The sequence below is a fragment of the Stenotrophomonas nitritireducens genome (assembly GCF_001700965.1).
Taxonomy (GTDB): domain Bacteria; phylum Pseudomonadota; class Gammaproteobacteria; order Xanthomonadales; family Xanthomonadaceae; genus Stenotrophomonas; species Stenotrophomonas nitritireducens_A.
The window spans coordinates 805,614-1,266,986 of the sequence record NZ_CP016756.1; the positions used below are offsets into that span (position 1 = coordinate 805,614).

366 protein-coding genes, 3 tRNA genes, 1 other RNA gene, 3 pseudogenes and 2 riboswitches (2 of these 375 running past the window's edge) are annotated in these 461,373 nt (G+C 64.8%); of the genes and pseudogenes, 153 read left to right on the forward strand and 220 right to left on the reverse strand.

The features are described from left to right. A protein-coding gene (locus tag BCV67_RS03580; RefSeq protein ID WP_062166508.1) for a MerC domain-containing protein crosses the window boundary here: on the reverse strand, positions 1-185 show its 5' end (the start). 232 nt of this gene lie to the left of the window's left edge; 185 of the gene's 417 nt are visible here — the first part of the coding sequence; it begins with the start codon at positions 183-185; its stop codon lies off the left edge, out of view. A gap of 138 nt (positions 186-323) precedes the next feature. Here BCV67_RS03580 and BCV67_RS03585 point away from each other — a divergent pair, with 138 nt between their 5' ends. The 7 genes from BCV67_RS03585 to BCV67_RS03615 all read left to right on the forward strand — a co-directional run bounded on the left by BCV67_RS03585 (position 324) and on the right by BCV67_RS03615 (position 10,251). Beyond that, positions 324-2,522, forward strand: a complete 2,199-nt coding sequence (locus BCV67_RS03585; RefSeq protein ID WP_062166509.1) for a TonB-dependent receptor — start codon at positions 324-326, stop codon at positions 2,520-2,522. Between the two features lie 518 nt (positions 2,523-3,040). After that, positions 3,041-3,469 carry a MarR family winged helix-turn-helix transcriptional regulator gene (locus tag BCV67_RS03590; protein WP_062166510.1) on the forward strand — a complete coding sequence of 143 codons (429 nt, stop codon included), beginning with the start codon at positions 3,041-3,043 and terminating at the stop codon, positions 3,467-3,469. Continuing rightward, positions 3,466-4,677, forward strand: a complete 1,212-nt coding sequence (locus BCV67_RS03595) for an MFS transporter (RefSeq protein WP_062166511.1) — start codon at positions 3,466-3,468, stop codon at positions 4,675-4,677. Before BCV67_RS03590 ends, BCV67_RS03595 begins: the two co-directional genes overlap by 4 nt. A 75-nt stretch (positions 4,678-4,752) precedes the next feature. Continuing rightward, positions 4,753-5,322: a TetR/AcrR family transcriptional regulator gene (locus BCV67_RS03600; RefSeq protein ID WP_062166512.1), complete on the forward strand. Its 570-nt coding sequence runs from the start codon at positions 4,753-4,755 to the stop codon at positions 5,320-5,322. Next, positions 5,319-6,983, forward strand: coding sequence for an MFS transporter (locus BCV67_RS03605; protein WP_062166513.1), 1,665 nt, complete (start codon positions 5,319-5,321; stop codon positions 6,981-6,983). Before BCV67_RS03600 ends, BCV67_RS03605 begins: the two co-directional genes overlap by 4 nt. Next, on the forward strand, positions 6,980-8,095 hold the full coding sequence (locus BCV67_RS03610) for an HlyD family secretion protein (protein ID WP_062166514.1): 1,116 nt from the start codon (positions 6,980-6,982) through the stop codon (positions 8,093-8,095). The genes BCV67_RS03605 and BCV67_RS03610 overlap by 4 nt, the downstream gene beginning before the upstream one ends. A gap of 455 nt (positions 8,096-8,550) precedes the next feature. Further along, positions 8,551-10,251, forward strand: coding sequence for an amidohydrolase (locus BCV67_RS03615; RefSeq protein ID WP_062166515.1), 1,701 nt, complete (start codon positions 8,551-8,553; stop codon positions 10,249-10,251). 372 nt (positions 10,252-10,623) lie between these two features. Here BCV67_RS03615 and BCV67_RS03620 read toward each other — a convergent pair whose 3' ends face one another. The 8 genes from BCV67_RS03620 to creB all read right to left on the reverse strand — a co-directional run bounded on the left by BCV67_RS03620 (position 10,624) and on the right by creB (position 21,250). Then, positions 10,624-11,109 carry a Fur family transcriptional regulator gene (locus tag BCV67_RS03620; protein ID WP_062166516.1) on the reverse strand — a complete coding sequence of 162 codons (486 nt, stop codon included), beginning with the start codon at positions 11,107-11,109 and terminating at the stop codon, positions 10,624-10,626. Positions 11,110-11,125: 16 nt separating this feature from the next. Continuing rightward, complete coding sequence (gene gltX / locus BCV67_RS03625; protein WP_062166517.1) at positions 11,126-12,526, reverse strand: glutamate--tRNA ligase; 1,401 nt, start codon at positions 12,524-12,526, stop codon at positions 11,126-11,128. Between the two features lie 1,041 nt (positions 12,527-13,567). After that, entirely contained in the window at positions 13,568-15,160 is a 1,593-nt protein-coding gene (locus BCV67_RS03630) for a M20/M25/M40 family metallo-hydrolase (protein WP_062166518.1), read from the reverse strand. Positions 15,161-15,264: 104 nt separating this feature from the next. Further along, positions 15,265-16,149: a carbon-nitrogen hydrolase family protein gene (locus BCV67_RS03635; protein WP_062166519.1), complete on the reverse strand. Its 885-nt coding sequence runs from the start codon at positions 16,147-16,149 to the stop codon at positions 15,265-15,267. A 1,055-nt stretch (positions 16,150-17,204) separates the two neighbouring features. After that, positions 17,205-17,615 carry a hypothetical protein gene (locus BCV67_RS03640; protein ID WP_062166520.1) on the reverse strand — a complete coding sequence of 137 codons (411 nt, stop codon included), beginning with the start codon at positions 17,613-17,615 and terminating at the stop codon, positions 17,205-17,207. A gap of 67 nt (positions 17,616-17,682) precedes the next feature. After that, positions 17,683-19,029, reverse strand: a complete 1,347-nt coding sequence (gene creD / locus BCV67_RS03645; protein ID WP_062166521.1) for a cell envelope integrity protein CreD — start codon at positions 19,027-19,029, stop codon at positions 17,683-17,685. 82 nt (positions 19,030-19,111) lie between these two features. Continuing rightward, entirely contained in the window at positions 19,112-20,548 is a 1,437-nt protein-coding gene (gene creC / locus BCV67_RS03650) for a two-component system sensor histidine kinase CreC (protein ID WP_062166522.1), read from the reverse strand. 3 nt (positions 20,549-20,551) lie between these two features. Beyond that, positions 20,552-21,250 (reverse strand): two-component system response regulator CreB, encoded by a 699-nt coding sequence (gene creB, locus BCV67_RS03655; RefSeq protein WP_062166523.1) that lies wholly within the window; start codon positions 21,248-21,250, stop codon positions 20,552-20,554. Between the two features lie 150 nt (positions 21,251-21,400). Between creB and BCV67_RS03660 the strand changes: the two genes are divergently transcribed. The 4 genes from BCV67_RS03660 to BCV67_RS03675 all read left to right on the forward strand — a co-directional run bounded on the left by BCV67_RS03660 (position 21,401) and on the right by BCV67_RS03675 (position 27,326). After that, on the forward strand, positions 21,401-22,258 hold the full coding sequence (locus BCV67_RS03660; protein ID WP_062166524.1) for a 23S rRNA (adenine(2030)-N(6))-methyltransferase RlmJ: 858 nt from the start codon (positions 21,401-21,403) through the stop codon (positions 22,256-22,258). A 94-nt stretch (positions 22,259-22,352) separates the two neighbouring features. Then, positions 22,353-22,898 carry a GNAT family N-acetyltransferase gene (locus BCV67_RS03665; protein ID WP_062166525.1) on the forward strand — a complete coding sequence of 182 codons (546 nt, stop codon included), beginning with the start codon at positions 22,353-22,355 and terminating at the stop codon, positions 22,896-22,898. Positions 22,899-23,032: 134 nt separating this feature from the next. Next, positions 23,033-26,608 (forward strand): transcription-repair coupling factor, encoded by a 3,576-nt coding sequence (mfd, locus tag BCV67_RS03670; RefSeq protein WP_062166526.1) that lies wholly within the window; start codon positions 23,033-23,035, stop codon positions 26,606-26,608. A gap of 97 nt (positions 26,609-26,705) precedes the next feature. Continuing rightward, entirely contained in the window at positions 26,706-27,326 is a 621-nt protein-coding gene (locus tag BCV67_RS03675) for an HD-GYP domain-containing protein (RefSeq protein WP_062166527.1), read from the forward strand. A gap of 14 nt (positions 27,327-27,340) precedes the next feature. On the opposite strand, the gene BCV67_RS03680 is transcribed toward BCV67_RS03675, so the two are convergent. Both BCV67_RS03680 and cls read right to left on the reverse strand, forming a co-directional pair. After that, the gene (locus tag BCV67_RS03680; protein WP_156455749.1) at positions 27,341-27,745 is read right to left on the reverse strand and encodes a hypothetical protein; all 405 of its coding nucleotides are present in this window, start codon (positions 27,743-27,745) and stop codon (positions 27,341-27,343) included. 193 nt (positions 27,746-27,938) lie between these two features. Then, a complete protein-coding gene (cls, locus tag BCV67_RS03685) occupies positions 27,939-29,435 on the reverse strand; it encodes a cardiolipin synthase (protein WP_062166529.1) in 1,497 nt (498 codons plus the stop codon). Between the two features lie 212 nt (positions 29,436-29,647). On the opposite strand from cls, the gene BCV67_RS03690 reads away from it, so the two are divergent. Further along, the gene (locus tag BCV67_RS03690) at positions 29,648-29,956 is read left to right on the forward strand and encodes a hypothetical protein (protein WP_156455750.1); all 309 of its coding nucleotides are present in this window, start codon (positions 29,648-29,650) and stop codon (positions 29,954-29,956) included. On the opposite strand, the gene BCV67_RS03695 is transcribed toward BCV67_RS03690, so the two are convergent. The 4 genes from BCV67_RS03695 to ffh are packed head-to-tail and all read right to left on the reverse strand — an operon-like array spanning position 29,953 to position 33,458. Next, the gene (locus tag BCV67_RS03695) at positions 29,953-30,747 is read right to left on the reverse strand and encodes an aminotransferase class IV (protein WP_062166531.1); all 795 of its coding nucleotides are present in this window, start codon (positions 30,745-30,747) and stop codon (positions 29,953-29,955) included. The genes BCV67_RS03690 and BCV67_RS03695 overlap by 4 nt on opposite strands. Beyond that, positions 30,744-31,811 carry an NAD(P)H-dependent flavin oxidoreductase gene (locus BCV67_RS03700; protein ID WP_062166532.1) on the reverse strand — a complete coding sequence of 356 codons (1,068 nt, stop codon included), beginning with the start codon at positions 31,809-31,811 and terminating at the stop codon, positions 30,744-30,746. The genes BCV67_RS03695 and BCV67_RS03700 overlap by 4 nt, the downstream gene beginning before the upstream one ends. A 33-nt stretch (positions 31,812-31,844) precedes the next feature. Next, positions 31,845-32,054: a hypothetical protein gene (locus tag BCV67_RS03705; protein ID WP_156455751.1), complete on the reverse strand. Its 210-nt coding sequence runs from the start codon at positions 32,052-32,054 to the stop codon at positions 31,845-31,847. 24 nt (positions 32,055-32,078) lie between these two features. Continuing rightward, positions 32,079-33,458 carry a signal recognition particle protein gene (gene ffh, locus BCV67_RS03710; protein WP_062166534.1) on the reverse strand — a complete coding sequence of 460 codons (1,380 nt, stop codon included), beginning with the start codon at positions 33,456-33,458 and terminating at the stop codon, positions 32,079-32,081. 110 nt (positions 33,459-33,568) lie between these two features. On the opposite strand from ffh, the gene BCV67_RS03715 reads away from it, so the two are divergent. Then, complete coding sequence (locus BCV67_RS03715) at positions 33,569-34,360, forward strand: cytochrome C assembly family protein (protein WP_062166535.1); 792 nt, start codon at positions 33,569-33,571, stop codon at positions 34,358-34,360. Positions 34,361-34,586: 226 nt separating this feature from the next. Here BCV67_RS03715 and radA read toward each other — a convergent pair whose 3' ends face one another. Further along, a complete protein-coding gene (gene radA, locus BCV67_RS03720) occupies positions 34,587-35,969 on the reverse strand; it encodes a DNA repair protein RadA (protein ID WP_057629692.1) in 1,383 nt (460 codons plus the stop codon). 132 nt (positions 35,970-36,101) lie between these two features. Between radA and BCV67_RS03725 the strand changes: the two genes are divergently transcribed. Further along, entirely contained in the window at positions 36,102-38,162 is a 2,061-nt protein-coding gene (locus BCV67_RS03725) for a putative bifunctional diguanylate cyclase/phosphodiesterase (protein WP_062166536.1), read from the forward strand. Between the two features lie 547 nt (positions 38,163-38,709). Here the strand turns inward: BCV67_RS03725 and cyoD are convergent. The 9 genes from cyoD to BCV67_RS03770 all read right to left on the reverse strand — a co-directional run bounded on the left by cyoD (position 38,710) and on the right by BCV67_RS03770 (position 48,055). Continuing rightward, positions 38,710-39,048, reverse strand: a complete 339-nt coding sequence (gene cyoD / locus BCV67_RS03730; RefSeq protein WP_062166537.1) for a cytochrome o ubiquinol oxidase subunit IV — start codon at positions 39,046-39,048, stop codon at positions 38,710-38,712. Next, entirely contained in the window at positions 39,048-39,686 is a 639-nt protein-coding gene (cyoC, locus tag BCV67_RS03735; protein ID WP_062166538.1) for a cytochrome o ubiquinol oxidase subunit III, read from the reverse strand. The genes cyoD and cyoC overlap by 1 nt, the downstream gene beginning before the upstream one ends. After that, the gene (gene cyoB / locus BCV67_RS03740) at positions 39,683-41,680 is read right to left on the reverse strand and encodes a cytochrome o ubiquinol oxidase subunit I (RefSeq protein ID WP_057629696.1); all 1,998 of its coding nucleotides are present in this window, start codon (positions 41,678-41,680) and stop codon (positions 39,683-39,685) included. Before cyoB ends, cyoC begins: the two co-directional genes overlap by 4 nt. 2 nt (positions 41,681-41,682) lie before the next feature. Continuing rightward, complete coding sequence (gene cyoA, locus BCV67_RS03745; RefSeq protein WP_062166539.1) at positions 41,683-42,786, reverse strand: ubiquinol oxidase subunit II; 1,104 nt, start codon at positions 42,784-42,786, stop codon at positions 41,683-41,685. A gap of 707 nt (positions 42,787-43,493) precedes the next feature. Next, positions 43,494-43,569 (reverse strand) — tRNA-Thr (locus tag BCV67_RS03750). A gap of 169 nt (positions 43,570-43,738) precedes the next feature. Next, positions 43,739-44,620 carry a catalase gene (locus tag BCV67_RS03755; RefSeq protein WP_062166540.1) on the reverse strand — a complete coding sequence of 294 codons (882 nt, stop codon included), beginning with the start codon at positions 44,618-44,620 and terminating at the stop codon, positions 43,739-43,741. A 75-nt stretch (positions 44,621-44,695) separates the two neighbouring features. Continuing rightward, on the reverse strand, positions 44,696-46,177 hold the full coding sequence (locus BCV67_RS03760; protein WP_082746485.1) for an aldehyde dehydrogenase family protein: 1,482 nt from the start codon (positions 46,175-46,177) through the stop codon (positions 44,696-44,698). Positions 46,178-46,196: 19 nt separating this feature from the next. Then, complete coding sequence (locus BCV67_RS03765) at positions 46,197-46,466, reverse strand: hypothetical protein (RefSeq protein WP_062166542.1); 270 nt, start codon at positions 46,464-46,466, stop codon at positions 46,197-46,199. Further along, on the reverse strand, positions 46,463-48,055 hold the full coding sequence (locus BCV67_RS03770; protein WP_082746486.1) for a GMC family oxidoreductase: 1,593 nt from the start codon (positions 48,053-48,055) through the stop codon (positions 46,463-46,465). The genes BCV67_RS03765 and BCV67_RS03770 overlap by 4 nt, the downstream gene beginning before the upstream one ends. A 141-nt stretch (positions 48,056-48,196) precedes the next feature. On the opposite strand from BCV67_RS03770, the gene BCV67_RS03775 reads away from it, so the two are divergent. Continuing rightward, complete coding sequence (locus BCV67_RS03775; protein WP_062166543.1) at positions 48,197-49,135, forward strand: LysR family transcriptional regulator; 939 nt, start codon at positions 48,197-48,199, stop codon at positions 49,133-49,135. 49 nt (positions 49,136-49,184) lie between these two features. Here the strand turns inward: BCV67_RS03775 and ispH are convergent, their stop codons facing one another. The 5 genes from ispH to murJ all read right to left on the reverse strand — a co-directional run bounded on the left by ispH (position 49,185) and on the right by murJ (position 56,226). Further along, the gene (gene ispH / locus BCV67_RS03780; RefSeq protein ID WP_062166544.1) at positions 49,185-50,135 is read right to left on the reverse strand and encodes a 4-hydroxy-3-methylbut-2-enyl diphosphate reductase; all 951 of its coding nucleotides are present in this window, start codon (positions 50,133-50,135) and stop codon (positions 49,185-49,187) included. A gap of 52 nt (positions 50,136-50,187) precedes the next feature. Next, on the reverse strand, positions 50,188-50,694 hold the full coding sequence (lspA, locus tag BCV67_RS03785) for a signal peptidase II (protein ID WP_062166545.1): 507 nt from the start codon (positions 50,692-50,694) through the stop codon (positions 50,188-50,190). 89 nt (positions 50,695-50,783) lie between these two features. Next, on the reverse strand, positions 50,784-53,615 hold the full coding sequence (ileS, locus tag BCV67_RS03790; protein ID WP_062166546.1) for an isoleucine--tRNA ligase: 2,832 nt from the start codon (positions 53,613-53,615) through the stop codon (positions 50,784-50,786). Beyond that, positions 53,612-54,559: a bifunctional riboflavin kinase/FAD synthetase gene (locus BCV67_RS03795; RefSeq protein ID WP_062166547.1), complete on the reverse strand. Its 948-nt coding sequence runs from the start codon at positions 54,557-54,559 to the stop codon at positions 53,612-53,614. Before BCV67_RS03795 ends, ileS begins: the two co-directional genes overlap by 4 nt. A 65-nt stretch (positions 54,560-54,624) precedes the next feature. Then, complete coding sequence (murJ, locus tag BCV67_RS03800; protein ID WP_062166548.1) at positions 54,625-56,226, reverse strand: murein biosynthesis integral membrane protein MurJ; 1,602 nt, start codon at positions 56,224-56,226, stop codon at positions 54,625-54,627. Between the two features lie 115 nt (positions 56,227-56,341). Between murJ and rpsT the strand changes: the two genes are divergently transcribed. Beyond that, positions 56,342-56,611: a 30S ribosomal protein S20 gene (rpsT, locus tag BCV67_RS03805; protein ID WP_057629708.1), complete on the forward strand. Its 270-nt coding sequence runs from the start codon at positions 56,342-56,344 to the stop codon at positions 56,609-56,611. Positions 56,612-57,383: 772 nt separating this feature from the next. On the opposite strand, the gene obgE is transcribed toward rpsT, so the two are convergent. From obgE to rplU, 3 genes are all read right to left on the reverse strand, one after another. Further along, positions 57,384-58,442 carry a GTPase ObgE gene (gene obgE, locus BCV67_RS03810; RefSeq protein WP_062166549.1) on the reverse strand — a complete coding sequence of 353 codons (1,059 nt, stop codon included), beginning with the start codon at positions 58,440-58,442 and terminating at the stop codon, positions 57,384-57,386. A 169-nt stretch (positions 58,443-58,611) separates the two neighbouring features. Continuing rightward, positions 58,612-58,872 (reverse strand): 50S ribosomal protein L27, encoded by a 261-nt coding sequence (gene rpmA / locus BCV67_RS03815; protein WP_057630167.1) that lies wholly within the window; start codon positions 58,870-58,872, stop codon positions 58,612-58,614. A gap of 19 nt (positions 58,873-58,891) precedes the next feature. Then, positions 58,892-59,200 (reverse strand): 50S ribosomal protein L21, encoded by a 309-nt coding sequence (rplU, locus tag BCV67_RS03820; RefSeq protein ID WP_057630165.1) that lies wholly within the window; start codon positions 59,198-59,200, stop codon positions 58,892-58,894. A 299-nt stretch (positions 59,201-59,499) separates the two neighbouring features. On the opposite strand from rplU, the gene uvrA reads away from it, so the two are divergent. Next, positions 59,500-62,463 carry an excinuclease ABC subunit UvrA gene (uvrA, locus tag BCV67_RS03825; RefSeq protein WP_062166550.1) on the forward strand — a complete coding sequence of 988 codons (2,964 nt, stop codon included), beginning with the start codon at positions 59,500-59,502 and terminating at the stop codon, positions 62,461-62,463. After that, positions 62,460-62,867: an acyl-CoA thioesterase gene (locus BCV67_RS03830; protein ID WP_062166551.1), complete on the forward strand. Its 408-nt coding sequence runs from the start codon at positions 62,460-62,462 to the stop codon at positions 62,865-62,867. Before uvrA ends, BCV67_RS03830 begins: the two co-directional genes overlap by 4 nt. 218 nt (positions 62,868-63,085) lie before the next feature. Here BCV67_RS03830 and BCV67_RS03835 read toward each other — a convergent pair whose 3' ends face one another. Continuing rightward, positions 63,086-63,619 carry a carboxymuconolactone decarboxylase family protein gene (locus BCV67_RS03835; protein ID WP_062171384.1) on the reverse strand — a complete coding sequence of 178 codons (534 nt, stop codon included), beginning with the start codon at positions 63,617-63,619 and terminating at the stop codon, positions 63,086-63,088. 117 nt (positions 63,620-63,736) lie between these two features. Here BCV67_RS03835 and BCV67_RS03840 point away from each other — a divergent pair, with 117 nt between their 5' ends. Continuing rightward, entirely contained in the window at positions 63,737-64,600 is an 864-nt protein-coding gene (locus BCV67_RS03840) for an AraC family transcriptional regulator (protein ID WP_062166552.1), read from the forward strand. Positions 64,601-64,629: 29 nt separating this feature from the next. On the opposite strand, the gene BCV67_RS03845 is transcribed toward BCV67_RS03840, so the two are convergent. Continuing rightward, the gene (locus BCV67_RS03845) at positions 64,630-65,073 is read right to left on the reverse strand and encodes a copper chaperone PCu(A)C (protein ID WP_062166553.1); all 444 of its coding nucleotides are present in this window, start codon (positions 65,071-65,073) and stop codon (positions 64,630-64,632) included. Between the two features lie 36 nt (positions 65,074-65,109). Between BCV67_RS03845 and BCV67_RS03850 the strand changes: the two genes are divergently transcribed. The 4 genes from BCV67_RS03850 (at position 65,110) to BCV67_RS03865 (ending at position 68,726) form a co-directional block, all read left to right on the forward strand. Further along, entirely contained in the window at positions 65,110-65,892 is a 783-nt protein-coding gene (locus BCV67_RS03850) for an enoyl-CoA hydratase/isomerase family protein (protein ID WP_062166554.1), read from the forward strand. A 109-nt stretch (positions 65,893-66,001) separates the two neighbouring features. Next, complete coding sequence (gene tesB / locus BCV67_RS03855; RefSeq protein WP_062166555.1) at positions 66,002-66,913, forward strand: acyl-CoA thioesterase II; 912 nt, start codon at positions 66,002-66,004, stop codon at positions 66,911-66,913. Positions 66,914-66,916: 3 nt separating this feature from the next. Continuing rightward, on the forward strand, positions 66,917-67,450 hold the full coding sequence (locus BCV67_RS03860; RefSeq protein ID WP_062166556.1) for a hypothetical protein: 534 nt from the start codon (positions 66,917-66,919) through the stop codon (positions 67,448-67,450). A gap of 61 nt (positions 67,451-67,511) precedes the next feature. Next, a complete protein-coding gene (locus BCV67_RS03865; protein WP_062166557.1) occupies positions 67,512-68,726 on the forward strand; it encodes an RNA polymerase sigma factor in 1,215 nt (404 codons plus the stop codon). A gap of 64 nt (positions 68,727-68,790) precedes the next feature. Here the strand turns inward: BCV67_RS03865 and BCV67_RS03870 are convergent, their stop codons facing one another. Next, the gene (locus BCV67_RS03870; protein ID WP_062166558.1) at positions 68,791-69,375 is read right to left on the reverse strand and encodes an EF-hand domain-containing protein; all 585 of its coding nucleotides are present in this window, start codon (positions 69,373-69,375) and stop codon (positions 68,791-68,793) included. A 149-nt stretch (positions 69,376-69,524) separates the two neighbouring features. On the opposite strand from BCV67_RS03870, the gene BCV67_RS03875 reads away from it, so the two are divergent. The 3 genes from BCV67_RS03875 to BCV67_RS03885 all read left to right on the forward strand — a co-directional run bounded on the left by BCV67_RS03875 (position 69,525) and on the right by BCV67_RS03885 (position 72,051). Beyond that, positions 69,525-70,286 (forward strand): arginyltransferase, encoded by a 762-nt coding sequence (locus BCV67_RS03875; RefSeq protein ID WP_062166559.1) that lies wholly within the window; start codon positions 69,525-69,527, stop codon positions 70,284-70,286. Positions 70,287-70,405: 119 nt separating this feature from the next. Continuing rightward, a complete protein-coding gene (locus BCV67_RS03880; protein ID WP_065868032.1) occupies positions 70,406-70,768 on the forward strand; it encodes a hypothetical protein in 363 nt (120 codons plus the stop codon). An 89-nt stretch (positions 70,769-70,857) separates the two neighbouring features. Next, positions 70,858-72,051 carry an endonuclease/exonuclease/phosphatase family protein gene (locus tag BCV67_RS03885; RefSeq protein WP_062166561.1) on the forward strand — a complete coding sequence of 398 codons (1,194 nt, stop codon included), beginning with the start codon at positions 70,858-70,860 and terminating at the stop codon, positions 72,049-72,051. A gap of 381 nt (positions 72,052-72,432) precedes the next feature. On the opposite strand, the gene purT is transcribed toward BCV67_RS03885, so the two are convergent. Then, entirely contained in the window at positions 72,433-73,617 is a 1,185-nt protein-coding gene (gene purT, locus BCV67_RS03890; RefSeq protein WP_062166562.1) for a formate-dependent phosphoribosylglycinamide formyltransferase, read from the reverse strand. A 281-nt stretch (positions 73,618-73,898) separates the two neighbouring features. On the opposite strand from purT, the gene BCV67_RS03895 reads away from it, so the two are divergent. Genes BCV67_RS03895 through BCV67_RS03925 form a run of 7 tightly spaced genes read left to right on the forward strand, consistent with a single transcriptional unit; the run spans position 73,899 to position 78,137 of the window. Then, positions 73,899-74,780, forward strand: a complete 882-nt coding sequence (locus tag BCV67_RS03895) for an SPFH domain-containing protein (RefSeq protein ID WP_062166563.1) — start codon at positions 73,899-73,901, stop codon at positions 74,778-74,780. Positions 74,781-74,802: 22 nt separating this feature from the next. Next, positions 74,803-75,087 (forward strand): hypothetical protein, encoded by a 285-nt coding sequence (locus BCV67_RS03900; protein ID WP_062166564.1) that lies wholly within the window; start codon positions 74,803-74,805, stop codon positions 75,085-75,087. Continuing rightward, positions 75,084-75,263, forward strand: a complete 180-nt coding sequence (locus BCV67_RS03905) for a hypothetical protein (protein WP_062166565.1) — start codon at positions 75,084-75,086, stop codon at positions 75,261-75,263. The genes BCV67_RS03900 and BCV67_RS03905 overlap by 4 nt, the downstream gene beginning before the upstream one ends. Then, complete coding sequence (locus tag BCV67_RS03910) at positions 75,260-75,442, forward strand: DUF4177 domain-containing protein (RefSeq protein WP_057630131.1); 183 nt, start codon at positions 75,260-75,262, stop codon at positions 75,440-75,442. The genes BCV67_RS03905 and BCV67_RS03910 overlap by 4 nt, the downstream gene beginning before the upstream one ends. Further along, positions 75,442-76,740 carry an alpha/beta hydrolase gene (locus BCV67_RS03915; protein WP_062166566.1) on the forward strand — a complete coding sequence of 433 codons (1,299 nt, stop codon included), beginning with the start codon at positions 75,442-75,444 and terminating at the stop codon, positions 76,738-76,740. Before BCV67_RS03910 ends, BCV67_RS03915 begins: the two co-directional genes overlap by 1 nt. Beyond that, positions 76,737-77,312, forward strand: a complete 576-nt coding sequence (locus tag BCV67_RS03920) for a PH domain-containing protein (RefSeq protein WP_065868033.1) — start codon at positions 76,737-76,739, stop codon at positions 77,310-77,312. The genes BCV67_RS03915 and BCV67_RS03920 overlap by 4 nt, the downstream gene beginning before the upstream one ends. A gap of 9 nt (positions 77,313-77,321) precedes the next feature. Further along, entirely contained in the window at positions 77,322-78,137 is an 816-nt protein-coding gene (locus BCV67_RS03925; RefSeq protein WP_065868034.1) for a M15 family metallopeptidase, read from the forward strand. A gap of 540 nt (positions 78,138-78,677) precedes the next feature. Here BCV67_RS03925 and BCV67_RS03930 read toward each other — a convergent pair. The 5 genes from BCV67_RS03930 to BCV67_RS03950 form a co-directional block, all read right to left on the reverse strand. Further along, positions 78,678-79,352, reverse strand: a complete 675-nt coding sequence (locus tag BCV67_RS03930) for a DNA-3-methyladenine glycosylase family protein (protein WP_062166568.1) — start codon at positions 79,350-79,352, stop codon at positions 78,678-78,680. A 3-nt stretch (positions 79,353-79,355) separates the two neighbouring features. Beyond that, positions 79,356-79,727 carry a DUF423 domain-containing protein gene (locus BCV67_RS03935; protein WP_062166569.1) on the reverse strand — a complete coding sequence of 124 codons (372 nt, stop codon included), beginning with the start codon at positions 79,725-79,727 and terminating at the stop codon, positions 79,356-79,358. Positions 79,728-79,828: 101 nt separating this feature from the next. Beyond that, complete coding sequence (locus BCV67_RS03940; protein ID WP_062166570.1) at positions 79,829-80,977, reverse strand: SRPBCC family protein; 1,149 nt, start codon at positions 80,975-80,977, stop codon at positions 79,829-79,831. A 318-nt stretch (positions 80,978-81,295) separates the two neighbouring features. Further along, positions 81,296-81,937: a response regulator gene (locus tag BCV67_RS03945; RefSeq protein WP_062166571.1), complete on the reverse strand. Its 642-nt coding sequence runs from the start codon at positions 81,935-81,937 to the stop codon at positions 81,296-81,298. Then, the gene (locus BCV67_RS03950; protein WP_062166572.1) at positions 81,937-83,136 is read right to left on the reverse strand and encodes a sensor histidine kinase; all 1,200 of its coding nucleotides are present in this window, start codon (positions 83,134-83,136) and stop codon (positions 81,937-81,939) included. Before BCV67_RS03950 ends, BCV67_RS03945 begins: the two co-directional genes overlap by 1 nt. Positions 83,137-83,285: 149 nt before the next feature. On the opposite strand from BCV67_RS03950, the gene BCV67_RS03955 reads away from it, so the two are divergent. Genes BCV67_RS03955 through BCV67_RS03975 form a run of 5 tightly spaced genes read left to right on the forward strand, consistent with a single transcriptional unit; the run spans position 83,286 to position 86,303 of the window. Continuing rightward, positions 83,286-83,876, forward strand: coding sequence for a GNAT family N-acetyltransferase (locus tag BCV67_RS03955; protein ID WP_057630113.1), 591 nt, complete (start codon positions 83,286-83,288; stop codon positions 83,874-83,876). 1 nt (position 83,877) lies between these two features. Next, entirely contained in the window at positions 83,878-84,678 is an 801-nt protein-coding gene (gene minC / locus BCV67_RS03960; RefSeq protein ID WP_062166573.1) for a septum site-determining protein MinC, read from the forward strand. A gap of 32 nt (positions 84,679-84,710) precedes the next feature. Then, positions 84,711-85,520: a septum site-determining protein MinD gene (gene minD / locus BCV67_RS03965; protein WP_057630109.1), complete on the forward strand. Its 810-nt coding sequence runs from the start codon at positions 84,711-84,713 to the stop codon at positions 85,518-85,520. Between the two features lie 2 nt (positions 85,521-85,522). After that, positions 85,523-85,774: a cell division topological specificity factor MinE gene (gene minE, locus BCV67_RS03970; RefSeq protein ID WP_057630107.1), complete on the forward strand. Its 252-nt coding sequence runs from the start codon at positions 85,523-85,525 to the stop codon at positions 85,772-85,774. Between the two features lie 40 nt (positions 85,775-85,814). Beyond that, positions 85,815-86,303 carry a hypothetical protein gene (locus tag BCV67_RS03975; RefSeq protein ID WP_062166574.1) on the forward strand — a complete coding sequence of 163 codons (489 nt, stop codon included), beginning with the start codon at positions 85,815-85,817 and terminating at the stop codon, positions 86,301-86,303. Positions 86,304-86,433: 130 nt separating this feature from the next. Here the strand turns inward: BCV67_RS03975 and BCV67_RS03980 are convergent, their stop codons facing one another. Together BCV67_RS03980 and BCV67_RS03985 are read right to left on the reverse strand one after the other, a co-directional pair. After that, entirely contained in the window at positions 86,434-87,714 is a 1,281-nt protein-coding gene (locus tag BCV67_RS03980; RefSeq protein ID WP_062166575.1) for a sensor histidine kinase, read from the reverse strand. Beyond that, positions 87,711-88,403 carry a response regulator transcription factor gene (locus tag BCV67_RS03985; protein WP_062166576.1) on the reverse strand — a complete coding sequence of 231 codons (693 nt, stop codon included), beginning with the start codon at positions 88,401-88,403 and terminating at the stop codon, positions 87,711-87,713. The genes BCV67_RS03980 and BCV67_RS03985 overlap by 4 nt, the downstream gene beginning before the upstream one ends. A 166-nt stretch (positions 88,404-88,569) precedes the next feature. Here BCV67_RS03985 and BCV67_RS03990 point away from each other — a divergent pair, with 166 nt between their 5' ends. The 3 genes from BCV67_RS03990 to BCV67_RS04000 all read left to right on the forward strand — a co-directional run bounded on the left by BCV67_RS03990 (position 88,570) and on the right by BCV67_RS04000 (position 92,883). After that, positions 88,570-90,300, forward strand: a complete 1,731-nt coding sequence (locus BCV67_RS03990; protein ID WP_062171391.1) for an ArnT family glycosyltransferase — start codon at positions 88,570-88,572, stop codon at positions 90,298-90,300. A gap of 157 nt (positions 90,301-90,457) precedes the next feature. Then, positions 90,458-91,231 (forward strand): phosphatase PAP2 family protein, encoded by a 774-nt coding sequence (locus BCV67_RS03995; protein WP_062166577.1) that lies wholly within the window; start codon positions 90,458-90,460, stop codon positions 91,229-91,231. After that, positions 91,228-92,883 carry a phosphoethanolamine transferase gene (locus BCV67_RS04000; RefSeq protein ID WP_062166578.1) on the forward strand — a complete coding sequence of 552 codons (1,656 nt, stop codon included), beginning with the start codon at positions 91,228-91,230 and terminating at the stop codon, positions 92,881-92,883. Before BCV67_RS03995 ends, BCV67_RS04000 begins: the two co-directional genes overlap by 4 nt. Before the next feature lie 109 nt (positions 92,884-92,992). Here the strand turns inward: BCV67_RS04000 and BCV67_RS19940 are convergent, their stop codons facing one another. Further along, positions 92,993-93,298, reverse strand: coding sequence for a hypothetical protein (locus BCV67_RS19940; RefSeq protein ID WP_156455752.1), 306 nt, complete (start codon positions 93,296-93,298; stop codon positions 92,993-92,995). Positions 93,299-93,510: 212 nt separating this feature from the next. Between BCV67_RS19940 and BCV67_RS04005 the strand changes: the two genes are divergently transcribed. The 3 genes from BCV67_RS04005 to BCV67_RS04015 all read left to right on the forward strand — a co-directional run bounded on the left by BCV67_RS04005 (position 93,511) and on the right by BCV67_RS04015 (position 96,862). After that, a complete protein-coding gene (locus BCV67_RS04005; protein WP_062166579.1) occupies positions 93,511-93,945 on the forward strand; it encodes an EamA family transporter in 435 nt (144 codons plus the stop codon). A gap of 69 nt (positions 93,946-94,014) precedes the next feature. After that, positions 94,015-96,042, forward strand: a complete 2,028-nt coding sequence (locus BCV67_RS04010) for a M2 family metallopeptidase (protein ID WP_062166580.1) — start codon at positions 94,015-94,017, stop codon at positions 96,040-96,042. Between the two features lie 217 nt (positions 96,043-96,259). Continuing rightward, positions 96,260-96,862, forward strand: coding sequence for a hypothetical protein (locus BCV67_RS04015; protein WP_062166581.1), 603 nt, complete (start codon positions 96,260-96,262; stop codon positions 96,860-96,862). Between the two features lie 70 nt (positions 96,863-96,932). On the opposite strand, the gene BCV67_RS04020 is transcribed toward BCV67_RS04015, so the two are convergent. The 4 genes from BCV67_RS04020 to BCV67_RS04035 form a co-directional block, all read right to left on the reverse strand. Beyond that, positions 96,933-98,690 (reverse strand): energy transducer TonB family protein, encoded by a 1,758-nt coding sequence (locus tag BCV67_RS04020; RefSeq protein ID WP_172837721.1) that lies wholly within the window; start codon positions 98,688-98,690, stop codon positions 96,933-96,935. A 158-nt stretch (positions 98,691-98,848) separates the two neighbouring features. Next, a complete protein-coding gene (locus BCV67_RS04025; RefSeq protein ID WP_062166583.1) occupies positions 98,849-100,252 on the reverse strand; it encodes a hypothetical protein in 1,404 nt (467 codons plus the stop codon). A gap of 4 nt (positions 100,253-100,256) precedes the next feature. After that, entirely contained in the window at positions 100,257-101,012 is a 756-nt protein-coding gene (locus BCV67_RS04030; protein WP_062166584.1) for a PP2C family serine/threonine-protein phosphatase, read from the reverse strand. A gap of 2 nt (positions 101,013-101,014) precedes the next feature. Beyond that, positions 101,015-101,695 carry a vWA domain-containing protein gene (locus BCV67_RS04035; RefSeq protein WP_057630171.1) on the reverse strand — a complete coding sequence of 227 codons (681 nt, stop codon included), beginning with the start codon at positions 101,693-101,695 and terminating at the stop codon, positions 101,015-101,017. A gap of 252 nt (positions 101,696-101,947) precedes the next feature. Here BCV67_RS04035 and BCV67_RS04040 point away from each other — a divergent pair, with 252 nt between their 5' ends. Next, positions 101,948-102,361, forward strand: coding sequence for a hypothetical protein (locus BCV67_RS04040; RefSeq protein WP_062166585.1), 414 nt, complete (start codon positions 101,948-101,950; stop codon positions 102,359-102,361). Between the two features lie 5 nt (positions 102,362-102,366). Next, the gene (locus BCV67_RS04045) at positions 102,367-102,555 is read left to right on the forward strand and encodes a hypothetical protein (RefSeq protein ID WP_156455753.1); all 189 of its coding nucleotides are present in this window, start codon (positions 102,367-102,369) and stop codon (positions 102,553-102,555) included. 506 nt (positions 102,556-103,061) lie between these two features. Here BCV67_RS04045 and BCV67_RS04050 read toward each other — a convergent pair. Both BCV67_RS04050 and BCV67_RS04055 read right to left on the reverse strand, forming a co-directional pair. Further along, complete coding sequence (locus BCV67_RS04050; protein ID WP_062166587.1) at positions 103,062-103,478, reverse strand: hypothetical protein; 417 nt, start codon at positions 103,476-103,478, stop codon at positions 103,062-103,064. Between the two features lie 74 nt (positions 103,479-103,552). After that, positions 103,553-104,773: a multidrug effflux MFS transporter gene (locus BCV67_RS04055; RefSeq protein WP_062166588.1), complete on the reverse strand. Its 1,221-nt coding sequence runs from the start codon at positions 104,771-104,773 to the stop codon at positions 103,553-103,555. A 325-nt stretch (positions 104,774-105,098) separates the two neighbouring features. Next, positions 105,099-105,207: riboswitch (glycine riboswitch) on the forward strand. Positions 105,208-105,317: 110 nt separating this feature from the next. Here BCV67_RS04055 and gcvP point away from each other — a divergent pair. After that, positions 105,318-108,182: an aminomethyl-transferring glycine dehydrogenase gene (gcvP, locus tag BCV67_RS04060; RefSeq protein ID WP_062166589.1), complete on the forward strand. Its 2,865-nt coding sequence runs from the start codon at positions 105,318-105,320 to the stop codon at positions 108,180-108,182. 409 nt (positions 108,183-108,591) lie between these two features. On the opposite strand, the gene BCV67_RS04070 is transcribed toward gcvP, so the two are convergent. After that, positions 108,592-111,255: a M1 family metallopeptidase gene (locus tag BCV67_RS04070; protein WP_062171393.1), complete on the reverse strand. Its 2,664-nt coding sequence runs from the start codon at positions 111,253-111,255 to the stop codon at positions 108,592-108,594. A gap of 86 nt (positions 111,256-111,341) precedes the next feature. Beyond that, positions 111,342-112,079: an AraC family transcriptional regulator gene (locus BCV67_RS04075; RefSeq protein ID WP_062171395.1), complete on the reverse strand. Its 738-nt coding sequence runs from the start codon at positions 112,077-112,079 to the stop codon at positions 111,342-111,344. A 170-nt stretch (positions 112,080-112,249) separates the two neighbouring features. Between BCV67_RS04075 and BCV67_RS04080 the strand changes: the two genes are divergently transcribed. Continuing rightward, positions 112,250-112,660, forward strand: coding sequence for a hypothetical protein (locus BCV67_RS04080; protein ID WP_062166591.1), 411 nt, complete (start codon positions 112,250-112,252; stop codon positions 112,658-112,660). A 181-nt stretch (positions 112,661-112,841) separates the two neighbouring features. Here the strand turns inward: BCV67_RS04080 and BCV67_RS04085 are convergent, their stop codons facing one another. The 5 genes from BCV67_RS04085 to hflK form a co-directional block, all read right to left on the reverse strand. Then, positions 112,842-115,829: a TonB-dependent receptor gene (locus BCV67_RS04085; RefSeq protein WP_062166592.1), complete on the reverse strand. Its 2,988-nt coding sequence runs from the start codon at positions 115,827-115,829 to the stop codon at positions 112,842-112,844. 396 nt (positions 115,830-116,225) lie between these two features. Continuing rightward, positions 116,226-117,518 (reverse strand): adenylosuccinate synthase, encoded by a 1,293-nt coding sequence (locus BCV67_RS04090; RefSeq protein ID WP_057630794.1) that lies wholly within the window; start codon positions 117,516-117,518, stop codon positions 116,226-116,228. A gap of 242 nt (positions 117,519-117,760) precedes the next feature. Further along, entirely contained in the window at positions 117,761-117,946 is a 186-nt protein-coding gene (locus BCV67_RS04095) for a DUF2065 domain-containing protein (RefSeq protein ID WP_057630792.1), read from the reverse strand. 188 nt (positions 117,947-118,134) lie between these two features. Next, positions 118,135-118,998, reverse strand: coding sequence for a protease modulator HflC (gene hflC, locus BCV67_RS04100; protein ID WP_057629448.1), 864 nt, complete (start codon positions 118,996-118,998; stop codon positions 118,135-118,137). Continuing rightward, the gene (gene hflK / locus BCV67_RS04105) at positions 118,995-120,101 is read right to left on the reverse strand and encodes an FtsH protease activity modulator HflK (RefSeq protein ID WP_057629447.1); all 1,107 of its coding nucleotides are present in this window, start codon (positions 120,099-120,101) and stop codon (positions 118,995-118,997) included. The genes hflC and hflK overlap by 4 nt, the downstream gene beginning before the upstream one ends. Positions 120,102-120,400: 299 nt before the next feature. Here hflK and BCV67_RS04110 point away from each other — a divergent pair, with 299 nt between their 5' ends. Beyond that, positions 120,401-121,396 (forward strand): YhdH/YhfP family quinone oxidoreductase, encoded by a 996-nt coding sequence (locus BCV67_RS04110; RefSeq protein WP_062166593.1) that lies wholly within the window; start codon positions 120,401-120,403, stop codon positions 121,394-121,396. Between the two features lie 91 nt (positions 121,397-121,487). Then, positions 121,488-121,871, forward strand: a complete 384-nt coding sequence (pilH, locus tag BCV67_RS04115; protein WP_062166594.1) for a twitching motility response regulator PilH — start codon at positions 121,488-121,490, stop codon at positions 121,869-121,871. 218 nt (positions 121,872-122,089) lie between these two features. Here the strand turns inward: pilH and BCV67_RS04120 are convergent, their stop codons facing one another. Further along, entirely contained in the window at positions 122,090-122,989 is a 900-nt protein-coding gene (locus BCV67_RS04120) for a DnaJ C-terminal domain-containing protein (protein WP_057629444.1), read from the reverse strand. A 126-nt stretch (positions 122,990-123,115) separates the two neighbouring features. Continuing rightward, positions 123,116-123,553 (reverse strand): Hsp20/alpha crystallin family protein, encoded by a 438-nt coding sequence (locus BCV67_RS04125; RefSeq protein ID WP_057629443.1) that lies wholly within the window; start codon positions 123,551-123,553, stop codon positions 123,116-123,118. Positions 123,554-123,705: 152 nt separating this feature from the next. Here BCV67_RS04125 and BCV67_RS04130 point away from each other — a divergent pair, with 152 nt between their 5' ends. After that, complete coding sequence (locus tag BCV67_RS04130; RefSeq protein WP_057629442.1) at positions 123,706-124,188, forward strand: peroxiredoxin; 483 nt, start codon at positions 123,706-123,708, stop codon at positions 124,186-124,188. Between the two features lie 30 nt (positions 124,189-124,218). Continuing rightward, entirely contained in the window at positions 124,219-124,794 is a 576-nt protein-coding gene (locus BCV67_RS04135; RefSeq protein WP_062166595.1) for a ferritin-like domain-containing protein, read from the forward strand. 264 nt (positions 124,795-125,058) lie between these two features. On the opposite strand, the gene pbpC is transcribed toward BCV67_RS04135, so the two are convergent. The 8 genes from pbpC to prpB form a co-directional block, all read right to left on the reverse strand. Next, positions 125,059-127,422, reverse strand: a complete 2,364-nt coding sequence (gene pbpC / locus BCV67_RS04140; RefSeq protein ID WP_428999509.1) for a penicillin-binding protein 1C — start codon at positions 127,420-127,422, stop codon at positions 125,059-125,061. Between the two features lie 154 nt (positions 127,423-127,576). Continuing rightward, positions 127,577-132,484 carry an alpha-2-macroglobulin family protein gene (locus BCV67_RS04145; protein WP_082746489.1) on the reverse strand — a complete coding sequence of 1,636 codons (4,908 nt, stop codon included), beginning with the start codon at positions 132,482-132,484 and terminating at the stop codon, positions 127,577-127,579. A 209-nt stretch (positions 132,485-132,693) separates the two neighbouring features. Next, on the reverse strand, positions 132,694-133,887 hold the full coding sequence (gene prpF, locus BCV67_RS04150; protein ID WP_062166598.1) for a 2-methylaconitate cis-trans isomerase PrpF: 1,194 nt from the start codon (positions 133,885-133,887) through the stop codon (positions 132,694-132,696). Between the two features lie 118 nt (positions 133,888-134,005). Continuing rightward, positions 134,006-134,386 (reverse strand): endonuclease domain-containing protein, encoded by a 381-nt coding sequence (locus BCV67_RS04155; RefSeq protein ID WP_062166599.1) that lies wholly within the window; start codon positions 134,384-134,386, stop codon positions 134,006-134,008. Positions 134,387-134,543: 157 nt separating this feature from the next. After that, entirely contained in the window at positions 134,544-137,159 is a 2,616-nt protein-coding gene (gene acnD / locus BCV67_RS04160; RefSeq protein WP_062166600.1) for a Fe/S-dependent 2-methylisocitrate dehydratase AcnD, read from the reverse strand. Positions 137,160-137,445: 286 nt separating this feature from the next. Beyond that, positions 137,446-138,603 carry a bifunctional 2-methylcitrate synthase/citrate synthase gene (gene prpC / locus BCV67_RS04165; protein WP_062166601.1) on the reverse strand — a complete coding sequence of 386 codons (1,158 nt, stop codon included), beginning with the start codon at positions 138,601-138,603 and terminating at the stop codon, positions 137,446-137,448. A gap of 33 nt (positions 138,604-138,636) precedes the next feature. Then, positions 138,637-139,227, reverse strand: coding sequence for a DUF1003 domain-containing protein (locus BCV67_RS04170; RefSeq protein WP_062166602.1), 591 nt, complete (start codon positions 139,225-139,227; stop codon positions 138,637-138,639). A 29-nt stretch (positions 139,228-139,256) separates the two neighbouring features. Further along, the gene (gene prpB, locus BCV67_RS04175) at positions 139,257-140,144 is read right to left on the reverse strand and encodes a methylisocitrate lyase (RefSeq protein WP_062166603.1); all 888 of its coding nucleotides are present in this window, start codon (positions 140,142-140,144) and stop codon (positions 139,257-139,259) included. A gap of 113 nt (positions 140,145-140,257) precedes the next feature. On the opposite strand from prpB, the gene BCV67_RS04180 reads away from it, so the two are divergent. Continuing rightward, positions 140,258-141,496, forward strand: coding sequence for a citrate synthase family protein (locus BCV67_RS04180; protein WP_062171397.1), 1,239 nt, complete (start codon positions 140,258-140,260; stop codon positions 141,494-141,496). Positions 141,497-141,852: 356 nt separating this feature from the next. Here BCV67_RS04180 and BCV67_RS04185 read toward each other — a convergent pair whose 3' ends face one another. The 4 genes from BCV67_RS04185 to pdxH are packed head-to-tail and all read right to left on the reverse strand — an operon-like array spanning position 141,853 to position 144,033. Next, the gene (locus BCV67_RS04185) at positions 141,853-142,641 is read right to left on the reverse strand and encodes a cobalamin-binding protein (protein WP_082746691.1); all 789 of its coding nucleotides are present in this window, start codon (positions 142,639-142,641) and stop codon (positions 141,853-141,855) included. After that, the gene (locus BCV67_RS04190; RefSeq protein ID WP_062166605.1) at positions 142,641-142,979 is read right to left on the reverse strand and encodes a hypothetical protein; all 339 of its coding nucleotides are present in this window, start codon (positions 142,977-142,979) and stop codon (positions 142,641-142,643) included. The genes BCV67_RS04185 and BCV67_RS04190 overlap by 1 nt, the downstream gene beginning before the upstream one ends. After that, positions 142,976-143,437: an aminoglycoside 6'-N-acetyltransferase gene (aac(6'), locus tag BCV67_RS04195; RefSeq protein ID WP_065868036.1), complete on the reverse strand. Its 462-nt coding sequence runs from the start codon at positions 143,435-143,437 to the stop codon at positions 142,976-142,978. Before aac(6') ends, BCV67_RS04190 begins: the two co-directional genes overlap by 4 nt. Further along, entirely contained in the window at positions 143,434-144,033 is a 600-nt protein-coding gene (pdxH, locus tag BCV67_RS04200) for a pyridoxamine 5'-phosphate oxidase (RefSeq protein WP_062166606.1), read from the reverse strand. Before pdxH ends, aac(6') begins: the two co-directional genes overlap by 4 nt. A gap of 42 nt (positions 144,034-144,075) precedes the next feature. Here pdxH and BCV67_RS04205 point away from each other — a divergent pair, with 42 nt between their 5' ends. Continuing rightward, positions 144,076-144,909, forward strand: a complete 834-nt coding sequence (locus BCV67_RS04205) for a kinase (RefSeq protein WP_062166607.1) — start codon at positions 144,076-144,078, stop codon at positions 144,907-144,909. A gap of 159 nt (positions 144,910-145,068) precedes the next feature. Here BCV67_RS04205 and BCV67_RS04210 read toward each other — a convergent pair whose 3' ends face one another. Beyond that, positions 145,069-145,272: a dodecin family protein gene (locus BCV67_RS04210; protein WP_062171400.1), complete on the reverse strand. Its 204-nt coding sequence runs from the start codon at positions 145,270-145,272 to the stop codon at positions 145,069-145,071. 99 nt (positions 145,273-145,371) lie between these two features. On the opposite strand from BCV67_RS04210, the pseudogene BCV67_RS20405 reads away from it, so the two are divergent. The 6 genes and pseudogenes from BCV67_RS20405 to mdtD all read left to right on the forward strand — a co-directional run. Continuing rightward, positions 145,372-145,893: pseudogene (locus tag BCV67_RS20405) on the forward strand (shikimate kinase); the annotation flags it as partial. Positions 145,894-145,911: 18 nt separating this feature from the next. Further along, positions 145,912-147,021, forward strand: coding sequence for a 3-dehydroquinate synthase (gene aroB / locus BCV67_RS04215; protein WP_062171401.1), 1,110 nt, complete (start codon positions 145,912-145,914; stop codon positions 147,019-147,021). A 195-nt stretch (positions 147,022-147,216) separates the two neighbouring features. Beyond that, positions 147,217-147,468 carry a WGR domain-containing protein gene (locus BCV67_RS04220; protein ID WP_057629428.1) on the forward strand — a complete coding sequence of 84 codons (252 nt, stop codon included), beginning with the start codon at positions 147,217-147,219 and terminating at the stop codon, positions 147,466-147,468. Positions 147,469-147,531: 63 nt separating this feature from the next. Further along, on the forward strand, positions 147,532-148,605 hold the full coding sequence (gene hemE, locus BCV67_RS04225) for a uroporphyrinogen decarboxylase (protein WP_062171402.1): 1,074 nt from the start codon (positions 147,532-147,534) through the stop codon (positions 148,603-148,605). A 103-nt stretch (positions 148,606-148,708) separates the two neighbouring features. Continuing rightward, complete coding sequence (locus BCV67_RS04230) at positions 148,709-149,314, forward strand: hypothetical protein (RefSeq protein ID WP_156455754.1); 606 nt, start codon at positions 148,709-148,711, stop codon at positions 149,312-149,314. Between the two features lie 64 nt (positions 149,315-149,378). Next, positions 149,379-150,800 carry a multidrug transporter subunit MdtD gene (gene mdtD, locus BCV67_RS04235; protein ID WP_062166609.1) on the forward strand — a complete coding sequence of 474 codons (1,422 nt, stop codon included), beginning with the start codon at positions 149,379-149,381 and terminating at the stop codon, positions 150,798-150,800. Positions 150,801-150,813: 13 nt separating this feature from the next. Here the strand turns inward: mdtD and BCV67_RS04240 are convergent, their stop codons facing one another. Together BCV67_RS04240 and BCV67_RS04245 are read right to left on the reverse strand one after the other, a co-directional pair. Beyond that, the gene (locus BCV67_RS04240) at positions 150,814-154,374 is read right to left on the reverse strand and encodes a hybrid sensor histidine kinase/response regulator (protein WP_062166610.1); all 3,561 of its coding nucleotides are present in this window, start codon (positions 154,372-154,374) and stop codon (positions 150,814-150,816) included. 45 nt (positions 154,375-154,419) lie between these two features. Next, complete coding sequence (locus BCV67_RS04245; protein WP_062166611.1) at positions 154,420-157,956, reverse strand: hybrid sensor histidine kinase/response regulator; 3,537 nt, start codon at positions 157,954-157,956, stop codon at positions 154,420-154,422. A 183-nt stretch (positions 157,957-158,139) separates the two neighbouring features. On the opposite strand from BCV67_RS04245, the gene BCV67_RS04250 reads away from it, so the two are divergent. The 4 genes from BCV67_RS04250 to BCV67_RS04265 all read left to right on the forward strand — a co-directional run bounded on the left by BCV67_RS04250 (position 158,140) and on the right by BCV67_RS04265 (position 160,614). After that, positions 158,140-158,832, forward strand: a complete 693-nt coding sequence (locus BCV67_RS04250) for a YceI family protein (RefSeq protein ID WP_062166612.1) — start codon at positions 158,140-158,142, stop codon at positions 158,830-158,832. Further along, complete coding sequence (locus tag BCV67_RS04255) at positions 158,829-159,407, forward strand: cytochrome b (RefSeq protein ID WP_062166613.1); 579 nt, start codon at positions 158,829-158,831, stop codon at positions 159,405-159,407. Before BCV67_RS04250 ends, BCV67_RS04255 begins: the two co-directional genes overlap by 4 nt. Then, positions 159,404-159,976: a YceI family protein gene (locus BCV67_RS04260; RefSeq protein ID WP_062166614.1), complete on the forward strand. Its 573-nt coding sequence runs from the start codon at positions 159,404-159,406 to the stop codon at positions 159,974-159,976. Before BCV67_RS04255 ends, BCV67_RS04260 begins: the two co-directional genes overlap by 4 nt. 77 nt (positions 159,977-160,053) lie before the next feature. Beyond that, positions 160,054-160,614, forward strand: a complete 561-nt coding sequence (locus tag BCV67_RS04265; RefSeq protein ID WP_065868037.1) for a DUF922 domain-containing Zn-dependent protease — start codon at positions 160,054-160,056, stop codon at positions 160,612-160,614. 12 nt (positions 160,615-160,626) lie between these two features. Here BCV67_RS04265 and BCV67_RS04270 read toward each other — a convergent pair whose 3' ends face one another. Continuing rightward, the gene (locus BCV67_RS04270) at positions 160,627-160,845 is read right to left on the reverse strand and encodes a glutaredoxin family protein (protein WP_062166616.1); all 219 of its coding nucleotides are present in this window, start codon (positions 160,843-160,845) and stop codon (positions 160,627-160,629) included. A 96-nt stretch (positions 160,846-160,941) separates the two neighbouring features. On the opposite strand from BCV67_RS04270, the gene BCV67_RS04275 reads away from it, so the two are divergent. Beyond that, positions 160,942-162,324, forward strand: a complete 1,383-nt coding sequence (locus tag BCV67_RS04275) for an L-serine ammonia-lyase (protein WP_065868038.1) — start codon at positions 160,942-160,944, stop codon at positions 162,322-162,324. A 283-nt stretch (positions 162,325-162,607) separates the two neighbouring features. After that, positions 162,608-163,402: a hypothetical protein gene (locus BCV67_RS04280; protein ID WP_065868039.1), complete on the forward strand. Its 795-nt coding sequence runs from the start codon at positions 162,608-162,610 to the stop codon at positions 163,400-163,402. Positions 163,403-163,502: 100 nt separating this feature from the next. On the opposite strand, the gene BCV67_RS04285 is transcribed toward BCV67_RS04280, so the two are convergent. Genes BCV67_RS04285 through metX form a run of 3 tightly spaced genes read right to left on the reverse strand, consistent with a single transcriptional unit; the run spans position 163,503 to position 166,842 of the window. Continuing rightward, positions 163,503-164,570: a homoserine dehydrogenase gene (locus tag BCV67_RS04285; RefSeq protein WP_062166618.1), complete on the reverse strand. Its 1,068-nt coding sequence runs from the start codon at positions 164,568-164,570 to the stop codon at positions 163,503-163,505. After that, positions 164,567-165,817: an O-succinylhomoserine (thiol)-lyase gene (locus BCV67_RS04290; protein ID WP_062166619.1), complete on the reverse strand. Its 1,251-nt coding sequence runs from the start codon at positions 165,815-165,817 to the stop codon at positions 164,567-164,569. The genes BCV67_RS04285 and BCV67_RS04290 overlap by 4 nt, the downstream gene beginning before the upstream one ends. After that, a complete protein-coding gene (metX, locus tag BCV67_RS04295; RefSeq protein ID WP_062166620.1) occupies positions 165,814-166,842 on the reverse strand; it encodes a homoserine O-succinyltransferase MetX in 1,029 nt (342 codons plus the stop codon). The genes BCV67_RS04290 and metX overlap by 4 nt, the downstream gene beginning before the upstream one ends. Before the next feature lie 71 nt (positions 166,843-166,913). Next, positions 166,914-167,033, reverse strand: a riboswitch (SAM riboswitch). 118 nt (positions 167,034-167,151) lie between these two features. Between metX and BCV67_RS04300 the strand changes: the two genes are divergently transcribed. The 4 genes from BCV67_RS04300 (at position 167,152) to BCV67_RS04315 (ending at position 172,794) form a co-directional block, all read left to right on the forward strand. Continuing rightward, complete coding sequence (locus tag BCV67_RS04300) at positions 167,152-167,958, forward strand: M23 family metallopeptidase (protein ID WP_065868040.1); 807 nt, start codon at positions 167,152-167,154, stop codon at positions 167,956-167,958. A gap of 433 nt (positions 167,959-168,391) precedes the next feature. Beyond that, complete coding sequence (locus BCV67_RS04305; RefSeq protein ID WP_062166621.1) at positions 168,392-169,996, forward strand: peptide chain release factor 3; 1,605 nt, start codon at positions 168,392-168,394, stop codon at positions 169,994-169,996. An 84-nt stretch (positions 169,997-170,080) separates the two neighbouring features. Further along, positions 170,081-170,716, forward strand: a complete 636-nt coding sequence (gene trhA / locus BCV67_RS04310; protein WP_062166622.1) for a PAQR family membrane homeostasis protein TrhA — start codon at positions 170,081-170,083, stop codon at positions 170,714-170,716. A gap of 119 nt (positions 170,717-170,835) precedes the next feature. Beyond that, positions 170,836-172,794, forward strand: a complete 1,959-nt coding sequence (locus BCV67_RS04315; protein WP_062166623.1) for an AsmA family protein — start codon at positions 170,836-170,838, stop codon at positions 172,792-172,794. A gap of 7 nt (positions 172,795-172,801) precedes the next feature. On the opposite strand, the gene BCV67_RS04320 is transcribed toward BCV67_RS04315, so the two are convergent. The 3 genes from BCV67_RS04320 to mtgA are packed head-to-tail and all read right to left on the reverse strand — an operon-like array spanning position 172,802 to position 174,992. Then, a complete protein-coding gene (locus BCV67_RS04320) occupies positions 172,802-173,233 on the reverse strand; it encodes a CBS domain-containing protein (protein ID WP_062166624.1) in 432 nt (143 codons plus the stop codon). Beyond that, positions 173,193-174,215 (reverse strand): glycosyltransferase family 2 protein, encoded by a 1,023-nt coding sequence (locus BCV67_RS04325; RefSeq protein ID WP_062166625.1) that lies wholly within the window; start codon positions 174,213-174,215, stop codon positions 173,193-173,195. The genes BCV67_RS04320 and BCV67_RS04325 overlap by 41 nt, the downstream gene beginning before the upstream one ends. A 27-nt stretch (positions 174,216-174,242) precedes the next feature. After that, the gene (gene mtgA, locus BCV67_RS04330; protein WP_065868041.1) at positions 174,243-174,992 is read right to left on the reverse strand and encodes a monofunctional biosynthetic peptidoglycan transglycosylase; all 750 of its coding nucleotides are present in this window, start codon (positions 174,990-174,992) and stop codon (positions 174,243-174,245) included. 74 nt (positions 174,993-175,066) lie between these two features. Between mtgA and BCV67_RS04335 the strand changes: the two genes are divergently transcribed. The 6 genes from BCV67_RS04335 (at position 175,067) to BCV67_RS04360 (ending at position 184,233) form a co-directional block, all read left to right on the forward strand. Continuing rightward, positions 175,067-175,960 carry an Hsp33 family molecular chaperone HslO gene (locus tag BCV67_RS04335; RefSeq protein ID WP_062166626.1) on the forward strand — a complete coding sequence of 298 codons (894 nt, stop codon included), beginning with the start codon at positions 175,067-175,069 and terminating at the stop codon, positions 175,958-175,960. Between the two features lie 151 nt (positions 175,961-176,111). Next, entirely contained in the window at positions 176,112-176,936 is an 825-nt protein-coding gene (locus BCV67_RS04340; protein ID WP_172837769.1) for a hypothetical protein, read from the forward strand. A gap of 237 nt (positions 176,937-177,173) precedes the next feature. Next, positions 177,174-179,825 carry a TonB-dependent receptor plug domain-containing protein gene (locus BCV67_RS04345; protein WP_062166628.1) on the forward strand — a complete coding sequence of 884 codons (2,652 nt, stop codon included), beginning with the start codon at positions 177,174-177,176 and terminating at the stop codon, positions 179,823-179,825. 188 nt (positions 179,826-180,013) lie between these two features. Then, positions 180,014-181,006: a class I SAM-dependent methyltransferase gene (locus tag BCV67_RS04350; protein ID WP_082746492.1), complete on the forward strand. Its 993-nt coding sequence runs from the start codon at positions 180,014-180,016 to the stop codon at positions 181,004-181,006. Continuing rightward, positions 180,999-182,918, forward strand: coding sequence for a tetratricopeptide repeat protein (locus BCV67_RS04355; RefSeq protein ID WP_062166630.1), 1,920 nt, complete (start codon positions 180,999-181,001; stop codon positions 182,916-182,918). Before BCV67_RS04350 ends, BCV67_RS04355 begins: the two co-directional genes overlap by 8 nt. Positions 182,919-182,946: 28 nt before the next feature. Next, positions 182,947-184,233 (forward strand): putative 2OG-Fe(II) oxygenase, encoded by a 1,287-nt coding sequence (locus tag BCV67_RS04360; RefSeq protein ID WP_062166631.1) that lies wholly within the window; start codon positions 182,947-182,949, stop codon positions 184,231-184,233. Positions 184,234-184,301: 68 nt separating this feature from the next. Here the strand turns inward: BCV67_RS04360 and BCV67_RS04365 are convergent, their stop codons facing one another. Next, positions 184,302-184,904 (reverse strand): TetR/AcrR family transcriptional regulator, encoded by a 603-nt coding sequence (locus BCV67_RS04365; protein ID WP_062166632.1) that lies wholly within the window; start codon positions 184,902-184,904, stop codon positions 184,302-184,304. A 165-nt stretch (positions 184,905-185,069) separates the two neighbouring features. On the opposite strand from BCV67_RS04365, the gene BCV67_RS04370 reads away from it, so the two are divergent. The 3 genes from BCV67_RS04370 to BCV67_RS04380 all read left to right on the forward strand — a co-directional run bounded on the left by BCV67_RS04370 (position 185,070) and on the right by BCV67_RS04380 (position 188,989). Then, positions 185,070-185,975, forward strand: a complete 906-nt coding sequence (locus BCV67_RS04370) for an alpha/beta fold hydrolase (protein ID WP_062166633.1) — start codon at positions 185,070-185,072, stop codon at positions 185,973-185,975. Then, a complete protein-coding gene (locus BCV67_RS04375; protein ID WP_062166634.1) occupies positions 185,972-188,452 on the forward strand; it encodes an acyl-CoA dehydrogenase in 2,481 nt (826 codons plus the stop codon). The genes BCV67_RS04370 and BCV67_RS04375 overlap by 4 nt, the downstream gene beginning before the upstream one ends. 66 nt (positions 188,453-188,518) lie before the next feature. Further along, on the forward strand, positions 188,519-188,989 hold the full coding sequence (locus BCV67_RS04380) for a hotdog fold domain-containing protein (RefSeq protein WP_062166635.1): 471 nt from the start codon (positions 188,519-188,521) through the stop codon (positions 188,987-188,989). Between the two features lie 188 nt (positions 188,990-189,177). Here BCV67_RS04380 and BCV67_RS04385 read toward each other — a convergent pair whose 3' ends face one another. Together BCV67_RS04385 and BCV67_RS04390 are read right to left on the reverse strand one after the other, a co-directional pair. Next, entirely contained in the window at positions 189,178-189,540 is a 363-nt protein-coding gene (locus BCV67_RS04385) for a DUF1304 domain-containing protein (RefSeq protein ID WP_062171405.1), read from the reverse strand. A gap of 49 nt (positions 189,541-189,589) precedes the next feature. Next, positions 189,590-190,915: an NTP/NDP exchange transporter gene (locus tag BCV67_RS04390; protein ID WP_062166636.1), complete on the reverse strand. Its 1,326-nt coding sequence runs from the start codon at positions 190,913-190,915 to the stop codon at positions 189,590-189,592. Positions 190,916-191,080: 165 nt separating this feature from the next. Between BCV67_RS04390 and BCV67_RS04395 the strand changes: the two genes are divergently transcribed. Beyond that, positions 191,081-192,664, forward strand: coding sequence for a GMC family oxidoreductase (locus BCV67_RS04395; RefSeq protein WP_062166637.1), 1,584 nt, complete (start codon positions 191,081-191,083; stop codon positions 192,662-192,664). Between the two features lie 101 nt (positions 192,665-192,765). Here the strand turns inward: BCV67_RS04395 and BCV67_RS04400 are convergent, their stop codons facing one another. Both BCV67_RS04400 and BCV67_RS04405 read right to left on the reverse strand, forming a co-directional pair. Beyond that, complete coding sequence (locus BCV67_RS04400; RefSeq protein ID WP_062166638.1) at positions 192,766-194,685, reverse strand: M48 family metallopeptidase; 1,920 nt, start codon at positions 194,683-194,685, stop codon at positions 192,766-192,768. A 30-nt stretch (positions 194,686-194,715) separates the two neighbouring features. Continuing rightward, positions 194,716-195,321: a LemA family protein gene (locus tag BCV67_RS04405; protein ID WP_062166639.1), complete on the reverse strand. Its 606-nt coding sequence runs from the start codon at positions 195,319-195,321 to the stop codon at positions 194,716-194,718. 79 nt (positions 195,322-195,400) lie between these two features. Between BCV67_RS04405 and BCV67_RS04410 the strand changes: the two genes are divergently transcribed. Beyond that, positions 195,401-196,819 (forward strand): serine hydrolase domain-containing protein, encoded by a 1,419-nt coding sequence (locus BCV67_RS04410; protein WP_062166640.1) that lies wholly within the window; start codon positions 195,401-195,403, stop codon positions 196,817-196,819. 1,118 nt (positions 196,820-197,937) lie between these two features. On the opposite strand, the gene BCV67_RS04420 is transcribed toward BCV67_RS04410, so the two are convergent. The 10 genes from BCV67_RS04420 to nudE form a co-directional block, all read right to left on the reverse strand. Next, a complete protein-coding gene (locus BCV67_RS04420; RefSeq protein ID WP_197430063.1) occupies positions 197,938-198,384 on the reverse strand; it encodes a hypothetical protein in 447 nt (148 codons plus the stop codon). A 902-nt stretch (positions 198,385-199,286) separates the two neighbouring features. Continuing rightward, positions 199,287-199,682, reverse strand: coding sequence for a glycine cleavage system protein GcvH (gene gcvH / locus BCV67_RS04425; protein WP_062166643.1), 396 nt, complete (start codon positions 199,680-199,682; stop codon positions 199,287-199,289). An 86-nt stretch (positions 199,683-199,768) separates the two neighbouring features. Next, positions 199,769-200,890: a glycine cleavage system aminomethyltransferase GcvT gene (gcvT, locus tag BCV67_RS04430; RefSeq protein WP_062166644.1), complete on the reverse strand. Its 1,122-nt coding sequence runs from the start codon at positions 200,888-200,890 to the stop codon at positions 199,769-199,771. A 91-nt stretch (positions 200,891-200,981) separates the two neighbouring features. Next, on the reverse strand, positions 200,982-201,413 hold the full coding sequence (locus BCV67_RS04435; protein ID WP_062166645.1) for an NfeD family protein: 432 nt from the start codon (positions 201,411-201,413) through the stop codon (positions 200,982-200,984). A gap of 3 nt (positions 201,414-201,416) precedes the next feature. Next, positions 201,417-202,385 (reverse strand): SPFH domain-containing protein, encoded by a 969-nt coding sequence (locus tag BCV67_RS04440; RefSeq protein WP_062166646.1) that lies wholly within the window; start codon positions 202,383-202,385, stop codon positions 201,417-201,419. A gap of 66 nt (positions 202,386-202,451) precedes the next feature. Continuing rightward, on the reverse strand, positions 202,452-202,754 hold the full coding sequence (locus tag BCV67_RS04445; RefSeq protein ID WP_062166647.1) for a DUF962 domain-containing protein: 303 nt from the start codon (positions 202,752-202,754) through the stop codon (positions 202,452-202,454). Between the two features lie 39 nt (positions 202,755-202,793). Further along, positions 202,794-203,117, reverse strand: coding sequence for a YnfA family protein (locus BCV67_RS04450; protein ID WP_062166648.1), 324 nt, complete (start codon positions 203,115-203,117; stop codon positions 202,794-202,796). After that, positions 203,114-203,935, reverse strand: coding sequence for a nucleoside triphosphate pyrophosphohydrolase (gene mazG, locus BCV67_RS04455; protein ID WP_062166649.1), 822 nt, complete (start codon positions 203,933-203,935; stop codon positions 203,114-203,116). The genes BCV67_RS04450 and mazG overlap by 4 nt, the downstream gene beginning before the upstream one ends. A 77-nt stretch (positions 203,936-204,012) precedes the next feature. After that, the gene (gene cysQ, locus BCV67_RS04460) at positions 204,013-204,822 is read right to left on the reverse strand and encodes a 3'(2'),5'-bisphosphate nucleotidase CysQ (protein ID WP_428999500.1); all 810 of its coding nucleotides are present in this window, start codon (positions 204,820-204,822) and stop codon (positions 204,013-204,015) included. Further along, on the reverse strand, positions 204,819-205,367 hold the full coding sequence (gene nudE, locus BCV67_RS04465) for an ADP compounds hydrolase NudE (protein WP_062166650.1): 549 nt from the start codon (positions 205,365-205,367) through the stop codon (positions 204,819-204,821). The genes cysQ and nudE overlap by 4 nt, the downstream gene beginning before the upstream one ends. A gap of 124 nt (positions 205,368-205,491) precedes the next feature. Between nudE and BCV67_RS04470 the strand changes: the two genes are divergently transcribed. Continuing rightward, positions 205,492-206,226, forward strand: a complete 735-nt coding sequence (locus BCV67_RS04470; protein ID WP_062166651.1) for a 16S rRNA (uracil(1498)-N(3))-methyltransferase — start codon at positions 205,492-205,494, stop codon at positions 206,224-206,226. A gap of 540 nt (positions 206,227-206,766) precedes the next feature. Here the strand turns inward: BCV67_RS04470 and BCV67_RS04475 are convergent. The 7 genes from BCV67_RS04475 to pilG form a co-directional block, all read right to left on the reverse strand. Then, positions 206,767-207,243: a chemotaxis protein CheW gene (locus tag BCV67_RS04475; protein WP_057628824.1), complete on the reverse strand. Its 477-nt coding sequence runs from the start codon at positions 207,241-207,243 to the stop codon at positions 206,767-206,769. A 25-nt stretch (positions 207,244-207,268) separates the two neighbouring features. Continuing rightward, complete coding sequence (locus tag BCV67_RS04480; RefSeq protein WP_156455756.1) at positions 207,269-208,615, reverse strand: chemotaxis protein CheB; 1,347 nt, start codon at positions 208,613-208,615, stop codon at positions 207,269-207,271. Further along, a complete protein-coding gene (locus BCV67_RS04485) occupies positions 208,602-215,504 on the reverse strand; it encodes an Hpt domain-containing protein (protein ID WP_062166653.1) in 6,903 nt (2,300 codons plus the stop codon). The genes BCV67_RS04480 and BCV67_RS04485 overlap by 14 nt, the downstream gene beginning before the upstream one ends. Positions 215,505-215,612: 108 nt before the next feature. Next, positions 215,613-217,649 carry a methyl-accepting chemotaxis protein gene (locus BCV67_RS04490; protein ID WP_062166654.1) on the reverse strand — a complete coding sequence of 679 codons (2,037 nt, stop codon included), beginning with the start codon at positions 217,647-217,649 and terminating at the stop codon, positions 215,613-215,615. Positions 217,650-217,690: 41 nt separating this feature from the next. After that, on the reverse strand, positions 217,691-218,221 hold the full coding sequence (locus BCV67_RS04495; protein WP_062166655.1) for a chemotaxis protein CheW: 531 nt from the start codon (positions 218,219-218,221) through the stop codon (positions 217,691-217,693). Further along, positions 218,221-218,583: a response regulator gene (locus BCV67_RS04500; RefSeq protein ID WP_057628819.1), complete on the reverse strand. Its 363-nt coding sequence runs from the start codon at positions 218,581-218,583 to the stop codon at positions 218,221-218,223. Before BCV67_RS04500 ends, BCV67_RS04495 begins: the two co-directional genes overlap by 1 nt. Positions 218,584-218,602: 19 nt before the next feature. Further along, on the reverse strand, positions 218,603-219,004 hold the full coding sequence (pilG, locus tag BCV67_RS04505) for a twitching motility response regulator PilG (RefSeq protein WP_057628851.1): 402 nt from the start codon (positions 219,002-219,004) through the stop codon (positions 218,603-218,605). 241 nt (positions 219,005-219,245) lie between these two features. Between pilG and gshB the strand changes: the two genes are divergently transcribed. Together gshB and BCV67_RS04515 are read left to right on the forward strand one after the other, a co-directional pair. After that, on the forward strand, positions 219,246-220,193 hold the full coding sequence (gene gshB, locus BCV67_RS04510; protein ID WP_062166656.1) for a glutathione synthase: 948 nt from the start codon (positions 219,246-219,248) through the stop codon (positions 220,191-220,193). Next, positions 220,193-221,083 carry an energy transducer TonB family protein gene (locus BCV67_RS04515; protein ID WP_062166657.1) on the forward strand — a complete coding sequence of 297 codons (891 nt, stop codon included), beginning with the start codon at positions 220,193-220,195 and terminating at the stop codon, positions 221,081-221,083. The genes gshB and BCV67_RS04515 overlap by 1 nt, the downstream gene beginning before the upstream one ends. A gap of 255 nt (positions 221,084-221,338) precedes the next feature. On the opposite strand, the gene tsaB is transcribed toward BCV67_RS04515, so the two are convergent. From tsaB to mrcB, 4 genes are all read right to left on the reverse strand, one after another. After that, entirely contained in the window at positions 221,339-222,046 is a 708-nt protein-coding gene (gene tsaB, locus BCV67_RS04520; protein WP_062166658.1) for a tRNA (adenosine(37)-N6)-threonylcarbamoyltransferase complex dimerization subunit type 1 TsaB, read from the reverse strand. Between the two features lie 8 nt (positions 222,047-222,054). Continuing rightward, positions 222,055-224,166 (reverse strand): ATP-dependent DNA helicase, encoded by a 2,112-nt coding sequence (locus BCV67_RS04525; RefSeq protein WP_062166659.1) that lies wholly within the window; start codon positions 224,164-224,166, stop codon positions 222,055-222,057. Between the two features lie 148 nt (positions 224,167-224,314). Beyond that, entirely contained in the window at positions 224,315-224,848 is a 534-nt protein-coding gene (locus tag BCV67_RS04530) for a hypothetical protein (RefSeq protein WP_062166660.1), read from the reverse strand. 8 nt (positions 224,849-224,856) lie between these two features. Beyond that, positions 224,857-227,283, reverse strand: coding sequence for a penicillin-binding protein 1B (mrcB, locus tag BCV67_RS04535; RefSeq protein WP_062166661.1), 2,427 nt, complete (start codon positions 227,281-227,283; stop codon positions 224,857-224,859). 96 nt (positions 227,284-227,379) lie between these two features. Between mrcB and BCV67_RS04540 the strand changes: the two genes are divergently transcribed. Further along, complete coding sequence (locus tag BCV67_RS04540; RefSeq protein WP_062166662.1) at positions 227,380-229,482, forward strand: glycosyltransferase; 2,103 nt, start codon at positions 227,380-227,382, stop codon at positions 229,480-229,482. A gap of 69 nt (positions 229,483-229,551) precedes the next feature. Here BCV67_RS04540 and BCV67_RS04545 read toward each other — a convergent pair whose 3' ends face one another. Together BCV67_RS04545 and BCV67_RS04550 are read right to left on the reverse strand one after the other, a co-directional pair. Next, entirely contained in the window at positions 229,552-231,099 is a 1,548-nt protein-coding gene (locus BCV67_RS04545) for a hypothetical protein (protein ID WP_231732452.1), read from the reverse strand. Positions 231,100-231,112: 13 nt separating this feature from the next. After that, entirely contained in the window at positions 231,113-233,269 is a 2,157-nt protein-coding gene (locus BCV67_RS04550; RefSeq protein WP_062166663.1) for a RelA/SpoT family protein, read from the reverse strand. Between the two features lie 61 nt (positions 233,270-233,330). Here BCV67_RS04550 and BCV67_RS04555 point away from each other — a divergent pair, with 61 nt between their 5' ends. Continuing rightward, positions 233,331-233,846 carry a hypothetical protein gene (locus tag BCV67_RS04555; protein WP_062166664.1) on the forward strand — a complete coding sequence of 172 codons (516 nt, stop codon included), beginning with the start codon at positions 233,331-233,333 and terminating at the stop codon, positions 233,844-233,846. 72 nt (positions 233,847-233,918) lie between these two features. Further along, positions 233,919-234,440 (forward strand): DUF4124 domain-containing protein, encoded by a 522-nt coding sequence (locus tag BCV67_RS04560; protein ID WP_062166665.1) that lies wholly within the window; start codon positions 233,919-233,921, stop codon positions 234,438-234,440. A gap of 8 nt (positions 234,441-234,448) precedes the next feature. On the opposite strand, the pseudogene BCV67_RS20650 reads toward BCV67_RS04560, so the two are convergent. Beyond that, positions 234,449-236,539 (reverse strand): annotated as a pseudogene (locus tag BCV67_RS20650) (DUF3418 domain-containing protein); the annotation flags it as partial. Between the two features lie 236 nt (positions 236,540-236,775). Further along, positions 236,776-238,651, reverse strand: a pseudogene (gene hrpA, locus BCV67_RS20655) (ATP-dependent RNA helicase HrpA); the annotation flags it as partial. A 163-nt stretch (positions 238,652-238,814) separates the two neighbouring features. On the opposite strand from hrpA, the gene BCV67_RS04570 reads away from it, so the two are divergent. After that, entirely contained in the window at positions 238,815-239,336 is a 522-nt protein-coding gene (locus tag BCV67_RS04570; protein ID WP_062171410.1) for a Dps family protein, read from the forward strand. Positions 239,337-239,734: 398 nt separating this feature from the next. Further along, on the forward strand, positions 239,735-241,537 hold the full coding sequence (recQ, locus tag BCV67_RS04575) for a DNA helicase RecQ (RefSeq protein WP_062171413.1): 1,803 nt from the start codon (positions 239,735-239,737) through the stop codon (positions 241,535-241,537). Between the two features lie 34 nt (positions 241,538-241,571). Here the strand turns inward: recQ and BCV67_RS04580 are convergent, their stop codons facing one another. From BCV67_RS04580 to BCV67_RS04600, 5 genes are all read right to left on the reverse strand, one after another. Then, positions 241,572-243,188 (reverse strand): ShlB/FhaC/HecB family hemolysin secretion/activation protein, encoded by a 1,617-nt coding sequence (locus BCV67_RS04580; RefSeq protein ID WP_172837722.1) that lies wholly within the window; start codon positions 243,186-243,188, stop codon positions 241,572-241,574. A 14-nt stretch (positions 243,189-243,202) separates the two neighbouring features. Further along, a complete protein-coding gene (locus BCV67_RS04585) occupies positions 243,203-260,254 on the reverse strand; it encodes a leukotoxin LktA family filamentous adhesin (RefSeq protein WP_065868043.1) in 17,052 nt (5,683 codons plus the stop codon). 106 nt (positions 260,255-260,360) lie between these two features. Then, positions 260,361-261,116, reverse strand: a complete 756-nt coding sequence (locus BCV67_RS04590; protein WP_062166670.1) for a SapC family protein — start codon at positions 261,114-261,116, stop codon at positions 260,361-260,363. Positions 261,117-261,654: 538 nt separating this feature from the next. Beyond that, complete coding sequence (locus BCV67_RS04595; RefSeq protein WP_062166671.1) at positions 261,655-264,408, reverse strand: protein kinase domain-containing protein; 2,754 nt, start codon at positions 264,406-264,408, stop codon at positions 261,655-261,657. Between the two features lie 20 nt (positions 264,409-264,428). Further along, a complete protein-coding gene (locus BCV67_RS04600) occupies positions 264,429-264,980 on the reverse strand; it encodes an ECF-type sigma factor (protein ID WP_082746496.1) in 552 nt (183 codons plus the stop codon). Between the two features lie 400 nt (positions 264,981-265,380). On the opposite strand from BCV67_RS04600, the gene BCV67_RS04605 reads away from it, so the two are divergent. Beyond that, positions 265,381-266,457: a DUF5694 domain-containing protein gene (locus BCV67_RS04605; RefSeq protein WP_062166672.1), complete on the forward strand. Its 1,077-nt coding sequence runs from the start codon at positions 265,381-265,383 to the stop codon at positions 266,455-266,457. A gap of 239 nt (positions 266,458-266,696) precedes the next feature. On the opposite strand, the gene BCV67_RS04610 is transcribed toward BCV67_RS04605, so the two are convergent. The 17 genes from BCV67_RS04610 to BCV67_RS04690 all read right to left on the reverse strand — a co-directional run bounded on the left by BCV67_RS04610 (position 266,697) and on the right by BCV67_RS04690 (position 282,634). Continuing rightward, positions 266,697-266,772: transfer RNA gene (locus BCV67_RS04610), tRNA-Lys, on the reverse strand. A gap of 60 nt (positions 266,773-266,832) precedes the next feature. Then, positions 266,833-267,504 carry a 7-cyano-7-deazaguanine synthase QueC gene (gene queC / locus BCV67_RS04615; protein WP_062166673.1) on the reverse strand — a complete coding sequence of 224 codons (672 nt, stop codon included), beginning with the start codon at positions 267,502-267,504 and terminating at the stop codon, positions 266,833-266,835. A gap of 78 nt (positions 267,505-267,582) precedes the next feature. Then, positions 267,583-268,278, reverse strand: coding sequence for a 7-carboxy-7-deazaguanine synthase QueE (gene queE, locus BCV67_RS04620; protein ID WP_428999502.1), 696 nt, complete (start codon positions 268,276-268,278; stop codon positions 267,583-267,585). 27 nt (positions 268,279-268,305) lie between these two features. Continuing rightward, positions 268,306-269,115: a tol-pal system protein YbgF gene (ybgF, locus tag BCV67_RS04625; protein ID WP_062166675.1), complete on the reverse strand. Its 810-nt coding sequence runs from the start codon at positions 269,113-269,115 to the stop codon at positions 268,306-268,308. A 3-nt stretch (positions 269,116-269,118) separates the two neighbouring features. Beyond that, a complete protein-coding gene (pal, locus tag BCV67_RS04630; protein WP_057628800.1) occupies positions 269,119-269,637 on the reverse strand; it encodes a peptidoglycan-associated lipoprotein Pal in 519 nt (172 codons plus the stop codon). Between the two features lie 61 nt (positions 269,638-269,698). Further along, positions 269,699-271,018 carry a Tol-Pal system beta propeller repeat protein TolB gene (tolB, locus tag BCV67_RS04635; protein ID WP_062166676.1) on the reverse strand — a complete coding sequence of 440 codons (1,320 nt, stop codon included), beginning with the start codon at positions 271,016-271,018 and terminating at the stop codon, positions 269,699-269,701. A 160-nt stretch (positions 271,019-271,178) separates the two neighbouring features. Then, positions 271,179-272,249, reverse strand: coding sequence for a cell envelope integrity protein TolA (gene tolA, locus BCV67_RS04640; RefSeq protein ID WP_065868044.1), 1,071 nt, complete (start codon positions 272,247-272,249; stop codon positions 271,179-271,181). Next, the gene (gene tolR, locus BCV67_RS04645) at positions 272,239-272,667 is read right to left on the reverse strand and encodes a protein TolR (RefSeq protein WP_057628798.1); all 429 of its coding nucleotides are present in this window, start codon (positions 272,665-272,667) and stop codon (positions 272,239-272,241) included. Before tolR ends, tolA begins: the two co-directional genes overlap by 11 nt. 38 nt (positions 272,668-272,705) lie before the next feature. Then, entirely contained in the window at positions 272,706-273,488 is a 783-nt protein-coding gene (tolQ, locus tag BCV67_RS04650) for a protein TolQ (protein WP_062166677.1), read from the reverse strand. Between the two features lie 20 nt (positions 273,489-273,508). Further along, on the reverse strand, positions 273,509-273,934 hold the full coding sequence (gene ybgC, locus BCV67_RS04655) for a tol-pal system-associated acyl-CoA thioesterase (RefSeq protein ID WP_062166678.1): 426 nt from the start codon (positions 273,932-273,934) through the stop codon (positions 273,509-273,511). Continuing rightward, complete coding sequence (ruvB, locus tag BCV67_RS04660; RefSeq protein ID WP_062166679.1) at positions 273,924-274,970, reverse strand: Holliday junction branch migration DNA helicase RuvB; 1,047 nt, start codon at positions 274,968-274,970, stop codon at positions 273,924-273,926. Before ruvB ends, ybgC begins: the two co-directional genes overlap by 11 nt. Positions 274,971-275,003: 33 nt before the next feature. After that, positions 275,004-276,929, reverse strand: a complete 1,926-nt coding sequence (locus BCV67_RS04665) for a potassium transporter Kup (protein ID WP_062166680.1) — start codon at positions 276,927-276,929, stop codon at positions 275,004-275,006. Positions 276,930-276,964: 35 nt separating this feature from the next. Beyond that, on the reverse strand, positions 276,965-277,552 hold the full coding sequence (ruvA, locus tag BCV67_RS04670) for a Holliday junction branch migration protein RuvA (protein ID WP_057628793.1): 588 nt from the start codon (positions 277,550-277,552) through the stop codon (positions 276,965-276,967). 10 nt (positions 277,553-277,562) lie between these two features. Further along, positions 277,563-278,084 (reverse strand): crossover junction endodeoxyribonuclease RuvC, encoded by a 522-nt coding sequence (gene ruvC, locus BCV67_RS04675; protein WP_057628792.1) that lies wholly within the window; start codon positions 278,082-278,084, stop codon positions 277,563-277,565. A 73-nt stretch (positions 278,085-278,157) separates the two neighbouring features. Further along, positions 278,158-278,889: a YebC/PmpR family DNA-binding transcriptional regulator gene (locus BCV67_RS04680; protein ID WP_062166681.1), complete on the reverse strand. Its 732-nt coding sequence runs from the start codon at positions 278,887-278,889 to the stop codon at positions 278,158-278,160. 64 nt (positions 278,890-278,953) lie between these two features. Further along, positions 278,954-279,604, reverse strand: coding sequence for an esterase/lipase family protein (locus BCV67_RS04685; RefSeq protein WP_062171417.1), 651 nt, complete (start codon positions 279,602-279,604; stop codon positions 278,954-278,956). A gap of 54 nt (positions 279,605-279,658) precedes the next feature. Beyond that, complete coding sequence (locus tag BCV67_RS04690) at positions 279,659-282,634, reverse strand: TonB-dependent receptor (RefSeq protein WP_172837723.1); 2,976 nt, start codon at positions 282,632-282,634, stop codon at positions 279,659-279,661. Between the two features lie 219 nt (positions 282,635-282,853). Here BCV67_RS04690 and BCV67_RS04695 point away from each other — a divergent pair, with 219 nt between their 5' ends. The 3 genes from BCV67_RS04695 to BCV67_RS04705 are packed head-to-tail and all read left to right on the forward strand — an operon-like array spanning position 282,854 to position 284,403. Next, positions 282,854-283,396, forward strand: coding sequence for an RNA polymerase sigma factor (locus BCV67_RS04695; RefSeq protein ID WP_062166683.1), 543 nt, complete (start codon positions 282,854-282,856; stop codon positions 283,394-283,396). Beyond that, complete coding sequence (locus BCV67_RS04700; RefSeq protein WP_065868045.1) at positions 283,393-283,572, forward strand: FecR/PupR family sigma factor regulator; 180 nt, start codon at positions 283,393-283,395, stop codon at positions 283,570-283,572. Before BCV67_RS04695 ends, BCV67_RS04700 begins: the two co-directional genes overlap by 4 nt. A gap of 3 nt (positions 283,573-283,575) precedes the next feature. Next, positions 283,576-284,403, forward strand: coding sequence for a FecR family protein (locus BCV67_RS04705; protein WP_065868046.1), 828 nt, complete (start codon positions 283,576-283,578; stop codon positions 284,401-284,403). A 46-nt stretch (positions 284,404-284,449) separates the two neighbouring features. Here the strand turns inward: BCV67_RS04705 and BCV67_RS04710 are convergent, their stop codons facing one another. The 3 genes from BCV67_RS04710 to aspS form a co-directional block, all read right to left on the reverse strand. Then, the gene (locus BCV67_RS04710) at positions 284,450-284,713 is read right to left on the reverse strand and encodes a transposase (RefSeq protein WP_065868201.1); all 264 of its coding nucleotides are present in this window, start codon (positions 284,711-284,713) and stop codon (positions 284,450-284,452) included. 310 nt (positions 284,714-285,023) lie between these two features. Beyond that, positions 285,024-285,533 carry a GNAT family N-acetyltransferase gene (locus tag BCV67_RS04715; RefSeq protein ID WP_062166687.1) on the reverse strand — a complete coding sequence of 170 codons (510 nt, stop codon included), beginning with the start codon at positions 285,531-285,533 and terminating at the stop codon, positions 285,024-285,026. Positions 285,534-285,666: 133 nt separating this feature from the next. Continuing rightward, entirely contained in the window at positions 285,667-287,418 is a 1,752-nt protein-coding gene (gene aspS / locus BCV67_RS04720; protein ID WP_062166688.1) for an aspartate--tRNA ligase, read from the reverse strand. Between the two features lie 205 nt (positions 287,419-287,623). Here aspS and BCV67_RS04725 point away from each other — a divergent pair, with 205 nt between their 5' ends. After that, positions 287,624-288,538, forward strand: coding sequence for a DUF3011 domain-containing protein (locus BCV67_RS04725; RefSeq protein WP_428999510.1), 915 nt, complete (start codon positions 287,624-287,626; stop codon positions 288,536-288,538). 51 nt (positions 288,539-288,589) lie between these two features. On the opposite strand, the gene BCV67_RS04730 is transcribed toward BCV67_RS04725, so the two are convergent. The 4 genes from BCV67_RS04730 to bla form a co-directional block, all read right to left on the reverse strand. Further along, a complete protein-coding gene (locus tag BCV67_RS04730; RefSeq protein ID WP_082746498.1) occupies positions 288,590-289,162 on the reverse strand; it encodes a hypothetical protein in 573 nt (190 codons plus the stop codon). A 101-nt stretch (positions 289,163-289,263) separates the two neighbouring features. Continuing rightward, on the reverse strand, positions 289,264-291,912 hold the full coding sequence (locus BCV67_RS04735; RefSeq protein ID WP_172837724.1) for a serine/threonine-protein kinase: 2,649 nt from the start codon (positions 291,910-291,912) through the stop codon (positions 289,264-289,266). Between the two features lie 68 nt (positions 291,913-291,980). Then, entirely contained in the window at positions 291,981-293,225 is a 1,245-nt protein-coding gene (locus tag BCV67_RS04740; protein WP_062166692.1) for a cation:proton antiporter, read from the reverse strand. Positions 293,226-293,297: 72 nt separating this feature from the next. Next, a complete protein-coding gene (bla, locus tag BCV67_RS04745; RefSeq protein ID WP_062166693.1) occupies positions 293,298-294,191 on the reverse strand; it encodes a class A beta-lactamase in 894 nt (297 codons plus the stop codon). Positions 294,192-294,373: 182 nt separating this feature from the next. Between bla and BCV67_RS04750 the strand changes: the two genes are divergently transcribed. Continuing rightward, positions 294,374-295,249: a LysR family transcriptional regulator gene (locus tag BCV67_RS04750; RefSeq protein ID WP_062171419.1), complete on the forward strand. Its 876-nt coding sequence runs from the start codon at positions 294,374-294,376 to the stop codon at positions 295,247-295,249. A 130-nt stretch (positions 295,250-295,379) separates the two neighbouring features. Here BCV67_RS04750 and BCV67_RS04755 read toward each other — a convergent pair whose 3' ends face one another. Next, complete coding sequence (locus BCV67_RS04755) at positions 295,380-297,254, reverse strand: ABC-F family ATP-binding cassette domain-containing protein (protein WP_062166694.1); 1,875 nt, start codon at positions 297,252-297,254, stop codon at positions 295,380-295,382. Between the two features lie 311 nt (positions 297,255-297,565). Between BCV67_RS04755 and BCV67_RS04760 the strand changes: the two genes are divergently transcribed. Together BCV67_RS04760 and ybaL are read left to right on the forward strand one after the other, a co-directional pair. Continuing rightward, on the forward strand, positions 297,566-299,944 hold the full coding sequence (locus BCV67_RS04760) for a TonB-dependent receptor plug domain-containing protein (protein ID WP_062166695.1): 2,379 nt from the start codon (positions 297,566-297,568) through the stop codon (positions 299,942-299,944). Positions 299,945-300,277: 333 nt separating this feature from the next. After that, a complete protein-coding gene (gene ybaL, locus BCV67_RS04765) occupies positions 300,278-301,990 on the forward strand; it encodes a YbaL family putative K(+) efflux transporter (RefSeq protein ID WP_062166696.1) in 1,713 nt (570 codons plus the stop codon). On the opposite strand, the gene BCV67_RS04770 is transcribed toward ybaL, so the two are convergent. Further along, positions 301,966-302,844: an AraC family transcriptional regulator gene (locus tag BCV67_RS04770; RefSeq protein ID WP_062166697.1), complete on the reverse strand. Its 879-nt coding sequence runs from the start codon at positions 302,842-302,844 to the stop codon at positions 301,966-301,968. The two genes, ybaL and BCV67_RS04770, sit on opposite strands and share 25 nt — an antisense overlap. Positions 302,845-302,887: 43 nt before the next feature. Beyond that, positions 302,888-303,814, reverse strand: coding sequence for a LysR family transcriptional regulator (locus BCV67_RS04775; protein ID WP_062166698.1), 927 nt, complete (start codon positions 303,812-303,814; stop codon positions 302,888-302,890). 121 nt (positions 303,815-303,935) lie between these two features. Between BCV67_RS04775 and BCV67_RS04780 the strand changes: the two genes are divergently transcribed. Continuing rightward, positions 303,936-304,586 carry an NAD(P)-dependent oxidoreductase gene (locus BCV67_RS04780; protein WP_062166699.1) on the forward strand — a complete coding sequence of 217 codons (651 nt, stop codon included), beginning with the start codon at positions 303,936-303,938 and terminating at the stop codon, positions 304,584-304,586. A gap of 235 nt (positions 304,587-304,821) precedes the next feature. Here the strand turns inward: BCV67_RS04780 and BCV67_RS04785 are convergent, their stop codons facing one another. The 6 genes from BCV67_RS04785 to BCV67_RS04810 form a co-directional block, all read right to left on the reverse strand. Continuing rightward, positions 304,822-306,108 (reverse strand): O-acetylhomoserine aminocarboxypropyltransferase/cysteine synthase family protein, encoded by a 1,287-nt coding sequence (locus tag BCV67_RS04785; RefSeq protein WP_057628776.1) that lies wholly within the window; start codon positions 306,106-306,108, stop codon positions 304,822-304,824. 295 nt (positions 306,109-306,403) lie between these two features. Next, on the reverse strand, positions 306,404-308,992 hold the full coding sequence (gene clpB, locus BCV67_RS04790; protein WP_062166700.1) for an ATP-dependent chaperone ClpB: 2,589 nt from the start codon (positions 308,990-308,992) through the stop codon (positions 306,404-306,406). Between the two features lie 175 nt (positions 308,993-309,167). After that, positions 309,168-309,980: a DUF3014 domain-containing protein gene (locus BCV67_RS04795; protein ID WP_062166701.1), complete on the reverse strand. Its 813-nt coding sequence runs from the start codon at positions 309,978-309,980 to the stop codon at positions 309,168-309,170. Between the two features lie 93 nt (positions 309,981-310,073). Further along, a complete protein-coding gene (locus BCV67_RS04800) occupies positions 310,074-311,651 on the reverse strand; it encodes a hypothetical protein (protein ID WP_062166702.1) in 1,578 nt (525 codons plus the stop codon). A gap of 64 nt (positions 311,652-311,715) precedes the next feature. After that, complete coding sequence (locus BCV67_RS04805) at positions 311,716-312,597, reverse strand: FG-GAP repeat protein (RefSeq protein WP_062166703.1); 882 nt, start codon at positions 312,595-312,597, stop codon at positions 311,716-311,718. 64 nt (positions 312,598-312,661) lie between these two features. Then, entirely contained in the window at positions 312,662-313,135 is a 474-nt protein-coding gene (locus tag BCV67_RS04810; RefSeq protein WP_062166704.1) for a DUF3574 domain-containing protein, read from the reverse strand. A gap of 182 nt (positions 313,136-313,317) precedes the next feature. Here BCV67_RS04810 and BCV67_RS04815 point away from each other — a divergent pair, with 182 nt between their 5' ends. The 5 genes from BCV67_RS04815 (at position 313,318) to otsA (ending at position 321,675) form a co-directional block, all read left to right on the forward strand. Further along, on the forward strand, positions 313,318-315,750 hold the full coding sequence (locus BCV67_RS04815; RefSeq protein WP_062166705.1) for a TonB-dependent receptor plug domain-containing protein: 2,433 nt from the start codon (positions 313,318-313,320) through the stop codon (positions 315,748-315,750). 338 nt (positions 315,751-316,088) lie between these two features. After that, entirely contained in the window at positions 316,089-317,420 is a 1,332-nt protein-coding gene (locus tag BCV67_RS04820) for an OmpA family protein (protein WP_062166706.1), read from the forward strand. 313 nt (positions 317,421-317,733) lie between these two features. Further along, a complete protein-coding gene (otsB, locus tag BCV67_RS04825) occupies positions 317,734-318,480 on the forward strand; it encodes a trehalose-phosphatase (protein WP_062166707.1) in 747 nt (248 codons plus the stop codon). 52 nt (positions 318,481-318,532) lie between these two features. Next, complete coding sequence (locus BCV67_RS04830; protein ID WP_062166708.1) at positions 318,533-320,311, forward strand: glycoside hydrolase family 15 protein; 1,779 nt, start codon at positions 318,533-318,535, stop codon at positions 320,309-320,311. Further along, entirely contained in the window at positions 320,308-321,675 is a 1,368-nt protein-coding gene (otsA, locus tag BCV67_RS04835) for an alpha,alpha-trehalose-phosphate synthase (UDP-forming) (protein WP_062166709.1), read from the forward strand. The genes BCV67_RS04830 and otsA overlap by 4 nt, the downstream gene beginning before the upstream one ends. Positions 321,676-321,834: 159 nt before the next feature. On the opposite strand, the gene BCV67_RS04840 is transcribed toward otsA, so the two are convergent. The 4 genes from BCV67_RS04840 to rluD are packed head-to-tail and all read right to left on the reverse strand — an operon-like array spanning position 321,835 to position 324,533. Next, positions 321,835-322,236, reverse strand: a complete 402-nt coding sequence (locus BCV67_RS04840) for a thiol-disulfide oxidoreductase DCC family protein (protein ID WP_062166710.1) — start codon at positions 322,234-322,236, stop codon at positions 321,835-321,837. Beyond that, the gene (locus tag BCV67_RS04845) at positions 322,229-322,768 is read right to left on the reverse strand and encodes a DUF4166 domain-containing protein (RefSeq protein WP_231732453.1); all 540 of its coding nucleotides are present in this window, start codon (positions 322,766-322,768) and stop codon (positions 322,229-322,231) included. Before BCV67_RS04845 ends, BCV67_RS04840 begins: the two co-directional genes overlap by 8 nt. After that, complete coding sequence (pgeF, locus tag BCV67_RS04850; RefSeq protein WP_062166712.1) at positions 322,765-323,544, reverse strand: peptidoglycan editing factor PgeF; 780 nt, start codon at positions 323,542-323,544, stop codon at positions 322,765-322,767. Before pgeF ends, BCV67_RS04845 begins: the two co-directional genes overlap by 4 nt. Next, the gene (gene rluD / locus BCV67_RS04855) at positions 323,544-324,533 is read right to left on the reverse strand and encodes a 23S rRNA pseudouridine(1911/1915/1917) synthase RluD (RefSeq protein ID WP_062166713.1); all 990 of its coding nucleotides are present in this window, start codon (positions 324,531-324,533) and stop codon (positions 323,544-323,546) included. The genes pgeF and rluD overlap by 1 nt, the downstream gene beginning before the upstream one ends. 117 nt (positions 324,534-324,650) lie before the next feature. Between rluD and BCV67_RS04860 the strand changes: the two genes are divergently transcribed. Next, positions 324,651-325,535, forward strand: coding sequence for an outer membrane protein assembly factor BamD (locus tag BCV67_RS04860; protein ID WP_062166714.1), 885 nt, complete (start codon positions 324,651-324,653; stop codon positions 325,533-325,535). Positions 325,536-325,954: 419 nt separating this feature from the next. On the opposite strand, the gene BCV67_RS04865 is transcribed toward BCV67_RS04860, so the two are convergent. The 4 genes from BCV67_RS04865 to sucC form a co-directional block, all read right to left on the reverse strand. Further along, a complete protein-coding gene (locus BCV67_RS04865; protein WP_062166715.1) occupies positions 325,955-327,592 on the reverse strand; it encodes an NAD+ synthase in 1,638 nt (545 codons plus the stop codon). Between the two features lies 1 nt (position 327,593). Continuing rightward, the gene (locus BCV67_RS04870) at positions 327,594-327,974 is read right to left on the reverse strand and encodes an endonuclease domain-containing protein (protein ID WP_062166716.1); all 381 of its coding nucleotides are present in this window, start codon (positions 327,972-327,974) and stop codon (positions 327,594-327,596) included. 879 nt (positions 327,975-328,853) lie between these two features. After that, positions 328,854-329,729, reverse strand: coding sequence for a succinate--CoA ligase subunit alpha (gene sucD / locus BCV67_RS04875; protein WP_062166717.1), 876 nt, complete (start codon positions 329,727-329,729; stop codon positions 328,854-328,856). 21 nt (positions 329,730-329,750) lie between these two features. After that, positions 329,751-330,920 (reverse strand): ADP-forming succinate--CoA ligase subunit beta, encoded by a 1,170-nt coding sequence (sucC, locus tag BCV67_RS04880; protein WP_057629765.1) that lies wholly within the window; start codon positions 330,918-330,920, stop codon positions 329,751-329,753. 257 nt (positions 330,921-331,177) lie between these two features. Here sucC and BCV67_RS04885 point away from each other — a divergent pair, with 257 nt between their 5' ends. Next, a complete protein-coding gene (locus BCV67_RS04885) occupies positions 331,178-332,803 on the forward strand; it encodes a sensor histidine kinase (protein WP_062166718.1) in 1,626 nt (541 codons plus the stop codon). Between the two features lie 58 nt (positions 332,804-332,861). Beyond that, a complete protein-coding gene (locus BCV67_RS04890) occupies positions 332,862-334,265 on the forward strand; it encodes a sigma-54-dependent transcriptional regulator (protein ID WP_062166719.1) in 1,404 nt (467 codons plus the stop codon). 239 nt (positions 334,266-334,504) lie between these two features. Here BCV67_RS04890 and pilB read toward each other — a convergent pair whose 3' ends face one another. Together pilB and BCV67_RS04900 are read right to left on the reverse strand one after the other, a co-directional pair. Then, the gene (pilB, locus tag BCV67_RS04895) at positions 334,505-336,235 is read right to left on the reverse strand and encodes a type IV-A pilus assembly ATPase PilB (RefSeq protein ID WP_062166720.1); all 1,731 of its coding nucleotides are present in this window, start codon (positions 336,233-336,235) and stop codon (positions 334,505-334,507) included. Between the two features lie 834 nt (positions 336,236-337,069). Then, positions 337,070-337,483 (reverse strand): pilin, encoded by a 414-nt coding sequence (locus BCV67_RS04900; protein WP_062166721.1) that lies wholly within the window; start codon positions 337,481-337,483, stop codon positions 337,070-337,072. A 536-nt stretch (positions 337,484-338,019) separates the two neighbouring features. Between BCV67_RS04900 and BCV67_RS04905 the strand changes: the two genes are divergently transcribed. Genes BCV67_RS04905 through coaE form a run of 3 tightly spaced genes read left to right on the forward strand, consistent with a single transcriptional unit; the run spans position 338,020 to position 340,819 of the window. After that, positions 338,020-339,276, forward strand: coding sequence for a type II secretion system F family protein (locus BCV67_RS04905; protein ID WP_062166722.1), 1,257 nt, complete (start codon positions 338,020-338,022; stop codon positions 339,274-339,276). A 3-nt stretch (positions 339,277-339,279) separates the two neighbouring features. Next, entirely contained in the window at positions 339,280-340,146 is an 867-nt protein-coding gene (locus BCV67_RS04910) for a prepilin peptidase (protein ID WP_062166723.1), read from the forward strand. A gap of 55 nt (positions 340,147-340,201) precedes the next feature. Further along, positions 340,202-340,819, forward strand: coding sequence for a dephospho-CoA kinase (gene coaE, locus BCV67_RS04915; protein WP_062166724.1), 618 nt, complete (start codon positions 340,202-340,204; stop codon positions 340,817-340,819). 162 nt (positions 340,820-340,981) lie between these two features. Here coaE and BCV67_RS04920 read toward each other — a convergent pair whose 3' ends face one another. The 5 genes from BCV67_RS04920 to BCV67_RS04940 form a co-directional block, all read right to left on the reverse strand. Further along, complete coding sequence (locus BCV67_RS04920) at positions 340,982-342,322, reverse strand: sensor histidine kinase (RefSeq protein WP_062166725.1); 1,341 nt, start codon at positions 342,320-342,322, stop codon at positions 340,982-340,984. Continuing rightward, positions 342,315-342,992, reverse strand: a complete 678-nt coding sequence (locus BCV67_RS04925) for a response regulator transcription factor (protein ID WP_057629745.1) — start codon at positions 342,990-342,992, stop codon at positions 342,315-342,317. The genes BCV67_RS04920 and BCV67_RS04925 overlap by 8 nt, the downstream gene beginning before the upstream one ends. Positions 342,993-343,354: 362 nt before the next feature. Continuing rightward, entirely contained in the window at positions 343,355-344,230 is an 876-nt protein-coding gene (gene rimK, locus BCV67_RS04930; RefSeq protein ID WP_062166726.1) for a 30S ribosomal protein S6--L-glutamate ligase, read from the reverse strand. 144 nt (positions 344,231-344,374) lie between these two features. After that, positions 344,375-344,448, reverse strand: a tRNA-Gly gene (locus BCV67_RS04935). 239 nt (positions 344,449-344,687) lie between these two features. Continuing rightward, a complete protein-coding gene (locus BCV67_RS04940; RefSeq protein ID WP_172837772.1) occupies positions 344,688-346,475 on the reverse strand; it encodes an autotransporter domain-containing protein in 1,788 nt (595 codons plus the stop codon). Between the two features lie 177 nt (positions 346,476-346,652). On the opposite strand from BCV67_RS04940, the gene thiS reads away from it, so the two are divergent. From thiS to BCV67_RS04965, 5 genes are all read left to right on the forward strand, one after another. Next, complete coding sequence (thiS, locus tag BCV67_RS04945) at positions 346,653-346,853, forward strand: sulfur carrier protein ThiS (RefSeq protein ID WP_062166728.1); 201 nt, start codon at positions 346,653-346,655, stop codon at positions 346,851-346,853. 300 nt (positions 346,854-347,153) lie between these two features. Beyond that, complete coding sequence (locus tag BCV67_RS04950) at positions 347,154-347,948, forward strand: thiazole synthase (protein WP_062166729.1); 795 nt, start codon at positions 347,154-347,156, stop codon at positions 347,946-347,948. Next, on the forward strand, positions 347,948-348,700 hold the full coding sequence (gene trmB / locus BCV67_RS04955; RefSeq protein WP_062166730.1) for a tRNA (guanosine(46)-N7)-methyltransferase TrmB: 753 nt from the start codon (positions 347,948-347,950) through the stop codon (positions 348,698-348,700). The genes BCV67_RS04950 and trmB overlap by 1 nt, the downstream gene beginning before the upstream one ends. A gap of 124 nt (positions 348,701-348,824) precedes the next feature. Then, the gene (locus BCV67_RS04960) at positions 348,825-350,672 is read left to right on the forward strand and encodes an SLC13 family permease (RefSeq protein ID WP_062171420.1); all 1,848 of its coding nucleotides are present in this window, start codon (positions 348,825-348,827) and stop codon (positions 350,670-350,672) included. A gap of 42 nt (positions 350,673-350,714) precedes the next feature. After that, on the forward strand, positions 350,715-351,467 hold the full coding sequence (locus BCV67_RS04965; protein WP_156455757.1) for a hypothetical protein: 753 nt from the start codon (positions 350,715-350,717) through the stop codon (positions 351,465-351,467). An 18-nt stretch (positions 351,468-351,485) separates the two neighbouring features. Here BCV67_RS04965 and BCV67_RS04970 read toward each other — a convergent pair whose 3' ends face one another. After that, complete coding sequence (locus tag BCV67_RS04970) at positions 351,486-351,833, reverse strand: Rieske (2Fe-2S) protein (RefSeq protein ID WP_062166732.1); 348 nt, start codon at positions 351,831-351,833, stop codon at positions 351,486-351,488. A gap of 175 nt (positions 351,834-352,008) precedes the next feature. On the opposite strand from BCV67_RS04970, the gene BCV67_RS04975 reads away from it, so the two are divergent. The 3 genes from BCV67_RS04975 (at position 352,009) to mscL (ending at position 353,774) form a co-directional block, all read left to right on the forward strand. Beyond that, on the forward strand, positions 352,009-352,290 hold the full coding sequence (locus BCV67_RS04975) for a hypothetical protein (protein WP_062166733.1): 282 nt from the start codon (positions 352,009-352,011) through the stop codon (positions 352,288-352,290). 307 nt (positions 352,291-352,597) lie between these two features. Then, a complete protein-coding gene (locus tag BCV67_RS04980; protein ID WP_062166734.1) occupies positions 352,598-353,299 on the forward strand; it encodes a fumarylacetoacetate hydrolase family protein in 702 nt (233 codons plus the stop codon). A gap of 58 nt (positions 353,300-353,357) precedes the next feature. Continuing rightward, entirely contained in the window at positions 353,358-353,774 is a 417-nt protein-coding gene (mscL, locus tag BCV67_RS04985) for a large-conductance mechanosensitive channel protein MscL (RefSeq protein WP_062166735.1), read from the forward strand. A 61-nt stretch (positions 353,775-353,835) separates the two neighbouring features. Here mscL and BCV67_RS04990 read toward each other — a convergent pair whose 3' ends face one another. Then, positions 353,836-354,816, reverse strand: a complete 981-nt coding sequence (locus BCV67_RS04990; RefSeq protein ID WP_156455758.1) for a hypothetical protein — start codon at positions 354,814-354,816, stop codon at positions 353,836-353,838. A 251-nt stretch (positions 354,817-355,067) separates the two neighbouring features. On the opposite strand from BCV67_RS04990, the gene BCV67_RS04995 reads away from it, so the two are divergent. Next, the gene (locus BCV67_RS04995) at positions 355,068-356,489 is read left to right on the forward strand and encodes a M28 family peptidase (protein ID WP_062166737.1); all 1,422 of its coding nucleotides are present in this window, start codon (positions 355,068-355,070) and stop codon (positions 356,487-356,489) included. Between the two features lie 272 nt (positions 356,490-356,761). Here BCV67_RS04995 and BCV67_RS05000 read toward each other — a convergent pair whose 3' ends face one another. The 7 genes from BCV67_RS05000 to cysD form a co-directional block, all read right to left on the reverse strand. Further along, complete coding sequence (locus BCV67_RS05000; protein ID WP_062166738.1) at positions 356,762-357,598, reverse strand: TrmH family RNA methyltransferase; 837 nt, start codon at positions 357,596-357,598, stop codon at positions 356,762-356,764. A gap of 15 nt (positions 357,599-357,613) precedes the next feature. Next, positions 357,614-359,059, reverse strand: a complete 1,446-nt coding sequence (locus BCV67_RS05005) for an alanine/glycine:cation symporter family protein (RefSeq protein ID WP_428999511.1) — start codon at positions 359,057-359,059, stop codon at positions 357,614-357,616. A gap of 147 nt (positions 359,060-359,206) precedes the next feature. Continuing rightward, on the reverse strand, positions 359,207-359,743 hold the full coding sequence (locus BCV67_RS05010) for a GNAT family N-acetyltransferase (protein WP_062171422.1): 537 nt from the start codon (positions 359,741-359,743) through the stop codon (positions 359,207-359,209). Next, positions 359,736-362,861 (reverse strand): efflux RND transporter permease subunit, encoded by a 3,126-nt coding sequence (locus BCV67_RS05015; protein ID WP_062166740.1) that lies wholly within the window; start codon positions 362,859-362,861, stop codon positions 359,736-359,738. The genes BCV67_RS05010 and BCV67_RS05015 overlap by 8 nt, the downstream gene beginning before the upstream one ends. Next, positions 362,858-363,958, reverse strand: a complete 1,101-nt coding sequence (locus BCV67_RS05020) for an efflux RND transporter periplasmic adaptor subunit (RefSeq protein ID WP_062166741.1) — start codon at positions 363,956-363,958, stop codon at positions 362,858-362,860. Before BCV67_RS05020 ends, BCV67_RS05015 begins: the two co-directional genes overlap by 4 nt. A gap of 378 nt (positions 363,959-364,336) precedes the next feature. Then, positions 364,337-366,214, reverse strand: a complete 1,878-nt coding sequence (gene cysN, locus BCV67_RS05025; RefSeq protein WP_062166742.1) for a sulfate adenylyltransferase subunit CysN — start codon at positions 366,212-366,214, stop codon at positions 364,337-364,339. After that, the gene (gene cysD / locus BCV67_RS05030) at positions 366,214-367,125 is read right to left on the reverse strand and encodes a sulfate adenylyltransferase subunit CysD (RefSeq protein ID WP_062166743.1); all 912 of its coding nucleotides are present in this window, start codon (positions 367,123-367,125) and stop codon (positions 366,214-366,216) included. Before cysD ends, cysN begins: the two co-directional genes overlap by 1 nt. 200 nt (positions 367,126-367,325) lie before the next feature. On the opposite strand from cysD, the gene BCV67_RS05035 reads away from it, so the two are divergent. The 3 genes from BCV67_RS05035 (at position 367,326) to BCV67_RS05045 (ending at position 371,686) form a co-directional block, all read left to right on the forward strand. After that, complete coding sequence (locus BCV67_RS05035) at positions 367,326-369,161, forward strand: assimilatory sulfite reductase (NADPH) flavoprotein subunit (protein WP_062166744.1); 1,836 nt, start codon at positions 367,326-367,328, stop codon at positions 369,159-369,161. Positions 369,162-369,251: 90 nt separating this feature from the next. Continuing rightward, positions 369,252-370,958: an assimilatory sulfite reductase (NADPH) hemoprotein subunit gene (gene cysI, locus BCV67_RS05040; protein ID WP_062166745.1), complete on the forward strand. Its 1,707-nt coding sequence runs from the start codon at positions 369,252-369,254 to the stop codon at positions 370,956-370,958. Next, on the forward strand, positions 370,955-371,686 hold the full coding sequence (locus BCV67_RS05045; protein ID WP_062166746.1) for a phosphoadenylyl-sulfate reductase: 732 nt from the start codon (positions 370,955-370,957) through the stop codon (positions 371,684-371,686). Before cysI ends, BCV67_RS05045 begins: the two co-directional genes overlap by 4 nt. A 163-nt stretch (positions 371,687-371,849) precedes the next feature. Here the strand turns inward: BCV67_RS05045 and BCV67_RS05050 are convergent, their stop codons facing one another. The 3 genes from BCV67_RS05050 to BCV67_RS05060 form a co-directional block, all read right to left on the reverse strand. Further along, complete coding sequence (locus tag BCV67_RS05050) at positions 371,850-373,910, reverse strand: TonB-dependent copper receptor (RefSeq protein ID WP_062166747.1); 2,061 nt, start codon at positions 373,908-373,910, stop codon at positions 371,850-371,852. A 67-nt stretch (positions 373,911-373,977) separates the two neighbouring features. Further along, positions 373,978-374,430 carry a DUF2946 family protein gene (locus tag BCV67_RS05055; protein WP_065868203.1) on the reverse strand — a complete coding sequence of 151 codons (453 nt, stop codon included), beginning with the start codon at positions 374,428-374,430 and terminating at the stop codon, positions 373,978-373,980. A gap of 797 nt (positions 374,431-375,227) precedes the next feature. Continuing rightward, complete coding sequence (locus tag BCV67_RS05060) at positions 375,228-376,211, reverse strand: LysR family transcriptional regulator (RefSeq protein WP_062166748.1); 984 nt, start codon at positions 376,209-376,211, stop codon at positions 375,228-375,230. A gap of 179 nt (positions 376,212-376,390) precedes the next feature. Here BCV67_RS05060 and cysG point away from each other — a divergent pair, with 179 nt between their 5' ends. From cysG to BCV67_RS05075, 3 genes are all read left to right on the forward strand, one after another. Beyond that, the gene (gene cysG / locus BCV67_RS05065) at positions 376,391-377,842 is read left to right on the forward strand and encodes a siroheme synthase CysG (protein ID WP_428999503.1); all 1,452 of its coding nucleotides are present in this window, start codon (positions 376,391-376,393) and stop codon (positions 377,840-377,842) included. Positions 377,843-377,862: 20 nt separating this feature from the next. After that, the gene (cysK, locus tag BCV67_RS05070; protein ID WP_062166750.1) at positions 377,863-378,822 is read left to right on the forward strand and encodes a cysteine synthase A; all 960 of its coding nucleotides are present in this window, start codon (positions 377,863-377,865) and stop codon (positions 378,820-378,822) included. A gap of 169 nt (positions 378,823-378,991) precedes the next feature. After that, complete coding sequence (locus BCV67_RS05075) at positions 378,992-379,582, forward strand: O-acetyl-ADP-ribose deacetylase (protein WP_062166751.1); 591 nt, start codon at positions 378,992-378,994, stop codon at positions 379,580-379,582. A gap of 199 nt (positions 379,583-379,781) precedes the next feature. On the opposite strand, the gene BCV67_RS05080 is transcribed toward BCV67_RS05075, so the two are convergent. From BCV67_RS05080 to BCV67_RS05100, 5 genes are all read right to left on the reverse strand, one after another. After that, on the reverse strand, positions 379,782-381,101 hold the full coding sequence (locus tag BCV67_RS05080; protein WP_065868047.1) for a M1 family metallopeptidase: 1,320 nt from the start codon (positions 381,099-381,101) through the stop codon (positions 379,782-379,784). Positions 381,102-381,347: 246 nt separating this feature from the next. Continuing rightward, positions 381,348-382,352, reverse strand: coding sequence for a class I fructose-bisphosphate aldolase (locus BCV67_RS05085; RefSeq protein ID WP_062166752.1), 1,005 nt, complete (start codon positions 382,350-382,352; stop codon positions 381,348-381,350). A 164-nt stretch (positions 382,353-382,516) separates the two neighbouring features. Next, positions 382,517-383,983 (reverse strand): pyruvate kinase, encoded by a 1,467-nt coding sequence (gene pyk, locus BCV67_RS05090; protein WP_057629715.1) that lies wholly within the window; start codon positions 383,981-383,983, stop codon positions 382,517-382,519. Positions 383,984-384,433: 450 nt separating this feature from the next. Further along, positions 384,434-385,078: an HAD-IA family hydrolase gene (locus BCV67_RS05095; protein WP_062166753.1), complete on the reverse strand. Its 645-nt coding sequence runs from the start codon at positions 385,076-385,078 to the stop codon at positions 384,434-384,436. Between the two features lie 142 nt (positions 385,079-385,220). Beyond that, a complete protein-coding gene (locus tag BCV67_RS05100) occupies positions 385,221-386,399 on the reverse strand; it encodes a phosphoglycerate kinase (protein ID WP_062166754.1) in 1,179 nt (392 codons plus the stop codon). Between the two features lie 79 nt (positions 386,400-386,478). On the opposite strand from BCV67_RS05100, the gene BCV67_RS05105 reads away from it, so the two are divergent. Beyond that, positions 386,479-387,033 (forward strand): GNAT family N-acetyltransferase, encoded by a 555-nt coding sequence (locus tag BCV67_RS05105; RefSeq protein WP_062166755.1) that lies wholly within the window; start codon positions 386,479-386,481, stop codon positions 387,031-387,033. A 611-nt stretch (positions 387,034-387,644) separates the two neighbouring features. On the opposite strand, the gene BCV67_RS05110 is transcribed toward BCV67_RS05105, so the two are convergent. From BCV67_RS05110 to BCV67_RS05120, 3 genes are all read right to left on the reverse strand, one after another. Further along, positions 387,645-389,030, reverse strand: coding sequence for a DUF3999 family protein (locus tag BCV67_RS05110; protein ID WP_062166756.1), 1,386 nt, complete (start codon positions 389,028-389,030; stop codon positions 387,645-387,647). Continuing rightward, complete coding sequence (locus BCV67_RS05115) at positions 389,027-391,774, reverse strand: DUF2339 domain-containing protein (protein WP_062166757.1); 2,748 nt, start codon at positions 391,772-391,774, stop codon at positions 389,027-389,029. Before BCV67_RS05115 ends, BCV67_RS05110 begins: the two co-directional genes overlap by 4 nt. A gap of 83 nt (positions 391,775-391,857) precedes the next feature. Then, positions 391,858-392,271, reverse strand: a complete 414-nt coding sequence (locus BCV67_RS05120) for a winged helix-turn-helix transcriptional regulator (protein ID WP_062166758.1) — start codon at positions 392,269-392,271, stop codon at positions 391,858-391,860. A 46-nt stretch (positions 392,272-392,317) separates the two neighbouring features. Between BCV67_RS05120 and BCV67_RS05125 the strand changes: the two genes are divergently transcribed. After that, positions 392,318-393,442, forward strand: coding sequence for a pirin family protein (locus BCV67_RS05125; RefSeq protein ID WP_197430065.1), 1,125 nt, complete (start codon positions 392,318-392,320; stop codon positions 393,440-393,442). Positions 393,443-393,667: 225 nt separating this feature from the next. Here BCV67_RS05125 and gap read toward each other — a convergent pair whose 3' ends face one another. Further along, complete coding sequence (gap, locus tag BCV67_RS05130) at positions 393,668-394,669, reverse strand: type I glyceraldehyde-3-phosphate dehydrogenase (RefSeq protein WP_057629111.1); 1,002 nt, start codon at positions 394,667-394,669, stop codon at positions 393,668-393,670. Positions 394,670-394,879: 210 nt separating this feature from the next. Here gap and BCV67_RS05135 point away from each other — a divergent pair, with 210 nt between their 5' ends. Together BCV67_RS05135 and BCV67_RS05140 are read left to right on the forward strand one after the other, a co-directional pair. Then, positions 394,880-395,527, forward strand: a complete 648-nt coding sequence (locus tag BCV67_RS05135) for an OmpW/AlkL family protein (RefSeq protein ID WP_062166759.1) — start codon at positions 394,880-394,882, stop codon at positions 395,525-395,527. Between the two features lie 129 nt (positions 395,528-395,656). Next, the gene (locus BCV67_RS05140; protein WP_062166760.1) at positions 395,657-396,481 is read left to right on the forward strand and encodes a S1/P1 nuclease; all 825 of its coding nucleotides are present in this window, start codon (positions 395,657-395,659) and stop codon (positions 396,479-396,481) included. Positions 396,482-396,521: 40 nt separating this feature from the next. Here the strand turns inward: BCV67_RS05140 and BCV67_RS05145 are convergent, their stop codons facing one another. Genes BCV67_RS05145 through BCV67_RS05155 form a run of 3 tightly spaced genes read right to left on the reverse strand, consistent with a single transcriptional unit; the run spans position 396,522 to position 399,073 of the window. After that, positions 396,522-397,088: a hypothetical protein gene (locus BCV67_RS05145; RefSeq protein ID WP_062166761.1), complete on the reverse strand. Its 567-nt coding sequence runs from the start codon at positions 397,086-397,088 to the stop codon at positions 396,522-396,524. A 1-nt stretch (position 397,089) separates the two neighbouring features. Further along, positions 397,090-398,715 carry a TonB family protein gene (locus BCV67_RS20475; protein ID WP_082746499.1) on the reverse strand — a complete coding sequence of 542 codons (1,626 nt, stop codon included), beginning with the start codon at positions 398,713-398,715 and terminating at the stop codon, positions 397,090-397,092. Next, a complete protein-coding gene (locus BCV67_RS05155; protein WP_062166763.1) occupies positions 398,699-399,073 on the reverse strand; it encodes a BlaI/MecI/CopY family transcriptional regulator in 375 nt (124 codons plus the stop codon). The genes BCV67_RS20475 and BCV67_RS05155 overlap by 17 nt, the downstream gene beginning before the upstream one ends. 118 nt (positions 399,074-399,191) lie before the next feature. Between BCV67_RS05155 and BCV67_RS05160 the strand changes: the two genes are divergently transcribed. The 3 genes from BCV67_RS05160 (at position 399,192) to BCV67_RS05170 (ending at position 402,497) form a co-directional block, all read left to right on the forward strand. Continuing rightward, a complete protein-coding gene (locus tag BCV67_RS05160; protein ID WP_062171430.1) occupies positions 399,192-401,150 on the forward strand; it encodes an acetyl-CoA hydrolase/transferase C-terminal domain-containing protein in 1,959 nt (652 codons plus the stop codon). A 178-nt stretch (positions 401,151-401,328) separates the two neighbouring features. Beyond that, on the forward strand, positions 401,329-401,868 hold the full coding sequence (locus BCV67_RS20410) for a hypothetical protein (protein ID WP_062166764.1): 540 nt from the start codon (positions 401,329-401,331) through the stop codon (positions 401,866-401,868). Then, positions 401,865-402,497, forward strand: a complete 633-nt coding sequence (locus BCV67_RS05170; RefSeq protein WP_062166765.1) for an OmpA family protein — start codon at positions 401,865-401,867, stop codon at positions 402,495-402,497. Before BCV67_RS20410 ends, BCV67_RS05170 begins: the two co-directional genes overlap by 4 nt. Before the next feature lie 219 nt (positions 402,498-402,716). Here the strand turns inward: BCV67_RS05170 and tkt are convergent, their stop codons facing one another. The 13 genes from tkt to BCV67_RS05235 all read right to left on the reverse strand — a co-directional run bounded on the left by tkt (position 402,717) and on the right by BCV67_RS05235 (position 418,501). Further along, positions 402,717-404,723, reverse strand: coding sequence for a transketolase (tkt, locus tag BCV67_RS05175; RefSeq protein WP_062166766.1), 2,007 nt, complete (start codon positions 404,721-404,723; stop codon positions 402,717-402,719). A 409-nt stretch (positions 404,724-405,132) separates the two neighbouring features. Continuing rightward, on the reverse strand, positions 405,133-406,440 hold the full coding sequence (locus BCV67_RS05180; RefSeq protein ID WP_062166767.1) for a dicarboxylate/amino acid:cation symporter: 1,308 nt from the start codon (positions 406,438-406,440) through the stop codon (positions 405,133-405,135). Between the two features lie 57 nt (positions 406,441-406,497). Continuing rightward, positions 406,498-408,174, reverse strand: a complete 1,677-nt coding sequence (locus tag BCV67_RS05185) for a BatD family protein (RefSeq protein ID WP_062166768.1) — start codon at positions 408,172-408,174, stop codon at positions 406,498-406,500. After that, positions 408,171-409,997, reverse strand: a complete 1,827-nt coding sequence (locus BCV67_RS05190) for a vWA domain-containing protein (RefSeq protein WP_428999504.1) — start codon at positions 409,995-409,997, stop codon at positions 408,171-408,173. The genes BCV67_RS05185 and BCV67_RS05190 overlap by 4 nt, the downstream gene beginning before the upstream one ends. Beyond that, the gene (locus BCV67_RS05195; protein WP_062166770.1) at positions 409,976-410,974 is read right to left on the reverse strand and encodes a vWA domain-containing protein; all 999 of its coding nucleotides are present in this window, start codon (positions 410,972-410,974) and stop codon (positions 409,976-409,978) included. Before BCV67_RS05195 ends, BCV67_RS05190 begins: the two co-directional genes overlap by 22 nt. After that, positions 410,974-411,426 carry a DUF4381 domain-containing protein gene (locus BCV67_RS05200; RefSeq protein WP_062166771.1) on the reverse strand — a complete coding sequence of 151 codons (453 nt, stop codon included), beginning with the start codon at positions 411,424-411,426 and terminating at the stop codon, positions 410,974-410,976. Before BCV67_RS05200 ends, BCV67_RS05195 begins: the two co-directional genes overlap by 1 nt. Further along, positions 411,426-412,358: a DUF58 domain-containing protein gene (locus tag BCV67_RS05205; RefSeq protein WP_062166772.1), complete on the reverse strand. Its 933-nt coding sequence runs from the start codon at positions 412,356-412,358 to the stop codon at positions 411,426-411,428. The genes BCV67_RS05200 and BCV67_RS05205 overlap by 1 nt, the downstream gene beginning before the upstream one ends. A 67-nt stretch (positions 412,359-412,425) precedes the next feature. Next, positions 412,426-413,445: an AAA family ATPase gene (locus tag BCV67_RS05210; protein WP_062166773.1), complete on the reverse strand. Its 1,020-nt coding sequence runs from the start codon at positions 413,443-413,445 to the stop codon at positions 412,426-412,428. Positions 413,446-413,547: 102 nt separating this feature from the next. Beyond that, entirely contained in the window at positions 413,548-415,446 is a 1,899-nt protein-coding gene (locus BCV67_RS05215; RefSeq protein ID WP_062166774.1) for a type IV pilus secretin PilQ, read from the reverse strand. A gap of 19 nt (positions 415,447-415,465) precedes the next feature. Next, positions 415,466-415,996, reverse strand: coding sequence for a pilus assembly protein PilP (locus BCV67_RS05220; protein WP_062166775.1), 531 nt, complete (start codon positions 415,994-415,996; stop codon positions 415,466-415,468). 2 nt (positions 415,997-415,998) lie between these two features. After that, positions 415,999-416,664 (reverse strand): type 4a pilus biogenesis protein PilO, encoded by a 666-nt coding sequence (locus BCV67_RS05225; RefSeq protein ID WP_062166776.1) that lies wholly within the window; start codon positions 416,662-416,664, stop codon positions 415,999-416,001. Further along, a complete protein-coding gene (locus BCV67_RS05230; RefSeq protein WP_062166777.1) occupies positions 416,661-417,443 on the reverse strand; it encodes a PilN domain-containing protein in 783 nt (260 codons plus the stop codon). The genes BCV67_RS05225 and BCV67_RS05230 overlap by 4 nt, the downstream gene beginning before the upstream one ends. After that, on the reverse strand, positions 417,443-418,501 hold the full coding sequence (locus BCV67_RS05235) for a pilus assembly protein PilM (RefSeq protein WP_057629032.1): 1,059 nt from the start codon (positions 418,499-418,501) through the stop codon (positions 417,443-417,445). The genes BCV67_RS05230 and BCV67_RS05235 overlap by 1 nt, the downstream gene beginning before the upstream one ends. 215 nt (positions 418,502-418,716) lie before the next feature. Here BCV67_RS05235 and BCV67_RS05240 point away from each other — a divergent pair, with 215 nt between their 5' ends. Together BCV67_RS05240 and BCV67_RS05245 are read left to right on the forward strand one after the other, a co-directional pair. Then, positions 418,717-421,149 carry a penicillin-binding protein 1A gene (locus BCV67_RS05240; RefSeq protein ID WP_062166778.1) on the forward strand — a complete coding sequence of 811 codons (2,433 nt, stop codon included), beginning with the start codon at positions 418,717-418,719 and terminating at the stop codon, positions 421,147-421,149. 73 nt (positions 421,150-421,222) lie between these two features. Beyond that, positions 421,223-421,849 carry a hypothetical protein gene (locus BCV67_RS05245; protein ID WP_062166779.1) on the forward strand — a complete coding sequence of 209 codons (627 nt, stop codon included), beginning with the start codon at positions 421,223-421,225 and terminating at the stop codon, positions 421,847-421,849. A gap of 493 nt (positions 421,850-422,342) precedes the next feature. Here BCV67_RS05245 and BCV67_RS05250 read toward each other — a convergent pair whose 3' ends face one another. From BCV67_RS05250 to BCV67_RS05280, 7 genes are all read right to left on the reverse strand, one after another. Beyond that, entirely contained in the window at positions 422,343-423,617 is a 1,275-nt protein-coding gene (locus BCV67_RS05250) for a citrate synthase (protein WP_062166780.1), read from the reverse strand. Between the two features lie 280 nt (positions 423,618-423,897). Beyond that, complete coding sequence (locus BCV67_RS05255) at positions 423,898-424,140, reverse strand: type B 50S ribosomal protein L31 (RefSeq protein ID WP_054657059.1); 243 nt, start codon at positions 424,138-424,140, stop codon at positions 423,898-423,900. 99 nt (positions 424,141-424,239) lie between these two features. Then, on the reverse strand, positions 424,240-425,175 hold the full coding sequence (locus tag BCV67_RS05260; RefSeq protein WP_062171432.1) for a nucleoside hydrolase: 936 nt from the start codon (positions 425,173-425,175) through the stop codon (positions 424,240-424,242). Positions 425,176-425,240: 65 nt separating this feature from the next. Beyond that, positions 425,241-427,370 carry an ATP-dependent DNA helicase RecG gene (gene recG, locus BCV67_RS05265; RefSeq protein WP_062166781.1) on the reverse strand — a complete coding sequence of 710 codons (2,130 nt, stop codon included), beginning with the start codon at positions 427,368-427,370 and terminating at the stop codon, positions 425,241-425,243. A 194-nt stretch (positions 427,371-427,564) separates the two neighbouring features. Continuing rightward, positions 427,565-430,009 (reverse strand): TonB-dependent receptor, encoded by a 2,445-nt coding sequence (locus BCV67_RS05270; protein WP_172837725.1) that lies wholly within the window; start codon positions 430,007-430,009, stop codon positions 427,565-427,567. A 40-nt stretch (positions 430,010-430,049) separates the two neighbouring features. Next, positions 430,050-431,237, reverse strand: a complete 1,188-nt coding sequence (locus tag BCV67_RS05275; RefSeq protein ID WP_062166783.1) for an SO2930 family diheme c-type cytochrome — start codon at positions 431,235-431,237, stop codon at positions 430,050-430,052. Between the two features lie 9 nt (positions 431,238-431,246). Continuing rightward, complete coding sequence (locus BCV67_RS05280) at positions 431,247-432,485, reverse strand: parallel beta-helix domain-containing protein (protein WP_062166784.1); 1,239 nt, start codon at positions 432,483-432,485, stop codon at positions 431,247-431,249. A gap of 120 nt (positions 432,486-432,605) precedes the next feature. Here BCV67_RS05280 and BCV67_RS05285 point away from each other — a divergent pair, with 120 nt between their 5' ends. Then, positions 432,606-433,643 carry an AraC family transcriptional regulator gene (locus BCV67_RS05285; RefSeq protein ID WP_062166785.1) on the forward strand — a complete coding sequence of 346 codons (1,038 nt, stop codon included), beginning with the start codon at positions 432,606-432,608 and terminating at the stop codon, positions 433,641-433,643. A gap of 56 nt (positions 433,644-433,699) precedes the next feature. Here BCV67_RS05285 and BCV67_RS05290 read toward each other — a convergent pair whose 3' ends face one another. The 6 genes from BCV67_RS05290 to BCV67_RS05315 all read right to left on the reverse strand — a co-directional run bounded on the left by BCV67_RS05290 (position 433,700) and on the right by BCV67_RS05315 (position 440,681). Continuing rightward, complete coding sequence (locus tag BCV67_RS05290) at positions 433,700-434,083, reverse strand: RidA family protein (protein WP_062166786.1); 384 nt, start codon at positions 434,081-434,083, stop codon at positions 433,700-433,702. 689 nt (positions 434,084-434,772) lie between these two features. After that, positions 434,773-435,414: an FABP family protein gene (locus BCV67_RS05295; protein WP_062166787.1), complete on the reverse strand. Its 642-nt coding sequence runs from the start codon at positions 435,412-435,414 to the stop codon at positions 434,773-434,775. 724 nt (positions 435,415-436,138) lie between these two features. Further along, on the reverse strand, positions 436,139-438,298 hold the full coding sequence (locus tag BCV67_RS05300) for a RelA/SpoT family protein (protein WP_062166788.1): 2,160 nt from the start codon (positions 438,296-438,298) through the stop codon (positions 436,139-436,141). 106 nt (positions 438,299-438,404) lie between these two features. Further along, positions 438,405-438,704: a DNA-directed RNA polymerase subunit omega gene (gene rpoZ / locus BCV67_RS05305; RefSeq protein WP_057629054.1), complete on the reverse strand. Its 300-nt coding sequence runs from the start codon at positions 438,702-438,704 to the stop codon at positions 438,405-438,407. 112 nt (positions 438,705-438,816) lie between these two features. Next, complete coding sequence (gene gmk, locus BCV67_RS05310; protein WP_062166789.1) at positions 438,817-439,449, reverse strand: guanylate kinase; 633 nt, start codon at positions 439,447-439,449, stop codon at positions 438,817-438,819. Between the two features lie 371 nt (positions 439,450-439,820). Continuing rightward, entirely contained in the window at positions 439,821-440,681 is an 861-nt protein-coding gene (locus tag BCV67_RS05315; protein WP_062166790.1) for a YicC/YloC family endoribonuclease, read from the reverse strand. 109 nt (positions 440,682-440,790) lie between these two features. Here BCV67_RS05315 and rph point away from each other — a divergent pair, with 109 nt between their 5' ends. From rph to pepQ, 8 genes are all read left to right on the forward strand, one after another. Continuing rightward, a complete protein-coding gene (rph, locus tag BCV67_RS05320; protein ID WP_062166791.1) occupies positions 440,791-441,519 on the forward strand; it encodes a ribonuclease PH in 729 nt (242 codons plus the stop codon). After that, positions 441,516-441,905, forward strand: a complete 390-nt coding sequence (locus BCV67_RS05325; RefSeq protein ID WP_062166792.1) for a VOC family protein — start codon at positions 441,516-441,518, stop codon at positions 441,903-441,905. Before rph ends, BCV67_RS05325 begins: the two co-directional genes overlap by 4 nt. After that, on the forward strand, positions 441,902-442,501 hold the full coding sequence (gene rdgB / locus BCV67_RS05330; RefSeq protein WP_062166793.1) for an RdgB/HAM1 family non-canonical purine NTP pyrophosphatase: 600 nt from the start codon (positions 441,902-441,904) through the stop codon (positions 442,499-442,501). Before BCV67_RS05325 ends, rdgB begins: the two co-directional genes overlap by 4 nt. A gap of 16 nt (positions 442,502-442,517) precedes the next feature. Next, complete coding sequence (locus BCV67_RS05335; RefSeq protein WP_156455760.1) at positions 442,518-443,018, forward strand: hypothetical protein; 501 nt, start codon at positions 442,518-442,520, stop codon at positions 443,016-443,018. A gap of 35 nt (positions 443,019-443,053) precedes the next feature. Continuing rightward, a complete protein-coding gene (gene hemW, locus BCV67_RS05340; protein WP_065868049.1) occupies positions 443,054-444,283 on the forward strand; it encodes a radical SAM family heme chaperone HemW in 1,230 nt (409 codons plus the stop codon). Between the two features lie 69 nt (positions 444,284-444,352). Then, positions 444,353-446,833 carry a DUF1631 domain-containing protein gene (locus tag BCV67_RS05345; protein WP_082746502.1) on the forward strand — a complete coding sequence of 827 codons (2,481 nt, stop codon included), beginning with the start codon at positions 444,353-444,355 and terminating at the stop codon, positions 446,831-446,833. Then, the gene (locus BCV67_RS05350) at positions 446,830-447,177 is read left to right on the forward strand and encodes a PilZ domain-containing protein (RefSeq protein ID WP_062166796.1); all 348 of its coding nucleotides are present in this window, start codon (positions 446,830-446,832) and stop codon (positions 447,175-447,177) included. Before BCV67_RS05345 ends, BCV67_RS05350 begins: the two co-directional genes overlap by 4 nt. Positions 447,178-447,259: 82 nt before the next feature. Continuing rightward, positions 447,260-448,588 (forward strand): Xaa-Pro dipeptidase, encoded by a 1,329-nt coding sequence (gene pepQ, locus BCV67_RS05355; RefSeq protein ID WP_062166797.1) that lies wholly within the window; start codon positions 447,260-447,262, stop codon positions 448,586-448,588. Positions 448,589-449,770: 1,182 nt separating this feature from the next. Here pepQ and pepP read toward each other — a convergent pair. Both pepP and BCV67_RS05365 read right to left on the reverse strand, forming a co-directional pair. Further along, entirely contained in the window at positions 449,771-451,096 is a 1,326-nt protein-coding gene (gene pepP, locus BCV67_RS05360; RefSeq protein ID WP_062171436.1) for a Xaa-Pro aminopeptidase, read from the reverse strand. Positions 451,097-451,104: 8 nt separating this feature from the next. Next, entirely contained in the window at positions 451,105-451,650 is a 546-nt protein-coding gene (locus tag BCV67_RS05365; protein ID WP_062166798.1) for a YecA family protein, read from the reverse strand. 124 nt (positions 451,651-451,774) lie between these two features. Between BCV67_RS05365 and BCV67_RS05370 the strand changes: the two genes are divergently transcribed. The 8 genes from BCV67_RS05370 to BCV67_RS05405 all read left to right on the forward strand — a co-directional run bounded on the left by BCV67_RS05370 (position 451,775) and on the right by BCV67_RS05405 (position 456,240). After that, positions 451,775-451,996 (forward strand): TIGR02449 family protein, encoded by a 222-nt coding sequence (locus BCV67_RS05370; RefSeq protein WP_057629073.1) that lies wholly within the window; start codon positions 451,775-451,777, stop codon positions 451,994-451,996. Next, complete coding sequence (locus BCV67_RS05375; RefSeq protein WP_062166799.1) at positions 451,993-452,292, forward strand: cell division protein ZapA; 300 nt, start codon at positions 451,993-451,995, stop codon at positions 452,290-452,292. Before BCV67_RS05370 ends, BCV67_RS05375 begins: the two co-directional genes overlap by 4 nt. A gap of 84 nt (positions 452,293-452,376) precedes the next feature. Continuing rightward, positions 452,377-452,561: non-coding RNA, 6S RNA (gene ssrS / locus BCV67_RS05380), on the forward strand. 199 nt (positions 452,562-452,760) lie between these two features. After that, a complete protein-coding gene (locus BCV67_RS05385; RefSeq protein ID WP_062166800.1) occupies positions 452,761-453,351 on the forward strand; it encodes a 5-formyltetrahydrofolate cyclo-ligase in 591 nt (196 codons plus the stop codon). After that, positions 453,348-453,830 (forward strand): EVE domain-containing protein, encoded by a 483-nt coding sequence (locus BCV67_RS05390; RefSeq protein WP_057629079.1) that lies wholly within the window; start codon positions 453,348-453,350, stop codon positions 453,828-453,830. Before BCV67_RS05385 ends, BCV67_RS05390 begins: the two co-directional genes overlap by 4 nt. A 118-nt stretch (positions 453,831-453,948) precedes the next feature. Then, positions 453,949-454,596, forward strand: coding sequence for a ribose-5-phosphate isomerase RpiA (gene rpiA / locus BCV67_RS05395; protein WP_057629081.1), 648 nt, complete (start codon positions 453,949-453,951; stop codon positions 454,594-454,596). A 271-nt stretch (positions 454,597-454,867) separates the two neighbouring features. Next, positions 454,868-455,326: a DUF192 domain-containing protein gene (locus BCV67_RS05400; protein ID WP_062166801.1), complete on the forward strand. Its 459-nt coding sequence runs from the start codon at positions 454,868-454,870 to the stop codon at positions 455,324-455,326. A 65-nt stretch (positions 455,327-455,391) separates the two neighbouring features. After that, positions 455,392-456,240 carry a SirB1 family protein gene (locus BCV67_RS05405; RefSeq protein WP_062166802.1) on the forward strand — a complete coding sequence of 283 codons (849 nt, stop codon included), beginning with the start codon at positions 455,392-455,394 and terminating at the stop codon, positions 456,238-456,240. Between the two features lie 230 nt (positions 456,241-456,470). On the opposite strand, the gene BCV67_RS05410 is transcribed toward BCV67_RS05405, so the two are convergent. Beyond that, entirely contained in the window at positions 456,471-456,662 is a 192-nt protein-coding gene (locus BCV67_RS05410) for a rubredoxin (protein WP_062166803.1), read from the reverse strand. 69 nt (positions 456,663-456,731) lie between these two features. Between BCV67_RS05410 and thiE the strand changes: the two genes are divergently transcribed. Both thiE and hemL read left to right on the forward strand, forming a co-directional pair. After that, a complete protein-coding gene (gene thiE / locus BCV67_RS05415) occupies positions 456,732-457,358 on the forward strand; it encodes a thiamine phosphate synthase (protein ID WP_062166804.1) in 627 nt (208 codons plus the stop codon). A 174-nt stretch (positions 457,359-457,532) separates the two neighbouring features. Further along, complete coding sequence (hemL, locus tag BCV67_RS05420) at positions 457,533-458,825, forward strand: glutamate-1-semialdehyde 2,1-aminomutase (RefSeq protein ID WP_062166805.1); 1,293 nt, start codon at positions 457,533-457,535, stop codon at positions 458,823-458,825. A gap of 275 nt (positions 458,826-459,100) precedes the next feature. Here hemL and azu read toward each other — a convergent pair whose 3' ends face one another. Then, entirely contained in the window at positions 459,101-459,493 is a 393-nt protein-coding gene (azu, locus tag BCV67_RS05425; protein ID WP_156455950.1) for an azurin, read from the reverse strand. A gap of 196 nt (positions 459,494-459,689) precedes the next feature. On the opposite strand from azu, the gene BCV67_RS05430 reads away from it, so the two are divergent. Then, positions 459,690-460,283, forward strand: a complete 594-nt coding sequence (locus BCV67_RS05430) for an HAD-IA family hydrolase (RefSeq protein WP_062166806.1) — start codon at positions 459,690-459,692, stop codon at positions 460,281-460,283. 76 nt (positions 460,284-460,359) lie between these two features. Here BCV67_RS05430 and BCV67_RS05435 read toward each other — a convergent pair whose 3' ends face one another. Further along, positions 460,360-461,373, reverse strand: the 3' end of a protein-coding gene (locus tag BCV67_RS05435; RefSeq protein WP_216635687.1) for a fibronectin type III domain-containing protein. It continues 3,765 nt past the right edge of the window; 1,014 of the gene's 4,779 nt are visible here — the last part of the coding sequence; its start codon lies beyond the right edge, outside the window — the gene reads right to left on this strand; it ends in the stop codon at positions 460,360-460,362.

The window sequence follows — 461,373 nt, forward strand, 5'->3', positions numbered from 1 at the left end:
CCCAGCACAGTGACAAAAATGACGATGCTGGCTTCCACCCCATCGCTCAGCCAGAACGACAGGCCCAGCGCCGGGGCGATGGCCAGCAGCGCCGGCAGCAGCGCGCAATGCACCGCGCAGATCAAGGATCCAGTCGCGCCAAAGCGATCGATGAATTTGCGTAATCCGGTGGGTGGCGTTGGCATGACTTCCAGCAGGGGCGACGGAACGTTATGGAATAATATAACATAATCATCCTCCCCGCCCGAACCGCTTGCGTCAGCCCTTTGCCGCTCGCGGTTCAGCCTGCAACCCAAGTGATACACAGTAACAGAGAGACCACCATGCCCCGTCCCGTCCGCACCCAGCACCACCTGCTGTTCCTCGCCCTTGTCGCCGCCCTGCCTGCCGTCGCCAGCGCCGCCGATGACGATGCCGGGCAGAGCCATCACCTGACCGAACTGACCGCCGTAAAGGTCACGGCCTCGCCGCTGCAGGGCTCGGCCGACTCGCTGGCGCGCCCGGTTGAAGTGCTGTCCGGCACGGATCTGGACGAACACAAATCCGGCACCCTGGGTGACACCGTGGCCAAGCTGCCCGGCGTGCAGAGCACCTTCTTCGGCCCCGGCGTGGGCCGGCCCATCATCCGCGGCCAGGAAGGCCCGCGTGTGGCGGTGGTCGCCAACGGCGTCGGCAACATGGATGCCTCCACCGTCAGTGCCGACCATGCCTCCAGCATCGAGCCGTTCCTGGCCGACCAGATCGAAGTGCTGAAGGGCCCGGCCACGCTGTTGTTCGGCAGCGGCGCGATTGGCGGCGCGGTCAACGTGGTCGATGGCCGCATTGCCAGCGAAGTACCGGACCGCCCGCTCAGTGGCCGTGCCGAACTGCGCGGCAATTCGGTGAACGAAGAACGCAGCGGCATGTTCCGGCTGGACGGAGTCAGCGGTGACAACCTGGTCCTGCACGTCGATGGCCTGATCCGCAACGGTGACGACTACCGCATCCCCGGCTATGCGATCGATCCGCACGCACTGGACGCCGATGGCCATGGCGACCATGACGCGGACAGTGACGAGCTCGGTCCCCGCGGCCGCCTGGACAACAGCTCGGTGCGCACCCGCGCCGGCGGCGTCGGCGCGACCTGGTTCGGCGAAAGCGGCTACCTCGGTGCCTCGCTGGGCACCTACCGCAGCAACTACGGCATCCCCAACGGCGCCCATGTGCACGCCGACGATGACCACGACCATGGCGATGATGACCATGACCACGCCGCCGAAGAAGAAGGTGGCGAACATGACGTGCGCATCGACATGGTGCAGAACCGCTTCGACCTGAAGGGCGGCCTGTACAACCCGACCTCCTTCCTGAAGAGCCTGACCCTGCGCGGCGGCTACACCGACTACGAGCACACCGAGCTGGAGGCCGGCACGCCCTCCACCCGCTTCACCAACAAGGGCTTTGAAGGCCGGCTGGAAGCCGTGCAGCAGCCGCTGGCCGGCTGGGACGGCGCGTTCGGCCTGCAGTTCGGCAGCAGCGACTTTGGTGCCATCGGCGAAGAGGCTTTCGTCCCCAGCACCACCACCGACACACTTGGTGCGTTCGTGCTGCAGGAAAAGCAGTTCGGCCCGTTCAAGCTGGAACTGGGCGCCCGCCATGACCGGGTCAAGCTGGACCCGGACGATGCACAGCGCAGCCGCAGCTTCGGCGCGACCAACCTGTCCGCGTCCGGCATCTGGGCCTTGAACGACACCTTCGATCTGCGCTTCGGCGTGGACGCCTCCGAGCGAGCACCGACCAACGAGGAGCTGTACGCCGCCGGCGCACATATCGCCACGCGCTCGCTGGAAATCGGCAACCCCAACATGGATACCGAGCGCGGTCAGCGCGTCGAGCTGGGCTTGCATGCGCACAACGAGCGCATCGATGTGCAGGCGGCGATCTACCAGACCAAGTTCAAGGACTTCATCTACCTGGCCGATACCGGCGTGGCCGAAGGCGGCCTGCCGGTACGCGCCTGGACCCAGAGCGACGCCACCTTCAAGGGCGCTGAAGCCGAGGCAACCTGGCACATGATCGAAGGCCTGTCCGGCGACTGGGACCTGCGCGTGTTCGGCGACTACGTGAAGGCCGAACTGGATGGCAGCGGCAGCCGCAACGTCGATATCGCCGTACCGCACGGTGATCACGCGCACAACTACAACGTCGAGCTGGCCAATGGCGGCTACCTGCCACGCATCGCACCTGCCCGCGTAGGCGCCGACCTGCACTGGTCGCTGGGCGGCTGGCGCGCCTCGCTGGGTGCAGTACGTTATGGCAGCCAGAAGGATGTCGCGCTCAATGAAGAACCCAGCGGCAGCTACACCCTGGTCGATGCCCACGTGGCGTATCGCTGGGATCGCAGCGGTGACAACAGCTACGAAGTGTTCCTGGACGGCAGCAACCTGACCAACCGCGAGGCACGCCCGCATACCTCGTTGTTGCGGGATTACTCGCCGCTGCCGGGCCGTGGTGTGGCATTCGGCATCCGCGCCTGGTTCTAAGCGCGATTAGCGCTATTGCCTTGACACTTCCGCTCCCAAATACGGGAGCGGAAGTGCGCTGACGGAACACGGCTTGTTGTTGCTGTTGCTCCTGCAGTTGCTGTTGCTGTTGCTTCTGCAGTTGCAGTTGCAGTTGCTGTTGCTGTTGCTTCTGCCTTTGCTTCTGCTTTTGCAGTTGCCCCGGCTGTTGCCCCGGCTTTCCCCTCTCCCGCCTGCGGGAGAGGGGTAGGAGTGAGGGCAAGCTGTTGCTGCTGCTCAAGCCGTTGCCGTTGCCGCCATTGCGACCATTCCAGAGCTGAGCACCACGAAAGCCACCGCAAGGTGGCTTTTGTTTTGTGCAAGCTCCAGCCTCTCAGCGCACCAAGCGCACTGGCCAGAGCCAAATCAAAGGCTCTCCCCCATCCGCCCTTCTGGCACCTTCCCCCGCAGGCGGGAGAAGGCAAAGCATCAACCGCCGTTCTTGCGCAATTACGTGCATATACACCTATACTCCGTTCATCGCCCCGCCGACACCGCCGATGGACGCCCACAGCCCCTGTACCTGCTTCCAACTGCGCCGCGCCGCGCGCCGCGTCTCCCAGGTCTACGACCGCCACCTGGCCGCCGCCGAGCTGAGCCTCAACGCCTATTCCATCCTGCGCCGCTCCAGCCAGCCGCGGCCGCTGGGTGAGCTGGCCGATGCGCTGGGCATGGACCGCACCACCCTGACCCGCAACCTCAAGCCATTGCTGGAAACAGGCCTGCTCAGCTCCGAACCGGGCGAAGATGCGCGCCGGCGTGAGCTGCACATCACCGCCAGCGGCAAGCGGCGCCTGCAGAAAGCATTCCCGCTCTGGCAACAAGCGCAGGAGGAAGTCGAGACGCTGTTCGGCAGCACCCGAATCACCGCGCTCAACCAGCAATTGGAAGCACTGAACCATGTGCTGGAACAGGGGCAGTACGCATGAACAACACATCCCCCACCCGCACGCCTTGGCTGCTCTTGCTGGCCGCGTCCAGCATCCTGATGGTGACCATGGGCGTGCGCCAGACCAGCGGCCTGCTGATCGATCCCATCCATGTTTCCACCGGGCTGGGCGTTGCCCAGATCAGTTTCTCGCTGGCGATCGGCCAGTTCGTCTGGGGCGCGGTGCAGCCCTTGTTCGGCGCGATAGCCGACAAGCGCGGTCCTTTGCCGGTGCTGGTCGGCGGCGGCCTGCTGCTCGCGCTTGGCCTGCTGGTGGCCCCGCTGCTGCCCGGCGCCTGGGGCTTGAATCTCAGCTTCGGACTGCTGTTGGCCGCCGGCGCCGGTGCGGGCAGTTTCTCGGTGCTGATCGGTGCTACCGCCTGGCGCATTCCGGCGCAGAAGCGCTCGATGGCGGCCGGCATCATCAACGCCGGCGGCTCGCTGGGGCAGTTTCTGTTCGCGCCGTTGGTGCAGCTGCTGCTCAGCGCTTTTGGCTGGATCAAGGCCGTATACGCGCTGGCCTTCATCGTGGTGCTGTCGTTGCCCTTGGCTTGGCCGCTGCGCAAGCGTGCGCCACGCAGCGACGGTGCGGCCGACGGCGAAGCCCTGCGCCCACAACTGCAGCGCGCGCTGCGCGACCGCAGCTATTGGTGCCTGCATCTGGGCTTCTTCACCTGCGGCGTGCATATCGCCTTCCTGGTCACCCACCTGCCCGGAGAAATCGCGCTGTGCGGCCTGTCGCCCAATGTGGCCTCGGTCTCGATCGCGCTGATCGGCCTGTTCAATGTCGCCGGCAGCCTGATCGTGGGCGCATTGGGTGAGCGCTTCCGCATGAAGTGGTTGCTGTTCTGGATGTACCTCAGCCGCGCGGTGCTGATTGCGGTCTATCTGGTCTCGCCGCCCACACCGATGACGTTCTATGTGTTCTCCGCCGCACTGGGCTTTACCTGGTTGGCTACGGTGCCGCCCACGGCTGGCCTGGTCGGCAAGTTGTTCGGGCCACGGCACATGGGCACGCTGTTCGGCCTGACCCTGCTCTCACACCAGATCGGTGCGTTCTTCGGCGCCTGGCTGGGCGGCGTGGCGCTGGAATACGGCGGCGATTTCAGCTGGATGTGGTACGCGGACATGGTCTTGGCGGTGGCCGCAGCCCTGGTCAACCTGCCAATCCGCGAGGCGCAGCTGCGCCCGCAGCCGGCCGCGAGCTGAACAAAAAGGGCGCCGCAACGCCGCATTAACGCTCTGTCTATTGAAACCGGACACTTTTGTCCGGATCATGGCGACATGACTTCCATCCGTTCCGACGCCGCCGCGCGTCGTGCATTGCTATTGGACGCGGCCGACGCCGTGTTCGGCGAGCACGGCATCACCGCCCCGCTTGACCTGGTGGTGGAACGTGCCGGCGTTGGCCGCGCCACCCTGTACCGCAACTTCCCCGACCGGACCGCACTGGTGGAGGCTCTGCTGCAGCGGACCGTGGAAACCATCGAGGCGCACCTACAGCAACTGGGCGAGCGCGATGACGCGCTGTTCGAGCTGATCGAGGGCATGGCGCGGCGTATCGTGCATTCGCCCGCGCTGGCCGATTACTGGCGCGCAGTAGACCGCGACGCCCCCGCCATCAAGGCCGCCCGTGAGCACATCCTCAACCTGTCGGCACCGGCTCTGCAGCGCGCGAAGGCCGCCGGCCTGTGCCGGCCGGACCTGGAATTGGCCGATATCTCGCTGATCTCCAGCATGTTGGGTGCTGCCCTGCGCGGGCGTACCGCAGAAGATCGCGCCGCCCTCGCACGGCGTGCGCTTGAATTGCTGCGCCCCGGCCTGTCCGCGCCGCTCGCAACGGACCGCAAATGAAGCCGCTCAAGCCCATCCCGGATTGGGAGGAGCACGAAAAGCCCGCCCTGCCCGGCTCGGCCTCGATGCCCTGGCACCCGCCGTACCGGCGCGCAGCCTATGCCGCGGTGGCGGTGCTGGTGGCCATCACCGGCGGCTTGGGCAACGCCCTGATCAGCGCCAACCTGCCCTTGATCACCGGACAGATGGGGCTGCAGGCCAGCGAGGCGAACTGGCTGGTTGCCGCCTATCTGATGGTCAATGTCAGTGCCAACCTGCTGGTGTTCAAGTTCCGCCAGGAGTACGGCATCCGTCTGTTCGCCGAGATCGGCCTGGGCACCTATGCGGCGCTGGCGGTGCTGCACCTGTTTGTCGGCACCACCACCACCACGTTGTTGGTGCGCGCGGGCAGCGGCTTTGCCGGTGCCGCCTGCACCACGCTGGGCACGCTGTACATGCTGCAGGCGTTGCCGCGCAAATATGTCGGCAACCTGCTGGTGATCGGCGTGGGTCTGTCGCAGTTGGCGGTGCCGCTGGCCTGGCTGTTGTCGCCCGGCCTGCTGGACCACGGCGAGTGGCAGAACCTGTACCTGTTCGAGGCAGGGCTTGCACTGTGTTCGTTCGCGGCGGTGGTGGTGCTCAAGCTGCCGCCCGGCATCCAGATCAAGGTATTCGAACGCAAGGACTTCCTCACCTTTGCCCTGCTCGCTCCCGGCCTGGCGCTGCTGGTGGTGGTGCTTAGCCAGGGCTACCTGCACTGGTGGTTCGATTCGCCATGGCTGGGCTGGGCACTGGCTGCGGCGGTGGTATTGATCACCGCCGGCCTGTGCATCGAACACCAGCGCCGCAACCCGCTGCTGCAGGTGCGCTGGCTGATGGGGCCGGTGATGCTGCGCTTCATCGTCGGTGCCTTCCTGATCCGCTTTCTCACCAACGAGCAGTCCTACGGGATGATCACGATGATGCGCACGCTGGGCATGGGGCCGGACCAGATGGCGCCCTTGTTCGGTGTGATCCTGGTCGGCGTGCTGGTCGGCATCGCCGCCAGCGCCTTGACCTTCGGGCCGAATGCGCTGATCCCGCAGTTGCTGGCCTCGATCATCCTGCTGGGCACGGCGGCCTTTCTCGACCAGCACCGCACCAGCATGGACCGGCCGATGGACTTCGCCCTCAGCCAGTTCTTCGCGGCGGTGGGCAGCGGCATGTTCATGGGGCCGCTGATGCTGATGGGCATCCGCCAGGCGATGGCACGTGGGCTGGACCACATCGTGTCCTTCATCGTGATTCTGTCGCTGACCCAGAGTTTCGGCAGCCTGGCCGGCTCGGCCCTGTTGAGCAGTTACCAGCTGCACCGCGAGCACATCTATTCGACGGCGCTGGTCAGCCAGCTCAACCCCGCCGATCCGCAGGTGGCGCGGCGCCTGCAGCTGCAACAACAAGCCTACGCCCGCGTCATCACCGACCCGGTACAACTCAAGGCGCAGGCCAGCGCCGCACTGGCGGCCAGCGCCAAACGCGAGGCCAATGTGCGCGCCTTCAACGATGTATTCGCCCTCAGCGGCTGGGTGGCGATCTGCTTCCTGACATGGCTGTTGCTGGAAGTGACGCTGCGCAACCCGCGTGTGAAACAGGTGTTCCGGCGTGACCGCGCCGGTACCCGGAACCAACGAGCAGAAACATGAGCAACAAGACCGAAAAGAGCGCTTCAACGCCGGCACCCGCAGCGGTGTCCAAGTACAACCGACCCAGCCGCACCAGCGTGGTGGTGATGATCATCGTCGCGCTGCTGGGGCTGACCGTGATCCTGCGCGCGTGGCAACTGTGGCCGTTCAACAGCAGCCACATGCACACCGACGATGCCTATGTGCGGGGCCAGGTGACGGTGCTGGCACCACAGGTCAATGGCTATGTCACCGAAGTGCTGGTCAGCGACTTCGACCATGTGAAACAGGGCCAGCCGCTGCTGCGCATCGACCAGCGCATCTACCAGCAGAAAGTGGACCAGGCCCAGGCTTCGCTGGACGACGCGCGCGCGCAGCTGGCCAACTCTGACCAGAGCCAGGCGCAGAACCGCGCGCAGATCAGTTCGGCGCGGGCCAACTATTCGGCCGAGCAGGCCGAGCAGCAGCGCAGCCGCACCGAGCTGCAGCGCTACGAACAATTGGCAGCGCAGCAGCTGGTGTCCAACAGCGACCGCGACAAACTGCGCTCCTCGGCGCAGGTAGCCACCGCCGGCGTCGCCCAGTCGCAGGCTGCCATCCATATCGCCGAGCAGACCCTCACCTCCACCCAGGTGGCGCGCAAGGGACTGGAAGCCAAGGTGGCCATGGCCGAAGCGGCGCTGGAGCTGGCCCGCATCGATCTGGACAACACCGTGATCAAGGCGCCGCGCGATGGCCAGGTATCCGAAGCGACCGTACGCCTGGGCCAGTACGTCACCGCCGGCAGCCAATTGCTGTTCCTGGTGCCGGACACGCTGTGGGTGGTGGCCAACTTCAAGGAAGGCCAGACCTGGAACATGGCCATCGGCCAGCCGGCGACCTTCAGCGTGGATGCCTTCCAGGGCAAGAAGCTGACCGGCCGCATCGAGCAGATCGCCCCGGCTACCGGTTCGGAGTTCTCGGTGCTCAAGCCCGACAACGCCAGCGGCAATTTCACCAAGGTGGTACAGCGCCTGCCGATCCGCATCGCCATCGACCCGGATCAGCCGCTGGCCGCCCGCCTGCGCCCAGGCATGTCGGTGGTGGTGGAAGTGGATACGGCAGCAACCCCCGCGCCAGCGCAGCGGCGATAGGCGGTAGGCGGTAGTGCCGAGCCATGCTCGGCAAAGGCTTTCCCGGCGAACGCGCACAAGCAGCACAACCCAAAGCACCCCTCCCCAACCCTCCCCTTCGCTACGCGAAAGGGAGGGAGCGTAGTGCCGAGCCATGCTCGGCAGAGGCTTTCCCGGCGAACGCGCACAAGCAGCACAAACCAAAGCACCCCTCCCCAACCCTCCCCTTTGCTACGCGAAAGGGAGGGGGTGAAAACCGTAGTGCCGAGCCATGCTCGGCAGGGGCTTTCCCAATGAACCCTGCCAACCACCCGCGCACCCATCGCCGTAAAAGCCCGCCACGCGACGCAAGAACGGGCCAGAAACAACTGTATCCAAGCGAACCCCGCTTCAAAACGGACCGCGCCGTCCTTCAACACAACGGTAAGCACTAAAGCGCTAGGCTGTACCCCTGTCTCCAGCCGGGCGAACCCTCGATGAAAATGATTCTGGCCGCGTCCATCCTGGCCGCGCTCACGGCCCCCGCCGCCAACGCAGCCGACACGCTGTACTCCGGCGGCCCGATCATCACCGTCGATGACAAGCAGCCCAGCGCTGAAGCCATCGTGGTCCGTGATGGCCGCATCGCCTTTGTCGGCACCCGCACGGCGGCGCGCCGCTTCAGCCCGCAGGCGCAGCAGGTTGATCTGCAGGGCCACACGCTGACGCCGGGTTTCATCGACGCGCACGGCCATGTTTCCGGGGTTGGCCTGCAGGCGTTGTCCGCCAACCTTCTGCCCGCGCCCGATGGCGAAGGCAATTCGATCCCCGCGCTGCAGAAGATCATGCGCGAGTTCCGCGCACACCCGACCACGCCCGAGGGCTACAAGGTGTTGATCGGTTTCGGCTACGACGATTCGCAGTTGGCCGAACAGCGGCACCCGACCCGCCAGGATCTGGATGCCATCGCCACCGATATCCCGGTCATCCTGATGCACCAGTCCGGCCATCTCGGCGCCTACAACAGCAAGGCGCTGGAGTTGGCCGGCATCACCGCCGACACGCCCAATCCGCCGGGCGGGGTGATCCGCCGCGAAGCCGACGGCAAGACCCCCGATGGCGTGCTGGAAGAAAGCGCGCACAGCATGGCCCTGGCCAAGCTGATGCCGGCCATGACCGCCGAGCAGTCGCTGGCCATGCTCGAAGCCGGGCAGGCCTTGTACATGAAATACGGCTACACCACCGCCCAGGACGGCAGGAGCGACGCGGGCACTTTGCAACTGCTGCCACTGGCGGCCCAAGGCGGCCGTTTGAAGATCGATGTTGTGGCCTACCCCGATATTGAAGTGGCGCTGCACAACCCGGCCATGCAGGGGCCGTTCTACGGCCTGAACTACACCGAGCACTACCGCATCGGCGGGGTGAAGATCAGCCTGGACGGTTCGCCACAGGGCAAGACCGCATGGCTCACCAAGCCGTATTACAAAGTGCCCGAGGGCGAGAAGCCTGACTATGCCGGCTACCCCGCCTTTCCGGACGCCAAGGTCGACGACCTGGTCACGCAAGCCTGGGGCCATGGCTGGCAGCTGCTGGCGCACGCCAACGGCGACGCCGCCATCGACCAGCTGATCCACGCCGTTGCCACCGCCGAAGCGAAATACCCGGACAAGCATCTGGTGCCGGTGCTGATCCACGGCCAGACCCTGCGCAAGGACCAGGTCGGCGAACTGCGCCAGCTGGGCATCTTCCCGTCGTTGTTCCCGATGCACACCTATTACTGGGGCGATTGGCACCGCGACTCGGTGCTGGGGCCGGAACGCGCCGAAAACATCTCGCCCACGCAATGGGTACTGGACGCCGGCATGGTGTTCACCTCGCACCACGATGCGCCGGTGGTATTCCCCGATTCGATGCGGGTGCTGGACGCAACGGTCAACCGCGTGACCCGCAGCGGCCGTGTGCTCGGTCCGGACCAGCGCGTGTCACCGGAAATCGCACTGAAATCCATTACCTTGTGGGCGGCGCGGCAGTATGGCGAGGAGAGCAGCAAGGGCTCGATCGAAGTCGGCAAGCGCGCAGATCTGGCGGTGTTGTCGGACAACCCGCTAAGCATCGAACGCAGCCAACTGCACACCATCAAGGTGCTGCAGACGATCAAGGATGGCGAAGTGGTTTACGAGGCAAAGCCGAAGCCGTAAAGACGCTATGTGATTGGCGTGAACACTGCCGCGCCAATTTCCCACCTTGTGGGAGCGGCACAAGCCACGACGACAACCGAAGCCGATAGCGCATTGAACCCGCCGAGGTAAATCGCGGTGGTTCAGGCCTATCGGCTTCGCGGCTCACGCCGCTCCTACAAAGAGCGCAGCGCCGCAAAGATCCTGCATTTGTAGGAGCGGCGTAAGCCGCGAAGCCATCACGACAATCGAAACCGATAGCGCATTGAGCTAGCCGAGGTAGTGCCGGTGGTTCAGGCCTACAGGTTCACACACCTGCCCTACCCTCACCCCAACCCCTCTCCCGGCGGGAGAGGGGCTTCAAGCTTCAAGCTTCAGCCTAGGCTTTGAGCTTCAGCCTGCGCAGTTCGCGCACAGGCCATGCACTTCCAGCGTCTGCGCCTGCGGCTTGAAGCCCAGCTCCTTGGCGCGAGCCTCCAGCTGACGGACGATGTCGCGGTCCTCCAGCTCCACCGCGCTATGGCAGCGGTCGCAGATCAGGAAGGGCACCGAGTGCTGGTTGCTGCTGGGGTGATGGCAGGCGACAAACGAGTTGACCGAAGCCAACTTGTGCACGAAGCCATTGGCCATCAGGAAATCCAGCGCGCGGTAGACGGTGGGCGGGGCATCGGCGCCCACGCCCTTGCCTTCGCGCACCCACTCCAGCAATTCGTAAGCCTTGACCGGCTTGCCCGCCTCGGCGATGAGGCGCAGCACGTTGGCGCGGATCGGCGTCAGCCGCAGACCGCGCTCACGGCACACCCGCTCGACCACCGCAACAAAATCCGCCGCGTCTTCAACGTGGTGGTGCGGGGCGGTACAGGAGTGTGCATCGGTCATGGCTACCTCGTCGGAATCAGGCCGTTGGGATCTTGATGAGTGCGGCGTCGATGCGTTTCAAGGCCTCGTCGCGGCCGGCCAGGTACACGGTATGGGAAATGTCAGGGCTCACCTGGGTGCCGGTGATGGCCACGCGCAGCGGCTGGGCGATCTTGCCCATGCCGATTTCCAACTGCGCGGCCACGTCGTGCAGCGCCGCCGACACGCCTTCGGCAGTCCATTCAGCCGCGGCCAGCAGCTCACGGGCCTTGCCCAGCGGAACCTCGGCGCCGGCCTTGAAATGCTTGGCCACCGCGGCTTCGTCGTACTCGTTCAGCGGGGTGTACCAGACCACTGCCTTCTCGGCCATTTCCTTCAGGGTCTGCACGCGCTCGCGCAGGGCGATGACCACGTCCACCGGTGCCGGGCCCTTGGCCAGGTCCAGGCCCAGCTTTTCCAGCTGGTAGACCAGGTGTGGCGCAATGGATTCGGGCGTCTCGGTCTTCAGGAAGTGCTGGTTGACCCAGCCCAGCTTGGCCATGTCCAGGCGCGCGGCCTTGGAGTTGCAGTTGGTGACGTCGAACAGGTCGATCAGTTCCTGCCGTGTGAAGATCTCCTGGTCGCCGTGCGACCAGCCCAGCCGGGCCAGGTAGCTCAGCAGCGCCTCGGGCAGGTAACCGGCGTCCTTGTATTGCATGACATCGGCCGCGCCGGTGCGCTTGGACAGCTTGGCGCCCTGCTCGTCCAGGATCATCGGCATATGGCCGAACTTCGGCACCGGTGCACCGATGGCCTGGTACAGGTTGATCTGGCGCGGGGTGTTGTTGATGTGGTCATCACCGCGGATGACCTCATTGATGTTCATGTCCCAATCGTCGACCACCACCGCGAAATTGTAGGTGGGGTAGCCATCCGGACGGAAGATGACCATGTCATCCAGCTCGCTGTTGGCGATTTCGATGTTGCCCTTGATCAGGTCATCGAACAGCACGGTGCCGTCGAGCGGGTTCTTGAAGCGGATGACGCGGTTCGGGTCGTCCTTGTACGGCAGCTTGAGCTCGCGGGCGGCGCCGTTGTAACGCGGCTTCTCCTGCTTGGCCATGGCGGCCTCGCGCATGGCGTCCAGCTCTTCCTTGGTCTCGTAGGCGTAGTAGGCCTTGCCGTCGGCGATCAGCTGCTCGGCCACTTCCTTGTAACGGGCGACGCGGTCGGTCTGGTAGATCGGACCTTCGTCATAGCCCAGCCCCAGCCAATCCATCGCCTCGAGGATGGCATCGATGGCAGCCTGGGTTGAGCGCTCGCGGTCGGTATCTTCAATGCGCAGCACGAACTCACCGCCACGGTGGCGCGCCTCCAACCAGCAGTACAGCGCGGTGCGGGCGCCACCAATATGCAGGTAGCCGGTGGGACTGGGGGCAAAGCGGGTACGGACGGTCATGACGGGCGCAGAAGTGGGAATCGGGGCATTTTACCTCTTCCCCCGCATTGACGTAGCTGAGGGGCTTTTAACGCGGCCCCGCAAGCGGTTATTGGCTTTTTTGTTGAAGACGATCATGGGCTGAACGGCGGAGCGGAAGATCAAAAGCTCCCCTCATCCGCCCCTTCGGGGCACCTTCTCCCGCTTGCGGGAGAAGGGAACAAAAGCCCGCGATCTGCAGCTACCAGCCCTTGTCCCACCTGCGGGAGAAGGGAGCAACAGCCCGCGACCTGCAGCTACCAGCCCTTGTCCCGCCTGCGGGAGAAGGGAGCAACATCCCGCGACCTGCAGCTGTAAGTCTTTCTCCCGCCTGCGGGAGAAGGGAGCAAAACCCCGCGACCTGCAGCTGTAAGCCTCTCTCCCGCCTGCGGGGCGAGAAGAGGCGCTTGCGAACCACTGGTTCGCGACTCTTAGAGCGCCCTCGCGGCGACGCGAGGGCCGGGGCGCGGAGCGGGGTTGGGGTGAGGGCAGCTCTGCCTCTGCCTCTGGCTTTGGCTTTGGCTTTGGCTTTAGCTTTAGCTTTGGCCGTTGCAGTCGCCCTCGCTCCGGCTTTTGATTCACCGGGCCCCCTTCCGCAGCGACGGAGCTGGCAGACAAAACCCCGCATGGGGCGACGCACAGGGATGTGCGTCGTTTTTCGACGAGACAGGGATGTCTCGTCGAAAAATCCTGCCAGCGCAGTGGACCCGCGCTGCGTAGCGGCGTGGGCGCGGAGGCAGGGTGTGCTTTCTTTTGGTTACTTCTTCTTTGCACAAGCAAAGAAAAGTGACTCGCTCCCCGCAGGGGAGTGAAAGCTCTTTCTCTTGCTCTTGCTCTTGCTCTTGCAACTGCTGTACATAAGAGACTAGAGCGCCAGCAACAGCTAGAGCCAAAGCTCCCCTCATCCGCCCTTCGGGCACCTTCTCCCGCAGGCGGGAGAAGGGCTACATCCGCCTTAGCTTGTTGTGCCCCAAAAGCAGAAGGGCCGCAATGCGGCCCTTCCTTCAAGCAAACCCAGCTAACTCACTTCTCCAACAACGGTTTACGCGGGAAACGCTCCTCGCGCATCGCAGCGTTGTAGACAAACGACGCCACAATCGCCGCCGCCTGCTTCAGATCCTCCGCCTCGGCGTGGTCCCAGGTGTCCAGATGGCTGTGATGCACATTGCTGAAGTAGTCCAGACGATCCTGCACGAACTGGAAGCCCGGCAGACCTACCCGGTCATAACTGATGTGGTCCGTGCTGCCGGTGTTACGCGAGACCACCGTTGTCGCACCCACATCATTGAACGGCTTCAACCATGCCTCGAAGATCGGCATCGCCGCCATGTTTTCCTGCGCATAGATGCCACGGAACCGGCCCGAACCATTGTCCATGTTGAAATAGACCTGGAACTTGTCGTAATCACGCATTTTCTGCAGCGGACCGGTCGGCTCGCGCAGCGACGCCGGCAACGCCTTCTGCGCCGGATCGGTCGGCTCCGGGTAACGCGCAAAATGCTGCGCCACATAGGCCTGTGAACCGATCAGCCCCTGCTCCTCACCGCTCCACAGACCCACGCGGATGGTGCGCTTGGGCTTGGCACCCACCGCCTTGAGGATGCGCATCGCCTCCATCATCACCGCCACGCCCGCGGCGTTGTCGGCCGCACCGGTGCCGGTGTGCCAGGAATCCATATGCGCGCCAAGCATCACGATCTCGTCGGCCTTGCTGCTGCCACGGATCTCGGCCAGCGTGTTGTGGCCTGGCTGGTTGGTGTCATCGGTAAAGCGCGCATCCACGTTGACCCGCAACGTCACCGTCTGCTTGTCCTTGAGCGCACGCACCAGTGGATTGAAGTGCTCGGCAATCATCGCCAATTCGGGAATGCCCACCGACTCACCGGCCTTGCGCGAACCACCACCGGCCACACGGATGATGCCGTTATCCCAACCGCTGATGCTGATCGCCGCCAACGCACCTTCATCGATGAAGAACGCATTGACCGCCTTGGTCAGCTCCTGGCGCTCGTTGAAATCCTTCAAGCGCTTTGCTCGGTCTTCCTCGGCCGTCTTGGGGATGGTGAAGGTCTGCAGGCCTTCCAGCGAAGTGGCGTCGTGACGGTGCGAGTCAGACTCGGTGCCACGCTTGTATTCGCGCGCATCACCCAGCAGCAGGATCTTGCCGCGCAGCTTGCCCTTGTATTTTTCAAGGTCGGCCAGCTTCTTGATGTCGACCTGGATCAGTTCACCTTCGACCGGACCGTTGGTGCCCGGCGTCCACGCCTTGGGAAGTGCGTGCAGCGGCTGAACGCGCTGGCCGAGCATCTCGACGCTGGCCGAGGTGAACTCCCAACCGCGACCGAAGTCCTCGAAGGCCTCGTCGTGCACATTGACCAGGCCCCACTCGTTGAACTTGCCGCGGGTCCAGGTATTGGCCTGGGCCATGGCCGGCGAATTGGTCAGGCGCGGACCGATGGTCTCGGTCAGATGACTGAAGGTATCCATCACCTGCGAACGATGGAAAGCTTCCTGGCGGATCTTGCCCACCATGTCCAGATCCACCTGCTCGGCCGACTGCGCCGTGGCGCTCACCGCCACGCCCATGCACAACGCCAACAAACCCCGCTTGATCATGCTTCCCCCGGCCTCAGGCCCAATGACGACAAAGCACCGAGTCTAGCCAGCAGACCGCCCCTGCCGAGCCGGCCAATGGTCATGGTTGACCGCAAATGACCTGTTCAATCCGCGACGGTCACCACTGCATGCGCAAGCGCGGGCCGCAGCTGGCTTTGCCAATCACGGTCATTGGCCACCTGTGCGTACCTGCGACTGGCCTCGAAGGCCGCAAAATCCAGCGTCGCATAGGCCCACAACTGGCCGTTACCGGTTTGCGTGAGCACGCCATGGGCAGGGAAAACCACATCCATCGGCGCATAGACAGCGGCCTCGCCGGCGTTTCCGTCCAGCGCAGGGTCCCACTGTGCCAGCCCCACAGTCACCGCCTGCGCCACGAACATGCGGTTCTCCAGCGCGCGTGCCAGACAACCGACGCGCACACGCATGGCGCCGGCAGCGGTATCGGTGCAGCTGGGCACGATCAACAGCCGCGCCCCGGCTTCGTACTGCCGCCGCACCGGCAACGGAAACTCGCTGTCGTAGCAGATCGCCACAGCAACGCGGATGCCATCTATCTCGAAGACCTTAAGCGTATCGCCGGGCACGATGAGGCCGGTACTTTTTTCGAAACCGGTCAGCTGCAGTTTGTCCTGCCATAGCTGCTCGCCCTGCGGCGTCAGCCAATCGCAGCGATTGCGGTATCGGCCATTGTCGCCAGCGAGCAGGAAACTTCCGGCCACGATATGCATGTCCAGTTCCCGCGCCAGCCGTGAGAACAGTTCCAGCCAGCGCTGCCGGTACGGCTGGATGGCCGCCAGCGATGCGGCCAGATCCCGGAACACCGACCGGCCACCGCTGGCCGCCAGTTCCAGCGAGAGGTATTCCGGCAGCACCGCGATGCGCGCGCCCGCCGCGGCCGCCTCAGCCAGCACCTGCGCTTGGCGGACAGCAAAATCTTCAAAACTCGCAGGCGAACCCACGGGATATCGGGCAACGGCGATTTTCATGCAACAGCCTCCACACCAGGGGTCCAGAATGTAAACGGATGCACGGCAGGTCACCACCCACTCATTGCAGTTCAACTGGGTGCTTAAGGCTGATTGTCGCAGCAAGTGAGTGCGTCGGAAGGCCGCACCTGCGTTGGATGGCATGGCTGCAGCCATGCTTGATACCGCGCTGGTTGAGAGAGGCATGTTTTTAACACTGGCATGTACAGGTGCGCGATGTCTTCGAGACTTGGCGGCAATTACTGATCAGACAGCGCGATCATGGTGAGTGCTGAGTGCTTGTGCGGATTCCAGAGCTTATGGGGAGTGACTTACGTGCTCGGCTTCTCCGGCGCCGCCCCTCTCCCCAACCCCTCTCCCGCAAGGGGAGAGGGGCTAAAGCTGCAATTGCGCTCATCCCGCCGGTGGATGCTGCGGCCAGCGCACTGAAAACTGATCCCGCAGGATATGTGCCGGGGTTGCGGCACCGGCGATGCTTGTTGTTGCGATTGCTGCTGCTTTTGCTACTCCTGCTCTTGCTTCTCCTTCTCCTTCTTCTTCTGTTGCTGTTGCTGTTGCTTTCAGCTTTTGCCTCACCGGGCCCCTTCCGCAGCGACGGAGCTGGCAGACAAGACCCCGCATGGGGCGACGCACAGGGATGTGCGTCGTTTTTCGACGAGACAGGGATGTCTCGTCGAAAAATCCTGCCAGCGGAGTGGACCTGCGTCGCGTAGCGGCGTGGGCGCGGAGGCAGGGTGTGTTTTCTTTTGGTTATCTTTTCTTTGCACAAGCAAAGAAAAGTGACTCGCTCCCCGCAGGGGAGTAAAAGCTGTTGCTGTTGCTACCCTGCCAAAAAACAAAAAGCCGGAACCAAAGCTAAAAGCTCCCCTCATCCGCCCTCCGGGCACCTTCTCCCGCAAGCGGGAGAAGGGAGGCTTCATGCAGTTTGATGTGCGTCTGCTGCCCGCCTTCGCGGGGCAAGCACCACGAACACCCCAATCTGCACGGCGAGAGAAAAGCGCTCCTCGCAAAGAGGACAGAGGCCGCGTGCAATCAGGCAAGCAACAGTCACCCAGTCACTCCCACCACCCATAAACCACCATGCGCTCCACCGGCAACACCACAAACCACGACCGCCCATCCTGAGCCACGGCCGAATACCCAGCGCCATGCCCCGCCGGCAACGCATCAACCGCTACCGCCCCGCCCGCTTCACCTCCAAAACCTGACGAATCAGTACCCGCAAACGCCGAATACACCCAATCACCCGCCTCGAAATACCGCAGCCCCTTGCGCCGGATCGCCAAGGCTGTCGACAACGACAAGCGCAACGCCACAACTCCCTGCACCCGCTCATCGGCAAACACGCTCCCCAACAACGCCCGCTCCACCTGCCCCGGCGCCATGCCGAAGTGCAGCAGGCCGCAGGTCTCGATACCCGCCGGCAACAAGCGCTGCGCGCGGCGATGGATCAATGCACGATTCATGTCCTTCCTCCTTACGAAAGAGGCGGGATGGCCTTCACCACCCCGCCCCGTCATCGCAACCGACCAATCAACCCTGCTTGTTCACCGCACGACTGCTCAGCTCGTACCAGTCCACCTTGCGGGTGATCCACATGATCGCCGCCAGGATGCCGAACAACAGCAGCGAGCCCATCAGCAGCGCGTTGTTCTCCGAAATCAGCAAGACGTACAGCACGCCGTACAACATCGTCAGCATCGTGGCGAAGCCGACACCGCGCTTCCAGCTATGCAAAACCCCGCTCAGATAGAAACCCTGCAGGCCGATACAGGCCGCCGCCGCGATCAGATACGCCTGCCAGAACGCAATCTGCTCGGACAAGCTCAGCAGCAGCAGGAAGAAGATCGCCAACGCCAGGCCAACCAGCAGGTATTGCAGCGGATGGATCTTCAACTGCTTGATCAACTCGAACAACGCGAAACCAACGAAGGTCAGCAGCACGAACAAGATGCCGTATTTGCTGGCCCGGACCACCTGCGTGTAGGTGTCCACCGGATCCACCAAGGCCACGTTGAGCACCTCGACATTGCTACCGTCACTGCGGATGGCCTGAGCCAGCTGCGACTGCGCCGCCGAGGCCAGCGAAGACACCGCCCACTCCGCCTTGAAACCGCTGGCGTCGATGTTGCGCTCGTTGGGCAGGAAGCTGCCGCCAAACAAGGGGTGCTGCCAGGTTGAAGACAGGGAAACCCGGGTATCGTCACCCACCGGCGCAATCGCCAGCGAACGCGTGCCCCCCAGCACGAACTCCAGCTCAACCTTGCTGCCCTCGCGCAGCACGCCCTGCATCGCATCCGGCAATGGCGACAGCGATGCATGCAGGCCCTTGGACGTTCCCTCCAGTACGCCGGCGCCCGGCTTCAACTGGACCGCCCGGCCGTCGACGCGCAGGTTCGGCGTACCAACAAGGCCGCGCACGTCGGAGATGCCCATGGCCAGATACGGGTTGCCATAGGTCCGCCCCGGCACCGCGGCATAGCTGGTCTCGGCAAACTCGGCCTGCAGCTTGGCCTGCCAGTTGTAGACCGGCACCTTGAACAGGCCCACGGTGCGCTCATCGGTGCGCATATTGCCCTGCACGTTCAAACGCGTCGGCATCTGCAGGTCATAGCCACCTTCAACGCGCAGTTCGGTCCGGCGCGGCTTGTCGCCTTCGGCCGGAATTTCCACCTCACGCTGCTGCGTCCATGGCAGCACCCGTACCGGGCCGATCAGCGACTGCTCGCCGGCCCAGCTCTGCGACACCCGCTCGACCGCCTCGTCGCGGTAACGCTCACGCTCATTGATGGTGCTGCGGATCAGCAGCAGGGGAATCAGCAGCAACAACACCAGCCCGCCGACAATGGCGAAGCGCAACAGCAGTTTCAGGGAAGTCATGTCCCGTCCTCGTGTGGAAACAGGGACAGGTTGAACGCCGCCGGTGAGCGGGGTTTGTGCCGAGTTTGAAGCGAATGTGAAGTCAGCCCGCCGGCAGCAGCAAGCTCGCCTCGGCCCCGCCTTCGGGATGGTTGCCCAGCTGCGCGACACCACCGTGCAGACGCGCCACCTCGGCCACGAACGGCAGGCCCAGGCCGGAACTGCGCTGCCCGCTGCCGGGCCGCGCCAGCGAGTAGAACCGTTCGAACACGCGGTCCTGCGCGTATTCCGGCACACCTGGCCCGTTGTCGCGCACCGCGATGCGCCAATCCGGCCCCTGCCGCTGCACGCTCACCACGATGCGGCCGTTGAGCGGGCAGAACGCGATTGCATTGTCCAGCAGGTTGGACAGCGCCTGCCGCAACAGGAAGGCATCACCCTGCACGCTGGCGTGCGAAGGCAGCGCCAGATCCAGTTCGATCTGGCCTGCCTGCAGTCGTGGACCGGCGTCCTCGGCCAGCGCGCGACAGACCGCCACCAGATCCACCGCGCTGCGCCGCTGCAGCCAACCGTGTTGCTCCACCTCGGCAAGCCGCAGCAGCTGGTCGATGGTTTCGGTCAGGCGCCGCTCCTGCTGCACGATATTGGCGGCGAAGCGCTGGCGGTCGGCCTCCGGCAGGGGCTCCTGCAGCAGCTCGGCGGCACCGCGTATGGCGGCCAGCGGGCTCTTCATCTCATGTGTCAGCGATTGCACGTACTGTTCGACGTAGGCCTTGCCCTCGAGCTTGCGGCGCATGGTTTCCAATGCCTGCCCCAGGTCGCCGATCTCGTCGCGACGGCGCTTGGGCGGCGGCACCGGCTCACCAGCGCTCACCGCCTTGGCGTAGCGGCTGAGCCCGCCGATGCCGCGCGACAGCCACCAGGTCATCAACAGGCCGATCAGCGCCGACAGCCCGATCAGCCATGCGCCGCGCGCCATGATGGCGCGCTGGCTGGCAACGATGAACGGATCGATGGTGTCGTTGGGTTGGGACAGGGTAAGCACGCCAATCAAGGTGCGCCCGTCGGCCGGGTCATACATTGGCGCGGCAACGTGCATCACGGTATTGGTCTCGTCACCGGGAATTTCGGGGCTGGACCGTGCCCCGTATTCGCCGCGCAGCGTCTTGTAGACGTCATTCCAGCGTGAGTTGTCGCGGCCCACGTCCTGGCCGCGCGAGTCGTAGACCACGATGCCCTGCGCATTGGTCACCGTCACCCGGTAATCAATGCTGCGCTTGGGGAAGCGCCACACCATCGCCTTGGGATCGCGCCGCTGCGCGGTGGCCAGCCGCGCGGCGAACTCGCCGTCGCCGATATGCCCGTCTTTCAGATCCGGCGCGGCCATCACCGCCAATACGTTGGCCGCATCCACCAGAGTGGATTCCATGGCCTGGCGTACGCCCGGTTTGACCTCGTTGACGAACACCCGCATCACGAAGAACGCGGCGATGCCGACAATCAAGAAGAATCCCAGGAATATCTTCAGCCCCAGCCGCATCGGTCACACATCCAGGGCGTAGCCGACGCCACGGTGGGTACGGATAGGCTCGCCCTGCGCACCGGCTGCACGCAGCTTGGCCCGCAGGGTTTTGACATGGGTATCGACGGTGCGGTCGGTGCTGTCGCTGGTGTGGTCCCAGCCGCGCTCCATCAGCTGCGCACGGCTCAGAATCGCCCCGGGCCGCTGCAGCAGTGCCGCCAGCAGGGCGTACTCGTAGCGGGTCAGGTCCAGCAGCACCTCGTCATAGCGAATGCGCCTGCCTTCCTGGTCAATCGCGAAGCGGCCCAGCGGCTTCCAGCCACCGGCCTGCGACGCTGGCGCGGCAGGCGCGGCCCGGCGCAGGCGCGCGCGCACCCGGGCGACCATCTCGCGCGGCGAGAACGGCTTGGTCACATAGTCGTCGGCACCCAGCTCCAGCCCCAGTACGCGGTCGAACTCATCGTTGCGGGCGGTCAGGAAGATCACCGGCACCTGGCTGAAGGTGCGCAGTTCACGGCAGACCTCGAAACCGCCCAGGTCGGGAAGGCCGACATCCAGCACCACCACATCGGCCCCGTCCTGGCGCAGCAGTGCCAGGGCCTCACGGCCCAGCGCACAATGGCTGGCGCTGTAGCCCTCGCTGCGCAGCGCATAAAGCAGGGTATCGGCGATGGCGGCCTCGTCTTCGACGACGAGTACCCGGGCAGGTTGGCTGGACATTGCATCAGCATAGCCGCCCTTGCCGCAGACACCAGCCCTGCCAGGGTGGCGGCGCCCGACAGGGGCCTGGAACCAGCGCCAGCGGGCAGCCGGTCACGCCACACTGCAATCAAAACGCGCACGCAACGCTGCAGCCCGTAAACTTCGCCGATGAATTATCGCCACGCCTTCCACGCCGGCAACCACGCCGACGTTCTCAAGCACATCGTCATGTTGGCGATGATCGACGCGCTCAAGCGCAAGGAATCACCGTTCTTCGTGCTGGACACGCATGCCGGCCGCGGCCGCTACCTGCTGTCTGCCGAAGAAAGCCGCAAAACCGCCGAGATCGACGATGGCGTACTGCGGCTGATGACCACCCCGGCGCTGCCGGAAGTGGTGGAGCACTATCTGCGCGCAGTGCAGGCCGACAACCCGGTGGGCGCGATGATCTCCTACCCCGGCTCGCCGCTGCTGGCCGCCCGCGCCCTGCGCGAGCAGGACCGCATGGCCGCCTGCGAGCTGCAGAAGGACGAGGTCAACGCGCTCAGGGAGCTGTTTGCCCACGACCGGCGAGTGCAGGTGCATGCCGGCAACGGCTACGAAGCCATCCGCGCCTTCCTGCCGCCCAAGAGCGGCGAAACCAAGATCGGCCGGGCGCTGGTGCTGATCGACCCACCCTACGAAGTGCAGGATGCCGAGTACCCACAGATCATCTCAACCCTGCGTGAGATTCTGACGCGTATGCCGCAGGCACAGTGCGCGGTCTGGTACCCGATCAAGCAACGCCGCACCCTGCAGCCGTTTTTCCGCAAGGCGGCCTCGCTGCCGGCCAAGTCGGCGCTGATCGCCGAACTGATGGTGAGGTCCGACGACTCCCCCCTGCGTCTGAATGGTAGCGGGATGCTGCTGCTGAACCCGCCATGGCAGTTCGAGCAGGTTCTGGCCCCGGCACTGCCCGTGCTGAAGCAGCATATGGGCGAGGCCGGTGCCTCGACCCGGCTGGAGTGGCTCAAGACACCCGGGTGACGGGCCCACTGGCAGCTGCACCTGCGTTTGACCTCGTTCACAGTACTTAGCACCGGCGGTGACAGAATCAAGCGACTTTGGAGGAAACGTAGTCATGGCCACACGCAACCGCATGCCCCCGTGGCATGAAAATTTCAAGGCACCCAGCGGCCGCGAGCTGCTGATCCGGCCCATCCGCCCTGAAGACGGCGCACCGCTGCAGGGCGCATTTGCCCTGTTCGGTCCGGAAGAAGTCCGTGACAAGTTCCTGCAATCGGTCGAATCATTGTCTGATGAAACGGCCCAGCGCCTGACCCACCCCAACCCCAAGACCGAAATCGCACTGGTGGCCGCCGAACCGTTGCCGCCGGGTGAAGCGGTGGTGGGTGCGGTGGCCCGCGCCTCCATTATTCCCGGCACCCGCGATGCCGAATACGCCATCCTGGTCAGCCGTTTCCTGGCCGGCCAGGGCCTTGGCCGGCAACTGATGCGCAAGCTGGTCAAATGGGCACGCGGCAAATACCTGGACCGCCTGTACGGCGATATCGCCCAGGAAAACGAGCCGATGCTGCAACTGGCCGCCTCGCTGGGCTTCAAGCAGGTGCCCCACCCCGCTGCCGCCCCCGGGCTCGTGCGGATGGTGCTGGAACTGGCCAACTAGGCCGCCATTTGGCGGTTGCCCCTGCACAGGCGCCGGCAAAGGCGCCTGTCGCGATGCCGTCCGGCTACTGCGCCCGCAAGCCATATCCGGGCGCGATGAGGCTGTCGCGACGCATCTGGTAAAATTCGCAGTTCATGTCGTCTATCACCTACCCCATTCCGCCGCTGCCCCGTTCGGGCCAGCTCCGCGCCTGGTGGCGCGCTCCGGCATCCAGCAGCGCGCTGGCCTGGCATGTTGCCTGCGCCGCGCAGGCGCATGCCAAACCGTTGCTGCTGGTAACCCGCGATAACCACAGCGCGCATCAGCTGGTGGCGGACCTGCAGACCTTGCTGGGGCCGGACTGCGCCCTGCCGGTGGTGCCGTTCCCGGATTGGGAAACCCTGCCCTACGACCAGTTCAGCCCGCACCCGGACATCATTTCGCAGCGTCTTGCCGCCCTGCACCGCCTGCCGACGCTGAAACAAGGCATCGTGGTGGTCCCGGTGCAGACCCTGCTGCAGCGGCTGGCGCCACTGAGCTACATCGTCGGCGGCAGCTTCGACCTGAAGGTCGGCCAGCGCCTGGACATGGACGCTGAAAAGCGCCGTCTGGAAAGCGCCGGCTACCGCAATGTCGCGCAGGTGATGGATCCGGGTGATTTCGCCGTGCGCGGCGGCCTGCTCGACGTCTACCCGATGGGTGCCGATGCGCCCTTGCGCATCGAGCTGCTGGACGAGGATATCGACTCCATCCGCGAGTTCGACCCCGAATCGCAGCGCTCGCTGGAAAAAGTGACCGCGGTGAAGATGCTGCCCGGTCGCGAAGTACCGATGGACGAGGCCAGCCTCAACAAGGTGCTGGCCACGCTGCGCGAACGCTTCGATGTGGATACCCGGCGCAGCCCGCTTTACCAGGATCTGAAGGCCGGCCTGCTGCCTTCGGGCATCGAATACATGCTGCCGCTGTTCTTCAACCAGACCGCGACCTTGTTCGACTACCTGCCCGACGGTTTCATGACCGTGCTGGGCAGCGGCGTTGGTGAAGCTTCCGATGCGTTCTGGCTGCAGACCAACAGCCGCTACGAACAACGCCGCCACGATATCGAGCGGCCGCTGCTGGCGCCGGAAGAGATCTACCAGTCGCCGGACAGCCTGCGCGAGCAGTTCAACCGGCTGCCGCGTGTCGAGGTGTGGGCGGCCGCTCATCCGCGCATCGCCGAAGCACAGGCCTTGGGTGACCAGGCGTTGCCGCCGCTGCCGGTGGCCGCCAAGGATGCACCGGCCGGACAGGCGTTGAAATCCTTCATCGAACACTACCCGGGCCGGGTGCTGATCGCAGCCGATTCACCAGGACGGCGCGAGGCGTTGTTGGAGGTGTTGCAGGCTGCCGAGTTGCGACCTGATGTGGTGGCCAGCTTCAACGACTTCCTTCCTTCCCCCCTCGGCGGAAAGTGGCCCGAAGGGTCGGATGGGGGTAAGGCTGCTGGCAAAAGCTCGAGCAAGAGCGCCCTCACCCCAACCCCTCTCCCGAAGGAAGAGGGGCTCAGCCGGTTTGCCATTACCGTCGCGCCGCTGGATGACGGCTTTGCGCTCAGCGAGCCGGCGCTTGCCGTGCTTACCGAGCGCCAGCTGTTTCCTGAGCGTGCCGGTCAGCCGCGGCGCACGCGACGCGCGGGGCGTGAGCCCGAGGCGATCATCCGTGACCTTGGCGAGCTGACCGAAGGTGCGCCCATCGTCCATGAAGATCATGGTGTCGGTCGCTACCGTGGTTTGATTGCGATGGACGTGGGCGGCATGCCCGGCGAATTCCTCGAGATCGAGTACGCCAAGGGCGACCGCCTGTATGTGCCGGTCGCACAGCTGCACCTGATCAGCCGCTACTCCGGCGCTTCGCCGGAAACCGCGCCGCTGCATTCGCTTGGCGGCGAGCAATGGGCCAAGGCCAAGCGCAAGGCCGCTGAAAAAGTCCGCGACGTGGCCGCCGAACTGCTGGAAATCCAGGCGCGTCGGCGCGCCCGCGCCGGCCTGGCGCTGGACATCGACCGCTCCATGTATGAGCCATTCGCGGCCGGCTTCCCGTTCGAGGAAACGCCCGACCAGCAGGCCGCGATCGAGGCCACCCTACGCGACCTGCAGTCCAGCCAACCGATGGACCGCGTGGTCTGCGGCGACGTGGGCTTCGGCAAGACCGAGGTTGCACTGCGCGCCGCGTTCGCTGCGGCCAGCGGCGGCAAGCAGGTGGCAGTACTGGTGCCGACCACCTTGTTGGCCGAACAGCACTACCGCAACTTCCGCGACCGCTTCGCCGATTACCCGCTGCGGGTGGAAGTGCTGTCGCGCTTCAAGAGCACAAAGGAAATCAAGGCCGAGCTGGACAAGGTCGCCGAAGGCACCATCGATGTGATCATCGGTACGCATCGCCTGCTGCAGCCGGACGTGAAGTTCAAGGACCTTGGCCTGGTCATCGTCGATGAGGAACAACGCTTCGGTGTGCGCCAGAAGGAAGCGCTCAAGGCGATGCGCGCCAACGTGCATCTGCTGACGCTGACCGCAACACCGATTCCACGCACCTTGAACATGGCCATGGCCGGGCTGCGCGATCTGTCCATCATCGCCACCCCGCCGCCGAACCGTCTTGCGGTCAAGACCTTCATCACCGCCTGGGACAACGCGCAGCTGCGCGAAGCCTTCCAGCGTGAGTTGTCGCGTGGTGGCCAGCTGTACTTCCTGCACAACGATGTGGAAAGCATGGGCCGGATGCAGCGCGAGCTGTCAGAGCTGGTACCCGAGGCGCGCATCGGCATGGCACACGGGCAGATGCCCGAGCGCGAGCTGGAACGGGTGATGCTGGATTTCCAGAAGCAGCGTTTCAACGTGCTGCTGGCTAGTACCATCATCGAGTCGGGTATCGACATCCCCAACGCCAACACCATCATCATCAACCGCGCCGACCGCTTCGGTCTTGCCCAGCTGCACCAGCTGCGTGGCCGTGTCGGCCGCTCGCATCACCGCGCCTACGCCTATCTGCTGGTGCCGGACAAACGCTCGATCACCGCCGATGCACGCAAACGCCTGGAAGCCATCGCCTCGATGGACGAACTGGGTGCCGGCTTCACCCTGGCCACCCACGATCTGGAAATCCGCGGTGCCGGCGAACTGCTCGGCGAAGACCAGAGCGGGCAGATGGCCGAGATCGGCTTCAGCCTGTACACCGAACTGCTGGAACGCGCGGTGCGCTCCATCAAGTCCGGCAAGCTGCCCGACCTGGATGCCGGTGAAGAAGCCCGCGGTGCCGAAGTCGAACTGCATGTGCCGGCGTTGATTCCGGAAGACTACCTGCCCGACGTGCACACCCGCCTGACCCTGTACAAACGCATCAGCTCGGCACGCGACAGCGAGCGCCTGCGCGAGCTGCAGGTGGAAATGATCGATCGCTTCGGCCTGTTGCCGGATCCGGTCAAGCACCTGTTCGCCATCGCCGAGCTCAAGCTGCAGGCCAACGAGCTGGGCATCCGCAAGCTGGAGCTGGGCGAGAACGGCGGCCGCATCGTGTTTGACAGCAAGCCCAACATCGATCCGATGGTGGTGATCCAGTTGATCCAGAAGCAGCCCAAGCTTTACCAGATGGATGGCCCGGACAAACTGCGCATCAAGCATCCCTTGCCGGAAAGTGCCGACCGTTTCAACGCCGCGCGTGCCTTGCTGACCACGCTGCGTCCCGGAAACGCCTGAATAAATCAATTGGTAAAGATTGCGTGAAAATGACGGGGCGTTGAAAATAACGCCCCCCTTATTACGCTCGCAGCCGTCCCCTCCCGGCTCCGTTCCCATGTCTCCCATCACAACACCCGTGGGCCTGTCGCTTCCACCCGAGGACAGCTCCTGTGCCATCGACGTATTGGCAGCTGCGCTCGATCAGCGCGACAGCTACACCGACCACCATTGCGATCGCGTCTCCCAGCTTGCCCAGGCCATGGGCCAGCGCTGCGAACTGTCCGAGGAACGCATCGGCCACCTCGTGCTCGCCGCGCGCTTCCACGATGTCGGCAAGATCGGCGTCCGTGACGAAGTACTGCTCTATCCGGGCAAGCTGGACGAGGACAAGATGGACGTGATGCGATCGCATCCGGAACGTGGCGCGCGCCTGTTCGCCACGACCGGCCGCAGCGATGCCAAGGCCGTCGCCACCCTGATCCGTCACCATCACGAAGCCTGGGACGGCAGCGGCTATCCACACGGCCTGCAGGGCGAAGACATCCCGCTGGAATCACGCATCCTGACCATCGTCGACAGTTTCGATGCGATGACGTCGCACCGACCCTATCGCGATGCGATGGCCACCCAGCGTGCCGTCGAGATCCTCGCCAATGATCGCGGCCGGTTGATCGACCGTCGCTTGTTCAGCGAATTCATGGGCCTGCTGCGCGGCGATCCTGCACCGGTGGCCTGAGCCGCCAGCGGTGCCTACTGCCCGGTGCGCCGCACCGGCACGCCGGCCGCAAGACAGAACGCACTACCTGCGGCCAGGCCAAACAGAACGCCCACCGGCACACAGAACACCGCGAGGCCAATGCCTCGGCCCAGCAGAAACATATCCAGCGTACCGACATCAGAACGCAGCGCCATCTGCCCAATTCGTACCGTCTGCACCAACAGCAAGATTGCGCCCAGCACAGCTGCACCGAAACACACCGGCCGCCATCGGAGCCGCCCGCGCCACCGCAGCAACAGTACCCAAGGAATCGTCAATGCCGACGTAAGCAAAGCAGCGTTGCGGAGTTCGATGATGATGCCTTCAAACCTCCAAACAGCGTAGAGATTAGGTCTGAATTCAAAAATATAGCCCACGATCAGCAACAGCGAAGCCATCAACGGTGCCACCAAGCATGCCAGCATGCCCAACCACAGCGGGCGCCAATGCCCACGCGCTGGCAGTACCCGATCCGGAATCGGACTGGAACTGGCGCTGTAAGGATTGATAGTCACATGCTTCCCTGCACGACAGCGGATGATTCCGCAGAGCTGGCATGCTACCTGCCCTTGCCGCCGCTGCGAAGCGGCCTCACAACACCGGCGACATCATCGCTATCGCGTTCTGTAGTAATCGCGTTGGCAGCGGCCAGGCCAGCACCTGCTCCAGCAGTACCGGCTCGGATACAGACAGATAGGCTTGCTGACGCCGCATGATGTGTGCGGTCACCGCGGCGTCGGCGATCAACAGATTGTTCTCGAAATTGAGCTCAAGGCTACGCCGGTCCATGTTGGCCGAGCCTATCAAGGCGATTTCGCCATCCACGGTCAGCGATTTGGCGTGCAGCAGGCCCAACGGGTATTCGTGGATCTCCACGCCGGATTGCAGCAGATCGGCGTAGCTGCTGCGGCTGCTCTGCGCCACCAGCCAGGAATCGTTGCGCTTGGGCAGGATCAGCCGCGTGCGCACGCCACGCCGCGGTGCCGCACAGAGTGCACGTAGCAATGCTTCGTCAGGCACGAAGTACGGCGTGCTTATCACCAGCTCGCTTCGCGCGGCATAGATGCAGGCCACGAACATGTCGGCCATCGCATTGGTGCGGGTAACCGGGCCGGTTTCAAATGCCATCGCCACGCAGCCATCGTCGAAATGCCGCGCAGGCGCGGCGTCGGCATATCCCTGCAACGCCCGCTCGCCGGTTTCGGGAATCCAGCCACTGAGGAACAGCCGCTGGATCTGCGCCACCACCGGGCCTTCGCAGCGCAGCAGCAGATCAATCCACGGCGCGTAGCGCGGCTTCACCCGGAACTCGGGATCGGCGCAGTTCTGGCTGCCGCAATACGCAGTGCGATTGTCGATGACCACGATCTTGCGGTGATCACGCAGATCCATGCGGCTGAAGGCCATGTGCTGCAGCCGGGTCAGATCATCCAGGGTGCGCAATAGTGTGACCCCGGCCTGCTGCAGCTGTGCCCAGCGCGGGCTGCTACTGAATGCCCGCGAGCCCAACGCATCCACCATCACCCTGCAGGCCACACCGCGCCGCGCTGCAGCGGCAACCGCATCGGCAACGCGGCCACCGACGCCATCATCCAGCCAGATGTAGAACGCGATATGCACGCTTTCCTGCGCCTGCTCGATGTCCTGCAACAGATGCTCCATGGCCGCGCGGCAATCCTCGGTTGGAGCCAGTGCCTGCGGCTGTGCGGCGCCCAGCAGCACGATCCGGTTGCCCGATAGTGGGCTGAATCCATTGATCGATTGGGCCAGCGCGAACAAGGACACAGCCTGGCCAGCAACCTGCGTACCGCCACTGACCTGCGCATCACCCAGCGCGGACAGGCTGCGTACGGTCTGCCGCAGACGTCGTGCACGTGCCCGCCCAATGCTGGTTTCACCCAGCAGCAGGTACGCGAGCATGCCCAGCAAGGGCGCCAGCATGATCACCGCCACCCAGGCCGCACGTGATGCGGGGGTGCGATTGGACCGGGTCAGCGCACGCGCAGCCACCAGCAGGTGCGCAATGAACACCAACACGCTCATTGCCCATTGCAGGGGTGCCTGCGGCCAGCCCATTTCAAACAACATGCGCTCTCTCCAGTTACCCAAGTGACGATGTCTGCCGTTTCAATAGCACGCTGGCCGTCCAGCCGGGATCAGCGCGCGCGCCGCGCACCAACGACGGATGAACCGTGCGCTGCGGCAAACTGGATCCGCCGCTTTTTTTCACACCTGACAAAGACGCCGCAGCGCCTGCTATGGCGGCAACGGTCGGATGCCCCGGCTGCGAGGAGTACATGATGCACACAACGCTTACAGCACGAATCCTGACCGCCGCACTACTGGCAGGCGGTGCGTGCCTGGCGCAGGCTGCCCCGCCTGCCGACACCGCTTTGCCCAGCTATGCCCAGCTGGACAAGGACAAGGACGGCATCGTGACCATGGCCGAGATGGACGTCTATCCGCCTGGCGTCGCCGCGCGCCTGCATCACTGCGACACCGACAAGAATCATCAACTAAGTCAGCAGGAATATGCACAGTGCGCGGCCAGCGCTCATGCGCCCATGCCGGCCCACAGCATGCCGGGGCCAACACATCCGGTGCATTAAAGCCGTACCCAGGGTGTCTGCGCCAAGGCGGTCCTGAGCAGATCAAGCAAGGCCTGCGACTGCTGCAGCCGCTGTTCACCGATGGCCGCCAACGGCCAGATACCCGAGGCATTGAACGCCACCGCACCGCTGAACCGCGACAGATCAGACAACCGTACTTCAAGCGCCAACTGCGGCTGCCCCAGCACATCCAAACCCTCCATCAGCAGGCGCTCGGCACTGCCACGCAGCGCCGGGGCCTGCGGCCAATACACCTGCACTCCGTCCCAGAACGCGAGGTTCCAGGTTGTGCCTTCGCTGATGCGTCCCTGCGCGTCGACAAACAACGCATCGTCGAAACCCTGCTGCAAGGCCTGCCGGCGCAACTGGAACAATGGAAATGTGCCAACGTGCTTGATATGCGCCAAGTCACGCTGATACGGCACTGGCAACACGGTGCGCGCCTGCGGCGGAATCCGGGCCGGCGCGCCAATGCCGATCAACACGTCCGCCGGTACCGCGCGTAAAGGATTGCGGAAATCGAACTGCCGCGAGAACACCGTGATGCGTACCGAGGCATCGGCTGCATCCAGCTGCAGCAATGCCTGCCGCAACCACGTCAGTACCTGGGGCGCGTCGAGTTCAACGGCAAACAGCTCCTGCGTGCCCTGTTGCAGACGGGCCTGATGCAAAGCCCAGCCCTGCACCGCATGATCGCGGACCTGCAATGAGGTGAAGTGCCCGTAGTTGACCAGCGCGGAGCTCAATGCGCCGGCATCGGCGAGTTGACCGTTGCAGAACAGCACCGTCATGGCAGCGTCTGTGCCTGTGCCCACATCGCACGCAGTATCTGCGCAGCTGGCGCGCGCTTGGCCATCCATGCCGATTGCCCTGCCCAGGCCTGCATTGCGTCCAACGTGTTGCTGGTAACGGCCTGGCGGCGCATGCCGGCGGTGAGCCCGCGTTGCACCGGATACGGCTGCGGCGCAGTTGCAGCTTCCGCTGCGCGTACATAGGCGGTTTCCAGCGCCCGCCCGAGCCGACCGCTGAAGGCGCGGGTGGCGCGGGTAGCCTCCGGTTCGGCCAATGCCAGGGCCTGTTTCCAGACTGTGGGAATATCGGATTCATCGGCAGCCAGGAACGCCGTGCCCACCTGCACCGCGCTGGCACCGAGCATCAACGCGGCAGCCACGCCACGGCCATCGGCTATGCCACCGGCGGCAATCACCGGGATCTGCAGGTGATCGACCACACGCGGCAGCAACGCGAACAGACCCACCATCTGGCGTTCGGCCTGCGCCGCATCGAATGCACCGCGGTGACCGCCGGCCTCCATACCCTGCGCAACCACCGCATCGGCACCTGCGGCCTGCGCCTGCAGCGCTTCATCCAGGGTGGTGACGCAGGCAAACCAGGCAATGCCAGCCGCATGCAGGCTGTCCACCTGTGCGGGCGAGAACAGGCCCATGATGGTCGAGGCCACCGCCGGGCGTGCGGCAATCAGCGCGTCGAGCTGGGCCTGGAAATCCGCCGGGCCGGCATCGCCGGCGGCCAACGGCACCGGCGGCCCCCACTGTGCAAGAAAATCGCGGGTCGCCGCTTCGGCAGCAGGATCACGCCGTGGCGCCGGATCCGGCACCCATAGATTCACCTGCGCCGGGCCCTGCGACTGCTGGGCGAAGGCATCCATCCATTGGCTGATCTGTTCGGGCGTGGACAGCACCGCGCCCATCGCGCCCATGCTGCCGGCATTGGCCACAGCGACCGACAATGGCAGCGGACAGGCGCCGGCCATCGGCGCCAACAGTATGGGCAGTTCAAGACCAAAGCGCTGACAGAACGCCTCGGTGCGGGCGGAGATGATCGCGTTATGCATGGCGGTGACTGTGCCGCCGGGGCCGGCCCCAACTCAAGCAAGCGAGAGGGCGTAGCGACGCACCAGCTGGCAGTCCAACTCTTGGTTGAAAGTGGAGTTCACATACTGGCCGTCATCGGCGGTGAAATCCACCTGCAAAAACGAGCCGCCGATGCCGGCGCCCGCTTCTTCCAGCGCAGGCGCCATTGCGGCGTCCGCGCGGGTGAGCTTGCCGCAGGCCGCATGAGCGGCGTTCTGCGGCAAGCAGCGCGCTTCACCCAAGCGCGATCAACGGAACGGCAGGCCGCCCTTGCCACCCATGGCGCCGAGCATGCCCTTCATGTTGCGCATCATGCCCTTCATGCCGCCACCGGCCAGCTTGCCCATCATCTTTTCCATCTGCATGTACTGCTTCATCAGCTTGTTGACGTCGGCCGGCTGGGTGCCCGAGCCACGCGCGATGCGGGCACGACGCGAACCGTTGAGCAGGCCCGGGTTGCGCCGTTCCTTCTTGGTCATCGAGCCGATGATGGCGATCATGCGCGGCACTTCCTTGCTCTGGCTGACCTGCGCCTTGAGGTGCTCGGGGATCTGCCCCAAGCCCGGCAGCTTGTCCATCAGGCCACCTATGCCACCCATGTTCTGCATCTGTTCCAGCTGATCGCGCATGTCGTTCAGATCGAACTTCTTGCCCTTGGCGACCTTCTCGGCCAGCTTCTGCGCCTTGTCCTTGTCGACCTGCTGCTCGACCTGCTCCACCAGCGACAGTACGTCGCCCATGTCCAGGATGCGGCTGGCCACGCGCTCGGGATGGAACACATCCAGGCCGTCGACCTTTTCACCGGTACCGGTGAACTTGATCGGCTTGCCGGTGATGTAGCGCACGCTCAGCGCGGCACCGCCACGGGCGTCACCGTCGGTCTTGGTCAGCACCACGCCGGTCAGCGGCAGTGCCTCGCCAAAGGCCTTGGCGGTGTTGGCCGCGTCCTGGCCGGTCATGGCGTCGACCACGAACAGGGTTTCGGCCGGGTTGACCGCAGCGTGCAGGGCCTTGATCTCGGCCATCATCGCTTCGTCGATGGCCAGGCGGCCGGCGGTATCGACCAACAGCACGTCGGCGAACGACTTGCGTGCGTCATCGATGGCGGCGCGCACGATGTCGACCGGCTTCTGGTCCGGGCTGGACGGGAAGAACAGCACGCCGACCTGCTCGGCCAGCGTCTTCAACTGCTCGATGGCGGCCGGACGGTAAACGTCGGCGGAAACCACCATCACCTTCTTCTTGCGCTTTTCCTTCAGGTGCTTGGCCAGCTTGCCCACCGTGGTGGTCTTGCCGGCACCCTGCAGGCCTGCCATCAGGATGATGGCCGGTGCGGGCACATTGAGGTTCAGGTCGGTGGCCTGCGACCCCATCACCGCGGTCAGCTCATCGCGCACGACCTTGATCAGGGCCTGGCCCGGGGTCAGCGATTTGAGGACTTCCTGGCCGACCGCACGGACCTTGATCTTCTCGATCAGCGCCTGCACCACCGGCAGGGCCACATCAGCCTCGAGCAGGGCGATGCGCACCTCGCGGGTGGCCTCGCGGATGTTTTCCTCAGTCAGACGGCCGCGCCCACGCAGGCGCTCGATGGTGCCGGAAAGGCGCTGGGTCAGTGACTCGAACATGCGGCGGAACCTGCAGAAATCGTGGAAACAGAGGTGGCAAGTATAACGGCCAGCCGCCATCGCCGCCGGTTCACGTCGCCAGCAGCGGGCCTGTATGCGAAACTGCATCGATGACAATCGTTCTCATCGCCGCCGCACTCTATCTGGTGTCCACCGCCCTGCTGGTCCGTGGGCTGGCTGGGGACGGCAGCCCACCGCCGCGCAACTGGCTGCCAACGGCCATCGGCGCGGTGCTGCTGCACGCCGGCTACCACCTGCTGGTGGCGCTGAAAACCGCTGGCGGCCCGGACATGCACTTCTTCGCGGCGCTGTCGCTGGTGGGGTTGGGCATGGCGGCATTGACCGCCGTGGTCGGCGCACGTGGGCGGATGTCAGCGCTGGGCGTTGTGGTGTTCCCGATGGCGGCGATTCTGCTGCTGGCCTACCACGGCTACGGCCATGCGCCGAGCAAGCTGCTCGGCTGGCGGCTGGCAACCCACGCCTGGCTGGCCCTGCTGGCCTACGCAACGCTGAGCGTGGCGGCCTTGCTGGCAATCATGCTGTGGCTGCAGGAGCGGGCCTTGCGCCGGCGCGATTTCCGCCCCTGGTTGCGCGCCCTGCCGCCGCTGTCCGACCTGGAAACCCTGCTGTTCCGTACCATCACGGTCGGCTTCTGCCTGCTGACCCTGACCCTGCTGACCGGCGTGCTGTTCGTCGACAACCTGCTGGCGCAGAAGCTGGTGCACAAAACCGTGCTCAGCGTGCTGTCGTGGATCGTGTTCGGCACCTTGCTGATCGGCCGCCGCCGTTACGGCTGGCGCGGCAGCAAGGCCGTGCACTGGACCCTGACCGCGATGGCATTGCTGCTGCTGGCCTTCTTCGGCAGCCAGTTCGTGATCGAGCTGGTGCTGGGCCGCGGTTGAGCCTGTAGTGCCGAGCCATGCTCGGCAGGCGCATTACCAACAAAACCACTTGTAGGAGCGGCATAAGCCGCGAAGCCGGTAATCGCTCCGATCCGAAGATGGGTGCAGTTTCATCGCTGCGAGCTTCGCGGCTTATGCCGCTCCTACAAATGCCAGCGCAGAATGCTGGCCGGTTAAGGCATTGCTGGGGAAGCCTCTGCCGAGCATGGCTCGGCACTACAGGGCTTCACTCCATCGCGGCTTCCAGGGCCTGCGACAGCCGCTCCACTGCGATCACTTCCATGCCTTTCACCGCGCCGGCCTTGGGTGCATTGGCCTTGGGCACGATCGCGCGCTTGAAACCATGCGTTGCGGCTTCGCGCAGGCGGTCCTCGCCATTCGGCACCGGCCGGATCTCGCCGGACAAGCCCACTTCGCCAAAGGCAATGGTCTTTTCCGCCAAGGGCCGGTCCTGCAGCGAGGACAGCACCGCCAGCAGCACTGGCAGATCCACCGCGGTTTCCTGCACGCGGATGCCACCAACCACGTTGACGAACACGTCCTGGTCGCCGACCAGCACACCACCATGGCGGTGCAGCACCGCCAGCAGCATCGCCAAGCGGTTCTGTTCCAGGCCCACCGCCACCCGCCGTGGATTGGACAGCGGCGAGGAATCGACCAGCGCCTGCACTTCCACCAACAACGGGCGGGTGCCTTCGCGGGTCACCATCACGCAGCTGCCGGGCTGGCGGGTGCTGCCACCGGACAGGAAGATTGCCGATGGATTGGGGACTTCCTTCAGCCCCTTCTCGCCCATCGCGAACACGCCCAGCTCATTGACCGCACCAAAGCGGTTCTTGAACGCGCGCAGGATGCGGAAGCGGCTGCCGCTTTCACCTTCGAAATACAGCACCGCATCGACCATGTGCTCCAGCACACGCGGGCCGGCGATGCCGCCTTCTTTGGTGACGTGGCCGACCAGGAACACGGCGGTACCGGTTTCCTTGGCAAAGCGCACCAGCCGCGCCGCACTCTCACGCACCTGGCTGACCGAGCCCGGCGCGGCGGTCAGCGCCTCGGTCCACAGGGTCTGCACCGAGTCGGCGACGATCAACTTGGGCTTCGACTTCATCGCATGCTGCAGGATGTTTTCGACGCCGGTTTCGGCCAGCGCGTTGATGCCTTCCAGTGGCAGATCCAAGCGCACCGCGCGGCCGGCCACCTGCGAAAGCGACTCCTCACCGGTGACGTACAGCACCGGCAGCGTGCCGGCCATCTTGGCCACGGCCTGCAGCAGCAAGGTGGATTTGCCGATACCCGGATCACCGCCGACCAGCACCACCGCACCTTCCACCAGGCCGCCACCCAGCACCCGGTCAAACTCGCCGATGCCGGTGGATACGCGCAGATGTTCGGTCTGCTGCACGTCCTTCAGTGCGGTGATCTGGGGCGCTTCCACCTTGCCGGCCCAACCGCTGCGGCGCGACGCCGGCGCCTTTGCGGCAGCCGCGGTTTCCAGCACGATCTCACTGAGCACGTTCCAAACGCCGCACTCGGTACACTGCCCCTGCCACTTGCTGTACTCGGCGCCGCATTCACTGCAGACGTAGGCGCTGCGGGTCTTGGCCATGGAAATTCCTATCTGCGTTAGCGACGCAGGATAGCCCACCGATGTCGCAAAGGCTGCGACAGCTAAAGTCCCTGCCGCCGCTGCCGCTATGCAAGCGGGGCTTTGCCCCGTCTCGACGTTCCAGGAAATCGCATGATCGGCAGTTACAACCAGAGCCTCGTTGTCGTCTCGTTGCTGGTGGCGATACTTGCCGCCTACACCGCTCTGGACATGTCCGCGCGCGTGGCCAACAGCCAGAGCCGGCGCGCAGCGCGTATCTGGCTGGTGGGCGGCGCAGCAGCCATGGGGCTGGGTATCTGGTCGATGCACTTCATCGGCATGCTTGCCTTCAAGCTGCCGATCCCGGTCGGCTACGACCTGCTGCTTACCGGCTGTTCGCTGGCGGCCTCCGTCGCGGCGTCCATGTATGCGCTGTGGCTGGTGTCGCGGCAGCGGCTGTCGGCCGGACGCCTGCTGGCTGGCGCGGTGCTGATGGGCCTGGGCATCGCCGCCATGCACTACATCGGCATGGCGGCAATGCGGATGCAGCCGGGGATCGACTACGACCCAGCGTGGTTCAGCGCCTCGCTGCTGGTCGCCATCGGCGCTTCGGCTGCCGCATTGTGGATAGCGCAGCGCCTGCGCCATGAGCAGAAACGGCTGGTGCCGATGCGCCTGTTGGCGTCGCTGGTGATGGGCGTGGCCATTGTCGGCATGCATTACACCGGCATGGCCGCCGCGCGTTTCCCCGCCGGTGCCATGTGCGGTGCCATCAGCGATGGCGGGCTGGATACCCACCTGCTTGCCGGCCTGGTCATCGTCACCACCATCGCCACCCTGACGGTCGCGCTGCTGGCCTCGGTTTTCGACGGACAGATGCGCCTGCGCACCGGTCTGCTGGCCCATTCACTGGCCAATGCCAACGAAAAATTGGTGCAGGCCGCCCTGCACGATCCGCTGACCCAGCTGCCCAACCGTGTCCTGCTGCAGGACCGTATCGAGCGTGCCATCGAAAAGGCCGCACGCCGTGAATTCGGGCTGGCGCTGATGTTCTGTGACCTGGACGGCTTCAAGAACGTCAACGATGCCTACGGCCACCAGCTCGGCGATCGCCTGCTGGTGCAGTTCAGCAGGCGGGTCGGCGCGCTGCTGCGCAGCCAGGACACCTTTGCCCGGCTCGGCGGCGACGAATTCGTGATCGTGATGGCCATCGATTCACCCGATGACGCTGCATTGATGGCCGAGCAGATCAGCACCGCCATCAACGAACCGTTCCTGATCGACAACGCCGAGCTGATGGTCAGCACCAGCATCGGCATCGCCCTGTACCCGGAGGACGCCAGCAGCGAACGCGAGCTGATGGCGCATGCCGATGCGGCGATGTACCACGTCAAGCAGAGCGGGCGGAACAGCCATGCGTTCTTCACCTCGACCATGCAGGCCGGCACCCGCCAACGCCTGCGCCTGCTGCAAGACCTGCGCCGCGCCATCGCCCGCGACGAACTGCTGCTGCACTACCAGCCCAAGTTCCCGGCCGGCGGCAACCGTGCCAACGGTGCTGAAGCGCTGCTGCGCTGGAACCACCCGGAACTGGGCATGCTGTCACCGGATGTGTTCATTCCCATCGCCGAGCGCAGCGGCCTGATCATCCCCATCGGCGAATGGGTGCTGGATGCGGCCTGCGCGCAGCTGCGCGCCTGGCACGATGCCGGCAACGCGGATTGGTCGATGGCGGTCAATCTGTCGCCGCTGCAGTTCGCCTCGCCGACCCTGGTGGAGAGCGTGCGCGGTGCCCTGCAGCGGCACGCCCTGGACCCACGCCAGCTGACCCTGGAAGTAACCGAAAGCACCGCGATGAAGAACGTGGACGCCAGCCTGCAGATGCTCGAAGCCCTGACCGCGATGGGCGTGCGCATTGCCATCGACGACTTCGGCACTGGCTATTCCAGCCTGCTCTATCTCAAGCGCATGCCAGCCACCGAGCTGAAGATTGACCGCGCTTTTGTACGCGACCTTGAACACAACGCCGAAGATGCGGCAATTGTGTCTTCGATCATCGCGCTGGGGCGTTCACTGCAATTGCAGGTGGTTGCCGAAGGCGTGGAAACCGAGGCCCAACGCGAGTTCCTAGGTGCGCTGGGTTGCGACGTACTGCAGGGCTACCACCTGGGCCGGCCAATGGCAGCAGCGGAGTTCATCAGCTGCAACAGCTGAAGCGCACCTTTTTTTGTGGGAGCGGCATAAGCCGCGAAACGTAGTGCCGAGCCATGCTCGGCAGGGGCTTTCCCAAAATTCCGTCAGCGGTTGTAGGAGCGGCGTAAGCCGCGAAGCTGGTGGATCACCATATCCCAGGGCAAATAATCACGGAAACGACGTCAGCTTCGCGGCTGACGCCGCTCCTACAAATGCCGTCGGCCGACGTATTGCCGGGAAGGCTTCTGCCGAGCATGGCTCGGCACTACACATACGTCTTAGGCACAAGCGACGAAACGGTAGTGCCGAGCCATGCTCGGCAAGGGGCTTTCCCACAATTTTGTCAGCGGTTGTAGGAGCGGCGTAAGCCGCGAAGCTGGTGGATCAACGGATCCCGGGGCAATGATCTCGGAATGGTTATCGGCTTCGCGGCTTACGCCGCTCCTACAAATGTCGTCGGCCGACGCATTGCCGGGAAAGCTTCTGCCGAGCATGGCTCGGCACTACACAAAAAAAAACAAAGGCCGCCTTGCGGCGGCCTTTGTTGTGCATCAAGCGATCAAGCCGCTCAGTGCATCATGTGGTGGTTCATGTTGTACATGACCCACAACGTGCCCAGCACGATGATGCCGATCACCACCAGGGTGAACATGCCGGCATTGACGTTCCAGCGCGCGGACGAGGAACGGTCCAGGTGCAGGAAGAACACCAGGTGCACCAGCAGCTGCAGGATGCCTGCAACCACCACCACCGCACCGGTGGCGAAGGTCGACATGCCACCGCTCATCACCACCCAGAACGGGATGATGGTGAGCACCGCGGCCAGCACGAAGCCGATCAGGTAAGACTTGACGCTGCCGTGGCTTTCGCCAGCGGCACCGTGTGCATGATTGTCATGTGCGGACATTACATCGCTCCCGACAGATAAACGACAGAGAACACGCCAATCCAGACCAGATCCAGGAAGTGCCAGAACAGGCTCAGGCACGCCATGCGGGTCTTGTTGCGCTGGGTCAGGCCATCCTGCTTGAGCTGGATGAACATCACCGCCAACCACAGCAAGCCGGCGGTCACGTGCAGGCCGTGGGTACCGACCAGGGCGAAGAACGCCGACAGGAAGGCACTCTTGTCCGGACCGTTGCCGTTGTGGATCAGGTGGTTGAACTCCCAGATTTCCATGCCCATGAAGCCGGCACCCAGCAGCCAGGTGATGGCCAGCCAGAAGAACATCAGGCCCTTCCTGGACTGGTGCATGGCGATCATGCCCAGGCCGAAGGTCAGCGAGGACACCAGCAGCAACGCGGTTTCCCATGCCACGAACGGCAGTTCGAACAGGTCCTTCGGACCCGGGCCGCCATTGGTACCACCAGACAACACAACGTAGGTCACGAACAGGGTGGCGAAGATGAGCAGATCGCTCATCAGGTACACCCAGAAACCGAAGACGGTGTTCTCGCTGGTGTCGTGATGCTCGTGATGATCATCGCCATGGCCCGCCGCGTGAGCGGCGGTACCGTGGGTCATCGTGTGGGCGTTCGTGCTCATGCCTTCACCTCGGTCTTCACCAAGCCCTGAGCTTCCAGGTGCTTACGGTGCTCGTTCTCGATACGTTCCACTTCGGCAGCCGGCACCCAGTAATCCACGTCCTTGTCGAAGGTACGGTAGATGAAGGTGGCGATCATGCCGACCAGGCCGATGATGGCCAGCAACCAGATGTGCCAGACCATCGCAAAACCCAGCACCAGGCTGAACGCGCCGATGACAACGCCGGTGCCAGTGTTCTTCGGCATGTGGATGTCGCTGTACTTGGCCGGCTTCTGCCAGGCTTCGCCGCGCTGCTTGCGGTGCCAGAATTCGTCCAGCTCCTCACCCTTGGGCAGGGTGGCGAAGTTGTAGAACTGCACCGGGGAAGCGGTCTCCCACTCCAGGGTACGGGCATCCCACGGATCGCCGGTGAGGTCGACATTCTTCTTGCGGTCGCGGATGGACACGGCGATCTGGATCACCTGGCACAGGATGCCCACGGCGATGATCGCAGCACCAATGGCGGCAACGATGAAGAACGGCTGGTAGTCCATGTTCGGGTAGCTCTGCATGCGACGCGTAGCACCCATGAAGCCCAGTGCGTACAGCGGCATGAAGGCCACGTAGAAGCCGATGAACCAGCCCCAGAACGCACGCTTGCCCCAGGTTTCATTCAAGGTGAAGCCGAACATCTTCGGCCACCAGTAAGTGATACCGGCAAACATGCCGAACACCACGCCGCCGATGATGACGTTGTGGAAGTGGGCAATCAGGAACAGCGAGTTGTGCAGCACGAAGTCGATGGCCGGGATCGCCAACATCACGCCGGTCATGCCGCCGATGGTGAAGGTGACCATGAAGCCGATGGTCCACAACACCGGCGAGGTGAAGTGCACGCGGCCGCGGTACATCGTGAACAGCCAGTTGAAGATCTTCACGCCGGTCGGGATCGAGATGATCATCGTCGTGATGCCGAAGAAGGCATTGACGTTGGCACCCGAGCCCATGGTGAAGAAGTGGTGCAACCACACCAGGAACGACAGCACACCGATCGCACAGGTGGCGTAGACCATGCCCTTGTAACCGAACAGGGTCTTGCGCGAGAACGTGGCGATCACTTCAGAGAACACACCAAATGCCGGCAGCACCAGGATGTAGACCTCCGGGTGACCCCAGATCCAGATCAGGTTGATGTACAGCATGGCGTTGCCGCCACCATCGTTGGTGAAGAAGTGCGTACCCAGGTAACGATCCAGGGTCAGCAGCACCAGGGTGATGGTCAGCACCGGGAACGCAGCGATGATCAGCAGGTTGGTGACCAGGGCGGTCCAGCTGAACACCGGCATGTGCATCAGCTTCATGCCCGGGCTACGCATCTTGAGGATGGTGATGAAGAAGTTGATACCGCTCAGTGTGGTACCCAGGCCGGAGACCTGCAGCGCCCAGATGTAGTAATCCATACCTACGCTTGGACTGTATTCCAACCCCGACAAGGGCGGGAACGCCAGCCAACCGGTCGCGGCGAACTCACCGATCCACAGCGAGATCATCATCAGGCCGCAGCCTGCGACGAACAGCCAGAAGCTCAGCGAGTTCAGGAACGGGAAGGCAACGTCGCGCGCACCAATCTGCAGCGGCACCACCAGGTTCATCAAACCGGTGATCAGCGGCATGGCCACGAAGAAGATCATGATCACGCCGTGGGCGGTGAAGATCTGGTCGTAGTGGTGGGGCGGCAGATAGCCTTCGGCGCCGCCGGCGGCAACCGCCTGCTGGGCACGCATCATGATCGCGTCGGAGAAGCCGCGCAGCAGCATCACGAACGCCACGATCAGGTACATCGCGCCGATCTTCTTGTGGTCCACCGAGGTGAACCACTCCTTCCACAGGTAGCCCCACAGCTTGAACTTGGTGACCGCGGCTACAACAGCCAGGCCGCCCAGCATCGCGCCGATGAGGGTGGAGAGCACGATGGGATCGTGCGGCAGTGAATCAAGAGAGAGTTTTCCAAGCATCGTCATTCTCCCGAGGTGCCGTGGCCGGCATGTGCGGCTTCGGCGGGCTCGTTGGCATTGTGACCGGCGTGGCCGTCAGCCTCGGCGGCAGCAGGAGCAGCGGCGGCAGGAGCAGCGTGGCTCATCGCCGCGTGGTCCATTGCGTCATGGCCCATGGCAGCATGGTCCAAGGCTTCAGCCTGCATCGCCTCGTGGCCTGCGCCCTCGTGCGACATCTTCTTGCCATCGTGCTTCATGCCGAAGTGGTGGTTCTCACCGGCGTGCTTGGCAATGATGGTGTCGAACAGGCCCTTTTCAGTGCTGCCGTAATAGGTCACCGGGTACCAGTCGTGGTTCTTCTCGGCGCCCAGTTCGGCGAAGGACTTCTGGTCCAGCACCTTGGCGTCGCCACGGACCTTGGCCAACCAGGCCTGGTATTCCTCGTTGCTCACCGCATGCGCGGTGAAATGCATCTTGCTGAAGCCGGCGCCGCTGTAATGCGAGGACAGGCCTTCATAGCTGCCCGCTTCGTTGGCAACCAGATGCAGCTTGGTCTCCATGCCGGCCATCGAGTAGATCATGCTGCCCAGATGCGGAATGAAGAACGCGTTCATCACCGTATCGGCGGTGATCTTGAAGTTCAGCGGAGCGTCGACCGGGAAGGTCAGCTCGTTGACCACGGCGATGTTCTCTTCCGGGTAGACGAACAGCCACTTCCAGTCCAGCGAGATCGCTTCGATCACCACCGGCTTGGTATCGGACTCCAGCGGCTTGTACGGATCCAGCGCGTGCGAAGAACGCCAGGTCAGCACGGCCAGGACCAGGATGATCATGCACGGGATCGACCAGACCACCACTTCGATGGCGGTGGAGTGAGACCAGTTGGGCTCGTAACGGGCCTTGGTGTTGGATGCGCGGTATTTCCACGCGAACACCAGCGTCAGCACGATCACCGGAATGACCACCAGCAGCATCAGCACCGTACAGGTGATCAGCAGCGTGAGTTCGTCCCGGGCGATCTGGCCCTTGGGGTCAAACAAGGCCCAGTCGCAGCCCGTCATCATGACGGCCATAGCGACAATGAGGCCCGGACGCAAAAAGCGTCCAAGAGTTTTCAACGGAATCATCGGTCGATCCAATTGCGAGGGAGAGCCGTACCTGGCAAGCCGCTACATGCGAACGCAAACAAGCGCCCGGGGATTGCCCGCCGGGGAGACATGTGGGGGGTTGTCAGATTTCAGCGCAGTAATTTTAGGCCTTCACGCACTACTTAAGAAAGGTATTGACAATGATTTCGCGCAGTAAAAGCCGTCATCGGCATGCGACACGTTGTCGCACCTGCGCGCGCCTGCAGCGCGCGGCGACATCTTCGATGCGACTTTGCTGAATACCACTCTTTGACAACGACAACGCATTCAGCCCCGGTAACCCGGGTAAGCGCAGCGCACCCGGGAAGCGCGTCAGCCTTCGACCAAGAACCCGCGCTGTTGCTGCCATTCTCCGCTGGCAAGCCAGCTACAACACCCGACAGCGCTGCTTGCCCGGGCCACGAACCATGGGATATCCGGGTTTTCACGCCCTCGACGCCGGTAAACCGCGTCGCCCCTTCACGCTTCATCCATTGACTGAAACGTTCAGCAGCCTGGATCGGCCACGCCGGCAACGCGACGACATCGGCTGGCGGCAACCAAGGGTGCGCCCGTCTCTCCAACCCAGGACGTTCATCGCGTTCATTGCCGAGCCGGCATACGCGGAAGAGCCACCTTTATAGGAGTAGATCCGTAGCAGCCGGAGGCCACGCAAAGAAAAGGCCCGCGCAAGGCGGGCCTGATCTTGGTGCCGGAAATAGGAATCGAACCTACGACCTACGCATTACGAATGCGCCGCTCTACCAACTGAGCTATTCCGGCGAAGGCGCGAATTGTAGGCAAAGCGGCCCCCTCCGGTCAATCGCCCGTTCACATGAGACGCGCGCGGGCCCCAGACGGCGTTCACGCCCCCCTGCGGAGCGGAGCTGGGCCAGCAACCCGCGCGGTAGTGGCGAGCGAGCGTGGTGTGGCGCAAACCGCCCCGCCCCACCTACAACCCCAACCGGCGCGCCGCCGCAAGCCGATACGCCCGCAACCGCGCATGCAGCATCGGGTCACCCGCAAAGCCTATCCCCGCCGGCAGCAAGGCCGGGTCGAAGGCCAGTTTGCGCTGGCTGGACTGGTGCGGCAGCAGGCGCTCCAGCCAGATATGGCCGAGCGCGAAGGATGGCGAGGCCGGGTCCCAGGCGCGGGTGATGTCGGTCGAGTCCTCGCCTTCCGGCACCGGGGTGAACAGCAATACGAACACCACGTGGCCCTTGGCGAGTTCGCCGCGCATGCGCCTGTCCAGGTAGTCCGCGCCCTCCGGCGCCGCGCGGGCCACGTAAGGCCGTGTCGGGTGCACACTGAGCCGGCCTATGCGCGCATGCCCGTCCGGCGCGATCAGCCGGTAGGCGTGCAGCATGTGGTAGTCCAAGGCACTGAAACTGCTGCTGACCGCGGCCGCGCGCAAGGCCTCGAAGCGGGCTGCGGCCGGGTTGCCGGCCAGGTGCGCGGCCCACAGCGTGGGTGAGCGTTCGCGTTGATTGGCTGCATTCAAGAATGCGAGAAACGCTTCCGGCTCGCTCGCCGGAAAGCCTTGCAGCGAATGCCCCACTAGCACCATCGCCGCCTTGTTGCCGATCCGCAGGGCCAGCCCGCGCGGTTCCGCTGCGGGGCTGCGCTGGTCGATGTGCGGGTTGCCGCTGGAATTTGAAAAGCGCGCCAGTACGCGCACGTCCTCGCCACCAAATACCGCCGCCATGCAGAACTGCGGCGCGGTGGAAGTGGCACGGAAGTGCCCTTCCACCAGCAGCCCGCGCGCATGGTTGACCCTGCCGCCGCCAGCAATCTTCGCACCGGTCTGCAAAGCGCCGACCAGGGCCTGGGACATGTCTGTCGCCATCGCCGTGTCCTCCCGCCATAACGCCGTGGCAGCAAACAGCAGCTCGCGGACGTACAGTATTGATCAACGCTCGCCCACGCCGGGGTGCAGCGCGATGTGTTTGTATTCGAGAAAATCTTCCAGGGCCGCCAATCCATTGAGCCGCCCCAATCCGGACTGTTTGAAGCCGCCCTCCTCCGTGCCGTCGAACACCCGCGCCCAGTCGTTGATCCAGACCGAGCCGGCATCAAGCGCTTCGGCCACGCGCAATGCGCGGTCGACATCGCGCGTCCACACGCTGGCAGCCAGGCCGTATTCGTTGTCGTTGGCCAGCCGCACCGCCTGCGCTTCATCACTGAAGCGTTGCAGGGTGAGCACCGGGCCGAAGGTTTCCTGCTGGATGATGTCCAAGGCGTTGTCGAACACCTCCAGCAGGGCCGGCCGGAAGAACGCGCCCTTGCGTAGCGGCCCGCTGGTGATGGGGCCACCGCGTTCCACCACCGCCGCGCCGGCGCCGATGGCGTTTTCCACCACCGCATCCACCCGCTCGACGTTGGCGCGATCAATCAACGGCCCCATGTCGCTGCCGGGGTCGGCCGCAGGACCCACTCTGACCGCGCGCAGCCGTGCTGCCATGCCATCACGCACCGCGTCGTAGATGGCGTCGTGCACCAGCAGGCGCGAGCCGGTCATGCAGAACTGTCCACTGAACACCGTCAGCGCCTTTTCGAGCATGGGCAGCGCCTGCTGCAGGTCCGCGTCTTCGAACAGGATCATCGGCGTCTTGCCCCCCAGCTCCATGCCAAAGCGTTTGAGATGCCTGGCACCGGTGCTGCTGATTGCACGCCCGGTGCGCGTGGAGCCGGTAAAGCTCACCACCGGCACATCCGGCGTATCCACCAGATAGCTGGAACCCTCGGGCCCGCTTTCAAAGAATAGATTGATTACCCCGCGCGGCAAGGACGTCGCCTCGCCCATGATCCTGGCCATCAGGCTGGCGGTCTGGGCCACCTGCGCCGGCAGTTTGATCACCGTGGTGCAGCCAGCCGCCAACGCCGGCGCAAGCGAACGGATGGTGAGCACTACCGGTGAATTCCACGGCGCAATCACCGCTGCCACACCCATGGGCTGGCGCAATATCATCGACACCCGGCCAGGCTTGGGCCGCAATGCGCGGCCCGTTTCCAGCAGCGCCGTCGCCGCCGAATAGCGCAGCTTGCTTGGCACCATGTCCAGTTCGAACGCCGCTTCTGCCGCTACCTTGCCGTTCTCCAACGACAGAATCTCCATCAACCGACCGCGGTTGCGTTCAAATGCCTGCGCCATTTCTTCCAGCACGCGTGCGCGCAGTTCGTGATCATGCGCCCACAGGCTGTGCTGGAAGGCCTGTGAGGCGGCGGTCACCGCCGCCATCGCTGCCGCACGGCCGTTGTCCGGATAGCTGCCGATCACCTGGTAGGTGGCCGGGTCTATCGATTCCCTGAGCACGCCGTCAAAGCGCGGAATGCCGTTGATCCAATTGGCTGCGCGGCGCAATTGGCCAGGTGGGTGAGTTGCCCCGCTCATGGAACCTCCAGGGGTGTGGTCATTGAGGGCGTGCGCGCGAGCGTCGGTAATGCAACCAGTGGCGCATTATCTTGGCCACCACCGCCTCAAGCAGCGGTGCGCTGATGTTGACCACGATCGGCACCACGATCATGGTTGATCCCAATGCCCGTAGCGGCAGTGGCCAATGGCTGAAACCGGGGCCGTAGGTGCTCAACAGCTTCAGCACCAGCAGCACGGTTGGGTACACCGACAGCCACACCATCGCGGTTTTCCTGATGCGTGCGTACAGCAGCTCATGCTTCCTCACCGGTCCACATCCCGCATCCACTGGCTGATGCGCTCGGCAACCATGATCACGGTCGGATTGGTGGCCACGCAGGGCACGTCCGGGAACAGCGATGCATCGGCCACACGCAGTCGATCAATGCCACGCACCCGTCCCTGGTAATCGGTGACCGCATGCACATCGTTGGCGCCACCCATCGGTGCCGTCGAGCTTGGGTGGTGGTAGATATCCAGCGCCATCGGCAACGCTGCTTCCAGTGCATCGCTAGTGGTGATGAACGCGCCCGGCACCATTTCTTCGGCAATCAGGGCGGCCAACGGGCCGGTCCGCGCAATACGGCGGATCAGCTCGATGCCCTCCACCATCAATTGCCTGTCCTGCGCTTCGCTCAGCAGGTTGAGCGCGATCACCGGCGCTGCCGCAGGGTCGCGCGAGCGCAGCGTCACCGTTCCCAGCGAGCGCGGCCGTGTCAGCGCCAGGGCAAGCATGAAGATGGCGCCGGTAGGGGAGGTTTGCTGGTCACCGTAATGCACTGCCGAGACGTGCAGGTCGCCCACATCCGCCGCTGCCTTGGACGATTGCGTCCACAGGATGGCACCCACCGGCGGCACCGGCAGGCCGAGCCGGTCCGGGCGCGCGGCCCAGGTGGTGTAGAAGAACGGATGCTCCTGCAAGCGCCTGCCTACCGGGAGATCGGCCACCACCTCCACTCCCAGCGCCTGCAACTCCGCCGCCGGGCCAATGCCCGAGCGCAACAGGATGGCGGCGGTGCCATAGGTGCCGGCGCACAACACGATGTTGCTGCCGGTGATGCGTTGACCATCGGCCAGCACCACCGACACCGCTGCGCCGTTCTCACACGCCACGCGGTCCACCAGTGTCTGGCTGCGTATGCATAGATTCGGCCGCTGGCGCACGTCCAGCGACAGATAAGTCATGCCGGTATTGAGGCGCTGCCCCATCCGGTTGTTCATCGGATAAGGGCCTACCCCGAACGGCTGGGCGCTGTTGAAATCGGTGACATTTGCGAAGCCGGCCTGCATCGCCGAAGCGACGAACGCACGCTGCATGTCGGACACTTCGTCGTCCTGCAGGTAGTGGATCGGCCAGGGTCCGCTACGGCCATGCACTGCGTCGTCACCGTGCACGGTGCGCTCGCTGCGCTGGAAGGACGGCAGCACGTCCTGTGCCGTCCAGTGCTCCAGTCCCGCAGCGCTCCAGCGCTCGAAATCACCGGCTGGCGCACGCATCGCCACCCCGGCATTGACCGCCGAACACCCGCCCAGCACCTTGCCACGCGGCACTGGAATCTGCGTCCCGTAGCGCGTGGGCTCGGAGACATAGCCCCAGTCGTGCGCCGCGTCGCCGCCAATGATGTGCTGCAGGCGTACCGCATCCGGATAGGCGGCCGGTGCGTAAGTCGGCCCGGCCTCGATCAGCAGCACCCGCCGGAACGGCTCCTCGCTGAGCCGGCTCGCCATCACCGCACCGGCCGAACCACCGCCCACGATCACCACGTCGTAGGCCGATGCCTCGTCACCCAGCAAGGACGGCTCACTGTCACTGTGCACTTGTGTGCCTGTACCCGCGTATTTTTGCTGGGTAGCCATCTCGAGCCGCTCCTGTATCAGAACTTCCAAACACGTTGCCGCCGTCAGCGATCACATCAGCCCAAGGGAGCCATGACAGTCATCGTCGGCTTCTGCCGGCGGCGATGGAATCCACGCAAGCTTCATGACAGTCAGGAAAAAATGTCGTCAGTTCTCTCATCACTCGAATCATTGAACGGCCTGGTCGCGTTCGCCGCCGCCGTACAGGCCGGCAGCTTCTCTGCCGCAGGCAGGCACCTGGGCCTGTCCGCATCGGCCGTCGGCAAGGCGGTCGAACGCCTGGAGCTCCGCCTGAGTACGCGGCTGCTCAATCGCACCACGCGCTCCCTGGCCCTTACCAGCGAAGGCGAAGTGCTTTACCACTACACCAACAAGGTGCTGAAGGATCTGCAGGAAGCAGAGCGCGAACTGAGCATGCGCCAGCACAGCCCGCGTGGGCGGCTGAGGATCAGTGCTGCGCCGGTTCTCGGCCGCAGGTTCCTGCTGCCGCTGATGCACGATTTCCACGTGCGCTACCCCGAGGTGATCGTCAACGTCAGCCTGGACGCCGCGCGCCTTGATCTGGTTGAAGAAGCGTTCGATCTGGGGCTGTGGGCAGGCGAGCTGGAGGACTCCAGCCTGCAGGCGAGGCGACTTGGCTCGTATACCTTGGTCACCTGCGGCGCACCAGCGTATTTCAGTGAGCACGGCACACCGGCCTCACCTGACGAACTGGCCGACCATCACTGCCTGTATTACCGGCATCCGGGCAACGAACGATTGGAGCCGTGGCGCTACCAGGACAAGCTGATTCCCAAGCCCGCCTGCCCCAACAAAGCCTTGAATGATGTCGAAGCGCTCGCCAGCGCGGCATTGGCAGGCCTGGGGATCGTGCAGGTGCCGGAGTATCTGGTACGCGATGAGCTCGCCGATGGCCGCCTGCTGGAGATATTGAAAGCGTATGCACCCGCCACCCGCAGCGCCTTCCTGGTGTGGCCGCCACTGTCCGCACAGATACCCCGTGTGCGCGTGTTCATCGATTTCATCGTTGCCAACCTGGGCCCGCAACTCGGCCCGGTGGACTCCGCCATGAACCAATGAAGCCGGCCTTGTGGGCCGGCTTCAGGGAGTTGCAACCGCGCGGCGGCGATCAGTCGACAAGCCGCAGGCGCAGCTCCTTGGGCAGCGCGAACACCATCGACTCCGGCTCGCCGCCGGTTTCGCGCACGTCGCCGGCACCGAGTTCCCGCAGGCGTGCGATTACCCCATCCACCAGCACCTGCGGTGCCGAGGCACCTGCGGTCAGGCCGATGTGCTTCTTGCCGACCACCCATTGCGGGTCGATCTCCTGCGCACCATCGATCAGGTATGACTCCACGCCTTCACGGCGTGCAAGCTCGCTGAGCCGGTTGGAATTGGAGCTGTTCGGCGAGCCCACCACCAGCACAAGATCGCACTGCGTGGCCAGGTCGCGTACCGCATCCTGGCGGTTCTGCGTGGCATAGCAGATGTCGTCGTTCTTCGGCCCCTGGATCTTGGGGAAGTGCAGGCGCAGCGCTTCGATCACCGCGCGCGTGTCGTCCACCGACAAGGTGGTCTGGGTGGTGTAGGCGAAGTTTTCCGGCTGCGAAACCTGCAGCGCCGCCACGTCTTCCACGCTTTCCACCAGATAGATATGGCCCTTGCCCTTCTCCCGGTTCCACTGGCCCATGGTGCCTTCCACTTCCGGGTGTCCCTCGTGGCCGATCAGCACCACATCGCGGCCGGCACGGCAGTGGCGCGCCACTTCCAGATGCACCTTGGTCACCAACGGGCAGGTGGCGTCGAACACTTTCAGGCCACGGCGGTCGGCTTCCAGGCGCACCGCCTGCGAAACGCCATGTGCGCTGAAGATGACGGTATTGCCGTCCGGCACTTCGTCGAGTTCTTCGACGAAGATGGCGCCGCGGGCCTTCAGGTCATCAACCACGAAGCGGTTGTGCACCACTTCATGGCGCACATAGATCGGCGCGCCCAGGGTTTCGATGGCGCGTTTGACGATCTCGATGGCACGGTCGACGCCGGCACAGAAACCACGGGGATTGGCGAGCAGTACATCCATCTTCAACGACTCCGACCACTGACGGTCGCAAATGCGGGAACAGGTGCCGGCATCATCCGGCTTTCTTCTCGGCCTTGCCATCAAGCAGGCCCATCAGGGCGATACCGATGGCGCCGAGCACGATCGCCGAATCGGCGATATTGAACGAAGGCCAGTAGTGATCACCGACATACCACTGGATGAAGTCGACGACATGACCGTGGATCTGGCGATCGATGACGTTGCCGATGGCACCGCCGATCACCAGCGCGTACGGCAGCGCACTGCGCCAGTTCGCACGCGGCGTGCGCGACAGCCAGAACGCCATCAGGCCACTGATCGCCACCGCCAGCAAGGTGAAGAACCACAGCTGCCAGCCGCCGGCATCGCTGAGGAAGCTGAATGCAGCGCCGGTGTTGTAGGTGCGGTACCAGTTCCAGAAACCGTCGATCACCGGCACCGGGGTGAATTCAGGCAGGCTGGACAGCACCCAGGCCTTGCTCCACTGGTCCAGGCCGATCACAGCCACGGATACCAGCAGGTAGATCAACGCATTGGGTTTAACTGTTTTGGACTGCATGCAAACACCCTTGAAAGTTCATCAATGAAGAAACGGGAACGATGGTTACCCCAACTCGTTCCTCGTTCCTCCTCACTGGTTTCTGGCCCTTAGAACCAGCGACGGTCTTCACCGGCGCCATCGATATTGCTGGCACAGCGCCCGCACAGCTCCGGATGCGCCGCCACCGAGCCGACATCGGCGCGGTAATGCCAGCAACGCACGCACTTGGCCTTGTCGGTTGGCTGCGCGCTGACAAACACCTCGTCGGTGGTTGCCGGGCGCACGCTGACGTCGCCACTGATGAACAGGAAGCGCAGTTCCTCGGCCAGCGGCTGCCAACGCGCGGCCTGTTCTTCATTGGCGGCAACGGTGATCTCCGCTTCCAGCGCGGCACCGATGGCGCCATTGGCACGCATCGGCTCCAGCACCTTGGAGACCTGCTCGCGCAGTGCCAACAGCTGGTCGAAATCAGCGGCGTTGAGCTGTGCGTCGGCCGGCAACGGCGCTAGGCCGTCGTACCAGGTGGTGAACAGCACGTTCTCGGCACGCTTGCCCGGCAGGTAGCCCCACAGCTCTTCGGCGGTGAAGGTCAGGATCGGTGCCACCCAGCGCACGAACGCCTCGGCGATATGGAACATCGCCGTCTGCGCCGAACGACGGCCGCGCGAATCTTCCTGCATCGTGTACAGGCGGTCCTTGGTCACGTCCAGGTACAACGAGCCCAGGTCGACGCTGCAGAAGTTCAGCAGCAGCTGCACGATCTCGGCCATGTTGTAGTTGGCGTAGGCCGCCTTGATCTTCTCCTGCAGCTCGAACGCGCGATGCACGATCCAGCGGTCCAGGGCGACCATGTCCGCCAGCGGCACTACATGCTGGACCGGGTCGAAACCGTCCAGGTTGCCGAGCAGGAAGCGCGCGGTATTACGCAGACGACGATAGGCGTCGGCGTTGCGCTTGAGGATTTCCTGCGACAGCGACATCTCGTTGCTGTAGTCGGCCGAGGCAATCCACAGGCGCAGGATGTCCGCGCCCAGGGTGCGCATGATTTCCTGCGGCTCGATGCCGTTGCCCAGCGACTTGGACATCTTGCGGCCGTGCTCGTCCACGGTGAAGCCGTGGGTCAGGCACTGCTTGTACGGCGCATGCTTGTCGATGGCCACACCGGTCAGCAGCGAGGACTGGAACCAGCCGCGGTGCTGGTCCGAACCTTCCAGGTACAGATCGGCCGGCTTGCCGAAGCCACGTGCGAGCAGCACGCCTTCGTGGGTGACGCCGGAGTCGAACCAGACATCGAGGATGTCGGTGACCTTCTCGTACTGCGCGGCTTCATCGCCGAGCAGCTCGGTGGCGTCCAGCGAATACCAGACGTCGATTCCACCCTGCTCCACGCGGTCGGCCACCTGCCGCATCAGCTCGACGCTGCGCGGGTGCGGCTCACCGGTTTCGCGATGGGTGAACAATGCGATCGGCACGCCCCAGGTGCGCTGGCGGCTGATGCACCAGTCCGGGCGGCCGTCGACCATGCTGTTGATGCGCGCCTTGCCCCAGCTCGGGAACCAGCCCACGTTGTCGATGGCTGCCATCGCGTCGTTGCGCAGATTGGCCTTGTCCATCGAGATGAACCACTGCGGGGTGGCGCGGAACACCACCGGCGTCTTGTGCCGCCAGCAATGCGGGTAGCTGTGCTGGATTTCGAAGAAGGCCAGCAGCGCGCCGCTTTCACGCAGCACCTCGACGATCAGCGGCTGTGCTTTCCACAGGTGCTGACCGGCCAGCTCGACCGTACCGGCCGGCGGCGTCGACGACAGGTACACGCCACGGCCATCGATCGGATTGATCTGGCCGGCGTTGTACTTGTCCATCAGCCCGTACTGCTGGCTGACCGCGAAGTCTTCCTGGCCGTGGCCCGGCGCGGTGTGCACCGCACCGGTACCGTCGGTATCGGAGACGTGCTCGCCATTGAGCAGCGGGATGTCGCGGTTGGCATAGAACGGGTGGGCGAGCAGCTGGTTCTCCAGCGCCGAACCCTTGGCATGGCCGTGCACGACCACTTCGGCCACGCCATAGCGGCCCAGCGCGCGCTCGGCCAGCGCCGAGGCCAGTACCAGCCAACGCGGCTGGCCGTTGTGGGCCGGCCCTTCCACCAGTGCGTAATCGATTTCCGCACCCAGCGACACCGCCAGCGAAGCCGGCAGCGTCCACGGCGTGGTGGTCCAGATCGGCACGGCCACTTCCACACCGGCCGGCAGCTCGACACCGAAGCTGGCCGCCAGCGCCTTGGAGTCACGCGCGGCATAGGCCACGTCGATGGCCGGCGAGGTCTTGTCCTGGTATTCGATCTCGGCCTCGGCCAGCGCCGAGCCGCAGTCGAAGCACCAATGCACCGGCTTGGCGCCACGCACCAGGTGGCCGTTGGCGACGATCTTGGCCAGCGCACGGATTTCATTGGCCTCGAAGTCGAAGCTCAGCGTCTTGTACGGGTTCTCCCAATCGCCGATCACACCCAGGCGCTTGAAATCAGCGCGCTGCAAGTTGATCTGCTCTTCGGCGTACTCGCGGCACTTCTGCCGGAACTGCTCGGCATCGAGCTTGACGCCAACCTTGCCCCACTTCTTCTCGACCGCGATTTCGATCGGCAGGCCATGGCAGTCCCAGCCCGGCACGTAGGGCGCATCGAAGCCGTCGATATAACGCGACTTGACGATGATGTCCTTGAGGATCTTGTTGACCGCGTGACCCAGGTGGATCTGGCCGTTGGCATACGGCGGGCCATCGTGCAGTACGAACAGCGGGCGGCCTTTCGCGTTTTCACGAAGCTGCGCGTAAATGCCCTGCTCTTCCCAACGTGCCAGGATGCCCGGCTCACGCTTGGGCAGGTCGCCGCGCATCGGGAATTCCGTTGCGGGCAGATGGAGGGTGGCTTTGTAATCCTGGCTCACGCGGTAGCTCGCAATCTGTGTTCGGAAAGGATGCGACGCGCTTGCTCTGCGTCGCGGTGCATCTGCTCGGTCAGCGCCGGCAGATCGTTGAACTTTTCTTCATCCCGCAGCTTGGCGACGAATTCCACTTCGATATGGCGGCCGTACAGATCGCCACTGAAGTCGAACAGGTGCGCCTCCAGCAGCGGCTCCACGCCCTCAACCGTTGGGCGGGTGCCGAAGCTCGACACCGACGGCCACGGCTGCTCGAACACACCGTGTACCCAGGTAGCGTAGATACCAGAAAGTGCGGGTGTTTTCGGGAAACGCAAGTTGGCGGTGGGGAAGCCCAGGGTGCGGCCGAGCTGGCGCCCGCGCACGACGCGGCCACCAATCGAATACGGGCGGCCCAGCAACTCGCCGGCATGGGCGAACTCGCCAGCGACAATCAGCTCGCGGATACGGGTGCTGGAAATGCGCTCGCCGTTCAGGTGAACCGGCTCGATCTCACCGGCAACAAAGCCCAGCTCGGCGCCCATGGCCTGCAGCAAGGCGATATCGCCGCCGCGGCGGTTGCCGAAATGGAACTTGGGGCCGATCCAGACTTCACGCGCACCGAGCCGGCGTACCAGCATGTCGCGCACGAAATCCTCAGCGGTGATCGCCACCATCTTGGCGTCAAAGCGCAACAGGCCAACGCTGTCGACGCCGAGCTCGCGCAGCGTGGCAACCTTGTCACGGGCCAGCATCAGTCGCGGCGGCGGGTTGTCCTTGGCGAAGAACTCGCGCGGCAAGGGCTCAAAGCCCAGCGCCACAGCCGGCACACCCAGGGCGCGGGCACGGGCGACCGCGTGGCGCACCAGCGCCCGATGGCCCAGGTGCAGGCCATCGAAGGCACCAATGCAGACCACGCTTCCCTGCGGGAACAACACCCCGCCTTCGACGTCTCTAAAAAGCCTGCTCATTCCATCCGGATCCGGCCCATACGGGCCGGTTCTGTCGTGTGTAGCCCTGAAGTATAACGGGCGCCTCAATGCCCGCGCAGGTCACGTGGACGGAAGCCCATCGCAATCATCGCCAGCAGATAGGCCGCGCCGCCACTGCCGACCAGCACGGCCAGGGCGCTGGCGCGCTGCCATTTGTCCATCGGGGTGAACGCGGGCAACCAATGCAGCAGGCCCAGCAGCACCGCCACCATCACCGAGCAGGCCACCAGCAGCCGCAGCAGATAGCCGCCCCAGCCCGGCCGGCGCTGGTAGACGCCGGTCTTGCCCAACCAGTGCCAGAGCAGGATCAGGTTCAGGTAGCTGGACAGCGCACTGGCAATCCCCAGCGCCAGATGCAGGCCCGGCTGCTTGCCCAGCGCCGCCATCACGCCCTGCGCCTTCAGCTCCGGCGGCACCATGAAGTGGAACACCACGGCCAGCAGGATGAAGTTGAAGACCATGTTGGCGACCAGCGCGACCAGGCCCGCGCGAACCGGGGTTTTGGTGTCCTGGCGCGAATAGAACGCGGGCAGCACCACCTTGAGCAAGGCGAAGGCCGGCAGGCCGAAACTCAGTCCGTAAACCGCCAGCGCGGTCATCTGGGTGTCGAATTCAGTGAATTTCTTGTACTGGAACAGCGTGGCGATCAGCGGCTCGGCCAGCAACAGCAGGGCCAGCATCGCCGGCACCGCGATCAGCAGGGTCATGCGCAGACCCCAGTCCAAGGCATTGGAGAAGCCCTCGCCGTCGGTCTTGACATGATGCCGGGCCAGCGCCGGCAGGATCACCGTGCCCAAGGCGACACCAAACACCCCCAGTGGCAGCTCCAGGAAGCGGTCAGCCAATGACAACCAGGACTGCGAACCATCGGTGAGATGCGCGGCAATCACCGTATCCAGCAGCAGGTTGATCTGTGCCACCGAAGAACCGAACAGCGTCGGCACCATCAGGGTCAGCACCTTGCGCACATCGGGGTGATTCCAGCCCCAGCGCGGCAAGGTCAGCAGATTGATGCCCTTCAGCCCAGGCAGCTGGAACAATAGCTGCAGCGCACCGGCTGCCAGCACCGCCCAACCCAGCGCCAGGATCTGCTTTTCCGGCGTGCCGCCAAGCCGTGGCGCCAGCCACAGCGCGCCGGCGATCATGCACAGATTCAGGATTACCGGCGTCAGCGCAGGCATCGCGAATTTCTGGAAACTGTTCAGCGCCCCGCCGGCCAGGGCGGTCAACGAGACGAACAGCAGAAACGGGAAGGTGAGCCGGAACAGGTCGATCAGCAGGCCCTGCTTGGCCGGATCCGTCGCACCGCTGCTGAACAGGAAGGCCAGCTGCGGGGTAAAGATCAACGCCAACGCGGTGACCACCAGCAGCGCGCCGCCCAGAGTGCCCGAAACCCGCGACATCAGCTCGCGCAGATCGGTATGCGGGCGGGTTTCCTTGACCTCGGTGAAGACCGGCACGAAGGCCGTGGCGAACGAGCCCTCGGCAAACAGCCTGCGCAGGAAATTGGGCACGCGGAACGCTACCCAGAAGGCATCGGTGACGGCGTTGCTACCGAAGGTGGTAGTGATAACCTGATCACGAACCAGGCCCAGAACCCGGGAAATCATCGTCATGCTGCTGAACGACAGCAGCCCCCGCAACATGCGCGGTGAACTCACCCACGGCCCCCTTGACAACTTGACTTGACGTTCATTCGGACAGCCATCATACTTGCATGCTTGCTGTTCCCACCACATCGATTTTCAGGAAACCACCACTGTGGCCAATATCAAGTCCGCCAAGAAGCGCGCCAAGCAGACCGTTGTGCGCAACGCGCGCAACACGGCTCAGCGTTCGATGCTGCGCACCGCCGTCAAGAAGGTGATCAAGGCTCTGGATGCCAACGACGCCGCTGGCGCCGAGGCAGCCTTTGCCGTCGCCCAGCCGATCCTCGACCGTTTCAGCGCCCGTGGCCTGATTCACAAGAACAAGGCTGCGCGTCACAAGAGCCGTTTGACTGCACGCATCAAAGCCATCAAGGCTGCCTGATCCGCGCAACAACCTGGAGTCGCAAGACTCCCGGCATGAAAAACCCGGCCTTGCGTCGGGTTTTTTGTTGGGCGGAAATCGGGGTATATGAGCCCCTCCTCCGCCTGCAGGCTGATAGCTCGCAGCAGAACCACTGGCTCCGAATGTCGCAACCTGGTTGCGCACACGACGAGGCCTGGACAGCAATACCTCGCAACAGGGCCACTCCCATTTCGACCTGGTTGCGCGCGCGACGAGGCCCTGGGCGGCGCCCGATGCGCACCCAATCCATGGGCAGCAAAAGCCCAGCCTTGGACTTTGACTACGCGGCTTTGGCTTTGCGACTTTAAGCCTCAGCCTTGGACATCAACTTGTGCTCCGGCTTTCGACTTACGGCTTCCGACTTACGACTTCCGGTCTTGAGCTTTGAGCCCTGGCTTTGGCTTTGGCTTCGGCTTCGGCTTCGGCCTTGGCTTCGGCTTCGGCTTCGGCTCTGCTCTGGCCTTTGGGCCGATGCCGAGGAAGCAAAACACCTCCCTTCTCCCGCCTGCGGGAGAAGGTGCCCGAAGGGCGGATGAGGGGGCTGTGGCTTTCAAAGCAAAAGCTTGCCCTCACCCCAACCCCTCTCCCGCAGGCGGGAGAGGGGCTTCAAGCCCAAACCAAAGCCAAAGCCAAAGCGAAAGCCACAGCTACAACTACAGCCAAACCCAAACCCAAACCCAAACCCCAAAAGCAGAAAACCCGGCCTTGGCCGGGTTTTCCTCTTGCAACAGCTGGTCAGCTGTAAAACACCTTACTCGCCGCGCGTCACGCGCTCTTCGGCTTCCAGGATCTTCTGCTGATCGAAGAACGCCATGATGTCCTTCATGATCGGCCAGGTGCCTTCACGACCCAACGCCGACACCAGATACCACGGGCCGGTCCAGCCCAGCTCCTTGATGATCTGCTCCGCCGCCAGCTTGGCTTCGTCCTCGAACATCAGGTCGGCCTTGTTCAGTACCAGCCAACGCGGCTTCTTCAGCAGCTCCGGATCGTGCTTGCCCAGCTCGCGCTCGATTGCACGCACCTGCTCAACCGGGGAAATACCTTCGACACCACCTTCCATCGGCGAGATGTCGACGAGGTGCAACAACAGGCGGGTGCGCTGCAGATGACGCAGGAACTGCGCACCCAGGCCAGCACCGTCGGCGGCACCCTCGATCAGGCCCGGAATGTCGGCGATCACGAAGCTGCGGTAATTCTCGACCTTCACCACACCCAGGTTCGGGTACAAGGTGGTGAACGGGTAATCAGCGACCTTCGGCGTGGCTGCCGACACCGCACGGATCAAGGTGCTCTTGCCCGCGTTGGGGAAGCCCAGCAGGCCAACGTCGGCCAGCAGCTTCAGCTCCAGCTTGAGCAGACGCTCTTCGCCCTCTTCACCCGGCAGCGCCTGACGCGGCGCGCGGTTGGTGGAGCTCTTGAAGTGCATGTTGCCCAGGCCGCCCTTGCCGCCCTTGGCCACCAGCAGGCGGTCGCCATGCGTGGTCATGTCACCAATGACTTCATCGGTATCGACGTTCATCACCACGGTGCCAACCGGCACGGTGATGATCAGGTCTTCGCCGCCCTTGCCGTAGGCCTGGCGACCCATGCCGTTCTCGCCACGCTGCGCCTTGAAGATGCGGTCATGGCGGAAGTCGACCAGGGTGTTCAGGTTTTCGTCGGCGCGGATCCAGACACTGCCGCCGTTGCCGCCGTCACCACCATCCGGACCACCGAGCGGAATGAACTTCTCGCGGCGAAAGCCGATACAGCCATTGCCGCCGTTGCCAGCGATGACTTCGATCTCCGCTTCGTCTACAAGTTTCATGAATTTAACGCCGGGATTAGGAAATGGGGATTGGGGGAATAGCAAAAGCAGGTACTGCCCATTATCGGCCCTGCACCCCGGAATGTCGGGGTTCCAACGAAAAACCCCGCCGAAGCGGGGCTCTCGTCAGCAGCCCACACCGGAGTATGGGCGGCTTGCGCGTACGGAATTAAGCTTCCGTGACAACGCTGACGGTACGACGCTTGTTGGCGCCCTTCACCGTGAACTCAACCTTGCCATTGACCAGCGCGAACAGCGTGTGGTCACGGCCCAGGCCGACGCCGGTACCCGGGTGGAACTGGGTGCCGCGCTGACGCACGATGATGTTGCCTGCTTCGATGGCCTGGCCACCGAAGATCTTGACGCCGAGGTATTTCGGGTTGGAATCGCGACCGTTGCGCGAGGAACCTACGCCCTTTTTATGTGCCATGACGGATGCTCCTTAGCAATTAGCCGGCAATGCCGGTGATTTCGATTTCGGTGTAGTACTGACGGTGACCCTGACGCTTCATGTGGTGCTTGCGGCGACGGAACTTGATGATCCGGACCTTGTCGGCGCGGCCATGAGCCACAACCTTTGCGGTCACCGAAGCGCCCTTCAGCGCGTCACCCAGCTTGATGCCGTCGGCATCGCCGAGCATCAGGACGGTGTCAAACTTGATCTCGCTGCCGGCTTCGACTTCGAGTTTTTCCACGCGCAGGGTTTCACCCTGAACGACGCGGTACTGCTTACCGCCTGTTACCAGAACTGCATACATGACCAGACTTCCTCTGTAGTTATTGTGGTCGCCTTGCCCGCCGTCGAGGGCGGACAGAAGCGGGATTTTACCGGCCAGACCAAGCTCGGGTCAACCCACCCCCTGCCCTGATACGCCGGGGCTGAACGCCAGTTCAGGCCCGCGCCCGGGATCGGCCACATGGGCGGGAAACAGCACTGGCAAAACTGGCAATTGCCCCCAAATGACAAGGTCGCTAGGCTGATTGACTGCCGTCAGCGACGCCCCCACACCCCCTGCTACCGGCCCCCAAGCCGGCAGTGGTCCAAATCGGATTTCCCATGGCGATGGATTTCATCCGCATCCGCGGTGCGCGGACGCACAACCTCAAGAACATCGACCTCGACCTGCCCCGCGACAAATTGATCGTGATCACCGGCCTGTCCGGCTCGGGCAAGTCCTCGTTGGCGTTCGACACCATCTATGCCGAAGGCCAGCGCCGCTATGTCGAGTCGCTGTCGGCGTATGCGCGGCAGTTCCTGAGCGTGATGGAAAAGCCCGACCTGGATCACATCGAAGGCCTGTCGCCGGCGATCTCCATCGAGCAGAAGTCCACCTCGCACAATCCGCGTTCGACCGTGGGCACCATCACCGAGATCTACGACTACCTGCGCCTGCTCTACGCCCGCGTCGGCAGCCCGCGCTGCCCGGACCACGGCTATCCGCTGGAAGCGCAGACCGTCAGCCAGATGGTCGACCAGGTGCTCACATTGGATCCGGAGCAGCGCTACATGCTGCTGGCCCCGGTCATCCGTGAGCGCAAGGGCGAGCACGCCCAGGTCTTCGACCAGCTGCGCGCGCAGGGTTTCGTGCGTGTCCGCGTGGATGGCGAGCTGTACGAAATCGATGAAGTGCCGGCGCTGACCCTGCGCCAGAAGCACACCATCGAGGCGGTGATCGACCGTTTCCGCCCGCGCGAGGACATCAAGCAGCGCCTGGCCGAAAGCTTTGAAACCGCGCTCAAGCTGGGCGACGGCATGGCCACGGTGATGGCGCTGGAAGCGGCCGATACCACACCGCAGCTGTTCTCTTCCAAGTACAGCTGCCCGGTCTGCGACTACGCGCTGCCGGAACTGGAACCGCGCCTGTTCTCGTTCAACTCGCCGGTCGGCGCCTGCCCGGGCTGCGACGGCCTGGGTGTGGCCGAATTCTTCGACCCGAACCGCGTAGTCGTGCACCCGGAGCTGTCGCTGGCCGCTGGCGCGGTGCGCGGTTGGGACCGCCGCAACGCCTATTATTTCCAGCTGATCGCCTCGCTGGCCAAGCACTTCAAGTTCGACGTGGATGCCAGCTGGCAATCGCTGCCGGACAACGTCAAGCAGGCCGTGCTGTACGGCAGCGGCGAAGACCAGATCACCTTCACCTATTTCACCGAAGCCGGTGGCCGCAACCAGCGCAAGCACCGCTTCGAAGGCATCATTCCCAATCTTGAGCGCCGCTACCGCGAGACCGAATCGCCGGCCGTGCGTGAGGAGTTGGCCAAGTACATCAGCTCGCGGCCGTGCCCGGAGTGCAAGGGCGCACGCTTGAACAAGGCAGCGCGCAATGTATTCGTCGCCGACCGCCCGCTGCCGGAAATCGCGGTGCTGCCGATCGACGAGGCCAAGCGCTTCTTCAGCGAGTTGAGCCTGCCCGGCTGGCGCGGCGAGATCGCCACCAAGATCGTCAAGGAAATCGGCGAGCGGCTCGGCTTCCTGGTCGACGTCGGCCTGGATTACCTCACCCTGGAACGCAAGGCCGACACCTTGTCCGGCGGCGAAGCACAGCGCATCCGTCTGGCCTCGCAGATCGGCGCCGGCCTGGTCGGCGTGATGTACGTGCTCGACGAGCCGTCCATCGGCCTGCACCAGCGCGACAACGAGCGCCTGCTCGGCACCCTCACCCGCCTGCGCGACCTCGGCAATACGGTGATCGTGGTCGAACATGATGAAGACGCAATCCGGTTGGCCGACTACGTGGTCGATATCGGCCCGGGCGCTGGCGTGCATGGCGGCGAAATCGTCGGCCAGGGCCAGCTGCAGGACCTGCTGGATGCACCACGTTCGCTGACCGGCCAGTACCTGTCGGGCAAGCGCCGCATCGAGATTCCGGCACGTCGGCACAAGCCCAATCCGAAGATGACGCTGCGCCTGCGCGGCGCCAGCGGCAACAACCTGAAGAATGTGGACCTGGACATTCCGTCGGGCCTGCTGACCTGCGTGACCGGCGTGTCGGGCTCGGGCAAATCGACGCTGATCAACGACACTTTGTTCTCGCTGGCCGCCAACGAGATCAACGGCTCCTCTCACCCCATCGCCAAGTACAAGAGCGTGGAGGGGCTGGACCTGTTCGACAAGGTGGTGGACATCGACCAGTCGCCGATTGGCCGCACCCCGCGTTCCAACCCGGCAACCTATACCGGCCTGTTCACGCCGCTGCGCGAGCTGTACGCACAGGTGCCCGAAGCGCGTGCACGCGGTTATTCGCCGGGCCGTTTCAGCTTCAATGTACGCGGCGGCCGCTGCGAAGCCTGCCAGGGCGATGGCCTGATCAAGGTGGAGATGCACTTCCTGCCGGACGTGTATGTGCCTTGCGATGTCTGCCACGGCAAGCGCTACAACCGCGAGACGCTGGAGATCCTGTACAAGGGCTACAACATCAACGACGTGCTGCAGATGACGGTGGAAGATGCGCTGCGCCTGTTCGAGCCGGTGCCGTCGATCGCACGCAAGCTGGAAACGCTGATGGACGTGGGCTTGAGTTACATCAAGCTGGGCCAGAGCGCGACCACGTTGTCCGGCGGTGAGGCGCAGCGCGTCAAACTGTCCAAGGAATTGTCGCGCCGTGATACCGGCCGCACCTTGTACATCCTCGACGAGCCGACCACCGGCCTGCACTTCCACGACATCGAAGCCCTGCTCGGCGTGCTGCACAAGCTGCGCGACGAGGGCAACACGGTGGTGGTGATCGAGCACAACCTGGACGTGATCAAGACCGCCGACTGGATCGTCGATCTGGGTCCGGAAGGCGGCCATCGCGGCGGCACCGTGCTGGTCACCGGCACGCCGGAAGACGTGGCGGCACACCCGGACTCTTACACCGGCCAGTTCCTGGCCAAGATGCTGCCTTCCACCAGCGCGCGCCCAGAACAACCGGCCGCGGTTGCCAACAAGCCCGATGCGCGCCCGCCGCGCAAGGAAAAGCCGGTCAAGAAGACCGCCGCCAAGAAGGCTGCCGCCCCCGCAAAGAAAAAGGCTTCGAAATGAGCAGTGAGCATAAGCAACTGGCCCGCGTACCGATCAGCGTGCGCTGGCGCGACATGGACTCGATGGGCCACGTCAACAACGCCAAGTACGTGTCCTACCTGGAGGAAGCGCGCGTGCGCTGGATGCTGGGCGTGGAAGGCGTGTCGATGAACGACCGCATCGCCCCGGTGGTGGCCAATACCAACATCAACTACCGGCTGCCGATCGTGTGGCCGAACGACATCGTGGTGGAGTTGTTCGTCGAGCGCCTGGGCAACAGCAGCGTGACCATCGGTCACCGCATCGTTGACCAGAATGACGACAGCAAGCTGTATTCGGACGGCAATGTGGTGGTGGTGTGGATGGACACGCAGACCGGCAAGAGCGCGCCGTTGCCGGAGGCTGTGCGCGGGGCTTCGAGCTGAGACGCGACGAACTGCACAAAAAGCCTGAAGACTCCTTTCTCCCGCGTGCGGGACTGCAGCCCCCTTCTTGGGGGAAGGTGCCCGAAGGGCGGATGAGGGGAGCTTTTGAAGCTTTAGAGCTTTAAAGCGCCCTCACCCCAACCCCTCTCCCGCAAGCGGGAGAGGGGCTTGAGCTGCAGTTGCGGGCATGGCGTCTACCTGCTTGCACCCACGCAGTCTTACTTCAACGCTACCTTCGGAAAATCCACCGGCACATCCAACGCCACGTTGATGTAGTTGGTGAACAGGTTCAACGCGACATGCGCGAGAATCTCGACGATCTGCTCGTCGCCGAACCCTACGCTGCGCAGCGCCGCTACATCGGCATCATCCAACTGCGCACGCTGCTCCACCACCTTCAACGCGAAACGCAACGCGGCCGCAGTACGCGCGTCATCGGACTGGCCTGCCTGTGCCGATGCCATTTCGGTCGCGGTAGCGCCGGCCTGCTGGCCCAGCACGGTGTGCGCGGCCAGGCAGTATTCGCAGCGGTTGCGGTTGGCAATGGCGACGGCGATCTGCTCGCCCAGCTTGCTGCCAAGCGCGCCCTTGCCCAGGGCGCCAAATGCTGCCCACATGCTCTGCAATGCCGCCGGTGAATTGGCTACTGCCTTGAACATGTTTGGCGTTGCGCCAAAGGCCTGGTGGATCTGCGCCAACAGTGGCTGGCTGGCGGTCGGGACGGTCTGGGTCTGCAGGTTGATACGTGACATGGCGATCTCCTGATCGATTGGAATGAGCTGCCGGGCACTGCGCCCGTGAGCAAAGTATTGCCAACCAATCAGAACCATTTGATACGATTAGTCCATCAAACAAACCAATTGATACAGATGAGCACACTTCCGCCCGTGGATCGCCTGGCCGGCGTGCTGGAGAACTTCCGCTTCCAGGCGCAGCTGTTCCACTCCGGCCCGCTGTGCGGGTTGACCAGCTTCGATGCGAGTGAAGGCCATGCCTATCTGCATGTACTTCGGCGTGGGCAGCTTGAAGTCAGCCATCCGGGCAGCCGTGATGTTCCGGCCTCGATGCACTTCAACGAGCCTACCCTGCTGTTCTATGCACGCCCGCTCAGCCATCGCTTCCACAACCCGCCACGCGACGGCGCCGACTTCACCTGCGCCCGCCTCGACTTTGATGGCGGCACCGCTCATCCCCTCGTGCGCGGACTGCCGTCGCTGATCGCGCTGCCACTGGCCCGCATCCCCGGGCTGGCGATGACACTGGAACTGCTGTTCAACGAAACCGACCATGTCCGTTGCGGCCAGCGCCTGCTCACCGACCGCTTGTTCGAGGTGCTGGTCATCCAGCTGCTGCGCTGGTTGCTGGATCACCCACAAGAAGCAGGCATTCCGGCCGGCTTCATCACCGGCTTGTCGGATCCGCGCCTGGCACGCGCGCTGGCGGCCATGCACGACCGTCCGGGTGAAATCTGGTCACTCAGCAGCCTCGCCGAACAGGCTGGGATGTCACGCACGGCGTTCGCCAACAGCTTTCGCGATGTGGTCGGGCAGACTCCGCTCGACTACCTGACCGATTGGCGTATCGCCCTGGCCCAGCGCCGGCTGCGTCAGGGCCGGCCGATCAAGGCGCTGGCCGACGAGCTGGGCTACGCCAATGCGTCGGCGCTGTCGCGCGTGTTCGCCGCAAAAACCGGCATGGCGCCGCGCGAATGGTTGAAACAACGCAGTGACTGACAACCCGACGGCAAACTGCAGGCAACGCGCTAGCGCGCAGGCGCCTCGCGCCGCAGCTGCAGCAGTCCGTCGATCCGGGTGCCATCTTCCAGGCTGAGCCGCAGCGGCAGCTGCGCGCCTTCGGCAAGCGGCACCTCCGGCTGCATCAGCATCAAGTGCATGCCACCGGGCTTGAGCTCGACCGATGTGCCCGCCGCGATCGGCAGACGTTCGATTTCGCGCATCCGGCTCACCCCCTGCACCATCGTGGTTTCGTGCAAGGACACCTCGCCGAACGCTTTGCTGCCGGCGCCGATCACCACCACATCTCCGGCACAATCGTTGCGGATCCGCGCATAGCCCGCCGCCATCCGCATCGGCCCCGGTGTCAGCCGCACCCAGCCCTGTTCCAGCTTCACGCAGGCCGGCGCCGCAGCCGATGCCTCGAATGCACACAGGACCAACAGTACGCACACGAATGGTTTGGTTATCATCGGGCCACGACTCCTTGCCGTACGAGAAACCGCAGCATGACCACGCTCATCGAAGTGATCAACCATGGCCCCATCCGCGAACTGCGCCTCGCCCGGCCGCCGGTCAACGCGCTGGACACCGAGCTGTGCCGCGCCCTGATTGCGGCCGTAACCCTGGCCATGAGCGACGACGTGCACGGCATCGTGCTGTCCGGCAGCGAGCGCATCTTCACCGGCGGCATGGACGTACCGCACCTGCTGTCGCATGGCGATGACAAGCGCAAGCTGATGGACAGCTGGCAGGCCTTCTTCGGCGCCGCGCGCGTGCTGGCCGAAAGCCGCGTGCCGGTCGTGGCTGCATTGACCGGCCATTCGCCGGCCGGCGGCTGCGTACTGGCACTGTGCTGCGACTACCGGGTGATGGCGCGCAGCACCGACCCCGCCAAGCCCTATGTGATCGGCCTGAACGAGGTACAGGTAGGCCTGGTGGCACCGGAAGGCATCCAGCGGCTGATGCGTCGTGTGGTCGGCCCGCACCGCGCCGGCGTGCTGCTGAGCGGCGGCCAGCTGGTCACGGCCGAACGCGCGCTTGAGATCGGCCTGGTCGATGAATTGGCAGACGGCGCCCCGCTGGTGGTCGAACGCGCCATCGGCTGGCTGCAGGCCCAGCTCACCCTGCCGCCGCAGCCGATGCTGCAGACCCGCGCCATCGCCCGCGCCGACCTGCATGAGGCCATGCAGGCCGAGCACATCCAGCTGGAACGCTTTGTCGAGGCCTGGTTCTCGGCCGATGCGCAGACGGCGTTGCAGGCCTTGGCAGCGCGGCTAGGCAAGAAATAGGAACGAGAGGCCAGGAACCGGGAACGAGTAGAAGCCCTGCTCCTGCTTTCACTGGATTCTGGTTCCTGATCCCTGGTTCCTTGCCCCTATATAATCCCGGTCTGTCGAAATGAAGGCCGCCGCCTTGTCCAACACGCCCGAACCCGTGGTCTCCGAACTGATTGACCTGCTGTCGCTGGAGCGGCTGGAGGACAACCTGTTCCGTGGCCAGAGCCGTGATATCGGCACCAAATACGTGTTCGGTGGGCAGGTGCTGGGGCAGGCGCTGGCAGCAGCGCAGGCCACGGTCGAAAACGGCCGTCACGTGCACTCACTGCATGCCTACTTCCTGCGCGCCGGCAATATCGACCACCCCATCGTCTATGACGTTGACCGCACCCGCGATGGCGGCAGCTTCTCGGTGCGCCGGGTCACCGCCATCCAGCACGGCAAGGTGATCTTCTTCTGCGCGGCCTCGTTCCAGCAGGCCGAAAGCGGCGCCGAACACCAGCACAAGATGCCGGAAGTGCCGCAGCCCGAAGACATCGAGCCGCAACGCCCGCTGCCGGCCGATGTGTTGGAGCGGTTGCCGGTCAAGGTGCAACGCTGGCTTTCGCGCGGCGGCCCGTTCGAGTTCCGCCATGTCTACCCGCGTGATGAACTGAACCCGCCCAAGCGCCCGCCCTATCATCAGGTGTGGCTGCGCTTGAACGAGAAGATCGGCGACGCGCCGGAACTGCACCAGGCGCTGTTGGCCTATGCCTCCGATTTCCACCTGCTAGGCACGGCAACCTTCCCGCACGGCATCAGCTACTACCAGCCGCATGTGCAGATGGCCTCGCTGGACCACGCCATCTGGTTCCACCGCCCGTTCCGTGTTGATGATTGGCTGCTGTACTCGCTGGACAGCCCCAGCGCGCAGGATTCGCGCGGGCTGGCACGTGGCCAGTTCTACACCCGCAATGGCGTGCTGGTCGCCAGCACCGCGCAGGAAGGCCTGATCCGTGTGACCCCCGACGACAACCAAGCGAGCAAGGGCTGAACCATGCGCAAGATTTTCAGCAGCCAGCGCGTCGAGAACGCCGAAGGCGTTGCGCAGATCCTGCGTGATGCCGGCATCGAGGTGCGAGTGACCAATGGCCGCTCGTACCACAGCAAGCGGCGCGGCCAGTTCAGCTATACCGACAAGGTCAACAACGACAACCAACCCGCGGTCTGGGTGGTGCACGCCAACGACCAGCCGCGTGCGCGCGAAATCCTGCGCGACAAACGCCTGCTCGACACCACCCGCCGTGACCACCCCACCGCCGAATACGCCTTCCGCGATGCTCCCGCCGAAACCGGCACCGGCCGCAACTGGGCCTGGCGCATCCGCATCGCGCTGCTGGTGGTGATTGCCGGCGTGGCGCTGGTGATCATGCTGCGCCATCGCAACGCGCCCACGGCTGCCCAGGCCCCCGCCGCCGCACCGCAGGCGCAGCCGGCCGAGGCAGCGCCCGCCGCCGATGAATTCCGCGTGCGCATTGCGCCGCAGCCCACCACCCCGCCCCCCGCACCGACGCCTGCCTCGGGCAAGTAGACGGTCACATCCGGCGCCGGCCTCCGTCCTGCTTGGCAGTACCGTCCCGAAGGCCCGTCCGATGAGCTCCGAAACGCTGGAAATACTGCTGCAGAACGAGCTGCCTGCCGCCCGTAAGGGCTGCATGCAGTCCTACGGGCGCATCGTGGTGGCCTGCCAGAACACGGTGACCGCCATCGCCCTGGCCATCACCCGCGACGTGCACGCCAGCGAGGACATCGCCCAGGAAGCCTTCATCAAAGCCTGGCAGCAACTCACCCAGCTCAACAATGCCGCCAGCTTCCTGCCGTGGCTGCGGCAGATCACCCGCAACCTGGCCCGCGACTGGCTGCGCGCCAACCGCAACCGACCGCTCTCCGGCGAGGCTGCGGAAATCGCCATCAGCATGGCCGCCGATCCCTCGCCCAATGGCGTGGATGTGATGGCGCGGGTGGAAGAAGAACTGGTCGCCGAGGAAATCATCTCGGCCCTGCCCGAGGACAGCCGCGAAACACTGCTGCTGTACTACCGCGAAGGACAAAGTTCGCAGCAGGTGGCGATGCTGCTCGGCCTGAGCGATGCGGCCGTGCGCAAGCGGCTGTCGCGCGCACGCGCCAGCGTGAAGGAGGAAATGCTCAAGCGCTTTGGTGAATTTGCACGCAGCAGCGCACCCGGTGCGGCATTTGCCGCGTTCGTCAGCTCGGCGCTGATGCTGGCCGCACCCGGCACCGCCAGCGCGGTGATCCTGGGCACCAGCGCAGGGGTCGCAAGCACGGGTGTCGGCAAGCTGGGCATTGGCGGCCTTGGCGCCAGCACCGCCAGCAGCGGTGCGGCAGCGGGCACGCTGGGGGCGGTAATCAACAACTTGTTTCCCAATTCCTTTGCTGTCTGGGTGGTGCTGGGCTCGGTTGCGCTCGGTACCGGGGCCACCTACCTCTCCAATCTCTACCTGTTGAGCTATGCCGAGACGGCGGAGGAGAAGCGCGGCGTTCGGCGCTTCATGCGCTTGATCACCCTCAGCGCATTTGCGTTCTGCATCTGCACCATGGCCGGCGTCGCTCTGCGCATGGGCGTGATCGGCGGACTGGTGACGATGGCCGTGGGCATGATCGTTCTGAACTACCAGTATCTTGTGATCCTGCCCCCACTGATGGCGCCCATGCTCGCCCGCGACGCAGCACGCCATGGCCGCAACGGCCCCACCTGGGTTTACCAAAGCATGTTCGGGCGCAGTGCCATTGCCGTCACCTCGCTGATCGTGGTGGCAGTGGTGCTTTTCGTCCTGCTGCGGCACTGAAGCAGGCAAACAAAAACCCCCGCTGTTGCCAGCGGGGATGGTGTCGATCGGCGCCTCTCCGGAATTACTTCGCAGCCGGAGTCTGCGGCGTCATCGGGCCACGCGGACCGCGGTGATCACGATGACCGTCGTTGCGTGCGGCCTCCAGTTCGGCCGGGCTCAACTTGCCGTCCTTGTTGGTGTCGGCCTTGGCAAACCATTCGGCGCGACGCTGTTCGGCGCGGGCCTGGCGATCAGCCTGGTCGATGTAGCCGTCCTTGTTGACGTCCAGGCGGGCGAAGTTGGCCTGGTACTCGGCGGCACTGATGCGGCCATCGTGGTCGGTGTCCATGCCACGCATGAAGCCGCCATCGCGCTGCCCATGCATGCCGGCGTGACGACCGCCGCCATGACGTCCGCCGTGGCGCGGCTGCGGCATTTCCTCGCGCTGCAGCTTGCCGTCCTTGTTCTTGTCCAGTTCGTCAAAACGCTGCGCCAGTCGCGGATGCGCCGCTGCTTCCTGGCGGTCAACCACGCCGTCATTGTTGGCGTCCATGCGCGGCGCGGCCGGCTTCGGATCGGCCGGTGCAGCTGCAAAAGCCAGGCCGGTCGCCGAGGTGGCCAGCAGCATCGCCAGCAGGAGGAGAGGTTTGCGGTGGGTCTGGGTCATGGTGTGGCTCCGTGGTGAGACTGCGGACGCGGCATTGCGTCCTCGCTACGGTCAACGCGCCAGCCACCGAGCGGTTGACCTGTACACCGGCGATATTCATCGCGCAGACAGGCGCAGGTTTTGCGACGCACCGCCGCTATGCTGTGCGCATGGCAGCCCACGGTGACAACAACGACGAACTGCGCCTGTTCCAGACCGGCGAGCATCCCTGTGGCTATTGGCCGGAACGGCAGGCACGCGACCTGGTGCTGGATCCGCAGGACCGGCGCCTGGGCGCGCTGTATCCAATGGCCTTGACCTGGGGCTTCCGCCGCTCTGGCGATCTGGTCTACCGCCCGCACTGCGAAGGCTGCCGCGCCTGCGTGCCGGTGCGCATACCGGTGGCGCGTTTCAACCCGGACCGCAGCCAGCGCCGCTGCCTGGCCCACAACGCCGATCTGGACTACCGGATCCTGCCCGCCGAACGCACCGAGGAACAGTTCGCGCTGTACCAGCGCTACCTGCAGCACCGTCACCGCAACGGCGGCATGGATGACCACGGCCCGCACGAGTTCGATCAATTCCTGATCGGCAGCTGGTCGCATGGGCGTTTCATGGAGATCCGCACACCGGGCGCGGCCGGCAAGCGCGGGCAATTGCTGGCCGTTGCAGTCACCGATGTGACCGAGCAGGGCCTGTCGGCGGTGTATACCTTCTTCGACCCGGATCAGGCAAAGCGCGGCCTGGGCACCTACGCCATCCTGCAGCAGATCGCCTGGGCGCAGCGCAATGGCCTGCCGCATCTCTACCTGGGTTATTGGATCAACGGCCATCGCAAGATGGACTACAAACGGCGCTTCCATCCCTTGGAATATTTCGACGGCAAACGCTGGATGCCGGGCGGCCTGGACAACGATGATGGTTTCCCTTGAATGAGAACCCGCTCAATTGTGCCGCGCCTTGATGCATATTTAACCGCGATTTATGCAGAATGGCACGTCATCGCGCATCGTGGTGGCGCAAGGAAGTATCCATTCAACAGGAGCAATGCGTGAAGACCCAACTACTGATTCTGGCTGCAATTGGCACCCTCGCCCTGGCCGGCTGCAAGAAGGCCGAGACCCCGGCTGCCGATGCACCGGCAACCGCCGCCGCCGAGGTTACCCCGGCGCCGTCCACCGACACCGTCAAGGCCGGCACCGGCGTCCCCGAATGCGACCAGTACCTGGAAAAGGTCTACGCCTGCATCAGCGACAAGGTCCCCGAGGCCCAGCGCGACATGATGAAGCAGGGCATCGAGCAGTCGCGCAGCGCCTGGGCGGGCGTGACCGACAAGACCGAACTGGCCAACCAGTGCAAGACCGCGCTGGAGCAGGCCAAGACCACCTTCGGCGCGATGGGCTGCAAGTTCTAAGCAACCGCATCGCGTTGTGCATGGGCGCCCCGCTTGCGGGGCGTCCGTGTTTTCGCCTCTCCGTCATGGGGACGTGAGAAAATGGTCGCATGCGCATATCAACCCTACTCGCCCCGATGACCCTGCTGCTGGCAGCCTGTTCCACTTCCCCCAGCGGCAGCGCCGCCGCCCCGGAGCAACTCCGGCTGGCCACCTACAACACCTCGCTGTACTCCGATGAGGAAGGCGGCCTGATCCGCGAACTGCAAGGCGACAGCGCGCATGCGCGCAAGATCGCCGCAGTGCTGCAGCAGACACGCCCGGACCTGGTCCTGCTCAACGAATTCGATTTCGACGACGCCCACAGCGCCGCCGACCTGTTCCAGCAACGCTATCTGGAAGTGGCCCAGCCCGGTGGCGGCGAACCCCTGAAATATCCTTACCGCTACCTGGCCCCGGTCAATACCGGCGTGCCCAGCGGCCTGGATCTGGACAACAACGGCAGCGTCGGCGGCAAGGGCCGCGAGCGCGGCAACGATGCCTGGGGCTACGGCCTGCACCCGGGCCAGTACGGCATGCTGGTGCTGTCCCGGTACCCCATCGATGAAGCCGCCGTACGCACCTTCCAGTTGTTGAAGTGGAGCAGCCTGCCCGGCGCGCTGCGCCCGGTCGACCCGACCACCGGCAAGTCGTTCTGGCCGGACGCGGTATGGTCGCAGCTGCGCTTGTCCTCCAAATCGCATTGGGACGTGCCGGTGCGCACGCCGCTGGGCACCGTGCATGTACTGGCCTCGCACCCCACCCCGCCCGTGTTCGATGGCAAGGAAAAGCGCAACGTCGCGCGCAACCACGACGAACTGCGGCTGTGGAAGGAATACCTGGACGGCGGCGACAAGCCATGGCTGTGCGACGACAAGGGTACCTGCGGCGGCCTGGCTGACGACGCGCGCTTCGTCATCGTCGGCGATCTGAACAATGACCCCGCCGATGGCGACGGCCGCCACGACGCCATCCTCGAACTGCTGGAGCACCCGCGTGTGCTGCGCTACCCAACCCCGACCAGCATTGGCGCCGAGCAGACCAGCCTGGCCTATGCCGAAAAGGGCATCGTTCGCCGCGGCGCTCCGCAGCACGCCACCGGCGACTTCGGCCCGCGCTCGGGCACGATGCGGTTGGACTATGTGCTGCCCTCCAGCGGCCTGGGCTACATCGGCAGTGGCGTGTTCTGGCCTGCCAATGAAAGCCCGGAGGCGAAGATCGCCGATGGCAGCGACCACCATCTTGTCTGGGTGGATGTGCGCTGAAAAAAACGCCGGCTAAGCCGGCGTTTTTTTTTGCTTCTGGATTTTGTGGGAGCGGTGTAAACCGCGAAGCTGATGGATCATCAGATCACAGAAACCACTGCACTCCAGCGATGCGAGCTTCGCGACCAACTTTGCTACCACAAAGCAATGGCGACCCGCGCATGTAGGGGCGGCGTCAGTCGCGAAGCAGAAGCATCATCAGATGGCGATGCGCCTGTCTGCGCCAGCAATGCCAGCTTCGCGGCTCACGCCGCTCCTACAAGCTGACAACGCGCTCACGTGTAGGAGCGGCGTCAGCCATGAAGCTGCACCAGCAAGAGCGGTGAAGCTCCCCCTCCCCAACCCTCCCCTGGCCTTCGGCAAAGCGAGGGAGCAGAGCGCTCAGCGCAGTTCAATTCCAATGGCCGCTGCGGCATCACGCGCAATCGCACGCGCCTGATCCACATCAGCTGCGCGGGCCAGGGTTACGCCGACGCGGCGCTGGCCCTGCACCATCGGCTTGCCGAACAGGCGCAGTGCCGAATCCGGATGGATCAGTGCCTCAGCCACATTGCTGAAGAACGGCACGCCATTGCCCTGTGCCAGCATCGCGCACGACGCCGACGCACCGTTGTGGCGGATGGTCGGGATCGGCAGCCCGAGGATGGCGCGCGCATGCAATGCGAACTCGCTCAGTTCCTGCGACACCAGCGTGACCAGCCCGGTATCGTGCGGGCGCGGTGAGACTTCACTGAACCACACCGCATCGCCCTTCACGAACAGCTCCACGCCGAACAGGCCCCAACCGCCGAGGTCATCGGTGATGGCGCGGGCAATCTGCTGCGCGCCTTCCAGTGCCTTGGCCGACATCGCCTGCGGCTGCCAGCTTTCACGGTAATCGCCGTCCTTCTGCAGATGGCCGACCGGATCGCAGAACGCGGTGCCGCCGGCATGGCGCACGGTCAGCAGGGTGATCTCGTAATCGAAATCGATGAAGCCCTCGACGATGCAGCGACCGGCACCGGCACGGCCGCCGGTCTGCGCGTATTCCCAGGCCGGACCGATGTCGGCCTCATTGCGCAGCGTGCTCTGGCCTTTGCCCGAAGACGACATTACCGGCTTGACCACGCACGGCAGGCCGATCGCGGCAACAGCGTCTCGGTACTCGGCTTCGGTATCGACGAAGCGATACGGCGAGGTCGGCAGGCCCAGGGTTTCCGCTGCGAGACGGCGGATGCCTTCTCGGTCCATGGTCAGGCGCGCAGCGCGCGCGGTCGGGATGACCCGCAGGCCCTGCTCGGCCTCCAGCTGCACCAGGGTTTCGGTGTGGATGGCCTCGATCTCGGGCACCACCAGATGCGGCTGCTCCTGCGCGATCAACGCCTTCAGCGCGGCCGGGTCCAGCATGTCCAGCACATGGCTGCGATGGGCGACCTGCATGGCCGGGGCATTGGCATAGCGGTCGGCGGCAATCACCTCCACCCCGAAACGCTGCAGCTCGATGGCCACCTCCTTGCCCAGTTCGCCCGAACCAAGCAGCAGCACACGGGTAGCGGACGGGGACAACGGGGTACCGAGGGTGATCATCAGGCGGGTCCGGAAGGGCGATGAAGAGGGTGCCTATTCTAGGCAAGCCGGCCCGGCAAGGGGTGGCCGACGGCCCCGTCACCACGTGGGGTCGTAGCCCGGGTAAGCAAAGCGCACCCGCGGATTCACCGCGATGACATCTGGCGCTGACGCCGGGGGATGCCCCGTGTGCGCTGCGCTTACCCGGGCTACTGGGCCTGGCCGGAAGCCGATTGTCAGAACCGCTTGCATGTTGATATCAATTTGATATCTTCCATCTCAACCACCACGGAAGATGTGCCATGAAAGAGAAGTCCATCGGTTCCATGTCCGGCATCCCCACCCTGCTCGGTACGCTCGTGATGATGCTGGTCGGTGCGGTCGCCATCGTCGCGGCAATCGTCGTCACCAAGAACGGCACTGGCGGCGGCGGGCTGCTGGTCCTGGCCGGCATCGTGCTGGTCACCGTGGGCATCTTCCTCAGCGCCGGCCTGTACATGGTGCAGCCCAACCAGGCGGCGGTAATCAGCCTGTTCGGCAAGTATGTGGGTACGGTCAAGGACAACGGCCTGCGCTGGAACAACCCCTTCTACAGCAAGCGCACCGTCAGCCAGCGCGTACGCAACTTCGAAAGCGGCAAGCTCAAGGTCAATGAACTGGATGGTTCGCCCATCGAAATTGCCGCGGTCATCGTCTGGCAGGTGGTTGATGCTTCTGAAGCCGTCTACAACGTCGACGACTACGAAAGCTTCGTGCACATCCAGTCCGAATCGGCGCTGCGTGCGATGGCCACCAGCTATCCCTACGACCAGCACACCGAAGGCCAGCTTGCCCTGCGCAGCCATGCCGCCGAGATCTCCCAGCACCTGAAGGACGAACTGGCCGAGCGCCTGGCCGATGCCGGTGTGCAGGTGCTCGACGCACGCATCAGCCACCTCGCCTATGCGCCGGAAATCGCCCAGGCCATGCTGCAGCGCCAGCAGGCCAGCGCGGTGATCGCCGCACGTACGCAGATCGTCGCCGGCGCTGTCGGCATGGTCGAAATGGCGCTGCTGGAACTGCAGAAGAACGCCGTCGTCACCCTGGACGAGGAGCGCAAGGCGCACATGGTCAGCAACCTGTTGACCGTCCTGTGCTCGGACCGTGGCACCCAGCCGATCGTCAATGCCGGTTCGCTGTACTGAACAACGTAGTGAGGTAATCGTAGTGAATGTCTTCGCCCCCCTGATCATTGCCGCCACCGGCATCCCCGCACTGTGTTTCGCCGTATGGAGCGGACGCCCCGGCACCGCGCACGCGCGCGGCATGGGACTGCGCTGGGCCTTGATCGCGCTGTGCATGTTCGTGGCGGCCACCGGCGTCTACCTGGCCGGTGACAACCGCAACGTCGCCTACGGCGTTGTCATCGCGCTGGTGGTCGCGGTCAATGCGCTGGGCATCTCGCTGCTGCTGCATCTGCGTCGCGGCAACAACGGAGCACCCCGCCGGTGAGCGAGAAGAAGGCCTATCCGCTGCGCATCAACGCTGATGTTCTGGCCGCGACCCAGCGCTGGGCCGATGACGAACTGCGCAGCCTCAACGCGCAGATCGAGTATGTGATCCGCGACGCCCTGCGCAAGGCCGGGCGCCTGCCCACCCCCAAAGCTGATGACAAGGAAGAACAATGAGCAAGCGCTGGCAGTACCTCACCGTCGAACTTTCTCCGTCCATGCTCAAGGGCGGCCCGGCCAGCGACAAGCTGCAGGCCGAGCTGACCAAGCAGGGCAACCTTGGCTGGGAACTGGTCAACATGGTGCACTACGGGCAATTCGCACCGGCAATGCTGATCTTCAAGAAGGAGCAGTGATGAAAGCGCCGCGTGCATGGATCACAGCACTTGCACTGCTGGCGGCGGCAACCGCCAACGCCGCCGAGGCACCGGCCACACTGGCAGGCCGCCTGCTTGATCAACTCGATGCCGGGCAATACGCGGCCGCCGAAGCCAGCTTCTCGCCACAGATGAAAGCTGCAGTGCCGGCCGACAAACTCAAGGCGGTGTGGCAGTCATTGCCCGCACAGATGGGCGCGGCAGGCCCGCGCGGCACCGCGGTAACCAGCGAAGCGGACGGCTTCCGCATCGTCGTCATTCCGCTGCAGTACGCCAATGGCAGCCTGCAGGCCCGCATCGCACTGGACAAGGATGACAAGGTTGCCGGCTTCCTGGTACAGCCTGCCGCCGCGCCGCCGGCACCCGTACCGGCCGCCGATGCCCGCTATATCGAGAAGGATTTCAGCGTACCTGCCAGCGGCAGCGCGAGCGCCGCCCTGCCCGGCACGCTGACCTTGCCCAAGGGCAAGGGCCCCTTCCCCGCCATCGTGCTGGTACACGGCTCCGGGCCGCAGGACCGCGATGAAAGCATCGGCCCGAATCGTCCCTTCCTCGACATCGCGCGCGGCCTGGCCGCGCAGGGCATCGCCGTGCTGCGTTACGAAAAACGCAGCCATGCGCGCCCGCAGGATTTCAAGACGACTTTCAGCATCGATGATGAAACAACGGACGATGCCGTGGCCGCAGTGCGTGCGCTGGCCGCTACAGCGGATATCGATCCCAAGCATCTCTACCTGCTCGGCCATAGCCAGGGCGGACTGCTGGCCGGCCGCATTGCCAAGGCCGCCAACGGCACGCTGGCGGGGTTGGTGCTGCTTGCTGCACCGGCACGCCCCATCCTCGATCTGCTGGCCGAACAGAACCGCTACATGGCCAATCTCGATGGCAGCGTCAGCACCGACGAACAGGCGCAGCTGGCAGCGCTGGATGCCGCCATTGCTGCCGTGCGTGCCGATCCAGACGCACGGCTGATGGAGGTCCCCGGCCGCTTCTGGCAGCAGTTGGAACAGGTCGACCCGATTGCCGATGCGCGCGACAGCCAACTGCCCATCTTGCTGCTGCAGGGCGGCCGTGACTTCCAGGTGGTTGACACCGATTGGCAGCGATGGAACCAGGGCCTGAAAGGCAAGCATTACCGCTTCCGGCACTACCCCGCACTCAATCACCTCGGAATCGCCGGTGAAGGCAAGGGTTCGCTGCAGGAATATGCACGCCCCGGCCATGTCGATGCCGCGCTGATCAACGACATCGCTCAGTGGATCAAGGCACAGCCGTGAGCAGCCGCAGCAACGCCAGCGCATCCTCATCGGCAGCGTTCAAGGTCGCTGCGCCAACCAGCTCGCTGCTGTTCTGGCTATGGGCGCCGATGCTGCTGGTACTCAGCATCGACCCCTTGATCAGGCTGTTCGCAGGCAAGCTGCCGTTCGAGGCGGCATTCAATTCCTGGGGTGGCTGGCTGGTGCTGCCGCTGGTCGGCATCGCCTTGACCCTGGCGTATCGCCGCCGCGAACTACGCGTGGAACCGCAGCAACTGACCATCGCCGCCACCTTGTACACGCGGCGCGTGCCGCTGAGTTCGATGTGGCTGGATCGTGCGCGCATCGTCAACTTCGCCGAGAACCCCGACTTCAAGCCCGGCATGAAATCCAACGGCCTCCAGTTCCCGGGGTTTCGCGCCGGCCACTTCCATATGAAGGGTGGCGGCAAGTGTTTCTGCCTGATCACCGATGACAGCCGCGTGCTGGTCATTCCGCTGCGCGACGGCAACAGCGTGCTGGTCAGCCCCGAGCAGCCGCGCGCACTGCTGGATGAACTCAGGCGACTGGCCGGCAACGGCGCGCGGGCCTAAGCTGCGCCTATGCGCAACGCCCCCCATATCCTGCTCAACACCCCCGACATCGAAATCTGGCCGGGCGGCCTGCTGCGTGCACGCAGCAGCGACGATGCCCGCATTCTCGCTCGCGCAAGCCATGTGCTGCGACGCAAGCGCGACGGCCGCTATCTGGCCGCGCAGCTGCGCGGCGGGCTGATGCCGCTGGTGAACCGGTTGGCAGACGAACCCGGCATCGACTTCGCATTGACCGCACTCGACACCCTGCGTACCCAACCCGCACGCATTCCGCCGCCAGCGGGTACGCTGCCGCTGCTGCAATTGCACCTGCATCTGCAGCAGCTGGACCTGGATGCCGATGCCTATGCCGAACAGACCGGCCTGCCGCTGGTCGCCGAACCTGCGCATCTGCACCTCGCCGGCTTTGATCGCTACCGCCGTCCACTCTGGCTGACGGCCGCTGCAGCGCGCGGCTGGCAGCGCATACAGCAGGCCGCTGCCATCGACGGCGTGGCACTGGATGCGATCTCCGGCTACCGCAGCCACGCCTATCAACTCGGCATTTTTGAACGCAAGCTGGCACGTGGCCTGCGCGTGGACGAGATCCTCACCGTCAACGCCGCCCCCGGCTACAGCGAGCACCACGGCGGCGATGCGCTGGACATCAGCACGCCCGGCGAACCGCCGGCCGAAGAATCCTTCGAGCACACCGCCGGGTTTGCCTGGCTACAGCAGCATGCAGCGCGGTTCGGTTTCCACATGAGCTACCCGCGCGACAACCCGCACGGCATCGTCTACGAGCCCTGGCATTGGTGTTACCGCCGCGCGGAAGCGTTGTTGTAGGAGCGGCGTAAGCCGCGAAGCTGACGATAATCGAACCGCCACTTGAGTCCCGCTGATTCCGCGCCGGACAACACACAAGTGCAGGTTTGTGCGCAAAGGCATCACCTCCTGCTCTGAAACTCCATCAGCTTCGCGGCTTACGCCGCTCCTACAAACAACAGCGCACGCCGGCGCTTGTGGGAGCGGCATAAGCCGCGAAGCTGACGATAATCGAACCACCACTTGAGCCCCGCTGATTCCGCGCCGGAAAACACACAAGTGCAGGTTTGTGCACGCAGGCATCACCTCCTGCGCTGAAGCTCCATCAGCCTCGCGGCTTACGCCGCTCCTACAAACAACAGCGCACGCCGGCGCTTGTGGGAGCGGCGTAAGCCGTGAAGCTGACGATAATCGAACCACCACTTGAGCCCCGCTGATTCCGCGCCGGAAAACACACAAGTGCAGGTTTGTGCGCGCAGGCATCACCTCATGCGCTGGAGCTGCATCGACTTCGCGGCTTACGCCGCTCCTGCAAAACAGCGGTGCGCGGCGGTCATGGGCTCAGTCCTGCGAGCGGTTGGTCTTTTGTTTGGGCTCGGTGCTGAAATCGGCGATGCGCCACAGATAGAGGCTGGCCCAGGTCCGGTATGGGCCCCAACGCTCACCGCGCTCGGCCAGGGCCTTGGGGGTCAGCATGGTCTCACCGCCATCAACACGTTGGGCACCCTTGCGGATGCCGAGGTCGTCCACCGGCAGGATGTCCGGCCGCCCAAGCCGGAACATCAGCATCATCTCCACGGTCCAGCGACCAATCCCGCGCACCGGCAGCCAGGCATCAACGATGGCGTGGTGATCCATCAGCGCCATCTGCCGCAGGTTAGGCAATTCGCCCGCGGCCTCGCGCCGCGTCAGGTCGCGCAATGCCAGCGCCTTGTTGCCGGAGACGCCGCAGGTGCGCAGCGCGGCATCGTCAATCAGATCCAGGCTGGCCGCATGCAGGCGCTTGCTGCCAATCGCCGTTTCCACCCGCCCGACGATGGTCGAGGCAGCCTTGCCACTGAGCTGTTGGAACAGGATAGCCCGTGCCAATGCATCCACCGGATCGAAGCGACGGGCCCAGCCTTCCGGGGCAGGCAATGGCCCTACGCGGCGCATCCAGCTGGCCAGGCGCTTATCTACCCGCTGCAGATGCGTCTGCGCCGCATCGATATCGAAACCGCGGCCGTAACGGGGCATGGCTCAGCGACGCAGCGCGCTGAGTGCCAGCAGCACCCAGCCGCCCATCAAGGTCATGCCACCGGCGGGCGCCAAGGTGGTCGGCCACTGCATCAGCACATTGCCTGCCAGGCTGCCGGAGAACAGCAACGTCCCCACCAGCAACACATACAGCGCGCCGCGCCCGAGCTGGTTCAACGAGGCCGCGCCAAGACACACCAGCACGACGCCATGGCCGAAGGCATACAGCGCCGCCGTGTTCAGATGCGACTGCGCCAGCGCATCGCTCACACCATGCGACGCATAGGCCGAAAGCCCGACCGCCGCCGCTGCCAGCAGGCCGCCACAGAACGCAAGAAACGAGGGCTTACGCATCCGCCGTTCCACTCCCAACATGTCGTTCTCCCATCAATCCAACCCGCACCACCAGCCCAAAAAAAAACGCGCCGCTGGAAGCGGCGCGTTTCTTCGATCAGATCATCGTCAACAACCGATGATTACTTGACCGCCCAGTAGAGGTCGTAGGAACCATCCGTGGTGAAGGCCTTGGCCACACCACCCTTCCACGACTCATACGGACGATCAACAACTTCGTTGCCGGTGGTGGTTGCCCATGCACGCAGGCCGTTGCGGGCCAGGTCCAGGCCAGCCATGTGACCGGTGTAGGAAGCAAACGCCGAGCGGTGCGCCGGAGCATGCACGTAGGTCACCGGGTTGCCCGCGGGGATCTTGACGGTCAGTTCGGCAGCGTCGCCAGCAGCAACCGGTGCAGCGGCAACAGCCGGAGCGGCAGCTTCGCCGTCCTTCTTGTCAGCAGCCTTGTCGGCAGCCGGAGCAGCAGTGCCCTTGCGAACCGGCAGCGCCACGTCGAAGGCGTACTTCTCAGCACCGAAATCGGTGGTGACGATACGCACAGGACCGGCAGCGACCAGACCATTGGCATCCATCGTGCGCTTGATCCATTCCATGTTGTCGTCGATCGACTTCTGGATGGCATCGTTGTTGCGGTCGATGTTGCCGGCGTTGACCACCAGCAGGTTTTCAGCCGGCACCTGGATGACCTTCAGGTCGACCAGCGGCGCTTCCGGAGCGGCGTAGTCAACGTTCGGCACCGAGGCCAGCATGTTGGCCATGCGCGACAGACCCAGCTTCAGGTCGTCACCGATGTGACGGCTGACGTACAAGCCGGCGTAACGACCAAACAGGTCGAAACCGTACTTGACGCTGTAGTCCTGGGTGATCTTGACGTTGCGGTCGTTCTTGCCGGTCGGCTCGAGCGTGAACGAGGTGACCTTGTCGGTACCGCGCGTTGCATCATCAATGGCGATCACGACGCGCTTGTTCTTCTCGCTATCGGTGATCTCCCAGCTGCCCTGGCCCATGTCCTTGGAGACGTAGTCCATGCGTGCGCCCTTGCCGGCATCCGGACCGCTGAACTTCAGCTCGATGGCCTTGTCGCGCAGCACGAGCGGATTCCAATCCTTGAAGCGGCGCAGGCTGTTCACCGTGTCATACACGATGGTCATCTTGCGATTGGTTTCGATGCTTTCAGTGATATGGCGCTCGCCCGGCAGACACACGCCAATGAGGACAAACAGGCCAGCCACGATCCCCAAAGCGATCAGGAACTCGATAATACGGGTCATTCAGGAGTCTCCGGGGCCGATCCCACGGCCGGGTTGATTGAAGGGAAGCCCCCATCCTATCAGGGTTTCCGCAGGTTGTTCAGCACATTTGGCGCACCGGTTTCCATTACCAGAACGCGCTATCTCCGCGCCAGCTCGCAGGGTAGCGTATCAACCACCAACCCTACGCGACTTCAGCCGATAGCTTGGGCCGCATCCGGCCCACAAGCCGTCTATTTTCCACCTTGTCTGGTGCCCAACACCAGACCTGCCGGCATCTTTTTCGCATTCGGGCAGCGTATTCATCCAGGCCTGGGCACGCCGGATGCGGCGACCCGCTCAGACCAGCTGCAGCTCGAAGGCCTTGAGCACGGCACGGGTACGGTCGCGCACACCCAGTTTGGAAAGAATGTTGGAGACGTGGTTCTTGATGGTGCCCTCGGCCACGCCCAGCGAATTGGCGATCTCCTTGTTGGAGAAGCCGCTCGCCATCAGCCGCAGGATCTCGGTCTCGCGGTCGGTCAACGGGTCCGGCCGGTCCAGGCTGACGAACTCGTTGCGCATGTGCTCCAGCCCCGACAACAGCCGCTGGGTCACCGCCGGCTGCACCAGCGAGCCGCCGTTGGCCACGGTACGGATGGCACCGACCAGCTGTTCAAGGGTCACATCCTTGAGCAGGTAGCCCTTGGCACCGGCCTTGAGCCCGGCCAGCACCAGCTGATCGTCATCAAAGGTGGTCAGGATGATCGACGGCGGCAGCGTGCCGGCCCGGCTCAGCGTCTGCAGGGCCTCCAGCCCGGACATCACCGGCATGCGCATATCCATCAGCACCACGTCCGGCTGCACCTGCGGGATCAATTCCACCGCCTGCCGTCCATCGATGGCTTCGGCTACCACTTCGATGCTGTCATCCAGCGCAAGCAGTGAACGGATGCCCTGCCGTACCAGGGTTTGGTCGTCGACCAGACAGACACGGATCATCAATTCACTCCTTGCGGCCCCGAGGCCAACATCATATTGGTTACCAGTGGCAGGCTGGCGCGAAGACGGAAACCCTCACCGCGTCGCGCCGAAACATCCAGCACACCCCCATACTGCGCCAGCCGTTCACGCATGCCGCGCAAACCATTGCCCGGCATTATTTCCTCGAAATCGCCACCGATGCCGTCATCATGCGCGCAGATGACCACTTCCGCATCGTCACGCTCGACCTTGATCCACAGGTTGCGGGCACCGGCGTGGCGCACCGCATTGGTGATGATTTCCTGCGTACAGCGCAACAGCACGTGCGCGCGCTCGGGATCTTCGACGCTGAACGGATCGTCCACCTGCAGATGGATATCCAGCGACGGCACCCGCTCGGTCAAGGGCCGCAAGGCCGCCGCCAGGTCGATCGCACCGCTCTCGCGTAGCTGGCTGACCGCCTCGCGCACGTCGGTGAGCAGCAATTTGGCCAGCGTATGCGCCTGCCGCACGTGTTCCTGCGCCTGGCCTTCGGTGATATGCCCGGCTACTTCGAGATTCAGGCTCAGCGCGGTCAGGTGATGGCCGAGCAGGTCGTGCAGCTCGCGCGAGATGCGGGTGCGCTCGTTCACCCGCGCGCTTTCCGCCAGCAGCAGGCGGGTGGCGCGCAGCTCGGCATTCAAGCGCCGCTGCTCCTCGCGCGCCTGGGTCTGCTGCCGGGCCACCAGGCTGGTGACGAAGATGAACATCGAGAAGCCGCCGTACAGCAGCGACTGCAGCAGCGCCTCGAACAGCGGCAGGCCCAGGATCAGGTTGTAGACCGGCAGCACCGCCAGCTGGCTCAGCACCAGCCAGATGATCCCCACCCAGCGGCTGAGCAGCCACGGGATCACCCCGGCCGCCACCATCATCAGGATGCTGCCCAGGCCGGTGGCCGACAGGTAGCTCACCGCCAGCGCCGAGACCGTCAGCACCAACAGCGCCAGGCGGTCGTACCAGCTGGTGTGACCGGCGGCGTTGAGCCCGCGGGTCAACCAGAAGTAGCAGCCACCGAAGGCCAGATAGGCTACGAACAGCCAGACCGCCTCGCCGGCAGCCGGCTGCAGCACGCCTTCTTCCGGCGCGTATTGGGTATAGACCAGGGGCAGGCTGACCAGGGCCCAGGTAAACAGGCCGGCCAGGCGGAGCACACGGGTATGGCTGAGGTATCCCAACATCCGGCCATGGTAAGGATCTGGCGGCCCGGGCGCCCTCCCTCGTAAGTCATGGGTACCGATGATGGCTGCCCGCTCGCCCGGCTCGGGCGAGCCATGCGATAATCGCGCCACAGCCCACTGGGCCGACCGCGATACCCCACGGAGTCACAATGTCGATTGTTATCCGCGACGTGCGCGAGCACGAGCTCGATTCCGTCCTGGCACTGAACAACAACGCTGGTCTTGCGATTCTTCCGCTGGATGCAGCCAAGCTCCGCCGTTTCTACGAAACCGCCGAATACTTCCGGGTTGCCGAACGCGACGGCAACATGGCCGGTTTCCTGGTCGGCTACGGCAGCAACAGTGCACATGACAGCTGCAACTTCGCCTGGTTCCAGCAGCGCTACCCCAGCTTCTTCTATATCGACCGCATCGTGGTCGCCAGCCGCCGCCGCGGCGGTGGTGTCGGCCGCGCGTTCTATGCCGATGCCCAGAGCTACGCTGAACTGCGCTACCCGCAGATGGCCTGCGAGGTGTTCCTCGACCACGGCGCCGACGCCGCGCTGCTGTTCCATGGCAGCTTCGGCTTCCGCGAGGTCGGCCAGAACACCATGCCCTCGGTGGATGTGCGGGCCAGCATGCTGCTCAAGGATCTGTGCAGCTACGAGTGGGTAAAAGAGACCTATGGCGACAACCTGCCCGACGTTCCCTGGGTAGGCAACACACGCCGGCTGCTGCAACAGCGGCCGACCGGAACCTGAGATGGCAGTGAATTTGGATTACGAACAGGCTGGTGAACTGAAAATCGGGCAGGTGGGCATTGCCAACCTGCGTATCCGCACCCTCGATGTAGCGCGGCTTAGCCAGGAAATGCGCGAACGCGTGGCGCGCGCGCCCAAGTTGTTTGGCCGGGCGGCGGTGATCCTGGATTTCGGCGGCTTGAGCCAGTTGCCCGACCGCGCCACCGCCCAGGAGCTGGTCAATGGCCTGCGCGACGCCGGCGTACTGCCGGTCGCCCTGGCCTACGGCACCAGCGAGACTGAGACCTTGGCCCAGCAACTGGGCTTGCCCCTGCTGGCCAAGTTCCGCGCCCAGTACGAGCGCGCCGACGTCGAACCGGCTGCAGCCCCGGCGCCCGCAGCAGCGCCAGCCGCCACTTCGACAGCAAGCAAACGCGCCTCGGCAGCCGTGCCTGCCCCCGCCGCGCAGGCCGCCGCCGAGGCCGCCGCACCACAGCCAGGGCGCATGCAACTGGCCACGGTGCGCTCCGGCCAGCAGCTCTACGCCGAGAACTGCGACCTGACCGTACTCTCAACAGTGGGTGCCGGCGCCGAGGTCATCGCCGACGGCAGCATCCATATCTACGGTACGCTGCGTGGCCGCGCATTGGCCGGTGCCCAGGGCAACACCAGCGCACGCATTTTCTGTCGCTACTTCCATGCTGAATTAGTCGCGATTGCAGGACGGTATAAGGTACTGGACGATATTCCGGACAATCTGCGCGGCAAGGCCGTGCAGGTATGGCTGGAACAGGACCAGATCATGATTGCTGCGCTGGATTGACGCAGCTCCCAAACATATTCAGGAGAGATCCTTTGGCTGAAATCATCGTAGTCACTTCCGGCAAGGGCGGCGTGGGCAAGACCACCTCCAGCGCCAGCCTGGCATGTGGCATCGCCCGGCGCGGCAAGAAAGTTGCCGTCATCGACTTCGACGTCGGCCTGCGCAACCTCGACCTGATCATGGGCTGCGAGCGCCGGGTGGTATACGACTTCGTCAACGTCGTGCATGGCGAGGCCACGCTCAAGCAGGCGTTGATCAAGGACAAGCGCTTCGACAACCTGTACGTGCTGGCTGCCTCGCAGACCCGCGACAAGGACGCGCTGAACAAGGAAGGCGTGGAGAAGGTCCTCAAGGACCTGGCCGCCGACGGCTTCGACTACATCATCTGCGACTCCCCGGCCGGCATCGAGAAGGGCGCGTTCCTGGCGATGTACTTCGCCGATCGCGCCGTCGTGGTGGTCAACCCGGAAGTGTCCTCGGTACGCGACTCGGACCGCATCATCGGCCTGCTCGATTCTAAGACCGCCAATGCCGAGGCCGGCAAGCCGGTGCCAGCCTACCTGCTGCTGACCCGCTACAGCCCCTCGCGGGTTGAAACCGGCGAGATGCTGAGCATCACCGACGTGGAAGAAGTGCTGGGGCTCAAGGCCATCGGCGTCATTCCCGAATCGGGCGACGTGCTCAACGCCTCCAACAAGGGCGAGCCGGTCATCCTGGACAATGAATCGCCGGCCGGACAGGCCTACGATGACGCAGTGAGCCGCATCCTGGGCGAAGATCGCCCGATGCGCTTCATCTCGGTGGAGAAGAAGGGCTTCTTCAGCAAGTTGTTTGGAGGATAAGCATGGGACTGCTCGACTTCCTGAGACAGAAGAAGACGACCGCCGAAACGGCGAAGAACCGCCTGCAGATCATCATCGCGCAGGAGCGCAGCACCCGTGGCGGCCCAGATTACCTGCCGCTGCTGCAGCGTGAACTGCTGGAAGTGATCAAGAAGTACGTCAACATCGACGCCGATGCGGTCCGCGTGGACCTGGTCAAGGATGGCGCCAACGACGTGCTCGATATTTCCGTGGCCCTGCCCGACGACAAGTAACCGCCACCCGGCGGCTGCGGCCGCCGGGGCTACCGTGCCCGTGAACGAAAGCCCTGCCAGCGCCCCGACCCACCCCGTACTCTGTGTGGGCGATATCGTGTGGGATGACGCGCAGGCCCTGCTTGCGCGCCACGGCCTGCGCCTGAACCACGTTGCCGCGGGCGAGAAGATCCCCGGCAGCTACTGGGGCGAGCCCGAGGCCGGCATCATCGCCTGCGATGTCTATGTACGCGACGACACGCCGGTGCATTCGATGCTGCACGAGTCCTGCCACCTGATCGTACTGCCGCCCGAGCGCCGCGCGCAGGTACATACCGACGCCACCGACTCGGTGCCCGAGGAAGACGCCACCTGCTACCTGCAGATCGTGCTGGCCGGGCAATTGCCCGGCGTTGGCAGCGCGCGGCTGATGGCCGACATGGACAGCTGGGGCTATACCTACCGGCTGGGTTCGACCCAAGCCTGGTTCGAGCAGGATGCCGACGATGCCCGCCGCTGGCTGGTGGAGCGCAACCTGCTGCCGGCCTGACGAGGCAGGCTTGCAGGAGCGGCGTAAGCCGCGAAGCAGATGGACCAACAGGTCCAGCTGCTGCCAGCCATCACGCATTGCCAGCTTCGCGGCTTACGCCGCTCTTACAACCGCCCTCGCCCGTTCACCGCTATTGCGGCCTGGAACTGCTCATATCCAGGGTGACGCGGGTCCCGCGCTCCGGCTGCGAATGGATATCCAGCCGCCAGCCCAGGTGATCGCATAGCCGCGCGATCAGGTCCAGGCCGATGCCGGCGCCCGGATTGCGTTCGCCACGAGTCATGCGCGCATAGACCTGCGCGACTTCTTCCGGGCTCATGCCATGGCCGGGGTCTTCGATGCTCAGCACCGCATCGGCGGAAATACCCATGCGCACCACACCACGGTCACTGTTCTCGATGGCGTTGCGCAGCAGGTTGCCGATTGCCGCCTGCACCACCGCCAGCGGCGCAAGGATCCGGCACGGCGCCACTTCCACCAGCTCCAGTTCCAGCTCCTTGCCCTTGGCGAGATAACGGTGGTCTTCGGCGATTTCCGGCAGCAGTTCTTCCAACGCCACCAGTTCGCTCATCGCGGCCAGCTTGGCCGGGTCGCGTGCCAGCACCAGTAGCAGCTGGATCAACTGCTCCATACCGGTGGAAGTGCTGCGCACGCGCAGCAGCTGCTGGCGCGCCCTTTCCGGCAGGCCCGGCTGTTCCAGCGCCAGCTCGGCGGCGCCGCTGATCACCGCGATCGGCGTGCGCAGCTCGTGGCTCGCGGTACTGATGAACGCCCGCTCGCGCTCGACGAAATGCTCATTGCGCTGCAGGTAGTCATTCACGGCACCGGCAATCACTTCCAATTCGGTGCTGCCACGCCGGTCCACGTAAACGCGCTGCCCGCGACGCTCAGGGCTCAGCCTGGCGATGTCCTGCGCCAGCACCGACAAGGGCCGTACCAGCCGGGTCATGCCCACCCAGGCCATCAACAAGGTGACCAGCAACAAGGCCACGCCGGCCAGCAACGCCCAGCGGGTGATGAAGTGCTCAAGCTCACCGAAATCGGAAATATCCAGTGCCAGCACCACCCGACCGAAATCGGAGGTATCGCGCACCATCACCGCCATGTCCTTGCCTTCCAGCAAGGCGCCGTCGTGCAGCCCCGGATGCAGCTTGGCCAGCCCTTCGGGAATGCCAGCCGGAACATGCGCCGAATAGAAACGCAGCGTGTCCGAATCCTGCCAGTGGTAGTTCGGGTCGCTGCGCATCTGGCCGATGATGCTGTCCAGCTCGGTATTCAACAGCGAGCGCCACACCGCATGCTCGGCATGCTCATGCACATAGTTGGCCGCACTGAACACCGCCAGCGTCACCAGCCCCACATAGATCGCCAGCCAGCCCAGCAGCTTGCGGCGCAGCGTGCGCCGTGTCACTGCGAGCTGCCTGCTGCCGGTGCGGACAACCGGTAGCCAACGCGCGGCAGGGTCTGCAGCAGCTTCTCTTCGAACGGACCATCGACGGCGCGGCGCAGTTCGTAGATATGCGAGCGCAGCATGTCGCCATCGGGCGGCTCATCGCCCCACAGCGCGTATTCGAGCTGGTCCCGGGTGACCGCCGCCGGGCTGGCGCGCATCAGCACTTCCAGCAATTTGCGGCAGGCCGGGTACAGGTGCAGCACCTGGCCGCCGCGCTTGGCTTCGAAGCTGGACATATCCAGCTGCAGGTCGTGGACCTCCAGCACCTTGCGCGGGTTGCGCCCGTGGGTACGCGCCAGCACCGCCTCCAGCCGCACCTCCAGTTCCGGCAGGGCGAAGGGTTTGGTCAGGTAATCGTCGGCACCGGCGCGGAAGCCGGCGATCTTGTCGGGCAGCTCGTCGCGGGCGGTCAGCATGATCACCGGCACTTCGGAACGGAACTCCTCGCGCAGCTTGCGCAGCACCTCCGGTCCTTCCATGCGCGGCAACATCCAGTCCAGCAGAATGGCGTCGTAACTCTGGGTGCCGGCCAGGTGCAGGCCGGTGATGCCGTCCGGCGCGACGTCGAGCACGTGCCCGCGCGCCTCGAAATAGTCGAACAGGTTGGCGATCAGATTGCGATTGTCTTCAATGACCAGCAGCCGCATGCGGGCGTAACCTTGCTGCCCCGGGCCGGGGCTTTACCGACGTATCCTAGCGCCGCCACCGTCGGATTGTCGTGGGAACACCGGCGAAGCCGGCAACTGCCGGTTTCGACGTGTTTCCAACGTGGTCTGCGGCATCATCCTGCCAGCCTTCGACACCGAGCCGCCTGTGCACCCAAGCCTGCCCCGCCCTTCCCGTTCAAATCCCTGGTTTGCGGTCCTGATCGCGCTGGTGGTGATCAGCCTGCTGGCCGGGCTTGGCATGCGCTCGCCGAACCCGCCGGACGAGCCCCGCTTCGTGCTGTCCGCACGCCATATGGTGGAAACCGGGCAATGGCTGCTGCCCCATCGCGGCAGCGAGTTGTATGCGGAAAAGCCCGCCACATTCATGTGGATACAGGCGGCCAGCTACAAGCTGATCGGCGACTGGAACCTGTCGTTCCTGGTGCCGTCGCTGCTGGCGGCGCTGCTGACCCTGTGGCTGACCTGGGACATGAGCCGACGGCTGTGGAACCGGCAGATCGCGCGCTATGCGGTGGTCGGGCTGTTCGTCTGCATCCAGTTCGGGCTGATGGCCAAACGCGCGCAGATCGACATGGTGCTGGTCGCCATGACCACACTGGCGTTGTGGGGGCTGGTCCGCCACCTGCTGCTCGGGCCGAACTGGTGGGCACTGGCGCTGGCCGCCTTTGCCGCCGGTGCCGGCACCGTCACCAAGGGCGTGGGCTTCCTGCCACTACTGATGCTGCTGCCGTGGATGGTCTGGCGCTGGCGCCACCCGCAGGCCGCAGGCCCTGGACGCAGCTGGGGCTGGTGGCTGCTGCTGCCGGCGTTCCTGGCCGGTACCGCAATCTGGCTGGGTCCCCTGGCCATCGCCCTGCTGCAGAACCCCGACCCGCACCTGCAGGCCTACGCCAAGGAACTGCTGTTCAAGCAGACCGGCACCCGCTATGCCAACGCCTGGCACCATCATCAGCCGTTCTGGTACTACCTGCAGGTCATGGCGACGCTGTGGCTGCCGGGCAGCCTGCTGGCACCGTGGCTGATTCCCGCTTGGTGGCGCCGCTGCCGCCGCGCCGATCCGCGCTACATCCTGCTGCTGGGCTGGGCGCTGCTGGTGCTGCTGTTTTTCAGCGCCAGCCCGGGCAAGCGCGAGGTCTACATATTGCCGATGCTGCCGGCCCTGGCGGTGGCCGCGGCGCCGCTGCTGCCGGGCCTGTTGCGGCGCACCGGCGTGCGCTGGCTGCTGCTGGGCTATGTGTTGCTGCTGGCCGTCGCCACGCTGGTGGTCGGCTACGGCGCCGTGCACGGTGACGGCTGGGCACAGCGCAATGCGATCAAGCGCGCAATCGATCCCTGGGTGCTGCCGCAGATTGGCTGGTGGCTGATCGGCTTCAGTGCTGCCTCGCTGCTGTTGGTCGCAGTGCTGCGGCTGCGCCGCGCCGGCTTGGCGGTGGTGCTGACCACGGTGCTGCTGTGGAGCATGTATGGCCTGGGCGCGATGCCGGCACTGGATCCCTACAGCTCGGCCTCGCTGCTGATGGACAAGGTACGCGAGCGGATAGGCCCGGACGCGCAGTTGGGCATGGTCGGCTGGCGTGAACAGAACCTGCTGCAGACCCATCCGCAGGCCACCGATTTCGGTTTCAAACGGCCTGTCGCCGAACAATGGGAAGACGCTGCCCGCTGGGTGACCGAAGACCCGCAGCGGCGCTGGCTGTTCGTGCTGGACAAGGCGATGACGCCCTGTGCTGACCGCGAGCAGATCGTCGATATCGGCAGCGCCAACCGCAACAACTGGCAGTTGCTGCCCGGCACCGCCCTGCATGCGGACTGTGTTGCCAGGACCCATGGCGTGGTGGCCGGCGGTGACGCGGCGGTGGACGACGCCGGCGACTGAGCCGTGCGGCGGGAACCCGGCGCCGGGTTGCCGCCTTCACATCGCCGGCCGCGGCAGGCGATGCTGATGTTTCGACATAATTCCCACATCGCTCCGACCGAGTTCCGACAGCACCGGGCACAGCATGCAGCCATCCTCCTGATGGTCCGCATGCTCCATGCCCCAGTCACCGCTACCAATCCCCACTGCGCAGCAGCCGCCCAGCCGAGCCGCCTTCGCCCGGCAGGCATTGTGGCTGCCGCTGCTGCTGGCGTTGGCAGCGAGCGCTGCGCTGATGGCCGGCGGTGGTGACCAATGGCTGGCCGACCAGTTGTTCCAGCTGCAAGGGCAGCAATGGGCAGCCAAGAACGCCTGGTGGAGCGCACACCTGGTCCACAAGGGTGGCCGCAACCTGAGCTTCCTGATGGCGGCACTGGTGCTGCTGGCGCTGATCCGCAGCAGCCTGCACCCGCGTTGGAAGCCGCTGCGGCGGCCACTGGGTTATCTGCTGCTGTCGGTAGCCCTGTCCACCGGCATCATCGCCCTGCTCAAGTCCTGGACCCATATGGACTGCCCGTGGGACCTGCAGCGCTACGGCGGCCTGCGGCCGTTCATTGGTTTGTTCGAACAGCGCCCGGTTCTGCTCGGACACGCTTCCTGCTTTCCGGGCGGCCACTCCGGCTCGGCCTATGCGTGGATAGCGGCGTACTTCTTCATGTTGCAGGTGCGCCCGCAGTGGCGCCGCCCTGCGCTGCTCATTCCCTTGGGTATTGGCGTGGTGTTCGGTTTCACCCAACAGCTGCGCGGCGCCCATTTCCTGTCGCATGACCTGTGGTCGCTGGCGATCAGCTGGTCGGTTGCAGTGCTGCTGTACACGTGGATGTTCGCGCCTTCCCTGGCTACCGCACGGGTGCCCCGCCCTGCCACCTCTACCGTTGGAGAAACCGCATGAGCACCACGCTTTCGCGCCCTGACAGCCCGCGCCTTAGCTGGGACCGCCTGCGCGCCTGGCGCCCGGAAATCAGCAGCGAAATGCTGATACTCGCGGCCAGCCTGTTCTTCGCGCTGGCCTGCAACAGCTTGTTCTGGCGCAGCGCCATGGCCGCCAACCCGGGCAGCGTGATGTTTGCGCTGTCCTTGTTCGCGCTGCTGGTAGGCGTGCATGCGCTGCTGCTGAGCGTGTTGCTGTGGCGGTGGAATGCCAAGGTGCTGCTGACGTTGCTGTTCATCACCACCGCCTTCGCGGTGCATTACATGAGCAGCTTCAACGTCTACCTGGATGCGGACATGCTGCGCAATGTGCTGGCCACCGACCGCAAGGAAAGCAGCGAGCTGATGACGCCGGCACTGATCCTGCCGCTGCTCGGCTACGGCCTGTTGCCCACCCTGCTGCTGTGGCGCCTGCGCCTGCGCAAGCGCAGCTGGGGCAAGGCGTTGCTGTGGCGCGTCGCGTTCATGCTGGGCGTGGTGCTGGTGACCGGTGCCGGTGCGATGGCTTCGTTCCAGGATATCTCGGCATTGATGCGCAACCACCGTGAAGTGCGTTATCTGGCCACACCGGTGAACTACCTGATCGCCCTGAAGCAGAACCTTGCCAGCTCCAGCCCGATCAAGAAGCAACCCAAGCTGCCGATCGGCACCGACGCCAAGGTCCTGCCGCGTGCAACGGGCAGCAAGCCGCGCCTGCTGGTGCTGGTGGTGGGCGAAACCGTGCGCGCGCAGAACTGGGGCCTGAATGGCTATGCGCGGCAGACCACGCCGGAGCTGGCACAGACCGGTGCGGTCAACTTCCCCGACATGCACGCCTGCGGGTCCAGCACCGAGGTGTCGCTGCCGTGCATGTTCTCGCCGTACGGGCGACACGACTACGATGAGAAGAAAATCCGCGACCATCAATCGCTGCTGCACGTACTGGAACATGCCGGCATCAGCACCCTGTGGCGCGACAACCAGTCCGGTTGCAAGGGCGTATGCGAGAACTTGCCGATAGAGCGCCTGGACGACGCAAAGACCCCGGGCCTGTGCGCCGATGGCCGTTGCATGGATGAAATCCTGATCGAAAACCTGGCCAGCCAGGTACGCGCCAAGCCGGGCGACCGGGTGGTGGTGCTGCATCAGCTGGGCAACCATGGCCCGAGTTATTTCCAGCGTTACCCCGCCCAGTTCCGCCAGTTCGTACCCACCTGCGACACCCCTGACCTGGGCAAGTGCGATCGCCAGCAGATCGTCAACAGCTACGACAACGCAATCCGTTACACCGACCATTTCCTGAGCCGCACCATTGCCACACTGCGCGGACTGGACGACTACGACACGGCGATGATCTACCTGTCCGACCACGGTGAATCGCTGGGTGAGAAGGGCTTGTACCTGCACGGCATGCCATATGCGATCGCGCCGGAAGAGCAGACCCGCGTGCCGATGGTGATGTGGTTCTCGCCGGGGTTCGTCGCCGATCGCGGGCTGGACATCCAGTGCCTGCGCCACCGCGCCGGCCAGCGCACCGAGCAGGACAACCTGTTCCCCTCGGTATTGGGCCTGATGCAGGTGCAGACCTCGGTGTATGACCGGTCAAGGGATGTGTTTGCCGGGTGTGCGGGATGAGTGTTGGGTGTAGAGCGTAGCGGCAATGCTCGAGCCGGCTTGATATTTGATGCCGCGTGCTGAAGCAGAAGCCGATGCGAAGTGAGATGACAGGCGCTGACGCAGATAGCTAGTTTTGCTGTTGCTTTAGGGCCTGGCTGTTGCTTTGGCGATTGCTTTTGGCTTTGGCTTTTGGCTTTTGGCTTTTGGCTTTGGCTTTGGCTGTTGCTTTGGCCGTTGCTTTGGCCGTTGCTTTGGGCGTTGCTTTGGCTGCTGCTTTGGCTGCTGCTTTGGCTGCTGCTTTGGCTGCTGCTTTGGCTGTTGCTTTGGCCGTTGGCTTCACCTTCCCTTCTCCCGCCTGCGGGGGAAGGTGCCCGAAGGGCGGATGGGGGGAAGCTTCTGCAGTTGCCTGCTTTAAATTCAACTGATGCCCCATCAGCTTGGCGGCTTACGCCGCTCCTACAACAAACTGTTGGTCTATCAGCTTCGCGGCTCACGCCGCTCCCACAAACTGCTGTTCCATCAGCTTCGCGGCTCACGCCGCTCCCACAAACTGGTGGTCTATCGGTTTCGCCGCTTACACTGCTCCCGCAAACCCGCGCTGTTCCGCTCCCCTAAACAGCCGGCCGCCGGCGACCAGGAGCTGTCATGACCACCTTCCCGCAATGGCTTCCTTGGGCGCTGCTGTCGGCGGTGTTCGCCGCGCTGACCGCCATCTTCGCCAAGCTCGGCCTGCAGAACATCGATTCGGACATGGCGATGCTGCTGCGAACGGTCATCATCACCGTGGTACTGGCGATGTTCGTCGCCGCCACCGGCAAATGGAGCAACCCGCTGCAACTGCCCGGCCCGACGGTCGGCTGGCTGGTACTGTCCGCGCTGGCCACCGGTGCCTCCTGGGTGTGTTATTTCCGCGCACTGCAGCGCGGTCCGGCCGCGCAGGTGGCGCCGGTGGACAAGCTCAGCGTGGTGCTGGTCGCCATCTTCGCAGTGGCCTTCCTGCACGAGCGCCTGGCCTGGCGGGAATGGCTGGGGGTGGCGATGATCGGCAGCGGCGTGCTGCTGATGGCGCTCAAGCGCTGACCTTTGTCCACTTGCGGCCCGGCCGCTGCCCCACTAGCCTTCGCCGGTACTTATAAACCGGGGTTTGCTGTGAAGAATCGTCATTTGGTCCTGGCCGCCGCCGTCGGCGTGGCCGTGCTCTCGTTGGCTGCCTGTAAAAAGGACGCCGCCACCGACGCCGCCAAGCCGGCCACCACCCAGACCGCACCGGCCGAAAGCGCCGACCAGTTCATTGCCCGGGTCAATGCCGAATACAAGGCCATGTACCCGGAGATGACCTCGGCGCAGTGGCTGTCGTCCACCTATATCAACGACGATTCGGCACGCGTCGCGGCCAAGGCCAACGAGCGCTGGCTGACCGTGCTGAACGGCTGGATCGAGCAGGCCAACAAGTACGAAGGCCAGCCGATGAGTGCCGATACCAAGCGCGCCATCAGCCTGCTCAAGCTGATGACCTCGATGCCCGCCCCGCGTGACCCGCAGAAGCTGGCCGAGCTGGCCGGCATCGCCACCAAGCTGGAAGGCGACTACGGCGCCGGCACCTATTGCGTGGGTGAAGGCGACAAGCAGAACTGCCGCCAGCTTGGCGACCTGGAGAAGGTATTGGCCACGTCGCGCGACTACGACAAGCAACTCGACGCCTGGCAGGGCTGGCAGTCCACCGCCGTGCCGTCGCGTGCCAACTACCAGCGCTTCGTCGAACTGGTCAACGAAGGCGCACGCGAACTGGGTTACACCGATGCCGGCCAGATGTGGCGCAGCGGCTACGACATGCCGGCCGACCAGGTTGGCCCGGAAACCGACCGCCTGTGGGGCCAGCTCAAGCCGCTCTACGAACAACTGCACTGCTACACCCGCGCCAAGCTGGACAAGGAATACGGCAAGGACAAGGCCGAAGTGGGCGGCGGCATGATCGCCGCGCACCTGACCGGCAACATGTGGCAGCAGGACTGGAGCAACCTGTGGGACATGACCGCGCCGTACCCGAACGCGGGCAGCCTGGACATCACCGCCGCGCTGGAAAAACAGTACCAGACCAATCTGAGCGGTGCCCTGGCCAAGGCCGGCGGCAGCGACCCGGCCAGCCGCTTCAAGGCGCAGCGTGAAGCCGAGCTGGCCACCGCCAAGCAGATGACCGAGCGCGCGCAGGACTTCTACGTGTCGCTGGGCATGCCCAAGCTGCCGGACAGCTACTGGCAGAACACCCAGTTCATCAAGCCGCTGGACCGCAACGTGGTCTGCCACGCCAGCGCCTGGGACATGAACATGGGCGGTGACGGCAAGGATGTTGGCCCGGACGTGCGCACCAAGATGTGCATCACCCCGAACGAAGAAAACTTCACCACCATCTACCACGAGCTCGGCCACATCTATTACGACCTGGCCTACAACCCGCTGCCGCCGTTGTTCCAGGGCGGTGCCAACGACGGCTTCCACGAAGCCATCGGCGACACCATCGTGCTGGCGATGACGCCCAAGTACCTCAACTCGATCGGTCTGGTCGATGCGCAGCAGGAAAGCCGCGAAGCCACCATCAATGCGCAGATGCGCATGGCGATGTCGGGCGTGTCATTCCTGCCGTTCGGGCTGATGATCGACCGCTGGCGCTGGGGCGTGTTCGATGGCTCGATCAAGCCGGACCAGTACAACCAGAAATGGTGGGAACTGAAGGCCCAGTACCAGGGCGTGGCCCCGGCCAGCGCCCGCGGCGAGGAGTTCTTCGACGCCGGTGCCAAGTACCACGTACCGGGTAACACGCCGTACCTGCGCTACTTCCTGGCGCGCGTGTTGCAGTACCAGTTCTACAAGGGCCTGTGCGACGCATCCGGCTATACCGGCCCGCTCAACGAGTGCAGCTTCTATGGCAACAAGGAAGCCGGCCAGAAGTTCTGGGCCATGCTGAGCAAGGGCGCCAGCCAGCCGTGGCAGGCCACGCTGAAGGAACTGACCGGCACCGAGAAGCTCGACGCCGCGCCGATGCTGGAATACTTCTCCCCGCTGCAGGAATGGCTGAAGCAGCAGAACGAAGGCCAGATGTGTGGTTGGCAGGCTGCAGCTCCTGCTGCGGCACCGACCGCTGCTCCAGCAGCTGCACCGGCGCAGCCATCGGCACCGTAATCGCAACAGCTGATGAAACAAACAAAGGGCGCCGCAATGGCGCCCTTTGTGTATCCGCTGGCGCTGCATTTGTCTCAAGGCGAATTGCCTCCAGCCGGCAAACAATGATGCAACCGGCAGTGCTGGCAACCGCGCAACACTCCACGATCCGCCATTCACCCGCCTTGACACATCAGCATGCCGTGGCATCGTTACCCGGCAACTTCGGGAGATACGAATGAAATTAGTAGCAGTTCTTGCTGCATTCGCTGTCCTTGCGATTCCGCTAAACCTGGCGTTTGCCGCCGAGAGCACCGGCACCGGGCCGATACATGTCGGCATCACCGATGCGGGCAGCACGCTTGGCCTTGCATTCACACCTCCCGGCGAAGAAGGCTGGACAAGGAATGGTTCCGGAGCGAGCACGACGCTGAGCTGGAACGCGGAGTCCGCTTCGGACAACCGCAAGATCGAAGCCTATCTAACCCGTCTCGACGCGCCGATAGCGCCAATTTCGGGCTACATCAAGACCGTCAAACGCAATCTGGAACAAGGCTACGCCAGCAGCCCACGCTTCAAGATCAGCTCGCTTCAAGTGAGCCAATACCCTTCGGACCCGCGCTGCGCAAGAATCCACCTGCTGCTTGAGGCACGGCAACCCGCGGCAGACGGGCAGCGGCAATGGAGCGAACAGTACGCACTGTCGTGCGGCTCATTGAAAACCAGAGGTGTCGGTTACGAGCTGCGCTATTACCACCGCTATACCGACGCCCACCGCGATGACGGGCTGGAAGCAAAAGCCAATGCAGTGCTGGAAAGCCTGGTCATTGAAGGCGGTTGATCTTCACTGCGCTCCGCCGTTCCATCCCCGTAGAGCGCAAGGCAGGCAGGGTGCGCGGAACCAGGCGCGCCTACTCCGCCCTGAACATCACCGGCATATTCAGCGTCACCTCGTCCACACCGGCCGCCGTTTCCCCGGGCGACACACTCCAGCCCAAGGCCGCTTCGCGGGCGGCCTTATCCAGCAAGGCGTTACCACTGCTCCTGGCGACGCTGACCCCACGGACCTCGCCTGATCCGGCCAGCCTGATTGCCAACATCACCGTACCGCCCGCCTTTTCGTTCCAGGCAGCGGTGGGATAGCGTGGCGGGTTGAAACGCGCCTGGCGCGCTACCAGCTCCTGCAGATGCTGCACGGTGCGCGGCGAAACCGGGCGTGGCGCCGGCGCCTTGGCCCCTGCTGCCACAGGCTCCCTGCCCGGCACCATGGGCGGGGGCGGCCAGTCGGGAATTTCCTCCACTGGCTGCGGCGCTTCGAATCGCACCTGCACGCGCCGCCGCTCGCCATCCCCGGCAATTGGCCTCAGCGCTTTCCAATTGCGTGCGGACCCCCGCACGGCATCATCCAGCGCGGGGTCGCCGCTGCTGCGCTCGATCAGGACCGAGCTGATGCTGCCATCGGCCAGCACGTCCACCGCCACCAGTACGCTGCCACCACTGCTGAGGCCAGATGGCGGAAGCCGCACAGGACGCTGTTGCTGTTCGAACCCCGCAGACGGCAGATCAACCCGGACCAATTCATCGGCAGGCTGCACCGTCACTACCGAGGGCGGTGTCGGCCGCGGCAACGGCAACAAGCCCTTGCCGGTGCTCACGAACTGCGGCGCGGGCAGGACCTGCTCCGGCGACGTCTTTCCCTCTTCGGCCGCAGCGCTGCTCTCGCCCGAAGCGGACGCGGTGTTGCCGATGATCGTTGCAGCACGCGCCTTCAGCAAATCCAAACGCAGGCGCGAGCCATCGGGCAGCAAGCGGGTGCTGATCCGCATATCCGATTGAAACAACATCTCATCGCTGATCGACATCGTCATCGCGGAACTACCGGATGCCGAGCGCCGCAACTGGTCGGCAAGCAGCAAAGCCCCCAGCGCCACTTCTTCGTCGGCGTCCACGATGGTGGCGGCATAGCTGGACCAGAATTCGGCGGACTTGGGTGCATAGCCGAGGATGGCCTCCTGCAGCCGAATCAGGTCAATGAGTTTTTCCTCCAGCAAGCCATCGTCGTCCGACGCCGCATCCTCAGCGGAACCGCGCTCGGCCTTAAGCCGCAACGCAAACGCAAGCACAGCCATGTCCTGCAGCAGCAGCCGCCGCCCGGCGATATCCACATCAGGGACGGCCTGCCACATTGATTTCAGCGCGGCATGCCGCTGCCGGCTCAGCATTTGTTTTGTTTCCCTGCCCGCCGGCATGTCGAAGGTGGCATTGAACCTGTCGCGCGCAGCATTGAACGCCTCGCGGTCACCACCAACACGCACGCCCCTGCGCGCCCATAGTTGCAATTCATCCAGCCCGGCATCCACCCGTTGCTGATCCTGACGCGCCGCAGCCCGGGCAAGCGCATGCACTTTTCCGGCAGCGTCTCGCTCGTAGCTGCTGCGTGAATACCATTCGGGAATCTCGGTGCGCTTGACCGCAGGCGAACTGCCAGCAACGTCGGCACGCAGCGTTCCCTCTTCCGGTATTACGACATACGGAGACAAACGGGTGGCAAACAGCAGAAAGGCAAACCCAATCCCCACAACCAGCGCCGCGCCCGCGTACTTGTGGGAGTGGTCCTTGACTGCCACACGCAGCAGCGCACCTACCGAAACCAGGCTGCCCACCAGCACGCCAGCGCGGAACGCTGCCCTGCCATCCGGCAATACACCGGTGGCGAACCGATGCCCGATCCATTCGACTCCGCCATAGATGTAAACACCCAACCAGCCGGCAAACACCACCACGAACAGCAGCATCAGCAGCGCGACGAAGATACCGATGGCGATCTTCATGGCCGCTTGCTCAAAATCAACACCGGCACGCAGACGAGGAACAACAACACCGCGGCCAGCAGCAGGCCGCTCTGGAAGCCCAGCCCCAGGGTCAACCACCAGCCCGGATCCTTGTCCGCCAGGTAGTCACGATAGGCCGTCATTCCCCAGGTGGTGGCCCAGCCCAACAGCACCGGCCCGATCACCGCAAAGAACACCCGCATGCCCAGCCCAACCGGCTGTGTCGCCGGTGCCGCAGGCGCTGCTGCGGTCAAAGCGGCAGCGACATTGGGCGTGGCTGCACGGGTCCGACGTGTCGTGCGCGTCGTTTTTCTGCCGGCCGACGTGGTCTGCCTTGCCCGGGTCTGCGCGGCACGCGCACTGCTCGCCAGCAACTCGGCGCGCGCACAGCCCGCGCACGGCATGCCATCGAAATGCTGATGCGAGCCGTCCCTTACGCACTTCACCAACAAGCCGTTGCTGCGCCGCGCATAGCGCAGCAGCAGCGACGACCATTCGGCCGCGGCCGGTCGCCGCCGGGCCTGGCTGGCGAACGCGCGGTCGAACATGTCACGCAGCTCGGCTGGAAATGCCGCATGGCCACTGACCGGCGATGGCAGGATCCGCGTATCGCCCCTGCCCTGCGCATAAGGATAGAGATGGGCGGCAATCCGCCCCGGCAGATCACTGGGTAGCGTCGCGCCATTGGGCCTGCCGCTATAGGGATGCAGGCCCGAGTTGAGCAGCTGGAACACCATCACCGCCAATGCAAACCTGTCCTGCGCCTCTTCCTCGCCGGCGGCGACGCCGCGCTGCTGGAATTCGGCAGCCAGGTAGTCGGTGGTGACTTGCTCGGACAGAAAACGTTCGCCCTTGCCCTGGATGCTGAAGCCATCGCAATCCAGCATCGCGATGAACAGGGACTTGCGATAGAAGCGCACATTGAGCGGCTTCAGATCCACCACGTAATGCTGGCGCTCATGCAACGCTGCCAGCATCACCGCCAGATTGGCGGCCAGCGTCATCTTCGGGCCCAACGCGGTCGGCAAGCCCTCCTCACGCGCCTGCCGCTCCTGCAGTACGTGTTCCAGATCACTGGTTGCGGCGACATCCAACACCGGCATGGTGAAACCCAGAAACCCCCGCGCCTTGTCGCGCAGCAGGCCGGTGGGCCAGGCAATCTGCACCTGACGCACGCCCTTGTCCTCAACATCGGGCAGGTCCGGGCGCAGCTCCAGCATCGCCCGTACCTTGCGCTCGTAGACCTGGCCACCCTTGTCGGAGTGATAGAGCTTGGCGACTTCGAGCGGGCGTTCCTTGATCAGGAACACGCTGCCCGCACCACCGCTCTTGAGCAGCCGGCCCAGCGTCAGCGGCGTACGCTGCTCGTCGTAGATGGTGTCGCCGGCTTGTGCGGCCATGCGCCTAGACCGGCAGCGCCACCAGCAACGTCTTGTCGTCGCCGGTGATGTGATCGGTGCGCGGATCGGACAGCGTCGCCTGCAAGGCCTGGCTGCCATGGGCAGCATCCACACCGCCCAGATAGCGCAGTACCGGTGCGATGAAGGGCTGGAACAGGCCACTGCCATCGCGTGTCATCGCAAACGGCTGCACGCCATCGGACATCAGCACCACGGCCTGCACGCGCCCCTCAAAGCGGGTCAGCCGCAGCTGCTCACGCCAATTGCCACCGGTGACGAACCAAGTCTCGTTGGCGTATTCGCCATTGGCCGGCAGCGATACCGCCGGCGCCTGCGGCGGCGCAAACTCGCATGCCGCAACACCGTCGCCCACATGGAAGAACCAGCCGCCGCCGGCGTCGGCCACAACCCCGACCAGGGTGCAGGCGTGATCGGCCAGTGTCAGCTGTTTGCCCGCAGCCATACTGGCCAGTTGCTCGCGGGCATCGATGATCGCCGCCTCGATGATTGTGCGCAGCGCATCCACCGACAGCGCAGCAGGATTGCCGCCCAGCTGGCGATGCGCGGCAATCGCCGCCACCACTGCCGTGGACACCGTCTTCGCGCCCGTATCACTATGCGTGGCCGAGCCTGCGCCATCACAGACCGCCGCAACCAGCACGCGCCCTGCGCAAGCCGATGCGAACGCGTCCTGGCATGGCTGCCCGCGATCAAGATGGGAGCGCCCCGTGGCCGATGCGGCCATCACCCGCCAGCCCATGTTCAAACCGTCACGTGCGACCAGCTATCGGTCGACGGCAGCTGTACCTGGCCACCGGGCGTGGAGTTGGACACCACCCGCATGCTGGCACTGAGCCACATGAACAGTTCCTTGAACTGCAAGCCCTGCAGGCGCTTCACGCCGCGCTCGCCATTGCGGCTGAACTGGCCAAGCACAGCCATATCGGCGTTGCCCACACCAATCGGGAACACCGCCACCTTGTTCTGCTGCTCGGCATCGCGGCAGCGCTCGGCCACGGCCTCCCAGGCATCGGTGGGGTTGCCATCGGACATCAGGAACAGCCAAGGCCGCGTATAGGCCACCCCGGCCTGGCGGAAGCGCGCCTTCTCGTCTTCGATTTCCTGCAGGGCCAGCTCCACCGCCGCGCCGGTCGGCGTGGTGCCGTTGGCAGAAAGCTCGGGCGCGCTGAAATCCATCGCGTCACACCAGTCACCGGTGATCGCCGCATTGTCCATGTCGCCGTATTCGATCAGCAGCACGCGCACGCGCTTGGCAGCAATCACGTCGCCTTTCAGCTCCTGCTCCAGCAGCTTCAGCCCGGCATTCAGTTGCGCAATGGGTTCCCCGCTCATGCTGCCGGAACAATCCAGCACCAGAATCAAGGGCGTGCGCTGCTCGCTGTTATCAACCAGCGATACATCGGGAATAGCTGCAACAGACATCAGGTGTGCCTCCATGCTCAGGGGACGTCGTGGCCGGATTATAGCCATAACTGTGTCTGCAGCTTTTGACGCCCCCAGGTCCCGCCCCTACCCGCCACGTCCACGCAGCCGCTCGCAACTGCCGAAACCGGCCTATCGCCCCTGCGTCAGGTCGCCATGGCTGCGCTACCATCCGCCGCAACGGGGCGCTGCGGACCATGGCCCCCTCACCCGCGACCGGCCTGGTCCGGCAGCACAACAGGAGTATCTGGCATGACCGGGATCATCGCTGTTGCCCGTTGGCTGTTTGCACTTTTCTACATCTATGTCGGCGCCAGTTGGTTCTCCTACAAATTGTTCGGCACCGCGTGGCCGGACCATAAGGAAACCCCTGCCGCCAAGGCACTCACCACCGCGCTGACCGACAGCGGCATCGTTGATCCGCTGATCGCATCGGCCTGCCTTGGCGGCGGCCTGCTGTTGCTGTTCCGTCGCACCGCGCCGCTGGGCATCGTCGTGCTCGCACCGCTGGTGGTTGGCATCTTCATCTTCCACCTGTTCCTCAACCACGATTGGCCGTGGGGAACATTTCACCTGTGCTACCTGGGCGTGCTGGTGTGGCTGTATCGCGCAGGCCTGCGGCCCTTGTGGAATTTCCAGACGCCTCCCATCAACAAAGCGCATTGATGTCGATGAAATTACTCACCCGCATGTCTGTCGTGCTGTCGATATTGCTGATGCTGGTGGCATGCAGCTCCGCGCCTGCCCGGGGTCCATCCGAAGCAGAGGACGCGGCCATTAAGGAAAACTGCGCGCTTGCCCGGGAAAGACAAAACGAAATCGCCATCGCGCATTGGTGCGACAAATCAGCGGTGCGTTGAAATCCAGCAGGAACTCCGGCTCCCGGGTGCGCGTCGCTTACCCGGGCTACGCCTGCCGCACGCCAACCTGTAGTGCCGAGCCATGCTCGGCAGAGGCCTCACCGGTAGACCAGAAGCAGCACAACCAAACGTGCACGTGCTTCGCGGCTTACGCCGCTCCTACAACAGGCCATGCAGTTCCACACTTGCCCGGGAAAGACAGAACGAAATCGCCATCTCGCATTGGTGCGACAAATCAGGGAAGCGTTGAAATCCAGCGGGAGTTCCGGCTCCCGGGTGCGCTGCGCTTACCCGGGCTACACCCGTCGCACGCCAACGTGTAGTGCCGAGCCATGCTCAGCAGAGGCCTCACCGGTAGACCAGAAGCAGCACAACCAAACGTGTTCGTGCTTCGCGGCTTACGCCGCTCCTACAAGAGGCGGCGTAGCCCATCGGGCCATCACCAGCGGTTACAGACGACAAGGGCGCCAATGGCGCCCTTGTCGGTTTCAAACCTGTGCGCAAGCTCAGTGCGTACCGGCAGCAGCCTTGCCTTTCGCGCCCAGCTCGCCGGCAAGGTTGCGGCGGTAGGTATCGAAATCGATCCCCTGCTCGGCGGCTTCGGCATGCGCAGCGTCCTTGAGCGCGTCCGAATACATCAGGCGTACCGGGGTTTCGTTGTTCTCGTGCCACTCGGCGGCCTGCATGATCAAGGCCAGCACGCGTGCAGCACTGGTGGTCTCACCGGCGATCTTGCCATCCATGCCCAGCACCCATTCGCCATCACGGCGGACGATACCGGCCAGCAAGGCGCGATGCTGGTCGCGCAATTCGGCATGCGGCTCCACCTTGGCCTTTGCCGGCGGATTGGCTTCGGCCTGGTTGCGCTCGCGCTCGGCCAGCTTCTTCTTCGCCTCGCGGCGGCCTTTGGATTGGATCGACATCAGTTGTTCACTCTTTGAACGGCCGCCGGTGATGGCGGCACGGCTATTGTCCCCGATACGGGGAGAAATTCATGTCAGGACGCGTTCTCGACGCGTTGGGCACGCAGGCTGATGCGCTCCCACTTCCACATTGCCCAGCTGCCAAAGGCAAACAGGGCCGCGCCAATCGCCAGGGTCAGGCCACTGCGGCTGAGCAGCGGCGAAAGCACGCCGGCGATGATGGCATTGGTGACCAGGGTGCTGAAGGCCTGCATCGACGAGGCCGTGCCGCGCTGGCGCGGGTACATATCGAGGATGGCCAGGGTCAAGATCGGGAAGATCAAGGCCACGCCGAACGAGGTCAGGGTCAGCGGCAACACCGCCCACGGTACCGTCATTTCAGTGGCGAAGGCGTTGTAGCTGATGTTGTAGACCGCCGCCACCGCCATGAAGCCGTAGCCGATACGCACCGCGCGGGCGCCATCCATCCGCCCAGCCGCACGGCCGGAGGCGTAGGCACCCAAGGCCATGCCGCCAATGGTGGGGATGAACAACCAGGCGAACTGGCGTTCGTTCATGTGCAGAAGATCGAGCACGAAGGCCGGCGCCGAGGCGATGTACAGGAACAGCCCGCCGAAGCCCAGCGAGCCGGCCAGGGCCAGCCGCAGGAAGCGCGGATTCACGCCGATGCTCACGTAGTCCTGCAGCAGGCGCTTGGGGTGCAGGCTCAGCCGTGCGTGCGGCGGGTGGGTTTCCGGCAGCCAGATGCAGGTGATCAGCAATAACAGTGCCGAGAACCCGACCAGGAACCAGAAGATGCCCTGCCACTGCGTCCAGCCCAGCAGCCAGCCGCCAATGATCGGGGCGATGGCCGGGGCGATGGAGAAGATCATCGACACCTGGCTCATCAGCCGCTGCGCGTCGTCGCCGTCGTACAGGTCACGGATCACCGCGCGGCCGATGATGTAGCCCACGCCAGCGGACAGGCCCTGCAGGAAGCGGAACAGCAGCAGCGTGCCCATGTCAGTGGAAAGTGCGCAGCCGACCGAGGCGGCAATGAACACCACCAGCCCGCCGATGATCACCACCTTGCGGCCCAGCGCATCGGACAGCGCGCCATGCACCAGGCTCATCAGTGCATAGGCCAGCAGGTAGACGCTGATCACCTGCTGCATGGCCAGTTTGTCGGCGCCCAGGTCGGCGCCCATGTGCGGGAACGCGGGGAACACCGCATCGATCGCGAACGGGCCGAACATCGACAACCCGGCCACCAACAGGGCGATACGGCGCAATGAAACCTGCTTGCTTGCTTCCATGGTGTTCAGTAACCAGCAACGGCACCAGCGCGGCGCCGGTGCGGGGTGAGAGACCAGATGAACAGGGCCGGACGCCGGCGGCGCCACTGAGCCATGATGCGGTAATTTGTCCGGACATTCACCCGCCTCAGGTAGCGGTTCCGGGCTCCCGGCCGTACGCGTGCAACGCGCGGGTTTGAAACCGGGACGTAGATGGTAATCCAAGCCGCTGCGCCGGTCTGCCCCGGGCTATAATCGGCCAGCTGTACGAACAAGGTGGGAGAAGCGGTTCACCCCGCTGCCGAAGGCGCAAACGCCCGTAATCGCTCAGGCCCGATACCACCCGCATCAAAACTCTGGAGAGACCGGTTCAATCCGGCGCCGAAGGTGCACGAAGCGCACGATCCTCGTCGCGTCGCTTCCAAACTCTCAGGCAAAAGGACAGAGGGGCGCGAGGTAAGCCACCAGCTTGCCGGCTGAGGTGTCGCGTGTGCGGCACCCGGGCGGCTGCGCGGCAGACCTGGCCCACCGCCCCTGCCCTGCATGCCTTCTCCGGACGTCAGCCATGACCCAGAACACCTCTTCGCTGCGCGAGCTCGAACACAACTCCGCGTTTGTCGACCGCCACATCGGCCCCAACGACGCTGAAATCGCGCAGATGCTGCGCACCGTTGGCCATGATTCGCTGGAAGCGCTTACCGATGCCATCGTGCCGGGCTCGATCAAGTCGCCGGCACCGCTGGCGCTGCCCGAGTCGCTGACCGAAGTCGACGCGCTGGCCAAGATCCGCGCCATCGCCAACAAGAACAAGGTGCTGCGCAGCTTCATCGGCCAGGGCTATTACGGCACCCACACGCCGAACGTGATCCTGCGCAACATCCTCGAGAACCCGGCCTGGTACACGGCCTACACGCCGTACCAGGCGGAAATCTCGCAGGGCCGCATGGAAGCGCTGATCAACTTCCAGACCATGGTCACCGACCTGACCGGCATGGAAATCGCCAACGCCTCGCTGCTGGACGAAGCCACCGCCGCCGCCGAAGCAATGACCCTGGCCAAGCGTTCGGCCAAGTCCAAGTCCAAAGTGTTCTTCGTGCAGGACAGCGTGCACCCGCAGACGCTGGAACTGCTGCGCACCCGCGCCGAGCCGATGGGCATCGAGCTGCAGATCGGCAAGCCGGCCGAGGCACTGACCGCCGACACCTTCGGCGTGCTGCTGCAGTACCCGGACAGCCTGGGCCAGATTGGCGACTACAAGGCGCTGGTCGAGGCCGTACACGCCCGCCAAGGCCTGGTAGCTGTGGCCACCGACCTGCTGGCACTGACCCTGATCGCCGCCCCCGGCGAATGGGGCGCGGACATCGTGGTCGGCAACAGCCAGCGTTTCGGCGTGCCGTTCGGTTTCGGCGGCCCGCACGCTGCCTTCATGGCCTGCCGTGACGCCTACAAGCGCTCGATGCCGGGCCGCCTGATCGGCGTCTCCGTCGATGCCGAAGGCAAGCCCGCCTACCGCCTGACCCTGCAGACCCGCGAGCAGCACATCCGCCGCGAGAAGGCCACCTCCAACATCTGTACCGCACAGGTGCTGCTGGCGGTAATGGCCTCGATGTACGCCGTCTACCACGGCCCGCAGGGCCTGCAGCGCATCGCCCGCCGCACCCACCGCCTGGCCGCCATCCTCGCTGCCGCGTTGCGTGGCAAGGGCGTTGCGGTCGGCAACGACTTCTTCGACACACTGCACATCACCGGTGTTGATTCGGCCGCACTGAAGACCAAGGCGGAAGCCGCCGGCATCAACCTGCGCATCATCGACGCTGGCTCGGTCGGCATCAGCCTGGACGAAACCGCCACCCGCGCCGACGTGGTCGCGCTGGGTCAGTTGTTCGGCGCCAGCGTCGATGTTGACGCACTGGATGCCAGCACCGCCGACGCACTGCCGCAGGGTCTGGTCCGTACCAGCGAGTTCCTGTCGCACCCGGTGTTCAACACGCACCACAGCGAGCACGAGATGCTGCGCTACCTGCGTTCGCTGGCCGACAAGGACCTGGCGATGGATCGCACCATGATCCCGCTGGGCAGCTGCACCATGAAGCTCAACGCCACCGCCGAGATGATCCCGGTGACCTGGCCGGAATTCGCCAACATCCATCCGCTGGCACCGGCGGATCAGGCGCAGGGCTACAAGGAGCTGATCGACGGCCTGGAAGCGATGCTGGTCGAATGCACCGGCTATGACGCGGTAAGCCTGCAGCCGAACTCCGGCGCGCAGGGTGAATATGCCGGCCTGTTGGCGATCCGCGCCTATCACCGCTCGCGCAACGAAGGCCATCGCGACATCTGCTTGATCCCGGACTCGGCGCATGGCACCAATCCGGCTTCGGCACAGATGTGCGGCATGACGGTGGTCGTGACCAAGACCGACGGCAACGGCAACGTCGATGTCGAGGACATCCGCCGCAACGCCGAGAAGTACAGCGACCGCCTGGCCGCGATCATGATGACCTACCCGTCCACGCACGGCGTGTTCGAGGAAGAAGTGGTCGAGATCTGCGAGATCATCCACAAGCACGGCGGCCAGGTGTACACCGACGGCGCCAACATGAACGCCCTGGTCGGCGTGGCCAAGCCCGGCAAGTGGGGCTCGGACGTGTCGCACCTGAACCTGCACAAGACCTTCTGCATTCCGCACGGCGGCGGCGGCCCGGGCGTTGGCCCGTGTGCGGTCAAGTCGCACCTGGCCCCGTTCCTGCCGGGCAAGCTCGGCGACAACGGCCCGGTCGGCATGGTCAGCGCCGCCAGCTTCGGCAGCGCCTCGATTCTGCCGATCAGCTGGATGTACATCGCGATGATGGGCACGGCCGGCCTGCGCAAGGCGACCCAGGTTGCCCTGCTCAACGCCAACTACATCGCCAAGCGCCTGGCCCCGCATTACGCCACCCTTTACACCGGCCGTAATGGTCTGGTGGCGCATGAGTGCATCCTCGACGTGCGTCCGCTGGAGAAAACCTCCGGCATCGGCGCCGAGGACGTGGCCAAGCGCCTGATCGACTTCGGCTTCCACGCCCCGACCCTGAGCTTCCCGGTTGCCGGCACGCTGATGGTGGAGCCGACCGAGAGCGAATCGCAGCACGAGCTGGACCGTTTCATCGACGCGATGATCCAGATCCGCGAGGAAATCCAGGCCATCGAAGACGGCAAGCTGGACCGCGAGGACAACCCGCTCAAGCACGCCCCGCACACCGCCGGTGCGGTGTCGGCCAGCGAGTGGACGCATGCCTATCCGCGTGAACTGGCCGCCTTCCCGCTGCCCTCGCTGAAGCTGCAGAAGTACTGGCCGCCGGTTGCGCGCGTGGACAACGTGTACGGCGACAAGAACATCATGTGCGCCTGTATTCCGGTGGATGCGTACAAGGAAGATGTCGAGGCGTGATCGGGGCTTGATTGCCTGATGGCGTGAATGAAAACAGCCGGCGAAAGCCGGCTGTTTTTTATGTCGATTGGAGAGCTGGAGCGCGGGTCTTTCTGGAGCGGTGGAAACCACAGATGACAAGGTTTTGAGCTTCTGCTTCTGCTTCTGCTACTGCTTTGGCTTTGGCTTTGGCTTCTGCTTTGGCCTCTGCTTTGGCTTCTGCTTTGGCCTCTGCTTTGGCTTTGGCTTTGGCTTTGGCTTTGGCTTCTACTCTCCCTTCTCCCGTTTACGGGAGAAGGTGCCCGAAGGGCGGATGAGGGGGATTTTGACTTTGCTTAGCTAGAAGCTTCCCCTCACCCCAACACCTCTCCCGTAAACGGGAAAGGGGCTTTACAGCTGCAGTTGCATTCATGGCCTCAGCCACAGCTCCTCAATACCCCTTCTGCTTCAACCACGCATCCACCTGCGGCTTGCGCTCCGCGCGCAGTCGCAGTCGGGTCTGGATTCCGGCAATCGCCGTCTCCGCATCACGCCGCGAAGTGGGCGCGATATGCGCATCGGCGAAGGCCTTGATCTTGTCCACCATCTGCAGATTGTCGGCACTGCGGCCCAGGCCCGGGTAATAGCGCGCACGCGAGGTGCTGTCGACCAACCCGTCCACCTGCTCGCGATGGGTGACGGCGAAGTCGAACGCCAGATCCGCGTGCTCACGCGCTACACCGCCAATCATGCTGGCGCTGTTGGTCGCACCGGGCTCGTCGGTCAGTGCCATGTCCAGCGCACGCTGGGCCAGCACCTTGTCTTTCGGCGCGGCCAACAGACCGTAATAGCGATCACGCACCATCGCTGAGGTTTCCTTCTTTGCCAGTGCGTGCAGCGTGTCCCAGGTCGCCACGTCAGCATTGTGTGCAACCACACCCAGCACGGTGGAACGCAGATCCGCCGACAGCGAGTCCGGCTTGAGCAGGAAGGCATCGAAACGACGCTGCGCCTCGGCGATGACCTGCGCATCGTCCAGCGCCGCCAAGGTGCTGATCAGACTGCTGCGCAGCTCCTTGGTCTGTGCAGAATCACTTTCCTTCCCATCCCAACCCAGCGACTGCAGCACCGGCACCAGGCGCGAGCGTGCATAGCTGCGGAACGCCGCCTGCCGGCTTTCATCGCCATCGAACATGCTGTCGATGCCATTCAAGGTGCCCGACACCAGGTCCCACAGATCCGTAGGCGCATCGGTAGCGACCTTGGCCGTCAGATCCAGCAGGTCCGCATCCGGCTGCAGGCCGGCCGCAGCCAGTGCACTGGTATCCATCATCACGCCAAGCTGGTCCACCACCGGCAATTTGTCGAAGCCCGTGCTGAGCGCGGTGAACTGCGCCGGCGCGTACAAGGTGCGGTAGTAGCCCTTCTGTCCAGCGTTGACCAGCAACGGCCCGTCACAGGCGGGCAGCTGCACGGTGGTGTCGCCATCCACCAACGTATGCATGACCTCGCCGGTGCCCGCGCGCAGGCTCACCGGTACGCGCCAGTGCAGCGGCTGCTTGTCCTTGCGATCAATCGTGTACTCGCCCTGGCTCAGCTTCACCTGGGTATTGCCGGCCACGCAGCTGCTGCTGGCGCGGATCAGCGGCACGCCCGGTTGCAGGGTGAAGTCATGCGCCACTTCCATGAAACGCTTGCCCGGTGCCGCCTTGTCGATCTCGACCCACAGGTCATCGGTGACCGCGTTGCCATAGGCATGGGCGGCGACATAGCGGCGTACGCCATCACGCCACGCGTCGGCACCCACATAGTCCTCGAACATCGAGATCACCGCCGAACCCTTGCCGTAGGTGATGCCATCAAACGCCTGGCTGGCCTGCTCCACCGTTGCCACGTGCTGCACGATCGGGTGGGTGGTGGCATAGGCATCACGTCCCATCGCGGCGCGGCTGGTCTGCGCGGCATCGACGTTGTTGATGTCCCATTCCGGATGCAGCTTGCGGGTGGTGCGCGCCTCCATCCATGAAGCGAAGCCTTCGTTGAGCCACAGGTCGTCCCACCAGGCCATCGTCACCAGGTTGCCGAACCACTGGTGCGCGATTTCATGCGCGGCAATCGAGAACACACCCTTCTTGTCCGAGATGCTGGAAACCGCCGGATCAAGCAGCAAGGCATATTCGAAGGTGAAGATCGCGCCCCAGTTCTCCATTGCACTGAAGAACTGGCTGCCGCCCGGCGCGGCCACGTTGTCGAGCTTGGGCAGCGGATACTTCACGCCGAAATAGTCGTTGTATTCGCGCAATACCTCGGCGCTGCCTTCCAGCGCGAAACGCGCCTGTTCGACTTTGCCGGTCTGGGCGATGACACCAATCTCGGTGCCCCCTTCGTTGACGGTGGCGCGCTCGAACTCGCCACTGGAGAAGAACAGCAGGTAGGTCGACATCTTCGGCGTGGTCTGGAACACCACCTCCTTCAGCCCCTTGCCCAGCGGCTTGCTGCTGGCCACCGGCATGTTGCTCACCGCCATCTCCGCTTCGGGCACGGTCACGGCCAGGTCGAAGCTTGCCTTGAAGCCGGGTTCGTCCCAGGACGGAATGAAGCGGCGCGCGTCGGAGTTCTCGAACTGGGTGAACAGCGCGCGCTTCTTGCTGCCATCGGCCACCGGGTAGTCCAGTGCGAACAGACCGTTGGCCTGGGTGTTGATGGTGCCGCTGTAGTCGATGCTCAGCACGTAACGGCCCGGCACCAGCGGCGCGGCAACGGTGAAACTGGCGGTCTGGTTGGGCTCATCGACGCTGACCGTGGCCGGCACCGGCTTGCCGCCACCGGCGGGCTGCAGCTGGCTCTTGCCGAAGCGCATGCCTGCGGCCTGCAGCACGATGCTGTTGGTGGGCTGCAGCACTTCCAGATCGATGCTGACCTTGCCATCGAAGCGCATCTGCGCGGCGTGCGGGGTGATCTGTACGCGGTAATGGTCGGGCCGCGCAGTACGCGGCAGCTGCGTGGTGATCTGTCCTGTGGAAGCCGCGGAGGGAGCCGCTTGCGCCGCGGATATTGCCGGCATGGCACCACAGGAAAGGGCAAGACTGATTGCAACAACGAGAGAAGGGCGCATCAAAGCTCCTGGCGGCTCAGCCTGGGCGAGATGCCCGGCAAACCCGCATCATCTGCCCGTCTGCCGTGCCCCAACACTCCCGGAAGTCACGCCCCCGCAGCTGCGCGGGCGGCGTCATGCTGCGCGCGCTCGGCGATCATGGCCCGGTACTGGCGCGGCGCCATGCCCACTTCTGCCTTGAATTTGCGCGTGAATGCGCTCTGGTCGCTGAAGCCGCACGCTTGGCCGATGCTGGCCACGCTGTCCTCGCCATGCAGCAGGTGCAGCGCGATCTGGATGCGCAGACGCGTCAGCACCTGCTGCGGCGTCATCTGGAACACCTTGCGGAACGAACGCTCCAGCTTGGACAGCGAGAACCCGGTGATGTCCAGCAAGGTCTGCATGCGCACGTTTTCGGCGTAATGCGTGTTGAGGTAATCCAGCGCCAGCCGCAGCGGCTCGTACTGCGATTCCAGCCCACCGCGCTGGCCCAAATCGCGCGAAATACCGATCAGGCCGATCACCTTGCCGTTCTCGACGATGGGCCGCTTGCAGGTCAGGCACCAACCCGGTTGCTGGTTGGGGAACAACTGCAGTTCCATCACGTTCTCGATCACCTCGCCGCCCAGCACCCGTGCATCCTGCGCCACGTAGGCCTCGCTCATGCCCACCGGGTAGAGCTCGTCGGCGCGCCGGCCTATCACGTCATTGCGCGACTTCATGCCCAGCCGCTGCATCATCGTCATGTTGACGTGGGTGTAGCGGCCATCGATGTCCTTGGCAAAAAACAGCACGTTGGGGATGGCGTCGAACAGCGCTTCAATTTCGGCAGGGTCAATACGCATCGGGTCGGTCAGGCTGGCAGCGGGAACGTGCCCGGCCATTCTAGCCAGCGCCGGGCCGGTCCCGCGCTGGCCATAAGTACCTACCCAGGCAAGCACCCGCCAGATCCGGTCAAGTCGGCTGCCGGCATTGGCGGCATGATCGGCCCAACCTGCCTGCGAACACCCGCCCCATGAACCCCACCAGCCCCTCCCCTCCCTACGCTGTCGGCCAACTGTGGGCCTGCCAAGGCCGCCATGACGACGAGCAGCCCACGCTGTTGATCAACCGTATCGACCAGCATCCGCTCGGCGGCGGCAACATCTATCACGTCACCCTGGGGGCGTTGAAGATCCGCCATCCCGGTTTGCCCGGTGGCGTGATGAACCAGCTTGCCCATGCCCCGGTGACCGACCAGACCCTGCAGCGCAGCCAGCTGCGTCTGCTGGGCCAGCAGGCACCTGACCCGGCCTACCTGCAGGGTTATGGACAATGGCGCGAGGCATTTGATGCCGGCAATGCCGGTTCGTTCGGGGTCAGCGTGCCGACCATTCTGGAAATCGTCGAACGTCGGCTCAACGGCACCCCGCTCGATCAGCCCTGAGCGGCAACGGCCACACGCTGCAGTGCGCATCCGCGCAACCGGGTTTCACTGGCCAGCTGCCCGTCCTGACCATGTCACAGAGCAGATGCCGGTGGCCACGAGGCCTCAACCAACGTGGCTTTCACAGCAAGAAACAGGGCACGGGACGCATCCCGTGCCCTGCCTATGGCACCTGCGGCCGTCAGAAGCCGTAACGCAGGTAGAGGTTGGTGCTGCGCGGCGTCTGCAGACCATTGACGGAACGGAAGGTCGGCGAAGGAACCACATTCCCCGATGCATCCAGGCCACTGCTCGACGTCATGTTGCGCGAGGTGATGGCGTCATTGTTGGTCAGGTTGGTAACCGACACATCAACGCTGAGCTGCTGGCCCTTGTCGCGGCCAAAAGCGAAGTCGTAACCAACGCTCATGTCCAGCCGCCAGGTGCTGTCGGTCTTGCCGCCATGCCCCTGCGGCGACAACTTGCCGTTGCAGTAATGGGTGACAGCGCCCTGTTGCACCAGCAGATCGAATTCCGGGCTGCCATCCGGATACACGCCCAGGCAGCTCTGCGGAATGCCCGAGGCAATATTCAACACCGAGCCCACGCGGAAGCCATTGGCGAAGTAATACACGCCATTGGCCACCAGGGCGTGGCGACGATCGCCACTGAGGTTACCGTTGCTGCCAAAGGTGTTCTGCAGGAAGTCGTAGTTGCCCGACGTACCCGGCTTGGGATCGGTCGACCGGGTCAGGTTGGTGTAACCATCGTGGTTGCCGTAGCGGTGCGACCAGGTGTAGCTCAGGTTGAGGTAGTAAGGCGCCTCGTCGCTGCGCTGATGCGACAACTGCGCGCCAAGCTTGATATAGCGGCGCTTGGCCTTGGGCATCTGCAGGTAGCTGTTGGGTATGGTGATGTCCTTCAAGCTGCCATCGGCATCCAGGTAATCACGCAGCTCGATGCTGCTGCCCGGATTGAACTCGATGCAGCCACCGCCACCGGTCAGGCACTCGTAGTCGGCGTGGCCATTGGCACGGACGTAGTCGCTGAGGCGGCCGTCGGTGTCGCAGGTCTGGTCGACGATGCGCTTGAGGTCGTGGAAGGCGGCCTGGCCAAGGAATGACCAGGTCGGGGTCAGCTGCTGCTGCAGATACACCTGGTATTCGTTCTGGTAAGTATTCTTCATGTTGCGGCTGACCACCGCCGACATCTCCGGCAGGGTCCCGTCCGAGTACACATACGATGCCACCGGCGTCAGCCCGGTCGGGGTGCCGTCCGTGTTGCGCCCGCTGTAGGTGTAGTAATTGAGCTTGTAGGTCTCGGCAGAGGCGATCAGATAGCTCAGCGTCGAAGGCATCGGCAGGGTGTAACGGCCAACATTGGCGCCGATCTTCAACGAGCTGTCACCGTGCACGTCCCAGGAAACGCCCGCACGCGGCGAGAACAGATCCATGTCCAGGAACTTGGTGCCGGTCGAGGTCATGTTCTGCGTCTGGTCCCAGCGACCGCCCAGCATCAGCATCACGTTCGGCGACACCTGCCAGTTGTCGTACAGGTACACGCCCTTCTGCTTGCTTTCGAACTCGCCACCAATGGAATACTCGTACTTGTACACGACGTCGCCCGGCGGCACGAAGCTGCCCACTGCATAGGGGTAGTTGGTGTAGTAGTAGTAATAGCCTGCCGGGTTGGTCTCCGGCTCGTAGTAGTAGTTGTTGCGGTAGAACTCGCCGCCGAACACTACTTCATGGTCGCCGATGTTCCAGGTCACATCGCCCTTGAAACCCTTCTTCTCGAAGTAGTACTCGAAGGGCTTCCATTCGTCGCCGGGGCTGATGGTCGTGTCGATATCGGTGGCGTAATCATATTCGCCGATGAACGGGACATCACTGTTCTCCGTCGCCTGGGCATAGTCATAGCGCATGGTGCCTGCCATCAGCCGCACGCGCAGATTGTCGTTGATGCGCCACTTGTAGTTGCCGATGATCAGTTTCTGCTTGGTCTCCAGCCCACTCCAGGCCGGGTCGCCATAGGTCGACTTGGAAGGCTCGTAGCGGACACTGCCGCTTTCGGCCAGCGACTTGTAATAGTTGGTGCTGTATTCGTTGCGGTAGGCGGCAACGTTCAAGGACTGGTCATCGGTGATGTTCCAGGTGAGGTTGATCAGGCCTTCCTTGTTGTCGCGCTGCGTATCGGTGCGCGTGTTGGACGTATAGCTGCGGGAGTCGTAGCCGGGATTGCGCCCGTACAGCACATAGGCAAACAGGCGATCACGCACCAGCGGACCCGATCCCCAGACATAGTGCTGCGCAATGTGGCCGGTACTGTTGTCTGATTGATACAGGCTCGGCGAGCCTGACGGATTGAAACGGTCCTGGCCTCGCGGGTTCAAAGTGCTGGACGTCGCCGGCGTGTAGTAGAGGCTGTAACCGCCGTGGACCTCGTTGGTGCCCTGCCGCAGCGTTGCCGAGGAAATGCCGCCGGTGGTGCTCGTCCAGCCAAGGCCACCGCTGCCGGTGATCAACTGGGTACTGGCAACGGCCACCTGCGGGAACACGATGGCGCCTGCGCCGGTGACGTCATAGGACGTATCGAATTCGTTGAAGTAGTAGCGGTTCTCGGTTTCGCTGGCGCCGCCGATCTGCGCAAAGCTGTTGCCCATCACCGTGGCCGAATCCAGTCTTGCCAGCGCATAGATGCTGGTCTGGCTGACCGGCAGATCGGAAAGAAGATCAGCGGTGTAGATGGAGGACAGTTCCGGCGTGCTGACGTCGATCGGGTTGATGACGGTGTTCCAGTTCTGCGCGGTCACCGTCACCGTCCCCAGGTCGGTAGCCGATTCGCTCGCCGCAGCGGGGACCGCCGCGGCACTGCTGGCCACCACCGTTACCTGCTGGGTGCTGACGGCCTGCCCGCCGCGCATCACCTTGACCTGATAGACGCCTGGCGAGAGCTGATCCAGGCTGTACTGGCCGTTTCGATTCGCAATGACGGTCTTGGCGAAACCGGTAGCCTCACGCGTTACCTCGACGGTTGCGCCGGCCTCCCCTGCCGAACCGTACAGCCCGCCGGTAATCGACTGGGCGTTGGCCTGCATGGCCAGACCAAGCGCGAGCGCCAGCCCCGCCACGCGCAGCGCGCGCCGCCGACAACCGTCCCCACCCGCTTGTTGTTTGATTGCGTCGTACATGTACCCCCCCGGAAATGAAATGACTTCGTTGAATGCAGGCGGGTACCCAACCCCACGCCTGCAGGCACCAATTGCGGCTTCGTTCTGCGCTTCAACTGACGTATCGATATTCCGGGTACAGGGGGCGGCGCGTCTTGAATAATTCAAACTTCGTTAAAGCCGAATTCAGCACACAAATTAAGCAGAACCCGCAAAAATGAGTTGCAAATGCAATCAATAGCCTTGAGGTGAACCGTATTAATGCCGAAATCGGCACAAATTAGAAGCGGCGCGTTTGGCGAATCCCAACTACATCCGGCGCTGATCGCGACCACCGGCCCGGCGCAGGCAGCTTGGCCACAAACAAAAAAGGCCCCGCATTGCGGGGCCTTTTCAACGTGTGTTACCGCTGGCGTATCAGCCCCACGGATCCTGCAGGATCATGGTGTGGTCGCGGTCCGGGCCGGTCGAGACGATCGACACCGGGCAGCCTGCCAGCTCTTCCAGCGAACGCAGGTAGGCGCGTGCGGCCGGCGGCAGCTTGTCCCACTCGGTGATGCCGTGGGTGTTTTCGCTCCAGCCCGGGAACTCCAGGTACACGGGGGTGCACTCTTCCCAGCCCTGCGCGTCCAGCGGCGCGTATTCCGAACGCTTGCCACGGTATTCATAGGCAATGCAGACCTTGAGCTTTTCCATGCCGTCGAGCACGTCAAGCTTGGTGATGCACAGGCCGGAAATACCGTTGATGGCCACAGCGCGCTTGAGCGCGACGATGTCCATCCAGCCGCAGCGACGCGGACGACCGGTCGAAGCGCCGTACTCGGCACCGCGGTCGCGGATGCCCTGGCCGATTTCATCGTCCAGTTCGGTCGGGAACGGGCCACCGCCAACGCGGGTGGCATAAGCCTTGGCGATACCCAGCACGTAATCGATGGCATCGGCGCCAACGCCGGCACCGGCCAGTGCACCACCGACGGTGGTGTTGGAGCTGGTGACGTACGGGTAGGTGCCGTGGTCGATATCGAGCAACGCGCCCTGCGCGCCTTCGAACAGCACGCGCTTGCCCTGCTTGCGCAGGTCATGGCAGATGCCGGCAACGTCGGACTTCATCGGCTCGACGTATTCGCCGAAGGCCAGGGCTTCCTGGTAGACGGTGTCGAAATCGACCGCTTCCACGCCCAGGTACTTGGTCAGCACGAAGTTGTGGTAATCCAGCGCCGCGCGCAGCTTTTCAGCCAGCTGCTCCGGGTAATGCAGGTCGGCGATGCGGATGCCGCGACGCGCCACCTTGTCTTCATAGGCCGGGCCGATGCCGCGACCGGTGGTGCCGATGGCCTTGCCGCCGGCGGCCTTCTCACGGGCCTGATCCAGGGCGATGTGGTACGGCATGATCAGCGGCGCTGCCGGGGAGATCTTCAGACGCGAACGGACTTCAACGCCAGCCGTTTCCAGCTCTTCGATTTCCTTGCGCAGGGCGGCCGGGGAAATCACCACGCCATTGCCGATCAGGCACAGCGCGTCATCGCGCAGGATGCCGGACGGAATCAGGTGCAGGACGGTCTTCTTGCCGTTGATGACCAGGGTATGGCCAGCATTGTGACCACCCTGGAAACGCACAACTGCGCCGATTTCTTCGGTCAGCAGATCGACGATCTTGCCCTTGCCTTCATCGCCCCACTGGGCGCCGAGAACAACAACTGATTGACCCATGACGGGTAACTCCTGAATTTGCTGCGGCCATCGGGGCCGCGGACGGGGCCGTGTACCGCCCTTGGTCCGCCATGGTGGAAGCCCCATCGGGGAGCTGCCGGCAAACGCCAGGGTCATACACGGAAAAAGCCGGACGGGATGCTCTTGAGGAGCGGCCCGACCGGCTTTTCTGGATTATCCGGGTTTTGCATGACAGCTACCACCCCCGCGAGTTCAGGATGGTATGGCCGTCAGGGTTTGGTTCAGTGCCGGGCCCACCACAGGCAGCCCAGGCCAATAACAACGGCCACCGCGCCCATCCCGCGCAGCGCAGAGGACGGCTGCTCCAGCAGCTGCGCGGCCATCCGCTTCCACGCCAGCGGTGCAATGAACAGGAACAGGCCTTCGATGACGGCGACGAGGCAGAGGGCGGAAAGGAGGTCTTGCATGCGCTATCGCCATTGCCTTCTCCCAGCGGGAGAAGGTGCCCGTAGGGCGGATGAGGGTGCGGGCGGAGCCCATCGAATCGGGACATCAGGGGCGTTCCGCCCCCCTGCCCTCAGCCCGGAAGCTGCCCTCACCCCAACCCCTCTCCCGCATGCGGGAGAGGGGCTTGAGCAAGGCCCAGGCCAAGCGATCAGCGATCGCTCTTCATGTACTGCAGGAACGGGTCGTTCTTGTCGAGCACGATCACGCCGTTGCCGTCGGTCATCGAGGCACGGTAGGCCTCCAGGCTGCGATAGAACGCGTAGAACGACGGATCGGCCGAGCCGGCCTTGCCGTAGATCGAGGCGGCAGAAGCATCGCCTTCACCGCGCAGCTGCTGTGCATCACGCTCGGCTTCGGCCACGATCACCGTGCTTTCGCGGTCGGCCTGGGCACGGATGGTCAGTGACTGCTCCTCGCCTTCGGCGCGCAGCTTGGCCGCTTCCTGCTTACGCTGGGCGCGCATGCGCTCGTAAACGTCGGCAATCACCTGGCTGTCGGTAGGCAGGTCGATCTGCTTGATACGCAGATCGATGATCTGCATGCCCAGGGCAGCAATGGCCTCGTTGATCGACTTCAGCTGGCCGGCAATCAGCTCGCCACGGTCGCCAGATACCAGCGCCTGCAAGGTGCGCGAGTTGATCTGGTTACGCAGCGAGTCGGTGATGATCGGCGCAAGCCGGGCATTGACGATCTTGCTGTCGCCGCCGGTGGCGCGGTAGTAGGCGCGCACATCGGAGATCCTGCCAATGGCGAAGAAGTCGACGCTGACGTCCTTCTGCTCGGCGGTGAAGTAACGCGCCGGGGCGGTATCCAGGACCTGGAAGCGACGGTCGAACACGCGCACGGTTTCCACCAGCGGCACCTTGAAGTGCAGGCCCGGCTTGATGTCCGCACGTACCACCTTGCCCAGGTTGAGCACCATGGCGGTCTGGTCTTCACGCACCACATAGACCGAGCCCAGCAGGCCCAGCAACACTGCGACGACTACGCCGATAACGACTGAATTTTTCATCGGCCGGCCTCCTCACGCGATGCCGAGCGCGAGACCGAACGGTCCGCGTTGCGAATGCTGTCGGTTGCCGCCGGCAATGCCGGTGCCACCATCTCCGGGGTCAGCTGCGGCGCATTGCCGGTCTTGCCTGCATCGGCAGGCATCGGCACATAGATCAGCTGACGGCCGTCGCCACCGATGACCTTGCGGTTCTCGGCCAGCACCTGCTCCACCGTTTCCAGCCACAGGCGCTTGCGGGTGACATCCGGGGCGTTCTTGTACTCGCCCTGCAGCAGGGTGAAGCGACGTGCGTCACCTTCGGCGCGGGCGACGATGGCCTGCTTGTAACCTTCGGCGGTGGTACGGGCACGCGAGGCCTGGCCACGCGCTTCCGGCACCACCTTGGCGGCATAGGCCTGGGCTTCGTTGATCAGACGTTCCTTGACCTGCTGGGCACCGTTGACCTCGTCGAAGGCCGGCTTCACTTCTTCCGGCGGACGCGCATCGGGCAGGGTCAGGCCGGTCACGCTGAGGCCGGTCTTGTAGGCCTTCAACGATGCCTGCAGGCGCTGCTCGGCAACCACGGCCAGCGGCCCACGGTTGTTCAGCACGGTGTTCAGGTCGGCACGGCCAACCTGCTCACGCACGGCGCTCTGCGCGGACTGTTCCAGCATCTGGTCGGCATCAACCGTACCGAACAGGTACTCGCGCGGATCATCGACGCGGTACTGCACGTTGACCGACACGTTGACGATGTTCTCGTCGCGGGTCAGCACCGGCACATTGCTGCTGAAGGTCTTGATCTGGGTCGCATTGACCTTGACCACCGATTCCAGCGGCCACGGCAGCTTGAAGTTCGGGCCCGGCTGCAGGATGCGCGAGTATTCGCCAAAGCGCAGGACCACACCACGCTGCTGTTCGCCGATCAGCTGGAAGCTGGAGAACAACAACAGCAGAACCACTGCGACCAGCACCCAGCGCCATATACCGCCATCAAACAGGTCGCGCAGCGGTCCCGGAAGACCCCCACCCCAACCTCCGCCATTGCCGCCACGTGGCGTACGCGGCGCGCGGTTGTTGTCCGCACCACCACCGCTGTTGCCGCCGGGTGTATTCCAGGCCATGCATGCTCCATCTGTAAGGGCCAGGCTGCGGGGGTTCCCGCCGAGGACCTGACCATCTATCGAATCCCGATTCTAACAAGGCAGACTCTGAACAGGTTCGGGGCTACCTGAACCGACAATGTTTACCTGCTGACCATTTACCCAAGCGCCAGATCCTGCGGCACCCGCCCAAGCCGAGGCGGCTCCCGCGGTAACCGTGCAGGCCCCTGTCGGCACCTACTTTGAATAGGAATAAGGGCAGACCGGCCATTTCACAACAGTTATGGTTGCACTCCCCCCGTTCCGACGCAGGCCTACCGATGTTCCCTACCGCCCCGTTTACTGCCTTCCGCATCCATAACGACGACGCTGGCTACCGCAGCGGCCCTGAACAAGTAGGCCTGGACCAACTGAGCCCAGGCGAGGTGGTCATCCGCGCCCGCTGGTCTTCGGTGAATTACAAGGACGCGCTGGCCGGCACCGGCAAGGGCAAGATCCTGCGCCGCTTCCCGCTGGTCGGCGGTATCGACGTGGCCGGCGAAGTGGTCGCCTCCAGCGACCCGGCGTTCCGTGAGGGCGACCAGGTGCTGACCACCGGCTGCGGCCTGAGCGAAACCCGCGACGGCGGCTACAGCCAATACGTGCGCCTGGAATCCAAGTGGGTGATCCCGCTGCCGGCCCAGCTCAGCCTGCGCGAGGCCATGGTGCTGGGCACCGCTGGCTTCACCGCCGCGCTGGCGCTGCTGCGCATGAGCGAGAACCGGCAGGTGCCGTCGCAGGGGCCGCTGGCGGTCACCGGCGCCACCGGCGGGGTCGGCTCGCTGGCGGTGGACATCTTCAGCCGCGCCGGCTTCGAGGTGCACGCCATCAGCGGCAAGGCCGAAGCAGCCGACTACCTGACCGCGATCGGTGCCAGCCAGGTGCTGGGCCGCGATGCCCTGGCCACCACCCGGCCGATGGAATCGGCGCGCTTCGGCGGCGGCCTAGACAATGTCGGCGGCAGCATGCTGACCAGCCTGCTGGCGCAGACAGCGCCCTACGGCAACGTGGCCTCTGCCGGGCTTGCCGCCTCTGGCGAGCTGGACATGACGGTGATGCCCTTCATCATCCGTGGCGTGTCCCTGCTGGGAGTGGCCTCGGCCGGCACCGCTCGCGACATCCGCGAGCAGGTCTGGGAGCGCCTGGGCAGTGACTGGAAGCCGCGCCACCTGGATAAGATCTGTACCCGCGAGGTGGGCCTGGAAGGGCTGCCCGAGGTATTTGCGACGATGCTGGAAGGAAAGTCCTTCGGCCGTACCGTCGTAAGAATTGATTGACGGCGATCACATGACCTCCCCGGCGTGAAGACGGTGACTTCACGCCGGCGGCGTGCCAGCACTACACTGCCGCCACTACTTGGGGAAAAACATGGCGCGTATCCTGATCGTCGACGATTCACCATCGCAGTTGATGGGCATCCAACGCATTGTGGAAAAGCTGGGGCATGAGATTTTCACCGCAACCGATGGCGCCTCTGGGGTGGAGGTTGCCAAGCAGGTGCTGCCGGACCTGGTGTTGATGGACGTGGTGATGCCCAATCTCAATGGCTTCCAGGCGACCCGCACGCTCAAGCGTGAGGCCACCACACAGCACATTCCGGTGATCCTGGTGACCACCAAGGATCAGGACACCGATCGCTTGTGGGGCATGCGTCAGGGCGCCAAGGCCTACATCACCAAACCGTTCACCGAAGACGATCTGTCCGCGGTGATCGCGCAGGTGTTCAGTGCCGAGGCACCGCCGGTTGGGTGAGATCGCTTTCTTGGGGAAAGCTTTCAGGAAAGGCGGGCTTAGCCCGCCTTTTTGTTTGCGGCGGTGGGTGGCCCGGAGCGTTCCCCCTCTCCCCAACCCCTCTCCCGCAAAGGGAGAAGGGCTTAAGCTGCAATTGCGCTCAATGCTGAAACTCGTAGCGCACCGAGCCCCTCTCCCCTTGCGGGAGAGGGGTTGGGGAGAGGGGAAGGCGCAAGCCTTCAGTCTTCCCCAAACGCCTTGGCCAGATCCTTGTAAGCCTTGCGCTGGGCCTCGTTGCTCGCCACCGGCGCCACCACTTCCAGCTCCACGATCTGGTCGCCGTCAGGCTTGCCCGGCAGACCGCGGCCACGCAGGCGCAGCTTGCGGCCACTGTCCGAATCGGCCGGCACCTTCAGTTCCACCGCACCGCCCAGGGTTGGCACGCTGATGCTGGTGCCCAGCGCGGCCTGCCATGGCGTGACCTGCAGGGTGTACAGGATGTTGCGCCCGTCCACCTCGAACTGCGGATGCGAGGCGTATTCCACCTCCAGCATCAGGTTGCCGCCACCACTGCCCTGCCCGCTCAAACGGATCACCTGGCCCGGACGAATGCCCTTGGGCACACGCACATCGAGCTGGCGGCCGTCCACGGTGATGCGCAGGCTGTCGCCGTTGTAGGCCGCTTCAAGCGGTACCGACAGCTTGGCGCGGGTGTCGCGCATCGGCTGCGGGCCGGCGCCACCGAAGCCGGGGCCCGGTCGTCGCGCACCTGCACCGGCACCGCCGCGCTGGCGGGCAAACAGGCTCTCGAAGAAATCGCTGAAGCCACCGTTGGCCCCACCTCCGCCGAAGACCTCCTCGAAATCAAAGCCCTGCCCGCCACCAAAGTTCGGCGGCGCATTGAATTCCTCACCCGGGCGGTAGCCCTGCGCGCGCAGCTGGTCGTAGGCCTGACGCTTCTGCGGGTCGCGCAGCGCTTCATAGGCCTCGTTGACCGCCTTGAATTTCTCCTCGGCGCCGGCTTCCTTGCTTACGTCCGGATGGTATTTGCGGGCCAGCCGGCGGTAGGCCGTCTTGATTTCTGCATCACCGGCGCTGGGCTCAACCCCTAGCGTGGCGTAGTAATCCTTGAATTCCATCCTTACACCTCTGAAAAAAACTGGCCCGACACCTTGCGGCAACGGGCCATCATGCATTCGGCGGGCACCGTGGCCCCATTCTACCGGGCCACGGTGCCTGCGCAGGTGGAAGTTCGCTCACGCCTATCAGGCGTTAGGCTGGCCCTGCACCACCTGGATACGGCGCGGTGCCGCTTCGCTGCGCTTGGGAATGCGCACTTCCAGCACGCCATTATGGCTGTGGGCGACGATACCCTCGGCATCAGCGCTGTCGGGCAGCACAAAGCGTCGGTTGAACGCACCCTGGCCACGCTCACTGCGGGTCAGCCGCTGGCCTTCGGCCAGTTCCGGCGCCGTGCGTTGGCCGCTGATGGTCAACACACCCTTCTCCATCTGCACATCGATGCTGGCCGGGTCAACGCCGGGAAGATCGGCCTGCACCACGAAGCGATTGGCTTCCTCGCGGATATCCACTGCCGGCATCCACGCAGAGGCGGTGCTGCCGGTAACCGTTTCAAGCAGCGGCGACAACAACTGATGGATCTCGGACTGGGTCGGCCACTGGCGGTAACGTACGATGCTCATGATGTCCTCCTGCAAGATGTGGGGGATTGGCGTGCCGGAATGGCGCTGCCGTTCCCATGCCCAGGACGTATTGTGTGAAGACCGCCTTTTCAAGCTGTTGACGCGGTGCTTCGCCCGCCTCTTTAAACTCAAATTCAGCCTAGGAGCCCCCAATGCCCATCAACGTCGGCGACCGTATTCCGGAAGTAACCCTCAAGCGACTGCGCGAAGGCCTGGAAACGATCGACACCCATGCATTGTTCGACGGCCGCAAGGCGGTGTTGTTCGCAGTGCCTGGCGCGTTCACCCCGACCTGCTCAGCCCGCCATCTGCCCGGCTATGTGGAGCATTTCGAGGACTTCCGCAACCGCGGCATCGAAGTGTTCTGCATGGCGGTCAATGACCCGTTCGTGATGCAGGCCTGGGCCAAGAGCCAGTCGGTGCCAGATGGTTTGCAGATGCTGTCCGACGGCAATGGCGATTTCACCCGCGCCTTGGGCCTGGAAATGGACGCCAGTGCCTCCGGCATGGGCACGCGTTCGCGTCGTTTCGCCCTGTACATCGAAAACGGTGTAGTACGCGCCGCGTATATCGAACAGCCGGGGCAATTCGAGGTATCCGGGGCCGAGCACGTGCTCGCCCATCTCCCCGCATAGGGACTCACCAGAAAGAAGGAAAGGCCAGCCATGAGCAAGCAGCCCGCCGCCAAGTCGACCAAAACCACGCAGTTGGCAGGCATAACCGATCGAAAAACCCTGCGCGCCAACGCGCGCAAGAGCATCGAGGATGGGGCGGTCACGCCCACCTACAGTGCCAACCGCCCAGCGGTGATCAAGCTGCTCAACGATGCGCTGGCCACCGAATGGGTGTGCGTGCTGCGTTACTACCGGCATTACTACATGGCCAAGGGCATGCTGGCCGATTCGGTGAAAGCCGAGTTCCTTGAGCATGCACAGCAGGAGCAGGCACATGCGGGCATGTTGGCAGAGCGCATCGTGCAGCTCGGCGGTGAGCCGGATCTGAACCCGGACACCCTCACCGCCCGCGCGCACGCCGAGTACAAGGAAGGCGGCAACCTGCGCGACATGGTCCGCGAAAACCTGGTCGCCGAGCGCATCGCCATCGACAGCTATCGCGAGATGATCAACTTCATTGGCGACAAGGACACCACCACCAAGCGCATCCTCGAGCACATCCTTGCCCAGGAAGAAGATCATGCCGACGACTTCGCCGACATGCTGGAAGGCTGGATAGGCGAGTAACCCCGACGCACCTGTAGAGCCGAGCCATGCTCGGCTGAAGCGTTACCGACAATGCCGGAAAGGCTCTCTTTGTAGCCCCGTAGCCCGGGTAAGCGCGAGCGCACCCGGGGCCTGTCGCGAAAAACCCCGGGTGCGCTATCGCTTACCCGGGCTACATCGAATGCACGCCCTGTAGAGCCGAGCCATGCTCGGCGGGGGCGTTACCGGCATCGTCAGGATGGCTTGCCGAGCATGGCTCGGCACTACATTGCGATATTGCGCCGTTTAATTTGCTACGCGGAAGCGCACACGCGTCCATGCACCGTCGGATGCCAATGCGGTCAGGGTGTGTTCGCCGGCGTCGTTGAAATCGCGCATGAAGGTGCGGGTGCCCTGGGTCTGGGCGATCCAGCGGCCATCCAACAGCCATTCGATCGTCGCCTCACTGCCCAGTGCGCGCAGCTGCAGACGCGGCCCGTGCTGCGCACCCGGCGCGCGTGCCAATGTGGCCAGATCATTCAGGCCTTCGATATGCAGCACGCCGTCGGATTGGCGCCCGTCATCCGCACAATCTGCTGCCAACGGCGGCAGACTTTGCGCCTGCCGCTGGGCCACGCTCAGCCATGGCGATGCCAGTGCCGGCCAGCGGGCGATCTCGCGATCTTCGACCTGCGGATGCCCCTCGCAACCGGGCGACAGCCGCTGCCCGCTGCGTGCATCCACCTGGAAACGCATGCGCCCGGATTGCCATAGCCGCGCTTCGCGCTCGGGGAAACTGGGCGGCACCACGCCGTCCAGCACCCAGGCTGGAAAACGTCGCTGGCACATCGCCGCTGGTGTCTGCTCGGCGGCAATGCCCAGTGGCCAACAGATCTCGACTTCACTGACGCTGTCGGGCCGCGACCGCAGCGCATTGTCGCCGGCCTGCCGTGGCAGGCTGTCGATGACCTCGAACATCAGCGGCAATGCGGTAACCGCACCGTACTGGCCGGGCAATGGCGTGCCATCGGGCCGCCCCACCCACACGCCAACGGTATAGGTGCGGGTACTGCCGATCGCCCAGGCGTCGCGGTAGCCGTAGCTGGTGCCGGTCTTCCATGCCACCCGCGGGCGGTTGCCGGTGTCGAAGGTACCCACGCCGTAGCCGGGACGCGAGTTGGATTCGAGCACGTCACGCACGATCCACGCCGCCCCCGGCGACACCAGCCGGCGCTCGATGCGCGGGTCCTGCGGGGTGTAGCGCACACGTCCGGCGATGCCCTCGCGGTTGAGCGCGGAAAAGGCACCGACCAGGTCTTCCAGCCGTGCGCCGGTGCCGCCCAGGATCAAGGCCAGGCTGGGCTGGGTACCGCGCGGGAATCGCAGGTTGATACCGGCATTGCCCAGCCGCGCGGCAAACCGCGCCGGCCCCACCCGCTCCAGCAAGTCCACCGAAGGCACGTTCAAGGACAGGCGCAGCGCGGTGGCGGCACCCACCGGGCCGTTGAAGGCAGCATCGAAATTGCCCGGCCGATAGCCACCAAAGCTCTGCGGCGCATCGACAATCAGGCTTTCGGAGTGAATCAGGCCATCGTCCAGCGCCATGCCATACAGAAACGGCTTCAGCGTTGAACCCGGCGAGCGCCAGGCCTGCACCATATCCACATGGCCGAGCCGCGCCTTGTCGGCGAAGGCCACTGACCCGACGTAGGCACGCGCCTCCAACGTTGTGTTGTCCATGACCAGCATTGCCGCTGACGTACGCTCGGGCAGCTGCGAGAAATAGGCGGCAACACGTTCCTCCAGGGTGCGTTGCAGGCCGCTGTCGATGGTGGTTTCGATATGCGCGGCACGCGGTTGCGCGCTGCGCATGCGTTGCGCCAGCAACGCGGCGTGCAAGGGCTGCTGCAGCGAGCGCGCCACCACCGGCTCGATGCGCGCATCGGCTACCTCGTCGGCCGACCACACACCCAACTCGGCCATGCGTGCCAATACCTTGTCGCGGGCGCGCTGGGCGGCCTCGGGATGGCGATCGGGGCGCAGCCGGCTGGGGGATTGTGGCAGCACCGCCAGCAAGGCAGCCTCGGCCTGCGACAAATGCGCTGCAGACTTGCCCAGATAGGCCCAGCTCGCGGCCTCGACACCTTCGATGGTGCCGCCATAAGGCGCCCGCTCCAGGTATAGATTCAGAATCTGCGCCTTGCTCAGATGCACTTCCAACTGCAGCGCACGCAGCAACTGCTTGAGTTTGCCCCACGGCGTGCGCGTATGCGGGTCGAGGATGCGGGCGACCTGCATGGTCAGGGTGGAGCCGCCGGAGACGATGCGACGTTCCAGCAGCATCTGCTTGCCCGCCCGCAGCAACGCCCAGGGATTGATGCCCGGATGCCGCCAGAACCAGCGATCCTCGTAGGTCAGCAAGGCCTGCAGGTACAGCGGCGAAATTGTCTTTGCATCAGCCGGGTAACGCCATACGCCTTCGGCATCGGCGAAGGCGCGCAGCGGCGTGCCATCACGTGCGACCACCAGCGTACTGGTGTCGCGCGACTTCGGCAGCGGCGGCGGGAAGGCCAGGTCCAGCACCAACAGCAGTGTCAGCACGGCTGCAAGTGCCCAGCGCAGGTTGCGAAGCGTGAAAATGGCGCGCAGGCGGTGGGCAAGGTGTTTCAGCCGAGGGGCGCGCGCGTTCACTGTGGATGGTTCTTCAAACGTTGCCTGTGGAGCTGGGGCGGAATGGCTTGGCCGTGGAAGAGCTTAGCCCTCCCCAGCCCTCCCCTTGCCTTCGGCAAAGGGAGGGGGCAAGAGCGGCTGCCTGACGCCGCGACTAAGGCTGCACCACCGTGATCGTGCTCGGGTTGGAGCGGCCCACACCGCGCATGTCGGGACGGTACATGTCCTCGGCCAGCGGCGGCGGCACCATATAGGTACCCGGGGTGACCGCGCGCACCAGATAGAACACGTGTGCGGTGCTGCCGCGTGACAGCTTCAGCGCCGCCACATAACGGTCATCACGGAACTCTTCATGCTTGACGTCGGCGGCGCTGGAGCGGTCGCTGACCTTGACCTCACCGACCACCACATCGGCCCATTGCTTGGCATCGCCGAGATTGAAGTTCTCGATCTCCAGGCCGGCCGGCAGCAGGTCGGTCAACAAGGCATCGGGCATGTTCGAGTTGGCGGTGACACTGAGCCGCACGATCAGTGCCTCGCCTTCCTTCAGCGGCCGCGGCGTCCACGGCTTGCCGTCGGTGCCGAACCAGGAGCGCTCGATGCCGATCACGCTGTTGTCCGGCGCCGGTGCCTGGCGCGGGATACCGGCCACATCGAGGCTGGCGAACATCGGCGCCTCGCCCTGCGGCGAGAAACGCACGCCCTGCGCCAACTGCGCCATATCGAAGACGCGGCCGAAGGCTTTGCGTGCATCGATGTTCTCGACCTTGTCGCCTACCGCCAGCTCGCCGGACACCAGCTTCTTCTGGTTGGCCATCAAGGCCTTGCCCAGACGCGCCAAGGCCACCTGCTCCTGCGTGCTCAGCCACATCAGGCCACTGCCACGACGCACGTCCAGGGTGCGCCCCAGGTCGATCACGCGCGCATCGTATTCGGGCTTGGATAGACCACGCTCGTGCAGCAGCGCGATCATCAAGGCCTCATCGCGCAGGCGGGTGCCGTAGTCACCGAAGTACTCCGGACGATCCGCGCTGGATTTGGCAAAGCCCGCAGCGATGGCAGCCTGCCCACGCTTGCTGTCGCCCTGGATCGCCAACGCCGCGCCCAGATGCACCAGCGACAGACCCGTCACCGCCTTGCTGCGCTCGTTGTCCCACAGCGTGCGCAGCGTCCCCAGCGGGGCGCGGTTGACCCGCGCCAGCACATAGCCCGAATAGGCCTGGTTGGCGAACTTCAGCCCATCACGACGATCGCTGCCGTAGAACTGGTTGCCGCCGCTGAGCAGATCCTCGCTGATCCGGTTCAGTGCCTTCTGCAGCACGTTTTCCGGCACCGCGAAACCGGCATCCTTGGCATCGAGCAGGAACTCGGCGATATACGGGGTCAGCGCCGGGTTGATGTAGTCATCATCACCCCACATCGAGAAGTTGCCATTGGCCACCTGCATCGAAGCCAAGCGGCCGAACGCGCCTTCCATGCGCTCACGACGGGTTTTGGCATCCAGGCCATCGGCGCCAAGCATGGCCGAGGTGGCCTCATCCAGCATCAATGCTGCATAGCCCTTGCTGGTGGTCTGCTCGGCACAGCCGTAGGGGTAATTCAATGCCCCCTGCAGCGCCGAGGCGAACGGAATCGGCGGCAAGGCGCTGACCAGCATGCGCGCATTGACCGAGCCGCCCATCAAACCATTGGCAAAGCTGCTGTCCAGGGTGACCGGTGCCAACGGGTCAAGCGTGCGGGTCTGCGAGCGCAGCACCGACGGCCACGCCGCGCGTACCGGCAGGTCGTAACGCCGGTCGACCTTGAAGCCGTTGCCGTCCACCCGTACCCGCACCTTGGCCACGCTATAACCTTCCTGCGCGGTCAGCGGGAAGCTCAGCGTGCTCTTGGCGTCGCCGGCCAGTTGCACCGTCCGGGTCGATTCGGCGATGCCCAGCGGGCCTTCGCCATCCACGCGGACGTTGAACTCGCCCGGTTTGCCGGTGAAGTTCTGCACGTCCAGGGTAATGGTGCTGCGGTCCCCCGGCGCCATCACCCGCGGCATGCTGGCTTCGGCCAGGATCGGCGCACGCACCAGCGTTTCCACATCGCGGTTGCCGTAGCGGTCGGCCGAATAGACCATCGCCGACACCCGCAGGGTGCCGTTGAAATCCGGCACCTGCAGCTGCACCCGCGCATTGCCCTTGGCATCCAGCGCCACCGGCCCGGAGAACAGATCCACCGTCTGCACGCGCGCGGTAGGCCGCTTGGCCTGCGGCAATGCCGCCAATGCCATGTCGCCACCGAACTTGAGCTTGCCGCTGTTGCCCTCAAAGCTCTCGATCACCCGGCCGTAGATGTCATACGCATCCACGCCCAGGCGCCGCTGCGCGAAGAAATGCGCAGGTGCATCCGGCACCGGGAAACGGGTGATGTTGAGGATGCCCACGTCCACCGCCGAGACGGTGACGTGCGCCGGCTTGCCAGCCAGCTCGGGTGCGCTGACGGTCACCGTCATCGGTTGTTCCGGGCGCATCTGCTTGGGTGCGATCAGGCCCACCGCAACGCGACGGTCGCGGCGATCCATCGGCACATGCACCACGCCCACGGCACGCGCCGGGGTGATCTTGCTGGGCGCGCTGCCACCCCGGAATACCAAAGCGGTGATGTAAACATCATGCCGCTCCCAATCCTTGGTCACCGGGATTTCGAAGGTGCTGCCCGGCTTGGCGTCGATGTCCTGCACGTACAGCATGTGGTCGCTTTCCACCATCAGCACGCCGCGCCCGGCATGCGGCGGGGTCAGCGTGACCTTGAGCGTGTCGCCTTCGCGATAGGCGGTCTTGTCCAGCGACAGCTTGACCTTGTCAGGCCGCGCATCCAGGCCGCGGTTGTCGTCGTTCCAGCTCCAGCCGGCGCGGAACGGATAACGCATGGTCAGGCCAGTGGCCGGGTCGAACACGTCCACCCGGTACTCGCCCCATTCCACCGGGAAGTCGAAGCGGACGGAGGTTGCACCGGCATCGACGGTGCGGGTTTCCTTGTTCTCGAAACGGCGGGTGAAGTCGTAATCCCAGCGGTTGTCGGTGTAGGTCCAGTGGTAATCGCGCAGCTCGCGTACCAGGGTGATCTTCAAGCCCTTGGCCGGCTGCGGCTTGCCATCGGCATCCACCCGCATCAACTCGAAGCGGGCATTGGCATTGGCGTCAGCGCCATCGGCGTCGTTGAACAGCGGGCGAACCGCTACCAGGGCCGGGGCCGGCCACATCACCCGCTTCATTGTGCGGGTGACGGTGCGGCCGCCGGTTTCATAGACACTGCCCGACAACAGCGCGGCCACGGTGGTGGCCTTGCCCGCCTCGGCCGGCAGGGCCACGTCTTCGCGCAGCTTGCCGTCCTTGGGCAAGGTGGTATCGATCACGTCATTGGCTTCCCGCGGCAGCTGCACGGTCGGGTCGCCGAAGAACCAGCCCGGCATCGACTCCACCGGGTGCTGCTCGACCGCCACCGCCAGCCGCGCGGTGAAGCGGTTGCCATCGGCCGGTGCGCCGTACAGATAGGCCGCATCGGCCTGCAGCTTCAGCGGCTCGCCCGGCTTCAGCGTCTTCTGCGCGCTGTCCAGGTCCAGCTTCATGCGCTCGGGCAGGAACTCCTCGATGCGCAGGGTCATGCCCTGCACGGCCTCCTTACTGGCCGGATCGGTGCGGAATTCAACCGTCCAGCGCCCGGTCGGTGCCTCCGCCGGGATGGTCTGCTCGAACGAGAAATAGCCCTGCTCGCCGGGCTGCAGGCGGGTTTCGCGGAAGGTCTTGCCGTCCGGCTGCTTCAGCCGCAGGAACACCGGCTGGCCGCCGGTAGCCGGACCGGCCAGGGTCTTGCCGTCGTTGTCGCGCAGCAGCGCGGAGATGCGCACGGTCTCACCGGGGCGGTACAGATCACGCCCGGACCAGGCAAACACATCGAAGTTGGCGTTCTGGCGCCCGGCCACGGCGAACTCGCTCAGGTCCAGCGCCGGCTGGTTGAACGGCAGCATGGTGGTGTCGCTGCCGCTGCTGGCGACCAGCACATGCGCGGCATCCAGCGTGTAGTTGAGCAAGGCATTGCCGTTGCCGTCGGTCTGGCCCTTGAGGATGACCTCACCCTTGCCGTCGATGACCTTCAGCTCGACCTTCTTGGCCGGCGCACCATCTGCCAACGAGGCGGTGTGGACGAACAGCTTGTCCTTGTAGGCGCGGGTATGCAGGCCGATGTCGCTGACCGTGAAGAATGCGGTATCGAATTCATTGTCGAAGCTACCGGTGCGCTTCATCACCGCGAAGTACAGGCCGGGCTGCTGCAGCTCCTTCACCTCCTGGATCGGCAGGTAGGTCAGCACGCGCTCGTTCTGCTTGCCGCCCAGCACGAAACGGTTGACATAGACCGGCTCGGCCAGCTGCGACAGCGGCGTCCGGTCACTGTATTCACTGTCCAGCTCCCAGCTGCCACGGCGACCGCCGCGCTGGTACTGGCTGAAGAAGTTGGGCAGGTCCTTCTCGCGCACGCGCAGGAACTCGACATCCACCTCGGGCACATTGACCGACACCACCGGCAGGCCACGGCTGTCCTTGGCTGGCAGCACGCTGCCCTGCGAGGCGAAGCCCACCGCCGGGTCAAGCTCGCCGGTGAAAACCTTCTGCTTGACCTCGGTACCCAGCCGGTTGCCATCGGCAGCCAGCAGATCGGCCGAGATGATCAGGGTGTATTCCTTGGCCGCCTCCACATAGGGATAGCGCAGGGTCTTGCCGTCGTCGGAAAGCGACCAGCTGCTGTCCTCGTTGCCGACCTTTTCCTCGAAGCGCAGCAGCTTGTCGAAATCCTGGGTGCCGACCAGCGGGCGCGAGAACTCCACCGCCAGCGCGAGACCGTCGCCGCTCTTCTGGTCCGGGTAGGCGCGCAGCATGGCGAAGCCCTTGACCTCTTCCTGCTTGGTCTGAATCGCCTCGCCGGTGGCCCCGGGCAACTGCCCGCTTTCGTTCCTGCCGCATCCTGCAACCAAGGCCAGCGCCACCATGGCGACCGCTGCCCACCGCATACGCTTCAACATCCTGTTACCCATGGCGTCCTCCCGCAGATGGCCGGAGTATAACCAGCCCGCATGCAAAGCCTTGTGTAACGGTGCGCATTCCGCAGGCGATTTGTCTGGAAGACGGTTCGTCTTTCGCTCACTCCCTCCGGTTCGCAACCGCGGCCGCAAAAGCAAAGGGGCGCTGATACCAGCGGCCCTTGCCCGAAATCACCGCGGCTGAGCGAAACTCAGAACGCATCACCCGGCACGCGCACCCAGCCTTCCATCAGGATGCGGGCGCTGCGGCTCATCACCGCCTTGGTCACCGTCCACTGGCCGTCGACCTGGCTCACCGCGGCACCGACACGCAGCGTGCCGGACGGATGCCCGAAACGCACCGCATCGCGCTGGCCACCGCCGGCGGCAAGATTGACCAGGGTGCCCGGCACCGCCGCTGCAGTGGCGATGGCAACCGATGCCGTGCCCATCATCGCGTGGTGCAGCTTGCCCATCGACATGGCGCGGGCGTTGAGGTCGATGTCGGCAGCATGGATCTGCTTGTTGCCGCTGGACACATAATCCTGCGGCGGCGCGACGAATACGACCTTGGGTGTGTGCTGGCGCTTGAGCGCTTCTTCAGGCGTCTTTATCAGGCCCATACGCAGCGCACCGGCAACGCGGATTGCCTCCAGCTTGACCAGCGCCGCCTTGTCGTCATTGATGACCGGCTGCAGTTCGGCACCGGTGTAGCCGATGTCGGTGGCGTTGACGAATACCGTGGGGATGCCGGCAGTGATCATCGTTGCCTGCAGCGTACCGACGCCGGGCACGTCCAATGCATCGACCAGATTGCCGGTGGGGAACATCGCACCACCGCCCTCGCCTTCACCTTCATCGGCTGGGTCGATGAACTCCAGCACGATCTCGGCGGCGGGAAAGGTCACGCCATCCAGCTCGAAGTCACCGGTCTCCTGCACCTGTCCGTTGCTGACGGGCACGTGCGCAATGATGGTTTTGTTGATATTGGCCTGCCAGATACGCACCTCGCAGATGCCGTTCTGCGGTACACGCGCTTGGTCCACATAACCGGCATGCAGCGCAAATGCGCCAGCACCGGTAGACAGGTTGCCGCAGTTGCCGGACCAGTCGACGAAATCGGTGTCGATGGAAACCTGCCCATACAGATAGTCGACGTCATGGTCGGGCTTGCTGCTGGGCGAGATGATCACGCACTTGCTGGTGCTGGAGGTTGCGCCGCCCATGCCATCGGTGTGCTTGGCATAGGGGTCGGGCGAGCCGATCACCCGCTGCAGCAGGTGGTTGCGAGCAGCGCCGGGCTGCTGGGCACTGGCGGGCAGGTCTTCCAGGCGGAAGAACACGCCTTTGGAGGTGCCGCCGCGCATGTAGGTTGCCGGGATTTTTATTTGGGGGGTGTGGGACATGGTGCGGATTCCCTTGGGTTGTTGTTGTGTGGGGTGGGAGCTTCCCCCTCTCCCCAACCCCTCTCCCGCGAGGGGAGAGGGGCTAAGTTCACTACGAGGGCCAGCACTATTACAGACCTCATGGACTGCTCTTGCCCCCCTCTCCCTTTACGGGAGAGGGGCTGGGGGAGAGGGCGCTCACAGTCGCAAGAATCACTTCCAGCACCGCTTCGCCATTTCCCATAATTTCGTTGTTCCAGAACCGCAGCACCTTGAAGCCTTGGCTCTCCAACCATGCATCGCGCCTTGCATCACGCTCGCTCTGATTGTGCTGCCCGCCATCCGCCTCAACGATCAATCGCGCGCCGAAGTGCACGAAGTCCACCACATACGGCCCCAAGGGCTGCTGCCTGCGAAACTTCTCACCGAGCAGGCGATGCGCCCGAAGGTGTCGCCATAGCCGGTGCTCAGCTTCGGTCATGTTTTTGCGTAGCGACTTTGCGAATTTGAGCTGCTGCATGATCGGGGCCTCCTTTGCCCCCTCTCCCCAACCCCTCTCCCGCGAGGGGAGAGGGGCTTAGGTCTCATGCAGTCTCATCAATCTCGCGAAGTGGTTGGATCACCACTCCCCTCTCCCTTTACGGGAGAGGGATCGGGGGAGAGGGTAGCCTTAGCCCTCAGGCAACCGCGCCCTCCAAAAAATCCTGCGCGAAACGCTGCAGCACGCCGCCGGCCTCGTAGATTGCTACTTCCTCGTCCGAATCCAGACGGCAGGTCATCGGCACCTTCAGCACTTCACCGTTGCGACGGGTGATGACCAGGGTCAGGTCCGTGCCCGGCGTGCGCAGGCCCTGCACGTCGTAGGTTTCGGTACCGTCAATGCCCAGCGTGTTGCGGTTGGTGCCCGGCTTGAACTCCAGCGGCAGCACCCCCATGCCGATCAGGTTGGTGCGGTGGATGCGCTCGAAGCCTTCGGCCGCAATCGCCTCCACGCCGGCCAGCCGTACGCCCTTGGCGGCCCAGTCGCGCGAGCTGCCCTGGCCGTAGTCGGCGCCGGCAATGATGATCAGCGGCTGCTTGCGTTCCATGTAGGTTTCAATTGCCTCCCACATGCGCATCACCTTGCCTTCCGGCTCCACGCGCGCCAGCGAACCCTGCTTCACGCTGCCGTCTTCGTTGCGCACCATCTCGTTGAAGAGCTTGGGGTTGGCGAAGGTGGCGCGCTGCGCGGTCAGGTGGTCACCGCGGTGGGTCGCGTAGGAATTGAAGTCCTCTTCCGGCAGGCCCATCTTGGCCAGGTACTCACCGGCCGCGCTGGAACGCAGGATGGCATTGGATGGCGACAGATGGTCGGTGGTGATGTTGTCCGGCAGCACGGCCAATGCGCGCATGCCGCGCAGCGTGCGCTCACCGGCCAATGCACCCTCCCAATACGGCGGACGGCGGATATAGGTGCTCTGCGGGCGCCAGTTGTACAACGGGCTGACCTTTTCACCGTGCTCGACGCGGATGTTGAACATCGGGTTGTAGACCTTGCGGAACTGCTCCGGCTTGACCGAGGCCTTCACCACCGCGTCGATCTCGGCATCGCTCGGCCAGATGTCCTTCAGGCGCACTTCCTTGCCCTCGGCATCCACACCCAGCACATCCTTCTCGATGTCGAAACGCACGGTGCCGGCAATGGCATAGGCGATCACCAGCGGCGGCGAGGCCAGGAAGGCCTGCTTCGCATACGGATGGATGCGGCCATCGAAGTTGCGGTTGCCGGACAGCACGGCGGTTGCGTACAGATCGCGGTCGATGATTTCCTGCTGGATCGCAGGATCCAGCGCACCACTCATGCCGTTGCAGGTAGTGCAGGCAAAGGCAACGATGCCGAAGCCCAGCTTTTCCAGATCCGGCAGCAGGCCGGCTTCTTCCAGGTACAACTGCACCGCCTTGGAGCCCGGCGCCAGCGACGATTTGACCCACGGCTTGCGGGTCAGCCCGCGCGCATTGGCGTTGCGTGCCAGCAAGGCGGCGGCAATCACGTTGCGCGGGTTGGAGGTATTGGTGCAGCTGGTGATGGCAGCGATGATCACCGCACCATCCGGCATCAGGCCTTCGGCTTCCTCGACCTTGCCACTTTCCAGCTTGGCTTCATCGGCAATGCCGCGCTCGGCCAGATCCGACACCGGCAGGCGCTTGTGCGGGTTGCTGGGGCCGGCCATGTTGCGCACCACGCTGGACAGATCGAACTCCAGTACGCGCTCGTACTTCGCCGTTTCCAATGCGTCGGCCCACAGGCCAGTGGTTTTGGCGTAGTTCTCGACCAAGGCGATCTGTGCTTCTTCGCGGCCGGTCAGGCGCAGGTAATCGATGGTCTGCTGGTCGATGTAGAACATCGCCGCAGTCGCACCGTATTCCGGGCACATATTGGAAATGGTGGCGCGGTCGCCGATGGTCAGTGCTGCAGCGCCTTCACCGAAGAACTCCAGCCAGGCGCCGACCACGCGTTCCTTGCGCAGGAACTCGGTGATTGCCAGCACCACGTCGGTGGCGGTGATGTTCGGCTGCGGCTTGCCGGTAAGCCTGACGCCGATGATGTCGGGCAGGCGCATCCAAGAGGCGCGGCCCAGCATCACGTTCTCGGCTTCCAGGCCGCCCACGCCGATGGCGATCACGCCCAGCGCGTCCACATGCGGGGTGTGGCTGTCGGTGCCCACGCAGGTATCCGGGAAGGCCACCCCACCCTGCTGGTAGATCACCGGCGACATCTTCTCCAGATTGATCTGGTGCATGATGCCGTTGCCCGGCGGAATAACATCGACGTTTTCGAAGGCCAGCTTGGTCCAGTCGATGAAGTGGAAGCGGTCTTCGTTGCGGCGGTCTTCGATGGCGCGGTTCTTGGCGAACGCATCCGGATCGTAGCCACCGCATTCCACCGCCAGCGAGTGATCGACGATCAGCTGCACCGGCACCACCGGATTGACCTTGGCCGGGTCACCGCCCTTTTCAGCGATGGCATCACGCAGGCCCGCCAGGTCGACCAGCGCGGTCTGACCGAGGATGTCGTGGCAGACCACGCGTGCCGGGAACCAGGGGAAGTCGAGGTCGCGCTTGCGTTCGATCAGCTGCTTGAGCGAATCGCTCAGCGTGGCGGGGTTGCAGCGGCGCACCAGGTTTTCGGCCAGCACGCGCGAGGTATAGGGCAGCGTGGCGTAGGCGCCGGGCTGGATGGCATCGACTGCGGCGCGTGCGTCGAAGTAATCGAGCGTGCTGCCGGCGAGGTGTTTGCGGTAATCGGTGTTCATGGCTGGCCTGTGAGGGTCTGGGCTTGCTGGTGTGCCTGGGTTTTGCTCGCAGAAGCATGCGATTGCATGCACCCCACAGCAACACATGGAACCTGGGGCCTTCCTTCTCCCGCTTGCGGGGGAAGGTGCCCGGAGGGCGGATGGGGGAGCTTCTGCTTCTGCTTTGCTCCGTTTTTTAAGAGCTGGAAGCTGCTGTACGTGCCAGGAGCTTCCCCTCACCCCAACCCCTCTCCCGTGAATGGGAGAGGGGCTTTGTCTCGCTTGTGGCGGAGAAGGCTGGTTTGCCTTACGCGCGCTTGTCGATCGGAACGAAGGTCTGGTCTTCCGGGCCGGTGTAGTTCGCGCTTGGGCGGATGATCTTGCCGTCGATGCGCTGCTCGATGATGTGTGCGCTCCAGCCTGCAGTACGGGCAATCACGAACAGCGGGGTGAACATTGCCGTCGGCACGCCCATCATGTGATAGCTGACCGCACTGAACCAATCCAGGTTCGGGAACATCTTCTTGATGTCCCACATCACCGCCTCAAGACGCTCGGCGATGTCGTACATCTTCATGTTCTCCTGCTCGGCCGACAACTCGCGCGAGACGTCCTTGATCACCTTGTTGCGCGGATCGGACACGGTGTAGACCGGGTGGCCGAAACCAATCACCACTTCCTTGCGCTCGACGCGGGCCTTGATGTCCGCCTCGGCTTCGTCCGGGGTTTCGTAGCGCTTCTGCACTTCGAAGGCCACTTCATTGGCCCCACCGTGTTTCGGGCCGCGCAGTGCACCGATGCCGCCGGTGATCGCGCTGTACATGTCGCTGCCGGTGCCGGCAATCACGCGGCAGGCAAAGGTCGAGGCGTTGAATTCGTGTTCGGCGTACAGGATCAGGCTGGTGTGCATCGCCTTTACCCAAGACTCGCGCGGCTGCTCGCCGTGCAGCAGGTGCAGGAAGTGGCCGCCGATCGAATCATCGTCGGTTTCCACGTCAATGACCTTGCCGTTGTGGCTCCAGTGGTACCAGTACAGCAGCATCGAACCCAGCGACGCCATCAGCTTGTCAGCGATGTCGCGGGCGCCCGGATGGTTGTGGTCGTCCTTCTCCGGCGACACGCAGCCGAGCACGGAAACACCGGTACGCATCACGTCCATCGGGTGCGCCGACGGCGGCAGTTCTTCCAGCGCGGCCTTCACCGATGCCGGAATGCCGCGCAGCGCCTTGAGCTTGGCCTTGTAGGCGCGCAGCTCGGCCTTGTTCGGCAGCTTGCCGTGCACCAGCAGGTGGGCGATTTCCTCGAACTCACTGGTGTTGGCCAGGTCCAGGATGTCGTAGCCACGGTAGTGCAGATCGTTGCCGCTACGGCCAACGGTGCACAGCGCGGTGTTGCCGGCAGCGGTGCCGGACAGGGCGACGGACTTCTTCGGCTTGAACGCCGGTGCGGCGGTTTGTTCTGACATGGTCTTCAGCTCCGGGGAAACAGGTTCACGGTTTCAATCTGGATCACGATCGGTGTGGCGGGTTGTCTGCGCCAACAGCCGTTGCAGCATTTCAATCTGGTGGTTCTGTTGTTCAACCAGCAATGCCCAATCCTGCGAACGCAGCAGGTCGAGCTTTTCATGGATCTGCAGCACTTCAAGTTCTGACTTGATGTTGACCTGGTAGTCGTTCTCGGCGTTCATCCTGTCCACCGCCGCCTGCCGGTTCTGGCTCATCATGATGATCGGCGCCTGCACCGCGGCCAGGCAGGACAGCACCAGATTCAACAGGATGTAGGGGTACGGATCGAAGGCCTTGGCCAACATGAAACTATTGGCCAGCATCCACACCAGCAGCAGGAAAAAGAAGCACAGGATGAAACGCCAGCTGCCGCCAACGGCGGCAACGCGGTCGGCGACTCGCTCGCCCAGGCTCCGCGCCTGGTGGAACTCCTGGGCGACATTGCGTGCAACCTTGCGCCGCGAAATGAAGCGTTCGACCACCAGCCGTTCTTCCGGCGGCAGTTGTTCCAGCTCCTTCTGCAACAACTGCCGCGCTGTCTCACGGCGATCGATACGATTGGTCCGGGGCGAAGGATTTGCCATGGCGGTTCAATGGGCCGGGTAAAGGCCCATCATGCGCCCTTGTCGGCGAAGACTTTGTCCAGCTGAGCTTCAAAGGCGTGGTAACCGATACGGTCATACAACTCCTCGCGGGTCTGCATGCTGTCCACCACATTACGCTGGTGGCCGTCACGGCGGATGGCTTCATAAACGCTTTCGGCGGCCTTGTTGGCCGCACGGAATGCCGACAGCGGGAACAGCTGCATGGCGACACCGGCCGAGGCCAGTTCATCGCGACTGAACAGCGGGGTCGCGCCGAACTCGGTGATGTTGGCCAGCAACGGTACCTTCACCGCATCGGCGAAGCGCTTATAGGTATCCAGGTCGTACGCGGCTTCGGCGAAGATGCCGTCAGCACCGGCTTCCACGCAGGCCAGCGCGCGCTCGATGGCGGCGTCCACGCCTTCCATCTGGATGGCATCGGTGCGGGCGATCAGGAAGAAGTGTGGGTCGGTCCTGGCGTCGGCCGCGGCCTTGACCCGGTCCACCATTTCACCCTGCGACACGATCTCCTTGCCCGGGCGGTGACCGCAGCGCTTGGCGCCGACCTGGTCTTCGATATGGCAGGCCGCAGCACCGGCCTTGATCAGCGACTTCACCGTGCGCGCGATGTTGAAGGCACTCGGACCGAAACCGGTATCGATATCCACCAGCAGCGGCAAGTCACAGACGTCGCTGATGCGACGCACGTCGATCAGCACATCTTCCATCGTGTTGATGCCCAGGTCCGGCAGACCCAGCGAACCGGCGGCAACGCCGCCACCGGACAGGTAGATGGCGCGGTAGCCGGCACGCTTGGCCAGCAGGGCGTGGTTGGCATTGATGGCACCCACGATCTGCAGTGGGTTTTCGGCGGCCAGTGCGGCGCGGAATGCAGCGCCGGCGGAAGAAAGACTCATGGTTGGCTCCTGGCTGGGCGGAGGCGAGCATGCCATTCCGCTATGGCGCTCAATCTGTCACTATCGGATGCATTGATCAATCTTGATTCAATCAATCAACATATTGAATGCGCATGTCCGAGCACACCGACACGGAATTGATTACCGCCCCTGAAGCCTGTGCCCTGCTCGGCATCAGCGCAGCCACGCTGTATGCCTATGTCAGCCGGGGGCAACTCAGCTCGCGGCCGGGCCCGCAGCCACGCAGCCGCGTGTACCTGCGCGCGGAAGTGGAGCGGCTGGCGCAGCGCAAGCGCGCCGGCCATGGTGCCGAGCGTGGTGCCGCGCAAAGTCTGGACCGCGGCCTGCCGGTGCTGGAGACACGCATCTCGCTGATCCGCCCCGACGCGCCCTACTACCGTGGCCGTTCTGCCGTGGCCGCCGCACAGGCCGGCGCCACCCTCGAGGACATCGCGCGGCTGTTATGGGAATGCGAGGACCAGGATCCGTTTGCCGCAACCACGCCGGCACCGTGGCCCTCACGGATCGCCAGCCTTGCACTGGACGCCGGGCTGCCCCCTGTTGAACGCACGATGGCCTGCATTCCCCTGCTTGCCCTCGAGCAACGCCAATCGCTCAATGCCGCCCTCGCGGTACGACGCGAGGTCGCCGCGCTGCTGCTGCGGCAGAATGCAGCCTTGCTGGTCGGCACCCAGCCGGATGCACGCCCGGTGCACCGCTTGCTCGCCGACGCATGGCGACCCGGCGATGCGGCCTTCGCCGAACTGGTGCGCTCGGCGCTGGTGCTGTGCGCCGACCACGAGCTCAACGTGTCTGCGTTTGCCGCGCGCGTGGTGGCCTCAACCGGCGCGCATCTGCATGCGACCGTCAGTGCCGGCCTGGCCGCGCTGTCCGGCCCACGCCACGGCGGCGCGACCGCCCGCGCGCACGCCTTGTTGCTGGATGCGGAAGCCAGCGGCGCACCCTCCGCCTTCATCGCCGAACGCTGGCGGCGCGGCGACGAGCTGCCGGGCTTCCATCACCTGCTCTATCCCGATGGCGACCCGCGCGGTGCTGAAGTGCTGCGCCAGCTGCGCGCCTCGTGCGGCGACTCGCCACGCATGCGCCTGGTGGAAGCCATACTGGCCGCAACCGAAGAAGTCAGCGGCCAGCATCCAAACATCGACGGCATGCTCGGTGCCATCTGCTACGTGTACGAACTGCCGGGTGCGCATGCGCTGGTGATGTTCGCCACTGCCCGTCTTACTGGTTGGCTGGCGCATGCGCTGGAGCAGCAGGCACTGGGCACATTGATACGGCCGCGTGCGCGCTATACCGGGTTGGCGCCGAAGCTCCCGGCAGGAGCGGCGTAAGCCGCGAAGCTGGCAACAAGCAAACGGCCACACCATGGGCAATCAGACTGTGCAGTCGGCTGGTTTTCTGCCACCGCGCGGGATCGGCAATATCGGTTTGCCGATTGGCGGGTAGATTCATTGGCGTTTGCTTCACGGCTTACGCCGCTCCTACATCCCAACGGCGAGGTGCTTTTGCCCCCTCCCTTTTGCGCAGCAAAGGAGAGGGTTGGGGAGGGGTGAGCTTTTGGCGCCTTCTCACATTTCCAGCTTCGCGGCTTATGCCGCTCCCACATCCGGGCGATGCAGCTGATTGCAGGTGAATCGGCGGATTGGTTGCTGTTGGCTTCGCCGATTACGTCGCTCCTACAACGCTCCTAACGCTTTGACCATTGCTGGATGATCTGCGCGATTGCTTGCACGCCATCGGTCAGCGCGGCCGGGCCCGGCTGCAGGATCAGCGGTGACTTGATTTCATGCAGTTCGCCATCGCGTACCGCATTGATCGCCTCCCAGCCGGGCCGCGCCGCGACCCGCTCGGGACGGAATTTCTTGCCACACCACGAGCCGATGATGATGTCCGGGTTGCGTGCGATCACCGGATCGCCATCGGCAAGAATGCGTGCCTTGGCCAACGGCTCGCGCGACAACTCGGGAAACACATCGATGCCGCCAGCGATCTCCACCAGCTCGGCACCCCATTGGATGCCGGTGATGATGGGCTCGTCCCATTCCTCGACATAGACGCGCGGACGCTGCGGCAGCCTTGCCGCCTGCGCGGCAATCGCCTCCAGGCCGCGCTGCAGTTCATCGGCATAGGCGTTGGCACGGTCGGCCACGCCAACCAGGCCTCCGAGGCGGCGGATGTAATCGAGGATGCCGGCCACGCTGCGGTGGTTGGCAATCCAGACTTCCACACCGTTGCGTATCAACTCGGCGGCGATATCAGCCTGGATGTCGGAGAAGCCAATCGCCAGATCCGGCTTGAGCTTGAGGATCTCCCCCACCTTGGCACTGGTGAAGGCACTGACCTTGGGCTTGTCGCGCCGCGCCTCGGGTGGCCGCACGGTGAAGCCGCTGATGCCGACGATGCGGTCCTGCTCACCCAACGCATACAGGGTCTCGGTGGGCTCCTCGGTAAGACAGACAATGCGACGCGGGCCGATCATGCGACGGCGAATTCCGTTGTATCGACGAAAACCGCCGGGGTATTCCAGGGATGATGCGCGGCGATGGCTGCCAACAGGTCCTGCAGGCGCTGCGCATCGCGCGGTATGCAGAACTCCAGCCGTACAGAGGGCTGATATACGCGCTCGCCGCACTGCCCCTGCACGCTGCGGGTACCGTCCAGCACCCGGAACTGCTCGTGCGCGTCCGATTCCCACATGCCATCGGCGTAACCGCCAGCGGCCAGATCATCCACCGCCAGGATGCCCTGCTTCAGCGCCGCCAGACCTGCTGGCGGTACGAACACGGTGATGCGGTAGACCGGAAGCAGCTTCATTCCGCTGGCGCGTCCAGGCTCATGCAGTAATACACCACGCGTTCGGTTTCGACAAAACCACTGGCCTTGTGTGCGGCCTGGGCGTGCGTATTGTCCAGCGCGGTATCGGAAGCCAGCTCGCTGCAGCCCTGCGCGCGTGCCCAGCGCGCAACCTCGGCCACCAGTGCACGGCCGATGCCAAGGCCACGCTGGCTTTCAATCACATACCAGCCTTCGAGAAAACCCACCGGCGAACTGGAGGTGCCATTGACGTAGTCATGGCGCAGGCTGGCTTCGGCCAAGCCCACTGGCTGGCCCTGCGCGAAGGCCAGCAGCACGGTGCCGCCGTCTTCTTCCAGCAGTTGCTGCAGCTCGGCCAGATCGGTCTCGCAATCCGCCCACAAACCGCGACGCAGCTGCGCCCACGCCGACCAGTCACTGGCCAGCGCGCGTCGGATGTCGACGCCGGCCCGCTTCACGGGAACAGCATCCGCTTGCTCCACTCCCCCGCCGCATCGGCCTCATAGCACCAACGCTCATGCAGGCGGAAGTCGGCGCCGTACCAGAACTCGATCCGGCGCGGGACGATACGCACGCCACCCCAACCATCCGGGCGCGGCACATCGCGGCCTTCGAAGCGCGCCTCGAAATTGGCCAGGCGCTGCTCGAATTCCTCGCGCGACGCCAACGGCTGCGACTGCACCGATGCCCAGGCGCCGATCTGGCTCATGCGCGGGCGGCTGGCGAAGTAGGCATCGGCTTCCGCTGCCGATACCAGCTGCGCATCGCCTTCAATCCGCACCTGGATGCCGGCCTCGCGCAGGCTGCGCCACAGGAACAGCAGCGCGGCGGCACGGTTGTCGTGCAGCTCGCGGCCCTTGCGGCTGTCCAGATGTGTATAGAACACGAAACCGCGTTCATCGAAGGCCTTGAGCAGCACGGTGCGTGCCGAAGGACGGCCATCGATATCGACGGTGGCAACGGTCATCGCGGTGGCATCGATTTCCTTGCCAGCCTTGGCCTCTTCAAACAATGCGGCGAAAGTCGATAACGCTTCTGCATAAAGATTGGTCATGGTCCTGCTTCGTACGGCACGGGTTTGGGCTATTGTGGCGTCATGTCCCCCGCTCCGCACAGTTTTTCCCAGCGCCGCTTTGCCCCTGCCCTGGTTGCACAGGCGCTGGATGACGCACTGGCCAGCGCCAGCAACACGCCGATACTGGCGATCAGTGGCGTGCAGGGCAGTGGAAAATCCACGCTCGCAGGCCAGGTGGTGGAAATGGCACGCAGCCGCGGCCTGTGTGCTGCGGCGGTGTCCATTGACGACACCTACCTGACCCGCGCGCAACGGCAGCGTCTGGCCGACCGCATCCATCCGCTGCTGGCTACGCGTGGGCCGCCGGGCACGCACGATCTTGCCCTGGCCATGGCAACGCTGGACGCCGCCAAGGCCGGCCAGGCATTCCCCCTGCCACGCTTTGACAAGCTGGCTGACGAGCGGGTGCCGGAAACGGAATGGAAACAGGTCGAGCAACCGCTGGACCTGCTGGTGTTCGAAGGCTGGTTTCTGGGCACGCCGGCCGAGGACGATGAGGCGCTGCGCACGCCCTTGAACGCGCTGGAACGCGAGGCCGATGCCGACGGCACCTGGCGCCGCTGGTGCAACCAGGCGCTGGCCGAGCATTACCCCGCCTTGTGGCAGCGCTTTGACCGCCTGTGGATGCTGCAGCCGCCCAGTTTCGCAGTGGTGCCGCACTGGCGCTGGCAGCAGGAACAGGCACTGCAGCAGGCCTCACCCGGCCGCAGCAGCATGACCCGGCCGCAGCTGGAGCGTTTCGTACAGTTCTACGAACGCATCAGCCGCCAGGCGCTGCGGACCCTGCCCGCCATCGCCGATCGGGTCATCGCGCTGGATGCACAGCGGCAGCCGCTGGCAGACACGCAGGGCTGAGGCGACACAAGCAAGCCTGCATCGACCCGCGCCTGCCCTGCCCCAGAGCCGGCGCGGAGCACCGGCATCGGTTGCTTCGCAGCTGCGGGGCAACTCGACGGCGCAGGCCCCGTCGAGCTGCTGCAGATGCGCAGCCGCGTCAGGCGGCCTTGGCGTGGCTCATTGCACCAGGAAGGTGATGCGCAGATTGATCCGCCATTCGGTGATGTTGCCGTCGCCATCGGTGACAACCTTGGTCTCGTTGACCCAGGCGCCCTGGATGCCCTTTACCGTCTCGGCAACCTTCTTGATACCGCTGCGCACTGCATCCTCGACGCTGGTCTTGGAGGACGCGCTGACTTCAATGATTTTCGCCACTGACATGTCCAACTCCTTGGTTGCACCACGAACCATTCGTGGAGCTGTCGAGCTTGGCTGCTACCGTGTTAAGGCACTGACACGAGGTGCTAGCATCTTCCCGCAATGAATCCAGCCCCCAATCTCATCCTGGTCGGCCCGATGGGCGCCGGCAAAACCAGCATCGGCCGGCGCCTGGCCGAGCGTTTTGGACTGGTGTTCGTGGACGCCGACCAGGCCATCGTCGATGACGTCGGCTCCAGCATCACCGCCATCTTCGAGAATGCCGGTGAAGCCGGTTTCCGCGCGCACGAGAAACGGATCCTGGCCAGGCTGCTCAGTGGCAGCGGCCAATTGATCTCCACCGGTGGCGGGTCCGTACTGGACCCGGAAAACCGCCTGCGCATCCGTACCCAGGGCTTTGTGGTCTACCTGCGGGTCAGCGTGGCCTCGCAGCTGCAGCGCCTGCACCGCGACAAGACCCGCCCGCTGCTGCAGCGCGAGGACCGCGAACAGCTGCTGCACGCCATGGCCGCTGTGCGCGACCCGCTGTACAGCGAAGTGGCCGACCTGATCATCGACACCGACCTTTACTCCCCCGCCGAGGCCACCGCGCACACCGTGACCCGGCTTGCCGCGCAATGGCAGATTCTGGAACCCGACCGCATGACCGCCCCCACCCGCACCGTCGCCGTTGGCGGCGACCACCCCTACCAGATCCACATCGGCCCGGGCCTGTTGGCGCAGCCGCAGATACTGCTTGGCGCCATCCGCGGCCGCCACGTGCTGCTGGTCAGCGATGACACCGTCGCCCCGCTGTATCTGGCCCACGTACGGGACGCGCTGCTGTCGGCCCGGCCTGACCTGAAAATCGGCCAGCACGTGATCCCCGCCGGCGAAGCCTCCAAGACCCTGGACAATTTCGCCGCGGCGATCACCGCGCTGGCCAGCCTGGGTGCAACCCGCGATGCCTGTGTCCTGGCGCTGGGCGGCGGTGTGGTCGGCGACCTGGCCGGCTTTGCCGCGGCCTGCTGGATGCGCGGCGTCGACTGCGTGCAGCTGCCCACCACCCTGTTGTCGATGGTGGACTCCTCGGTCGGCGGCAAGACCGCGGTGGATATTCCGCAGGGCAAGAACCTGGTCGGCGCCTTCCACCCGCCGCGTGCGGTGGTTGCCGATACCAGCACGCTGCGGACCCTGCCGCTGCGCGAACTGCGCGCCGGGCTGGCCGAGGTGATCAAGTACGGCGCGATCCGCGACCCCTTGTTTTTCCAGTGGCTGCAGGCCGAACGCGAGGCCCTGCTGGCCGGCGACGACGGCGTGCTGGCGCAGGCCATTGCCCGCAGCTGCGAACACAAGGCCGAGATCGTCGAACGCGATCCGCTGGAAAAGGGTGAACGCGCCCTGCTCAACCTCGGCCACACCTTTGGCCATGCAATCGAAACCGCACAGGGCTACGGTGCGCCGGGCAATGACAACCTCAACCACGGCGAGGCGGTAGCGGTAGGCATGGTGCTGGCGGCCAGGCTGTCTGCGGCGATGGGCATGGCCGATGCGGCCGACACCGACGTGTTGCGTGACCTGCTGCACGCCTATGGCCTGCCAACCACCATCCCCGCCGGCCTGGACGCGCAGGCGCTGCTGGCCCACATGCGGCTGGACAAGAAGAACATCGCCGGGCGCCTGCGGCTGGTGCTGTGGCGCGGCATCGGCAAGGCCGAAGTGGTGCCGGATGTGGATGAAGCAGCGGTGTTGAACGTGCTGCGGGAAGGCTGAGCGGCTGTGCTTGTAGCCGCTCTCCCAGCGGGAGAGCGGTTGGGATGAGGGTCCAGGCGAAGTCTGCGACGACGCACACGATGGAAGCCATGACCGCACCCTCATCCGCCCTTCGGGGCACCTTCTCCCGAGGGGAGAAAGATGACGCGGCCCCCAAACCAGCCCAAAATCCGCACACCGGCTACAATCGCCGCCATGCGCGTCCTACTGCAACAGCCGCCCAGCGGCAATGAAGCCCCCCGCTACGTACAACTTTCTCTGGTGCCGGACCTGCTCGGCGGCTGGGAACTGCTGCGCGAGAGTGGCCAGACCGGCGGCCGCATCCAGCTGCGCCGCGAGCTGTTCCTGCAGCACGACGAAGCCATCCACGCCTTCGAGAAAGCCCGCGATGGCCAGATCAAAAAAGGCTTCCAGGTGATGTTCACCGCCGGCCAGCCCGCGCCCTGAATCCCGCATTCCCTGCAGGTGCGCCGCAGCGCGCCTGCGGACCTCAGCCTCCAGGAGTTCCATGTGACCAGCCCACTTCGCAATGACCGCTTCCTGCGCGCCCTGCGCCGCGAACCCGTGGACTACACCCCCGTCTGGCTGATGCGCCAGGCCGGCCGCTACCTGCCGGAATACCGCGCCACCCGCGCCCGCGCCGGCAGCTTCCTGGGCATGGCCAAGAACCCCGAAGTCGCCTGCGAAGTGACCCTGCAGCCGCTCGAGCGCTTTGACCTGGATGCCGCCATCCTGTTCTCGGACATCCTCACCGTGCCCGACGCGATGGGCCTTGGCCTGTACTTCGTCGATGGCGAAGGCCCCAAGTTCAAGCACCCGGTGCGCGATGCCGCCGCCGTCGCCAGGCTGGCGGTACCGGACATGGAAACCGAGCTGCGCTACGTGATGGACGCGGTGCGCCTGATCCGCCGTGAGCTTGACGGCAAGGTGCCGCTGATCGGCTTCTCCGGCAGCCCGTGGACGCTGGCCTGCTACATGATCGAAGGCGGCGGCAGCAAGGATTTCGCCCGCATCAAGGCCATGGCGCTGAACGAGCCCAAGGCCCTGCACCAGTTGCTGGAAGTGGTGACCGATGCGGTCATCGCCTATCTGTCGGCACAGCGCGCGGCCGGTGCGCAGGCCCTGCAGGTGTTCGATACCTGGGGCGGCGTGCTGGGCCCGGCGATGTACCGCGAGTTCTCGTTGCGTTACCTCAACCGCATCGCCAGCGAACTCAAGCGCGGCGATGGCGCCGAGCGCACCCCGCTGATCCTGTTCGGCAAGGGCACAGGCCAGTATGTGGCCGAGCTCGCCGCCAGCGGCGCCGAAGGCGTCGGCGTGGACTGGACCATCAGCCTGGAAGACGCCGCGCGTGCGGTCGGCGGCAAGGTCGCACTGCAGGGCAACCTGGACCCGACCACGCTGTATGGCTCGCCCGATGCGATCACCCGCGAAGTCGGCAAGGTGCTGGAAAGCTATGCAGCCGGCAATGGCGGCTCGCGCGAAGGCCATGTGTTCAACCTCGGCCACGGCATGTCGCCGGACATGAACCCCGAGCACGTCGCCGTGCTGGTGGATGCAGTGCACCGCCTCAGCCGCCGTTGAGGCACGACGGCCCGGACGGTTGACTTCAACCTTCCGGGCCCCGACGCTGGGCGGTCCTTGCTCCGGCCCTGCCCTCATGTACAAACGCTGCATCTCATTGTTGTTGGCAATCACGCTGCCACTCGCAGCACAGGCCGGGCCGGCACCGCTGCAGCTGGGCGACGATGATTTCCCGAGCCTTGCAGCGTTTCCCGACGTCCCACAGCTGACCGTCTTCAGCACCGGGCCGCTCGATTTCCCGACCAGCTGCAAGCAGATACGCATTGCGCGACCGGAAGAAATCGCGCCACGCTGGCGCCCCTACATCAGCAAACTCTCGCTCGACCGCTGCCAGACCGACACGGTGGGCACCGATGCGGTGCGGGAAACCTCGTATACCGCCAGCGCCCGCATCCATCCCGGGCAGGTGACACTGCACGGCTTGCCGGTTACCGAAACGCGCGAACTGCTGGCTGAAATGTATGCCAACCGCAGCCTGGTCCTGGCCGTTCCGCTGGAAAAAGCGTTGGCCGTGTTGCGCCCTGTCACCGAGCGCAACTGCGCGCCGGTTGCACACAACAATTCCGGCATCGCCACCGACTGCAGGATGGAGCGCGATGACGAAGGCGGCTGGAGCATCACCATCGGTGAACTCAACTCGACGATCCGCCTGAGCCAGAACCCGGACGATGCCACATCGACGCTGTACACCATCGGCGGCGGCGATTGACCTGCGCAGCATCTGCACATGCTTGGAAGGACAATAGGCGCCTGCCTCAGCACGAGCCGTCCTGATGTCCCCTGCTCCCCCCAGTACACTGCCTGCCAGCTCCTCCCAGAAACCGCTGCTGTGGTTGGTGTCACTGGCCATCTTTATGCAGATGCTGGACTCGACCATCGTCAACACGGCCTTGCCGGCGATGGCACGCAGCCTGGGCGAAAGCCCGCTGCAGATGCAGTCGGTGGTGTTCAGCTATGCACTGGCGGTGGCCAGCTTCATTCCCGCCTCGGGCTGGATTGCCGACCGCTTCGGTACGCGCCATACCTTCCTCGCTGCAATCGTGTTGTTCACCCTGGGCTCGCTGGCCTGTGCGTTGTCACCCACCTTGCAGTGGCTGGTAGCCGCACGCGTATTGCAGGGCATTGGCGGTGCGATGCTGCTGCCGGTCGGGCGCTTGGCGGTGATGCGTTCGGTGCCGCGCGATCAGTTCCTGTCGGCGATGAGTTTCATCGCCATCCCCGCCCTGATCGGCCCGCTGCTCGGCCCCACCCTGGGCGGCTGGCTGGTGGAAGTCTCGTCCTGGCATTGGATCTTCCTGATCAACCTGCCGATTGGCGTGGCCGGTTTCATCGCCGCGCTGCGGATCATGCCCGACCACTACGGCCAGCAGAAACAGCGCTTCGATCTGGCCGGCTACCTGATGCTGGCATTCGGCATGATTGCGTTGTCGCTGGCGTTGGATGGTGTCTCGGCAATCAACGCGGCGCACGCGCTTGTGCTGTTGCTGGCGGTGGTCGGCATCGCCGCATTGGCCGGCTATTGGCTGCACGCGGCAAGCAGCAGCAATGCGCTGTTTCCCTTGAGCCTGTTCAAGGTGGTCAGCTTCCGGATCGGCATCCTCGGCAATCTGTTCTCGCGCATCGGCAGCGGTGCGATGCCGCTGTTGATTCCGCTGCTGCTGCAGGTGGGCCTGGGCCTGAGCCCGATGACCGCCGGGATGATGATGATTCCGGTGGCGCTGTCGGGCATGGCCGCCAAGCGTGCCGCGGTGAGCCTGGTGGAACATTTCGGCTACCGCCGCATCCTGATGATCAACACGGTCTGCGTGGGCCTGGCGATGGCCAGCTTCGCGCTGATCGATGCCGAACAGCCGTTGTGGCTGCGGCTGACCCAGCTGGCAATCTTCGGCGCAGTCAATTCCATGCAGTTCACGGTAATGAACACCGTCACCCTGCGCGACCTGGACATGCATCAGGCCAGCAGCGGCAACAGCCTGCTGTCGATGGTGATGATGCTGGCGACCGGCTTCGGCGCGGCCACCGCCGGCAGCCTGCTGGCGGCGTTCGGCACCCATCTGAACGCACACGGTGCCACCGCGGCGCTGCATGCCACCTTCCTCTGCGTGGGTGCGATCACGCTCAGCTCGACCCTGGTGTTCTGGCAGCTGCCCGACAACCGCCCGCACCCGCGCGCGGTTGAGGAAGTGGTGGAGTAAGCCTGCGCCGCGCTTACTCCGGCGACGACTGCACCTGTTGCCGGCGTTGCGCATCCAGCACCCCGGCAATGGCTTCCAGCAGCATCTGTGCGGTCACCGGCTTGCGCAGGAAATCGGCAAACCCGGCCTCGCGTGCTTCCGGTTCGGCCTCGGTGTCGGAGCGCGCGGTCACCGCGATCAGCGGCATCTCATAGCCCATCGCCTTCAACTGACGGGCCAGGCCGAAACCATCAATACCGGGCAGGTCCAGGTCCAGCAAGGCCACATCGAACTCCTGGCTGGAAAGTTCGGCCAACGCCGCCAGCCCATGCGCGGCATGCACCACGCCATGCCCGTGCACTTCCAGCAGGCCACGGATCACCGCGGCGATGGTCGGATCGTCCTCCACCAGCAACACCCGTTGCGGTGCCAGGCTCATCCAGGCGCTGGCGGCACCCTCATCCTCTTCCATCGAGGTTGCAGGCACTTCCCAGGCCAGCGGCAGGTTCACGCTGAAACAGGTACCCTCGCCCAGGCTGCTTTGCACATCGATGCTGCCGCCCATGGCCACGGTCAGTTCGTTGCAGATGGCCAGACCCAGACCGCTGCCACCGTAGCGGGCCGCGGTGCGCGCACCATCGGCCTGTTCGAAACGGCGGAACAGGCGTTGCTGCTGCTCGGCACTGATCCCCGGGCCGGTGTCGCTGACCTCGAAACGCACGCCCTTGCCACCCTCCTCCAGCCGCACCCGCAGGCTCACCGAGCCGTGACTGGTGAACTTGATCGCATTGCCGAGCAGGTTGAGCAGGATCTGCCGCAGGCGCATCACATCACCGGTCAGGCGCGTGCGCGGCGATGCGGCGTTGTCGAATTCAAAGGCCAGCCCGCGGCGTTTGGCCAGCGGTTCCATCAGCCCGCGCACGTCCTCAAGCAACTGCCGCAGCTCCAGCGGCTGGTTCTGCAGTTCCAGGCGACCGGCTTCGATACGCGCCAGATCCAGCGCGTCGTTGACCAACCGCAGCAGGTGTTCGCCGGCCCGCCGGATCGCCTGCGTATAACCGCGTTGGCGCTCATCGAGCGGCGTGGCCAGCAGCAGCTCGCTCATGCCCAGCACACCGGTCATCGGCGTGCGCACTTCGTGGCCCAGCGTGGCCAGGAAGCGGGTCTTGGCCAGCGAGGCCTGTTCGGCCAACTCCTGCTTGTGCCGGGCCAGCTGCCACTCGTTGCGGCGGCGCAAACGCCGCTGGTACAACCAGGCGCCGCCCAGCAGCAGTGCAACACCCACGATGATGGCGGTCATGACCCCGGCGGGGCTGCGTGACCATGGCGGTTGCACGCGGAATGCCAGCGTCTGCACCGGCGACCACACGTTGTCCGAGGTGGCGGCCTGTATTTCCAGTTGATAACGTCCGGGCGGCAGGCGCGAGAACACGCGGTCACCGGTGGCGCCCACATCCACCCAGTCCGGATCGTAGCCGGCCAGGCGGAAGCGATAGGTATTGGTTGCCGAGTCGGCGAAGGACAGCAGGCGGGCGGCGATGCGCAGGTCGCGGTCACCGTCGAGGATCTGCAGCGCGGGTTCCTGGGTGAGATCCAGCTCCTTGTCGCCGCGCCGCACGCTGACCCGTTCGATGATCAGCGGCGGGCGACGGGTGGAAGGCTTGACCTGTGCGGGATCGAACAGCACCACGCCGTCCGGGGTGCCGCCGGCCAACTGGCCACTGCGTGCCTGTACCAGCGAGCGGCGCCGGAACTCCTGCCCCGGCAGGCCATCGTGCACGCCGTACAAGCGCACCGAGCGGTTGGCCGGATCGATGCGGATCAGGCCACGCGCACTGATCGCCCACGCCACGCCCTGCGCGTCAGCCAGTAGCCCGGTCGCGGCCAGCATCGGGAAACCCTGTTCAATGCCCACCCGGTCGAGCTGGGTCATGCGCTGCCCGTCCCACAGGTAGCGGTCCATCCGCCCCAGCCCGGCAATCCAGACCACACCGGCATCGGTCACGTTGAAGGTGGACACGCGCCCGGCCGGCCCACCCGGCACCGGTAAAAAGCGTGCGCTGGCCGGCTGCCAGGCATGCAGGCCGGTGCCACTGGCCAACCACAGGTGGTCGCCAGGACCGCATTGCATGTCCTCCACGGTCGTGTCCGGCAAGCCAGCTTGGCCGGAGTGCAGGTGCAGCAGCACATGGCCATCGGCATCGCGTTGCTGCATGCCGCCGTCTTCGGAATAGATCCAGATGCGGCCGCCATCGCAGCTGCGCACGATGTCGGCATCGCCGTTCATCGCCGCGTCGATGCGGTCGTCGCTGTGCCAGCGCTGCACGCTTCTGTCACGCGGGTCATAACGTACCAGCGCATCCAGGCTGCCGATCCAGACCTTGCCGTGCGCATCCTCCGCCAGCGATTGCGGCCAGTTGTTGCCGTCGATCGCTTCGAGGTGATGCTGCACTTCGCCGGTGCCCGGATCCAGGCGATCCAGCGCACCGCGGGTGCCCGTCACCCAGATGCCACCATTGGCCGACGCAGCCAGCGCCAGCGCATAGGGATTGCGCAGCGAATTGGGATCATCCAGGTGCCGTGACAGCACCGAGAACTGCCGCCAGCTGGGCGGCAGATGCCACAGGCCGGCATTGGTGCTGGCGAACCACAGGCCGCCTTCGCGGTCTTCATAGGCGCTGGACCAGTTGGGTTTGACCAGCCCGCGCTCCTGCGAGCTGTACAACGGCACATTGCGCACTCCCGCGCTGCGGATGCGCCCCAGCCCGGCACGGGTATCCAGCCAGTAACTGCCATCGGCCGAATACTGCAGCATGTTGAACACTTCGCCGGGCGCCGCGCCAGCCCAGGTGGCCGGCTCAAAGCGGCCATCGGCATGCCGCACCACCACGCCTTCATTGGTGGCGACCCACAGCCGGCCCTGCTTGTCGACTTTCAGGCCATTGATGCGCGGAGAGGGCAATACATCGCTGCCGGCACGCTCGAAGCCGGCACCGTTCCAGCGCGCCAACCCGCCCTTGGTGCCCACCCACAAGCTGCCGTCCGGAGTGACCGCCAGATAGGTGACTGCTGCTGCCGGCAGGCTGTGCGGGTCGCCGGGCACCGGCATGTAACGGCGGATCCTGCCTTCCGGATCCAGCCGGTGCAAGCCGCCGGTTGCAGTACCAAACCAGATGCTGCCATCGGCGGTGGAGGTGATGGCCCAGATGGTATTGCTGCCGATCTGCGGATAGCTCTGCTGGTCGAAGAACCGGAAGCTGAGCCGGTCCGCCGACAGCATCACCAGGCCGGCGTTCTGCGTGCCTATCCACAGGCGGTTGCTCTTGTCCGAATGCAGGCTCCACACCACGTTGTCGCGCAACCCGTTCTCGGCGCGCCAGATGCGGTAGTTGCGGCCGTCATAGCGGGCAAGGCCGTCGCGGCTGGCCAGCCACAGGTAACCGGTGAGATCTTCGGCGAAGGCGTTGATGTTGCTGGACGGCAAGCCGTCGGCCACGGTGAGCTGGCGCGGCTGCGGTGTTGCCGGCACCTCGGCCTGCACTGACGCCGTCGTCAGCAGTAGCGCGCCTACCAGCATCGCTGCAAGCCATTTCATCAACCCCTGCCTCCTGCAACGCCCGCTGGCGCGTCTGTGATGCCGCTATTGTGCCTGTCTCTGGCTGACCGCCAAGGCCTCGGCTATCGCATCCACCAACATCCGTCCGGTCACCGGCTTGCGCAGGAAGCCAACCATGCCCGCCGACCGCGCCAGTTGTTCGGCCTGGGTATCGGCACGTGCGGTCACCGCGATCAACGGAAACAGATGGCCCGAGCCGCGCAGCTGGCGGGCCAGTGCAATGCCATCCAGTGCCGGCAGGTCCAGATCCAGCAGGCCGATGTCGAAGTCCTGCCCGGCCGCTTCCGCCAGCGCCGCCAGCCCGTGCGCCGCGTGCACCACCTGATGCCCGCGTGCGCCCAGCAGGCCGATGATCACCTGCGCGACGGTGGGGTCGTCTTCAACCAGCAATACCTTCAAGGCCTGCAGGGCGCTGGCAGGTTCCGCTGGGCGCGGCGCCGCGTCGTCTGCAGGTGCCCATGGCAAGGGCAGCTCCAGTTCAAAGCGGGCACCTTCGCCGAGCCGGCTTTCAACGCGGATGCCACCGCCCATCGCCAGCGCCAGCTCCTGGCAGATGGCCAAGCCCAGCCCGCTGCCGCCGTAGCGCGAGGCGGTGCGGTTGCCATCGGCCTGTTCGAAGCGCTGGAACAACCGCGTCTGCTGCTCGGCGCTGATGCCAGGGCCGGTATCGGACACGCTCAGGATGATGCCATTCCGGTCCGGATGCAGGTGCACGCTGACGGCCACTTTGCCGCGTTCGGTGAACTTGATGGCGTTGCCCAGCAGGTTCATCAGGATCTGCCGCAGGCGCATGGCATCACCCACCACCATCACCGGCGTCGGGAGCGGCACGGCAGCTTCGAACACCAGGCCGCGGCGCTCGGCCATCGGCGCCATCAGGGCGCTCACTTCCTGCAGCAAACGGCCCAGATCGAAAGGACGGTTGTCCAACTCCAGCCGGCCGGCCTCGATCCGCGCCAGATCCAGCGCGTCATTCACCAGCGCAAGCAGGTGCGTGCCGGCCTGCTGGATCGCACTGGCGTAACGCTGCTGGCGGTCATCCAGCGACGTGCCCAGCAGCAGTTCGCTCATGCCCAGCACGCCGGTCAACGGTGTACGTACCTCATGCCCGAGGGTCGCCAGGAAGCGGGTTTTCGCCTGCGAGGCCTGTTCGGCCAACTCCTGCTTGTGCACGGCCAACTGCCATTCGCTGCGCCGCCGCACCCGGCGCCGGTAGGCAAACACCGCGGCCGTCGCCAGCAAGCCCAGCAACAGCGTCCATGCCGCCAGCGCCCAGTTGCTGCGCCACCAGGGCGGTGCAACCTCGATCAGCAGGGTCTGCGCACTGGTCCACGGCCCATCGGCGGCAGCGGCCTGTACGTCCATGCGGTAGCTGCCGGCCGGCAAGCGTGACACCAGGCGTTCGCCATCACTGCCCAGATCCACCCAGTTCTGGTCGTAGCCTTCGATATGCACGCGGAAGCGATGCCGCGCCGGATCCACGTACGACAGCAGCCGCCCGGTCACGCGAAGATCGCGGTCATTCGGGCCAAGCTGGATCAACGGGCCCTTCATGCGCTGCTCTCGGGCGGCATCGTCGCGGCGGACGCCCACCGATTCGATCACCAGCTGCGAGCCCACCGGCGTGGCAACCTTGGCATCCGGATTGAAACTGAGCAGGCCGGTGGCCGACACCGCCAGCGCCCGGCCACAGCCGGCATGGGACGGTGGCCGCGCGGTGAATTCGGTGTCGCTCAGGCCATCGCCTTCCTCCAACGTCCGCAACCGCGACGCGCCCGGTTGCCACCACAGCAGCCCACGCGTGGTGGTCGCCCACAGCTGGCCGCTGCAGCCCACGACCAGACCACCCATCGCTACCGCCGGCACGCCCTCGTCGGCACCGAGCCGCTGTATCAGGGAAAAACCGCCGGCATCGCCGCGGTAATGCTCCAAGGCACCATCACGCGCCAGCCAGGCGGTGCCGTCGGCAAGGAATACCAGGTCATAGACCATGCCCGCCGATACCCCGGGCACGGTGATGAAGCCCTTGCCATCGAACCGTTGCACGCCGGCGCCGCCGACCAGCCAAAGGCTGCCATCACTGCCCAGCCGCAACTGCTCAACCAGTTTTTCCGGCAGGCCCGAGGCCCCGCCTTGCGGGTAGTCGGCCAACAAGCTGCCGTCCGCAGCGCGGTGCTGCAGGCCGTAATTGATGATGGACAACCACATGCTGCCGTCGGCCGCCAGCCGCATCAGATCCGCACGTTGCGCCGGATCGTCGCCCGTGCCCAGATCGATGCGCCGCACCTGCCCGTCCGATGGACGGTACAAGGTCAGGCCCCCGGCACGGCCCAGCCAGATCACCCCGTCAGCGCCACGCTGCACCGACCAGATACTGCCGGGGCCGAGCTGCGCCTGGCCGGCCAGTTGCGACAACTTGCCGGCTGCGTCCAGTTGATACAGGCCGTGCCCGCCCACCACCAGGAAGCCCGCGCCGTCGGCTGCCGAGTTGATCAGGTACAAGCTCTCCAGCGATTTGCCGTTGAGCTGGTAATGGCTGGAAAACCGCGACCAGTCCGGTCGCAGGTAAGCCATGCCCTGGGTCAGCAGCGCCGTCCAGATGCCGCCTTCGTGATCCTGCAGCAGATCCAGCACGCCGCTGTTGCCGGTCAGAAAGCCGCTGCCGCCGTCACCCTCCAGCAACTGCATGCGCTGGCCGTCACCGCGATACAGCCCGTTGGAGCTGCCCATCCAGTAGCGGCCATCGCGATCATGCAGCACCACCGCCGCGCGGGTCTGCGCCGCTTGCGGCCACGGGGCGGCCGAGACCTGGCCCGCGTCCGATACGCGGTACAGGCCGGCATCGGTGCCTGCCCAGATGCCGCCGTCGCGGTCACCGCTCAGTCGGATCACATCCTTGCCCGCCAGCAGCGGCGACTGCACCGTCGCAAACCCGTCGCCACGTTTCCAGCGCACCAATCCGGATGTGGTGCCGATCCAGACGCTGCCATCCTTGCCGGCCAGCAACGCGTAGATGGTGTCGTCGGGCAGGCTGCGCGGGTCCTCGGGCCGGTGCTGGTAGCGGCTTATGCGGCCGTCGGCATGCAACAGGCAGATGCCGCTGCCACTGGTGCCGACCCACAGGTCGGTGCCGTGCGTGGCCAACGCCCAGACCTGCTGGGTGCAGATCGCCTCCAGTTCGGCAAAGCGGGTGAAACGCTGGCGGTTGGCGTCCAGCATGGCCAGCCCGGCGCCATTGGCACCGACCCACACCCGGTCCTGCGCATCGATCAGCATGGTCTCCAGGGTATTGCCGGGCAACGAACCGGAGACCTGCGGGTCGTGCCGCCAGACCCGCAGATGGGCGCCGTCGTAGCGCGCCAGGCCGTCGTCGGTGGCAGCCCAGACATAGCCGTGGCGGTCCTGCGCCAGCGCAAGCACGGTCCGGGACGGCAGGCCCTCGGCCACGCCCAAGCGCCGCATGCGCGGCGTTTCAGCCAGGTCCAACGCCGCCGCCCAACACGGCCAGGCCAGCAGCACCAACAGCACGCACTGCCGTACACCCTGAAAAATCCGTTTCATCAACGCTCGACACTCCCCATCGCAAGCTGCACGCGCCAACCTCCGCCGCCGGCGACTGTAGCGCTGGCGCCCCGCCCGGGCAAAGTCACCCAAACCGACTACGTAACAAACCGTTGCGCAATATGCGCACAAATCGTTACCTGCATACGCCTAGAATCCCCCTTCCCGCCATGGAGCCCGACCGTGCTGCCACGCCTGCTTCTGCTGCTCTGCAGTCTGCTGCCCGTTGCCGCCAATGCAGCGAACGAGCGCTATCGGCTCGATCCGGTGCATACCCGGGTGTTGTTTGCCATCGACCACGCCGGCTTCTCGCAGGCCCTGGGCACCGTGTCCGGCAGCGAAGGCGTGCTCGACTTCGACCCGCAGGACTGGGCTGCCGCACGGCTGGATGTTGCCGTGCCGATCACCCGCCTGGATCTGGGCGATGGCAAATGGAACCAGGCCACGCTGGCGCGCAACCTGCTTGATGGCGAGCGTTTCCCGCAGGTGCGCTTCGTCTCCAGCCGGGTCGAGCCCATTGATGCCAACCATGCCCGCGTGTTCGGCCAGTTGAGCCTGCGCGGGGTCAGCCGCGAAGTGGTGCTCGATGTAACCCTCAATACGCTCAAGCGCCACCCGCTGCCGCCGTTCCGGCGTACGGCAGGCTTTTCGGCCACTACCACCCTCAGCCGCGCAGATTTCGGCATCAGCGCATGGCCGTCGGTGATCGGTGACCGGGTCGAGCTGCGTATCGAGGCCGAAGCCGTGCGCGATGCGGGTGCCGAACCCGCACCGGGGGTTGCGCCACCAACCACCGACTCCAGCCTGGAAGACGCCGCCGAGGCGGCACTGAAGGCAGCCCAAGATGCAGCTACCCAAACGGAAACCCATCCATGAGCCTGAAGAACACCGCCCAACGCTGGGGCAGCGTCAGCAAGAGCCTGCACTGGCTGATCGCCCTGCTGATACTCGCACTGGGCATTGTCGGCCTGACCATGGGCGAGTTCCCGAAGACGCCCAAGTATTTCTGGATCTACACGATGCACAAGTCGATCGGCATCACCGTACTGGTGCTGGTCGTGGTGCGGCTGGGATGGCGCCTGTATGCCGGCGCACCGGAGCCGGTGCCGGGCACGCCGGGTTGGCAGGAGCGCATTGCCTCGGCCACGCACTGGGCGCTGTATGTGCTGATGTTCGCCATGCCGCTGTCGGGCTGGCTGTACGACTCGGCCAGCGGGCTGCGCCCGTTCAAGCTGTTCGGGCTGGTTGAAATGCCCAAGCTGGTCGCCCCCAGCGAACAGGCCAGCCAGATCTCCCACGCCATCCACGAGTGGGGTTTCTGGACGTTGATCCTGCTGGTGCTGGCGCATGCCGGCGCTGCGTTCTATCACCATATTCATCAACGCGATGCCACGCTGACGCGGATGCTGCCGCAAGGCTGGCTCACTGCTCCCCAGAAGGATTCCGCATGAACATCAAACTGACCTCTCCCGCCGCCGTGGCCGCCGCACTTGCCGGCATGCTTGCGGTCGCCCCGGCAATGGCCGCCGACTACCAGCAGGCACCCGGCGCCGGCTCGATCCTGGTGTTTGCCAGCAAGTACGACGGCGAAGTCTTCACCGGCAGCTTCCCGGGCTTCCAGACCCAGGTCAGCTTTGACCCGGCCAACCCGGCCGCAGGCAAGCTCGACGTGACCATCCCGTTGGCCGGCGCCAAGAGCGGCAACAACGACCGTGACTCCACGCTGCAGGGAGCGGACTTCTTCAACGTGGCCAAGTTTGCTCAGGCCCGCTACACCGCCAACGGCTTCCGTGCGCTGGGCAACAACCAGTTCGCCGCCGATGGCACCCTGGAACTGCGCGGTATCAGCAAGCCGGTCACGCTGACCTTCACCTGGGCACCGGGCGCACAGCCGGTATTGACCGGCAAGGCCACGGTCAAGCGACTGGACTTCGGCGTGGGCGGCGGCGACTGGGCCGATACCAAGACCATCCCCGACGAAACCGCGATCAGCACCATCGTCAAGCTCAACGCCAAGTAAGCCTGCGTTACAGCGTTTGACACCCGGCGCGGCTGCACGCCACGCTGGGTGCTTTACATGTCAAACGGATTTGTACTATGCGTGCATCCCTGCTTCTCGCCGGCCTCATGCTGGCTGCAACGTTCCCAGCGGCCGCGTCCGAACAGCTGGATGTCACCTACTACCCGATCAGCGGCAACTCCTCCAAGCAACTGATGGCCGCCATGCAGCAGCATGGCCCTGAAGGCGATGATGGCCGCCGTTTCCACGGCTATACCCGCTGGCATGTGAGCTGGAACTACCAGACCTCCGCACGCGGCAACCGTTGCAGCATCAAATCCGTCGACACCCAGGTCACCGGCACCATCACCCTCCCGCAATGGACGGATGCACAAGGCGCAAGCGAGGACCTGCAGAACCGTTGGCAACGCTACAGCACGCTGCTGCGCGAACACGAGCAAGGCCATTACCAGTTCGCACTGGATGCAGCCACCGCAATCCGCCAGCAACTTGCCGCCATGCCCGCGCAGGCCGGTTGCCCAGCCCTGTCGACGCAAGCCAACCAGCTGGGCAGAGCGTTGATCGATGAACAACGCCAGCGCGAGCTTGCCTGCGACCGCGATACCGACCACGGGCGCAACAGCGGCCTCAAGCTCTGAGCCACCGCGCTGTCACAACCATTGCTGGAGGGTGGCCGCATCGAACGGCCAGTCCAGCTCCCTGCCACTGGCATCGCGCAAGACCGGCACGCGCGTGCCGTATACCGTCTCCAACGCGTCATCGTCATCGATGAACACGCTGTCAAATTCCGGCGCCCGCGCCTGCGCCAGCACCGCCAGCGCAAGGTCGCACAGGTGGCAATCGTCACGCTGGTACAGAGTCAATCCCATCTACGCACCTGTCCGGGGAATGCTGCGCTGCAGACACGGCCTGCAGCAATGAACCCGTAGAATAGCGGCCATCTCACCGCAGTACGCAGAATCCGCATGTCCGTCAGCACGTTCGACCTGTTCAAGATCGGCATTGGCCCGAGTTCCTCACACACCGTGGGCCCGATGCGCGCGGCCGAGCGTTTCGTCCACCGCTGGCTGCTGGACCCCGGCCAACTGCAGAACACGGTGCGCATCCGCGCCGAGGTGTTCGGCTCGCTGGCCCTGACCGGCCGCGGCCACGGTACCGACAAGGCCGTGCTGTTGGGCCTGGAAGGCAACCGCCCCAATGAGATCGATCCGGACATCATCCCGGCCACGTTGGAGCGCATCCGCAGCAGCAAGCGCATCAAGCTGATGGGCCAGCGCGAGATCGCCTTCGACGAGAAGCGCGACCTGGCCCTGAACAAGCGCCAGAAGCTGCCGTACCACACCAATGGCATGCGCTTCACCGCCTATGACGCCGATGACCAGATCATCGCCACCCGCGACTACTACTCGGTGGGCGGTGGTTTCGTGGTCAACGAGGACGATGCCGCCGATGACCGCATCGTGCCCGACCAGACGCCAATCCCCTACCCGTTCAAGAGTGGCGACGAGCTGCTGGCGCAGGCCGCGCGCAGCGGTTTGAGCATCGCCCAGATGATGTACGAGAACGAAAAGTGCTGGCGCAGTGAAGAGGAAATCCGCGCCGGCCTGCGCGAAATCTGGGACGCCATGCAGTCCTGCGTGACCCGCGGCATCCGCTCCGAAGGCACCCTGCCCGGCGGGCTGAATGTCAGCCGGCGCGCGCCCACGCTGTACCGCGAACTGTCGTCGCGCCCGGAAGCGGCCATGCGCGACCCCTTGACCACGCTGGACTGGGTCAACCTGTATGCCTTGGCCGTGAATGAAGAAAACGCCGCCGGTGGCCGCGTGGTCACCGCCCCCACCAACGGCGCGGCCGGCATCATTCCCTCGGTGCTGCACTACTACGATCGCTTCTGCCCCGGCAGCAACGAGCAGGGTGTATTCAATTTCCTGCTGACCGCTGCCGCCATCGGCATCCTGTACAAGGAAAACGCGTCGATCAGCGGCGCTGAAGTCGGTTGCCAGGGTGAAGTGGGCGTGGCCTGCTCGATGGCCGCCGGCGGCTTGATGGCCGCACTGGGGGGCAACCCGGGGCAGATCGAAAATGCCGCCGAGATCGGCATGGAGCACAACCTCGGCCTGACCTGCGACCCGATCGGCGGACTGGTGCAGATCCCCTGCATCGAGCGCAATGCAATGGGCGCGGTGAAGGCGATCAATGCCAGCCGCATGGCCATGCGCGGCGACGGCAAGCACAAGGTGTCGCTGGACAAGGTGATCAAGACCATGCGCGACACCGGCCGCGACATGCAGGACAAATACAAGGAAACCAGCCGTGGCGGCCTTGCCGTCAACGTCATCGAGTGCTGATCCACAGCTAGACCTGCGCTGGCCCCGCTGGGGCTGGCGCCTGCTGATGGTTCTGTTGGCATGGCTTGGCGCCGGCTGGCTTTGGGGCAGCTGGCAGGGCATCAAGCCCGCCCACGCGCCGTAGCATCGGCCGCATATTGCAAACGCTCGCACCGGTGCACCAGAATCGCCCATCACAACGCAGCTTCAGGGGGAGCGGATGCACGACGGAAAGGATTCTGGCGAACAGGTAGCAGCACGACGCCCACGCTCGGCCGCGCGCACCGCAGCACCTGGCAGCGGCATGGCAACCCTGATCAAACTTGGCCTTGGTGCGCTTGCCTTGCTGCTGCTGGCCTACTACCTCGGCAATAGAAAGCCCTCGCAGCCAGCTGCCGATACAGCAGCCGCGACGTCTCAAGCCGAAGCCACGGCGCCAGCGTCGGCCGCTGCCAGCTCCGACTCCCTGGTGATCCAGGGCGAGAAATCCACGACCATGGCGAACATCGACGATGCGCAGATGTCGGTGCAGGAAGGTGGCAGCGTATTGCGTATCGAGGGCAGCGTCGGCAGGAACTTCGCCACGCAGATGAAGACGCTGCTCGATGCCAACCCAAGTGTGCGCCGCATCGACATCACCAGTGGCGGCGGCTATGCCAATCCCGGCCTGGAAGCAGCGCGGTTGATCAACCGCAACAACCTCACCGTGCGGGTGCGCTCGCATTGCGCCAGCATGTGCGTGGCACTGTGGGCGGCTGCCGGCAATCGGCAGCTGGAGGCCGATGCGGTGATCGGCCTGCACCAATGGAACGCGCAATGTGATGCGCGTCCTGACGAGGCGGAGCGCAAGCAATGCCATTACGAGGTGCAGTTCGCCACCGAGCACACGTCCAGCTACAACGCCTGGCTGCGTGCGGCCGGCTTCAACCAGCACCTGCTCAGCCTGCAGTCCAGGACCGCGTCGGAAGACGTGGCCTTGGTGTTCGCACCGCAACTGTGGGAGAACGGCGTGGACTTCACCGCCGTCGACAGCAACGGCGCGCGCATGAGCCGCGAGGCGGTGATGCAGCAGCTGGCCGCGAAGGCCGCGCGCAGCTGACGAAGGAGCACGTTATCGGTGCCTCCACCGCCGTTGACTGAACTGGTTGGGCCAATCAAGCAGAGCGCCGCGCGTAGCGAACACGCGCGGCGTTTGCGGCTCAGCGATTGACGATATTCAGCACGTCGTCCAGCAAGGCTGCCGCGGTTACGCCGGCACCGGCGCCCGGGCCCTGGATCAACAAGGGCTGGCTGCTGTAGCGGTCACTGTGGATCGCCACCCGATTGTCGGTGCCGCTACCACCGGCCAATGCGTGCCCCTGCGGCAGCGCGCGCAGACCGACACTTGCGCCCTGCGCATCCAGGCGGCCGACGAAGCACAACTTCAAGCCGTCCGCGCGCGCCTGCTGCAGACGTTCGGCCAAGGGAGCATCCAGCAGTGACAGCGCGCCATCGACATCGCTCTCGGACAACGCGGCCAATGCAGCGGGCACCAGCGAATCGACCTTGATCTGGTCCGCTTCCAACGCCACGCCGGCGGCACGCGCAAGTATCAACAGTTTGCGGCGTACATCTTCGCCGGACAGATCAATACGCGGGTCCGGCTCGGTATAGCCGGCGGCAGCGGCTTCCCGCACGCAGGCCGAGAATGGCTGGCTGCCGTCGTAACGATCGAACAACCAGGCCAGCGAACCGGACAGTACGCCCTCGATGGCGTGCACATGATCACCCCCGGCAACCAGCGCGCGGATGCTGCGCAACAGCGGCAAGCCGGCACCGACTGTCGCCGCATCGCCATAACGTGCAGCACCCGCCGCAACGGCTACAGCAATCTGCCGGGCGCGCGCCAAGGCCGTCCCATTGCCCAGCTTGTTGGCGGTCACCACATGGATGCCCTGCGCCAACCACGGCGCGTGATCGGCGGCGACCACTTCGCTGGCAGTGGCGTCGACCACGATGTCACCCGCACGCAGCCGCCCTACTTCCTGCCGGTGGATCGGCGCGTCACCCTGCCGCTGCGCATCACGCGCCCGCGACAACGCCGTGTCCGGCGCGTCCTCGCAGGCCAGCGCGATGCGCGAGTTGGCCACCACATGCAGCGACGGCAGGCTCAGCTGCCGGCGTTGCAGCGCCTGATAACGCGCGACGAAGGCCGAGCCGACCGTGCCGGTTCCCAACAGCACCAACCGCGTCTGCGGCTGTTCCAGCGGGCGCAGTACGGCGCTCATGCATCCACCGTTTTTTTACAGTTGCCAGCGGCCTGCTGCGCGTCGGCGATCACCTGTGCCGCACGGGCAAGGCCGGCCTGCAGGTCGGCGACCAGATCCTCGCTGGATTCGATACCGACCGATACACGCAGCAGGCACTCGCTGATGCCGGCGGCTGCGCGTGCTTCAGGCGTCATCGCCGCGTGGGTCATGGTCGCCGGATGCGCAACCAGGCTTTCCACGCCACCCAAGGATTCGGCCAGGGTGAAATAGTGCAGGCCGTCGAGGAAGGCGCGCACCGCCGCATACGGATCCTCACCCGGGCAATCGGCCAGCTCGAACGACAGCATCGCGCCGAAGCCCTTCTGCTGACGCGCCGCCACGGCATGGCCCGGATGCGATTCCAGCCCCGGGTAGTACACCGTGGCTACCGCATCGCTGGCGGCCAGCAAGTCAACCAAAGCAAGGGTGTTTTCCTGGTGCACGCGCAGGCGCGCATCCAGCGTGCGCAAGCCACGCAGGGTCAGGAAGGCATCGAACGGCGAGCCAGTCAGGCCCAGCGCATTGGCCCACCACACAAGCTGCTGGTGCACCTCGGCATCGCGTGCGATCACCGCGCCGCCGACCACATCACTGTGGCCGTTGACGTATTTGGTGGTGGAATGCAGGACCACGTCCGCGCCGAAGGCGATCGGTGTCTGCAGCGCCGGTGACAGGAAGGTATTGTCCACCACCACCTTGGCGCCGGCCTTGTGCGCGGCATCGATGACGAAGCGCAGGTCGGTGACGCGCAGCAGCGGGTTGGATGGGGTTTCGATCAGCACCAGCTTGGGCGACTGCGCCAGCGCATCTGCCAGCGAGCGCGGATCGGTCAGGTCAGCGGTGATCAGCTCGAAGTGGCCCTTCTTGGCCAAGGCATTGAACAGGCGCCAGCTGCCGCCGTAGGCATCATGCGGCACCACCAGACGCTCGCCCGGCTCGAGCAGGGCGTTCAGCACCAGGTTGATCGCGCCCATGCCGGTCGCGGTGATGACGCCACCGGCGCCACCTTCCAGCTCGGCCAGCGCTTCACCGAGCAGATCGCGGGTGGGATTGCCGCTGCGGGTGTAATCGTATTGGCGCTTGTTGCCGAAGCCATCAAAGCTGAAGTTGGAGGACAACACGATCGGCGGCGTTACCGCGCCATAGGCGGTATCGCGGTCGATGCCTGCGCGGACTGCCACCGTGGCACGGCTGCAGGAGATATCGGAAGTGGGGGAAAGGCTCATGCGGTTTCTCCGGGCAGGCGTAGGGCAGTGGCGAGGATCGCGTCGATGCGATCGGTTTCTTTGAGGAATGCGTCGTGGCCGTAGGGCGAGCGCAACACGCGCAGGCTGCCGCGCTGGCCCAGGCCTTCAACCAGGGCGACCAGGTCCGACAGCGGCACCAAGCGGTCACCTTCAACCGCGACCACCAGGGTCGGCACGCTGACGGCAGCCGGATCAATCCGGTGCAGGTCGATGGATTCGGACAGGCGCAGGTAGGCGTCGACGCGGGTGCGCGCCACGTATTGCGCGCCAGCGGCGTCGAGGTAGTCCTCGGCGGCGACACGCACGCGGCCATTGACCACTTCCGGCGCGGCGTCGAAGCGCTCGCCGAATTCTTCCGGGGTGCGGTAGCTGAGCATGGCGAACTGACGTGCCAGCGCCAGGCCATGATTCTCGGCGCATTGCAGCTGGCCCAACGCAACCGCGCGGCGCTGCAAGGCGCGCCATGCGGAAGCATAAGGATGTGGACGATGGGCGCCGCTGACCGCGATCAGCTTGTTAAGGCGACGCGGGTGGCGGATGGCCAACTGCAGGCCGACCAGCGCACCGTAGGAATAGCCGACAAACCCATGCAATTGGTCGATATGCAGCGCATCAAGCAGCGCGGCGACGGCATCGGCCTGGTCGGCGGTATCGATGGGCGCATCCAGTTCGCCATCGGCGCCAATGAAGTCCACACCCAGCAGGCGACGGCGCTGCGGGTCCAGCGCGCGGCCCGCGCCAACCAGGCCTTCGGCCCAGCCTTTTTCGGCGTAACCGGCATTCGCAGCCAGATGCCGGTGCGCGGAAATACCACCGGCCACCAGCACCACCGGTGCATTGGTCACGCCGACCAGCTCATAACGCAGGCGCAGCGCTCGCTGCCCTGCGTGACGCATGCGCAGTTGCAGTTCGATCTCACCGCGCACGGCGGAAATGCCGCTGTCGGCACGATCAATGAGGGCAACGGGGGCGAGCTGGACGGCGGTAGCGGTGGCGAAACTCATGGCGGTATCCGATAAGGAGCGGCCATCGAGCTTTCGCGGAGCTCGTGTTCGCCGTACGCGGGGTACGGAACGAACCATCTTTCGGCGGACACGGAGGTCACCGCAGGATTTGGCACCAAACGCAGCCGCTTGCGCGTCCGCTGGTTGCCCCGGCTTCAAAGGGCCTGTCCCTCTGCCGGTCTCGATGGTGACGCTACATTGCCAGCGCCCTTTCGACCTGTCAATCGCTTTATTCGCATAAAGAGATAAATAGGTTTCCGGCGCAACCAAACAGGCACAATCCCAGCCTGTCCCCGAAGATTCCGCACTGTGCCCCGCCTCATTCCCGTACTGCTGAGCCTGACCACGCTGTGCGCCGCCGTTGCGCACGCTGCCCCCAGCGGCCGTTGGCGCGATGCATGGGGATTGGGCGCGACCACGCCGGCCAACCCAGCGGCAAGTTCCGACGCCTTCGCCAGCCTGCAGCTGCAGGCACGTGCCGGCGGCCGCAATGCCACCGTCAACAATCTGCTGGCAGGGCCGCTGCAGGTCCGCCTGCACGGCGACAGCCGCGCACCCGCAGCTACCGTGCTGAGCGCTGGCGAGCAGCGCCACCTGCTCTGGCTGGCGGACGACGGCCAGCCAGTGCAGCTGCAGCTGGACGCCTACCCCGGCGACCCGGCCGCACGTCCGCTGGATCACCTGTATCAACTGCCGCTGCAGAACGCAGCCGTTCGGGTCAGCCAGGCCTTCGCCGGCCATTACAGCCATACCGATGCGCAGAACCTGTATGCGGTGGACTTCCCGGTGGCCGAAGGCACGCCGGTGCTGGCCGCCCGCGCCGGCCGGGTGATGCAGGTGGTGGACAGCCGCGAACAAGGCAGCCTGCTGCGCGTCCTGCACGACGACGGCAGCATGGCGCTGTACGCCCACCTGCAGGCGGCCAGCGCTCGCGTCCGCCCCGGCCACGCAATCGAGGCAGGCCAGGTCATCGCGTTGTCCGGCAATACCGGCCACAGCAGTGGCCCGCACCTGCATTTCGTGGTGCAGGCCAATACCGGCCTAGCGCTGCGCTCGATCCCCTTCCGCATGGCCAGCGAGCGCGGCGAGCTGAAGTTCCCGCGCCAAGCCCCCTGAAGGCCTGTAATGCCGAGCCATGCTCGGCAAGGGCCTTACCGGGAAAGCCTCACCCAAGCCAGTTGGCGGTCCTATCCCTTGTGGGAGCGGCGTAAGCCGCGAAGCCCGCCACAACAAAATCATGGCCGGGCGGCCAAGCTCATGGATCGCAAGCTTCGCGGCTCACGCCGCTCCCACAAACCTCTGATGCATCGCCTGAACGCCCCTGCCGAGCATGGCTCGGCACTACCGGAGTCGTGCAGCCCACCAAGATGCGTCAGCCGGACTTTGCGGCTGATGCCGATGCCGCAGCTCGCCGGGGCTGGGGCTTGCCCGCCAAGGCCCCTGCCGGGCACGGCCCGGCACCACGCTCGCCGGTCATCCTTGCTGGGCTGGCGGCAGGTATAATCGCCGGTTCATTCGTTTCTGATGCGCCCGGGCGGGCGCCCCTGCCATGTCCGAAGTCGCCTCCGAAGCCGCGCGCCGCCGCACCTTCGCCATCATTTCCCACCCTGACGCCGGCAAGACCACGCTGACCGAAAAGCTGTTGCTGTTCGGGGGCGCGATCCAGATGGCCGGCTCGGTCAAGGGCCGCAAGGCGGCGCGCCACGCCACCTCGGACTGGATGGCGCTGGAAAAGGAACGTGGTATCTCGGTTACCTCGTCGGTGATGCAGTTCCCGTACGAAGGCAAGATCATCAACCTGCTCGATACCCCCGGCCACGCCGACTTCGGCGAGGACACCTACCGTGTGCTCACCGCGGTGGACTCGGCCTTGATGGTCATCGACGTGGCCAAGGGCGTGGAAGAACGCACCATCAAGCTGATGGAAGTCTGCCGCCTGCGCGACACCCCGATCATGACCTTCATCAACAAGCTCGACCGTGAGGGCAAGGACCCGATCGAACTGCTGGATGAAGTGGAAACCGTGCTCGGCATCCAGTGCGCGCCGGTGACCTGGCCGATCGGCATGGGCCAGCGCCTGAAGGGCGTGGTGCACCTGCTCACCGGCGAGGTGCACCTGTACGAACAGGGCCGCAACTTCACCCGTCAGGATTCGACCATCTTCCCGTCGCTGGATTCACCCGGCCTGGCCGAGAAGATCGGCGAGAAGATGCTGGCCGACCTGCGCGACGAACTGGAACTGGTGCAGGGCGCCAGCCACCCGTTCGACGTGGAAGCCTACCTGGCTGGCAAGCAGACCCCGGTATTCTTCGGCTCGGGTGTGAACAACTTCGGCGTGCAGCCGCTGCTGGACTTCTTCGTCAAGCACGCACCGGCGCCGCAGCCGCGTGCCACCACCGGCCGTGCCATCGCGCCGCAGGAAGACAAGCTGACCGGCTTCGTGTTCAAGATCCAGGCCAACATGGACCCGCAGCACCGTGACCGCGTGGCGTTCATGCGCGTCTGCTCCGGCAAGTTCACCGCCGGCATGAAGACCTTCCACGTACGTACCGGCAAGGAAATGAAGCTTGCCAACGCGCTGACCTTCATGGCCAGCGACCGCGAGATCGCCGCCGAGGCGTGGCCGGGTGACGTGATCGGCATCCACAACCACGGCACCATCTCCATCGGTGACACTTTCACCGAAGGCGAGGCTGTCACCTTCACCGGCATTCCCAACTTCGCCCCGGAACTGTTCCGCCGCGCGCGGTTGAAGGATCCACTCAAGCTCAAGCAGCTGCAGAAGGGCCTGGCCCAGCTGTCCGAAGAAGGCGCCACCCAGTTCTTCCGCCCGCTGATGAGCAACGACCTGATCCTGGGCGCGGTGGGTGTGCTGCAGTTCGACGTGGCCGCCTACCGGCTGAAGGACGAGTACGGCGTGGAAGCGGTGTTCGAACCGGTATCGGTCATCACCGCACGCTGGGTGAGCTGCAGCAATGCCAAGAAGCTGGAGGAGTTCCGCGAGAAGAACGCCAGCAACCTCAGCATCGATGCCGCTGGCCACCTGGTGTACCTGGCACCGACCCGGGTCAATCTGCAGCTGGCCCAGGAACGCGCACCGGATGTACGTTTCTCGGCAACCCGTGAAGCAGCACACACGGTTTCGGTTGCCTAGGTTCGATGGCGGCGTGCACACGCCGCCGTTCGGGGTGATGATAGCGGGCACCGGGCCTCCCCCCAGCCCGCGCCCTCAACCCCTATGACTGCATCCGTTGCATCGATCCGCGAAGAACTTGCCAGCGCCTTGACCCACGGTCTGGGCGCGGTCAGCGCACTGGCTGGCGGCGCCGTACTCATCACCCTTGCCGCGATCTACGGCGATGGCTGGCAACTGGCCAGCGCCATCGTCTTTGGTGTGGCGCTATTGCTGCTGTACACCGCATCCACGCTGTACCACGCCATCCAGCACCCGGTAGCCAAGGGCAGGCTGAAAATTTTCGATCACTGCGCGATCTACATCCTGATCGCCGGCACCTACACCCCCTTCACCCTGATCGGCCTGCGCGGGCCGTGGGGCTGGGGCATGTTCAGCGCGATCTGGGCACTGGCCTTGTTCGGCGTGGTGTTCAAACTGTTCTATACCGGCCGCTTCAAGAAACTCTCCACCGCGATCTACATCGCCATGGGCTGGCTGGTGGTGATCGCGATCAAGCCGATGTGGGCCTCCCTCGATGGCTGGACGCTGGGCTGGCTGTTCGGCGGTGGCGTGTTCTATACGCTGGGCACGGTGTTCTACCACCGTGAACAGCTGCCCTACTCGCACGCGATCTGGCACCTGTTCGTCATCGCCGGCAGCGTCTGCCACTTCGTCTCGGTAACCGCGCAGATCCTGTAAACCGTCAGCGACAACACCCGCGCTGGCAACACGTTCGCCCGCTCAACGCTGCGGGCCGTACACATCGTGCCAATGCCGGCTTCGCGTGATGTGAACACCGGCCACGCCACGATGGGCACGTGAATACTTCCACGCCACCTGCGTCGCGCTGGCGCCTGCAACGCCCCGGTAAACGCGGCAGACGCTGGCTGGCCGCTGCGGCTGCGCTGCTGGTTGCGCTCATCGTGCTGATCCTGCTGTGGGACTGGAACTGGTTCAAGGGGCCGGTTGAGCGCGCGGTGCAGGCCCGCACCGGCCGCGCCCTGCACATCGGCAACCTCGATGTCGATCTGGGCCGCACCACCACCGTGCGCGGCGACCGCATCACATTTGCAAATGCCGACTGGGCCAAGCAGCCGCAGATGGCCAGCGCCGATCGCGTCGAAATCGACATACGCCTGTGGCCACTGCTGCGCGGCAGTGTGCAGTTCCCTGAGATCCGTCTGAGCAAGCCGGATGTGCTGCTGCAGACCGCGCCGCGCAAGGGTGAACCGGGCAACTGGAATTTCCTGGGCGGTGGCGGCGGGCAGACACCGCAGTTGCGGCGGCTGCGGATCGACGACGGCAGGCTGCAGTTCCTGGACGAACTCGGCCGCACCAATATCGATCTGGCAGTGCACAGCGGCCAACCCAAAAAGGCGGATGCAGCACCGCCTGTGCTGGTCGAAGGCAAAGGCCATTGGCGCGGCGCGGCGTTCACGCTCAAGGGCGGCACCGAATCACCACTGCAGCTGACCGACAGCGATCACCCCTTCCACGTGCACCTGGATGCACGCGCCGGTGCCACCCATGCCATTGCGCGCGGCAGTTTGATAAACCCGTTCCAGCTGCAGGTGTTCGACCTGCAATTCCAGCTCAGCGGGCAGGACCTCGACGACCTGTATCCACTGATCGGCATCGCCATTCCTTCCTCACCGCCCTACCGTCTGGATGGGCGACTCAAGCGCGACCACGAACGCTGGCGCTATGAAAAGTTCAGCGGGCGCGTCGGTGACAGCGACCTGGCCGGCGATGTCGACATCGATGTGGCGGGCGAACGCCCGCGCCTGACCGCCAATCTGGTTTCCAAACGTCTCGATTTCGACGACCTGGCCGGCTTCATCGGTGCGCCACCCAAAACCGGCGGCCAGGAAACCGCCAATGCCGAACAGAAAGCGCAGGCGGCCAAACTCGCCGCCAAGCCAACCGTGCTGCCGGACACTCCGTACAACCTGGGCAAGCTGCGCGCGATGGACGCCGACGTGCGCTGGAAGGCCCAGCACATCACCGCGCCCAAGTTGCCGCTCGAAGACATGGATGCGCACCTGTTGCTGGACAACGGCCTGCTGCGGCTGGAACCGCTCAACTTCGGCGTGGCCGGCGGCGATATCCGCAGCACCATCCGCATGGACGCACGCCGCCCGCAGATCACCACCACGCTCAATGCCAACCTGCGCGGGGTACAACTGGGGCAGTTGTTCCCCGACGGCAAACTGGCCGAGCAGGCCTCCGGCGGCATCAGTGGCAATGTTCACCTGAGCGGCAATGGCAATTCCATCGCCGTCATGCTGGGCAGCAGCGATGGCGATGTCGCGCTGGGCATGGGCCGCGGCCATATCGGCAATCTGCTGATGGAACTGGCCGGGCTGGATGTGGCCGAATCGCTGAAGTTCCTGTTCACCGGCGACAAACAGATTCCGCTGCGCTGCGCCTTTGGTGATTTCGGCGTACGCGATGGGCTGATGCAATCTCGCGCCCTGGCCTTTGATACCTCCGACACCCTGGTGATCGGCGAAGGCACGGTCAACCTGAAGCAGGAACAGCTCGACCTGCTGCTGCGGCCGCGCCCCAAGGACAGAAGCATCCTGGCCCTGCGCTCGCCACTGCGGATCGGCGGCACCTTCAAGGACCCATCCTTCCGCCCCGACTTGAAGGCATTGGGCATCCGGGGCGCCATCGCCCTGACGCTGGCCACGATCACCCCGCCTGCCGCCCTGCTGGCCACCATCGAAACCGGACCAGGCAAGGACGCCGACTGCGGCGGGCACTACGCCCGTTAATGTCGCCTCAGGTGCCGGTGATGTACTGCTGCAACTGGCCTAGTTCCTGCCGCTGCTGTTCGATCACTGACTTGACCAGATCGCCGATCGAGATGACGCCGACCACCTGATCGCCCTCCACAACCGGCAAGTGGCGGATCCGGCGGTTGGTGACCAGCTCCAGGCACTGCTCCACCGATACGGTGGGCGCCACGGTGACCAGCTCGGCGGTCATGATCTCGCGCACCGGCGTGCTCGCCGAGGAGCGATCCATCAAGACGATCTTGCGCGCGTAGTCACGTTCGGAAAGGATGCCCACCAGCCGGCGCCCTTCCATGACCAGCACCGCACCAATGCCCTTCTCGGCCATCAGGCGGATCGCCTGCACCACCGCCACATCCGGCGGCACGGCGTGGATCTCAGGGGACTTGGCCCCAAGCAACTGTCGAACGGTCTGCATGGCGTTCTCCTGCGCTGGCGGATGGGGCAGATACTGCCACGTTCGCCGGCTGCCATGTATCCACCAGGTACAACGGCCGCTGTTTCGCCTCCATGTACAGGCGGCCCAGGTACTCGCCGATCAAGCCCAGCGCGATCAGCTGTACCCCACCCAGGAACAGGATCACCGCCATCATCGTGGGCCAACCGGCCACCCGGTCGCCATACAGCGCCGCCTTGCCGATCACCCAAGCGGCGAAGCCGAACGCACCGGCTGCGGTGAGCAGGCCCAGATACGTGGCCACCCGCAACGGCGCGGTGGAGAAGCTGGTGATGCCTTCCAGCGCGAAATTCCAGAGTTTCCAGAAGCCGAACTTGCTGTTGCCGGCCAGCCGCGGCTCACGCCGGTACGGCAGCGCGATGCGCTCGTAACCCACCCAACCGAACAGGCCTTTCATGAAGCGCTGGCGTTCGCGCAACTGGCGCAGGCCGGCCAGCGCACGCGACGAAAGCAGGCGGAAGTCACCGGTATCGGCCGGGATCGGCGTCTTCGACAAGCGCCCCATCACCCGGTAGAAACCCGCTGCGGTGAAGCGTTTCAACCAGCCATCACCACCGCGCTCCATGCGCGTGCCGTAGACATCGTCATAGCCTTGCTGCCACAGCGCGACGAACTGCGGAATGATTTCCGGCGGGTCCTGGCCATCGGCATCGAGCAGGACCACCGCCCCTTCCTCGATGAAATCCAGCCCCGCCGTCAATGCGATTTCCTTGCCGAAGTTGCGCGACAGCCGCAGCACCGAAACCCGCGGCTCCTGTACCGACAACTGCTGCATCACCGACCAGGTCGCATCGGTGCTGCCGTCATCCACATACAGAATGCGGCCGTCAATGTCGCCAGCCAGCGCCTGCAGCTGGGCGCAAAGCCGCGGATGCAACTGCGGCAATGCCTCCTGCTCGTTGAAGGCAGTAATCAGCAGCGTCAGGCGTTCGGGCGTGTTCATTGACGAAGTTTAACAACAGCCGTGAAATCAATTGGCTTCATCAACATAGCCCGCACCGCCCAACTGACGTGCCTGGCGCTGTATCCACGCCGCACGCCGCTGCACGTACGGCCCCGGCTTGGCCGCGTTGTAGCGGCGCGGTGATGGCAGCACGGCCGCCAAGCGGGCACTTTCGGCAGGGCTCAGGCGCGCGGCATCCTTGCCCCAGTACGCGCGCGACGCGGCCTGCACCCCGTAGATGCCGTCACCGAACTCGGCGACATTGGCGTACACCTCGATGATCCGCTGCTTCGGCCACAGCGCCTCGATCAGCACCGTGTACCAGACCTCCAGGCCTTTACGCAGCCAGCTGCGGCCCTGCCACAGGAACAGGTTCTTGGCGGTCTGCTGGCTGATGGTACTGGCGCCGCGCAGGCGCCCGCCGCGCTCGTTGTGCTTGCGCGCCTTTTCAATGGCCTGCAGATCGAAACCATTGTGATCAGGAAAGCGCTGGTCCTCCGCCGCCACCAGCGATATTGGCACGCTGCGCGCCATGTCCGACAGATCCACCCATTGGTAACGGATGCGGAACTTCCAATCGCCCTGTACCACGGCTTCCAGCTGGCGGAACAGCATCACCGTGGAAAATGGCGGGTCGACAACCCTCAAAACCAGCACCTGCACCACACTGAACACGGCAAACACCACCGGCGTCCACAGCAAGCGCCGCAGCCAGCGTCGCCGACGCCCGTTTCCTGTGCCCTGCTCCACCTTGAGCTCGGCCTGCTCCGCCCCCATTGATATCCACCTTGCAAGACTCTTTGTCCGGCGCATTATCCGGCACCGGCCCCACCTCGCGTAGATGCAGCCCCATGACCGACACCTCCGATCTGCTTGTCCGCTTCCTCCTGCCCGCCGCTGGCGTGCGCGGCGTCCATGTCCGGCTGGGCCAGGCCTGGCGCGACATCCTCTCGCATGGCGACTACCCGGCCACCGCCGCGCGCCTGCTCGGCGAGGCCAGCGTGGCCTCGGCGCTGTTCACCGGACACACCAAGGTGGACGGCCGGCTGTCCATTCAGCTTCGCAGCAGCAGCGCCCTGCGCGCACTGTTCAGTGAATGCACATCGGCCGGCACGCTGCGCGGCATTGCCCAGTTGGCCGATGGCGAAGACGCCCCGGCAACGCTGGCCGGCCTGGGCGAGGACGCTCTGCTCGCCATCACCATCGAAAACCCCGGCCTGGACCCGCGCGAACCGCAGCGCTACCAGAGCCTGGTGGCGCTGACCGGCGACAGCCTGGACGACGCATTCGAGGACTATTTCCGTCATTCCGAGCAGCTGCCGACCCGCCTGCTGCTGGCCAGCGATGGCCAGCACGCCGCCGGCCTGCTGCTGCAGAAGCTGCCCGGCGACGAAGGCGATGAGGACGGCTGGATCCGCGCCGGCGCGCTGTTCGACACCCTCGGCCGCGACGAACTGCTGGCACTGCCCGGCGCCGAACTGCTGCACCGCCTGTTCCATGAGGAGAACCCGCAGCTGGTCGGCGACAAGCCGCTGCGCTTCGGCTGCTCCTGCTCACGCGAGCGGGTCAGTGCCATGCTGCAGTCGCTTGGCGAGGAGGAAGCCCGGGCCGCCGCCGAGCCCACCGGGCAGGTGGAAGTGCGGTGCGAGTTCTGCGGGCAGGAATATCACTTCCCATTAGCAGAATTCGGCGTATTGTTCAGTTCCACACCGGCCAATCAGCCCGCTCCCGAGCGGCTGCAATAACGGTCCAACGAGTTGCGTTCTGGGGAGGGCGAAGACTTGTTAAGAAACCATAAACCGCATAGGATCGAGAACTCACGCGCCGGGAACTTCCTGGCGCCAACGGGGTCTCACTGAGTCCATGAACGCCTTATTGCGCCTACCGCTTGCCTTGATGATCGCCCTTGGGGTGGTTGCGGGCGCGCATGCGCAGAGCAAACCGCGCGCCATGGACAGCACCGTGTTGCCGGTATGGAACCGCGGTAGCGGCAAGGTTGAGGCTCTGCTTTATCTGGAACCCACCGGCACCCAGAATGTGGGTGCGCGCTGGAATTTCGGCCAGAGCTCGCTGGACGCCGCCTTCGGCCTGTCCTCGGGCGATTCGCTTGGCCTGCTCTGCAACAGCAGCCGCGGCAGCAGCATTGGCGGCCTCGCCAGCCATTGCATGCTGGCCAGCCTGGGCGATGACGACGACAACAACGGTCGTCATATCTCGGCGACCACGGCCTTCAACCGTCCGGGCGGGCGCGTCGGCGTAACCGCCGGCACCGGCCGCGACACGCTGCCTGCGTGGCTGTCCGGTGGAAACAAAAGCGGCGCGGCACGGGTCGAGCAGAACGATCTGACCGTATTCGGGCAGAAAAACATCGGCCGCGAAGGCTTCGTCTCCATTGGCGGCACCTATGCCAAGGCCCGGCTTGTTCCCTTGACCGACGCGGCTCCGTCCGTGGTCGACCAGTGGGACAGCAAGAGCCTGACCGTGGGTGGTGGCTACGGCGCCTTCAGCGCCAATGTCATCGGCCGCGTTGTCGACGCCCCCGGGCAAAGTGGCAAGTGGGAAGGCCTGGGTTTGGGCATCACCTGGCGCACGCCATGGAGCGGCCAGCTCACGGTCGGCGCGGAAAACGTGATCACCCGCGGCAAAAACCCGTTCTCACCCCGTAACGAAAGCAACGACGACGGCGCAATCCCGTACGTCCGTTACGAACAGGACCTGTAATCCGGGTTACCAAATCACTTTGAGACAACGCCCCGTTCGGGGCGTTTTGCATTTCTGCCCGTCAAATCAAGGCCTTGCCGAATTTCATTCTTTTTTTCTCAATCATTAACCAATCTTTAATTTATTTGCAGTCGCAAGTACTATCGGTACAAGCCATGAGTTTTGAGTTCGCCTTTCGAACCCACTCGCGGCCACACCAAGCAACACCCAAGTCAACTTGGCAGAGAGAGAGACCCAATGAATTGCAAGACCAACAAACTGCGCGATGCAGTTGTCATCGCGCTGGCCGCAAGTGCCGGCACCGCCGGTACCGCCTACGCCCAGAATGCCGATAAGAGCGGCGCCACCAATCTGGACCGCATCGAAGTCACCGGCTCGCGCATCAAGCGTACCGATGTCGAAGGCCCGAACCCGGTGACCGTTGTTACCCGTCAGGACATCCAGGCCGCCGGTGAAATCTCGGTCGCGGACTTCCTTCGCAACAACGTCTACAACTCGTTCGGTTCGGCACGCGAGTCCTCGGGCTCGGCAACCGGCTCGCAGGCAACCATCAGCATGCGCGGCCTGGGCTCTGCCTACACTTTGGTGCTGCTGGACGGCCGCCGCATCACCCCGTCGGGCGCGCTCGCTGGCGGCGCTGCCAATATCAACATGATTCCGACCTCGGCGATCGAGCGCATCGAAATCCTGCGTGAAGGCGCTGGCGCAGTCTATGGTTCCGATGCCATCGGCGGCGTGGTCAACATCATCACCCGCAAGGACTATGAAGGCGCCAGCCTGCAGTTGGGTTATGAAAGCCCCAAGGTCGGCCCGAGCGGCAGCACCGGTAGCGCATCGGCCGGCATCAGCTCCGACCGCGGCAACATCACCTTCGTCCTGGATCACCAGGACCGCGAGATGATGTACAACCGCGAGATCAAGAACATCGTCACTGGCGCTGGCATCGCGTGGCCCACCAGCGTGTACAACTCGTCGGCGACGTTCTCCAATGCCAACGGCACGCGTAGCGTCGCCAACTGCGATACTTTCGAGAACAGCATCCGCGTCAACGCCACCACCTGCGGCTTCGACCATGGCGCCACTTCCGCCAATGAGGCTTCGCTGCGTCGTAACGCTTTGCTGGTCAACGGAAATTACAACATCACCGACAACACCACCATGTTCTTCCGCGGCTTGACCTCGGAGACCAAGAGCCTGGGTGTGTACGCATCGGCCCCGGTGGATAATAACGGCAATGGCCCGGGCAAGCTGCCGACCATCGCCGCGAACAACCCGTTCAACCCGTTCGGTCAAGCTGGCACCCTCTACTACCGCTTCACTCCGCTGGGTACCCGCGACTCGCACCGCAAGGACACCCTACGTGATTACACCCTGGGCCTGCGCGGCACCACCGAGCTGTTCGGCACAGCAGACTGGGAGGTCGCGGTCAACTACGGAAATTCGTCCCAGTCCAGCGTCGGCCTGAACTACGGTATCGGCAGCACCTTGCAGGCACTGATTGACTCCGGCAACTTCAACCCGTTCGACCCAACCCATCCGAGCGTGGCGGCTTCTGCCGGCAAGATCGGCCACACCGTCTACGTTGAGTCGGTCAACAAGACCAAGGGCGTCGACGGCAACATCTCGCTCGACCTGTTCAACATCGGCGACCGCACCGCGGGCTTCGTGACCGGCTTTGAGTACCGCAAGGACGCTCTGAGCCAGCTGTACGATGCGCAGAGTGCTGCTGGCAACGTGTTCGGCTCGGCCGGTGCAGGTACCAACGGAGACCGCAGCTACGGCGCCGTCTACTTCGAAACCCTGCTGCCTGTGCTCGACAGCCTGAATGTCACCCTCGCAGGCCGTTACGACGACTACAGCGATGTGGGTAGCAAGTTCTCTCCGCGCGTCTCGCTGGAATTCCGTCCGCTCGAATCGCTGCTGGTACGTGGCTCATGGGGCAAGGGTTTCCGTGCGCCGACGCTGTCGGCTATCAACAACGCACCGTCGTCCACCAATCTGGCATCCGAGCCGGACTCCACCATTCCGCACGCCGGTGGTGACGAACTCGCATGCCAAGCGCTCGCCGCCTATCGTGCAGCATCGGGCAACACGGCCTATCAGCCGTATCCGAACAACCCATGCAACAGCAGCCTCCAGTACACCTGGCTGCAGCTGTCCAACAAGCAGCTGAAGCCAGAAGAGTCCACCAACTGGGGTCTGGGCGTGGTGTGGAGTCCAAATGACGCTCTGTCGCTCGCTTTGGACTACTACGACATCGAGATCACCAACATCATCGCGACCATCCCGCGCGCCTTGGCGTTCCGCTACGGCGATCAGGGTGTGCCGCTCTATGGTGTTGATCGTGGTCCGGACATCGTTGCTCCAGGTGGTACGGTGCTGCCGGGCCCGGCCCAGCTGATCCGTCTGCCGATCGACAACGGTGCCATGCAGACCTCACGCGGTTTGGATTTCGAAGCCAGCTACCGCTATGACACCGCCAGCATCGGCTCGTTCAACAGCAAACTGGCCTGGTCGCACACCCTGGAGTTCAATTTCACTCCGGTTGGTGCAGGCACGCAGGAGCGCGCAGGCACGTTCCGCTATCCAAAGGACCGCGCACAGCTCGGTCTGGGCTGGAACAGCGGCGACTGGTCGGCCAACGTGATCGGCAACTACATCGGCAAGCACAGTAGCGGCACCAAGGCGACGTCCTTCGACGCGCAGACCACGGTCGATGTACAAGCCAGCGTCGCCACGCCGTGGAACGCCCGTATTACCCTGGGTGTTCGCAACGTTGCCAACAAAATGCCACAGTTCTCGACGGCTATCGGCTTCCCGAACTACATCAACACGATCTACAACATCTGGGGCCGCACCCCGTACCTGCGTTACGAGCAGAATTTCTGATCATCTGAACAGAAACCTGTGAAATTGAACGACCCGCTTCGGCGGGTCGTTCTTTTTCAAGAGACCATACTGGCCGGATATGGCAGATATCTCGCAACAGCAGAAAATTCGCAGCCGGCGACGCCTAGTGCTTGAACTGGTAAACGCTCTCGCGCAAGCTGTCGGCCGAACCGGAAAACTCTTTGCAGATGCCCTACGCAACCGATCCTGATGAGCAGGCCGCGCCATGGACGCGTCTCTGGCGAACCGGAGTACTGCATTCCTGTGCATCCGGCATCAATGGCAACTACGACGGTGCTTTTGCACGATTCTGGCAACAACAATTCGGCACATTGCGCGAGCAGGCCGTTGTCGTCGACATTGGTACCGGCAACGGGGCGATTCCATTGTTGGCGCAATCCTTTGCCGGCAGCCGGACACTGCAATGGCAGATTCACGGCATCGACATCGCCGATATAGATCCGCCCGGCTCTGCCGGAGCACAAACACCTTCGTACGGGAACATTCACTTCCACCCCAAAACTTCGATGACCAAACTCCCTTTCGCGGCCGGCTCAGTGAACTTGATCTGCTCGCAGTTTGCCTTCGAGTACGCACCGCGCGAACAGGCAACAAGGGAAATATTGCGAGTACTCGGTGCGCAAGGCCGTGCTGCACTGGTCCTACACAGCCACGAATCCGTGATTCACTCGGTCAGCTGCAGCCAAGCAGATGCCTGCAACTGGTTGCTACGGGAAAGCGGCATTTTCGACGCAACCAGAGCGCTGCTCCGCCGGATGGCAGCGGCAAACGACAGCGAAGCGCGCGAGCGACTCTCCGCCGATCCGCATGCCGAGGTCGCACGTACCGGTTTCAATAATGTGGCATCCCGCTTGATGGATCGGGTGGAGCAATCGCCTGATGCCAAGATCCTGCAGACACTGGCACAACACCTGGGACAGATGCTTAGACATACTTGGAGCAGCGCCGAGGATGCCGATGCTGCGGTGATGTCATTACGATCTTGGACGGAGGATGAGCATACCCGGTTGAAGCTGATGCTGGCTGCGTCACTTGATCGCGCCGCCTTGCAGGAAACGGCCGGGCTGCTGGGCGCCAGCGGCCTTCCGGTTCAGACTGGCAAGCTGTTGTATCAGAACTCCACGGTGATGGGCTGGACGTTGGTGGTTGGTTATGAATAAGACCCAGCACGCCCGGGAATTGCACGCCAGCGGCCAACTGGATGCGGCAAAGAGGGCATACCAGGATGCCCTACGAAGCTCACCGGATGATATTGGGCTCCGGCGCGATTTTGCCGTGCTGCTGATGCGATCGGGCAGCGAAGCCGAGGCGGCATCGCTGCTGGATCAGAGCGAAGTATTGGCTGTAGCCGATGCTGATATTCTCAGCATCCTGGCACTTTGCCTGCGAGCGACAGGCCAGTACCAGCGCGCATTGGACGTCTCGCGCGAAACCACCACCCGCGACCCACGCAACGCGCTCGGGTGGATGTTGCTTGGCAGCCTGATGGTCAGCACTGGATCGGCTGCGTCGGCGCAAGAGCCATTGCAGCGAGCACTCGCGCTGGAACCGCACTTCGGTGAGGCTTGGCACTACCTCGGTGAATCACTGCAGGCGCTGCGGCAATGGGATCGTGCCATCTACGCCTACCATCGGGCCTCGACACAGCATCCGACCGAAATCATCAATATCGCCCTATGCCAGTACCTGTCTGGTCGCATGGACATGGCACTTCGCGATTTCGGGGCAGCGCACAGGATGCTGCCAGAACGCACTGACATACTGGCGCAGCTCGCACACTGCCAAGCGATGCTCTGCCAATATGACAGCGAGGAGAAGAGTGTTGCCGCGCTGACCACGCTGCTGGAAGCCAGCACCGGCCATTCCCCTGAGCCGGAGCCATTCCTGCTTTCCACATTGGCAGTGCCCGAAACACTGAAAGCAGAGTCAATCAGGCGTTACAGCCAGGCAATATTGAATGAAGCGCAGTTTGTACAGCCCATCGCCAAAGCACCAAAACAGCCAACCGGGCAGCGCATCAGGATCGGTTATCTTTCTGCCGACCTCGGTGAGCATGCCATTGGCACCTTGGTGCGGGAACATTTCGCTGCACATGACCGTAATCGCTTCGAGGTATTCGGTTATTCATTGACCGGTACCCGCACGCTTCATGCCGCCATCATCAGCGGATTCGACACGCTGGTGGATGTATCCGCATTGGACGACGATGGCCTGGCCAAGCTTATTGCACATGACTGCATCGATGCCCTGATCGACATGAGCGGCTTCACACTTGGAGCACGGCCTGCCGTATTGGCGGGCAGACCAGCGCGAGTGCAATTGGGATGGCTTGGCTTCATCCATGGCCAGCAAGCGCCTTGGCTGGATGGACTGCTGCTGGACGCGCATGTCCAGCCTGCCGGCAAGCACTGGAACTACTCCGACAAGCCGATCCTCTTGGAGGGCACGCTGTTTCCTGCTTCAACAGCACACCCGGGCGTTCGCAACCGGGCCCGGTTTGGACTACCCGAAGATGCGCCCGTGCTCGCCAGTTTCAACAACACCTACAAACTCTGCAGCAGACTGATCGGCAGCTGGAGCAAGATCCTCACCCAGGCCGACACCGCACATCTGATGGTATTTGCCCCCCCCGTGGCGTGCGATGGCTTTCTGCAGCAATGGAAGGCCAGCGGTGGCCCTGTTGAACGTCTGCATCTGGTCGACAAGGTCGAGCTTGATGAACAGGCGGATCGCGCCGCCAGCTGTGACTTGTTCCTCGACGCGTTCCGCTATCAGGCGGGTGCAACCGCGATCCATGCAATAAGCAATGGACTGCCGCTGCTCTGTGTTGAAGGGCCAACGCCGTTGGCGCGCTTGGGCTCAGGCATCAATCGTTTCCTCGGCATGGACCAACTTGTCTGCAGGGATGTGGATGAATATGTCGAACGCGCTGTACGCCTGGCCAAGTCGCCGACACTGTTATCAGAGCAGCGGCAGCGACTGCGCCGGCAAGCCGCCGTTCACCATCTTTTCGACCCCCGTCGCGCCGCCGCTTCCATCGAAGCCGTCGTGCTCCAATACTTAAATCAATAAGCCTGCGACCAGCGCTCGACGCGCCCCTATGTCCCGACAGATTACAAGCACCGATTGCATCCGCGAACTGATCCAGCAAGGTCAGCCAGCTGCTGCAATTGAGTTGCTCGATCGCGCGCTGCTCGTCGCACCGCAAGATCCCGAGCGCCATTATCTGCGTGGCATGCTGCATGCTGCCGCAGGCCGGAATCTGCAGGCGATCCATGATTTTGACGCGGCCCTTTTGATGGCACCCGACCTGCCACCGCTGTTGTTCAATCGCGGGCTCGTGCTGTTCCGGATAGAACGAATGAACGAGGCTCTTCTGGATTTCGAGCGCCTCAGTCAGATCAACCCAGCCAACACCGACACCTGGATCAACATCGGCCTGATTCATGCACGTTGCGGGAACGCCGTGGCGGCACTGGAAAACCTTCAGAAAGCAGAGCGCCAGCGTCCCGGTGACCCGGTGATCCTGCGCGGCATCGCCAATGCACTACGGGAAACCGATCAGGCTGATGCTGCAGCCTTGGTCCATCAACGCGTGTTGTCCATCATACCTTCCGATCCGGCCGCGCTTACCGACTATGCCTTGTGCATGCTGTCGCTGGGCAGGATTCAACAAGCAGACGAGGTCTATCGGCGTGTACTGATGCTCGACCCGACGGATCAGACCGCCTTGGCGGGGTTGTACATGACCGGCAAAGAGCTCGGCAACGACAAGCTTGTTGACCAACTGATGGATTATGGTCGTCTACTGGGCAGCAATGATGTCCTGGCCAGTACCATGATCAACCTGGACGCCCTACGTGAACTGTCACTCTCACATTCGGGCCTGATCTGGGAACCCGCCGGGCGCTCCACTACGCTCGGCCGGCAGAGCCCGATCCTGGACCTGTCACAAGATCAGGAGTTGCAACGCTTTGAGCAGTTGCTCTTGCAGGCCGTCGAATCGCGGATACGGGCACTTTCTGCCGCGGCACCGCTGTCCGATCATCCTTGGATGAAAGCCATGCCGCGGCACTGGCGACTGCAATCATGGATCACCGTGCTCGAACAGGGAGGCCACCAAGCACCGCATATCCATCCAGCGGGCTGGCTCAGCGGGGTGTTCTACGTCGATCCCGGTCAACCGGACACCCCTGCGGCGGGCAACCTGCTATTCGGACATCCCCAGGAGGGACTTCCACTGCAGAGGCCTGACATGGAACACAAGGTGATCCCGACCTCAGGCCGCCTTGTCACGTTCCCGTCCTACTTCTTCCACAACACCACAGCCTATCAAGGACGATCCCCACGGATCAGCATCGCATTCGATGTCATTCCGATGCGTTGAATCAACGGTGCAGGTCGCCTGCAAGTCCGAGGCACCGCAATCAGGTCCCTATGCAGCACCAACGAGGATCAATTGGCCGGAATCAACGTCTCGATCACATGCTCGACATAGGCTTCGAAATCCTCGCGGGCCTGCTTGGGCTGCTGCAATTGCAATGACAACTGCAGGAAGCCGACGTAGGCCGCATAGGCCAGACGCGCACGATGCCGTGCGTCGGTAGAGCTGAGCCCGGCCTGGCGGAACGAGGCGATCAGGTATTCCATGCGGCGCTGCGAGACACGGTCGATGACCGGCCGCACCATCGGGTTGTCCAGCGCCTTGAGCAGTTCGCTGTAAATGACATGCGGGGTGACTTCGTGCGCCACCAGCTGGAACAGCGCGCGCAGCCGCGTGCGTGGATCCGGCACCTCTTCCAGGCTGCCGAATACCTGCTGCTGCTCCACCACTTCCCAGCGCTCCAAGGCCGCTTGCAGCAGCGCGTCACGCGAGGGGAAATGCCAGTAAAAACTGCCCTTGGTCACGCCAAGGCGGCGCGCCAGCGGCTCCACCGCAACCGCGCCTACGCCCTGCTCGGCGATCAGATCCAAGGCTGCCTGCGCCCAGTCATCCGCGCTCAGACGGCTGTGCCGCGTACTGCGGGCTTCGGTGCTGGAAACTGGGGAATCGTTCATGGACAGATTTAACCATACGGCGGGGACTGGTTGCAGTATGTGAGCGACAAAAACGCGGGCAATCCCACCGCCATGCGCCCAGACAGGCGTCCCCTGCTGTACCTGTACAGGGTTTCCATACTGCCGGGTATTGACAGTCATTCAGGCCTTTCCATACCATCAGGTATGGTTATGCCAATTCCCTCTGCAGTTTCTGCTGAAGACATCCGCCTTGAAGGCGCGCATGGCGCGGCACTTGGCGCGTCCCGCCACCCCGGAAAACAGCCGGGCATCCTGTTCGCGCACGGCTTCGGCCAGACCCGCGGCGCCTGGACCACTACCGCCGAAGCGCTCAATGCGGCCGGCCATGCCACGCTCAGCTACGACGCGCGAGGCCATGGCGACTCGGATTGGAACGCCGCTGATCTGCCCTACCACGGTGACCAGTTCACCGATGACCTGATCGTGGTGGCCGGTGAGCTGCCGCGCCCGCCAGTGTTGGTGGCCGCCTCGATGGGCGGCCTGTTCGGCCTGATGGCCGAAGCGCGCTGGCCGGGCCTGTTCTCGGCGATGGTGCTGGTCGACATCACTCCGCGCTGGGAAACCCGGGGTGTCGAGCGCATCCTTGCCTTCATGAGCGCGCATCCCGAGGGCTTTGCGTCGCTGGAAGCCGCGGCCGACAGCATTGCCAGCTATATGCCGCACCGTCCGCGCAAGAGCGAGGAGTCGCTGCGCGCGCTGCTGCGCCCGGGCAAGGACGGCCGCTGGAGCTGGCATTGGGATCCGCGCCTGGTCGACGAACTGGCGCGCGACAGCGAACAGCACCAGGATGTGATCGCCGAAGCGGCGCGCAAGGTGCAATGCCCGCTGCTGCTGGTCAGTGGTGGCCGCAGTGACCTGGTCTCGCCGCAGACCGTTGAAGAATTCATGGCGCTGGTGCCGCACGCACAGCATGTCCATCTGCCCGACGCCACCCACATGGTGGCCGGCGATGACAACAATGCGTTTACCGCCGCCGTGTTGAACTATCTGGACGCCCTGCCTTCCGCAGCGTCCGCCCGAACCGAGCACGTTACCGGAGCACGTCCATGAGCATCGTCGTACCCTTCCTGGCCCTGCTGCTTGCAGGTGCCTTTGTTGCCTACCACCGCATGCGTCTGGTGGTGTGGACGCTGATCAGCGTGGTGGCCCTGGCTATCTGCTGGTTCACCAGCGTCAACCAGACCGCGATCATCGTCGCTGCGGCCATCGTTGCGCTGATCAGCGTGCCGGTGCTGCTGCCGTTCCTGCGCAAGCCGCTGATCACCGCGCCGTTCATGGGCGTGTTCCGCAAGGTGCTGCCGCCGCTGTCCAAGACCGAGCGCATCGCCCTGGAAACCGGCTCGGTCGGCTTTGAAGGCGAACTGTTCACCGGCGACCCGGACTGGAACATCCTGCTCAACTATCCCAAGCCGCAGCTCACCGCCGAGGAACAGGCCTTCATGGACGGCCCGGTGGAAGAACTGTGCAAGATGGTCAACGACTTCGAGATCACCCATGTGTACGCGGACCTGCCGCCGGACATGTGGGAGTTCATCAAGAAGAACAAGTTCTTCGGCATGATCATCCCGAAGGAATACGGCGGCCTGGGTTTCAGCGCGCTGGCTCACCACAAGGTGATCCAGAAGCTGGCCTCGGTTTCCAGCGTGGTCAGCTCCACCGTCGGCGTGCCCAACTCGCTGGGCCCGGGTGAGCTGCTCAACCATTACGGCACGCAGGAGCAGAAGGACTACTACCTGCCGCGTCTGGCCATCGGCCAGGAAGTGCCCTGCTTCGGTTTGACCGGCCCGTTCGCCGGCTCCGATGCCACCTCCATCCCCGACTTCGGCATCGTCTGCAAGGGCATGTGGAAGGGCGAGGAAGTGCTGGGCCTGAAGCTGACCTTCGACAAGCGCTACATCACCCTGGCCCCGGTCGCGACCCTGATCGGCATGGCCTTCCGCATGTACGACCCGGACGGCCTGCTCGGCGACACCAAGGACATCGGCATCACCCTGGCGCTGCTGCCGCGTGACACCGATGGCGTGGAAATCGGCCGTCGCCATTTCCCGCTGAACTCCACCTTCCAGAATGGCCCGATCCGCGGCAAGGACGTTTTCATCCCGCTGAGCCAGCTGATCGGCGGCGCCGAGAAGCGTGGCCTGGGCTGGAACATGCTCAATGAGTGTCTGGCCGTTGGCCGCTCCATCACCCTGCCCTCCACCGCTTCGGGCGGTGCCAAGGCTGGCGCGGTGGTGACCGGTGCCTATGCACGCATCCGCAAGCAGTTCGGCCTGTCGGTCGGCCGCTTCGAAGGTGTGGAAGAAGCGCTGGCCCGCATCGGCGGCAAGGCCTACAAGATCAGCGCGCTGTCGCAGGCCACCGCGGCCGCGGTTGACCGTGGTGACGTGCCGTCGGTGCCATCGGCGATTGCCAAATACCATTGCACCAACATGAGCCGCGAAGTCATTTCCGATGTGATGGACGTGATCGGCGGCAAGGGCATCATCTTGGGGCCGCGCAACTTCGCCGGCCGCAGCTGGCAGGCCGCGCCGATCGCCATCACGGTGGAAGGCGCCAACATCATGACCCGCTCGCTGCTGATCTTCGGCCAGGGCGCCATCCTCTGCCACCCGTGGGTGCTGAGGGAAATGAAGGCCGCGCAGGATGAAGACCGCAAGGCAGGCCTGCGCGAGTTCGACCAGGCACTGTTCGGCCATGTGCGCTTCGGCATTTCCAACGCCGTGCGTTCGCTGTGGTTCGGCCTGACCGGCGCGCGCTTCGGCGCTGCACCGGGTGACGCTTACACCCGCCGTTACTTCCGCAAGCTGGACCGTTACTCGGCCAACCTGGCCCTGATGGCCGACATCTCGATGATGACGCTCGGCGGCAAGCTCAAGTTCAAGGAGTCGCTGTCCGGCCGTCTCGGTGATGTGCTCAGCCACATCTACATGACCAGCGCCATGCTCAAGCGCTACCACGACGAAGGCGCACCGCAGGCCGACCAGCCGCTGCTGGCCTGGGCCTTCCACGACAGCGTGCACAAGATCGAAGAGTCGCTGTCGGCAGCGCTGCGCAACTTCCCGATCCGTCCGATCGGCTGGCTGATGTGGGCTTTGATCTTCCCGTTCGGCCGTCGTGCCGAAGCACCGGGTGACCGCTTGAGTCGCCGTGTAGCCGCCACATTGATGGCCCCGGGCGAAGCCCGTGACCGCCTGGCCCAAGGCGTGTTCCTGACCCCGTGCGAAAACAACCCGGGCGGCCGCATCAACAGCTACCTGTCCAAGGCGATCATGGCCGAGCCGGTGGAGCGCAAGTTCATCAAGGCGCTGAAGACCAAGGGCATCGAAGCCCTGACCTTCGCCAGCCAGCTGGACGAGGCCGTGGCCGAGGGCGTGATCACTCTGGACGAGCGCAAGCTGCTGGAAGAACTGCGCGAGCTGACCATGGACACCATCACCGTGGACGACTTCGAACCGCACGAACTGCGTTCGGCCGGCTACTACGACCTGCCGGGCAAGCAGCGCCCACAGCCGCAGCAGGCCGCATAAGCCAGCGCATATGCAACACCGACGGCGGGCCTTGTGCCCGCCGTTTTTCTTTCAGGAATCCACACCATGACCGCTCCGCTGCTTTCGCTGTACCGCCGCTTCACCCGCTGGCCCGCCGGCAACTGGTTGTTTTCGCGCGCGGTGTGCTTCAAGGCGCCCTACTTCGCCAGCATCTCGCCGCTGATCACCGTGCTGGAACCGGGCCGCTGCGAAGGTGTGATCCGCCAGCGCCGCCGCATCAGCAACCACATCGGCACCGTGCATGCGATTGCCATGTGCAATCTGGCCGAGCTGGTCGGCGGGGTGATGGTCGACGCCAGCCTGCCCGCCGACATGCGCTGGATCCCCAAGGGCATGGAAGTGAAGTACCAAGCCAAGGCGCTGGGCGTATTGACGGCAGTGGCCAGCCCGGAAATTCCCATCGTCAGTGCTGCCGCCGGCTACGACCTGCCGGTGTTGGTGCGGGTGACCGACAGCAAGGGCGTGGAAGTGTTTGAGGCCCGCATCGCAATGTGGGTATCCCCGAAAAAAGCCTGACCCTGTAGTGCCGAGCCATGCTCGGCAAGGGCCTTACCAGATGAACCATCCGAACCGGCCCCCGTAGCCCGGGTAAGCGCAGCGCACCCGGGAGTTTTTCGCGAAAAGCCCCGGGTGCGCTGCGCTTACCCGGGCTACGTGTGTGCTGACGGGATATCGGTAACGCCACTGCCGAGCATGGCTCGGCACTACATGTGTGCTGCGCGCAGCAGCAACGCGAGGATTGCCGGCAGTGCCTGGATGAAGAAGATCCGCCGATTGACGCTGTAAGCCCCGTACGCGCCGGCGATCACCACGCAGACCAGCGAGAAGGTCACCAGCACCGGCTGTGCCAGCACCAGTCCGGCGAAGATGCCGGCAGCGAGGAAGCCGTTGTAAAGCCCCTGGTTTGCCGCCAGCACCCGCGTGGCCTGTGCCTTCTCAGGCGTATTGCGGAAAGTCTTCAAGCCCAGCGGCTTGGTCCACAGGAACATTTCCAATACGAGGAAATACACGTGCATCGCCGCCACCAGCAGCGTCACCAGCAATCCAGACAAAGCCAATACGCTCATCGGCATCTCTTCCTGAAAGCACAGCGGCAACTCCGCCGCAGGGAACAACTCAACGATCCTGCGGCAGCTTCTTCTCTTCGCGCAATACGCCCAGCGCCGACAGCGTCATCAGCACCGCCACCGCCGCGCCGCCGATGAACACCGCCCAGGACCCAAACAGCGACAAGCCTTTGTGCACCCATGCGAAGGTCAGGTCGGCACCGCGGTAGAGCACCGTATCGATGGCCGCACCGGCCTTGTAGCGCCATTGCCGGTCCACACGCGTATAGATCGTCTCGCGCGCCGGCTTGCCCAGTGAGAACTCACTGGCGCGCGTCAGCACCTGCACCACCGCCACCATCAGCGGAAACGGCGAGGCCGCCAGTACCGAGAACCCGACAATGATCGCCAGCCCCGGGATCAGCAGCGCAGGGGCCACGCCATAGCGCGACAGCAACCAGCGGGTCAGCCCCAGCTGGATCACCAGGGTCAGCGCGTTCACCGCCAGGTCGATGCGCGAATAGAACGCGGTGCTCGCGGCCGGGTCGGTGATCAGGCGGCGGGCGATCGCTGCCTGCTCGTTGTAAAGCATGGTGCCCACGCCCACCCCGAACACCACCATCAGCGCCAGCCAACGCAGCAGCGGCTCGCGCGCGATCAGCTTGAGCCCATCGTACACACTGCCGCCCATCGGCTGTTCGCCGTCAACCAGCTGCTGCTCGCGCTCGCGCTGCACCGCCCAGGGCCGCAGCCGCCAGATGCAGAACAGGCAGATCGACAGGAAACCGGCCGACACCAGCATCAGGTTGGCGATGCCCACCCGTTGCACCAGCGAGCTGGTGATGATCGGCCCGAGGAATGCCCCCACCGTACCGGCCGCACCGATATAGCCGTAATACGCCCGTGCCTGCGCGTTGGAGAACACGTCGGCCATGAAGCTCCAGAACACCGCCACCGCGAACAGGTTGAACACGGTGATCCAGAAGAAGAACGCCATGCCCCGGCCCGGCACGCCGGCATTGAACATCGCGTAGAAAACCAACAGGGTGAAGATGAAGAAGCCATACACCAGCGGCAGGAACACCCGTCGCGGGTAACGGCTGACCAGCCAGCCGTACAGTGGTTGCAGCACCAGCATGATCAGGAACACGCAGGAAAACAGGAACTGCAGGGTGAAGTCCTTCAGCGGCATGCCATGCGCCGCGAACCAGGCAATCAATCCTGGCGGGAACAAGGTGTCCATGTTGGACGAGGCCGCCATCGCCTCGCGCACCGGGCGCAGCACGTAGTAACCGCTGAGCAAGCAGAAGAAGTACAGGAACGACCACCACAACGGCGGTGAGCCGCGCAGCGCGTGCAGCAGGGACTGCGCACCGGATCCGCGCGTAGCGGTCATGCGGCACCCCGGCACTGCGGGTGGCGAGAGGACGGCGGCATCGGAAACTCCGGGGGTTCGGCGGAGCGCGTACGTTATCTAATGCATTGCAACATCGCCAGTGCGCCAGGGCTTACTCCCACACAACGTGCCGTTCTATCCTCACGGATCGGAAAGGGGAAAGCCGTGAAGGAATTCGACTACATCATCGTCGGCGCGGGCTCGGCCGGCTGCGTGCTGGCCAACCGGCTCAGCGCCGACCCGCAGCTGCGGGTACTGCTGATCGAGGCGGGGCCACGCGACTGGCATCCCTTCATCCACATGCCGGCCGGCATCGCCCGGCTGGTCAACAACCGCCGCGTCAACTGGAGCTACGACACCGAGCCCGAACCGGCGCTGGGCAACCGTCGGCTGTGGTGGCCGCGCGGCAAGGTGCTGGGCGGGTCCAGTTCGATCAATGCGATGTGCTACGTGCGCGGCGTACCCGGCGACTACGACCGTTGGGCGCAGGCCGGCGCCAGCGGCTGGAACTGGGACAGCGTGCTGCCGTGGTTCCGCTACAGCGAAGGCAACGCACGCGGTGCCGATGCGCTGCACGGCGCCGATGGTCCGCTGCAGGTCGCCGACCTGCGCTACGTCAATCCACTCAGCCATGCCTTCATCGCCGCCGGGCAGCAGGCCGGTTACAACCACAACAACGACTTCAACGGCGTCCAGCACCAAGGTGTCGGTCTGTACCAGGTCACGCAGAAGAATGGTGCACGTTGCTCCTCAGCGGCCGCGTACCTCGCGCCAGTGCGCGCGCGGGCCAATCTGCAGGTACTCACCGGCGCATTGGTGGAACGGCTGCAGATCGACGCAGGGCGCGTTACCGGCGTGCACCTGCGCGTGGGCGGCAGACGCGAGCAGTTCCGCGCCGCTGCCGAAGTCCTGCTCAGTGCCGGCGCGATCAACTCACCGCAGCTGCTGATGCTGTCCGGCATAGGCCCGGCCGATGCGCTGCGCGCGCATGGCATCGACGTGCAGCTGGACCAACCCGGCGTCGGCGCCAACCTGCAGGACCATCTGGATATCTGCACGCTGTACCGCAGCGTGCCCGGCGTCAGCTACGACCGCGCCAGCGAAGTGATGATCGGCCTGAACTACTTCCTGCGCGGCCACCGCGGTGCCGGCACCAGCAATGTGGCCGAAGCCGGTGGTTTCCTGCGCTCGCGGTTCGCACCGGATGAGCGTGCGGATATCCAACTGCACTTCGTCCCGGCGATGCTGGACAACCATGGTCGCAACCGCCTGCCCGGCGATGGCTACACCCTGCATGCCTGCTACCTGCATCCGCGCAGCCGTGGCCATATCGGCCTGCACAGTGGCGACCCGGCCGCACCTGCGCGCATCCACGCCAACTACCTGAGCGATGCGGAAGGCTTCGACATGAAGATGATGGTCGAGGCCGCGCGCTTGAGCCGCGACATCCTGCAGCAGGCGGCATTCGCCCCCTGGCGCAAGGCACCGCTGTTCCCCGAGCGCGACGACCTGGACGATGCCGGTCTGGAGGCCTTCATCCGCGCCAAGGCCGAGACCATCTACCACCCGATCGGCACCTGCAGAATGGGCAATGACGACGCTGCCGTGGTCGATCCGCAGCTGCGCGTGCGCGGCGTCGATGGGCTGCGGGTGATCGATGCTTCCGTAATGCCCACCCTGGTCAGCGGCAATACCAATGCGCCCACCATCATGATCGCCGAGCGCGCGGCCAGTTTGATACTGGGCTGAGTGCGCGGCTTTTCAGGCGACAACCCCAAGCAGCGCCGCTGCTGGCGGGTTGAAGAGAGGCCGGCGAAAACGAGCCTGCCTGCCTGCCTGCCTGCCCGCCCTCAGCCCACCTGCAGCATCGCCGGCAGCGGACAGTGCAAGGTGGCGCAGATGGTCCGCAGCAACTCGGCCTCGGCGACGTTGACGCGCTGGTTGTGGCTGACGGTTGCAGTCACCGCTTCCACCAGCAGCTGCTTGGCCAACGGGTCCATCGAATCCAGCGGCGCCCATACCGCGTCCAGCGCCAGCACGCCGTTGGCAGGTGGCGCGTACGGCAGGTGATCCTGCGGCAGTATCCGCTGCAGGCCAGCCAGGTAGGCACGGCGTGCGGCGCCCTCGTCGCCGGGGTTGCCGGCGCGCGCAACCACCGCCAGCAGCGTGGCGAACTCCTTCTGCACACTGGTGGTCTTGCGGCGGCCGAAGTGCAGATGGCGCGAGGGATCCAACGCCGCCTGTACCTGCACCAGCAACAGCCGCGACAGGCAGTATTCGAACAGGGAGATGCGGCCATCGGCATGCGTCAGCGCATCAATGCAGCGCATGAACGCATCCAGCTGCGGCCGCGGCAGGCTGCGCAGGGTCGGGAACGCCAGTGCCGCCAGCGGCAACCGCAGCGCCGCGTGCAGTTCGCGCAACGGCCCCGTCGCCAGGCTCTGTACGCTGCTGGCCATCGGCTCGCCCAGCGCGCGACGCACGGCTTCGCGCTGCTGCGCGGCAACGGATGCATCCGCGTCCAGCAGCATCGCCAGCAACAAGGGTTGCGCCGATCCACGGTCACCGGCCAGCGCCCGCAGCGGTGGCGGCAGACTGCCGGCCAGGTGCACCGCCTGCTGATAGTCATCATCGGCCGGTGTGCCCACCTGTGCGGCGACCTGCGCCGGGTCGACGCGTACCGCTTGCGACGCGCCCGGCAACAGCGCATCCACGCTGAGCGCGTCGTGCCCCGCCAGCCCCAGCGTGCGATCCTCGGCCAGGCCATCCGGCGGTGCGCTGTACCAGCCGCCGCGCAGCGTCTGCAGCTGCTCGGCGCGAAACCACGGCTCCAGGCGTTGGATCCGCTCCACCAGCGGCGGGTGGGTGGCGAACCAGGGGGAAAGGCGCAGCCCTTCGCCGAACAACATATGGCTGACTTCCTCGGCACCGGCGCGATCGGCCAGGTGGGAGCCATCGTCGAGCCCACCGATCTTCTTCAATGCACCGGCCAGGCCCTGGGTCTGGCGAGTGAACTGCACCGCCGAGGCATCGGCCAGGATTTCGCGCTGGCGCGACACCGCGGCCTTGATCAGCCGCCCGAAGAACACGCCGATGCTGCCGATGACAATGGCGGCCAGCGCCATCAACAGCAGCACCAACACCGGCGCGCCGATGCGCCCGAGCCGCACACGGCTGCCGCCGCCTGTATGCATCAGCACCCGCTTGCCGATCACGCTGAGCATCAGGATGCCGAACAGCACGCCCATCAGGCGGATGTTCAAGCGCATGTCGCCATTGAGGATGTGGCTGAACTCGTGCGCGATCACGCCCTGCAGTTCATCCCGGTTGAGCCGCTGCAGCGCACCGCGGGTCACCGCGATGGTGGCATCGGCCGGCGAATAGCCGGCGGCGAACGCATTGATGCCGGCGTCCTGTTCCAGCACGTACAGTCGCGGCATCGGCACGCCGGAGGCGATGGCGATCTCCTCCACCACATTGCGCAGGCGGCGCAGGCTGGGGTCGCGGGTGTCGGCGGCAACCTCGGTGCCACCCAGCTGCACGGCCACCACCTCACCGCCAGCGCGCAGCGAGCGGATCCGGTACAGCGAGGCCAGGCCGATCACCGCCAGGGTCAGCACGCTGCTCCACAGCACCATGCGTAAGCTGCCGCTGCCGAGCCACACCAGCACATTCACCAACGCCACGATGGCGGTCACCGCCAGCACAAACAGCAGCACCAGCCGCGCGGAATTACGCCGCGCCTGTGCCTGGTGTTCGAAGAAGTTCATCCCGCGCCCCCGGTTACGCCCGTGTCAGAGTCAGAACTGCACCTTGGGCGCCTCACGCACCTGCTCGCGTTTCTCCACCGGGATGTCCAGCAGGGCGGCGGTCGAGAAGTTGAACATGTCGGCAAATACATTGGCCGGGAAGGTCTCGCGGCGGTTGTTGTAGCCCATCACCGCGTCGTTGTAGGCCTGGCGTGCGAACGCAACCTTGTTCTCGGTGCTGGCGAGTTCCTCGCTGAGCTGCATCATGTTCTGGTTGGCTTTCAGCTCGGGGTAGGCCTCGGCCACCGCCATCAGCCGGCCCAGCACCCCGTTCAACTGCCCCTGCGAAGCGGCCAGCTGCGCCATCGCCGCCGCATCGCCCGGATCGGCCTTGGCCGCGGCCAAACCTGACTGGGCGGCACTGCGTGCGGCAATCACCGCCTCAAGGGTCTGCCGCTCATGGCCCATATAGGCCTTGGCGGTCTCCACCAGGTTCGGAATCAGGTCAAAACGCCGTTGCAGCTGCACGTCGATCTGCGCAAATGCGTTCTTGTAACCGTTACGGGCACGCACCAGGCCGTTGTAGATCCCCACGCCCGCTGCGACAACTGCGACAACCACCACAAGAAAGACCAGCAATATCAAAGCGATGCCCATTCATTCTCTCCCCGTTTGTGCATTGATGAAAAGCGGCGCTAGAATCGCCGACAGCAGTAGCTTACAGGCACCGATCACGATGAAAGACAAGAGCACGCGCCGGCACATTCGTCCGGTGGCATCGGGATTGCTGGGGGTGTTGATGCCCTTCGCATTGTCGTCTACCGCGCAGACACCTACTCACAGCACCACCCTGCCCGCGGCCGCACCGGCCGCCACGGTGTTGCCGGTGAACCTGGAGAATGCGCCCAACCAGTCGCCGACGCAGCCGATGCCCTATCGCACCGCGCTGCGCCCGGAGCAGGTGCAACCGCTGCCGGCGGACTTCAATGTCGCCGCCATCGAATCGCTGGCCGAACAGCTGACCTACGGCAATCGGGTGCCCGGCATGGCCATGGCCATCGTCCAGAACGGGCGGGTGCTGTCGGCACGGGGCTATGGCGTTACCGATATCAGCAACCCGCAGCAGGTGGACGCGCATACCGTGTTCCGGCTTGCTTCGCTGTCCAAGGCGTTTGCCGGCACCATGGCCGGGCTGCTGGTCAACGATGGCACGCTGCGCTGGGACAGCAAGGTCACCGATTACGTGCCCGGCTTCCGCCTGTCCACCCCCGAAGCGACCGACAAGCTGACCGTGGCCGACGTACTCAGCCAACGCGTCGGCCTGACCAGCAATGCCTATGACCGCGATGTCGAGGCCAATGCCGACTATTACTCGCTGACCCAGAAGCTGGCCACCGCGCCGCTCAAGTGTTCGCCGGGTGAATGCTATTCCTACCAGAATGTTGCCTTCAGCCTGGTCGGCGATGTGGTGTTCGCGGCTTCGGGCAGTTTCTACGAGCAGGCTGTCGAGAAGCGCATCCTCAAGCCGCTGGGCATGAATGACGCCAGCCTCGGCCTGGCCGGCATCCAGGCCAGCTCGCGCTGGGCGCGCCCGCATGTACGCAGCCGCAACGGCTGGGTGTCGCTGACGCCCAAGCCCACCTATTACCGCGTCGCCCCGGCCGCCGGCGTCAACGCCAGTGCCAGTGACATGGCGCAATGGTTGCTGGCCCACACCGGCCACCGCCCCGATGTGCTGCCGGCGCCGTTGCTGGCCACGCTGCACGCGCCGCTGGTCAACACCCCCGGCGAAATGCGCTCGGGCTGGCGCCACCAGCGCCTTGATTCAGCCGGTTACGCGCTGGGTTGGCGGGTGTTCGATTACTCCGGCCACCAGGTGGTCTTCCATGCCGGCGCGGTGCAGGGCTATCGCGGCCTGGTCGCGCTGCTGCCGGAACGTGATCTGGGCATCGCCATCATGTGGAACGGCGAGAGCACCCTGCCCAGCGGCATGATGCCGACCATCCTGGATCGTGCGATCGGTTTGCCGGCGCAACGCTGGCTGGATGTGGACACCGACTTTGGCAGCGACAACCTGATGGCCGAAGACGCGGCGCCGGCACGCGGCGGCAAGAAGGGCGCCTCCTCCGACCGCGCGGTGGCCTCACCGCGCTGAGCCGTCCCGCTTTCCAAAGAAGTACCCGAAAGGCGGCCGATGGCTGCCTTTCCTTTTGCGCCGGCAGCCGTTTAGTGCCGAGCCATGCTCGGCAAGGGCATTACCCGTACAACCATGACGGCAGCACCGACCTTGTGGGAGCGGCATCAGCCGCGAAGCTGGCGATGCTTGAGCGGCCCTGATGGGCTGATCGCAGGGAAGCGTGGCGAACTGGCCTTGATCCTCAATGGGCAGACATCGCCTGATCGGATGCGCCACTGGCTTCGCGGCTGACGCCGCTCCCACAAAAGATCGCCATCATGTGGAACCGCGAGAGCAGCCTGCCCAGCGGCATGATGCCGACCATCCTGGATCGTGCGATTGGTTTGCCGCAGCAGCCGCGTAGTGCCGAGCCATGCTCGGCAAAGGCGCTACCCGCAAACCATGACGGCAGCACCGACCTTGTGGGAGCGGCATCAGCCGCGAAGCTGGCGATGCTTGAGTGACCCTTGATGGTCTGGTCGCAGGGGAGCGGGCCGAACAGGCCGGACCCTTCTACGAACAGATATCGCCTGGTCCGATGCGCCATTAGCTTCGCGACTGATGCCGCTCCCACAAAAAATGCAGCACCTGACAGGCGGCCGATGGCCGCCCTTCCTTTTGCGCCGGCAGCATATTCCGCTGGCAGCCGCGTAGTGCCGAGCCATGCTCGGCAAGGGCATTACCGGCAATCCATGACGGCAGCACCGACCTTGTGGGAGCGGTGTCAGCCGCGAAGCTGGCGATGCTTGAGCAGCTCTGATGATCTGGCCATAGGGAAGCGGGCCGAATAGGCCGGACCCTTCGACGAACAGATATCGCCTGATCGGATAAGCCACTGGCTTCGCGGCTGACGCCGCTCCCACAAAAGAAGCGGCATTACCTGGTCGGATATACGGTCGGCTTCGCGGCTTACGCCGCTCCTACAAAAAAAAGGCCGCGGTGCCTGGTCTGATGCGCTACCGGCTTCGCGGCTGATGCCGCTCCCAGAGCGGCGGCCCCAAATTGTCGCGCTTCCCGTCTGCCAGCCGCGCATAAAAAAACTCCCTCCCCGCTGGGCAGTCGGGGAAGGAGTTTCAGGTACAGCTAGTGGAGCTGGATCAGATCAGCGGCGCCGGGGTGGCCGGCAGCGCAACCGGAGCGGCCTTCTTCTTGCGAGCGGCCGGCTTCTTCTTCGCAGCAACCTTCTTGGCGGTCGGCTTCTTGGCGGCAACCTTCTTGGCAGTCTTCTTTACGACCTTCTTGGCAGCTGCCTTCTTGGCAACCTTCTTTACGGCCTTCTTGACTACCTTCTTGGCGGCTTTCTTGGCAGTTGCCTTCTTGGCAACCTTCTTTACGGCCTTCTTGGCAGTTGCCTTCTTGGCAACCTTCTTTACGGCTTTCTTGGCAGTTGCCTTCTTGGCAACCTTCTTCACGGCCTTCTTGGCAGTTGCCTTCTTGGCAACCTTCTTCACGGCCTTCTTGGCAGTTGCCTTCTTGGCAACCTTCTTCACTGCCTTCTTCGCGGTTGCCTTCTTGGCAACAGCCTTCTTGGCGACCTTCTTCACTGCCTTCTTGGCGGTTGCCTTCTTGGCAACCTTCTTCACGGCAGCCTTCTTGGCGACTTTCTTTACCGCCTTCTTGGCGGCCGGCTTTTTAGCAGCTTTCTTCGTAGCCATGGTTTGTTCCTCGTCAGTGATCTATGGAATTGAAATGCCCAGTTGAAGCAAATCCGCGGTGTTCGGCGGAGGACCGACGACGCGTCTAGCGCATCGTGACGGATACAGAAACACCCGCGACGGTTCCCGTTGCGGGTGCCTTATTGGAATCAGGGGGGTGTTTCGCGGAAGGAAGCGACTCCTGCTCCACCATCAAGAGAATCCTGGCGGACGTCCAAGTTGTGCTTCGCGTCTGAATGTTGATCCGGCTCACTCGCTTCCGCAGGAAAGGTCTGCTGGGCGAAACCTAATCACGGTTTTTTTTACTGTCAACTATCTTGCCGAAATATTTTTCGGAAGCCTTCAGCCTTCCGCACCCGCGTGCTCGCCGCCGAACCCGGTCTTTGCTCGCCGCCAACAGCGCCGCAACACGCGCCCGGAAAAACACAAAGTAAAAAAACATCGGTAAAAGCGCACTATTCTTTTCAACGTCGGCAACACGCCACTGCGTTGGCGCTACTCCAACGCCATCTCAAAACGTGCGACCGAAGACCTTCCCAGGCCGGTTGCAGCACCCGAAAAAAAGTTTTCCAAAGGCTGCGCTTTGCATCGGTGTTGGATCATTTTGCGCAAACTTTTTGCACCCTTTCGCAGTCCGCAACGGCGCCTGCCAACAGCTCATCGCACCCGCCGACGAACTGTCGCGCCGCGCTTCGACTGTCCCTGATCACCACCGATCATCACCTGATGCTGACATCGACGCAAAAAAAAACGGCCGCTGATGGCGGCCGTTTTTCCGAGGACGACGGGACTCAGTGGTCCTCGTTCTCCAACATTTCGGCGTAGTCGTCCGGACCGAGCAGCTCATTCAACTGTTCCGGCTCGGACAGCTCAACCACATACAGCCAACCCTCGCCGTAAGCATCTTCGTTGATGGTTTCCGGCTTGTCCGTCACCGCTTCGTTGACTTCGACAACGGTGCCGGACACCGGGCTGTAGACGTCGGAAGCGGCCTTCACCGACTCGACCACCGCCGCGCCGACGCCGGCCTGCACGCTGTCGCCGACAGCCGGCAGTTCAACGTAGACCAGGTCACCCAGCAAACCTTGGGCGTGATCGGAAATACCAACGGTGACGCGGCCATTGCCTTCGACACGGGCCCATTCGTGGGACTTGAGGAACTTGAGGTCGCCAGGGATCTCGCTCATGGAACTACTCCGGAAAAACGGTGGTCGGGAAGAAGCGCTAGTTTAACGAACCGGAAGCGAGGTCGCTCCCGGCCCGGTCCTGCAGGTCAAAGATTGATGCCGGCCTGTGCCTGGCCGTCACGCACAAACGGAAACTTCACGATACGCACCGGCACTTCCTTGCCGCGGATATCCACGCGCACCTCGCCCGGTGCTCCGGCGGGGACGCGTGCGAAGGCAATCGCCTTGCCCAGTGTCGGCGAAAAGGTACCGGACAGGATCTCGCCCTCGCCGTTGGCGGTGAGCACTTTCTGGCCGTGGCGCAGCACGCCCTTCTCGTCCATCACCAGGCCGATCATCTGCCGCGCGTTGCCGGCCGCCTTCTGCGCTTCCAGCACCGGGCGACCGGTGAAGTCGCGCGGCGTGCCATCGGCCTGATCGTCCAGGGCAACGGTCCAGGCCAGCGCCGCTTCATACGGGGTGATGGTTTCGTCCATGTCCTGGCCGTAGAGATTCATGCCGGCTTCCAGACGCAGCGTGTCGCGCGCGCCCAGCCCCGCCGGCTTCACCCCGGCGGCCAGCAGTGCATTCCAGAATGCGATTACCGCCGTCTGCGGCAGCAATACTTCATAGCCGTCTTCGCCGGTGTAACCGGTGCGCGCAACAAACAGTGGCACGCCGTCGGCGGAGGTCACATCCAGGCCGGCGAAGCGCGCCAGCTTGTCCAGCGCGGCACGATCATCGGGCGCCACCAGGCCGGCGACCAGCGCACGCGCCTGCGGCCCCTGCACGGCGATGATGGCCAGGTCTTCGCGCTCGATCACCTCCACGCCAAAGGCTTCGGCATGCTGGCGGATCCACGCCAGGTCCTTCTCGCGGGTGGAGGCGTTGACCACCATGCGGAACATGTCATCGGCCAGGAAGTAGACGATCAGGTCATCGATCACCCCACCCTGCGCATTGAGCATGCACGAGTACAGGGCCTTGCCCGGCACCTTGAGCTTGTCGATGGAGTTGGCCAGCAGCTGGCGCAGGAACTCGCGGGTGCGCGCGCCCTTCAGATCGACCACGGTCATGTGGCTGACGTCGAACATGCCGGCGGCGCTGCGGACCAGGTGATGCTCATCGATCTGCGAGCCGTAGTGGATCGGCATGTCCCAGCCGCCAAAGTCGACCATCTTGGCGCCGAGCGAGCGGTGGGTTTCGTTGAGCAGGGTTTTCTGGGTCATGGCCGTTCCACACAAAAGGGGTCCGCCATTATCCCAGATGGTCACTTTTAAAACCTGCGGCACTGCCACAACGGCGGTGCCGCTGCAGCCATCAGACCGGCTGCACCTTGAGCGTCATGCCGTCCACGGCGACCACCCGCACCGCGCTGCCCTGCGGCAGGTCGGGGCCGGCCACTACCCAGAACGCATCATCCACCTTGGCCCGGCCGACGCCGGCATTGATGGCCTGTTCCAGCGTCACCACGCGCCCCACCAGTTGTTCGGCGCGGCGGTTGAGCAGGGGTTGATCGCTGGGCCGCGCACGCTGGCGGAACCAGGTACGGTAGACCTGAATTGATACGAAGCTCAACACCACGAACAGGATGACCTGCAGCAGCACGCTGATGCCGTCGATGGCCCAGACGGTGAGGAACACCGCCGCCGCGGCGATCCCCATCCACAACATGAAAGCGCCCGGCGCCAGCGCCTCGGCGGCGAACAACAGCACCGCCAGCGCTGCCCAGATGACCACTTCCCAGCGCATGGCTCAACGCCCCAATGGCGGCGGGTTGCCGCGTGCGGGCTGCTTGGGCTCGCCTTGTTTGGCGAGGGCCTCCTTGGCCAATTCAGCAATGCCGGCAATGGAGCCGATCACGCCACTGGTTTCCATCGGCATCAGCACCAGTTTTTGGTTGGGCGAGCTGGCCAGCTCACTGAAGGCTTCCACATACTTCTGGGCGATGAAGTAGTTGATCGCCTGCACGCTGCCGTTGGCGATGGCATCGGACACCATGGCGGTCGCCTTGGCCTCGGCTTCGGCGAGCCGCTTGCGGGCTTCGGCATCACGGAAGGCGGCCTCCTTGCGGCCCTCCGCTTCCAGCACCGCCGCCTGCTTCTGGCCCTCGGCACGCAGGATCTCCGACTGGCGGATGCCTTCGGATTCCAGCACCGCAGCGCGCTTGTTCTGCTCGGCCATCTTCTGCTGCTGCATCGACTGCACCAGGTTGGCCGGCGGCTGGATGTCCTTGATCTCGATGCGGGTGACTTTCACCCCCCACGGGTTGGTGGCGTGGTCGACCACGTTGAGCAGCTTGGCATTGATGGTTTCGCGCTGGCTCAAGGACTCGTCCAGGTCCATCGAACCGATCACCGTGCGGATATTGGTCTGCACCAGCGCGATCATCGCCACTTCCAGGTTGGCCACTTCATAGGCCGCCTTGGCCGCGTCCAGCACCTGGAAAAACACCACGCCATCCACGCGCACCACCGCGTTGTCCTTGGTGATCACATCCTGGCTCGGCACGTCCAGCACCTGCTCCATCATGTTCACCTTGCGGCCGACGCCATACACAATGGGCACCAGGAAATGCAGGCCGGGGCTCATCGTATGCGTGTACTTGCCGAAGCGTTCCACCGTCCACTCGTAACCCTGCGGCACCATGCGTACCGTCTTGAACAACACGATGACGCCGGCGATGACCACCACCAGCGCCAACACCCCTGTTCCGCTGCCCATTGCCCACTCCTCGTGATGATGGATGGGCCGAGTATAGCCACGGCCCTGGAAGGATCAGATGCCCGTCTACAGGCGCAGCCGCCCACGCAGAATGTCGACGAACATCACCCAGTCGCCGGCAAATGAATAGAAGGGATGGCGGAAGGTGGCCGGCCGGTTCTTCTCGAAGAAAAAGTGCCCGATCCAGGCAAAGCCATAACCGCACAGCAGCGCCAGCCACAGCCAGCGGCCCTGCCCGTTCCACAGCGCCAGCGCCACGCACACCAGCACGCAGCAGCTGCCGATGAAATGCAGGCGGCGACTGATGTGGTTGCTGTGCTCGCTCAGGTAGTACGGATAGAACTGGCGGAAGCTGCTGAAGCGCGACATGGCCGGTACCCTGGGGCGGATGCGGCCAGCATAGGCGTTTCAGCTGCTGCGTGGGGCGAACATGATCACCGCCATGCCGAGCAGGCACAGGCCGCCGCCGAGCAGGTCCCAACGGGTAGGTTTGACCGAATCCACCAGCCACAGCCACAGCAATGCCGTGCAGACGTAGACTCCGCCATAGGCGGCATAGACGCGGCCGCTGGCGGCCGGGTGCAGGGTCAGCAACCATGCGAACAAGGCGAGGCTGGCGGCGGCCGGCAACAGCAGCCACGGGCTGCCCTGCTGCCGCAGCCATAGCCACGGCAGGTAGCAGCCGATGATTTCCGCCAGCGCGGTGAGCAGGAACAGGGCGAAGGTTTTCACCGCGCCGCATCCTTTTCCTGCTGTTTCACCGCCTGCCAAAGTGCTTCCTGCGCGGCCAGATCCAGTGCCGACATCGGCGTTGCCTGGGCCGCTGCCAATGCTTCCATCGCACGGAAGCGGCGCTCGAACTTGTGGTTGGCGTGGCGCAAGGCGGTGCCGACATCCACCTTGGCGTGACGGGCCAGGTTGGCGCAGACAAACAGCACATCGCCCAGTTCTTCCTGCAGCCGCGCCTGGTTATCCTGGCCACTGGCGGCGATCTCGAACTCGGCCTGCAGCTCGTCGATCTCCTCGCGCAGCTTGTCCAGCACCGGCGCCGGGCTGGGCCAGTCAAAGCCGGTGCGCGCGGCGCGCGACTGCAGCTTGGTGGCACGCAGCCACTCCGGCAGACCGCGTGAAATACCCGCCAATGCCGAGCCATCCTGCTCGCCCTTGGCCGCGCGTTCGCTGCGCTTGATTGCATCCCAGTTGGCCAGCACTTCGTCCGAATCACTGACCTCGGTGTCGCCGAAGATATGCGGGTGGCGACGGATCATCTTGTTGCTGATCGACGCCACCACATCGCCGAAATCGAAAGCGCCCTGCTCGCTGGCCATCTGTGCATGGAACACCACCTGCAGCAGCAGGTCGCCGAGCTCGTCCTTCAACTCCGGCAAGTCGTTGCGGTCGATCGCATCGGCGACTTCGTAGGCTTCTTCCACCGTATACGGCGCGATGCTGGCGAAATCCTGCTCCAGGTCCCATGGACAACCGGCCTGCGGATCGCGCAGCCGCGCCATGATCTGCAACAGGGTCTGGATATCGTTCAACTCGGACATGCGCACACCTTCTTCATGACGACGACGCCGGCAGACGCCGGCGTTTGGGGTTGTGGATCAGCGGTTGAGCGCAGCCATCACAGCCCGGCCACCCAGTCCTGCCACGGCAGCGAGGCATCGCCCAATGCGACGAAGTCGCCATTGAGCAGACGCGGCCGCTGGTTGTAGGCAAAAGGCACACCGTCGTCGGCAGCCAGCACCACGCCGCCCGCCGCTTCCAGCACACATTGACCAGCGGCAGTGTCCCATTCACTGGTCGGGCCAAGCCGCGGATATACGTCGAGCGTGCCTTCAGCGATGCGGCAGAATTTCAGCGACGAGCCCTGCGCGACCAGCTCGATCTCGCCCATGCGTTCCAGCAAGGAGGCGGTGCGCGCACTGGCATGCGAGCGGCTGGCCGCCACCCGCAATGGCGACGCCGGCGGCACCCGGGTGCTGATCGCATCCTGCTGCTGGCCGCTGCGACGCCATGCCCCGCCACCGCGCTCGGCGTGCCAGATGACCTCGGTCACCGGCGCCTGCACGACGCCAAACACCGACACGCCATGCTCGATCAGCGCGATGTTGACGCTGAATTCGCCATTGCGCTTGATGAACTCACGGGTGCCATCCAGCGGATCCACCAACCAGTAACGCTGCCACTGGCGCCGCGTCTCCCAGGGCAGCTGCGCCGACTCTTCGGACAGCACCGGGATATCCGGGGTCAGCCGGGTCAGCCCATCCACGATCAAGCGATGTGCGGCCAGATCGGCGCTGGTCACCGGACTGTCGTCGGCCTTGTGTTCGATATCGAAACCGTTGGCGTAGACCTGCATGATCGCCGCGCCGGCCTGCTGGGCGATCTTCAGCACGCCTTCGCGCAGCGCTTCATCGATTGAAGGGTTCACGCGCCACCTCGCAGCCACTCTCGGGCGATGAACAGGGCCGCCAGCGAACGCCCTTCGGAAAAATCCTCGCGCAGCATCAGCTGGTCCAGCTCGGCCAGCTTCCACAGCACCACTTCCAGCTCCTCGGGCTCATCGCCGGGCAGACGCTGCGGATACAACTGGCGCGCCACCACCAGCCAGGACTGGTGACTCATATAAGTAGGTGCAAGGCTCAGGCTGCGCAGCACATCGAGCGAGTGCGCGCCGTAACCGGCTTCCTCCTTGAGCTCACGGTCGGCGGCCTCGATCGGGCTTTCGCCCGCGTCGATGCGGCCCTTGACCAGGCCCAGTTCGTACCGGTGCAGGCCCGCAGCGTATTCACGCACCAGCAGAACGGTCTCGTCGTCGAGCATCGGCACCACCACCACCGCACCATGCCCGCCGCTGACCAGGCGCTGGAAGTGCCGGCGTTCGCCGTTGGAAAACTCCAGATCCAGCTGTTGTTGGCGGAACGGGCCGATGTGTTCTTCGACCACGTTGTGGATCTGTGGAAGCCGGCGACTCATGCGCCGCTCCGGGCAAAAGGACGGTAGACCGATAGAATGCGCATTGGCAGATACGTTTTCATGACGTTGAAATGCTAGCAGACCCAGCCGCCCCCCATACGGCACCGCCTTTGCGAGATCACCGATGCGTCTTACCCGTTGCCCGATTGAACTGCCACTTGCCGCCGGCCAAACCCTGTCCCTCCCAGAAGAGGTGGCCAATCACCTGGTGCGGGTAATGCGCCTGCGCGAGGGGGAAGGCTGCATTCTGTTCAATGGCGATGGCCACGACTATGCGGCCACGCTCAGCGCCATCAGCAAGCGCGAGGTACAGGTGCATATCGACAGCGCGCAGGCGGTGAACAACGAGTCACCGCTGGCCATCACCTTGCTGCAGGGCATCGCGCGCGGCGAGAAGATGGACCTGATCCTGCAGAAAGCCACCGAACTGGGGGTCAGCCGCATCATCCCGGTCAATGCCGAGCGCACCGAGGTCAAGCTGGATGCGGCGCGCGCGGAGAAGCGCATCGCCCATTGGCGCAATGTCGTCGGCTCGGCCTGCGGCCAGTCCGGGCGTGCCCGCATTCCGTCGATTGGCAGCCCGCAGGCGCTGGCCGCTGCAACCGCAGCGCTGCCGGAGCAGACCCTGCGGTTGACCCTTGATCCCTTGGGCGAACATCGCCTGGCCTCGTTGCCGAACGCACCGGCCAACGGCGTGGTCATCGCGATTGGCCCGGAAGGCGGCTGGTCGCCGCGTGACAGGCAGCAACTGGGCGAGGCCGGCTTCCAGGGCCTGCAGCTGGGCCCACGCATCCTGCGCACCGAGACCGCAGGCCTGGCCGCCATCGCGGCCCTGCAGGCGCGCCTGGGCGACCTGTAGCGCAGAGCGAGGCTCGGCTGGGGCTCGGCTGGGGTGTTACAAACAAATCCGGTGTGGGCTTGTAGCAGCGGCGTCAGCCGCGAAGCTGGGGATGATTGCACTACCAAGAGGTCCGCAATCTGATGGACTGCGGGCTTCGCGGCTTACGCCGCTCCCACAATCTGCAGGGCCCGCGAGCTTCAGGATCGCCGGGAAACCTCTGCCGAGCATGGCTCGGCACTACAGGTAATCATGCGCCGCGTGTAGAGCCGAGCCATGCTCGGCTGGGGCATTACCGCTGCAACCACAGACCCCACACTGTGGGAGCGGCATCAGCCGCGAAGCTGGGTATGGTTGCACCATCGAGAGGTCCGCAATCTGATGGACTGCGGGCTTCGCGGCTGATGCCGCTCCCACAATCTGCAGGGCCCGCGAGCTTCAGGATCGCCGGGAAACCTCTACCGAGCATGGCTCGGCACTACAGGTAATCATGCGCCGCGTGTAGAGCCGAGCCATGCTCGGCTGGGGCATTACCGATGCAACCACACGCTGCGGGGCGGGTCAGCCTGCGGCTTCGGCCAGGGCCAGGATCACCGCGCTTTCAACCGCGTCCAAGTCCGGCAACAAGGCGCTCTGCTCGCCCAGCAGCACGCGCATATGCACGCCTACCGGCAGGCTCTCTTCCGAGGCGTCGGCCAGCAGGCCGTCACGCGGCACTGCGATCAACTGCGGGAAGGACTGGGTCAGCAGAGCGAAGTACGGCAGGTCCGGGTTGCCACCCAGGGCCTTGAGCACCACCACCTTGTTGTTGCTGCCGACCATCTCGTGACCGTGGCCACTGAGCCCGGCGTAGGACAGCAACGGCACGCTCCAGCCATGCCACGCGATCTGCCCCACCAGCCAGGCCGGCGCGTTGGCGATCGGCTCGACCGCCACGCGGGACATCATTTCCGCCACCGTCGCGTTGGGCAGCAGCACACGCTCGGTGCCAGCCTGGATCAGTACCCCACGGACTTCATCGTTGTTTGCGTAGCTCATCGTCAGTTCCTGGGTCGCGCAGCGGTCACGCCGCGCAGTGCACAGCCAATTCGGCGGCGAGGTATTCGGGATCGCCGGCGCTCATGCCGGCCACAGCCAGCTGGCTGGCAGCAGCCGGGTCGTAGCAACCCTCACCGATCTGCCCCGCCACCCAGCCACCCTTGCCGGCGAAGTCCAGCACCGGCGCGACCATCGCCACATCGGCACCACTGAGCATCAACACCGCGCTGCGGTCCGGTTGCAGGGCCTGCAGCAGATCGCTGCCTTCGGCGCAGAAGCGCAGGCCGCCAGCGGCCGACTCCACACCGATGACGTCGGGAAGAATATAGATCTCGCCCGGGTTCAGGCTCTGACCGGGATCGGCCAGGCTGACCGGCAGCGGCGTTGCCCGTGCCATCTGCTTGACCAGGTTGGCGTAGCGGCCGCCGTCCAGGCGCAGCTGCACCAGCACCGGGCGCGAAAAATCTTCCGGCAGGCCCGCCAGTACGCGGCGCACCGCATCCGGGCCACCAATGCCGGCGATCAGCAGCACCGCACCATTGCCCTGGGCAACGGCGTCGTCGATATCCACCAGCGACAGTTCGCTGTTGAGCAGGCTGGCCAGTGCCGGTGGCGGCTCGGCGGCGGCCGGCGTGGCCGCAGGCGCCTGGTAGCCGTCGTCGTCAAGCAACGACCAGCTGCTGAAGTCGCCGATCGGTGCCGGCGCGGGCGCCTCATTGCGGGCAGGCTCGGCTGCAGCCGTCACCGGATCCGCCGGCAGCGGCGGCGGCAGCGCGCCCTCGGTCGAGGGCTGCGCGGCACCGGCGATCAGTTCTTCGAACGACAGCACTTCCACATGCGGTTCACGCGCGCTTGCCGGCACCTCATAGATTTCATCGGCCGGCAGGTCATAGGCCTGCACCTGCGCCTCATCCAAATGGAACTGCAGCGGCGCATCCAGATGACCATCGGCCGGACGCGGCGGCAGGCCGGGTTGCAGGGCGTTGGCCGGTTCGGCGTCTTCATGTTCCAGGCCGGGCGGCAACACATTGCCATGACCCTGCAGCTTGGCTGCCAGATGACGGATCCAACGCTGTGCCTCCCAGCCCTCGCGACGCGCGGCCAGTTCGGCTTCCTCGAACAGCAAGGCCAGTTCCGGGGTTTCCAATACCGATTCCAAGCGTTCCAGCGCGTCCTCGACCGCCGGTTCCAAGGCAACCAGCACCACCTGCGGTGCGGCCGCGGCCAGTGCGGTCGGTTCCAGCTGATTGGGGTCTTCTTCCAGCACGATGCGGCCACCGGCGGCGACCAAGGCTTCGCGCAGGCGATCGCGGGCGGCGCCGGCACGGGCCAGCAGGGCAACCGGCTTGGCAGTGTCGTCAGTCGCGTGCACGGGCGATCCCCAGCAGGTCATAGACATTGCGCATCAAATCCAACTCCTGGTACGGCTTGCCGAGATAGCGTTGCACGCCAATCTCGAATGCGCGCTGGCGATGCTTGTCGCCACTGCGCGAGGTGATCATCACGATCGGGATGTTCTTGTAACGCGGATCGGCACGCATCGCGGTGGCCAGCTCGTAGCCGTCCATGCGCGGCATTTCGATATCCAGCAACATCAGGTCCGGGATGCGCTCTTCCAGCTGCTCGAGCGCTTCCACGCCGTCGCGTGCGGCGACCACATCCAGGTTGTGACGTTCCAGCACGCGGCCGGTGACCTTGCGCATGGTCAGCGAGTCGTCGACCACCATCACCAGCGGCACATGGCGCTGGCTGCTGGCCTCGATCACTTCCACCGTCTGCTGCGGCTGGGTCAGATGACGACGCACCAGCGGTGCCACGTCCAGGATCACCACCACATTGCCTTCGCCGGTGATGGTGGCACCGTAGATGCCCGGTACCGAGGCAATCTGCAGGCCGACCGGCTTGACCACGACTTCGCGGTTGCCCAGCACCTGGTCGATCGCCACCGCTGCACGCAGGTCGCCGGAGCGCACCAGCAGCAACGGGATCTCGGTCTGGCCTTCGGCCTTGGCGGCAACCTGGCCCACCAGGGTGCCCAGGTTGTACAGGCTGAAGTCTTCGCCGTTGTAGTGGTAACCGCCCTGCCCCGACTCGAAACGCTGGCGGGAGATGCGGCCGATACCGCTGACCGATGCCACCGGCACCGCGTAAGTGGTTTCGCCGATACGCACGAACACCGCCTGGGTGACCGCCAGCGTCTGCGGCAGGCGCAAGGTGAAGGTCGCACCCTGGCCACGCACCGAGTGGATGTCCACCGAGCCGCCAAGCTGACGCACTTCGTTGCGCACCACGTCCATGCCGACACCACGCCCGGACAGCTGGCTGACCTGCTCGCTGGTGCTGAAGCCCGATGCAAAGATCATCTGGTCCAGCTGGGTATCGTCGATCTGCTCGCCGGCACCCAGCAGGCCACGCTGCTCGGCACGGCGACGGATTGCCTCGCGGTCCAGGCCGGCACCGTCATCGCCGACTTCCAGCACGATTTCCGAGCCTTCGCGGCGCAGACGCAGGGCGATTTCGCCTTCTTCCGGCTTGCCTGCGGCAGTACGTGCAGCCGGCTGCTCCAGACCATGGGCAACCGAGTTGCGCAGCATGTGCTCCAGCGGCGCGACCATGCGGTCCAGCACATTGCGATCGAGTTCGCCGTGGGTGCCTTCCAGCTTCAGGTGCACCTGCTTTTCGGTTTCCTGCGCGGCTTGGCGCACCACGCGACGCAGGCGCGGCACCAGGCCATCGAACGGCACCATGCGCGCACGCATCAAGCCGTCCTGCAGTTCCGAGCTCACACGCGACTGCTGTTGCAGCAGCGTGTCGTAGTTGCGCGACAGATCGTCGAGCACACCTTGCAGACCGCCCAAGTCGGCTGCCGATTCGTTCAGCGCACGGCTGAGCTGCTGCAGGGTGGAGAAACGGTCCAGTTCCAGCGGATCGAAGGTCTGGTCGGCCTGTTCGTGCTCGCGGCGGTAACGCGCCACGATCTGCGCTTCGGTTTCCAGATCCAGACGACGCAACTGGTCGCGCAGACGTGCGTTGGTGCGATCCAGTTCGGCCATGGCGCCACGGAAGGCACCCAACTGCTGCTCCAGGCGCGAACGGTAGATCGCCACTTCACCGGCGTGGTTGACCAGGCTGTCGAGCAGGTCGGCGCGTACACGCACCTGTTCCTGTCCGCGCGGTGCGCCTTCTTCTTCGGCACCGGCCTGTTCTTCGCGCAACGGCGCGGACAAGGGCTCGATATGTGGCAGCGGCTGCGGCTGCACCGATTCCGAAGCAACCTCGGCAACCACTGCATCCGCCGGGCTGGCCGCCTCGACCGGTGCCTGTGCGGCTTCGGCACGGCCATCGGTGCGGGCCTCGAAGGCTTCGATCAGATCCGTCGGCATCAGCACCGCACGGTGCTCACCGGTACGGGTCAACAGCTGATGCAGGCGATCGAAGCCACGCTCCAGCAGCTGCACGTCGCCGCGGGTGATTTCGGTACGGTTGGCTGCAACGGCTTCCAGCAGCGACTCGATGCCATGGCCGAGGTCGCCGATGGCGTTGATGCCGGCCATGCGTGCGCCACCCTTGAGGGTATGCAGGTCACGCTGCAAGCCGGCCAGGGCTTCGCGGTCTTCCGGCGCCGCGCGCATGTCGTTGATCAGACCATCGCAATGGTCGAGCAGGTCCTTGCCTTCCTCGACAAAGATGTCGACCAGTTCGCGGTCCAGATCGGCGAAGTCCAGCGGGCCGGCATCCAACTCGTGGATGGCAACCGCAGCCACCGTTGCGGCGGCCTGTTCCGGCAGCGCGGCGGTCAGCGGGGCCAGCGTGGCCTTGCTGTCGGCGGCGGAAACGAACGATGCCGGTTCGGCATTCTCGAACGTTCCGGCGGCGTCTGCCGCGTGGTTCTGCCGCGTGTCTTCAAGCACTGCCGCTTGCTCGGTCCCGGCGTCGTCTGCCGGCACGTCCTGTTCAATCCCGGCTGCGACAGTTTCTGCTGCCTCTACCTGATCAGCGGACTCCAGTTCGGACACGAGCGCTTCGGCTTCGGCTTCGGAAACAGCAGCATCTTCAAGCGGCGCGACTTCCGCAGGCACCTGCTCGGCGTGGGCGTCGGTCACGTCGACGTGCTGATCGAGATCCTCTTCCAGCGCGATCGGCTGCTCCACCTCGGCGGCCGGCATTTCCGGCTGCGCAGCGTCTTCGCCCTGCGCTGCGGATTCCGACGCCTCGGTGGGTACTTCGGCTTCGGCTTCGGCTTCGGCCTGAGCTTCGACTTCGACGACAGCTTCTGCCTGCATCGGTTCGTCCTGGAGCAGCGGCGTGCTGTCTTCGTCGGCCGGCTGCGCGGCAACCGCAACAGCCTGCACATCGTCCTGGTCGTGCCCGAGCTGGGCTGCGTCTGCCTCGGCAGCAACCGCGCTATCGGCAACTACGGCAATGGCAACGTCGTCGGCGAGCTCGGCGGGTTCGGCAGCGCGCGGCGCATCGATCGCTTCCTCGGCCTGTGCCGGTGCAACCGCATCGGACACGACACCCCAGGTCGACGCACGCACGGCGTCGTAACCATCCACCGCAACTTCCGCCTGCGGCGAAGACTCTATCGCTGCGGCGGTGTCATCGTGCATGCCCAGCTCGTCGCTGGCCGCGATGGCCGGCTCGCCTTCATCAGCGGGGTCGGCCTCGACTGCGGACGACAGCGTTTGAGCTTCAACCGTGTCGGCAACGACAGGTGCGGCCGAATCAGCTTCAGCAGGTTCGGCCAGGTTTTCGGTGTCTGCAACTGCGCGCAAGCCGGTCGGCAGGAGGATTTCCGGCTCGAACTCGGTGATCGCCGGTGCGGCGTTTTCCAGCGAAACGCTGTCACCCGGCGTTTCGTCCAACAGGCTGGAATCGAAGTAGGCAGACAGGTCTTCGACACCGACCAGATCGGCGCTCATGTCGCTGGACGCCGCCAGCGGCGCCGGCGTATCGATGTCCGTCGTGACCAGTTCTTCTTCGGCCACCATCGGCGGCCACTTGGCATCGGGCAGGGTTCCGACCAGCGTCTGCAGGCGCTCGGCCACTCCCGGGAATGCCGGGATGCGGGGCGAGGCCTCGCGCAAAGCGGTGATCGTGGTGTGCACGGCAGCGGCCATCTGCGCCAGCGCTTCCACGCCTGCGGCGGACGGCGTAACCGCCGCTGCCAGCGAGCGCTTGACGAAGGTTTCGGCCGGGCTGGTGATCTGAGTGATCACCGGCACATCGGTCATCGCGAACGCGCCACTCATGGTGTGCACGGCACGCAGCAGATCTTCCGAAACCGGTTGCGGCTGTGCCTTGGAACCGGCCAGCCAGGTGTTGACCGTGTCCAGATGCGCGCCGATTTCGGCTTCCAGGATCTCGCGCAGCACCTCGTCCACCGAGGCCGGGGTACCGGACGCGTCGTCGTGGTCGGCGGTGGCAGGGCCGGCATCGGCCGGCGCAGCCGTTTCGGCAGCCTCCGCGACCGGGCTGCGGTCATCCGCCGGTTCGGCGTCGGCAACCGCGCTGGCACCGACGATGTAGAACGCCTCTTCGCCTGCGGCAACGCGATCCGCCACATCCTGTATGCCCAGCAGATCGGAGTGGATGCTGCCTGCGCCACGCAGGGCGGCATTCAATTCCGGCAACACCTCGTAGGCCTGCGTCACCGCAGCCAGGACTGCAGGACTGGCGGGGCGGCTGCCATCGAGCACGCGGTTGAGCATGCTCTCGATCTTCCAGCTGAACTCGCCCAGGGTGCGCGCACCCACCAGACGACCACTGCCCTTGAGGGTATGGAACACCCGGCGCACCGGGCGCAGGCGTTCCATGTTGGCCGGCGCCGCGCGCCATGCGGGCAGCAGGTTGCCCAGGTTTTCCAGCTCCTCGTCGAATTCCTCGATGAAGACTTCACGGATGTCCTGATCGATGACGTCGCCGCCGTCGATGAAGCCACCTTCAAGCTGGTGTACCGGCGCTGCAGCCTTGGCAGGCGCTGCGCCATTGATCGCCGCCTCGGCCACATCGGCGGTGACCAACTCAGGCTGCAGCGATGCCGGCAGCGCGAACGGATCAAATGCTTCGGCCGCGGCATCGAGCTGCGCCATGAACGCGGCGGTTTCCGTATCGAGCTTGGAGACGGGCTCAACCAGCATGGAAACCGGCTCGATCGAGGCAACCTCCAGGCTGTCGGCGGGCGTTGTTTCCAGCGTCAGCGCATCGCCGGCAATGCCGGCATCCGACGCTGCAGGCGCAGCGTCCAGCTCCCAGCTGTTGGTCGTCTGTGCAACGGGCTGCGTGCCGGCATCGAACGCCGGGCTGACCGCTTCCAGTTCCGCACTGAAGAACACGTCGCCATCGGCAAGTTCGCGCTTGGCCAGCTCGGGCGCCTGCGCCGAGGCGGCTTCATCGCCTTCCAGGGTGAGCAAGCTGTCGTCGAAACGGTAGATATCGCCTGCGCCGGCAACCCCTAGGTCCTCGGCGGCAACCGGATCGAAGGTCGCGGCAAACGATGCAGGTGTGGGCGATTCCGCGCCAGCACTGGATTCCTGCCCTTCAAGCACCAGCGGGGCAAGCTGGAAGCTGCTGTCATCGGACAGCGATGCTTCGGCGGTGACCGGATCAAATGCGAAATGCGTCGTAGCGGTTTCCGCAGCCGGGGCCGGCGCTGCGAGCGAATCGTGCGCGTCCTGCCCCTGCGACGGCTGTACCGGCGTAGCTACGGCATTGATGGCTGCCCCGAATACCAACGGGTATTCGGCCGCTGCAGGCTGCGGCTTGTCGTCACGGTCAAGCGGCGGCAACGGCGGCGGCATGACCGCCGCAACGCTGTCCGACGAGGGCTCGGTAACCACCGCATCCGCTGCGGCGGACACGTGTTCATCGATGCCAGCACCGGTGACGGTGAAAGAATCGGCCACCAGCGGCGCCTCTGCCAGGGCAGCCTCTGCCGATGCGACGGAATCTGCATGCGTTACCGCGGCAGCCGCGCCGGCAACCGGCGCCAAACCGCCGGTCATGGTCGCCTGCACTGCCGGAATCGGCCAATAGCGCAGGGTTTCCAAACTGGTGCGGGTGATGTCGAGGATTTCCTCGCGGCCCGGGCGGCGATCGCGCAGGGCTTCCAGGAAGTATTCCAGGCTGGCCATCGCATCGGCCAGGGTGTCGAGCTGACGCCCGCTGGGAATGCGTTGGCGTGCGATCAGTTCAACATCGATGTACTGGCGCACGGCCTGCAGGTAATCGGCCGGTACCGGCAGTTCCAGCATGCGCAGGGCACCGGACACTTCGCCCAGCAGACGCGGCACCTCGGACAGGCGTGCGTGGTCCCAATTGGTCTCGATGAAGGCCACGAACGATTCGCGTGCGGCGGTGAAGTTGGCAATGGCTTCATGCGCCAGCACTTCCACCGTGCGACGGGTTTCCACCGAGCCCGGATCGTCTTCGCCGGCGACATTGGCGCCCAGATGGGCGACCTGGTCATCCAGCGATGCGTCCACGTACAACAGCGCACCGGCGATATCCAGCAACAGGTTGTCGTCGATCTGGCGGCTGCCGTTGGCAACCTCGCGCAGGGCGTCGCGCTGCTGCGCGACGATGCCACGGGCAACGCCCAGGCCCATCACGCCGAGCGTATCGGAAACGGCGCCCAGCTCGTTGACCTGCACCTGCAGGTCGGCCGGATTGCCGTCCATGCGCATATGCAGATCGAGCGCATCCTTGATGCGCATCAGTTCTTCCTTCACCGCACTGCCAACCGTGTCGAGCAGTTCGCGGTTGCGCCCACTCAAGCTGCCACGTGCGTGCTCCAGCTCATCCGGGCTGGCGTCGCTGGCGTCGGGGTTGAAGTCGAACAGTACGCTTTCGTTGATGCCCTCAGCGCCGCGTGCGGCACGGATGTCATTGAGCAGCGGCAGCAGCACGATCGGAATATCGCGGTGGCCGTTCTGCAGGCGTTCTAGGTAATCGGGCAGCAGCACGGTGCCACGCATCAGCGTGGCGCAGGCTTCGTCGCGGTCCGGGATGGCACCATCGCGTACCGCATTGGCCAGCAGCTCCAGCTCCTCGGCCACCATCGCCGGGGCGTACAGCTCGACCATGCGCAGCGTGCCCTGCACCTGGTGCAGGTAGCCGGCGCAGAAGCGCATGCGGCTGCTGTCATTGGGTTCTTCGACGTAGGCCTCGACCTCGTTGCGCACCTGGCGCAGGGTCTCGTCCAGCTCGGGTTTCACCCAACCCAGAGCTGCGTGGCTCATCGCATCGCGCAAGGTACTCATCGCACTCCCCCGTGCAGCATCAATTGCATGCCGTCCGGGCGGCCCTGCGTTGCGTTGTGACGAAACTTCATCTGCTGATTCCTTTGCATCCCCGCCCGATCAGTCCGTTCAGGCCGGCAACTTGAAGTCGGCCACCGAACGGCGCAGTTCTGCCGCCAACTGGTTCAACTGACCCAGCGAATCGGCGGTCTGCCCGGCGCCCTGCGAGGTCTGGCCGGTAATCTGCCGGATAACACCCATCGTCTGGGTGATGTCGGTAGCTGCCGAGGCCTGCTGGTTGGCGGCGATGGAGATGCTTTTGATCAAATTGTTAAGCGCGTTGGACACGCGTTCGATTTCGGTCAGTGCGGTACCGGCGTCTTCGGCCAGACGCGCGCCGGATACCACTTCGGCGGTGGTCTGTTCCATCGAGGTAACCGCTTCGTTGGTATCGGCCTGAATGGCCTGCACCAGACCTTCGATTCGGCGCGTTGCGCCGGAGGTACGTTCTGCCAGTCGCTGCACTTCGTCGGCCACCACGGCGAAACCGCGGCCAGCCTCACCGGCCGAGGCCGCCTGCACGGCTGCGTTCAAAGCCAGGATGTTGGTCTGCTCGGAAATGTCGTTGATCAGTTCCACGATCGAGCCGATCTCCTGCGAGGACTCACCCAGTCGCTTGATGCGCTTGGAGGTTTCCTGGATCTGGTCGCGGATCTGGTCCATGCCCTGGATGGTCTGGCGCACCACGCCGGCACCTTCGGTGGCGATCACCACCGAGCGCTGTGCCACTTCGGCCGACTCGGTCGAGTTGCGCGACACCTGCTCAATGGAGGTTGCGATTTCGCCTATACGGTCCGAGGCGCTGGTGATCTCGTCGGCCTGGTGGCCGGCGGCCTCGGCCAGCTGCATTGCCGTTGCCTGGGTTTCCTGTGCCGACACCGCCACCTTCGAGGAGATGTCGTTGATGGTGGTCACCAGGTGGCGCAGTTCGTCCACGGCGTAGTTGATAGCGTCGGCGATGGCGCCGGTCATGTCCTCGGTCACCGAGGCCTTTACCGTCAGGTCACCTTCACCGAGTGAGCTGATTTCGTCCAGCAGACGCATAATCGCCTGCTGGTTGCGGCTGTTGAATTCCACCTGGGTCTGGTAACGCACGTCCTGCTCGCGCGAACGGGTACGCACCGTGCTCCAGACGAAGCCGATGATAGACAGCACCGACAGGCCGCCGAAGATCACGCTCCACCAGAAGTTCGGGAAGATGCGGGTATCGCGGGCCGAGCCGAAGGCCGAGAACGCGTCGAACAGCTTGCGGCTGCGCTCCAGCATCTTGTCCGAGCCGGTGGCCAGTGCGGCCGCCGAGGACTGTGCAGCAAACAGGTTGCGCGAGCTGGCCAGAATGGCGTCGGCATCCTTCTTCATCTTGGCCCACTGGTTGGCCGACTGTTCCAGCGCAACCTGTGCATTGGCATTGCGTACGGCGGCAATGCCCATTTCTTCATTGCCGTTGCGCAGGCCTTCCAGCACCTGGGTGAACACCACCATGTCGCGCGCCAGCGCATCACCGGCGCCGCTTGCACCGGCACCACCGGCACGGATTTCGGTCACGCGACGGGCCATGGTGCCTACCACCACCACCTGCTGCAGGCCGTTGTAGACCTGCGAGGACTGGGCGCCACCGGCGGTCATCGCCCGCACCACTTCGTTCAACTGTGCCTGCAGCTGCGGCACCGCGCCGACGAAGCTGTCGGCGTTACCGGCCAGGGCCAGCACCGCCGGCTCGGAGGCGACGATCTGCTCGGCGTTCTTGGACAGCGGCTTCCAGGTATCAACCAGTGCGCTCAGCGGACCGGACACACCGGTCTCGTTGCCGTAACGGCCCTGCAACTCGCTGACGGTACTTTCCACCTTGCTGCGCGTGTCCTTGAACGCGGCGTAGCTTTCGCGGCTACCGGCCACGGCTTCACGGCCCTGGTTGGCCAGCTGCTGTGACAGCACCTGCAGGTCGGCGGCGCCGGTACTGGCACCGGCCAGGCGGCTGCCCTGCCAGGTGGCCACGCCGGTGTTGGCACCGAACACGACCATCGAGAGCACCAACAAGCCCAACCAGAAGTTGGTGCTTACGTTGCCAAGCTTGCCTGCCTTGGCGGCTTCAGGAGCAGTACTCATCGTTCGACCTCGGTCTCAATACGAAGAGGCAAGCGCGCCGATCAGGCGGCCGCTTGCCGGAATTCAGGAGTGCGGGAAAGCAGCGACAGCGAGAACACGCCCCAGTCACGGCCTTCATCATGGAAGGCGCGTTCGACGAAGTGCGCATAGCGCCCCTGCGCGATGTCGCCGGCAGGCACCTGCATCGGTGCCTCGAAGCTGCGCTGGCCGTACAGCTCGTCGATCACCAGCGCAACGTCGCCGCCGCTCTGGCGCATGATCAACACGCGCTGGCCTTCCTGCGGTGCGGTGCGCTCGCCTTCCAGGAAGTTCTTCAGGTCCACCACCGGGAACAGGTTGCCGCGCAGGTTGCCCACGCCCAGCAACCACGGCTGTGCGCCGGGTACCGGGGTAACCGGCGGCATGGGCACGATTTCCACCACTTCGCGGAAATCCGAGACCAGATGCCGGCTGCCAACGCGGTAACCCACGCCACGCCAGACATCCTGCGAAAAGCTCCGCTCAGGCAGCTGTACCGCGTGCGCCAGACTGCGGCGTTCGTAGGCTTCAAGGATGTCGAATGGAGAACGCATCAACCCACCAGTTTGTTGATCCGCGCGATCAGATCATCCTCGCGCGGCGGCTTGACGATGTAGTCGCTGGCACCTTGCCGCATGCCCCAGGCCTTGTCGGTTTCCATGCCCTTGGTGCTGACGATCAACACCGGGATGTCACGCGTAGCCTCGTCACGCGACAGCGCGCGGGTTGCCTGGAAACCACTCATCCCCGGCAACACCACGTCCATCAGCACCAGCTGCGGGCCTTGCTCACGGGCAATCTGCAGGCCGTCCTCGGCATTGTCTGCCGACAGCACCTCGTGCCCAGCCTTGAGCAACCACTGTGTAAACACCGCCCTGTCGGTCGGTGAGTCCTCGATCAAAAGAATTCGAGCCATTTTTGCCTTTCCCCCCTGGTCAGGCGTTGACGTATGTGCGGATGGCACCTAGCAGTTCGTCGCGGGTAAATGGCTTGGTGAGGTATTGCTCGGAACCGACGATGCGGCCCCGGGCCTTATCGAACAGGCCATCCTTGGATGACAGCATGATCACCGGCGTCGACTTGAAGAGCTGGTTGCCCTTGATCAACGCACAGGTCTGATAGCCATCCAGACGCGGCATCATGATGTCGACGAAGATGATCTGCGGTTGCTGGTCGGCAATCTTGGCCAATGCCTCGAAACCGTCAGTGGCGGTAACCACTTCGCAACCTTCACGCTTGAGCAGTGTTTCAGCCGTACGCCGGATGGTCTTCGAGTCATCGATGACCATCACCTTCAGCCCTGCGAGTTCCCCACCCGCAGCCATGTTTTCAACCATTTGTTGTTCCCCGAACGCGCGACCGGCACCGAACGCGATGCTGCCGCGAAAGCGCATCTATATCCCAGCCCAGCCGCAAACTGTCAAGCGATGCCTGCAGGACTTGACTGATTGTCAAGATAATGTGACCTGGTTCGCAATAAAAGCGCAACGCCATTCAGCCTCAGCGTTCCGCTTTCCGCGCTGTGCGACCCCGCCGCGAACCGCTAACATCCTCCTCCAGATCTGCCGGATTCAAGACATGCCTTTAGACGTCATCGTGGTGATGGACCCCATCGCCAACATCAAGATCGCCAAGGACACCACCTTTGCCATGCTGCTGGAAGCCCAGCGCCGTGGCCACCGGCTGCACTATGTACGCCCCGGCGGCTTGTCGCTGCACGGTGGCCAGGCCCAGGCCGACGTCGCCCCGCTGCAGGTGCGCGACGACAAGGCCGGCTGGTTCAGCCTGGGCGAGTTCGCCCCGCTGGCATTCGGCCCGGGCCAGATCGTGCTGATGCGCAAGGACCCGCCGTTCGACGGCGAGTACCTGTACGACACCCACATCCTGGGCATCGCCCAGCAGGCCGGCGCCTGCGTGGTCAACGACCCACAGGGGCTGCGCGATTTCAACGAGAAGCTGGCCGCGCTGCTGTTCCCGCAGTGCTGCCCGCCAACCCTGGTCAGCCGCGACGCGCGCGAGCTCAAGGCCTTCGTGCTGGAACATGGGCAGGCGGTACTGAAGCCGCTGGACGGCATGGGCGGGCGCTCGATCTTCCGCAGCGGCACCGGCGACCCCAACCTCAATGTGATCCTGGAAACGCTGACCGACGGCGGCCAGCACCTGGCGCTGGCACAGCGCTTCATTCCCGACATCACGGCGGGCGACAAACGCATCCTGCTGATCGACGGCGTGCCGGTGGACTATTGCCTGGCGCGGATCCCGCAGGGTGATGAGTTCCGCGGCAACCTGGCCGCCGGCGGCCGCGGCGAAGGCCGCCCGCTGAGCGAACGTGACCGCTGGATCGCCGCCCAGGTGGGCCCGGAAATGAAGCGCCGCGGCATGCGCTTCGTCGGCCTGGACGTGATTGGCGACTACCTGACCGAGGTCAACGTCACCAGCCCCACCTGCGTGCGCGAACTCGATGCCCAGTTCGGCCTGAACATCGCCGGCCAGCTGTTCGATGCCATCGAGGCTGGCCTGGCCTGATGTATTCGCAGCCTGAGCTCCTGCCCGCCGCCCCGCGGGTCAGCGAACAGCAACGCCTGACCGCCACCCTGGTGCTGTCCACGCTGGTGCATGGGCTGCTGATCCTCGGGGTGGGCTTCGCGGTGAGCGACAACGCCCCGCTGGTGCCCACCCTGGACGTGATCTTCAGCCAGACCAGCACACCACTTACGCCCAAGCAGGCCGATTTCCTGGCCCAGGCCAACCAGCAGGGCGGCGGCGACCACGACAAGGCACAGCGCCCGCGCGATGCGCAGGCCGGCATCGTGCCGCAGGTTCAGAACGGGCTGGCACCGGTGCCGCTGCAGGCGCAGAGCGCGGCAGCACCGCCACCACCGCAGGCACGCATCATCACCAGCAGCCAGGGCAAGGACGCGGTGGCAACCGCGCAGACCCAGCCTTTGCCTGACCGTCCCGACGCCAACGCACCGATGAGCGCGCGCGAGCAGCGGGATGCAGCGATGGCGCGGCTGGCGGCCGAGGTACATCTGCGCTCGGAGCAATACGCCAAGCGCCCCAACCGCAAATTCGTCTCAGCCAGCACCCGCGAATATGCGTATGCCAACTACCTTCGCGCCTGGGTTGACCGCGCCGAACGCGTTGGCAACCTCAACTACCCCGATGAAGCACGCCAGCGCCGGCTCGGCGGCCAAGTGGTGATCACCGTCGGTGTGCGCCGCGACGGCAGCGTGGAAAGCAGCCGCATCCTGCGCAGCAGCGGCGTGCCGCTGCTGGACGCCACCGCGCTGCGCGTGATCGAACAGGCCCAGCCGTTCCCGGCCCTGCCCAAGACCAGCGACGAAATCGACATCCTGCAGGTCACCCGCACCTGGGTATTCCTGCCCGGCGGCCAGCTGCACGACGATCGTTGAGCGCCGTGTTTTGTAGGAGCGGTGTAAACCGCGAAGCTGGCGCTGTCTAAGCCACCGGTTTGATCGCAATCTGGAAATGTACGGGCATCGCGGCTGACGCCGCTCCTACAAGCGCGGGGTTGCTGCTGTGTTGTTGTAGGAGCGGTGTAAACCGCGAAGCTGGCATTGCTTGAGCAAACACCCTGATCGCAATCTGCGAATGTACGAGCTTCGCGGTTTACACCGCTCCCACAAGCAACGAACCTTATCGCTGCTTCAGCGCTTGGAATCGCGCAGCGCCTGTTGCTCGACCAGGGTCAGCGCGACGTTGTCGCGCAGGTAGGCTGGCTGCACCAGCTCCGGGGCGATCGCTTCGCCACGCAGCATCGCCGGCACGGCGATCTTCAGCACGTCGGCGGCGCGCGGCAATGCCTGTGCATCCACGCTTACCAGGCGCGACTGCAGGCGCGTGCTCAACACACCCTCGCCCGCCGCAAAGCCGGTACCAACGCCGGCCCAGACGCTGTCATCGGCCGGCAGCTGCACCGCGTCGGGTGCGACCAGCAACTCGCGCTCCTGCAACTGCAACTCGCCGCTGGCATCGCGCAGGTAGCGTGCTGCGTACAGCTCCCCCATCCGCGCATCGATACAGGCCAGCACCCGCGCTGCATCTGCCGGCGCGCGCAGCGCCAGCGTCTGCAGTGTGGATACCGGCAGCAGGGGCCGGTCCAGCGCCAGGGCAATGCCCTGCGCGATGGCGATGGCCAGGCGCACGCCGGTGAAGGCGCCGGGCCCACGGCTGAGCGCGATGGCATCCAGCTGGCTGCGGGCAATGCCTGCTTCGGCCAGCAACTGCTCGGCCCAGGGCAGGCTCAACTCGGCGTGCCGACGCGGCGCGACCTCAAACCGCTCCAATACCTGCCCATCCACATACAGGGCGACGGAACAGGCTTCGGTGGCGGTTTCAAAGGCAAGCAGCTTCATGGCGACAATCACGACAAGGAAAAGGGGGGCGCAGCGGTATCCGCATCGGCGGACGGCTCTTCAGCCGCTGGCGGCGGCCCGTGCTCCGGCGCCCATTGTCGCGCAAAGAACGCCTGCACATCGGCCAGCGCGCGGGTACGCCGGAATGGCGGCAGTGAATCAAGGAAGACCCGCCCATAGCTGCGCGACAGCAGGCGCGGGTCGCACAGCACCAGCACGCCACGGTCGGTCTCGCTGCGGATCAGCCGGCCCACGCCCTGCTTGAGCGCGATCACCGCCTGCGGCAGCTGTTCGTCGCGGAACGGATTGCCGCCTTGGCGGCGGATCGCATCCAGCCGCGCTTCGAATACCGGGTCATCGGGGGCGGCGAACGGCAGTTTGTCGATCACCACCACGCTCAGTGCATCGCCGACCACATCCACCCCTTCGCGGAAGCTGGCCGCGCCCAGCAGCACGCCATTGCCGGACTCGCGGAAACGCTGCAGCAGACTGGCGCGCGGCGCCTCTCCCTGCACGAACAGCGGCCAGGGCCCATCACTCAATGCTTCAGCGGCCTCACGCAAGGCACGGTGCGAGGCGAACAACAGGAATGCCCTGCCCTGCGAAGCCTCCAGTACCGGCCGCAGGGTCGCGATCAGCGCCGCGCCGTAACCACGCGCCGCCGGATCGGGCAACTGCTGCGGCAGATAGCACAAGGCCTGCTGCTGCCAGTCAAAGGGACTGGGTTGGACCAGGGTATCCGGGTCATCCAGGCCCAGCCGTTTGGCCAGATGTTCGAAGCCCCCATCGACGGTCAGGGTTGCCGAAGTGAATACCCAGGCCGCCATCGAACGCAGGCGGTGCTCGCGCAGCGGGCCGGACACATCCATCGGCGTGCGCTGGCAACGGAAACCGCGTGGGGTCAGCTCGTACCACAGCACATCGTTGCCATCATCGGCAGGAAACAGAGAATCGCCAGCCGTTGATGATGGTTCGGCGGCGGCATCGTCCGACGCAGCCGGTGCATCATCAATGTCCCACGCGTCGACCGCCGCTGCATCGCCATCGTCCAGCCAGCGCGACAAGCGCGATACGCCCTCCAGCGCGCGTGCATGGCAGGCGTCGAGCCCGGGCGAGGCTTCGCACACTAAGGCGAGTGCATCGCGCAGCTGCGCCAACGCCGCGGCGACCGCATCAAAGCCTTCGGCAACCGCCGGCACCGCCAGGGCACGCCAGCGGGTGCCGCGCTGTGGCAGTTTCTCCATCGCCTCGCGCAACGCACGCAGGGCCAGCTCCAGCGTCGCCACCGGCTGCTGCAGGGTGGCCTGCGCGCCAGCGACGCTGCGGCATTCGGCCAGGCAATCGCGCGCCAGCTCCTGCCAGGGGCGCATGCCAAAGCCTTCACCGAAGAAATTGGCCGCAAGCTCGGGCAACTGGTGTGCTTCGTCGATGACGAAGGCCTGTGCGCCCGGCAGGATCTCGCCGAAGCCTTCCTGTTTCAGCGCCAGGTCGGCCAGCAGCAGATGATGATTGACGACCACCAGGTCCGCTTCCTGCGCCCGCTGCCGCGCCTGCACCACGAAGCAATCGCTCCAGAACGAGCAATCGGTGCCCAGGCAGTTGTCTACCGTCGAGGTCACCATCGGCAGCAACGGCGAGTCATCGGCCAAGCCATCGAGCTCGGCCATGTCGCCGTACTGGGTGCGTCCGGACCAGGCAAGGATGCGCTGGAACTGCGCCACCTGCTCGGTCGAGGTGAAGCGCGGTTCGCCGCGCGCCTGATCCAGCCGATAGCGACACAGATAATTCGCCCGACCCTTCAACAAGGCGGCGCGATGGCCAATGCCCAATGCGGCGCGCACCCGCGGCAGATCGCGGTGATACAGCTGGTCCTGCAGCGCACGGGTGCCGGTGGAGACGATCGTCTTCAAACCGGACAGCAGCGCCGGCACCAGATAGGCATAGGTTTTGCCGGTGCCGGTGCCGGCCTCGGCCAGCAGCACATCGCGCTGCTGGAAGGTCTCGGCGATGGCGCCAGTCAGCCGCAGCTGGGCCGGTCGCGGCACGAAGGCATCAAGCTGGCGCGCAAGCGCGCCGCCTTCACTGAGTGCTTCGCAGCTGGCGGTGACGAGGGAGGACATGTTTCAGCGGCCGGGTACGGAGAGTGGACAAGGGCATCTGCCAGCAATCACAGCAACTGGCGCTTGGCCGGTGGAAACCTGCCCTGCTTCACGCCACGCATTGCCGCGTTCGCCTTGTCGATTCCCTGCGCCCGATGCCCTGCTCACATCAGAAACGCTTGATCCCCGGCACCGTGCAGCCTTCGATCTGTGCATGCGCGGAGGCGGCGTTCTGCGTTTCCGCACGGGCCAGACGCGATTGTTCGATGGTGGCCCAATGGCGGCGGCACAGCGGGCCGGTGCGCGAGCCCAGGTCCAGCGCCTTCTTGGCCAGCGTCTCGGCGCGCACCCAGTCGGCCTGCAGCAGGGCGATGTCCGCCCGCTCCTGCAGGATGCCGGGGTCGTCGGTGACCAGCAGCAGGGCCTGGTTCAAGGCTTCGGCAGCTGCAGCCAGGTCACCGGCCTTGCGCTGGGCAATGGCGGTCTGGCGCAGATCGTCCACCTGCGCATCGCGCAGCGGCTGCACCGACAGCTCGGTGTCATCGGCACCGGCAATGGCATCCACGGCGGCAAGCCGTTGTGCCGGCGTGGTGGTATCAACGGCCGCGCGCGGCGCCGGCGGTGGTGCGCTGACACAGCCTGCGAGTGACAGAACGGCTGCAGCAGCAACCAGCGCGGAACGGATCAGATACGTCGTTTTCATAAGCGGGATTATCGCGCAGGCGTCTGCGCAGCGGGGGCCGCAGCCGGTTCAGGTTCCTTGCGGTCCAGGCCCAACCAACCGCGCCAGCCACCGCCGGAACGCTCCTGCGCACCTTCTGCAGCGTCCTCCAACGGCACTTCCGGCGGCAGTGCGCACGGCACGTACGGCGGTGCATAGCCCACCACAAACGGGAAACGGCGCGCGCCCGGGCAGGATTCATCGGTGGCATTGCTGCCTGCCGCTTCCACGTACTGCCAGTCCAGGCCCTTGTTGTTCACGTGCAAGGCCTTGCTCGGCAGGTTGCGGAAGATGCCGGACCACACCCGCATCGCACCGGAGGCACCAAACAAGCCGGTCTGTTCGTTCTGGTCGTTGCCCATCCAGATCACCGCCAGATGATCGCCGGTATAGCCGGCATACCAGCTGTCGCGGCCATCGTTGGACGTACCGGTCTTGCCCGCAGCCTGCAGCCGCGACAGGCCGTCGGCGTTCAGCCCCGACGCGGTGCCGCTGGATACCACCTGCTGCAGGCCAACGCTGATCAGGTTGGCGGCAATCGAATCGCCTTCCTGCGCCGGCGCCGGGCTCTTGTCGTAGCGCTTGAGCAGCTTGCCCTGCGCATCCACCACACCTCGCACCGCGTGCAAGGGCTGGATTTCGCCGCCAGAGGCCAGGAACTGATACAGCTGGGCCATGCCGTAGGGGCTCTGGTCGGTGGAACCGAGAATCACCGCCGGATTGGATTCAGCCTTGAGCCCGGCCAGCACGTTCATCAGCTGGGTCAGCCGTTCCGGCCCGACCTGCATGCCCACCCGCACCGTGGCCTGGTTGTAGGAACGCGCCAAGGCATCGATCAGCCGCACGGTGCCGTGGCTGCGGTTGTCAGCATTGCCCGGCGTCCAGTTGCGGCCACGACTGAGCTTGACCGTCACCGGCGAGTCATCCACCCAGCTGGCCAGCGAGAAGCGATCCGGCTGGGCTAATGCAAGCAGATAGACGAACGGCTTGAGCAGCGAGCCGACCTGCCGTTGCGCCTCGATGGCGCGGTTGAAACCCGGCTCGGATACATCGCGGCTTCCCACCACGGCCAGCACATCACCGTTGTGCACGTCGGTCACCACCAGGCCGGTCTGCAGCTCCGGGCGGCGCTTGTTTTCCAGCGCCTTGATGGTGTGCGCCACTGCACCCTCGGCGTACGCCTGGGCCGACGGCGACATGCCGGTGAACACATTCAAGCCCGCACCCTGCAGCACGTTTTCCGGGTAGTCGTTGCCCAACTGGCGGCGCACCAGGTCGACATAGGCCGGGAAGCGGTTGGCGGCGGCGATGCCGGCGTTCTTGGACACGCCCAGCGGTGCCTTGATCGCGCGTTGATACTCGGCTTCGTCGATCAGCTTGTTTTCAAGCAGCTTGCCCAGCACGAAGTTGCGGCGGTCCAGCGCGTTTTCGGGGTTGCGCCGCGGGTCGTAATACGACGGTCCCTTGACCAGGCCGATCAACAGGGCGATCTGCTCGCTGCTCAATGAGTTGAGGTCACGGCCAAACCAGAACTCGGCGCCGGAAGACACGCCATGGATGGCCTGCTTGCCGCGCTGGCCCAGGTAGACCTGGTTGAGATAGGCCTCCAGGATCGTGGCCTTGTCGTAGCGCGCCTCCATGATCAGCGCGTAAAGCACCTCGTTGAACTTGCGGGTGATGGTCTGTTCCTTGCCGATGCCGAGCAGGCCGCTGCGGGCCAGCTGCTGGGTCAAGGTGCTGGCGCCCTGGCGGGTCTCACCGCCGCTACGCACGGTCACCCAGACCGCCCGCGCGATGCCGCTCAGGTCGATGCCGTGGTGACGTGCGAAATCCTTGTCCTCCACCGCCTGCAGGCCGGTGACCAGCAGTTCCGGCACTTCGCGCACCCGCACCAGCCGCCGTTCTTCCTGCTTCTGGCCATACAGGGTGGCGATACGCGCCGGATCCAGCCGCGCCGCTTTCAGCGCCTTGCGGCTGCCTGCCTCGCGCAACGAGGCGACCTGGCCGCCGGATACCACCACATCGACCTTGCGCGGGGCGACATTGCCGTCCACGTCGACGTAGCCGCGGCTGGAAATGGTGAAACTGCCACCCTGCACGCGATACGTGCCCGGGCTGCTGCCGGCACCGTCATCGCGGTAGCCGGAGGCGGCCAGCTCGGTCTTGAGCGTATTGGCGTTCATCGCCGTGCCTGGGCTGAGCACCAGTGGACGCGCGTACACCCGGGTCGGAATCTGCCAGCGCAGTTCACCGAACCGCTGGCTGACCTGACTGTTCAGGTACAGCGTATAGGGGATCATGAAGCCCAGCCCCAATGCGGCTGCGGCCAATCCCCAGGTGATCAAGCGGCTGCGCCACACAGGGCTGTTGCCGTCGGTATCGTCGTCGAGCTCGTCGGAATCGTGGCGTCGTGGCACAGGGATGCGAGAATGTGAGTTGCACCGAGTCTAACGCAGCCGCATCCCGGGGGGCGTTGGCTGGCAGTTCCCTGCTTAAGCTGGAGTTCCAAAGGAATGTCGATTTCGCTGGCCGATATGCGCTACGCCGTCAATCGCATCATCGGCCTGGCCCGTCGTGGCCTGGCCAGCCTGCGCACCCGCGGCTGGCGCGCCACCCTGCACCGGGTGGGTGTGCATACCCGTCGCCAGCCGCCTGCGCAGCGTGATCCGCTGTATTTTCCCGACAACGGCCCGTTTGTTCCGTTCAGCGTGCCGCGCAGCGAGCAACCGGCAGCCAGCATCGTCATCCCGGTATACAACCACTGCGGCCACACCCTGGCCTGCCTGCGCGCGCTGGCGGCACATCCGCCTGCCAGCAGCTGCGAGATCCTGGTCATCGACGATGGCAGCAGCGACAGCACCCGCGAGTGGATGCAGCAGATCGACGGCTTGCGCTACCACCTGCGCGCAAGCAACGGCGGTTTCATCGCCGCCTGCAACGATGGCCTGCGGCTCAGCCGCGGTGACCACGTTGTGCTGCTGAACAACGACACCATCCCGCAGCCCGGCTGGCTGGATGCGCTGCTGGCCACCTTCGTGCAGGTGCCTGATGCCGGCCTGGTCGGCGCCCAGCTGTTGTATCCCGATGGCCGGTTGCAGGAATCCGGCGGCGTGGTTTTCGCCGATGGCAGTTGCTGGAGCTATGGCCGCTTTGAATCGGCCGAAGACCCCCGCTACAGCGCATTGCGCGATGCCGATTACTGCTCCGGCGCCGCCCTGGCCATCCCGCGGCTGTTGTTCGAGGAACTGGGCGGGCTGGACAGCCGCTATGCACCGGCTTACTACGAAGATACCGACCTGGCCTTCAAGGTACGTGAGGCCGGGCGCCGCGTGCTGGTACAGCCGGCCAGCCGCGTCGTGCACGATGAAGGCACCAGCAATGGCACCGATACCAGCAGCGGGGTCAAGGCCTACCAGGTGCGCAACCAGGCCGTTTTCGCCTCGATCTGGCAGCACGCACTTGCCGCGCAGCCCGCACCGGGCAGCGTGCCGTCGCCGGCCCTGCTGCACCGCCACCAGCGGCAGATCCTGATCATCGACGAGTGCGTGCCGCAGCCCGACCGCGACTCGGCCTCGCTGCGCCAGTTCAACCTGATCCGCCTGCTGCTCGCCGAAGGCGCCCACGTGGTGTTCCTCCCCACCCGCGGCGAACCGGCCAGCCGCGCCACCGAAGCCCTGCAGGCGATCGGTGTGGAAGTCTGGCATGCACCCTTCCTCGACCGCGTCGGCAGCTGGCTGCGTGACAACGGCAAGCGTTTCGCCGTCGTCATGCTGGTGCGTTACCACGTCGCCAACGAATGCCTGCCGCTGCTCAAGCAGTTCGCGCCGCAGGCGCGTACCGTGTTCGACACCGTCGACCTGCATTACCTGCGCGAGCGCCGCGGTGCGGAGCTGGCCCGCGACCAACGCCTGCTGCGCAGCGCCGAGCGCACCCGCGCCAGCGAACTGGCGGTCATGGCAGCGACCGATGTGACCTTGCTGGTCAGCGCCGCGGAAAAGGAACAACTCGCCACGGACGCGCCGCAGGTACGGGTGGAACTGCTTTCCAACCTGCATGAGATCGCAGGTGCCGGTGCACCCTGGGCGCAACGGCATGATCTTGTATTCGTCGGCGGCTTCCGCCATCCACCGAATCTGGATGCGATGACCTGGTTCATCGGCGATGTGTTTCCGCTCATCCACGCGCAGCGCCCGGATATCCGCTTCCACTGTATTGGCGCCGATGTGCCCGACAGCATCCACACGCTGGCTGCCACCCGCCCCGGGGTGCAGGTACACGGCTATGTGCCGGACGTGGTGCCCTACATGACCGGCATGCGCGTTGCCGTGGCCCCGCTTCGTTTCGGTGCCGGGGTAAAGGGCAAGGTCAACCTGAGCATGGCCCACGGCCAACCGGTGGTGGCCACCACCTGCGGCGTGGAAGGCATGCACCTGCAGCACGGCCGCGACGTACTGGTCGCCGACGGCGCCCAAGCCTTCGCCGATGCCGTGCTGCGCCTGTATGACGATGCAGAACTCTGGCAGCGCCTGTCGGACAACGGCCTGGCCAACATCGCCACGCACTTCTCGATGGAGGCGGCACGTCAGACCGTGCAACGGGTGTTTTTCACCACGTAACGCACGCGATGCCGAGCAGGACGCGCGCCGCAGCGCGGCTGGTGCAATGCGAACCGGGGCTCGGCACGATCAACGCAGCGCGTTGCGCACGCGCTCGTTGAAGCCGGCGATTTCCGGTGTGGCCGGATCTATCTGCTGTGCCTGTGCCAGGGCCTGCTGTGCAAAGGCGGTATCACCGCCGCCCAGGCGTTCGCTGCCAACGGCGAGCCAACGCTGGGCCAGCCGACGTCGCGCTGCAGTCAGCGCCGGGTCGGTAGGTGCCAGAGCCTGCCAGGCATCCAGGCAGGTGCGCGCCGCACGCAGCCGGTTGCCGCGCAGGTTGTCGTCCAGGCAGCGGCGAGCGGCCGGAAGAATCCGTGCCGCCGCCCGCTTGACCCGCGCGTCCTGCGGCGCCAATGCCTGCGCGGCCTTGAAGCGGTCATAGGCGCTGCTGCCCGGTGGCAACAGCCATTCCTGTCGCGCTTCAGCCTCGTCCAGTTGTTTGAGCAGGACCTTCAAGCGGCGCTCGCGCTCGGCGCCGGTGCCTGGCGCTTCCATCGCCTGGCGCGCCTGACGGGTGCGTTGCAGCACCTGTTCGGCCGCACTTAGCTCGGGGCTGTCCGGGGCCAGCTCTCGCGCATGCTTCAAAGCGCGTTCGGCCAGCTCAAACTGGAAATCCGCCGTCAGCCGCAGCGCTTCCTGCACCTGCGCATGGGCAATGCGCTGCAGGCCCTGACGCGCTGCGGGGTCCTCGCCCGCCGCCAGCACCTGCTCGAACGCGTCGGCTGCGCGCTGCAGGCGACCACGCGCAAAATCGCGCTCACCCTGCTGCCGGCGCTGCTCCAGCGCGGCATTCATCACCGCCTTGACCGCCGGCAGGTTGGCGTGGCCGGCGTCATAGCGTTCCACCCGCTGCAACAGCGCTGCGGCAGCGGCCAGATCGCCACGGTCGGCCGCCCGCGTCGCCTGGGTCAGCAGGTCCGAAAGTACCTCGTCGCGTCCTTCCAGCGCCTGCATCTTGTCCGGCTGCAGCGCCAGCACCCGCTGATAGAGCGGCAAGGCCGCGTCCGCCGCATCGTCCAACCGGCCCTGCGCCTGCGCCGCCTCGGCCTGCTGCAGCAGCTGCTCGATGCCGTCATCTCCGCCCACCGCCTGCTGCAGCTGAGCAGCCAGCGGATCGATATCGGCCGATGGGGCCTGCAGCTGCCGGGCCAGCGCCAGGCTGCGCGTGGCCGCCTCGCGATCACCGGCCGCCAACTGCCTGCGCGCCTGCTCCAATACCGCCTGCGCGGTTTGCGCCAAAGCGTTACGGATGTCACTGCGATCCGGATCCAGCGCGGCAGCCGCCTCGAACAACTCGCGCGCACCACGGCCATCGGCGGCACTCAAATGCCCCGCACGCAGCGCCGAACGACCATCATCGAGCAGCTGCTGGATCTTGGTTTCCGGCCACAACCAATTGGCCAGCGGCTGCCGGAACAGCGCCAACACCAGTGCCAAGGCAGCCACCCCGATGGCGATCGCGCGCCAGGCGCGCGGGCTGTTCCAGCCACGCGCCACCCACCAGCGCCCGTACAGCCGCAGCTTGTCGCCGAATGTCTCCAATCCCTGTAAGCCGCGCTGACGCCGTTTCTGCATGCGCCAAGCTTACCTATCCCAACCTTCGCGCATCGTCTACGCCAGGCAAGGCGTCGAGTTTTCCGAGCAGGGTGGACAGCTGGCCGTAATCGCTGACCTTCAAGCGCAGGCGCAACTGCACGCGCCCGCTCTCGCGCAGGTTGTCGCTGTTGATCTCCAGCACATAGGCGTCCTCCTGCGCGATCAGGTTGGTGATGTCCTTCAGCAGCCAGCGCCGGTCCACCGCGCGCACCATCACATCCACCTCATAGCCGGAACCGGTACGGCCCCACTCCACCGGCAACACCCGCTCCGGATGTGCCGCCGACAAACGCGCCAGCGCCGCGCAATCCATGCGGTGCACGGTGACGCCGCGGGTGCGGGTGAGGTAGCCGGTGATCGGCTCGCCTGCCACCGGCTGGCAGCAGCGCGCCAACTGCACCAGCAGATTGCCCACGCCCTGCACGGTGAAATCGGACTTGCCCAGGCTGCCACGACGCGCGGTTGGCCGGGGCAGCGCCGGTGCTGCGGGCTGCGTTGCGGCTTTTTCCGCCTCCAGCAAGGCCCGGCTGACCTGGCTGGGGCCGGTGTCGCCCAGCGCCACCTGGATGTACAGATCGTCCACGCTGTCGGCATGGAATTTGCGCGCAGCCACCATCAGGTCGGACTGCTGCAGGCCCAGGCGCTTCAATTCGCGGTCCAGCAGCTCGCGGCCTGCCTGGACGTTGCGGGCCCGGTCGAGCTTGTGGAACCAGTTGCGCACCTTTTCGCGCGACCGGCCGCTGGCCAGGAAGCCATTGGACTGCAACAACCAGTCGCGTCGGGGATCCGCTTCCTTGCCGGTGAGGATCTCGACGCGGTCGCCGCTGCGCAGGTGGTAGGTCAAGGGCACGATGCGGCCGTTGATCTTTGCGCCACGGCAGCGGTGCCCGACCATGGTGTGCACGTGGTAGGCGAAATCCAGCGGGGTGGCACCGGCCGGCAGGTCCATCACCTCGCCCTTGGGGCTGAGCGCATAGACGCGGTCTTCGATCAGTTCGGCGTCCAGCGCACCGGCCAGGTCGTCCGGGCTGCCCGGGTCCTGGGCCTGCTCCAGCAATTGCCGCATCCAGGTGATCTTGCGGTCGAAGGCCTTCTCGCCGCCCTTGCCGCCTTCCTTGTACTTCCAGTGCGCGGCCACGCCCAACTCGGCCTGGGCATGCATTTCGTGGGTACGGATCTGTACCTCGATGGTGCGCCCTTCCGGACCGATCACCGCAGTATGCAGCGAGCGGTAGTCATTGGCCTTGGGCCGGGCGATGTAGTCGTCGAACTCACTGGGAATCGGCGTCCACAGCGCATGCACCACGCCCAGGGTGGCGTAGCAGGCGCCCACGTCGTCCACCATCACCCGCACCGCGCGCAGGTCATACAGCTGCTCGAAGGCCAGCTGCTTTTTCTGCATTTTCCGCCAGATGCTGTAGATGTGCTTGGGTCGGCCACTGACCTCGCCGCGGATGGCCTGTTCGGCCAGCGCCGCCGACAGCTTCTTCTTCACCGCCTCCACGTAGCGCTCGCGGGCAATGCGGGTTTCGTCCACCTCACGGGCGATATGGCGGTAGGTCTCCGGCTCCAGGAAGCGGAACGCCAGGTCCTCCAGCTCCCACTTCAGCTGCCAGATGCCCAGCCGGTTGGCCAGCGGCGCGTGGATATCGCGGGTCAGCTGGGCCAGCGCGCGGCGCTGTTCGGCCGGCAGTTTGTCGGCCGCGCGCATGCAGGCCAGCTGGCGCGACAGCAGGATGGGGACGACACGCAGGTCGTGGATGATGGCCAGCAACAGCCGGCGCAGGCCTTCACTGTTGCGCCCGGCCTCGCGCCCGGCATGCAGCGCCCACACCTGGTCGGCGGCTTCCTGCCCATCCAGCAGTCCATTCACCGCTGCGGCGGAGGGCCCCAGCGGCAGTTCAGCGGCATGGGCACGCAGGCCGGGCAGGTCGAACAACAGGGCGGCGACAATCACGCTTTCGTCGGCTGACAGCAGCGCCAGCGAATCCAGGGTGTCGGCGAGCACCGGCCAGGGCAGGTGTGGAGATGCATCCATGTCCGGCTGTTGCCAGCAGGCCAGCAGGGCATGGCGCAGCGGCTCGGACAGGGCACGGGTTGAGGCGCGCTGCAGCAGCGCATCCAGGCCGGGGGTGGGGGAACTGTTCACAGCATTCAATTACAGGCAGATGCCCCTACACTAGCGCCCACCCTCTCTGGGAACAATATTCATGAAGCTGCCTCGCCTTGCTGTTTTGCTTGCCGTCACCGCTTTGTCGTCGTCCCCGTTCCTCGATGCCCATGCCCAGCGTGTGGTGCAGGGCGATCTGCAGCAGCAGATGTCCGCCGCCGAATTCAACGCCGCCGGCCTGAACAAGCTCAGCCCGGAGGAACTGGTCACCCTCAACAACTGGTTGCAGGGCAAGGTGGCGCAGGCGGCCACCATCGCCGTGGAACAGGCGCGCGAAGAAGGCCGCCAGGAAGTGATCGTCAAAAACCGCGGCTTCTCCGACTTCGGCTCCAAGGATCCGATCGAAGCCACCTTGGAAGGCGAGTTCCGTGGCTTCAGCAAGGGCCGCCAGTACACGTTGGGCAACGGCCAGATCTGGGAACAGACCGACGACACCAGCGTCAGCGGCGTGCGCAAGCAGGCGCCCAGCGTGCGTATCACCCCCGGCCTGATGAACGTGTGGTACCTGCAGGTGGACGGGCTCAACACCCGCGCCAAGGTCCGCCGCACCAAGTAAGCGCCAGCCCTGTCCCGGCCACGCTGGCCGGGGCGTTGCGTCCCGTCATCGAATCTTCGAGCCTGCTGCCCCATGCGTGTATTCGTCCTGCCCCTGTTGTTGCTGTTAGTCCCGACCAGCGCTGCCGCACAGGTCTACAAGTGCAAGGGCAAATCCGGCGAGACCATGTATTCCGAACATCCCTGCGATGCGCGTGCCGAACCGATGAAGCTGCGCGATCAGGCCGCCGCCACTCCCGCAAACTCGGCCAGCAACGCAGACGGCCAACCGGCAACAGCAACGACTGCGGCTCCGGCAGCCGGCGGCACCGCCGCCGAAGCGCTGGAAGCTGAACGCAGCTGCATCAGTACCGCCACCGCGTCCATCTACGGTTCTTCCAATGACCGCGTCGGCACCCTGCAGCAGCAGATGAGCACGCTCAACGAACAACTGGCCCAGGCCACCGACGCCGAACGCAGCCAGGCCCTGCGCCAGCGGATGGCAACCTTCCGCCAGGCCATCAGCCGCGAACACGCCTCGGCGCATACGCAGATGAACACCGCCCGCCGTGCCTGCATCCAGCAACACCGCCCGGAGGCGGCGATCACCCGCTAGCGCAGCCGTCAGCTGCGCAGTGCCGCCACCCGCTGGGCCAGCTTCTTGGCCGAAATGCCGGAACGGAAGCCCAGCTCCTGGGCAAACAGCGATACCCGCAGTTCCTCGATATCCCAGCGCAGCGCCGCCCATTGCGGGCGCTCGGCCAGGCCCTGCACACGCGCCTCCTGCAGCGCATCGACGAAGGGTTTGAGTTCCAGCATGCGCGCCTGGTCACGCGGAGGATCACGCTTGGCCCGTTCGGCCCGCAGGATCATCGCCTTCAGATAACGCGGGAACTGCGCCAGTGCATCGGCCGGTGTTTCACGCAGGAAGCCGGCATGCACCAGGCCCGCGAGCTGCGCCTGCATATCGTCCAGATTGCCGCGCGCCCAGCCCATCAGCGGTGACTCCAGCTGCGGCTTCAGTTCGCCGACCAGTCCGAGGATGCTTTCAGCCAGCTTGAGCCGCTCCATCGCCTCGCCAAACAGGCGCTTGCCCGCATCGGCGCAGCGTTGCTGGAAGGCGTCTGGTGTGCGGATCGCTTCCAGGCCTTCGGCCAGTACGGCATTCAGCGCGGCATCAACCAGGTCGCCACGCAGCCGTTCCTGCGACTCGATGGCTGCGTACAGCAGGCCGGTCTTGGGCGACACCGGCAGCTGCTTGCGCGCCTGCTTGAGTTTGTCGGCCAAGGCGATTTCCAACAGCCGGCGCACGCCCTGTGGATGTGCAAGCGCGGCTTCGTTGCGGTCGGCGAAGATGCGCAATGCCGCCGCATCGCCGGTATCCACCAGCGCCGGATACGCCGGCACGCCCGCTTCACCCGGCACCTGCTCGGGGATGGCGGTGGCCGGAAACTCGCGCAACCCCTCAGCCGCCAGCGCCGCGCCCGCACGTGCGGCGAAGGCGCTGCCGGCACGCTCGCCAAAACGGGCGCGCAAGGCATCCAGGTCGCGCGACATGGCCAGCAGCTTCATGCCGCCCTTTTCGCTGGAAGCAGCGTCTTTACCGCGCCCTGTCGGCGCCGCTGTCACTTCAAACAGACGCAGGTTCATGCGCAGGTGCGGCTCCAGCGCCTCCACGTCGAAATCGGTGGCCGCGACGACCGCACCGGTGGCCTTGGACAGGAACCGCGCCAGCTCGCCACGGATGTCATCGGCTGAAGGCTGTGGCCAGGCCTCGGCAAACGCGCGCCCGAAATCCGGGGCCGGCACGTAGTTGCGGCGCATCGCTTTGGGCAGGCTGCGGATCAGGGCCGAGGCCTTGTCCGCGACAAAACCGGGCGCCAACCACGACAGCCGCGCCGGATCCAGCGCATTGAGCAGATGCAGCGGCACATCCAGGGTGACGCCATCCTCCTCGCTGCCCGGCTCGAAGCGGTAATGCATGGCCAGCCGCGCATCGCCCAGCGGGAAGTACTTCGGGTAGCGGTCCTGCTCACTGCCCTCGCCCGGCAGCAGATCGGTCAACGACCAGTGCAGGCTGCGCCGTTGTTCCGGCGGCAAGGCCTTCCACCAGCCATCCAGCAGATTGGCCGAATGGATATGCGAGGGCACCCGGTCCAGATACCAGCGCGCCTGCCAATCCTCGTCGGCAACGATGCCGGCGCGGCGCAGCTTGGCTTCTTCTTCGCGTGCCTGTTCCAGCAGCTTGAGGTTGTCGGCGACGAAGCCGGCACGGGTGTTGATTTCGCCGGTCACCAGCGCCTGCCGCACGAAGATGTCGTGGGCCTCGCCGGGGTTGATGCGGCCGTAATGCACCGACTTCTTCGGCGCCAGCACCAGCCCGAACAGGCTGATCTGCTCCGAAGCCAGCACCTGGCCTTGAGCACGCGACCAATGCGGGTCGAAGTGTTTGCGGGCCAGCAGGTGCGGCAGCTCGGCAATCACCCAATCCGGCTCGATCGACGCATTGGTCATGCCCCAGACCCGCTGTGTATCCAGCAAGGTGGCACTGAGCACCCACGGCGGCGGCCGTTTGGCCAGTGCCGAGCCGGGGAACAGATGGAAACGGCGCTGGCGCGGGGCCTGGAAATCGCCCTTCTCGGTGCGATGGCCGACCTGCGTGGGCAAGCCGGCCAGCACCGCACGGTGCAGGGTCTGGTAGGCCGCTATGCGCACCTTGTCCGGGATCGAAGCCACGCTTGGATCGGGATTGGGTTTGCGCGTGTTCTTTGCAGGCGCTGCGGCCGCTGCAGGCACCGCGTCGGACACCGACGCTTTCCCTTCACGCGCCAAACGCGCCGCCTTGTGCTGCTCGCCACGGGTGGCCTTGCGCTTGGCTTCGCTGTCGCCGCCTGCCGGCAGCGTCGGCGGTGCCGACAGCAGCGCCTTGCCGAAACTTTCGTCCTCGCCCATTGCCCAACCCAGCTCCTCGCACAGCAGCCGCAGCTGGCGATGCAGCTCGCGCCATTCGCGCATGCGCAGGAAGCCAAGAAAATGCCGTCCGCACCAGTCGCGCAGCTTGGACTGGGTAAGCTCTTCATGGGCATCGCGGTAGGCATTCCAAAGCCGCAGAATGCCAATGAATTCGGAACGCGCATCGGCAAACAAGGCGTGCGCGTTGTCGGCCGCCTCGCGCGCCTCCGGGGGCCGTTCGCGCGGATCCTGGATACCCAGGAACGAGGTGATCACCAGCATCTCGCGCAGACAGGCGCTTTTCTGCGCGGCCACCAGCATGCGCGCCAGCTTCACGTCCACCGGCAAACGCGCCATCTGCTTGCCGATGGCGGTGAGCCTGCGCTCCTCGTCAATCGCACCCAGCTCGACCAGCTGTTGCCAGCCGTCGGCTACCGCACGTTCGTCCGGCGCTTCCAGGAACGGGAAGTCGTCGATGCTGCCCAGACCCAGCTGCAACATGCGCAGGATCACGCCAGACAGCGAAGAACGGCGGATTTCCGGATCGGTGAATTCCGGCCGGCTCAGGAAGTCCGCCTCCGAATACAGCCGATAGCACACGCCCTCGGAAATACGCCCGCAGCGGCCCTTGCGCTGGTTGGCACTGGCCTGCGATACCGGCTCGATATGCAGACGGTCTAGCTTCTGTCGCGGGCTGTAGCGCTTGATCCGCGCATAACCGGGATCCACCACATAGCGGATACGTGGCACGGTCAGCGAGGTTTCGGCGACGTTGGTGGTCAGCACCACGCGGCGCTTCGGGCCGGGGTTGAAGACGCGGTCCTGGTCCTTGGCCGACAGCCGCGCATACAGCGGCAGCACCTCGGTTTCGCGGTATTTGCGGCGTTCCAGCGCCTGGTGGGTATCGCGGATCTCACGTTCGCCGGGCAGGAAGATCAGCACGTCGCCGCGCGCATCGCTGCGGGTGATTTCATCAACCGCAGCAACGATGGCCGACACCGGATCCATCGCCGACTCGCTGTCCGCCTCCACCCGCTTGCCACGTGCCGGTGCCGCGGCGCTTTGCGCGCTCTGCCCCATCTCATCCAGCGGCCGGTAACGCACTTCCACCGGATAGGTGCGGCCTTCCACATTGACCACGGGCGCATTGTCGAAGTGGCGCGAGAAACGCTCGGTATCGATGGTGGCCGAGGTCACGATCAGCTTCAGATCGGGGCGTTTGCGCAGCAGCTGCTTCAGGTAGCCGAGCAGGAAGTCGATGTTGAGGCTGCGTTCGTGCGCCTCGTCGATGATCAAGGTGTCATAGCGCGACAACCAGCGGTCCGAGGCGATCTCGGCCAGCAGGATGCCGTCGGTCATGAACTTGATGCGGCTGTCCTCACCGACCTTGTCGGTGAAGCGCACCTGGTAGCCAACCACCGTACCCAGTTCGGTCTGCAGTTCCTCGGCCACGCGCGCGGCTACCGCACGGGCGGCGATACGACGCGGCTGGGTGCAGCCGATCATGCCGGCTTCACCGCGGCCGGCGGCCAGGCACAGTTTGGGCAGCTGGGTGGTCTTGCCGGAGCCGGTTTCGCCGGCGATGACCACCACCTGGTGGGCCTGGATCAGCCCGCTGATCTGCTCGGCCTCACGCGCGATCGGCAGCGCATCGTCCGTGCTGATCGCGATTGGCCGCGCCGCGCGTTGCTGGCGCTGCGCACGCGAGCGCTCCAGCAGCTGCTGGAACGCCTGCTCGGCGGCAGCGTCCGCCGGCTTGCCCTGCCAACGCGACAGCAGCCCAAGCAGACGGCCACGGTCACGGCTCATCGCCCCGTCAATCGCCGCGCGGGCAGCGCGCAGGCGCGCCGGTGGATCTTTTTCGATAGTGCTCATCAATCGTTCAACGTGAAAACTTGAAATACAGGTAAGGTGCCCATAGCGCTATTGTGAAGCCATTCAACCCGCCAAGGAGTAAAGCGTCATGGCCAAGGCCAAGAACAGCAGCAAACCAGAAGCCGGAAAGAAGAAACTGGCAGCCGCAGCAACCGGCGGCACGATGGAAATGGGGAAGAAGAAGCTGGCGGCCGCCGCACCGTCGGCGCCCGGTGTTGATATCGGGATCAAGGACTCGGATCGCAAGAAGGTAGCCGATGGTCTGTCGCACTTCCTTGCCGATGCCTACACGCTGTACCTGAAGACCCACAATTTCCATTGGAACGTCACCGGGTCGATGTTCAACTCGCTGCACAACATGTTCATGGACCAGTACACCGAGCAGTGGAACGCCCTGGACGAGATCGCCGAGCGCATCCGCGCCCTGGGCTTCAACGCGCCGGGTTCGTACCGCGAATTCGCGGCGCTGACCTCGATTCCGGAAGAGCCGGGCCTGAACGACAGCGCCGATTGGCGCGAGATGGTACGCCAGCTGGTGGTCGGCAACGAGGCCGTATGCCGTACCGCCCGCAAGGTGCTGGACCAGGCCGATGACGCCGACGACGCTCCCAGCGAAGACCTGCTGACCCAGCGCCTGCAGATCCATGAAAAGTACGCCTGGATGCTGCGCTCGCTGCTGCAGTAAACCCGCTGCTGTAGTAAATCGGTAGGGCTTCGCACCGGCGGCTCTTCCAGGTTTCCGTGAACGGAAACCTGGACCCTGCTTGATCTGCCTGCCAGATCCCCCCGCCTACAGCGCGCCCCCTTGACTCAAGGGGGCCTTGCTCCCGCGCTTTTCTGTAGTGCCGAGCCATGCTCGGCAAGGGCTTGCCCGGTAAAGCCTCAGCCGAGCATGGCTCGGCTCTACCCAAAAACCGCAGTCCTGTAGTGCCGAGCCATGCTCGGCAGGGCATGCCCGGTAAGCTCCAGCCGAGCATGGCTCGGCTCTACAGTGGGGCCCGTGCAAACCTGAAATGGCTGCGGCTGCGCCACTGACGCTGCCTGGACCAGTCAGGCCGGGCCGCCAGCGGGTAAACTATGGCGATGCCCCAGAGTCCCGCGCAGCAACTGCTTTCCAGCGTTTTCGGTTACGACAGTTTCCGCGGCGACCAGCAGGCCATTGTCGAACACGTTGCCAGCGGCAACGATGCCCTGGTGCTGATGCCTACCGGCGGCGGCAAGTCATTGTGCTATCAGATCCCGGCGCTGCTGCGCGACGGCTGCGGCATCGTCATCTCGCCGCTGATCGCCTTGATGCAGGATCAGGTGGAAGCCCTGCACCAGGTCGGCGTCCGCGCTGAATTCCTTAATTCCACGCTGGATGCCGAAACCGCCGCGCGGGTCGAGCGCGAACTGCTGGCCGGCGAGCTGCAACTGCTGTACGTCGCCCCGGAGCGGCTGCTCACCGGGCGTTTCCTGTCACTGCTCAGCCGCGCGCACATCGGCCTGTTCGCCATCGACGAAGCCCACTGCGTGTCGCAATGGGGCCATGACTTCCGCCCCGAGTACCGGCAGCTGACGGTGCTGCACGAGCGCTGGCCGCAGGTGCCGCGTATCGCCCTGACCGCCACTGCCGATCCGCCGACCCAGCGCGAAATCGCCGAACGCCTGGATCTGACCACGGCCCGGCATTTCGTCAGCTCGTTCGACCGCCCCAACATCCGCTACACGGTGGTACAGAAGGACAACGCCAAGCGCCAGTTGCTGGGCTTCCTGCGCAACCACCGCGACGAGGCTGGCATCGTCTACTGCATGTCGCGGCGCAAGGTTGAGGAGACCGCGCAGTTCCTGTGCGACGAAGGCATGCAGGCACTGCCCTACCACGCCGGCATGCCGGCGGAGGTGCGTGCCGCCAACCAGCGCCGCTTCCTGCGCGAAGACGGCATCGTGATGTGCGCCACCATCGCCTTCGGCATGGGTATCGACAAGCCGGACGTGCGCTTTGTCGCGCATACAGACCTGCCCAAGTCGATGGAAGGCTATTACCAGGAAACCGGCCGTGCCGGCCGCGATGGCGAGGCCGCCGAGGCCTGGCTGTGCTACGGCCTGGGCGATGTGGTGCTGCTCAAGCAAATGATCGAGCAGTCCGAGGCCGGCGAAGAACGCAAGCAGCTGGAACGCGCCAAGCTCGATCACCTGCTCGGCTACTGCGAATCCATGCAATGCCGGCGCCAGGTGCTGCTGGCCGGTTTCGGCGAAACCTATCCCAAGCCCTGCGGCAACTGCGACAACTGCCTTACCCCGCCCGCCGCCTGGGACGCCACCATTCCCGCGCAGAAGGCATTGAGCTGCGTCTATCGCAGTGGCCAGCGTTTCGGTGTGGGCCATCTGATCGACATCCTGCGCGGCAGCGACAATGAGCGCATCCGCCAGCTCGGCCACGAAAAACTCAGCACCTATGCCATCGGCAACGACCTGGATGCACGCGCCTGGCGCGGCGTGTTCCGGCAACTGGTCGCCGCCAGCCTGCTGGAAGTGGACCCGGAAAGCCATGGCGGGCTGCGCCTGACCGATGCCAGCCGCGACGTGCTCACCGGCCGCCGGCAGATGATGATGCGCCGTGACGCCACCCCGACGCGTGAGCGCGAGCGCGGCGGCCCGCGCACCGGTCTGCCGGTGCAGGCCGGCGACCTGGGCCTGTTCCAGGCGCTGCGCGGGCTGCGCGCGGAACTGGCACGCGAGCAGAACGTCCCGGCCTTCGTGATCTTCCACGACAGCACCCTGCGCAACATCGCCGAGCAGCGCCCGACCAGCGTCGAAGCACTGGGCAAGGTGGGAGGCATCGGCGGCAGCAAGCTGGCACGCTATGGCCAGCGCCTGGTCGAGATCGTGCGCGAGCAGGGCTGACGCGCAGGGCAGAACCTGCCCTGCGCCATGTGCATCACCAGCGGGCGCTGATACGGAAATCCGCGCGAACGCTGTCCTGGTCCTTCAGCACCTTGTCCAGCGGATGCCCGAGATCGAGGCTGTAGCTGTAACGCTTGAACACCTGCCCGTTCAGACCAAGGCCAACGCTGCTGATGCTTGCCGAGCTCGGGAAGTCGCCCCGCACCTCGCCATGATCGAAAAACACATAGACATCATGTGCCTGCCGATACGGCCGGTGCAGTTCAACGCTGCCGAAGTAGCCCTTGACCCCAGACAGCGCACCACGCACATAGCCGCGCACGCTGCCAATGCCACCTACCTGGAACAGATTGCTGGAAGGGAGGAACTCACCCGAGGTGAACTGCCAGCCCAGCTGCGCGCGATACAGAAAGCCGCTGCCACCGATGCGCTGTGTCCAGCTGGTGTTGCCATTGGCAACGGTGAAATTGCGGCCGTTCTTCAGCGTCTCATCGGTGCGCACCCGCGAGACGCCCTGGTAGATCGTCCAGTCGTAACCGTTGTTGCGGTAACCGGCGCTCACGCCCACAGAGAGGTTGGTGGATTTGATCTCCGAGACCTGCACATCCGCAATCTCGGAGGTGGAATCTCCGCGTGAAACGCTGGCCACGGTGGAAAGCAACCACTTCTGGTTGGCGATCCAGGGTTGGCTGTAATCAAGCCCGTAGCTGGTCGATTCGCCGGTGATGTCGAGGTCGCGGTAGGCACCGTCGATGATGTTGATCTGATTGCGTGACACGTTCACGCCAACCCGCCCATTGCGCGTATTGACGATACCCGAATAGGCGATCCGGCCTTCAAGCCCACCTTCCGAGTAGGCCACCGAGCCAGCCAGCAGGTCGTTGATACCGGCCAGCCCCCAGAACTGCCCCTGTACGCCGTAGCGCTCGCGTCCGGTGCTTTCGACACCTGAGTTGTCGACGAACACACCCCAGTTGTGCCGGTCCGGAAACTCGGTCATCAGCACGATGTCGGTGGTGCCCACCGCTGCGCCCGGCCGCAGCAGCGCGCGCACCTGCAGGTCGCTGGTGCGGTTGAGGTAGACCAGCTCATCACGCAGACGATCGGTCTGCACCACTTCGCCTTCGGGCTGGTGAACCCGCCGCTGCACGAAACGCTCCGGCACCCGGCCCTCGCCCGCCACCGTCAGCGTGCCCAGCCGGCCCTCGATCAGGCTGATATGCACCACACCGTTCTCGATCGCCTGCCCCTTCAGCATGGCCTTGGCAGTGGATATGCCCTTGGCGGCGTAGAGCGCGTTGACTTCGGCGACCAGCTTCTCCAACTCCGCCATGCTGACCTGACGGCCCACATAGGGCGCGGCGATGGCATCAAGCGCCTCGCGAGCGAGCAACTCCGATGGACTGAAACCTACCTCCTTCAGGGTGAAGTGCAGATCACCATCGGCGTTGTTGCCCGGCTTGTCCTCGGCTTTCTGTTGCTCCAGCGGATCGGTCAGCGGCCGCTGCGGCTGCAGCGGCTGCCGCTGTTCGTAATACCCATCAATGCGCTGCGTCGTTGTCTGTCCGCCCTCATTGGCGGTTGACTGCGCCTGCGCCATACACGGCAGCAATGCGCTGCCGAGTAGCAGCAACCCTCGGTACATCTTCATTCCCCTGTAATCCATCAGTTGGGTGCCCCGAAATTGACGGCAGCATCGTGAGTAGCGATAACGTCCTCGCCCATCTCTACATCGAACATGCGTACCGGCGCCTGGCCGTCGTAGGCAGGGTCGAGCTGCAGCATCCGGCCCATGTAACGCAGTGCGCCTTCGCCGAAGTAGTTCAGATCACTGTCGACATGGTCGCGGTTGTAGTTCGGGCTGGTGACGCGGAAGCCATCGCCGAAGTTCTCAACATAAGCATCGGTGACCAGGAACCTGCCATCGGCAGCCAGCCGGAAGGTCTTGTCCAACTGGATCAGCTGCACATCCACCGGCCGCAGCGTGGGATTGGTGTTGTCCATGAACACCCGCATCTGCGCGGTATTCAACGCCATGGTCCGCTCGACATAGCCCTGACCGATGCTGGCCCGGGCCGAGCGGGTTGCCAGCTGTGCATCCACCGCCTTGAGCTGGTCGATCAGCCAGGCGTCACGCGGATCCACCTCCACCACCACCTTGCGCGCCACACCGTTGTGATAACCCGTCAAGGTTGTGGTCAGCGGCCCTTGGCCTGCGGCCGACTGGGCCACATGCGCCTGGATGCTGTCCGCAGCAAGGTTCAAGCGCGTATCGACCAAGCCCTGCGAAAGCGAAAGCTGATCGCGGGCGGCCAGGCTGCCGGATGCGGCCTGCAGGTTGCCACCAGCCAGCGAACCACCCTGTGCGTCCATTCTGACGGTGCTGCCCGCAGCCACCCGATCGAAGCGGATGCTGCCCCCGGAGATAATCGACTGCGCGCCGCCGCTTACACCGCTCCCGACGGCAACATCGCCCTGCGACTGCAGGCGCGCATCGCCGCCTGCAGCATAACGGCCCCATTGCTGGGTGCCGCCGCTGCTGGCAGTGATGTTGCGCCCGGCTTCTGCCGCGTTCACGGCGATATCGCCTGCGGCCGCGACCCGCAGCGAACCGCCAGCATCGACCTGCCCGCCCAGCACGCTGCCTGCACGTGAAACCAGGCTGATGTCGTCGCCGGCCTGCAGCTGATCGAAGGCCAATGTACCGTTGGAGGCCAGCGCAATACCGCAGCCGGCCTGCAGCGAACCCAAGCTGATAACGCCACCCGCATCGGCATCGAAACCGCAGCCGGTGGTCACCGTATCGGCACTGATGTCACCGCCCGCCTTCCACACACCGTCGGTGCCGATCTGCGCCGTGCCCACCTGGATGGACTGGCCTGCATCGAGGTACATCGCCCTGCCGGTTACGGCCTTGGTGACTGAGATATCAGCGCCTGCCATGACCGACAGATCGTGCCTGCCATCGAACGTGCCGACCGTACTGTTGCCACCGCTGCTCAGGCGCGCGTTGCCACCTGCGTTCAAGCTCGTCGCGGTCAAGTCGGTCGCTGCATTCGCAGTCAACGCTTGGCCGACGTTGGCCGTGCCCAGCACCACGTCTGCCTGGCCATCGACATCGGCATTGCCGGTGACATCGGCCTGGGCGATGGACAGCGTACCAACCGCATCAGCCGCCAGATCGCCGCCTACCGTCAGCTGCTGCACATCCAGCGTGTTGCCCGAGGAGAGCGCGGCATTGCCACCTGAAGCCAGGGTCCGCGCCATCATTGCCCCGACGGAGCTTGCGTCCAGGGTGCCCTGCACGGACAAGCTGTTGATGCTGGTCGCACCAGCGCTGCTTAGCGTCGCATCACCATCGACCGTGCCGGTGGTCAGAGCCAGATCGCCCCCTGCCGTGATCGACAGGTCCTGCTTGCCATCGAACGTGCCGACCGTGCTGTTGCCACCGCTGCTCAGGCGCGCGTTGCCACCTGCATTCAAGCGCGTCGCGGTCAACGTGGTTGCTGCATTCGCAGTCAACGCTTGGCCGACGTTGGCCGTGCCCAGCACCACGTCTGTCTGGCCATCGACGTCGGCATTACCGGTGACATCGGCCTGGGCGATGGACAGCGTACCGACCGCATCAGCCGCCAGATCGCCACCTGCCGTCAGCTGCTGCACATCCAGCGTGTTGCCGGAGGACAGCGCCATGCCTGTACCTGCCTGCAGCTGCCGCGCCGCAAGCGCTCCGCTCGCGGCCAGCTGCATCGAACTTCCTGCAACCGCATCGCGCAGGTTGATTGCACCGCCGCTGCCTGCAAGGATTTGCTGGCCGGCCTGCAGGTCGCCACCTTGCAACGCCCCGGCGACAACGTGCAGGTTGTTGCCCGCCTTCAGGCTGTCGAAGCTGATGTCCGCCGAGCCGGTGATATCCAGGCTGCCTGCATCGGCAGCCAGCACGCCGATCCGGGCCGACCCAATCAGATCCAGCAACGCATCGCCGCCTCGCGTGCCACCGTTGAGCACGCCGCCGGCAATGCTCAGACGCTCGCCGTTCTGGCCGATGCCAGTCTGCGCATTGATGTTCACCTGCGTGGCGGGAACGGAAAGCAGGTTCACCTGCCCATCCCCGTTGCCGACAATACGTCCGCCTGCGGCGAGGTTCATCGCGCCGGCACTGCCAGCACCGGTGACCTGCAATTGCCCGAGCTGCATGTCGCCAGCAGTGGTTACATCCAGCTGCGAGCCGGCCTGCATCCGCGCACCATCGTCCATCTTCAGGCTGCCAATATTGGCGGTCACACCGTCACCCTTCACCAAGCCGCCGGCCTGCAACTGCAGCTGACCACCCGCACTCATCGTGATGAGCTTGGCCTGCAGCGTATCCAGATCCATATCGCCGGTTGCAACCAGCAGGGCGTTGCCTTGGCTGGACTGCGCAGCGCCCACCGTCATGTCGCCTGCAGCGGCCAGGGTGATGTCGTCACGGGCCTGTACGTCGTCGATCTGCAGATTCCCGGACACGCCGTTGTACAACACCCCGCCCGCATCAGCACGCAGACTGCCACCGGCCCGCAAGGCCAGCGCGACCAGGTTCGCCGCCGCACCAATCTGCATGTTGCGGCCGCTCTGCAGCGTGCCGATGTTCAACGCGGTCTTCGGGCTGCTGATCAGGATGTCGCCACCTGCTTGGCCATCCAGGCGACCGTTATCAAGCTGCAGGCTCAAGGCGCCGCCGTCCACGGCCCGGATGTCGTCGCGTGCGGTCAGCTGTACGCCGCCGGCGGCCGACCTCAGACCAATGACGCTGGAAGACGCCGCCAGCAAGCTGCCATCGCGCACGTCCAGGCGCATGCGATCGCCGGAGTACAGCGAATCAAACACCAGGTTGCCGCCATGCTGGCGGATGCCAAGCGCGCCACCGGCGTTGGCCGAAAGCGTGCCGCCCAGCTTGAGCCCCAACAGCGATTCGTTGACGCTACCGATATTGCTGCCGATGCTGCCGTCGGCTTCCAGCTTGAGGTTGCCACCGACGTTCAGCACCGTGTCCGGCGTTGCGCCGACCAGATTGCCGGCCACGCCCAATGCCGCATTGCCGGTGACATCCAGCGCTGCCACCGTCAGGTCGCCGGTGGATTGCAGATAGGCCGAGCCACCCGCCTTCGCGGTCAGCGTGCCACTGGCCTTCACGTACAACGGCGCGGTCTGTTTGATCCGGATGAAATCCACCGGGCCAGCCTGCAGCTCGGCTTCGCTCATGGCCTTGAGCTGATCGATGGTGATGACCTGGCCGTTGCGTCCAATCAGCTGAACGTCGCCCGGCGACGTCGCCATTGCCAAGGCCAGCGCCTCCTTGCCATCAAGGTTGCCGGCGTAGACGCGGGCATAGTTGACGTCGACGCTGTCGGCCAGCTTGCCCAGGCTGTCACGCGCGCGCAGAGTGACGTTGGCACCGGAGATGGTGGGTGCCGCATTGTTGTTGCCGGTCGATTTCGCCGGCTCCAGCGCACTGGCGTTGATGGCGAACTGCAGCTGGCCCTCGTCCCAATGGGCGCGGTCGGCCAGCGCCTTGTAGATGTTCGAGTTCGTGTCCAGGGTGAACTGGAAATTGCCGTTTGGTGCAGTGAAATCTGCGCCGGCGGCCCAATTCGCCCCGTATACCGCACCGAAGGTGGCATCCATCTGCTGATACAGATCGGCAACAAATGCAGTGACCTGTGCATCGGTCTGCGCACCACCTGCGGCCAGCTCGGCGCGTGCCCGGTAGGCAGCCAGCAAAGCCGCGTTCGGCACGAACGCAGCACCGACGATTCCGCCCTGCTTGTACAGGTTCAGGTATTCCGCATAGAGACTCTCCACCTGCCGCTCATAGGTTGCGACGGTATCGGTCACGCCGCTGCCATCCAACTTCAAGCGCTTGCGGATGTCTTCGATCTGGCTGTCGCTGAGCCCCTTGCTCGTATCACGCTGCGCGCCGTCGAGCAGTGAGCCGTTCCTGGCTTCCAGATACACATCACCATTGGTAGCGGTTACGCCACCAACCCAGAAGTCACCATCCACATCCACCAGCGACACGTTGTCTCGCGCCTTGGCATACACATTGCCACCGCGGACCTGGTTGTTGGCGCCGTTGCTTTCATGGGCGGCGATCACCAGTGCGCCGGCCGCGCCAGCCTTGCCGATGCTGCCGGTGGTGCTTGTCAGGTTGACGTTGCTACCGATGATTGAAACCGCATCACCGGCGATGCCGTTGATGTTGCCGGAGGCGATCAGGCTCACGTCGCCGTAGCCGGACTGTGCATTGCCGGCAATGAGCCGTACGTCCGCGTCGGAGTGGACGTTGAGGGCGATATCGCCGCCGTTGGTGGTCGCCTTGACCGAGCCACCGTTGGACAGCGCAGCCTCGACGGCCTTGCCATCGATCGCACCGATGCCGTTCTTCGCATTCAAGACCAGGTTCTGCGCGTACAGCGTGGCGCGATCGTTACCCTGGATGATGCTGCCCTGGCTGGAACTCAGGGTCGTGGTGCCGGCCTTGTTGTTGATGGTGCCGTTGAGGTACAGGTCGCTGACGACGCTGACATCCACGCTGCCCTTGTCACGGCTGACAAAACCAATCGATATCGGGTTGTCCGCCCTGACGCTGGCATTGAGCTTCAGCTGGCCGTTCTGGGGGAAGCTGTAGCGGTACCAGGTTTCGTAGCCGCCATCGCCCCCCTCACGGGACGGGTTCCAGTGCAGGCCGCCGGACGGCGACGGGAAGCCGAAGTTGCAGCCCGACTGGACCACGCCGCAGCCATAGCTGACACCGCGATTGCTGACATTGCTGAAGCTGCCCGAGTAGTTCCACTCCATGTCGGCGCCGGCCGGGTTGGCTTGGTAGTAAGCACCGCCGCCGGTGATCCAGCGCTGCGCACCGGATGCCTCACCGCCACTGGAATTGAGGAACTTCCATGTGCCGGCGGTGTAGCTGGCCCAATCGATGGTGCGGCCAATCCTGGCTTCCATCGACCAGCGGTAGCGCATGCCTGCTTTGGGGTTGTAGCTGGAAACGTTGCTGATGCTGTTGGCGGTTTCCCAGGTGCTGCAGGCGGCGCCACATATGCTGTTGTCGTAGGCCTTGGCCTGCTCGCCGGCGCGCTGCACATACCACACCGAGTAAGCCGCCTTGCCGTCTAGGCTGGTCTTGAGCCGATCGATGATCTGCACCACGCCATCCTGCCCGGTGGCCACATTCATGCCGCTGAGCTGCACGTCGCGGCCGAGGCCAACATCCACCTTCACCTGGCCGAAGCCGCTGGTAACGTTGATCTTGCCCTTGTTGGTGGTGCTGACGATGGAGCCATCCAACATCACCTTGCCGCCACCAGAGGCATTGACGTCGTCGACGATGAAACGCTTGGCTGCGGTGTCGTACTTGACCGAGATCAGGTTGGAGGCCGAACCAATCGTGCGCACCATCGAGCTGGGCACACTCAGCACGCCGCTCTGGGTGTCAGCCCACGCCAACCAGTTCTGTGCATTGAGGTCATCGCTGATCTGCAGCGACCAGTCGATGCCGGCGCCGGCCTCGATCGTACCGTTGATGTCGATATACCGGGCGGTGATGTTCACTTCGCGCGCGCGGATGGCGCTGGTGTCGGCCGCGATCGCGCCATTCTGCGAATAGCTGGCGCTGCCGCTCAAGGTGTCGACATAGGCCACGGTCGGGATTTTGACCGAGTTCTTGTAGTTGTAGGGGAAGGTCGTGTAGCTGCCGTAACCGGGCTGATCGCTACCGCAACGCGAGCCACCCACATGCGGCAGGCAGGCACCGTAGACGATGATGGCACCGCCACCATAGTTCGCGTCACCGGGCTGCTTGAGGAGGTTGTTGTTGAGCTGCTCCGTATTGGTGGCGCTGCCCTTGTACTGCAGGTTGGCGAGCAGCCCTGCCACCAGATCGGCGTTGCCGTAGGCGCTGCCCAGCAGCCCCTGCAGGTAGCTTGCCCACAGGCCCTCGGACGACGTTACGTTCTTGTCCTGGTTCCTGTTCTTGAAGGTGAACGTCCCGTTCGGCGCGAACGTGTTGAAGCTTGCCGCGTACACAGGCCCGCTCACGATCGAGCCGGCCTTGGATTCGTAACGGACATCGGCCCCGATGCTGTTGACCACCCCCATCTGCAGAATCGAGCTGCCATTGCCCTGGGTGTAGTTGCCGTTGATGTTGATATGCGGCTTGGCCCCCGAGCTGCTGCCGCTGATGCGCTCATAGCCGCTATTGACCGTGCCCGCAACCAGCACGTTGCCGCCGGCGTAGTCCGGAATGTAGATGTTGCCGAACGCCAGGTGGTACGCCGAATCGTTGACGATATCCACCGACGGTGCGCCATGCGCGGCCACCGAACCGGTACTGCCAATGCGGATGTTTGTGCCCTTCAGATAGACATCGGCGCCGGCCGCATAGATGTCGTCGATCAGCACGACCTGGTCGTTGTCGTTGACGACTTCGCCCGGGTCGAAGCTGCTGTCCAGCTGCTTGAGCTGGGCGATGGTCATGCAGGCGTAACCGATGCCGATATCGGCGCTGCAGCTGAAGTTGCTGTTGATCCCGACGCGCACATCGGTGGCGGTACCGGCGATCACCTTGCCGTCGATCGCCACGTTGCTGACAACCGCGCCAGCGCCCGACGGCGAGGAGCGGTTGATCGTCACCGGGATGAAGCCCAGTTGATAGCCGGTGGCGCGGCCGCTTGCGCGCTGGGCGAAATAGTCGCCCCAGGCACCCACATAGATGTCACCGGAACTGCTCAAGGTCGAGCCTGCACCCAGGCTCACCCCCATCTGCGCACGGGTGGCCGCATCAGCGGAAACCGTCGGTATCGCGACCAGCCCACGCACGTAGCCTTCGGCGCCGGCATTGGTCAGCAGATTGCTCTCCAGCAATGCGGTGCCGTCCTTACCTGCAGACAGGTAAGCGTTCTGCACGGAGGACAGGGTTGCACCGGTGCCGACGTTGACGTTCTCGATGACATCGGCCTCCACCTTCGAGCGCGCCGACCCGACCGCCGCCAGGCCCCAGGTATTGACCAGCGCCTGACTGTTGAGCGAGCCGGTGGTGGTGGTGCCCAGGTTCAGATAGCCCAGGCTTGCCAGCTTGGCACTGTTGCCAACGCTGACCTGGTTGCTGAAGTCGGCATCCATCCTGGTGTCCACCACGGCCACCTGGATGGCACCGCCGGTCGACAACTGCGCCTTGTCCACCGCCACCGCCTTGGTGCGGGCGACGATGTCGAGGTTGTTGTTGCCACTGGACTTGTTGGCAACGCCGGATTGCAGCGTCACGTTGTCGCCAACGCTGGCCGTCGTTCTGCCGGTCAGCTGCGTCTCCAGCAATGCTGCGCTGCCATTGATCACGCCGCCAGCTGCAGCCTGCACGGCCGCGCCATCCAGCGCGCTGTAGAACAGGTTGTCAGCAGTGATACCCAAACCTTGGCCGGCAAACAGTCGCGCGCCGCTGCCCAGCGTCGCACTCACGGTACTGTCAACCACGTTGCGGACCTTCGAGCCGCTGGCGCCAGCAACGGCCGCATTGGTCGAATCCGCACTACCGCCGTAGTTGGCCTGGTGTTTCGCCGCCACGGTGATGCTGTCGGCAAGGATGCCCTTGCCGTTGCCGGCGTTGCTGCCGATGCTCGCACTCACCAGCGAGGTGCCCGTGGTGCCCGCCGCGCTGGCGGCACCGGAAATCAGGCCGCCGCTGCCGGCGAAGGTGCTGGCGAGATTGCTGTCGTTGCCGTTGGCGGTCACCGCCAGCTTGCCCATCATCTGCAACGGGTCGGCCTGGGTATTGGCATGCGTGCCACGGATGCGATCGCCAACAGCGGCGATGGTCTGGGTGTTGGAACTGGCATTGGCCACCGCCGCACCCAGCGCCAATCCGCCAATGGTAATGCCGGTGGCCTGCGCATCCTGGCGCGTGCTGCTGTCAGCAGCCACGGTGAAGTCACCGCGGCTGCCAATGACAACATCGTTGCCAACCAATGCCTTGGTCACACTGTTGTCGCCCGCATTGGCGACTGCGGCGTTGGCGGCGAAGTAAATCCCGCCCGCGCCCGCAGTGGCTTCCGCATACACGCCAGCGCCTGTACCCAGCGCCGCTCCCCGCGTCGCCTTGATATTGACGTTGCCGTCGCCGCTCACATTGACCTTGTTACCCAGTGCAGCCAGCACATCGGTCTTTGCCTGCGCATCCACCACCACGGCACCCACCGCCGCGCCGGCCGATACGGTCACACCCAAACCTGTAGCACGCACGGTGGCATCGGAGCTGGCGGTCACCTGCAGCGACGATCCATCGCCCACCGCTGGGCCGGCAACGCCGGTGCCCTTGGTGATGATGCTTGCATCCTCACCCACCACCGAACTCACGCTGCTGGAATCCCTGGCCAGTACCACCACCGCATTGGCCGCGCCAGCCAGCCCGGCAACCGCGCCGGTGCCGCTGGCACTCACTGAACCCGAATGCAGGGCATTGAGCGCGACCTGGTTGAAGCCGGACAGCTTGGCATTATTGCCAACCGAGGCCGTTACCGTGGCATCGCGCGAGGCATGCGCGATCACCGCACCTGCCGCCAACGCGCCCACCGCTGCGCCGGTCGCATCGACCTTGGCGCTGTTGCCATCGCTGGCAAGTACGCTCAACGCGCCGCCCGGTCTGGTCGCATTGACATTGCCGGACACCGAGGCCGTCGTGGTCTGGGCAAAGTCATTCCATGCCACTGCCGCACCGATGCCGACCAGTCCAGCACTACCTGCCACCGCCTTCACCGTGGACGAGGGCTGGTTGCTGGCGCTGCCGCTGGTTGCCGATACCTGCACATTGCCGGCATTGACCTGCCCATTCTCGATCGCTGCCGAGGTCTGCCCGTACATTCCGCTGTAAGCCACCGCACCACCGGCGCCCAGCCCGCCTGCCGCCACCACACCGGCAATATTGCTTGCAGTCAGCAGGTTGCTGGCAGTGACTCCCACGCTGCCTGCATCGACCGAGGCGCCCTTGATGGTAGCGAGCACCTGGTCCTGCTTGCCGCCCAGCGACAGCAAGCCCGGGCTGCTCGAACCGTTGAGCTGGGCCAGATGACTGTTGTCGAGCTTGCCTGCCAGCGCAGCGTCACCGGTGACGCTGGCATCGAGCTTGGGCCCCGAGGCAAGATCGTCCAATGCGGCCTTGGTGCCGCCCACTTCACCCAGCACGCTGCCGATATCGCCAACGCCTGACAGCAGCACCGATGCCGCGCCGCCGATACCGGTGCTCAGGCCGATGCCGGCGGTCGCGGTGATCATGCTGATGTTGCGCAGGGCGCTGGCGGTGACGTCGACCGCGCCGCCGCTGCGGATGCTGCCGCCGCTGATACCCGCCGCCACCTTGCTGCCCAGCAGCGTGATGTTTGCCGCCGCGCCTACACCCTGCCCCAGCGACGCCGCTGCCACACCGCTGGTTGCGTTGACAGCGAGCTCCTCCCTTGCCGAAACCCCCACACGCCCTGCGACAACGGTCGCATCAACGATGTCAGCCTGGGTGGTATTGGCGATCTGCTGGAACTGTGCCATTCCGGCCACGGCGCCCCCACCGGCCAATGCACCACTGACCACGGTGCTGTCGAATTGCGCGGCGGTACGCGCCGACACATCCAACTTGCCCTGCACGTCGACATTGGTCGCCACACCGGCACGGCCCAGATGGGCACCGGTCTGCGTCTGCGCCATGTTCACCACCAGCACGCCCGCGCCAGCAGCCGCAGCGCCGAATGCCCCCGCACCGGCGACGATGCTGCTGTCTACCTGGTTGTCCGCGGTGATGCTCAGGCTGCCGCCCTCGGTACGCCCGCCAGACAACGATGCTTCGGTGTTGCTGGAAAACACATTGACCACACCAGTGCCGGCACCGCCGACGAGGCCGCCTGCGATCCCCATCACGGTGGTCTGCGCGGACTGCCTGCCGCGTGCATCAACGAGGATGTCACCGTTGCTGGCGAGGTTCGCATCGCGCACCGTCGCCTTGGTCGCTGTCTGCAGCACCATGCTCGACGCCGCACCCGACGCGCTGCCACCTGCGCCAGCGGCTGCGCCCAATATCCAGGTGTTGGCCTGCACGTCACTGCTGGCCTTTACCTTGACGCTTTGCGTGTCATCAGCCAATGCGGTGGCGCTGTAGAAGTTGCCGCCTTCCTCGAAATCTGCGGGCTGTCCGCCACCAGCGCCCGGTACCACCGTCTGTTGCGGCAGCCACTTGCCGACCCACCCACTCAGGTCGTGCTGGTTGATCGAAACTGAGGTGATGCTGGCCTCGGTACTGCCACCGATCACATCGACCCCGGCCATCACCGACAGCGTCTGTCCGCTGATCGGCGCGAAGCTGACCGCCTGGCTCACACCCAGGGTGTTGACCACCTGGCGGGTAGCCGCATCCACCAGCACGCCGCTGGCGCCATTCCATCCCAATGCACTGACCTTGGTGCCGGCACCGTCAATCTGTGCCAGCGTCTTGCCGGTCATCAGGTTGACCACCGTGCCCAGGCCGATACCTGCGGCGGTACCGCCCACCGCCACGCTGCCGGTCAACACGTCGATGCCCTGCTGCTGTGTCGCACGCACGGTCACGTCGCCATCGGCCACCACATCGGCGCCATCGGCGATACGCGCCGACACCTGCCCTTCCATCAGGTTCACCGCGACCGAGGCCGCACCGCCCACTGCCCCGCCGCCGCCAAGGCCGGCGGCAATGGTGCGGATGTTGGCGCCATTGTTGCCGGCAGCATTGGTCGCCTGCGCCGACACCTCGACATTCTTCGCATGCAGCTGGTAGCCGTTGCTGCCACCGACAAGACTGGCCGAGGTGCTGCCGCCGATCTGGTTGAACGCAATCGCCGCGCCCACGCCCACGCTGCCTGCTACCGCCGCGGCACCTGCCAGCGAATCGATGCTGCGGCCGTCCTTGGCATGCACGCGTACACCGGCGACATTGCTGTCCAGACGGGTGTCCTGCAACTGTGCGGAGGTGTTGGAAGTGATGATGTTGGTGGTGACGCTGCCACCCACCGCCACGCTGCCGGCACCGGCGCCGGATACGGCGGCGGTGCGGACCAGATTGCTCGACCCTGCCTCGACCGCCAGTCCGCTCGCATTGTCCAGCTGCGAACCGCGAACGCTTGCAGTGGTATCGCCACCGATGATGTTGACGCTGCTGGCCGCCCCTACCGCGACGCTGCCGGCACCGGCCAGCGCGCCGGCCAATGAGTAGGCCGCGCCGGTCGTCTGCGCGTTGACCGTCACGTCGCCAACAACACCTGCGTTCCTGCGCTGCAGGCCCTTGATGCTCGCATCGGTGGTGTTGTCGATCAGGTTGCTGCTATTGCTTGCCGAGATGGCCGCGGTACCGGCAGCGGCACCGGCAATGGCCAAGGTCTTGATGGTGGAATCGGCAACCGACTTCACGTCCAGCTTGCCGGTACTGACTGCGGTACCGTCCACGCCGGCATGGGTGGTGTCGGCGATGCTGCCGACATTGATGGCCGCGCCCACCGCGGCGGTGCCCGCACCCGCTACGGCACCGGACAGGGTGTGCATCTTCGAACTGTTGCTGGCGCCCACCGCGATGTTGGCCGCATCCACGCTGCCACCGATGAGGTCGGCACTGGCGTTGTTGCCGATCGTGCTCCAGGCCACCGAACCCTGCACGGCGACATTGCCCGCGGCACCGGCGGCGATGGCACCGGACAGGATCTTGGCCTGGTTCTGCGCATCCAGCGTCACGTCGCCGCTGGCGGTCAGCTGTGCGCCACGCGCGGTTGCCTTGGTCTTGCTGGCGATCTCGTTGATGGTCAGCGCCGCGCCCACCGCAACCTTGGAACCCACGGTGACGGCACCCGACAGCGAGGCGATGTAGGCCGCATCACTGGCATCCAGGGTGATCGACTTGCCGTCCAGCGCAGTCGCGGCGGCAAGCCCTGCCGCATCTATCCCGACCAGCGCTGCGGTGGTGTTGTTGATCTGGTTGTAGGACGCACTGCCCACGCCGGCGAACTTGCCGGTACTCACACCCAGCCCGGCGCTGACTGCGAGGATGTCGGCATGATCTTCGGCAGTGATTGCGATATCGCCGCCGCTGGCGCCGCTCGTCCTGCTGATGTTGGCGCCGGCAACCGACGCCACATGGCTGTTGTTGATGCTGTTGTAGCCGAACGCCACGCCGGCATTGCTGTCGCTGACCTGTGCCATGCCGGCCACGGCGATGATCGAGCTGCGCGCCTGGTTGCGCTGTATCGCGCTGACCTGGGTATCGCTGCTGGACCCGGAATCCGCATTGGCATCCGCGGTGACCGCACCCACAGCCGTGCCGCAATAGTCCATGCCCATGGCGGACGAACAGCCGTCATCGGTGGCACGTACATCGGCAATGCGCGCGGTGCCGGCATATACATCCAACGCACCTGCGAACGCGATATCCGCGCCGCCATTGATCGTCGCGGTGGTCTGGTTGGCGATCTGGTTGATCACCACCGAGCCGGCCAGGCCGACGCTGTTGGCTTCCTTCGATACACCACCGGCTGCGGCCGCGGCGATGATGCGCGAAGCATCGGCCGCGATCATCTGCACATCGTCGGCCTTGCTGATGCTGCCGCCGCTGATGGATGCGGTGGTTTTGTCGGCGATGTCCGCATAGGTCACGGCAATGCCCATACCCGCCTTGCCGCCGACGTACAGTGCGCCGCCGCCGTTACCGATCTTCGACTCGTTGACCGCCTTCACCGCCACGTCATAGCTGCCCGTGCTGTTGCCCAGCGTCGACCCGGCCAGACTGGCGGTGGTGTTGCTCTTGGACATTGCGACCGTGGCCGATACCGCCGCAGCAACTGCCGTGCTCTGGTCGCTGGAAGCGTTGACGCCAACCCCCAACCCCACATTGACCTGCTCGTTCTCGTTGCGCGCGGTGATGGACACATCGCCGGCCCTGTCCAGCGTGCTGCCGACCAGGCCGGCATGGGTGTCATTGGCGATATCGCTGTACGCGACACCACCGGCAATGGCCGCACTGCCGTTGCTGTTGTCCGAGTTCGCCTTGGTGATCGAGATGGCCCCGCTGATGCTTACCAGCAAGGTCTTGTTGATGGCGGCGATGTCCAGCTTGCTGGCGGTATCCAGACCATGCACGGTCGCCGAGGTGATATCGGCCTTGGTGTTCTGGCGGATGCGGTTGACGGTGACGCTGCCCGATACCGCCACCCCGAACGAGGGCTGGTTGATCGGGCCGGAGTCGCTCTGCGGTGCATCCTTGCTGCCGAGCAATCCCTTGGCCTTGTCGAAGTAGCCGGAAACCTTGTCACCGCCAAGCTTCTTCAGGCCGCCGGCCATCGATTCCAGCCCGGCAACCTTGTCGCTGGCGCGCGACTTGAGGCTGTCGAAGAAGGCGGGGTTTTCACCGTTCTGCTTGTCAGCCAGGGCCTGCTGGGCTTTCTGGTCTTCTTCCTTCTGCGACTTGCTGCTGACCATGGCACCAGCGGCGGCAACCGCGCCGGACAGGCCTTCGCTGGTCGCATTCACCGCCAGCGCATTGGTGGAAATGCTGCCCGCGCCAGCGGCCGAGCTCCCCTGCTGGTACCCGGCCGGTATCGCGCCGATGAAAGCGCGCGTGTCGGTATCCATCTGCTGGTAGGCCACGCTGGCGCCGACCGACAGGCTGTCGGTCATCGTCACGGCACCGGCAACCGACCAGACAAACAGGTCCTCATTGGCCTTCACGTCCACGCTTTTCGCGGTGACCGTGGCCTTGTTGCTCACACCCGCCAGAGTATGGCTGTCCAGGTCCAGCGCAGATGCGGTGCCACTGACGCCGATGCTGCCACCCTGGCCCGACTGCAACGCCAGCGAGACGATGGTTTCCTTGTTCTCTGCCGCTACTTCCAATGCATGGCTGTTGATCACCGCGCCGTCATTGATCAATGCGGTGGCGGAATTGTCGTAGTCCATGTAACCGACACTTCCCCCCACTGCGGTGCCGCCGTCCCCCGTCGATACCCGCTTCAGGGTCAGGCCAAGATCACCGGCGGCGTGGATCGCGGTGATCTCGGTGCTGGCCCGCACCACCGCGTCCTTGTCGAAGCTGCGCGTGATCTGCTTGCCCGTTTGGTCCCGGGCATCCAGCGCGGCCGTCCATGGGTTGCCATCGACAGCCGTGGTGGTGATGCGCGCGTCGCTGGCCAGGCTGGTGCTGGCCACGTTCTTCGCCTTGAAATAGCTGATCACACCGCCCAGGGCAACCGAATCCGCCGAGCCCTTGGCCGAACCGTACGAGGTGAACAGGTCCGAGGGATCGCTGATGAGCTTCTTGGCGTTGGTGATGGAATCCTTGAATTCGTCAAAGCTGCCGAACTTCGGCTGTGCCGACAGCAAGGCGCTGAAGTCGCGCGGCAAGCTGACATTGGAACCCAAGCCGACGTGCGCCCCCTTCAACGCAGCCCCGCTGTCGACCAGCGTGGATGCCTCATGTTCGAGATCGGCAATGGTGATCGCGCCGGACAAGGTGAACGCCGACCCGTCGTTGCTCTTGCCCTTGCCCTGGATGTTGCTCAGCGCGTGGTTGGCGATCTGCGCGTCGATCACCTGGCTGTCCACAACGACGTTGCCACCAGCGTTTATCCTGGTGCCGGCAGCGACCGTGGCAGCGGCAGTGTGACTGCCACCCACATAGCTGATCGCGCCGCCCAGGCGAAACGGCGAAGGTGGCGGGCTGCCGCCGCCGCTGTTGCCGCTGTTGCCGCTGTCACCATCGAGCTTCTTCTTGGCCGCGGCGATGCCCTTGCCGGCGAAGGACTGCACCATCTCCATCAGCTTGTCGCCGCTGGAACCGGCATCCTCCGCCTTGTCCTCATCCTTGTCCTTGCCCTTCTCCTTCGGCGGCGCGGTGACCAGCGAGGTGGTGCTGTTCTTGCTGGTAACAGTGGCTGCCTGCACGGTGACATTGCCAGCGGCATCCACATCACGGGCCAGCGTGGCGGTGGCATCAAGGTCCTGCAGGCTGACCGCACCGGCAAGACCGACCTTGCCGGTGGCGTCTGCATACGCGGTCGCGGCGGTGTCCAGCGATGCGGTGTTGACCGCCGAGACATTGACGCTGCCCACCGACAGCTTGTTCGCGGACTGCTCCACCATCGCCGTGGTAGCAACGTTGACGTTGCTGATCGCGGCAGTGAAGCCGGTAATCGTGTTGTTGGTCGCGAACGACTGCGCGGCCAGCTTCAACTGGGTATCGGCATCGGCTTTGACCGATAGCGCGCCATCGGTGCGGATGCCGGCGCCCGAACGGATGATGGCCTCGGTGGTTGCATTGATCTGCGCATAGGCCGCACCCAGGCTGACCCAATGCCGCTCATAGGCCGGGCTGCCATCGGCATTGGTGACCGGGCCATTGGCGTCGGTCTTCTGCTTCAGCTCGTACTGCTTGCCCGCCGCGGAATTGTCGATGGCCTGCACGGTGGAGGCATGCAGATCGATGCCTCCGCTAGTGGCGGCAAGATCTGCGTTGCCCTTCACTTCCACGCGCGCGGTGGTATTGGCGCGCAGGAACGATATCTGCCCTGACAGCGCCTTCTCCGCGCCCAACGCGGCGGCGGTCTGCAGCAGGTCACCTGCCTGGCTGATGTCGGTCAAGCTGTCGCGGATGCCCGCGGCCACGCCAGCGGCGGTATTGTCGGGATTCTTGTAACTGGAATCGGCCTTCGCCAGCGCGCTCAGTTCGATGCGTCCGCCCGAAAGCGCGGCGCGATCACCCACCACGCAGCCACTGCTGGTGGCATCGCAACCAATGGTGACCGTTGCCGTCGCATCCTTGCTGAGCGCCAGCCCGGTATCGACCACCGCTGCCGCACGCAGCTGGATCTGGCCGTTGCCATCATCCACCAGCACGATCCTGCTATCGTCACCGCCGGTATTCACCGCGACGTCGTCACGTTGCAGGTTGAAGGCGCCGTTCAAGGTCTCGCCGGCCGGAACTTCGACCAGGATGGTGCCGGTCACATCGATCGCACGTGCCTGCACGCGCACGCCGTTGCGGGCATTGATCCGGCCGCCGATGCTGACCTCGCCATCGGCGCTGATCTGCTCCGGGGTCAAGGTGCCGGCCATCAGCCGATTCAACGAGCCACCACCGGCAAGAATGTCGTCCATCACCTTGCTGGTCGGCGTCGCTACCGTCAGCGAGCTGACGTTCAATACGCCGCTCTTGCCGACCACCATGCCCATCGGGTCGACGAAGAAAACGCGGCCACCCACCTTGCCGGTGCTCTCCAGCAAGCTGTTCAAGGTGCCATCGATGTAGATCTTCGAATCCCAGACCAGGTTGACCAGGTTGTTCACCTGCTTGGACGGATTCGCCCCAGGCAACACCAGGTTCACCACCTCGTTCTGGGCAACGTTGAAATCCTTGAACGAGTTGAATGCCACGCCGTTCTTCACTGTCGCTGTCGTCACCGTGATCGCACCGCCGGCAACAGAGCTCACCGTCGTGTCGGTTCTTTTTCCGGCGTCGTCCTGCACGTTGATGACGGAATTCGCCGCCATGGTCGCGCCGTTAGGCATCGCCAGCCCCAGCACCGAGCTGATCGCTACCGCCAGGCCTGCCGGACGCAGGCGGCTGTCGCTTGCCAACGTGGTCTTCAGGGGTGATGCGGACTTGGTCAGTGCGTCAATGCGGTTCATGGCAGCTCCAGGGTGCGCCGCTGCCAGGCGGCAGCACTCAGATAGGCGGATACGCGACCGCTGATGCGGCCGCGCATGGATCAATCGATCAGGGGTAAAACCAGTGTCAGTGAGTGGCAGCAGGCGCTGCCTGCTTGTCCAGCACCTTGCTCAGCAGTTCGACATTGGCCAGCGACAGCAGATGGGCATAGATCCAGCCCAGGTCGCCGGACTTGGCCAGGTCCTGCAAGGCCTTGCCCTTGAGTTCGCGCAATTTCTGCTCGTCAACCACGAAGAAGCCATCCAGCGAGAAGGTCTCCCCTGCCGCGGTCTGCACGTTGACCTGCTTGGACACCAGCAGGTCATGCGCGACCAGGGCCGCCGTCAGGCTGCGGGTGCGGGCCAGATGCACCTGGTACTCCTGCAGGAACTCCAGCGCATTGGACAACAGGGCACTGTCATTGCCCTCCTCGTCGAACAAGGCCGCGCCCTCTTCGCCGCCTTCGCGCAGCCCCTCGAATGCCGCATCCAGGCAGACGGTGAAATCACTCCCCTGCGCTTCGTTTTCGGCCAGCACGAACGGATAACGCCGCAGGAACGCCGGTACATAAGCGCCTTCGGCCCAGCGCCCCTCGGCATCCACCATCAGGTTCTGGCCGCTGCGCAGGCCCAGCAGCGCGGCAGGCACCACGCTGTCGGCGCTGTTGCCGGCAAACACGATCGGGTAGTCGCGTACGGCACGCGCGAACTCCACACAGGCCAGCGGCACGGAATTGAGACTTGAGGCGAATCGGAAATCGCCGTCGTTGGCGACCACCCGATGGTTGCGGTGTGCAACGCGGTTCAACTGAACCGGACGGTCGTAGATCAGCAACTGCTTCATGGCGCTCCCCTGTAATGAAAAAGTAACCCTCACTAGAAGAAACCGGGAAAAGCGTCCGCGACCAATCACAAAATCCCAAAAAAGTGAGATTTCCGTCACCAACGCCAATTCAGCTTTGTGCAACCCCCCGAATCCAGACGCTGCCAGCCCGCACCGGCTCAGCACCCCACTCCTGATATTGACCGACCCCTTTGCCGCCCGCTCCTTCCCAGGCAGGCGGTCTCTGCCCTTGCACAACCACGTCGAAAACCAACGTCCTGTGGCTACCCGAGCTTGATCTGCCGGGTGGTCGCGGCCTTGTCCGGGTGCCGCCGGCCCAGCGAACCGACGCATCGCCCCGCCTCGGGCAAGCCTGCTTCACTGCACGCAAAGCACCCGGGAGCTGTGCGCATAGGGCGCCAGCTTTTTGACCTTATACACCTCAGCGCACACCGCAAAGCGCTCTTACGTTTCCATGTGCAGGCAATCGCCTCATCCCCGCCACGGCCCGTGCGCGCCACCGGCAAACTGGCACTGCAACCATCAACCCGCGCCGTGGCTAGGGTGCGCTCACATTCCGCGCGGCCAGCAGGAGCAGCCCGTCCAGTTTTCGTCTATCCGGCGAGCCGGCGACCTGCAGGCGCCCCATCAGCGGCAACACCCGCTGCAGCTCCTCCTCGGCCAGGCGCGCATGCCCCAATTGCAGCAATGATTCGGCCAGCGCCAGCCGCGTCTCCATGACGGCCGCGCTGCCTTCGCCCTGCTTGCTGCCGGCAAACTCCACCGCCGTCCTGCGCAGGGCCAGTGCCCGTTCGCCTTCGCCCAGCCGTACCGCCAGATCAGCCTGGATACCCAGCAACCGCAGCTGCAGCTCTTCGGCTACCGGCAAGTCCATTCGCTCAAGCAGCTGCCGCGCCTGTGCCAGCTGACCGCTGCGCACATGCCAGTCAATCCGGTTCAAGTGCGCCTGCACGCGCCCGGGGGCATCGGCGGGCAAGCTCAGGCTCAAGCCCTTGTCGGCGTGCATCAGCATCGGGCCCGCCTCGCCCGCGCGCCCATCCCGCATCAGCAGGCGCGCCAACTCGCTTTCGGCACGCAGGCTGGTAGGCGAGTCATCGCCCAGTTTGTTTTTGCGGATCAACCAGGCCTGCCGGTACAGAACTTCGGCCGCGGCCAACTCGCCGCGCAACTCTTTCAACGAGCCGTAATTGAACAAGCCCATCGAGTACTCGACCGAATCCTGCCCATCCAGACGAGCGCTCAAGGCGTTCCGCTTCTGGTAGTGCAGTTCCGCGGCCGCGTAATCGCCCGAATCCCGATACAGATCCGCCAGGCCGTCGTACTGCATGCGGACAAAGCTGCTCTCCGCACCGTACAGCTCCAATGCGTACTGCATCCCTGATTGCAGCAGCGGCAATGCCTGTTCGTACTTGCCCTGTTCGCGCAGTATCTGCGCCAGGCGCATCTCCGCCGCCAAGGCCAGGGTGGTGCGCCTGCCGTGCAGGCTGCCCAGCATCTGCCGGAACTCGCGCTCCGCCGACGCCTGCCTGCCCCAGCGCAGGTACATCAGGCCCTTGTTGTAGGCCAGTTCGCTGACCTCGGCCGCCACATCCATGCCTGCCGCATCCTTGTACAACGCCATCGCCGTATCGAAGGCCGCTTCGCCGAGATCGAAGTACTGCTGGTTCACCAGGGCCAGGCCCTTGGCGCTGTACAGCCGTGCCTGCACCACCGCCGGGCCTTTGCGGCCGATCAGATCCAGTCCCTGGCCCGCCAACTGCCGGCCCAGTTCGCCGTCGCCATCAAGCGTCTTCTGCACGGAAAGATCGGCCAGCACATTGGCCGCATCCAGCGGCCGCGCCACCCGCGGGTCCATGAAGCCGGCATAGGCCTGTTGCAGCAGCGTGTCGGCCTGATGCGAGGCGCCTGCGTTCTGATAGGCAACGCCCAGCACCGCACGCATCCGCGCCAACTGCGCCGGGGCATCCGCCAGATCACGTGCAACCTGCAACGAGGCCTTGTCGAGCAGCTGTCGCGAGCTCAACTCCTCGGCTCCCCGCCCGGTGCGCAGGAACGGATCGGCGGACTCGAACATGCCAACCATGAAGTTGCTGACCTGCTGCGCTACAACCGCCTCTTCCTGTGCCTGCCGCCGCGTCTCCCACAAACCGAACACGAATACCGCCAGCAGCGCACTTCCCCCCGCAGCGATGGTGGCACCCTGCCAGTTCCGGCGCAGCGCCTTGCCCGCGCGATACAGGCGGCCGCCCTCGCGGGCAAGCACCGGCTGCATCTCCAGATAGCGGCGCAGGTCGGCCATCAAGGCTTCAACCGAACGGTAGCGCAGGGCGACGTCACTGGCGCAGGCACGCGCAACGATGGCGTCAAGGTCACCACGCAGGCGGCGCCGCCACGGCAGATCAGCCGGTGCATTCGCACTGGGCGAAGTCACCGCCTCACCGGTGCTCGGCGCCTCGCGCGTCGACATCTGCGTGGACAACAGCTCGAGCAGCATCACACCAAGACTGTAGACATCGCTGGGCGCGCCGACGGTTTGCCCTGCGATCAGCTCCGGGCTGGCATAGCCCGGGGTGCAGTAACCGGAGTCGCGCTTGTCACGCGCCTCGTTGAGCAGACGCGCCAATCCAAAGTCCAACAGCACCGGCTGACCATTGGCCTGGACCAGAACGTTGGGAGGTTTGAGATCGCAATGCAGCACCAGTTGTTCGTGTGCCGACTGCACGATGGCGCAGATTTTCAGGAACAGCGTAAGCCGTTGCGGCAAACCCAACGCCTGCTCGGCGCACCAGCCATCCAGCGGTACACCGTCGACGTATTCCATCACCAGATATGGATGCCCGTCCGGTGTGGTGCCGCCATCATAGAGACGCGCCACATTGGACAACTGCAGATCGGCCAGCACCTGCCGCTCCGTGCCGAGCAGCTCCACTTCGGTGGCGCCGGGCATGCCGTGCAGCAGCTTGATAGCCACGGTGCGCTGGTAGAGACCGTCGGCACGTTCGGCCTTGAACACGGTGCCCATGCCGCCATGCGCGATACGCGCGGTCAGCCGCCACGGCCCAAGCCGCTCGCCCACGCCCAGTTCCGGCGCCAATGCGCGTGCCAATGCCGTGTCCAGGCGGTTGCTGACCCGGCTCAGGCCCACGGTCTGCGAACGCAGCAGCTGCAGTACTTCTTCGCGCACGATCGGATCGGCAGTGCCGGCAGTGATGGCGTGCGGCCACTGCTCGCGCGGCAACTCGCAGACCGCGTCGAACAATTCACGCACCTGCCGCCAACGTTCGCCGCCCACTACCGCGCCCTCGCTATCGCTCAGCGCAGCTGCCGGTTCAACCAGGCCCGCGCAAAACGCAGGTCACGGTCGACCGTGGGTGCGGACACATCCAATACCAGGGCGATCTCATCGCGGCTCATGCCGCCGAAATAGGTCAACTCGATCGTGCTTGCCGCACGTGGCTCCAACTCTGCCAGTTGGTTGAGGGCCTGGTGCAGGGCCAGCACGTCATAGCCGATGCCGTTTTCGTCGGGTACCTGGTCGGCGTGCGACAGGGTCAACTGCTCGGCATTGCCGCCGCGTTTGCCGGCGGCCCGCGCGCGCAGGTGGTCCACCAGCACCGACCGCATCTTCAATGCGGCGATCGCGACAAAGTGGGTGCGGTCCTTGTAGCCGGCATCGGAACCGAGCAGGCGCATCAGCGATTCGTTGACCAGCGCGGCCGGCTGCAAGGTGCCATTGGTCTGCTGCGACAGGCGATTGCGCGCAATCAGCATCAGATCCGAGTACAGGGCTTCAAACAGATGCTCACGCGCATCCATGTCGCCCTGTTGCCAGCGATGCAGTAGTTGAGTGATCTGCTTGCTCAAACCTGTCCCCAGTGCCTGGATGCCCACCGGGCAACCGACGATGCATCCTTCATCTTAGGACCTACCCCCATCAGTTCCAACCACACCAGGGTGCCGCGCCCTGTTCCCGCGGCAGCTGTCATGCGCCTCCACGCCCCCATGTTGTATCCGCCCTCCACCTGCAAACAGGGGTCTGCGTCACACTGAAAGCCTTGCCCCGTGGTGCTGCAAGCCCTCCGGCGCGGCCGGTTCTTTCATGGCCCCTGCGCTACCGACGCAGGCGCCAGCCAGCGCAGAACGATCCGCTGGCTCGGCATCGACCACCATTGACAAGCACCTCGACGGCGATGGAATCTGCGCGACTTCGCGCCAACCAGGCGCTTATTCGGCGGAGCATATGCAGCACGGAATGATGCAGGGGATGTGGGGTCGAGGCGTGTTGACCGGCAGCATGTTGGCGCTGGCGATGCTGGCGCAGACGGCGCAGGCACAACGCTTTGATCCAGGTGCGCACAAAGGGCCGCAGCACGGCGTGCAGAACGAAGTCGCGGTACTCGGCACCCTGCATCTGGCCAGCCTGCCGGAAACATTCGACCCCGCCTCACTCGCCCCGCTGATCGACCGTTTGGCAGCATGGCAGCCGAGGGCCATTGCCATCGAGGTGGTATCCGGGCAGCAATGCGACACCTTGCGCCGCTACCCCGCACGGTACGCACTGACGGTGAACGATTACTGCCCGGACGTGTCCGCAGCGGCAAAGGCAACCGGGCTCGATGTGGCAGCAGCCAATGCCGCAGCGGACAAGTTGCTGGCGGCATGGCCGGCGCAACCAACGCCAGCGCAGCGCCGGGACCTGGCCGCCAAATTCCTGGCCGGCGGAGAACGCGAATCGGCACTGGTGCAATGGCTGCACCTGCCCGCTGCGGAACGCCATACGGACGCCAGCCTGAACCAGGAATTGGTGGCCATCCTGGAAGAACAGCGCAGCAGCCGCAACGAAACCACGCTGATCGCCGCACCGCTGGCGGTACGCCTGGGGCATCAACGGCTATGGCCGACCGACGATCACAGTGCCGATCGCTACGGTCCCAATCCCAAGGCGTATGTCGCGGCGATCCGAAAGGCATGGGACAACCCGGCATCCAAGCAGCGGTCGGCAATGTACAGCGGACTGGCGGCACAGCTGGACACGCCAGAGAAGGTGTTGGCGACGTATCGCCGTGACAACGGTCCGGATGTGGCCCCGGCCGCTTTCGCAAGCGACTACGGCGCCACGTTGGAGGAACCCTCGCCGCAGGGTTACGGACGCATGTATGTCACCGGCTGGGAAACCCGCAACCTGCGCATGGCCGCGAACATCCGCGATCTGATGGGCCCAAGCCCCGGCATGCGCACGCTGGTGCTGGTCGGTGCCTCGCACAAAGCCTATCTGGACGCCTATCTGGACCAGATGCACGACGTGCGCATCGTCGATGTCCAGCAGACCTTGCTGAAGTAGCGCACAAAGGCCGCGGCCAGAGCCGCGGCCTTGTCCTAGCCCGGGTAAGCGCAGCGCACCCGGGAGGCAGGAATGATCATGAGGTCCGGCGATATTGCGCCGACAACCCCGGCTGCGCTTACCCGGGCTGCACAGCTGGCCCGTCAGCGCTGCAGCAGTGCAGCCCGCGTGGATGCGCTACCGCAACGGCAAAGGCCGGCGCAAAAAAAAAGCACCCAGCTCGCGCTAAGTGCCTGTTTTGGTGGGCCGTGATGGATTCGAACCATCGACCAAAAGATTAAAAGTCTTCTGCTCTACCAACTGAGCTAACGGCCCAAACAAAGACCCGGCCGTAGCCGGGGTGCGTATTCTAACGCAATAAACGCAAAAACAACATCAGGCGTAATGGGTCGGATCGGCCATGCCGGCGGCGGCAAAGCCATCGGCGCGCAGCTGGCAGGCATCGCAATGGCCACAGGCCTTGCCGTCCATGTCGGCCTGGTAGCAGGACACCGTCAAACCGAAGTCCACGCCCAGGCGCTGCCCCTCCAATGCGATCTGCGCCTTGCTCAGGTACTGCAGGGGCGCATGCACGCGGATGCCCGCGCCTTCGACGCCGGCCTTGGTGGCCAGGTTGGCCAGCGCCTGGAACGCGGCGATGAATTCCGGGCGGCAGTCCGGGTAACCGGAATAGTCCACCGCGTTGACGCCGCAGAAGATGTCATTGGCACCCAGCACTTCGGCCCAGCCCAGTGCCAGTGACAGCATGATGGTGTTACGGGCCGGCACGTAGGTGACCGGAATGGCGTCACCCGTGCCCGCATCGGGCACGCTGATGTCGTCGGTCAGCGCCGAGCCGCCGATGCTGCGCAGGTCGACCGCGACCACCTTGTGCCCGGCCACGCCAAGGGCGCTGGCCACGCGGGCGGCGGCCTCCAGCTCGGAGGTGTGGCGCTGGCCATAGCGCACGCTCATGGCATGCACTTCAAAACCCTGTTCCTGGGCAATGGCGACGACGGCGGCTGAGTCCATGCCGCCGGAAAGAAGCACGACTGCTTTCTTCTTCATGGTGATTATCCGGTTGGGAGAGCAAAGCCAGCACGCTGTCCCGCGCCGGGGTAAACGATTGAAGGGTACGCCGCCGGCTCAATAACCCGGCGCGTCGTCCCACAGCAATTTGTGCAGCTGCATCTGGAAGCGCACCGGCAGGCGGTCCGCCACGATCCAGTCGGCCAGCTCGCGCGGCTTGAGCTGCGACTTGCTCGGCGAGAACAACACCATGCAGCGCTCGGCCAGGCGATGCTCAGCGAGCATGGACTTGGCCCATTCGTAGTCGCCACGGCTGCAGATCACGAACTTGAGCTGGTCGCGCGCGGTCAGCAGCGGAATGTTTTCCAGCCGGTTGCGCGGCATTTCGCGCGAATCCGGGGTCTTCAGGTCCACCACGCGCGACACGCGCGGGTCGACCGCGGCGATATCCAGCGCGCCGGAGGTTTCCAGCGACACGTCTAGGCCGGCATCGCACAGCTTCTGCAGCAGGATCAGGCAACGCTTCTGTGCCAGCGGCTCGCCGCCGGTCACACAGACGTGGCGCACGCCCTGCTTGAGTACTTCGGCGACGATGTCGTCGATGTCCCACCAGTCGCCGCCATGGAAGGCATATTCGGTATCGCAGTACTGGCAGCGCAGCGGGCAGCCGGTAAGCCGCACGAACACCGTGGGCCAGCCAACGGTATCGGCTTCGCCCTGCAGGGACAGGAAAATTTCAGTGATCTTCAATCGCGGCAAGGGCGACTGCACGATCTCGCTGGGAACAGCGGCGCTGGGAGAGTTCATAGTCATTGGCCGCACCGTGGGTGCGGCACCACATCAACGCAGTTGCTGGCCGAGCCGGATCGACTGCAGTCGATCCTGGGCGGTACGGGCCGCATCACTGCCGGGAAAACGGGAGATAACCTGTTCCAGGGTCTGCTGCGCCTGGGCGCTGTTGCCTTCACCAAACTGCGACAGGCCAAGCTTCAGCAAACCGCCGGCAGCCTTGTCGTGGGTGGGATAGCGGGCAACCAGATCGCTGAACTGTGCCTCGGCCATCTTGAAATTACGCGTCGCGTAAAAGCTCTCACCCAGCCAATACAGGGCATTGGGGGTGTAAGCGGCATTCGGGTACAACTCAAGGAAGCTCTGGAACAACTGCGCCGCGTCGGCATAGTTGCCAGCCTTCAAGGCGTCAAAGGCGACATTGTAGGCAGCACGCTCGTCACCGGCCGAAGCCAGCGTACCAGCGTCACCACGAACCGTCGGCGGACGCTCGACAGCAGCCGCTGCCGGCGTTACCGCCGCAGCGGCGGGCGTCACCGCACCAGGGGCCTGGCCCGCCGGAGCACCGCTACCGCCTTCAAGGCGATTGAGGCGACCGTCCAGGTCAAGGTACTGATCGCGATTACGCTGCTTCAGCTGTTCGTTCTCATGCTGAAGCTGCTCGATCGTGCCCTGCAACGCCTGCAACTCGGTGCGCAGCTGCTGCAGTTGATTGAGCATGTCGGTATTGGCCTGGCTGTTGTTGACCTGCGTTTCCAGCACGCCAACCCGGTCAGCCAAACTTGCCCGCTGTGCGTACGCGGGCGCGGCAGCCCCCAGGGCTGCCGCGACCACGAGCATCAATGTGATGCCGATACGCATCGATTACTGCGCGGTGTAGACGATTTCGACGCGACGGTTCTGCGACCAGCAGGACTCGTTCGAATCGGTGCACACCGGACGCTCTTCACCGTAGGACACGACGGTCAGCTGCGAAGCCGAGCCACCGTTGGCCTGCAGAGCGGAGTTCACGCCGTTGCCACGACGCTCGCCCAGGGCCTGGTTGTAAGCGCGGCTGCCGCGTTCGTCGGTGTTGCCCTGCAGGGTGATGCGCGAGGACGGACGGTCACGCAGGTACTTGGCGTGGCAAGCCATGATGGCCTGGAATTCCGGCTTGACCGAATCCTGGTCCAGATCGAAGTAGACAACGCGCTGACGCAGGCAGGCGTCGGTATCCAGGTCGCCCGGGCCGTACAGGCCGGAGGTGGACGGTGCGGTCGGCTGGGTGGTCGAACCGGTATCAACCGGCGGCTGCGCCGGCTGTTCCTTGACCTTCTTCGAGCAGCCAGCGAGCGCGGCTACCGACAGCAGCGAAACGAGCAAAACACGAGTTGACTTGTTCATGGCTATACCTAGTGGCTCCTGGCCAATGTTGGGATTAATGCGTGCAGAGATTAACATTTTATCAACGCGCAGTGCGGTACGGACCCCATGCCGGTTCGCGCACGTCGCCATCGGCCAGGACCAGACGCTGGCGCACCCGGCCGTCAGCGGACACTTCATACAACACACCACGCCCACCTTCACGAGCGGCGTACAGCACCATGCTCGCATTGGGCGCAAAACTCGGCGATTCGTCCAGCGAACCGGGCGACAGCGTGCTCCAGCGCGCCGAACCCAGGCTGCTGTCCATCATCGCGATCTTGTAGCTGCTGCCGGCACCCTGGGCAACGGCGATCTTCTTGCCGTCGAAGGATACGCTGGCCTTGGCGTTGTAATTGCCCTGGAAGGTCACCCGGCTGGCGCTGCCACCGCTGGAAGATACCTGATAGATCTGCGGGCGGCCGCCACGGTCGGAGGTGAAGTAGACCGAGCTGCCATCGGCCGACCAGGTCGGCTCGGTGTCGATGCCGAAATGGTTGGTCAGCTGGGTCAGCTGCTTGCTGCCCAGGTCCATCACGTAGATTTCCGGGTTGCCGCTGCGCGACAGGGCCAGCGCCAGGCGGCGGCCGTCGGGCGAGAACGAGGGCGCGCTGTTGATGCCGCGGAAGCTGGTCAACAGCTCACGGCCACCGGTGGCGATGTCCTGCACATAGATGGAGGAGTTGCCGCGCTCGAAGCTGACATAGGCCAGCTTGCGGCCGTCCGGGCTCCAGCTCGGCGACAGCAGCGGCTCGGCCGAGCGCACGATGGTCTGCGGGCTGTAGCCATCGGAATCGGCCACCATCAGCGCATAACGCATGTTGGCGCCACTGCCGCTGGCGGTGATGTACGCAATGCGGGTCCAGAATGCGCCGCGTACGCCGGTGATCTTTTCATAGATGGCATCGGCCATCTGGTGGGCGACGTCACGCATGGCGCTGGAACGGGCGGTCATTGCCAGGCCGAGCATGCGCTCACCCTTGGCCACGTCGAACAGCTCGTATTCCACGCGGTAGGCGCCGGCACCGGCGTCCTGCACCCGGCCCACCACCAGATAGTCCTGTTTGAGCGCGCGCCAGGTGGGGTACTGCACCTCGCTGCCACGGCTGGGGCGCTCGACGATCTGCGCTTCAGGCAGGTTGCGGAACTGGCCGGAACGGTCCAGGTCGGCACGCACCACGGCGGCGACGTCGGTCTGCGGGGCACCGGCCGAGCCTTGGTAGGCCATCGGCACAACGGCGATCGGCGTGGCCGATGCGTTGCCACCGGTGATTTCAATTTCCAACGCCCCCTGCTGTGCCGCGGCCGCGAACGGCAGCAACAGAACAGTGAGGGCGACCAGCCAGCGTGACAAATTCTTCATGAGGCGCTCAGCAGTACGAGTGAAGATGAAAGAGGGATAGCAGCAGACAGATGAACATTTTCGCAATCGTGAACGAAAGCCATGTGAAATCTGCCTGCCATCCGTCCGAATATTAGATTTCCAATGAAACCAGTTGGATGCCCGGGAGAGCACCCAACACTCAGTTCTGGGCAGTGAAGGTAAACATCAGTTCACGCCGGAACACAGTTTCGTAGCCGCGGAACGGAAGCGGCTGGGCCCGGAGCACGGCACGCTCGATCGAATCCTGCGCGGCGGCATCCATCGCGCAACCCGGCTGCACCTCGGCACTCATCACTTCGCCCCCCGGCAGCTGCTTGATCAGGATCCTGCAGCGGGTGCCATTGGCGACGTTGTCCGGCCGGTTCCACTGGGCAACAACGGCCTGCTGGATCGCGGCGGCGTATTTGGCGGTCAGGTCGTTGCTGATACCACCCTGCCCCGGCGATGGCGTGCTCGGCCCACTGCTGCCACTGCTGGTCGAGGTGGCCTGTGCGCGGGCGCGGGCATCGGCCACCTGGCGCAGGCGCTGCTCGGCCAGCTTGGCCTCACGCTCGGCCTGCTCGCGCTTGCGGCGGATCTCGGCGATCTTCTGCTGGCGCTCCTGCTCGGCCTGGTTCTCGTTGGCCTGGCGCTGCTGGTCGGCGAGCTTCTTGCGGTCGGCCTCTTCCTGCTGCTTGGCCAGGCGCAGCTTCTGCTCGGCCTCTTCCACCCGCTTGCGCTCGGTCAGGTCGATCTGTTCCTGGCGGCGTTTGGCTTCCTGTTCCTGCTTGGCCTTTTCCTGCGAGATGGCCAGCGCGCTGACACGCTCCTGGTCCACAGTGTCCGGTTGGGCAATGCGTTCTTGGGCATTGTGCTGCTGCGGGGTGGGCGCATCCTGCGGCTTGGGCTCGGGGATGGGCTGCGGCGGCGGCACGGTGTCTTCCGGCACCGGATCGGGCTGCACGTCTTCCGGCGGAGGCTCGGGCAGGTCCGGCAGCTTTTCCGAGGCCCGCAGGGCCTGGCGGGCGGCCGAGGCTTCGGCGGCGGACAACTGCATGTTGGCTTCCAGCGCCGGATCACCAGCGGCAGCCTCGGTATTGCGCGAGGGCGACCACAGCCAGGCAAAAATGAAGATAGCCGCCACCAACAGGTGCACCAGCAGGGCCAGTACGACCGGCAGGCCCCACTCGTTGCGGTTGTCGTGCGGCGGTGGCAGTGCGTCAGCGTGCATCGGTCGCCAGACCCACCTTTTCGATCTTCGCGGCCTTGATCACGTCCATGGCGTCCATGACCTTTTCATAGGCCACGCTCTTGTCGGCGGCCACGATCACCCGCAGCTCCTTGTCCTGCGAGGCCAGCGCGCCCAGCTGCGCCTGCAGCGCAGCGGCGTCCATTGCCTGCGGATCCTTGGCTTCGGGCAGTTTCAGGCTCATCTGGCCATCGGCGCGCACCGAGACCACGATCGGGTCCTGCTTGCTCTCCAGCGCCTTGGCGGTGGAACTGGGCAGGTCGACTTCAAAACTGAGGGTCAGCAGCGGCGCGGTCACCATGAAGATGATCAGCAGCACGAGCATCACGTCGATATACGGCACGACGTTGATCTCGGACTTGAGCTTACGGCGCTTGCGGCGGGGAATGGCGGCGGTCATGGGTTGGCTCCTGCGGTCAGAGGAAGGCGCTGGTGCACTTACTCGTCACTGCCGCTCTGCTGGCGCTGCAGGATGGAGCTGAACTCCTCGGCGAAGGTTTCATAGCGCACCGACAGCCGCTCGACGCGGGTGGTGAAGCGGTTGTAGGCCCATACCGCCGGAATCGCCACGAACAAACCAATCGCGGTAGCGAACAGCGCTTCGGAAATACCCGGCGCCACCGAGGCGATACCGGCCTGCTCGCCGCTGCTGATCATGTCGTGCATGGTCACCATGATGCCGAACACGGTACCGACCAGACCCACGTACGGGGCGGTGGAGCCGATATTGGCCAACAGTTCCAGGTTGCGCTCCAGCCCGTCCACTTCGCGCGCATAGGTGGTGCGCATGGCACGCTGCGCGCCTTCCAGCTGGGTGCGGCCATCAAAGGCGCGACGGCCCTGCAGGCGCGAATATTCGCGGAAACCGGCCTCGAAGATGGCTTCCAGGCCATCCACCTGGCGGTTGCGGTCGGTGGCCGAGGCGTACAGCTTGCCCAGGTCGGCACCGGACCAGAAACGGTTCTCAAAATCGCTGGCCTCGTTGTCGGCGGCCTTGAACACCCGCGCCTTGCGGAAAATGATCACCCAGCTGATGAACGAGCCGGCCAACAGCAGCAGCACGATCAGCTTGACCGGGATACTGGCCTTGATCATCAGGTCCAGGTAATTGATGCCGCCGCCATGGCTGGCCTGCGCCAGGGTCTGCGCGGCTGCGGCGCTGACATCGGCCGGCAGGGCCTCGGTCACGGTGGCCTGCAGGGCCAGAAGCAAAGCGATCATCCGATCTTCCTCAGTGTTGCTTAAGCGTGTTGTGTTTGAAGGGGTTTAAGCACTGCGTACAGCGTGTCATCGATGGGTTGCGGACGGAAATCCGCGGCCCCGACGGCGGCAAGCCGGACCTGCGCGCTGACCAGTACCTGGTCATCGCGCAGCACCGCCTGCGCCATCAACAAGCTGGCCCGCCGGCATTGCACCAGTTCCACCGTGGTGGTCAGTACATCGTCGAGCTTGGCCGGCTTGAAGAAATCCAGCGTCATCGCCCGGACCACGAACATCTGCCCATCGCCTTCGCGCAGGGACGCCTGTCCGTAACCCAGGGCCCGCATCCATTCGGTTCGTGCCCTCTCCATGAAGGCCACGTAGCGGGCGTGGTACACCACGCCGCCAGCGTCGGTATCTTCCCAGTAAATGCGTGTCGGCCAACTGAACCGAGACTCATTCGTCATCGCGCTGCTCCGCAAACAGGTCCACCGGCGCCGGTGTGGCCTTGGGTTTGAGGCCAAGATGGCGGTAGGCCTTGTTGGTGGCCATGCGCCCGCGTGCGGTGCGCACCAGGAAGCCCTGCTGGATCAGGAAGGGCTCGACCACGTCTTCCAGGGTGCCGCGCTCCTCGGAAAGCGCCGCGGCCATCGACTCGACCCCGACCGGGCCGCCGTCGAAATATTCCACCAAGGTGCGCAGCATGCGCCGGTCCAGCTCGTCGAAGCCTTCCGGATCGACCTTGAGCATCTGCATGGCGGCCTGCGCCACGTCCTGGTCGATATGCCCGGCCGCCTTGACCTGCGCGTAATCGCGCACGCGCCGCAGCAGTCGGTTGGCGATACGCGGCGTGCCGCGCGAACGCCGCGCGATCTCGCCGGCACCCTCGGCACTGCAATCGATGCCGAGGATGGCCGCCGAACGCCGCACGATGCGGGTCAGTTCATCGGCCGAATAGAACTCCAACCGCTGCACGATGCCGAAACGGTCGCGCAGCGGCGCGGTCAGCAGGCCGGCGCGGGTGGTGGCGCCGATCAGGGTGAACGGTGGCAGGTCGAGCTTGATCGAACGCGCGGCCGGGCCGTCGCCGATCATGATGTCGATCTGGAAATCCTCCATCGCCGGGTACAGCACTTCCTCGACCACGGGCGAGAGGCGGTGGATTTCGTCGATGAACAACACATCATGCGGCTGCAGATTGGTCAGCAGCGCGGCCAGATCACCGGCTTTTTCGATCACCGGGCCGGAGGTGACGCGCAGCGCAACCCCCAGCTCGTTGGCGATGACATGGCTGAGCGTGGTCTTGCCCAGCCCGGGCGGGCCGAAGATCAGCACATGATCCAGCGCCTCGTGGCGTGCCTTGGCGGCCTGGATGTAGATATCCATCTGCTCGCGCACCGGCGCCTGGCCGAGGTAATCGGCAAGGCTGCGCGGGCGGATGCTGGCGTCGGCGGCGTCATCCTCACGGGTGGCGCCGGCGCCGATGATGCGGTCGTCAGTCATTTCGCAATTATGCGCCAAGCACGGCGCATGGGATCAGATTTCAACCTGCGCACCCAGCTCGACAAGCCGGTTGCCCGGAATCCGGAAGAAACCGGTGGCTGGCGCCGCGTTGCGATGCATGAAGGCGAACAGTTTGTCGCGCCAGATCGGCATGCCACGGTTCGCGCTGGCCACGATGGTCTCGCGGCTGGCGAAGAAAGTGGTGTCCATCGGGTCGAAATAGATGCCGCCGTGGTCGCACGAACGCATCAGCGCCAGCGGGATGTCCGGCGTCTCCATGAAGCCGTAGCGCACATAGACACGGTAGAACTCATCGCCGACCGAATCGATGCGCAGGCGCTGGCCATCGGCCGCATATGGCATCGGCAGGGTTTCCACGTGCAGGAACACGTTGCGCTCGTGCAGCACCTTGTTGTGCTTGAGGTTGTGCATCAGCGCATGCGGGACCACGGTCGGGTCAGCGGTCAGGAACACGGCCGTGCCCGGCACCCGCACCGGCGGTGCCAGCATCAAACCGGGCAAAAACGTGTCCAGGCGGATACCGTCCTTGCGGATCTCGTCACGCAGCAGCTCGCGGCCACGCCGCCAGGTGCGCATCATCGTGAACAGCACCAGCCCAAGCACCAGCGGGAACCAGGCGCCCTGCAGCAGCTTGGCGCCGTTGGCGATCACGAAGCCCAGGTCGATGAACAGGAACACCACGCACAAGGCGACGATCGCGTGGCGCGCACGCGGCCACAGCACCCGCGCCACCAGCGCCAGCAACAGGGTATCGATCAGCATCGTGCCCGATACGGAAATACCGTAGGCCACGGCCAGGTTGCTGGAGCTGCGGAACGCCAGCACCAGCCCGAACACCATCACCGCCAGGCCCCAGTTGATGCCAGGAATATAGATCTGGCCGATGGTGTCGTGCGAGGTATGCAGAATGCGCATGCGCGGGATGTAACCCAGCTGCATGGCCTGGCGCGACACCGAAAACGCGCCGGTGATCACCGACTGGCTGGCGATCACCGCCGCCATCGTTGCCAGCAGGATCATCGGGATCAGCGCCCACTCCGGCACCGCCTCGAAGAACGGATTGGCCACTGCGTCCGGGCGCTGCAGCACCAGCGCGCCCTGGCCCAGGTAGTTCAGCACCAGGCACGGCAGCACGAAGAAGTACCAGGCATGGCGGATCGGCGGCGCACCGAAGTGGCCCATGTCCGCATACAGCGCCTCGCCACCGGTCACCGCCAGCACCACCGCGCCGAGGATGAAGATGCCGTGCCAGCCGTGTTCCATGAAGAACCGCGCTGCCCACATCGGATTGAAGGCCTTGAGCACTTCCGGTGCGGCGATGACGTTCCAGATGCCGATCGCAGCCAGTGACAGGAACCAGATGGTCATCACCGGGCCGAACACCTTGCCCACCTTCTCGGTGCCAAAGCGCTGCGCGGCGAATACCGCAGCCAATACCACCAGGGTGATCGGCACCACGAAGTGGCCCAGGCCCGGCGCAGCCACTTCCAGGCCCTCGACCGCGCCCAGCACCGAGATGGCCGGGGTGATCACGCCGTCGCCGAAGAACAGTGAGGCGCCGAAGATGCCGAGGATGCCCACCACATAGGCCGAGCGCGACCCATTGCGCAGCGTGCGCTGGGCCAGCGCCATCAAGGCCATGATGCCGCCCTCGCCGTCGTTGTCGGCGCGCATGATGATGGTCACGTACTTGAGCGTGACCACCATGTTCAAGGCCCAGAACGCCAGCGACAGCACGCCCAGCACGGTGTCATGGTCGCTGTTGAGCCCGTAATGCGGCGAGAACGCTTCCTTCAAGGTGTACAGCGGGCTGGTGCCGATGTCACCGAACACCACGCCGATGGCACCGACGACCAGCGCCATACCGCCGGCGGCACCGCCGTGACCGTGGCCATGGCCGTGGGTGGAAGATTCAGGAGTGGAAGAAGCGTGGGACATGGCGATCTCAGGTTGGCGTCATGCTGCCGAAAGGGTTAACGCAGCGCCGCTTGCAGCGCTTTACGGATGACCGTGGCGACATCATCGCCCTCGGCACCGGCATCGCGCGCCATCTTGGCGGCCTCCGCCGGCTTATAGCCCAGTTGCTGCAACGCCACTGTCGCCTCGGACACCGCATCGGTGCCCAGCTGGCCGGCAATGGGCGCGCCGCCACCGGTGAAATTGGCCGCGCGGTCACGCAGTTCCACCACCATACGCTCGGCGGTCTTCTTGCCTATACCGGGGATGCGGGTCAGCGCGGTGACATCGCCGGTCTGGATCAGCCGTGCGAACTCATCGACGCTGGCACCGGACAGCACCGCCAGCGCGATCTTGGCGCCGATGCCGGACACCTTCTGCACATCGCGGAACAGCCGCCGCTCGCCCTCGCGCAGGAAGCCATACAGCGAGACGCTGTCCTCCTTCTGCGCGTAATGGGTGAACAGGATCACCTCGCGGCCCACATCGGGCAGGTCGTAGAAGGTGCTCATCGGCGCTTCCAGCTCATAGCCCACGCCATTGACATCGATCACCAGCCACGGGGGTGCCTTGTGGGCGAGGATGCCGCGCAGACGACCGATCATTCGAAAAACCTCATTTGCGACTCCAAGCCTGGCGCACATCCACCCCCAGCCGGTTGGCCGTGGCGCGGACATGTGCATGCGTGATGGCCACCGCCAGTGCATCGGCGGCGTCAGCCTGTAATTTGCCCTGCAGGTTCAACATCAACCCCACCATGTGCTGCACCTGCTGCTTCTCCGCGCCGCCGCGGCCAACCACGGCCAGCTTGATCTCGGTGGCGGCGTATTCGCTGACCGGCAGGTCGCGCATCACCACCGCACACACCGCCGCGCCACGTGCCTGCCCCAGCTTCAGGGCCGAATCGGCATTCTTGGCCATGAACACCCGTTCGATCGCCACTTCCTGCGGCTGGAATTCCTCGATCAGGGCGTGCAGGCCATGCGCCAGCAAGCGCAACCGCTGCGGGAAGTCGGCCGCCCCCAGCAACACCAGCGGCGCGTGATGGACGTGACGGGCACGTCCGTTGGCGTCGATGTCGATGATGCCGACGCCAGTGCGCTGTGAGCCGGGGTCTATGCCAAGGATGCGGGTCATGAAGTCTCCAGCAGTAAAAAACGGCGCCCAGCATGGCCGGACGCCGTCTCACCCGGTGGGACCGGGCGGGTCGTCAGACCCGCTCCAGGCCTGCCTGGTCGACGTTGGAATACACGTCCTGCACGTCGTCCAGGTCCTCGAGCATGTCCAGCAGCTTCTTTACCTGCACCGCGGTGTCGGCATCGACGGCAACGTCATTGTCGGCACGGAAGGTGATTTCGCTGTGATCCGGCACCAGCTTGGCCGCCGCCATCGCATCCTTCACCGACTGGAAGGCATCCGGGGCGGTGATGACGTCGATGGAACCATCTTCCGGATAGACCACGATGTCGTCGGCACCGGCCTCGATCGCCGCCTCGGTGATGGCTTCCTCATCCGCGCCGGGGGCAAAGCTCAGCACGCCGAGGCGCTTGAACATGAACGACACCGAGCCTTCGGTGCCCATGTTGCCGCCGCACTTGCTGAAGGCATGGCGCACATCGGCCACGGTACGCACGCGGTTGTCGGTCAGGCAGTCGACGATCACGGCAATGCCGCCCGGGGCGTAGCCCTCGTAGCGCACTTCCTCGTATTCGACGCCTTCCAGCTCACCGGTGGCCTTCTTGATCGCGCGCTCGATGACATCCTTGGTCATGTTCGCGCTCAGGCCCTTGTCCATCGCCACGCGCAGACGCGGGTTGTTGTTTGGGTCGCCTCCACCACCGCGGGCAGCAACGCTGATCTCCCGGATGATCTTCGTGAAAATCTTGCCGCGCTTCGCGTCATTCGCGTTTTTGCGACCTTCGATGGAAGGACCTCGACCCATGGGAATACCGTACATCTGTCAGGAACAGGACGGTAATTCTACCTGATCCCCCGCCACCGCCCCGTCATTGCCCGCTGACGGCCGCAACCTGTGGAAAGCGGCCCTGGCGCAGGAAGCCGGCGGTCAGCGTGGCCACCTCCGGCGACAGCACCAGCCCACTATGGCTGACCGGCACCACGCAATGGTCGGCCAGCCCCGGCAGGCGGGTTTCGGCCAGGCCCACGGTGCCATCGGATTCGCCGTCCAGCGCGCCCATCATCGCCCCCAGGCCATGCGCCACGGAACCGGCGATCAGCCCTACTTCGGCCTGGCCCTGCCAGTCCGGCAGGCCGTGCAGCAGCAGCTCGCCACTGCGACCCAGCGCCGCCGACCAGCCGTGCTCGGCCATGGAGCGGGCGGTGCCACTGCCACACAGCGGCGAACCCAGGCAGACCACGCGCGGCACCTGCAGCGCCGGCGAATGGCGCAGCGCCTCCAGGGCCACCAGCCCGCCCAGGCTGTGCCCGACCAGCGACACCGGCCCCAGCTGCTGCAACCGTTGCACCAGCTGCGGCACGGCCACCTCCGGGCCACCGAACACGCTGGCATAGCCGAACGTGTCCACCACGAAACCCTGGGTACGCAGCCGCCACGCCAGCGGCAACAACCACGAACGGGTATTCCAGATGCCGTGCAGGATCAGCACACGGGGACGCGGGGAGTTCTGCTGGGGCATGCGCGCAGTTTCCGTCATCGGCCCGGCCCACCACAACGGGCCGGCGCCGCGTCTTCAGTCGAAGTTGTAATCCAGCTGCAGCGCCACCTGCCGCCCCACCGCGCTGTAGATATCGTCATGGAAGTACGGGAACTCGGTATTGCTGCTGTCGCGTGGCGGCGGCGTGTTGAACATATTGGTGATGAACAAGGTCACCGCCGCCTGCTCGCTGATGCGCCGGCCGATATTCGCATTCCACAGCCACAGCGGCGGCAGCCGCCCCTTGCCGTCTACCCGCGGCAGGCTGCCATAGCGGATGCCAAACAGGTTGGCCGACCAGCCGCTCTCGCCCTGCCACCCCAGACTACTGCTGAAGTTGCTGCGGAAAGCCCGGTTTTCGCCGGATTGCCACGGCACCGGCCGCCACTGCGGATACAGCGTGTCCGGTGCGCGCACACGCCGGCTGGCATGCAGCAGGCGTGACCATGCGGTGTGCGCGGCGAACTGACCGATGGCGGTATGCATGCGCGCATCCAGCACCGCATCGATGCCGCGCACGCGTTCATCGGACTGGTTGGCCGCCATCGATTCGACCATGACCACCCGGCCGGTGCGCTGTTCTCCGCTGCGCACCACGCGTGCACGCGCCTTGCGGCATTCCCATGCGCGCAGGTCGGCCGCCGTGGGCGTACCGTCCAGCTTCAGCCCGGTGGTACATTCGGCCTCGTCGCGCAGCAGCAGGCCTGGCGCGATGCGACCAATGCCCCGGTTGCTGCGCACATCCCAGTAGTCCAGGCTCATCGACAGCGCTTCGGCCGCGTCCCAGACCACACCCAGCGTGCTGGACACCCCGGATTCGGCCTTCAGCTCGGGGTTTCGCATGGTCCGGGTCAGGAAATGGGAGGCATACGCACCGCACTCGGGGTTTGCCCCGGCCTGCATGCAGCGCAGTACATCCACCGCCGTGCCAAAGCTGCCGCCACCGTCGGTATGCGCCCAGTGCATGTCCGGGACCTTGAAGCTGGTGGCGTGGCTGGCGCGCAGCAGCAGCCCGGCCGTCGGCCGCCACTCCAGGCCAGTGCTCCAAGTGGGTGCAACACCGCGGGATGCACGGTCGTCGTAATGGTCCAGACGGGCAGCAACACTGGCCTTGAGCGCAGCCGCCAACGGGATGCGCGCCTCACCACCAAACGCATACCGGTTGCGGACGCCTGCGCCGACGCTGCCTGCCAGATCGTAAAGCTCCAGCTGCAAGGGCAACACCGATGGCCGGTTGCGCAGCGCATAGCGCTGTCTACCGGCCTCCAGCACCAGCGCCACACCCAATTTCCCGCCGGGCAATTCGGCAACGTCACCGGTCAGCACGTAACTGGCGGTATCCACCTGGCTGCGTGCGCGGTAATGCACGTCGGTGGACAGTGCCCGGAATTCCTGCGGCGTGATCGGGCGGTACCAGTGGTCCAGGTTGAGCGGCTGGATGGGCACGCCGTCGGCAGTGAAGCCCTGCGCCGGGCCGAAGAAGAATGCATTGACCTGTGCCCCCAGCAAGCGGCGCAAATCGCGCTGCACCTGGTAGTCCGAATGGCCGGCGATAAAACTCCATTCCATTGCCTGGCCGAAATTCCCGCGCACGCCCACCGCCAGATCGGCCATCCGTTCGGCATAACGGTCATTCATTGCCGCCAGGCCGCCCATCTCCTGCGGGGTCAGCAAGCGCAGTGGCGACACCCGTCCCAGAAGCGGGTCCTGGACCTCGTTGACCCTGCCGGTGCGGGCATTGTGCGGCCCGGTGATGGTCTCCGGCACGGCCGCCGTTTCACTACGCGCGTGCCACAGCTGCACCGCCGCCCACATCTGCATGCCGGCGGGCAGGTCGCGTTCTGCGCGCAGGCGCGCGGAGACCTCCCGCACCCCGTCGCTGAGTGAGGCATAGCCGGGCGTGCTCCAGCTGCCGCAGCCCGGGCCCTGCGGCTGGCCGCTGGCCGCAGCGTAGTTCCAGTCAACGAAGGCCGGGGCCCAACGCTCGCACACGCCGGCCGGCAGCGGCAGCAGCGCGCCACCCGGCGCCTGCATGCCCAAGCCGAGCGCGGGCTGTGCCCGGGCAGTGGGTTGCGCCGGCAACTGGATGCCGCGCTGGTAGCCGCGCAGCAGTTCGCTCTGCGCATACTGCAGCACGTAGTCCGCGCGCCAATCCTGGCCGCTGAAACCGCCCGACCATTGCAGATCAAACCGGTCGGCGCCGCCTTCGGTGCTGGTGCCGGTGCGCAGCTTCACCTGCTGACCGTCGGCTGGCTGCTTGAGCACGATGTTGATCACGCCGGCGATCGCATCGGCGCCGTACACCGCCGATGCCCCGCCGGTCATTATTTCCACCCTGTCCACACCGGCCAGCGGAATGCTGCCCAGGCTCTGGAAATTGCTGCGGCCATTGGAAGGGAACGGATAGTCCGGCACACGCCGGCCATCGACCAGGATCAAGGCGCGTCCTGCGCCCAGGCCGCGCAGGTTCACCGGCTGGGCGTTGGCGGAAAAGCGACCGCCGCCGCTCTGCGACTCGGCGCCGTACACACTCTGGCCATTGACGGCCAACACCTCGGCCAGCGAGAACCTACCGTCACGTTCCATCTGCTCGGCAGTAATGACCGTCAGCGGTGCAGCACCTTCGAATTCACTACGGCGGATGCGCGAACCGGTGACCTGCAGCGGGGTCAACGAGGTGGCTACCTGCGCCAGCAGCGGCGGCGGCGCCTGGCTGGTGGCGGCAGGGGCCGGCGCCGGGCGCGGCGCGGCGACGATGGTAACCACGCCACTGTCGGTCAGCCGGTAACTCAGCCCGCTGCCGGCAAGCAGCCGCTGCAAGGCCTGGGCGGTGCTGTAACGCCCGTCCAAGGCCGGCGCGGTCTTGTCGCGCAGCATCTGCGGGGCCATCAGGATCTGCACGCCCGATAGCGACGCCAGCTCGGCCAGTGCCTGTTCCAGTGGCTGCTGCGGCATCCTGTAGGCCTGCAGCGGCGCCGGCGTCTGTGCCCATGCCGGGACGCAGAACAACAACAGGCACAGCAGCGCCAGGGGCAGTCCGTCGCACCTGCTGTACCTCGATCTTCCCAGGCCCTGCGCAGCGGCGATCATCCCTCTCCCAGTAGCAAACCGGCTGGCATGGCACTGCCAGGCCCTGTGTACAGACGCAGCAACAGCGAAACACCTCATCTGGCAGAATCGCTGGCACTAGCCCAAGCTGCGCGTGCCGATTCAGACTGTCAACGCCCGCCAATGACCGCTGCCCTGCCGCCCGTCCAGCCGCCTCCCGATACCGTCCGGGACACGGGCACCATGGCCCAGCAGTACCGCCCACGCTTGATGCGTTACTTCAGGAATCATCTGGGCTCGGTTGAAGACGCGGAAGATCTCACCCAGGAAACCCTGGTGCGGATGATGCGGGATCCCCAGGCCGACAGGGTCAACAATGTCGAAGCCTATCTGATGACTATCGCTGGCAACCTGCTGCGCGACCGCTACCGGCGCGACCGTACCCGTCACACAGGCCAGCATGTGCCCCTGGACGAGACAACCGAGGACTGGCCCACCGAAACGGTGAGTGGCGAGCGCGTCTACCAGGACCGCGAACGCCTGCGGAACTTCCTCAAGGTATTGGATGATCTGCCGCCGCGTTGCCAGCAGGTGTTCCTGCTGCACCGCTATGAAGGCCTGACCTATCGCGCAATTGCCAGCCAGCTTGGCATCAGCGTCAGCGCCGTCGAAAAACAAATGATGCGTGCCCTGCTCCACTTCGGCACGCGGCTGGAGCAACCATGAAACCGAACCCATTGCGTGTTGTTGAAGACGCCGATCCGGTCCGCACCGAAGCGGCTGCCAGGTTCGCGCGCCTGCATGGCGACGAGCTGAGCGAGGCCGACCTGGCAGCGCATGAGGCTTGGCTGGCAGCGGATCCGTCGCACCGGCTGGCTTTTGAACGGGTCGAACGCACCTAGCTGATGCTCAGCGATTTTGCCGCAGCGCCGGAAATCAGCCAGCGGCTTGCGGCAATTCCGGCAGCCGCGCCACCGGCCAATGCCACGCGCCAACACAGGCCACGCCGGCTGCGCTGGCTGGCAGCGTGCGCGGCAGCAATGACCGCCGTGGTCATCGGCTGGCGGCTGCTTGTGCCTGCACCGCCAGCGGAGCAGAACTACGCCAGTGCGGTCGGCGAACAACGCAGCATCACCTTGGAGGACGGCACCCAGCTGGAGCTGGACACCGGCACCCGCGTACGGGTGCGCTACAGCAGCCAGCAGCGCCGCATCACCCTTGAGCAGGGCCGCGCCTTCTTCAAGGTGGCACGCGACAGCGCGCGTCCACTGACCGTGGAGACCGCGCAGGGCAGCGTGCGCGCCGTCGGCACCCAGTTCGAGGTCTACCGCCGCGCCGACGCGCTCGATGTCACCCTGTTCGAAGGCAAGGTACAGCTGCGCCCGGCCGCGGCCGATGACAACAGCGCCGCGCTGGCCACTCTGCTTCCGGGCCAGCGCGCGCATATGGCGGCTGGGCAGCGGCTGCAGCTGCAGTCGTTCCAGGGCGGCACGGCGCCGGCATGGCTGCAGGGCCAACTGGTATTCACCGACCTGCCGTTGCGCGCGGCGGTGGAGGAATTCAACCGCTATGGCGGCACGCCGCTGCGGGTGAGTGACGCGGCGCTGGGCGACCTGCGCGTCTCCGGGGTTTTCCGCAGCAATGACAGCACCGGCTTCATTGAAGCGTTGGGAGCGCTGCATGGCATCTCGGCGCATGCCAACGCCGCCGGCGAAACCGAACTGCGCCGCTGAGGCGGGTTGCATCAGCCTGCACCTGTCCGTTGCCACCCGCGGCGACTCAGAACGCCTGACGCAATGCCTGTTTGATCCGCTCACGCTCCTGCAGCTGTGCCGCCAACAGCGCCCTGAGCCGCCGGTTTTCATCCTCCAGCCGGTGCAGCCTGCGTAACCGCGGGGATCGTATGGCACCGCAGGTACGCTGCAGCAAGGCCTGCGCGGCGGCATTGAAACCATGCTGCCTGCACAGCGCGCGCAGGCTTACCGCGGCATCCACTTCACGCAGGAATTCGATTACCTGTCCCTGGTCAAAACGTTTTTTCATGCGTACTTCCTTGCCGGCGGCCGCGTTCATCAACCGCCTGGCCGTCCGCTGCACTCACTGGAAAATCCGCACCTGCAGCGCATCGATATAGCCGCGTTGCCAGGTCCGCCCTGCAGGAATCCGGCTTGCGTGCACCATCGCACCGCGGCTCCTTTCCAGATCTAGACGCGGCAGGCAGCGCGGACCCTCAGCGACGCAGCGCACACTTTGGCATATGCGCGCACAACCTGGCGTCGCCCCGCTGCGGCGCGGGGGCGGCGTGTCAGCAGGAAACCATCACACCGGCGGGCACCGGGACGGCGCAACGCACTCAATCAGCCGCGCGACGCAGGATGAACTCCTTGTCGCGGGTATTTCCAACCGGAAATTCGTACTCGCCGGCCTTGTCGAAACCATGGCGGGCATAGAAGCGCTGCGCGCCGAAGTTCTCCGACCACACGCCGATCCACAACGTGCGCCCCGGCGACTGCAGCCAGTGCAGTGCCGCGTCGAACAGCTGGCTGCCACGGCCGCCGCCTTGATGCGCGCGCAACACATACAGGCGCTTCAATTCACCATCGGCTGCGGTCGCCTCCGGATGCGGCAGCCCGCAGGGGCCGGCAAAGGCAAACCCCATCGCCTCGCCCTGCACTTCCAACAGCCACGCCGCATAGTCACCGGACTGCAGCTGCTGCCGCTGCAACGCCACTGGATACGCCGTGGCCAGGTAGCCGGCCAGGTCTTCAGGCGGATACAGATGGCCGAACGTCTCCACGAAGGTACGTTCGGCCAGCGCGCACAGCAGCGCGGCGTCGTCAGCGGTGGCGCGGCGGATAGTCATAAGGCCAGGAACCAGAGTTGAGGAACCAGCAACGTAGCGGCGAGCCGGACGCCGGAACACTGTTCCGGACTGAAAAACCAGGAACCAAAAGAAGGCCTCACGCCCTCTCTGGTTCCTGGTTCCTATCCACTGGTTACTGGCTCTTGGGCCGAACCTGCACGTGGAGTTCTGCCAGCTGCGCATCGGCGATCGGCGACGGGGCGTCGGTCATCAGGCACTGCGCGCCGGTGGTCTTCGGGAACGGGATCACGTCACGGATGGACTCGGTGCCGGCCATCAGCGCGGCGATGCGGTCGATACCGAAGGCGATGCCGCCGTGCGGCGGGGCGCCGAAGTTCAGCGCATCCAGCAGGAAGCCGAACTTGGCGCGGGCTTCTTCGGCACCGATGCCGAGCAGCTCGAACACCGCGCTCTGCATTTCCGGGCGGTGGATACGGATGGAACCGCCACCGATCTCGTTGCCGTTGAGCACCATGTCGTAACCACGCGATACCGCGGTCTTGGCGTGCGCGCGCAGCTCGGCCACGTCATCCACCGCCGGCGCGGTGAAGGGATGATGCAGGGCGACGTAGCGCTGCTCTTCCTCGTCCCACTCGAACATCGGGAAGTCGGTGACCCACAGCGGCGCCCAGGTATCGGCAACCAGGCCGAAGTCCTTGCCGGCCTTCAGGCGCAGCGCGCCCATGAAGTCGGAAACCTTGTTGTAGCCGCCGGCACCGAAGAACACGATGTCGCCATTGCCGGCACCAACGTGCTTGAGCAGCGCGGCGAAGGCATCTTCGGCGAAGAACTTCTGGATCGGCGAGCTGACCTCGCCGTTCTCGGCGATCTTGATGTAAGCCAGACCCTTGGCGCCGTACTTGGCGGCATGGGCGGCGTATTCGTCGATCTGCTTGCGGCTGAGGGTGGCGCCGCCGGGGATGCGCAGCGCGGCCACGCGGCCATCGGCATCATTGGCAGCGGCCGTGAACACCGGGAACTCGCTGGCCTTGACCAGCTCGGCCACGTCCACCAGCTCCAGCGCGATGCGCAGGTCCGGCTTGTCCGAACCAAAACGACGCATCGCTTCGGCCCAGGTCATGCGCGGGAACTCGGTCGCCAACTGCACGTCCACCACTTCCTTGAAAATGGCGCGGATCATGTTTTCGACGAAATCCTGGATGTCGCGCTCGCGGACGAAGGCGAATTCCATGTCCAGCTGGGTGAACTCCAGCTGGCGGTCGGCGCGCAGGGCTTCATCGCGGAAGCAGCGGGCCACCTGGTAGTAACGGTCGAAGCCGGCCACCATCAGGATCTGCTTGAACAGCTGCGGGCTCTGCGGCAGGGCGTAGAACTCGCCCGGGTGCATGCGCGCCGGCACCAGGAAGTCGCGGGCGCCTTCCGGGGTGGCCTTGGTCAGGATCGGGGTTTCGATGTCCTGGAAGCCACGCTCGTCCAGATGGCGGCGCAGCGCCTGCACCAGCTTGATGCGGGTGCGCTGCATGCGCTGCATTTCCGGGCGACGCAGGTCCAGGTAACGGTACTTCAGGCGGGTTTCTTCGCCCGGGTTCTCGTGCGCATGGAACGGCAGCGGCGCGGCCTTGTTGAGGATGGTGATGCGGGTGGCGATCACTTCCACCTTGCCGCTGCGGATCTTGTCGTTCACCGCATGACGCGCGCGCACCACGCCCTCGACCTGCAGCACGTCCTCGTAACCGAGGCTGGCGGCGACGGCGAACACCTCCGCGTTGTCCGGCTCGACCGTGACCTGGACGATGCCTTCGTGATCACGCAGATCGATGAAACAGACGCCGCCGAGGTTGCGGGCAACGTCGGTCCAGCCGGCGAGGGTCACGGATTGGCCGATCAGGGTCTCGTCGACCAGGCCGCAGAAATGGGTACGCATGGAAAGCTCCGCAGGGGCCCGGCACGAAACGGTGCCGGGTAGCCCCGTATTTTGGCGCTCAGCGGGGGTTGGAGCAAATCTGCCGCTCAGTCACGCCGCCTTAAGTGAGATTCGCCCTATAGTTCGGCCACCAAACCTGAACAGGGAAGCCGCCATGAACCACTCTCTCCTGCTCGCCGGCCTGGCAGCCTTGCTGGGTCTGGCCATGACCCCTGCCCCCGCCGCCGCCCAAGCCGGCTACCCGGGCAGCCAGAACGGCACCATCCGCTGTGACAGCAACAGCAACCGCCAGCAGGTCTGCAATACCGGCTGGCGCAGCGCCGTGCTGGTGCGCCAGGTCTCCGATACGCGCTGTACCGAAGGCCGCAACTGGGGCAGCAACAACGGCAGCGTCTGGGTCAGCGGCGGCTGCCGCGCCGAGTTCGCCGAAGCCCGCGGCAACTGGGGTGGCAACGGCCATGGCGGCTGGAATGGCAATGGCAATGGCAACCGCACCATCCGCTGTGACAGCAACGGCAACCGCCAGCAGGTCTGCAACACCGGCTGGCGCAGTGCCGTACTGGTACGCCAGGTGTCCGATACGCGCTGCACCGAAGGCCGCAACTGGGGCAGCAACAACGGCAGCGTCTGGGTCAGCGGCGGCTGCCGCGCCGAGTTTGCCGAAGGCCGTGGCGGCTGGGGCGGCGGGCCGGGTAATGGCAACGGCAACGGCAACGGCACCATCCGCTGTGACAGCAACAGCAACCGCCAGGTGGTCTGCAACACCGGCTGGCGCAGTGCGGTGCTGGTGCGCCAGATCTCCGATACGCGCTGCGTGGAAGGCCGCAACTGGGGCAGCGGCAACGGTACGGTCTGGGTCAACGGCGGTTGCCGTGGCGAGTTCGGCGAAGGCCGCGGTGGCGGCAGCGGCTGGAACAACGGCGGCAACAACAACTACCTGGTCGAATGCGCCAGCAGCAGCAACCGGCCCAACACCTGCGCCTGGGATCGCCGTCAGGGCCGCCCGGTGATCACCCAGCAGCTGTCCGATACGCGCTGCGTGGAAGGCCGCAACTGGGGTTACAACGGCAACAGCATCTGGGTAAACGGTGGCTGCCGCGCGCGTTTCAGCGGCCGCTGAGCTGCCGACTCAAGCAGACCAGAGGGCGCCGGCAACGGCGCCCTCCATCTTTCAGGCTTCACTGCCCCACGGTGCCGGCGGCAGTTGCACCGGGGTGCTCAGGTCGAACTCCACCTGGAACAAGCGCCCGTCCGGCCGCGCCAGTTCATAGACAAAACGCTGGCCGGGAACCAGCTCCATCGCCCAGGTATTGCGCAGCGAGGCAGTCATGCCCTGCGCGCTGAACATCGCCACGGAGGCCGCATCGACCGGAAACTCCTGCCGCCCGGCGCTGCCGGCCTGCGCGGTGTCACCGCCATACATCGTCACCGCATCCGGGCTGCCGTCGGCATGGCGGTGGTCGTGCTTCAAGCGCAGGCCGGTGTCGGTACGGCTGATCACCCAGGTCCGCGAATGGTCATCGCCGACATGGAAAGGCACCCGCAGTTCCTGTTGCGGGCTGTCGCAGCCACGCACATGCATCACCAGGGTTTTGCCGTCGAACGGGTCCGGCGCACTGGACTGCGGCTGGTTGGCGATGATGCGCCCGGCGAAGGCCTGGCCGCAGTACTGCGCCAGCCCGGCGAGAAATTGATCGGCAGGCTCGTTGGCCGGCGTGGGCGCCGCAGCGGTGCCGGCAGCCATCACCGGAGCAACTGAAGCGACGCCTCCGGCCAAGGCCAGGACGCAGAGAAACGCAGAGGAAGGTGGGATTTTCATGCCCCGATCCTCGCCTACCCGTCAGCTCAAGGCAACGCGCCGCTTGTCTGTGCATTGTTTTCTGCCGCCTGCAGGGCGCCGCGCCATTGCACGGTCACTGCCGATTGCGTGCCAAACAACGGCTCCGCCGCCGCAACCGCGCGCTGCCACTGCTGCACCGCTGCGCTGCGATTGCCGTGCGCTTCGGCCAGGCGTGCACGCAGCACCTGTTGCTGCACCTTGGCGTAGGGGCTGTGTTCTAGCAGCGGCTCCAGTGCAGCCAACGCCTGCTCGGCTTCGACCAGCCGCCGTTTGCCCAGCAACCATTCGGCCCAGCCCTGCTGCAGGCGTATGCCGTTGGCACTGCTGGCAGGGATTCGCGGCAACCACAACGCATGCGCCCGCTGCACCAGGGCATCGCCTGCGTCCTTGCCTTGGGCAGCCAGCAGCAGGCCCAGCTGCAGTTCCAGATCCAGGCTGTCCGGGTGGTCCCTGCCAATGGCCGCGGCGCGTATTGCCAGCGCCTGCCGATAACCGGTTTCGGCAGCGGCCAGATCGCCCTGCACCTGCGCCAGCTGCGCGGCGGTTTCGGTGACCACCGAATAGTTGTAGCTGTCCTTGCCCAGCACTTCCGCCGACAGGCGCAGCGCAGTTTCAACATACGGCCGCGCGCGGGCGTAGTCGCCCTTGCGTATCAGCGCCAGCGCCAGCCGGTTGTTCTCGCTGACCACGTAGATGCTGCGTGGCCCGAAGATCTTCGGCGCACGTGCCAGGTTTGCCTCGAACGCGGCGATGGCCTGGTCCAGATCACCGCGGTCCATCAGCATCAACGTGCGCTCGGTGTTGCTGGTCCAGTAGTCGTAGGACATCTCGCCCAGGGTGCGCAGGAACATCGGCGTGGATTGATCGAACGCTGCCGCCGAGGCGACCAGATCGCCTTTGCGCCGGTACATCATGCCGAGGTTGTCCAGGGTTACCCCGATGTACTGCTCGCGCTTGCCGGCCTGGTGGCGCTGCAGCGCATTCTTGAACGCCGCTTCGGCATCGTCGTAGCGCTGCTCCGACAGCAAGGCCAGGCCCAGCGAATTGTAGGACTGGGCGACGCGGAAGCTGTCCGCTGGCTGCTTGCCCAGCAACGCCAGCGCGCGCCGCGCCATGGCAACGCCTGCCACGCCGTTGCGGTTGTTGGCATAACTGCCTGCGAGCAGGTTGAACAGCCGCGCGGCTTCGTCCAGGTTGTTGGCGCCACCTGCCGCCGCCAGCGCTTCGGCCGCCTGCAGCATCATCGGGTTGGCGCGACGCAGATCGCCGGTATTGCGATAAGCCAGGCCAATCACGCCCTTCAGACGCGCCTGCACGTCCGCCGAGGCGTCCAGGTCCTCGTCTATCCGCGCGGCAGCACGGTCCAGCACCTCGCGGGCACTGATGTCCTCGCCACCGCGCACGCCTTTCTCGCGCGGGTCGGCTGCCTGGAACATTTCCACCAGAAAGCCACTGACCTGCGCGGCGATTTTCGCTTCGCGCTCGGCGGCGGCACGCTCGGCAGCCAGCCGCCACACAAACCAGGCCGCCAGCAGCAAGACCAGCAGCAGCAATCCGGCGCCCTTCCAGTTGCGCCGCAACCAACGCCCCGCGCGGTAGCCGCGTCCGCCGTTGCGCGCCTGCACCGGACGATGCTGCAAGTAACGCTGCACATCAGCTGCCAGCGCTTCCACCGACGGATAACGCTGCTCCGGCGGCAAGGCACCGGCGCGCACCACGATGGCGTCCAGATCCCCGTGCAGCGCCCGCATCCAACGGCAATCGGCCTGCGCCGTGCCACTGGGCGCGGCCACCGCCACGCCGCCCGCGTCCGCACCGCGCCGGCCGCCCTTGCCGGCCAGCAGCTCGCTCAATACCGCGGCCAGACTGAAAACGTCACTGCTCACACCTGCCGGTTGCCCCGATTGCAGCTCCGGTGCGGCATAGGCCGGGGTGAAGAACTGCGCCTGCGATTCGCTGGACGCGTCACCCAGCAAGCGCGATACGCCGAAGTCCAGCAGCACCGGTTCGCCACCCTCACGGACCAGGATGTTGGAGGGCTTCAGGTCACAATGCAGCACCAGCCGCGCATGTGCAGCCTGCACCGCGCTGCATACCTGCAGGAACAGCTGCAGGCGCTGGCGAAGATCCAGCTGCCGGCGTGCGCAGTACACATCCAGCGGCTCGCCGCGCACGTATTCCATCACCAGGTAGGGGTGCCCTGCCGGCGTGGTGCCCCCGTCGTACAGGCGCGCGATGTTGGGGTGCTGAAGGCCGGCCAGGATGCGCCGCTCGGCGGCCAGGCGCTCGGCAACGCGCGCGCTGGGCATGCCCTGCAGGAACTTGATGGCTACCTCCTGCGCATACAGGCCGTCGGCGCGCTCGGCACGGAACACGATGCCCATGCCGCCACTGGCCAGCCGTTCGCACAGGCGCCATGGGCCGATGCGATCGCCTTCGCCCAGTTCCGACGGGACTGCGGCGGCAAACAGCTGCGCCATGGGTTCGCGCGCCCGGCCAAGGTCGCAGGTCTGCGCCTGCAGCAGTTCCAGGGTTTCGGCAATGATTGTCGAATCGGCGCTCAGGCGCGCGAGCTCGATGGGCCATTGCGACGGCTCCATCTCACATACCGCGTCGAACAGCGCGCGCACCTGCTGCCAGTTTTCTCTATCCACCTGCATCCCCTTTGCCGCGCACCCACTTGTCAACAAGGCCGTGCCGGTTCGGGGATGATAAGCGCCGCTCAGCGCGGCGGTACGTAAGAGCCTGACACGGAGGATGACGCCGGCGCTGGAGCCTCGGCGGCATCTTCATCTCTTACGACCGCAGGATCGGTGGGCGGCGTCGTTTCGTTGCTCAGCGGGTCAACGTCCAGCGGCCGGCGGAACACCAGCGACGGCAGCAGCGTGGTCAAGGCCGCATACAGCAACAGTGCGCCGAACAGCACCGGCGAGATCGCAAAGCGTTCGCGCATGATCGCCGCCAGCACCAGGGTGAAGATCAAGGTCGGCGACAGCGCCAAGGCCACCCGCAGGCTGGTGCGGAAGCTCTCGCCGAACAGCAGGCGGCGTTGCAGCCAGATCACCGCGATGCGCAGCGGCAGCACTACCAGGGTGATCAACAGGCCCAAGCCCAGCGCTTCAAAACTCAAGGCTTCGGCCGGCACCTTGGTGCCTGCGTTGAAGAAGTAGAACGGCACGAAGAACGAGGCGAACAGACGCAGCGCATGCAGGTTTTCATGCGAGGCCAGCAAGGGCATGCGCTGCTGCAGCAAGCGTGCCACCAGGCCGGCAATGAACGCGCCGACCAGGTAATAGACCCCCAGCGCATAGGTGATATAGGCGGCCAGCATGCCCACCATCACCAGCAACGAGAACTCCGAGCCGGGCGCGTGCGGTGCCACCCAGCGGCCCAGTCCAATGAACAACAGCGGCAGGCCCACCATCATCGCCACCAGCGTCAGGCTCGACAGCGCCATGTGCACCGGGTCGCCGGCCTGCAACACCACGAACAGCGCCGCCAGTGCCAACAGCTCGCCGGCAATGGCCTTGCTGCTTACCCAGAAGCGCTCGGCATCATCGAGCCCGAGCTGGGACAGCGAATCCATGATGAAACCGGTGGACGGCGTCAGCAGTGCCAAGGCCAGCAAGGCCGCTGCCTGCCACGGCATGCCGGTGTAGTGCCAGGCCAACCAGGCCACACCGGTGAGGGTAGCGCTGCGGATCAGCAGGTGGGTCAGCAACGGCCACATGCCCTTGCGCAGGTCGGCCATGTCCACTTCCAGGCCGGCAAACAGGAACAGCGAGGAAATGCCCAAGGTGGCGAGCAGGTTGACCACCGGGTCGTGCGAGCCATCGCCCAGCCACAGCATCGCGCCGATGCCGAACACCAGGCAGGTCAGTGGCGCGGGAATGCTGAAGCGCTGCAGCGCGCGCGGGATCACCAGCAACGCGAAAATCAACAGCAGATAGATCACTTCCCTGGTCATGGCGCGGGTGCCCTCTGGATCGGATGCGCGGGGTCTCGCATGCCGATGGCAGCCGCGCCAACAGCAGCGCCGTCAGCCCAGCCGGGCGCCGGCCAGCTCCCCAACCTGGCGCAGGATGCCATCCCTGCCGTCATCGTCCAGTGCAGAGCCCTGCAGATAGCAACTCAGCAACCAAGGCGCGCCACCGGCCAAGGGCCACAGCGCGGCGATATCGTTGCTGGTGTCCTGGCCATTGCTGCCGGTCTTGTCACCCACCCGCCAACCCTGCGGCAGGCCGGCGCGCAGGCGCGCGTCGCCGGTCTGGTTGTCGATCAGCCAATCGGCCAGCTGCTGCCGCGAAGCCGGGCTGAGCACGTCACCGAGCAGGAAGCGCTGCAGGTTGCCCGCCATCGCCGCCGGGCTGGTGGTATCGCGCGGATCGCCCGGCGCAAAGTGGTTGAGTTCGGGCTCGTTGCGCGCGCTCACGGTGATGCGGTCGCCCTGCGCCTGCAGGAAGGCAGTGAGCCCTGCAGGTCCGTCGATCAGCGGCAACAGCAGATTGGCGGCAGCGTTGTCACTGATGATCAGCGTCGCACGGCACAGATCGCGCACGGTCATGTCCTTGCCGACATGCCGCTCGGTAAACGGCGAGTGGCTGATGATGTCGCCTTGCCGAACCGCCACGCGCTGGTCCAGCGACAACTTGCCAGCATCGACGCGGTGCAGGATGGCGGCGGCCAACGGGAATTTGACCGTGCTGCACATCGGGAAGCGCTCGTCCATGCGATGGCCATAGCGCGCGCCGCTGGCCGGGTGCCACAGGCACACCCCGAGACGGCCGCCACTGGTCTTTTCCAACGTGGCGAAGTCGGCATCGCTGACTGCCGCTGGCGCAGCCGCCTGTGCGGTTTTCGCCAGCGCCGCCGGCACCAGCGTACTGGCCAGCGCGGCACCACCGAGCATGAGGAACTGACGGCGAGCAAGCATGGGATCTCCTTGGGCGTAGCGTCGCTGCATGGGCGTTCCGGCTGATCTTGGCGCCTGCGGGCGCTGGCGACCATCACAAAGATTCATCGGCAGCCATTAGATCTATTTGTAGCAAAGCCGACAATTCCCGCCCGCTTGCAGAAATAATGCGGAAGGCCATCAACTTTCGTCATGACTTCGCCATGATCCGCCCCCAGCTACCGCTCAACGCACTGCGCGCTTTCGAAGCCGCCGCCCGCCACCTCAACTTCACCCGCGCGGCGCTGGAGCTGTGCGTCAGCCAGGCGGCCTTGAGCCATCAGATCCGCGGGCTGGAGGACAGGCTGCAGGTCAGCCTGTTCCATCGGCTGCCGCGCGGCGTGGCCCTTACCGACGAGGGTGCGGCGCTGTATCCGGTGCTGACCGAGAGCTTCGACCGTATGGCTATCGCGCTGGACCGTTTTACCGGTGGCCGCTTCCGCGAAGTGCTCACCGTGGGCGTGGTCGGCACCTTTGCCACCGGCTGGCTGCTGCCGCGGCTGGCCGCCTTCGAGGCCGCGCATCCGGATATCGAACTGCGCGTGCAGACCCACAACAACCGCATCGATCTGGCCGGCGAAGGCCTGGACCTGGCAATCCGCTTTGGCGATGGCGACTGGCAGGGCCAGGACTGCGTGCCGATCGTGGACACACCGTTCGCACCGTTGTGTGCACCGGCCGTGGCACGGCGGCTGCGGCAGCCGCGCGATCTGGGCAACGTGCCGCTGCTGCGTTCCTATCGCAATGACGAGTGGCCGCGTTGGCTGGAATTGGCCGGGGTCAGTGGCGTGGAAGCGCGCGGAGCGGTGTTCGATTCCTCACTGACCTTGGCCACTGCGGCCGCGACCGGTGCCGGCGTGGCCCTGCTGCCGCTGCGCATGTTCGAGCAGGATCTGGCCGAAGGACGGCTGCTGCAGCCATTCGCGCAGACGCTGTCATTGGGCCGGTATTGGCTGACGCGCCTGCGCTCGCGCCAGGAGCGCGAGGCCTTGAAGCGGTTCCGGCTGTGGCTGCAGGCGCAAGGAGGCCTGGATCTGTAGTGCCGAGCCATGCTCGGCAGGGGCTTCACCGGTAACACCTCAGCCGAGCATGGCTCGGCTCTACCTCGGGGATTGCGGCGTTGTCGGCTTCGCGGCTTACGCCGCTCCTACAAACAAGACCGAGCGGGGCTCAGTCCTCCAACATCTCCATCCACGCTGCCTCGGCCTGCTCCAGCTGCTGTGCCAGCACTTCGCGCTCGCTGCCGAGCTTGGCCATCTTGGCTGCGTCTGCGTAATTGCCCGAATCGGCCAGCTGCGCATCCACGTCTGCCAGCGACGCCCCGAGCTGTTCCACCTTCTTTTCGGCCGCTTCCAGCTTGTGCGGATTGACCGGCTTCTTGTTCGAGGCCGGCTTGGCAGGGGCCACCTGCGCCACCGGTGCAGCGACCGGCTTCTCCTGGCGGTCGCTCTTGGTGCGTGCACCCTGCGCACTGGCGCGAGTGCGCAACCACTGCGCGTATTCGTCCAGGTCACCGGCAAACGGCTCGACCACGCCATCGGCCACGCGCCAGAAGGTGTCGCAGACCAGACCGATCAGATGGCGGTCATGCGAGACCATCACAATCGCGCCTTCAAACAGCGACAGCGCTTCGGCCAGGGCCTCACGCATCTCAAGATCAAGGTGGTTGGTCGGTTCGTCGAGCAGCAGCACATTCGGCTGCTGCCAGGCGATCAATGCCAGCGCCAGACGCGCGCGCTCGCCACCAGAGAAACCATCCACGGTCTCGAACGCGCGGTCACCCGGGAAATTCCACTTGCCGAGGAAATCGCGGAACGACTGGTTCACACCATCCGGGGCGATCTCGCGGAAGTGATCCATCGGCGTCATGCCGGCATGCAACGATTCCACCGTGTGCTGGGCGAAGTAGCCGATCTGCAGGTCCGGGTGCGCCATGCGGTCACCGGCCAACAGCGGCAGATCGCCCACCAGCGATTTCACCAACGTGGTCTTGCCGGCGCCGTTCGGGCCGAGCAGGCCGACACGCTGCCCGGCTTCCAGGCCAAAGCCGACGTTATCCAGGATCACCGCATCCGGGCCATAGCCGGCAGTCACATCGTTCAGGCGGATCAGCGAGAACGGCAGCTTGGCCGGCGGCGAGAACTCGATGCGGAACTCGCGCTCGGCCCGCACCGCTTCGGTACCGGCCATCTTGGCCAGGCGCTTCATCCGGCTCTGCGCCTGGGTGGCCTTGCTGGCCTGCGCCTTGAATCGGTCGATGAAGCTCTGCAGATGCGCGCGCTCGGCCTGTTCCTTCTCGTGGGTGATCTGCTGCTGGCGCAGATGCTCGGCACGCTGGCGCTCGAAGTCGGTATAGCCACCCACATACAATTTGGCGGTGCCGCTATGCAGGTGCAGCGTGTGGGTGGCCACGTTGTCGAGGAACTCGCGGTCATGCGAGATCAGCAGCAGCGTGCCCGGGTACTTGAGCAGCCACTGTTCCAGCCAGTACACCGCGTCCAGATCCAAGTGGTTGGTCGGTTCGTCGAGCAGCAGCAGGTCGCTGGGCATCATCAGCGCGCGGGCCAGGTTCAAGCGTGCGCGCCAGCCACCGGAGAACGCAGCAACCGGACGTTCATGGGTGTCGGCCGGGAAACCCAGACCATGCAGCAGCTTGCCGGCGCGCGCTTCGGCGTCATAGGCATTGAGCTCGGCCATCTTCTGGTGCGCGTTGGCGACCGCTTCCCAGTCCTCGCGCGCAGCGGCAGCAGCTTCTTCCTGCAGCACGGCGGCGACAACGTCGTCACCACCGAGCACATAGTCGATGGCGCGGTCGGCCAACGCCGGGGTTTCCTGGGCCACATCGGCGATGCGGATCTTGCCGGGCAGCGACACATCGCCCTTGTCGGCTTCCAGTTCACCGCGCACGGCGGCAAACAGGCTGGATTTACCTGCGCCATTGCGGCCCACCACGCCTACGCGATAGCCGGCATGCAGGGTGAGGTCTACGTTGGACAACAGCAGGCGCTCGCCCCGGCGAAGGGCGAAATTACGAAGGGAAATCATGAATGGGTCCGTTATAACGAAAAGGAATGAGCATGTGAGCAGCATTCCTGCGACGCAATTCTAACGTTAACCAATACTTGACTCACCTCCTGTAATCGCACGCGCCTGAACGGGCATGCCTGACAAGAAGCAAGTACCTGAATTGCCAAATCGCCTTGTTGAATTGAAAAAAGCTTTCGAAAGCAACAATTTAGCCTAACCATCCGGTTTGACACGAGGTAAAAATTCCATTAATTCGTAATGGCGCACCGCACCAGTCGCGATCCCTTCGTGCCATCGATGCCGCCACTCAACACCGGAGCTGCAACCTGATGAACCGCAAGTCCAGCACTCTCGCCGTCGCCATTGCCATCGCCCTTGGCGCCCCGGCCCTTCCCGCCCTGGCCCAGTCCAGCGCCAACACCCTGGATACGGTGATCGTCACCGGTACCCGCGTGGCCGACCGCACCGTGGCCGAGTCGCAGTCGCCGATCGACATCATCACCCCCGAAGCCCTGCAGTCCACCGGCACCACCGAGCTGGCCACCGCACTGGCGCGCGCCCTGCCCTCACTGAACTTTCCGCGCCCGGCCCTGACCGACGGCACCAGCGGCATCCGCCCGGCGCAGCTGCGCGGGCTGTCGCCGGACCAGGTGCTGGTGCTGGTCAACGGCAAGCGCCGCCATACCTCGGCGATGATCAACGTCAATGGCAGCATCGGCCGTGGTTCGTCCGCGGTGGACATCAACGCCATTCCGATCGCCGCCATCGAGCGCGTGGAAGTGCTGCGTGATGGCGCCTCGGCCCAGTACGGTTCCGACGCCATCGCCGGTGTGGTCAACATCGTGCTCAAGGGCAGCGGCAAGGGCGGCAGCCTGGCCGTGGACTACGGCCAGTATTCGGCCGGCGACGGCAACAAGTACCAGCTCTCCGGCGATACCGGCGTCAGCTTTGGCGATGGCCGCGGCAGCGTGCATTTTGCTGGCCAGATCAGCCAGCAGGATGAAAGCAACCGCGCTGGGCCGTATCAGGGCACCACCCCCAACACCGGCAACTTCCCGTCCATCGGCGAGAAGACCTTCGTCGTCGGCGACCCGCGCGTGGATGCCACCGCCGCCTCGGTCAATGCCAGCTTCAACTTCAGCGACAGCATCAGCGCCTATGCCAGCGCGCTGCTGAGCAACCGCGACATCACCTCGTTCGCGTTCTACCGCTCGCCCAACCACAGCGGCCAGACCGCGCTGCTGGCGCAGACCTACCCGGACGGCTACGTGCCGCAGATCAACCAGTATTCCAAGGACCGCTCGCTGGTGGCCGGCGTCAAGGGCAATACCGAAAGCGGCTGGACCTGGGACGTCAGCGTCAACCACGGTGAAAACACCCTGGATTTCCACACCCGCAACAGCATCAACTACAGCCTGGGCGTCAACAGCCCGACCTCGTTCTACGACGGCACGCTGAAGTACCAGCAGGACATCTTCAACGCCGACATCACCAAGTCGCTGGATTGGGGCCTGGCCTACCCGGTCACGCTGTCCTTCGGCGGCGAGTATCGCCGTGAGAAGTGGGAACAGAACGCCGGTGAACTGAACTCCTATACCGGCAGCGGTGCGCAGGGCTTCGGCGGCTTCACTCCGACCAACGAAGTGCATAACGATCGCCACAACTACGCGCTCTACGCCGGCCTCGAAGCCGACCTGACCGAAAAGTTCTCCGCCGGCCTGACCGGCCGTTACGAGGACTATTCGGACTTCGGCGACAAGTTCTCCGGCAAGCTGTCGGCACGCTATGCCTTCACCGACAAGGTGGCGTTGCGTGCCACTGCCTCCAGCGGTTTCCGCGCACCGTCGCTGGCCCAGCAGAGCTACCAGGCGGTGACCAGCACCATCATCAACGGCGTGTTCGTTGACCGTGGCACCTTCCCCACCACCAGCGCTGCCGCACAGGCGCTGGGCGCCAGCCCGCTCAAGGCCGAAAGCTCCACGTCCTACAGCGTCGGCCTGGTGCTGCAGCCGGTGGACCGCCTGTACCTGACCGTCGATGCCTACCAGATCGATATCGACGACCGCATCGTGCTGTCCACCAATATCACCACCAACGCCGCGGCCAATGCGCTGCTGGCCGGCCTGGGGCTGCCGCAGGTCACCGCGTTCTCCTACTTCACCAATGGCGTGGACACCCGCACCCGCGGTGTCGACGCGGTGTCCAGCTACACCATCCCGTTTGCCGCCAGCAACCTGGAACTGACCGCTGCCTACAGCTACAACGAAACCGAGGTGAAGAAGTTCATCGCTTCACCGGCGGTGTTCGGCAGCCTGGGCATCACCCAGTCGCTGATCGGCCGCGATGAGATCGGCCGCATCGAAGACAGCTTCCCGCGCGACAAGGCCATCGTCAGCGGCACCTGGCGCTCGGATCGTTGGGAGCTGGGCCTGTCGGCCACCCGTTACGGCAGCTTCACCGTGCGCAACTCGGCCACCGCCAGCCGCGACCAGACCTACGATCCGAAGTGGGTGCTGGATGCCTCGGCCAGCTTCAAGGCCAGCGAGAACTGGAAGCTGACCCTGGGCGCCGACAACCTGCTGGACGAGTACCCGGACCGCACCGCCGACCTGCAGAACTCCACCTGGGGCATGCTGCCGTACAGCAACTACTCGCCGTTCGGCTTCAACGGCGCTTACGTCTACGGCCGCATCAGCTACACCTGGTAAGACCGGTTTGATGTCGTGAAAGGAAGGTGCCCCGGGAAACCGGGGCATTTTCTTTGGCGGCCCGCGTGCGCTGCGAGAACCTTTGGCAGCGGCCGCTGGCTGCCGACACGGTCGCGCAATGCTGGGGGATCACACTGGCCGTCGGCGAAGCGACCTGCGGCTGCTCCCCGGCACTACCTGCGCCGTCGCTCGAATCGCGTGCGACACGGCGCTGCAAGACGCGCAGATACGCACTGTTTCGTAAAAATGTCAGATTTTTCCGACATTTCCGCACTGGTGTACCGGTAGCACCTTTAGAATCGAGACCTCCCCCATCCGACCCATCGAGCCCTGATGCACCATGACACCGCCCTGATCAACATGATTGCCATTGGTTTGGGGCTGGCCTTCGTGCTTGGCGCCCTGGCCAACAAACTGCGGCTGTCGCCGCTGGTGGGCTATCTGCTGGCCGGTGTCATCGTCGGGCCGTTCACGCCGGGCTTTGTCGCCGACCAGGCGTTGGCCAACCAGTTGGCCGAGATCGGGGTGATGCTGCTGATGTTCGGCGTCGGCCTGCACTTCTCGTTGAAGGACCTGATGGCGGTCAAGGCCATCGCCATTCCCGGTGCCATCGGCCAGATCCTGGTCGCCACCCTGCTCGGTTGGGGCGTGGCCACGCTGATGGGCTGGCCGGTGCTGCACGGTGTCATCTTCGGTTTCTCGCTGGCCACCGCCTCCACCGTGGTGCTGCTGCGGGCGATGGAAGAGCGCCGCCTGCTGGAAACCACTCGCGGCAAGATCGCGGTGGGCTGGTTGATCGTCGAGGACCTGGCCTGTGTGCTGGCACTGGTGATGATGCCGGTGATCGCCGAGGTGTTCGGCCCGGATGCAAGTGGCAAGGAACTGTCGATCGGCGGGCTGCTGGCCTCGATCGGCTGGACCTTCGTGCAGTTGGGCCTGTTCGTGGCGGTGATGCTGGTGGTCGGCCGGCGGGTGATTCCGTGGGTGCTTGAGCGCGTTGCCGGCACCGGTTCGCGCGAGCTGTTCACGCTGTGCGTGCTGGCCATTGCGCTGGGCGTGGCATTTGGCGCGGCCGAGTTGTTCGGCGTGTCGTTCGCGCTGGGCGCGTTCTTCGCCGGCATGATGCTCAACGAGTCCGAACTCAGCCACAAGGCCGCACACGATTCGCTGCCGCTGCGCGACGCATTCGCGGTGCTGTTCTTCGTCTCGGTGGGCATGCTGTTCAACCCGATGATCATCGTCGAGCACCCCTGGCAGGTGCTGGCGACGGTGATGATCATCATGTTCGGCAAGTCGGCTGCGGCCTTCTTCATCGTGCGCGCGTTCGGCCATTCCAAGAGCACCGCACTGACCATTTCCGCCTCGCTGGCGCAGATCGGCGAGTTCGCCTTCATCATTGCCGGGCTGGGCGTGGCGCTGAAGATCCTGCCACCGACCGGGCAGTCATTGGTGCTGGCCGGCGCGCTGGTGTCGATCATGCTCAACCCGGTGGTGTTCGGCCTGCTTGACCGCTGGCAGGCGCGCCACAAGGAAATCGCGCCGGTCGCGGAAGTACCGGATATTCCGCCGGGCCCGTCGCTGGACCTGCAGGATCACGCCATCGTGGTCGGCTATGGCCGCGTCGGCAGCGAGCTGGCGCAGGTATTGCGCGACCGCGGCGTGCCGGTGCTGGTGATCGACGACAACCGCGAACACGTGGAGCGCGCGCACGCGGCCGGCATTCCCGGCATCCGCGGCAGCGCCGCCTCGGACAAGGTGCTGGCCGAAGCCCATCCCGAACGCGCCACCATCGCCGTACTGGCCATCCCGCAACCGCTGGAATCCGGCGAAGTGCTGGCCAAGCTGCGCGCCATCAACCCCAACCTGACCCTGCTGGCCCGCGCCCACAGCGATGCCGAAGTGAAGCACCTGCTGGCCCACGGCGCCGATGGCACGGTGATGGCCGAGCGCGAGCTGGCGTATTCACTGGCGGAGATGATCATGTCCACCCCGCCCTACCGCAGCCTGCGCCCGGGCATGCCTCAGCCGGCGGCCAGCGGCACGTAGATATCCGCACGCAGGATGGCCTCGGGTACGTCTTCGGGGTCGTCCAGGAAGTGATAGTGCAGCGGCGCATCACGCAGGGCGTGGCCGCTGCCGGGCAACCAGTCGCGCAGCAACTGATCGGTAGCCTCTTCCAGCAGCCCATAACTGCCGACGTGGCGCAGCCGCACCATGCGGCCGCCCCCCAGCACCAAGCGCTGCAGCGGGGCCGGCACTGCCGGCAATTCGGCATCGAATACCAAAGCGCAGTCAAACAGCAGTTCGTCGGCCGGCAGCTCGCGGTGATCGCCCAGCGGCATGCCGATCAGCTGCTGCAGCTGTTCGACCAGGCCCTGCTCGGCCGCCCAGCCGAACAGCTCGCCGAACACAGCGTCCAGATCATCGAAGGCGCCCTGCGCCCGCAGTGCCACCACTTCGAACGGTTCCAGGGTGATGACTTCCACGCTCAACGGCGCCGTCTCCTCGGCCAACGGCAGCGGCCGTGACAGCTGCTCGATACTGTTGGCCATGCGCTGCGGATCCATCCGCAATTGGCTGGCGCTGGCATCCACGGTGTCGCGCAGTACCCGCGCCAACGCCTGTGGCGTGTCGTAGCCGGCCAGCAAGGCGATCTCGGTGACACTGGCATTGCTGTGCGCCAGACGCTGCAAGGCCTTGACCACGCGCAGACGCTGCACGGTACGGCCGATGGTTTCGCCGGTCAGCGCGCGATAGACGCGATGGAAATGGAACGGCGAGTAATGCGCGATGGCGGCCAGTGCATCCAGGTCCGGCAAGGGCCCACCGGCGTCGATGCTTTGCTGCAGACAGCTGATGACCCGGTCCAGACGTGGCAACTGCGCGACATTGGCTTTCATTGCGGCATCTCCATGGGAAGTGAGGCTATTACAGCGCTCGTGCTCAGCGCTGGCGTTTCCGATCTTGCGCAGCCTCAGCCTCGGCACCGGGCAGACGTGCCAGGTGATCCTGCAACAATACGATGGCCTGACGCACCTTGGCCGGCTGCGTCTGCCGGTGCGGGGTAACCGCCCAAACCGGCAGTGCCGGCACCTCCCATTCCGGCAACAGCCGCTGCAGGCTGCCGGCCTCCAGCAGCGGCGCGGCATCCAGGCTGGTCAATACCGCCACGCCCAAACCCGCCTCGCACAGACGCAGCACCGCCGGCTGGTTCTGGCTGGCGATGCGCGGGTGTGCAGGCACCAGACGTTCCTGGCCGCTTTCCTGCTGGCGCCAGACCAGGCCCGGCACCTGCGGCATGCCCAGCCATTCGGCGGCCGGCACCTGCAGGGGATCGCCGGGCACACCATGCTGCTGCAGCCATGCCGGCGCCGCGCACGGCCAACGTTGCAGGCTGCCCAGGCGCTGCGCCATCCAGTCACTGTCCGGCAGCTGGCCGAAGCGCAACGCCAGATCGATGCGGGCCTGCAGCAGGTCGGTCCAGCCATCGTCGAAGAACAGATGCAGGCGCAGTTGCGGGTTGTCCTGCAACCAGCCGCCCAGGGCCGGGCCAATATGCGCTGCCATGCCCAAAGGTGCGGACAAGCGCAGTTCGCCACTGGGCACTTGCCGCGCTGCCGACAACTCGGCCTGCGCCTCCCCTGCCGCGTCCAGCACACGCGCGCAGGCGGCGTAATAACGGCTGCCCACGTCGGTCAGCGCCAAGCGCCGGGTGGACCGATGCAGCAACGCAACCCCGGCCTCGTGTTCCAGCGCGCGCAGCTGCTGGCTCACCGCCGAGGTGCTCATGCCCATCGCCCGCGCTGCCGCACTCATCGAGCCGTGCTGCACCACCTGGGCAAACAAGGCCATCCGTTTGACGCTGTCCATGGCTCCACCTCCGTGCCACCATTGTGAAGCACAGCTTCAAGGTGATTGTGATTTTTTGCGACTGCCGGCGTGCCCTGCATCGGCGGACACTGGCGTCACTCCCCTTCCCAAGGATGTCCCCATGAAAGTTGCGCTGATCGGTGCCACCGGCTTTGTCGGCAAGGCCTTGCTTGAAGAACTGCTGGCCCGTGGCCATGAAGTGACCGCATTGGCACGTGACCCGGCCAAGCTGCAGCCCCGCCCCCATTTGCAGGTGGTCAAGGCCGATGTGCTCGATGCCGATGAAGTGCGCGCTGCCGTCGCCGGTGCCGACACCGTGATCAGCGCCTACAACGCCGGCTGGGCCAACCCGGATCTGTACAACGAATTCCTGCGTGGTACCCGCGCGATCGTGGCCGGCACCAAGGCTGCAGGCGTGAAGCGTTACATCGTCATTGGCGGTGCCGGCAGCCTGTATGCACCTGATGGCACCCAGCTGGTTGATTCGCCGAATTTCCCGCCAGCCATCTACCCCGGTGCCAGTGCGGCGCGTGATGCGCTGACCGAACTGCGCAACGAGACCTCGCTGGCCTGGACCCAGCTGAGCCCGCCGGTAGCCTTCCATCCGGGCAGCCCCACCGAGCGCACCGGCAAGTACCGGGTGGGCACCGATACTCCGCTGAGCACCGGTGAAGGCCCGGGCACGATCAGTGCCGCCGATCTGGCGGTGGCGGTGGTGGATGAGCTGGAGGCGCCGCAGCATATTGGCAAGCGGTTTACGGTTGCTTGGTAAAAGCTGAAAGCTGCCCTCACCCCAACCCCTCTCCCGCACGCGGGAGAGGGGCTCGGATCGCGTCGGCTGCCAGTGCACTAGCCCCTCTCCCGCGTGCGGGGTGAAAGGAGCAATTTGCGAACCACAGGTTCGCTGCTCCTTGAACGACCTTGCGCCAGCGCAAGGGCCGGGGCGCGGAGCGGGGGTTGGGGTGAGGGCAGCTCTTGATCTGCCTTTAAAGTTCTTGATCTGCTCCTCAAGCCCCAGCCAAGGCCTGCTCCAGATCCGCCAGCAAGTCATCGATATGCTCGATACCCACCGACAGACGCACGGTGTCCAGCGTCACCCCCGCCTTCTCCAATTCCGCCTCGTCCAACTGCCGATGGGTGGTGGAAGCCGGATGCGTCGCCAAGGATTTGGCATCACCCAGATTCACCAGACGGGTGAACAACTGCAGCGCATCCAGGAAACGTGCGCCGGCTTCGCGGCCACCGGGCAGACCAAAGGTCAGCACACCCGAGCCGTGCCCACGCAGATACTTCTGCACCAACGCGTGTTCCGGATGGTCCGGCAATGCGGCGTAGTTCACCCAGGCGACCTTCGCGTGCTTCTGCAGGAAGTTGGCCACCGCCAGCGTATTGCTGTTGATGCGGTCCATGCGCAGCGCCAGCGTCTCGATGCCCTGCAGGATCTGGAACGCGTTGAACGGTGAAATCGCAGCGCCCATGTTGCGCAGCGGCACCACCCGCGCACGGCCGATGAAGGCCGCCGGGCCCAGCGCTTCGGTATAGACCACACCGTGGTAACTCACGTCCGGCGTATTGAGGCGCGGGAAGCGCTGCTTGTGCTCGGCCCACGGGAAACGACCGGAATCAACGATGGCGCCGCCAAGGCTGGTGCCATGGCCGCCGAGATACTTGGTCAACGAATGCACCACGATATCGGCGCCAAAATCGAAGGAGCGCTGCAGATATGGCGTGGCCACGGTGTTGTCGACGATCACCGGCACGCCGTGGGCGTGGGCGATCTTGGCGATGGCTTCGATGTCGGTGATGTTGCCGCGCGGGTTGCCGATGGATTCGACGAAGACGGCCTTGGTGCGCTCGTCGATCAAGGCGGCAAAGGCCTGCGGATCACGATAGTCGGCGAAGCGGGTCTGGATGCCGAACTGTGGCAGCGTATGCGCGAACAGATTGTAGGTGCCGCCGTACAGCGCGCTTGAGGCAAGGATGTTGTCGCCGGCCTCGGCAATGGTCTGGATCGCATAGGTGATGGCCGCCTGGCCGGAGGCCAGCGCCAGCGCACCGATGCCGCCTTCCAATGCCGCGATGCGCTTTTCCAGCACATCGGTGGTGGGGTTCATGATGCGGGTATAGATATTGCCCTGCACCTTGAGGTCGAACAGATCGGCACCGTGCTGGGTGTCGTCGAAGGCGTAGGCAACGGTCTGGTAGATCGGCACCGCGACCGCACGCGTGGTCGGGTCGGGCGAATAGCCGCCGTGCACGGCGATGGTTTCAGGCTTCCACTGCGGATCAGTCATCGGAGCGCTCGCTAAGGAGTGACCGCTGACGATAGCCGAGGATTGATGGCAACCGGGCGACGGTTGCAAGGGTTACTTGTGAGGGGGCGTTATGAGCTGATGCATTTTTTTAAGCATGCATTTCCAGCTGGAAGCTTCCCCTCACCCCAACCCCTCTCCCGCATGCGGGAGAGGGGCTAATGCACTAGCCACCGACACGATCCGAGCCCCTCTCCCGCATGCGGGAGAGGGGTTGGGGTGAGGGCAGCTCTTGAAGCTTTGGCTTTGGCTTTGGCTTTGGCTTTGGCTTTGGCTCTCAGCCCTTGCCAAACTGCAACTGGCCACCGCCGCCGGCTTCCACCTTGATGGTGTCGCCGCTGACGAACTCGCCGGACAGGATCTTCTGCGCCAGCGGGTTTTCCAGCTGGGCCTGGATTGCACGCTTCAACGGGCGCGCGCCATACACCGGATCGAAGCCAACATTGCTGAGCACGTCGAAGGCCGAATCCGACACATCCAGGCGCAGGCCGCGCTCGCCAAGCCGCTTCTCCAGACCACGCATCTGGATGCGTGCGATCTGCTTGATCTGCTGCTTGTCCAGCGGGTGGAATACCACGATGTCGTCCAGCCGGTTGATGAACTCCGGACGGAAGTGCGCCTGCACCACGCCCATCACCGCGGCCTTCATCTGCATATAGGCTTCCGGGCTGTCGTCGCCGCTCATGTCCTGGATCTGGTGCGAGCCCAGGTTCGAGGTCATCACGATGACGGTGTTGCGGAAGTCCACGGTGCGGCCCTGGCCATCGGTCAGACGACCGTCATCCAGCACCTGCAGCAAGATGTTGAACACATCCGGATGCGCCTTCTCCACCTCGTCCAGCAGGATCACGCTGTACGGGCGGCGACGCACCGCCTCGGTCAGGTAGCCACCTTCTTCGTAGCCCACATAACCCGGGGGCGCACCGATCAGGCGCGACACGCTGTGCTTCTCCATGAACTCACTCATGTCGATGCGCACCATCGCGTCGGGCGAGTCGAACAGGAAGTCGGCCAGCGCCTTGGTCAGCTCGGTCTTGCCCACACCGGTCGGGCCGAGGAACAGGAACGAGCCACTCGGGCGGTTCGGGTCGGACAGGCCGGCACGCGAACGCCGCACCGCATCGGAGACCACGCGGATCGCTTCTTCCTGCCCAACCACGCGGTTGTGCAGCATGTCTTCCATGCGCAGCAGCTTGTCGCGCTCGCCTTCGAGCATCTTGCTGACCGGGATGCCGGTCCAGCGCGAGACGACCTCGGCGATTTCCTCGTCGGTCACCTTGTCCTGCACCAGCCGGAAGTCCTTGCGGTCCACTTCCTGCGCTGCAGCCAGCTGCTTCTCAAGATTCGGCAGCAGGCCGTACTGGATCTCGCTCATCTTGGCGAAATCCTGGCGGCGCTGTGCGGCCTCCAGGTCGAGCTTGGCCTTTTCCACCTGCTCCTTGATCTTGGTCGCGCCCTGCAGCGCAGCCTTCTCCGACTTCCATATTTCGTTGAGGTCGGAGAACTCACGCTCCAGCGTGTCGATATCGGCTTCCAGATCGGCCAGGCGCTTGCGCGAGGCGTCATCCTTCTCCTTCTTCAGCATCTCGCGCTGGATCTTGAGCTGGATCAGACGGCGTTCCAGACGATCAAGCTCCTCCGGCTTGGAGTCGATCTCCATGCGGATGCGCGAGGCCGCCTCGTCCATCAGGTCGATGGCCTTGTCCGGCAGCTGCCGGTCGGTGATGTAGCGGTTCGACAGGGTCGCCGCCGCAACCACCGCCGGGTCGGTGATTTCCACGCCATGGTGCACCGCGTAGCGCTCTTTCAAGCCACGCAGGATGGCGATGGTGTCCTCGACCGTCGGCTCACCGACGAACACCTTCTGGAAGCGGCGCTCCAGCGCGGCGTCCTTCTCGATGTACTGGCGGTATTCGTCCAGCGTGGTGGCACCGATGCAATGCAGCTCGCCGCGCGCAAGCGCCGGCTTGAGCATGTTGCCCGCATCCATCGCGCCATCTGCCTTGCCCGCGCCGACCATGGTGTGCAGCTCGTCGATGAACAGGATGATCTGGCCTTCGTTCTTGGACAGGTCATTGAGCACGGCCTTCAGCCGCTCCTCGAACTCGCCACGGAACTTGGCACCGGCAATCAACGCACCCATGTCCAGCGACAGCACGCGCTTGCCGCGCAGGCCTTCGGGCACTTCGTCGTTGATGATGCGCTGGGCCAGGCCTTCGACAATGGCGGTCTTGCCCACGCCGGGTTCACCGATCAGCACCGGGTTGTTCTTGGTACGGCGCTGCAGCACCTGGATGGTGCGACGGATTTCCTCGTCGCGGCCGATCACCGGATCGAGCTTGCCGCTCTCGGCACGCGCGGTCAGGTCGATGGTGTACTTCTCCAGCGCCTGGCGCTGCTCTTCGGCGTTTTCGCTTTGCACGGTTTCTCCGCCGCGCAGCTTGTCGATGGCGGCTTTCACTTTGTTCTTGTCGGCACCGGCAGCGCGCAGGGCCATACCGGCCGGGCCACCGTCGTCCACCGCCGCCAGCAGGAACCACTCGCTGGCGATGAACTGGTCATTGTGCTGCTGGGCCAGCTTGTCGGTGCTGTTGAGCAGGCGGTTGAGATCGTTGCCCATCGACAGGCTGCCGGCCTGGCCGGATACCTTGGGCAGCGCGTCCAGCGCTTCGCTCAGCCGCTCGCGCAGCACCGGCACGTTGACGCCGGCCTGGGCCAGCAAGGGCCGGCTGCTGCCACCGGGCTGATCAAGCAGCGCGGCAAGTACATGGACCGGTTCGATGATGTTGTTGTCGCGGCCGACTGCCAGGGACTGCGCGTCGGACAGCGCCTTCTGGAAGTTGGAGGTGAGCTTGTCCATCCGCATGGGTCTTCTTCCTCAAAGTTGGGAGGCCAGCATTGCTGGCGATACTGATTCAGATGCGGTTGCGGTGGCGTGATTCAAGGGCGATGAATGCCCTTGTTCAGCTGCAATCCGCGTCCTGCCAGTATCGCCCTTGCGGGCCTACCCTACCTTGATCCAACGCAAGCGCCGGCGGCTTTCAGCCGCGCGTGACCGCAGCACGCAACGCCCGCAGCTGCCGTTTCACGGCCTGCTGCTGGGCCAGATCCATGCGCAGCAGTGCTTTCTGGCCCACCGACAGCGATTGCAGGGCCGGGTCGACAAAGCGATAACGCCCCTTGCCATCGGCTTCCACCGCCAGCGGACGGGCCGGTTCGGGGGTTTGCAGCAGGTGGTCGATGACCACTACCAGGCGGTCATTGAAATGCCCGTCCGGGTGGCCGATCTGACGATATGCCTGCTGCACCAGCGGGTAGAAGCGGGAGTAGGCCTTGGCCATCGCGTCCACATCGGCGCGGCTGAAAGCATCCACGAAGGGGTCATAGCGCGCGGCATTGGCCGCCGCCAGCTGCTCGCCGCCCGCCGGGCCCGGCTCCACCTGCAAGGTGCCCGGCAGCGGCCGCAGCGCCATCGCTGCGCCCGGCAGGCTGGGCTGGGTCAGGTTGTCCACATGCACCACCAGCCGCTGGATCAGCTGCTCACGCAGCAGCACGGCCAGGCTCTGCGCGGGAAACAACTCCCCCAGCGCCTGCAACAGGCCCGCGTCGCTGTCAGCCAGTGCCGGCAAGGCCGGATCGGCGGCGGCGTCGAGGGGATACTTCGGTTCGGCGGGGAGTTGCGTCGCCGCCGGGGCCGCGATGGGCGCTGCTGCCACACCTTCCGCCGGCACCACCGCTGCCGGTGCGGCCTGACGCAGCTGCGCCACGTCATCACGGAACAGCCACCAACCAGCGCCGCCGACCGCGACGACGCCAACCACTACCCAGGGCCACACTGCTTTGCGCTTCTGCATCACTTGCACCTTTGTTGCATGTGATGGTGTGACCCCGCCAATTCCGGCAGGTTCCCCTGCCGGCTCAAGCCCGGTACAGCCAGCGCCTGTGCATCAACGCTGTTTCTGCAGCGACATCAGGCCGATCACCACCGCCAGCACCGCATAGGCGGCCGTCACCTGCAGGGTGATTGCCTGGCGCAGGCCTTCCAGCTGCCACGGCATATAGATGCCACCGCGCGGATCGGTGGAGTGAATCACGCCGAAGGCGCTCAGCGCCGCAGCCACAAACAACAGGCCCACCGCCACACCGGGGCGACGCTCGATCAAGGCCACCAGCGCCGCTGCCCACAGCATCGCGGTAATGATGAAGCCATTGCCCAGCAGCTGCAGCGTAGCCACGTCCGACAAGCCGTGGCCGTCGACAGCGGCATACAGCGCCGCCGCAGCATCCGGCGCCACCCAGGTACCGAACTTGATGTTGATCAGGTAGGCGATGGCCGGCAGGAAGGCCAGCGCCACCGCGATGGCATGCTCGCGCTTGGTCTGCTGGAAAGCCTGCACGGTGATGTCCAAGCCTACGAAAACGATGATCGGCGCCAGCACCGCCACCGGCAGCCACTGCACCAGCCCGGCAACCACGCCAAGCATGCCGCCGATGCCGATGAACAGACCGGTCAGCAGCGTGTAACCGGTGCGTGCGCCCAACCGCTTATAGGCCGGCTGGCCGATATACGGCGTGGTCTGTGCCACACCGCCGCAGACGCCAGCCACCAGCGTGGCAATGGCCTCGACCAGCAGGATGTCGCGGGTGCGGTAGTCATCGCCGGCAGCGCGTGCGCTTTCCGCCACATTGATGCCGCCGACGATCATCAGCAGGCCGAACGGCAACAGCAGCGACAGATACGGCACGGTCAGCGGCAGGCCTTCGACAAAGCCCAGCGTAGGCAGCGGCAACGCCACCGCAAAGGAAATCGCCGGCGGCCATTGGAAGCCGGTCAAGGCGCCGGCAGCGCCCAATCCGTAATACAGCGCCACGCCCACCAGCAGCGCGAACAGCACGCCCGGCAAGCGCAACGGCACCACACCGCGCGCGACCAGCACGTACAGCAGCACCCCCAACGTGACCAGGCCGACCAGCGGCTGGCGCATGCTTTCGATCAGCGGCAGGAAGCCCAGCAGGGTCAGCGCCGCGCCGCCGATGGAACCCAGCAGCGCCGCACGCGGCACGTGGCGGGTGACCGCATCGCCGACGAAGGACAGCACCAGTTTGAGCAGGCCCATCACCACCAGCGAGGCCATGCCCAGCTTCCAGGTGGCCATCGCCGCTGCCTGCGGGTCCATGCCCAGCTGCTTGAAGCCGACGAAGGCCGGGCCCAGCACCAGTAGCGCCATGCCGATGCTGGTCGGTGCGTCCAGGCCCAGCGGCATCGCGGTGACATCATCGCGGCCGCTGCGTGCAGCCAAGCGCCGCGCCATCACCGTATACATCAGGTTGCCGATCAACACGCCAAAGGCGGTGCCGGGAAACATGCGCCCAAACACCACCTCGGCCGGAAACTGGAAGATGCCGATCAAGGCCATCGCGATGAAGCCCAGGATCGACAGGTTGTCGACCACCAGACCGAAGAAGCCATTGAGATCGCCGGCAACGAACCAGCGCGGTTGTGAGGCTGAAGCGGAAGAATTCATGGGGGATATCGTCAGGAAAGCGGGGCGATGGTAACGCTGGTGCAGAACTTTCAGTTGGAACAAATCATTCGCTTGTCGGCAGTTTCACCCAGCCCAGCACCGGGCCATGGCGGGGATTCTGGTAGCGCAGCTGCAGCCAGCCATCGGCCTCGTCCAGCAGCTCGACGCGGTCGCCCTTGAGCAGGTAGCGCTTGGTCGAGGTGTCGCCGACCTTGCTGTATAGCGGTAGCTTGTCTGGTACTACCGAGGCACTGCGACCGGGCATCGGAGCATCTTCCCGCGGCGGGTCGAAGGCGTTCCACAGCGCGGTATCCAGGCGTTTCCCGCTCGCATCCCAGGTACTCCAGACCACCATCACTTCGTCCTCATCAGGCGCATCCACCGCCAGCACCTGCGACAACGCCCCGGTATCGATGTAGGCGCTGCGCATCGAACGGTAGAGATAGAGGTTTCCATCCTGGTAACGGTAGAAATCGGTGTACCACATCGGCCCACCGCGGCAGCTGCTGCTCAGGCTGTGCGTGGCAGGATCCGGCGTGAGCGACCAGAAGCCTTCGCAGCTGGCCGCCGCTCCGGTGGGCGCGGCCAAAGCCTGGAACTCTCCGCTGGCCGGCATATACAGATACACGGCATACGATTCATTGACCTGCCCCAGCGTCGCGCTGGAATACAGGTCCTGGTAGCCATCGAAGTTGAAATCGGCATGGCCGAGCCGCGAGCCGCCTTCTTCGTCGGTCCCGGCCTGCAACAGCTGGCGATGGGATGAGCGATTGGTGCCCACTTCGATCCTGCCATCCCCCTGCAGTCGTGCCTGCGCAGTTACACCGGGGCTGACCTCGAAACGGATCTCGCCGTTATCGGCCGCCACGGCGTTCGCCGCAAACACCGACAGCCCTGCGATCAGCAGGCCACAGGCGGTACGTCGCGGGCGGGACGTTGCTTTCACTGGTGTCATCGAGACCGTCATCTGCGTTCGGAAGCTGCGCGCAGCCTAGCCGATACCACGCTGCTCAGAACGACACCTCCACCGGCTGCCGCGACCACAGCACCGACTGGTGCTTGGTGGCCTGCTTCCACGCCAGGCGGATGGCCTCGATGTCGTTGCGGCGCTGCGGGCTGTCTTCATGCAGGATCACCAGCACCTTGGTGCGCAGCCGGTTCGGCTCGGGCGCGCCACGGAACAGCCACTGGCCGTAGGCGTCGAACACGGTCAGGCCATCGGGGAAGCGCGGCGTCACTTCCTTGTCGAGGAAGGCACGCCACTGCGCCTCGCTGATCACCTCGGTCTGTTCGCGCGCCGACGGGCCGCTCTCCTCACCCACCCCGAAATACAGCTCGCTGCGCACCCAGCCACCGGCTTCGGCCGGGCGCGCGGCGTCGCCGTGCAACTGCGCACTGGGCGCCGGTTCGGCGGCAGGCGGGACGGCGTGGGCGCTGGCGGCAACGGCAAACAGCAGGGGCAACAGGACAGCGTGCAACTTCATGGAAAACCTCCGGGCAAGGGCAACACGGTGGCATCCAAGGCACCGCAGGGGATATCGCGTTTGGTTATCAACCAATTGCCAGCAGGACTTGCATCGGCAGCGGTGTTAACGCGAAGATAATATATCGCTTCATCCGGATGGATGTAAGTGCAACTTTCTCCCCCATCTGTTCCGGAGCTTCCATGTCCCGCCCCACTTCGGCCCCGCTCGGCCTGGCCATCGCGCTTGTGCTGTCTTCCCCCGCCTTTGCCCAGGACGCCCCGCAGGCAACCAACCTGGACACGGTGATCGTTACCGGCACCCGCGCCGTCGACCGCACCGTGCTGGAATCCACCGCGCCGGTGGACGTGCTCAGCGCCGAGGACATCCGCAAGGCCGGCGTGGTCAACGGTGAGCTGGGCAGCGCGCTGCAGGCCTTGCTGCCCTCGTTCAACTTCCCGCGCCAGTCCAACTCCGGCGGCGCCGACCATGTGCGCGCCGCGCAGCTGCGCGGCCTGTCGCCTGACCAGGTGCTGGTGCTGATCAACGGCAAGCGCCGCCACAACAGCGCGCTGGTCAATACTGACAGCAAGATCGGCAAGGGCACCACGCCAGTCGATTTCAATGCCATCCCGGTCAGCGCGATCAAGCGCATCGAAGTGCTGCGCGACGGTGCCGGTGCGCTGTATGGCTCCGATGCAGTGGCCGGGGTGATCAACGTGATCCTCGACGATGCGCCGGAAGGCGGCGCCATCGAGGCCAGCTTTGGCGCGCACCACACCGACCTCAAGCCGATCGACCGCACCCTCACCGACGGCCAGACCAGCTACTTCAGCGCCAAGGTCGGCACCGCCCTGACCGATGACGGTGGTTTCCTGCGCGTGGGCCTGGAACTGAAGAACCGCGAGGCCACCAACCGCGCCGGCTTCGACCAGATCCCGCCGTGGGAAGCGCAGACCCCGGACAATCTGGCGCTGGCCGGCAAGCGCAATTACTCGCTGGGCGATGGCGCCAGCAAGGACCTCAACGCCTGGTTCAACGCCGAGATTCCGTTTGGTGCAACCTCCAAGGCCTATGCCTTCGGTACCTACAACCAGCGCGATACCGAAGGCGCCAACTACTTCCGCTACCCCGATGGCGAGGCCAACTGGAAGGCGCTGTATCCGAACGGTTACCGGCCCATCTCCGAGGGTGAAAACCTGGACGTGCAGCTGGTAGCCGGCGCGCGTGGCGAATGGGGCGACTGGAATTACGACGCCAGTCTGGACCACGGCCGCAACGAGTTCACCTACCGACTGCGCAATTCACTCAACGCCTCGCTCGGCCCGTCCAGTCCCACCCGCTTCAAGACCGGCGATTTCAGCTTCGCCCAGACCGTGGCCAACCTGGACGTCGGCCGCATCTTCGTGCGCGCCAACGACACCCACAGCCTGGGCTTTGGCATTGAAGGCCGCCATGAGCGCTACGAAACCGGTGCCGGCGATCAGGCCAGTTACGCTGCAGGGCCGTACACCGACCGCCCGACCGGTTCGCAGGCCGGCGGTGGCTTGACCCCGCAGGACGAGGCCGATCTGTCGCGCGATGTGGTCAGCGCGTACACCAGCCTGTCCTCGACCTTCGGCGAGAAATTCTCCACCGATATCGCCGCACGCTACGAGCACTACGAGGATTTCGGCGGCGAGCTGACCGGCAAGATCGGCGCGCGTTACGCGTTTGCGCCGGCGTTCGCCCTGCGCGGTTCGATCTCCAACAACTTCCACGCACCGTCGCTGAGCCAGATAGGCTACGAATCCACCTCCACCGGTTATACCGCTGGCGGCCAACTGGTGCAGGGCCGCCTGCTGTCGGTCAACAACCCGATCGCACGTGCGCTCGGCGCCACCGACCTGAAGCCGGAAAAGTCGATCAACTACAGCCTGGGCTTCACCAGCCAGATCGGCAGCCACTTCGATCTGTCGCTGGACCTGTTCCAGATTGATATCGATGACCGCATCGCCTTGTCGGAAAGCATCACCGGCGACGCGCTGACCGACTTCGTGCAGCAGCAGTTCGGCGTCAGCGGGCTGGAGAGCGCGCACTACTTCGTCAACGCTGCCGACACCCGCACCCGCGGCGCGGAATTCGTCGGCAACTGGCGGCAGTCGCTGGGCGATGGCGAACTGCTGCTGACCGGCACCTGGAGCTACGCCAAGACCGAGCTGAAGAACGTGCTGGCAACGCCGGCGCAGCTGCTGGCGCTGGACCCGGATTACGTGCTGTTCGGCGTGGAAGAGAGCAATACGCTGACCGATGCCGCACCGCGTACCCGCGCGCAGTTCGCCACCAGCTGGGCCAATGACAACTGGTCATTGAGCAGCCGCCTCAGCCGCCATGGCAGCGCCAAGCGCGTGTTCGATTTCGGTGATGGCTACGTGCCCACCCAGACCTACCAGGCCGAATGGCAGCTGGATGCGGAAGTCGAATACCGCATCACCCCGCAGTGGAGTGTTGCCGTCGGTGGCCAGAACCTGACCGACAACTACCCGGACAAGTCGAACGAGGACATCTACTACTTCGGCAACCTGCCTTATGACGTGCTGTCGCCGATTGGCAGCAACGGCGCGTATTGGTATGGGCGAGTGCGGTTTACGTTCTGACCTTATGTTTGGTTGGGGATTACTTGCTTGAAAGCTTGCCCTCACCCCAACCCCTCTCCCGTGAACGGGAGAGGGGCTCGCATCGCTCGCGCTGGTAGTGAATTAGCCCCTCTCCCGCCTGCGGGGTGAAAGGAGCAGCTTGCGAACCACAGGTTCGCTGCTCCTTGAACGGCCTTGCGCCAGCGCAAGGACCGGGGCGCGGAGCGGGGGTTGGGGTGAGGGCAAGCTCCTTGCTCGCAGACCCCCCAAAACCCCGAATTCATCCAGCTTTAACAGCGCTAGGCGCTCCTTACGCCTGCCGGCACATTCCAGCCCGGTTCATTCTTGCGGAGGCGTTTATGTTCGAGTCGTTGATACGCGAAGCGGCCACCCGCTTTCACCTCGGCGACAACGCTGGGCGCCTCGTGCGCCAGCTTGTCGATGTCATTTTCGACCCTGCCACCGGCGGCTTCGCCGGCCTGCAAAAACGTTTTGCCGATGCCGGACTCGACAGCCTGTTTTCTTCATGGATAGGCAGCACGCCCGGTGACAATGTCCTGCAACCCGATCAATTCAGCGCTGGTTTCGGGCAGAACCTCGCCGGCGGTATTGCCAGCAAACTCGGCATCCCGGCAGCAGCGGTCAACATGGCCGGCGCCTGGCTGTTGCCCAAGATCATCGGCCAGCTCACCCCCGGCGGCCGCATACCCACCTCACGCCCGGCCGACTACGAGCGTTGGTTCGGCACCACCACACCCACTGCCGGCTACAGCGGTGGCAGCACGGTGCCGGCCAAGGCCTCGGGCGGTTTCTGGAAATGGCTGATTCCGCTGATTCTGCTGCTGGCCGCGTTCCTGCTGTTCCGCAGCTGCAAGAAGGAGGAAGCCGCCGCGCCAGCGCCGATGCAACCGGCCCCCACCGCCCAACCGGCAGCACCGGTGGCCCAGGCAAACCCGCGCTTCGGGTTCGACAACACGGATGGCAAGATCACGGTCAGCGGTCAGCTCGCCACCGAGGCCGACAAGACCCGCTTGTGGGATGCGCTGAAAGCCAACTTCGGTGAAGGCAATCTGGCCGGAAACATCAGCGTGGATCCGGCAACCCTGCCAGCAGGGTGGATGGACAAGCTGATCGCGGCACTGCCGGAGCTGAAAGCCAAAGGCCTGAAGTTCGGCCTGGATGGCGACAAGCTCACCATCGACACCAGCGGCATGGCCGAAGCGGATCGTTTCAGCGTCAGTGACAAGTTGCGCAGCCTGTTCAGCGGTTTTGAAATCAGCGGCCTGTGGGATCGCGCCGCAGCGGCGATGTCTGGTCTCAAGGCCGGCTTCAGCGGCGATGATCTGGTCAAGGCGCTGAACCTGATGAACATCTACTTCGACACAGGCTCGGCCACCATCACCCGCGACAGCATGGAAACGCTGACCAGCGCCGCCAATGCGATCAAGCAGGCTCCTGCCGGCACCAAGATCGAAGTGGGCGGGCATACCGACAACACCGGCAATGCGGAGGCCAACGTCACCCTGAGCCAGCAACGCGCCGATGCGGTGGCAGCCAAGCTGGCGGAGCTGGGGGTTGCTGCCGATACGCTCAGCGCCAAGGGCTACGGCCAGACCAAGCCGCGTGCCAGCAATGACACCGACGAAGGCCGTGCGCAGAACCGTCGGATCGAGTTTGCGGTTGGCAAGTGATGTCGTGCATTGGGTGGGTACGCTTGTTTTCAGAGCGCCCTCACCCCAACCCCTCTCCCGCCTGCGGGAGAGGGGCTAGTGCACCACGAGCGCAAGCAATGCGAGCTCCTCTCCCGTTGCGGGGCGAGAGGGAGCGCTTGCGGACCATTGGTTCGCGCTCACTCGAGCGCCCTTGCGCCAGCGCAAGGGCCGGGGCGCGGAGCGGGGGTTGGGGTGAGGGCTGCTCTGAAGCACGTACAGCCAAAAACACATACACCCAAACGCTTCACACCAAATGACCTTCCTCTAACAAGCCCTGCGGCATAGTGACCGCATGCTTGATGACCTACAGCGACCGCCGCCTCCGGCGCTGGCAACTGACGACGCATTGTTTCTCGACGTTGATGGCACCCTGCTCGCCTTTGCCGACCATCCGGACAAGGTAGCGCCCGACCCGTCCCTGCTCACGCTGCTGGCCAGTGTGCAGCAACGTCTTGGCGGTGCGCTGGCACTGCTCAGTGGCCGCCCGGTAAGCCAACTGCAGGCGATGTTCGCGCCGCTGCGGTTACCCATGGCCGGGTTGCATGGCGCGCAGCTGCTGGCCACGGCCGACGCACAATCCACTACTTCCGATGCCGCCGCGTGGTTGCATGCCTTGCATGAGCGGGCAATGCATCTTGCGCATGCGCATCCCGGCGTGCTGATCGAGAACAAGGGCCAGGCGCTGGCCCTGCACTGGCGCAACGCGCCGGAAGCAGGCGACGCCGTAGTCGAGTTCGCCAACGCGCAGTTGCCGCAGCTCGCCGGCGTGCGCCTGCAACCGGGTAACCACGTCATCGAGTTCGTCGGCAGCGGCCACGACAAGGGCCGCGCCCTGCAGCAGTTGATGCAGAACGCACCTTTCAAAGGCCGCCGCCCGTTGTTCGTAGGCGACGACCTCACCGATGAGCACGGCTTCCGGGCCGCACGCCAACTCGGTGGCATCGGCGTACTGGTTGGCCAGCGCGAAGACAGCCAGGCCAGCTGTGCGCTGCGCGACATCGGCGCGGTACACGCGTGGCTGCGCGCAGCCATTACCTGACCCGTCCGGAGGAAACAGCGGCGCCAGTGGCGCCGCGCAACAGGAGAATGCAATGCAAGATGCCACCCTCGACCTAGGTGTAGTTGGCAATGGCAGTTTCGGCGCGCTTATCGACAAGCAGGCGCGCGTGGTCTGGAGCTGCCTGCCCAGCTTCGATGGCGACCCGGCGTTCTGCGCCCTGCTCGGCCCGATCCAGCACCCAGGCGGTGACTTCGGCATCGAACTGGAGGACTTCCTCGACAGCGAGCAGTCCTACCTGACCAATACCGCCATCCTGCGCACGGTGCTGCGCGACACCCATGGCGGCGCAGTGGAGGTCATCGATTTCGCACCGCGCTGGCGCCAGAACGATCGCTTCTATCGCCCGGTGAGCCTGATCCGCCAGGTGACCCCGCTGTCCGGAAACCCGCGCATCGTCGTGCGTGCGCGGCCGCTGGCCGAATGGGGCGCACGGCAGCCGGAAACCACCTGGGGCAGCAACCACATCCGTTGGCTGCTACCGGATCTGGTACTGCGCCTGACCACCGACGTGCCGGTGCGCTTCGTCCGCGATGGCCTGCCGTTCGTGCTCAACCACCGCGTGCATCTGGTGATGGGCGTGGATGAATCCCTCAACCGCTCGCTCAGCGGTTATGTGCAGGAAGCCATGCAACGCACGCGCGACTACTGGCGCGAATGGGTGCGTTACCTGTCCGTGCCGCTGGAGTGGCAGGAAGCGGTGATCCGCAGTGCCATCACCCTGAAGCTGTGCCAGTACGAGGACAGCGGCGCGATCATCGCGGCGATGACCACCTCCATTCCGGAGGCACCCGGCAGCAGTCGCAACTGGGATTACCGCTACTGCTGGCTGCGCGATGCGGCCTTCGTGGTGCGCGCGCTCAATCGCCTGGGTGCCACCCGCACGATGGAACAGTTCCTGGGTTACATCTTCAACCTGGCCACCAACGATGGCAGCCTGCAGCCGCTGTACGGCATCGGCTTTGAAGCCAAGCTGGACGAGGACGAAGTAACCACGCTGTCCGGCTACCGTGGCATGGGCCCGGTGCGACGCGGCAACCTGGCCTGGGTGCAGCGCCAGCACGATGTCTACGGCAGCGTGGTGCTGGCCTCCACCCAGCTGTTCTTCGACCAGCGCCTGCAGGACCCGGGCGATGCGCATACCTTCGCGCGGCTGGAACCACTGGGCGAACAGGCCTTCGCCCTGCATGACGTGCCCGATGCCGGCCTTTGGGAGTTCCGTGGCCGCACGGAGGTACACACCTATACCAGCGCGATGTGCTGGGCTGCCTGTGATCGGCTGTCCAAGATCGCAACCCGGTTGAAACTCGATGGCCGGGCCATGTACTGGCGCGAGCGCGCCAACCAGATCCACGCACGCATCATGCGCGAATCCTGGAGTGAACAACTCGGTCACTTCACCGACACCTTCGGCGGGCACCGGCTCGACGCCTCGTTGTTGCTGCTGGCCGACATCGGCCTCATCGACGCCAACGATGCGCGCTTCGTCGCCACTGTCGAGGCCATCGGCCGTGACCTGAAGCACGGCAATGCGCTGTACCGCTATGTCGCCCCGGATGACTTCGGCACGCCGGAAACCAGCTTCACTATCTGCACCTTCTGGTACATCGATGCGCTGGCCGCGATCGGGCGCATGGATGAAGCGCGGGAGATGTTTGAAATCCTGCTGCAGCAGCGCAACCACCTCGGCCTGCTGTCCGAGGACCTGACCTTCGACGGGCAGGCCTGGGGCAACTTTCCGCAGACCTACTCGCATGTGGGGCTGGTGATTGCCGCGATGCGCCTGTCGCGCAGTTGGCAGGAGGCCTCGTGAGCCGACTGGTTGTGGTGTCCAACCGGGTGGCACTGCCCGGCGAAACCCGCGCCGGCGGCTTGGCAACCGGCCTGCTGGCGGCATTGAGCGAGCGCGGCGGGCTGTGGTTCGGCTGGAGCGGGCGCAGCGTGAGCGGCGACAGTGGCACGCTGCACGAGGCACAGGACGGGCCCATCCGTTACCTGACCATGGATCTGTCCAAGACCGACCTGGACAACTACTACAACGGCTTCGCCAACCGTGCGCTGTGGCCGCTGCTGCATTTCCGCCTGGACCTGGTCGACTACGACCGGCGCAAACGCGAGGGCTACTGGAAGGTCAACCGCCTGTTCGCCGACACCCTGGCCCCGCTGTTACGCGACGACGACACCGTCTGGATCCACGACTATCACCTGATCCCGTTGGCGGCGATGCTGCGCGAGCGTGGCGTCGGCTGCCGGATAGGTTTCTTCCTGCATGTGCCGGTGCCTTCGGCCGACCTGATGCAGGCGCTGCCCGACCACCGGGAGCTGTTTTCGGCACTGTATTCCTACGATCTGCTCGGTTTCCAGACGCGTCGCGACGTGGACCGTTTCCAGTCCTACGTGCGCCTGTTTGGCGGCGGCCAATTGATCGACAGCGACTGGATCAGTGCACCGGACGGGCACCGCGTACGCACCTCCGCCTTCCCGATCGGCATCGATACCGAACACATCGCCCGCCAGGCCCGCAGCGCGGCAAGCAACAAGGCCGTGCGCGACCTGCGGCAAAGTCTGCAGCACCGCAAACTGGCCATCGGCGTGGACCGCCTGGATTATTCCAAAGGCTTGCCCGAGCGCTTCCATGGCTTCGAGCGCTACCTGCAGCGCTACCCTCGCGAAAAAGGCGACATGACCTTCCTGCAGATCGCTCCTGTCTCGCGTGGCAGCGTCAACGAATACCGCAAGCTGCGCGGCGAACTCGAGCGCCTGGCCGGGCATATCAACGGGGGCCATGCCGAGGCCGACTGGACCCCCTTGCGCTACGTCAACCAGAACTACGCACACAGCACGCTGACCGGGTTCTACCGGCAGGCTGCAGTGGGGCTGGTAACGCCGTTGCGCGACGGCATGAACCTGGTGGCCAAGGAATACATTGCTGCGCAGGACCCGGACAATCCCGGCGTGCTGGTGTTGTCGCTGCTGGCCGGCGCCGCCGATGAGTTGAAGCAGGCATTGCTGGTCAACCCGCATGATCTGGATGGTGTGGCCGATGCGATCGCAGCGGCCGCCAACATGCCGCTCGGGGAACGCATCGAGCGCTGGCAGGTGATGATGGAGCACCTGCGGCAATACGATATCCATCGCTGGCGGCGGGATTATCTGCTGGCGTTGGAGGGGAGGTAGAGCACCCTCTCCCCAACCCCTCTCCCGCAAGGGGAGAGGGGCTAAATCTGCAGTTGCTATTTATGCAGGAACTCGCAATGCACCGAGCCCCTCTCCCCTTGCGGGAGAGGGGTTGGGGAGAGGGGAGGCTTCTAACAAGCAAACCCCAAACCACCCCACTCAATCCAAAAACCGCCCGCGCTGCTCCGCCGTCGGCAGAAAACAGCTGTCATGCCGCCCGAACCAGCGGTAACGGTTCCGCGCCAGCCAGCGATAGGCCGGATCCCGCAGCGCTCCCGGCAGCACCCGTGCAAGCCCCGCCAGGCGCCACACCCCACCGAGCCCCGTCAGCACCCGCACAATCGCATCCGTGTCGGTATAGGCCACACCCTCGGCCACCAGCAGGAACGACAACGGGTCATCCGGGTCCAGCCCATGCGCCGCCAACAGCGCACGCCCCTGCCCGCCCTGCATCGCGGCGAAGCGGTAGCGCCCTACCCGATCAAAGCGCAACAGAAACCGCACCCAACGGCTGCACAGCGCGCAGACGCCATCAAACACGATCACCGCTGGCTCAGCCATGCGCCGGCTCCGGCAGCAGCCAGCCTTCGTAACGAATCAGCCGACCGATCAACGGCATCGACACGTCCACCAGAAATTCATAGCGGCCGGCATGTTCGCGCTCCCGGCAGTGCACCTGCGCGAACCAGCGCGCCGGCAACGGCAACACCCCAAACGCCCAGGCACGCTCCGCCCGCCACAGGATCTGCCCGCCCTCTTCGCGCAGGCCAAAGCGGAAACGCAGCGCGCCCAGTTGCTCGAACAGGCGCCCGTTGCGTTGCCACAGCCGCGACGCCATGCGTGCAGCACCGAACTGCCGGTTCCAGCGCTCGCCGCCCGCATCAGTGACGAACTCCACCGTCACCGGCACGCTTGAGCTCGGCGGCAGCCGCGCCAACCAGGCGCAGGGCGCTACCAGCCAATGGTTGCCGCGCAGCACTTCGCCCTGCCCGCTCCAACGTTGCCGCAGCGGGATCGAGTGCAACGCCCGGACCTGCGGGGCCAACTGTTCGAACGCGGCGCCAAGCACCTGCGCGAACAGCGGCGTGTTCAAGGCGCCATCCACACCAGGGTGGCAATGCGCCCGCTGCGGCGATCACGCCGGTGCGAGAACCAGCGCTGCGGATCGGCCATGGTGCACAGGTCGCCGCCGTGGATTGCCGCCGGCTGCATGCCAGCTGCCACCAGCCGCTGCCGGGCCAGCCCAGGCAGATCCACCTTCCAGTGACCGGGCCGGGTGGCGACGAAATGCTGCTCAGCGGCGCTGGAATGCGCCAGGAAGGCCTCGCGTACGTCTACGCCGACCTCGTACAGGGCCGGACCGGCCGCAGGGCCTATCCACGCTACCAGCGCCTCAGCGGGCGTGTGCATGGCAGCCAGCGTATTTTCCAGCATGCCGCGCGCGAGCCCGCCCCAGCCCGCATGTGCTGCGGCCACCTCGCTGCCGTCACGGGCAGCGAACACCACCGGCAGGCAATCGGCGGTGAGGATGGCCAGCACCACCCCCGGCACCGAGGTCACGGCCGCATCGGCGGTCAGCTCAGCCTCAAGCCCGTGGGCCTGCGGCGGCGCATCGAAGCGTACGACGTCGCTGCTGTGCACCTGGCGCAGCCAATGCGCGGCCGAAGGCAGGTTTGCCAGCCGCTGCAGTTCATCGCGGTTGCGCTGCACCTGGGCCGGATCGTCGCCATCGGCGGCGGTGCGGTTGCCCAGATTGAAACTGTCAAACGGGGGCTGCGAGCCGCCGGCGCCGTAGCGCAGGGTGGTGAAGGCCTGCACCCTTGGGGGCGCAGGCCAGTCGGCCAGCCACAGCGGACCCGCCTGCGCCATTACCAGCGGCCTCGTTCGCGCTCGGCGAAGGCCTTGGAGTCTTCACGCAGCGCCTTCATCAGCGCCAGCAGATCAGCCGGCACCGGCGCGGTGTTGCTGATGGTCTCGCCGGTGATCGGGTGCTGGAATTCCAGCGTTTCGGCGTGCAGCGCCTGGCGCTTGAAACCGCGCAACGCGGCGACCAGCTCATCGGTGGCGCCCTTGGGCAGCTTCAGCGAACCGCCGTACAGCGGATCCCCGACGATGGCGTGCTTCAGGTGCGCCATGTGCACGCGGATCTGGTGGGTACGGCCGGTTTCCAGGCGGCACTCCAGCGCGGTATGGGCGCGGAAACGCTCGCGCAGGCGGTAATGGGTGACCGCCTCCTTGCCGTCCTCGCGCACGCCCATCTTCAGGCGGTCGCGCGCATGGCGGTCGATCGGGGCGTCAGCCGTGCCACCGGCAACCAGCGCGCCCACCACCACGGCCAGGTACTGGCGGTGCACTTCACGTGCGGACAGCTGCTCGACCAGTGCGGTCTGCGCCTGCACCGTACGTGCCACCACCATCACCCCGCTGGTGTCCTTGTCCAGCCGGTGGACCACGCCGGCGCGCGGCACCTTGGCAATCTCCGGATCACGGAACAACAGCGCGTTGAGCAGGGTGCCGCTGGGGTTGCCGGCGCCCGGATGGACCACCAGGCCGGCCGGCTTGTCGATCACGAAAACGTGCTCGTCCTCGTACAGGACCGACAGCGGGATGTCCTCCGGCAGGGCGTGGACTTCAACTTCCAGCACCGCATTAAGGGTGGCGATCTCGCCGCCACGGACCGGGTCGCGGGGCCGTACCGGCTCGCCATCGAGCAGAACTGCGCCGGATTTGATCCATTCGGTCAGGCGTGAGCGGGAGAATTCGGGGAACAATTCGGCCAGGACCGCGTCGAAGCGACGACCGGCGGCGGAATCGGGAACCTGCGCGTGGCGCGGGCTGGAAGAGGTGTTCTCGGACATGGGCAAAGACCGGCTAAAGACGAAATTATGGGGTCCAAACGACAACAGTCAGTCGCAGGACAGGCCACTAGGCTATCATCGCCCCTTCGTATTCCTGCCGCGTCCTGCCCTGAACCCATGATCCGACGCTCCTCGCTGCTGTCCGCGCCCGTCCGCCTCACCGCCCTGTTGCTGGTTTTGGTCTTCGTCGCCACTGGCTGCCACCGCGGCGCCAAGAAGGACGCCGACGAAGGCGCGCCGGTCGAACAACTGTTCGAAAAGAGCCACAAGCTGATGGAGGGCGGCAACTGGTCCGGCGCCGAAACCAGCTTCAAGCGCCTGATCGCGCAGTACCCGTATGGCCCGTACACCGAGCAGGCGATGATCGAAAGCGCCTATGCCCAGTACAAGGCTGGCAAGAACGATGACGCGGTGTCGAGCATCGACCGCTTCATCCGCACCTATCCGACCCATCGCAACATCGCGTACCTGTACTACCTGCGCGGCCTGGCCAACGGCAACCGCGATACGGTTTTCCTGCGCCGCGTATGGTCGCTGGACCCGAGCCGCCGCGATCTGTCCACCCCGCGCCAGGCCTATGCCGATTTCAATATCGTCACCGAGCGCTACCCGAACAGCCGCTACGCCGCCGATGCGCGCCAGCGCATGATCGAACTGCGCGACATCTTCGCCCAGCACGAGCTGGACGATGCGCTGTACTACGCCCGCCGTGGCGCCTGGGTGTCCGTGGTGGGCCGCGCCAACTACCTGCTGGAAACCTACCCGCAGAGTGCCTTCCAGTACGACGCCGTGGCGCTGCTGGGCGAGGCCTATACCCATCTGGGCAACAAGACCCTGGCCGACGACGCCCGCCGCGTGCTGCAGCTGAACCAGCCGGAACACCCGTGGCTGGCCGGCAACTGGCCGAAGTACCCGTGGATGATCCGCAAGCTCAACCCGTTCGCCGGCGAGCGTTCGGTGGCCACCGGCCAGAGCAACGCCACGATGAACCGCAGCAAGTAAGCCGCTGCGGTATAGGTGGTGATCAGCAAGGGGCCTTCGGGCCCCTTTCTGTTTTCCGGCTCCGGGCTGCCCTTTTTGCGCTGCCCGGGGCGGCACGGTTGTGGCGCCGGGCCACCGCCGGCGCAGCCGTTACCTCCGCTGCGCAGGAACCTGGGACGCGGGGTGGCGATACAAAAATGCCACTGACGGAGCAGTGGCAAGGCAGAGAGTTGAACGGGTGTTTTCTTGTGGCCCCATCTTGCGCCCACGCCGTGTAATAAATTTGTGCAGAATCGTGAGCCGGGTTAGCCCAGCTGTCGGTGTGCCACCCGCCGCACAGGCACAGGCCCGGTTGATGCCGGCCTGAGGGCCTGAATGCCAGGAAAGAAGAAGGGGCCTTGCGGCCCCTTCCTGTCCTCCCACCACCGGCGCGATCCCCTTCAGCTGCGATAGCCGTTGGTGATCGGATAGCGCCGCTCGCGGCCAAATGCGCGCCGCGACACCTTGGGCCCCGGCGCCGCCTGGTGCCGCTTCCACTCACTGATGCGTACCAGCTTCAGCACCCGGTCCACTATTTCCGGGGCATAACCGGCGCCAACGATATCCTCGCGCGACTGCTCCTGATCGATGTAGCGGTACAGGATGCCGTCCAGCACGTCGTAGGCAGGCAGCGAGTCCTGGTCGGTCTGGTTGTCACGCAGCTCGGCCGAAGGCGCGCGCGCGATCACCGCCGGCGGAATCACCGGCGCCCCACCCACCGTATTGCGCCACTTGGACAGGCCATAGACCTCCGTCTTGTACAGGTCCTTCAACGGCGCATAGCCGCCGCACATGTCCCCGTAGATGGTGGCGTAGCCCACCGCATACTCGCTCTTGTTGCCGGTGGTCAGCAACAGCCCGCCGAACTTGTTGCTCAGCGCCATCAGGATCACACCACGGCTGCGCGACTGCAGGTTCTCCTCGGTGACATCAGCCGCCTGGCCTTCGAACATGGCCGACAGCGACTGCATCAGACCCTGGAAGGCAGGCTCGATCGGCACCGTTTCAAGCTTCACGCCCAGCGCGCGGCATTGCTCCACCGCCAGGTCGTTGGACAGATCAGCGGTGTAGCGCGAGGGCATGCTGACCGCGGTGACGTTGTCCGCGCCCAGCGCATCCACCGCCATCGCCAATACCAATGCCGAATCGATACCGCCGGACAGCCCCAGCCATACCTTGCTGAAGCCGTTCTTGCGGCAATAGTCCTGGATACCGCGGGTCACCGCGCGCCAGGCCAGTGCGTCCATGCTCTCATCGCCATCGTCGATCCAATGCAGCGGCATGAAGCTGCGCGCGGCGACGTTGTACTCGACCACCAGCATCTCTTCGCTGAAGGCCACCGCGGCCGGGTGCACCGTGCCATCGCCATCGGCCACCACCGACGCACCGTCAAACACCACCGCATCCTGGCCACCGACGGTATTGACGTAGGCGATGGCAACCCCGGTATCGCGGCTGCGCTCGGCCAGCAGCGCATCGCGCTGCGCGTGCTTGCCGCGTTCGTACGGCGATGCGTTGGGCACCAGCACCAGCTCGGCACCGGCCTTGGCGGTAGCCGCCAGCGGCTCCGGGAACCAGAGGTCCTCGCAGATCACCAGGCCCAGCTGCACGCCATTGACCTCGAATACGCAATTGCCGCCGTCCGGGTCCACGTCAAAGTAGCGACGCTCATCGAACACCGCGTAATTGGGCAGCTCGCGCTTGCGGTAGGTCTGGGCCACTGCGCCCTCGCGCAGCACGCTGGCAGCGTTGTAGACCACCGCCCCGGCGCTCTGCGGCCAGCCGACCACGGCGACGATGCCCTGCGCTTCGGCCGCAACCCGCGCCAGCGCCTGCTCGCAACTGCGGAGGAAACCCGGCCGCATCAGCAGGTCTTCCGGCGGATAGCCGCTGATGGCCAGTTCCGGAAACAGCACCACCTCGGCGCCGTATTCGTCACGCGCCTCGTGCATCAACTCGATGATGCGGCTGGCGTTGCCGTCCACGTCCCCGACCGGAAAATCGAACTGGGCCAGGGCGATGCGTAGCGATTGGGACATATCAACAACCTTCTGCTTGGCCCCGCACCCTGCGGGGGCTTGGTGTTACGCCCACCGCGCGCAGGATGCTTTCGCAGACCGCAGCCGTGTGGCTCAGGGCCTCATTATTCCAGAAGCGCAGCACACGGTAGCCGTTGCGGTGCAGGAAGGCTTCACGGCGCAGGTCATTGGGGTCGGTGGCGTGCTGGCTGCCGTCCAGTTCAATCACCAGCTTGTGCGCCAGACAGGCGAAATCCACGACATAGGGGCCGATGGGGTGTTGGCGGCGGAACTTGAATCCGACCAGGTGACGGCTCCTGAGGAAGTACCAGATCCGCCGCTCGGCTTCTGTCATGCGGCGGCGCAGGGCACGGGCACAGCCGGTTTTGCTGCCTTCACGCATGGGAGCCTCCTTGTCAGGAGACGATCGCCTGCAGCAGCCGCAGTTGGAATCGGGGAAGCAGGCGGATTGGATATCCATTTCTCTGCTTTCCGGGGCGGGGTAGCTTGGATGGCGGAGACAGAAGCAAATGCAAAAGCTTGCCCTCACCCCTACCCCTCTCCCGCAAGCGGGAGAGGGGAAATCAACTGCAACAGCGAGGAGCAAAGCCACAGCCACAGCCACAGCCAAAGTCCCAAAGCCCAAAGCCAAAGCCCAAGTCCAAAGTCCAAAGTCCAAAGCCCATGGCCCAAAGCCCAAAGCATCAAACTAGGGCACGCACAAAATTTCGAGTTGGGAATATCAATCAACGAGGGTTAGCGTTTTCTTTAGTTTTTGCCGCTAGCTTTGCTTTTGAGGTGACTCCGGTCTTTGGCCTTTGCCTCGCCTTTGCTTTTTGCTGTGGCTGTGGCTGGGGCTTTGGGCTTTGGGCTTTGGGCTTTGGGCTTTGGGCTTTGGGCTTTGGACTTTGGACTTGGGCTTTGGCTTTGGGCTCTGGCTCTGGCTTTGGCTTTGGCTTTGGCTTTGGCTTTGGGCTTTGGGCTTTGGGCTTTGGGCTTTGGGCTTTGGACTTTGGACTTTGGACTTTGGACTTGGGCTTTGGATTTGGCCTTGGCTATGGCTATGGCTATGGCTATGGCTCTGGCTGTGGCCTTGGGGCCGTTGTCTCGGCCTTGGGCCTTTGCTGTCCCCTCTCCCGCCTGCGGGAGAGGGGTAGGGGTGAGGGCAAGCTTCTGCTTCGGCCTTGGCTTTGCCTTCAGCATTCGCTCCCGCTCTTCCCCCCGTCCCCCAACAAAAAAGGCCACCCGAAGGTGGCCTTTCTCAAATCACGAAAGCGCAGTCTTACTTGACCAGCTTCGCAATTGCAGCGCCCAGGTCGCCCGGCGAGCGGACGGTGACAACGCCAGCAGCTTCCATCGCCGCGAACTTGCCTTCCGCCGTGCCCTTGCCGCCCGATGCAATCGCACCGGCGTGGCCCATGCGCTTGCCGGCCGGAGCCGAGGCGCCGGCGATGAAGCCAACAACCGGCTTCTTCACGAACTGCTTGATGTACTCGGCACCGGCTTCTTCAGCGTCGCCGCCGATTTCGCCAACCATGATGATACCTTCGGTCTGCGGGTCTTCGTTGAACAGCTTCAGGCAGTCGACGAAGTTCAGGCCGTTGATCGGGTCACCACCGATGCCGATGCAGGTGGACTGGCCCAGGCCGACTTCCGTGGTCTGCTTGACCGCTTCATAGGTCAGGGTGCCCGAACGCGACACGATGCCGATCTTGCCCGGCATGTGGATGTGGCCCGGCATGATGCCGATCTTGCACTCACCCGGGGTGATGACGCCCGGGCAGTTCGGCCCGATCAGCACGGTGTCCGGATGCGAACGGGTCAGCACGTTCTTGACGCGCAGCATGTCCAGCACCGGGATGCCTTCGGTGATGCAGACGATGACCTTGATGCCGGCAGCAGCGGCTTCCAGGATCGCGTCGGCCGCGTACGGCGGCGGCACGTAGATCACCGAGGCATTGGCGCCGGTGTTCTGCACGGCATCAGCCACGGTGTTGAACACCGGCAGGTCGATGTGGGTGGTGCCACCCTTGCCCGGGGTCACGCCGCCAACAACCTGGGTGCCGTACTCGATCATCTGAGTGGCGTGGAAGGTGCCCTGCTGGCCGGTAAAGCCCTGCACGATCACCTTGGTGTTCTTGTTAATCAAAACAGACATTGGATTTCCTTCGGTGTCGGATCAGGCGGCGTTCTTGACAGCTTCAACGATCTTCTTGGCGCCGTCGTTGATGTTGTCAGCCGGGATGATGGCCATGCCGCTGTCACGCAGCAGCTGCTTGCCTTCTTCCACGTTGGTGCCTTCCAGGCGCACCACGACCGGAACCTTGACGCCCACTTCCTTCACGGCGGCGATGATGCCTTCGGCAATCATGTCGCAGCGGACGATGCCGCCGAAGATGTTGACGAAGATGCCTTCGACCTTGTCCGAGGACAGGATCAGCTTGAAGGCTTCGATGACGCGCTGCTTGTTGGCACCGCCGCCCACGTCCAGGAAGTTCGCCGGCTCGCCGCCGTTGAGCTTGATGACGTCCATGGTGGCCATGGCCAGGCCTGCGCCGTTGACCATGCAGCCGATGTTGCCGTCCATGGTGACGTAGTTGATGTCCAGCTCCGAAGCGATCACTTCGGTCGGATCTTCCTGGGTCTTGTCGCGCATGGCGACCAGCGCCTTCTGGCGGAACGCGGCGTTGTCGTCGCTGTCGAACTTGCCGTCCAGCGCGTACAGGTTGCCGTCGTCGAGGATGGCCAGCGGGTTGATTTCAACCAGCGCCAGGTCCTTTTCGTTGAACAGGCGGTACAGGTTGACCATGATGCTGGCGAACTGGCCAGCCTGCTTGGCGGTCAGGCCCAGCTTGAAGCCGAAATCGCGGCCGTGGTAACCCTGCACGCCTTCAACGAAGTCGACGTTGAGCGAGTGGATCAGCTCCGGGGTTTCAGCAGCAACCTGCTCGATCTCCACGCCGCCTTCCGAAGAAGCGATGTAGGTGATGGTCTTGGTGCCACGGTCAACCAGCACCGACAGATACAGCTCCTTGACGATCTCACCGGCGGTGGTCACCAGCACCAGGTTGACCGGCAGCTCGACGCCGGCGGTCTGGTAGGTGGCCATCTTGGTGCCGAGCATCTTGGCCGCAGCGGCCTTGACGTCGTCGGTGGTCTTGCAGAACTTGACGCCGCCAGCCTTGCCGCGGCCGCCAGCGTGGATCTGCGCCTTGACCATCCAGGGGCCTTGTCCAAGCGACTGAGCGGCTGCTACAGCCTCGTCCGGGGTCGCAGCGACCTTGCCGGCCGGGACCGGGATGCCGTATTCGGCAAGCAGTTGTTTTGACTGGTACTCGTGAAAATTCATGCGTCACCGTGGGAATAGGAACGACCGCACGCAAGCCCACAGGGCCGAAAATGGCCAACTTGCAGGGCGGGCGGGCCCAACATTGTCGCCGACGGCGGCCCGGCACGCAAAGAAGTCTGTACAAAACGCCAAGAACGGCACGTCTTTACCAGCTAATTCAGCAACTTGCCGATGATTGCCGGGCAGCCGCCGGAGCCACCCGCAGCGTGCCCGGCGCACCTATACTGGCGTGATTAGGTTTGGATAGGAGATCCGGCTTGGCCCCCAGTCCGTCGATCATCGACCGCATCGAATCCATCCCAACGCGCGAGTTGTACTTTTTTGCGTTGTACCGGGTGCTGGTTGCCGCCCTGCTCAGCGCACTGGTGTTCGGGCCGTTGACCTCGATGGTGGGCGAGGCGCACCAGCCGCGGCTGGCGCAATCGGTCTCCATCGCCTACCTGCTGGTATCGGCAGCCCTGCTGATCTGGGGCCGCAATGAGCGCTGGCTGCAGCGCATCGTATTCGGCAGCGTGGTTATCGACATCATCGCCGCCACCCTGCTCAGCCATGCCCTGCCCGGCGCCAGCGCCGGCATCTCGATGTCGCTGCTGTTCAACATCGCCGCGGCCGGCCTGCTGCTGCCGCTGTCGCCCGCCCTGCTGCTTGCGCTGCTGGCCTGCGCGGCCAGCATTGCCGAATACGTCTGGCAGATGGTGGAGGGCAGCCAGAACACCCGCACCCTGGCCGAACTGGCAATGTTCGTCACCAGCTACCTGGCGCTGACCTTCATTGCCTACCAGATCGGCAGCCGCACCCGCCGCACCCAGCAGCTGGCCGATCGCCGTGGCGTGGAAGTGGCCAACCTGTTCGAAGTGAACGAGCTGATCATCCGCCGCATGCGTACCGGCGTGCTGGTGGTGGATGCCACTGGCCACATCACCCTGGCCAACGAGGCGGCCACCGCCCTGCTCGGCGACATGGAAGGCGCGCTGGCGGTCGACCGGGTGGCACTCAGCATCGCCTCCCCCGAACTGGCGCGGCGCCTGCAACGCTGGCGCAATGGCTGGCACGAAGACGAGCCACCGCTGCAGCTTGCTCCCGAGCAGGCCGAAGTACTGCCACGCTTCGCCCGCCTGCTGGCCGACAGCGACATGTCGCTGATCTTCCTGGATGACACCACGGTGGTGTCGCGCCGGGCCGAATCGCTGACGCTGTCCACCCTGGGCCGGTTCTCGGCGAGCCTGGCCCACGAAATCCGCAATCCGCTGGCGGCGATCAACTACGCCACCCAGCTGCTGGAGGAATCCGAGGACCTGGGTGAAGCGGACCGGCGCCTGCTGCAGATCATCCACCAGCAGTGCCAGCGCACCAACGGCATTGTCGAAAGCGTGCTGGCGCTGGCCCGGCGCGAACGCGCAAACCCGGAGAACCTCGACCTGGCCGCCTTCGTGCGGCGTTTCGTGCTTGAGTACCGGCAGACCCTGTCGCTTGAGAACGACAGCCTGGAAGCGGTGATCCGCGAGCCGTCGGTAGTGGCGATGATGGACCCCCGGCATCTGCACCAGGTACTGACGGCGCTGGTCCACAACGCCCTCAAATATGGCCGCATGGCCGACGAGCCAGCACGCATCCGCATCCGGGTCGCCTCGGCCGGGCGCAATGCGGTGATCGACGTGATGGACCGCGGCCCCGGCATCCCCGATGCCATCGCCAGCCAGCTGTTCCGGCCGTTCTACACCACCTCCGAACACGGCACCGGGCTGGGCCTGTATATCGCCCGCGAACTTTGCCGGGCCAACCAGGCCCAGCTGGACTACGTGTCCATTCCCGCTGGCGGCGCCTGCTTCCGGCTGACCCTGAGCACGCCGAAAACAGCGTTTACCCGCAGCGAACGCCAATGATCCATTTTTCGATGCAATCGTTTGTAGACATGCCTCTACCTCGGCTATCGTTCCATTCATGAACGCAACACACAGCGCCCTGATCGTCGACGACGAACGCGACATCCGCGAATTACTGGTCCTCACCCTCGGCCGGATGGGCCTGCGGATAAGCACCGCCGCCAACCTCGCCGAGGCGCGGGAACTGCTCGCAAGCAACCATTTCGACCTGTGCCTGACCGACATGCGCCTGCCTGACGGCAATGGCATCGAGCTGGTGACCGAGATCACCCGCGACCATCCGGCAACCCCGGTGGCGATGATCACCGCCTTCGGCAGCATGGACCTGGCGGTGGAGGCCCTGAAGGCCGGCGCCTTCGACTTCGTCAGCAAGCCGGTGGACATCAATGTGCTGCGCGGCCTGGTCCGCCACGCCATCGAACTGAACAACGCCGCCCGTCCCAGCACCCCACCGCCGCCGGAAAACGCCACCCGCCTGCTCGGCAGCTCGCCGGCAATGGATGAGTTGCGCGCCACCATCGGCAAGGTCGCGCGCAGCCAGGCACCGGTCTACATCCTGGGGGAATCGGGCGTCGGCAAGGAACTGGTTGCCCGTACCATCCACGACCAGGGCGCACGCGCGGCCGGCCCATTCATTCCGGTCAACTGCGGCGCCATTCCGGGCGAACTGATGGAAAGCGAGTTCTTCGGCCATCGCAAGGGCAGCTTCACCGGTGCCCACGCCGACAAGCCCGGCCTGTTCCAGGCGGCCAGTGGCGGCACCCTGTTTCTGGATGAAGTGGCTGAGCTGCCACTGCAGATGCAGGTCAAGCTGCTGCGGGCCATCCAGGAAAAATCGGTCCGCCCGGTAGGCGCGGCCACCGAAGTCACCGTGGATGTACGCATACTCTCGGCCACCCATAAAGACCTGGGCACGCTGGTGCAGGACGGGCGATTCCGCCATGACCTGTACTACCGCATCAACGTGATCGAACTGCGGGTACCGCCATTGCGCGAACGCCGCAGCGACCTGCCGCAACTGGCCGGCACCATCCTGCAGCGGCTGGCGCAATCGCAGGGCCAGAAGCCACCGCACCTAGCCGGTTCAGCATTGGAAGCGCTGGATGCCTATTCCTTTCCCGGCAACGTCCGCGAACTGGAAAACATCCTCGAGCGCTCGCTGGCACTGGCCGATGGCGACCGCATCGACGCCAACGACCTGCGCCTGCCGCAACCGCAGAGCGCGTTGCAACGTGCTGCTGCCGAAGGCGCTGCGACAGGCGCTGTTGCCGTCGTCCAGGAAGCCGTTGTCGACATCGACCCAGCCAACGCCGCCCTGCCCTCCTATATCGAGCAGATGGAGCGCACGGTCATCCAGAAGGCGCTGGAAGAGAACCGCTGGAACAAGACCAAGACCGCAGCCCAACTGGGCATCACCTTCCGCGCCCTGCGCTACAAGCTGAAAAAGCTAGGCATGGAGTAAGCAAGCGGCGGGAACTGGGGTAGAGCCGAGCCATGCTCGGCACCACCGTTCTAGCCCCCTCTCCCGTTTACGGGAGAGGGGTTGGGGTGAGGGCGCTTTTCGCGGGTAAAGCCACTTGCCGAGCATGGCTCGGCACTACCGCTTCAGCCCCTCTCCCGTTTACGGGAGAGGGGTTGGGGTGAGGGCGACTTTCGCAGGTAAAGCCTTTGCCGAGCATGGCTCGGCACTACGGGTGAGGCTTAGTCCTTGGTCACGCGGTTGATTTCAGCCAGGCTGGTGGTGCCCTGCGCCGCTTTGATCAGCGCTGACTGGCGCAGGTCATTGATGCCGATCTTCTGCGCAGCATCGGCAATATCCATCGCATTGCCGCCCTGCAGCACAATCGCAGCGATATCGTCGGTCATCGGCATCACCTGATAGATACCGGTACGGCCCTTGTAGCCTTCCGTGCATTCATCACAGCCCACCGGTTCAAACAGATTGATGCCCTTGGCAATCTGCTCGGCGGTATAGCCTTCGGCCAGCAATGCATTCTCCGGCAACTGGGTCGGACGCTTGCAGTTCGAGCACAGGCGTCGCGCCAGACGCTGGGCGATCACCAGGGTCACCGACGAGGTGATGTTGTACGGTGCGATACCCATGTTCATCAGACGCGCAATGGTCTGCGGCGCATCGTTGGTATGCAGCGTGGACAGCACCATGTGACCGGTCTGCGCAGCCTTGATCGCGATTTCCGCGGTCTCCAGGTCACGGATTTCGCCGACCATGATGATGTCCGGATCCTGTCGCAGGAACGAACGCAGCGCCGCTGCAAAGGTCATGCCGCGCTTGTTGTTCTGCTGCACCTGGTTCACGCCTGGCAGGCGGATTTCCACCGGGTCCTCGGCGGTAGAGATATTGCGGGTCTCGTCATTGAGGATGCCCAGCGCGGTATAGAGCGACACCGTCTTACCCGAACCAGTCGGCCCGGTTACCAACACCATGCCGTAAGGCTTGTGGATAGCATCCAGGAACAGCTTCTGCTGGTCCGGCTCATAGCCCAGCTTGTCGATACCCAACTTGGCCGCGCTGGCGTCAAGAATACGCAACACGATCTTTTCGCCGAACAGGGTCGGCAAGGTACTGACACGGAAGTCGATCTGCTTGCTCTTGGACAGATTAAGCTTGATGCGACCATCCTGTGGCACGCGCTTTTCCGCGATATCCAGCTGCGCCATCACCTTCAGGCGTGCAGCGATACGCTGGTTCAGCTTCACCGGCGCCTTGGCGACGCTCTTGAGCAGGCCATCGATACGGAAGCGCACCCGGTAGTCATCTTCGTAGGGCTCGAAGTGGATATCCGAAGCACCCTTGCGGATGGCATCGACCAAGGCTTTGTTGACGAACTTCACGACCGGGGTGTCATCGCCTTTGGCATCCACACCGGTGTCGCCACCGCCACCCATGTCCTCGTCACCGGCGGCGATGTCTAGATCGCCCATGCCGTCGTCATCTCCGCCGAGGCTATCGCCCAGCGAATCATTGCTGGCCAGCCACAGGTCCAGGGTGCGGCGGATCTGCTCCTCATCAACCAGGATCGGCTCAACCACCAGGTTGGTCTGGAACTTGATCTCATCCAGTTGCTGGGTCGGGTTGCTGGTGCCCACGAACAGCTTGCCGCCACGCTTGAACAGCGGCAGCACCTGATGCCGGCGCAGCAATTCCTCGCTGACCAGCTTCATCGCGCCCTGGTTGGCATCGAACACCGACACATCCATCAAAGGCATGCCGAATTCCATGGCGTTGGCAGCGGCCATATGAGCGGCGCTCACCAGCTTCTTGTCGGCCAGCCACTGTGCCAACGGCACCTTGGCGTCGGCAGCCTGGCTCATCGCGGTGCGGGCAACGGCTTCCTCCAGCGCTCCATCCTGGACCAGACGCCGAGCAATGCCGGTAATACCCACTAGGTTGGCGGATGTCAGTGTGTTCATCGGGATTCCCCTTCAATCAGACCGAAAAGATACCGCATCCCGTCGCCAGAGCGGCCATCAGACTGCCAGGACTACTCCCTCCCGCCTTCGACCCGCCGCGGCACGAAAGCGCTGCTCGGGGCCATCCCCTGCAGCTTTACAACAACTCGCGGCGCAGTCCCGCCGTCGAATGCGGCGACAGCACGTCCGACGCAAGGCTCGATGACCAGCCCCACGCCGCATTCAAGATTCCCCTAACCCCAATTCGGACGCGAATGGAATCACGGATTGTTGATTCCTGTTCCAGGAGTGCGAGGTGCGATGCTTCCGGCAAGAGGCCTGGCAACACCGCAGTACTCCATTATCCTGCAGCGTGCGACCCTAGGCAGCTTTCTGATGCCACGCCAAGCCCATTCCCTGCCATGCCTCGGAACTACGCCGCCGCACAACGAATGATTGCAGCCGACAAAGCACCCGCGAACCCCGCAATCCAGATACTGCGCCGATACCCACAATATCCCCTGGTATCACACGATGGTTTTCATCGTTGGCGTTGCCAAGGATCAGGTGGATCCATATCAACGCGCTCCGACTCAGTCTGGAGATGGAAATGGCCCAGCTCCCCAGCATGCTGCCAACGCCTCGGCGACACCGGCTGATAGAGCACGAACCCAGCCCAATGATGTGCTGCATTGGCGAATGCCAGGCCAGTCTATAGGCCAATAGCTAATGGCATTTCTGGACCCAAGGCCAGTTTTACCCGTGGCCCATTTACACAAAACAAGGGCGCGCCCTGAAGAAACCCCAAAAGAAAAGGCCCTTCTCAGGGCCTTTTCTCCGAATCCCCATTACAAATCAGGTGCAGCCGCCCGGGCGGTGCTTGGCAACCAAGCCAGTACCACCCGTTACGGTGCAAGCCCACGCGCCGGTAGCAGGTGTACGGGTCAACGTCACCACTGCACCGGTAACGATGTCGTTACCAAGCACGGTGCAGCTAAGAACAGTGGCGCTGGCACCATAGGCACTGCAACGCGGAGTCGGGGCGGTCTGCAAGCCCAGGTCCTGCGGGGTTGCCGGGACATACGCGCCATTTTCCTGCAGCGCCACTTCCAATGCCGTCTTGGCTGGATTGATTTCTGCCAGAGCAGCAGCCAGCTGCGACTTGGCAACATAATCACGGTACATCGGCAGCGCAATGGCGGCCAAAATGGCGATGATCGCAACCACGATCATCAGTTCGATCAGCGTGAAACCCTGCTGCTTCTTCATGGATACATCCCCTAGAGGTATTGGATTGAGTGAACAAGGATGAGCGCATATACCTGCCCACCCCATGCGGGGTATTACAAAGCAGGTTGCGTGCCAGTTTTCAGGCACACCCTCAGCTCCCCGGCGCCAATGATGGCAGCAAGCGCAAAGATTGGAAGCCCCTTGTAGAAGTAGTGCGATCTGGCCCTCAATGTGACGTAGTACGTCAGGTTGTGACAACAAGCGAAGCCATGTGGCAACGCCCCCCGGCACCATCCCCCCCCCCCCCCCGGCAAGAAACTTGTCGGAAAGGCATCCGCCAGACCGAGCCCCCTTCCGCAAACCAGTGATACCCCTGTCGTGCCGGGGCGACGCCCACAAGCGGCAGTGCCGGGAAGGCTCCAACAAGGCAGGTACTCCGGTCTATATGTGAAGACGCCAGGGCTAGGGCGTGACGGGATTCGCCTATTTCTGCAGATGGGATGCTGGGACGCGCCAATGCGGATACCATGCGGAGGTCGCCGGCCCGGGGAGGGCTGGCTGGGGAGCCCAGAGATATGTCCGTCACCCGTAGCGCCATCAAGAACCAGCCGGTTGCCCGCGGCACCAGCCAGATGTTGCCGTTTGTCTGGGAGGGAACCGACAAGCGTGGCATCAAGATGAAAGGCGAGCAACAGGCCAAGAGTTCCAACCTGCTGCGTGCCGAACTGCGCCGACAGGGGATCAACCCCACGGTGGTCAAGCCCAAGCCCAAGCCTCTGTTCGGCGCCGCTGGCTCGAAGATATCGGCCAAGGAAATCGCCTTCTTCAGTCGCCAGATGGCGACGATGATGAAGTCCGGCGTGCCTATCGTCGGCTCGCTGGAGATCATCGGCGAGGGCCACAAAAACGCTCGCATGAAAAAGATGGTGGGTGATATCCGCACCGACATCGAAGGTGGCTCCTCGCTGCACGAGGCCATCAGCAAGCACCCTGTGCAGTTTGACGAGCTATACCGCAACCTGGTGAGGGCCGGCGAAGGCGCAGGTGTACTTGAAACCGTGCTGGACACGGTTGCCAACTACAAAGAGAACATCGAAACCCTCAAGGGCAAGATCAAGAAAGCCCTGTTCTATCCCGCCGCAGTGGTAGCCGTTGCACTGATTGTCAGCTCGGTACTACTGGTGTGGGTGGTACCGCAGTTTGAAGAAGTCTTCAAGAGCTTCGGCGCCGACCTGCCTGCTTTCACTCAGTTGATTGTCGCTGCGTCACGATTCATGGTGTCCTGGTGGTGGATCATATTGCTGGCACTGGTTGGATCGATAGTTGGCTTTCTTTATGCCTATAAGCGCTCCCCGGCCATGCAGCACACGATGGACAAGCTGATCCTGAAGGTGCCTGTCATCGGCCAGATCATGCATAACAGCGCGATCGCGCGCTTCGCGCGCACGACTGGCGTGACCTTCAAGGCCGGCGTCCCCTTGGTCGAAGCGCTCGGCATCGTTGCTGGCGCCACCGGCAACAGCGTCTACGAAAAAGCGGTTCTGCGCATGCGCGACGACGTCGCCGTCGGCTACCCGGTCAACATGGCGATGAAACAGGTCAACCTGTTTCCGCACATGGTCATCCAGATGACTGCAATCGGTGAAGAAGCCGGCGCGCTGGATGCGATGCTGTTCAAGGTTGCCGAGTACTACGAGCAGGAAGTGAACAACGCGGTCGACGCGCTGAGCAGCCTGTTGGAACCGATGATCATGGTATTCATCGGTACCATCGTCGGCGGCATGGTCATCGGCATGTACCTGCCCATCTTCAAACTGGCATCTGTGGTTTAACACATGGCATTTCTCGACCAGCATCCCGGTCTCGGCTATCCCGCCGCGGCCGGACTGGGACTGCTGATCGGCAGCTTCCTCAACGTGGTGATCCTGCGCTTGCCCAAGCGCATGGAGTGGCAGTGGAAGCGCGATGCGCGCGAAATCCTCGAAGAGCCCGATATCTATGAGCCGCCGCCGCCGGGCATCGTGGTGGAGCCTTCGCACTGCCCGCACTGCAAGCACAAGCTGAGCTGGTACGAGAACATTCCGCTGTTCAGCTGGCTGTTCCTGCGTGGCAAGTGCCGCCATTGCCAAGCTTCGATCTCCATCCAGTACCCAATCGTGGAACTGGTCACCAGCCTGATGGTGCTGGCCAGCGTCTGGCAATTCGGCTTCGGCTGGCAGGGCTTTGGCGCCATCGTGCTGAGCTGCTTCCTGGTTGCGCTGTCCGGCATCGACCTGCGCACCCAGCTGCTGCCCGACCAGCTCACCCTGCCACTGATGTGGCTGGGCCTGATAGGCAGCATGGACAATCTCTACATGCCGGCCAAGCCGGCGCTGATTGGTGCCGCCGTCGGCTACCTGTCGCTATGGACGGTGTGGTGGCTGTTCAAGCAGATCACCGGCAAGGAAGGCATGGGCCACGGCGACTTCAAGTTGCTGGCCGCGTTGGGTGCTTGGTGCGGACTGAAGGGCATCCTGCCGATCATCCTGCTGTCCTCCCTGGTCGGCGCCATCATCGGCTCGATCTGGCTGTACTCGCGCGGGCGCGACCGCGCCACGCCGATTCCATTCGGTCCGTACCTGGCTATCGCCGGCTGGCTGGTCTTCATGTGGGGCGACCAGATGATAGGCGGCTACATGCGATTGGCAGGGCTACAGCAATAAACCATCACCAGCGACAATGGCCCTTCGAGGGCCATTGTTGTTTTGGAGTCATTGCATGAGCAATTTCATCGTCGGACTGACCGGCGGCATCGCCTCGGGCAAGAGTGAAGTCAGCCGGCGTTTCGAGGCCTTGGGCATTACCGTGGCCGATGCGGATATCGCAGCGCGCGAGGTTGTCGCGATTGGCAGCCCCGGTCTTGCGGCGATTGCCGAACTGTTCGGCGCCGAGGTTCTGCAACCCGATGGCAGCCTTGACCGAGCCTATTTGCGCCAGCGTGTATTCGCCAATCCCGATGAACGCCGCGCACTGGAAGCGATCACCCATCCGGCCATCCGTGCCAGGGTGCGTGGCATCTGCGAAGCCGCGAACAGCCCTTATGCGATCGCCGCGATTCCTCTGCTTACCGAAGCGGGTGGCCGCCCGACCTATCCCTGGTTGAACCGGATTCTGGTGGTGGATACACCGGAACAGGTGCAGCACGCGCGTCTGCTCAGCCGCGACAACATCGATGCGGCATTGGCCGAACGCATGATCCAGGCGCAGGCCAGCCGCGCGCAGCGCTTGGCGCTGGCTGATGATGTGATCGTCAATGACGGCCATACGGATGCGTTGCAGCTGCATGTCGAATTACTGGATGCGCGCTATCGGGAGCTGGCAGGGGCGGCGGCCTGACTGCTATTTTGATCGCAGCGCAGAGAGCGCCCTCACCCCAACCCCTCTCCCGATGGCGGGAGAGGGGCTAAAGGCAGGCGATCCGGCGCCATTTGACCCACGCGGCCACTTGGGCATCCATCATCCAGTCCAAGCGGGCCGGTCGAAGCGCTTGATTGCAACTCAAGGCTGCTCAGGCGCAAATGTCAGCGTCGCAACCACACCACGCTCCTTGCCCGGCCGGATGTCCACCTGCCAGCCGTATAGCGCGCACAGTCGACTGACGATCGACAAACCGATTCCCCCGCCCTGCGACTGGCCAGCGTGGGTGCCGCGATAGCCGCGCTGGAACAGGCTGGCAGCATCTTTCTCGCTCAGCCCCGGGCCGTTGTCGATCACTTCCACCGCATTTGCACCCACCCGCACCAGCACCCGACCTTCCTGCGAATACTTCACCGCATTTCCGATCAGGTTGCCCAGCGCCACCGACAGCGCTGACTCAGGCGCATCGATCACCAGCTCGCGCGATCCTTCCAGCACCAGTTCCAAGGGTTTGCCACCGAGCTGGGCGCGATGCGATTCAAGCAGCTGCTCGGCAACCCGGGCGACATTGCTGCTGCCCTGCGCGCGCTCATTGCGGGACAGCAACAACAACGAGCCGATCAAGTCACTGCACTGTTGTTCGGCGCGCTGTATGCGTTGCAGACGCTGCAACACTTTTTCATCCAGATTGGGGCGCGTCAGCAATAGTTCGGTAGCACCGCGGATCACCGCCAGCGGCGTGCGCAGCTCATGGCTGACGTCGGCATTGAACTCGCGGTCACGCTGGACCACTTCGGTCAGGCGCTCGGAATAATCATCCAGCGCCTCGGCCAACTGGCCAACCTCGTCGTCCGGGAAACGCGGCGCCAAGGGCTCGGGGTGCTTGGCACCACCACGGTAGGCACGCAGCCGGGATGCCAGGTCCGATACCGGCCGCATCACCCGCGAAGCGGACCACCAGCCCAATACCCAGGACAGCAGGCTGAAGATGATTACCGACAGGAACAGCGCGCGATTGAGTTGCTGCTCACCACGAAGCGCCTGGCCCATGTCATAAGCAATGAAAAACCAGGCATCCGGTGTTTTACGAACACCTACCTTGTAGGAGAAAGGTTTGCCTTCGGCATCCTCGCCGTTGATGGTGTGAATGCCGTCCTGCAGCCCCTCCCATTCGGGATAGTCACGACGCAGACCGTCGAGCTTGTCTGGCCGGAACAGGAAGGCCCGCATCTGCTGCACCGGCGCAACCACATCGGTACCGCCACTGCGCATATAGCTCTGCCAGGAAGCGTCGAGGTTGCGATTCATCACATCCTCAACCAGCTGGTTTTCCACGCGCATCCGCGCCCAATTGGTGGCAAAGGCGAACAGCGTGGTCAGGCAGAAACCCAACAACACGAAGGAAAGGATGATGCGGCTGCGCAGGCGCCGACGATAGCGTCCGCGCCGGCGCACGACCTCAGGCAGTACTGTTTCAGGCATCGGGTGCGGAGATACGGTAACCAATGCCGTGACGGGTCTGGATCATCGGCACTTCAAACGGCTTGTCCACCACCGCACGCAGGCCATGGATATGCACGCGCAGCGAGTCCGAATCTGGCAGTTCCTCGCCCCAGACGCGGGTTTCCAGCTCCTGCCGGGTAACGACTGCTGGCGACGCTTCCATCAGTGCCTGCAGGATCTTCAACGCGGTCGGATTGAGCTGCAGCAGCTTGCCCTGGCGGCGTACTTCCAGCGTATCCAGGTTGTACTCCAGGTCACCCACTTCCAGAACACGGGTATGTGCACCCTTGCCACGCCGTGACAATGCATTGAGCCGCACTTCCACTTCCTGCAGCGCGAACGGCTTGATCAGGTAGTCATCAGCACCGGAATCAAAACCGGCCAGCTTGTTGTCCAGCGAATCACGGGCAGTGAGCATCAGCACCGGCGTCTGCTTGCGCGCATCGTTGCGCAGCTTGCGACAGACTTCGATGCCATCCATGCCCGGCAGGTTCAGATCCAGCACGATCGCATCGAACTCATGCACCACCGCCAGATGCAGGCCGGTCACGCCATCAGCGGCGAAATCGACCGTATGCCCGCGATCCTCAAGGTAGTCACCAAGATTGGCGGCAATGTCACTGTTGTCTTCGATTACAAGAATGCGCACGTGTGCGATTACCTTCGTTTTATAGGAATAACAGGCGAGAGGCGCCAATGTATGCGCGGAATTACAGCATAGTTCGCGTTAACGTCCTGCGTCTTATCCACTCGAACATACACCTGACGCGGCCAATCAATTGTCCAAAGTGCTGCTTCGTGCGCCGCCTCCATGTCATTTTCAGCACTCTAACCCCAGCTCCCGCACTCAACAATACTCGCCAAAAACAAGGCCCTGACGAAAACCGCCAGGGCCTTAAAAGATTCCCGATCACCGGACCCACTGAGGAGGGCTGGGCACAGTGGAAACAGGCTAGGGCCAGCCGGATTAAAGGCTTGTTAAAACCATGCAAACAAATTGATGACCGGACCTCAACGCTTGAGGCTGGTCACGTATTCGATCATGCGCCCGGCAATATCGTCCCCGGACACCCCCTCGATGCCCTCCAGCCCGGGGGTCGAATTGACCTCCAGCACCAGCGGTCCCCGCTTGGAGCGGATGAGGTCGACGCCGGCTATCCCCAGCCCCAGCGCCTTGGCCGAGCGTATCGCCACCTGCTGCTCGGCCTTGCTGCACTGCACCCGTTCGGCAACGCCACCGGCGTGAAGATTGGAACGGAAGTCGCCATCCTGGGCCTGCCGGCGCATGGTCGCAACCACCTGGTCGCCCACCACCAGGCAGCGCAGGTCCGCACCCTGGGCCTCGGCAATGAACTCCTGCACCAGGAAGTTGGCGTACAGCCCGCGTAGGGCCTCGACAGTGCCCTTGGACGCGCTGAGCTTTTCGGTAAGGATCACCCCCCTGCCCTGGGTGCCTTCGCTGAGCTTCACCACATGCGGCGGCGGCCCAAGCATCGACAGCAGGTCGTCGGTATCGTCCGGGTTGTCGCCGAACACCGTCACCGGCATGTCGATCCCCTTGGCGGCGAGCAGCTGGTGGGCACGCAGTTTGTCGCGCGCGCGCAGGATCGCATCGGAAGGATTGGGGGTGCGCGCGCCCATCATCTCGAACTGCCGCAGCACCGCCGTGCCATAGCGGGTGATGGATGCACCGATCCGCGGTATCACCACATCCACACCGGTCAACGCCTTGCCCTTGTAATGCATGCCAAAACCGCTGGAGGTGATGCGCATATAGCAGCGCAGCGGATCGAGTATGCGCACCGTGTGGCCACGCGAACGGGCGGCTTCGACCAGGCGGCGGGTCGAGTACAGCTTGGTGTTACGGGAAAGAATGGCCAGTTTCATCGCGGCGGGAGTGGTCGGTAGGCGCGCAGCATATCGCGGCGTTACCGGTTCCGGATGATCTGAATCAGGGAGTTTGGCGCCGGTCTTCAGCGGCCGGTTGGCAGGCCTGAGGCCGCTCTGATCATTGCAACAAACCGCCAGGCGTGGAGCGGGCGAAGGGAATCGAACCCTCGTCAGTAGCTTGGGAAGCTACAGCTCTACCATTGAGCTACGCCCGCGTTGGCGAGCGTGAAGTCTATGCGCCGCGCTGGGACAAAGCAACGCCCGCAACTGCCGGTTTCCACCCCACCGAAGCCGGCGTGGGCACGTGTTCCGGTGGCGATGGCGGCCCGCGCAACCGGCCGTCCTGCAGGCGCCCCAGTGGTTCCCCTGCCCCACAAACAAAAAAAGAGGCGATGCCGCCAATGCGGCACCGCCTCCCACACACAACACCGTAATCAATTGCGACTAAGGCGCCTTAGAAGCTGCCGCCGAAACTGGCGAACACGGTGGCATCACGTGCTGACTTCTGCATCGTGGTGGTGCTCAGGCCGATATTGCTGTTCAGGCCCCACAGCGTGAGGCGCGCACCGAGCACGGCGGTGGCGTAGTTGCGGTCGAACTCCAGCCCCGGCACCTTGTACATCCCCGCGCCGGACATGGTCTGCAACCAGGCGCTGGCCTGCTTGCCGTCCTCGAACTCGTGGTCATAGGTCACCTGCACGTACGGCTGCACAGTGCCGCCGTCAAAGCGTGCCTGCCAGCCGATACGGCCCACGGTCGAATCCAGGTCCTGGTCGCCATAGCCGAACGCGGTGGCGCTGGCATTGCTCTCGACATAGCCGTCCAGCTTCACCTTCTGCCAGATCACCGCCGCTACCGGGCCGTGACGGAAGCCACCGGCATGGCCGAACTCGTAACCAGCGTTGATGGCGGCGGTCAGGTTGCTGCCGTCCGGCGAGCCCTTGTGCTCACGGGTAGCCGGGCCGAGCTGCACCTTGCGGGTCACGTCATAGCCCAACCAGCTGTAGCTCACCTGGCCGTTGACCCAGGCGCGCTCGCCATACCAGCCAGCGAACAGGCCCAGGGTGGTGTCATCCTGGGTGAAGTCACCCTTGCTGTTGCCGAAGTCGGCATCCATGCGGCCGTAGCCGGCAAAGCCGCCGAGGACCAGGCCGTCGCGCGTCCAATCCACACCGAACAGGCCGGCCGGCGCCATGCCGTCGTACAGGTCGGCATGCGCATAGCGCTGCATGTCACCGCGCAGGTTGCCCCACCAGCTCAGGCCATCCGCTGGACGTGAACCCACGTGCGCACCCACCTGATCGGCGCGGGCGCGGCCGGTGGTCTGGGCCGAATGGGTCAGCACCTGCTGCAGGCGCGGGGCTTCCAGTACCGAGATCGCGTACTGGCCGAGGATCTGGTGGGCAGCAGTGGTCGGGTGCACACCATCGGCGAACACATAGGTGTTGTTGGCATTCGGCGCGGCCAGGCTCAGCGGCGAGCAGGTGACCGACGAGGCCGAGGTGCAGGCCATGTTGCTGACATTGGTGAAGCCATAGGTGCCGGGATTGGCGACGATTTCCTGCAGGATGGTGAAGGTATCCACCGGAATCACCTGCAGCCCGGCCTGCTTCAGACCACCAAACAGAGCGTCGTTGTAAGCCTTGGCCAGCGCGGTGCCCTGCGCCATGCCCATCGCGCCGCCGGCGCGCGAAGCCGGGGTCAAACCGATATCAGGCAGGTTCGGCACCATCACGTACTCGGCACCGGCCGCCTTCAGCGCACCTACGATGCCAACCTGGTCGGCCACTGCGGCCCCGATGATGGCCTGCGCCTGCGCCGGCGCCTTCTGCACCGCGAACAAATCGTTGGCACCGCCCCACACCGTATACAGCGCGTTGGCATCGGCCTTGCCGCCATTGGCAGCCAGGTAGGTCGTCATCTGCGTCTTCATCGAAGGCGTCGCGCCCAGCGCGCCCACCTCGTCCACGCCCACGCGAGCACCACCGACCGCATAGTTGTCACCGGTCTGGCCGTTGCCGTTGGGGCTGGCATTGGTACCGTACTGGTCGGCCACGTAGTCCGCCCACACCCAGCCCGGGTTGGTGGTGAAACGGCCAACAAGCGAGGCATTCGGGTCCAACTTCACCAGCACCGGCCGGAAATAACCGGTATCGGTCAGGCTGTCACCGAAGAACACCGTCTTGGAATACGGCGACTGCGCCAAGGCCGGCACTGCGGCCAGGGCGATGGCCACGGCCACGGCAGCGCGCAGCGGGCGAAGGGATAGGGACATGTTCAACTCCTGAGTGGGAAAGCCGGCGGACATACGCCGCCGCACGTTGTTATGTTTTCATTACTGCGTAAGACGCACACGCTGCGCTGCCGCAAACTGTGCCCAAAGCTAGGCTTTTGCGGCGTCGCTGGCGAAAATGGCAGCATGAACATCCATCTGAATGGCGAACTCCGCCAAATTGAACCCGCCCTGTCATTGATCGAACTGCTGGCCGCCGAAGGCTTGGCCGAACGCCGGGTGGCGGTTGAGGTCAACGGTGAGATCGTGCCGCGCAGCCAGCATGCGACCCACCCACTGCAGGACGGTGACGTGGTTGAAATCGTGCATGCGCTGGGTGGTGGCTGAGGGCTGCCGGTAGTGCCGAGCCATGCTCGGCAGGGGCCTTTCACGCGATGTGTGTAGTGCTTGTGGGAGTGGCGTAAGCCGCGAAGCTGGCAGCGCTGGAAGCTCCCCTCCTCTTCGCTGCATGAAAGGCAGGGAGCGGCGGCTTCCCTGTTGGTTTCACCTGTAGAGCGCAGCCATGCTGTGCTGGAGCATTGCCGGTAAGGCCCCTGCCGAGCATGGCTCGGCACTACACGGTGACGCTGAGCTTCTGCCGAGCATCGCTCGGCACTACAGATCGGCGGGATGGGTGATAATTCGGGCATGAATGCACATGTCCCCACCGACTCGCTGGTCATCGCCGGCAAGACCTATTCCTCCCGGCTGCTGACCGGTACCGGCAAGTTCAAGGATCTGGAAGAAACCCGCCTGGCCACCGAGGCCGCTGGCGCCCAGATCGTCACCGTGGCCATCCGCCGCACCAATATCGGCCAGAACCCCGGCGAGCCCAACCTGCTCGACGTGCTGCCGCCGGACCGTTACGCCATCCTGCCCAATACCGCCGGCTGCTACACCGCCGAGGATGCCGTGCGTACCTGCCGCCTGGCCCGTGAGCTGCTCGATGGCCACAACCTGACCAAACTCGAAGTGCTGGGCGACCAGAAAACCCTCTACCCCGACGTGATGGCCACGCTCAAGGCCGCCGAACAGCTGGTCAAGGATGGCTTCGACGTCATGGTCTACACCTCCGACGACCCGATCCTTGCCAAGCGCCTGGAAGAAATCGGCTGCGCTGCGGTGATGCCGCTGGCCGCGCCGATTGGCTCGGGCCTGGGCATCCAGAACAAGTACAACCTGATCGAGATCATCGAGAACGCCAAGGTGCCGATCATTGTCGATGCCGGCGTCGGCACCGCCTCCGACGCGGCCATCGCGATGGAGCTGGGCTGCGACGGCGTGCTGATGAACACCGCCATTGCCGGTGCCCGCAATCCGGTCCTGATGGCCAGCGCCATGCGCAAGGCGGTGGAAGCCGGCCGCGAGGCCTTCCTGGCCGGGCGCATCCCACGCAAGCGCTACGCCAGCGCCTCCTCCCCGGTAGATGGGCTGATCGGCTGATGACCAATCCTTTTGACAGCGCAGGCTCCAAGGCACCGCCCAAGCCCTTCACCGTGACCGAAGGCCGCCGCGAGATTCGCAGCTTCGTATTGCGCCAGGGCCGCTTCACCCCGGCCCAGCAGCGCGCGTTCGACGAACGCTGGCCGCGCTTCGGCATCGACTTCAACGGCGAGCCACGCGACCTGGACGCCACCTTTGGCCGCAACGCGCCCAAGGTGCTGGAGATTGGCTTCGGCAACGGCGCCGCCCTGCGCTACGCCGCGCAGTTCGACACCAGCAAGGACTACATCGGCATCGAGGTGCATGCACCGGGCGTTGGCCGCCTGCTCAATGCGCTGGCCGATGACAACGCCGACAACGTCAAGCTCTACCACCACGATGCGGTCGAGGTGCTGGAGAAGGAAATCGCCGACGGCGCGCTGGATGAAATCCGCATCTACTTCCCCGATCCCTGGCACAAGAAGCGCCACAACAAGCGCCGCCTGGTGCAGCCGGCATTTGCCGAACTGCTGGTGCGCAAGCTGCGCCCGGGCGGTCGCCTGCACTGCGCCACCGACTGGGAGGATTACGCCGAACAGATGTGGGAAGTGCTGGATGCGACGGCCGGGCTGGTCAACCGTGCCGGCCCGCGTGGCGCGGTACCGCGTCCGGACTGGCGCCCGCAGACCCACTTCGAGACCCGCGGCCAGAAGCTCGGCCATGGCGTGTGGGATTTGTTGTACGACAAGCCAAACGCAAGCGACGCTGGCTGAGGACCGAGGGCGTGATGACAGCTGCAAGCAGCAAACCGCTGGATCCCTGCGCTGACCATGCAGCGTTGCTGGCATGCTGCGCTGGCATCCCGTCCCTGCCCTTCTTTTCCAGGCCGCTGCACTGATGGATACCGCGCTGACGCTCACCACCGATATGAAGCTCGTGCTCGGGCTGGTGGGCTTCACGATGGCGATGTTCCTGTTCGAGCGCATCCGCGCCGACGTGGTGGCCCTGGTGGTGATGGTGGTGCTGGGCGTCACCGGCCTGATCGCACCGGAAGAAATCTTCGGCGGTTTCTCCGGTAACGCGGTGATGAGCATCATCGCCACCACCATTCTTGGCGCCGGCCTGGACCGCACCGGCGCCTTGAACCGGCTCGCGGGCTGGTTGTTGCGGCGCTCCCATGGGCTGGAACAACGGCTGTTGCTGTTGACCACCGCCACCGCGGGCTTGAACTCCTCGTTCATGCAGAACCCATCGGTGATGGCCTTGTACCTGCCGGTGGCCTCGCGCCTGGCTTCACGCACCGCACTCACCCTGAAGCGCCAGCTGCTGCCGATCTCGGCGGCAATCGTGATGGGTGGCGCGCTGACCATGGTCGGCAACTCGCCGCTGATCCTGCTCAACGATTTGTTGATGTCGGCCAACAACAACCTGCCCTCAGGCACCGCCACCATCGAGCCACTGCGCATGTTCGCGCCGTTGCCGATCGGTGTCGCGCTGCTGATCGCCTCGCTGGCCTACTTCCGTTTTTACGGCAGCCGCAAGCTCAAGGAAGAAGAGCGCGAAACCGACGATGGCCAGGCACCGGCACGTACCGAGAGCTATTTCGCCAAGTCCTATGGCATCGAAGGCGACGTCTTCGAACTGCTTGTTACCGCCGAAAGCCCGCTGGTTGGCATGACCGTCGGCGAAGCCGAGAACCTGTTCGACGCGCCGCTGCTGCTGGCGCTGAAAACCGGCGATGACACCCGTCTGTCGCCACCGGCGGACATGCGCATCTGGGTGGGCAGCGTGATCGGCGCCATGGGCCCGCGCCAACAGGTGTCGGACTTCGCGCAGAACCAGTTCCTGCGCATGTCCTCACGGCTCAAGCAGCTGGGCGACCTGTTCAACCCCGCCCGCGCCGGTATTTCCGAGGCGGTTGTGCCGCCGACCTCGAAGGTAATCGGCAAGACCGCCGGCGAGCTGCGCCTGCGCAAGGAACGTGGCATCAGCCTGCTGGCGATCAACCGCGACAAGCAGGTGATCCGCGAGGACGTGCGCAACACGCCGCTGCGTGCCGGCGACATGCTGGTCTTCCACAGCATCTGGCAGGACCTTGCCGCGGCGGCGGAAACCCGTGACTTCGTGGTGGTCACCGACTACCCGAAGGGCGAGCAGCGCCCGCACAAGTTCAAGATCGCGATGGCCATCTTCGCCATCACCATCATCATCGCCCTCACCTCGCACCTGCCGGTGGCGCTGACCCTGCTGACCGGCGTGGCCGGCATGCTGTTGACCGGCGTACTGCGCATGGACGAGGCCTACGCCGCGATCAACTGGAAGACCATCTTCATGATGGCCGGGCTGATTCCGCTGGGCTGGGCCATGGACAGCAGCGGCGCAGCGGCCTGGATCGCCGGCCACACCATCGACAAACTGCCTACCGGCATTCCGGTCTGGGTACTGGAAATCGCATTGGCGCTGCTGACCACCGCGTTCTCGCTGGTGATCAGCCATGTCGGCGCCACCATCGTGATGGTGCCCATCGCCGTCAATCTTGCGCTCGCCGCAGGCGGCAACCCCACCGCGTTCGCGCTGATCGTGGCCTTGTCGGCATCGAACAATCTGATGACCGCCTCCAACCCGGTCATCTCGATGGCAATGGGCCCGGCCAAATACACGCCGCGCGAGATGTGGCGCGTCGGCGGCCCGCTGTCGCTGCTTTACACCGTGATTGTGGTAATCATGATCAACATCATGTTCTGACACACCAGGCAGCAGCCGCGCTCAAACGGAGAGGAGATCGCGATGAAACGGATGACATTGGCGACACTGGGTTTTCTGGGCATGTTCAGCGCTGGCGCCGAGCCGCGCACACCGCCGCAGGCGAACTGCGTAGATGCACGCCAGATTGGTGGAGCGGAGGGCATCAGCGCGGACACCGTGGCCTTGCGACTGAAGGACGGAAAGCGCTTCCGGGTCGAATTCGCACAGGGCTGCCCTGCTCCAGAAAACAAGTTGTCGGTACGCGGCAGCCGTGATGGCTGGCTATGCGCCGCGCCGGGCGAAAGCCTGGTCATCGGTGAGACGCAATGCCCGATCAGCACGATTACGCCCTTGGACGCGCGCGGCTATGCCGATCTGCTGCGCCAACGTGACCGGCAACAACTGGCCACCCTGGAAACGCTGCAGGTCGAAGCCGCAGGCCCGTCACCCTCACGCGGTTTTCGTGGGACAGCGGATTACTGCGTCAGCGTCGATGCAGTACGCAGCTGGAGCGAAACCCCGCAGGGAATCACCGTAGAAGTCTCACCCAAGCGTGCCGCGGGCAATCGTTTCTATCGCCTTGAAGTCGCCAGCGGCTGCCCGGCACTGGCCAACGCGCAGTCCATGGCCTTGGTATCCGGCATGGGTATCGGCATGGTCTGCGGCCATCCCGGTGATCGGATGGCCCTGGTACGACCCGAGCGCGAGCTGGTCCGGCCCGGCGATCCGGCAAACGTCAGTGGCCGTTATGAATGCCAGATCAGTCGCGTCTATCCGGTGCAGGACACCCGCTGAGCGCTTGGCCGGCGCAACTCAGCCGAGCAGCACCTTGCCGTCGTGCACCCGTACCGGCACCGCACGCAGCCCGTCGCCCTTGCACGGGCCGGCCACGCAGGTGCCGCCCTGCAGCTCGAACGAGGCCCCGTGCACCGCGCATACCAGATGCCCTTCGCGGCTCTTCAGGAACTGGCCCGGCGCCCAGTCCAGCGCACGTCCGGCATGCGGGCAGACGTTCAACCACGCCCGCACCTGCTCGCCGTCGCGGTACAACACCAGCGTCTCGGCGTCGCCATCAATCACCCCCACCACCGCGTGAAAGCCCTGGTCGGGCACCGCGGCCAGCAGGCAGAGTTCGGTTTCGGGAGCGATGGCGTTGGACATTTGGAACACCGGGACAGGAAAGCGCCTTATTGTCGCATGGGCGACCATTGCGAGCGCCGAACCTGACTCACACCCTCTTCACACACCCTATTCAGTTAGCAATTAACGACAACTTCACGCAACAGGCCTGCTCGCCCCTGATACTCCACCCCAGACTCATCGTCATCCAACTTTCATGACTATCCGTTACGTCCAATTCGCCAAGCTGCGCAACCTGTTCGAGCCGCGCAAACCACGCAACCCGCTGGTGCGCATCGCCTTGGGCCTGCTGGGTGTCGCCATTCTTGCGGTGCTGGTGGTTGGCGGTGTTTTCATTGGCGCAGCGATGATCCTGGGCGGCATTGCCTGGAAACTGCTGGCCTCGCGCAAGGCGCGTGCCGTACCCAAGGCCGACCCGACCGTGGTTGATGCCGAATACCGCGTCGTGCGCAAAGCCGCGCTGCCGCACGCCCGCTAAGCCACCTGCAAGGACAGAAGCGTCCTGATGTAGTGCCGAGCCATGCTCGGCAGAGGCCTTCCCGGTATAGCCCGTAGTGCCGAGCCATGCTCGGCAGCAGCCTCACCGGTGCCCGCCCAGGTTGTGGGAGCGGCGTCAGCCGCGAAGCCGGTGCTATCGAAACCACAGGCATGCCCGCAATCTGGCTGACCACCGGCTTCGCGGCTTGCGCCGCTCCTACACAAGCCCGCCCGGCGCAGCCTGCCAGCGCTCCACAGAACGCACCCGCGTCCGCTAGACTTTTGCGTCGTTTCACCTGGACGCAAACATGACTGATCTGATCCCCGCCCTGCCCCAGCCCCGCATCCCGGTCGCCGGTGGCGGCACGTTCCCGGTGCATCGCATTTACTGCGTAGGCCGCAATTTTGCCGACCACGCCCGCGAAATGGGCGCGGCCGTGCCAGCTGCAAGCGAACGCGGCCAGCCTATGTTCTTCATGAAGCCGGCCGACGCCATCGTGGTCGGCGATGCACCGGTGCCGTATCCGACTGCCACTTCCGACCTGCACCACGAGGTGGAATTGGTCGTCGCCCTGGGCAAGGACGCACCTGCCGGTGTGCTTGCCGCCGACCAGGCGATGGCCTTGGTGCTGGCCTATGGCGTGGGCCTGGACCTGACCCGCCGCGATCTGCAGGCCGCCGCCAAGGCCAAGGGCGGTCCTTGGGATATCGCCAAGGGCTTTGACCACTCCGCGCCGGTCAGCAGTCTGGTACTGGCCTCGGAAGTCCCCGACCTGGCATCGCTGGAACTGTCGCTGGAGATCAATGGCCAGCTGCGCCAGAAGTCCACCTTGGACCAGATGATCTGGAGTGTTCCCGACATCCTGCACGAGCTGTCCAAGTTGTATGCCTTGCGCGCCGGCGACCTGATCTTCATGGGCACTCCTGCCGGCGTGGCCGCACTGCAACCGGGCGACCGCTTCAGCGCCCGCTTGGGAAAAATCGCACAACGCGATGGGTTGATCGCCTGATGACATGCAGTGGAGTACGCTGCGCCAGCTCCCTTTCATGCACAGCTAGGACAAACACATGGGAATGATCAGCGAATTCAAGGAATTTGCGATGCGCGGCAATGTCATCGACCTGGCGGTCGGTGTGGTCATTGGCGGCGCGTTCGGCAAAATCGTGACCTCCCTGGTAGACAAGGTGATCATGCCGCCGATCGGCATGCTGATCGGCAACGTGGATTTCTCCAACCTCGCCTGGACCTTGGCGCCCGCCAAGATCGGTGCCGATGGCAAGGAAATCCCGGCCGTGGTGTTGGGCTATGGTGACTTCATCAATACCCTGATCCAGTTCATCATCGTCGCCTTCGCGATCTTCATGCTGGTCAAGGTGGTCAACCGCCTGTCACGCAAGAAGGAAGAAGCGCCCGCCGCACCGCCCGAGCCGAGCGAAGAAGTGCTGCTGCTGCGGCAGATCCGCGACAGCCTCAACAAGCAGTAAGCGCTCGCGGCTTGCCTGCTCAACGGCCGGGCCGTCGCCCGGCCGTTGTCGTTTGCGCCGCCTAGAACGACACCGTCATCGATGCCTGCGGGCTGACGTAGGTTGCACTGTTGCGGCCGCCTGGCAGCGAGGCCTGCACGCCGACCAGAAAGCCGACATGGTCGCTGACGTTGTATTCCAGCGCCGGCGCGATGCTGAAGCTGCGGCTTGATCCATCGTGGCGCTGGATGTGCCCGCGCCGCCCCTCACCATCCAGCACGGTGCCATCCAGCACAGCGCCTGATTGGCGGCTCGCGCTCAGGTCCAGGGCGAGCGCCCAGTGCAGATTGACGCTGTATTCCAATCCCAAGGCCGCACTGAGCGCAACGCCCGGGCTCAGATGCCCGCGAAAGCTGCGGTCGGTGTCATAAACACTGCGGCCATGCACCGAAACATCGCGCGGTGACGGGCTCCAACGGGCCTGCCAACGCCAGCGCAGCGGCCGCCCATTCGGCAGCCAGTGATGGTTCTGCCCCAGCACCGACACGTGGCTGCGCCAGGCGCCTTCGCCCTGGCCGTTGAGCAGGTTTCCTCCCAGCCCGTCATAGCGTCCCGTGGGCAGGGATTGACCAAGCATCACCGCAACGGCCGGCCTGCTGTTCAGCGCATCGCCTTCGCGCAGCAGATAGCGCAGGCGCAGCGTGCTGTCTGCCAGACGGAAGCCATCACTGTGCTTCCCGCCCTGCGTGGTCCTGGCACTGTCCAGCACCAGCTCACCGGTCAAGCGATTGGTGATGCCGGCGCTCAGCAGCACACTGAGCAACGAGGTATCAACCGATTCGTCCAACGCATGTCGATCACCCTTGCCGTCATAGCGACCGGTGGTATGCGTCTGGATCCAATACGGCTGGGCAAAGAAGCTTCCCTGCGGCAGGGTCGATGGCGAAGGCGTCAGCAAAGGTCCGGTGAAGCGCACATCGTCCAGCGAATGTGCCTGTAGCCCTGCCGCTGGTGCCAACACCGCCACCAACAACGTCCCTGCAGCCCTGTTTCGCAATGTCATTACAACGTCCTGGTTCATCCACCCCATCGGTGGAAAACTCAGGCTCGCCGCGGCGCGACATCAGGAACACAGGAAAACTCCTGTTTACCCCGTAGCCGTTTTCGCCTCACCCTCGGCCTAACCGATGCATCTGGACGATGCCATGGGTGAAATCCCCTGCGTCCATCCAGCATTTCCCCCATACCAACTGGCACATTCCCCTAGCGCGGCTCACTGTTACTCTGACGCTTCAATCCACCGTGGAACCGAACATGCGCCGCCGTGCCCTTGCTCTTGCCATCGTGCTGCTCTGCACTTCCGCTACAGCCGCCGCTGCCCCCACCCATATTTCCGACCTGGCATTGGCCAAGGCCGCCGAGCTGCGCGCGCAGGCGCTGGCCGACAACACCGGCTGGCAGGTGGTCGAGTCGCTGACCACCGAGGTCGGCCCGCGCATGGCCGGCAGCGAGGCCGATGCACGCGCGGTGGAATGGGCCAAGGCCAAGTTCAAGGCACTGGGCTTCGACAAGGTATGGACCGAGCCGGTGACGTTCCCGAAGTGGGAGCGCCGCAGCGAGCACGCTTCGGTTGTCGGCACGCACCCGCAGCCGCTGACCATCACCGCACTGGGCGGCAGCCCGGCGGGCACGGTTGAGGCCGAGGTGGTGCGTTTTGAGGGCCTGGATGCACTGAAGGCTGCACCGGAAGGTTCGCTGGCCGGCAAGATCGCCTATGTCGACTTCACCATGACCCGCAAGCGTGATGGTGCCGATTACGGCATCGGCGGCACGGTGCGCAGCCGCGGCCCGTCCGAGGCGATCCGCAAGGGCGCCATCGGCTACATCATGCGCTCGGCCGGCACCGACTCGCACCGCATGCCGCATACCGGCATCACCCGTTTTGACGACGGCCTGACGCCGGTGCCGGCGGCGGCGCTGTCCGGCCCGGATGCTGACCAGCTCAACCGTCTGGTAGCGCGGGGCCCCACCCGCATCCGCATCTCGCTGGATTGCGGCTGGGACGGCAGCTATACCTCGCAGAACGTGATCGGCGAAATCACCGGCCGCAGCCTGCCCAAGGAAGTGGTGGTGATCGGCGGCCACCTCGATTCCTGGGATCTGGGCACCGGTGCCATCGATGACGGCGCCGGCGTTGGCATCACCATGGCTGCCGGCCACCTGATCGGCCAGCTCAAGCAGGCGCCCAAGCGCACCATCCGCGTCATCGCCTTCGCCAATGAAGAGCAGGGCCTGCATGGCGGCAAGGCCTATGCCGCCGCGCGCGTGGCGGCTGGCGAGATCGTGCAGCAGCACATCGCGGCCGAAAGCGATTTTGGTGCCGGCCGCATCTACGCCTTCAACACCGGTTCGGGCAATCCGGCTGAATCCCGCGAGGCGACCCGCCAGATCGGCGAGGCGCTGGCACCGCTGGGCATTGAGTACCGCGCCAATGAAGGCGGTCCCGGCCCCGATGTGGGCCCGCTGGCCGCCAAGGGCGGTGCCTGGGCATGGCTGGCGCAGGACGGAACCGACTATTTCGATCTGCACCACACCCCGGACGACACCTTGGACAAGATCGATCCCAAGGCGCTGGCGCAGAACGTGGCCGCCTACACGGTATTCGCCTATCTGGCCGCAGAGTCGGACGGCAGCTTCGGCAGCGAAGCCAAGGATGTGGTGCCGCCGAGGGAGTAGTTCCCTGGGGTATGCAACAACAAAGGCGCCGCAAGGCGCCTTTGTTGTTTTTGATTTCCTGTAGTGCCGAGCCATGCTCGGCAGGAGCTTCACCGGTAAGGCCTCTGCCGAGCATGGCTCGGCACTACATTCGGTGCTGTTGGTGCTCTTGGGTGCTGTGCAAACAGCAAAGGCGCCATAAGGCGCCTTTGTTCTGTAGTGCCGAGCCATGCTCGGCAGGAGCTTCACCGGTAGAGCCTCTGCCGAGCATGGCTCGGCACTACATTCGGTGCTTAACGCTGCTTGCGGCTGCTCCAGCTGGCCAGGAATACGGCCGTGGCGGAAGCCACGTTGAGACTTTCCACAGCGCCGCTGCCGGGAATCGACAGGCGCAGGTCGCAGCTCTGCGCGAAGTCACGGTCCATGCCTTCGCTTTCGGCACCCATCACGTAGACCATGCGGTCCGGCAGCTCGGTGGTGAACACGTCCTGGCCGTCGGCAACCAGCGTCGCAGCCAGGCCAAAACCGGCGTCACGCAGCTGTACAACGGCTTGCGGCAAGGCCGGCAGGCGTACCAGCGGCACCGATTCGGCGCCGCCTTCGGCAACGCGTGCGGCAGCGCCGGACAAGGCCAGCGTCGAGTCGGCCGGCAACAGGATCGCGGCAACACCGAAGTGCGCTGCCGAGCGCAGGATCGCGCCGAAATTGTGCGGGTTGCCTACGCCGTCCAGCCACAAGGCCAGCGCCGGGCCGTCCTGCAACGAGGCCAGCCAGGTCGCCAGCGGCAGCGGCTCCTGCTTCTGCACATCGGCCACCAGGCCTTCGTGGTGGGTGGTGGCGGCCAGCTTGTTGAGGTCGCCATCGCCAACAACGCGGTAACCCACACGGTTGGCCACGCACCACTTCAGCACCGGCTGCAGGCGCGGAATCATGTCTTCGGCCAGGTACAGCTTGCGCAGCGCCTGCGGGCGTTTGGCAAACATCGCCTGCACGGCGTTGACGCCGTACAGACGCATTTCATCACCGCCGCGTACCGGTACACCATCGCCCTCACGCGCGGCTGACGGCGCAGCCGGGGTTGCGCGGGGTGGCCGCGAAGAAGGGCGACGGTTGTTCCAGGGATTACTCACAGCGGTTCCTTTGAATTACTTATTTCTACGCCAGAAATCGGCATTTTTGATGCCCAGCGCATCGGGGTCGAAGACCGGGTCCAGGCCCAGCTTCTTCTGCCGCTCATAGTCGGTCAGTGCAAGCATGGCAGGCTTTTGCAGGATAAGGATGGCGACCACGTTCAGCCAGGCCATCAAGCCCACCCCGATATCACCCAGCGCCCAGGCCATTTTCGCATTGTGGTAGGCACCAAACACCACCATGCCCATGATGCCCAGGCGCAGCACCAGCATTGCCGCCGGATGCGTGCGATTGCTGCCGGCCAGGTAGGTCAGGTTGGTTTCGGCCATGTAGTAGTACGCCATGATCGTGGTGAAGGCGAAGAAGAACAGCGCCAGCGCCACAAAACCTGCACCCCAGCCCGGCATCACCGACTCCACCGCCGCCTGGGTGAACAGCGCACCCTCGGAGGGCTGCACGCCTGGCACACCGGTAACGATGGCCTCCAGTTTGGTCACGCCACCTTCGGTCACTTCACGGAAGACGTTGTACATGCCGGTGGACAGCAGCAGGAACGCGGTCGAGGTGCACACCAGCATGGTGTCGAAATAAATCGCGAACGCCTGCACATAACCTTGCTTGGCCGGGTGCGAGACCTCGGCCGCAGCGGCGGCGTGCGGGCCGGTGCCCTGGCCGGCTTCGTTGGCGTAGATGCCGCGCTTGACGCCCCAGGCGATGGCCTGGCCGATGATGCCGCCGAACGCCGCATGCGCACCGAAGGCACTGGAGAAGATGTCCGCGAACATCGTCGGCACCTTGCTAGCGTTAAGCATCATCACCACGATCGCCATCAGGATGAAGCCCAGCGCCATGAACGGCACGATCACTTCGGCGAAGCTGGCAATGCGCTTGACGCCGCCGAAAATGATGACGCCCAGCAGCACCGCAACGGTCAGGCCGATCCACAGCTTCATGCTGGCAGCGCCGCCCACCGATGCGCAGGCATCGGCGCCGGTGCACAGCACGTTGACCGCGCTGTCGGCGATGGCATTGGCCTGCACGCCCGGCAACAGGAAGCCGGCGGCGATGACGGTGGCCACGGCGAAAACGGCCGCGTACCACTTCAGGCCCATGGCCTTTTCAATGTAGTAGGCCGGGCCACCGCGGTAGCGGCCTTCGGCGTCCTTGGTCTTGTAGATCTGCGCCAGCGTCGATTCCACATAGGACGTGGCAGCGCCGAGGAAGCCCATCACCCACATCCAGAAAATGGCACCGGGGCCACCATAGGCGATGGCTGTGGCCACGCCGGCGATGTTGCCGATACCCATGCGCCCGGCCATCGACATGGCCAGCGCCTGGAAGGAGGACACGCCGGCGTCGGACTTCTCGCCACGTACGGTGAGCCGGCACATCTCGGCGAAGCCGCGGATCTGCATGAAGCGGGTGCGTACGCTGAACCACAGGCCCGCGCCCAGACACATGAAGATGAGCGCGTTGCTCCAGATGATGCCGTTGATCGATTCGACGATGGATTCCACGTAATTCCCCGGAAAGCTGAAAGGTAGCCAAAGCCCGGAACCCCGGGGCTGGCCGATTTTTCCACGATTAGGCCCGGTTGTGCAGGGCCATTACGCCGATTGCAGCCAAGTCCTGATATGGGCGAAGCAGCGCATGTCGTGCAGCTGCCCGTCCTTGAACACCGACTGGCGCTCGGTGCCCTCCTCGACGAATCCATTCTTCAACAGTACCCGCGCCGAGGCCGGGTTGCCGGCCATCACCTGTGCGGACAGCCGCGCCAGCTCCAGCGTATCCATCACCCACGGTACATAGGCACCAACCACGGCAGTCATGATGCCTTGGCCCCAATGGCGCTGGCCCAGCCAATACCCCAGCGAGGCGCCATAGCGGCGCTCGGCCTGGCCCTGGGCGACACCGATGCCGCCACCGGCGTGGCCGTCGATGACCAGCGCAAACACCGGCGCGCGCAGGTCCAGCACCTGTCCGCCCAGGAACGCCTCGCCATCGGCGCGGGTATACGGGAACGGAAAGCGCGTGCTGAGCCCGCGCGAGACCGCCGCGTCGTTGGCGTGCTCGACCAGCGCGTCCAGGTCCCCGGCCTGCCAGGGACGCAGCTGGACGCGACCATCGAGCAGTGGCTCACGCATGCCCACCCACCGACGGGGTATCGGCTTCCAGCCGGTTCAATTCATTGGCCACGGTTTCCGGCGACTGCGTGTACGGCGCCAGCAGCGCATAGAACGCCGGCACCACGAACAGCGACAGGAAGGTAGATACGCTGACCCCGAAGATCACCACGATGCCGATGGTGGCGCGGCTGGCCGAACCAGGGCCGCCGGCCACGACCAGCGGAATCGCGCCCACCACGGTGGCGATCGACGTCATCAGGATCGGGCGCAGCCGCACCATCGACGACTCGACAATGGCCTGGTGCACGCTGCGGCCTTCGTCGCGCAGCTGGTTGGCGAACTCGACGATCAGGATGCCGTTCTTGGCCGCAAGGCCGACCAGCATGACGATGCCGATCTGGCTGAACAGATTGAGCGTGCCACCACTGAGGTACAGGCCGACGAATGCGCCCAGCACGCCCAACGGCACGGTCAGCATGATCACCAGCGGATGGATGAAGCTTTCAAACTGCGCGGCCAACACCAGGTAGACCACCAGCAAGGCCATGGCGAAGGTCAGCAGCACCGCGCTACCTGCGCTCTGGTACTCCCGCGACTCGCCCTTCCATTCAATCTGCGCGTACTCGGGCAGTTCCTCGGCCGCGACCTGCTTGGCCCAGGCAATGGCTTCACCCAGCGTGTGGCCGGGGGCGACATTGGCACTGATGGTGATCGAGCGCAGCCGGTTGAAGCGATTGAGGCTGCCGGCTTCGGCAACTTCGCTGAGCGTGACCAGATTGGACAGCGGCACCAGTTCGCCCGACCGCGCACGCACCTGGATTGCCGACAGGTCGGCCGGCGAGGCACGACCTTCGCGCCCGGCCTGCACCAGCACGTCGTATTCCTCGCCGTTGTCGACGAAGGTGGTGACGCGGCGCGAGCCCATCATGGTTTCCAGCGCGCGGCCGATGTCGGTAACCGAGATGCCCAGGTCGGCCGCACGCTGGCGGTCGATGTTGACCCGCATCTGCGGCCGGGTTTCCTTGTAATCCGAATCCGCGCCGACCAGCCCGGGATAGGCTTCCATGCGCTGCAGCAGGCGATCGCGCCACTGGGCGATCTCGGCATATTCCGGGCCACCAAGCACGATCTGGAACGGCTGCCCCATGCTGCGCACCAGGCCGCCACCCACCATGGTACGCACGCGTACGCCGCTGAGGTCATTCAACTCTTTCTGCAGTTCGTTGGCGACATCGCTGGTGGCCTCGCTGCGATCGCGCCACGGCTGCAGGAACACACTGATACGGCCGGTATGCATTTCCTCGCTGTTGCCCCAGCCACCAGGCACACGCGGATTGGCGCGGACGATGGGCTCTTCAGCGCCGACGAAACGCGAGACGATCTTCTCGACCTGCTGCACCTGTTCCACGGTGTAGTCGAAGCCAGCGCCTTCCGGGCCGTCGATCATGATCTGGAACGAGCCGCGGTCTTCGGCCGGGGCAAGCTCGGAGGGAATCAGCTTGAACAGGCCCCAGCTGGCGCCGAGCGCGCCCAGCATCACCAGGCCGAACACCCAGCTGCGTTGCACGTGGCGATCCAGCACCCGACCGTAGGCGGCCGACAGCCGCTCCAGCTGACGATTGATGAACCCATGCAGGCGGCTCACCTTCTGCTCGCTATGCGGTTTGAGCAACTTGGAGGCCATCATCGGCGTCAGCGTCAAGGCGACGAAGGCCGACAAGGCCACTGCTGCCGCCAAGGCCACCGCCAGCTCGCGGAACAAACGGCCGGTATTGCCTTCCAGGAAACCCACCGGCAGGAACACCGCCACCAGCACCGCAGTCGTCGCGATAACCGCGAACGCCACCTGGGCGGTACCGCGGCGTGCCGCCACCAAGGGTGGTTCACCCAGATCGATGCGGCGTTGCACGTTCTCGACCACGACGATGGCGTCATCCACCACCAGGCCAATACACAGCACCAGCGCCAGCAAGGTGAACAGGTTGATCGAGAAGCCGAAAGCGAACAGCGCGATGAAGGCGGCCACCAGACACACCGGCACAGTCACCGCAGGAATCAAGGCCGCGCGCAGGCTGCCCAGGAACAGCCAGATCACCACCAGCACCAGCAGCATCGCTTCAACCAGCGTGGCGTAAACCCGTTCCACCGCCGCCTCGATGAAGGTGGTGTTGTCGAAGGCGACGAAGATCTGCGTGCCCTTGGGCAAGGTCTGCGCGACGCGCTCGGCTTCGGCGCGGGTATCGCGTGCCACATCCAGCGCGTTGGCGGTGGAGGTCTTGACGATGCCCAGGCCGATGCCCGGCTCGCCATTGCTGCGGTAATAGGCGCGGCGCTCGGACGAGGCCAGTTCAACCTTGGCCACATCGCCCAGCCGCACCACGTAACCATCGGCGCCCTTGCCCAGCGGGATGCTGGCGAAATCCGCCGGCGCCACATAACTGCGCTCCACGCGCAGGGTGAAATCGCGGTCGGTCGACTCGATGCGGCCGGCCGGCAACTCCACGTTCTCGTTGCGCAGCGCGGTTTCCACCTCGGTGACGGTCAAGCCGCGCGCGGCCAGCTGGTCGCGGTCCAGCCACACCCGCATGGCATAGCGCTGGCGGCCACCAATACGCACCTGGGCCACGCCGTCGATGCTGGAAAAACGGTCCACCACATAACGATCGGCGTAGTCGCTGAGCTCCAGCGTGTCCATCGTCGAGGAGGTCATGTTGAACCAGATGATCGGGTCGGCATCGCTCTCGACCTTGGCGATTTCCGGTGGCCGTGCCTCCTCGGGCATGCGGTCGGCAACGCGGCTGACCGCATCGCGCACGTCGTTGGCGGCCGCTTCGATATCACGGTTGGCGTTGAACTCGATGCTGACCGAGGCGCGGCCATTGGTGCTGCGGGCGTTGATGGTATCGATACCTTCGATACCGGCCAGCGCGTCTTCCAGCACCTGGGTGACGCGGCTTTCGATCACCGCCGCCGAGGCACCGGTGTAATCCACCGACACCGAGACGATGGGCGGATCAATCGCCGGCAGCTCGCGCAGGGTGAGACGGTTGAACGACATCACGCCCAGCACCAGCAGCAACAGGCTCATCACCACGGCCAGCACCGGCCGCTTGATCGAAAGATCGGACAGCTTCATCCGGCGCTCGCCTTGTTGGCCGCCGTGCTTGCCTGCGCCGGCGCCGCCGTCTTGGCAGACTTGTCATCCTGGATGCGGATACCGGGCCGCAGCTTGCCGGTGCCGTCAACCACGATGCGCTCACCGGCCTTCAGGCCTTCGATGATCTCCACCACGCCCGCACGGCGGGTGCCGGTTTTGACATCGGCGCGCTCGACGCTGTCGTCGGCCTTGACCCGGAATACGTAGGAATCGCGGCCCACCTGGACCACGGCGATCTCCGGTATCACCAGCGCGCTGCGCTCGGGGCGATACAGGCGCACATCCAGCAACATGCCCGGGCGCAGCGCGTGGTCGGCGTTGTCGAAATCGGCGCGCACGGTGATCGCGCGGCTGCCCGGATCGACGCGGGCATCGATGGTGCTCACTTCGCCTTCAAAGCTGCGCCCCGGGTAGGCAATGCTGCTGCCGCTGACCTTGTCGCCATTCTGCAGCGAGGACAGCTGCGCCTCGGGCACCTGGAAATCGACATGCATGCGCGAGATGTCATCCAGCGTGGCGATGGCGGTGGTCGGGGTGACCAGCGAGCCCGGGCTGACCTGGCGGATACCCAATACGCCTGCGAATGGCGCACGCACTTGGCGATCGGTGATATCCACGCGCATCTGCTGCACGCGGGCTTCGGCAGCGTCACGGATCGACTGCTGGGTATCCAGGGTGGAATGCGCCACCAGCTGCTGTGCAGCCAGTTCACGCTGGCGCTTGTATAGCCGGTCCGCCTCGGAGAAGGTGGCCTGGGCCTGGGCCAGCGCGGCCTGCTGGGCCTGGCCGCGCAGGGTCACCAGCGGCGCACCGGCGGCCACCTGCTGGCCGCTTTCGAAGTGCACCTTGTCGATGATTTCGCTGACCTTGGCGGTGACAATGATCGATTCGCGCGCCTTGGCGGTGCCGTTGGCCTGCAGCGAATCGCTCCAGGGCGCGGCTTCGACAATCTGCGTGGTGACCAGCACCGCGCCGGCAGCTTGCCGGGGCGCCTCGGCGTTCTTGCGGTTGCATCCGGCCAGCGCCAGCGCCAAGACAGTGCCACCGACAATGGTGGCGGCAAATCGCGCGAACATACACAGTCCCATCTGATACACGATCAAGCAGTCTAGCGGTGCCAGATGACGCCCGGATGTGCCGTTAGGGGGGTGTGCCCTTCACAGGATTGCCGGTTTTTTGCAGCGGCGGCGGTAGTGCCGAGCGATGCTCGGCAAGGGCATGCACCACTGATGTGAAAAGCTCCCCTCCCCCAAACCGTCGGACCCGAGGGCGCAGCCTTCGGTCGTTCATCGGGCCGCGCGCCATTGGCGCGCAAGCAGACCATCTTCACCCCCGCCGCCTTCGGCGCAAGGGAGGAGCGAAGCTACGGTTGCAGATGAATCCGGGGCTTATGGTGCTGTGGTTTCGCGGCTTACGCCGCTCCTACAACCCCACAACCAAACCCCGGTGACAAATCAGCGCAGCGCCTGCAAAACCTGCTCCACCATCTCCGGCACGCTGTTGGTGTCGGCGCGCAGATGCAGCTCCGGGGCTTCCGGGGCTTCATACGGCGAATCGATGCCGGTGAAATTGGGAATCTGCCCGGCACGGGCCTTGCGGTACAGCCCCTTCACATCGCGCGCTTCGGCAACAGCCAGCGGCACATCGACGAAGACTTCAATGAATTCGCCTTCGTCGAAGCGTTCACGCGCCATCTGCCGCTCGGCGCGGAAGGGCGAGATGAAGCTGACCAGCACCACCAGCCCGGCATCGGCCATCAGACGCGCCACCTCGGCCACGCGGCGGATGTTTTCCACCCGGTCCTCGTCGGTGAAGCCCAGGTCACGGTTCAAGCCGTGGCGGACGTTGTCACCATCCAGCAGGAAGGTATGCACGCCCTGCGCATGCAGACGCTTCTCGACCTGGTTGGCGACGGTGGACTTGCCCGCGCCCGACAAGCCGGTGAACCACAGCACCTTGGGTTGCTGGCCCTTGATCCGCGCGCGCGCAGCCTTGTCCACGTCCAGATGCTGCCAATGCACGTTGCCAGCGCGACGCAGGGCGAAATCCAGCGTGCCGGCGGCGACGGTGGCATTGGTCTGGCGGTCGATCAGGATGAAGCCGCCCAAGGCGCGGTTCTGCGCATACGGGGCAAACGCCACCGGCTCGTCCAGCGACAGGTTGCAGTAGCCCACCTCATTCAGCTCGAGGCGTTTGGCCGCCAACCGCTCCTGCGTGTTCACATCGACGCGGTGCTTGATCTCGCTGATGTTGGCAGCCACGGTGCGACTGCCAATCTGCAGCCAGTACGGCCGGCCCGGCAGCAGCGCGGCATCGTCCATCCACAGCACATGGGCGGCGAACTGATCGGCCACTTCCGGCGGGTCACCGGCTGCAGCGATCACATCGCCACGGCTGACATCGACTTCATCTTCCAGGGTCAGCGTCACTGCCTGCCCGGTCGAGGCCACGGCCAGCGGGCCATCCGGCCCCAGCACCTGCTTGACCGTGGAGCGGCGCGCCGATGGCAGCACAACCACTTCATCACCCACGCGCACCTGGCCGGCGGCAATGGTGCCCGCGAAACCGCGGAAATCCTGATTCGGTCGATTGACCCACTGCACCGGCAGGCGCAGCCCGCTGGCGGCATCGTGCGCAGTCAGTTCGACCGTATCCAGATGCTCGATCAGGCTGGGGCCTGCATACCAGGGCATCGCCGACGAGCGCGTCGACAGGTTCTGCCCTTCCAGCGCCGACAACGGAATCGCCTGCACATTGGCGATACCCAACTGCTTCGCCAGCGCCTGGTAGTCGGCAACGATGCGCTCGAATACGGCCTGGTCGTAATCGACCAGATCCATCTTGTTCACCGCCAGCACGACCTGGCCGATGCCGAGCAGCGAAATGATGTAGCTGTGGCGACGCGTCTGGGTCAGCAGGCCCTTGCGCGCATCCACCAGCACCACCGCCACATCGGCCGTGGAAGCACCGGTGGCCATGTTGCGGGTGTACTGCTCGTGCCCGGGGCAGTCGGCAACGATGTATTTGCGGCGGTCAGTATCGAAGTACCGGTAGGCAACATCGATGGTGATGCCCTGCTCGCGCTCGGCCGCCAGCCCGTCCAGCAGCAGCGCGTAATCGATGCGCTCGCCCTGGGTGCCGTGGCGGCGGCTGTCCGCTTCCAACGCCGACAACTGGTCGTCGAACAGGCGCTTGCTTTCGTACAGCAGGCGTCCGATCAGAGTGCTCTTGCCATCGTCAACGCTGCCGCAGGTGATGAAGCGCAGCAGCGGCTTGGTTTCGTGGGTTTTTAGGTAGGCAGCGATGTCGGAAGAAGTGGTCACGGCGCTCATCAGAAATACCCCTCCAACTTCTTCTTCTCCATCGAGGCGGACTGGTCGTGGTCGATCAAACGGCCCTGCCGCTCGGAGCTGGTGGATACCAGCATCTCGGCGATGATCTTCTCAAGGCTGTCCGCTTCGGATTCAATCGCACCGGTCAGCGGATAGCAGCCCAGCGTGCGGAAGCGCACCTTGCGCAGCTGCGGCACCTCGCCTGGATGCAGCGGCAGGCGCTCATCGTCGACCATGATCAGGCTGCCGTCGCGCTCGACGACCGGCCGCTCGGCGGCGAGGTATAACGGCACCACCGGGATCTTCTCGCGGTAGATATAGAGCCAGATATCCAGCTCGGTCCAATTGGACAACGGGAACACGCGCACGCTTTCGCCCTGATGGATGCGCGCGTTGTACAGGTTCCACAATTCGGGGCGCTGGTTCTTCGGGTCCCAGCGGTGGCGATCGTTGCGGAACGAGAACACCCGCTCCTTGGCGCGCGACTTTTCCTCGTCGCGGCGCGCACCGCCGATAGCGGCATCGAACTTCCACTTGTCCAATGCCTGCTTCAGGCCCTGGGTCTTCATCACGTCGGTGTGGACGCTGGGGCCGTGGCTGATCGGGCCGATATTGCGGGCAACACCGTCCGGATTGATATGCACCCGCAGCTCGGTGCCGGTCTCGGCAACGCGGCGATCACGGAAGGCGATCATCTCGCCAAACTTCCAGCGCGTATCCACATGCAACAGCGGGATCGGCGGAACGCCCGGCGCGAACGCCTTCAGCAGCAGGTGCAGCAGCACCGAGCTGTCCTTGCCCACCGAGTACATCAGCACCGGGTTGTCAAAGGCGGCGGCAACTTCACGCAGGATATGGATGCTTTCCGCTTCCAGGCGGTCGAGGTGTGACAGGGGTGCAGTGACGGTCATTGCGTGCCGGAATAAGGAGGCGGGGCCCGAGGGCAAGGGTAGCAGCGAAGCCGGACGGGACTCCGGACTGTCCGCCGAGTGTGGCCGGCCCCCTGCACGGGTTGAAATAAACGCAAGGCATGTAGCGATAACCGCTGCTCCTTTCCGCTGATGGCGCGCTGTACCTAGCATCGGTCATCCCTAGCCAGACCGGAACGGAAATGACCGCCGCCGCCACCGTGCCACCCAGCCCCTTGCCTGAAGACCGCAAGGTCCTGCTGACGCGACTGGTAGACGGTCTGGACGGGAACAGCCTGTGGTGGCTGTCCGGCTTCGCGGCCGGGTTGGCGCAGGGAAACCCTCCCCCCTCCCTTGCCGTCATCCCCGGTGGCCAAGCCGCACAGCCAGCGCAGACCCGTTTGACCGTGGTCTACGGCAGCCAGACCGGCAACGCCCGCCGCGCCGCCGAGCAGTTGGCCGCAGAGGCCGAAACCGCCGGCCTGCCGGTGCGGGTAATCCGCGCCGATGCCTACGGTACCCGCGAACTGGCCAACGAGCGCCTGCTGTATATCGTGATCAGCACCCAGGGCGAGGGCGATCCCCCGGACGACGCCATCGGCCTGGTCGAATTCATCGCCGGCAAGCGCGCCCCCAAGCTGCCGGAGCTGAAGTACGCCGTGCTCGGCCTGGGTGATTCCAGCTACGCGGAGTTCTGCGGCATCGCCCGCAAGCTGGACACCCGCCTGGCCGAACTTGGCGCCACCCGCCTGCAGCCGGTGGGTGAGGCCGACCTGGATATCGACACCGTGGTGGCGCCGTGGCGTGCGCAGGCGCTCACCAATGCCCGCAGTGTGATCGGCGAAACCGTCACCGCCGTGCCCAGCAATGTCACCCCACTTCGGCACGCGGGCGCCTGGACGGCGCAGCACCCGTTCAGCGCCGAACTGCTGTCGCGGCAGGTCATCAGCGGCCGCGACTTCAAGGGGCCGGCCTATGCGCGCTACGGCAATGCCGCCAAATCCGTGCAACACCTTGAGCTGTCGCTGGAAGGCAGCGGCCTGCATTACGAGCCCGGCGATGCACTCGGCATCGTGCACCGCAACCCGGCCGAGCTGGTCGAAGCCGTTCTGGATGTCACCGGCCTCGATGGCGCGCTGCAGGTTGAACACGACGGCCACCAGCGCTCCCTGACCCAGTGGCTGGGCGAACACCGTGAACTGACCCGGATCTCACGCCCGCTGCTGGCTGCAGTGGCCGAGCGCAGCGCGCATCCGGAGCTTGCACAGCTGCTGGACCCGGCACGCAAGGCCGACCTGGCCCAGGTATTCGACAACCACCAGCTGGTTGATGTGCTGCGCCGCTGGCCGGCCGAATGGAATGCCCAGGCCCTGCTCGGCACCCTGCGCCCCGCCGCGCAGCGCCTGTACTCCATCGCTTCCAGCCGCAAGCGGGTGGGCGAAGAAGTGCACCTCACCGTGGACGAGCTGCGTTACCACGCCCATGGCAGCGAGCACGTCGGCGCGGCCAGTGGCTTCCTGACGGCACTGGAAGAAGGCACGCAGGTACCGGTCTACGTCGAGGCCAACGAGCGTTTCCGGGTGCCGGGCGACAACAGCCGCGACATCATCATGATCGGCCCGGGCACCGGCGTGGCACCGTTCCGCGGTTTCGTGCAGGAACGTGCAGAGACCGGCGCGACCGGCCGCAACTGGCTGTTCTTCGGCGCCCGCCATTTCAACACCGATTTCCTCTACCAGACCGAATGGCAGGAGGCGCTGCGGCGCAAGGAACTGCATCGCCTGGACCTGGCGTTCTCACGCGACCAGGCCGACAAGATCTACGTGCAGCAGCGCCTGCGTACGCGCGGCCGCGACCTGTACGACTGGCTGCAGAACGGCGCGCACCTGTACGTGTGCGGTGCCATCGCCATGGGCAAGGATGTGCATGCAACCTTGCTGGATGTACTGCGCGAACACGGCGGGCTGGACGAAGACGATGCCCGCGACTATCTGACTCGGCTGCACACGGAGGGGCGCTATGCACGGGATGTGTATTGAGTGTTGTCGGCCTGCGCCTGCGGGCTGATACCGCAGTGGCTTCGCGGCGTATGCCGCCCCTGCAACCTCCGACTTCAGATAGCGAACGCAATGAGCACCCACTCCGTTGAAAACATCAAGGCCGACAGCAACCGCCTGCGCGGCTCCCTGCTGGAAAGCCTGGCCGATCCCGTCACCGGCGCCCTGCGCGAAGACGACCAGACCCTGATCAAGTACCACGGCAGCTACCAGCAGGATGACCGTGACGTGCGCGACGAGCGCCGCCGGCAGAAGCTCGAACCGGCCTACCAGTTCATGATCCGCACCCGCACCCCCGGCGGCGTGATCAGCCCGCAGCAGTGGCTCAAGCTCGATGCCATCGCCACCCGCTTCGGCAACCATTCGCTGCGCATCACCACCCGCCAGGCCTTCCAGTTCCACGGCGTGATCAAGCGCGAACTGAAGGCGACGATGCAGGCCATCAATGCCGCCCTGATCGATACCCTGGCCGCCTGCGGCGACGTCAACCGCAACGTGCTGGTGGCCGCCAACCCGTTGCTGTCCAGCGCGCACGCCACGCTTTACGCCGATGCCGCGCGCACCTCCGAGCACCTGCTCCCCAATACCCGCGCCTACTACGAAATCTGGCTGGACGAGGAGCGCGTGGCCGGCAGCGGTGCCGAAGAAGAGCCTATCTACGGCGAGCGCTACCTGCCGCGCAAGTTCAAGATCGGCTTTGCGTTGCCGCCGCTCAACGACGTGGACGTCTACGCCAATGACCTGGGTTTCATCGGCGTGCTCGATGCTGCCGGCGAACTGCTCGGCTACGACGTCACCCTCGGCGGCGGCATGGGCGCCACCCATGGCGATGCCGAAACCTATCCGCGCATCGCCAACAGTGTCGGTTTCATCCCACGTGACGCGCTGCTCGATGTGGCCACCGCGGTGGTCACCACCCAGCGCGACCTGGGCAATCGCGACGTGCGCAAGCGCGCCCGCTTCAAGTACACCATCGACGACCACGGCCTGGATACCGTGGTTGCCGAGATCGAACGCCGCGCCGGCATCCGCTTCGCGCCCGCACGCGCGGCCGCCTTTGCCCATAACGGCGACCGCTACGGCTGGGTCGAAGGCGACGATGGCCGCTGGCACCTGACCCTGTCACTGCAGGCCGGCCGCATCGCCGACGTCGCCGGCGCCCCGCACCTCACCGCCCTGCGTGAAATCGCCCGTATTCTCGACGGCGAGTTCCGCATGACCGGCAACCAGAACCTGGTGATCGCCGGCGTGGCGGCCGCACAACGTGCGCAGATAGATGCCATCGTGCAAAGCGCCGGCCTGGACGCGGGCAACCGCGCGCCGACCGCACTGGCGCGCGCGGCCATGGCCTGCGTGGCGCTGCCCACCTGCGGCCTGGCCATGGCCGAAGCCGAGCGCTACCTGCCCGAATTCAGCGCCAAGCTGCAGCCGCTGCTGGAGCAGCACGGCCTGGCCGAAGCGCCGATCCTGCTGCGCATTTCCGGCTGCCCGAATGGCTGCTCGCGCCCCTATCTGGGCGAGATCGCCCTGGTCGGCAAGGCACCTAGCCGTTACAACCTGATGCTTGGCGCCGACCATCGCGGCCAGCGCTTGAACACGCTGTACCGCGAAAACATCAGCGAGCCGGACATCCTGGCCGCGCTGGAGCCGCTGTTCGCCCGTTACGCCGGCGAACGCGATGCCGACGAAGGCTTCGGCGACTTCCTGCACCGCAGCGGCATCGTTGCCCTGCCGCCCTACCCCACCCACCGCCAGATTTCCGTGGAACTGCAAGCATGAGCGCCCTGCCCAAGACATCGAACACCGCCCCGGTAGCCTTGCCGGAGGACCTGGGCCCGCTCAATACGCTGCTCGACGCCATGGACGCGCAGCAGCGTGTGGCATGGGCGCTGCAAAACGCGCCTGGCGCGCATGTGTTGTCGTCGAGCTTTGGCGCACAGTCGGCGGTGACCCTGCACCTGCTCAGCAGCCAGCGCCCGGACATTCCGGTGATCCTGATCGATACCGGCTATCTGTTCCCGGAAACCTATCGCTTCGCCGACGAGCTGACCGACCGGCTCAAGCTCAACCTCAAGGTCTACCGCCCGCAGGTCAGCCGCGCGTGGATGGAGGCGCGCCATGGCCGTCTGTGGGAACAGGGCGTGGTCGGCATCGAGCAGTACAACAACCTGCGCAAGGTCGAGCCGATGAAGCGTGCGTTGGACGACCTGCAGGTAGGCACCTGGTTCACCGGCCTGCGCCGCAGCCAGTCCGCCAGCCGCGCCAATACGCCGGTGCTGCAACGCCGTGGCGAGCGCTACAAGGTCAACCCGATTGCCGACTGGAACGATCGCGATGTGTGGAACTACCTGCAGCAGCACCAGCTGCCCTATCACCCGCTGTGGGAACAGGGTTACGTATCGATCGGTGACTTCCACACCACCCGCCGCTGGGAGCCGGGCATGCGCGAGGAAGACACCCGCTTCTTCGGCCTGAAGCGCGAGTGCGGCCTGCACGAAGAGATCTGAGCCAGCGCGGGCCTGTGTAGGAGCGGCGTGAGCCGCGAAGCTGACCATCCAGATCGAACTGCACGCACGACCGGATGCAGCAAGGGCTTCGCGGCTCACGCCGCTCCCACAGCAGCATTGCGGCAATCTCGACGCCCGCCTCACCGAGGCGGGCGTCGTTGTCTCAATACCGGTAATCCAGCTTCAACCAGAACGAACGCCCCGGCTCATTGATGCGGACCGGATCGGCAGGAAAACCAAAATCCGCACTGCCGGCCAGATTCAGATGCTCGGCATAGGCGCGATCAAACAGATTGTCCACGCCCACGCTGGCGCGCAGCCCATCATTGATCCGGTACGCGCCATTGAGTGACAAGGTGGCAAAGCCCGCACTCGGGCCCAGATCACGCGCCACCACATTGCCTTCATCCAGCGCGACCCGGTTCTGCCGCGTAACCGCGCGCATCAAGGCTCCCGCCGACCAGCGCGCCTGTTCGTACGAAGCAGACAAGCGCGCTTCCAACGGCGGGATCTGCGGCAGCGGGCGATTCTCGCTGCGGTTCTCACCCCAGGCGTAAGCCAGCGTGCTGCCCAGCTTCCATGCCTGCGCCGGACGCCATTCCAGGCCGGCTTCGGCCCCGGCAATGCGTGCATCAACATTACGCGCCTGCGTGCTGCTGCCCATCATGCCGCCGCTGCGGTACTGGAACAGGATGTAGTCCTGCAGCCGCCCGGCATACGCCGATACCCAGGCATCGAGCTTTTCACCGCGAAACTGCAGACCCAGATCGAGCTGGGTGGTTTTCTCCGGCTTGACCCCGGTAAAGGCATTGACGCTACCCGCCGGGCCCGCATTGGCCGAGAACAATTCCCAGTAGTCGGGCATGCGTTCGCTGTGACCGACACCGGCATACCACGTCCATGCCTGGCCATGATCCCGCTCGTAGCGCAGGAAGCCGCTGCCAAGATTCTCCTTGCGCTTCTGCCCGGCGATGGGATTGGGCATGTTCATCATGCCGGTGGTGGCGCGCCTGTCCTTGGCCTGCGCCTTGTCCACACGCAGACCGCCGATCCAACGCTGCGCGGTGCCTTCACCCAGGGTCAGCTCGCTGAAAAGCCCCTGGCTGCTGAAGTCGGCATCACGCTTCCACGGCGATTGCCGCCAGGTATTGCGTCCCATGCCGTTACGGCTGCGGTGGCGGCTGTCCTGCGCATCCACACCGGCAACGATGGCCACATCCTGCCAACGCCACTCGCTGCTGACGCGGCCGCCAGTGGTACGCCGCTCCACGTTCGACGCCATCGGCATCGGCATGCTGCTGGCCGGGTTGGGCGTGCGCAGCGTGTAGTTGTCCATCAGGTGATCGGCGTTGTTGTAGTACAGATTGGCCTGCAGCTTGTCCCACGCACCGGGCAGGTTGTCGCGTTCGAAACGCAGCCCATAGCTGTCACGCTTGAACGCGGCACCATCCATGCCACGGCCGGCATAACGGGCGATGGCGTCGCCGCGGCCGGCGCTGAGCTCAACCACCGTATCCGCGTCCGGCGTCCAGCCAATGGCGGCATCGGCATTCCACTTGCGCCAGCGCGAGGGCACCACATCGCCATTGCCATCGCGGTAGTCGTCGGACTCGGAGCGGTTGCCATTGACCCGCACATAGCCAGGCGTGCTGCCGAAGCTGGCATCCAGCATCTGATCGTTGCGGTTGTTGGAGCCGCCCAGCGCACTGGCTTTCAGCTCCATGCCGGGGCTGTCGAAACGCGGTTTCTCGCGCTCGAAACGTACCGTACCGGCAGACGCACCTGGCCCCCAACGTACGCTCTGCGGGCCCTTGATGATGGTCAGGCGGTCATAGGTTTCCGGTGCGATATACGACAGCGGATTATCCATCCGCGACGGGCAGGCGCCGATCAGGTTGCCATCGTTGCTGAGAATGTTCAGCCGTGACCCGGACAGGCCGCGCAGCACCGGATCGCCATTGGTGCCACCGTTGCGTATGGCCGAGAAGCCGGGCACGGTTTTCAGGTAATCGGCGCCATCACTGGCCGGCACCGGTTGCCGCGGCAGACGCGGATCGGTCACCCATTGCAGCGGCGAGGACGGGGCTGCGGCGGTGACCACCAGGGTATCCAGAGTTCTGGTCAGATCACGCTCGGCAGCTTGCGCCAGCTGAGGAAACAACGCGATACAGACACAGACAGACAGGCATGCCGGTGCACCCGGCATACGGGAAAGGGATTTCATGCAGTTCTCCAATACGACACGACCACGCGCTGCCCAAGGCTGCGCGCGGCAAACAGGAAAGGTGGCGTTAGCTGGAGAGCGCCGGCGGACCGCGCGGCGGATGCGCTGGCCAGCGCAGGCTGGCAGCGTGATGGGTTTTACGCGGTGATTGTGGGGCAAGCCGATACAGCAGCGGTGCCAGCACCAGCATCACCGCCAGCCATGGCAATAGACGCGAGGCCATGCTGCAGTAATCGCAGGCCTCGCAGTGGGCGGCATGTGGATCGGCCGGTGCAGGTGCTGGCTTTTCGCCTGCCGCTACTGCCTCATGCCCTGCGTGCGGCATGTGTTGCATGTCGTGATGCTCCGCATGCCCGTCCGCAGGCATCTGCATCGCGATTTCATGCACCGCATGATCCATGCCCTGGATTGGCAGCTGCTGCGATTGCAACCAGCGACTGACCACCGGTGCCACTGCCATCAACAGGGCAGCGGCAAAGGCCAGCAGAAGTGCAAAGGATTGGAAGCGGAGCGAACGCATGAGCAGCACAGTTTATCGGCAGGGCAAACGCAGAAGCCGCCGCGCAACTGCGACCGTTTGCCGCACACCCCATTCACACCACGCAGACCGTAGTGCCGAGCCAAGCTCGGCAGGGGCTTGCCCGACAAACCATCAACCACAGGCTGTTGTAGGAGCGGCGTAAGCCGCGAAGCTGGGATCAATGAAACTGCAAAAATTCGTGTGCCCCGATGGACCATCAGCTTCGCGGCTTATGCCGCTCCTACAAGATCGGTGAGCATTTCTCGGCAACGCCCCGTGGAGCACAGCCATGCTTCAGCAGCCACCAGACGCACGCAAACTCAAGACCCTGTAGTGCCGAGCCATGCTCGGCAGGGGCTTGCCCGGCAAACCATCAACCCCTGGGCTGTTGTAGGAGCGGCATAAGCCGCGAAGCTGGCTTCAATGAAACTGCAAAAATTCGTGTGCCCCGATGGACCATCAGCTTCGCGGCTTATGCCGCTCCCACAAGATCAGTGAGCATTTCTCGGCAACGCCCCGTGGAGCACAGCCATGCTTCAGTAGCCATCAGACGCACGCAAACTCAAGACCTGTAGTGCCGAGCCATGCTCGGCAGAGGCCATACCGGCACAGCATCAGCGCCCACGGTTTGTGGGAGCGGCGTAAGCCGCGAAACTGGGACCAATGAAACTGCAGAAATTTCTATGCCCCGATGGAGCATCAGCTTCGCGGCTTACGCCGCTCCTACAAGATCGGTGTGCATCTATCGGTAACGCCCCCGCAGAGCATGGCTCCGTTCTACCGGTGATCTGCTGCGCTTAGACCGTAATCGTCTGTGTCAACGATTCCCAGCTCGGCGGCACCGGCCAATCGGCCTGCTGGTTGCCGTCGAGCACGCGGCGCAAATCGCGCTTGTCGATCTGCGGTGCAAGCACGTGCACCAGTTCCAGTGCGTAATCACGCAGTACGCGATCTCGCGGCAGCACCGCCCAGGCAACGCATTCCGGGATGGATGGCGGGGCCGGCCAGGCGCGCAGGTCGGTATCGTTGGCGCTCACCGCCATTTCCGCCAACAGGCCGACGCCCAGGCCGGTACGCACATAGGTCTTGATCAGGTCCGCGTCCAGCGCGGTCAGGGTCAGGTCCGGCTCCAGATCCAGTGCGGCAAACGCACGCCGCAACGACGAACTCATGCGCGTGGAGGACTCGTAACTGATCAGCGGATGGCTGGCCAGTGCGGCCATGTCCGGCGCCACACCGGCGCGGTCCAGCGGGTGCCCCTTGGGCACCAGCACCAGCCGGCGCCAGCGGTACAGCGGCACCGCGATGCCAGTGCTGGGCTCGCCACCGGCGGTACTGATGATGGCGATGTCCGCATCGCCCTGGCTCAGCAGATCCAGTGCATCGCTTTCAGCAGCCTGCTGCAGATGCACGCTGACCTGCGGATAGGCCAGCTTGATGCGCGCCACCGCCGGCGGCAGCACGAAGCGCGCCTGCGTGTGGGTGGTGGTCAGGATCAGCTGGCCATGGCTTTCACGGCGCTGGTTGGCGGCGTACGTGCGGATGTTGTTGGCTTCGGCCAGTACCGAGCGCGCGCGGCTGATGACTTCCTCACCTGCCGGCGTCACCGATTCAAGGCTGCGCCCTTTTCGCACGAACAACAGGAAACCCAACTCGTCTTCAAGCTGTTTGAGCTGTTTGGACAACCCCGGCTGGGTGGCATGCACCCGTGTCGCGGCGAGCGTGATGTTCAGCTCGGCATCGGCAATAGCAACGAGGTAACGCAGTTGGGTAAGTGTCATCGCAGTGGTGAGCAGAGATCTTCAGTAAGGAACTGTGAAGAATGTAGGCCAAAACGCTGTGAATACTTATAACCTAAAGTTATCTGACCCGGGGTGCTTTTCATTTCCGGGCGTGAAGGGCGGGCGCTACGGTCATCGTCCTTATTCCGACCGCCGCCGCCATCGCCTTGGACAGCTCCTTGTTCCCCCTATTTGCCGACCTCAAGGGTCGGGCTGTGCTGGTTGTCGGTGGGGGCGCGGTGGCCGAACGCAAAACCGAGGCGCTGCTGCGTGCCGGCGCCCTGCCCCGGGTGGGGGCGCCTGCGCTGAGCCCCGGCCTGCAACAGCTGGCCGATGCCGGCCAGGTGCGTTGGCTCAATGGCCGGTTCGACCCGGCCTGGCTGGACCAGGCGATCTGGCTGGTGATCGCGGCCACCGACGACGCCGCCATCAACCATGCCGTCGCCGAGGCCGCCGAAGCGCGGCGCCTGTTCGTCAACGTGGTGGACGATGCAGCGCTGTCCGGCTTCCATGTGCCGGCGGTGGTGGAACGTGGCCCGCTGCAGATCGCCATTTCCAGCGGCGGCGGCGCGCCGATGGTGGCCCGTCACGTGCGTCGGCAGATTGAAGAACTGTTCGACCAGGCCTGGGGACAACTGGCCCAACTGGTCAGCCGCAAGCGCGGGGTGATACGTGAACGTTTCCCCGAACTGGCTGCACGCCGCCGTTTCTTCGACCGTTTGATCGAAGGCCCGCTGCTCGGGCTGTTGCGCGCGCGCCAGTCGATCGCGGCCGAAACCCAGTTGCTACTGGACATGGCGGCCGAAGCACCGGCGCATGCCGGTTCGGTGGTGCTGGTGGGCGCCGGCTCCGGCGACCCGGGCCTGCTCACCCTCAACGCCTTGCGCGCGCTCAACCAGGCCGATGTGATCCTGCATGACCGCCTGGTCAGCGCTGATGTGCTGCAGCTTGCGCGCCGCGATGCGGACTTCATCGAGGTCGGCAAATCCGCGCGCGGGCACAGCACCGCGCAGGAACATATTCATGCACTGATGCTCGAGCACGCGCGTGCGGGCAAGCGCGTGGTGCGGCTCAAGGGTGGCGATGCCTTCGTATTCGGCCGCGGCGGCGAGGAACTGCAGTTCCTGCGCGCCCACGGCATTGCCTTCGAGGTGGTGCCCGGCATCACCGCGGCGCTGGCCTGCGCCGCCTACGCCGGCATTCCGTTGACCCACCGCGATCATGCCCAGCAACTGCGCCTGGTCACCGCGCACTGCCGGGATTCGCTGGATACGCTGGATTGGCCGGCGCTGGCGCAACCACGGCAGACCCTGGTGTTCTACATGGGGGTGGCCGCGCTGGCGCAGATCCGCAGCCACCTGCTGGGCGCCGGGCTGCCCGCCAGCACGCCATTTGCACTGATCGAAAACGGCTCGCGCGCCAACCAGCGCGTGGTCAGCGGCCAGCTCAGGCAGCTGCCCGATGCCGCTTCGCAGCACCAGGTGCAGTCACCGGCACTGCTGATCCTCGGCGAGGTGGCGGCATTGGCCGACGAACTGAACTGGTTCGGCGCCACGCCGCTGCACGCAACGCCCACTGTTTCCTCACTTTCCGCAAAGACGACAACGCCCACACTGGCCGACGCCGCCTGACCACCTCCCCGGAGACTTCAATGGCCCTGTACAACAGCATTCTGGACACCATCGGCAATACCCCGGTGGTCAAGCTCAACCGGCTTGCGCCGGCCGGCGTGGACATCTACGTCAAGGTCGAGTCGTTCAACCCGGCCGGCTCGGTCAAGGACCGGCTGGCCCTGGCCATCATCCTCGACGCCGAGAAAAAGGGCCTGATCAAGCCCGGCGATACCATCGTGGAAGCCACCTCGGGCAATACCGGCGTCGCTCTGGCAATGGTGGCTGCCGCACGCGGCTACAAGTTCGTCGCGACCATGGTGGAAACCTTCTCCATCGAACGCCGCAAGCTGATGCGTGCCTACGGCGCCAAGGTGATCCTGACCCCGGCCGCCGAGCGCGGCACCGGCATGGTGCGCAAGGCCAAGGAGCTGGCCCAGCAGCACGGCTGGTTCCTGGCCAGCCAGTTCGCCAACCCGGCCAACCCGGCGTATCACCGCCAGACCACCGCCGCCGAGATCCTGCGCGACTTCGCCGGCAAGCGCCTGGACTACTTTGTCAGCGGCTGGGGTACAGGTGGCACATTGACCGGCGTCGGCGAGGTACTCAAGCTGGCCCGGCCCGACACCCGCATCATCGCAACCGAACCAGCTGGCGCCGCATTGCTGGCCGGCAAGGATTTCAGCCCGCACAAGATCCAGGGCTGGACCCCGGATTTCATCCCGGAAGTGCTCAACCGCAACGTCTACGACCAGCTGCTGTCGATCCAGGACGAACGCGCGATTGAAACCTCGCGGCGGCTGGCTGCCGAGGAAGGCATCTTCGTCGGCATTTCCTCCGGCGCCACTGTCGCCAGTGCGCTGGATGTGGCCGCCAGCGCCGAGGCCGGCTCTGTGATCCTGGCGATGCTGCCCGACACCGGCGAGCGCTACTTCTCCACCCCGCTGTTCGCCGACGTCAACGATGGCTCTGACGACGACTGGCTGGCCGGTCTTCCGTAACCCGCGTTACTTAACCCGTCAGCAACGCGAAGGCCGCCTGTGCGGCCTTCGTGCTTTTCCGCGCCAGTGAATCGCGCCAGGTGAGACCACATGAGCGCAGACTGCAGCTGTGGCGGCGCGGCAGCAGCCGTCACATTTTTCTCATGCATCGCAACGGAAGATCACGGCCATGAACATTGAAGTTTGGCAGGGCGACATCACCGAACTGGCGGTTGACGTCATCGTCAACGCAGCCAACGAAACCCTGCTCGGCGGCGGCGGCGTGGACGGCGCCATCCATCGAGCCGCAGGCCCCGGGCTGTTGCGCGAATGCGAGCAGCTGCCCGAGCTGCGACCCGGCGTGCGCTGCCCCACTGGCGAGGTGCGCGCCACCGGCGGCCACGATCTGCCGGCACGGCATGTCTTCCATACCGTCGGCCCGGTCTGGCGCGATGGTCGCCACGATGAAGCTGCGTTGCTGGCCAATTGCTATTGGCAATCGCTGCGACTGGCCGAGCAGATGGGTCTTGAATCGATTGCTTTCCCGGCAATCAGTTGCGGCGTGTACGGCTACCCGCTGCATCAGGCGGCAGTGATTGCCGCCACCGAAACCTTGACCTGGCAGAAGAGCCATGCGCGGCCATCGCGCATCGTGCTGGTGGCCTACAACGCCGCGGCGTTCAAGATCTACCAGCAGGCCTTGGCCAGCGCAGCCCCTGCGCCGGAGCAGGCTGCACCGGTGCTGGCGTCATTTGCAGGTGGGTTTGCGGCTGCGCATTGAGGTTTCTTCTGCGCGCTTGTGCTTGAGCCTAGAGCAGGGCAAAAATTTACCCCTCCCCAACCCTCCCCTTCGCTACGCGAAAGAGAGGGAGCCGATCATGCAGGTCGAGTAGATCGCAAGCCGCCGCTTCTGCCCCCTCCCTTTGCCGCAGGCAAGCGGAGGGTTGGGGGAGGAGTAGCGCTTCGCAGCAGCAAGCCCATCACCCCAGCTCACCGCCTACGCCATAAACCCAGCTATCAAAGAACGCCTGCAGCGAGCGCCCTGCCGCCGCTTCCATTGCCTTCTGGAAGTCCGCTGTCACCACCGACTTCCCATCGTTTGCCTGTGTGTACTGGCGCAGCCCGCGCCAGAACATCTCCTCACCCAGCTCCAGGCGAAGCCGGTGCAGCACGTAAGCGCCCTTCTTGTAGACCACCGCACGATCATCAGCGCTGGGCTTGTTCCAGTCCGGGTACTGCAATGGCCGATCGGCACCCTTCTCACGCAGCGCCCGCAAGCGCTGCTCCCAGCCCTGCACCATCGCCTGGTAGGCCGCCTCGCCCTGGCTGTGCTGCAGCCATGCAGCCGTCATGAAGTTGGCGAAACCTTCGTTGAGCCAGAAGTGTTCCCAACCCGCGCAGGTGACACGGTTACCCCACCATTGATGTGCAGCCTCGTGCGCGATCAAGCCGGTCTGGCTGGCATCGGCAAGCACCTGTTTTCCATAGGCCTCCGACATCAAGGACAGCCCCGCCATCTCCTGGCCGATGGTGCGCTCCACCAGTGCCTGGTGATAGTCGCCTTGGTAGGCCAGCCCCGCCCGTTCGGCGAAGAAGTCGAGCATCTCGCCGGTGGCGGTAAACAGCTGGCTCAGCTCTGCCTCGGAACGATCCAGCGCGTAGTAATGCAGCATGCCGGTGCCATGCGACTGCTGCACATGCCGATAAGGCGCGGCTGCGAAGCCGTAAACATAGCCAGGCATGGGCGTGCGCAGCTGCCAGCGGTGCTCGATACGGCCATCGGGCAACTGCCGTGACGGCAAGGCATCACCGACGGCCGCGGTCTGCAGCCCCTTGGGCAGGCGCAGCGCAAGCAGCAAGGTGGCGCGCTCGTCCGGCGCATTGATCGATGGCATCCACTGGTCGGTGGAAAAGACGGTGTACACCTCGTTGCGCGCCGGCGCGAACTCCAGGCCGAAGCGCGGCTTGCCGTGGTAACGCAGCTGCACGCTGGCGTGCTCACCAGCAGCCAGGGGCTGCGCGAGGTCGACGGTCAGCTTTCCATCGGCTTGCTGAAAGCGCAGCGGCTCGCCCGCGTGCATGGCCGCGTCAATGACCAGCTCACCGCTATCGAGAACCAGCTGGCTCAGCGGCGCCGTTGCATTGAAGTGAACCAGGGTTTCGCCGCGCAGCTGAGTGGCTGCGATATCCAGATCCAGGGTGGTTGCGTAGTGCTGTACATCAAAGCCGCGTGGTTCCGCAGCAAGAGCGGACACCGCCATCATCGATGCAAACAGCCCCAGCGTGATCCTGCGATGCATGCGCTCACTCCCAGACACAAATGCCGATTGTAGGGGGAGTGCTGGGCTTGGTTGTTGTGGGAGCGATGTGAGCCGGGAAGCTGGCAATGCAACAGCCGCCAGCAGCTGTGCAGTTGCAGCCATGCTGGCGGTTTGTTTACCACCAGCTTCGCGGCTGATGCCGCTCCTACAAAAAAACAAAAAAAAACAAAAACAAAAACGCCGGCTGTTGGCCGGCGTTTCGTTCAACTCACGCGGGGTGGCTTATCAGCCTTCCCACTTGCCCTGTGCAGCCTGGCCGTTTTCCTTGGCGCGCTCGAACACGGTCTTCTGTGCGGCAGCGTAGTTGCCCTTCATGTCCTTGGCCCACAGCTTCAGTGCGGCCTGCTGCATGGCGCGGCCGTAGGAGAAGCTCAGCGGCCACGGCAGGTTGCCCATCTGGTTCATGGCGTTGAGGTGAGCGGTGGACTGCTCATCGCTCTGGCCGCCAGACAGGAACACCACGCCCGGCAGGATTGCCGGCACGGTGGACTTCAGGCACATCACGGTGGACTCAGCCACTTCCTCGACATCCACCTGCTCGTCGCAGGTCTTGCCCGGGATGACCATCGAGGCTTTCAGGATGGTGCCTTCCAGCACCACGTTCTGCTGGTACAGCGCATCGAACAGCGAACGCAGGGTGGCTTCGGTGACTTCGTAGCAGGTCTCGATGTCGTGGTCGCCGTCCATGATCACTTCCGGCTCGACCATCGGCACCAGGCCGCATTCCTGGCACAGCGCGGCATAGCGGGCCAGCGCATGGGCGTTGGACTCGATGCAGGTACCCGACGGCATGTTGTCGCCGATGTTGATCACCGCACGCCACTTGGCGAAACGTGCACCCAGCTTGTAATACTCCTGCAGGCGCTCGCGCAGGCCGTCCAGGCCTTCGGTCACCAGCTCACCGGGGCAGCCGGCCAGCGGGTGTGCACCCTTGTCGACCTTGATGCCCGGGATCATGCCGTTGTCGGCCATGTACTTGGCGAACGGCACGCCGTCCTTGGTCGACTGGCGGATGGTTTCGTCGTACAGGATCGCACCGGAGATGTGCTCGTTCAGACGCGGCGTGGTCAGCAGCAGTTCGCGGTAGGCACGACGGTTTTCTTCCGTGTTCTCGATGCCGACGCTTGCGAAGCGCTTGGCGATCGTACCGGTGGATTCGTCAATGGCGATGATGCCCTTACCCGGGGCGACCATGGCCTGGGCGGTTTCAGCCAGCAGTTCGATGCTCATGAGGTTCCTGTGACAGCGTGCGGGAAAACCCGGATTATAGCCCGGCACGCTCACCGGCTGGCTGCCCGCAAGGTCTGGAACCGGTTTCAGGCTGTCATGTCAGGACAAAGCCTGTCCGTCCCGATCAGTTCATGACCGGAGCGGTGGCTTGCCGCTGGCGCTGCTTAGAGGTCGCCCAGACCGCTGGCGCGGCCGTCGTTGCCCACTTCCAGCAGACGCAGGGTATTGGTGGCGCCATGGGTTTCCATGTGCTCACCGCTGGTGAACACCACGCGATCACCGGCTTCCAGCAGATTGGACTCGACCAGCAGACGGATGCTGCCGCGCGCGGCTTCACGCGGGGTGAAGCCCCGGCTGTCGAAGTTGATCGGGAACACATCGCGCATCAGTGCCATCTGCCGGCGCGCGCCGTCATGGCGGGTGACCGCATAGATCGGCGATTTGGCGCGGAAGCGCGACAGGTAACGGGCGGTACCACCGGATTCGGTCATCGCCACGATGGCGCGCACACCCACGTGCTGGGCCAGGAACATGGTGGCCATGGCGATGGCCTGGTCAGCACGCTCCAAGTTACGCGGCGAGGCGTTGAAATCGGTCTCGGTCTGGAACTGGCGCTCGGCACCCAGGCAGATGCGGGCCATCGCCTCGACCGCCTTGACCGGATACATGCCGGCCGCGGTTTCAGCCGACAGCATCACCGCGTCGGTACCGTCGATGACCGAGTTGGCCACGTCCAGCACTTCAGCGCGGGTCGGGATCGGGCTTTCGACCATGGACTGCAGCATCTGCGTGGCGGTGATCACCACCTTGTTCTGCGCCAGCGAGGCCTTGATGATCTTCTTCTGCAGGCCCGGCAGTTCGGCATCGCCGATTTCCACGCCCAGGTCGCCACGCGCCACCATCACCACATCGCTGGCGTCAACGATCTCTTCCAGGTTCTCGATGGCTTCGGTGCGTTCGATCTTGGACACCAGCGCGGCGTAGCAGCCATGCGACTCGGCGATTTCGCGCGCGTCGTTCATGTCCTGCGCGTTGCGGCAGAACGAGACGGCAATGAAGTCGACGCCGATCTTGGCGACGATGCCGATCAGTTCCTTGTCGCGCTCGGTCAACGCACCCAGCGACAGACCACCGCCCTGCTTGTTCAAACCCTTGCGGTCGGACAGCACGCCGTCGTTGAGCACGGTGTTGATGATGCGCTCGCCCTGCACTTCCACAACCTGCAACTGCATCAGGCCGTCGTCGAGCAGCAGCACGTCACCGGGTGCCACGTCCTGCGGCAGGCCCAGGTAGCTCACGCCCACCTGGTTGGTATCACCAGCCGGCGCCGAGGTGCTGGCGATCAGGTCGAAACGATCACCGGCCTTGAGCTTGATCTTGCCTTCGGCAAAGCGCTCGATGCGGATCTTCGGGCCCGGCAGGTCGGCCAGGATGCCCACTTCCACACCGACACGCTGCGCGGCGGCGCGTACATCGGCAGCGCGCTTGGCCTGGCCGGACGGATCACCGTGGGAGAAGTTCAAACGCACAACATTGACGCCGGCGCGGAACAGATCGTCCAGCACGCCCGGCGCGTCGGTTGCCGGCCCGAGGGTGGCGAGGATCTTGGTGCGGCGCTGACGTTCAATCATTGTGCGTGGTCTCCCTGATAGACCGCCGAAAGTAGCACATCCATTGCATGACAACGATGTCGCATACGATTTCATACGACACTTTCTGCACTGTCCCAAAGACAGGCAAGACAGGCGGTCCAGACATGCCGTACGGTATGACAACGCAAGACCTGCAACTGACCTGCAGTGATCATCAAGCAGCGCAGACAGTGCAACACCGGCGTGTTGCAGTTGCATGTTGAGCCAAGGGCAGCTTGTGCTGCTTCGCAGCAATCAACGCTGGCAGTAGAGACATGCCGAGGACATCGGACGACAAGGGCCTGGCACAGCGATCAGACCCGGTGTGCTGCCTGCATCTCTTTCAGATCGCAGCTCCCGCACGCACGGGAATGACGCAGCGGCTTTTTCAAGGCCTGCCTGGATCATGGCCCCGGCCAGCGGAACCATGATCCAGCAGAACACCTTCAATCACGCACGCAGCAGCGCCGCCAGTTCGGCCGGCGTCGCTGCCAAGGCACCCGCGCCGGCAGCCTGCAGCTCTTCGCGGCCACCAAAGCCCCACAGCACGCCGACATTGCGCATGCCGTGGTGGCGAGCCCCCTCGATATCCATGCGCCGGTCACCGATCATCCAGCACTGCGATGGCTGCAGCGACAAGCGCTGCAAGGCCTCGGCGATCAGCTCCGGCTTGTGGCTACGCGATCCATCCGGGGTTGCGCCGATGATGTCCTCGAAGCATTCGCCAAACGGCAGATGGGCAACGATGCGCCGCGCATGTGGCTCGTTCTTGGCGGTGACCACCGCCAGACGATGGCCGGCCGCACGCAGGCCCTGCACGACCTCGCCAATGCCGGCATAGATCTCGTGCTCCTGCCAGCCCAGCACGTCGAAACGTTCGCGGTACAGCTCCACCGCCTGCTCGACCCGCTGCGCGTCGCCGAATACCGGGGCGAAGCTGGTACGCAGCGCCGGGCCGATCCACTTGCGCAGCTCGGCATCACCCGGCACCGGCTGATCCATCTTTTCCAGCGCGTGGGCCACGCAGCGGGTGATGCCGACGGCCGAATCAATCAACGTGCCGTCGAGATCGAAGAAGAAGACATCGCGGCTCATACAACGTCCTCACGATCCGTCGTGAGCGATGCGCTGTGCCCCGTGGTGGAGCGGAGCAAGCGCAACGCATGTTGAATACGTGAACATTGCGAGCACCGCACGCGGGGCACAGATCGAACGCAACAGGTTCGTGAGGGCGCCCTCACTTGCCGCGAGCCTCCAGCGCTGCCACCGCCGGCAAGGTCTTGCCTTCCAGGAACTCCAGGAACGCACCGCCGCCGGTGGAGATGTAGCTCACCTGCTTGGCGATGCCGTACTTGTCGACTGCGGCCAGGGTGTCACCACCACCGGCGATGGAGAATGCATTGGAGCTTGCAATGGCCTTGGCCAGCGCTTCGGTGCCCTTGCCGAAGGCGTCGAACTCGAACACGCCGACCGGGCCGTTCCACACCACGGTGCCGGCCTTGGCGATCAGTTCGGCGTACTGGGCAGCTGTCTGCGGGCCGATATCGAGGATCATGTCGTCGGCAGTTACCGCGTCCACCGCCTTGACCGTGGCCGGTGCATCGGCGGCAAAGGCCGGGGCCACGACCACGTCGGTCGGCAGCGGGATTTCGGCGCCGCGCGCCTTGGCATCGGCATCGATCTTGCGGGCGGTATCGAGCAGATCGTTCTCGACCAGCGACTTGCCCACGCCATGCCCTTCGGCAGCGATGAAGGTATTGGCGATGCCGCCGCCGACGATCAACTGATCCACCTTGCTGACCAGGCTGGACAGCAGCTCCAGCTTGGTGGAGACCTTGGAACCGGCAACGATGGCCAGCAGCGGCCGCGCCGGGTTGGCCAGCGCCTTGTCCAGCGCATCCAGCTCGGCCATCAGCAGCGGACCACCCGCGGCGACCGGGGCGAAGCGGATCACGCCATGAGTGGAGGCCTGGGCGCGGTGCGCGGTGCCGAAGGCATCCATCACGAACACATCGCACAGCGCCGCGTACTTCTTCGACAGCGCCTCGTCGTCCTTGCCCTCGCCCACGTTCATGCGGCAGTTTTCCAGCAGCACGATCTGGCCCAGGGCCAGGTCCACGCCGTCCACCCAATCCTTGACCAGCGGCACATCCACGCCCAGCAGCTCGGACAGGCGCTTGGCCACCGGTGCCAGCGAATCGGCCTCGGTCCACACGCCTTCCTTGGGGCGGCCCAGGTGCGAGGTGACCAGCACGGCCGCACCGGCCTCAAGCGCCAGCTTCAGGGTCGGCAGCGACGCGGTGATGCGCTGCTCGGAGGTGATCTTGCCGCTCTCATCGATCGGCACGTTCAGATCCTGGCGGATCAGTACGCGCTTGCCGGAAAGGTCGAGGTCGGTCATGCGAACGATGGACATGGCAGGATCAGCTCCGCAGTATGGGGAAACCGCAATTCTCGCCCGCCCTGCCTAGCGGGGCAAACCCAAGGTGAAATGGATGTCGCCACGCCTGCCACAACCCGAGCTGTCCAGTCCCCGCCTGCACCTGCGCGAAGTCCGTGCTGACGACGCCCCGGCGCTGTTTGCCATCCACAGCGACCCACAGGTAATGCGCTACTGGAGCTACCCGGCCTGGACCGAATTGCAGCAGGCTGAGCAGAAGATTGCCGATATCCAGCGCCAGCGTCGCGAGCTGGACATCCTGATCTGGGCCATTGCCGATGCCAGCACCGACCTGCTGATCGGCAGCGGTGTGCTGTTCGCCATCGACCTCCCACAGGGCCGCGCGGAAATTGGTTACAGCCTGCATCCCGACTGGCAGGGCCGCGGCCTGGCCAGCGAAGCCCTGCGGCTGATCCTAGCTTACGCGTTCAACCAACTGCGGCTGCGCCGCATCGAAGCCGACATCGATCCACGCAACCAGCCCTCCCGCCGTCTGGTGGAAGGGCTGGGCTTCATCCACGAAGGCGTGTTCCGCGAACGTTGGAACGTGAACGACGAAATCTGCGACAGCGCCATGTACGGCCTGCTGAGCAAGGACTTCAAACCGTAGAGCCGAGCCATGCTCGGCTGAGGCCTTACCTGTAAACCAAGCGTGTAGGAGCGGCGTAAGCCGCGAAGCAAGCAGTGCCCCAGCGGCCTTACCCAATTGCAATTGCACACGCCTTTCCCAATTTACTCGCATCAGCTTCGCGGCTGACGCCGCTCCTACATGCGGATTTTTGGGCAAGCCCCCTGCCGAGCATGGCTCGGCACTACATTGAGGTTCCCTGCTATTCGAATTCCTCGTTCAATCCGACTTCCCGAACGATGATCGATAACTGCGCAGGATTTTCATCGGCGCATTGACGAAAGCTCCATAGCATTTGAAGTAGGCGTCGTTCGCCCCCACCCGCGTCTGTCCAAATCTGCGACAGCACCATGTACGGCCTACTGAGCAAGGATTTCAATCTGTAGAGCCAAGCCATGCTCGGCTGAGGCTTTACCAGCAAACCCAAGCGTGTAGGAGCGGCGTAAGCCGCGAAACAAGCAGTGCCCCAGCAGCCTGACCCGATTGCAATTGCACACACCTTGCCCGGCTTCTTCGCATCAGCTTCGCGGCTTACGCCGCTCCTACATGCGGATTTTTGGGCAAGCCCCTGCCGAGCATGGCTCGGCACTACATCATGGTTCGCTTTTGTCCGTGCGGCTGCTTCGAATCAAGCTGAAAGCAAAACCCGCCACCGCTGCTGCACCCAACACCAGCACCAGCCACAACACCACGTTCTTCCAGTCGCGCGGCGCTTCGGGCTGCTGGTAGGCCGCATCGCCGGCGCGCTGCGCACCGGCGCCCAGGCTTGCCGCGGCCGGCTGCCACTGCGCACCGTTGTGTGTACGCAATGCCGCCAGCATCGGCTCGAGCGCGGCCTGCGCCTTGCCTTCATCCGCGCTGCCGGCAACCAGCAGGTAAGGCGGCTTGCCCTGTGCAAGAAACACCACGCTGCCCGGGCGATAGCCCAGCCGCAGCACAGGCGCAGCGGCAGGTACCGCACCCGGTTCGGCCTGCAGGCGCCATTGCCGATCATCGATGATGCCCGAGGTTTCCAGCGGCGCTGAACGCTGCTGCCGACCGGCCTGTGTCAGGTTCCACGCATTCCAGCCGCTGGTCAGGGTCTGCCAGACAGGTTCGCCGTCGGCGGCCCGGGCCCGATCCTCATCGCGGCTGGAGACCGTCCAGCTCACCGCGCTGTTGGCCGGCATCAACACATCCAGCCGCTGCACCGGGAACCGCCCCTGCAGGCGATACAGGTAACCATCCTTGCCATTGCCGCCTGCCGCGGCCTGTAATTCCTGCCACTGCCAGTCGCCGGCTTCAACCACGTCGGCGAACTCACCGCGCAAGCCCTGCAACGGCGGCGCACCGCTACGCTGCAGCGGCACCAGACGGAGATAGCGCAGGCTCGATTCAACCGGAATGCTGTTGCTGCGCAGCTCATTGCCCTGGTTGCGCAGCTGCACCAGCCGCACCTGTGGGTCCAGCACCTGCCAGCCGCGCAGGTCATCGCTGCCTTCCAACCGGTAGCCCAGATCCAGCGAGGCCGCCGTGTCGCTCCAGTCCACCAGCAGCTTGTGCAGCTTGCCTGCTTCATCGCCCAGATCGATCAGCCATACCGGGTCGGCTGCGGTTGCCGCAGGCGCCGTGCCTACCAGGTTGCGGATGGAGATCACCTTGCCGGCGGTATCGCGCTGCACCACCACGCTCAGGTCATCGTCGCCCGCCGCGCTGGCCGCTGGCAATGCAAACCATTGCAACGGCGCGGTGCGCACTGCGCCGCCCAGCGGTGTCGCTGCGGCATATACCGCGCTTGCCACCGGCTTGCCATCGGCATCGATCACCAGTACATCGCGCAGGTCGCGCCAATGCACCGCCGCGTACACCGTTGAATCCAGCGGCACGCGATAGGCACCGGCCTCGGGCTGCGACAACTGCAGCGGCCATTGCCGGGCAAAGTCGTCGGCCGCGTGGGCACTGAGCGGCAGCAGGGCCATTACCAGCAGGCGTTTGATCATGCGGATGTTTCCTTGTTGTCTGTTGCCGCTGTTGCACGCCGCGGTGGCGCCGGCGCCAACCAGCCCACCAGGGTGCACAGCAAACCATAGGCGATGAAGGCGCCGATACCGAGCAGATCGCCCAGGTTGCCTCGATCGATCAGCAGCAGTTTGGCGAGCACCACGCTCATCAGGATGGCGCCGGCCAGCCACAGCCCCCATTGCCCGCGCCGCGAGCCACTGATCCAGCCCATAACACCGAGCAGGCTCCAGACCACGGTCAGGCTGGTCTGTGCCAACTTGCTGTCGAGCAGGTTGCCGTTCCACCACACATCACCCCAGTGGTGCACGCCGCGCAGTGTCATCACCGTCACCAGCACGAATGCGGCCAGCGCCGTCGCCACCAGCTGCATTGGCAGCACCGCTGCAGCGCCGTTCTGGCGCAGACGCATGACCAGCAGCACCAGCGCTGCGATCTCGGCCAGCTCCAACGGGTTGAACACCACGATCCACGGCAGCGGCGCGGCCGTGCCCGCACTGGCCAGCGATGCCAGCCACCACAGCCCAAGTACCCCGAACACGGCCATCTGCAAGGCGAGGCGATAGCGCGCAAAAGCATCACCCAAGGGCTGCGACAGCCAGGCCCAGCGATACATCGACAGCACCGCCAACAGCAGCCACGGCAATGCCAGCAGCATGCCTACCCAGCCTTCGGCCAGGTCGAAGCGCGCGCCGACATGCCAGGCCAGCAACGACAATACCGTCGGCCACAGCAGCCACCAGGCAAGCTGCGCCAATCCCGCCACCGTGCCGCTGCCTGCACGCAGGCACATCAGGCTGCGCACACCCAGTGCGGCAAACAGCGCCCATGCCCATGCCCCATGGCCGGCGAACGGCTGGCCGTACTCGGACACCTGCAGGAAGGCGATTGGAAAGGCCATGACAAAGCCGCCCAGCGTCGTCAACGAAAGCGCCAAGGCCGGTGCACGGCGCTGCACTTCGGCGGCCACCCACGCGGTGACGCCCAGCAACAGCAACACTGCATGCAGGCGGCTGCCGACTTCAACGAAATCACCTATCTCCATGATCACGTTGCCCAGCCACCAGGCCAGCGCCCACAGGTAAGCCACGGTCGCAAGCTGCTGGTTGCCCGCGGCGCGGTACCACCAGGCGGTTGCAAAGCCAGCCACGGCAATCAACAAGGCGCCCATGAAGGCAGCGTTGGCAATGGCGGTTGTTGCGCTGAAATGGCTGCCCGATACGCCGAACGCCAGCGCCGCAGCAGCCGCCAGCTGCAGGCCAATGCCGGTCCAGCGGGCCAGGCGGCGGTCCTGGGTCAGGCCCAGCCATACCAGGCCGGCACCTTCCAGCGCGAACACCGATGCCGTTGCCTTGGCCGACAAGGCCAACGGTACCGCCAGGGTGGCGAAACCCACCGCGAGAATGGCGTAGCCGCGCGCCAGCACATTCATGCGTTCGTTGTTGATCAGTGCGCGCGCCAGCACGGCGTACAGCACCGCCACACCCAGCGCACACAGGGCCAGCGGCATGCGATCGCCCTGCAACAGCGCCGCCTGCAGTGAGAACGCGATCAACGGCGTGCCGAACAGCAGGCAGCCATCGATCCGCGCGCTGCCCGTGGTCGGAGCCTTGCGTGCATACAGCAACGGCAACAGCAGATAGAACGCGAAGAACAGCACCAGGAAGGGCTCGGTGCTGTTGAACTTGGCCGGCGCGTAGTCCAGCACGCCCCAGCCGGTACCAATGCCCCAGGTAAAGACGAAGCCCAGCAGGTTGAGGATGCGCCACGGCCGCACCCAGGCAATGGCGAAGATGCCGACGTTGAGCAGGGCGTAGTACGAGAACAGGGCGACATGGTTGCCGCTGCCGTCCGACAACCAGATCGGTGCCATGAAGCCGGCCAGCACGCCGAGGATGGCCAGGGTCCGGCTCTCCTGCAGCACCGCCATCACCGACAGGCCGGCAATCAGCACCACACTCAGCGCGAACGCCGGCGCGACGCCGATCATTCCGTAATTTTTGCAGGCCGAAAACACCACCAGCAACAGGATGCCGATCATGCCGCCCTGCGTCGCCAAGGCGAAGCTGCGGTGGCTCTCGCGCTTGCGCCAGGCGAACACCAGGCCGGCCAGCGCGGCGGCGCTGATGCCGGCCAGACGCAGGCTCGGCGGCACCACGAACCAGCCTTGGTCGCTGGCGTACTTCAGCAGGGCGGCGACACCGGCCAGCAGCACCAACATGCCGACCTTGACCGGCACATTGCCGCTGGTCAGCCATTGCTTGGCATAGGCAAGCGCCCGTTCGATGACATTGGGTTCGGCCGGTGGCGCAGGCGTCCAGGTCTGTTCGGGGGCTGGCTCACGGCGCGCCGGAAGCGGGGAGCGCGGCGCGACCGCCAAGGGATCCAGCGGATCGAGCGGCGCTGGCCGGGGCGGGAGTGGCGGCGGGGCGGCTGCAGCGGCGACCGGCGCGACGTCAGCCGGTGAGACCGGCGCAGCGGCCTCCGCCACGGCAACGGAATCGTCCGGATTCTGCTCCGGCTCCCGCCAGGCGTAGGGTTGGACGGGTTCGGCGCGCGGCGCGCGCGGTACGGCTTCGGTGTCGCCAGCATCCAGACGCGCTTCCAGCACGGCCACGCGGCGCTTCAGCGAGGACACCGATACCAACGCTGCCACCAGCAATACCGGTACTGCCAACGCAGCCAGCACCAACAGGACTATCAACAACACCCAACTGTCGTCCATCCGTCATCCTTGTGCACCTGAACGTGCTGCATCACCTTATCGGCGTCCCCTGAAAACGCAAGGTCAGCCCGGCCCAATCCCCGCTACGGCAGCGCGTCATCCGGGTCCTGCTGGTGCGCATCGAAATCGGAACGCGCCTGGTCCATCTGCGGCTGGTGCGCCCACGCCCATTCCAGCAGGGCGTCCACCGGCTGCAGCAGCGACTGGCCAAGCGCGGTCAAGGCGTAGTCCACCTGCGGCGGCACGGTCGGGTACACCTGCCGGCTGACCAGCCCATCGCGCTCCAGCCCCCGCAGCGACCGCGCCAGCATGCGTGGCGAGACCCCACTCAGCTCGCGCCGCAGCTGGTTGAAACGGCGCGATTGGCCACGCAGCGCAATCACCGCCAGCAGGCTCCATTTCTCGCCCACACGGTCCAGCAACGAGCGGACCTGCCTGCAATACGCCGCGTCTTCACCTTCGTTCGGCCCAGTATCACCGGTGTGAGTTGCTGCCATCGGCGTGCCTCCTTGTGGCGTAGAACCGCGCACCCATCAATAGAGCATGTCCACGCAGCCGGGCGCCAGCCCGCTGGCGCGCCGCCCCACCCAGGCCAAGGAGTCACCGATGTCCGACCTGATCCTCCGCAACGAACCGCTGGGCCACCCGTGGCCGGGCACCGATCCGTTCCTGTTCTGCGCCTACCATCTGGACCAGTTCCCGCCGGCCACCGCCGACCAGGCAGTGGACATGCGCCTGCTCGGCGGCCGCGAGCTGGGCTCGGATTTCAGTGGCAAGGACGGTTTCAGCATGTACCACGGCGTCAACGTGCCCGGTTTCCCGGCGCATCCGCACCGTGGCTTTGAAACCATCACCATCGTGCCGCAGGGCGTGGTAGACCACGCCGATTCGCTCGGTGCCACGGCCCGCTACGGCGAAGGTGACGTGCAATGGCTCACCGCCGGCCGCGGCATCCAGCATTCGGAGATGTTCCCGCTGCGCTCGCGCGAGCAGGCCAATCCGCTGGAGCTGTACCAGATATGGCTGAACCTGCCGGCGCGCAGCAAGATGGCCGATCCGGAATTCGTGATGCTGTGGGCGCAGAACATTCCCAAGTACCGCAGCGACGGCGCCGAAGTGAATGTGATTGCCGGCCGCTACCGGCCACAGGAAGACGCGCAGGCCGAGATCGCTCCGCTGGCACCGGCCCGCAACTCGTGGGCAGCCGACCCGGATGCCGACCTGGCGGTGTGGCAGATCACCCTGCAGCCAGGCGCTTCCTTGACCTTGCCGGCGGCCAGCAGGCCGGGCGCACGGCGCACGCTGTACTTCCACGATGGCAGGCAGTTGCAGGTGGACGGCACCGCCATCGCCCAACCCCGCCTGTTGGAAGTGGCAGCGAGCAGTACCCTGCCCCTGCACAACGGCGGCGACGGGGTGGTGCGGATCCTACTGCTGCAGGGCGTGCCGATTGCCGAGCCGGTCGTGGCCTATGGCCCGTTCGTGATGAACAGCGCCGAGGAGATCGAGCAGGCGCGCCGCGATTATGGGCGCACCCAGTTTGGTGGCTGGCCCTGGTCCGGCCATGGGCCGGTGCATCCGGCCACGCAGGGGCGCTTTGCCAGGCACCCGGGTAGTGAGGTGATCGACGAGCCGCCGTCGCAGCAGGGATCCGCATCGGCAGGATGACCGGGTAGCCCGGGTAAGCGCAGCGCACCCGGGATTTCCTGCTGCTTGGAGAGCTTACGGCAATGATCTTCGTGCGATGCCCCGGATGCGCTGCGCTTACCCGGGCTACCAAACTGCTGAAAGCACCCCTCCCAACCCTCCCCTTCGCCTGCGGCGAAAGGGAGGGCTTCAAACGCAGAAAGGGCGCCTCGCGGCGCCCTTTTTGTTTGCTACTTACCGCGTGGATCAGGCGGCGACGACGCGCACCATTTCCAGGCACTTGTTGGAATAGCCCCACTCGTTGTCGTACCAGCTGACCAGCTTGACGAAGGTGCTGTCCAGGGCGATGCCGGCTTCGGCATCGAACACGGAGGTGTGGGTCTCGCCACGGAAGTCGGTGGCAACTACCTTGTCTTCGGTGTAACCGAGGATGCCCTTCAGCGCGCCTTCGCTCTGTGCCTTCACTTCGGCGCAGATTTCAGCGTAGGTGGCTTCCTTTTCCAGCTCGACGGTGAGGTCGACCACCGACACGTCCGAGGTCGGCACGCGGAAGCTCATGCCGGTCAGCTTCTTGTTCAATTCCGGGATCACCACGCCAACAGCCTTGGCGGCGCCGGTGGAGGACGGAATGATGTTTTCCAGGATGCCGCGGCCGCCGCGCCAATCCTTGTTGGACGGGCCATCAACGGTCTTCTGGGTAGCGGTAGCCGCATGCACGGTGGTCATCAGGCCGCGCTTGATGCCCCACTTGTCGTTGATGACCTTGGCCAGCGGGGCCAGGCAGTTGGTGGTGCACGAGGCGTTGGAGACGATGCTCTGGCCGGCGTAGGTCTTGTGGTTCACGCCGAACACGAACATCGGCGTGTCGTCCTTGGACGGGGCCGACAGGATCACCTTCTTGGCGCCGGCATCCAGATGCTTCTGCGCGGTTTCCTTGGTCAGGAACAGGCCGGTGGATTCGATCACCACGTCCACGCCCACTTCGTCCCACTTCAGGTTGGCCGGATCGCGTTCCTGGGTCAGGCGGATCTTCTTGCCGTTGACCAGCAGGTCGCTGCCCGACACTTCCACATCAGCCTTGAAACGGCCGTGCACCGAGTCGTACTTGAGCATGTAGGCCAGATAGTCCGGCTCCAGCAGATCGTTGATGGCCACGATCTCGATGTCATTGCCGAAGTTCAACACTGCCGAACGCAACACATTGCGCCCGATGCGACCGAAACCGTTGATGCCGACCTTGATTGCCATGTTCACAAGCTCCTGCAGCCGCAAAGCCGTTGCGGCGGGGGTGGAAAGGGGCCGCCATTCTAACAGGACAGCTGCCCACCCCGTGGCCGCCCGGGCACCGCCTGCAGCTGAGCGCCAGCTGAGCACAAACGCCTGTTTGATCAGGATCAAGGCGCCCCGGCGGCCCGGTCCCGACACTGGGGCCACCTCCACCAAGCAATGGAATCACACATGCGCAAGACCTCCGCCCTGCTGCTCTCCGGTATGGCCGCCGCCGTGGCACTGGCTGCCGCCGCCCCCGCCGTGGCCCAATCCAAGGGCGACTGGACCTTGGGCGTCGGCGTCCATGCCGTTGACCCGAAGTCCGATGCCGGCGATCTGAACGGTGCCCCGCTGGGCCTGGGCAAGCTGCCCACCAAGGTCGACAGCGACGTCAAGCCGACCGTCACCTTCGAATACTTCGTCGCCGACAACATTGGTATCGAAGTGCTGGCAGCGCTGCCGTTCAAGCACGACATCAGCATCAACGGTGTCGGCAAGGTCGGCGAAACCAAGCAGCTGCCGCCGGTGGTCTCGCTGCAGTACCACTTCACCAACAGCAGCAAGGTCACCCCGTTCGTCGGCCTGGGCGTGAACTACACCAAGTTCTTCAGCACCGACAGCACGGGCGCGCTGGCTGGCACCAAGCTGAAGCTGGAAGACTCCTGGGGCCTGGCCGCGCATGCAGGCCTGGATTTCGCGGTCAGTGACAAGGGCGCGCTGCGCGTTGACATGCGCTGGGCCGATATCGACACCAAGGTGAAGGTCAACGGCAATTCGCTCGGCACCGCCAAGATCGATCCGCTGGTGTACGGCGTGGCGTACGTCTTCAAGTTCTGAGCCCTGCGGCCATTGCCGGGAAGGCAGGCATTCCCCTCCCCCAGCGCGCACGTCCCCGGCTACAGCCGGGGGCGTGTTTCGCCTTGTGCGGCACGCAGCTGAGCGCGTTGCAGCCGTTAGAATGGCGGCATGAACAAGCTCCACCGCCTCCTGTTGCCCGCCGTTGGCATCACCCTCGCTGTTTCCGCATTGATCCCCGCCCAGGCCCTGGCATGGGGTGCACAAGGCCACCGCCTGGTCGCGCGCATTGCCGAACCCAACCTTCACCCTGCCACCAAGGCCGAGATTGACCGCCTGCTGGCCGCCGAACCCGGTGCCAGCCTCAGCAGCATCGCGCCCTGGGCTGACCAGCTGCGCAGCAACGACCCCGACCTGGGCAAGCGTTCGGCCGGCTGGCACTACGTCAACATGGCCGAGGATGACTGCGCGTTTTCACCGCCAAAGCACTGCACCGACGGCAACTGCGTGGTGGGCGCCCTGCAGCAGCAAAGCACGCTGCTGGCCAACCGCGAGCTCAGCGACGGCGAACGCCTGCAGGCGCTCAAGTTCGTGGTCCATCTGGTCGGTGATCTGCATCAGCCGCTGCACGCCGGCTACGGCCATGACCGTGGCGGCAACACCTACCAGCTGCAGTTCAACGGCCGCGGCACCAACCTGCATTCGGTCTGGGACAGCGGCATGTTCTACACGCTGCAGTTGAACGACGACCAGTTCCTGCAACGCCTGCAGGCACTGCCGTCGCCGGGCCGCCTGCGCGCACCGGACCTGCAGCGCGCCCCGGCCGCATGGGCCGAGCAGAGCTGCCGCATCGCCATGCGCACCGGTTTGTACCCGAGCGGTCACAAGATCGACGAACGCTATACCGCCACCTGGGAGCCGGTTGCCGAGACCCAGCTGCGGCTCGGCGGTGAACAGCTGGCGGCGTTGTTGAACCAGCTGCTCGACACGCCCTGAGCGCTCAACGCGCCTGCTACCGAGCAGGCGTGTACTCAGTTCAAGCTGTCCTCGCGGCGAACCACTGCCCTGCCCTCACCACTTCGAAGGTGAAGGCATAGGGCAGGGTTACCGGCACCAGCTCGATGCGTGCGGCATGTGTGCAATCCCCGTTCAACGGCGCCTGCACACCGGCAGGGTAATGACAGACCGCAGCCGGTTCGAACAACCACCCGGAGGTGGCTGTCAGCGCAGCTTGTAGCAGACCCTCGTTAGCCGCATCGCTTCCCGCGCCGCAGGCCGAGTGCGCCAACAGTGGCGTGCTACGTTCCACCCGCCCCTGCGCATCTAGGATGACGTTTACACACACCGTGATGGCAGCCAACGAACGCTTGGCGTACGCCGACGGCAACACCGGATCAGCATCCCTTATCGCAACCGGCATGCGGAAGCTTTCCGTGGCGGCCAACTGATAGGGCTGTATTTCGCCCGCACCACCGAAAGACTCGGGCGCCAGCACCTGCCGGTGCTGGTTGAGGTTGAAACTGCTGCCCACCTGCTCTTTCGCCGTCTGTGTCGCACAGCCGGCAAGCATCAGTGCGCTGAGCACCACGACCTGCCTGCGCATCTCAGCCCCTGCTCGGGGTTTCGGAGTAACGCATTTCTTCATCATCCATATCAAACGAGATCGGTACTTTGATGACGCCGGCAACCGGTTTGCCGTCCTTCATCGCCGGTGTGAACCGCCACTGCCTTGCAGCGGCAATCGAGGTCGCCTCGAAAACACCTTTGGGATACGCCTCGGTAACGACCACGTCGGTCGCTCGGCCTTCGGCGTCCACCGCGATACGCAACACCACCTTGCCGGTGGTGCGACTGTCCACCGCATCGCGCGGATAGCTGGGCGGTGGCATCCGCCCGGCATCCGGCAAGGCAAGCTGCCCTGCGTTGCCGGATGCTGCCGATACGATGGCCGGATCGCCGCCGGCCAGGGCGACCGACCGCAGCTCCAGCACCCAGGTCGAGCGCCCGTCAGCAGTGGACACTTCGATGCCTGCCGCCGCATCGGGCTTGATCAGCAGGGTCGGCGACGAGATCAGATCCCCATTCGCCTTCAACGTGCCTTTGAGCGTAAGCATGCCGTCGGCGGCAGGCTGCAGGGTGAACTCTGCGGCCCACTGCACGCCCTTGTCCGAGCTGGCGCTGAAAGAGAACGGCGTGCCTGCCGATTGCTGCAACTCGAAGCGCTGCTTGGTGCCTTCCAGCGTTGCCTCCACGAAGGTTGCATACACCGTGCCCTTGCCGGTCGTTGTGGACGTGGATGAAGCAGAAGACGATGTCGACGTGGAGGTGGACACCGCCTTTCCCGGCTGCGCGGCCCAGGCGGTATAGCCAACGCCAGTCGTCAAGCCCAAGGACAGCACCAACATGGCACACCACTGCTTCCTGCCCGGTACGGGACGCTTCAACATGGCAATACGCTCCTTCAATGGATGATGGTTCTGCCAGTGACACCCCACCGGCAGAGGGGACGCGGCCAGCCCGGTCTTGAGCATGGCCTCGCCGTAACTGCGGCGTGCACCCGAGACCCGGGCAATCACACGTTCATCGCAGGACAATTCCTGGTCTTCGCGGCAACAACGCAACGCGTACAACAACAGCGGGTTGAACCAGTACAGGCACTGCAGCAGCGCCAACAAGGCGTTGATCGCGATGTCGCCGCGCTGCAGATGCACGCGCTCATGCAGCAGCACCAACTGCTGCTCGATCGGCAGGTAGCGCGCTTCGAAACCGGCCGGCAGCACGATCCGCGGGCGCAGCAAGCCCATCGCCGCAGGCAACCCCGCCACCGTCTGCGCCTGCCACAGACCATCATCGCGCTGGCTGAGCTGCCCCAATCCGCGCTGGAAATTCCGCTGCTGCCGATACAAACGCAATGCCATCAGCAGTACTCCGCTCAACCATGCGCAGCACAGCCACAGCGGCCAATGCGCTATCACCGCGGGACCGGCAACCACTGCTTGCCCGACCTGCACCGCCACCTCGCTGACCCGCATCGGCACCGCCGCGACCTGCGGCGCAGGCAGCAACACCGCCAGCAGCACTACCGGCAACAACACCCAAAGCAGATACGCAGCGCTTGCGCCGAGCCAGTACCGCAGCGGCTGGCGCAGGATAAGCACCAACGCAACCGCGGCACTGCTGGCCAAGGTTGTCTTGAGCAGCAGTGCCAGGATCTCAGTGCTGGTCATCATCAAGCCCCTCCAGCAGTTTGCGCAGCTCGGCCACGTCGTCACGGCTGAGCCGTTGGTTCTGGCTGAAATGCGCTACCAAAGGCGCGACCCGGCCGTCGAACAAGCGTTCGATCAGGCTGCTGCTTTCCTCCAGTACCCAAGCCTCGCGCTGCACCAGCGGCGCATACAGAAAACGCCGGCCGTCCTTGCTGGCACTGATGGCACCCTTGTTGAGCAGGCGGTTGAGCAGGGTCTTGACCGTGGCCTCGGCCCATTCATTGCCATCGGGCAGGCGCGCGATCACCTCCTCTGCAGACAGCGGGTGCTGCCCCCACAACACCTCCATCACCACGGCCTCGGCTTCGCTTATCCTGACCATCGTTTACGCCTGTAATTTTTTTCGATTACACGAGTAAACGAACAGCCTGTCAAGACCCCTTCAGGTGATTCAGCAGCACCATGGTGTAATGCCGTCACCCCCGCAAACACCGGACACCATGCCCCATCACGTGACCGACCTCGATGCCGCCGTGGATTGGCTGCTGAACAACATCCAGGGCCCCCTGCGCATCGGCGCCCCACTGGCGCTGGGCAAACCACACCGTTTGCTCAATGCCTTGTACGCGCGCATCGAGCATGACCCCGCGCGACCACTGCAGCTGTACACCGCGCTGTCGCTGAACCCGCCACAGGCCAAAGGCGATGGCCTGGAAGCGCGCTTCATGCGCCCGTTCGTGGAACGCCACTTCGGCAACGACTTTCCGCGCCTGGCCTATTCCGACGCGATCGCCCGCGATGCCCTGCCGGACCACGTGCAGGTGGAAGAGTTCTACATGCAGTCCGGCGCGCTGCTGCGTTCGACGCAGGCGCAGCGCTACTACACCAGCCTGAACTACACGCATGCCGCCGATGCGGTGGCCCAGCGCGCGCCCAATGCCATCGTGCAGAAAGTCGCCTGGCGCGAAGGCAGCAACCAGCTGTCGCTGTCGTGCAACAACGACATCACCCAGGACACGCTGGATGCCATCGCCGCACGCGGCCTGCCCAAGCCCCTGCTGATTGCCGAGATTGACCCACAACTGCCGTGGCTGGGTGGAACCGCTGCGGTCGATCCGGATTTCTTCGATCTGGTCATCACCCCGCCCGGCCCCTATCCGCAGCTGTTCGGCCTGCCACGGCAGCCGGTCAGCGATGCCGACTACGCCATCGGCCTGTATGCCAGCACCCTGGTGCGCGATGGCGGCACCCTGCAGATCGGCATCGGCACCCTGGCCGATGCGCTCAGCCACGCATTGGTGCTGCGACATACCGACAACGCACGTTATCGGCAGATTCTGCATGCGCTGGATCCACAGCTTGCCGAACACCCGCTGGTGCGCGAAGCCGGCGGCCTGGGGCCGTTTGAAATCGGCCTGTACGGCTGCAGCGAAATGCTCAACGAAGGTTTCCGCAAGCTGGTGCAGACCGGCGTGATCTGGCGCAAGGTGCATGACGACCTGGGCCTGATGCAGCGCCTTGCCGACGGCACCGCCAGCAACGGCGACCGGGCCCGCCTCGCGCGCGAAGGCGAATACCTGCACGGCGCCTTCTACCTGGGCTCACCCGAGTTCTACGACTGGCTGTGCAAGCTGCTCGAGGCCGAACGCAGCGCCATCGGCATGCGCCGCATCAGCGAGATCAACCAGCTGTACGGCGGCAACGAAGCGCTGGAGCGACTGCAGCGCCGCGATGCCCGCTTCTTCAACTCCTGCATGATTGCCAGCGCACTCGGCGCAGCCGCCTCCGATGCGCTGGAAGACGGCCGCGTGGTGTCCGGCGTTGGTGGCCAGTACAACTTCGTGGCGATGGCGCACGCCCTGCCCGATGCGCGCAGCATCCTGATGTTCCGTGCGCTGCGCGAAGATGATGGAAAAGCGCAATCCAATGTGCGTTGGAACTATGGCCACACCACCATCCCGCGCCATCTGCGCGATGTGTTCGTCAACGAATATGGCATCGCCGACCTGCGCGGCAAGACCGATGAGGACTGCGTCACCGCCATGGCCGCCATCACCGATTCGGCATTCCAGCCGGCGCTGCTGGACCAGGCCAAGGCCTCGAAGAAGCTCGCGCCCAACTTCGTTGCGCCCGCGCAGTGGCAACAGAACCGCGCCGAGGTGCTGCGTGCGGCCTTGGCCCCGTTCCGTGCGGATGGCAGCTTGCCCGACTACCCGCTGGGCAGCGATTTCGACGCCGTCGAGCAGGATCTTCTGCGCGCCTTGGGTTGGCTGAAATCGGCGACGGCCACGCCGATGGGCAAACTGCGCACGGTGCTGGCAGCACTGCGCCAACCGGCGGCCGACAACGATGCGATGTACCTGCAGCGGATGGGACTGGAACACCCCGCCACGTTTGGTGATCGGATCAACGCCGGCCTGCTGCGCCTGGGGTTGGCGCGCAGCGCACGCGGCAGCTGAGGCTCTGCCCGGTCTTGGCAGCATCCATGCGGGGCCACGAAGGTACGTGGCCCCGTCGCGGTACGGCCACAGGCATCCGTCGCCGTATCCGTTGGGCTATGTCGAGGAGCCGTCAACGCCGGCCAACCCGCGTTTGCTATAACGCAGGCCTCACCCTTGCTATAGCAGGCTGCAGTCCATGTACCAGCCCAAGCTCCTGTCGATCATCGTGTGCGCGGCCGCGCTGCTGTCCGCCTGCAAGAAGGAACAGCCTGCACCCACCGCTGTTGCGACCCCCACCACGGCACCAACCGTCGTGCCCGCGGCAGCGCCTCCTGCCACGCCTGCCGAAAGCACGATCATTGCCAGCCAGCCCGGCTATGGCGGCAGCAACTGGGCGCTGAACCGCGCACAGGTGACCGGCAACATTCTCACGCTGCAATTCACGGTGTCGCCGCCAACCGATAAATCCCTGTTCGACTACAGCCGTTTCAAGATCGACCAGATCGCCCTGATCGACGACACCAGCGCGCAGCGCTACAGCGTGCTCAAGGACGATACCGGCCGGCCGATGGCCTCGCCCATCGACGACAAGGCCGAAGCCCTGCGCATCGCCATCGCCGCCAACTCCAGTGGCGTGGTATGGCTGAAATTCCCGGCGCCACCGGTGACTTCACAAAGTGTGTCGATAACGCTACCCGAAGTAGGCCCCTTCGACGGCATCAAGGTCAGCCGATGAAACGCGCGATGCCAGTGCTGTGCGTGCTGGTGCTGGCGACCGCTGCCTGCAACCGCCAGGCACCCGTGCCAAGCGCGGCGCCAACCGGGCATTCCGACGCGGTGGATGCCGCTGCCGTTGCCGCTGCCGCGCCGCCGGCACCGACACCGACCAATGCAGCGCAGATGCAGGGCTCCGGCTTGAGTGGAACTGTCAGCGGGCTCAACGCGGAGGTGTCCGACCTCAAGGGCCTGATCGGCGCGCTGGGTGGCGAAGTCCGTGACCGGCAGATCCATCTGGCGCTTCCGGCCGACACCTTGTTCGCCTTCGACAGCTCCGATATCCAACCCGCAGCTGCCGCCGAACTGGGTACATTGCTGGCGTTGCTCCAACAGACCACCGGCCCGATCAAGCTGCTGGGCTATACCGATGACAAAGGCGAAGAGGCCTACAACCTCAACCTGTCGCAGCGCCGCGCCGACGCGGTAGCGGTGTGGCTCAGCGCGCGCGGCATCGCGGTGAGCCGGCTGCTGCCCGAAGGGCGTGGCGAGAGCGACCCCGTTGCGGCCAACACCCGACCGGACGGAAGCGACGATCCCCAAGCCCGTCAACGCAACCGCCGCGTCGAGGTGGTGGTGCCTTTGCCCTAGCGCATCGCTATGTGCCGAGCCGCTCAAACCCTGGCCGTCGGCGTCATCCGATGAAGATCTTGCGACGCGGTTTATGCCGCTTCTACAACGGTTGCTAGTGGGAAAGCCCCTGCCGAGCACGGCTCGGCACTACACCTTCGCTCTCTTTCGCTTAGCTAACCCACAAAAACAAAGGCCGGGTTTCCCCGGCCTCTGTTCAAGACTCGCGTTGGAAGGCGATCAGTTCGCGGTCAACGCCTTGGCTGCTGCCACAACCGCTTCGGTGGTGATGCCGAAGTGCTTGTACAGCTTGTCGGCCGGGGCCGATGCGCCGAAGGTGTCCAGGCCGATAACCGCACCGTCCAGGCCCACGTACTGGCGCCAGAAACCGGTGACACCGGCTTCGACCGCAACGCGCTTGCGCACGGCGTTCGGAAGCACGGATTCGCGGTACGCCGCGTCCTGGCGATCGAACACGTCGGTGCACGGCATCGACACCACACGGGTCTTGATGCCGGCAGCGTCCAGCTCGGCCTTGGCGGCCACGGCCAGACCAATTTCCGAACCGGTGCCGATCAGGATCACGTCCGGGGTACCGGCGGCATCAGCCAGCACGTAACCACCGCGCTCGATCTGCTGCACCTGCTCGGCCGTACGCGGCTGCGGGGCCAGGTTCTGGCGGCTGAAGATCAGGCAGCTCGGCCCATCCTTGCGGACGATGGCAGCCTTCCAGCTGACCGCCGATTCGGCCGCATCGCAGGGACGCCAGACATCGTTGTTGGGGATGTAGCGCAGCGAGGACACGTGCTCCACCGGCTGATGGGTGGGGCCGTCTTCGCCCAGACCGATCGAGTCGTGGGTGAACACGTGGATGACGTGCGCCGGGATCAGCGCACTCATGCGCAGTGCATTGCGGGCGTAGTCGCTGAATACCAGGAAGGTGGCGTCGAACGGCAGGAAGCCGCCGTGCAGGGCCAGGCCATTGGCGATGGCGCTCATGCCAAACTCACGCACGCCGTAGTGCACGTAGTTGGCATGCGGGTCTTCGCCGACCACGGTCTGCGCACCCTTCCACAGGGTCAGGTTGGAACCGGCCAGGTCGGCCGAGCCACCGATTATTTCCGGCAGCAGCGGTGCAAAAGCCTGGATGGCGTTCTGCGAGGCCTTGCGCGAGGCGATGTTCGGCGCTTCGGCCTGCACCTGGGCGATGTAGGCATCGGCCTGGGCAATGAAGTCGGCCGGCAGTTCGCCGTGCGAACGACGGGTCAGCTCATCGGCGTCGGCCGGGAACTGCGCGGCGTACTTGTCAAACAACTGCTCCCACTCTGCCTGACGCAGGGTGCCGGTGCCGCCAGCGCGCCAGCCGCCGTAGACTTCTTCCGGAATCTCGAACGGGCCGTACGGCCAGTTCAGTGCCTTGCGGGTGGCTTCCAGTTCGTCCTTGCCCAGCGGTGCGCCGTGGCTGGATTCCTGGCCGGCCTTGTTCGGCGAACCAAAACCAATGGTGGTCTTGCAGCAGATGAGGGTCGGCTTGTCGAACTGCGACAGCGCCTGCTCGATGCCGGCCTTGATGCTTTCCGGGTCGTGGCCGTCAACGTCGCGCACCACGTTCCAGCCATAGGCCTCGAAGCGCTCCGGAGTGTTGTCGGTGAACCAGCCTTCCACTTCACCGTCGATGGAGATGTTGTTGTTGTCCCAGAAGCAGACCAGCTTGCTCAGGCCCCAGGTGCCGGCCAGCGAGGCGGCTTCGTGGGAAATGCCTTCCATCAGGCAGCCGTCGCCCATGAACACCCAGGTGCGATGATCGACGATTTCGAACTCGGGGCGGTTGTAGCGCTGCGACAGCAGCTTTTCCGCCAGCGCGAAGCCGACCGCATTAGCCAGGCCCTGGCCGAGCGGGCCGGTGGTGGTTTCAATGCCGGGGGTTTCGTGGTGCTCCGGGTGGCCGGCGGTCTTGCTGCCCAGCTGACGGAAGGCCTTCAGTTCTTCGATCGGCAGGTCATAGCCGCTCAGGTGCAGCAGCGCGTAGTGCAGCATCGAGCCGTGGCCGTTGGACAGCACGAAACGGTCGCGGTTGAACCACTTCGGGTTGTTCGGGTTGTGACGGAGATAGTCGTTCCAGAGCACTTCGGCGATATCGGCCATGCCCATCGGCATGCCGGGATGGCCGGACTTGGCGGCTTCGACCGCATCAGCGGCTAGGAAACGGATGGCGTTCGCCAACTGGCGGCGGGTAGGCTGCGTCATGGTTCGTCGGAATCGGGAGGCTCCCGCGGAACTGCGGGCGGCCTATTGTCCCACAAGCCACCGCCGGGATCAGTCCGTAAAAACTGATGCCAGTTTACGTAGGGTCCGGTCGAGGCCGGGGCGGCTCCGCTCGAAAGCCCCCTCTCCCCAGCCCCTCTCCCGCAGGGGGAGAGGGGCTTGAAGCTGCGATGGCCGGCAGCGTTTCGGCCTGGACCGATGCGAGCCTCCCTCCCCTTGCCGGCTGAAAGGAGCCGGCTGATGAATCACAGGTTCGTGGCCCATTGAATGGCCTTGCGCTGGCGCAAGGGCCGGGACGCGGGGCCGGGAGTTGGGGAGAGGAAGAAGGCCTCAAGCAGAACGGCCACCCTGAACAGGGCGGCCGTTCTTTATTGAAGCACCGTCGGCACACTCATTCCTGCGGGTGATGCCTTCCCAGGCTGTCATCGCTCTCGCCCCGCGCCACCAAGGTGGTCAAGGCCAGGTCGCCGGTCACGTTCAGCGCGGTGCGGCACATGTCCAAGAAGTGGTTCACTCCCAGGATCAGGCCGATGCCGGCCGGGTTGACCCCGACCATGGCGCAGATCAGCGCCACCACCGGCAGCGACCCGGAGGGCACACCGGCAGTACCGATGCCGCCGAGAATGCATACCACCATGACCATGAACTGCTGGCCGATGCTCAGGTCCACGCCGAAGAACTGGGCCAGGAAGATCACCGTAACGCCCTCGAACAGGGCGGTGCCGTTCTGGTTGGCGGTGGCACCCACCGTCAGAACAAAGCGCGAAACCTTGTGCGGGAAACCCATCTGGTCGGCCACGCGCAGCGCGGTCGGCAAGGTGGCATTGGACGAGGCGGTGGAAAACGCCATCACCGTGGCTTCCTGCGTCTGCCGGAAGAACTGGATCGGTGAGCGCCCAGCCAGCTTCACCGCGATGCCGTAGCTGACAAACATGTGCGTGGCCAACGCCAGCACCACCACGCCCACATAGGCGCCAAGCTTGATCAGCAGGTCAAAGCCGAAGATGGCCGCCAGATTGAACATGAAGCAGGCCACTGCGTACGGCGCCAGGCGGATGACCAGGTTGATCAACGTCATCGAGACCTCGAACAGGCCTTCGATCGCCTTACGCAGCGTGGCCACCTTCTCGGCTGGCGACAGCACCATGCCGATGCCCAGCATCAATGCGAAGAACATCAGCGAAAGGATCTTGCCGTTGTCCGAAGCCGCGTCGATGACGTTGTCGGGCACGATCGACAGCAGCATGTCCAGGCCCTTGGGCGCGGTACCTGCCCCGGCCACGATCGCCTTGCTGCGTTCGGCATTCTCGGCCAGCAGCTTGGCCGCCACCGCCGGATCAACGCCCGCACCCGGCTGGAACAGATTGACCAGTACCAGGCCGATCAATACCGCCACGCCGGACAGCACGATGGTATAGGCCAGCGACTTCCAGCCGATCCGCCCCAGCGAGCGGATGTCGCCCATCTCCGACACGCCCATCACCAGCGCCGAGAAGATCAACGGCACGATCAGCATGAAGATCAGGCTCAGGAACAGCCCGGACACTGGAGTGGTCAGATAGGTGGTGACCGTGTGCACCCAGGGCGCATCCGGGCTGACGAGGTGCACGATCAGACCCAGCAGCAGGCCGACGCCGAAGCCGATCCCTATCTTCCAGTGGAACGGCATTTTGGCTGTGGTCTTGGCTGCATTGGCCATTGGTTGCTTCCCTCCGGTGAATGGATCAGCTTAACAGACGGTGTACAGCCGCCTTTTTCAGCCTTGTCCAGGATAGAGAGGGTCCAGCAGCGGTTTTTCCACCACCGTGGTTTGCCGCCAACGCGGGCCGGCCTTGAACACCTCGCGCAAACGCGCGCGGGCAGCGCTCACATCGCCCTCGCCGCCCCAACGCGCCCGCTGCATGCGCTGCAAGGCCTCGCGCTGTGCCGGGTCATCCAGTTTCTCCATTACCGCGTCCAGGCCATCCACCCCGGCCATCGCCGCCAGCACCTGCGCGACCTCGTCGAGGCTGCCGGCATCCAGCGCACGCCGCAGATCGGCCGTGCCATACGCTGACCCCGGTGGAGTGGTCTTGGTGACGGGTGCGCCAGCCACGCGCAGCGGCGTACGCCGGCGCGACAGGCCCCAGATCAGGGTGGCCAGCCACAACAGCGCAAATCCCGCCGCCAAGGCAGGCCACCACCAGCTGTTGGCCGGATTGCCAGCGGCAGGCAAGGCCGTAGCCGACAGTGCCGGCGACCCCGCCGCTGCCGGCTGCGCCAAGGGCGGCGGCACCATGCCGTTGTTGCTACCTTGGGCAACCTGCAGATTCAGCGCCGGCAACGCGGTGGTGCGCGCCTGCCCGGCAGCCACATCCCACCACGCCATCTGGATGCCGGGCACGGTCAACGCGCCGGTCTGCTGCGGCACGATCGAATAGCGTCGGGTCAGCTTCAACTGCGGGCTGGCACCGACGAAGGTCTCATCGTATTGCGGCGGCTCGGCGAACACCTGCGCGCCGTCACCCAACGAAGGGACCGGCAGTTCCGGGAACTGCGCCTTGGTCGCACCGCTGGCGATGGCTTCCACTTCGATGGCGATAGCCTCGCCGGTGCGTCCACTGCTGGGCGCGGCGGTATAGCGCAGCTGCAGGTTCTTCAGCGGCAGCCAGGGTTGTGGCGCATTGGCGGGCGTAGCCCGTATCTGCAGGGTCTGGTCCGCGCCGCGCGCACTGAGCTGGCCATTGTCGCGGCCAAAGAAGTCGTCGAAGAAGCCCCCCGCTCCCTGACCGCTGAAACGTGCACCGGCCAGCTGCAACGGCCCGCTGCGTTCAGGGATCAACAAAAAGCGCCGCTCCACCACGTTGTAACGGCGTCCGTTGACTTCGCGTACGGAAGTACTGTCATCGCCAATCCGCTGCAGCGAGGCCGCTGCCGGTGTATCCAGCACCAGTTCGCCCGAGGCCAGCTGGGTGGCGAAGTACAGCCGTACCACCACGCCCACGCTCTGCTGCACATACGGTTGTTTGTCATCGACCTCGGTTTCGATGAAGGCCAGCGCATTGCTGTCTCGGCTGGCCATCGGCGCCGCTTCCACCTTCACCAGCAAGGGCGTGGTGCTGGCGTTGCCAACCCGCAGGGCGGGAATATCCAGCATGCCGGTGCGCCGCGGCGTAAGCGTCACCGCGTACTGCGCGCTGTTGCGGGTGGCGCCGCCGCCCATCTGCAACTGGCGGCTGCTGCTCTGCGCACTCAACGTGAAATCCGCCTGCAGCGGCGTGTAATCCGGCGCGCCGGACTGGTCGGTCTCGATGGTGAGGGTGACGCTCTCTGCCTGGTTGATGCTGTCGCGGTCCAGCCAGGCGCGGGTCTGTGCCTGCAGCAGGCCGCTGAAGACCAACAGGCTCAGCAACAGCCATCGCTGCAGAGAGAGGGATGGGTGATTGCTTGTCATCGTTTTTCCCGCATCCGTCGCTCGTACTCGAGCTGGAATTTTGCCTTCAACAAATCGCCGGGCTCGTCTGGCACCCGCTGCATCCAGGCTTCAACGGCCTGCTGCTGTTCGCGCTGGGCGGGCGTCATCGCCGCACGCGCGGCAGCGCTCTGTTGCTCGCCTTCGCCGGCCTGCTGCTGGCGCATCGCCTCGGCCATGCGCTGGCGCTGGGCCTGGTCTGCCTGCTGCTGCCTGCCGGCATCTTCGCTCTGCGGCGCCTGATCGCCCTTCTCGGGCGAGCGGCTGCCGTCCTGCGACGGGTTCTGCTCGGCGGGCCGCTGGCCCTGGTGCGACGGGTTCGACGGCTGGCCCGGTTGCCCATTCTGCGGCTGACCCTGCTGCCCTGGCTGCTGGCCCTGCTGGCCCTGCTGCGAGGGGTTGTGCTGCTGGCCCTGTTGCCCGGGCTGATCCTTGCCCTGCTGCGGCTTGGACGGATTGGACTGCTTGCCCTGCTGCCCCTGCTGCGACTTGCGCTTGCGCGCGGCATCCACCGCTGCACGGTTCGCCACCGCATCCTGCATGCCGGGATGCGCTTTCAAGGCGCGGTCGTAGGCCTCGATGGCTTCGTCGTACTTGCCTTGGCGAGCCAGCGCATTGCCGAGGTTGTACCAGCCCTGATCGCTGTCGATGCCCTCGAACTTCTTCTGCGCGGTGGCGAAATCACCAAGCCGGTAGGCGTCAACGCCTTCGCCCAGGCGCTGATGCTGGCGCTGATCGGCGCGTTGCCACCAACCGCCCTGCTCGGCCGCCTGCGCCGGTTGCAGCATCGGCAACAACAGGCACAGCGCAAGCACCGGCATTACCCGGCGCGGGCGGCGGAAGGCGAACAGTGCCAACAACAGCAGCGGCGGCAACAGCCAATAGCCTTCGTCCTGCCATTGCTTGCCACTGCTGGCCTGCAGCTCGCGATCCTGCGCGCCGGCCTGCGGTTCGAGTACACCCAGGGCCTGCAGGTCCGCCGACGTGTTGGCAATACGCTGATAGCCGCCACCACCGGCCGTGGCCAGTGCCCGCAACGAGGTTTCATCCAGATGCGCCTGCTCGATCGCCCCGCGTGGATCGCGGTAAGACGCGCCTTGCAGGCTACCCAGACCAATCGCCGACACCCGATAGCCCGCAACACGCAACCTGGCAGCCTCGGCCAGGGCCGCTGCGTCGGCATGATCGGTCAACAACAGGATCTCGCCATTGCGCGCGCCGGACTGTTTGAGCAGCTCACCGGCCCACTGCAACGCCTTGTCCGGGCGTTGACCATCGACCGGCATCACTTCCGGTGCCAGTGCATCGAGAAACAAGGCAACATTGGCCGCGTCATCGGTCAACGGCGCCACGGTAAAGGGCTCCCAGGCGAAAGCGACCAGCGCCACTTCGCCGCCTTTGCGCTCACGCAGCAGGCTGGCCAGCTTGGCCCGGGCCTGCAGCAGCCGCGATGGCGGCAGATCGGTCGCGCGGATGCTGCTGGACAGATCCAGCACGATCACCAGCGGCGTCTTCGATTCCCACAAGGGCTGCTCCAGTTGCCGCCAACTCGGCCCCGCCAGCGCCAGTGCAGCGAGCGTCAAGCCAAGCGCCACAACAACGCTGCCCCAGCAACCGCGCTTGCGGCCATCGCTGATCACATGCGCGAGCAGATGCGGATCCACCGCATCGTGCCAACGTGCGCTGCGATGACGACGCCACCAGCCGCCGAGCACGGCAGCCGGTACCAGCAACAAGGCCCACAACCACTCCGGGCGCAGAAAATGCAGATCCTGCCAGTTGATCATGACCGCAACCCCCGCCACGCCAGTGCAAGCACGCCCAGGATCAAGGCCAACGCCAAGGGCCAGGGATAGCGCTCGATACGCGGACGAACCGCCGGCCCGGCATCTTTTACCGGCTCCAGCCGGTCCAGTTCGGCATAGATCTTGACCAGCTCTTCGGTATCGCGGGCACGGAAGAAACGCCCGCCGGTTTCGCTGGCGACCTTGGTCAAGGTGGCTTCGTCGACCTGGTCATCGGCACCCGGCAGCTGTACGCCGAACAGCGACATGCCGCCGCTGCCACCGAATGCAATGGTGTAAACCCGCACGCCCTCGGCCTTGGCCAGTTCGGCAGCCTTCAACGGTTCAAGTACACCTGCGGTATTGACGCCGTCGGTCAGCACGATCACCACGCGCTGGCCTTGTGGCTGCTCGCGCAGGCGCTTTACCGACAACGCAATCGCATCGCCCAACGCGGTTTCGCGCCCCGCCAGCCCGACCACGCTGTCGCGCAGCTGATCACGCACGGTGGCGCGGTCGGCTGTGAGTGGCGTCAAGGCATAGGCGCGCTGGCCAAACACCAGCAGACCAATACGATCGCCTTCGCGGCGTTCGAGGAAATCCGCCAGCACCGCCTTGGCGGCGGTAAGCCGGTCCACAACCTGGCCGCCGAGCTGCATGTCGGGCTCGCTCATGCTGCCGGACAGGTCAACTGCCAGCATCATCTGCCGCGCCTGCCGTGGCGGTTCGATCGGTTCACCCAGATGCTGCGGTCGCGCCGCGGCCGCACACAGGCACAGCCATGCCAACCACAACAGCAACATCTGCAGCACCGCCGCAGTGCGCGAGGAGGCCTGCAGTTGCAGGCGCGCTGGCTCATAGGGCACGCGCAGGGCGGCGCCGTTTTCTTCGCGCAGCGGCCACAACAACATCAACAACGGCAATGGCAAAGCCAGCCAGGCCCACGGCCAGGCAAAGTTTGGCAACAAGCTCAATCCGCTTGCGAGAATGTCCTGCATCAGCGCCGCCCAGCCATCAATTCCAGAAAGCGGGCACGCGCCAGCTGACAGACGTGTTCGACCTGCTCGCCCTCAAGCTGGGGACGGAAACCGCCGTCCAGCAATAGCCGGCCTGCGCCGCTGCTGAAATCCCTGCGTTTGCCGCCGTCGAGAAAACGCAGCCACGCCTCGCCCTGCAGATGTACCGCCTGCGGATCCAGCTGGCGCGCAGCGCGCCGCAGCAATTCCGAGGCCGCTGCCAGCTGCGCCGGGCCTTGCGCAGCGGCCTGCAGCTGCCGATCAAACAAGGCCATCCAACGCTGCACTCTGCGCCTGCGGAAAAAATAAATGGCCAGCACGACCAGCACGATCAGCAGCACGGCGCCGATCAGCAGCCACCAGCCCGGCGCCAGCGGCCACCAACCTGGCGCGGCCGGCAGGTGCACATCACGCAGCGGCAATTGCGCGGCCATCAGCCCGCACTCCTGTTCGGCGCCATGCCCAACCAGGCATCACTCGCATCATCGGTCGACAGCGTGCTGACGCGGATGCGACGGCCGGGCAACTGCCGGCACAGTTCCTCCACCGGGCCAACAAGCGCATCGTGCCAAGCCTCGCGCACACGGGACGCGGTGAGGTCCAACTGCACCCGGCCCGACGGCGTGGCCAATGGCAGCACGCAGTGCGGTGGCGAAACTTCGAGGGGATCTAGCAACAACACCAACTCCACTTCCACATGCATCGCCAGCGCCGACCAGGTCGCGGCTGGCACCGCCTGCGCGCTGATCGGATCGGCCAATACCACCGCACGCGCGCCCGGATGCAGCACCCGCGCCGCCTGCTCCAATGCCAGTTGCAAGCCGCCGTCATCGGCCGGGCGTTCGCCATACCAACGCACCAGCGCATCCAGAGCGCGCAATACCCCGCGCGTGCCACCGGCAGGCGGCACCAGGGCCTGCTGCGGAGAACCGCGCAGGGCTGCGATGCGATCGCCATCGCGCAAGGCTGACCAGGCCGCCACCGCGCCTGCACGCGCCGCCTGCACCGATTTGAAGCGGACCCGCGTGCCGAAGTACAGGGCCGGCGCGGTATCGGCGATCAACAAGGTGACCCGCTCGCGTTCGGTCTGGAAGGTTTTGGTATGCGTGGCATCGGTACGCGCGGTCAATTTCCAGTCGATATGCCGCGCATCATCGCCGGCCACGTATTCGCGCGACTCGGCGTATTCCATCCCGCGACCACGCAGCATGGATGCCGCGCGGCCGCTTACAGCGTAATGCCCGCGTCTGGCTTTTCTGCCGCCATTGGCCGCGCCACGCAACGCGATCAGCTCGGCCAGTTGCGGACGGATGCCGTCTTCGGCTGCCGCCGTCGCCGGCAACTGCTTGGCCACCGGCGCTGTCATCGCAGGCCCGCCTGCGGGCGCGAACCACGTGTCATTTCAATTGCGGAGAACGTCATCATACCCAGCCTCAAGGCAGGGGCACGCATTCAAGCAGGGCTGCCACCAGGCGCTCGCCATCCCAACCTTCGGCCGCAGCCTCATAACTGGGCAGCACACGATGGCGCAGCACGTCCGCGGCAACGCCGCGGATGTCGTCCGGGGTCACGTAGTCGCGGTTGGCCAACCAGGCACGGGCACGCGCGCAGCGCTCCAGCGCGATCGAACCACGCGGGCTTGCACCCCAGGCGATGCGTTTGGCGAGCTTGGCGTCATAGGCGCTGGCGTCACGCGATGCCAGCACCAGCGCAACCAGATAGCGTTCCAGCTGCGGTGCCATATGCAGTTCCAGCACCTCGCGGCGCGCCTGTTCGATCTTCTGCAGCGATATCTTCTCGATCGTCGAGGACTGCGGCCGCATTGCGCGCAGGGCGCGCTCACGTGCCAGCCGCAGAATTTCGGTTTCGGCACTGGCATCCGGGTAGCCGATGCGCACATGCATCAGGAAGCGATCCAGCTGCGCCTCGGGCAGCGGGAAGGTGCCTTCCTGCTCGATCGGGTTCTGCGTTGCCATTACCAGGAACACATCCGGCAAGGGATAGGTGTTGCGGCCCACCGTTACCTGGCGCTCGCCCATCGCTTCGAGCAGTGCCGACTGTACCTTGGCCGGGGCGCGATTGATTTCGTCGGCCAGCAGGATCGGATGGAAGATGGGGCCGGCTTGGAACTCGAAACGGCCTTCCTGGGAGCGCCAGATATCGGTACCGGTGAGGTCGGCAGGCAGCAGGTCCGGAGTGAACTGGATGCGCGCGAAGCTGGCATCGATCCGCGAGGCCAGCGCCCGGATGGCGGTGGTCTTGGCCAGCCCGGGCGCGCCTTCCACCAGTAGGTGGCCATCGGCCAGCAAGGCGGTCAGCAACCGGTCGACCAGCAACGACTGACCAACGATTTCGCTGGCCAAGGCGTCGCGCAATGCAGTGAATTCCTGGTGCAGGCCGCTGTCGCGGACCGGGGCATCAGCGTGGTTGGGCAGTTGGGGAGGCAGGTTCATAGGCGCAGTTTGACTGATCTACGATGAAATGGTTCCAAACACCGGCCAGTAAACGGAAAAGGGCCGCGATACGCGGCCCTTTTCCTTAACGGTAACAAGTGCTTACTGGGCGGCCTTGGCCACGCGCAGGATCTTCGGGGTCACGAAGACCAGCAGTTCGGCCTTGTCCTTGCTGCGACCACGTTGCTTGAACAGATTGCCAAGGAACGGGATATCGCCGAGGAACGGCACCTTGCTGACGCTTTCCTTGTCGGTGAACTCATACACACCACCGATCACTACGGTCTGACCATCATCCACCAGAACCGCGGTATTGATTTCGCGGCGATTGATGATTGGAACCACGCCGAAGTTGGTGACCGGCAGGTAACGATCAACCTCGTCCTTCTTCACGTTCATATTGAGGAAGACGCGGTTGTCCTGGGTGATGGTCGGGGTGACCTTCAGTTCCAGCAGCACTTCCTTGAACTGAACGTTGGGCGTAGCAGCAGCGCCAGAACTACCGCCGGTAATGGTGACATAACCGATTTCCTTACCCTGCTTGATCACGCCTTCACGCTGGTTGGCGGTGACGATACGCGGGTTGGAAATAACTTCGCCCCGCCCTTCTTCCTGCAGTGCCGACAACTCCAGATCCAGATTGAAGTTCGCACCCAGCAAGGTGTACGCAAGGCTCGGCCCCAGACCATTGGCCGAGGTAAAGGTACCTGCCGGCAGATTGACGTTGAGCCCACGATTGGCGTTACCCACACCGTTGGTGGTGCTGCCGATCGTTGCCTCGTTGTCACCCTGGTTGTAGGTGCGTTTGCCACCAATACCGAACTTCGCACCCAGGTCGCGGGCGAAGGTGTCGTTGGCAATCACGATGCGGCCTTCAATCAGCACCTGGTCGACCGGGCGATCGATCACCGCGATCAGCTCACGCATCTGCGCGACCTTCTTCGGGATATCACTGATCATCAAGGTATTGGTGCGCTCGTCGGCAACCAGGCGACCGCGCGGCGAAAGGAAGCCATTCTCATTCTGGCTACCGCCACCACCGCCACCCTCACCGCCGCCACTGCCACCACCACCGATGCCCTTGGCTTCGGTAAGTGCTTTGAAAATGGCGGTAGCGCTGTGGTAGTTGATCTGCACGTAATCGGTGATCAGATCCGAGCGGTTATCGATTGCGATGCGCGCATCTTCCTTGTCCTGCTCGAACTTGGCCAGTTCCGGCTGCGGCGCCACCCAAACCACGCCACCATCACGACGCTTGTCCAGGCCCTTGGCACGCAGCACGATGTCCAGTGCCTGGTCCCACGGCACATTGACCAGGCGCAGGGTCACATTGCCCTGCACCGTGTCGGAGGCGACCACGTTGAGGTTGGACTCCTCGGCAATCAACTGCAGCACGGTGCGCACCGGCACGTCCTGGAAGTTGAAGGTCACCGGGCGCCCGCTGTAGCCACGTGCTGCAACCGTAGCCGCAGCCTGGGCAACAGTCTTGGAGGTCACCGCACCGGTGGCCACATCGGCCTTGCGCGGGGTGATCTCGACCACGTACTCATTGCCGGTCTGATAGGCCAGCGAGTCGAATGCACCATTGGTGCTGAGCACCAGCTGCGAACCCTGCCCGGACGGCTTGGCGTCAATGCGCTGCACCGGTGTGGCGAAATCCACCACATTGAGCGGCCGCTGCAGTTCGGCCGGCAACACGGCATTGCCAACGTCGATCACGACATTGTTGCCCTGGTTGCGCAGGTCCGGGCTTGCGCCCTGACCATCGAACTGCATGATCAACCGTCCGGTGCCGTCATCGCCACGCTTGAAGTCGATCTTGGTAACGGAAACCGCCTTCACTGCCTGCTGGGTGGCGGCAGCAGCGTCGCCGACTCCCGTAACAGGCGGTGCTGCGAAGGAAGAGCCGCACACCGCTGCCAACGCCACTCCCAGGGCGCAGACGCGGACCAGTGCATGGCGCCGGATGGGACGCAGGCTCAGGGCTTTGGTAAAAGTCATCGTGCTATCCCCTAATCAATCAACGATCGTCCAGTGCAAGCGAGGCTGGGCGTTCCAGCCAGCCACCTGCACCGTCCGGCACTAGTTCAATCAACTCGATCCCGTCCTCGCGTACGCCGGTGACACGGCCATCGCTCTGGCCCATGTACACCCCAGGACGCACGCGGTAAGTGACCTTGTCCGGCCCCATCACCAGGGCCACGGCGCCTGCGCCGTTGCCGATCGTGCCCACCATGTCCAGGCTGTCGAGCGGGAACGCTTCAAGCGGTTCCTTGCGACGGTTCGGATCAGGCCGCAGCTGGTTGTTGCCGTCGTCGGACACCCAGGCGTCACTGAACGGATCACGCAGGCCTTGGGCCGAGTACTCGAACGTCTCGAACTGCTGCATCACCGGCAACGGTGGCAGCGGCTCGGCCGGACGTGCGCGCACGTCGGCAGTCCATTTTTCAAGATTTGGCGCATCGCCGGGGGTGCTGGTGATGCCGCGGGCGCAACCGCCCAGCAGTACCACGCACACCAGGCCCAGTGCCAAGGAGGAAGTTCTATGCATGATCACTGCCCTCCCTTCTTCTTGGCATCGGCGGCAGCCGCCTTTTCCTGGTCAGCCAATTCGGTGTCATCCAGATAGCGGTAAGTCTTGACCGTGCCGGACAGTTCCAGCGCGCCACCCGGAGTGATCACGCCCTGCCCGCCCTTGGGCTTGAGGTTGATGTCGTGCATGGTCAGGATGACCACGCGCGGCAACGAGGCCACACCGCTGACGAACGCGCCGAACTGGTGGTAGCTGCCCACCAGACGCAGGGCGATCGGCTTCTCGGCGTAGAACTCCTTGAGGGTTTCATCGCCCGGCTTGAACAGTTCGTTGTTCAGGCCGCTGGACAGCGCGGTCTGCGAAACATCGATGATCAGGTCCGGCATTTCGGTCTTGCTGGGCAGCTGCCGCAGCATCTGCTGCAGTACCTGCTCCATCTGTGCCAGCTGCAGTTTCAGCGGTTCCAGGTTGGCAGCGCGCTTCTGTTCTTTCTCGAACTCATCACGCAGCGAAGCCTCCTTGCTGACCAGGCCTTCCAGCTCTTCGCGCTGGCCGCTGATGACCAGCAGGTACGACAAACCGATGATCAGCAGCGACAGCAGCACGCAGAACACGATCTTCGCGTTGCGTGGCCAAGCGCCGATGTTGTTGAAATCCAGCTCTTTGGCGTTGAATTTCTTGCTCACGAACGCGCCTCCTTCTGCGCCGGCGCTGCCGGTGCGGTCTCGCCCTTGGGCTGCTCGGCCCCACCTGCCGGAGCCGCAGGAGCGGCGGGCGTCGTGGTTGCCGGAGCGACAGGTGCTGCCGCGCCCGGTGCCGCCGGGGTAGCCGACGCAGCTGCCTGCCCGGCCGGAGCTGCGTCGGTAACGACAACATCACCCACGTCGGACTCACCTTCACCCGGCGTAGGCAACTTCACCTTGAGGGTGAACACATACGGCAAGGACTTGATGTCGACAACGCTGCCGGTCTTTTCCTGCGCGCGCGCTTCGATGATGGTGAGCTCCGGGCTGGTCATCCAGCCGGACGTCTCAAGGTTGCGCATATAGGTACTGACGCGGGCATTGGACTGCGTACGGCCTTCCAGGGTCAGCGTGTCGCCCTCCTGCTGGAGTGCGGTCAGCACCACGCCATCGGGAATGGTGCGCACCAGCGAATCGAACAGGTGCACCATCTGCGAACGCTTGCCCTGCAGTTCCTCGATCACCTTCTTGCGGTCGAGCAGACGCTTCTTCTGCACGTCCAGGCGGTCGATTTCCTTGTTCTGCTCCTTGACCTTTGCGATTTCCGTATCAAGGTAAGAATTGCGCTCGTTCTGCCCGCTGATCTGCTGGCTGAAGTAAAACCACAGCAAGCCCGACAGCACCACGCCACTGAGCGCGGCAAAGCCCAGCATCCCGTAGAACTCACGTTGACGCTGTTTGCGACGCTCCTCGCGCCACGGCAATAGGTTTATCCGTGCCATCAGTCAAACCCCCTCATGGCCAGACCCGTCGCGATCATCAGCGCCGGTGCATCCTGGTTCAGTGCATGCGCCTGGACCTTGGGTCCCAGCGTCATCTGTGCCAAGGGATTGGCTACCGATGTGGCTACACCCAGCTGTTCTTCAACCATGGTCGGCAAACCGGCCAGAGCGGCACAACCGCCCGCCAACACGATGTGGTCGACCCGGTTGAACTCGCTGCCGGCGTAGAAGAACTGCAACAGGCGGCTGATCTGCTGCACTGTCGCCTCCTTGAACGGCTCCAGCACTTCAACCTCATAGCTTTCCGGCAAGCCGCCCTGGCGCTTGGCCAGGCCTGCTTCCTCGTAGCTGAGCCCGTAACGGCGCATCACCTCGTCGGTGAGCTGTTTGCCGCCGAACACCTGTTCGCGGCTGTACAGGCTGCGACCACCGCGCAACACGTTGAGCGTGGTCATGGTTGCACCGATGTCGACCAGCGCCACCACGCCATCACTGGGTACAGCCAGCTCGCTGGCGACCAATGCGAATGCGTTCTCAATCGCGAACGCCTCCACATCCATCACCTTGGCGGTCAGCCCACCCAGCTCCAACGCGGACTGGCGCAGCTCGACGTTTTCCGAACGCGAAGCGGCCAGCAGTACCTGCACCATTTCTGGATTGTTCGGCACTGGACCCAGCACTTCGAAATCGAGGTTTACTTCGTCGATGGGGTACGGGATGTAGTTCACCGCCTCCAGCTCGACCTGTGCCTCCAGGTCGTTCTCGTCCAGGTCGGCCGGCATCGGGATCACCTTGGTGATCACCGCCGAACCGGCAACAGCAGCAGCAGCCCCCTTGGCCTTGCTGCCTGAACGCGCAACAGCCCGACGAATCGCTTCGCCGACTGCCTCGACTTCGACAATGTTCTTCTCCACCACCGCATTCGGCGGAAGAGGTTCCACGGCGTAATGTTCCACGCGAAAACGATTACCGCTGCGGGAAAGCTGCAACAGCTTTACCGCAGTCGAACTGATGTCGACGCCAATGATGGGCGTCTGACTCTTTGGGATAAGCCCCACGGATTCTCCCCTGCCGACGGGCACTTGGACGCAAGTGTTGCGCCGGCGCATTAATAACGTTTTTTCAGCAAATGGCAACCACCCGGAATGCGAGACGCGATGTGCATCACGCCGCCCAGCTGTATCCCCGTTTGCTCTCCCCAGGACTCGGCCCCAGCCGCTCCCCTGCGTAATCTATACTCTGCGGCTACAAAAACCGCAATCGGGACTTCTGGATGCCACGTTTTCGTCGCTGGCTGCGTTGGCTGCTGGCCCTCATTGTCGCCTTCTCCCTGGTGGGCGCAATCGCCATCGGCTCGCTCTATTACGTTGTCTCTTCCAAGCTGCCGGACGTGCAGGCGCTGCGCAATGTCGAATTGCAGGAGCCAATGTATGTCTATGATAATGAAGGGAAATTGATGGCGGTTTTCGGCGAGACCCGCCGCTACCCGGTGCAGATGAAGGACGTCCCGGAGCGCCTGAAGCAGGCGTTCCTCGCCACCGAAGATGCCCGTTTCTATCAGCATGACGGCATCGATTACAAAGGTATTGCCCGCGCTGTGTGGCTGATCGCACGTACCGGCTCCAAGGACGGTGTACCCGGCGGATCGACCATCACCCAGCAGGTTGCGCGGCAATTCTTCCTCAGCAGCGAAGTCAGCTACACCCGCAAGTTCGCCGAAATCCTGCTTGCCCGCAAAATCGAGAGCGAGCTCAGCAAGGACGAGATCTTCGAGCTGTACCTGAACAAGAGCTTCTTCGGCAACCGCGCTTACGGCATCGGCGCCGCCGCCGAGTACTACTACGGCAAGAAGCTGGCCGAGCTGGACCTGGATGAAATGGCCTCGCTGGCCGGCATTCCCAAGTTCCCGTCCAGCGGCAACCCGCTGAGCAACCCTGAACGTGCCCGCCAGCGCCGCGACAACTACGTGCTGCAGCGCATGGCCGACTTGGGCTACGTGACCCAAGCCGAGGCTGACGCCGCCAAGGCGGTGGCGATGCATGCCAGCCCGCATGAACCGCCGGTGCAGGTCTATGCCCCGTACGTGGCCGAGCTGGTGCGCCAGGAAATGATCGCCAAGTACGGCGGCGACGTGCTCAACAAGGGCTACCACGTCACCACCACCATCAACGGCCAGCTGCAGGAGGCCGCCACCACGGCAGTCCGCGATGGCCTGATGACCTACGACCACCGCCACGGCTGGCATGGCGTCGAGCAGCATTTCGACGTTGCCGCCGATGCCGACAACACCGCGCTGGCCCGGCATATCGCCGCCATCCCGGCACAGTCGGGCCTGCTGCCCGCGGTGGTTTCGGCCATCCATGCCGATGGCGGCATCACCGTTGTGCTGGCCGACCGCAGCGAGCTGGTGTTGCCGGTGGCCGCAAGCCGCTGGACCAACCGCAGCCCGGCCAAGCTGGTCACCCGCGGCGACATGATCCGTGTGCGCGCCGGTAGCAAGGAAGGCGAATGGCTGATCGACCAGATTCCGCGCGGCCAGAGCGCACTGGTATCGGTTGACGCTGAAAGCGGTGCATTGCGCGCCCTGGTCGGTGGCTTCAGCTTTGCCGGCAACAAGTTCAACCGTGCCACCCAGGCCCGCCGTCAGCCCGGCTCCAGCTTCAAGCCGTTCATCTATGCGGCCGCGTTCGACAAGGGCTTCAATCCCGCCTCGATCGTGCTGGATGCGCCGGTGGTGTTCCGCGACCGCCGCGGCAAGACCTGGCAGCCACAAAACGATGGCGGCGGCTTCCGCGGCCCGATGCGCCTGCGCGAGGCGCTGGTGCAGTCTCGCAACCTAGTCTCGGTGCGCCTGCTCGACAGCATGGGAGTGGACTATGCGCGCAAGTACATCAGCGAGTTCGGCTTCCAGGAGGCCGAGCTGCCGCCGAACCTGTCGATGTCGCTGGGCACCGCCTCGCTGACCCCGCTGTCGGTGGCGCGCGGCTATGCAGTGTTCGCCAACGGTGGCTCGCGCGTGGATACCTGGATCGTCGATGAGATCAAGGACCGCGACGGCAACGTGATCTTCAAGGAAAACCCGGCCATGGCCTGCCGCGGCTGCGGCGGCACCTCGACCGCCGGCGCGGCGCCCGCCAGCCAGGTGGTGGATGGCTTTAATTTCGGTGCCGAGGCAGCACCGGTTGCCGCCAAACCGGCCGAAGCCAAGCCCGAGGCCATCGAACCCCCGAAACCGGTGAACCCCAATGCCCGCACCGCGCCGCGCGCCATTGATGAACGCACCGCCTACCAGCTGGTGTCGATGATGCGGGATGTGGTCCAGCGCGGCACCGGCACCGCGGCCAAGGTATTGGGCCGCGAAGACGTGGGCGGCAAGACCGGCTCCACCAACGACCACCGCGACGCCTGGTTCTCAGGCTTCGGCGGCCCGCTGGCAACCACGGTGTGGGTCGGCCGCGACGACTTCCGTTCGCTGGGCTACCGCGAGTACGGCGGCAAGGCGGCACTGCCGATCTGGATCGACTACATGCGCGTGGCGTTGAAAGACGCTCCCATCGCCAAGAACGATCCGCCCTCGGGCATGGTCCAGGCAACGCTCAACGGCGCCACCGAATGGGTCAAGACCGAAGATCTGGACCGCGTCCAGGACTTCGACTTCGGCCAGCAGGACCACGCCACCGACGACGCGGCCTTCGACATCTTCTGAGCCACCACAGGCGGCGGGACGCAAGCCCCGCCGCCTGCCTACAATCGGGCCAGCAGCCACCAGGTACCGCCCGATGCCCTCATCGTCACCGCACTCCCTCCCACGCAACGCCCGCGAACGGCAGCTGATTGCGCAGGAGGCCGCACGCCTGATCGCCGAAAGCGGCATCCATGATCTCGAACATGCCCGCCGCAAGGCCGCTGCCAAGCTCGGCATCAGCAGCGAAGCGGCGTGGCCGCGCCTGAGCGAGATCGAGCAGGCGTTGCGCGAGCACCAGCTGCTGTTCGCATCGGACAGCCAACCCGGCGCATTGCGACTGCGGCGTGAATCGGCGCTGCAGGCCATGCAGTTCCTGCAGGCCTTCCAGCCCCGCCTCACCGGCGCGGTACTGAGCGGCGTTGCCGTTGGCGACAGCCCGGTGGTCCTGCACCTGCACTGCGATGACCCCGATGCGGTACAGCGCTTCCTGCACGAACAGCGCATTCCTGCCGAGGCACGTACCTGGTCTTTGCGCCTGGCCGGGCATTCCTCAAAGCAGCTTTACCCAGGCTGTGAGTTCGCCGCCGATGGCATCGCCTTCGAACTGGTGGTGTTGCCGGAAGATGGCCTGCGGCAGCCACCGGTATCGGCGGATGATGGCAAGCCACTGCCGCGCGCGACATTGGTGCAGCTCAAGCAGTTGCTGGCGCTGGAATCCTAGAAGCACCGGTAGTGCCGAGCCATGCTCGGCAGAGGCCTCTCCAGGAACGCATGCAGTACCTGCTTGCGGCAAAGAGAGGGAGCAGAACGGCGGCCGCAGGCTTTTTGTGGGAGCGACGTAAGCCGCGAAGCTGGCACTGCGCGAAAGACTAAAAGCCACCCCCTCCCCAGCCCTCCCCTTGCCTACGGCAAAGCGAGGGAGCAGAACGGCGGCCGCAGGCTTGTTGTGGGAGCGGCGTAAACCGCGAAGCTGGCATTGCGCGAAAGACTAAAACCAACCCCTCCCCAGCCCTCCCCTTGCCTACGGCAAAGCGAGGAAACGTAGTGCCGAGCCATGCTCGGCAGAGGCCTTAACGGCAAAGCTCCTGCCGAGCATGGCTCGGCACTACAGAGCTACCAGTCTGCGTTTGTGGGAGAGAAACACAAACAAAAAAGCCCCGCCGAAGCGGGGCCTTTTGCGGTGATGGTAGCGGCGCATCACTGCGCCACGGCCATTACTTGTAGTCGCGCACGTCGTGGCCGGTGTAGACCTGGCGCGGACGGCCGATCTTCATTTCCGGGTCGACCTGCTGTTCCAGCCAATGCGACACCCAACCCGCGGTGCGGCCCAGCGCGAACATGACGGTGAACATCTCGGTCGGGATGTTCAGTGCCTTGTAGATGATGCCGCTGTAGAAATCGACATTCGGGTACAGCTTGCGGGCGACGAAGTACTCGTCCTGCAGCGCAGCCTGTTCCAGCTTGATTGCCACGTCGAGCAGCGGATCCTGCACGCCGAGCTGGCCGAGCACCTGCTTGGTCATTTCACCGATGACCTTGGCGCGCGGATCGAAGTTCTTGTACACGCGGTGGCCGAAGCCCATCAGACGGAAGCCCGAGGTCTTGTCCTTGGCCTTGACCACGGCGGACTCGACATTGTCGGCCGAACCGATCTCTTCCAGCATCTTCAGCACGGCTTCGTTGGCGCCGCCGTGTGCCGGGCCCCACAGCGCGGTCACGCCAGCGGCGACCGACGCGTACGGGTTGGCGCCGGTGGAACCGACCAGACGCACGGTCGAGGTCGAGGCGTTCTGCTCGTGGTCGGCATGCAGGATGAACAGCAGATCCAGCGCCTTGACCACGTCCTTGTTCAGATCGTACTTGCCGTCGGCCGACTCGAAGGTCTGCTTCAGGAAGCGGCTGACATAGTCCAGCGAGGTGTCCGGCTTGTTGGCCGGCAGGCCTGCACCGTGACGGTAGATCAGGGCCGACAGGGTCGGCACCTTGGCGATCAGGCGCACGGCAGCCTGGCGGCGCTGTTCGGTGTCATCCAGGTCCAGCGAGGCATGGTACTTGGCCGACAGCTGCGCGATCGAGGCAGCCAGGATCGCCATCGGATGCGCGTCCTTGGCAAAGCTGCCGATCAGCGTGTTGATCGAATCATCGACGCCGGCTTCGGCGCTTAGTTCGGCTTCGAAAGCCTTCAGCTGATCGGCGCTCGGACGGTCGCCATTGATCAGCAGGTAAGCCACTTCGACGAAGCTGGACTTGTCGGCCAGCTGCTCGATCGGATAGCCGCGATACAGCAGCACGCCCTTGTCACCATCGATGTAGGTGATGGCCGACTTGCAGCTGGCGGTAGCGGTGTAGCCAGAGTCGTAGGTGAAGAGACCGGTTTCCTTGGTCAGCTTCGAGATATCGACACAGTTATTGCCCAGGACGGGTTTGACGACAGGCAGAACGACCGACTTTTCGCCGGCGTTGAGCGTGACCTGATCAAGATCGGACACAGTGTGCGCTCCTCAAGTGGAAGGCGCCTGTCCTGACGAATGGGGTGCGGGCAGGCGCGTGAAGGAATTCCGCAGTTTTGCACTGCGGTTCCGACGATTATCGCACAGCAGCATTTGCAGATTGCGAAGACAAAAGTCTTATAGCCGGCGTTTCAGCGCGACACAGCGTCACGCTGGCAAACCCGCCACATTCTGCAAGGATTCAGCCGTACGACAGGCAAGACAAAACAACGGCCGCGCAGGGCGCGGCCGTTGTCTGTGCAGCAACAACCTGTACCAATCAGCGCGCGTAGCGCTTCTGGAACTTGTCGATGCGGCCGCTGGTATCGATAACCTTGTGCTTGCCCGTGTAGAACGGATGCGAAGCCGAGGAAATTTCAACCTTGACGAGCGGATACTCTTCGCCGTCTTCCCACTTGACCGTTTCCTTGGAGGACATGGTCGAACGGGTCAGGAACTTGAAATCGGAGGTCACGTCGTGGAAAACGACGTTGTGGTAATCGGGATGGATATCGGCCTTCATGGGGCTCACACCGTATAGGCTGGTGGTCAAGACCGCCATTATAGGCAGGGCTTGCCGCAATTGGCAAGCCAGCCTTCCACCCCGCTGTTTAACCGGCCGTTACAGGCCCAGCGCCCGCTGCACCTGCGCTTCGAAGCGGGCCTGATCATAGCCGATCAACAGGGCGGTATTGTCCGGCGCGCCGGTTTGGCGGTTCCAGTCGACGATGGTGGCGCCACGGCTGCGGCTACCCGTCAGTTCGATCGACAGCGGCCGCTGCTCGACCACCTTGCCGCCTTCCGGCTGCAGCGCCCAGGCCATCGCCAGGGCATCGGCGGCGTACCAGCGTTCACCACGGCTGTCTTCCGACCACAGCCGGGTCTTGCGCGAGATCAGTTCGTAGAAACGGGCCTTGGCGGTATCGGCGGCCAGCCACTGCTCCACATCGCGGTGCATCAGTCCGTGGGCAAGCGTGGCTTCCCAGTCGGCCACTTCGATGAACGGAAAACCGCTGAACACGATATGCGCCGCTTCCGGATCGAAGGCGATATTGAATTCGGCAGCCGGGGTGATGTTGCCGTGACCGGTGATCGCGCCGCCCATCACCACGAAGCGCTTCACGCGTTGCGGCAGGCTCGGATCCAGCTTCAGCGCCAAGGCGATATTGGTCAGCGGGCCGAGTGCGACCAGCAGCAGCTCGCCAGCGTATTGGTGCGAAAGCCGCAGGATTGCCAGGGCGGCATGCTCAGCGTCCTGCGTGCGTGCGGTCAGCGGCAGGTCGACGTCGCCGAAGCCGTCGCGGCCATGCACGTGCGCGGCGTCCTCAGCCGGGTAGACCAGCGGATCGGCGGTACCGGCGAACACCGGCACGTCGTCGCGGCCAGCCACTTCGCACAGCTTCAACGCATTGCGCACGGTGTATTCCAGACCGACGTTACCCGCTGCCACCGTCAACGCGACCACCTCGTGCTGCGCATCGGCAAAGGCCATCAGCAGTGCGAGTGCGTCGTCCACGCCCGGGTCAGTATCAATCAGCAACGGTATCTTCTTGCTCATCTTCTGCTTCACTTCTGGTTGGCCATGGAGTCTGTCACCTCCTCCATGACAGTGGAAGCATGCAATCAGGCCGATGCGTAGCGCACCGCGCCACCGATCCAGCGGCGCACGATCCGGTCGGCCAGATCCGGCGCATCGTTGAGCAGACGTTCGGCCAGATCGTGCACGGTCGGCAACAGGCCCGCATCACGCGCCAGATCGGCGACCCGGAATGCCGCCAGTCCGGTCTGCCGGGTGCCGAGCAGTTCGCCGGGACCGCGCAGTTCCAGATCCTTTTCCGCGATGAGGAAGCCATCATTGGTGAGCCGCATGGTCTCCAGCCGCTCACGCGCCATCGCCGACAGCGGCGCCTGATACATCAACACACAGCTGGAGGCAGTGGCACCACGGCCAACCCGGCCGCGCAGCTGATGCAGCTGGGCCAGGCCGAGGCGCTCGGCGTTCTCGATGATCATCAACGAGGCGTTGGGCACATCCACGCCCACTTCAATCACCGTGGTAGCGACCAGCAGATCGGTTTCGGCCTGTTTGAATGCGCGCATCGCCGCCTGCTTTTCGGCAGCCTTCATGCGCCCATGCACCAGCCCGATGCGCAGCTCCGGCAACTGCGCCGACAATGTCTCAAAGGTAGTCTGCGCAGCCTGCGCATCCATGCGCGCATTGCCGGGCCCCGCATCTTCCTCACTTTCCTCGATCAGCGTGCATACCCAATACACCTGCCGGCCCTGCTGGCAGGCCACGCGGATGCGTTCGACCAGTTCCGGGCGGCGCTCGGCGCTGATGGCGATGGTCTGCACCGGCGTACGCCCGGGCGGCAGTTCGTCGATGGCTGATACATCCAGATCCGAATACGCCGCCATCGCCAAGGTGCGCGGGATGGGCGTGGCGGTCATCACCAGCTGATGCGGCACCACCCCGGCCGTTGCCCCCTTGTCACGCAATGCCAGCCGCTGGTGTACGCCGAAGCGGTGCTGCTCATCGACGATGGCCAGGGCAAGATCGTTGAACACCACGGTTTCCTGCATCAGCGCGTGTGTGCCCACCACCACCTGCGCATGGCCACTGGCCACGTCGTCCAGCACCTTGGCACGGGCCTTGCCGGTAACCTTGCCGGCCAGCCACGCAACGCGCACGTCCAAGGGTTCCAGCCAGCTGCGCAGATTGTTCAGATGCTGCTCGGCCAGCAGTTCGGTCGGCGCGGCCAGGGCCACCTGCTTGCCGCGCTCCACGGCCAGCATCGCCGCCAGCGCCGCGACCACGGTCTTGCCGGAGCCCACGTCGCCCTGCACCAGCCGCAGCATGGGATGCGCGCGCGCCAGGTCCTTGCGGATCTCATCGAACACGCGCTGCTGCGCGCCGGTCAGGTGGAATGGCAGCGACTCGCGCAAGGCCTTGACCAGGCCATCGCGGCCGCGCAATGAAGGTGCGCGATGCTGCTGCAACGCGATGCGTTGCCGGCGCAGGCTCAGGTGATGGGCCAGCAGTTCTTCCATCGCCAGCCGCCTTTGAGCCGGATGCGTGCCCGCGCCCAAGGCAGCGATATCCGCATCGGCCGGCGGCCGGTGCATGGTCAGCAAAGCATCGCGCAGCGACGGCAGGCCCATGCCGGCAAGGAAGGCCGGCGGCAACAATTCCAGCGCGGCGGCAGCCGGCAGGCGGTCCAATGCCTGCCCGATCAGCTTGCGCAGGCTGGCCGGGCCAATCCCCTCCACCGCCGGGTACACCGGGTCCAGCAGTTCACCCAGCAGCGCATCTTCGCCATCACCGAGCATGTGATAACTGGGATGCACGATCTCCAGACCCAGCTGCCCCGCGCGCGGCGTGCCATAGGCGCGCAGGCGCCGGCCGACGGCGAATTGCGCTACCTGTGCGGCGCGAAAATGAAAGAAACGCAGCACCAGGGTGGCGCCGGAATCGTCGCTGATCGCCACCCGCAGCACCGGCCGGTAACGGAAGCCCCGTTCCACGGCCTCCACCCTGCCCTCCACCTGCGCGGCCATGCCTGCTTTCAGCGCGCGGATCGGCAGCAACGTGGTGCGGTCTTCGTAACGCAGCGGCAGGTGCAACCACAGGTCCTGCAAGGTGCTCAGGCCCCGCGCTTCCAGCTTGGCTGCCACCCGTGGCCCAACCCCGGCCAGATGGCTCAGTGGTTCGGTGGATAGATCGAGGGTGGCGAGGTCACGGCGTGCAGACATTGCATAAGGATGCCGTCATGCGCCGCAAACAGAAACCCCGGCGTGGTGGGACGCCGGGGTTTCCTACTCCCCAACTGCTGATTTGCTGTGTCGATTGGCGCCTTGGTGCGGTAAATGTACGTGGCTAATAGGCCCTCACCCCCAACCCCTCTCCCGCAAGCGGGAGAGGGGAGCCTTTTTCGCAGGCAACATTTTTAGAACTTCACGGTCATCTCCAGCCCGTAGGTGCGCGGGTCGGTGATGGTTGCGCCGACTACGCCCAGTGGGTCGTGGCCATAGGTGTTCAGGCCGCGCACGTACTGCTTGTCGAATACGTTGTTGGCGTACACCGCCCAGTTCCAATGCTTCAGCGGTGAGGTCCAGCCCACGCGTACATCGGTGCGCTGCTGTGATTCACCGATGTTGAGCACCTTGCTGATGCCGCAATCCCCCTGCAGGTCGGAGCCTGCATTGCAGCGGGTGGCGCCACGGTAGGCATGACGCAGCGAGAAGCGCAGCTGACCGTTGCCGCCCAGATCAGCGAGGTATACCGCGCCGGCCGATGCGCTGAAGCGCGGTTCGCCGGTCGGTGCCCCGTCCAGGTCAACGCCTTCCGGCGTCACGTAGTTCTTGTACTTGGAATCTATCCATTCCGCCGCCGCATCCAGGGTGAGGCCGTCGGTGACCTTCCAGCGCATGTCGAAGTCCACGCCGGTGGCCTCCAGGTCGCTGGTGTCGAACACATAGACGGGGATATCGACCGGATTGTTGGGGTCCGGGTCGATCAGGCGGATCGCCTGGCGGTTGTCGTACTGGTAATGGAACACGGACACGTTGTAGGAGAAGCGGTCGAAGCTCTGCTTCAGGCCGATTTCCAGGTTCCACACGTCCTCGTTCTCGAACGCCGGGCCGATCTGCAGCGCGTTGAAACCGCCGGCCTTGTAGCCCTTGGCCAGCGAGCCGAACACCATGGTGTCGTCGTTGAGGTGGTAGTCGACGACGAAGCGCGGGCTCCAGTCGCTCCAGCTCTTCTTGTCCCGCACCAGCTTGCCCTTGTTGGCCATGGCCGGCGGATCGATGAAGGCCATGTCGAAGGTCAACAGTTCACGGGTGATCGGGATACCCATCAGCGCCAGCGCCTGGAAGAAGCCCACTGCCTCCAGCGTGCCCAGCTTGGCCTCCAGCCCCGGCGCGTTGCGTGGCGTATTGAGCCAGCTGAAGTCCTTCTCGTCGCGGGTGTAACGCAGGCCGAAGGTCAGGTTGAGGCGATCGGTGGCCTTCCAGATGACGTCGCCGAAGGCGGCGTAGGACGTGGTGTCCAGCGTGTTGTTGAAGCGTTCGTTCCACTTTTCGCCAACCAGCGAAATCGGAATGCCGTTCATCTGTGCCAGCATCGAGGTGAAGTTGAACAGGCTGCCATCGGGTATGCCCAGCTGATACGCCACACCCATGTTGCGGATGATGTTGTCCACCGCCTCGGTGTTGGTATTGACCTCGCTGGTCTGGCGCGCGTCCTCGTTGAAGTAGCTGGCGCCGGCCACCCAGTCGAAGCGCTCGTTGCTGCCGGAGAACTTGAACTCCTGGTAGAAGGTTTCATTGTTCTCGGTGTTCTTCGAGTCCACGTACAGGTCGAAGCGATTGGTACCGTCTTCCTCGGTGTGGTTGGTGGAGTCGTACTGGCGCCAGGAACTGGTGGAGGTGAAGTTGCCCCACGACAAGGCATGATCGACGATCAGGCTGACGCCATCGAAGGTGCGCCATTCGGCGTTGTCGGCATCGCTATAGGTCTTGATCTTGCGCGGGTCGAGATAGTCGTCCGGGTCCACCGGCACCGGCGGCCGCTGCGGATACGCCGGCAACGGCACGATGCCGGTGGTGACACGGCCGTTCTGGTCCAGGCTTTCATGGTCCCAGCTCACATAGGCGGTGGTGTTGTCGCCGAAGCGGGTCTGCCAGGCCGCACGCGTGGCCCAGACATTCTCGCCGCCCAGGTCCTTGCCGGTGGCACCGTCCTGGAACCAGCCGTCACTGGTGTTGATCAGCGCATTGAAGCGCAGCGCGGAATTGTCGCCGGTGGGAATGTTCCACATCGCATCGGCGTATTTCTTGCCGTAGTTGCCCACGCGTACCGTGGCGCGCGCTTCGGTTTCGGATTGCGGCCGGCGGGTGATCAGCGAGATCGCGCCGGCTGCGGTATTGCGGCCGAACAAGGTACCCTGCGGGCCCTTCAGCACCTCGATGCGTTCCACATCGACGAACGGCAGCAGCACGCCACCACCGCGCCCGCCGTAGACGCCATCGACGAAGATGCCCACCGCCGGATCGGTACCAATGCCGAAATCATCGGTTTCAACACCACGCAGCTTGAACGAGGGTTGGGTCGGCTGCACCGCACTGATCACCAGGCCCGGCACCAGGCTGTCGATGTCGCCCAGGTTCTCCGCCGCCACGTCATTGAGCAGGTTCTGATCGACCACCTGCAGGGCGATCGGCACATCCTGTATTTCCTGCTGCCGGCTCTGCGCGGTGACGGTGATGCGGTCAAGCGTGGTGGCAGCATCCTCCGTCGCCGACTGGGCCATTGCCGGGGCCGTTGCCCCCAACACCATCAGCCCGGCCATGGCCCGCTGCAAACCGACTACCAGATTCCGTTGCTTCACTCGCATCGCGTTCTCTCCCACGCAGTGAGGTATACCGGCGTCAGACCGCCGGCGGGCCCGTGTTGCCCGGCTGGCCTTCGCCCGCCGTATCGCAGTTTGTCTGCAGCGCATCGATCCATTGCCGGATCAGCGCTACGCCTTCGGTGTGCACGACCGCGCGCCCGACCTCGGGCATCATCACCGCCGGGTCATCGCTGTCCATGCGGTAGGCGATGATCGAAGCGTCGGCATCGCCAGGCTGGATGTCGTAGCGGCGGTTGCCGGTGCCCTTGCCGGCGGCGATGGGCTGCTTGCACATGCCCAACTTCAGGTGGTCCTGGGTGGACGCATCCAGCCACAGGCCGGAGGTGATGGCCGGGCCGGTGCGGCTGTGGCAATGCCCGCAGTTCACGTCCAGGTAGGCACGGGCACGCGCCTCCAGCGGCGCCTGCGGATTGGTGGCATCGGCCATGCGCGGCAGCTGCTCCGGCGCTGGCAGGTCTTTCAGATAGCCGAGTTTGACCAGATGCGCGAGCTGGTTGTCGCGGCCACCGGCATAGTCGAAATCGCGGTTGAGATGACGGGCCTTGGGGCCTATCGGCAGCAGCTTGCGCGAGCGGTTGTCGGTGATATGGCAGCCGCCGCATTGGTTCTGGTCCGGCACCTGGTAGGACAACGCTTCGCGTGTGCCATCGGCGGCCACCAGTTCCAGATCGACACTGGCACCGGTGCGTTGCAGGCGGGCCTCGGTCTGCGGCTCGTTCCAAACATAGGGCAAGGCCACCCAGCCTTCCTTGCGGTGGACCAGCAGCCGCGTCTCGATCAGGCGCACCTTCGACAGGTCCAGGGTTTCGCCCTGCAGCACCGATTGCGCCGGTGGCGTACGCGCCACCGATTTGCCGTCAGCCGCGCCAGCCGTGGGCAGCGGGTAATAGAAGGTCTTGCTGAGGATGGTGCCGACCGGGAAATCAAACGCATGCTCGGGCTGGTAACCCGCCGCTTGCCGCTTGGGCATCCACAGCGTGCGCAGCTTGTGCGCGTAATCACTGAACAGCGGTGTGTTCAGGTCATACGGCACCACGCCGTCGTTGAGTGACAGCCGGCCATCGCGAATGCGCAGCACATGCCACTCATCCAGCGTCGCCGGCTGGCCCTGCTCGAAAAAGTGCACCGCTTCCGGCTTGCCGCACCCGGCCAGCACCAGCAAGGCAGCCACCAACACCATTCCCCGCACCATCAGCTTGCGCATGCCCAGGCCTCAACCACGCTTCAGGTCGATGGCCGGCAAGCGCGGCAGATCGCATTCGAATGGCTTGGCGTCCTTGCTCGGGTTCTTGTAACCGCCCGGGCCATCGGCGTTGATCACGCCACTGACGTTGCGCAGGCAGATCTGCGGGCCGACCTTGACCCCGTCCACCACCCGCGCCTTGTTGTAATAGCCATCCCACAGCACGTCCGGAAAGTTGCCGGTCAGGCCGTACATCGCCAGCTTCAGCGCCTTCAGGTCCAAACCATCGGGCGAGTCGCCACCACCGGACAAGGTGTTGTTGTGAATGTAGATGCGCTCCGGGTACGGATCGAAGTTGGGCGAGGCGCTGCTGTCCTTGTAGCCGGTGGAATACACGCTGGAAACGATGATGTTGGTGGTGGCGTTGTCGCGCACCTCGTTGTCGAACACCTCGATGTCATCGTTGGAATTGATGACGATGCCCGAGCCAGCAGGCACGCTGGCCACCGGCGTGCCCTTGGCGCCGAAGTTTTCGTAGTTGTTGGCGATGACCTTGTTGTTGAACACGCGGATGTTGCCACCCTGCTGCGACAGGCCCGGCATGTTGAACACCAGGATGCCGCCGGTATTGCCGGTGGCCACGTTGTCGTACACATCCGCATTGCGGGTGTTCTCGACCTCGATGCCGGCCACGTTCTGCTCGGCGCGGCTGTTGCGCACGATCACCCCATCAGACTGGCCGACATAGATGCCCGCATCGGAGGCACCGATGGAGATGGTGTTCTCGATCAGCACGTTCTTGGTCAGCACGGGGTAGATGCCATAGGCGCCGTTCTTGGTGCTGGGGCCGCCGGTCCACTGCACCTTGACGCCACGGATGGTTATGTTTTCCGACTCGCTGATCTTCAGTCCGTCGCCCTTCGAGTCCTCGATGGTGAGGTTCTCGATGGTGAAGTTGTCGCCATTGACCAGCAGCCCCTCGGCGCCGGCTTTCTGCCCCTTGAAGCTGAGCACGGTCTGGTCCATGCCGGCGCCGCGCAGGGTAACCCCGTCGGCACGCAAGCTCAGGCTGCGCTCGAACTGGTGGCGGCCGGCCGGGATGTCGATCACATCGCCGGGCTTGGCATCGAGCAGGCGCTCCTGCAGCGTGGCTGCGAATGCCCCATCCGCAGCAGCGACAGCCGGCGTCTGCTGTTGCGGCTGCTTCTGGCAGCCGGACGCCAGCACGGCCAAGGTGGTGGCAACTGCCCAGGGAATGCTGCGCTGCATGATTCGGGACTCCATACGCCTGCCAATGTTGATTTGCAGTCTCACCTTCAGGCGGTGTTCACGCGAAGGGCAAGACCGGCATACTTGGGGGGGAAAAGCGGACAAGCTGGAGGGGCTTGAATGCAGCGCAGGAACCCGGGCGGCGACCGCCTGGCCATTGCCAATGTGCCAACCAACATGCTGTGCGGCCTGTTGCTGCTTGGCAGCGAGCTGGGCGTGGACACCGACAGCTGGCTGCTCGGGCTGCACCTGAGCCAGGACCAGCTCAACGATCCGCGCACCCGCATTTCCTACCGCCAGGCCTACGAAGTGATTCGCCGCGCCCTGCCTACCCTGCCGATGGATGCGGCCGGGCTGGCGATGGGCGGTGCGCAGAATGGCGGCAATTTCGGCCTGCTGGGGCTGGCGATGAAAACCGCGCGCACCTTTGGTGACGCCGTGCGGATCGGCCTGGACTACCAGCGCAACCTGGGCCCGTTGATGGACCTGGTTCTGGAAGAAAACGACGCCGACACGCTGGCCGTCATTGCCACCGCGCCGGAGCAGGTGAACGATCTGCTGCCGTTCCTGTGCGAAGAGATGTTTTCCAGCATTCTGATGCTGGCCCGTGAACTGGCCGGTGATGCGTTCAGCCCGGCCGGCCTGGAGCTGAGCTACCCGGCCCCGGCCAGCATCGACCAGTATCGTGCGGTATTCCGCTGTGAACCCCGCTTCGACCAGCCGCGCAATGCGATGCTGGTGCACCGGCATTGGATGCAGCTGCCGTTCGCCAGTTACAACCCGGTGACCTCACAACAGGCGTTGTCGCTGTGCCGCGCGCAGTTGGCCACGCAGGCATCGCATGGCGAAACCACCGCGGCGCTGGAGCGCCTGCTGCGCAGCCGGCTGCGCGACAACCCGCAGATGAGCGATGCCGCACAGGCCCTGCATCTGAGCGAACGCACCCTGCGCCGGCAGCTGGCCGAGGAAGAAAGCAGCTTCAGTGAAATCCACGACCGGCTGCGCACCGAACTGGCGCTGGAGCTGCTGCAGGACGCGGAGCTGAGCATCGCCGCTGTCGGCAACCAGCTCGGCTTCAATGACGCGCGCGAGTTCCGCCGCGCGTTCAAGCGCTGGACCGGCCATACCCCCAGTGACATCCGCCGCCAACCAGGCTGAAACGCAGATGCCCGGCAAAGGCCGGGCATCCGCATGCAGCGTTGAACGGTGCTGGATCAGTCGATGATCATGATCGCATCGACTTCGAATGCGGCGCCCTTCGGCAGGCCCGACACTTCGATGGTGGAACGGGCCGGGAACGGGGCCTGGAAGTATTCCTGCATCACTGCATTGACCTTGGCGAACTCACCCAGGTCGGTCAGGTACAGGCCCAGGCGGACCATCTTGTCCAGCGAACCACCGGCTTCCTCGGCAACGGCCTTGAGGTTGTCGAAGGCGCGGCGGGCCTGTGCGGTCACGTCGACGGCGACGATCTCACCGGTAGCCGGGTCCAGCGGGATCTGCCCGGAGAAATACACGGTGTTGCCGGCGCGCACAGCCTGCGAGTACGGGCCGATGGCGGCCGGGGCGTTGGCGGTGTTGATGATCTGGCGGGACATGGACAACTCCAGTCTGGAAAAGGTGGGCCATTGTAACGTCGCCACCTTGGCGGCTGCCTGACCGCGCCGGGCGGGCGCTGGTCAAAACTTCACCACCTCCCGCAAAGCAAGGCTGCACAAGGGCTGCGAAGGATTATCCACAGCTTGTGGATACAGCAGGACACAGCCTGTGTGGATAGCACAGCAAGGTAGAGCCGAGCCATGCTCGGCTGGGGCTTTCCCGCTGCATCCGATGCGGTCTTTGTTTGTGGGAGCGGCGTAAGCCGCGAAGCAGATGCTCCAACAGACTGCAGGCAACGCCATGATTCCAACAGCCCAAGCTTCGCGGCTGACGCCGCTCCTGCAGATGGCCGGGAAAGCACCTGCCGAGCATGGCTCGGCACTACGGGAGTCATCCACAGCTCATGGACAAAATATCACCATGTTTTGCAGAGGCCCGCCGCGCAAGGGCTGCGCGTGCTTATCCACAACTTGTGGATGCAGCAGGACACAGCCTGTGTGGATAGCGCGGCAAGGCTCGCCCGTGGCATTCCTGGAAATCCCAACATGATTCTGTAGGAGCGGCGTAAGCCGCGAAACAGATGGTCCGGCAGATTGCAGGCAGCGCCATGATTCCAGCGATACCCGCTTCGCGGCTGACGCCGCTCCTACAACGCGTCGGCAAAGCCCTTGCCGAGCATGGCTCGGCACTACACGACAGCTGCTGCCTGCGCGGTCGGGTTCGGGGTCGGCGCGCCGATCCTGCGCAGGGTATTGCGGTCGGTATGTGCGAACGGTTCGCTGCGGTCAGGAATGATCAGCACCGTCTCCTGCTCATAGGACCAGGTTCCATCGTCATTGATGGTGACCTGAATCTCGTAGCTCTCGGTGCGGAAGGCATGCTCCAGAAAGGGATTGGAGCTGATGCCATTGGTCGTCGAACCGCGCTCGGCACGCAGGCGGAAGGTCTTGGCATCGGCCGCCGCCTTGCCCACCGCCATCGCGGTCTGCCCGCGCGGGATGCTCAGGGTCTGGATCAACGTACCGGTGGCAGGCTCCCACAGCCAGTAACCGACCTGATCGTGAAACGTCTCCACTTCACCGGGTTTGACGATGCGCGTGTGGTAACGCAGGCCGTAGAACAACTGCGGTCCGTTGGGCTGGGCATCAATCGGCTGCAACTCGACCCGCTCGATATACGCCTGACGCTCGGGGCCATCGGCTTTCGGGTTGACGTCCATGCCGCGCTCACCGATCCAGATGCCGGCCAACGGCGCCAGCGGCCCAAGGTTGGCCAGCGTATCGGGATCGGCGCTGGGTTCGGTATAGATGTCTTCGGGGAACGTCGTCATGGGGCACAGTCCTGGGGTTATGCCGCCGATGGTACGCAGAACGTGGCACAGGCTCATCCCTGGCTGTCCACAGCTCGTGGACAAAATATCACCATGTTTTGCAGAGGCCCATGCGCCAAGGGCTACCACGCCTTATCCACAGCTTGTGTAGGCAGCAGAACACAGCCTGTGTGGATAGCGCAGCAAGGTAGAGCCGAGCCATGCTCGGCTGGGCTTTCCGGCGCATCCAAGGCGGCTTTGCTTGTAGGAGCGGCGTCAGCCGCGAAACAGACGGTCCAACAGATTGCAGACAGCGCCATGATTCCAGCAGCCCAAGCTTCGCGGCTTACGCCGCTCCTACAGGTAGCCAGGAAGGCCCCTGCCGAGCATGGCTCGGCGCTACGGTACTCATCCACAGCTCATGGACAAAATATCACCATCTTTTGCAGAGGCCCATGCAGCAAGGGCTGCCGCGCCTTATCCACAGCTTGTGTAGGCAGCAGAACACAGCCTGTGTGGATAGCGCCAAACAGGTAGAGCCGAGCCATGCTCGGCTGGAGCTTTCCCGGCGAATCCAAGGGCTTTTTTGTAGGAGCGGCGTAAGCCGCGAAGCTGATGGAACATCCGCAGAGCAGACATGGCTGTTGAATCATTGATAGCAGCTTCGCGGCTTACGCCGCTCCCACAAAAACCACTGTCACTACCCCGGTAGAGCCCCTGCCGAGCATGGCTCGGCACTACCCTGCTACTGGCGGCGGACGGCCTGCACGACCTGCAGGCGACGCAGGCGGCGCATCACTTCGGCCAGATGGTTGCGGTCGCGTACCTGGATGTTGAAACACAGTACCGCGGCGTTGAAATCGCGGTCCAGGTAGTCCACCCGCTCGATGTTGGAATGGCTCTGCGCGATGGCCGCGGCCAACTGCGCCAATACGCCGGTGCCGTTCTCCACCTCGACCACCAGGGCGGTGTCGTAATCGCCCACCACGCTGGTATCCCAGCCAATCGGCACCCAGCGGTCCGGCGTCTTGCGCAGTTCGGCCAGGTTCGGGCAATCCAGACGGTGCACCACGATGCCCTTGCCGGCAGTGTGGTAGCCCATGATGTCGTCGCCAGGAATCGGCTGGCAACAATTGGCGAAGCTGACCACGCCGCGCTCGCTGCCATTGATCAGGATCTTCTCCTGGGCACGATGGGTCACGCCGCTGGCGCGCAGCTCGGCATAGGACATCAGCGCCTGCGCGGCCTGGGTCGGCATCCAGTTGCCCAGCGCCACGTCGGCCAGGAAGGCCTCCAGGCGCGGATAGCGGTGCTCGCTCAGGAAGGCATCCAGGCGCCCCTTGGGCAGCCGTTCGATCGAGCTGTCCATTGCTTCCAGCGCGCGGTCCAGCATGCTGTGGCCAAGCTGCACGGCGTCCTCGTGCTCCAGCTGCTTGAGCTGGTGGCGGATGGCGGTACGCGCCTTGCTGCTGACCACGAATTCCAGCCACTGCGGCTTGGGCGAGGCCGAGCGCGCGGTGATGATTTCCACCGTTTGCCCGCTCACCAGCCGGGTGCGCAGCGGCACCAGCTTCTTGTCCACGCGCGAGGCCACCGCGCGGTTGCCCACGTCGGTATGCACCGCATAGGCGAAGTCCAGCGCGGTCGAGTTGCGTGGCAATGCCAGGATCTTGCCTTTGGGCGTGAACAGATAGACCTCGTCCGGGAACAGGTCGACCTTGACGTTGTCCAGGAACTCCAGCGACGAGCCGGCGGTACGCTGCGAATCGATCAGCTCCACGATCCACGCATGCGCCCTGCTCTGCGCGCTGTTGGGGCCGTCACCGCCGAACTTGTAGGTCCAGTGCGCGGCCACGCCGCGCTCGGCGATCAGGTCCATTTCCTCGGTGCGGATCTGCACTTCAATCGGCGAGCCATACGGGCCGAACAGCACCGTGTGCAGCGACTGGTAGCCGTTGGCCTTGGGAATGGCGATGAAGTCGCGGAAGCGCCCGTCCAGCGGCTTGAACGCGGCATGCACGCCGCCCAGCGCGTGGTAACAGTTGGGCACGTTGCGCATCACCAGGCGGAAGCCGAACACGTCCATCACCTGGTCGAAGCTTTTGTTCTCCTCGCGCATCTTGGTGTAGATGCTCCACGGTGTCTTGATGCGGCTGATCAGGCGATGTTCCAGCCCTTCGCGCGCAAGCCGCTGCGACAGCTGCACTTCCACCTGCGCCATCGACTCGCGACGCACCACCGGCTGGCTGCGGATGTGTTTCTCGATGATGGCGTGGCGCCACGGGTACAGTGCGCGGAAGCCCAGGTTCTGCAGCTCGGACTTGATCAGGTTCATGCCCAGGCGCTGGGCGATGGGCGCGTAGATGTCCAGCGTTTCGGTGGCGATGCGGCGCCGCGCTTCGGCACTCTGCGCGCCGAGGGTGCGCATGTTGTGCAGGCGGTCGGCCAGCTTGATCATGATCACGCGCAGGTCGCGCGACATCGCCAGCAGCATCTTGCGGAAGCTCTCGGCGGCCGCTTCCTGGCGGTCGCGGAACTTGAGCTTGTCCAGCTTGGTCACGCCCTCGACCAGATCGGCCACGGCCTGGCCGAACTCGGTGGCCAGTTCCTCGCCGGTGAGTGGGGTGTCCTCGATGGTGTCGTGCAGGATGGCGGCGATCAGGGTTTCAACATCCAGGCCCAGTTCGGCCAGGATGCGCGCCACCGCGACCGGGTGGGTGATGTAGGGCTCGCCGGATTTGCGGGTCTGGCCGGCATGCGCGGCCGCGCCCACTTCCCAGGCACGACGCAGCAGCGGCAGCTGCTCGGCGGGGAGATAGCTGGCTGCGCGTTCGAGTTGCAGTACATAGTCAGGTATCACCCCGCCCGCGGGCGTGGCTACCTGGGCGGAAGGGCCTGGGTTCATGTCAGAAGACTATTCCAGCGGGCGTTCCACGGCAATTGCCACAACGCAAACAGCCCGCTTGCGGCGGGCTGTTTGCAGACAACATCAATCAATGCCGTAGCGGCAATCAATCGTCGTTCTTGGACATGTCTTCGTCGGCAACCACTTCAGCGGCAGCCCACTCAAGCGCTTCACGCTCGGCGCGCTCACGCTCGGACTTCTCGACTTCCTCGATCAGGTCGTTGTCGATGCGACGGGCGGCGATCTCGCGCAGCGCCAACACGGTCGGCTTGTCCTCGGTCTCGCTGTTGTCGATCGTCGCCTGGACACCATTGGCCAGCTGACGGGCACGCTTGGACGCCATCATGACCAGCTCAAAACGGTTGTTAACGACTTCCAGGCAATCTTCTACGGTAATGCGGGCCATGCGGGCTCCCGGCGACCTGCAACGGCCGCTCGATCGAATGAGGGAAAGGGGACGGATTGTAGGGGCAGGCGGGGGTTGAAATCAAGTCAACGCCTGAACAGCCCCTTGCGGATCAATCACTTGCTCGGTTTTCAGGGGTCAGCAGCGAGGCAATCAGCTCGGCGTGGCGCTGCTGCTGGGGGGCGCAGCGCAGCCGGCTGGCGGCGAAGATCGAGCACATTTCGCCCACGGCGGTGTCGAAATCCTCGTTGATGATCACGTAGTCGAACTCGTCGTAATGCAGCATTTCCTCGCGCGCGGCGGCCAGCCGCTGGGCCATCACCGCCTCGCTGTCCTGGCCGCGCTTGCGCATGCGCTCGTCCAGTGCCTGCCGCGAGGGCGGCAGGATGAACACGCTGACCGCGCCGGGCACCTTGTCGCGCACCTGGCGCGCGCCCTGCCAGTCGATTTCCAGCAGCACATCCTTGCCGGCCGCCAGCTGCGGCTCCACCGACTGCCGGGCCGTACCCTTCCAGTCGCCATGCACCAACGCGTGCTCGAAGAAATCGCCGGCGGCGATCATCTGTTCGAACTCGGCGGCGGAGACGAAGTGGTAGTGCTTGCCGTTCACCTCGCCCGGGCGCATGGCCCGCGAGGTGAAGGAGATCGACAGCGAAATGTGGGGGTCGCGCGCCAGGGTGGCGTTGACGATGCTGCTTTTGCCGGCCCCGGATGGGGCAGCGACGATGTAGAGGGTGCCACGCATGCGGTGGGCCAACGGCGGAATGGCCCGGCATTGTACCGGCGTGGGCGGGTCTGTGCAGGGACCGGGGGTTCATGGCCGCCCAGAGCCTTGTGGGAGCGGCGTCACCTGTAGAGCCGAGCCATGCTCGGCTGGGGCGTTACCCGTAGAGCCGAGCCATGCTCGGCTGGGGCGTTACCCGTAGAGCCGAGCCATGCTCGGCTGGGGCGTTACCCGTAGAGCCGAGCCATGCTCGGCTGGGGCGTTACCTGTAGAGCCGAGCCATGCTCGGCTGGGGCGTCACCGGTAGAGCCTTTGCCGAGCATGGCTCGGCACTACAGGAGCTTTGCTTTGCCGAGCATGGCTCGGCACTGCAAGAGCTTTGCTTTCTGCGCTTACTCGATGTTCTGGACCTGCTCGCGGATCTGGTCGATCAGCACCTTCAGCTCGACGGCGGCATTGGAAGTGCGCGCGTCCACCGACTTGGAGCCCAGCGTGTTGGCCTCGCGGTTGAACTCCTGCAGCAGGAAATCCAGCCGGCGACCGACCGGCTCGCGCTGGCGCAATACGCGGCGGATTTCGGCGATATGGCTGTCCAGGCGGTCCAGCTCCTCATCCACGTCGAGCTTCTGCAGCCACATCACCAGCTCCTGCTCGGCGCGGCCTGGGTCAACCGGGTGCGGCAGGTCGGCCAGGCGTGCGGCCAGCTTGACCCGCTGCCCTTCACGGATGGCGGGGATCAGTTCCCGCACTTCGGCGGCGATGCGCTCGACCGAATCAACGCGTTCGCTGATGGCGTTGGCCAGGTTGTCGCCCTCACGCTCACGCGCCTGCACGAAGCTGCCCACGGTTTCTTCCAGCAGCGCCAGCGCTTCGGCGTGCAGGGCGGTGCTGTCGACGGCCTCGGCGCGCAGTACACCCGGGTGCTGCAGCAGGTCGGTGAAGCCCACCTGCATTCCCGGGAAGCGGCCATGCAGCCGCTGCGCCAGTTCAGCCAGCTGATCGACCAGCACTTCGTTGACAGCCAGCGAAGTGGCGGTTTCCGGTGCGCGCAGGCGCATCACCAGGTCGAGCTTGCCGCGGCTGACCCGGGCGGCAACACGCTCACGCAGCTGCGGCTCCAGCGCACGCAGGTCCTCGGGCAGGCGCACGCCCACTTCCAGGAACCGGTGGTTGACCGAGCGCAGTTCGCAGCCCAGCGTGCCCCAGGGGGTGATGCGTTCGCCGCCAGCGTAGGCGGTCATGCTCCGAATCATGTGTTTTCCGATGCGTTTCAAAGGGCGAATGGTAACCTAGCCGCCTCTGGACGCTGGTGCATCAACCGCCCGGACGCCCACCTGATCATCTCGTACTAACGGATCCCCCATGACCTTTTCCCGTCCCAGCGGCCGCACGGCCGACCAGTTGCGCACCGTCACCATCGAGCGCTCCTTCACCCGTCACGCCGAAGGTTCGGTGCTGGTGAGCTTTGGTGACACCCGCGTGCTGTGCACCGCCAGCGTCGAAAACCGCGTGCCGGGCTTCCTGCGTGGCAAGGGCGAAGGCTGGGTGACCGCCGAATACGGCATGCTGCCGCGCTCCACCCATACCCGCTCCGACCGCGAAGCCGCGCGTGGCAAGCAGGGTGGCCGCACGCTGGAAATCCAGCGTCTGATCGGCCGCACCCTGCGTGCCTGCATTGATCGCAATGCCCTGGGCGAACGCACCATCACCCTGGACTGCGACGTGCTGCAGGCCGACGGCGGCACCCGCACCGCTGCCATCACCGGCGCCTATGTCGCCCTGGTCGACGCGGTCAACCTGCTGATGAAGCGCGGCGATATCAAGCGCAACCCGCTGTTCGGCGCAGTTGCCGCCGTTTCGGTTGGCGTCTACAAGGGTGAGCCGGTGCTGGACCTGGATTACGCCGAGGACAGCGACTGCGATACCGACATGAATGTCGTCATGAATGATGGCGGCGGCTTCATCGAACTGCAGGGCACGGCCGAAGGCCACGCCTTCCGTCGTGACGAACTGGACGCGCTGCTGGTGCTGGCCGAAAAGGGCATCCGCGAGCTGTTCGACGCGCAGCAGGCGGCATTGGCGCAGGCATGAACCGGCGCCTTGCCCTGGTCACCGTGGTAGTGGCCGACTACGACGAGGCGATTGCCTGGTACACCGGCAAGCTGGGCTTCCAGCTGCTGGAAGACCTGGACCAGGGCCGCAAGCGCTGGGTGGTGGTCGGCCCGGCCGATGGCAGCGCCGCAGCGCTGCTGTTGGCACGCGCCAGCGACGAGGAACAACGCAGCCGCATCGGCAACCAGACCGGCGGCCGCGTTGGCTTCTTCCTGCACACCGATGACTTCTGGCGTGACCACGCCGCGATGACTGCACAGGGCGTCGAATTCCTCGAAACCCCGCGCGAAGAGCCCTATGCCACCGTCGCGGTGTTCCGCGATCTGTATGGCAACACCTGGGACTTGTTGGAGCCCAAGCAATGAAACTGGTACTGGCCAGCGGCAACGCCGGCAAATTGAAGGAACTGCAGGCCATGCTGGCCGGGCTGCCGCTGCAGATCGTGCCGCAGCGCGAACTGGGCGTGGACGACGTGCCCGAAACCGGCCTGACCTTCGTCGAGAACGCGCTGATCAAGGCGCGCCACGCCTGCGAAGTGACCGGCCTGCCCGCGCTGGCCGATGATTCCGGCCTGATCGTCGACGCTCTCAACGGCGCCCCCGGCCTGTACAGCGCGCGCTATGCCGGCAGCCCCACCGACGATGCCGCCAACAACGCCAAGCTGCTGCAAGCGCTGCGCGATGTGCCGGCCGAGCGCCGCACTGCCCGCTTCTATGCGGTGATCGTGCTGCTGCGCCACCCCAATGATCCGCAACCGCTGATCTGCGAAGGCAGCTGGGAAGGCCGCATCATCGATGAAACGCGTGGCAGCAATGGCTTCGGCTACAACCCGGTGTTCCTGGACGAAGAACTCGGCCTGACCGCCGCGCAGATGGAACCGGCGCAGAAGAACGGCCGCAGCCACCGTGCCAAGGCGCTGCAGTTGTTGATGCAGCAATTGTCACAACTCAAGCTCGATTGACCACGGAGAGCAACCGATGACACCACGCCGCTATCGCACTGGACTGGGACTTTTAGGATTGGTCGCCATTCTTGGCGGTATCAGCGGCGCTATTGTCGGTGGCCTGCTGGCGTACGACGGCGAGCACTCATGGCTCGCCCTTCCGCTTTGGACGCTTGGCTGTGCCGTCGCGATTTCGCTGATCGCCGCGCCCATCATGTGGCAGCGTGTGGTGCTGGACGAGCGCGCTGGGCAGCTGCGTTACCACAACATCGCCACCGCACACCGGTGGCGTCACATACCCTTGGTCGATGTACTTGAAGTGCGCTTCGACAACTGCATCGACAAACGCAAAGCCATGGTCTCGGGGCTGTATCTGCATATGCGCAACGGCACCCGGCCGGCGCGCCATCGGCTCATGGACAACGAGGTTGGTGGCTTTCAAGGGCCATCGCCGCTGTTCCGTGATGTTGCCGCGACCGTGTTGCGCGCACAGCCACGTTCGCTGATCGATCCAAGTCTGCTGGCCGCGCAATAGCGCCCGCACCCTCCCCTCTTACGTATCTGCCGTCCATGCCGCACTCCCACGATCACTGCAACCACCTTCCCGGCGAATCCTGCTCGGTCGAGCACGGCCACACTGCCGGCGTGCAGCTTGTGCCGCCGCCACTGGCGCTGTACGTGCACCTGCCCTGGTGCGTGCGCAAGTGCCCGTACTGCGATTTCAACTCGCATGCCGCCAAGGGCGAGCTGCCGTTCGATGCCTATATCGACGCGCTGATCCGCGACCTGGACCAGGACCTGCCACTGGTCTGGGGCCGGGTGGTCAGCAGCGTGTTCTTCGGCGGCGGTACGCCCAGCCTGTTTCCGCCGGAGGCGATCGACCGCTTCCTGCAGCAGGCCAGCGCACGGCTTCGTTTCGCGCCGAACCTGGAAGTGACGCTGGAGACCAACCCCGGCACCGCCGAGCACGGCCGCTTCGACCGCTACCGCGCGGCCGGGGTCAACCGCATCAGCTTCGGCATCCAGACCTTCAACGATGAAGCGCTGCAGCGGCTGGGCCGCATCCACGACAGCAAGGAGGCCGAACGTGCGGTCAAGCTGGCGCAGGACGCCGGCTACAACAACTTCAACATCGACCTGATGTATGCGCTGCCACAGCAGACGCTGGCCCAGGCCGAGTACGACCTTGAACGCGCCTTCGCGCTGGACCCCACCCATATCTCGCACTACCAGCTGACGCTGGAGCCGAATACGGTGTTCTTCGCCCGCCCGCCGCAGGGCATTCCCGACGAAGACAGTGCCTGGGACATCCAGGAACACTGCCAGGCGCTGCTCGCAGAACGCGGCTATGGCCAGTACGAGGTCAGTGCCTACGCCCGTGACGGCTGGCAGTGCCAGCACAACCTCAACTACTGGCGCTTCGGTGACTACCTGGGCATCGGCGCCGGCGCGCATGGCAAGATCAGCTCAGGCGCCGAGCAGCACGTGCTGCGCCGCTGGAAGCACAAACACCCGCAGACCTTCATGGATACCGCCGGCAGCCTGGCCAGCATCGGCGGCGATGACGTGATCGGCGCCGAGCGGCTGCCGTTCGAGTACATGCTCAACCTGCTGCGCCTGCACGAAGGTTTCAGCCTGCGCGACTTCGAATCGCGCACCGGTTTGGCACGGAGCGTGCTTCTGCCATCGTTGGCGGTGGCGGTGGAACGTGGCTGGCTCATCAACAACGGCGAACACTGGGCACCCACGGAACTTGGCCGCCGCTTCACCAACGATGTGGTGGAGTTGTTCCTGACCTGAGACCGTCAGAAAGTGACACTTACATCACATAAATGGTAGAAAACGCCCATTCAGGGGAAGGAACGCAGGATGTCAGGCACCGCACCACGCTCATCCAGCCAGGCCATGGCACGGATTGCCGCCACGCAGGCACCTGCCCGCGTCCGCCACCTGCTGGAAATCGCGTTCCTGGCTACCGACGAGGTGCTGCGCACGCCGCTGCAGTTGACCGCCATCGACCTGGAACGGGCCCTGTTCAAGCAGGCGGAAATGGCCCACAACAGCCAGATCCAGTCCGACATCTATGCCCAGCTGCGGGTGCTGCGCGACCACGCCGAACAGCTCCCGGATTTTTTTCTGGACGCGCTGGCTGCACAGGTAGCCGCCTTCAAGGAGGCTCCCAAGGCCACGCCCGAAGCGCATGCGGCGGCATTCAAGGCGATGACGCTGGTCGAGGACACCGATATCGACCGCGACATCGTGCTGCACGAGATGGCACGACGCGAAGCGTTCCGCACCACCAACCCCTTGTTGCTGCTGGGGCAGCGTTTTGCGGTGTTGGCCGCGCAGCCGGCGTTTGACCCCGAGCGCCTGCCGGTTGGCCCCTATGCGCTGTGCCGCGCGTTGCGCGACTGCGGCGAGCAGATGCAGTTCAACCTGGATACGCAGTTGGCGCTGTACCAGGTATTCGAGCGCTTGGTGATGCCACGCCATGGCGAGCTGCTGGATCGGCTCAACATCCTGCTCGAACGCGAAGGCGTACTGCCGGGCCTGGTATATCGCCCGCATCTTCCCCGCCCTTCCGCCCCGCGCGGCACCGGAACTGTCGCCGGGCAGGCTGATGGTGGCAGCGCCGGACCCCGCGCGGCAGGCAACGCCCCGTTGACCAGTTGGCAAGGCCAGGCCCCGGCGGCCTCGTGGGCAAGTATTTCCAATGAGCTGCAGGGCGCCGCAACGCCTGCGCCGGTCCAGGCCGGGCGTGCAACGGCGCAGATGGCGGGCGTTGCCGCCACCATGGCACCGATGGAAAGCCTGCACAGCCTGCTTGATGCCGCACGCAATGCACTGGCGATGGGCGCCGGCGGTGCAGCCGGTGCAGCTGCTGGCGGCACGCACGCCGGCCCCGCCACTGGCGCGCCGGCAGGTACCGCCATGCCCGACTTCGCCGCCCTGCAGGCGCAGGCCCAAGCCGGTGGCGCTCCCGCCTCGCCGCCGACAGCCCGCAATGCAGCCGGTCCGGCGCCCGAACCGGTCTCCACCCAGACCGCGATGGACGTACTGGGCAAACTGCAGGCCGCTGCGTCGTCACCCGGCAGCCGCCACGGCATGGCGGACATCCGCAATGCGCTGATCGCCCAGGTCAAGGCCGAACACGGCCCGGCGGCGACCCTGTCCGCACGCGACGGCGACACCATGGACCTGCTGGGCATGCTCTATTCCGAGCTGCAGCGGGAAGTGCGCAGCGAAGGCCCGGCCGCCGACCTGCTGCGGCGCCTGCAGGTGCCACTGGCGCGTGCGGCCATCAGCGACCATGAATTCTTCCTGCGCGACCAGCACCCGGCCCGCGAACTGCTCAATGCGGTGGCCGAATCCGGCGCGGTCTGGCTCAGCGACGACGACAGCGATCCGGTGCTGCTGCTCAAGCTCAAGGACGCGGTCAACAAGGTCGTCACCGATTACCAGGGCGACGAGACGGTCTTCGTCGAAGCAAACGACATCATCCAGGGACACCTGCGCGCTGCGGCCCGCCGCGCGGAAATGGCCGAGCGCCGCCAGGTGGACGCCGCGCGCGGCAAGGAACGCCTGGAGGCCGCCAAGCAGCTGGCCAACGGCACCATCGATGCGCTGTGCCAGAGCAGCGAACCGCCCAAGTTCGTGCAGACCCTGCTGCGCAAGGCCTGGGCCGACGTGCTCACCCTCACCCTGCTGCGCCACGGCGAAGGTTCGGACGAATGGCAGCAACGGGAGCAGGCCACCCGCCGCATCGGCGAGATCACCGGCCTGGCGCCCGGCGGTGCCGCCGACACCAGTTTCGGCGAGGAAATCGAGCAATCGCTGCTGCAGGTGGGCTACCACCAGGACGAGGCCGCGGCCATCTCACGCCGGCTGTCCACGCCGGGCGGCGAGGATGCCATCACCTCGCGCACGGAGCTTGCCGCCAAGCTCAAGACGCGCGCGCGCCTCGGCGAGTCCGGTGAGCCCGAAGAAGAAGAGCGCCGCAGGAAAGCCGAGCCGGCACGCAGCGAGCAGGAGGAGGCGCACTACCGCCAACTGCGCACGCTGCCGTTCGGCACCTGGTTCGAATTCATCGTCAACCAGCAGGGTGACAACCGCCGCCAGCGCCTGTCCTGGTACAGCCTGATCACTGGCAACGCCCTGTTCGTGAACCAACGAGGCCAGAAGGTGTCGGAGCATTCACTGGATGCGATGTCGCGGCTGATGGCCAAGGGCCAGCTGCGCATCGTCACCGAAGACCGCGGCCGCCTGATCGACCGTGCCTGGCAGGCCACCGTGCGCGCGCTGCGCTCGATCGCCGGCGGCCAGGCCACCAACGCCGGGGAGTCGGCATGATCACCAATACCCGCCGCGCACCGCGCCTGCAGGTCCCCGAGCTGGTGCCGGTACGCGACCAGATGACCGGTGCCCAGATCGGCCGGCTCGGCAACATATCCGAAACCGGCATGTTGCTGATCACCTCCGTGGCCCTGCAGGACGACGCCCTGTACCAGCTGCAGTTTCCGATCGACGACGGCCGCGGCGGCCAGCTGCAGATCGACGTCGGCGTGCACCTGCTGTGGAACGAGCCCACCCATGCGCCCGAGCAGTCCTGGGCCGGGTTCCGCTTCCTGACCCTGGACAAGGGCCAGCGCGCGCAGCTGCAACGCTGGATCGAGGACCGGCTTCCGCCAGCCTGAGTGCCGAAAACGGCACAGCAGCGGTGCGCCGATTGCGGCAAAATCGGGGTCTGCATTCCGCATGTCCGAGCGAGCCACCGCGATGAACCAGCCCGATCCAGCCAACCTATACGCCCAACACCTTGGCGAAATGATACGCCGTGCCGACGCGGCGCTGGCGCGCGGCGGTTTCGATCACCTGGTGGTTCCCAGCGGCACCCAGCATTACCAGGTGTTCGATGACCGCGATTACCCGTATGCGGTGAACCCTCAATTCAAGACCTGGCTGCCGCTGACCAAGCTGCCCTACAGCTGGCTGATCCACACCCCGGGCAGCCGCCCGACCCTGGTGTTCTACCAGCCCTTCGATTATTGGCATGTGGTACCGGACGCACCGAGCGGCTGGTGGGTGGAGCACTTCGACATCCACATCATCCGCAAGCCCGAAGAAGCGCTGGCGCTGCTGCCGGCCGACCCAAGCCGCTGCGCCATCCTCGGTGAAGCGCAGAGTGCGCTGGGCGGCTTCGCGCCGAACAATCCGCCGGCGGTGATCAACTACCTGGAATGGCATCGCGGCTACAAGACCGCGTACGAAATCGCGCTGATGCGGCAGGCGCAGGTATTGGCCGTACGCGGCCACCGCGCCGCCGAAGCCGCGTTCCGCGCCGGGGCCAGCGAGTTCGAGATCCACATGGCCTATTGCAGCGCGGTGGGCCAGGACGCCAACGAGCTGCCCTACGGCAACATCATCGGCTTGAACGAACACGCCGCCGTGCTGCACTACACCGACCTGGGCAAGCAGGCCCCGCAGCCGCTGCGCAGCTTCCTGATCGACGCCGGCGCCTCGGCCTACGGCTATGCCAGCGACATCACCCGCACCTATGCGGCAACCGGCCACAGCGAATTCCAGGCCTTCATCGACGCGGTGGACGCAGCACAGCTGAAGATGTGTGCCGCGGTTCGTGCAGGCTTTGATTACAAGCAGCTGCATGTGGACGCCCACCTGTCGCTGATGGGCATCCTCAAGGATTTCGGCGTGATCAATGTCTCCCCGGAGGCGGCGTTGGCGACGGGTGTGAGCGCGGCATTCTTCCCGCATGGCATCGGCCATCTGATCGGTGCACAGGTGCACGATGTAGCCGGCTTTGCCGCTGGCGAAGACGGCGGCCGCATCGAGCGCCCGGCCGGCCATCCCTATCTGCGCATGACCCGTGTATTGGAACCGGGCATGGTGGTCACCATCGAGCCAGGCCTGTACTTCATCGACATGCTGCTGGACGAGGTAAAGAAGGCCGGCAACGCCACCAGTGTGAACTGGGACCGGGTGGACTTCTTCCGTCCTTATGGCGGCGTACGCATCGAAGACGAAGTGCTGTGCACCGAGGGCGAAGCGGACAACCTGACTCGCCCGGAATTTGCCGCACAAGCATGATCGCTTGCCTGGGCGGCAGTTAGCTCTCGCCCAGGTTGTTGGTTCGCAGATCGGATGTATCTGATTGTGGTCAGGCGAAAGCCGGACGGTATTCGGCTGCGCTCCGTCCCCTACCCCGTTTGATGTCCAGGGCTTCCCGGGTGCGCTGAGGCTTACCCGGGCTACGGATGACGCCAGCCTTTCACTTCCGCCGAACGATATTCAGCCCAGCAAGCAACGCGGCTGCAGCTGCAGTTGCAGCTGCAGTTGCAGTTGCACTTGCAGTTGCACTTGCAGTTGCAGTTGCAGTTGCCCTCCCTTACGCAAAGCGTAGGGGAGGGTATGGGAGGGGTGCTCTGCCTTGGCTCTGCCGGGTGCATTCGCCTTTGCTTCTGCCTTTGCTTCTGCCTTTGCTTCTGCCTTTGCTTCTGCCTTTGCTTCTGCCTTTGCTTCAACGCTGTTGCTTCAACGCTTTTGCTCTACCGGGTCCCCTTCCGCAGCGACGGAGCTGGCAGACAAGACCCCGTACGGGGCGACGTGCAGGACGCACGTCGTTTTTCGACGATACAGGGATGTATCGTCGAAAAATCCTGCCAGCGGAGTGGACCTGGAGCGCGCAGCGCGGAAGGCGCGTAGGCAGGGTGTGCTTTCTTTTGGTTATCTTTTCTTTGCACAAGCAAAGAAAAGTAACTCGCTCCCCGAAGGGGAGTGAAAGCATTTGCTTTGACTTGCCCGTTGGCATTTGCGAAACAGGCAGAAACAACAGAAACAGAATCAAGGGCTTTCGCCCCCCTTCGGGGCGCGAGCGCACCTTTCTTTGCTTGTGCAAAGAAAGGTGGCCCAAAGAAAGCACACCCTGCCTCCGCGCCCACGCCGCTTCGCGACACGGGTCCACTCCGCCGCCGGGATTTTTCGACGATACATCCCTGTATCGTCGAAAAACGACGTGCGTCCTGCACGTCGCCCCATTCGGGGTCTTATCCGTCGACTACGTCGCTGCGGAAGGGACCCGGTAGATCAAACGCTTGGGAGCAACTGCAAAGGCACATTCAACTGCAACTGCCGGAGCCAAAGCAAAGCACCCCTCCCATACCCTCCCCTACGCTTTGCGTAAGGGAGGGCAAGTGCAGGAGCAAAGGCAATAGCAACGGCAAGTGCAAGTGCGAGTGCGAGTCCGCACACTGCCGCCAAACACCTCGCGTCTCAGCGCTTGGCCATGAACGCCTCGATCTCGTCGGCACTGCGCTCCAGCGCAGCGGTCAGCACCCGGTGACCATCCTCGGTGATCAACACATCGTCCTCGATGCGGATGCCGATACCGCGCCAACGCGCTTCCACATCCCGATCATGCGGCGAGATGTAAAGCCCCGGCTCGATCGTGAACACCATGCCCGGTTCCAGCAGACGCGACTCGCCAGCCACCCGGTAGTCGCCGACATCGTGCACGTCCAGACCCAGCCAATGACCGGTCTTGTGCCGGTAAAAACGCTGGTAATGGCCCTCGATGATGTTCTCCTCCAGGTCGCCCTTCAGCAGACCCAGTCGCAGCAGGCCCTCGGTCAATACCTCCACCGCCGCCAGATGCCCTTCTTCATAGGCGATACCCGGCCGCGCCTGCTCCAGCGCCGCCGCCTGTGCCGCCAGAACAAGATCGTGCAAGGCGCGTTGTTCCGGGCTGAAGCGGCCGTTCACCGGAAAAGTGCGGGTGATGTCACTGGCATAGCCGCGGTACTCGGCACCGGCATCGATCAACACCAGATCGCCATCGGCGCTGCCATGCGTGTTGTCGCGGTAGTGCAGCACACAGGCATTGGCACCGGCGCCGACGATGCTGCTGTACGCAGGCCAGCCATCCGCCGCGCGGAATTCGCGCTCCAGTTCGGCCTGCAGTTCGTACTCGTGGATACCCGGCCGCGCCGCACGCATCGCCGCGCGGTGCGCGCGTACGCTGATATCGGCCGCCGTCTGCATCAGTGCGATCTCATCGGCACTCTTGTACAGCCGCTGCTCATGCAGCAGATGCCCCAACTCCAGGAATTCGTGCGGTGGTTGCGCGCCATTGCGTACCTGCGAGCGGACCCGGTTCACCCAACCAATCAGCTTCAGGTCGAAATCCGCATCGCGGCCGAAGTGGTAATACACCCGCGACCGCCCTTCCAGCAGCCCTGGCAAGATTTCGTCCAGATCGTCGATTGGATACGCATCGTCCATACCGTAGCGCGACACCGCACCGTCCTGACCTTCGCGTGGACCATCCCAGGCTTCGCGGTCGGGATCGCGTTCACGGCAGAACAGGATGACCTCACCGTGCTTGCGGCCCGGTATCAGCACCAGCACGGCTTCCGGCTCTTGGAAACCGCTCAGGTACCAGAAGTCCGAATCCTGCCGGTACGGGTAGAACGTGTCGTTGCTGCGCACCCGTTCCGGTGCGGCAGGCAGCACCAGGATGGCGTCATCACCGGCAGCCTCCATCAACTGGCGGCGGCGGCGGGCGTACTCGGCAGGGGTAATCCCGGAAAGACGCTTCATCACCAACCTCAGTTCAGGCTTTGCCGATGGCGCGAGCCCATCACGCAGTCGCCATGCAACAGCAGCGCCGCAACCCGCACGAATTCCTCGATCTCGGACAGCGCGTCCTCGTCTTCGTCGGCACTGTCGAATTCATCGCTGGAGGCCTGCGCCAGACGTGCCAGATCCTGCAGCGCCTCTTCGCCCTCCTCGCTCAGCGCCGGGCGCTTGCCCGAGGCCAGGCCGAAGCCACCCAGGAAGGCGCGGCACCACTCGAACAAAGCATCAGTACGCGCCTGCAACGGCTCGGCGGCGTCCACCAATACCAGCTCGAAGGCGAAGTCACGGTCTTCCAACTGGGCAACCGTGGCCTGCCGCAGCAGGTCCAGCGCCGAGCCCGGCTCGGGGGTTGGCAGGCCGTCATCGGCCAGCACCTTGGCCGGCCACGCAGGCAGGTCGGCACCACCGGCGGCCAACCAGCCGCACAGTCCGCCGTGGAGTTCGGCCGGGGAAGCACCCAGGCCCAGCGACTGGCTGGCCTGGAGGATGTCGTTGACGGCGGGAAGATCGGTCATGTCACTGGTCTGTAAAGCGGAGAGGATCACCGTCACACTGGGATGACGGCGGCCCTACAGTGTACCAACCGCACCGCAAACTCCTTCTTGACCGGCCCTCATCCGCATGCCTATCGTGCCGCCCATGGACTCCTTCGACCCCGCTGGCCAACTACAGGCCCTTGTCTCCCGCCTCGAGCTGCTGCTCGAGCGCAACCAGCGGCTGAGCGATGAAAACCGCAGCCTGCGCCAGCAGCAGGAACAGCTCATCAGCGAGCGCTCGCAGCTGCTGACCAAGAACGAGCAGGCCCGCTCGCGGGTGGAAGCCATGATCACCCGCCTCAAGTCGCTGGAGCAGCACACGTGAGCAACAACGAACCGGTCAGCGTCCATATCCTGGACCGCGAGTACACCGTTGGCGTGGAACCGGCCGAACGCGAAAGCCTCACCGCAGCGGCCCGCGTGCTCGACGGCAAGATGCGCGAGATCCGCGGCAGCAACCGGATGGCGGCGGTGGACCGCATCGCGGTGCTGGCCGCACTCAATCTGGCGCATGAACTGCAGCAGCTGCGCGACGAGCAGCTTGCGCAGCAGCAGCGGTTCCAGTCCGCCATGAACGAGCTGAACCGGCGCTTGGACATGGCCATCGACAACGCGCGTTGATCCAGCTGAGCAGCTCAGGCAGATGAATCCGTAATGAGCCAAAAACACTGCACGCAACCGCGCAACCTCGCTATACTGGCCACGCGTTCTCTGCTGTGAACGACGGCGTGTGCAAACATTCGCCTTGTCCCTTAATTACGACCACGGGGGCGCGACGGAGCCGGGTGTGCAAGTCCGCCTTGTAGCGGGAAGCCCGATGGCCCCCCAGCGTTCCCACTTGAACCCCGGGTTCAAGGTCGTTTCGCACGCATCGTCACCGCGGAGAATGCAATATTCCAGAACGGCGCCTAACGGCGCCGTTCTTTTTTTGTCCTTCTCCCTCCGGGAGAAGGTGCCCGAAGGGCGGATGAGGGTAAGGGGCAAACCGTCACGAAGCTTGGCTACGCCAGTGCTTCGCACTTACCCTCTCCCCAACCCCTCTCCCGATGGGAGAGGGGCTTCAGCTCCCTGCCCGCAGACTTTTCCCCCATGACTGCCGATCCCCGCCAACTCCTTCGCCAGCAACTGCGCCAGCGCCGCCGCGACATCCCCGCCGCCGAGCGCATTGCCGCCGCCGAGACACTTGCGGCGCATCTGCTGTCCCTGCCCTTCGCCGGTATCAGCGGCCATGTCGCCGGCTACTGGGCAATGGACGGCGAGATCGCCCTGCACCGCTGGCAGATGCAGCTACCCGCACAACAGACGTATTGCCTGCCGGTGCTGCACGGCAAGCTGCTGCGCTTCGCGCCGTGGCGGCCCGGGCAGGCGCTGGTCAGCAACCGTTATGGCATTCCCGAGCCCGACGTAGACCCCGCGCAGGCGCTGCGGCCGGAAGAAATGGCCCTGGTGGTCGCGCCGCTGGTCGGCTTTGATGACGGCGGACGGCGGCTGGGCATGGGGGGCGGCTGGTATGATCGAAGCTTCGCATTTCGGCAGCGCCAGGCCGCGCCGCCGTGGCTGGTGGGGGTAGGTTTTTCCGCCCAGCAGCTGCCGTCATTGCCGGTCGAGCACTGGGATGTGGCGGTGGATGCCATCTGTACCGAGCAGGCCACTCTCTACCCGGAACCGTTGAACGCATGACCGCCCGCAAGCGCTACTGGCTGATGAAGTCCGAACCGGACGCCTTTTCCATCGACGACCTGCAGCGCGTAGGCACCGAACCGTGGAACGGCGTGCGCAACTACCAGGCGCGCAATTTCATGCGCGATGGCATGAAGGTTGGTGACGGCATCCTGTTCTACCACTCCAATACCAAGGTACCGGGCATCGTCGGCATTGCCACGGTGGCCAGCGAGGCCTACCCGGACGACACCCAGTTCGATCCCAAATCTGACTACTACGACCCCAAGAGCACGCGCGAGCAACCGCGCTGGATGCTGGTGGACGTGGGTTTCGAGCGCAAGCTGGCGCAGGTGATCGCGCTGGACGAGATCAAGCTGCATGCCGAGGAGCTGGGCGAAGGGTTTCCACTGACCGCCAAGGGCAACCGGCTGTCGGTGTTCCCGGTCACCGCTGCGCAGTGGAAGCTGCTGCTGTCGCTGGAAAAGAAGCCCAAATAAGCACCTTTTTGTTGTGGGAGCGGCGTAAGCCGCGAAGCTGACACTCTTTCAGATCTCCGGCTTCGCGGCTTACGCCGCTCCTACAAACAACCTGTTTTCCAACCTGATTGAGCCCACCATGTCTGAAGCCAAGCGCCTGGCCGCCGAAAAAGCCATCGAGTACGTGCAGAAGGGAATGATCGTCGGTGTCGGCACCGGTTCCACCGTTGCCTATTTCATCGAAGCGCTGGCCCGCATCAAGGACCAGATCGAGGGCGCGGTTTCAAGTTCCGACCAGAGCACCGCCCTGCTCAAGGGCCACGGCATCGAGGTGCTGGACCTGAACCACACCGGCGGCCTGTCGCTGTATGTGGACGGCGCCGATGAATGCGATGGCAACAAGAACCTGATCAAGGGCGGCGGCGCTGCATTGACCCGCGAGAAGATCATCGCCGAGGCCAGCAAGCAGTTCGTCTGCATTGTCGACCCCAGCAAGCAGGTCAAGGTGCTGGGCAAGTTCCCGCTGCCGGTGGAAGTGATCCCGATGGCACGCAGCCTGGTGGCCCGCGAAATCCTGGCACTGACCGGCGGCCAGCCGGTGTGGCGCGATGGCGTGGTGACCGACAACGGAAATCTTATTTTGGACGTGCACAACCTGGCCATCACCGACCCGGTCAAACTTGAGCAGCAGCTCAACCAGATTCCGGGCGTGGTCACGGTTGGCCTGTTCGCGCGCCGCCCGGCCGACGTGGTCATCATCGGCGGCGAACCGCCGCAAGTGCTGTAAGCCAAGGCAGCACGGCTTTGGCTTTGGCTTTGGCTTTGGCTTTGGCTTTGGCTTGATGCTCTGGCTTGATGCTCTGGCTTGATGCTCTGGCTTGATGCTCTGGCTTGATGCTTTGGCTTGATGCTTTCGCTCTAGCTGTCGCTCCCGCTTTGGCTTGATGCTCTCCCTTCTCCCGTTCACGGGAGAAGGTGCCCAACGGGCGGATGAGGGCAAGCTTCTGACTTCCACCGAATCCGCCAGAAGGCCTCCCAAAGGAACCAGGTCCCAACCCATGTCCAACTCCTTCCTGCGTACGATCTTCACCCTTTCCCTGCTGGCCCTCGCCGGCTGCGCCAGCGCCGACGGCAAGCACTGGGTGGAACTGGCCGGCACCCGCTACCACGTGGAACTGGCCCAGAACGATGAAACCCGTGCCCGCGGCCTGATGTTCCGCGAGCAGATGGACGCCGACCGCGGCATGTTGTTCGTCCACGACCGCGAAGAACCGCAGGCCTACTGGATGAAGAACACCAAGATCCCGCTGGACATCCTTTACTTCGACAGCCAGCGCCGCCTGGTCGGCCAGCAGCGCGACGTACCGCCGTGCTCGGCCGGCGACATGTGCCCGCCCTACCCCAGCTTCAACCCGGCCCTGTACGTGCTGGAGCTCAACGCCGGCCAGGCCGCCAAGCTCAAGCTGGAAGACGGCGCCGTGCTGACCTTCGGCCCCGGCATCAGCTCCGGCAACTGACTGGAATACACCGTTTGAACAGCGGCGCCCTTGAACCGGCGCCGCTTTGCCGCCAGTCTTGGGGCATGTCTGAAACGCGCATTACCCTGCCGCAGTGGGAAGAACTGGCCGCCTTGCCCGACGAGGCGATGCCGCTGCTGCCCACCGCCCTGCTGATCGCACGCGACGAATACCCGCAGCTGGACCCGGCCGCCTACGACCGCGTGCTGCAGGCCCATGCCGACCACCTGCGGGTGGAAGTGGAGGCCATCGGTGAATGGCCGCTCAAGGTTGCCGCCATCAACAACCACCTGTTCAACGAGGTGGGCTACAGCGGCGACAACGACGAGTATTACGACCCGCGCAACAGCTATCTCAACGAGGTGTTCGAGCGCCGCCTGGGCAACCCCATCTCACTCGCGCTGGTGCAGATCGAAGTTTCGCGCCGGCTGGGCCTGCCGCTGGAAGGTATTTCCTTCCCCGGCCATTTCCTGGTGCGACTGCCGGTGGAAGATGGTGTGCTGATCATGGACCCATTCAACGGCGGCCGGCCGCTGGGCGTGGACGAACTGCGTGAACGCGCGCGCAGCAACCTCGGCGGAGAGACCCCGGACGACAGCGTGCTCGCCCAGATCCTCGACCCCGCACCGCACCGCGCCATCCTGATGCGCATGCTGCGTAACCTGCATGGCGTGTACGCCGAGCGTGGTGAATGGGACCGCGCCGCACGCAGTGCCGACCGCATCCTCAAGCTGGCGCCCGAGCAGGCCGATGCCGTGCGCGACCGCGGGCTGGCCTATCTGCAGCTGGAACACCTTGCTGGTGCCCGCGTCGACCTCGCCCGCTACCTGAAAATGGAGCCCGACGCGGCGGACGCCGTCAGCATCCGCGAGCGCCTGATCGAGCTGAGTGGCGGAAAGCCAAGGCTGCACTGACCTCGCGGTGCCTGCCTTGGCTTTTGTGGGAGCGGCGTCAGCCGCGAAGCCAGGGCTGCATCCGAAGCCGATGAATATCCCTATCCCCCCCCGAGGGAATGGGCTGACATTGCTTACGAAAAGCCGCCTCCACGAAGAGAACATGTTTGCCCATGGCTTCGGCTGCAACCCTGGCTTCGCGGCTGACGCCGCTCCCACAAACCAGGCGCTGCGGCTCAAGGCGGTGCGGCTCAATCCAGCTCGACCATCTCGAAATCGTCCTTGGTCACGCCGCAGTCCGGGCAGGTCCAGGTGTCGGGTATATCTTCCCAGCGCGTGCCTGGGGCGATGCCTTCTTCCGGCAAGCCGTCGGCCTCGCGGTAGATGAAGCCGCAGACGACGCACATCCAGTTGCGCAGGGTGGAGGCCGTAGCGTCGGACATCGGGGATAATCACCGGACAGAGAAACGGCGTTGATTGTCACATTCCCGCCGCCGTACCGGTAGCCACCCATGACCCAGTTTGCCGACGCCCGAGGCGTCTACCTGATCACCCCCGACGAAACCGACAGCGCGCGCCTGCTCGAACGGGTGCGCCCGCTGCTGGCCGGCACCACCTGGCTGCAATACCGCAACAAGGCGGTCGATGCCCCCACCCGCCTGGCCCAGGCCACAGCCCTGCAGGCCTTGTGCGCCGCCGCTGGCGTGCCGCTGATCATCAACGACGATGCTGCCTTGGCCGCACAGGTAGGCGCCGCCGGCGTGCATCTGGGCGAGGACGACGGCGACATCGCCGCAGCCCGCGCCCTGCTCGGCCCACAGGCCATCATTGGCGCCTCCTGCTATGACCAACTGGCCCTGGCCCAGCGCGCGGTCGCCGCCGGTGCCAGCTATGTGGCCTTCGGGGCGTTCTTCCCCAGCCGCAGCAAGATCACGCCGCGTCGCGCCAACCCCGAGCTGCTGCGACAAAGCGCCGCACTGGGCGTACCACGGGTGGCGATCGGCGGTTTGACCCCGGACAATAGTCGGCCTGTGGTGGAAGCTGGCGCGGAGCTGATCGCGGTGATCAGCGGCGTGTTCAGCGAGGCGGACCCGGTGGCTGCGCTGGACGCTTATCGGCGCTGCTTCCAGCACCAATGACCTATTCCTTCTCCCTTCGGGAGAAGGTGCCCCGAAGGGGCGGATGAGGGTAGGTTTCCGCGTTCGCTTGCTAGAAGCTTCCCCTCCCCCCAACCCCTCTCCCGCACGCGGGAGAGGGGCTAACGCTCCGCTTCGCTCAGCAACTCGATCTAGCGCTCTTTCAAAGGACTCACAATGAACCACGCCCAATCCCACGACCTGTTCACGCGCGCCCAGACGCTGCTGCCTGGCGGCGTCAATTCGCCGGTGCGTGCGTTCAAGTCGGTCGGCGGTGAACCGTTCTTCGTGCAGCGCGCCGGTGGTGCCTACCTGCATGACGTGGATGGCAACGCCTATATCGATTACGTCGGCTCCTGGGGCCCGATGGTCGTTGGTCACAACCACCCGACGGTGCGCGAGGCCGTGCAGCAGGCGATCGGCAATGGCCTGTCGTTCGGCGCGCCGTGCGCGGCTGAAGTGACCATGGCCGAGACCATCACCCAGCTGGTGCCGTCCTGCGAAATGGTGCGCATGGTCAACTCCGGCACCGAGGCCACGCTGTCGGCGATCCGCCTGGCGCGTGGCGCCACCGGCCGCAACAAGATCGTCAAATTCGAAGGCTGCTACCACGGCCACGGCGACTCCTTCCTGGTCAAGGCCGGCAGCGGCATGCTGACCCTGGGCGTACCCACCTCGCCGGGCGTGCCGGCCGGCCTGAGCGAGCTCACGCTCACCCTGCCTTACAACGACTTCGACGCCGCCACCGCGCTGTTCGAGCAACAGGGCAAGGAAATCGCCGGCCTGATCATCGAGCCGGTGGTCGGCAACGCCAACTGCATCCCGCCGCGCGAAGGCTATCTGCAGCACCTGCGCGCGCTGTGCACGCAGTACGGCGCGCTGCTGATCTTCGACGAAGTGATGACCGGTTTCCGTGTCGCCTTGGGCGGCGCGCAGGCCTATTACGGCATCACCCCGGACCTGAGCACCTTCGGCAAGATCATCGGCGGCGGCATGCCGGTCGGCGCCTATGGCGGCCGCCGCGAGCTGATGTCGCAGATTGCCCCGGCCGGCCCGATCTACCAGGCCGGCACGCTGAGCGGTAACCCGGTGGCGATGGCCGCCGGTCTGGCAATGCTGCAGCTGGTGCAGGCACCGGGTTTCCACGAACGTTTGACCGCAGCCACCAACACGCTGTGCGACGGTTTGGAAGCCGCAGCGCGCGATGCCGGCGTGGCCGTCACCACCAACCGCGTCGGCGGCATGTTCGGCCTGTTCTTCACCAACGAGAAAGTGGAGACCTACGCACAAGCGACCGCCTGCGACATCAAGGCCTTCAATGTGTTCTTCCACGCCATGCTGGAACGCGGGGTGTTCCTGGCACCGTCGGCCTATGAGGCGGGCTTCCTGTCCAGCGCACACGACGATGCGGTGATTGAGGCCACGCTGGTGGCAGCGCGTGAAGCCTTCAAGGTAGTTGCTGCAGGTTGATCCTGCAGCGGCTTCGGTAAAAAAACAGGTCCGCTTCATCCGGTAACGCTGTTCTTCCTGACGAAGCAGCGTTACCTGGAACGGAAAGCCGATTGCACACCGATTTGTGGGAGCGGCGTCAGCCGCGAAGCAAGCGGCATCATCGGATTGCAAAGATGCCATGGACTGAAGCAACGTCAGCTTCGCGGCTGACGCCGCTCCCACAAGGAGCCAGCCAGCTCGTCACCAACGTAGCCCGGGTAAGCGCAGCGCACCCGGGATTCAAAACTGATCAATCAACCAAAAACCAGCTTGCCCTTCATCATTCCCCAATGCCCCGGGAACGAGCAGAAGAAGGTGTAATCGCCACCACGCGTCAGCTTGCTGGTCTCAAAGCGCACCTGGGTGGTCTGGCCACCGCCAATGACCGGGGTGAACGCGATCACCCGCGCATCATTCTTCGGCAGGTAGCTGTCGGCGAGCGTTGAACGCATGCCCGCCGTGGCCAGCGGCTGGAAATCCGGGGTACGGCTGAGCACCCAGTTATGCCCCATCGCGGTGGCCGGCATCCTGCCGGTGTGCTTCAGGGTCAGGTCCACCTGGGTGCAGTCGGCGGCAACCCGGATCTGCGGCTGCGAGAACTGCATGCGATCGTTGCTTTCGATGGTGACCGCACAAGTACGCGCCATTGCAGGTGCAACGGGCAACAGGCCGACAAGGGCAAACAACAGCAGGCTGGAACGCTTCAAGGTGAACTCCGGGCAGGGACAACGATATTGGCTGGATTCTAGGCAAGCGCGTGGATTTCCACCTGTGACGCGATGTCGCAGGCTGCACTGAGGCGCAGCGCCAGCGATACTGCAAGCCCACATCTGCCTTGCCCGCATGCAAAGACCCCACGCCCTACTGCTGGATTTCGATGGCCTGCTGGCCGAATACGACCATCGCACCCATCTGAGCGAGTTGGCCGAGGTCGCGCACTGCACCGCCGCACAAGTTGATGCGGCACTACGCGAGGAAGGCCTGGAACTGGCGCATGCGCGTGGCGAACTGGATGGTCCGCAACTGCTGGCCGCCCTGAACCTGCGCTTGCACAGCCGCTTGCAGGCGGAGGACTGGCACCGTGCACGCCGTGCCGCTACCGTCGTGCGCCGCGACAGCGTGACCCTGCTCCACCACCTGCGACCTGGCGTGCAGGTGGCCATCCTCACCAACAACGGCCTGCTCACCCAGCCGGTGATCGAACAGCTGCTGCCCGGCATCCCGGTGCTGTGCAGCGCGACGCTGGGCGTGCGCAAACCCGATCCGGCCGTCTATCGCGCCGCCTGCACGGCCCTGCACTGCGAACCGGCGCGCACACTGTTCGTCGACCATCTGTTCCGCAATGTGCAAGGCGCACGCGCCGCCGGCCTGCTGGCCGATACCGCTCACCACACTCAATCGCTGCGCAAACTGCTCAAGCGCTACCAGCTGCGCTGAGCAAACCGGTCCTTCGGCACTGCGCTGTTGGCTACGATGAAACAACAACGCCGGCGTTGGCCGGCGTTGTTGTCGATCACTTGGGCTGAGCACCCGATGGGGCGCTACAGCGCATGGAAGAACCGCGACAGGGACGCGAAGACACCCCGCCCTGTTGCAGGCCGGCTTCATCGCTGTACTTCGGCACATCTGCACCCTGCTGCCCAAAGCGCACCTGCAAGCCGACGCTGTTGCTGCGCATCGCATTGCGACCCTGCTCGTGGCCCAGCAGCAGCGAGAACATCCAGCCGCTGTCCAGTTGCAGGTCCATACCTGCCCCCAGCACCAGCGTGTCGTCGTTGTAGCTGCGCATCGCCAGCACGTAGTCCGTGCTCTGCGGGCGCTGCAGGTAGTTCATGGCGACATCACCGCGGTTTTCCAGTGCGCTGCGGTACTCGATGCTCCAGTGCGGGCGCCAGTTCAAACGCTCGCGCTTGAACGCCAGACTGCCTTCCAGGCCCACTGCCAGCGCGCTGTTGTCCACCTTCTGCCGGCCATAGGCCAGGTCATAAATGCCCAGCCCCTGTTCCCGATAGCCATCGAGCGTGGCGCGGTGGCCGTCATAGCGGCCATAACCGGTGAGGGTCATGCCCGCAGCGTTGCGGTGTTCATAGCCCAGCGTCAGCGAACCGAACCACTGGTCGCCGGTGCGCGATGCCTGCGCGCTGGCGTTGGCCGGCTCACTCCAGCGGATCAGATCGAAGTCCAGCTGGCCGTTGGCCAGCAGGCCATCCACAAACAGGTGCTCGCCCAGTCGCCACAGGCCGTAGGCGGCCAACGAACGCTGGTCTGCATCGACCTTGGACGGGGTGCCATCAAAGTCGGTGCCCTGCTTGCCCCAGCTGCCGGCCATGCCAAGCAACAGGTTTTCACCCACCGCGCGGTCGGCGCCCAGCGTGATACCACCGGTGTTGAAGTCGAAACCACCACCAGTGCGGCCATTGCGACCAACCTTGCCGAAGGTCGCCGTGCCAGCCAGCCACAGCCCCCAGCCCTCGGGCAGGGCCGGCAACGCGGCCTCGGCCACACGGCCTACCGGCACCGACAGCCC

What these genes read in the sequence shown, in the direction of transcription:
- BCV67_RS03585 (WP_062166509.1), top strand. Translation starts at nt 324, where the DNA reads ATGCCCCGTCCCGTCCGCACCCAGCACCACCTGCTGTTCCTCGCCCTT.
- BCV67_RS03590 (WP_062166510.1), top strand. Translation starts at nt 3,041, where the DNA reads ATGGACGCCCACAGCCCCTGTACCTGCTTCCAACTGCGCCGCGCCGCG.
- BCV67_RS03595 (WP_062166511.1), top strand. Translation starts at nt 3,466, where the DNA reads ATGAACAACACATCCCCCACCCGCACGCCTTGGCTGCTCTTGCTGGCC.
- BCV67_RS03600 (WP_062166512.1), top strand. Translation starts at nt 4,753, where the DNA reads ATGACTTCCATCCGTTCCGACGCCGCCGCGCGTCGTGCATTGCTATTG.
- BCV67_RS03605 (WP_062166513.1), top strand. Translation starts at nt 5,319, where the DNA reads ATGAAGCCGCTCAAGCCCATCCCGGATTGGGAGGAGCACGAAAAGCCC.
- BCV67_RS03610 (WP_062166514.1), top strand. Translation starts at nt 6,980, where the DNA reads ATGAGCAACAAGACCGAAAAGAGCGCTTCAACGCCGGCACCCGCAGCG.
- BCV67_RS03615 (WP_062166515.1), top strand. Translation starts at nt 8,551, where the DNA reads ATGAAAATGATTCTGGCCGCGTCCATCCTGGCCGCGCTCACGGCCCCC.
- BCV67_RS03620 (WP_062166516.1), bottom strand. Translation starts at nt 11,109, where the DNA reads ATGACCGATGCACACTCCTGTACCGCCCCGCACCACCACGTTGAAGAC.
- gltX (WP_062166517.1), bottom strand. Translation starts at nt 12,526, where the DNA reads ATGACCGTCCGTACCCGCTTTGCCCCCAGTCCCACCGGCTACCTGCAT.
- BCV67_RS03630 (WP_062166518.1), bottom strand. Translation starts at nt 15,160, where the DNA reads ATGATCAAGCGGGGTTTGTTGGCGTTGTGCATGGGCGTGGCGGTGAGC.
- BCV67_RS03635 (WP_062166519.1), bottom strand. Translation starts at nt 16,149, where the DNA reads ATGAAAATCGCCGTTGCCCGATATCCCGTGGGTTCGCCTGCGAGTTTT.
- BCV67_RS03640 (WP_062166520.1), bottom strand. Translation starts at nt 17,615, where the DNA reads ATGAATCGTGCATTGATCCATCGCCGCGCGCAGCGCTTGTTGCCGGCG.
- creD (WP_062166521.1), bottom strand. Translation starts at nt 19,029, where the DNA reads ATGACTTCCCTGAAACTGCTGTTGCGCTTCGCCATTGTCGGCGGGCTG.
- creC (WP_062166522.1), bottom strand. Translation starts at nt 20,548, where the DNA reads ATGCGGCTGGGGCTGAAGATATTCCTGGGATTCTTCTTGATTGTCGGC.
- creB (WP_062166523.1), bottom strand. Translation starts at nt 21,250, where the DNA reads ATGTCCAGCCAACCTGCCCGGGTACTCGTCGTCGAAGACGAGGCCGCC.
- BCV67_RS03660 (WP_062166524.1), top strand. Translation starts at nt 21,401, where the DNA reads ATGAATTATCGCCACGCCTTCCACGCCGGCAACCACGCCGACGTTCTC.
- BCV67_RS03665 (WP_062166525.1), top strand. Translation starts at nt 22,353, where the DNA reads ATGGCCACACGCAACCGCATGCCCCCGTGGCATGAAAATTTCAAGGCA.
- mfd (WP_062166526.1), top strand. Translation starts at nt 23,033, where the DNA reads ATGTCGTCTATCACCTACCCCATTCCGCCGCTGCCCCGTTCGGGCCAG.
- BCV67_RS03675 (WP_062166527.1), top strand. Translation starts at nt 26,706, where the DNA reads ATGTCTCCCATCACAACACCCGTGGGCCTGTCGCTTCCACCCGAGGAC.
- BCV67_RS03680 (WP_156455749.1), bottom strand. Translation starts at nt 27,745, where the DNA reads ATGGCTTCGCTGTTGCTGATCGTGGGCTATATTTTTGAATTCAGACCT.
- cls (WP_062166529.1), bottom strand. Translation starts at nt 29,435, where the DNA reads ATGTTGTTTGAAATGGGCTGGCCGCAGGCACCCCTGCAATGGGCAATG.
- BCV67_RS03690 (WP_156455750.1), top strand. Translation starts at nt 29,648, where the DNA reads ATGCACACAACGCTTACAGCACGAATCCTGACCGCCGCACTACTGGCA.
- BCV67_RS03695 (WP_062166531.1), bottom strand. Translation starts at nt 30,747, where the DNA reads ATGACGGTGCTGTTCTGCAACGGTCAACTCGCCGATGCCGGCGCATTG.
- BCV67_RS03700 (WP_062166532.1), bottom strand. Translation starts at nt 31,811, where the DNA reads ATGCATAACGCGATCATCTCCGCCCGCACCGAGGCGTTCTGTCAGCGC.
- ffh (WP_062166534.1), bottom strand. Translation starts at nt 33,458, where the DNA reads ATGTTCGAGTCACTGACCCAGCGCCTTTCCGGCACCATCGAGCGCCTG.
- BCV67_RS03715 (WP_062166535.1), top strand. Translation starts at nt 33,569, where the DNA reads ATGACAATCGTTCTCATCGCCGCCGCACTCTATCTGGTGTCCACCGCC.
- radA (WP_057629692.1), bottom strand. Translation starts at nt 35,969, where the DNA reads ATGGCCAAGACCCGCAGCGCCTACGTCTGCAGTGAATGCGGCGCCGAG.
- BCV67_RS03725 (WP_062166536.1), top strand. Translation starts at nt 36,102, where the DNA reads ATGATCGGCAGTTACAACCAGAGCCTCGTTGTCGTCTCGTTGCTGGTG.
- cyoD (WP_062166537.1), bottom strand. Translation starts at nt 39,048, where the DNA reads ATGTCCGCACATGACAATCATGCACACGGTGCCGCTGGCGAAAGCCAC.
- cyoC (WP_062166538.1), bottom strand. Translation starts at nt 39,686, where the DNA reads ATGAGCACGAACGCCCACACGATGACCCACGGTACCGCCGCTCACGCG.
- cyoB (WP_057629696.1), bottom strand. Translation starts at nt 41,680, where the DNA reads ATGCTTGGAAAACTCTCTCTTGATTCACTGCCGCACGATCCCATCGTG.
- cyoA (WP_062166539.1), bottom strand. Translation starts at nt 42,786, where the DNA reads ATGATTCCGTTGAAAACTCTTGGACGCTTTTTGCGTCCGGGCCTCATT.
- BCV67_RS03755 (WP_062166540.1), bottom strand. Translation starts at nt 44,620, where the DNA reads ATGTCCCAGGCCCTGGTCGGCGCTTTGCAGACCGGTGCGAAGATTGCT.
- BCV67_RS03760 (WP_082746485.1), bottom strand. Translation starts at nt 46,177, where the DNA reads ATGAGCGGGGCAACTCACCCACCTGGCCAATTGCGCCGCGCAGCCAAT.
- BCV67_RS03770 (WP_082746486.1), bottom strand. Translation starts at nt 48,055, where the DNA reads ATGGCTACCCAGCAAAAATACGCGGGTACAGGCACACAAGTGCACAGT.
- BCV67_RS03775 (WP_062166543.1), top strand. Translation starts at nt 48,197, where the DNA reads ATGTCGTCAGTTCTCTCATCACTCGAATCATTGAACGGCCTGGTCGCG.
- ispH (WP_062166544.1), bottom strand. Translation starts at nt 50,135, where the DNA reads ATGGATGTACTGCTCGCCAATCCCCGTGGTTTCTGTGCCGGCGTCGAC.
- lspA (WP_062166545.1), bottom strand. Translation starts at nt 50,694, where the DNA reads ATGCAGTCCAAAACAGTTAAACCCAATGCGTTGATCTACCTGCTGGTA.
- BCV67_RS03795 (WP_062166547.1), bottom strand. Translation starts at nt 54,559, where the DNA reads ATGAGCAGGCTTTTTAGAGACGTCGAAGGCGGGGTGTTGTTCCCGCAG.
- murJ (WP_062166548.1), bottom strand. Translation starts at nt 56,226, where the DNA reads ATGTTGCGGGGGCTGCTGTCGTTCAGCAGCATGACGATGATTTCCCGG.
- obgE (WP_062166549.1), bottom strand. Translation starts at nt 58,442, where the DNA reads ATGAAACTTGTAGACGAAGCGGAGATCGAAGTCATCGCTGGCAACGGC.
- rpmA (WP_057630167.1), bottom strand. Translation starts at nt 58,872, where the DNA reads ATGGCACATAAAAAGGGCGTAGGTTCCTCGCGCAACGGTCGCGATTCC.
- rplU (WP_057630165.1), bottom strand. Translation starts at nt 59,200, where the DNA reads ATGTATGCAGTTCTGGTAACAGGCGGTAAGCAGTACCGCGTCGTTCAG.
- uvrA (WP_062166550.1), top strand. Translation starts at nt 59,500, where the DNA reads ATGGCGATGGATTTCATCCGCATCCGCGGTGCGCGGACGCACAACCTC.
- BCV67_RS03830 (WP_062166551.1), top strand. Translation starts at nt 62,460, where the DNA reads ATGAGCAGTGAGCATAAGCAACTGGCCCGCGTACCGATCAGCGTGCGC.
- BCV67_RS03835 (WP_062171384.1), bottom strand. Translation starts at nt 63,619, where the DNA reads ATGTCACGTATCAACCTGCAGACCCAGACCGTCCCGACCGCCAGCCAG.
- BCV67_RS03840 (WP_062166552.1), top strand. Translation starts at nt 63,737, where the DNA reads ATGAGCACACTTCCGCCCGTGGATCGCCTGGCCGGCGTGCTGGAGAAC.
- BCV67_RS03845 (WP_062166553.1), bottom strand. Translation starts at nt 65,073, where the DNA reads ATGATAACCAAACCATTCGTGTGCGTACTGTTGGTCCTGTGTGCATTC.
- BCV67_RS03850 (WP_062166554.1), top strand. Translation starts at nt 65,110, where the DNA reads ATGACCACGCTCATCGAAGTGATCAACCATGGCCCCATCCGCGAACTG.
- tesB (WP_062166555.1), top strand. Translation starts at nt 66,002, where the DNA reads ATGAAGGCCGCCGCCTTGTCCAACACGCCCGAACCCGTGGTCTCCGAA.
- BCV67_RS03860 (WP_062166556.1), top strand. Translation starts at nt 66,917, where the DNA reads ATGCGCAAGATTTTCAGCAGCCAGCGCGTCGAGAACGCCGAAGGCGTT.
- BCV67_RS03865 (WP_062166557.1), top strand. Translation starts at nt 67,512, where the DNA reads ATGAGCTCCGAAACGCTGGAAATACTGCTGCAGAACGAGCTGCCTGCC.
- BCV67_RS03870 (WP_062166558.1), bottom strand. Translation starts at nt 69,375, where the DNA reads ATGACCCAGACCCACCGCAAACCTCTCCTCCTGCTGGCGATGCTGCTG.
- BCV67_RS03875 (WP_062166559.1), top strand. Translation starts at nt 69,525, where the DNA reads ATGGCAGCCCACGGTGACAACAACGACGAACTGCGCCTGTTCCAGACC.
- BCV67_RS03885 (WP_062166561.1), top strand. Translation starts at nt 70,858, where the DNA reads ATGCGCATATCAACCCTACTCGCCCCGATGACCCTGCTGCTGGCAGCC.
- purT (WP_062166562.1), bottom strand. Translation starts at nt 73,617, where the DNA reads ATGATCACCCTCGGTACCCCGTTGTCCCCGTCCGCTACCCGTGTGCTG.
- BCV67_RS03895 (WP_062166563.1), top strand. Translation starts at nt 73,899, where the DNA reads ATGAAAGAGAAGTCCATCGGTTCCATGTCCGGCATCCCCACCCTGCTC.
- BCV67_RS03910 (WP_057630131.1), top strand. Translation starts at nt 75,260, where the DNA reads ATGAGCAAGCGCTGGCAGTACCTCACCGTCGAACTTTCTCCGTCCATG.
- BCV67_RS03915 (WP_062166566.1), top strand. Translation starts at nt 75,442, where the DNA reads ATGAAAGCGCCGCGTGCATGGATCACAGCACTTGCACTGCTGGCGGCG.
- BCV67_RS03925 (WP_065868034.1), top strand. Translation starts at nt 77,322, where the DNA reads ATGCGCAACGCCCCCCATATCCTGCTCAACACCCCCGACATCGAAATC.
- BCV67_RS03930 (WP_062166568.1), bottom strand. Translation starts at nt 79,352, where the DNA reads ATGCCCCGTTACGGCCGCGGTTTCGATATCGATGCGGCGCAGACGCAT.
- BCV67_RS03935 (WP_062166569.1), bottom strand. Translation starts at nt 79,727, where the DNA reads ATGTTGGGAGTGGAACGGCGGATGCGTAAGCCCTCGTTTCTTGCGTTC.
- BCV67_RS03940 (WP_062166570.1), bottom strand. Translation starts at nt 80,977, where the DNA reads ATGACCCGTATTATCGAGTTCCTGATCGCTTTGGGGATCGTGGCTGGC.
- BCV67_RS03945 (WP_062166571.1), bottom strand. Translation starts at nt 81,937, where the DNA reads ATGATCCGTGTCTGTCTGGTCGACGACCAAACCCTGGTACGGCAGGGC.
- BCV67_RS03950 (WP_062166572.1), bottom strand. Translation starts at nt 83,136, where the DNA reads ATGTTGGGATACCTCAGCCATACCCGTGTGCTCCGCCTGGCCGGCCTG.
- BCV67_RS03955 (WP_057630113.1), top strand. Translation starts at nt 83,286, where the DNA reads ATGTCGATTGTTATCCGCGACGTGCGCGAGCACGAGCTCGATTCCGTC.
- minC (WP_062166573.1), top strand. Translation starts at nt 83,878, where the DNA reads ATGGCAGTGAATTTGGATTACGAACAGGCTGGTGAACTGAAAATCGGG.
- minE (WP_057630107.1), top strand. Translation starts at nt 85,523, where the DNA reads ATGGGACTGCTCGACTTCCTGAGACAGAAGAAGACGACCGCCGAAACG.
- BCV67_RS03985 (WP_062166576.1), bottom strand. Translation starts at nt 88,403, where the DNA reads ATGCGGCTGCTGGTCATTGAAGACAATCGCAATCTGATCGCCAACCTG.
- BCV67_RS03995 (WP_062166577.1), top strand. Translation starts at nt 90,458, where the DNA reads ATGCCCCAGTCACCGCTACCAATCCCCACTGCGCAGCAGCCGCCCAGC.
- BCV67_RS04000 (WP_062166578.1), top strand. Translation starts at nt 91,228, where the DNA reads ATGAGCACCACGCTTTCGCGCCCTGACAGCCCGCGCCTTAGCTGGGAC.
- BCV67_RS19940 (WP_156455752.1), bottom strand. Translation starts at nt 93,298, where the DNA reads ATGGGGCATCAGTTGAATTTAAAGCAGGCAACTGCAGAAGCTTCCCCC.
- BCV67_RS04005 (WP_062166579.1), top strand. Translation starts at nt 93,511, where the DNA reads ATGACCACCTTCCCGCAATGGCTTCCTTGGGCGCTGCTGTCGGCGGTG.
- BCV67_RS04015 (WP_062166581.1), top strand. Translation starts at nt 96,260, where the DNA reads ATGAAATTAGTAGCAGTTCTTGCTGCATTCGCTGTCCTTGCGATTCCG.
- BCV67_RS04025 (WP_062166583.1), bottom strand. Translation starts at nt 100,252, where the DNA reads ATGGCCGCACAAGCCGGCGACACCATCTACGACGAGCAGCGTACGCCG.
- BCV67_RS04030 (WP_062166584.1), bottom strand. Translation starts at nt 101,012, where the DNA reads ATGGGCTGGCGGGTGATGGCCGCATCGGCCACGGGGCGCTCCCATCTT.
- BCV67_RS04035 (WP_057630171.1), bottom strand. Translation starts at nt 101,695, where the DNA reads ATGTCTGTTGCAGCTATTCCCGATGTATCGCTGGTTGATAACAGCGAG.
- BCV67_RS04040 (WP_062166585.1), top strand. Translation starts at nt 101,948, where the DNA reads ATGACCGGGATCATCGCTGTTGCCCGTTGGCTGTTTGCACTTTTCTAC.
- BCV67_RS04045 (WP_156455753.1), top strand. Translation starts at nt 102,367, where the DNA reads ATGAAATTACTCACCCGCATGTCTGTCGTGCTGTCGATATTGCTGATG.
- BCV67_RS04050 (WP_062166587.1), bottom strand. Translation starts at nt 103,478, where the DNA reads ATGTCGATCCAATCCAAAGGCCGCCGCGAGGCGAAGAAGAAGCTGGCC.
- BCV67_RS04055 (WP_062166588.1), bottom strand. Translation starts at nt 104,773, where the DNA reads ATGGAAGCAAGCAAGCAGGTTTCATTGCGCCGTATCGCCCTGTTGGTG.
- gcvP (WP_062166589.1), top strand. Translation starts at nt 105,318, where the DNA reads ATGACCCAGAACACCTCTTCGCTGCGCGAGCTCGAACACAACTCCGCG.
- BCV67_RS04070 (WP_062171393.1), bottom strand. Translation starts at nt 111,255, where the DNA reads ATGCGCCCTTCTCTCGTTGTTGCAATCAGTCTTGCCCTTTCCTGTGGT.
- BCV67_RS04075 (WP_062171395.1), bottom strand. Translation starts at nt 112,079, where the DNA reads ATGCGTATTGACCCTGCCGAAATTGAAGCGCTGTTCGACGCCATCCCC.
- BCV67_RS04080 (WP_062166591.1), top strand. Translation starts at nt 112,250, where the DNA reads ATGAACCCCACCAGCCCCTCCCCTCCCTACGCTGTCGGCCAACTGTGG.
- BCV67_RS04085 (WP_062166592.1), bottom strand. Translation starts at nt 115,829, where the DNA reads ATGTACGACGCAATCAAACAACAAGCGGGTGGGGACGGTTGTCGGCGG.
- BCV67_RS04090 (WP_057630794.1), bottom strand. Translation starts at nt 117,518, where the DNA reads ATGGGTCAATCAGTTGTTGTTCTCGGCGCCCAGTGGGGCGATGAAGGC.
- BCV67_RS04095 (WP_057630792.1), bottom strand. Translation starts at nt 117,946, where the DNA reads ATGCAAGACCTCCTTTCCGCCCTCTGCCTCGTCGCCGTCATCGAAGGC.
- hflC (WP_057629448.1), bottom strand. Translation starts at nt 118,998, where the DNA reads ATGAAAAATTCAGTCGTTATCGGCGTAGTCGTCGCAGTGTTGCTGGGC.
- hflK (WP_057629447.1), bottom strand. Translation starts at nt 120,101, where the DNA reads ATGGCCTGGAATACACCCGGCGGCAACAGCGGTGGTGGTGCGGACAAC.
- BCV67_RS04110 (WP_062166593.1), top strand. Translation starts at nt 120,401, where the DNA reads ATGTTCCCTACCGCCCCGTTTACTGCCTTCCGCATCCATAACGACGAC.
- pilH (WP_062166594.1), top strand. Translation starts at nt 121,488, where the DNA reads ATGGCGCGTATCCTGATCGTCGACGATTCACCATCGCAGTTGATGGGC.
- BCV67_RS04120 (WP_057629444.1), bottom strand. Translation starts at nt 122,989, where the DNA reads ATGGAATTCAAGGATTACTACGCCACGCTAGGGGTTGAGCCCAGCGCC.
- BCV67_RS04125 (WP_057629443.1), bottom strand. Translation starts at nt 123,553, where the DNA reads ATGAGCATCGTACGTTACCGCCAGTGGCCGACCCAGTCCGAGATCCAT.
- BCV67_RS04130 (WP_057629442.1), top strand. Translation starts at nt 123,706, where the DNA reads ATGCCCATCAACGTCGGCGACCGTATTCCGGAAGTAACCCTCAAGCGA.
- BCV67_RS04135 (WP_062166595.1), top strand. Translation starts at nt 124,219, where the DNA reads ATGAGCAAGCAGCCCGCCGCCAAGTCGACCAAAACCACGCAGTTGGCA.
- BCV67_RS04145 (WP_082746489.1), bottom strand. Translation starts at nt 132,484, where the DNA reads ATGTTGAAGCGTATGCGGTGGGCAGCGGTCGCCATGGTGGCGCTGGCC.
- prpF (WP_062166598.1), bottom strand. Translation starts at nt 133,887, where the DNA reads ATGTCCCACACCCCCCAAATAAAAATCCCGGCAACCTACATGCGCGGC.
- BCV67_RS04155 (WP_062166599.1), bottom strand. Translation starts at nt 134,386, where the DNA reads ATGCAGCAGCTCAAATTCGCAAAGTCGCTACGCAAAAACATGACCGAA.
- acnD (WP_062166600.1), bottom strand. Translation starts at nt 137,159, where the DNA reads ATGAACACCGATTACCGCAAACACCTCGCCGGCAGCACGCTCGATTAC.
- prpC (WP_062166601.1), bottom strand. Translation starts at nt 138,603, where the DNA reads ATGTCAGAACAAACCGCCGCACCGGCGTTCAAGCCGAAGAAGTCCGTC.
- BCV67_RS04170 (WP_062166602.1), bottom strand. Translation starts at nt 139,227, where the DNA reads ATGGCAAATCCTTCGCCCCGGACCAATCGTATCGATCGCCGTGAGACA.
- prpB (WP_062166603.1), bottom strand. Translation starts at nt 140,144, where the DNA reads ATGAGTCTTTCTTCCGCCGGCGCTGCATTCCGCGCCGCACTGGCCGCC.
- BCV67_RS04180 (WP_062171397.1), top strand. Translation starts at nt 140,258, where the DNA reads ATGTCCGAGCACACCGACACGGAATTGATTACCGCCCCTGAAGCCTGT.
- BCV67_RS04190 (WP_062166605.1), bottom strand. Translation starts at nt 142,979, where the DNA reads ATGAAGCTGCTTCCGGTCTACCGCATCACCGTGTTCGTACCGCCAGCA.
- pdxH (WP_062166606.1), bottom strand. Translation starts at nt 144,033, where the DNA reads ATGACCAATCTTTATGCAGAAGCGTTATCGACTTTCGCCGCATTGTTT.
- BCV67_RS04205 (WP_062166607.1), top strand. Translation starts at nt 144,076, where the DNA reads ATGTCCCCCGCTCCGCACAGTTTTTCCCAGCGCCGCTTTGCCCCTGCC.
- BCV67_RS04210 (WP_062171400.1), bottom strand. Translation starts at nt 145,272, where the DNA reads ATGTCAGTGGCGAAAATCATTGAAGTCAGCGCGTCCTCCAAGACCAGC.
- aroB (WP_062171401.1), top strand. Translation starts at nt 145,912, where the DNA reads ATGACCGCCCCCACCCGCACCGTCGCCGTTGGCGGCGACCACCCCTAC.
- BCV67_RS04220 (WP_057629428.1), top strand. Translation starts at nt 147,217, where the DNA reads ATGCGCGTCCTACTGCAACAGCCGCCCAGCGGCAATGAAGCCCCCCGC.
- mdtD (WP_062166609.1), top strand. Translation starts at nt 149,379, where the DNA reads ATGTCCCCTGCTCCCCCCAGTACACTGCCTGCCAGCTCCTCCCAGAAA.
- BCV67_RS04240 (WP_062166610.1), bottom strand. Translation starts at nt 154,374, where the DNA reads ATGAAATGGCTTGCAGCGATGCTGGTAGGCGCGCTACTGCTGACGACG.
- BCV67_RS04245 (WP_062166611.1), bottom strand. Translation starts at nt 157,956, where the DNA reads ATGAAACGGATTTTTCAGGGTGTACGGCAGTGCGTGCTGTTGGTGCTG.
- BCV67_RS04255 (WP_062166613.1), top strand. Translation starts at nt 158,829, where the DNA reads ATGAGCCTGAAGAACACCGCCCAACGCTGGGGCAGCGTCAGCAAGAGC.
- BCV67_RS04260 (WP_062166614.1), top strand. Translation starts at nt 159,404, where the DNA reads ATGAACATCAAACTGACCTCTCCCGCCGCCGTGGCCGCCGCACTTGCC.
- BCV67_RS04265 (WP_065868037.1), top strand. Translation starts at nt 160,054, where the DNA reads ATGCGTGCATCCCTGCTTCTCGCCGGCCTCATGCTGGCTGCAACGTTC.
- BCV67_RS04270 (WP_062166616.1), bottom strand. Translation starts at nt 160,845, where the DNA reads ATGGGATTGACTCTGTACCAGCGTGACGATTGCCACCTGTGCGACCTT.
- BCV67_RS04275 (WP_065868038.1), top strand. Translation starts at nt 160,942, where the DNA reads ATGTCCGTCAGCACGTTCGACCTGTTCAAGATCGGCATTGGCCCGAGT.
- BCV67_RS04280 (WP_065868039.1), top strand. Translation starts at nt 162,608, where the DNA reads ATGGCAACCCTGATCAAACTTGGCCTTGGTGCGCTTGCCTTGCTGCTG.
- BCV67_RS04285 (WP_062166618.1), bottom strand. Translation starts at nt 164,570, where the DNA reads ATGAGCGCCGTACTGCGCCCGCTGGAACAGCCGCAGACGCGGTTGGTG.
- BCV67_RS04290 (WP_062166619.1), bottom strand. Translation starts at nt 165,817, where the DNA reads ATGAGCCTTTCCCCCACTTCCGATATCTCCTGCAGCCGTGCCACGGTG.
- metX (WP_062166620.1), bottom strand. Translation starts at nt 166,842, where the DNA reads ATGAGTTTCGCCACCGCTACCGCCGTCCAGCTCGCCCCCGTTGCCCTC.
- BCV67_RS04305 (WP_062166621.1), top strand. Translation starts at nt 168,392, where the DNA reads ATGTCCGAAGTCGCCTCCGAAGCCGCGCGCCGCCGCACCTTCGCCATC.
- trhA (WP_062166622.1), top strand. Translation starts at nt 170,081, where the DNA reads ATGACTGCATCCGTTGCATCGATCCGCGAAGAACTTGCCAGCGCCTTG.
- BCV67_RS04320 (WP_062166624.1), bottom strand. Translation starts at nt 173,233, where the DNA reads ATGCAGACCGTTCGACAGTTGCTTGGGGCCAAGTCCCCTGAGATCCAC.
- BCV67_RS04325 (WP_062166625.1), bottom strand. Translation starts at nt 174,215, where the DNA reads ATGAACACGCCCGAACGCCTGACGCTGCTGATTACTGCCTTCAACGAG.
- mtgA (WP_065868041.1), bottom strand. Translation starts at nt 174,992, where the DNA reads ATGGGGGCGGAGCAGGCCGAGCTCAAGGTGGAGCAGGGCACAGGAAAC.
- BCV67_RS04335 (WP_062166626.1), top strand. Translation starts at nt 175,067, where the DNA reads ATGACCGACACCTCCGATCTGCTTGTCCGCTTCCTCCTGCCCGCCGCT.
- BCV67_RS04340 (WP_172837769.1), top strand. Translation starts at nt 176,112, where the DNA reads ATGATCGCCCTTGGGGTGGTTGCGGGCGCGCATGCGCAGAGCAAACCG.
- BCV67_RS04345 (WP_062166628.1), top strand. Translation starts at nt 177,174, where the DNA reads ATGAATTGCAAGACCAACAAACTGCGCGATGCAGTTGTCATCGCGCTG.
- BCV67_RS04350 (WP_082746492.1), top strand. Translation starts at nt 180,014, where the DNA reads ATGCCCTACGCAACCGATCCTGATGAGCAGGCCGCGCCATGGACGCGT.
- BCV67_RS04355 (WP_062166630.1), top strand. Translation starts at nt 180,999, where the DNA reads ATGAATAAGACCCAGCACGCCCGGGAATTGCACGCCAGCGGCCAACTG.
- BCV67_RS04360 (WP_062166631.1), top strand. Translation starts at nt 182,947, where the DNA reads ATGTCCCGACAGATTACAAGCACCGATTGCATCCGCGAACTGATCCAG.
- BCV67_RS04365 (WP_062166632.1), bottom strand. Translation starts at nt 184,904, where the DNA reads ATGAACGATTCCCCAGTTTCCAGCACCGAAGCCCGCAGTACGCGGCAC.
- BCV67_RS04370 (WP_062166633.1), top strand. Translation starts at nt 185,070, where the DNA reads ATGGTTATGCCAATTCCCTCTGCAGTTTCTGCTGAAGACATCCGCCTT.
- BCV67_RS04375 (WP_062166634.1), top strand. Translation starts at nt 185,972, where the DNA reads ATGAGCATCGTCGTACCCTTCCTGGCCCTGCTGCTTGCAGGTGCCTTT.
- BCV67_RS04380 (WP_062166635.1), top strand. Translation starts at nt 188,519, where the DNA reads ATGACCGCTCCGCTGCTTTCGCTGTACCGCCGCTTCACCCGCTGGCCC.
- BCV67_RS04385 (WP_062171405.1), bottom strand. Translation starts at nt 189,540, where the DNA reads ATGAGCGTATTGGCTTTGTCTGGATTGCTGGTGACGCTGCTGGTGGCG.
- BCV67_RS04390 (WP_062166636.1), bottom strand. Translation starts at nt 190,915, where the DNA reads ATGACCGCTACGCGCGGATCCGGTGCGCAGTCCCTGCTGCACGCGCTG.
- BCV67_RS04400 (WP_062166638.1), bottom strand. Translation starts at nt 194,685, where the DNA reads ATGAACTTCTTCGAACACCAGGCACAGGCGCGGCGTAATTCCGCGCGG.
- BCV67_RS04405 (WP_062166639.1), bottom strand. Translation starts at nt 195,321, where the DNA reads ATGGGCATCGCTTTGATATTGCTGGTCTTTCTTGTGGTGGTTGTCGCA.
- BCV67_RS04410 (WP_062166640.1), top strand. Translation starts at nt 195,401, where the DNA reads ATGAAAGACAAGAGCACGCGCCGGCACATTCGTCCGGTGGCATCGGGA.
- gcvH (WP_062166643.1), bottom strand. Translation starts at nt 199,682, where the DNA reads ATGAGCGAGATCCCTGGCGACCTCAAGTTCCTCAAGTCCCACGAATGG.
- gcvT (WP_062166644.1), bottom strand. Translation starts at nt 200,890, where the DNA reads ATGACCCAGAAAACCCTGCTCAACGAAACCCACCGCTCGCTCGGCGCC.
- BCV67_RS04435 (WP_062166645.1), bottom strand. Translation starts at nt 201,413, where the DNA reads ATGCGCTGGGAAGTGGTCATCTGGGCAGCGCTGGCGGTGCTGTTGTTC.
- BCV67_RS04440 (WP_062166646.1), bottom strand. Translation starts at nt 202,385, where the DNA reads ATGGGCAGCGGAACAGGGGTGTTGGCGCTGGTGGTGGTCATCGCCGGC.
- BCV67_RS04445 (WP_062166647.1), bottom strand. Translation starts at nt 202,754, where the DNA reads ATGTCGCGCTTCAGCAGCTTCCGCCAGTTCTATCCGTACTACCTGAGC.
- mazG (WP_062166649.1), bottom strand. Translation starts at nt 203,935, where the DNA reads ATGTCCGAGTTGAACGATATCCAGACCCTGTTGCAGATCATGGCGCGG.
- nudE (WP_062166650.1), bottom strand. Translation starts at nt 205,367, where the DNA reads ATGAGTCGCCGGCTTCCACAGATCCACAACGTGGTCGAAGAACACATC.
- BCV67_RS04470 (WP_062166651.1), top strand. Translation starts at nt 205,492, where the DNA reads ATGCGTCTTACCCGTTGCCCGATTGAACTGCCACTTGCCGCCGGCCAA.
- BCV67_RS04475 (WP_057628824.1), bottom strand. Translation starts at nt 207,243, where the DNA reads ATGAGCTACGCAAACAACGATGAAGTCCGTGGGGTACTGATCCAGGCT.
- BCV67_RS04485 (WP_062166653.1), bottom strand. Translation starts at nt 215,504, where the DNA reads ATGAGTACCTTGCGCGATGCGATGAGCCACGCAGCTCTGGGTTGGGTG.
- BCV67_RS04490 (WP_062166654.1), bottom strand. Translation starts at nt 217,649, where the DNA reads ATGAGTACTGCTCCTGAAGCCGCCAAGGCAGGCAAGCTTGGCAACGTA.
- BCV67_RS04495 (WP_062166655.1), bottom strand. Translation starts at nt 218,221, where the DNA reads ATGCGTTCTCCATTCGACATCCTTGAAGCCTACGAACGCCGCAGTCTG.
- BCV67_RS04500 (WP_057628819.1), bottom strand. Translation starts at nt 218,583, where the DNA reads ATGGCTCGAATTCTTTTGATCGAGGACTCACCGACCGACAGGGCGGTG.
- pilG (WP_057628851.1), bottom strand. Translation starts at nt 219,004, where the DNA reads ATGGTTGAAAACATGGCTGCGGGTGGGGAACTCGCAGGGCTGAAGGTG.
- gshB (WP_062166656.1), top strand. Translation starts at nt 219,246, where the DNA reads ATGCCTTTAGACGTCATCGTGGTGATGGACCCCATCGCCAACATCAAG.
- BCV67_RS04515 (WP_062166657.1), top strand. Translation starts at nt 220,193, where the DNA reads ATGTATTCGCAGCCTGAGCTCCTGCCCGCCGCCCCGCGGGTCAGCGAA.
- tsaB (WP_062166658.1), bottom strand. Translation starts at nt 222,046, where the DNA reads ATGAAGCTGCTTGCCTTTGAAACCGCCACCGAAGCCTGTTCCGTCGCC.
- BCV67_RS04525 (WP_062166659.1), bottom strand. Translation starts at nt 224,166, where the DNA reads ATGTCCTCCCTCGTCACCGCCAGCTGCGAAGCACTCAGTGAAGGCGGC.
- BCV67_RS04530 (WP_062166660.1), bottom strand. Translation starts at nt 224,848, where the DNA reads ATGAAAACGACGTATCTGATCCGTTCCGCGCTGGTTGCTGCTGCAGCC.
- BCV67_RS04540 (WP_062166662.1), top strand. Translation starts at nt 227,380, where the DNA reads ATGTCGATTTCGCTGGCCGATATGCGCTACGCCGTCAATCGCATCATC.
- BCV67_RS04545 (WP_231732452.1), bottom strand. Translation starts at nt 231,099, where the DNA reads ATGCAGAAACGGCGTCAGCGCGGCTTACAGGGATTGGAGACATTCGGC.
- BCV67_RS04555 (WP_062166664.1), top strand. Translation starts at nt 233,331, where the DNA reads ATGAAGCTGCCTCGCCTTGCTGTTTTGCTTGCCGTCACCGCTTTGTCG.
- BCV67_RS04560 (WP_062166665.1), top strand. Translation starts at nt 233,919, where the DNA reads ATGCGTGTATTCGTCCTGCCCCTGTTGTTGCTGTTAGTCCCGACCAGC.
- BCV67_RS04570 (WP_062171410.1), top strand. Translation starts at nt 238,815, where the DNA reads ATGGAAATGGGGAAGAAGAAGCTGGCGGCCGCCGCACCGTCGGCGCCC.
- recQ (WP_062171413.1), top strand. Translation starts at nt 239,735, where the DNA reads ATGCCCCAGAGTCCCGCGCAGCAACTGCTTTCCAGCGTTTTCGGTTAC.
- BCV67_RS04580 (WP_172837722.1), bottom strand. Translation starts at nt 243,188, where the DNA reads ATGAAGATGTACCGAGGGTTGCTGCTACTCGGCAGCGCATTGCTGCCG.
- BCV67_RS04585 (WP_065868043.1), bottom strand. Translation starts at nt 260,254, where the DNA reads ATGAACCGCATTGACGCACTGACCAAGTCCGCATCACCCCTGAAGACC.
- BCV67_RS04590 (WP_062166670.1), bottom strand. Translation starts at nt 261,116, where the DNA reads ATGAAGCAGTTGCTGATCTACGACCGTCCGGTTCAGTTGAACCGCGTT.
- BCV67_RS04605 (WP_062166672.1), top strand. Translation starts at nt 265,381, where the DNA reads ATGTGGGGTCGAGGCGTGTTGACCGGCAGCATGTTGGCGCTGGCGATG.
- queC (WP_062166673.1), bottom strand. Translation starts at nt 267,504, where the DNA reads ATGAAGAAGAAAGCAGTCGTGCTTCTTTCCGGCGGCATGGACTCAGCC.
- queE (WP_428999502.1), bottom strand. Translation starts at nt 268,278, where the DNA reads ATGACTATGAACTCTCCCAGCGCCGCTGTTCCCAGCGAGATCGTGCAG.
- ybgF (WP_062166675.1), bottom strand. Translation starts at nt 269,115, where the DNA reads ATGCGTATCGGCATCACATTGATGCTCGTGGTCGCGGCAGCCCTGGGG.
- pal (WP_057628800.1), bottom strand. Translation starts at nt 269,637, where the DNA reads ATGAACAAGTCAACTCGTGTTTTGCTCGTTTCGCTGCTGTCGGTAGCC.
- tolB (WP_062166676.1), bottom strand. Translation starts at nt 271,018, where the DNA reads ATGAAGAATTTGTCACGCTGGCTGGTCGCCCTCACTGTTCTGTTGCTG.
- tolA (WP_065868044.1), bottom strand. Translation starts at nt 272,249, where the DNA reads ATGCACGCTGACGCACTGCCACCGCCGCACGACAACCGCAACGAGTGG.
- tolR (WP_057628798.1), bottom strand. Translation starts at nt 272,667, where the DNA reads ATGACCGCCGCCATTCCCCGCCGCAAGCGCCGTAAGCTCAAGTCCGAG.
- tolQ (WP_062166677.1), bottom strand. Translation starts at nt 273,488, where the DNA reads ATGATCGCTTTGCTTCTGGCCCTGCAGGCCACCGTGACCGAGGCCCTG.
- ybgC (WP_062166678.1), bottom strand. Translation starts at nt 273,934, where the DNA reads ATGACGAATGAGTCTCGGTTCAGTTGGCCGACACGCATTTACTGGGAA.
- ruvB (WP_062166679.1), bottom strand. Translation starts at nt 274,970, where the DNA reads ATGACTGACGACCGCATCATCGGCGCCGGCGCCACCCGTGAGGATGAC.
- BCV67_RS04665 (WP_062166680.1), bottom strand. Translation starts at nt 276,929, where the DNA reads ATGTCCCACGCTTCTTCCACTCCTGAATCTTCCACCCACGGCCATGGC.
- ruvA (WP_057628793.1), bottom strand. Translation starts at nt 277,552, where the DNA reads ATGATCGGTCGTCTGCGCGGCATCCTCGCCCACAAGGCACCCCCGTGG.
- ruvC (WP_057628792.1), bottom strand. Translation starts at nt 278,084, where the DNA reads ATGACCCGCATCCTTGGCATAGACCCCGGCTCACAGCGCACTGGCGTC.
- BCV67_RS04680 (WP_062166681.1), bottom strand. Translation starts at nt 278,889, where the DNA reads ATGGGTCGAGGTCCTTCCATCGAAGGTCGCAAAAACGCGAATGACGCG.
- BCV67_RS04685 (WP_062171417.1), bottom strand. Translation starts at nt 279,604, where the DNA reads ATGCCCCAGCAGAACTCCCCGCGTCCCCGTGTGCTGATCCTGCACGGC.
- BCV67_RS04695 (WP_062166683.1), top strand. Translation starts at nt 282,854, where the DNA reads ATGACCGCTGCCCTGCCGCCCGTCCAGCCGCCTCCCGATACCGTCCGG.
- BCV67_RS04700 (WP_065868045.1), top strand. Translation starts at nt 283,393, where the DNA reads ATGAAACCGAACCCATTGCGTGTTGTTGAAGACGCCGATCCGGTCCGC.
- BCV67_RS04705 (WP_065868046.1), top strand. Translation starts at nt 283,576, where the DNA reads ATGCTCAGCGATTTTGCCGCAGCGCCGGAAATCAGCCAGCGGCTTGCG.
- BCV67_RS04710 (WP_065868201.1), bottom strand. Translation starts at nt 284,713, where the DNA reads ATGAAAAAACGTTTTGACCAGGGACAGGTAATCGAATTCCTGCGTGAA.
- BCV67_RS04715 (WP_062166687.1), bottom strand. Translation starts at nt 285,533, where the DNA reads ATGACTATCCGCCGCGCCACCGCTGACGACGCCGCGCTGCTGTGCGCG.
- aspS (WP_062166688.1), bottom strand. Translation starts at nt 287,418, where the DNA reads ATGCGTACCCATTTCTGCGGCCTGGTCGACGAGACCCTGATCGGCCAA.
- BCV67_RS04725 (WP_428999510.1), top strand. Translation starts at nt 287,624, where the DNA reads ATGACCCCTGCCCCCGCCGCCGCCCAAGCCGGCTACCCGGGCAGCCAG.
- BCV67_RS04730 (WP_082746498.1), bottom strand. Translation starts at nt 289,162, where the DNA reads ATGGCTGCCGGCACCGCTGCGGCGCCCACGCCGGCCAACGAGCCTGCC.
- BCV67_RS04740 (WP_062166692.1), bottom strand. Translation starts at nt 293,225, where the DNA reads ATGACCAGGGAAGTGATCTATCTGCTGTTGATTTTCGCGTTGCTGGTG.
- bla (WP_062166693.1), bottom strand. Translation starts at nt 294,191, where the DNA reads ATGCTTGCTCGCCGTCAGTTCCTCATGCTCGGTGGTGCCGCGCTGGCC.
- BCV67_RS04750 (WP_062171419.1), top strand. Translation starts at nt 294,374, where the DNA reads ATGATCCGCCCCCAGCTACCGCTCAACGCACTGCGCGCTTTCGAAGCC.
- BCV67_RS04755 (WP_062166694.1), bottom strand. Translation starts at nt 297,254, where the DNA reads ATGATTTCCCTTCGTAATTTCGCCCTTCGCCGGGGCGAGCGCCTGCTG.
- BCV67_RS04760 (WP_062166695.1), top strand. Translation starts at nt 297,566, where the DNA reads ATGAACCGCAAGTCCAGCACTCTCGCCGTCGCCATTGCCATCGCCCTT.
- ybaL (WP_062166696.1), top strand. Translation starts at nt 300,278, where the DNA reads ATGCACCATGACACCGCCCTGATCAACATGATTGCCATTGGTTTGGGG.
- BCV67_RS04770 (WP_062166697.1), bottom strand. Translation starts at nt 302,844, where the DNA reads ATGAAAGCCAATGTCGCGCAGTTGCCACGTCTGGACCGGGTCATCAGC.
- BCV67_RS04775 (WP_062166698.1), bottom strand. Translation starts at nt 303,814, where the DNA reads ATGGACAGCGTCAAACGGATGGCCTTGTTTGCCCAGGTGGTGCAGCAC.
- BCV67_RS04780 (WP_062166699.1), top strand. Translation starts at nt 303,936, where the DNA reads ATGAAAGTTGCGCTGATCGGTGCCACCGGCTTTGTCGGCAAGGCCTTG.
- BCV67_RS04785 (WP_057628776.1), bottom strand. Translation starts at nt 306,108, where the DNA reads ATGACTGATCCGCAGTGGAAGCCTGAAACCATCGCCGTGCACGGCGGC.
- clpB (WP_062166700.1), bottom strand. Translation starts at nt 308,992, where the DNA reads ATGCGGATGGACAAGCTCACCTCCAACTTCCAGAAGGCGCTGTCCGAC.
- BCV67_RS04795 (WP_062166701.1), bottom strand. Translation starts at nt 309,980, where the DNA reads ATGCAGAAGCGCAAAGCAGTGTGGCCCTGGGTAGTGGTTGGCGTCGTC.
- BCV67_RS04800 (WP_062166702.1), bottom strand. Translation starts at nt 311,651, where the DNA reads ATGAATTCTTCCGCTTCAGCCTCACAACCGCGCTGGTTCGTTGCCGGC.
- BCV67_RS04810 (WP_062166704.1), bottom strand. Translation starts at nt 313,135, where the DNA reads ATGAAGTTGCACGCTGTCCTGTTGCCCCTGCTGTTTGCCGTTGCCGCC.
- BCV67_RS04815 (WP_062166705.1), top strand. Translation starts at nt 313,318, where the DNA reads ATGTCCCGCCCCACTTCGGCCCCGCTCGGCCTGGCCATCGCGCTTGTG.
- BCV67_RS04820 (WP_062166706.1), top strand. Translation starts at nt 316,089, where the DNA reads ATGTTCGAGTCGTTGATACGCGAAGCGGCCACCCGCTTTCACCTCGGC.
- otsB (WP_062166707.1), top strand. Translation starts at nt 317,734, where the DNA reads ATGCTTGATGACCTACAGCGACCGCCGCCTCCGGCGCTGGCAACTGAC.
- BCV67_RS04830 (WP_062166708.1), top strand. Translation starts at nt 318,533, where the DNA reads ATGCAAGATGCCACCCTCGACCTAGGTGTAGTTGGCAATGGCAGTTTC.
- BCV67_RS04840 (WP_062166710.1), bottom strand. Translation starts at nt 322,236, where the DNA reads ATGGCTGAGCCAGCGGTGATCGTGTTTGATGGCGTCTGCGCGCTGTGC.
- pgeF (WP_062166712.1), bottom strand. Translation starts at nt 323,544, where the DNA reads ATGGCGCAGGCGGGTCCGCTGTGGCTGGCCGACTGGCCTGCGCCCCCA.
- rluD (WP_062166713.1), bottom strand. Translation starts at nt 324,533, where the DNA reads ATGTCCGAGAACACCTCTTCCAGCCCGCGCCACGCGCAGGTTCCCGAT.
- BCV67_RS04860 (WP_062166714.1), top strand. Translation starts at nt 324,651, where the DNA reads ATGATCCGACGCTCCTCGCTGCTGTCCGCGCCCGTCCGCCTCACCGCC.
- BCV67_RS04865 (WP_062166715.1), bottom strand. Translation starts at nt 327,592, where the DNA reads ATGTCCCAATCGCTACGCATCGCCCTGGCCCAGTTCGATTTTCCGGTC.
- BCV67_RS04870 (WP_062166716.1), bottom strand. Translation starts at nt 327,974, where the DNA reads ATGCGTGAAGGCAGCAAAACCGGCTGTGCCCGTGCCCTGCGCCGCCGC.
- sucD (WP_062166717.1), bottom strand. Translation starts at nt 329,729, where the DNA reads ATGTCTGTTTTGATTAACAAGAACACCAAGGTGATCGTGCAGGGCTTT.
- sucC (WP_057629765.1), bottom strand. Translation starts at nt 330,920, where the DNA reads ATGAATTTTCACGAGTACCAGTCAAAACAACTGCTTGCCGAATACGGC.
- BCV67_RS04890 (WP_062166719.1), top strand. Translation starts at nt 332,862, where the DNA reads ATGAACGCAACACACAGCGCCCTGATCGTCGACGACGAACGCGACATC.
- pilB (WP_062166720.1), bottom strand. Translation starts at nt 336,235, where the DNA reads ATGAACACACTGACATCCGCCAACCTAGTGGGTATTACCGGCATTGCT.
- BCV67_RS04900 (WP_062166721.1), bottom strand. Translation starts at nt 337,483, where the DNA reads ATGAAGAAGCAGCAGGGTTTCACGCTGATCGAACTGATGATCGTGGTT.
- BCV67_RS04905 (WP_062166722.1), top strand. Translation starts at nt 338,020, where the DNA reads ATGTCCGTCACCCGTAGCGCCATCAAGAACCAGCCGGTTGCCCGCGGC.
- BCV67_RS04910 (WP_062166723.1), top strand. Translation starts at nt 339,280, where the DNA reads ATGGCATTTCTCGACCAGCATCCCGGTCTCGGCTATCCCGCCGCGGCC.
- coaE (WP_062166724.1), top strand. Translation starts at nt 340,202, where the DNA reads ATGAGCAATTTCATCGTCGGACTGACCGGCGGCATCGCCTCGGGCAAG.
- BCV67_RS04920 (WP_062166725.1), bottom strand. Translation starts at nt 342,322, where the DNA reads ATGCCTGAAACAGTACTGCCTGAGGTCGTGCGCCGGCGCGGACGCTAT.
- rimK (WP_062166726.1), bottom strand. Translation starts at nt 344,230, where the DNA reads ATGAAACTGGCCATTCTTTCCCGTAACACCAAGCTGTACTCGACCCGC.
- thiS (WP_062166728.1), top strand. Translation starts at nt 346,653, where the DNA reads ATGAACATCCATCTGAATGGCGAACTCCGCCAAATTGAACCCGCCCTG.
- BCV67_RS04950 (WP_062166729.1), top strand. Translation starts at nt 347,154, where the DNA reads ATGAATGCACATGTCCCCACCGACTCGCTGGTCATCGCCGGCAAGACC.
- trmB (WP_062166730.1), top strand. Translation starts at nt 347,948, where the DNA reads ATGACCAATCCTTTTGACAGCGCAGGCTCCAAGGCACCGCCCAAGCCC.
- BCV67_RS04960 (WP_062171420.1), top strand. Translation starts at nt 348,825, where the DNA reads ATGGATACCGCGCTGACGCTCACCACCGATATGAAGCTCGTGCTCGGG.
- BCV67_RS04965 (WP_156455757.1), top strand. Translation starts at nt 350,715, where the DNA reads ATGAAACGGATGACATTGGCGACACTGGGTTTTCTGGGCATGTTCAGC.
- BCV67_RS04970 (WP_062166732.1), bottom strand. Translation starts at nt 351,833, where the DNA reads ATGTCCAACGCCATCGCTCCCGAAACCGAACTCTGCCTGCTGGCCGCG.
- BCV67_RS04975 (WP_062166733.1), top strand. Translation starts at nt 352,009, where the DNA reads ATGACTATCCGTTACGTCCAATTCGCCAAGCTGCGCAACCTGTTCGAG.
- BCV67_RS04980 (WP_062166734.1), top strand. Translation starts at nt 352,598, where the DNA reads ATGACTGATCTGATCCCCGCCCTGCCCCAGCCCCGCATCCCGGTCGCC.
- mscL (WP_062166735.1), top strand. Translation starts at nt 353,358, where the DNA reads ATGGGAATGATCAGCGAATTCAAGGAATTTGCGATGCGCGGCAATGTC.
- BCV67_RS04990 (WP_156455758.1), bottom strand. Translation starts at nt 354,816, where the DNA reads ATGACATTGCGAAACAGGGCTGCAGGGACGTTGTTGGTGGCGGTGTTG.
- BCV67_RS04995 (WP_062166737.1), top strand. Translation starts at nt 355,068, where the DNA reads ATGCGCCGCCGTGCCCTTGCTCTTGCCATCGTGCTGCTCTGCACTTCC.
- BCV67_RS05005 (WP_428999511.1), bottom strand. Translation starts at nt 359,059, where the DNA reads ATGTGTCTGGGCGCGGGCCTGTGGTTCAGCGTACGCACCCGCTTCATG.
- BCV67_RS05010 (WP_062171422.1), bottom strand. Translation starts at nt 359,743, where the DNA reads ATGCGTGAGCCACTGCTCGATGGTCGCGTCCAGCTGCGTCCCTGGCAG.
- BCV67_RS05015 (WP_062166740.1), bottom strand. Translation starts at nt 362,861, where the DNA reads ATGAAGCTGTCCGATCTTTCGATCAAGCGGCCGGTGCTGGCCGTGGTG.
- BCV67_RS05020 (WP_062166741.1), bottom strand. Translation starts at nt 363,958, where the DNA reads ATGTTCGCGCGATTTGCCGCCACCATTGTCGGTGGCACTGTCTTGGCG.
- cysN (WP_062166742.1), bottom strand. Translation starts at nt 366,214, where the DNA reads ATGAGCGCCGTGACCACTTCTTCCGACATCGCTGCCTACCTAAAAACC.
- cysD (WP_062166743.1), bottom strand. Translation starts at nt 367,125, where the DNA reads ATGACCGTCACTGCACCCCTGTCACACCTCGACCGCCTGGAAGCGGAA.
- BCV67_RS05035 (WP_062166744.1), top strand. Translation starts at nt 367,326, where the DNA reads ATGACCGCCGCCGCCACCGTGCCACCCAGCCCCTTGCCTGAAGACCGC.
- cysI (WP_062166745.1), top strand. Translation starts at nt 369,252, where the DNA reads ATGAGCACCCACTCCGTTGAAAACATCAAGGCCGACAGCAACCGCCTG.
- BCV67_RS05045 (WP_062166746.1), top strand. Translation starts at nt 370,955, where the DNA reads ATGAGCGCCCTGCCCAAGACATCGAACACCGCCCCGGTAGCCTTGCCG.
- BCV67_RS05050 (WP_062166747.1), bottom strand. Translation starts at nt 373,910, where the DNA reads ATGAAATCCCTTTCCCGTATGCCGGGTGCACCGGCATGCCTGTCTGTC.
- BCV67_RS05055 (WP_065868203.1), bottom strand. Translation starts at nt 374,430, where the DNA reads ATGCGTTCGCTCCGCTTCCAATCCTTTGCACTTCTGCTGGCCTTTGCC.
- BCV67_RS05060 (WP_062166748.1), bottom strand. Translation starts at nt 376,211, where the DNA reads ATGACACTTACCCAACTGCGTTACCTCGTTGCTATTGCCGATGCCGAG.
- cysK (WP_062166750.1), top strand. Translation starts at nt 377,863, where the DNA reads ATGGCCCTGTACAACAGCATTCTGGACACCATCGGCAATACCCCGGTG.
- BCV67_RS05075 (WP_062166751.1), top strand. Translation starts at nt 378,992, where the DNA reads ATGAACATTGAAGTTTGGCAGGGCGACATCACCGAACTGGCGGTTGAC.
- BCV67_RS05080 (WP_065868047.1), bottom strand. Translation starts at nt 381,101, where the DNA reads ATGCATCGCAGGATCACGCTGGGGCTGTTTGCATCGATGATGGCGGTG.
- BCV67_RS05085 (WP_062166752.1), bottom strand. Translation starts at nt 382,352, where the DNA reads ATGAGCATCGAACTGCTGGCTGAAACCGCCCAGGCCATGGTCGCCCCG.
- pyk (WP_057629715.1), bottom strand. Translation starts at nt 383,983, where the DNA reads ATGATTGAACGTCAGCGCCGCACCAAGATCCTCGCCACCCTCGGGCCG.
- BCV67_RS05095 (WP_062166753.1), bottom strand. Translation starts at nt 385,078, where the DNA reads ATGAGCCGCGATGTCTTCTTCTTCGATCTCGACGGCACGTTGATTGAT.
- BCV67_RS05100 (WP_062166754.1), bottom strand. Translation starts at nt 386,399, where the DNA reads ATGTCCATCGTTCGCATGACCGACCTCGACCTTTCCGGCAAGCGCGTA.
- BCV67_RS05105 (WP_062166755.1), top strand. Translation starts at nt 386,479, where the DNA reads ATGTCGCCACGCCTGCCACAACCCGAGCTGTCCAGTCCCCGCCTGCAC.
- BCV67_RS05110 (WP_062166756.1), bottom strand. Translation starts at nt 389,030, where the DNA reads ATGATCAAACGCCTGCTGGTAATGGCCCTGCTGCCGCTCAGTGCCCAC.
- BCV67_RS05115 (WP_062166757.1), bottom strand. Translation starts at nt 391,774, where the DNA reads ATGGACGACAGTTGGGTGTTGTTGATAGTCCTGTTGGTGCTGGCTGCG.
- BCV67_RS05120 (WP_062166758.1), bottom strand. Translation starts at nt 392,271, where the DNA reads ATGGCAGCAACTCACACCGGTGATACTGGGCCGAACGAAGGTGAAGAC.
- BCV67_RS05125 (WP_197430065.1), top strand. Translation starts at nt 392,318, where the DNA reads ATGTCCACGCAGCCGGGCGCCAGCCCGCTGGCGCGCCGCCCCACCCAG.
- gap (WP_057629111.1), bottom strand. Translation starts at nt 394,669, where the DNA reads ATGGCAATCAAGGTCGGCATCAACGGTTTCGGTCGCATCGGGCGCAAT.
- BCV67_RS05135 (WP_062166759.1), top strand. Translation starts at nt 394,880, where the DNA reads ATGCGCAAGACCTCCGCCCTGCTGCTCTCCGGTATGGCCGCCGCCGTG.
- BCV67_RS05140 (WP_062166760.1), top strand. Translation starts at nt 395,657, where the DNA reads ATGAACAAGCTCCACCGCCTCCTGTTGCCCGCCGTTGGCATCACCCTC.
- BCV67_RS05145 (WP_062166761.1), bottom strand. Translation starts at nt 397,088, where the DNA reads ATGCGCAGGCAGGTCGTGGTGCTCAGCGCACTGATGCTTGCCGGCTGT.
- BCV67_RS20475 (WP_082746499.1), bottom strand. Translation starts at nt 398,715, where the DNA reads ATGATGACCAGCACTGAGATCCTGGCACTGCTGCTCAAGACAACCTTG.
- BCV67_RS05155 (WP_062166763.1), bottom strand. Translation starts at nt 399,073, where the DNA reads ATGGTCAGGATAAGCGAAGCCGAGGCCGTGGTGATGGAGGTGTTGTGG.
- BCV67_RS05160 (WP_062171430.1), top strand. Translation starts at nt 399,192, where the DNA reads ATGCCCCATCACGTGACCGACCTCGATGCCGCCGTGGATTGGCTGCTG.
- BCV67_RS20410 (WP_062166764.1), top strand. Translation starts at nt 401,329, where the DNA reads ATGTACCAGCCCAAGCTCCTGTCGATCATCGTGTGCGCGGCCGCGCTG.
- BCV67_RS05170 (WP_062166765.1), top strand. Translation starts at nt 401,865, where the DNA reads ATGAAACGCGCGATGCCAGTGCTGTGCGTGCTGGTGCTGGCGACCGCT.
- tkt (WP_062166766.1), bottom strand. Translation starts at nt 404,723, where the DNA reads ATGACGCAGCCTACCCGCCGCCAGTTGGCGAACGCCATCCGTTTCCTA.
- BCV67_RS05180 (WP_062166767.1), bottom strand. Translation starts at nt 406,440, where the DNA reads ATGGCCAATGCAGCCAAGACCACAGCCAAAATGCCGTTCCACTGGAAG.
- BCV67_RS05185 (WP_062166768.1), bottom strand. Translation starts at nt 408,174, where the DNA reads ATGACAAGCAATCACCCATCCCTCTCTCTGCAGCGATGGCTGTTGCTG.
- BCV67_RS05195 (WP_062166770.1), bottom strand. Translation starts at nt 410,974, where the DNA reads ATGCAGGACATTCTCGCAAGCGGATTGAGCTTGTTGCCAAACTTTGCC.
- BCV67_RS05200 (WP_062166771.1), bottom strand. Translation starts at nt 411,426, where the DNA reads ATGGCCGCGCAATTGCCGCTGCGTGATGTGCACCTGCCGGCCGCGCCA.
- BCV67_RS05205 (WP_062166772.1), bottom strand. Translation starts at nt 412,358, where the DNA reads ATGACAGCGCCGGTGGCCAAGCAGTTGCCGGCGACGGCGGCAGCCGAA.
- BCV67_RS05210 (WP_062166773.1), bottom strand. Translation starts at nt 413,445, where the DNA reads ATGAACCTGCCTCCCCAACTGCCCAACCACGCTGATGCCCCGGTCCGC.
- BCV67_RS05215 (WP_062166774.1), bottom strand. Translation starts at nt 415,446, where the DNA reads ATGACTTTTACCAAAGCCCTGAGCCTGCGTCCCATCCGGCGCCATGCA.
- BCV67_RS05220 (WP_062166775.1), bottom strand. Translation starts at nt 415,996, where the DNA reads ATGCATAGAACTTCCTCCTTGGCACTGGGCCTGGTGTGCGTGGTACTG.
- BCV67_RS05230 (WP_062166777.1), bottom strand. Translation starts at nt 417,443, where the DNA reads ATGGCACGGATAAACCTATTGCCGTGGCGCGAGGAGCGTCGCAAACAG.
- BCV67_RS05240 (WP_062166778.1), top strand. Translation starts at nt 418,717, where the DNA reads ATGCCACGTTTTCGTCGCTGGCTGCGTTGGCTGCTGGCCCTCATTGTC.
- BCV67_RS05245 (WP_062166779.1), top strand. Translation starts at nt 421,223, where the DNA reads ATGCCCTCATCGTCACCGCACTCCCTCCCACGCAACGCCCGCGAACGG.
- BCV67_RS05255 (WP_054657059.1), bottom strand. Translation starts at nt 424,140, where the DNA reads ATGAAGGCCGATATCCATCCCGATTACCACAACGTCGTTTTCCACGAC.
- BCV67_RS05260 (WP_062171432.1), bottom strand. Translation starts at nt 425,175, where the DNA reads ATGAGCAAGAAGATACCGTTGCTGATTGATACTGACCCGGGCGTGGAC.
- recG (WP_062166781.1), bottom strand. Translation starts at nt 427,370, where the DNA reads ATGTCTGCACGCCGTGACCTCGCCACCCTCGATCTATCCACCGAACCA.
- BCV67_RS05275 (WP_062166783.1), bottom strand. Translation starts at nt 431,237, where the DNA reads ATGCGCAAGCTGATGGTGCGGGGAATGGTGTTGGTGGCTGCCTTGCTG.
- BCV67_RS05280 (WP_062166784.1), bottom strand. Translation starts at nt 432,485, where the DNA reads ATGCAGCGCAGCATTCCCTGGGCAGTTGCCACCACCTTGGCCGTGCTG.
- BCV67_RS05285 (WP_062166785.1), top strand. Translation starts at nt 432,606, where the DNA reads ATGCAGCGCAGGAACCCGGGCGGCGACCGCCTGGCCATTGCCAATGTG.
- BCV67_RS05290 (WP_062166786.1), bottom strand. Translation starts at nt 434,083, where the DNA reads ATGTCCCGCCAGATCATCAACACCGCCAACGCCCCGGCCGCCATCGGC.
- BCV67_RS05295 (WP_062166787.1), bottom strand. Translation starts at nt 435,414, where the DNA reads ATGACGACGTTCCCCGAAGACATCTATACCGAACCCAGCGCCGATCCC.
- BCV67_RS05300 (WP_062166788.1), bottom strand. Translation starts at nt 438,298, where the DNA reads ATGAACCCAGGCCCTTCCGCCCAGGTAGCCACGCCCGCGGGCGGGGTG.
- rpoZ (WP_057629054.1), bottom strand. Translation starts at nt 438,704, where the DNA reads ATGGCCCGCATTACCGTAGAAGATTGCCTGGAAGTCGTTAACAACCGT.
- gmk (WP_062166789.1), bottom strand. Translation starts at nt 439,449, where the DNA reads ATGCGTGGCACCCTCTACATCGTCGCTGCCCCATCCGGGGCCGGCAAA.
- BCV67_RS05315 (WP_062166790.1), bottom strand. Translation starts at nt 440,681, where the DNA reads ATGATTCGGAGCATGACCGCCTACGCTGGCGGCGAACGCATCACCCCC.
- rph (WP_062166791.1), top strand. Translation starts at nt 440,791, where the DNA reads ATGACCTTTTCCCGTCCCAGCGGCCGCACGGCCGACCAGTTGCGCACC.
- BCV67_RS05325 (WP_062166792.1), top strand. Translation starts at nt 441,516, where the DNA reads ATGAACCGGCGCCTTGCCCTGGTCACCGTGGTAGTGGCCGACTACGAC.
- rdgB (WP_062166793.1), top strand. Translation starts at nt 441,902, where the DNA reads ATGAAACTGGTACTGGCCAGCGGCAACGCCGGCAAATTGAAGGAACTG.
- BCV67_RS05335 (WP_156455760.1), top strand. Translation starts at nt 442,518, where the DNA reads ATGACACCACGCCGCTATCGCACTGGACTGGGACTTTTAGGATTGGTC.
- hemW (WP_065868049.1), top strand. Translation starts at nt 443,054, where the DNA reads ATGCCGCACTCCCACGATCACTGCAACCACCTTCCCGGCGAATCCTGC.
- BCV67_RS05345 (WP_082746502.1), top strand. Translation starts at nt 444,353, where the DNA reads ATGTCAGGCACCGCACCACGCTCATCCAGCCAGGCCATGGCACGGATT.
- BCV67_RS05350 (WP_062166796.1), top strand. Translation starts at nt 446,830, where the DNA reads ATGATCACCAATACCCGCCGCGCACCGCGCCTGCAGGTCCCCGAGCTG.
- pepQ (WP_062166797.1), top strand. Translation starts at nt 447,260, where the DNA reads ATGAACCAGCCCGATCCAGCCAACCTATACGCCCAACACCTTGGCGAA.
- pepP (WP_062171436.1), bottom strand. Translation starts at nt 451,096, where the DNA reads ATGAAGCGTCTTTCCGGGATTACCCCTGCCGAGTACGCCCGCCGCCGC.
- BCV67_RS05365 (WP_062166798.1), bottom strand. Translation starts at nt 451,650, where the DNA reads ATGACCGATCTTCCCGCCGTCAACGACATCCTCCAGGCCAGCCAGTCG.
- BCV67_RS05370 (WP_057629073.1), top strand. Translation starts at nt 451,775, where the DNA reads ATGGACTCCTTCGACCCCGCTGGCCAACTACAGGCCCTTGTCTCCCGC.
- BCV67_RS05385 (WP_062166800.1), top strand. Translation starts at nt 452,761, where the DNA reads ATGACTGCCGATCCCCGCCAACTCCTTCGCCAGCAACTGCGCCAGCGC.
- BCV67_RS05390 (WP_057629079.1), top strand. Translation starts at nt 453,348, where the DNA reads ATGACCGCCCGCAAGCGCTACTGGCTGATGAAGTCCGAACCGGACGCC.
- rpiA (WP_057629081.1), top strand. Translation starts at nt 453,949, where the DNA reads ATGTCTGAAGCCAAGCGCCTGGCCGCCGAAAAAGCCATCGAGTACGTG.
- BCV67_RS05400 (WP_062166801.1), top strand. Translation starts at nt 454,868, where the DNA reads ATGTCCAACTCCTTCCTGCGTACGATCTTCACCCTTTCCCTGCTGGCC.
- BCV67_RS05405 (WP_062166802.1), top strand. Translation starts at nt 455,392, where the DNA reads ATGTCTGAAACGCGCATTACCCTGCCGCAGTGGGAAGAACTGGCCGCC.
- BCV67_RS05410 (WP_062166803.1), bottom strand. Translation starts at nt 456,662, where the DNA reads ATGTCCGACGCTACGGCCTCCACCCTGCGCAACTGGATGTGCGTCGTC.
- thiE (WP_062166804.1), top strand. Translation starts at nt 456,732, where the DNA reads ATGACCCAGTTTGCCGACGCCCGAGGCGTCTACCTGATCACCCCCGAC.
- hemL (WP_062166805.1), top strand. Translation starts at nt 457,533, where the DNA reads ATGAACCACGCCCAATCCCACGACCTGTTCACGCGCGCCCAGACGCTG.
- azu (WP_156455950.1), bottom strand. Translation starts at nt 459,493, where the DNA reads ATGGCGCGTACTTGTGCGGTCACCATCGAAAGCAACGATCGCATGCAG.
- BCV67_RS05430 (WP_062166806.1), top strand. Translation starts at nt 459,690, where the DNA reads ATGCAAAGACCCCACGCCCTACTGCTGGATTTCGATGGCCTGCTGGCC.